The sequence below is a fragment of the Psychrobacter sp. KH172YL61 genome (assembly GCF_007182895.1).
Lineage (GTDB): Bacteria > Pseudomonadota > Gammaproteobacteria > Pseudomonadales > Moraxellaceae > Psychrobacter > Psychrobacter pacificensis.
Map to the genome: position 1 here is coordinate 922,747 of NZ_AP019516.1, position 461,373 is coordinate 1,384,119.

Consider the following 461,373-nt stretch of genomic DNA (forward strand, 5'->3'; position numbering starts at 1 on the left):
GAAAACTACGCGCCCGTTCTCGTCAACCTCAACCGTGTTTTCAATCCACGCACCCGTGATGGGTGCGAAAGAAGCTATTGAAAAAGCACAGCAAAAACGATCAGTTTCAATCCACGCACCCGTGATGGGTGCGAACATCTGCTCATCAGTCATACCCCTAGTCACTGGTTTCAATCCACGCACCCGTGATGGGTGCGAACATCTGCCTCATCAGTCATACCCCTAGTCACTGGTTTCAATCCACGCACCCGTGATGGGTGCGAACACTTGGCTTTACTCGTTTGTCATTGACCCACTGTTTCAATCCACGCACCCGTGATGGGTGCGAACCTGGTCATGTTGGGGTTCTAACTCAGGTATCACGTTTCAATCCACGCACCCGTGATGGGTGCGAATGCTGCAATGCCGCGATGGGCGCGCTGAGCTGCTGTTTTCAATCCACGCACCCGTGATGGGTGCGAAATCAGACAGCCGTTGACCGAGCTAGAACAACGAGAGTTTCAATCCACGCACCCGTGATGGTGCGAAAACTGCAAACAAGCGTATGTGTTGCCGTTTTTAAGTTTCAATCCACGCACCCGTGATGGGTGCGAAGTAGATGGTTTTGCAATGCTACGAGTAAGAGACATGTTTTCAATCCACGCACCCGTGATGGGTGCGAAGCCGCCTGGTGGCTCAAAAACCGAGATGGCGATGTTTTCAATCCACGCACCCGTGATGGGTGCGAACCAACCGTCAGCTAAAACGATTGCTGAGACTGGCGTTTCAATCCACGCACCCGTGATGGGTGCGAAAGCCCCTAGTTTAAGTCGCTAATAAGGTTAAGGAAAAACCTTGGAATATGCGAACGTCTAAACCATGAGCGAATTTGGCAAACATCTTGCTTACCAAGTTTTTAATGTGAGAAAATAAAGATAGTGAAATCAAGTTGTTAAATAGCATTGCGATCCCTTTGCGAGTCTCCTAGAGATTTTATGTACACTATAGGTTCGCATCGACCTTATGACAGTCAAATAGTAGGTTTAAAAGTGATTATTTATAATGATAGCGGCTAAAACAGCAATACATCGTTTAAGTCTAGCACAGGTTTTGCTCCTACGTGCTCTACTTTACTTTGCCAGTTTTTACCAAGATAGTAATAGCGCAAACTATCAACGCTATGATCGATAATATCTTCAAGCTTGGCTCTAAGCATTGCCCACTCAGCTGGATTGACCTCAATTTCAAATACTGAGTATTGTACCCGTTGCCCATAGTTCAAACAATGCTTAGCAATGTGGCGCAGACGTTTGGCACTCGATGCACCCTCTGAGCTGATATCGTAAGTGACCAATACCATCATAATAACCTTCCTTGTTTATTTATTCTTTATGCAGCAATTTATTTCCATAAAAAAGGAATATAAGCATCAATATCGCCCCTAATATGACGCGCCATAATTGTCGCCTGCAAATGCGGTAGTAAACCAAAGGGTACGGTTTCCTCAAACCATTCATGATAAATGGTTTGCTGCTTACGGTCATGCCATGCCTTAAAAAAGGTTTGCCTAGCCTCATCCTTAAGCCAAACTGCGCCATTCGCTTCAGTCTTAAAGTCTGATTTACCCAGCTGCTTTTTATTAATAAGTGATAATACAAAGCGATCGACGATAGGACGAAACTCTTCAACTAAATCTAATGCAAGTGAAGGGCGCCCAGGGCGTAGTTGATGGAATACCCCGCAAGACGGATCAAGTCCTACGGTCTCAAGTGCACTACGGCAGTCATGAGTCATTAAGGTATAAGTAAAAGAAAGTAGGGCGTTGACGGCGTCGGTCGGCGGATTGCGAGTGCGTTTAGCAAAGCTAAAATCAGGGTTGCGAATAAATTGTGGAAACACACTAAAGTAAACGCTCGCCATCTCACCCTCACGACCTAACAGGTCAGGCAAGTTTTGCGTAGTCAATATTTTATTGAGACCGCGCTCTAAGCGCTGCTGCGCTGAGTCCAAGCTTTTAATTGTAGACTCATCTAGCTGGCTTTTATAATCGCGCAGATAGCGGCGAATGACTTGGCGTTGATTATGGACTTTACCTAAGATAATACTATGACAGATTGGCTGTACGCGCTTAGGGTCGTCACTGATGCGATATTGCTCACGGCGAAGGAGTACATTGCCACTGACCGCACCTTCGATACGCGCTTGGAACTTACCATATTGATTCAGATGAGTGATGGTAATGGCGTTTTCGGTACAGTGCGCCATCAGTGCAGGTGATATCGACACTTGCCCAAAGCAGACAATCGCATCGAGCTTATGAATAGGGACGCGACCTTTGACCTCATAGTCGATATTCATAACGACGTTTTCGCCCTGTTTATTGAGCCATGCGCCTTGGGTTTGCACGAATAAGGTATTTTTTAATGAGCGCATAGGGTTTCCTAATCATTATTTTCTAGCGTTCAGCTGTGTATTTTTGAATATAGCTCTTTATTGTGCTAGGTTAAATGGACTACTTCTCAACTATTATCAAGGAATAAAACATGAGTTACTCCAATAACGAAGCTGATATGCAAAATCCTAACAAAGGGTCTGACGGTACTAACAAAGCCTATGACCAGAATCAAGGTAATAAAGGCAAGCAGTTAAATCCACAACAGCCGAAGAATGATGCGCAGCCGCAACAAAAGGATTAATAGCTTCACTGCTTTATGCAAATACATTAATAAATTAGTGATCCGTTTCTTCTAAACTGGTCACTATTTTTTTGTTTAACCAAGCCTTGGCATTTTTATTAAAAACCTTAGGATGGCAGATGTCTTTGAGTGAACAATTTCGGCATTTACTGGTACTATAACTTGGCTTTGGCGTCTGCTTAGATTCAATAATATGCCGACACTCGTTAATCGCATCTAAGGTAATTTGCCGCAGCTCCTCATCAAAACCTACCGTATGACGGCGACGGGTTTTACCATAAAACAGCGCGCCCTCACTGACGGTGCAATCATGCATATCTTCTAAGCATAGTGCTTGCGCGCACAATTGCACTTCATCCGCACGATGTGATTTGGGCTTACCGCGTTTGTATTCGATAGGAAACGGAATTTGTGCGCCTGTATCATCGGTGTGATATTCGACCACATCAGCAACCCCCTCTAATCCAAGTGCGCGATGGCCAAGCGGTAGCGTGCGCACGGTCTTTATATTGCCACGCGTATCGTGTCCGCCACTGTTGACCTTTTCGTGCATGACTTGCCCTTCGGCAGTAAAGACATTCTCCGCCCACGCGCACTCAAGCTCAATCAGCGCAAACTGACGCGGACAGAATAAGTAATGCTGCAAGCGGGATAGGTAGAGGGTTTGCATTTGTGTCCGCCTTTTTAATTAAAAAGGTGAGCAAGCGCTTATCGTTTACGCCTGCTCAATATCTATGACGATACGAAAAGTTAAAGGTTAAAACCCTTCAATAATATTAGGCTCTAATTCTGCTAAAGCTGACTTTAACGCGTCTTCATCAAATGCGCCGTGATTATCAAGCAATTCCTTTAAACTGCGATGCACCTTAGCAGATGAGTGTTGCCCTGATTTGCTGCTATGTTCCCACCAAATGACCTTTTTGACCTGCATGCTGCCTTCAGGACGAGCAGAGGAAGCGTCACCTTCGAACAGCTTAGGGAGTATCTCTTTGATCTTGTCGGCATCAGCATCACTAAAACCTGTACGTTCCGCCAGTTGCGGCGTAATCGCACCATAAGTCACATAGATGCCTTTATCCACGCGGTGCTTCATACCCATCGTATCGCTGCCTTTTTTCGTACCATCGCCTTCACCACTGACGCTTTTGGTGATTTGGGTACTGGTGATATCAACAGGCTGTAAGCTAAAGGCAGATTGAATACTGACAGGACCACGGATAGGGATAGAGACACCATCAGCATTTTTAGCATCTGCTTTAAAGGCAAACACTTGACCAAAGGCACGTACATCGAACCATTTTTCACAAGCTTTTGCGCTGTTTCATCACGTTTGGCTTCAATGTTTTCTTTTTGTTGGCTTCAAAGGCATTTTTACCTAAACCAACGTCTTCGTCATAAGCACGATTTTTTAAGCTGGTCATGCCATCCGTTTTTTCTCATCCGACTGTACAAAAATAGTTTCACCCGCCTCTTGTAGTCGATCGCGGATTTTGCGTTTTAGACACACATCAGTAATCTCGCCATTCCCTGCAAAGTCAGTACGAGGACGGTTACCGTTTAGGGGGTCGCCGTTTGGATTGGCATTATTCACTTCAATAATGATGGCAAAATCAATTTTATGGTTTAAAGTATTTTCGTTGGCGCTCATGAGGTTTCCTCTTATTTGTCATTAAAAAAATAGGGTGTTGTTGGACACTGATTGGGTTATGCAGCATCGCTATCATTTTCTACTTCGGCTTTCGCGTACTCTTTGTCTAATTTAAATTGCATTTTTTGGCTGTGATATCCTAATAAAAATTCTCCCGATAATGCTGAATCATCGGTAAAACGGTCGCTGGTAAATGCACTCATAATTTCATCAATCAGCTGCTGTTTTTTAGCCAAGTAGCCGCCACGATTGGATTTTAGGCGGTTTTCATAAGGCTTTAGTGCCAGCTCAATGTTGCGCCATGTGGTAAAAGGTCGATTGGCGAACTGTTGCATATAGCGCTGGGCGGTGGTGTTGCGCTTTTCTCCAGCGACATATAGCGCGAGGCTTTCGATGTCTTCAGCAACTGCCAATAAACGTCCGTATAGATAGTCTCGGCTGGTAAGCTCAGGTTGTAGTGCCACGGTATAGCTCCTTTTTTTATCGTCTGATTGTCTTAAATAATAGCCACGGTATAAGGCGCACGCTGTACTTAGCGCCTGCTCCCACCCCAGTGCTCAAGGGCCAGTGGGTTACAAGCGCGTTTGATGCACAGCTCGACCAGCTGTCTAGGAAAGCGGCGTGCTTCTCCTTCAACGATACAGGGCAATACTTGAGCGACCACTTGTTTCTTTAACGCATCGGACAGGCGTGCGCCATAGGCAACCTGTGCAATCTGCTTTGGGGTAGGCGATTGAATACCCAGTCGTTGTTGGTTGCTGTCATCATCTCTATAAGTGTGATACCACGCAAACTGCGTATACCACGCTTGTAAGGCGTCTATATATTCACTGGGCATACTTTCATGGTAGTACGTCACCGCCATACGTCCAGGAGTGGCGGCCTCTAAGCTAATAATAGAGATTTGCTGATGCTCGGGCAGTTGTTGGCGGTAGCCTTGTAAGGTATTGCGTAAATGTGTGGCAAAGCGATAACCCAAGTCGTTACGGTGCTGAAACGTAGGTTCTGTGTCTGATGCTTCGTCATCGTCATATTCTTCAAAGTCATTACCGTCGTTGTCAGATGTCTTAGATGCGTCTAGTACGTCCAGCGGTGCGGCGACGCTGGTTGGTTGCGGCACTTCGATACCTGATATTGACCATGCAACGATGGCTTGTCCCGCTTCTTCACGTCCTTGTCGCGACAGCAGCCATGATAGCGCGGCGTGCGCCTTTTCGGTGACCACGGCGCTAATACCTGCTGCCTGCATACCTGTTGTATCGGTAAAGCGACCACGAAATGTGTAGCCTGTCGCATCATTAGCAGAGATGAGTTTGGCATTGGTTGAGCTGCGTAAGATGCGGTTGGGGTGCTTGCTGGCGAGTGGACTGGTGTTGCCAGTGATGTAACAAAAGCCATCGGTACTGTCTAAAGTGGCGTAAAACTGCTGCCATGCGGCAAACAAGTTGTCATCACGCCATGTCTCGGTGACGTGCTGAGTAGGGGTGTCTAAGCTACTGGCAATGACATTCCACACAATAAATGCTGCGCCCTGATCAAAGACGCCTTTGTTTTTATTGAGCGCCGCTAAAATGCTATCGGGATAATCGCTGGCTTGTTCAGGGTAGGCAAGCTTGCTTTTGTTATCAGGGTCAACAATCAAAACATGAGCGTCGATTAAATCTTTGACCAGCGTGCCTTTTTTGACGTAAGTTAAGACGGACTGTGCTTTGGGGTGTGAATGTTCTGAGCTGCACCATGTAGATAATATGTCTTCATATAATGGATACAAATCTTTTTTATTCTGACTGTAATCAAAAAAATCTTTAGCGACATATTGCAACTTATCGGATAGTGGATGTGCTACTGCGCCTGATGTACGATTGGCAGAATCATTGGTCGCAGGAATGGCAAGGTATTTTGATTTGACTTTGCCATTGTCATCGCGGCACACCTCAGCACGGACAAAGTCACCTTTGTCATTAATCGTGATGACAATTTGCACGTTTTGATTGACATGATAATAAGGCATCAGCTTCTGGTCTTGCGCTTGTAGGTCGGCGTTTTGACTGGCGGCTTCATAGGTTTGGTAAAGTCGTTGTAACCAGCTCATAACGAGGCCTCCGTCTGACTTACTGACTGCATGTTATTATCAAGGGCAAAGTCTTTGGCGCTCATATTGCGGACAAAGCGGTTTGGCATCCCGTTTTGGGCATCTAGCGTTAAGTTGTCAGTAGGCTTTGGAAAATCAATAACGCCAAAGTGCATAACGGCTTGCCAAAATCGACTGTGCAGTGCGTCCAAGCCAGTCTCGTCAGGGTAGGCAAAACTATGAAACATCAAGCCATAACCCAGTTCATCAACGTCATCATAAGCACCTTTACCGCTACCAAATTCGCAAGGCTCAACATAGCCTTGGCACTCGCGTGTACCTAAAAGATGTCTTGGCGTCCGCCTTTATTCAGCATGCGCTGGGCAATACTGTAATGTTTACCATCAATGCGGTCAGCGGCTAACTCGGGGCGGTGCATGTTCCATTCAAAGTGCGCTTGCACTTGATAGGCGACATCATGCAAATAGGTGTAATACGCCAAGTCGTTACCGCTTTCATTAAACTTAATCGGCTTGACACCTTTGGTTTGTGTGCGGATAGGATTGATGACGCGCACTCTGTCGATATACCAGATGATGGAGGGTTTCCAGTAAATAGATTTACAAACCCCTTTTAAAGCCCTCATAAGTCGGCAAATGATAGCTGGTTTTTTCGCCACCAATACGAGTGATGGGGTCGGTAAACAGGGCATGACGCCCTGTAAGTAAAAATTCAATTTGGTTTTCTTTCATAGCATGTCAGTTCCTTTTATTGAGTAATGCAAGTCTCAAAAGAAACTTGCATCAATAATATGTCTAATACGTCAGACTATTATCTAACCAGTCGATAATATCCTTTGAACCAAAACCAGAATAAGGTTTTTCAGTGTAATTATCCAAATGGTGTCATTAGCATCTATTAAATTTTCAAATTGTGAGTAAACTTGGCTTGGAGTTAAGGAAGTGGTGATTGCGTAACTTGACTCGGAAAGTCTAGCCCAACCTCCAAAGCTTTTGATTTTTCCAGAACTTTGGCATGTTTTTGTCCGGGCGAATTTAAATCGTAAGTAACTAATAGAGCTGCCATAAATCTTTTCCTTCTATGATGAGTGAATGTAATCAATGACTACATACTCATACTATAGCTAATAATTTATAATTACAAGTTCTATAAACTAAAAAGGCAATTTTGAGAGATATTGTTTTATGGTATAATTACTATTCATCATTTTATGATGTGGATTGAAACTATAAGCTAAATAGGCTAGAAAGCACTTGGCAACGTCTGTCTTACCACAGTCGTTGCCATTTTTGTTTAACCTACTACATTCCAAAATCCATAAAATCCAGCTTGCCATCACCTGCGATATTCAGCCCCATCTGTGCATCATAAAACGTCTCTGATAGAGTAAGAATGCCAGTGTCTCGTACTTGGTGAATGGCGTTTTCGTCCATGAGTTTATCCAACATAAATGGAAAGACATTGATACTGTACTGCTGGGCGTCGTGTACCAGCTGATAAAAGTGACTGTCACTCACGCTTGTATTGTAAAGGGCACTAATCAAATGCCGTCCTTCCTCAAGATACGGCACAATAATGGCTTTGGTTGGTGCGTCTATGGCTTTAAATGTGCGCCCTGCGTCCATAAAGGACTGCCAAAGCTGCGGAAATTGCTCAGCTTGATGCCGCTGCGCATTGTTATTATTAGTCAATGGATTGGTGTTGTTACTGCTCAGCCAGTTATATAAGGTTTCTGTACCTACAGATTTACCTTTACTGTCTTTAATGGGATATGCCATTTCTTTTATACCGTGCTCGGTCTGATAGTAGTGATGGAAAAACTGCTGCATGATGTCGGGGTGCAGCAAATGTACATCGCCATACGCGTTATGCGCCCATTGGGACAGAATGTTGCTCATGATGGCCTTGCCTTGAGCGATGGTAGGCAGTTTACTTAGGTTTTCGCTCTCTGGACGTACGATAAATACTTGCCCTTTGACAGGCTTGTCTTGGTCGTCACGCATCTCACCATGACGGTTACAGCGTCCCGCCGCCTGCGCAATACTGTCAAGACCTGCCAAAAAGCGCACGACGGAACGAAATGACACATCCACGCCAGCTTCAATCAGTTGGGTTGATATAACCAAAGTCGGTAAGCCTTGTTTTAAACGGTTTCTAATTTGGTCTAATAAGTCTTTACGGTGGCGAGCGCATTGGGACGTACTTAAATGATATAGCTCGTTTTCAGGCACGGTGTCTGATAGTTTCTGATACAGCTGACTGGCCCACGTCTTAGTATTAACGATAACCAAGGTGCTGCTAAATTGAGCAAAATTATGATTAACATAATTTGTCAAGCCATCTAAATCTTGAGGGTTTTTAGTATGGTCATGAATATCGACGCGCTGCAAAGTATCGAATAGGGTATGTAGCTGAGTGCGCTCGCCAATGATTTCGGTAGCAGAGTTCAAGCTGCCATTGTGTGCTATCGGTAAATTGTCCAGTACGGGCTGGGTGGCGGTGCACAGCACGGCGCTAGAGTTGGCGTGAGTGGTCAAAAAATTGAGCGCGCTACAAAATAGGTAGTAGCAATTCATTGGTAATGTCTGTATCTCATCAAAAATGAGCACCGCACGGCTTAGCTGATGCAAGCGTCTGACGCCTTTGGTGCCGCCGCCAAAGCAGCTTTCTAAAAACTGTACCATGGTGGTAAATACAATGGGAGCGTTCCAATTATCCATAATCAGTTTGCTCTGCCACGTCTGTACGTCAGGCTCTAGGTTTGAATGTTGTTCTAACACCCATTGACCATCAAAGACACCTTTGGGGCCTTCTTCTTCTAAAATTTTGCGCACCTCAGCAGCGTTTTGTTCAATGATGCTGGTAAAAGGGATGATATAGATAATGCGGTCGAGGTTGTGGCGTTTAGCATGCTGCACAGCAAAGCGCAGGCTGGCAAGCGTTTTGCCGCCACCTGTTGGTACGGTCAAAGTAAAAATACCTTGGTCAGACTGCGCCGCGTGTAGGCAGGTTTGAGCGATGTGGTTACGTTGTTCGTTGATTGGGTTTGGCGGGCTGTGCTCTGCTTTATCAGCGAAGCCTTGATAAAGGGTTTCGATTTTATCTATCGCGATTTGCCAGTTTGGTCGCTTATAGTCTAAAAGATGGGCTTGATTTGGGTGTTCGAAGGCGATGCTGTTGCTACGGTCAGCATCAATCAGACAGCTAAACAGTAAACGAGTCAAAAATCCCAAATAAAAGTCTTTTGCTTGTCCGTAGCGCGACTATCAGCCATGATTTTTTTGACAATGCCTTGAAACTCTTTAAGCGTGTCTTTTAAAGCTGTCATCCAATTGCGCAAACAGCTGCTCTTGCTTGGCACGCTCTAGGGCTTGGGTATAGTGGGTTTTTTCTTCAGGTTTGTTTTTGCGGTTGAGTAAATATGGTTGGGCATTTTGTCCGACGACATTAACAAGACCGCTATGATGTGATGCCACGCAAATGAACATCATATCCGCCAGTAGTTGCCCCCTCATAGCGGCGGATTTTTTGTTGTGTATGTGCTTTTAGATAACTTGAGCCTAATTTTTCAAACTGCTCTTTAAGATAAATAGCGCCCGCTGTAGAGTGGTCCACTGAGCCTTTCGTTGGTTTCCCTCTACGTAATATTTCAGCCTCTTCATCTTCATCTAAACCCAGTTCTTTATAGTTATCATGGATGACACACTCTTTTATATATTCTTGAAACGCCGCGCTGTATTTGCCAAGGTCATGTACCAGTCCAATCAATTCACCTGATAATGGCAGCCCGATTTTCAGGGCTAGCGCCCTACTTATTTCTGCCGTTCCTGTTAAATGATCATAGAGTAGCTGCTCAGCGCCATCACTTTGCCGTACATGCGCAATAAACTTCTGCTCAAGAGAGTCTGCTTGCTTATTTTGAATATTTAGATTTTTCATTGGTGCGCTATTATCCAAACATAAGTTGTTTAAAATATTTAGGATAACAATATCTTAATTTAGTAAGGGTAACAACATATAATTGAAGCATTCGCGACAACAAATGTCGTTAAAGATTTAAAGGTAATAAAACCAGACAACCTAAGTTGTCTGGTAACAAATTACTTCCAGAAACCTATCTGTCTACAATAAGCTGGCCACCAGAAAAGCTAATACACCCCTCACAAAACCAAGAGTTCAATCTCCTTGCATGAGGAATATCTGCTGGGACATCTAATTGATAGGGACGACCACAGTATTCACAGTGTACGTCATCTAAATAAACCTGACATTTTGCAAGTGTAGCAAATAAAACATCAGTCTCCGTGTTGTGTTCATAACAAAGCAGTTCTAAATGCGCTATATAATCACTGGGCGACACATAGGACCAATACTCATGGCACAAACGCTTTTTGTATCATCAAAAGCTGAATCAAAGACGAAGTTCATGCTCATAATACCCTCCTTAGTATCCATAGCCAGTTTGTGGTAGTAGCTCGTAGAGCTCACTCTGTAGCTGACTACACATATCATCAACGACATAGTCAGGATTGACATCTAAGCGCGTCTGAACCCATATGCGCAGCGCCATATAATTATCAAAGCAACTATCAATACTTAGGAACCTAGCCAAACCAGTACCTGACTGAATACAGAGCTCACAAATGAGGTAGTTAGCAATATTATCTGCGCCATTACTGACATAGCCACTAGGTTTAAACGTCGCATGCAATATATCGTAATCAATCATCTTCATTGTGAGGCCCCTTATCTGTAGATACCTGAGCAATCTGACTGCGATTGACCAATGCTTCAAATGCACTACCATCCTGCCGAGTCATATTCGGTACATAACGACTATAGGTGTTGAATAGCATCTTGGTCGTAGCGTGCCCCATTTGACTGGCAATCCACTCAGGACTTTCGCCAGCAGCCAACCATAGCGTCGCTGCGGTATGACGAGTCTGATAAGCATTACGCTTTTTGAGACCTAAAATCTTAAGAGTAGGGGTGCCAAACACGTTTATTCACGTTGTTGTAATCAAGTGGCTCACCCGTATGCGCGCAAAATACATAGTCAGATCGCTTATAAGTGATGGTCTGCTGTTCCTTCAGAGCATCGTAGACCCAAGGTGACATTTGAATCGCACGGTAAGACTCTTGAGTCTTAGGAGGAACAATTTTGCCTTTAACATAAGCTTGTTTGATCACAATCTCACGTCGATTAAAGTCAATGTTCTCCCAAGTCAATCCATCAATTTCACTCGTACGCATCCCTGTAAAAAAAACGTACTAGATAATAATTGCGATAGTCTGCTCTTACACCATTAATAAATTTCCAAACCTCATCTAGTGTGAATGGTTGAATATCCGTTTTGGGCTGTTTGAGCGCATTGATATCGTAGTAAGGATTATCAAATTTATAGCGTTTAGCTGCTTCTTTTAGTATCATACCTAAAGGTACCATGATCGAATTGATGCGTGCCGCTGACAGATGTTTGTTAGCTTTTCCGTACGTTACTTTGGCGAGCGATGAACGGAAGGCTAATACATCTGTCTTTTTTATGAGATGAATGGGTTTAGTCCCAAACTTAGCAATCAAGTACATATCAATAATCTCCTTTATTTTACGCTTATAGGTATCGCGCCATTCAATTTCTTTTCAGAGAACCATAATTCTGCAAACTGTTCAAAAGAGGGCGTATCGGTATTAATACATTCCTTGCGATCGTTTAACGCTACCATCTGTGCCGCTTTGTCACTTTTTGGAAAGTACTTAGCGTAATTGAACAGTCCTAAGATGATTTCTGCTTTCATTTTCTCAGCCACTTTCTCAAGCTTCTTGCGATTCGCTGGTGTGTCTGTTAGGTTTGTCGTCTCCCGACAGCGTATACCCATATAATAAAAATCGACAAATAGCATATTGCTCCCTTTGCGCCTTCTGATACTAGCCATCATATTTCTCCTTATTGTAGTGCCATGGCGTTGACGCTACCGGCGATACCAGTACGCATATCTTTTCAATCTCCTCCCAAATGTACAAAATCTTACGACCACCAAACGGCCGGATGTAATGAATACCTTCGATAAGCACAGTATCTTTGAGCTCATTACGTATCGTACGAGGGTTATACTTAATGAGCTCAGAAAGCTCTTGGGTAGTTAGGTAGGTATGTGACATAATAAATTCCTTGTAAGTTAATTAGACAACTAGATTGTTTTATCGCTATAACAAATAATTTCATAAAAGTAATTTGTTATTCGATAGAAGTACTTTACTAGTTATAGTAATTCAATGCAAGTACTTTTTAGTCTATTAAGGAATTATTGATGATTTTATGTAATTTACCGGTACTACTAGCTGAACGGCGTATGAAAGTGGCAGATTTGATAAGAATGACAGGAATTAGCAAGTCGACTATGCACAAGATCTATAATGAGCAAACATCAAGAATCGATTTCGAGACTATGGATAAGATTTGTGAAGCATTAGATATTGGCGTAGGCGACTTATTTACCTATGTACCTAACGAGTCGCTAGATGAAGAAAAGTAAATTAGTTTTAGGGTGGTTTTAGAACAACTAGAGTAGAGGTCAAAAGACTATATTGATAAATAGGAAAAATTAAGGGAAGGCGCAACTTGGGCACATTTTGGGCACACAGATTTTTCAGTGCTAATTGTTTAAATGTAGAAAGGTCTAAAGTCTAATTAATATTAATCTATCTATTCCGCCACAGCCCTTATATTACGGGCATAAAAAAAGCCCCAATCTTAAGATTGGGGCTTTTCGAATCTGGTAGGCGTAATCGGATTCGAACCAACGACCTCTACCATGTCAAGGTAGCGCTCTAACCAACTGAGCTATACGCCTATTTAGGCCATGCATTTTAGCAAGTTTTTCAGACTTTGCAAGCCTTTTTTATAATTATCTTATTTTATTATCATAATATTTGATGTCACGCGTTATTATCAAATACTACAGTATGTTTTTTATGTATATTTTCTAAATATTTATTTTAACCAGTTTAGTTTTTATTGTTAATAACAGAGTAAAACTTAATGGGTAAGCTCTTATAACTGATATCATATTCCTCTAACGAATGTGGTTGTCATAAGAGCAATGATGTAAAGTCATTTGTGTCAACTAGGTATTCAACGAAAATTAGAACTAGTCGGAGGATGACATGGGCTTATTGGTAGATGGTAAGTGGCAAGACAAATGGTACGACACGGAAGAAAACGGCGGGCGATTTGAGCGTGAAGATGCCGGGTTTAGGAACTGGATCACCGCAGATGGTAGTGCAGGTCCTACGGGCGTAGGCGGGTTTAAGGCTGAGCCTGATCGCTATCACCTGTACGTGTCGCTAGCCTGTCCTTGGGCACACCGTACTTTAATTTATCGTAAGCTCAAAGGTTTGGAGCAGATCATTCCGATCTCTGTGGTCAACCCTTACATGGGAGAGAATGGTTGGACGTTTGCAGAGGGCGAGGGAGTAATCCCTGATCCGCTTATCCATGCAGATTATGCTTATGAGCTTTATATTAAAGCAAAACCCAATTATACGGGACGGGTTACTGTTCCGATTTTATGGGACAAAAAGACCAATACGATTGTGAGTAATGAATCATCAGAGATCATTCGGATGTTCAATTCAGCTTTTGACGACGTTGGCGCACTAGCAGGCGATTTCTCGCCAGCATCGTTATTGCCAGAAATCGATGATATCAATGCGTTTGTCTATACGACGATTAATAATGGGGTGTACAAGGCTGGATTTTCGACCACACAAGAGGCTTATGAAGAGGCGGTGATTGAGCTGTTTGCCGCGCTAGATACACTGGAAGCGCGCCTAGCAGATAAGCGTTACCTCACAGGGAGCACTATCACCGAAGCGGATTGGCGACTGTTTACCACCTTAGTTCGTTTTGACGCGGTCTATGTTGGGCATTTTAAATGCAACCTACGCCGCATTATCGACTATCCAAACCTGTGGGGCTATCTGCGTGATCTATACCAAGTGCCTGGTATCGCTGAGACAGTAAATATGGAGCACATCAAGCAGCACTATTACACCAGCCACGCCAATATCAACCCCACTCGTATCATCCCTATTGGCCCTGCTATTGATTTTACGACAGCCCATCATCGTGATCAGCTATAGACATGTTTGCTTTATACATGTGAACAAAAAGGCTAAGCATAAATAGAATTTCAATAAAAAACACCCCAGCGACTATGAAGCAGCTGGGAAGCAGCTGGGGTGTTTTACAATGTAAAAGGCATTTTAATTGATATTAACCATTATTTAACTGCCGAGCTGCCTCAAGTGCAAAGTAAGTCAAGATACCATCGGCACCGGCGCGGCGAAAACCAATAAGCGATTCTAGGATCACCGCATCAGTCAGCCAGCCGTTTTGAATAGCTGCCATGTGCATCGCGTATTCGCCGGAGACTTGATAGGCAAAAGTCGGTACGCCAAAGGTGTCTTTGACTTCACGGATCAGATCGAGATAGGGCTGACCAGGCTTAATCATCACCATATCTGCGCCCTCATTGATGTCCATCGCCACTTCGTGCAAAGCTTCAGCGCGGTTACCAAAGTCCATCTGATATTGTTTTTTATGACCGCCTTTTAGGTTGCCGGCGCTACCGACTGCATCACGGAACGGCCCATAATAAGCAGAAGCGTATTTGGCAGAGTAAGCCATGATAGCGGTATTGACAAGACCTTCGCTTTCAAAGGCATCACGCATGGCTTTGATACGGCCATCCATCATATCACTTGGAGAGATGATATCAGCGCCAGCTCTAGCATGGACGAGTGCTTGCTTGACCAGCACCTCAACGGTGTCATCATTGACCACATAACCACTGTCATCAAGCAAGCCGTCTTGACCGTGTGACGTATAAGGGTCGAGCGCCACATCGGTCATCACCACCATCTCAGGCACTGCGTCTTTTAGTGCTGCTACGGCACGCGCGCTTAGTCCATTCTCATCATAGGCCGCTTTGCCATCAGGGAGTTTTTAGCGAGTTGTCGATAACAGGGAAAATATCGATAGTCGTCACGCCCTCGCTTAAAAGCTCTTTGGCATAATTAATCAATAGGTCTATCGATAAGCGCTCAACGCCCGGCATACTGGCGATGGCCTCGCGCTGATTACTACCTTCTAATACAAATACTGGGGCTATGAAATGTTTGGGGTGAAGCTCGACTTCACGAATCATAGCACGGATATTATCGTTGTAGCGCAAGCGGCGCAGGCGAGTCTCGGGGAATTGACGATTAAACGTATAAGACATTGTTTTTCCTTATTATTAGTTTTAGTAAGTTTGAGGGGTAATCATTAAATAAGTAAAGCATCAGATGCAGCTAAAATTTTTAGCTTTTATATATAGCTACTATTTATATATAACTACTAAAGGTAGCACATAACAACAAAAAGCCCCACCAAGAAGGTAGAGCTAATTGTTATAAAAATAATACGCTAGCTAGTTATCAAATGTTATATAACCATCTTTATGGAGTGACAATCTGTGGCACTGGTACTTGCTCAGTAGGTGTCTCTTCAGTCAATACCCCAACCGCTGCATCAGCGTCGTTGTCATTATCGATATCGACAATCGCAGTCGGCTTAAAGTCAACCTTCACAGGCGTCTGTGCTTGTTTGATAGCGGCGGCTTCTGGTGCTGCAGCTACTCGCGCTGAGCTAGCAGCGTCGATAGCATAGGCCGCTTGCGACTCGGCATCTTTGGTTAATAAAGTACCAACTTGGGCCAAGTTAGTATATTGCGGAACCGGAATCGCGACAGGTGTATCGAGATTGGCACCGCCGCCAAGCGCTTGATATAGCTCGATTTGACTGATGATTTTTGTAGCTCTAAGTCTAGAATGCCTTGTTGAGTGTCAAACAATGAGCGCTGAGCATCAAGGACATCGAGATAGTTTGAGATACCAGCTTTAAAGCGCGCATCAGCAATCTCATAAGTCTGATCAAAGTTATCTTGCAGGCGGTACTGAGCTGCGAGCTGCTCGCCTAGAGTTGCGCGAGTAGCGAGCACATCGGAGACCTCACGGAACGCCGTTTGAATTGAGCGCTCATAGCTGGCAAGCGTTTGTTCGCGCTCGATTTGTGCGACATCGTAGTTTGCATCCAAACGTCCAGCATCAAAGATGGGTACGCTGATATTAGGGCCAAATGACCAGCCGACTGCATCATTATCGAACAAGTCGCTCAAGCCATCGCTACGGACACCAACGCTACTGGCTAAGCTTATCGTTGGGAAATAAGCGGCACGGGCGACAGCGATATTTGCGCCCGCGGCTTTTAGATCGTATTCCGCTTGTAATACATCAGGGCGATAGCGTAGCAGCTCGCTTGGCAAGCCGGCACTAAACACCTCGTGATTGGTGATATTGCTGACAGCGGGTGCTGGGATAAGCTCAGTAGGTACCGGCGCTCCTAATAAGAACTGCAGAGCATTTCTGGAGGTCAAAATACTGCTTTGCGCACGTAGTACCGCAAGTCTTGCACTCTCTAAAGCTGCTGCAGATTGCAAGGAAGGCAGCTTAGGATCAATACCGGCTTTAAAGCGCTCTTGCGCAATAAACAACGAGCGCTCACGGCTCTCAACAGTTGCCTCGGCGAGTTTGAGCTGCGCTAAGCTATAGCTAAGATTCGCGTAGCTCTGCGCGATATTACTAATCAGACTAATTTGAATAGAGTCTTTGGCTGCCGTCGTTGACAAAAATCTCTGCAACGCTTGATCTTTTAGGCTATCGATTCGGCCCCAAAAGTCCAGCTCATAGCTTGCCAAACCGAGATTGACACTGTAGCTATCTGTCGTCTGTCTACCGCCAGTACTGCCAAAAGGCGTCTCAACGCGCGGAGAGGATTGGCTTTGGCGTGAGTATTCTGCTTGACCATTGATAGTCGGCAAATCATTAATATCAGTAATACGATACTGCGCGCGCGCTTTTCGATAGCCAAACGGGCACTCTCAAAGTCTTTGTTATTTTCCAGTCCTAACGCAATCAGAGCTTTTAGGCGCTCATCGCTATAAAAGTCCTGCCAGCGCTGTCCTGCGATACTTGGCTGCTCAGAGGTGCTGACAGTCTCATCACCAAAAGCGCCATAAGCTTGCTCGATCGGAAGGTTAGGCTCAGCGAGAACGGGGCTTGTATCTGCTTTAGGGATAGTATTACAAGCGGCCATACTCAGAGCCAAAAAGCTCAGGCCAAGTAGGCGCGATGATTTACCAGTAGCTAGTAAAGCTTTAGAGCTTATCGCTCTTACGGCTGAGTTAGAGGTTAAGAATAAAGAACTCATTGTGTATTATCTCCAAAGCTTACAGGCTGATAACTCTCAGAGGGAGTTGGATTCTGTGGGTCATCATCTTTATCATCTGGCTTGTTGTTCTTATATTTATACGGGAACATACCACGCACCCAAATATAGAACATCGGAATAAAGAAGATACCTAGTAAAGTGGCACTAACCACACCACCTACGACACTGGTACCAATAGCAGTTTGGCTGCCTGACCCTGCGCCAGTAGCTATGGCTAATGGCACAACACCGATACCAAAGGCAAGCGAGGTCATAATAATTGGACGTAGACGTTGTCGCGCTGCGGTCATGACGGCCTCTCTGAGACTATAGCCTTCTTCTTGGTGCTCTTTGGCAAATTCAATAATCAAGATGGCGTTTTTGGCGGACAAACCAACGACGGTGAGTAGACCCACTTGCAAGTAGATGTCGTTAGCAAAACCGCGTAACCACGTAAATATCACCGCACCCAATACCCCAAGTGGAATAACCAATAGGACAGAGAAGGGGATAGACCAGCTCTCATAAAGCGCAGCTAGACATAAGAAGACAACTAGAATCGATAGCGCATAAAGCATAGGAGCTTGCGAGCCTGATTTTTGTTCTTCAAGTGATAACCCAGTCCATTCGTAACCGATACCTTCAGGGAGCTGACTGATCATGTTCTCCATAGCTGACATGGCTTCACCAGTACTAAGACCAGGTGCCGCATTACCTTGAATATTCATCGAAGGTAAGCTGTTATAACGAGTCAAACGCGGTGAGCCTGACTGCCATTCGCTACTTGAGAAAGCATCGAAAGAGACCATGTTACCGGTTTCGCCGCGCACATACCACTTGCCGATGTCATCAGGATTGGTACGGCTACTGGCTTCACCTTGAACATAGACACGCTTGATACGGCCACGATCGATAAAGTCGTTGACGTAGCTTGAGCCCCAGGCGGTCGAGATAACGCTATTGATACTGCCTAAAGATAGACCATAAGCGGCGGCTTGTTCTTGATTGATATTGACTTTGAGCTGCGGTGCATCTTCTTGACCATTAGGACGTACGCCTGCCACATTTTCGTTTTGTGCAGCCATACCTAGCAGCATATTACGGGCTTCAAGTAACCCTTCGTGTCCAAGGTTACCCACATCTTGTAGCATCAAATCAAAACCACTGGCATTACCAAGCTCAGTAATCGCAGGCGGTACGATAGCAAAAACTTGCGCTTCATTTAACTGGGTAAAGAAATAACCCATGGCACGACCAGCAACGGCTTGCGCGGTGTTTTCATCGCCTGAGCGCTCTTCCCAATCTGACAGTCGAACGAATGCCAGACCCATGTTTTGGCCTTGACCTGCAAAACTAAAACCAGCAATGGTAAAGACAGAGGCAATATTGTCCGTCTCTTGTGTGTCGTAATAATTTCTGACTTTATCCAGTACATCCTGCGTCTCATCTAGCGTAGAGCCTGCAGGAAGCTGGACTAAGGTGAACATAATACCTTGGTCTTCTTCTGGCAAAAACGAACCTGGAATACGCAAGAACACCACTGCCATAATACCGATGATGGCGGCATAGCCGATCAGGTACAACCACTTAAAACGAATACTTTTGCCGACGAAGTTTTCATAAGAGCGGCTTAGCTTAAAGAACCCGCGGTTGAACCAGCCAAAGAAGCCTTTTTGTTGTTCAGTACTGCCTTTTCATGGCTCTTACCACGTTTTAGCAAGGTCACACATAGGGCAGGGGTGAAGATTAGAGCCACCATGGCTGACAGCGCCATGCTCGTGATCAAGGTGATAGAGAACTGACGATAAATAACACCTGTTGAGCCGCCAAAGAAGGCCATCGGTACAAATACGGCAGACAAAATCAGCGCAATACCAATAACGATCTTACTGATCTCGCCCATCGACTGAACGGTTGCATCTTTGACCGAAATATCAGGGTTTTCTTCTAATATTCGCTCGACGTTTTCGACAACAACGATCGCATCATCAACCAGTAGACCGATGGAGAGTACCATTGCAAACATCGTCAAGACGTTGATACTAAAGCCTGCGATATACAGCACGGCAAAAGTACCTAGCAAGACCACAGGAACGGCAAGAGTAGGAATGATGGTGGCGCGCCAGTTCTGTAAGAAAATGAACATGACGATGAATACAAGCGCAATAGCTTCGAGTAGAGTCTTGACAACTTGTTCGATAGATAAGCGCACAAACGGCGTCGTATCGTAAGGAACAACAGAGCTTAGGCCTGCTGGAAAGTTGGTTTCTAGCTCGGCTATACGTGCGCCGACCGCCTCACGGGTCTCTAGCGCGTTTGCGCCTGCAGCCAATGAGATACCTAGACCTGCCGCTTCTTGACCGTTATACAAGGATCTCTCGCTATAGTTTTCACTACCGATTTCGACATCAGCGACATCGCCGAGGCGTACTTGCGCGCCCGAGGTGTCTGTTTTTAGCAAGATATCTTTAAACTCTTCAGGAGTTTGTAGATAGCTCTGTACGGTGACGGTGGCGTTAATCACCTGTTGATCGGTGTCAGCAGGTGCTTGTCCTAGCTGACCTGCAGATACCTGAGCGTTCTGTGCTCGTACGGCATTGACAACATCAGAGGGCACCATGTTATAGCTACGTAGGCGTGCAGGATCTAGCCAGATACGCATGGCGTAAGAGGAGCCAAACACTTGCACTTCACCCACACCTTCAACACGACTGATCGAATCGAGAACATTGGAGTTGATATAATCGGCAATATCAGCACGATCCATACTACCGTCTTCAGAAATAAATGCCTGCACCATTAAGAAGCTGCTAGACGATTTATTGACGTTGACACCTTGACGCTGAACAGCCTCAGGCAACGAGCTCATCGCTGCTTGTAGTTTGTTTTGTACTTGTACCTGAGCGGTATCAGGGTCTGTGCCATTTTCAAAGGTTAGCGTGACCGATGCACCACCATTTGAAGAACTCGATGATGACATGTACATCAAGCCATCTAGCCCTTTCATACGTTGTTCAATGATTTGCACCACAGAGTTTTCGACCGTTTGTGCGTTTGCACCAGGATAAGTGGCACTAACAGAAACGGTGGGCGGTGCGATACGCGGATACTGCTCAATCGGCAAATTAACAACCGAGATTACCCCGATAAGCATGACCAAAATGGCCAACACCCATGCAAAAATAGGGCGATCAATAAAAAAACGTGACATAGTATATCCCTAGGTCTTCCTATCTTTGAATGGAATTAGTTAGTGGTGGTAGCAGTGTCCTGCTCAGAAGTGTCATCAGCTACCGTTTTCGCAGCTTGCTGTGGTGTTTTGGCGGTAGGCGTTGCAGATGCACCATTAGCGTTTTCTAACGGCTTGACCACGACCTCCTGCTCAGGCTTAACTTTAGAGCCGCCTATAACCACTAGCTTATCGCCACTACTTAAGCCATCGGTGACCACCCATTGACCATCATAAGTACCATTAATGGTAACGGGACGGACTTGGATTTGATTGTTTTCATCAACGATGTAGACTTGTGAATCGCCTTTAGGCGTACGCATTACAGCGCTTTGCGGCACTAAGGCTGCATTAGGAATGACGCTTTGAGTCAGACGCGCTGAGACATACATACCTGGCAGTAGCACGTTATTAGGATTTGGGAAAATAGCTCGTAGAGTCACCGCGCCAGTAGATTGATCGACTTTAGCTTCAGACAGCGCAAGCTTGCCACGCACTGGATACACTGAGCCATCTTCTAGGACCAGCTCGACAGAATTCATACCCGCCTGCGCTTTACCTTCAGCTATCTGCTGACGAAGCTGCAATAGCTCGGATGATGACTGACTGATATCGACATAGATAGGATCTAAGCGCGAAATCGTCACTAAAGGCTCAGATTGACTAGCGTTAACTAAGGTTCCTGCAGTAACGCTTGAGCGGTCACTACGACCAGTCAACGGTGCACGGACGATAGTACGATTGAGATCCAAAGCGCTAGCATCTAAGTTTGATTGCGCGGTTTTAATCCCAGCCTCAGCGCTTCTAATGCTCGCTTCAGTTTGTCCGACTGCAGCGCGAGCACTCTCTAGAGCCGCTTGCGCTGTACGCACTTGAGTTTGCGCTTGGTCATATTGCTGCTTGGAGATAGCGTCAATCTCAACCAAGCCTTTTAGACGCTGAAAGTCATTTATCGCTTGTGCTAATGAGGCTTGGCGACTGGCTAGCTCTGCTTTAGCATTGGCATTATTGGCGATAGCGGTTTGGCGATTAGCCTGTGCTTGCGCGACCGCCGCTTGACCACTAGCGACCGAGGTCGTGTAGTTGTCAGTATTGATACGATAAAGCGGCTGGCCTTTTTTGACGTTACTGCCTTCACGGAACAGTACTTCGTCAATTACGCCGCTGACTTGAGGGCGTACATCAGCCGTCTGATAAGCGGCAGTACGACCAGAGAAAGTCTGAACTTGAGGCACAGTATCGAAGCTGACAGTTTGGACGTTGACGACAGCGGGCGGCATCTGCTGCTGAGCGTTTTCACCCGCAGCGGCGTCTTCTTTATTGTCACAGCCGACCAGTACTGTAGCCGATAGTACAGATGCTATTACAAGCGCAAGATAAGAATGCTTCATCAAGGTCCTCGGTAGAGTAGTAAAATATAGAATAAATGGTATAGAGGTAGAGCGTATCATAATCAAAAATAGCTTATTTTTCGAAGAGCAATAATAAACTTTATAGAAGTTTATAGCCAAAAAATAAGAAGCTATTGATAAAATTGATAAATAGGGCAGTACCGCTAGCTAATTATAGGACGTCAAGTAAATTTAAGGCGTTATTATAAACTATAGGGTTTACCCCGCAGTCAAGTGATTCACGATAGGAAAGCTGACAAAAACTGACCGCACTGTGCTCGCTGAGTAAATAAAATCCCGCCATAGTAACCGCTACACCAACCAGCAGCTAATAAGAAAACATACAACCCGCTATGCAAATTTATTGTAATTTTTTGTTATAATTGTAAAGCCATAGTGTTATTGAGGTTTTAAAACCGCCAAAAATCTGCTTTGCCAACAAATTGACTAATTTATCAACCCCTAATTATGACCTTTAAAGTATAGCGACTTAAACCAGTCAGTAGCCTCTAATGAGCGTGGTCAATCAGTATTTAACCATTAAAAAATCCTGACACAATTATAGTGCCGTCAGGATTTATGAAACTTAAAGAAAGGTAACTATTTGCTGACACACCCGTTTTAAGAGGGTATCTTTTTAGAGACTGTTGCTTTTGATCAATGAATATTTATGGCTCGGTTGCTCAAAAACGCTGCTAAAAAATGAGTCGTCTTAATTAGCCGATTGTTTTAATTAGCCGATTATCTTAATTAGTCGATAACACAGACGACTCATATTTAATTATACCAATCGTGCGCTAGCAAGCTCAGTCAGCTGGTACAGACCTGTACGATAACGGTTGTCAGGCAGTGTGCTGAGGGCTTGTTGCGCCAGTTTGGTTTCTTCCAACGCGCGTTGCTTGCAATAATCTAATGCGCCTGAGCTACGTACTAACTCAATCAGTTGCTCAGCATTTGGTGTTTTACCCGTTTGCACAGCGATTCGTAGCTGCTCATAACCTTCATTGTCACTGTCTTTTAGTAGTTCGAGTGCTTTGATAGTTGGCAGAGTAGGTTTACCTTCAGCAAGATCGTCGCCTAGGTTTTTGCCCATTACGTCGCTATCGCCACTATAATCAAGGACATCATCAATAATTTGAAACGCATTACCAAAGTGCTGTCCAAAGTCGCCTAATGCCGCCATATACTCAGTTTTGTCTTGCAAAATAGCCGCGCCTTGAGTCGCCATCATAAACAGGCGAGAGGTTTTGCCATCGATAATGCGTAAGTAGTCTTCTTCTGTTGCGGCAGGGTTATGCTGATGTTGTAGCTGCAATACTTCGCCTTCAGCAATATCACAAGTCCCGTCTGAGAATACTTGCAACAATGGCAAGCTCTGAAAACCAACCAAAAGATTAAAAGCACGGGCAATCAGATAGTCACCGACCAATACGGCAGTGGCATTGTCCCATGTGGCGTTTGCCGTCGGTTTACCGCGGCGCTGTCCTGACTCATCGATCACATCGTCATGCACTAAGGTGGCAGTATGTAGCATCTCAGTAATGGCTGCTAGGTGCATCGCTTTTTCTGATGGATTGTCGTCAAACATACGGGCACACAATAGCGTAATCAGCGGGCGCATACGCTTACCACCGGCATTGATTACATGCTGAGAGACGCTCATGACGAGCTGTACTTTTGAGTTGAGACTACCAAATACTTGCTTGTCCATTACCTCAAAATCATTGGCTACAATACTTTGAATATCTGCATAGCTAGGCGTCGATTGAGAGGCAGGCACGGTATTATTTAAAGAGGTACTAGTCATAATAAATAGTCATATTAATAAGAATAAAGAGAGTTGGTATAACCTTGACTTTATCTATCTATAGGTAAGGTATGGTTTCGCTTATCATAACATAGCTGCCTTTGAAAATTGTTGGTTAAAGTACACCATAAGGGTAGCTCAGAGGTCGCTTGTGCGCCTATTATCATGCATAGAAGGCAGGGCAAACTGATGAAAGCGTTCAATAATTTGATGGTAAGAATGTTAACTTATCACGAGGTTTTGTCGTCACATAAATGATAGATAAAAGGCTGTAAGTAACTGATTGTATAAGTTATAATAGCCCCCGTTAGGCTCAAACCATCATTTATAACCATTGTTATGCTGCTTTTATCAGTATTGTCGTCTACGACGGTCTAATAATCTGTAGCGTATATAACAATGCAGATGATGGTGATTTCGTGTAACCACCTTGCAAAAACAAGACGCGCGGCTTGCTTTTATAAGCAAAAAGCCGTAAAATCTTGCCTTTAATTTTTCCCTGTCGTGTTCGTTATTGAAGCGTAGGTATAATATCTACCACGGCACACGGGTTAAACGGAGTCATACAATGTACGCAGTAATTAAAACTGGTGGTAAGCAGCACCGTGTAGTCGTCGATGAATTGCTTAAAGTTGAATTGCTAAAAGCAGAAAAAGGCGAAACAATCAAATTTGAAGACGTGTTGATGGTTGTTGACGGCGATGACGTCAAAATCGGTCAGCCTGTTGTTGAAGGCGCTAGCGTAGAAGTTGAAGTGGTTGAGCATGGTCGCGGCGAAAAAATCCGTATCATCAAGCACAACCGTCGTAAGCACTATCACAAAGAGCAAGGTCACCGCCAATGGTACACCTTGTTAAAAATCAAAGCCATTAATGCCTAATTACCCGTTTAGCAATGTTTGCTAAATAGCGCACTAAATGCTTAAGAGTTGTCGCATAAGCGATAAGTCACATTAACAAGGAGATTTTCTCATGGCACATAAAAAAGCTGCCGGTTCAAGCCGTAACGGTCGTGATTCAAACCCAAAAATGCTAGGCGTAAAAATCTTTGGTGGCCAAGCTATCACAGCTGGTAACATCATCGTTCGTCAACGTGGTACAGAATTCCACGCAGGCGAAGGCGTTGGCATGGGTCGTGACCATACTTTATTTGCATTAAATGATGGTGTGGTAAAGTTTGAGACTAAAGGTAAATTTAACCGTCGTTATGTAACGGTTGAAAACGCATAATTATCTATTTAGGTCATTTTATTCTTTGAATAAAACGATTGGATAATTAAAAAAGCCCTTACTGCCTTATGGTAGTAGGGGCTTTTTACGTTTATAAGACCCTCATCAATTAATATTGGCTTTTGTTAGAGATTGGTTTTTGTTAGCAGTTTGGTCAGCAATTTTATATAGCATAAATACTCGTCACACTTAGCTCACTGGCTCTTTATGAGCACAGTGTTAATAATTTATCATGATAAATGCAAACTTTTACCGTGTAACTGCATTGGTTACAAGCGTGTATGGCAGCCGTAGTAAAGATTGCAAATCATGACTAGGCGCGTAATAAAAAAACTGGCACACTGTTGCCATTGCTGATCGATACCTGTTTTGCAGTGTTGAGATTGGTATCAACAGAAAAAATTTTAATAAGCTATTCTATTTTTAAGCGACTATTTTTAAAGCGATTATGCTTTTTTAGAGAGGATTTATGATGAACTTATCTACGAAAAAATCAACCAAACAGAAGATGATGAGTGGTGCTTTAGCAGGTGTATTAATGACATCGTTAGGTATCGCAGCGCCAATGATAGCATTGACTCAAACAGCCACAGCAGCTCCTGCTGATAACCTAACAGCTGCTAAACGTTTGAACAAATTGCTGACCAATACCAAGAGTATGACTGCCAACTTTAGCCAGACAACCAAAGGCGCGAGCAGTGGTACGTTTAAAGGCTCTATGAGTGTCCAACGTCCCAATAACTTCCGCTGGGAAACCAAATCGCCCTCAGAGCAATTGATCGTTGCCAATGGCAACTCTATGTGGATCTATGACAAAGATCTAGAGCAAGCGACTAAGCAGAACGTCGACAGTCAAGTCGGTAATACGCCAGCGCTATTGTTGTCAGGTGATCCAAGCAAGATTGATCAAAACTTTAAAATCACTCAGCCGTACAGCAATAAGAACTACTATGTGTTGTACCCAAAATCTGATAATGCCAGCTTTAAGAGCTTATCAATGAGCTTTAGTGGCGGCAAACCTGTGATGATGGTATTGAATGATACGCTAGGTCAAACGACCTCTATTAAGTTTAGTGGTATCAAAATGAATCCAAGTATCGGCAGCAGTCAGTTTAAGTTTACTCCACCAAAAGGTGTTGATGTTATCAATCAATAAGAACGAGCTAACTGATGAAGCAGATTATGATGCTTTGCTATTTATCTAAGGTTGAGAGCCTCTAAGAGTGACAACCCCTAAGAGTAATAGCCAAATAAAAAGGACGGCTCTTATATGATCTGTCCTTTTTTATGAGCGTAATGATAGTTTGGTCAGCAGAAAAATTAAGACATAGCTCGTATGGAGTCCATATCTGGCATTGGTGGTAGCTCATCTAAATGACTCAGCCCAAATGCATCCAAAAATTGTGCGGTGGTGTGAAGGAGCGCTGGGCGACCTAAGGTCTCCTTAAAGCCTTTTTCAATGATCCACCCCTTATCAAATAGCTGGCGTAGTATATTGCTTGATAACGTCACACCGCGCACTTGCTCGATGTCACTACGTGTCACAGGTTGCTTATACGCAATAACGCTCAAAGTTTCAAGTAAGGCTTGGCTCAGACGCTCTTGACGCTGCGGAAAAACCTGCTGAATCAAGCCGCTATAATCATCGGAAATTTGCAATCGATAGCCGCTGGCTGTCTCATGTAGGTTCAGCACACCGGTCTCTAACCGTCGCTCTAGCACCTCTAAGGCTTGCTTTAATTCCTTAGTAGATAATGATAAATGTTTTCTTAACGCGTGAGCTGTCAGCGGCGCCTCTGATGCATGCAGCAGCACCTCGATGTGCTTGCTCACATCTTCAAGAGAGGTATGATCTTCCTCAATAGAGGCAGTAGCAGCGGCACGTGTAGGCTTTGCTTCAATAGGCTGTTTTGAGTCGTCAATATCTACCATCTAAAATGTGCTCTTGTTTTAATATCATGGGATCAATAGCAGGTTTGGCGGCTAACCTGATGCTGGTTAGGCCAACCACTGTAGTGTTAGTTCTTGGGATTGATTGTCTATATCGGATGGATCGGTATCATATTTCATTAACGTGCTTGCATCATTATTGGGTTCTGTATAGACCACACCAACTAATTGCCGCTTAATCAGTTCAAGTACGGCGACAAAGCTCACGACCACGCCTATTTTCCCCTGTGCTTTGTCTAGTAGCTCATAAAAGGAGCGGGCACCATCAGTACTCAGTTGCCGACTAATGCTAGCGATACGATCAGAAAGCGGCACGATATCAGTTTTGATGGTATGCATTTGATAGTCTGGCTGTAGCTGCATTTTAAACAAGCTATCGATCAGCAGAGTAGGCGAGTAGTTGGGCAGCTCAGCATTCATAACGTCTTGACTGGGCATACTTACCATGGCTAAGAACACATCACGCTCTAAACGTATCAGATTGTCTAAGCGCTGACTGGCGGCTTTGATTTGTGCGTACTCTTCTAGGCGTTCAATCAGCTCGGCTTTTGGATCGCGCTCATCGGTAGGCGTGTCAGGGGTAGGCAATAGTAATTCGGTTTTAATAGCAATCAGCGTCGACGCCATCAGCAGATAATCACCTGCCAATTCAAAATGCTCAGTATCTAACTCACTGATATAGGCAAGATACTGCTCAGTGATGGGTAGAATCGGCATTTGGGTCAAATCAACGTTGTTCTTTTGACCAAATATAATAAAAAATCTAGTGGCCCAGCAAACTGCTCTAGCCAAATCGCAAACGCTTGTGGCGGAACATAAAGATCGTCTGGTAGATGCTGTACTGGCGTCTGATAGATGCGCAGCGCAGTCGTGTTGGATGTATCCATAATACTTAATGTTCCTGGCGCACTGCCATAAATAGTCCAGCACCAACATCTAACGTGTGACAAAGATAACGAGAGTCGTTGGTGAATTCTGCCAAGAACTCGCTCACCTCATCACGATGAGAGATGACATTATCGACAATAAGTACACTACCGACGTCCAATGCGTTATGCAGACCTCGGATATAATCGATATAGAATTGCCGCTCTGCATCCAAAAATACCAAGTCAAAGACGTCTTCATTGCTATTGAAAAAAATAAAGGCGTCTTGTACGATGAGTCGAACAGAGTCAGACAGCCGCGTATTTTGCAGATGCTGGCGAGCAGCTTCACTGCGGTTTTTGTCGATGTCTAGCGATGTAAAGTCACATTCAGCCTGATGCCGCAGACCATACGCCAGCCACAATGTCGAAAAGCCCGTCGAGGTACCAACCTCTAGTACCTTTTTGGGCTGTCTGATCGTGGCAATATTGGCCAAAAACTGCGCCGCATCTGGTTCGACATGGCGATGACGAGCCAGCCGATTGGATTGTTCAGAGTCATACGTACTGTCAGCCTCGTATAAAGACTGACAGTAAGATAAAAAATGGCTTGGATTAAATGTCGGCATTATAAACGATCAGAAGTCATTTATTTAAGCTTCGCTAGTGGGCGAATACCAATGGCACGGCGGGCTTTATCCAGCTGCTTACGGCTATGACGACGGGCTTTATCTGCGCCCATTTGCAAGATTTCTTCCAGCTCTTTTGGATTTGCCATCAATTCTTGATAGCGCGCGCGGAAAGGGGCAATCTCGTTATTGATTTGTTGGAACAACTGCTCTTTGGCGTCTCCCCAGCCAATACCTGATTCATACTGCGCACGCAAATTAGCAATTTCTTCAGGCGTAGCAAACGCTTTATAAATCTCAAAAATTGCTGACGCGTCAGGATCTTTTGGCTCTTCTGGCAATTGTGAGTTGGTCACAATACGCATGATGGCCTTACGCATCATTTTTTCAGGATCGGCTTGGCTATTAAACTCGCCAAACAACGGAATCACGTTGTTATAGCTTTTGCTCATTTTGCGACCATCGAGACCTGTGAGTAGCGGCGTGTTGTCGTCGACCAGGGCCTCAGGCTCAGTGAACAATGGCTTGTAACGATGATTAAATGTACCTGCTATATCACGCGCCATTTCAATGTGCTGAATTTGGTCACGGCCAACAGGTACATGCGTGGCATTAAACATCAAAATATCAGCAGCCATCAACACAGGGTAGCCAAACAACCCCATGTTAATCCCTTGGTCAGGATCAACGTCTTCTTTTTCCATATTAGCATCGACCGCTGCTTTGTAGGCATGAGCGCGGTTCATGAGGCCTTTGGCACATGAGGAGCTCAAAATCCATGACAACTCCAAAATCTCAGGCACATCTGACTGACGATAAAAAGTCACGCGCTCAGGATCGAGACCACAGGCGAGCCATGTCGCGGCAATGGCTTTGGTTGACTCGTGAATGATCGCAGGATCATGGCAACCAATAATACTGTGATAATCCGCTAAAAAGAAAAAAGCGTCGCTATCGCTGTTTTGAATAGACTGGATGGCAGGACGAATTGCACCAACGTAGTTACCAAGGTGCGGAATGCCCGTCGGTTTGATTCCCTGTCAAAATGCGTTTATGTGGGGCTGCTTGTCCAGAACTGTGATTGTCGCTCATGAAAAATCCGTTGTTTTGTTTGTCAAATTATTATAATGCGTGACTAAAAGTGCAAAATAGCAGTCACAAAGTATAGCAAATTTTATCAGACCTTTTGAAAATAAAGGCCTACTTATAGATATCCGTACGACCATTTGGCCCATGCTTAAAGCGGCGATGGAACCACATCCACTGAGTAGGGTCGATACGAATGAGACTCTCTAGTATTTCATTGACTCGCGTGGCATCAGCGACTTCATCACGACTTGGATAGTTGTCAAGCTCTGGGGTGATGGTCAAGTGATAATGAGGTCGCTTACCACGTGGTAGATTATCTGGGGTTTGCCGATAAGTATGTAGCGCCATCACGGCGGGTGGATGCGTTTTGCTGCCTAATTTTGCCATACGGCGTGATGCGGTAATCGTTGCTGCTGGCACGCCAAAAAATGGCGCCATGACCCCTTGTTTGAGACCATAGTCCTGATCGGGGGAATACCAAATCACATGCCCCGCTTTGATAGAGGTGACTAGGCTTCGCATATCGCGGCTGGAGATTTGCTTACCGAATATATTGGTACGACCATTATAGATAAACCAGTCCAGTAAAGGGTTATTTTGCGTACGGTACATACAATCGACAGGGAAGAACTGCGCACACAGTAAGCCGCCCAAATCGAGCATCGTGTAATGCGCACCTAACAAAATAACTGGACGCTGCTCGTTTTGCGCATTAACGATGTGCTGTAATCCCGAAATAGATACCGTTCTAGTAAATATATTTGGACGGAACCAAGCACATAGGGTTTCAAACACCCCAATACCTTGATTGACAAAGACTTGCTTTGCCATCAATTCACGCTCAGCTTCTGGCTTTTCTGGAAACGCCAGCTTTAGATTAATCAGAGTGTCACGCCTACGTGAGCCTGCAGCTTTATAAATCAATACGCCGAGCTTACGACCTAGCCAAAACTGCCAACGCAGTGGCAAATATATCATGGGTAACATCACCAAAAACAACAACCAGATACCCCAATACGTTGGCAATAAAAACTGCCATTGAAAGGGCTTGTTTTCTGCTTGCGCGGTACGCTTTTGATTTTGCGTAATCGTTGGGGTGCCAGCAGGTATAGCAGGCGACTTATTGGATTGCTGCCTACTGGATAATGGTATGCCGTTAGTGTTGGAGGGTTTGCTAGGATCGTATTGTTCTGGCGCTTTCATAATATCCTTCTGCCGCACCGTGTATCACATTGCAGCTAATGATGAAAAGTTATTGATATGATGGGGTAGGCTCAAATGCTTTGCAAGTGAGAATGTTTATAAGGTTCTTAATTTGCAGTGCTAATATAAAGTACGTATATCGATAGCTATTGCAATGAGAGATATAGTGAAACCATTATAAAAATGGTATAGCAAGATTAAACGCTATTTTTCGCAGCCTCTAAAGACGCAGTCACAGCAAGCAAGAAAAGTAGCGTTCGAGCGCGTTTCCTATGCTGTATCAATGTTATTGAGGTTCTACTATAGCCACACTACCTATAGGCCAATCAGCAGGCATAAAAGCCTTATAAGCTGTGACCAGCTTATAAGGCTTTGCAAAACGCTTCTTATTTGAGTTTGCTACCATCGCTCCGAGAAAAAGACAACAGTAGCAAACAAAAAGATAAGAGCGGGCTTTGATTAACGTTTTGAGAACTGTGGACGTTTACGTGCTTTACGTAGACCCAGTTTCTTACGTTCAACTTGACGTGAATCACGAGTAACAAAACCAGCTGCTTTTAGGGCAGGCTTCAAAGTTTCGTCAGCTTCGATCAATGCACGTGTGATGCCGTGGCGGATTGCGCCCGCTTGACCACTGATACCACCACCTGCAACAGTGACATATAAGTCATACTGGTTAGCAGAGTCTAGTAGTTCTAATGGCTGACGAACAACCATACGTGAAGTTTCACGGCTGAAGTATTCGTCTAGTGGCTTACCGTTAACAACAATACTACCAGTACCTTTTGATAAAAAGACACGAGCAGTAGACGTCTTGCGGCGACCAGTTCCGTAATTGCGTTCCATAAGTATATCCTTAGATGTCTAGTTCTTTAGGTTGCTGTGCAGTATGTGGATGTTCAGTACCCGCATATAGTTTCAGCTTCTTGATCATCGCATAGCCAAGAGGGCCCTTTGGAAGCATACCCTTAACTGCTTTGTGTAGAACATCTTCAGGCTTATGTGCAATCAGCTTTGTGAAGTTGGTTTCTTTAATACCACCTGGGTAGCCACTGTGACGATAGTACTTTTTGTCTTGCGCTTTCTTACCCGTTACTGCGATTTTTTCTGCGTTGATGACAACAATGAAGTCACCAGTATCTACGTGCGGGGTATAAGAAGGCTTGTGCTTGCCACGTAAGCGAGTTGCGATTTGAGTGGCTAAGCGACCAAGGGTTTTGCCGTCAGCATCTACGACATACCAGTCATGGGTCACTTCAGCTGGTTTTGCACTAAGTGTTTTCATGATAAAACCTTAAAATTAGAATTCGTTGAGAGTTTAGCTGGGAACGGGGCTCTCAAAAACAGACTGCACATTATAAGCAGTAGCGCCTACGCTTGCAAGCTGCATTGGGGTTTATTTTCGCCTTTATACATTAAACTGCAGCGTTTGGCCAGTTTTTAAGCGGTTTTAAACATTTTTACAGGTATTGAAGGGTTTACTAAATATTGCTTAACAAATAACTGCTAATGATGCGCTTAGCAATTAGGGTGTAATTATGACGGTGACAGCCGATAAAGTCCAGCGACAACTTGTCCAACTTTGGTTTGCTTTACGCATTCAAAGCATATCATTTGCTGAGTTGTCTCTAGTTGGGCGTCGCGATTTTCATTAAGCTGCTCTTCTAGCTGCTCAAGCTGAGGTGTTAAATCTTTATCCGCTTCTAAATAAATTAGCGTTGATTGGTCAATCAATGCATTGGTAATCAGCGTACTCAAAATAGGCTGCCATAGATCCTGAGCATAAGGGGGGATCGATGAAGACGATGTCAAACGGGTGCTCAATCGGCTGGTGTTGACTCAGTACTTCCTCAGCCGTGCCAGTGATAACCGTGTAAGCTGCGGTATCAAGGCGTAATTGCTCAGCACTTTGACGTAGCATGTTGCTTTGTGCCGTATTAACTTCAATAAAAGTGGTGTGAGCTGCGCCGCGGGACAACGCCTCAAACCCTAATACGCCACTGCCTGCACAGCTATCGAGTACGCGTGCACCGTGAATATCGGCCAATAACCAGTTAAATAATGTCTCGCAGGCGGTCGGGTGTTGGGCGCAGGCCATCTGCCCTCGATGAAGCTGACAATACGGCGCTTGAACTGCCCACCGATGATACGAACATCACCGGCTGCGGCACTTTTTGCTTTAGGGTTCTTTTTCGCTGTGCGTCCGCGTGAGGGTTTTTTCATGCTCGTGTCTCTTTTATTATCTTTTTTTGAGGCATCTCTACTTATTAGACATGACGGGTAATGGTTAGAGATGTCTATCAAAATGTCGTTATTCAGAGGTGGCTGCTGCTGCTTGTGCCTCTGCCGCTTCTTGTTCTGCTAACGCTTTTGCTTCTTTTTCACGCAAGGCATCCTTCAAGGCTTTCTCAAAGGCCTTTTGGCGCTTGATGACTTTGAGCTCATCAGCGGACGGCGGCAGTACCGGATCAGTTTTGCGTTGTAGCATCCAGTAGTCAAATAGGGCACGGCCGATAGGCGCGGCAGTCGTACTACCACCGCCACCGTTTTCGACCAAGACCGCCAGCGCGATTTGAGGGTCTTCGACAGGGGCAAAACCATTGAACCACGCATGATCCCAGTGACGTTTGTCAATCGCTGATTTATCATAGCGTTTGCCTTGAGCGATAGACTTTACCTGTGCTGTTCCTGTCTTGCCAGCGATACGATAGCGCGGGGTATAGATACCGCGTCCAGTACCGTTTTCTACCACGCTTTCCATTGCATCATGCATACGTAACCAGTCAGAAGGCTGACCGTTATAGTCGATTTTACCATCAGGTTTGTCGATGATTTTGACTTCTGCTGCACCGTCACTGCTCTTGAGCAAATGCGGGGTAATATGTTTACCTTTACTGGCGGTCATGGCAGTGGCATTAGCAATCTGTAGTGGCGTGGCTAAGAAATAGCCTTGTCCAATACTGACAGAGATGGTTTCACCCGGTAGCCAGTCTTTATCATACGTGTCTTTTTTCCATTTCGGTGATGGCATGATGCCTGATTTTTCGTTAGGAAGATCAATACCAGTCTTGTCCCCAAAACCAAAGCGCACCATCCAGTCGTGTAGACGCTGAATACCCATCTCATAGGCCAGTTTATAATAGTAAGTATCAACCGACATTTGGATAGATTTCTTTAAATCAACCGTACCATGACCCCCGCGCTTCCAGTCACGGAAACGATGGCTGTCTCCTGGTAAACTAAAATAGCCAGGATCATAAATAGTGCTGTTCCAATCTCGCAAGCCATAGTGAATGCCACCTAGACCCTCGAATGGTTTGATGGTCGAGCCAGGTGGGTATGTCCCTTGGAGGGCGCGATTGTACAAGGGCTGATCGAGATCTTCTCGCAGGGCATCATAGTCTTTGAACGAAATCCCTGAGATAAAAGGATTGGGATCATAGCTTGGGTTACTGACAAAGGCCAGCACATCGCCATTTTTGGGATCTATTGCGACGATTGCACCGCGGCGGCCATCTAGCTGCTGCTGGGCGACCTTTGCAGCCCATAATCCAAGCTCAACGTGATATCGTTACCAGAGGTAGGCGGTTTCGTGTCCAATTGACGTAGGATATTGCCGTGAGCATCTGTTTCTACCGACTGATAGCCTGGTTGCCCAAGCAAAATATCTTCGTAATAGTCTTCAATACCAATCTTACCGATCAGATCAGTACCTGCATAGCGGTCCTTATCAATACGCTTAGACTCTTTATCGTTAATACGACCAACGTAACCGATCACATGAGCAAATAGCTCATCATAAGGATAATCACGCGTCAGCTTACTTTGGATAGAAACACCGCGAAAGAATGGCTTACGCTCACTGAACTGAGCCAGCTGTGCCTCTGTTAAGTCGATTTTGATGGTCACAGGGTCGTTTTTGTTTTTGTTCAAGCGCGCCAAAATATCTGTGATGTCTTCTGCTGTCAAATCAAAAATAGGCGCCAGCAAGCTGAGCGTGCGCTCAGGGTTGTCAACCTCATCAGGGCTTAGCATGGCGGTAAAAACTGGCTGGTTATCCGCCAAAATTATCCCGTTACGATCATAAATATAACCGCGGCTAGGCGGTGCAGATATCAGTTTAATGCGGTTATTGTCTGACTGGGTGGTGTACTTATCATGGGCATAGACTTGCAAATAACCATAACGCGTTATCAGGCCGCCCAAACCCAGCAATATTAAAATTCCAAAGATAATAATACGGTTGGTAAAGGTACTGTTGACCTGTTCGGTATTGGGAGTTAGTGGTTTATTCATAGAAAATCAGAGCCCAATCGGTCAGTGAGTCAATAATAAAGAGGTAAAAGGGCAGGTTGGTTAACCAAAACGCGGTGAGTCTAAAGGATAATACAAAGGATTTCAATCACATAGCGCTATATGATCTAAAATCAACGCGCATTGATTTGTACGTAGATGGTGTCTATCGTTTGACTACAAATTATAACAGAACAAATGAGTAGGCGCAGTACTCAGATGCTTATTTTGTTGTGGTCATATATTGCATAAGCGATGCGCTATCTCAGTATATTTATGGCTCAATATAGGATTTAAAAGATGTTATCTTTAGTCACAACTTGCCAAGGGTGTCCATGTGCTAAAAAATGGCAAGTATGCTAAAATCAGGCGATTTATTTTATAGTAGTGGTTAGAGACAGAGCGTCTTTTTGAGACGTTTCAATTTTGCTAGCGGCTTGTTATCAGTCGCGACCATATTAGCAACGACAATCAACCTGTCAGGAACTAGAAAAGTCATGGACATAAATTCATTGTGGCAGACGATCGCTGAGCACCCAGAGTTTTTTGCCATGCTAACTATTCCACCAGTGACGGCATTTGTTACGTGGGTGCATGTATGGATGGCGCTCAAGATGCTGTTTTATCCCATTAAGTTTTGGGGTATTCGTATTCCAAATTTTCCATTTTTTGGGTTACCAGGTATCGGCTGGCAAGGTATCGTCCCACGCAAGGCAGGCAAAATATCAGGGGTTATCGTTGATCAGACATTGTCAAAGCTCGGCTCATTAGATGAATTTTTCCAAGCGATGGAACCTGAGCAAATGGCGCTATTTGTCACTGATACGGTGGACAAAAACCTTGAGCCATTGATTGATGAGATTATGCTGGATCATTCGCCCGCACTGTGGGGCAACTTGCCTTATGCGGTAAAACGCCGCGTCTATGCTCAAGCCCACAAAGAACTGCCTAGTATCATGCAGTCGCTGGTGACAGATTTGACGTATCATGTCGAAGATCTGGTCGATATGCGCAAGATGATCGTCAATACGATGGAGAACGATCGTCGTCTGATGGTCAATATGTTCTTGAAGGTTGGGCAAAAGAGATCAATTTTATCTGGCACATCAGTGCTTTGATTGGCTTGGTGTTTGGTATTATCCAAATGTTTATATTTTTAGTGGTGCCGCAGCATTGGACGGTGCCATTTTTTGCTGCGATTTGGGGATTTTTGACCAATTGGATTGCGATTTGGATGGTATTTAATCCAATAGAGCCGCATTTTATCCCGTATTTAAAGCTTTTTTCGGTGCAGAGCCGCTTCCCCTTTATCAAGCCAGTCATGCCTCATATCGCAAGGTATCGTCTGCAGGGCGGCTTTATGAAGCGCCAAGAGGAAGTGTCTGAAGTTTTTGCTGAGATTGTGGTAAAAGATTTGGTTACCCTTGAGAACATCATGAACGAGATGATGTATGGTGATCGCTCAGCGCAAACTCGTGAGCTGATGAAGTCGCATCTATATACGGTGCTTGAGTCACCAGTTATTAGTACGACATTACGTGTGGGATTGGGCCGCCGTGATTATGGACAGCTCAAAAACACTATTATTGATAAGTCGATTGTGGCGACTATGGTGCCACTGCGAGATCCTGAGCTCAATGAAAGTCGCGCCAGTAAGATTTTTGGTCTGTTTCGCGATAGAATAAGGGCGCTGACGCCCAGCGAGTTTCAGAATTTGCTGCGTCCTGCTTTTCGTGAGGATGAGATGACGCTGATTATCTTGGGTGGTCTGACTGGGTTTTTGGCAGGGTGGTTACATCTGGTATTGGTATTTTTCCCCTCGATGCCATAAGCAATAACACGATAAACAGTATTTTCAAATAGTCAAAAACAGCAATATCTCATACAGTTTGAGTCAATAAAACAATGCAAGGCCAATGATAGGTCAGCATTTTGTATCAATCATTCAGATTGATACGTCACAATGATAGTAGCGGGTTTTAGGTGCTTCTACAGCTATCGAAACCTCAGTTTTTAACCGTAAACTATGACCGCATAAAGGGACTATTTAGCGTTTGCCAGTGGCTAGCGATGCCATCGGTGAACCCTTAATGGTATCCAAGGTAAACAAGGTTAGACCGTATGTTAATCACAGAATTGGGCTATTTTGCCTTGCTGGCCGCTTTTGTACTGGCGTTGCAGGTGGTACCCTGCCAACTATTGGTGTCATGCGCGACCACGTTGCTTGGCAACGACTAGCACCAAGTCTTGCATGGGCGCAATTTGCGGCCATGGTCACATCATTTGCTGCGCTTTGATGGCAGGTTTTTATTATAATGATTTTAGCCTCGTTACGTCACTCAGCATTCCCAATACGTTGCTGCCTTGGTACTATAAGTTATCTGCAACGTGGGGCGGTCATGAAGGGTCATTGCTGCTATGGATGACCATCATGGCCACATGGTGTGCACTGGTGTCTTATTTTAGCCGTGGTTACCGCTGTCAATGCGTGCGCGGGTGTTCTTGTGATATTGGCAGGCGTGCAGATGATGATGCTAGCGATGTTGATCTTTACCTCATCGCCATTTGAGCGTACCTTACCCAATTTGCCAGTTGATGGCGCGGATCTAAACCCTGTCTTGCAAGATTTCGGTCTGATTATTCATCCGCCGATGCTCTACATGGGCTACGTAGGCATGGTCGTGCCATTTGCATTTTGTATGGCGGCATTGTGGGAAGGGCGTTTGGATGCTGTGTGGACACGCTGGTCACGTCCATGGGCGCTCGCGGCTTGGGGATTTCTTGACCGGTTGGTATTGCACTGGGCTCGTGGTGGGCCTATTACGAGCTTGGCTGGGGCGGTTGGTGGTTTTGGGATCCGGTAGAGAACGCCTCACTGATGCCATGGCTGGCAGGTACGGCATTGCTACACTCACTTGCAGTCACTGAAAAGCGCGGGGTGTTTAAAGCATGGACCATCATGCTGGCAATCTTTGCCTTTGCCTTAAGCTTGCTAGGCACATTCCTTGTACGTTCAGGGTGATCACTTCCGTCCATTCGTTTGCCGCTGATCCGACGCGTGGTCTAGTAATTCTAGCCATTCTAGGCGTCATTATCGGCGGTGGTCTGCTGATGTTTGCGGTACGTGGTTGGCGCTTGACCGTTGAAAGTCAATATCGACTGATTTCACGCGAGTCATTCTTGGTGATCAATAACGTTATCATTTTGATTTCGACTTTGGTGGTGTTGCTCGGCACCTCTATATCCTATTATTGCCGACTCTTTCAATTTAGGTCAGGTATCTGTTGGCCCTCCTATTTCAATGCGCTGTTTGTGCCCTTAACGTGGCTTTTGCTCGTGGCGATGGGTATGGGCTCTAATATTCGCTGGAAACAAGATAGCCGCCCATTATTAGGTGCTGGCATGGTTATCGCTGTGAGCAGTCTGGTGTTGGCGGCGATTATCGCCTACTTTACCAGTCCATCTGCGATGCTAAATATTGGCGTGACGTTGGCGGTGAGCTTTTGGGTGCTATTATGGATGGGGATCGATTTTAAAGATAAAACCAAAATGCACCGAGTCGATTAAACGGATTGCGTCAGCTGCGTCTTAGCTATTGGGGTCAACAAATCGCCCATATTGGCGGTCATCGTTGCAGTTATTGGGGTAGCCTTTACTAGTAGCTCGAGTATTGAGCGTGACGTGGCGCTGGGACCAAATGATAGTGTCAATGTTCAAGGGTATGACTTTACCGTAAAGGTTTTAGCGAAATAAAGGGTAGTAACTTTGATGCCACGCAAGCTGAGGTTACGGTCAGTAAAACGGTCAAACGGTGACGACGCTACATCCCGAAAAACGTACTTATATTATCAGCACGATGCCGATGACTGAGGCGGCGATTGATGCCAGTCTTATGCGCGATGTTTATGTCGCACTTGGTGAGCCGATCGCCGAAAACAGCAACCAATGGGCATTTCGTATCTATGTCAAACCGCTAATTCGCTGGATTTGGTTAGGTGCGCTGATTATGGCATTTGGTGCATTGCTCAGTATGCTAGACAATCGTTACCGTATTAAGAAAACAGAACACCTGCGCAAATCGCTGCCAAAAATCAGGCTTTGCTACGGTGGCAGATTTGGAATCGCAAGCTATCAAGACAGGGATCAGTAATATGACGACCTCAAACAATGCACCTGATAAACAGGCTCAGCAAAGCAATAAGAATACCAAACGCAAAAGTCGCTTAAATTAGGTTTTTGATTCCGCTGGTGATTTTTGGTTTGGTTGCCATGCTGTACATGCGCTTAGGCAAACCGACGGATATCGTGACGAACACAGCACTTGAGCGCCCAGTACCGGCTTTGAGTTGCCGCTATTGTCAGATACCAGTCGTATCATGACCAATGATAATTGCCGGATAAGCCGTTTTTGATGAATATCTGGGGCTCATGGTGCCCAACTTGCATCATCGAGCATCCGTTTCTTAATGAAATTGAAGAGCGCGGTGTCAATTTGGTCGGTGTCAACTATAAAGATGATATTGGGGATGCCTTAGGATATTTGAATAAAGGCGGTGATCCGTTTTCTATGTCTATTCAGGATCTATCGGGTCAGTTTGCTCTAGACTTGGGACGACTGGTGCGCCCGAAACTTTGTCGTCGATGGTGAAGGGATCATTCGTCAGCATATTGTTGGTGAGGTCAATGAGAGCAATTGGCAAGCCGTATTGCGCCTTGCTTGATGGTGCTTAATGATGCCAATAATAATGGCGTCAGTTTAGAGCCAAGTCAGGTTGAGGAGGCGTGTCAATGATAGCATATCAAATAAAATCCGTTACGATAAAGTTAGCAAGCTTGCTTATCGCTTGTCTATTCAGTATGGCCAGTTTGCTGCTATTGACGTCTACGATTTTGACTCACCCTGTACAGCAAGAAGCTCAGTATCGTGGATTAATATCAGAAGAGCTTCGCTGCCCAAAATGCCAGAACCAAAACCTTGCAGCCTCTGATGCACCAATTGCCCAAGACTTAAAGCAAAAAGTCTATGATTTGGTCAAAGATGGTCGTAGCGATGCTGAGATTCGTGCCTATATGCAGGAACGTTATGGTGACTTTATTAGCTACAAGCCACCAGTGCGTCCATCAACATGGATCCTATGGTTTTTCCACCATTATTGCTCGTCATCTTGTTAGTAGGTTGGTTTTGGCAAAGTAAGCGACGTCAGTTGTTGCCCGTGGTCGCAAGCGGCATGACAGCAGATAATACCGCTGAGGCGCTATCTGTTGCCGGAAAAGCGGAGCTTGAGCGCTATTGTCACGTGCTGATAATAAAGACGTTCACGATATTACAAGCCTTGGGGACAAAATGACCATATTTTCTACTTTTGGCTTATTTATTGCGCTGAGCTTACTGACCGCCTTATTGCTTGCTGTTATAGCTATCAAACCATGGTTGAGAGCACCGCGTACGCATAGTAAGCCTTTGGACAATCAGCTATTAGGTATCAACGTTGCAGTATTTCGCGAGCGCTTAGCTGAGCTGAAACAGATAAAGACAGTGGCATCATTGATGAGCATCACTATCAAAATCAAAACTTGAGCTGGAACGCCAGCTTTGGATGCTCAGCGTGAAGTCGCACCTATGGTCACCCCTGGTGTCAAAAGCCGTTTGATCATTGTCTTTGGTACCTGTGCTGGCTGCAATGGCGTACTTGATGGTCGGAGATCGTACGCCCGTGTTTGATTTGGGCAAGCGAGGACAAAGTAGGACAAGTGGCTGATGACTTATTAACTGGCAAGATTGACCAGCCACCTGCTTGGGCGTTTGAAGATGGTCAATCAGTTGATTAGTGCCATGCAGACCAACGTCTATCGCCATGCGTACGATTACAATCGCTGGATGCGCCTATCAGAGTTGTTCTTATCATTAGAGGCGACCGATTCAGCACTAGAGGCCTTATCTCGTGCCTATCGTTTGTCACTCCTGAAAATGAAGAAATCGCGATTACTTACGCGCAGATTAATTTCTTTGCTAATGAAGGGTCAGTTAGACGAAAATATTCGCCGAGTGCTAGAAACTGTATTGGCCAAAACCCACAGCATGAAGGCGCTCAAATGCTCATGGCAATGGGTGAGGCGCGAGCAAATAACTTTGGATCAAGCGCAAGGTTGGATTAAACGCTTGCGTGACAGTATTTCTGCCAAACCAGGTGACCATACGCAGGCGCTATCCAGTTTAGATGAGCTCAGTGCCAATGTGACTATGCAGCAGCAACAAGCGCTGAGGGCATTGAGGTGACCGTTAAGATCAACTCAAGCCTACTGCCATTGGTCAAAGCGGATGATGTGTTGTTTGTGGCGATTCGTGATGTGAATGGTGGCCCGCCATTTGCCGCCAAACGTTTGCCAATTAGTGCGATTAAGCAGGGCGAGGCTACTATTAGCCTAAGCAATCTTGATGCGATGATGCCAGAGCGTACCCTAAGATCAGCCCGTTCTGATAAGGTTGAGTTGGCTGTCATTGCGCACATTAGTCATAGCGGTACAGCTATAGCAGAGTCAGGCGACTTATCGGGTAATCCTGTTGTGATTCGTGCTGACCAAAATCAGGTTAATGTTGAAATCAATCAACAGATTCCCTAGTATTAGGGTTAGTTATTGTGAGTATTTTTCATATAAATGCTGTTGGCCACAAAAGGCTTAGCAGTGTTATATGGAAAGATAAGTCATGGCAGCTTATGACCTTAATTAGAAAAAACTTGAGGTTTGTCAGGTCACAAGGTAAGGTGTCTTGGCAATCAGTTAATCCCTAAGTTGTAGTAATCCCAAAATCCCATTGAATTCAGGAGAGTCGTGTAATGATGCGTATTATTTTGCTAGGTCCACCAGGCGCCGGTAAAGGTACTCAAGCCCAGTTTATTTCTCAGGAATATGATATTCCGCAGATATCGACGGGTGATATGCTACGTGCTGCTATCAAAGAAGGCAGCGAGCTTGGCAAAAAAGCCAAAGATATCATGAATGCTGGTGGTCTGGTTTCTGATGACCTCATTATCAATCTCGTAAAAGAGCGTATTGCAAAGCCTGATTGTGCCAACGGGTGTATCTTTGATGGTTTTCCACGTACGATTCCTCAAGCGCAAGCCCTTGCCGATGCTGATGTTGCCATCGATCACGTGGTAGAGATTAGTGTGCCCGATGATGAGATCGTTAATCGTCTGTCTGGTCGTCGTCAACATCCAGGTTCAGGCCGTGTATATCATGTGCAGCACAACCCACCAAAGGTTGAGGGCATAGATGACGTAACGGGCGAAGCACTTATCCAGCGTGAAGACGATCAAGAAGCGACCATTCGCGACCGTCTGTCGACTTACCATGAGCAAACCTCTGCATTGGTTGGTTTTTATCAAGAAAAAAGCCGCCGAGGGCGCAGATTCACCAAACTACGATAAGTTTGATGGCACGCAAGATATCGAAGAGGTTAAGCAGCAGATTTTGTCTGCGTTAAAAGGCTAATGTTCGATTTTAGCTAATTAATTTAGCCAGTCGATGTGGTCGTTGAAGACCCTGTTTAATAGCAGGGTTTTTTTATGGCTAATATTTATATATTGGATAATTTTATCTTCCTTAGATTAACACATGAAGTGCAATACCAAATGCAAGGTGAAAAAAGACCTAGATGCGCTAGCATCAAAGTTTTTATCCACCGACCAAAGTGAGATTGCAACCATGAGCTATACACATCTAAGCCTAGGTGAACGATACCAGATTTATGCCCTTAAAGGGGCAAAACATAGTATTAATTTTATAGCGAGGGTGTTAAACAGAAGTCCCAGTACCATATCAAGAGAGCTTAGGCGTAATAAAAGCCTACGAGGTTACCGAGCAAAGCATGCTAATAACAAGGCTTGTGACAGACGGGCTAACAACGCCACAACTATTGTGACTGACCTCTGGGCATGGGTGACAGACAAGCTTAAAGAGAACTGGAGTCCTGAGCAAATATCTGGCGTTCATGCTGGTATCAGTCATATGAGCATTTATCGCTATATTTGGCGTGATAAGAGGCAGGGCGGTACATTGTGGCAGTGTCTCAGACGTAAAGGAAAACCATACCGGCAGCGTCTAACCGCTGAGACTCGAGGCCGTATCAATGACAGAGTCTCGATTCATGAGCGCCCTTGTATTGTTGAAGAACGCTCACGTATTGGAGATTGGGAAGCGGATACCGTTATCGGTCAGCATCACAAGCAAGCGATTGTCACGCTCGTTGAACGTAAAACGGGGCTGCTGAAGATGAAGCGTGTGGGTCATAAAACAGCACAGCAAGTATCAGAGGCAATGATAGAACTCTTAGCGCCAGTGAGGTTGCAGGTTAAGACCATTACCTCTGACAATGGTAAAGAGTTTGCTCAGCATAAGAAGGTGAAACAAAAGCTCTTTAGCCCTTTCTTCTTTGCCGATGCTTATGCGTCATGGCAGCGAGGAACCAACGAGAATACCAATGGCCTTATCAGAGAGTACTTGCCTAAGGGTTGTGACTTTAGACAAGTCTCTGATAATGAAATACAGGACATTGAGAACAAACTAAACAACAGACCAAGAAAACGATTAGGGTTTAAAACGCCTATGCAGGCGTTCTATAATATTAATTAGCGTTGCACTTGGTGTGTTAATCTAAGTTCTATAAAAAGCATTCAGCATATTGCTGACTCATGATTGAAAATCACCCACAAAAAAACCGCTTACTCATTATAAGTAAACGGTTTTCTCATCAAAATATATGACGCAATAGGCTCATATACCTTCAAGTATCCCTTACGCATTACCTTGGGCATCAACTTGTGCTTGTTGCTGGCTTTGCGCGTACGCTTGATCAAAGTTGACAGGGGCTAGTAGCAATTGCGGGAAGCTACCGCGCGTTACAATGTCGCTGATGACTTCACGGGCATATGGAAACAGCACGTTAGGGCAGTATGCACCCAAGATTTGACCGATTTGATCTTCTGGGATGTCTTTTAACAAGAAGATACCTGCTTGATGTACTTCAGCGATAAATGCCGCTTCTTCAGCATTTTTTGCCGTGACGCTAACGGTTAGGACGATTTGGTAATGATCGTCATCTAATTTTTCAGCATTGCTAGACAAATTGATATCAAGCTCTGGGTTCCACTCTTTGGTGAATACGCTTGCGCCTGGTACTTCAAGTGACATATCTTTTACATAGATACGCTCTAGTGCCAATTGTGGTTGTGCTTGTTCTTCAGCCATGATAAATCCTCTAAAATTAAATCAAATAATGGGTCAAACTACGATTTTAAAAAAAGCATTGTAATATAAACCAAGATCAAATCTCGATGTTTTTTATGGTTACGTCTCACTATGGCTTTTGAGTCTGCCACTGTCCATCTTCAAACCAATAAAGACAGACAGTAAAGCAAGGTAGCAGATTAACCCGCTAATAGCTCGTCAAGTTTGCCTTGCTGGTTCATTTGGTTGAGCTCATCAAAGCCACCTACAAAGGTTTCACCAACGAAAATTTGTGGCACAGTGCGATAGTTATTGGTTTTTTTCATCAGCGCTTGACGATCTTCACTACTCATGTCATGCATGCTGATTTCTTCGTAATCAACGCCTTTGGTTTTTAGTAGTTGTTTGGCGTTTGAGCAGTATGGGCAGATAGGGGTCGTATAAACTTTAACAGATACAGTCATGGTAAATCCTTATTTATAAATTTATGAGATAACAAACTTATTATAGATAGCCTGATAAATTATCATAGTCTAAGTATTGATAGAATCTGTTATCAATGAGTAAAGTGCACATGTATTCAACTGTGCTCATTACTACAGTGGGGATGAGCATGACAAATTCAAGCCGTCTTAGTTTAAAACCCTCAGTAGCAGTATAAACAGGATATAAAAAAAGACACCTATTGCTAAGGTGTCTTTTTATTTTGCTATCGTTAATCGGATGCTTTTTTTAGTCAGAAGCTATATTTTAGCCAATCTATTATTTGCTTAAACTAGGCTTGGTCTTAGCTTTGTTTTTTGATTTAGCGTCTTTTACACCAACCAATGGCATACCAGCGCCTTGCCAGCCGCCAATACCGCCCTCTAAGCGATAAACACTGTCTTTACCAATCATCTGAATCGCAGCGCCTGCTTGCACACCCATATCGCAGATAATAATCACTGGCTGCTCAATCGCACGAATCTCTGCTAAGCGGTCTTTGAGATCAGTGAACGGTATGTTGCGGCTGCCTTGAATATAGCCTGATTCAAACTTCTTCTTGGCGCGAATATCGATCAGCTGCGCGTTCTGAGAGTTGACCATCATGCCAAGGGGTGTTGGGCGATATTTTTCTACCGCTACGTTTGTTTTCAATGGTAAAAAACAGGATAGCAAGTACGGCTAATATACCAAATAAAAACGGGTGGTTGCCCACAAATTCCAGCGCACGATCCAAACCATACCTCCAAAAAAATAGGTGTTCTATTGAGCTGAGAAGCCAGCCCAATGATAGTGAACAAGGCGCTATTATACCGATAAGGTCATCTATAGTAAACGGGCGATGACACGGTCAATAATCAATCTATCATTTTGCCTTTGAAATGATGTTAATTGAGCTTAATAAAGCTTAGTATCAGCTTCCTCTCGTAGCGTCACGAGATTTTCAACGCGGCGCTGTAATACGGTACCGTCAGCCACGGCTTGCCACAGCGCGCAGCCTTTGCTGTTATGGGTATGACGACAGTCACGGAATTGGCAACTGCCAGCTAGTGGCGCCAGCTCAATAAAGCCTGAGATGATATCGTCAGGTGTGAGGTGCCAAATACCATATTCGCGAATACCTGGTGTATCGACGATACCACCTTGCGTCAAATCCTCGGGGTTAAATGGCAGCAGTCTACTAGTTGTCGTGGTGTGCTGACCAAGCTTAGAGTTTTGCGAGATGATATTGACGCTTTGACCAGACTCAGGAAGTAGGGCGTTAATAAGGCTGCTTTTGCCAACACCAGACTGCCCTGCAAAGATGACCAGCTTTTTGTCTATGTAGCGTTTTAGCTCATCGAGGCCTTCTTGCTCGTCACTCTCGGCGATATTTTCAGGGCAATCGACCGACGTCAGAACACTTTCATAACCGAGCGCAGCATATTGTGCCAATAATTCACTCGTATCGACGCCGTTTTCTTGTGCCAACAGATCGGCTTTGTTGAGGACGAGCAGTGGTTTGACGCCCGCGTGATGGCAGACGACCAGATAGCGATCGATCAAAGTAGGAGCGGCGGCAGGCAATGGCGCAAAGACGATGGCCAGAATATCAACATTGGCGGCAACAGGTTTGAGCTTATGATAACGGTCAGGGCGAGAGACCAATGAGGTACGCGGTTTGACGGCTTCGATACGGCCAAAGCCTGTGTTGGAGTCGGCACTCCAGCGCACTTGGTCACCAGCGGCTAGCATCGGCAAGTTAGTGCGTACATGGCAGCGCCAAATATCGCCGAGCGCAAGCGCTTGCCAAAATGGCTCTGGATCATCAGGCGCAATCTCTGGCTGCTCAGGTATCACCGCAGGTAGGCTTGTGACTTGTACTTCTAGTTGCTTACCGTAATGCGCCATGACCACGCCATCCATCAAGCTGTCATCGATGCTGTCTTGACTTAACAATTGCTGCTTGTCGATGCGACGAATCTGTTGTTTGGTCAGTTTGCGTTGCCGGATTAATGCCATGGGTTTTGACCTATTATAAAAATATTGCTAAGTGTAGCGTGAAAATTTGCTAACATACAGCCTAAAGCGTCTGCGGCAGACAGGGGTTTTGTAATATTGTACGACTTTATAGGTTTTCTAAACCAAGTAGCGTGTTGCAATACTGTCTGAGCACGGGTGTCTACGTGTAATACGTTTTTCAATAGTTTTTCTAAAGTTGTTTTTTTTAAAGTTGTTTTTCAAAATTATGAATGATAGGATACTTTATGGCTACCGGTGACCATCCCAATAAGATTAAAATCAAAAATCAAGGCAAAAAAGGGCTGGTGTGGATTGATTTAGAAATGACCGGACTTGATACCTTAAACGATGAGATTATCGAGATTGCCACTGTCGTGACTGACGAAGATTTGAATGTGCTTGCTGAAGGGCCTGTGTTTGCGATCAAGGTATCGGATCAAGTCTTAAATAAGATGGATGACTGGAATACCAAGCAACATGGTCAGTCAGGATTGGTCGACCGTGTGCGTCGTAGCACGATGACATTGGCGGAAGCGGAAGCTGAAACCATCAAGTTTCTGAGTAAATGGGTCGATAGTGGTAAATCGCCAATGTGCGGCAACTCTATCTGTCAAGATCGCCGCTTTATGGCGCGCCAAATGCCAGAGCTTGAGCGCTTCTTTCATTATCGTAACCTTGATGTATCGTCAATTAAAGAGCTGTGTTTCCGCTGGCGTCCTGATATCTTAAAGAACTTTGAAAAAGGGGGCAGTCATTTAGCATTGGATGATATTCGCGACTCTATTCGTGAGCTAAAGCATTATCGTCAGCATTTCTTTAAATTGATGGATTAGATAGCGAGCGATAAGCAGTTCAAGATTGTAGTAAACGTAAAAGGGTCTGTTGAACTATCAACAGACCCTTTTTTAACTGAAGAGATATTTCTTAAGATACGTTGTCTAAAACGCCATTCAGCGAATAAAAAATTCAAACTCAAATAATCCAAACTCAGCATCATCACTGCTTAAATTATTACTATTCAAACGGTCATTTGAATACTCGTCGTCTGTCACTGCACCAATTACAGCGCTTACTTTCGGCTGGCGAGTGTCTTTATCTAGCAAGCGCCAATCACCAAGCACGTAGCGCTTTTTATCAGCAGTCGCCTGATGAATATCTGGACGATGCGTATGTCCGTGCAATAAAGCATCGCTGTCAGTAATGGCCTGACGTACGGCCTCATCATTCACATCCATGATATAAGCCGCTTTAGTAGCATTGTTCTGCTGGCTTTTTTTGCGCATGTTGTCTGCGATGGCTAAGCGTTTCTCTAACGACTTATTAAGCAGATACCACTGAGTCAGGCGGTTGCGCATAATTTTGCGAAAGAGTTGATATTTCTTATCATCGGTACAGAGTGCGTCACCGTGCTCTAAACGATAATTCTGCTGACCAACAGTCAAAGTATACGGCTCGCTTATCAGCTCACCACCGAACAGATTGCAAAACGGCTGTCCTAACAAAAAATCGCGATTGCCGTGCATGACTAATATTTCACAGCCATTGATACGTAGCTGTTTTAGCTTTGCAATCAATGGGGTTAGCCAATGCGCCATCTGCTCGTCTTCTGACCTTTTTCCTTTTAATAGGGACAAATACATATCATCACCCAGCCATACCTCAAACCAGTCGCCCAATATAAAGAGGCGTGTAAGCGCAGGCAGAGCAAGACAGTCATCGAGCAGCGCCAAAAAAGCCTGCACTAAGGCAGGCTCTGAGGCGATAAATGCAAATCGCTAATCAATACTTGCCGCACTTGATGAGGGCGGGTCGTGATTAAGTGATTAAAACGTTGCATTTATCTTGATCCTCGTGACTTATCGTATGGCGAGCATTACTTAGTAAGTTCTACTAGAAAATGCTCGCTCATTCACAGCTATCGCTAAGTAACTATTACTGACTACTGACTAGCTGCTATTGAATGACTATTACTGAGTAATGATGGTTGCTGAGTTGATAACAACTGGCTCTTTTGGCACATCAGCATGCATGCCGAAACGACCAGTTGGGACGCCTTTCATTTTTCGATCACATCCATACCGCTGGTGACTTTACCAAATACAGTGTAACCCCAACCTTGCATGTTTTTGCCAGTGTGGTTTAAGAAATCATTGTCTTTTACGTTGATGAAGAACTGGCTAGTCGCTGAATGCGGATCTTGGGTACGCGCCATTGCGATAGTACCTTTGTCGTTTTTCAAACCATTGTCCGCTTCGTTTTCGATAGGCGCGTTGGTTGGTTTTTCATTCATCTCAGCGTCCATTCCGCCGCCTTGAATCATGAAACCATCAATAATGCGATGGAAAATCGTACCGTCATACTGACCAGATTTTACGTAGTTCAAAAAGTTTTCTACGGTCTTTGGCGCTTTTTTCTTCGTTGAGTTCGATAACGATCGCACCCATATTGGTGTCAAGTTCTACTACTGGTGGCATGTCTACCATGGGATATTCCTTTTTGATTGCAGCGCCTTAAATGACGCTGTCAAGTGGTGGTTAAAAGTTGGTTGTTAAAAAGTTACGGGTAGTCTAACGGCTTTTTTATCCCGTGTCATGTATCAGGCTGTTAATGCGTTTGCAAAAGCTGATAGAATAACGCAACTTTAGCCATTTTTGATCAGCTTTGACAAATTGTGATAATGCGGACGCGTTATCTGAGTTTTTATATCCCAATTTATTTTAATAATTTATTTTGAACGTTTTGTGATGCGTGATGGCACGTATCACAAATTGACAATTTGCGTTAGGAGCAATATCCGATGAGTGAGCACTCAAGCAACAATGCACAAAAAGACGAAGTAAAAAACGACTTTATTCGTAATATCATTCGTGACGATGTCAATGCGCAAAGATACCAGCAAATTGTCACACGTTTTCCGCCTGAGCCAAATGGCTACTTGCACTTAGGTCACGTAAAATCTATCTGCCTAAACTTTGGTGTGGCCAAAGAGTTCGGCGGTGTGTGTAACCTGCGTTTTGATGACACCAACCCAACTGCAGAAAAACAAGATTATATTGACAATATCGAAAATGATGTGAAATGGCTCGGTTTTGAGGTGGGCAGGCGAGGCGTATCACGCGTCAAGTTATTTTGATCAGCTACATGCATGGGCAATACAGTTAATCGAGCAAGGCGATGCCTATGTCGATTTGCAAACGCCTGAGCAGATTCGCGATAACCGTGGTTCATTCAATGAAGCGGGAACGCCATCTCCGCAGCGTGATGCCAGTGTCGAGGAAAACCTAGCCCTTTTTAATGATATGAAAGACGGTAAGTACGCTGAAGGTAAGGCGGTATTGCGCGCCAAGATAGATATGGCAAGCCCGAACATGAACCTGCGTGACCCTGTCATTTACCGCGTGATGCATCAATCTCATCATCAGACTGGTGATAAATGGTGCATTTATCCGATGTATGACTTTGCGCATCCACTCTCTGATGCGCTCGAAGGTATTACCCATTCACTATGTACGCTTGAGTTTGAAGACCATCGTCCATTCTATGATTGGGTCATCGCCAAGATCGGCTTTGATGTACCGCCACACCAATATGAGTTTAGCCGCTTAAACGTGGATCACACATTGACCAGTAAGCGTAAACTCAAGCAGCTCGTTGATGAAGGTATCGTGAGTGGTTGGGACGATCCCCGTATGCCGACTATCGCTGGTATGCGCCGCCGTGGTTATACGCCAGCGGGCTTGCGTGACTTTTGTGAGCGTGTGGGCGTGACCAAAGCCGATAGCGTGGTTGATTTCCGTTTACTAGAGTTTAGCGTTCGTCAATCGTTAGAGACGACTACTGGTCGCGGCATGGCGGTACTAAAGCCATTAAAAGTGACGATTACTAACTTTAGCGAGGCGGTTAGTAGCTGGGAGTCGCAAAAAGCCGATAGTGTTAATGCGCGTTTTGACGATGCCACGCAGACCCTTTGGTTGACGCAGCCGAACCATCCTAACGTCGATATGGGTGAGCGTGAGATTCCGTTTACCGAGACTTTGTATATCGATCAAGGTGATTACGAGATTGAACCGCCAGCAGGCTACAAGCGTCTGTCTCCAGAAAAGCCAGAGATTCGTTTGCGTAACACTTACGTGCTAGCCGTCACTGAGCATATCACTGATGAAAATGGCAATGTTGTTGAGTTAAAAGCGACAATTGATCCCGCAACGCTAGGCAACAATCCTGAAGGCCGTAAGGTGAAAGGGGTGATTCATTGGGTATCAGCCAGTCAAGGTGTACCAGCGACCGTGCGCATGTATGAGCAGCTATTCAGTGCTGAAGACCCAAGTGGCGTCGCTGATGTCCATCAAGCACTAAACCCGGACTCGCTCACTGAGCTGGATGCTGTCGTTGAGCCATCTTTAGCCCATGCTGATGCTGGTACGCGTTTCCAGTTTGAGCGTGAAGGGTACTTTATCACCGATAGTGAAGATCATAGCACGGATAAGCCAGTCTTTAACCAAATCGTTAGCTTGCGCGATAGTTATAAGCCAGCTTAATGCATAGCCTTTGAGCTTGCCCTTAGGGCTTAACGTCAAATTATTATGTCAAATCATTGTTCTTTTATACTCACCCATCTCTAGTGCGCTAGGGGTGGGTTTTTTATGAACTTTGCTTGTGGGATACAGGCATGGTAGTTTAATGCGCTATGCTACCTATATACTGGTTTATTTAGTGATAAATGGAATAAACGCATTACAATCCTTCACAAGACATTCATAACCAGTTTGGTACTATAAAGTGAGTTTTATTGATGCACTAGACGGGATAAGCAAATGATCAAACCGTCTCGCACATTGCAATAATCGGTTTATAATAATAGTGCGCATAAGACAGTAAGCTCAGCGCTCATCATTCATATAAATAAGGAATTTAGTATGGCACATTTACGTTTAGGCGACACCGCACCAAACTTTGATGCAAGCACCACAGAGGGTGATATTAATTTTTATGATTGGGCGGGTGATAGCTGGGTGGTATTGTTTTCGCATCCTGCCGACTATACGCCAGTTTGTACTACTGAGCTTGGCCGCACCGCTGCATTGGGCGGTGAGTTCCAAAAACGCAATGTCAAGCCGATTGCTTTGTCAGTGGACGGCTTAGAAGATCACAAAGGCTGGGTCAGCGACATCGAAGAGACACAAGGCGCTGCGGTGAAATTCCCTATCATTGCAGACTCTGATCGCACGGTTGCGGATTTGTATGATATGATTCACCCAAATGCTGATAACACCGCGACAGTTCGCAGCGTGTTTATCATTGATCCAAATAAAAGGTGCGTCTAACACTGACGTATCCGGCCAGCTGTGGTCGTAACTTCGATGAAATTATCCGTGTTATTGATGCGCTACAACTATCGGATGAATATAACATCGCGACGCCTGTAGATTGGAAGGACGGTGATGACGTAATCATTCCACCAAGTGTCAAAAACGAAGATATTGCTGCCAAATACCCAAAAGGTCATAAAGAAATCAAGCCGTACCTACGTACGACCCCAGCCCCTAATAAATAACTGGACTGGTTGCATAAATATGATTAAATAAAGCCCCGTGACTTAAAGTTATGGGGCTTTTGCTATTTTTACCTCATGAGTAATAAGCCTTTGCCATGACGGTCAGAGTAGGCTATAACTATGGTATGGAGTATCAATAGATAGGGTGCTCATTAGTGCCACCATCATAATAAGGCGTATCAGCGCTAAATTTCTATTCAATCATTCTTACAAGGAGTTCATCATGAAAAATTATACGTCACCCGTATAGCACCCAACCCGCGCAAAGCCCTTATTTTATTGGCATCAAAAGGGATTGATGTTGATGATATGGATGACATTGATGTGATTGATATTGATTTTGCCAAAAATGAGCAGATGTCAGACGAATTTACCAAAATAAATCCGATGCAGACAGTGCCTGTCTTAACACTAGACGATGGCACCGTGCTCAATGACTCACAAGCAGTCTGCGAGTATCTGGATCGCGTCTATGGTGAGCGTTCTGTTATGGGCAATGACGTGATACAGCGTGCCCAAGTGTGCTCGATGCGCCGTATTGCTGAGTTTGAGGTGATGTATAATTTAATGCTAGCGTTTCAGCACAGTCATCCGTCTAAAGCCCAGCGTGTTGAACAAGTGCCAGAATTTGTTGCGCCATCAATTGCCCGTGCTGTCAAAGCCATGGAGTATTTTGAGACAATCCTAGAAGGTCGTGAGTATCTGGTGGGTGAGCAGCTAAGCTTTGCAGATATCGTGCTATATTTGGGCTTAGATTTTGGTAAAGTGCTCAAAGTTGATCCGAATGAGCAAGGCAAAAACCTAGCCCGTTTTTATCAAATGATGAACGAGCGCTTTAGTATCAAAAACATGGCTAAAGCTAAGCCTGCGGAAATCAATGATTAGATAAAGAGATACATCGCAAGTTCTATTGTTTTTAGATGCTTGCTCATTAAAGATAATATCGGGGATAGCTAATATGTATTAGCTATCCTTTTTTGTCCATGAAATTAACGACATTAGATAGCAGAGTAATAAAAGAATTTCAAACATAATAAAAATCAACATTTTATTACATAAGCTAATAATGCTCGGTCTATAGTGGTTAATTTAACGTGATTATAATAACGATATTCCAGAACAGTTAATTAAATGTTTTTTCAAAACATGCAAGACCAGAAAGTATATAGAAATAAGTAATCGAGAAAATTGATATACGCTTACTAAGAGGTTCGTAATATGGTAGGTAGAGCCAAAAAATCAGCACTGACAACGTTTTTATTGCCAAGTATTGTGGCGGTGAGCCTCATACTAGGCGCTTGTCAAAAAGAAAACACGGCTCACGACAATGAAGGATCAGGTATCTCCAATACCGGTGAAAAAATAGACTCACTAGCGATTGAGGATAGGGCCTCGGATACCAACTCAGCAACTACTGAATCTGGCTCGACGACATTTACTCCCGAAGAAAAGCTGATGAATACTTTGTCTCGTCATCGTTGGAGCTTGGTTAGGGCAACGGATGCCAATGAGCAGCCTATAAGTGAGCTTACAGATATCGATGGTCAGGGGACTCTGGTATTTAATCCAGAAACACTTATCTATAGTGTCGGTTGTAATACAATAAGCGCTGCTTATCAGCTGCAAGGACATACATTGAGTATCGAGGAAGGAATGAGCACCAAAATGTCTTGTAGCGATCTTGATATGGCAGAAAATAAATTGTATGCATTGATGCTAGGAAATAGTGAGTTAAAAATAGAGCAAGGTGACAGCCCAGTATTGACTCAGTTTACCAACGATAATGTCACTTTGGTATGGAGTGGCAAACTCACACCTCAAGCGAAATACAATAGTAAGGGCGAGACGGTATTTTGGGCAGTGAATGCCAAAGAAGTCAATTGTGATATGAATGGTGAAAAGCAGTGTCTCCAAGTTAGGCCCGTCACTTACAACGACCAAGGTGTCAAAGTTCGTGAAGGGAAGTGGAGAGTATTTGCGGGAGAAATAGATGGATACCAGCATGACGGTATGCACGAAGAAGTACTAAGATTGCAGCGCTACCGATTAGAGACTAACGAATTAATAGAGTCAGATGAGACAACAGAAAATGATAATGATGATGAAAAGTATGCATATGTACTCGATGCTGTCATTGAAAGTGCAGTTGTAGAGTAGTCCGCTATAATTTCGTCTTGCAAATGATAAAGTGACAGTGCTGGTACTCATAAAAAAACACGCATCGAATAGCGTGTTTTTTTATTGTCTCACTATTTTAATGCCTATTGGTTTTAAAGCTTGTCTGCTTTAACGCCTATCTTTAACGCAAGTTACCCAAATCTTCTTCGGTCAAACGCCAACGACCTTTTTTCTTAGAGCCACCGCGTCCTCGCATAGAGCTATTAAGTAGTATTTTATTCATAGAATGGCTTGAGTGCGCATGACAAATAGCACAGGCAAGACCATCGGCTGCATCCTGCTGTGGTACGACTTCTAACTGTAGTATGCGGCAAACCATCTCCTGCACTTGCTCTTTAGCAGCAGCACCATAGCCGCACACCGCTTGTTTGATCTGCCGAGCAGTATACTCTGACACTTCTAAATCCAAGGCGACCATCGCTGCAATAGCCGCGCCTCGTGCTTGCCCAAGCTTGAGTGCAGAATCAGGGTTTTCTGCCATAAAGACTTGTTCAATCGCCGTATAGATAGGCTCGTCAGCGTATTTTAAATGATGCTGCGTAATGCGGGTCAATCCATTAAAAATACGCTTAAGGCGTTCAGGCATCTCTTTGGTATCTGTGCGAATCGTGCCTGCATCGATATAAGTGAGCTTATCACCCGTCTGCTGGACTATTCCATAACCCGTCATGCGTGACCCTGGGTCGATCCCGATAATAATTGCCATAGTATTCCGTCTTGCTTACATTTTGTTTTATGGCTTAAAAATCAGCCGTAAGTTTGATAGTATAGCAACCAATCCCCATATACATCATATGTTAGCCATTTTAATTTGCATGGCGCTCAATTTATTGGTTTTTATTTTATAGGACGACACTTTATGGGTCAGATAGTTGGTATAGCCATCGTTTGGTTTATTATCGAGATGCTACTGTGGTATTTGCTTGCTCAATTCATGAGCGGCTGGTGGGTATTCATGTGGTTTATTGTCGCAGCAGTGATCGGTATTTCTCTTGTGCGTAAAGGTATGGCTTCTTTGAATCCAATGGCTCAGCAGATGAAAGCAGGTGGTATGATGAATCCTGCAATGCGTCCACCAGAGTCTACCATGATTAAGAGCATAGCCATGGCAGTCGCGGGTATCTTGCTACTTATTCCAGGTGTGTTGAGTGATGTGCTCGCACTACTCGTGATCTTGCCACCAGTACAAAAGAAACTCAAGGACTTTGCCAATAACTATGTCATGAACAATCAGCAAAAAATGATGGAAATGATGGCAAAACAGATGGGTGGTCAAATGGGCGGCCAAAATCCATTTGGTGGAATGGGTGGTCAGAATCCATTCGGTGGCGTAGGCGGTATGAATAACCAAAATCCATTTGGTCAGCAACAGCAAAACCCGTTTGGTGACGTATTTAAACAGCATACGACTGTTGATGGTACGGCCAAAAACATCCCTAAAGATGTGAAAAAAATTACCAAATCTGCTAATGACGAGTAACGATGATTTAGTCATTCATTAGGCATAGAAAAAGCCCCTTTCGCTAATAACGAAAGGGGCTTTTTGGTGGCAGTAAATACATTAATTATAAAGAACATATTTACAAACCGAATAAAACAACCGAAGTGCCGCTGTAAGATGGTGACCCATGAACCGTGAAGTTCAGGGCGGATGCGTCATCCTCTCTGCAGGTTTTCCTGATACACCGCAAGCGGTGCAGGCATACACAATGAGACGATAGGTACCACATCCTGGTAAAGCATTATCGGCTCAGGGAATAAACATCTACTAGCCAACACTTCAGAATAGACTCATCTTAACCAATGAGATGAATGATTGCAAGTAGGATTTACAGATTGATACGCAGTATTGTTACCTAGTATCTGTGGTAGGTTTTGAGCTTTTGATAACGATACAAACCCCATCATTTTTTAGTGAAAAATTGTCAGTTTTTCAGCTATTTTAAGATATGTGTTAATATATAGGGCTTTCCATACCCTAACATAGCATTGAAGGCGTTCATTCACTCGAGGAGCGGTAATATATGACCAGTACCCAGCAAGCATCAGAATCTATTGGCGACAATCAGGCGCAGCAGCTCAGCAGTAAGCAAGAAGACGGCGCACAGAATAAAAAAACGCCGCATGTCTTAATGATATTAGACGGCTTTGGTTATCGTGAAGAAGATAAAGATAACGCCATTGCTGCGGCAAATATGCCAAATCTAGATAGGATTTACCAAAAATACCCTCATGGACTGATTTCTGCTTCAGGAGAAGATGTGGGTCTGCCAGATGGTCAGTTTGGTAACTCAGAAGTTGGCCACATGAATTTGGGTGCTGGCCGTGTTCTTTATCAAGACTCGACTCGCATCTCAAATGAGCTTGCCAATCGCGAATTCTACAAAAACGAAGCATTGGTTGACGCAGTAAAAGCGGCCAATGAGCTTGGCGGCAACGTACATATTATGGGTCTGCTCTCTGATGGCGGTGTTCACTCACATCAAGACCATATCGAGGGTATGTGTCATTCAGCATTGGTTCATGGTGCCAAAAACGTCTTTATCCATTGCTTCTTAGACGGCCGTGATACCCCGCCTAAATCTGCAGATAAATACATCAATCGTTTGCGCGATTATATCGATAAATTGAATGCTCATTATGAAGGCGGGCGCGTACAGATTGCCAGCATTATTGGTCGCTACTATGCAATGGATCGCGATAACCGCTGGGATCGCGTACAAAAAGCTTATGAGCTGATCACTGAAGGTAAGGCAGATCGCTTGTCGACACGTGCGGACGGTGCTGTCCAAGCGGCTTATAAGGCACGTGAGACTGACGAATTTATCAGCCCGACGACTGTCATCGGACGTGATGAGGTGCCTTATACCGTCGAAGACAATGATGCGCTGATATTTATGAACTTCCGTGCCGACCGTGCCCGTGAGCTTGCCCAAGCCTTTGTTTTACCTGATCATGAGTTTTCAGGTTTTGCCCGTCAAAAGCAGCCAAAACTTGCCGCCTTTGTGATGTTGACCAAGTATTCTGATGTATTGGCGGATAATCCAAAAACCAGCATCGCTTACTATCCAACGTCTTTGGCCAATACCTTGGGAGAGTATCTGCAGGATCAAGGTAAAACACAGCTACGTATCGCGGAAACTGAGAAGTATGCGCATGTGACGTTTTTCTTCAGTGGTGGCCGTGAAGAAGAGTATGAAGGCGAAACGCGTATCCTAGTACCTTCTCCAGATGTTGCCACTTATGATTTGAAGCCTGAGATGAGCGCGCCTGAAGTGACGGATAAATTAGTAGAAGCGATTGAATCTGGCCAATATGATGTGCTCGTTGTCAATTATGCCAATGGAGATATGGTAGGTCATACAGGGGTTTTCGATGCTGCGGTAAAGGCGGTCGAAGCGTTGGATGTCTGTGTAGGCCGTGTCGAGTCGGCAGTAAAAGCGGCTGGCGGCGATATGCTGATCACAGCTGATCACGGTAACTGTGAGCAAATGCAAGACTACGAAAGTGGTCAAGTACATACTCAGCATACGACAGAGCATGTACCGCTGATTTACGTAGGCACACAAAAACTACAGGTACGTCGTGGCGGTAAGCTCAGTGATGTGGCACCGACTATTTTGGCACTAATGAATGTTGATGCACCCACCGAAATGACTGGTGAGAGTTTATTGGTTTCAGCATCTTAAGCCAGTTGTCTCAGATTATCCGTACATCGGATAATCTGTAAAGACATGGCTTGTTAGATGAATGATATAAACTAGAAAAGGGAGGGGTAGCTATTACCTTTCCCTTTTTTTATGATGGATTTTGCTTGATGAGTTGCAAAACTGCCCTAGTTTGAGAGAGGCCTTTGGTGTTAACTTATACGGTAATACATAACAATAACTTTATACATTCTATTATTTAAATGAGTTTTTTATGCATCCTATCTCTTTTGTGTGCGCATCTTTGTCTAAACAATTAGGCCAACGAGTGATGAAGTCGTCGCTAGCGACCATTATGTCCAAACCCGTATACTTCAAGTTTATAGGCTTTAAGCTCAGTCTAGCAATAGGTTTGCTTGGATTGTGTGTTGTCAGTATGGACGCGCAAGCAGCAGTGCCCTCAGTCGATGATGCTAGTCCGACATCAAGCCTACAGCTTATCAGTTTGAATGCCGATGATATAGTGGCTGAAGATGATACTGAGATGCTGAATGCTGCCGACGAATCATATGACTCAATAGACAGTATGCCAGACGAGAGTGCGGTAATGGACGATGATGATAATATCGATACCAGTATTCCATCAGAGGTTGCGCAAGTATCATTGAATGCAATTTCTCCTCAGACATTAAAGACCTTTGTTGCTGTTGTTGATTTAGTGCGCCGTCAGTATGTTGACGCGGTCAATGATGAGGAGTTATTTAATAATGCAATGAGCGGTATGTTAACTAAGCTCGATAGCCATGCTGAGTTTTTGGATGCGGAGGCCTATGAAAACCTACGTGCTTTTACCGAAGGGGACGTAGGTGATATCGGTATCCAAGTTACTTATGAGCCAGAGGTAGGCTATTGGATCATCACAGAAGTTATTGATGATTCGCCTGCAGATAAAAAAGGCATCGCAGTGGGCGATTATTTACACCAAGTTGGTGAATTCAAACTTGACGAAAATCGGCAAAGTAATGACGTTGAGCAGCTATTAACAGGGATTGCTGGTACCCAAGTAGATATCATCACTTCTAAAGCGGGTCGCCGTAAGCATACAACGACATTGCAGCGGAATAACAGTCACCCTCAAATTGTCGAGACAAAACTCGTCGATGGCATTGCGATTGTTAAACTACCTGCATTCCAGAACAATAGCCGTGAAAAGCTGTTGGAAGGTTTGATTAATTTAGATGCACCTATCTCAGGTATTTTACTTGATTTGCGTGACAATCCGGGCGGTGTTCTTACATCGGCGGTGAGCGTTGCCAGTTTATTTATGAATGATACCGATGTGGTACAAGTACAAGCACGTCAAGACGAATCGCGCGTACTAACCACCCAAGGGGATGCGATACTTAAGCCTCTACCTATGGTTGTTCTACAAAATCGCTACTCGGCATCAGCGGCAGAGGTTTTGGCCAGTAGTTTACAGGCACAAAAACGCGCTACTATCATCGGTGAAGTAAGCTATGGTAAAGGCTCAGTACAGTCAGTCATACCACTCAATGACGAGCAAGCAGTCAAGTTGACAGTAGCTAACTATATGACAGCATCAGGCAGGCAGATCGATGTCATCGGCGTTGAGCCTGACATTACTTTGTCAGGAAGTGAGAGCTCATGGGAGCAGGCGCTGGATTTATTAAAACCCCGCGCGCTCGATTCTGGCATCCGCTTCATTCGAAAAACTACTGCAAATTAGTATATTGTTGATAGATTTAACAATATACCGTCAGACAGCCATTGAATCTCTGAAATAAAAATCCAATGGCCCGATAGAAGACTTACTCAGATTGATCTTCTGCAATTTCTAGCTTTTTCATACGATAACGTAATGAGCGAAAAGTCGTCCCAAGTAGTTCTGCTGCTTGGGTTTTGTTCCAGCCAGTTTGTTTGAGGGCTGTGATGATTAATTGCTTTTCTTGTTCCTGTAGATAATGCTCCAACCCTTGGGCTGGCAATTGATCATCAAGCGGTTCTTGCAGGCTTGTAGTCTCATTCTCTTTTGGTTGAATAGGACGATGGAGGGTACTTTCTCATTCGTATCACTTGAGCTGGTTGATGGTTCTGTATTATTGGGCACTGAGCGCTGTATCATTGAAGGGTAGTGTTGGGTATTAGTACGATAAGGGTGCAAGTTGGTTGTTTCTTGCTTGTGCTTTACAGCCGTTATCTCACTGTCAGATTGAAGAGTCTGTTCACGGTTTTCTATTGCTTTAGACATTGTTTTGGTAGTTGGTTGAGATTGGTTTTGCTCATTTGCGTAATGGTTAGATTGTTGCGCATTGCTGTGAGCTTGCGTATCTTTAAGGTCGTGACTAACATCAGGTAGGCCTAAATGACTGATATCAATGTCCGAAGTTTCCGCCAACGTCACCGCACGCTCAAGTAAATTACGTAGTTCACGAACGTTACCGGCAAAGTCATGACGCTGCAAACGTTCGCTGGCTTCACGCGTGAGAGATGGGGGTATTTCTAGCTGCCACTCAGCAGAAATCATGGCTAAAAATGCTCTGCTAATACAGGGATGTCATCACGTCGATCATTCAATGTCGGTAGCTTAAGCTCAATCACATTGATACGATAATACAAATCTTGTCGAAATGCGCCATCCTGTACCAAGCGGCTCAAATCTTTATGAGTAGCGGATAAAATGCGGATGTCTACTGGTACTTCTTTGGTGTCACCAATAGCCCTCACGGTCTTTTCTTGAATAGCACGCAACAGCTTCACCTGCATCGCTAATGGTAAGTCTGCCACCTCATCTAAAAATAAAGTACCGCCATTGGCTTGCTGAAACAATCCCTGCTTGTCAGCCACAGCCCCTGTAAAACTGCCTTTTTATGACCAAAAAACTCTGACTCCATCAGCTCAGAAGGTATTGCACCGCAGTTTACTGGTACAAAGCTGCCATCTCGTCGCGGACTTAAATCATGAATCAGTCTAGCGACGACCTCTTTACCTGTACCAGACGCACCAGATAAAAAAACAGGCGCTTGTGAGCGTGCCAATTTTAATATGGTGTTTTTAAGAGGGTGCATGACCGCAGAATCACCGATTAGCCTAGCGTCCAGCATCTTTTGCTCAGGTGAGGGATTCAGGCGTGGCTTGTGCCCCATTATCCTGATGAATAACCTTTAGAGCGTTTTCTACCAATTGACGTAATCTTGGTAGCTCAAGTGGTTTATTGACAAAGTCAAAAGCACCAAGCTTCAGTGCTTCAATGGCCAGATCCATACTTCCATGAGCAGTGATGACGGCTATCGGTGTATTCGAGCTGTTGCTGATTTCTTTGACCAGCTCCAACCCTGAGCCGTCAGGTAGTTTCAAGTCAGTGAGGCAAAAATCATAAGTATTGTCTTGCCAGTATGATCTTGCTTGCGCCAAAGTATAGGCCACATCACTTTTGATGCCCATTTTAGTCAAAGTGATTTGCATCAATCGGCATAGATCCACTTCGTCATCAACGACTAGCGCGCTTGTTGTCATACATTATCTCGTCAAATTCAATGGCTGCAAAGTATTAATAGCTAGGTCTAAATAGGGGTAAACTTCTTTTACAAAAAAAATTGTAAATCAATCATGTACGGTGGCTATTAGCTACCAATAGGTAATGTTCAAACATTTGTGATTAAGTAGTATTTTGATTTATGACTGGGATTAATAAAGATTTTCTTCCACGGCTTGCAAGATATTTTCAGAGTCAATAGCAGGCGAAATAAAACGAAAACACGTTTTTCATGTTCAGGAATATAGAGCAAACGTGCCTGATTGGCTTCACAAAAGGCTTGCGATAAATATAGTCCCAAGCCCGTGCCAGCTTTGTCTGTTGTAAAAAATGGATTAAACAAATGTTTTAAATCCTCAGTTTTAATACCATCACCATCATCCAATATGTCAATTATAACATCGCTGTCTGCACAGTAAATCTCGATTTCTACGTAAGCGTGAGGGATGGCTATAGCTGCTATAACGCAAGCCATTGTTGATCAAATTAATCAAAATTTGTTCTAACTGGTGAGGATCAAATGATATGGTTGGTTGGGTTTTTAGATGCAGAAAAATGTCGTGCCCTTGAAAATAATTATCCAAAAATACTGGCATCCACTCAGCCAAAACAATGGCTTGCTGAGAGGCCGCTTGCTGACGAGACAGTTTTAAAATATCTTCAATAATACGGTTGACGCGTTTGGTTTGTGAAAATATCATTTCATAGAGCTCATGATTGCCCGTCATGTTGACATTTGATGCATTTGCCTCAATTTCGGTCAAGTCTTCCATCAGTAGTTGGCTGGCTTGTGAGATGGCGGCTAGAGGGTTTCTAATTTCATGAGCAATACTGGCAGTGAGTTGTCCTAACGACGCCAGTTTTAATTGTTGGGCGCTGGCCTGCTCACGGCGTAAGTCTTCCAATAGGATTAATTTGCTATCATCTTTTAGCGGGATGATTTGTACGCGTAGCTTACCAAATATCGAAGCGTTTGCCACCTCTAGGCACATCGTACGTAAACGTACGCGATTGTCCTGTTGCCACTGACAAGCAAGCTTGGAGTAGCTGAGAATGCTGTTTGCTAAGTTGTTGTTTAAAGTTAGATAGAATGGCATGAGGCGTATCGCCTCTCATTTCTTTTATATTGGTTGAAGTGCTAGATGCAGGCAATGATGAATCTTGTGTGATACTGAGCAGTTGGTGGGCCGCAAGATTTGCAAGGACGATATTCTGTTTATCGATGACAATCACACCATTGACCATTTGTGTAATAACTTCTTGATTGATGACATTGAGTCGTTCAACCTCTTTGGCATGACTTTGTGCAACTTTCTCAAGCTGTACCAAACGTTGTGAGATAGACCAACTCAAACCCCCTACTGCCAAGAAGCTTGCTGACATCAGCAAAGCATCACCCAAATTGGCCAAATTCATACTATTGGCAATGGCATAAAAAAACTGCTGATAGATAACAAAAATAATAGCCAACAAGGTGATAACTAGCGCTTGTGAACCATGCAATAGCATAAAGCTAGCGGCGACAACGACCATATAGAGCATGGTCAGTTGTAAGTCCGGCTCACCTGCTGTATACAGCAATAAGCTTAATATAATAACGTCTAATACGAGCCCAAACGCTAACTGTCGGCGCATCTGCTTTGTGACAACGTAAAACAGCCCGAGCAAAATCAAGCTCAGCATCACATAAAAGCTCAGGGCTGTTTGCTGTAAAAAACTGGGAGAGAGGCGCTATCACCGGCGCGTGCAGATATATATACCATCAACATAGAAAATATACTGACGACAAAACGATAACTGCTGTAAATAATGCCTAGTCTGCGCAGCTGCGGCAAAGGAAGTGTATCATCGTGGTGTAAATAGCGACTGATGGCAGAAATGATGGTGGTGGCAGCAGGTTTCATAAATTGACCATGATGACAAAGGAGATACTAAGCAACTTATGGTTGAATCAAACCATGGCGAATGGCCAAATGCGTTAATTTTACATCACTATCAACGCCAACTTTTTCATAAATACGATAGCGATACGTATTGATGGTTTTGACGCTGACAAATAATTGGTCAGCAATCTGCTGCGGGCTTTGGCAATTGACCACCATCATAGCCACTTGCTTTTCTCTATCACTTAACAAATCAAAAGGCGAGCTGGCATTATCAGACAATAAGACGTCCGCCAATTGCTCAGCAACGTCTTGGCTAAAATAGCGACCACCTTGATAGATTTTTTTGACCGCGCGTATCATCTCATCAAGCGGCGTACCTTTTGTGATATAACCATTGACACCAGCTTTGATGAGCATTGAGGGGTAGGGCTGTGCAGACATACTACTAACAGCTAAAATCTTGATACCCATATCGAGCTGAATCAAGCGTTTGGTCGCTTCAAGACCACCAATATTGGGCATGTTGACATCTAGCAATACCACGTCAGGACGTAACTGCTTGGCCTGCTTGATTGCCATATCACCGCTATCTGCTTCCCCACTACTTCGATATCGGGGCTGTCTGACAACATACGGCTAATACCCATCCGTACTAAATCATGATCATCGACCACCAACACTTTAATCATAACCATACTCTTTATCGTTTGTCAGAATGAATGTTTTTACAACGATTAAATAACAGAAAAAACAACGTTAGCATCAGCCGTTTTTGATTCTAAATACAGTTTTTTATTTTAAATACATAGGATACGGCTAATATGCTGTATCAATATCTTCATTTAATATAATAAAGTACAAAGAATCATAACATTCTAAGTTAAGTTATATTGCTGTATTGTTAATCAGTGTTTCTAAAATATAAATCAGTTGTATCAAAGTTTGAATGAAGCTAAAAAAAATCATTAAATCAGTTTGATAGATTAAACTTAAATGTAAACCATGATACACTAAAAATACAAAAGCTCTATGTGAGTACTTACAAACACATCTATAAACGCTACGTACGTTCTTGGCGTCAGGCAGTATGTAACTGGCGTGATAGCGACAGCAGGAGGCATAATGAAGCAACTACTATTAACCAAACAGCAATTGATCGCTGCTATGATTTCATTGAGTTTGGGCAGTGTTGCACAAGCCGCACTTACAATTAATGGTAGCACTGAGACAGCTTCTAGTGCACGCTTGAGTTGGGGCGGTGCTGATAGCTTGTCTGAAGCGCGTAACATCATGTACAAGTCTAGTGGCTCTGCTATCAAAAAAGTCGACAACGGCTATGGTACGACCAATATTACAAATAGCAGCAGTTTTGCTAGCAGTAACAATACCGCTCGATACAATACGACTTATCGCGGCGCATTTGGTAGCAGTGATATGATCCCAATCAGTACAGACTCGCGCAGTGTCGCGGTGATTGATGCTGAAACGGGCGAATCTATCTACGAAAAAGACGCTGACATCGCGCGTCCTATGGCCAGTATTACTAAAATAATGACAGCCATGGTTGTGCTAGATGCAGGTCTCGATATGCGTGAAGAAATCACGCTTGATCCAGAAGACTTTGTAGGGCCTAAGCGCGCCAGCTCACGCTTAAAGTCAGGCGATCGTTTAAACCGTGCCGAGTTGCTATTGATGGCTTTGATGAAGTCTGAAAACCCAGCCGCAAAGAGCTTGGCACGTAACTATCCAGGCGGCTACAATGCCTTTATCCGTGCGATGAACAGAAAAGCACAAGATCTAGGTATGACTACTGCATTTTTCGGTGATCCAACGGGTCTTGATAAGCGTAACGTTGCTTCATCGAATGATTTGGTAAAAATGGTTCGTGCTGCTGGCAACTACGATGTGATTCGTCGCTTCTCTACCACCAAGAGCTATGACTTCTTTGTTTCAAACTACTCAAGTGGTAATCGCACTTATAAAGCCAACAACACTAGTAGCTTGGTTCGTGCAGGTGATTACCCAATCGGTATCTCAAAAACAGGTTTTATTAACGAAGCTGGGCGCTGTGTTGTGATGGAAACGCGAGTCAATAATCGCCCTGCAATTATCGTCATCCTAGGGGCAAACAGCTCAGCAACACGTTGGGGCGATGCTAAAAACATTCTAAACAGCTTGGCGACACGTCGTACCGTATAGACGCGCTGTTTTAAATATATAAAAAAGGCTGTTATACCATATAACAGCCTTTTTATTGTGTTGAGTTTAAGATTAAGGATCTGCCTTATGAACCAGTCATCAACCTCATCTGCGATACCCAAGCTATATTTGCTGACCAATGATGATGAATTTGAATTGTTGTATCAAAAGTTAGATGCCGCCTTATCAACAGGGCTAATCGCATTGTTGCAGATTCGGCGCAAGCAAACACTTAGTCTGCCAGATGGTCACATAACGCTTTATGAAGAAGCCAAACAGATTGTTAAGCTGGCCAAAGCACATGACGTTCCAGTCGTTATGAATGATGATATTGCAATAGCAGCCAAGCTTGGTATTGGTGTACACCTTGGGCAAACAGATGGCAAAATTGGTGATGCTTTGCAGTCTCTTGAATCGACTCAAATAATTGGTCGAACTTGCCATGGGAATATTGAATTAGTCAAAGAGGCAAGGGATGATGGCGCAAGCTACGCTGCGATGGGTGCCATATTTAATTCTACCACAAAACCGAATGCTGATATTATCTCGCGTCAGAAGTTGATTGAAGGCTGTCAACAAGACATACCTATATGTGTGATAGGCGGATTAACTGCAGAAAATATTTCAGAGCTGGCAGGCATACCAATTGCGCTTGTGGCGGTAGTAGGCGATATTATGGATTTGCCTGTAGAAAAAATCGCCGAGCGTTGCTATCAATGGCAGCAGGCACTTTCTAAATGGAAAACACCTGCTGTATAAAATGTGTTCTAGATGAAATTTATTAGCTATTCAGCATGTTCCATACACAAAGTAGCGTAGGGCAGCGCTTCTAAACGTTGCTCTTCAATCGGTTCACCGCAAACCTCGCACTCGCCATAAGTACCATTTTCGATACGACTTAAGGCATTTTCGACATAGATGAGGCTCTGACGTGCCTCGCTCATTAAATTTTGCGCATATCATTTTGACGATAGGATATAGCCTGATCTTCCCAGTGCTCATTGAGATCATCTTGTGGGTTTTGGATATGATCTTCGATTTTGTCAATGCGAGACTCGTACTCATCTTTTAGTTTTAATAGATTTTGCTTTGCAGTGTCTAAGTCGATACTCATTGTGTTCTCCTAAAAAGTTATTGTTATTGTCAACGCTTCTATCATAAAGAGCCTGACTGCTGAGTACCACCACGAAATGTTACTGATTATTGAATGAGTTCAAAGCTAGCAGTTACAACCGTTTCCTATCAATGCTGGAGTAAAATTGCCTACTCAATATTTTCATGTTTTTAAAAATCGTGAAAGTTTGCTTGTGAGCATCTCATAGAAAACTGATAGAATACACCGCCACTGATTTCTACTCACTTATCGGTTCCAGTAACTTGGTGTGATAGTTAGTATAAAGACTCAGTGATGAAGACAGAGAAAGATAGCAAGTGTGCAGTCTAATGAGGCTCATTGTTAGAGCATATATAGTAGATGATAGTTAAAAAATTATCCGTCATATCAATCATGATAGTAATCGTAAATTAATAGATATATTGATGCATAGGAGCAGGTAATGAATTTTTTGCGTATGAGCGAGCTGAACTTAACCGACAAAGTGGTATTGATCCGAGAAGATTTAAATGTCCCTATTAAAGACGGTAAAGTCACCAGTGATGCTCGCTTACAAGCAAGTCTACCTACTATTGAGATGGCGCTAGAGAAGGGTGCTGCTGTTATTGTTTGTTCACATCTGGGACGCCCAACAGAAGGCAATCCTGAGTCTATTTATTCATTGGCACCAGTTGCTGATTATTTGACAGACAAATTGGGCTCGCAATTAGCGTCACCAGTGCGCCTGAATAATGATTACCTGACTCAAGGCGCTGCTGTAAAACCTGGCGAAGTCGTATTACTAGAGAATGTGCGCTTTAACGATGGTGAAAAGAAAAACGATGCGACGTTAGCGAAGAAGTACGCAGATTTATGTGATGTCTTTGTTATGGATGCCTTTGGTACCGCGCACCGTGCGCAAGCATCAACAGAAGGCGTGACGCAAGCGATGCGTCAAGCAGAAAAAACTGTTTGTGCAGGGCCTTTGTTGGCAGCTGAGCTTGATGCCTTGAGCCTGGCGCTTGAAACACCAGCTCTGCCTATGCTTGCCATTGTTGGCGGCTCAAAAGTGTCTACCAAGTTAGAAGTGCTACATAGCTTAGCTGAAGTCTGTACACAAATTATCGTTGGTGGCGGTATTGCCAATACTTTCTTAGCGGCGCAAGGGCATAGTGTGGGCGCGTCGCTATACGAAGCAGATTTGATCGATACTGCGCGCGATATCATGACCAAGACTGAGATACTACTACCTGAGTATGTGGTCGTTGCTGATAAAGACGACATCGATTTTGCTGACTTTACTGGTTCATTGCAAAAGGCAATTGCGACAATCAAGTCTGTTGATGCTATTGGTGATAACGACATGATATTGGATATCGCGCCAGAAAGCGCGAAGGAACTTGCCGATGCTATTATCAATGCAAAAACCATCTTGTGGAATGGTCCAGTCGGTGTTTTTGAAGTTGATGCTTTTGGTCAAGGGACACAAATACTAGCAACAGCTGTAAGAGACAGCGACGGTTTTTCAATTGCGGGTGGTGGTGATACCTTGGCGGCTATTGATAAATATCAAGTCGCTGATGGCGTCAGTTATATGTCAACGGGCGGCGGTGCATTTTTAGAATTTGTAGAAGGTAAAGTGCTTCCAGCAGTTGCTGCGTTGCAAATTAACGCTTAACTAATTAACGTTACTCAGTATTTTCGTAACACTAGACGTACAACTAACGGTAAACATCTAAGGTAGTCTGTGAAAATAATATTTTGACTTTCATTTGGCTTATTTATATCGGTATAGCTAAAATTTATAGTCATCGATTATTAAGCAGTAATTATTTGTTTCTACACTGAAAATTATTATTGCATGTCTCATTCGCACTCTATAAAATAGCGCGACCATGTATCTTGACATGCATTATTTACGAGAGGTTTATTATGTTAAAACGTCATTTGTTACTTGCTAGCATACTTGCTGGTACTTTTGCAGTTACTGCATGTAGCCAACAAACAGAAGAGAACACTGAAGCTGCTGTTGAGTCAGCTGGCGATGATGCTGCTGCAAACGCTGATGCTGCTGCTGCTGAAGTAGACGCTGCTGCTGCCGAAGCTGAAGCTGCTGCACAAGACGCTGGTGCTGAAGTTGCTGAAAGTGCAGACACTGCGGGTGCAGCTGCAACAGAGGCTCTAGAGAACACTGGTGATGCTATCGCTGAAGGTACTAACACAGCAGTTGAAAATACTGCTGAAGCAGTTGCCGATGGTGCCAATGCTGTTGCTGATGGTGCTAACGATGTTGCAGTTGATGCAGAGCAACAGTACTAAGCAATTAAATGACTGACTTTTTGGATACTATTATAAGTCATCCACTATCATAGTCATTGCTCTATAAGCCTCGAAATACTAGAAAAGCCTTGGTGATTGCCAAGGCTTTTTGCGTTCTGTGCTATGAGTATGATAGATAAAATGGTTCAGTTGTCGTAGACACCAATGAGAGAAAGAGACTGATTAGACTGACAAATAGTCAGGCAACTGCTACGAAGACAGCACAATTTTTGCTATAATCACCGCGTGATAATCATATCCCAAATGAGTCAGACTTTGACTGATATATATACAGTCAGTATGGTCGAGCAGATAGCGGAATGATTGTTACAAAGCTGCATTTAAAATACTATTCAAAATCCAATCAGAGAGCGTCTTATGGCCCTAATATCCTTACGTCAACTTCTAGATCATGCCGCTGAACACAACTACGGTGTTCCTGCCTTTAACGTCAATAACTTAGAGCAAATGCGCGCAATCATGATGGCTGCGGATGCTTGTGATTCACCTGTTATTGTTCAAGCCAGTGCGGGCGCACGTAACTATGCAGGGTCGGCATTTTTGCGTCATTTGATTATTGCTGCTATCGAAGAATGGCCACACATTCCAGTGGTGATGCATCAAGATCACGGTATGTCACCAGCTATCTGCCAGCGCTCGATTCAGCTTGGTTTCTCATCAGTTATGATGGACGGCTCACTTGGTGAAGATGGCAAAACGCCAATGGATTATGATTACAATGCCAGCGTCACTCGTGAAGTGGTCAAAATGGCACATGCGTGCGGTGTCTCTGTAGAAGGCGAAATCGGTTGCCTAGGTAGCCTTGAGACCGGTATGGCAGGCGAAGAAGATGGCTCTGGCGCAGAAGGCGTATTAGATCACGAGCAGCTTTTGACCAGTGCTGATGAAGCTGAGCAATTTGTAAAAGACACCAATGTTGACGCGCTAGCGATTGCTATCGGTACGAGTCACGGTGCTTACAAATTCACGCGTCCACCGACAGGCGATATTTTGTCGATTGAGCGTGTAAAAGAGATTCATGCCCGTATCCCTAACACCCATCTTGTCATGCATGGCTCTTCATCAGTGCCGCAAGAATGGCTAAAAGTCATCAATGAAAACGGCGGTGATATTGGCGAAACGTATGGTGTACCGGTTGAGCAGATCGTAGAAGCGATCAAGCATGGTGTGCGTAAAGTAAATATCGATACCGATCTGCGTCTAGCATCAACAGGCGCTATCCGTGAGTTCTTGGCAAATAATCCAAGCGAATTCGATCCACGTAAATACTTCAAAGCCTCTATGGTCGCGATGTCAGACATCTGCACCAATCGTTTTGAAGCGTTTGGTTCCGCTGGTCAAGCGCATAAAATTCGTCCAATTAGCCTCGAAGGCATGGTCGATTTTTTACCAATAAGGCTAGGCGTATATAATCAATAGAATATGCTAGTGAAAGGTGGTCTTGCATAATGAATGGCAGCGGACTTAACTTTATAATAACCAACAGAGGTGAGTGATGATTGGATTGATTACCGGACAGGTGCAATACTTAATGGCGCCAACGGCTTGTATCATGACAACCGCTGGTGTGGGTTATGATATCGAGCTGCCATTGCCGTCATTTTGTCAATTGCACCTTAACGAGCAGGCGAGTATTTGGACACATTTTCATGTACGTGAGGATGCGCAACTGCTCTATGGTTTTATTGACCGTAAAGAGCGCGATGTCTTTCGCCAATTGATTAAGATCAATGGCGTTGGGGCAAAAATGGCGCTAGCGATGCTGTCTGCAATGTCAGCGGCTGAGCTAAAAATGCATGTTGAGCAAGAGTCAGAGGCGGCATTGACGCGCATACCGGGTATTGGTAAAAAGACGGCGCAACGTTTACTTATCGAGCTAAAAGATAAGCTAAAGAATATCGAAGTGGACAACGGTTCGTTTGAGCTCATGCCTCAGCAAACCGCTGTTTCTCACGACGGCAGTATCATTGCTGAAGTAGAAGGGGCACTGATTAGCTTGGGCTACAAAGAAAAGAAGCTCAGCTCGCCATCAAAGCGGCTAAAAGTAAGGGTGACACCTTTGTAGACACTCAGGGGTTGTTAAAAGCCACATTGCAACAGCTATCTGGTTTTTAAGCTCACGTTCCAAAGTTATCTATCGATAATAACAAAATAGTGCATTTAACAGATAAGCGACATTGAGTGTCGCTTATTTTCGTTTTGGCCTCTACTTTATGAGGTTTTGCATGACTTATGCGCAGCGTTTGGTTATGCTATTTATTACCTAATTTTTTAATATAATGATAAATTCTATGATGCAAGATCGCTTAATTAATCCGCTAGAAGGCGCAAATGATGCACCTGATGCCAATATTCGACCAGCATTATTGGCTGAGTATATTGGTCAGCCAGTGGTACGTGAGCAAATGGAGGTGTTCATCGGTGCGGCGAGAGGCCGTGATGAAGCCTTAGATCATACGCTGATATTTGGTCCACCAGGGCTGGGTAAAACGACCCTTGCCAATATCATTGCTCGTGAAATGGGGGTAATCTGCGCTCTACCTCAGGGCCTGTGCTTGAACGTCCAGGGGATTTGGCTGCTATGCTGACCAATCTGGAAGAGGGTGATGTATTATTTATTGATGAGATCCACCGTTTGAGCTCGGTCATTGAAGAGATACTCTATCCAGCGATGGAAGATTTTCAGCTGGATATTATGATTGGTGAAGGGCCTGCCGCACGTTCTATTAAACTTGACCTGCCACCGTTTACATTGGTGGCAGCAACTACCAGAGCAGGGCTATTGACCTCACCGCTGCGTGATCGTTTTGGTATTGTCCAGCGTTTAGAGTTCTATAATATTGCGGATCTCACAACAATTGTGAGCCGAGCAGCACGTTTGATGCGTGTACCAATGAGTGAGGATGGCGCTATAGAGATTGCCCGCCGTGCACGCGGTACACCAAGGATTGCTAACCGCCTGTTACGCCGTGTGCGTGATTATGCTGAGGTAAAAGGCGATGGTAGTATCAATGGTGCGATTGCAGGTAGTGCGCTAGATATGTTGGCAGTGGACAGACGAGGACTCGATCATCTAGACAGACGCTATATAGAGATATTACACGAGCGCTTTGATGGTGGTCCTGCTGGGGTCGAAGCCGTGGCAGCGGCAATGGCTGAGGATAGAGGTACGCTTGAGGACGTGATTGAGCCTTACCTTATTCAACAAGGGTATGTATTGCGTACTGCTCGTGGACGGGTGCTAACACAGATGGCAATTGATCAAATGTTATGACAATGAGCATTAAAAATGCGCCTGCTTCTAATTAAAAGCAGGCGCATTTTTTTGATTATTGCTTTGACTCTATGTATGTTTTGATTTCAGCCGTGTTAAATCATAGCCTGCGGCAGATTTTTTGGCTCGTGTGCCTGTTCTTACGATATCGCCACTTGCGGTCACGACTTCTAGTGCGAGTACCACATCTTTCATGGTACCGTAGCGTACCGCATTGGTGCCCGACGCACGAGTGGCGACCATACCAACGATACTGGCATTGGCGCCGGGATCTATCGGAAAAAACAGCCCTGCATCGCGCAGATAATGGTTCAGTTGCTCACGCGTCACGCCAGGCTGAACGGTAACGGTCAAATCTTCATTATGAACCTGCAAAATGGCATTCATTGCGTGCATGTCGATGCATAACTCACCATAAGGTGCATTGAGCTGGCCTTCCAAAGATGAACCGATACCAAAAGCAATCACTGGCATCTCATACTGATTACAAATCTCGACCGCCGCTGCTACTTCCTGTTTGTCCTGTACCGTTAATACTGCATCTGGTGGCTGATTGGTGAGCCACGTCATTGTATGGCCATGCTGCTCACGCACTGTCGAATTCACACTCAGTTGTTTGCCAAAACGTTCCTGTAAGGCTGTAATAGCCAAGCTATGATCTGGCTTGATAGTATTATGAGTCTGTGACAATGGTAGTGATGACATGATGAATCCTATAGATAATGCGACTATTTAGCATTAAAGCATATTCAATATCTATTTAATATGTGTCATTGACAGGAATTTGTCCTATGGTAATTAAGCTAGGATACGCCAAATGACCACCACAATAGCTAACAAATAAAAGAAAGGTGCAAACCAGCCTACTTGAGTCGCAATGCCAATATTGATTCCGAATCCTGCCAATGCCAACCAGTCGCGGCGACGGTCGTTGAGCATATCGGCGCGTATTTGTTGTATTTCACGCAGTTGGCTGTCTTGCCGTGAGCCTTGTGAGGCAAGGCTTTGTAGCCCTTGATCCAGTAGCTTTGGAATGTCGGTGGTAGACAAGAGTAGCTCAGGTAACTGTTGGCGCAACTGTTGTAAGTTACGCATCGGGTCTAACTGCTCTTTAATCCAGCTACTCAAGATTGGTTTGGCAAGTGACCAGATATCAAGATCAGGATAGAGGTCACGACCGAGCCCTTCTACATGTACCAAGGTTTTGAGTAATAGCATCAGCTGCGGCGGGATACTCATATGATGGCGACGAGCAATGTCTAAAATCTGCATCAGCACACCAGCAAAATCGATATCGTTGATTGATTTTTTGTAGCATGGGGCCTACGGTACGCTTCATATCACGCATCAGCGCATGTTTATCAGCATTTGGTGGTATCCAACCTGCACGGCTAACGATGTCGACGACCGCGGTAAAGTTGTTATTCATGACTGCAAGTAACATACGTGCCACGATAAGCTGATCATCTTTTGACAGGGTACCCATGATGGCACAATCAAGCCCGATATAGCGTGGCTGATGACCCAAATCAACCGCTGCCATATCTGCATGTAATGTTTTGACAGGTGGCGTCTCAACAAACACATTGCCCGGATGCATATCAGCATGAAAAAGTTATCCCGAAAGACTTGGGTGAAAAATATCGTCAAGCCTTTCTCTGCAAGCGCGGCACGGTCATAACCCAACTGATCAAACACCTCAACTTGTGAGATGGGAACGCCTTGGATACGCTCCATGACCATCACGTTTTTGGCAGCATCATATACTTCAGGCACATACATCAATGCTGAACCCAAGAAGTTATTGCGCATCTGGGTAGTGTTGTCCGCCTCAAGGGTCAAATCCAGCTCATTGAGCATTACTTGTCGATAGTCTTCAACAATATCGATGATATGAACAGCACGCGCCGCTTCGATACGCGCCGATGCCCAACTTGCCAGTTCTCGCAATAATTCAAAATCAGAGACAATCACCGTGCGAATATCAGGACGCACGACTTTAACCACCACTTCACGCCCATCATGCAGAGCTGCAGTATGGACTTGGGCGATAGAGGCTGCCGCTAGTGGTTTAATATCAAATCGTGCAAACAATGTATCGATGGACTGACCGAGGCCATGTTTTGGATGCTCAATTTGAGCGACAGCAATATCAGCGTCGAAAGGTTTAACTTTATCCTGTAGCTGTACTAACTGAGCGATAATCTCAGGCGGTACCAAGTCGCGACGCGTTGAGAGTAATTGACCCAATTTGAGAAACAGTGTACCCATCTCTTCAAGCGCGTACTTGATTCCATTTGGCTGATGCTTTTTTACCCCATGCTGCTGGATGCGTACGAATTAAGCGTGCTAAAGGTTGCAGTTGCGGCGCTTCTTCGACAGATAAATGGGTATCAAGGCGATAAGTTGCGGCGATACGCCAAAGCTCTAGTAGACGGGCGCGGTGAGATAATAGCATGGGATTGGGTACTCTGGACAAAAACGAAAATAGGGTAGGCGCTATGCGTCATTATAGACAATGCTATCAGTAATAGCGTGTGCTCATCATTGATAAGACAAGCTACTAATAAAACAAACTACTGGTGAAACGAGTTATTGTGGGAAAGTGCTTGCTCTGCTTTGATAGCCGCAAGTTTGGCCTCTTCACGTTCGACATCAGCACGCAACTTTAGAATCTGCTGTTTGAGATCGTTGACTTCAGCGACCTCAATAGGGTCAGGCGCGCTATTGCCTGCCACATCATTAGCCCAATCGCTGACATCATCAAATGCACGTTTGGCACTATGACGCCAGCTACCTTTAAGCTGAGAGATAAGAAGATGTAATTGACTGGCCATTGGTTTGCCGATTAATGGCTCAAGCTGCCCAACCAAATCAGGATCGAAGCCAGCCACCAGCTGTTTGAGCTGCATCAGTATTTTGTAATCGCCCGCGATTGGTAAGTTACCCTCCGCGCCGCGCATCAGATTGAGTAGCTGCGCTGGATTATCGACTGTAATGGTACAGTCCGGACGGCTATGACCAAAACGGGCGCGCTCCATACTGGCTTTTTGGCGCTCATTCATCTGACCACTTGGCTCAAAGACACTGTCTGTCGTGACTGGCTCAAAACGCAACCGTTCATGAGTGAACAACACGTCCAAATGAATGTCAGGCATACCCATGTTGAGACGCAGTACTTTACCAGCAAGCGGCGCTAACCCTGCCTTGGTAATCTCGTCACTCGCAATAGCAATGTTAATCAGCTTTTCGGCACCAGCCAATAGTAAGACAGTCAGCATAAGGCTCTCGCATCATTAAGTGAGCGCCTTTGAGTCAGCGCGTAGTATGTTTGGTTTAATATAGTATTGCTAATCGTACTTTACGCTTTAAAGCCACGATGTACAGCGACAATGCCAGCAGTCAAGTTATGATAATCACAGTTCTCAAATCCTGCTTGTTGCATCATCTGTTTGAGCGTCTGCTGATCAGGATGCATGCGAATCGACTCTGCCAAGTATTGATAGCTTTCAGAATCATTAGCAATCAGCTTGCCCATCATTGGCAGCGCTGTGAATGAATACAAGTCATATGCTTTAGATAATGGCTCAAACACGGGCTTTGAGAATTCTAAAATCAATAAGCGACCACCCGGCTTTAGGACACGGTACATCGCACGCAGCGCTGCATCTTTGTCGGTGACATTACGTAAACCAAAGCTGATGGTGACCAAATCAAAGCTGTTGTCATCAAATGGTGCCAACGTCTCAGCGTTCGCCAATATAAAATCAACGTTATTGCAGCCAGCATTGATTAAGCGCTCGCGGCCCACTTCTAGCATGGCAGCATTGATATCAGATAATACAACATGGCCATTTCTACCGACTTCACGGCTGAATACTTTGGCTAAGTCGCCTGTACCGCCCGCGATATCGAGTACATGCTGACCGGCACGAACCCCTGATAGGCTAATGGCGTAGCGCTTCCATAGACGATGAATACCAAATGACATGAAATCATTCATGATGTCGTATTTTTGGCGACAGAGGTGAATACATCAGCCACACGTGCTTGTTTTTCGGCTTTGTTGACCGTCTTATAGCCAAAGTGAGTTTGCTCATTGCCATCAGTTTCAGGCGTATGTGGGTTATTGATATCATCACGCTGATTGAAAAGCGCTTGCCTTTCTGTGCGTACTGAAGTATCCGTGCTGGTTGGTTTTTCGGTATTTGGCATAGTCGTTTGTTGGCCTTGTGGCGTTCCAGTTGGTAGGTCTTGGACTTTAGTAAAGTCATTATTGCTGTTATCTTTATTAGATGCAGCTGTCTGCGCGCGTAATATTTGCGCGCTGATATCTTGGTTGTGATCGATACTGTCTTTTACCAATTTGTTCTGCAAATGAGCGTTGTTATTACTTGATGTGTCGGTCATCACATTATCCTAAGATTTGTTTTTATTAGGCTATGTACAGCCTGAGATATGCCAAGAATTAATTGGCTATTTAGCGTATTGATTCTATGATACACCAAACCCTACTGGCTTACCGCCATTATGTACTTCATCAACAATTAGCAGTTCACGTTCACAAAACGGTTCAATAAAACTGCTTACACTACTTAAAGGTTTCATAGCTTTGAAGCCTGCGTCGATGAAATCATAAAGTGGCTGGTAATTGCTGCGATAAGCAGCACTTTTGCCAATGCAAAGGCCTTTTTGAGCATAAAGGTATTTAAGTGTTTGTCAGTGCGGTAACAAACGTCTTTTAGGTTGGCAATCTGTACTCGGCGTTCAGCTTCCTCATCAACCGCACGGTAGGCAGCTAGCATATTGTCTGCGTTCACTGGTAAGTTTTGATCGAGTAGCCACTCAGCCAAATGTAGATCCAGCTCAATGGCCAAAATTGCTGCTTGAATACCCATGCTGCCAGCCTCTAATGCAGACTCTTTGGCAAGACGTTCTAGTTTTTTGGCTTTTGGCAGGATACGGGCCAGTTGTTTTGCTAGTATCTCGAACTCATCACCACCATATAGCTTCGTTAAAAAATAATCTGCCATTAGCTGGTTTTTGGGTTGTTCAAACAGAGCACGATGGGTGTGACGGATACGTACTTGTTGCCATGTTTGTACTTCGTTGAGCTTGGCTCTCAATACGTCATTTTCATGGTGAGGCAGAGCCCAAAAACGTGTCAAATGCTGTTGCAAGTCGGCTAGAGCGGTCATGGCAGTAAATCCTATAATAAAAATAGATAATATTGAAAATTTGAGGCAGCGTTATTGTGGTTGTTTAACCGCATAGGCTTTTGAATAGCTATTTTAGCAAGTATTAAAAATTGTGTTCACCATAAAAGAAAATAAATGAGAATACAAATGCCAAACTGTTACATAGCAATATTATTTACTCGATTGGCGCAATGCTATGATGAAATAGCTTTATGAAATTACTCTAGCATAAAACGCAGTGTCAAAAGAGTCTGCCGAGCGAGAGTATCTAATATTGTTCAATGGCAAAGCAGTGTAATAACAATATCATTCAATAACAATAACAGTGAGTCCAATCATGTCCCAAAAAAATGATACTACTGAACCAGAGGCACCACAAGCGGTCAGTTCGCAGTTTAGTGAGCAAGTCGTCGAGGAGCGCCTAACGCCCAATCCTTTGAGTCAGTTTTCTATGGACAAGGATGCCCTTAGGCTCGCCTTGGTTACGGCGCAGTATGCGCTAAGAGCCACCGGCAACAGACACCGCCAACGCTCAATAAACCAACGGGGCTGCTGGTACTCGTTAATGGGATGGAGCAGGCAGGCAAGGGTACCGCTGTTAAGCAATTGAGGCAATGGGTCGATCCAAGATTGCTTAAAGTTGAGGCAACCGTCGGCCATGCGCCGCTAAGCTATCAGCCTATTTGGCAAGTTCATACCGGCGCGATGCCGCGCCATGGCGATGTGATGGTTTATTTTGGTAATTGGTATGCTGACTTGTTATACAACGTCATGCGCATAGCAACATCAAATAATGAAGATAAAGAAGATAAAAAGAAGCAGTCAAAAAATCAAAAACATATCGATAAAAATGCGCTTCCTATTGCGAAATGGCAAGCCTATTTACAGCAGCAGTTAGCTGAGCTCAAAGCATTTGAGCAGGATCTTATAGCCAATCACACTCGGCTACTGAAATGCTGGTTCCATGTGGATATGGAAACACTGCATAGCCGTCTACAAGATAGTAAGGCTGATCCGCAGTTTTTGTATCAAATTGACTGGAACAGCAAAACAGTGATCGAAAAATTTAATGAGGTTGCAGCCACTCTCTTACGGCAACAAGATGACTGGATCATCATTGATGGTGATGATAAATCGGCAGCGGCTGATGATTTTTGTCATGAAGTCTTACATGCGATGCAAATGGCGCTCGTTAGTAGTCGTACCAGTACAACTGAATCTGCAGAAAAAAACCACCGTCCAAGACAAAAAAATCCAAACCAAAAGTTGAACAGGCGCCGTTTGAACCGGTAAAGATACCGAAAAGCTTGACCAATATTGATGATTCAAAGATCAGTAAGTCTGAATATAATGATGCTTTGGCAAAGAAGCAAACACGTCTCGCTGAATTACTACGGGCGCGTCAAGGTCGTCATGTTGTCTTTGCCTTTGAGGGCATGGATGCGGCTGGGAAAGGAGGCGCAATCAAAAGGCTAGTTGCCGCACTCGATCCACGTGAATATCAAATTTACAATATTGGCGCACCAATGTTATACGAGACTCAGCACCCTTATTTATGGCGCTTTTGGACCAAACTGCCCAATGAACAAACCAACCGTGTTAGCCGTATCGCTATCTTCGATCGCACTTGGTATGGCAGAGTATTGGTTGAGCGTGTTGAGGGGTTTGCCACCGATGAGGAGTGGCAACGCGCGTATGATGAAATCAACCGTTTTGAATCCGACTTAACAACAGCTGGAACGTTGGTCATTAAATACTGGTTGGCGATTGATAAAAAAGAGCAACTCAAGCGTTTTGAAGCTCGTAAAGACACACCGCACAAGCAATTCAAACTCACTGATGATGATTGGCGCAATCGTGATAAATGGTCAGATTACGTGCAATCTGCAGCAGATATGCTGGCACGCACCGATACAAAAACAGCGCCATGGTGTATTATCGCGACCAATGAAAAGCGACAAGCGCGTTTAGACGTCTTAGATCATGCGATACAGCAGTTATCGGAAGCATCTGATGGCAAATAGCTATCACAAAATAACTAAGATTTACAGGTTATTTATACTTTTAAAAAACCATTTTTTCCCAATTTTGCTTAGGGAAACATACGAAATTTAATCTGTCATTGATAAGGGATGAGTTCTGTGGACACGCTCACAGTTACAAATCTTGCAATATCATTATGCATTATGTGATTATATTTAATATAATAGGGCCGCAATTGTCTTTACCCTGTCATAAAATGTGCTGACAGATGCATATTTTATGATGGGTACAGATATTTAAAAGACATTATCGCCGTATCTAAGTATTGATAAACACTTTATTGATAAAAAATGTACTGATAAAGACCGTAACATCACCAGAAAGATAAGCCGCAAGATGCTGTAATCAAATGATTGGGCAATATACTTTGCGGCTTTTTGATATGTGATGTGTTTTTACAGAGAAGCCTATCAACGCCCTGAATCAAGCATAGATGAATGATTCTAAGGTACGGCAGCAAAATCCGCTAAACATTATCGTTTAGCATTCATTGTTTAAAAAGCACGTTGCGCATTTATCATCATGCTACTTTAGTGTGTGGTTTTAAAACTCACATGTATGGCTGCGCAATGTTACTAATCGCATATAATTTCAATCAGCTTACGCAGGACGTATTAACGTATGGGTATTAGCAACAGTTCTACAGGGCCAACCCAATCAGTCGGCTCTACGAAAGTAAATCTATTTTTGCCATTTTATTGATTGCGATGACCATCTACTTTTTTGTGGTGGGGTTTAGATTACACCATGCGTCAGCAAACGACGCTGTTTATTATAGCGACCGCGTTTGGTGTCTTTATGGCATTCAATATCGGTGGTAACGATGTCGCCAACTCCTTTGGTACTTCAGTGGGTGCAGGAACGCTGACTATCCCGCAAGCATTGGGTATCGCAGCGATATTTGAGGTGTCGGGCGCCGTACTGGCAGGTGGTGAAGTAACCGATACCATCCGAAGCGGTATTGTCGATTTAGACGGCCTCTCAGTCGAGCCCAACCAGTTTATTTATGTCATGCTCTCAGCGTTGTTTGCTGCTGCGTTTTGGTTGTTATTTGCTACCAAAAAGGTCTGCCAGTGTCGACCACCCATGCGATTATTGGCGGCGTGGTGGGTAGCTCCATCGTGTTGGGTATCACGTTAGGTGGTACTGAAATGGCGTTATCAACGGTAAGTTGGAGCAAGATTGGCACTATCGCTATCTCTTGGGTTCTATCACCGTTACTAGGCGGCGTTTTGTCTTATCTACTATATGGCCAAATCAATAAAAATATCATTGAATATAATGATAGAACAGAAGCGCATATTGCTGAGCTAAAAGCCAATAAAAAAGTATTAAAGCAAAACCATAAAGAGTTTTTGGATGGTCTAACCGAGTCAGAGCAGTTGGCTTATACGTCAGCGATGCTACGAGATCAAGAAATCTATAAAGATGATGATTGCTTGGTTGAAGATTTAGAGACGGATTATTACAAAGAACTTTATAAGCTTGAAAACGAGCGCAGCAACCTCGATACCTTAAAAGCATTGAAGCAATGGGTGCCTATTATTGCGGCTGCGGGCGGTGCAGTGATGGCCTCCTTGGTTATCTTTAAAGGTTTGAAAAACGTCAATAACGGTATGACGACGCTGCAAGGCTTTTTAATCATGGGGATGATAGCAGCGTTAGTATGGCTTGCGACTTATATTTATACTAAGAGTATCCGCGGCAAGCACAAAGAGGATCTGACCAAAGCCACCTTTATTATGTTTAGCTGGATGCAGGTCTTTACCGCGTCAGCATTTGCTTTTAGTCACGGCTCAAACGATATTGCCAACGCGGTTGGTCCTTTGCTGCGATTATGGATGTCATTCGTACCAATAGCATCTCGACCGAAGCGGCTGTACCACCTGCTGTTATGCTGACTTTTGGTGTGGCACTGATTGTTGGTCTTTGGTTTATCGGTAAAGAAGTCATTCAAACTGTCGGTACCAATCTAGCGAAGATGCATCCAGCTTCTGGATTCTCAGCTGAGCTGGCCGCTGCTGCTGTCGTTATGGGCGCATCAACGATGGGTCTTCCTGTATCAAGCACGCATACCTTGGTTGGGGCTGTATTGGGTATTGGTATGGTCAATAAAGATACCAATTGGGCGCTCATGAAACCAATCGGTTTGGCATGGGTCATCACCTTGCCAGTTGCTGCTGGTCTATCAGCAATCAGCTATATTGTATTGAGCAATATTTTTTTAATCTTAAGGCGCTAGAGCTCTGCACTAAAGCTTATTCTAGAGCCATAAAAACGCTTATCAGCATGATGCCGATAAGCGTTTTTAATGTCATATGAATATTTACTCAGTGCCAAACTGCTGGCGTTTTTTTGCAAAAAATCGGTCCAATCTATCCATCGCATTTTCTAAATCAAGCAAGTTAGGCAAAAGACCAAACGAAAATGATCGGGTTTGTCCCAGTTGAAGCCTGTGCCTTGCACCATCAACACGTTTTCTTCGACGAGTAAGTCCATCATAAAGTCCATATCATCCGTGATAGGGTAAACCTCTGGATCCATTTTTGGAAAACAGTAAAACGCACCTTGCGGCATGGTACAAGAAATGCCTTTAATCGCATTGAGACGTGAAACCGCCATTTCGCGCTGTTTATATAGGCGACCTGTTTCGGAGGTCAAGTCTTGCATACTCTGATGACCGCCCATCGCTGTTTGGATGGCATACTGTCCTTGAACATTCGAGCAAAGGCGCATGGATGCCAGCATATCCAAGCCTTCAATAAAGTCAGTCGCGTGTTGCTTGCGTCCAGACACCATCATCCAGCCTGAGCGAAATCCGGCAATACGGTGTGATTTTGACAAGCCATTGTATGAGAGTACCAGTACTTCATCGGTCAAGGTGCTCATCGGTGTATGTACATTATCATCATAGAGAATACGATCGTAAATCTCGTCCGCCATGATGATTAAGTTGTGCTCTTTAGCAACTTCGATAATTTGTTTTAATAACTCATCGCTATAAAGGGAGCCTGTCGGGTTATTGGGGTTGATAACCACGATGCCCTTTGTTTTGCTAGTGATTTTAGATTTAATATCCTCAACATCAGGATGCCAGTTGTCCGCTTCATTACAGCGATAATGCACAGCGGTGCCGCCAGCGAGGTTAGCCGCTGCTGTCCAAAGTGGGTAATCTGGCATCGGAATCAGCACTTCATCGCCATCGTTCATTAATGCTTGCATGGTCATCACAATCAACTCAGAGACACCATTACCCAGATAGACGTCACGCACATCAACTGCTGATAAGAGGCCTTTAGACTGGTAATATTGCAAAATGGCTTTGCGCGCCGAAAAAATCCCTTGTGAGTCCGAATAACCCGTTGCCTCAGATAAATTCATTGCCACGTCACGCAAGATTTCATGAGGCGCTTCTAAACCAAACGGCGCTGGATTGCCTACATTTAGCTTCAGTATGCGCTTACCCTCTGCTTCCATTCTATTGGCAGTTTGGAGTAGGGGGCCGCGAATGTCGTAGCAGACGTTTTGTAATTTATCGGATTTTTTTATGGTGTTCATAGCGTGACCCTTTGTCGGGTAGGTTTGTGAATGTTTATCGGTGTCGGGAAAAGTCTCAAGCTGAGTCTTAGCTGCCCCATTGTCTGATGAGCTAGCTGAAGCGGGAGCTGTCTCTAAATCCATACTTTGAGATAAATAGTTGTCTTCGGATAAAAACATATTAGTATCTTCACTTTGAAGATCACCGCGCAAGAGATAGCCTTCGCTACAACCTAAAATACGAGCCAGTGTCGGTAGCTTGGATGAGACAATACCATTAGTGCCGCGCTCCCAGTTGGAGATAGCGCCGCGACTGACCTTTGCACCAGCGGCTGTCATTGCCTGTGCTAGCTGCTCTGCGGTAAATCCTTTGTCTCGGCGTAGCTGTACTAGCCGCTCTGCTTGCGTGCTTTTACTATTGCTATCGGACATTGTTATTTGAGCCTTTATCAATCAGTGAACGTGTATAGATGATACAAAATTGAATATTGTTTTCATAACTTACCAATGCAAGATATTATTGCATTGCAAAACATATTGCAAGAGATAGAAACGCTTTTTATAAAATGCAAGAATAACTTGCAATATTGTGTCTTTTCCCCCTTTCCTGGATGCTCATATCTTGCTCACATCTATAGATAAGCGAATATTATTGACTGTATTTTATTCAAAGGGTGCTGCCCAAAGCACTGTAAATCACATAGCGTTGGCAGTACTCTTTTTAAATATGCCTTGAATAGTGAGTTGTGAACCTTCACATATAACTCATCGTTTTTATAATAATATGGCGATAAAATAGTTATCAATAATAAATAATCGAATAAGGGTACATTATGCAAGACAATCAATTGAGTAAAGAAGAAATCAGCCAATTGACCGAAGCTGACTGGAAAGAGCGTTTGAGCGCTGACGAGTATCATGTGATGCGTGAAAAGGGCACAGAGCGTCCATTTACAGGCGTTTATAACGATGCAACTGATGATGGTGTTTATCGCTGCAAAGGCTGCGGTGCCAGTTTGTTTGATTCAAGCAACAAGTTTGATGCGGGTTGTGGTTGGCCAAGTTTCGATCAAGGGATTGATAACAGCGCGATAGACGAGCATGTTGACAACTCATTGGGTATGATTCGTACCGAAGTCACCTGTAGCAACTGCGGTGCACATTTAGGGCACGTGTTCCCTGATGGTCCACGTGAGACGACAGGTATGCGCTATTGTATCAACTCAGTATCTATTGATTTGGATAAATCTGAGAAGTAAGTCCTTTATCTGATTTTAGAAGTGTGAGGGGAAGTACAGAGTGCTTCCTTTTCAAGGGTTTCTAATATTCATGTGATAAAGAAAACGGCGTTATTGAAACAAATAATAAAATTCTCAATTTAAGGATAGATGATGAGTACTATTTATGACTTCACCGCTGAGCGTATGGACGGCAGCTCGCAAGCGTTTTCTGAGTATAAAGATAAAGTATTGCTAATCGTTAATACGGCAAGCAAATGTGGATTCACTCCGCAGTTCGAAGGGTTAGAATCGTTATATCAACAATACAAAGATCAAGGGCTAGTCGTTATCGGCTTTCCTTGTAATCAATTTGGCAGCCAAGATCCCGGTAGCAATGACGAGATCGGCGCGTTTTGTCAAAAAAACTATGGTGTCAGCTTTCCTATGATGGCGAAAATTGATGTCAATGGTGCAGACGCTCATCCCTATCTATGACTGGCTTAAAGACCAAAAGGTGGCCTACTGACAGATGGCATCAAATGGAATTTCACCAAGTTTTTAATCGATAGCAAAGGGCAGGTCATCGATCGTTATGCGCCAACGACCAAGCCAGATGCCATCAAAAAAGACATTGAGCAAGCATTAACCAATAAGTAAGTATCGAGTCTAAAAAAAATGATTTTTTATGAAAATATAAAATCAATAAAAACATATGCTTGCTAAAAATTTCGATATAAAATTGAAAAATATTTAAAAAATTGAAAAATAGCGTTTGACAGCCAAGTGTAAATCTATATAATACACACCCACAGCAAGAGGGACTTACTTAGATAAGCCCAGCTGATTAAGTTAACATTGAGTGTGACAGCTGATGATAGCTTTAGAAGTTGAAAAGCTTGATTGCTTTAAAGCTTCAGAAAATTCCCTTTAAGGAATTTTTCTCTTGCGAACCTAAAATTGCAGTGCAATTTTTAACGGTTCTCAGGGTGATTAGCTCAGTTGGTAGAGCGTCTGCCTTACACGCAGAATGTCGGCGGTTCGAATCCGTCATCACCCACCACTTTTTAGCAAGTGGGCTCTTTAAATAAGAGCAAGAAGCTAAGACGACCTAAGCAGCGGTAGTTCAGTTGGTTAGAATACCGGCCTGTCACGCCGGGGGTCGCGGGTTCGAGTCCCGTCCGCTGCGCCATATTTAAAACGAATTTAGACTGTAAAGTTTAAGCAAGTTTCGCCTCAAGTATTAGTTTACTTGGGGTTTTTTTGTGTTTAGGTGTTTTTGCTTAATGTCATCATATTTTGGTATATTGCAGATGAGCCACCCACGATAGCACGATCATCAATCGAAAATCCTTTTGCCACTATTTTCAGTAATATGTAATATAAGTAAAAATTAGTCTTAAAATTATTGGATAAATAAGCCATAGCAGGTATTAATCTCTTTATTTTCGTACGCCTTACAGCGCCTTCTGTTGACAGCGGCATTTGCAGCCTGATATATCTGTTTGCCTAATAAATATAGATATATAAGGGATGCATTTTGAGTGATAGTAAAAAGCTAGATTTAGGGGTTGGACAAGATCATATTGTGATACAGCGACGTTACGATGCGTTGGGCGCAGTCAATGATTTACTTATCGCTATTTAGTTTTTGATTGGTAGGTCTTTCTTTTTAAAAGAGTCGCTCACCACAGATGGGACGTGGCTGTTTATTCTTGGTAGTGCACAGCTACTTATAAAGCCACTGATCAAGCTGATCAGCTTGATTCATGTCGGTCGAGTATACAACCTATCAAATCAGCGGTAAGTTATAGCGTTAGGTAATACCGCGCTTGTTATAACCCATAAGCTGTAACTATAAATACAAATACAATCAATTTATCCAGTATTACTCCTAAGGATAATAGCTATTAGTGCTAGAAGTAGTTTGGTTCATTGAACGATGGTGAGTGTTCTTTGATACTTCCAAAAGAAAAAATTTCATCCAAAATCATTGAATTATTTCCATATGTCTATATAATTGGACATATGGAAATAACTACTACTGCAAGCTTTGCAGCACTTTCTCAAGACACTCGTCTAAAGGCTTTTAGGTTGTTGGTCAGCCACGAGCCTGAAGGACTCCCTGCGGGTGAAATAGCCCGTCAGCTCTCTGTGCCGCACAATACCATGTCGGCGCATCTAGCAGTGCTGGCACGAGCAGGGTGGGTGGTCTCACAGCGACAGAGTCGGCAAATTATCTATCGGGCGTCGCTCTCACATATGGATAGCGTCATTCAGTTTTTACTACAAGACTGCTGTGCAGGCCATCCAGAATTGTGTGCCTCACTCATCGACAGTTTAAGTGGCTGCAGGGTAAGTGAATCTGCTGAGCAAGATAATCATTAAACCAATAATCGATTCAATAAACATACTGATAAAATAGGTAAGATGACGATGAAACCTTTAATTTTTCATAACCCTAATTGTGGAACCTCTCGCAACACACTTGCCATTATGAAAGCATCAGGAGAGACGCCAGAAGTGGTGGAATATCTAAAAAACCCACCAACACGAGCACGCTTAGTTGAGTTATTAGCCCAAATGCAAATCTCTCCAAGAGAGTTGCTAAGAAGCAAAGAGGCGATTAATGATGAGCTTGGCCTAGACAATCCTGAGCTCTCTGATGATCACATCATCGATGCCATGATCGCGCATCCTATTTTGATCAATCGTCCGATCGTGGTGACTGATAAAGGTGCGGCCTTATGTCGTCCTTCAGAGCGCGTGTTTGAACTGCTAGCAAACCCTGTCAGTAGCTTCACAAAAGAAGATGGAGAGGTCATTTATCATGGCAAACACTAAGGCCGAACCAGCATCAATAACGGAGTCTACTGCTTCAGCAAATTCTAGCTTTGACGATTTACCCAATATCGATGTCGACAATATTCAACCAATCGACATTGAGTCGTTGATCGCGCCTAATGACCCACGTCATGCGCCCAAAATATTGGTGTTGTACGGCTCTGTCCGCGCGCGCTCATTCTCTAGATTGGCCGCGGAAGAGTCGAGCCGACTGTTACGCTGGTATGGTTGTGAGGTGCGGATGTTTGACCCATCAGGCTTGCCACTGCCTGACGATGTAGATTCAGATCATCCCAAAGTGCAAGAATTGCGCGAGTTGGCGCAGTGGTCAGAAGGGATGCTTTGGGTGAGTCCAGAGCGTCATGGCAGTATCACCAGTATCATGAAAGCGCAAATCGATTGGATTCCGCTGTCTTTGGGTGGCGTGCGTCCAACACAGGGTAAAACCTTAGCACTAATGCAAGTCAGTGGCGGCAGTCAAAGCTTTAATACGGTCAATCAGATGCGTATTCTTGGACGTTGGATGCGGATGATCACTATCCCTAATCAGTCCCTCTATACCCAAAGCCTTTTTAGAATTTAACGATAACAATCGCATGGATATGTCGCCGTTATATCTGCGTCTTGTCGATGTCTGCGAAGAGTTGGTGAAATTTACTTGGCTTACCCGCGGACGCTCAGCGTATCTTACCGATCGCTATTCAGAACGCGTCGAGAGCGCTGAAGAAGTATCGAACCGCGTCAATCAAAAGTCGCTTTGATACGGATACGCTAAGACTGTTACCCCAATACAATCACATTAACATTATTATTTAAGTAAGGCTGTGCCATGCTTGCGTTCGCTATTTTTGTTGTCACTCTGGTGCTGGTAATATGGCAACCGAAAGGGGTTGGGTATCGGTTGAGTGCGATGGGCGGCGCCTTGGTCGCGTTAGCGCTTGGCGTCGTGCAGCTATCAGATGTCGGTATCGTGTGGGATATTGTTTGGGATGCGACCTTTACTTTTGTGGCGCTGATCATCATCTCGCTTATCTTGGATAGAGCAGGATTTTTTGGTTGGGCAGCGCTGCATGTGGCACGCCTTGGCAATGGGCAAGGGCGACTGCTGTTTCCGATGATTGTTATATTGGGTGCGTTTATTTCTGCGTTTTTTGCCAATGATGGGGCGGCGCTATTACTGACGCCCATTGTGATTGCGATCTTGCTGCGCCTAAATTTTGCACCACCTTCCGCTTTAGCTTTTATCATCGCGACGGGTTTTATCGCTGATACAGCAAGTCTGCCCTTGGTCACCTCAAATTTAGTTAATATCGTTAGCGCCAATTATTTTGATATTGGTTTTGGGCGTTATGCGGCAGTTATGGTGCCCGTGAATATTGTGTCCGTATTGGCGACGCTACTGGTATTGTGGATGGTCTATGCCCGTCATATTCCTAAGCACTATCCAGTCGATAATCTAAGTGCCCCTGCATCCGCTATTACCGATCCATTGGTCTTTCGCGCCGCTTTTCCATTGTTGGGTTTGCTACTGGTTGCTTATTTTGCGACCGAGCCGCTAGGGTTACCTATTTCACTTGTCACTGGCGCTATCGCATTGTTGCTAATGGCCATCGCTGGTCGTTTGTGGCAAGGCGGACGCGGCGCGGTGATTTCTGTCAGTGATGTCGTACGCAAAGCTCCTTGGCAAATCGTCCTGTTTTCGATTGGTATGTATTTGGTGGTGTATGGCTTGGGCAATGCAGGTCTTACCGCCTATGGCGCGCGCGTGCTTAACTGGCTAGGAGGGCAGGGCGCAGTCATTGCCACAGTAGGGACTGGGTTTTTATCTGCCATTGTCGCGTCTATCATGAATAATATGCCAGCGACTTTGGTCGGTGCGCTCGCGATTGATCAGGCGCAAGTGCCCGCTGCGACGCGAGAACTGATGATTTATGCCAATGTAATCGGCAACGATTTGGGCCCTAAGTTTACACCGATTGGCAGTCTTGCGACGTTATTATGGTTGCATGTATTGGCAGAAAAAAACTACAAAATTAGCTGGGGACAATATATAAAAATAGGCCTGCTGATTACGCCTCCTGTGTTACTAGTGACGCTTTTGGCCTTGGTTGTTTGGCTGCCTATGCTGCCAAGCTAATTAAGACAGTAGAGTCAGTGCAGAGTTGCTTTCAAATACAAGCCATAAAAAACCCCCATCAAACTGATGGGGGTTTTGGCAAATGCCATAATTGAATCTATAGTGACTCAAAAGGTTTACTACTAAAATGTGGCTCTCCAACCTGGGCTCGAACCAGGGACACACGGATTAACAGTCCGTTGCTCTACCAACTGAGCTATTGGAGAATAGGTTGTAAGTAACTAATCGCTTACAACGAGCCTTAGAAGTCTCTAACGAGTTCTTGCTAAGTGGGGCGTATTCTAGCAAAGATAAAAAATACGTCAAGCGTTTTTTTCATAACTCGTAAAAAATATCACTTTAATGATGAGGGAGAGGGCTTTTACGGATAAATAGCAAAATAACCATAAAAAAGACGCCGCATAGAAACGACGCGGCGTCTTTTTTGTTAAAGCACTTGTAAGGCTAACGATGCTTTGTGACTTATTCGGCAACGTCCAAGTCAGCAATGGCTTTTTCGATACGTGACAAGGCATCTTGCAATGTGGCTTCATCAGTCGCGTAAGAGATACGCATATAGCCACCAAGACCGAAAGCATCACCAGGTACGACCGCGACACCGACTTTTTCTAGTAACCATGCTGAAAACTCAGTACATGATGATAGGCCAGCGGCTTTGATGAGTGGCTTGATTTCAGGATACACGTAGAACGCACCGTCAGGGCGCAAGCAAGTGATCCCTTTGATGGCGTTTAGACCATTAACGACTAGGTCGCAGCGCTTCTCAAATGCCGCTACCATTGGCTCAAGTACGCTCTGATCGCCACTGATGGCTGCTTCTGCAGCCACTTGGCTGATGGAGGTTGGGCATGAAGTAGACTGTGACTGTACTTTTTTCATCGCGCCGATGAGTTTGGCAGGGCCACCAGCATAGCCAATACGCCAGCCTGTCATCGCATAGGCTTTAGACACACCGTTTAGGATAATGGCACGGTCTTTTAGCTCAGGCGCGGCATTGAGGATATTGTAGAACTTATCACCCGTCCAGCGGATGTGCTCGTACATGTCGTCTGATGCCACATACACGTGTGGATGCTTTTTCAATACTTCAGCGATGGCTTTTAGCTCATCCAAGGTATAAATCATACCAGTCGGGTTAGAAGGGCTGTTCAATACCAACAGTTTGGTTTTTTCAGTGATGGCGTCTTCTAGCTGCTCAGCGGTGATTTTGAAATCTTGCTCAGCGGGGCATTTTACGATGACTGGTACGCCTTCTGCGATGATAACCATATCAGGATAGCTCACCCAGTATGGTGCTGGGATGATGACTTCGTCGCCAGGATTGATAAACGCTTGGGCAAGGTTAAAGAATGACTGCTTACCACCGACCGATACTAGGATTTCGTTTGGCTCATAGCTGATGTCATTGTCGCGCTTGAATTTCTCTATGATGGCTTTTTTGAGTTCTGGCGTACCATCAACAGCGGTGTATTTGGTGAAGCCATTATTGATGGCATCGATTGCTGCTTTTTTGATGTGGTCAGGGGTATCAAAATCAGGCTCGCCTGCACCCAAACCGATAATGTCTTTGCCAGCTGCTTTTAGTTCTTTTGCTTTATTAGTAATCGCTAGCGTAGGAGAGGGTTTGATGCTATTGACGCGGTCAGACAGTTGCAACTCGCTCATGAGAGATCCTTTTTATATGGGGAGTGGGATTGGTAAAAATCGATATTAATTATATAACGCTTTTATCACTATCAGGACAAGATATCGGGCAGTTTAGACAATCACCTCATCTTGTCGTGAAGATAGCCACAATTCGATCATAAATGAGACGCTCATCCATGTCTGCGCGGCTATTTTAATATTGTAGCATGCTGATATAGCGCTGTCTTATTACCCCGATAACAAAACATTGCGGACTGTCTTTTAGCATGACTCACTGTATAAATATGAAGACCACAGCAAAGATAAGATGGTTTCGTTGTGGCAATTGCGAAGACACAACAATAAACCTATAGCCGACTACTATAACTATTTAGGTTTGTTAAATAAGATGGCGTATAGGTTAATAAAAACAAGCCATATAACAGAGCACAAATACGCTCAGATGAAAGCTTGCATCCGAATTTAAAAACAGCTCTATTCAGCTCTTTGTTGAGCGATACGCTTTTCATATTATAAGAACATTTAAAAGGATATTCACGATGACAGATTCTGCTGAAAAACAACACATTCTTATTACTGGTGCGACCTCTGGTATTGGCAATCAATTGACCAAGGATTATCTGCTAGAGGGCCATACCGTGTATGCTGTCGGCCGTGATGACGAGGCGCTGGCTGAGCTAAAATCGCTCGGCGCAGAGACGATTGATTTGGACCTGATGGATCGTGAAAAGTCATTGCAGCGTTTGAAAAAGTCGACACCATTGATTTGGCGATTTGCGGTGCTGGCATGTGTGAGTATTTAGATATGCCAAACTTTGATAGCGAAGTATTTATGAAAGTGATGTCAGTCAATATGGGTACGTTGTCTCATGCCATCGAAGGCGTATTGCCAAAGCTCATTGCGTCTAAAGGTCGCCTAGTCGGTATCGGTTCAGCGTCTGCTTACGTGCCGTTTGCCCGTGCTGAAGCTTATGGTAGCTCAAAAGCTGCTATCCATTATCTGATGAAAACATTACAGATTAGCCTCGCACCACACGATGTGTCGGTGAGCTTGGTCGTACCGGGTTTTGTTGAAACGCCAATGACTGAGCAAAATGATTTTCCTATGCCGTTTATCCAGACGCCAAAGCAGGCCAGTCAAGCCATCCGTGATGGCATAGAAAGCGGGCACGAGGTTATTGAGTTCCCCAAAAAATTAACGATGCCACTAAAAGCATTGGGCACATTGCCTGATTTGGTCTGGCAGCAAGTGAGTGAGAAACTCAATAAGAAATAACTTACTGATAAGCAGATCATCCACGATAACAACCGCAAAAATATAACAGGGAATGCTTTTATGCCGTTTATTCGTTTCAAGCGTGCAAATAACCAAAAAACTACGGACAGCAATGATGCCAAAAATGCTGACCATCAGGCAGCGCAAAAACGTATCGCCATTATTGGCTCGGGTGTGTCAGGACTGACCTGTGCGCATTATTTAGGCGCGCAACATGAGGTGACCGTTTTTGAGGCCAATGATTATATCGGCGGGCATGTAAATACCATTGATGTGGCACTACAGGACGGCAAAAAGCAAAGACTAGTAACGTAGAGAGTAGCGCCATAGATACCGGTTTTATTGTTTTTAATGAGCGTACTTATCCCAATTTCTTCCGTTTGCTCCACGATCTGCAAGTGCCATTTCAGGCGACGGATATGAGCTTTTCGGTCAAAAATACCGCACGTCGTTTTGAATACAATGGGCATACGCTCAACACCTTATTATCGCAGCGCAAAAACGTACTCAATCCAAAGTTCTGGCAGTTTATCAAAGATATCTTGCAGTTTAATAAACACATTAAGCAGCTCCGTCAAGAGTATGATAGTGCGCGTGCTGCGGGGCAAGACATTAGCGGATTTACTGAGCAGACGCTAGGTAATTACTTGGCTCAACAAAACTATGGTCAGCTGTTTACTGATAACTATCTGCTGCCCATGGTATCTGCCATTTGGTCAACCAGTCTGGATGAGGTGCAAGATTTCCCACTGGTGTTTTTTTGCGCAATTTTTTGACAATCATGGCTTGCTCGATGTGGTCAATCGTCCGCAGTGGTTCACGATTAAAGGCGGCTCAAAACAATACGTTAATAAACTGATTCCACGCTTTATCAAAGCGGGTGGCAAAGTGCGAGTCAATAGTCCAGTACAGTCTGTGACACGTGATGGTGAGAAAGTGCTGTTGACGGTTCAGAACAAAGGTAATGCTAACAACATCGAGAACCTTGTATTTGACGAGGTTGTTTTTGCCTGTCATGCAGACACCGCACTGAAGATTCTAACAGATGCCAGTACCACTGAAACTGAGGTGCTGAGTCACTTCCGCTTCACCGAAAACACGGCGATATTGCATACCGATACGAGCGTCTTACCCAAGAAGCCACTGGCATGGGCAAGCTGGAACTACCTTATTGATAGAAAGACTTCAGACAATGTGACAGACAAGAATCAAGCTAGCGTAAATACACAAGCACCTGCAAAACCCGTGCTAACGTATCATATGAATATCTTGCAGCGTCTGACCAAGAAGCATAATTATTTGGTTACGCTTAACCATGAAGTCGATGATCAGCAAATCGTCAAAAGCATTGATTATAGCCATCCAGTGTTCGATCTAAAGATGATTGAGGCGCAAACCAAATGGTCAAGTATCTCTGGCACAGGGTTGCATACGCATTTTGCGGAGCATATTGGTTTAATGGCTTTCATGAAGATGGCGTACGCAGCGGTCTACGTGTGTGTCAGGCGCTCGGTCATGATATGGATATAAAAGACGAGGTTGATCCAGCGTATTTGCCTAATGCGGATAGCGCACATACGCCGTTTCGTTATAAAGACTTGCCAGTAAAAGCTGACACAAAAGCACGCACCCTTGATAAGAGTCAGATTAACACTGCGACCACCAACCAGGAGCTGGTTGATTATGCTGAGCGCTTACAGAGTGAGGATCATGATAGTTCCCAAAATAAAAAACGTGGTTTATTTGCTCGCCGTAAAGCCAAATAGCCTTGCGAGCAATATTGCAAATTTTTCTATCATCATGTGCCTTTACCGAAGAGAGTGTCTATGACCGTGTCCACCAAACCTACTAATGATATGTTACGTCATGAGCTAGCTTGTGATACTACTGCATTAGCGCATCAATTGCTTGAGGGCACGACATGGCATAGTCGGTTGCTACCTAATGTGAATAATTTTGTTTATCCGTATCGCTATTGGGGCATCAATATCAGTGCATTGGCGGCAGGACAGGATCTTCCAGAAATAGACACGGCAGCTTTTGGTGAGCATAAGGTTTTAGGCGTATCACACCTGAGCAAGATATTACCAAAGAAGTTATTGGCAAAGGGATTGCCTTTATTTTCAGCTAAGACAAAAGCGCTGCAACAATTTTGCCCTAATGATTATCTAGAGGGTTTCAATAGCCTAAGTAGTAATGAGAGCCTAAATGACAATGAGAGCCTAAATGACAATGAGAACATAAGTGACAATAAAGATATTGATATCAACTTACCATCTAATCAAGCGCTAGAGCAGCGTCTGAGCCAAGCATTTATCAAACATGCAGGTAGCAGTCCTACAGGAGATATGGTGGGATTACTCGTATGCCGTAATGCGGGTATGTATTTTAGCCCAGTCAATTTTTACTTAGGGTTTAATGAGCAGCAGACGCCGACGCACTTATTGGCTGAAGTATCCAATACACCTTGGGACAAGCGTCATTACTATGGGTTTTTGTTAGAAGGAGAAGAGACTGAGTTTTGTCATGACAAGGACTTTCATGTGTCACCTTTTAATCCTATCGATCAGCTATACCGCTGGCAGGTGACGGTAAAACGTACACAACAACATACGGTAGATAAGCAGCCAAGCACAGGCTTGCAAGTTCGTATCGCTATTGATATCAGTGATAAGCGCGGTGAGGTCCTAAAAACGGGTATAAAGATATCAGGGGTGCCGCTGACAGAAACCACCGTTCGCAATAGCTTGCGAAAAAACCCACTGATGAACATGACCTCGTTAGCACGTATTTATGGGCAAGCCTTTAAACTCTATGCGATCAAAAAGGTGCCTTATATCAATTATGATGAAAAGCTAGCCGACAGTAATCAGAAAACATCTGCCTCTTTAAAAAGCGAAACTTTAAACGATTGATAATCTAGAAATCCAAAAATCAGCAACACATTTTATATAGTCAATTTCAAAACAAAAGAACCTAGACAAGGACAACCATACGATGTCAGTACGACCGACCGACCGAGCACCAGTGACAAAATTAGAGAAATTAACCGCTCGCATGAGTAAAGTGGTTAACGAAAGTGCCGTACTACAACCCGTCAGCGATGGGATGAATCATTTAGCTAGAAAGCTTATATTTCGCGCATTACAGCATATCCAGTTTGGCAGTCTTACTTTGATTGAGACCTTTGGTGAGCAAACAGCAAAGACAACTAGCTTTGGCAAAGTCACTCCTCAGGTAGCAAGTAGTTCAGCAGTAGGTCGACATTCTCTAAACGTCACGTTAGAGATTCATGATAGTGCGGTTTATCGTCAACTGCTGCTTGGTGGCTCTATCGCTTTGGCAGACAGGTATATCGATGGCGAATGGGACACGGATGATTTGACGGGCCTGATCCGTTTGGCGGCGCGTAATTTGGAAGTGCTTAATAAATTAGAAAATCGTTTTGCGGGCGTTAGTAAAGCATTTGAGAAAGCAAAGCATCAGCTACGTAGTAATGACAAATCTGGTTCTAAATCCAATATCCTAGCGCATTATGACTTGGGCAATGATATGTATCAGCGTTTTTTGGATGATACGATGATGTACTCATCGGCAGTCTATCCTACGCCTGACGTGACGCTTAGCGATGCTCAGCAGCACAAACTGTCGCTCATATGCCAACGTTTACAGCTGAGTGCTGATGATAGTGTCATTGAGATTGGTACAGGCTGGGGTGGTTTTGCGATTTATGCAGCTACTCATTATGGCTGCCATGTGACCACCACGACTATCTCTGATGCTCAGTATGATGAAGCGAAGCGACGAGTCGAAGCGGCAGGATTGTCTGATAAGATCACGCTACTCAAACAAGATTACCGCGAGTTGACAGGTCAATATGACAAGCTAGTCAGTATCGAGATGATTGAGGCGGTGGGACATGAGTACTTACCGACGTTCTTTGCTAAATGTAATAGCTTGCTCAAACCGACAGGTCTTATGGTATTGCAGGCCATCACTTTTAATGATCAGAATTATCAAGACTATATCGATTCGGTCGATTTTATCCAAACGCATATTTTTCCAGGGGGCTGTCTGCTATCCAATCAAGAGCTGACGACACAGTTTACTGAGCAGACGGACATGGTCATCAAGCAACTACATGATTATGGCTTTGATTATGCATACACGCTGCGTGATTGGCGTGCTGCATTTATGGCACAGCGTGCAGAGATTCAGGCGCTTGGCTATGACGATGCCTTTATCCGCCTATGGGCGTTTTATTTCTGTTACTGCGAAGGGGGGATTCTTGGAGCGTACCATCGGTGTGGTTCAAGTCACTGCGGTGAAGCCTAACAATATTGACACGCTGCATTTTTCCGATTTACCAAGTGCGGTCTTAAAAAACGAAACGGTTTCGAACGATGAGACGGCCTTTAATGACGCAGATATGGCAAACACAGCGACAGTATAAGTTAAGTGATATAGATACGGCTTTTCATAACACTTATATGGTCTCATACTGTATAGACAGTTTGAGACCCTTATGTTGAGAGGTTGTATATTGAAAAGTTTTACATTGAAAGGTTCTATGATGTTTGCAGGGCACGCTTATCAAGTAGACCTGAATAGCGTGTTACCGCTAATGCCATTAAAGAGATAACAGCACCGATCCAAGCTGTATCTTGCAGTGACATATTTTCAACCACGCTACCACCGATGACTGAGCCCAGTGCAATACCGATATTAAATGCAGCAATGTTCAATCCAGAAGCGACATCGACAGCGTTCGGTGTATATTTTTCAGCTTGTTTGACCACGTAGATTTGTAGGCCCGGTACATTACCAAAGGCAAACGCACCCCATACCAAAATAGTGAGTACAGCAGCGATCTTGGATTGCATAGTAAAGGTGAATAATAAAAGAATAATGCTTAAGGCGCTAAATATAATGCTAAGCGCACTAATAGGGCCACGTTTATCTGCAAGTTTGCCGCCCCAGATATTACCGATAGCAACGGACACGCCATATACGAGCATGATAATACCGATGGCTGATGGCGCAAATTTGGTTTGTTGTTCTAAGATAGGTGCTAGGTAGGTAAATGCCGTAAACGTACCGCCATAGCCGAGAATAGTCATTAAATAGACCAGTAGTAATTGCGGTTTTACAATGACTTGTAATTGCTCTTTGAAGGTTGCAGGGATAGATTTTTTTAGGTTTTTTGGTACTAATATCGCGCTACCAATTAAAGCGATTAAACCCAGTGCTGAGACGACCAAAAACGTAGCGCGCCAACCGAAATGCTGTCCAATCCATGTACCAAGGGGGACGCCAGTGACGAGCGCCACAGTGAGTCCGGCAAACATAATGGCAATTGCACTGGCTTCTTTTTCTTTACTGACAAGGCTAGTAGCTATCATGGAACCAATAGAGAAAAACACACCATGTGCCAGACCAGTCAAGATACGGGCAAGTATTAAGGTTTCATAACTGGGTGCTTGCCAAGCCAGCAAGTTGCCGATGACAAACAGACCCATTAGGCTCATCAGTACTATTTTACGATTCCAGCGACCAGTGAGTGCAGTAAGGATAGGGGCACCGATAGCGACACCAACGGCATATAGGCTGACGAGCAACCCTGCTGAAGGCAAGCTCACGCCCAAATCGGTGGCAATAGTTGGTACCAATCCAACAATGACAAATTCGGTTGTCCCAATTGCAAATGCGCTTAGAGTAAGCGCCCATAAAGCGAGTGGCATAACGACATCCTAATAATTAAATAATGCGCGTAGTTTGACCGATTTATAGTTTGCAAAAACAGCACAAATGACAAAATACCTTTGTTAATTTTGTAAAGGTCATCATGATGATGGGACATGCTAAAACAGAAGATATAGAGATATTTTTGACCGTAGTGGATACGGGCAGTTTTACTGGCGCTGCCAACTTGCTGAATCAGCAAGTCGCTAAAGTGTCTCGTGCGGTGTCCAGACTCGAAGATACGCTGCAATGCACGCTATTAAATAGAACGACACGGCGCTTAGAGCTGACGGAGGAAGGACATGTCTTTATTAGATATGCGCGTGAGAGTTTAAATACGTTATATACCGGTGAAGAGGCAATTAAGCTGTTAAAACAAGCGCCGAGTGGGCATCTACGAATTGACGCTGCGAGTCCGTTTGTATTGCATCAGCTGACGCCTTTGGTTGGTGAGTTTGTGCAGCAGTATCCGCATATTACGCTTGATTTGACCTCGCATGACAATATCATCGACTTGCTTGAGCATAAGACGGATCTGGCTATCAGAATTGGCGATTTAAAAGACTCAAACTTGCATGCGCGTCTATTGGGTAAAAGTCAGCTGCGGCTAGTAGTCAGTCCTGAATATTTATATCAGCATAATGAAGTAGCTCATATTAATGATTTAAGCACTCATAAATTAATTGGCTTTAACGATGCGTCAAAGCTAAATAGCTGGCCACTAAAAACACCAGTGAAACTGAACTTTCATATGACTGGCAGTAGCGGCGAGACTTTGCGTCAGCTGTGTTTAAATCATCAAGGTATCGCTTTACTGTCAAATTTTATGATTGGTGACGATTTGAAATCTGGACGATTGGTTGAGGTGTTGCCTGAGGCTATAGTAACACCAAACAATCGCGAATCCATACAGGCGGTCTATTACAAAAACAGTGCCGTATCATCGCGTATTTTAGCATTTTTAGATTTTATTCAGCCACGACTGACATTATAAGTTTTATCCGTTTTTATTCATTTTTATAAGGGGTATTATCATGGGTTACGTTTTTATTTATCTTGCCGCGGTGGTTATCTTTCTAGGAGTGGATGCTGTTTGGCTGACGACCATGAAAGGGGCTTTTTATGAGTCGCGCATCGGTCATCTATTGGCGGATGAGCCTAACATGATGGCAGCTGGTATCTTTTATATGTTTTATATCTTGGCACTCTGCATATTGATTCTATATCCACAAATCAAAGCAGGTGCATCAGTTGGTCATATTTTCTTACTTGGTGGTTTGATTGGTCTAATGGCCTACGGTACATATGACTTTACTAACTTGGCACTATATAAGGGCTTTACGCTAGATACAGCGCTCGTTGACTTTGTATGGGGCGGTGTTTTAACGGGGTCAGTCAGCGCGATTGTCGCTTGGCTGGCTTATCGTTTTCATTGGTTGAGCTAACCAAGATCGCCCTTATTCATAAAAGCTGGCCCTATATAGCTTTGATTTACATAACCTAGACCGATTAGAGACATAGGGCTGTTTGCGCTATTTGGTGTCCTACTGTATAAATGGTAGGCACAACAAATAAGTGTCAAACCATTTAAGGAACGTTATGCCGCAATACAATACCAGCTCGACTGCCAAAAAAGCCCCACTGAATCATGAACTATATATGTCGATATTGATGACGCCTGATATGGCAAATTTTATCGGTAATGTCCATGGCGGTGATTTGCTAAAGATGCTCGATCAGGTCGCTTACGCTTGTGCCAGTCGTTATAGTGGTAGCTATGTCGTGACATTGTCCGTGGACCAAGTTATGTTTCGTGAGCCTATTTATGTGGGCGAATTAGTAACCTTGCAGCCAGTGTCAATCATGTGGGAAATACCTCAATGGAGATTGGCATTCGTGTTGAGGCAGAAGATGTGCGTGCTCGTACCGTGCGCCATACCAATAGCTGCTATTTTACAATGGTTGCTATCGATGATAATGGCAAGCCAACTCCTGTCCCTCCGCTTGTCATCAAAAATAAATTACAGCAATGCCGAGCAGATGCAGCGATAGAGCGAAAAAAACTGCGTATGGAAAGCGCACATCGTCCCAGTTGTGATATTGAAAGCTTGAATCAAAATTTTGGCGAGCCTGAAGATATTGCCAAATAGAGTCACTAGATCTGGTTATCAGATGTTGATGATATAACGGCCTTACGCTACAACGACTCACTAAAAAGACACTGATATTGTAAAGCGCTTACTTTAAGCTGATAGGTATTTCAAGCCATTCGTCCATGGTGAATATATTCACTATCAACATGTTATTCCAGTGAGTTTAGTATGAGTCTAAAGCCATCCGTTGGTAATCCCCAACATCATTCGTCAGCTTCTTCTAAAGTGCCGAGTCATCGTGCGCGTGGAGGTGGCAACCTGACAACCTTCAATGATCCTAAATTAAAGCATACCCTTAACCAAAGTCCTGAAACCAACGATGAGCACTCAGGCTCGCTCATTACGGTGTTGATTGCCGTTGGTGCCAATGTCATTATCGCGATTGCAAAAACCGTGGCTGCCTTTTTGACAGGATCTGCTTCCATGATTGCTGAAGCAGCTCATTCATGGGCGGATGCGTGCAATGGTACGTTGCTCATTGTCGCCGAAAAAAATCTGTTAAACCTGCTGATAAGAGCCATCCATTAGGCTATGGCAAAGAATCCTATGTCTGGTCAATGATTGCTGCTTTTGGTGTATTTACGGCAGGCTCGATTGTGTCTATTTATACGGGTATTAAGGAGTGGAACGCTACTGAATCTGAGACCAATTATACGATTGCTTTTATCGTTTTAGCAGTCGCCTTTGTGCTTGAGGGGTTTTCGCTGGTTCAGGCTTATAGACAGAGTAAAAAGCACGGCGAAGCATTAGATGTGAGTGCGCTTGGCTATGTGGTAGATACCTCTAATCCGACTTTGCGTGGTGTGTTTTTTGAGGATTTAGCTGCCGTTATTGGCTTGGTGGTTGCCGCCGCCGCTATGGGCATGCATGCCTATACTGGAGAGGCTTATTGGGATGCGCTTGGTTCTATCATTGTAGGCTTATTACTGGGGGTGGTCGCGATATTTTTGATTAGCCGTAACCGTGATTTTTTGGTGGGGTATAGAGTCACTGACCGTATGCACGAGTATGTGTTGAGCGAACTGCTCAATCATCCAGATATCGATAGTGTGTCCTATCTACACCTAGAGTGGGTTGGTCCTAAAAAGATCTTTATGGTCGCCGCAGTGGATATCGCAGGCAATCAGAAAGAAGAACATGTCGCTCAAAAGTTTGAGGAGATTGAAAACTTGTTCCGAGATAACCCTGTATTCCAAGAGGCAATTTTGACACTATCGGCACCGAATGCTGATATTCTGAAATTAGAAGATATTTGAGCTATAAAGCAAGTCAATAAAAGAGAATACAGTGGACGGATTTATTGGCAGCAGGTAGATTGTTAAATATTCGATACGTCATTCATTGTGTAAGACACAAAAAGTGTAAGACACAAAAAAGCCGTCAATAATGACGGCTTTTTTTATTCGCAATTATGAGTCTAAAATACCCATTAATTCACGGATACTTATTTCTTTGGCGCATTCGCACCGATGAACCAAGCATCTTTATCGACGATGCGACTAGCTTCAGTGAATAGGTCAGCGGTATCTTCATCACCAGCGTCGCCAGCAGTAGCAATAGCTTCTCTTAATGTCTCTGCTACTTTTTGTAGCGGCTAGTTAGCTCGCGTACGTGTTGATCTACTTCAGTAATATCAGTTGGGTAGTCATCTAGAATAGACTCTTTTACCACACGACTTGCCAGACCGTTTGGTTGACCACCCAAAATCACAATACGCTCAGCAATAGTATCTGATACTTCAAGGATACGATCTGACGTTTCGTCTAACAACTGATGCACACCGATGAAACCAGTACCTTGTAGGTTCCAATGACACTGTTTGCCATCTAGGGTTAGATCAATAACGTTTGCCAAGTTAGCATTTAACAAATCAATCATTTGTTTTGCGGTATCGTCTGAAATTCCACTTGCGTAACGTTCTCTCATATTTTACTCCGTTATTTATTTAAAATTATTATATTGAATGAAAATCTCAATGTATTGTTATTAGTCTTTTACTCTTACCTGATGACAATCAATCCAAAATAAATATCAGAAATATCTCTATCTGCCGGCTGATAAGTCACCTGCTTGTTAATTCATGATCGATAATAGCAGCTTGAATCGATGTTGGAACCCCTCAGTGTTAGGCTTTGTTAGGTGGTCGTGTAACGGGTTTGTTAACCGTGAAAATCTTTGTAAATTTATCAAAGTCTATGTGCGTTTTTTATAACAACGGCAGGTTTATTTATCGATAAATAGTATCTTTACAGACTTATATTTTGTGTAGCGCGATATGGCAATATGTATAAGATAAGACTCGTCATTATCCGTTAAAAAGCCTTTAAAAACCGCTGCTCAGACTCCATATTGTTATAAACTTTAATAAGAAGAAAATTACTATGAGAATGCCTGAACCGCGCTCATCGCGTCAGTTAAACCAATTGGCCGCTCAGCTCCAAGGCGAAGCTGAAATCAGTGGTGTCAATGCGTCTGGAACGAAAATATCCAGCCGTGCCTTTGAGATGGTCACCGATTTTGAGCCAGCAGGCGATCAGCCGCAAGCCATCGAAAAGCTGGTCAAAGGTATTGACTCTGGTATGGATGAACAGCTATTGCTAGGTGTGACGGGCTCTGGTAAAACTTATACCATGGCTAAGGTCATCTCTGAATGTCAGCGCCCAACCATCATCATGGCGCATAATAAGACCCCTGCCGCGCAGCTATATGGCGAGTTTAAGTCGTTTTTCCCAAACAATGCGGTTGAGTATTTTGTCAGTTATTATGACTACTATCAGCCAGAGGCCTATGTCGCTGCTAGCGATACCTTTATCGAAAAGGACAGCGCCATCAATGATCACATTGATCAGATGCGTTTGTCTGCCACTCGTGCACTACTTGAGCGTCGTGATGCGATTATCGTTGCATCGGTATCGTGTATTTATGGCTTGGGTGATCCAGAAAGTTATTTAAAAATGCTATTGCATGTGGTGGTTGGTGATCAGATAGACCGTACCGCAACTATTAAGCGTTTGGTTGAAATGCAATACACCCGTAACGAGTTAGATTTTGGCCGTGGTACTTATCGTTTGCGTGGTGAACTGCTAGATATCTATCCTGCTGAGTCTGAGCAACTGGCGGTACGTGTGCATTTGTTTGACAATGAAGTGGAGAAAATCACGTGGTTTGATCCGTTAACGGGCAAGACCGTACGTAGTGTGCCGCGTATTACCATTTATCCAAAATCACATTATGTGACGCCGCGCAATAAGTTAGAAGCGGCCAGTGAAACCATACGCGCTGAGCTTGAGTCGCGTTTGGAGTATTTTCGCGAAAACAACAAGCTGATTGAAGCACAGCGTCTCAAAGAGCGTACCCAGTATGATCTTGAGATGATTCAGCAGCTTGGCTACTGTAATGGTATCGAAAACTACTCACAGCATCTCTCTGGTCGTCCATCAGGGGGAAGCGCCGCCGACGTTGTTTGATTACATTCCAGAAGATGCTCTGCTGTTCATCGACGAGTCACACGTGACCGTCTCTCAGATCGGTGCAATGTATAAAGGGGATAGATCACGCAAAGAGAACTTGGTCAACTATGGCTTTCGTCTGCCAAGTGCGATGAACAACCGCCCGATGAAGTTTGAAGAATGGGAGCGCATTAAGCCCAAAACCATTTATGTCAGTGCCACGCCAGCGCTGTATGAGCTTGAACATAGTGAGCAGGTGGTAGAGCAGGTTGTACGTCCAACGGGTCTGATTGATCCTGAGATCGAGATACGTCCGGTCTTGACACAGGTCGATGATGTGCTGTCTGAGATTACCAAACGCCGTGAAAAAGACGAGCGCGTATTGATTACCACCCTGACTAAGCGCATGTCAGAGGACTTGACCAGCTATCTAAAAGAATATGGTGTCAAGGTCGCTTATCTGCATTCAGATATCGACACGGTAGAGCGTATGGAGATCATTCATGAGCTACGTACTGGTAAGTATGATGTGTTGGTCGGCATTAACTTGCTGCGCGAAGGTTTGGATATGCCTGAGGTCTCATTGGTGGCGATATTCGACGCAGATAAAGAAGGGTTTTTGCGTTCTGAGCGTTCACTTATTCAGACCATTGGTCGTGCAGCACGTCATTTGAACGGCAAGGCCATTCTCTATGCAGATCGCATTACTCCAAGTATGCAGAAGGCGATAGATGAGACAGAACGTCGCCGCGACAAACAGATTGCTTTTAACCTTGAGCATAATATTACGCCAAAAGGCGCGCGCCGTAGCATCACTGATAAGATTGATACAGGCGAAAGCCTAGATGCCAATGACAATCAGGCTATCCCAGTCAAGAGCAATTTGCCTGATGTCGATATCAATATCTTGCGTAGTCCTGATTTATTGGCCAAAGAAATCAAACGTCTTGAGAAGCAAATGCAGCAAATGTCGCGTGATTTGAAATTTGAAGAGGCGGCGAAGACCCGCGATAAAGTGCTGGAGCTTAAAGCACATTTGAGCTGATTGTCTGTATTAAATAATATAAAAAATGGGGTGCGCACTGAGCACCTCATTTTTGGTCTATTCGATAAGAGGGCGCTGACAAAGATTGGAATAGAACCCAGTGCCACTTACCATATCGGTATCAATCTTATAATTCATACAGCATTCCAAAGCATTGGCTCATGATGGGTTCGGTAGTTTGCCATATGCAGCGGAGTTTTTGGAATCGACACAATTTAGGCGTATTGTTTATGGTGCTTACCAATATCTACCCTCACAAGCCAGCTTTATATTTCATGAGGTAAAGGGGGACGTACAAACCTATGTCAACAGAATGCACGAGCATGGTATTGCGGTTGGTCGCGAGTTTGCGCCCATCACAGGTTTCAATCGTATAACGCTTGGCAGACCTGATGAGATGGCAGTATTCGTTGAGGTGCTCAAATCATTTCGTGAACAAGGTTGGGTTTAATCACTATAAATAGGATAGTGTCTTGATAAGACTTGAGGCAAGCTCTTTATTTTTACCAACATCAAACGCAGTTTTACATATCGCACCTTAAAAAATCGCTCTCTATCTTATAGAATAGCCTCATAAAGCATGATCTACTCAGCATATACATAAAAGCTTTATTACAGCAATAGAAGTAGGCATGCTCTTGTATTTTATAATTATAAAGTTAGGGAAGTACTTATGTTTGATATCAAGTCGTTTTTTAAGCGGGAAGTAGAAAAAAAGCTTATCAACGTGGACGATTATATTTTTATGCCTGAGCGGGTAGAGATGGAGCTTGAAGGTGGTCAATTAAACTGTGTGTTAAATAGTGATGGGCGTGTAGATATTTTTTTATAGCAAGGAAGGGGTAACTGAGGTTGGTTCAGCGTCACGCAAGCATCCTTTACCGCATTTGAAAAAGAGCTGTATCATGGTGTTTATGATGATGTTATTACCGAATTAGTAAAAGAGGTGGATAAAATTATTGATGGCTCCTCTAAGTATTTCCGGCGCAGCCAGACATTGCCTTTACAGCTGCTCTATCCCAAAACCCAGCTGATTCAAACAAATTTTAGGCAAATGCGATAACGTAAGTAGGTGGTAAGTAGGTAGATAGTATAAACCGTCAAAAAAAGGGGTGTGCTATTGGTAGCGCACCCCTTTTTTGTGACGTTTTATTTATTAATATTGTGCTCTATTTGACAAAACTGGCATAGCAGCTTTGAAGCGATTTGGCGACAACTCTAGTGACCAGTTGAGCGCGATACTGAGAATCGATAGCGGCATTACCCAATTCAACGATGGTCACTTGCTGCGGGGCTTGCTCACTCACGCAACCACAAACGTTACTTTTAACAGACTCTTGCTGCGCTTCCGTCATGGCGACGCTTGCAACACGCCAAGCGGTTTGTTTTTCAATTTGGCTACGGCATTGGTTGTCGATCGCCGCTTTAAAGACATTCATGCCAATCTCATTTGCGGTACCAATTGCTGTGCCTGTGCCGTCATTTGTAGCACCTGTCGTGGTGCAGCCTGCTAGCGCGACAGTAGCCAGCATAACGGTCGATGCCAAAAGTTTTTTCATAAGTGAATCCTTGAAAGTGTTTGATAATCTCTAAAGTGGTATATTATCAGTAAAATATAGTAATGGCATCATTAACCCGTCGCCTGAGACAGTCTACAATGCGCTTACTCACAAAAAAGCCAGCTAAAAAATCTCATAGCTGGCTTTGTAAATATGGCGTTGCCTAATGTTTATTAAACATTTTTACCATGTTCTTTTGCTGAATGTCTTTGGCAAGCTTATAGCATTCGTTGATATGGTCAGTAGCGATTTTCTTAAAAATTGTATAACCCATGGTCGCAGCAACCAGTTGACCGCCTAATGGGACAAATTTGGTGACTTGTTTGGCTGCGATACGACCACCAAAACCTTGAATGGTTTTCTTAACGATACCACGTGTTGCCATCAATCCTGCAAAATCTACAGTGCGATCTTTGACAGCGCTCCAATGCACTTCGCGTGACTGAAGATCGATTGCTGACTGACGGTCTTCAATCAAACCAAAACGTTCGCTGATCTCAGGAATCAATTGCGTCAGCATGCCAGCATCAACCGCCACATCAAAGAACGGTACAGGAACAATGGCAACACCAGCAGATATTCTGGCGCGTTTTTTTACCATGTCGAGGCATTCTTTTTTGACTTTATCAAGATCTAAGCTAGGATCGATCGTATTTGGTAATTTTTCAGCAGCTGGTGTGGTTTTCATAAAGTATCCTTATAAATAGTTAAAATATTGATGATGTAACCGTCAATAATTAGCAAGTCTCTCAGTTGTCTACTATTCTATGAATTTATAGGTGCCATACAATCATTGCTTTGTAGCAAAATGCAGAAAACTACGGTCACTATGCATCCTTTTTGTAAATGAAGAGTCACATGCGATACGTGTTCACTGAATAAATCCTTTTCCAAATTACCATTTAAGCCAACATCTTTGGTAAATAAATGCAATATTAGCTAGTGTACAGAGACGCTATAAAGAGACGTTATAAATTGTCGTTGTGACCCTGCCTTAAAGGCAGTAAAATACGCTCATGCTAAATTTAACTCCCCGTAATACCAGCACTCGCATTGACGAGTTGCCCGCCGCGTTGCAACCACTTGCCGCCCAATCATTGACGCTTGCTCGCTTATATGCAGGCCGAGGTATCACTGCACCTGATGAGCTGGAGACTGGTTTGTCTGGTCTGTTGCCTGCTGACATGCTGCACGGTATCACTGAAGCCGTGCGTCTATTGGACATCGCTATCGATGACGGTCAGCGTATCCTGATCGTTGGTGACTTTGACTGTGATGGCGCAACCAGTACCGCGCTGATGATGCGCGCACTCACAAAGATGGGGGCAGTCGTCGATTTTTTGGTGCCCGATCGCTTCAAATACGGTTATGGGCTAACGCCAGAGATTGTCGAATTGGGCATCGAAACCTTTCAGCCGGACATGATCGTGACGGTCGATAACGGTATCTCCAGTCATGAAGGTGTGGCGCGTGCCCAAGCGGATGGTATTACGGTAATTATCACCGACCATCATCTCACGACTAAAGAGACACCACCTGCTGAAGCCGTCGTCAATCCCAATCAGCTTGATTGCAATTTCACCAGTAAAGCACTGGTCGGGGTAGGGGTCGCGTTTTATGTGCTCGGACGATTGGCAAAGCTGCGCCGCGACGCTGGCAAGTCTACGGTGCAGGTCAGTCAGTATTTAGATTTGGTAGCGCTTGGTACGATCGCAGATGTCGGCGTACTCGATAAAAACAATCGTATCTTGGTCCATCACGGGCTATCTGCTATTCGTCAAGGTCGCTGTTGTATGGGTATATTGGCGCTACTTGAGCAAGCAGGCCGTGACCCCAAAGCAATTACACGCACAGGATTTTGGCTTTGTGTTAGGGCCACGTATCAATGCGGCTGGACGTATGGATAATATGTGTATCGGGATTGAGTGCCTATTGACCGAAGACTGGAGTACCGCCCAGCGTTTGGCGCAAGAGCTTGAGCAACTAAACCGTACACGCCGTCACGTAGAAGGCGAGATGCGTGCGCAGGCAGATAGTATCGTACAGACATTGGCTACTGAAACTGATATTGAGGTCGATGAAAATACAAGCGACAGTGGCGATGACCTCATTACTCAAGAAGTTAATACTCAATTCGCCACTACTCATAAGACAAGCCATACAGACACTCGTAGTATCATTCTGTATCAGGATGATTGGCATCAAGGCGTGATTGGTATTGTCGCTGGACGTTTAAAAGAAAGTCATTACCTACCTAGCATTGTTTTTGCGCCAGCAGATACAGAGCAGACTGGTGAAGACGATGCGATTAAGGGATCAGCACGGTCAATTGCTGGCGTGCATATTCGTGATGCGATTGAGCAAGTCGCCGAGCGTCAGCCTGATCTCATCAGTCATTTTGGTGGTCACGCGATGGCAGCAGGTCTGACCCTAAAGCGTCGTAATTTTGAGCCATTTGTCGACGCCTTTAATGAGGTGATGGCACAAATGGATGATGACGTGTTTGCAGAGCAGAAATTCACTGATGGACCTTTGCAAGCGGGAGATTTTAGCTTGTGGTTTGCTGAACATTTAGCAGATGCTAGCATTTGGGGTCATGGATTTGCACCGCCGATATTTGACGGTGTGTTTGAGGTATTGAGTTTTAAGATATTAAAAGACAAGCATCTTAAACTATCGCTGCGTTATCCAGACGTCCAATATCCAATCGAGGCAATCTGTTTTAACTTTGACAATGACGCTTGGGATTACCGTGCCAAAAAAGTGCATTTACTATTTCAGCTAGATATCAATGAATGGAATGGCAAACAAAGCTTACAGCTGATGGTAAAAGACTTGGCTGTGGTAGAGCAAGGTTAAGGCTTAAATGCTATCAGTACAGTCAAGTTTGAGTGTGCTGATAGCATTTGCTACTTTTGACTTAACATCAGTACTTCCACTCAAGAGTGGGGAACTGCCAATCATAACGAATAGCCAGCATACGCAAGGTAAAAATCGTACTCATCGCAGAGATATCAGCAACCCAATCGGTAACGCCTAAGTTCTTTAGAGCAAAATATAGAATACCCCCAGTTAACGCCGCAGTGATATAAATCTCTTGCTGCAATACCAGTGGAATCTCATTACAAATCATATCGCGAATGATGCCACCAACGATGATGGTAATCACCCCCAACAACAGTGCCACTGGCACATTGGTACCCATACTATCAGCGACCTTGATACCGATGAGCGTAAAGGCGGATAGACCGATGGTATCGGACAGTTTGAGGAACTTATCAACGCGTCTTGAGTTTGGATGAAAAAATATCTGCATGGCTAGGGGAAGAGATCGTAATGAGTGTCAGATAGCTCATATCTACCATCCAAAACAGCGGATGACGATCCAAAATCACATCGCGTACGGTGCCGCCACCGATGGCTGTGACAATAGACACCAGCAAGCAACCAAAGACATCAAAGTTCTTATGCTTGGCTAGTATCGTCCCTGAAACGCTACAGGCGATAATCCCAATCATATCAAAAAAATAGATCAAAGAGCGCGGATCAAAAGTAGTGATTAGGACAGCAGGATCTAATACGATAGCCAACATAAGCCATTCTCACTATTTTTGATGATTGTCAGCTTTTATGTACAAAAAGCATTGCATTTTTGATCAGCTATTTAAGCAACCAAACGGATAGAGGGCAAATGCCAGTCGAATCTGAGCGCCAGCATGCGTACCGCAAAGATGACAAACAACATAATAAACTCATTGATGCCAGCGCTGACACCGACATACTGCAGGCATAAATATGTCACAGATCCTGCGATACTGGCCGTGATATAAATCTCACGCTGCAATACTAATGGTATCTCATTGCAGATAATATCACGGAGCATCCCACCAATAATGGCTGTCCAGACGCCCATCATGATAGCAATAAGAGGTGACATGTCTTGGGTCAATGCGACCTTAAAGCCAATCACGCTAAATGCCGCGAGACCAATGGCATCGAAAAGCTTAAGCGCATTGTCGATCTTGTGATATAGATGAAAGAATATTTGTAATACAAGGGATGTCACGGTAATGACGATCACATAGTTGAGATCCATCATCCAAAATAGTGGGTGACGATCTAGTGCCATGTCACGTAGCGTACCGCCGCCGATGGCATTGACCATCGAAACCAAGATGCAGCCAGCAATATCAAAGCCTTTGTGCTGAGCGAGCAATGTCCCTGCAATTGCGCAGGCGATGATACCCACCATGTCCAATAAATATAATAGAATATCAGGAAAAATTAAATCATTAACCATGGTTATATTGCCAAATATTGAACATCAAAATGATGGAGTTTTTGTTTTGAATAATGAATTTTTGGCTGATGTAAAAAACTCAGCGCATCGTTAGAGCGTCATTTAGCCATCTTTGCAAACAGTATCAAGCCAATGATAATCAGTACAATACCGACCAGACCTAAGGCTGAGGGTAGTGGATTTCCCAGCAGGATCATACCACCAATCAAAGCAAAAATGATTTCACTGGCTTGGGTCGAGTCAACGCCCGCGACCTCACTTGAGGTCACCGCGTGCTCACGCGCATATAAAAACAGACTGGTCGCGGCCACCCCTGATAACAAGGCGACCAGTAGCGTGTTAAATACCTGCGCGCTGCCAGGTAACTCAGGGCGCACCATGATGCCTAAAACGAGCCAAAATGGCAAACTCCCGACGGTCATCAACCACACTTTGTTAAAGGCGTTCTGTAACAGATCCGTCTCGATAACAGGAATACGTCTGATCAGGGTTTGCAGTGTGGAGTTGTTCGCAGTATCACGGTCAGCGCTATGCGTATCAGCAGTATCATGCGCGCTGGCCAATAATGCTGTTTCGGCGCGCATCAGCTGCGAGTGGTGCTCACTATCTTGATGCCTATCTTGGTGTCTAGCTTTAGGCTGTTTCGCATTGTAAGAGGCCTGCCAAACCAACTGATTGCCAATAGGATAGCTAAACGCCGCGATCAGTGCTGGCAGCGCGCCATACAGTAGCATTTGCGTCAGTGGTATGGCATTGGCATCACTAGGCGCGTGCAAACCTTCACTGACGTTGACCAGTACCACGCCAACAAAAACAATCAGGGCATAAAAAATGAATTTTTTATCAAAGCGTTGTCCGAATGCCAGTAAGACAAGCAAACTGGTCACGACGGTAAACATAAAGGTCGCCGCCACAACCCAACCACTGGCGTGATCACCTGCATAACAGATGCCAGTATAAAACACGCCGAAGCCAATACTACCAGTAATGCACCAGAAACCTATATGTTGACTAAAAATCGCCCAAAGCTCTTCGATGCGTCCCATACCGTGTTGAACAGCAATCATTGCCGTCAGTAGTAGTAGCACAAATACGTAGCGCAAGCTCGCTGACCAAAACCAATGCCCACCAGCAGCGCTCATCAGCTCATTTAATACAAAGGTTGAGCTAAAAAACGCACCTGACAGTAGTCCTAGCAAGATCAGCCGAATCATGTTTCCTCCTTGAAAGTACGTGCCTGTATTTGTATTTATATTTATTGTTCTAAATGGATGTTCTATCAGTGACTAGCGTATGGTTTGTCTTTTTATTTGCCTTTGGCATCTGCCCAAATAATTTTGTGTAGTTGCAGCTGAAAACGAACGGGCAAGGCATCTGCCAGCATCCATTCAGCAAGCTCTCTTGCCAACACAGGTACCTCAGGGCTGAGCGCTTCATCGACATCATCTGCCACGTTGAACATCGGCGAAAACCAAACGGTACCGACCAATTCATTTAACTTATGCTCGACTAATTTTTCTTTTGCCCAGTCATAATCTGTGCGGTTCATGATGACAAACTTGATCTGATCGTGCTCGGTGAGATGTTCGAGATTTGACCATAAGTTTTTGTCCACTTCGCCTGAGCTTGGTGTTTTGATATCCATCACTTTGCTGACGGCTGGTGGTACATTTTGCACCGAGAGCGCGCCCGCTGTCTCAAGGGATATCTCATAGCCATCGCTGAGCAAGCGTTTCATCAACTCAATCGCATTTGGCTGTGCTAATGGCTCACCGCCAGTCAGACAAATGCGCTTACATGGATAGCTTTTGATCGTGTCTATGATGGTTTCTAATGACTGACGCTCGCCGCCCGTAAAGGCATATTCGGTATCACAGTAGACGCAGCGCAGCGGACAGCCCGTTAGACGTACAAATATCGTCGGCAAGCCAGAAGTCAGGGCCTCACCTTGTAGGGAATAGAAAATCTCAGTCAAACGTAACCCCGCTTCAGGGTCAGTGACGGGGATAGCGGCGGTGCGCAATAGTGATTCACTCATAATATGTCAAATACAGTTAAAGGTTGATAAGGCGATGGAGCGGTTATCAATCGTAATAAAGAAGAAGGCAGGCTGTGTGGTATTTGTCGTTTTATGTTTGGATAAAACAAAACCAAAAAACGGATTATAACGCAACGCTCTGCATTAGGGTGCAAAAAAGACGCTGAAGTTTTCTTCAGCGTCTTTAGTAACTATGATTTATCGACGTCCGTACCGTTCGGGTACGAGGCTATAAATATTAAAATACTAGTCTAAACGTAATAGCTCATTCACAGCGGTTTTTGCACGAGTTTGCGCGTCTACCTTTTTCACGATGATTGCAGCGTACAAGCTGTGAGTGCCGTCTTCTGATGGCAAGCTGCCTGGTACGACAACAGAGCCTGCTGGTACACGGCCGCGATGGATCTCGCCAGTCTCACGGTCATAGATGCGTGTAGATTGACCGATATAGACACCCATAGAGATGACAGCGCCTTCTTCGACGATCACGCCTTCAACGATTTCAGAGCGCGCACCGATAAAGCAGTTGTCTTCGATGATGGTTGGGTTGGCTTGTAATGGCTCTAAAACACCGCCGATGCCAACACCGCCTGATAGATGCACGTTTTTGCCGATTTGCGCACATGAGCCAACGGTCGCCCACGTATCAACCATCGCGCCTTGATCGACGTACGCGCCAATGTTGACATAAGAAGGCATCAATACCGCACCCGCTGCGATATATGAACCTTTGCGAGCAACGGCTGGTGGTACCACACGGACGCCTGCTTCTTTGAACTGTGCTTCAGTCCAGTTAGCAAATTTCGTTGGCACTTTGTCATAGAACTGCACATGCTCGCCCGCTGCTTGAACGTAGTTGTCGTTCAAACGGAACGATAGTAGTACCGCTTTTTTGGCCCACTGATTGACGACCCATTCGCCATCTTTCTTTTCGGCCACGCGTAGGCTGCCATTATCTAGCTGCTCGAGTACTTGCTCAATCGCGTCACGCACGTCTTGTGGCATGTTGCTTGGGCTGTATTCGTTGCGGTTTTCAAAAGCTTGTTCGATGGTTTGTTGTAATGACATAAAGATTCCTAAAATAAGTAAAAGGGAGAGGTGACTCGTATTTATAGTGACATAACTTGGGCGGACCGGCTTAAAATACAATACTTGTAAAATATGGACGATTGTACAAGATAACTGGGCCAAAAAACTTGCTTGCTATATTGTCGCTAATTTGACCACTTTTAGCAAACAAGTTCAGTATGTCATTATGGCAGTGCTCGAGAAGAAGCGCTCACAAGACTGCTCAAGATGAATTGTTTATCGTGCTTTAAGCGCCTGGTGTGGTATTTTTTATCCACGCTAAAATGTCTTGGTAAACCGTTTGATTGTCTGTTTCGTGCAATACTTCATGGCGCATATTGGGATACAGTTGAATGTCAACGTGGTTAAATTTTTGTTTATGTAGGCGTTTGACCACGCGGCGAATACCGCGTCCCATGTTACCAATAGGATCATCTTCACCGCTGATAAATAGCATTGGGAAGTTTTTGGCAATGGTGGTAGCCCAGCCTTTGTTTAGTCCAGTATCCATCAAAGTAAATAATGTCATAAAGCCATTATTGGTAAAGTCAAAACCAGTCTTTGGATCAGCTTCATAGGCTTCAATATTTGCAGTATTTTCACTCAACCAAGCAAACTTCGATGATGCGGTGCGATCCTTTAGTTGACTGTTCAACACCTTATTCATGGTATTGGCAAGGACGGTGTTCGGCTGTCTAGGTGCTACTTTTGCCAATACTTTATTAATAGGTAGCAAAACTTTGGTCAATGGATTGACGTCTGCTGAACCCATCAATATCGCGCCTGCAAAATTATGCGCATGATGCTTAAGTACGTTACGCACGATAAACGAGCCCATGGAGTGGCCCATCAAAAAATGCGGTACATCGGGGTGACGTACTTTTAGGCTATCTGCCATGACAATCACATCTTTTAGCAGCGACTGCACGGGATGCTCTTCACCAAAAAACCCTAAATCTGCTTTTGGTTTTGATGGTTTGACCATGACCAAGATGATCATAGGTTGCGACAGCGATGCCATTGTCCGCCAAGAACTGTGCAAAATCTGCATAGCGACCACTGTGCTCTGCCATCCCATGCACAATCAATAGCGTCGCGCTGATGGCAACATTTTTGTCACTTGGCTCAAAAAAGTTGTGGTGTAAGTAGTGAGTGTTGTCGGAGGAGAGAATGTTATCATTACTGGTATCGAGAGTGTTACTCATATAAGCTTCCTTGACAGGTTTTAATGGTCTATAGTCAATCCACTATAAAAGCGTTACAGCGTTAACCTTGCTTGAAGTATGACAGATACATCTGCACTCGATTGCCTTGTACCGCTCTTAAATTGGATCAACTATATATTTTTTATGGATCGTTATTTCAAAAATGTCGATCAGTTAGGTGGCGTCGTTATGATTTTTATTTTACTAGGCGCTGATTGGTCGAGCATTTTACCTTATTTTTTTGTGTTACGTGACAGGGTAATGAAATCTATATTTGCTAGCACCATTTAACGACAAAAATGAATGTGATCAATATTCTCTACGCCATTTTTAAGTGGGATTGACTATACTAACTACTCCTATCCATTATAAATCTCGTAATTGCTCGATTAGCCAGCGGTGAATGCCACTGTCATTGGTACGTGGATGCCAAGCGGCTATTATCTTAAAGGTAGGCGGTAGGGCTTCTACTTTAAGCGTTTTAACTTTACTGTTTGGCAGTAGTCGCGCGGGATAAAAGGCAATCATGTCAGTGGTATGCAAAATATCTGGCACAGCTGAAAAGCTAGGCACTGACATCACAATGTTTCGCTTAAGCCCTTTTTCGGCAAACCACTGATCATGAGAACCGCGCAAGTTGGCACGCGAAGGCGATACCACCAGCTGCGGGTGTGCTGCAATTTGTGCCAGTGTTAACACCTTTGTTGCGAACTCGTTTTTATAACCTGTAATGCATAAATGTTGTTCTTCAAACAAAGTGACATAAGATAAATTATCAGGGATAAACTCTGGAAAGGTAAGTAGTAAATCAAGTTCGCCTGCCGCAATAAGCTGATTGATATTGTCTGAGGCAAAATCTCGCACTATCAATTTTAAGTTAGGCGCTTCACGGCGCGTTAGATTAAACAACTGCGGTAATAATGCCTGCGTCGCATAATCGGTCACACTAATCGTAAAAACACCTTTATAGGTTTGCGGCATAAACACATCCGGCTCCAAGAGCACCTCTAACTGTCTTAATAGACCTCTTGCAAAAGTCATAATTTAAGCTCGGAATTAATGATACCAGCAAACAGCTTCATTCTAAGATCATAGCGCTGACGACGGTTGCGATATTTATGAGCCACGATTTTAAACAACTTGATTAAGCCTATTTTGTGCTCAACCACAATACGGAACTTTGCCAGATAGTGATTGGCCTGTTTGCATATCTCCAATAACTGACCACCACGAGGTTTCTTAAATGGTGTGAAAGTTTGGTTATGTAGCTTTGCTAACCCTTGATAACCACTGTCTGCTAGATAGTTAGTGTTCTCAGGTAACCAATCAGGACAAGTATCTTTATACAGCTTAAAATCGTGGATTGACCCTTTACAGGTTTGCACATCAAGTATCAAACCGGTTTGCCAATGAACGATAACCTGCGCTTTTAAGGTGTGTTGTTTTTCTTACCGCTGTAGTAGTCTCTTTGGTTTTTTTGGACGCTCAATTGGGGTTTCGGTGGCATCGACAATGACGACGCTCCAATTGATGTCCTCATCGACACGACTAGGCAGCTTTTTAGGCAATTCAAACTTGCCAGAGTCAATCAGTGTGTCTTCTACTTTACGAATGATACGGCTAGCAGAAGACTCATGAATACCAAAGTCCATACTGATATGATAAAGCGTGCGGTATTCACGCCAATAAGTCAGGGCTAGTAGTATCTGCTCCTTAAGACTGAGCACACTTGGTCTGCCTGATTTGGTCTTAGATGCTTCATGCTCTTGCATGGCCTCAAGCATGTCATAAAAGGTGGCTTTATGAATGCCAGTGTAGCGTTTAAAACCAGCGTCACTTTGTTTGAGTAGCTTATCTATGTTTGGCATGGTTCTTAGACAACGATGAATGTTCTTCTTATTTTAATTCCCTCTGCTACTTTTGCAAGAGGTCTAATATATCGTTAATAGGTTGCTGCATCGATAGTGCTTTTGGTGTGGGCACCATGCTATTTCCTTGACGAATAAACAGACGATCATCAAATAGATCACGTAGCTTACGCAGCTGCTCACTGATAGCTTGTTGGGTTAAGCCCATTTTACGTGCAACTTTTGATAGGTTCTTTAGATCAAGCAATGCCTGTAGCACTCTGAGCTGTTTGATATCAAGCCGATTTATACCATTCATCATCTGTACCATTAATAATTGTATCTTCAACAAGAAAACGTTGTTTCTAATTGTACCTCTAAAACTTTATGCTTACTCATATTACTTAAGTGATCAATCAAACCTTAAAACAACGGATAAATTTCAAGTAATAAGCCTATCTGTTTGCTATAAAAGAGAATGTCATGAAACAAACTATTCCTAATACCAGTGCACTGTTTTCGCCTGTAAAACTTGGGCCTTATACGCTTAAAAATCGTATTGTGATGCCACCATTGACGCGCTCTCGTAGCACGCAACCTGGCAATATTCCTAATGATTTAATGGCAAGTTATTATGCCCAGCGTGCTTCTGCAGGCTTTATGGTGACGGAGGGGACACAGATCGAACCTAGAGGCCAAGGTTATGCATGGACGCCAGGTATTCATACGCAAGCACAAATTGAAGGCTGGAAAAAAATCACGCAAGCGGTACATGCCAAGGGCGGTATTATCTTTGCTCAGCTATGGCACGTTGGCCGTGTGTCTCATACTAGCTTACAACCCAACCAAAATCAGCCTGTAGCGCCCTCTGCTATTACTGCTGATAATGTCAAAGTATTCATTGAAACAGGTCCAGGCGAAGGTGCTTTAGCTGATCCAAGTGAGCCGCGGGCACTGAGCACAGAAGAGGTGAGCGAGTTGGTAACGATGTACGCTCAAGCCGCTCGCAACGCCTTAGAAGCGGGTTTTGATGGGGTAGAGCTGCACTGTGCCAATGGTTATTTAGTGAACCAGTTTATCTCTGAGCATAGCAATAAACGTGATGACCAGTATGGTGGCTCGCTAGAGAATCGTTTGCGGTTCCTAAAAGAAGTGGTTGCTGCTGTGAGTGATGTGGTCGGTGCTGATCGTTTAGGCGTCCGTTTTGCGCCTTTGTTTGCTAGTACCGGTGAGGATCGTGTACTTAGGGCTGGTAGAATCAGATCCTCATCATACTTATATTGAAGCGGTTAAAGTACTTGAGAAAGCGGGCATCGCTTATTTGTCCATTGCAGAAGCTGATTGGGATAATGCACCTGATTTACCAGAGCCCTTTTATCAAGCGGTTAGAGCTGAGTTTTCAGGACGTATTATTTATGCGGGAAAATACACTGTAGAGAAATCGCTCAATATGTTATCTAAAGGTTATGGTGATTTATTTGCTTTTGGTCGTCCTTTTATTGCTAATCCTGATTTACCAGAGCGCATAGCTCATCATTGGTCGCTCAATGAGGTAGATCCAGCCACAATGTATGGAGGCACGGAAATAGGCTATAGCGATTATCCTTATTATCAAAAGTAGCTATTGAAAAATAAGGCCATTCGTGGCCTTATTTTTTTATAAAGTGAATACTGGATTATGAAAATAATCGAAAATGGCGTAGATAATCTTAGTAGTGTTGAACATTGGGTATAAATTGATGGCAAAAAGATATCGTTCGCTATGCCTCGCACCATGCTCAAAGATGAACACTGGACAAGACTGAAACCTATATTACTAGAACTTAATATCTATGTCATACTTCAAGCGAGGTTAACGCTGTAACGCTTTTATAGTGGATTGACTATATACAGCGTAATGCATGCACATAAACCGTGATAAAGGTTTACAACAGCATCGAAATTTGGTTAAATAAAGTTGAAACTAAGTTTCACATAGCGAAACAATATAAGTTTTGGCTATGATAAAAGATGCAAGTATTTTCTCAAAAAGCCTGAAATATAAGGCATTGAAAGCAAAAGAGAAAACAGTCTTTGGTTTATTTATCACAAAAATTGCTATATTATTACTCAGGTGTAACGGATTAATACCTATATATTAATGCCGTTTATTGTATTAAATCGATTATTTCAAGGATGAACTCAATGCTCACTTCTCTAAAATCTCCCTTACTTTTTTCAGCGATATTAAGCGCCATGCTAGGCTTAACCGCCTGCTCATCGCCAAGCTCAGAAGGCAATGAGACGGCTGCTGCGGATAGTACGTCAGCTGATGCGGCTACCGATACACTCGATACTAAGTTCCTAACCATTGCCACAGGCGGTGCGTCTGGCCCTTATAACATCATCGGCACTGCATTGTCCGAAGTCTATGTAAAAAACTTTGGCGTTAACTCAAAAACACAAACGACAGGTGCGTCCGTTGAAAACGTCAATCTATTGACCCAAGGCAAAGTGGACATGGTCTTGGCACTCAGTGACGTGGTCACCGATGCTGTCGAAGGCAAAAACAACTTCGATAAGCCTATTGACAACATCCAGCAAATTGCCGTTTTGTATCCTAACGTCGTGCAAATCGTGACCACGAAAGACACGGGTATCAAAACCATCGAAGATTTAAGAGGCAAGCGCATCGCAGTTGGTGATCAAGGCTCTGGTACCGAAGTCAATGCGCGAACACTACTAGAAGGGTTTGGCATCACTTATGATGACATCACTGTTGATTACTTGGGCTTTGCTGAAGCAGCTGATGGTATGAAAGCGGGCAAGATTGAAGCCGCATTCTTTAGTAGTGGCTTACCAAACTCATCGCTTATGGAGCTTGAGCAAGGCGTGGATTTGCAGTTGGTTTCTATCGACCAAGACAAGCTAAAAGAAATCATTGCAACCAAGCCTTATTTCAATACCTTTGAGATTCCTGCTGGTACTTATGGCAATGAGGGCAGGTGTGCCAACTGCTGCAATCATGAATGCATTATTGGTGAACTCTGATCTGTCTGAATCTGATGGCTACAAATTGACTAAGGCGTTATTTGATAATCTGGACGGTCTAAAAACAGCACACCAAGCAGCCAACGATATCAGTCTAGAGACGGCTAGTGACGGTATGGTCGCTCCAATTCATCCTGGCGCTAAAAAGTACTATGACGAACAAGCAGCCAAATAATTTATTATGGTTATCGACTGGCGCTGCAGGACTTGCCGCGCTGGTTTTTTTGACCCTATGGATAGGTGTCGCGCGTCAGTCTGTGGTCGAGGTTCGCGTTGCAATAGAGGGTAGCGATGACAAGGTATGTTATTTCACTGACCCTGACTTTCAGCTGCGCTGGATACATTCTGTAGAAAAGCAGTGGTGGGAAGAGCAGTACCAACGCATAGAAAAAAGCAGCACAGAAGAGGCTATGCTACTCCTCACCACCACATACTTTGAAGCATTTGGTGCTGGTACGCCTTCGACCGAACCCCTTGCGCCCATACAAAAACCTGGCTATCTGGGTTATCAAGTCAATGAAAAACTACCTAGCCTAAATTGGGTAGTCTCTAGACTGACCAAAGGCGAGATCGATTATACTGGTCATCGTTTTTGATTCATCAGTGGGTGCCAGATTATTCTGAAGTGGTGATCATGCCTAAGACGTATGGTTTAATTGATAGATTTAAAAAGGACTTGTGTCATGAACTCCCAAGTGACGGATCACGGTAGCGTGAATACCACGCCAGATGCTGACGTTGATAAAGATGCTGATGCAGATGCGATCAACAAAGCAGTACTGGAAAAATATGACCGAGAATCAATCACACGTCATATTACGCAAGGACCAGTAAAGTATTTCATTGCTGGTATTTGTATACTCTATTCACTTTTTCATCTTTATATTACCTTTAACCCGATGCCTGCATTGCTACAGCGCTCTGTACACGTCGGTGTTGGTTTTGCCTTAATTTTCTTGATTTTCCCCGCCAGTAAAAAATAGCAGCCGCAGTCGAGTCGCTTGGTATGACTGGATTTGGTTTTTATTGTCTTTATCTGGTATGAGCTATTTGATCTACGAATATCAAGACATTGTGACCTCACGTGGTGGCATGGCCAATCCGCTTGACGTGATATTTTCGCTGATCACTGTGGTCTGTGTGCTAGAAGGCAGTCGCCGTATCACCGGTTGGATTTTGCCAATATTGGCAGGGATATTTTTGGCCTATCCGTTTGTCAGTCACATGGATTTCATGCCTGATAGATTGCTGACTCGCCCTTATGACATGGGCGATATTTTTGGTCAATTATTCCTAAAAACCGAAGGTCTTTATTCTGTTGCGATTGGCGCGTCAGTGACCTTTATCTTTTGTTCATTCTCTTTGGTGCATTCTTGGCACGCTCAGGAATGGGACAGCTGTTTAATGATTTGGCATTAGCCATCGCAGGTCACAAAAAGGAGGACCTGCAAAAGTCGCGGTGATTTCTAGTGGCTTTATGGGCAGTATTAATGGTTCTGCATTATCAAACGTGGTAAGTACGGGTGCCTTTACCATTCCATTGATGAAAAAGGTTGGTTATCATAAAGATTTTGCAGGCGCGGTTGAGGCCAGTGCCTCGGTTGGCGGACAGATTTTGCCACCGATTATGGGAGCCAGTGCGTTCATTATGGCGGGAGACCACTGGTCTGCCGTATAGTACGATTGCGCTTGCCGCTTTGTTGCCTGCGATATTGTACTACTTAGGGGTCATTGCACAAGTGCACTTCCGCGCTGGACGTCGTGACCTAAAAGGTATCGCCAAAGAGAGCTTACCCGCGGTAAAAGAAGTGTTAAAAGCTCGCGGTCACATGCTATTACCGATTGTCTTCTTGATTTTCTTATTAATCAGAAATGTACCTGTGGGATATGCAGCTGCTTATACGATTGGTTTTACCGTGGTAATCAGTATGCTACGTGCTGAAACACGTATGAGCTTCTCTGATATTTTGGGTGCATTAGAAGACGGTGCGCGCCAGTCGCTCGCGGTTATGGCGGCTTGTGCAGTCGTCGGTATTATCATTGGCGTGGTCAGTCTGACCAGCTTTGGTACGGTAATGACATCTTCTATCGTGACCTTAGGCGCAGGGTCATTGTTCTTTACGCTTATTTTGACGATGCTCGCATCAATGGTCTTGGGCATGGGGCTACCTTCTATCCCTGCCTATATCATTACCGCGACCATGGCAGCCCCGGCATTGGCAGGGTTTGATATTCCCATCTTGTCAGCGCACATGTTTGTCTTCTACTTTGGTATCTTTGCTAATATTACCCCGCCTGTGTGTCTAGCAGCCTTCGCTGGTGCAGGTATATCCGGTGGTGATCCGATGAAAACAGGGTTCTTGTCGCTCAAACTGGCACTTGCCGGATTTATCGTACCGTTTATGTTTATTTATAGTCCGACGATGCTCATGATAGATCCAACTGGTCTGGCAGTTACGGCGAAAGACTTCCCGCTACCGCCTATTTTGGATATTATCACAGTCGTTGTGACCTCAGTGACAGGTGTGATTGCATTAAGCTCAGCGCTTGAGGGGTACTTCAGAGGTGAGATGAATACCATAACCCGTATCATCTTAGCGATTGGTGCCTTGTTATTGATTTATCCTGAGTTGATGACAGGTATCGTAGGCGGTGTGATTGTACTTAGTATTGCGGTATTCAATATAAAGACAAGTGCGGCACCAACGCCGACAGTGAGTGTTTAGTTTTAGCCACTGATATTAGAGTAAGTCATAAAAAGGGTGAATAACAGATTTGTTATTCACCCTTTTGTGTTTTAACAACTGTATTAACGATAGCGTGTAGCAATAGTGGTTAGCGGCGGTTTTATATCACCGTATGGCTAAATTAGCAGCCAAGTTTGCCTTCCGCTTCTAATGCTTTTTTTGCTGCGGATAGGTGCTGGGCAATCTTCGCCATAGTACTGACGATCGGCAAAGTAGCTTGAGCGTACCATTGGGCCTGCCCAAATGCTAAAGAAGCCAATCTTTTGCCGTAGTCCATATAGCGTTGGAACTCGTCTGGATGGACATAACGGTCAACAGGTGCATGGTTCTTACTAGGCTGTAGATACTGACCAATCGTGATCATATCGACATCATGCGCTTTTAGATCATCAAGTAGCGCATAGACCTCTTCTTCGGTCTCGCCGAGGCCAACCATAAAGCCGCATTTGGTCGCGATATCAGGACGGCGCTCTTTATAAATCTTGAGCAAGTCGAGTGAATGCTGATAGTCAGAACCTGGACGGAAGGCTTTGTATAGACGTGGCACGGTTTCAATATTGTGGTTAAACACATCTGGCGCAGTCTCTGTCAGTAAGTCTAACGCAATATCCATACGACCACGGAAATCGGGTACTAGGATTTCAATTAAGCAGTTTGGGCTAAGCGCTCTTGACTCGTTTAGCACTTCTACAAAATGTCCAGCACCGCCATCTTTTAGATCATCGCGATCAACAGACGTAATCACCGCATATTTAAGACCCAAGCCTTGAATGGTCTCAGCAGTGTGGCGCGGCTCATCTTTATCAAGCTCGTTCGGGCGACCATGACCGACATCACAGAACGGACAGCGGCGAGTACAGATATCACCCATAATCATAAAGGTGGCGGTGCCGTCACCAAAGCACTGCGCAAGATTCGGGCAAGCGGCTTCTTCACAAACAGTATAGAGCTTTTGTTCGCGTAGTTTGGCTTTGATACGCGCCACCTCGGCAGGTGAGGACATTTTTACTCGAATCCAATCCGGCTTTTTCTTCGCTTCGACTGTCGGGATGACTTTAATCGGGATGCGGGCGACTTTATCGTAGCCACGCAGCTTTTCACCTTGAATGGCTTTTTTGGGTTTTACTCTTGGCGCAGGAATATGGGTTTGTACGGCAGTAGTCATAATCAATGATCTCTTAACCCCTTTATAGTATAAGGGTTTATGGAATTATCAGCATGCTTTATAGGTGTCTTTATTATAACAGATATTGCGCTCAGGGTTTATTATTCAACCCCTTTGTGCTATGGCTTTTTGTTTAAGTTGTCAATATCTATACCCATCTCATTAAACACTTCGATAGCCGCGCGAAACGCTTCTTGCGTGGCAGGTGCGCCGCAGTATGGTAGGCTATGCATCAAGACCTCTCGAATCTCGGCGACGCTAGCGCCATTGTTGATGGCACCTCGGATATGTCCTTTTAACTCATTTGGGCTTTTTTGCGCAATTAAAAAGGCAATGGTAATCAGTGAGCGATATTTGCGTGGTAGTACTGACTCATCTTGCCATGTGCTGCCCCACGCGTGCTCTATAATCCAGTCTTGCAGCGGCTGAGTAAATCCAGTCGCCGCATCGAGTGAGCGTTTTACATGTGCTTCACCCATCACTTCTGTGCGGACTTTTAGACCTGCCTGATAGTTGGCATTACTATCATTCATATTGCATCCTCCCTAATCCTGTTATAAAAATCTATAATCGTCATATGGTGTCTGCGCACTCATAAAGCAAGTTTTTATCAATCAGTGCAGGTACGTAAATACGAGCGATTATAAGGTGTGCAATCATATTATTGATGGGACTATTTTTATAATAAATGTTGGATATGGCCTTACTATGAGCCTTTTGAAGGCTCAGCCATTAACATTTAGAGCGTTTTAAGCTATGATTGCACGGATAATTATTTTCTATAGTATATAGACGCAGGCGGTCATGCTGACTACCCACGTAATGTGCTAAATCCCAACTGACGAGGACGACTATTGTGTTAGAAGCTTATCGTAAACATGTCGAAGAACGTGCTGAGCTAGGAACGGTTCCGCTACCATTGAACGAAAAACAAGTAGCAGAGTTGGTTGAATTACTAAAGAACCCGCCAGCGGGCGAAGAAGCATTTTTGATGAACTTGCTAGAAAACCGTATCCCTGCTGGTGTAGACCAAGCAGCCTACGTCAAAGCGGCATTTTTGGCAGCTATCTTAAAAGGTGAGACGTCATCACCATTGATCAGCAAGCAAAAAGCGGTTGAAATCCTAGGTACGATGCAAGGTGGCTACAATGTACAGCCATTGGTTGCGGCACTAGATGACAGCGAAGTCGCACAAGACGCTGCTGAAGCATTAAAGAAAACTTTGCTCGTATTTGACGCGTTCAATGACGTGACTGAAAAAGCCGAAGCGGGCAACACCATTGCTAAAGAAGTCGTTCAATCTTGGGCTGACGCAGAATGGTTCTTGAATCGCCCTGAAGTACCAAAGAAAACCACTTACACGACGTTCAAAGTCACTGGCGAGACCAACACGGATGACTTGTCACCAGCGCAAGACGCATGGAGCCGTCCTGATATCCCACTGCATTCATTAGCCATGCACAAAAACTCTCGTGACGGCATTACTGCTGACGAAGAGGGCGTGCGTGGTCCAATGAAACTTATTGATGAGCTAAAAGAAAAAGGCCACCCACTTGCGTACGTTGGTGACGTTGTCGGTACCGGCTCTAGCCGTAAGTCTGCGACCAACTCAGTGCTATGGCTGATGGGTGAAGACATTCCTAACGTGCCAAACAAACGTGGTGGCGGTCTAGTACTAGGTAACAACATCGCACCGATCTTCTTTAATACGATGGAAGATTCTGGCGCCTTGCCAATCGAAAAAGTAGCTGTCGATAAGCTAAACATGGGCGATGTGTTTGACATCTATCCACATGACGGCAAAATCACCAAGCATGACTCTGATGAAGTGCTATCAACGTTTACGCTAAGCTCGCCAACATTGCTTGATGAAGTGCGTGCTGGTGGCCGTATTCCATTGATCGTTGGTCGTGGTTTGACCAACCGTGCGCGTGAATACATGGGTCTTGGTCACTCAGACGTGTTTGCGAAACCTGAAGAGCCAGCCGATACGGGTAAAGGCTTTACGCTAGCGCAGAAAATGGTTGGTAAAGCGTGTGGCCTAGAAGGCGTACGTCCAGGTATGTACTGTGAGCCTAAGATGACTACGGTCGGCTCTCAGGATACGACTGGCCCAATGACACGTGACGAGCTAAAAGACTTGGCATGTTTGGGTTTCCAAGCGGATCTCGTGATGCAGTCATTCTGTCATACTGCGGCTTATCCAAAACCAGTTGACGTTGAGACTCAGCACACACTACCTGACTTTATCATGAACCGTGGTGGCGTCAGCTTACGTCCAGGTGATGGTATCATTCACTCATGGTTGAACCGTATGCTACTGCCAGATACCGTTGGTACTGGTGGTGACTCACATACTCGTTTCCCAATGGGTATCTCGTTCCCAGCAGGTTCTGGTCTGGTTGCTTTCGCAGCGGCAACTGGTGTGATGCCACTAGATATGCCCGAATCTGTTCGTGTTCGTTTCGTTGGTGAGCGTCAGCCTGGTATTACCTTGCGTGACCTCGTCCATGCGATTCCTTATCAAGCGATCAAAGAAGGTTACTTGACGGTTGATAAGAAAAGTAAAATCAACGAGTTCAACGGCCGTATCCTTGAAATCGAAGGTCTAGAAGATTTGACCGCTGAGCAGGCGTTCGAGCTGTCTGATGCGTCTGCGGAGCGTAGTGCGGCTGGCTGTACCATCACGCTATCTGAAGAATCGGTAACTGAGTACCTAAACTCAAACATCACGCTACTTAAGTGGATGATTTCAGAAGGCTATGGCGATGCGCGTACCATCAGCCGCCGTATCGAAGCCATGCAAGAGTGGCTTGCGAACCCAAGCCTCATGCGTGCGGATGATGATGCTGAATATGCTATCGACATCACTATCGATATGAGCGAGATCAAAGAGCCTATCCTTTGCTGCCCGAACGATCCAGATGATGCCAAGACCTTGGCAGACGTGGCTGGTGATACCATTGATGAAGTATTCATTGGTTCGTGCATGACCAACATCGGTCACTTCCGTGCCGCTGGTAAATTGCTACAAGACGTACCAGCAGGTAGCCTCAAGACGCGTCTATGGATTGCACCGCCTACTAAGATGGATGCACGCCAGTTGATGGAAGAAGGTTATTACAACGTCTACGCACAAGCCGGCGCTCGTACTGAAATGCCAGGTTGTTCACTATGTATGGGTAACCAAGCACGTATCGCACCGAAATCGACTGCGGTATCAACATCAACGCGTAACTTCCCGAACCGTCTGGGTCAAGGCGCTAACGTATACCTAGCATCTGCAGAGCTTGCCGCAGTTGCCGCGGTACTTGGTAAATTGCCGACTAACGATGAGTATCAGCAGTATGCTGGCATGCTCAACAGCATGGGTGATGAAGTCTATCAATACATGAACTTCGACCGTATGGAAGAGTACACTGAAGAAGCGGATAAAATTAACGTTGCTCAGTTGACCTAATTTTGGTTAAAAATTGAGTTAGCCGTTTTAGTAAACAAAAACCCCGTATCGTCATGATGCGGGGTTTTTGTTATGAAGGCACCAGCTGATTTCTCTCACTATCTTCTGTATAATATAAGGGCAGGCGGAAACCGTGGCTCTGCACTTCGCTTACCTCTTTTTTATCTTTTCTATCTCGGGACGGACCGATACTTTGATATGCACTTTTTGTTTAAATACAGGTGCTTTGGAGTTTTGGTTGATGATTACATTATCACCGTTTAGACGTCGTATTGTCTACGTAACTGTGTTCGAGATTGTCGCAATTATCTCCTCTACCTTTGTATTGATGAAGCTGAGCAATAGCAAGGCGTCAGAATCATTGCCCGTTGCGATGATGGTCTCTCTAGCAGCCGTTATTTGGAACTTTCTATATAATACTGCTTTTGAAGCATGGGAGCGTCGCAGGCATATTGCGTGTCGTACGTTATGGATACGTAGTGCTCATGCGTTTGGTTTTGAAGGTGGGCTGGTGTTGATCTGCTTGCCACTATATATGGTTTGGTATCACGTTGGCTTGCTCCAAGCGTTTATGATGGAAGCTGCCTTGCTAGTGTTTTTCTTAATTTATAATTTCGTATTCACCTTTATTTTTGACAAGATATTTACCTTACCGTATCACTATAAGTCAGTATCTGCTTCTTAACCGCAGACATAAACGAAAAGAGGGCTACCATATTGGCAGCCCTTTTTTTTGATACTATAAATAGCGAGTTATTTGGTTATGAATAAATTTAGCCGTCAAATCAACCCGCTTACTACTCAATCATTTACCTTGATAAACTGGTTTGCGCTTTTCAATAAAGGCGCTGACGCCTTCGATAAAGTCATCGGTTTTTGCCATCATGGTCTGCTGCTCCACTTCCATATCTAATGCTTCGTTCAAACCCATAAACGCGTGCACATTGAACATATGTTTCATAGAGGCTAGGGCTTTACCTGGCAGCTGGCTCAATCTTAGAGCCAATGCTTGAACGGTGGCGTCTAGCTCTTCTGCACTAACCACTTGATTGACCAGATTTAAGCGTGCCATATCTTCTGCTTTTAGCTTATCACCCAGCATCACAAGCTCAGTGGCTTTTGCTGTACCAACCAATTGATTCAATAAATAAATACCGCCTGCATCTGGCACTAAACCAATATTGACAAAGGCTTGGACAAACTTTGCATTATCCGCTGCGATACGAAAATCACAGGTAAGCGCTAAGTTCATGCCAGCCCCTGCTACGGCACCTTCTAATTTGGCAATGATTGGTTTATGGACATTACGTAGCTTTAAGCTGACTTCGCCTGCGCCTTCTACCATGCCCTTTAGTTTGTTTGAAACAATGTCCTTGTCCAATCCTTCAGATAACATCTCTTTGATATCGCCGCCACTTGAAAAATTACCACCAGCGCCTTGCAAGATAATGACTCGTACTTGATCATCAGCCGCTGCTTTATCTAGCGCTATTAACACGTTGTTTTTTAGTGGCGTGCCAAACGCATTTAAGCTTTTTGGATCGTTAAACGTAATGGTGGCAATGTGATTATTCACTTGATAATCAACGATAGACTGTGACATTTGAGATTTCCTTATTTTCAGTGACTGTGTTAAGCAGCGATTTTTGGTACCCGTATAAAAAGACAGCGGGACAAATTGATGGTAATAAATAACGCAATGCTGATTACTATAGCAGCTTGCGCGCATTATAAAAGCAGGTTTTGTGGGCGCTTAAGACACATCTACATGGCGGTTGGCTCTTTGAGTTGCTCGTATAAACTGCCATGCCTGTATGAACAAAAAGAGTGTATGAATAAGATACAGATAATACGCATGGTTCATAAAAAGGTGAGTTCCTGACTTATTAATAGATTATGCTACTATGCAGGTAGCGCGTTAGGTCATGCGCAGCCCAACTGATTAATCAAAGTTTTCACCAAACAAGGAAGTGATTATGCCAACGATAAAAGTCAACGATGTCGATATCTATTATGAAGACAGCGCGCCCAATGACACGCAAAAACCCGTTATCGTGTTTGCCCATGGTCTGCTGTGGAGCTCGCAGATGTATGACAAGCAAGTAGAGTATTTTCAAACCGATTATCGCTGCATTGCGTTTGATTTTCGAGGGCAGGGTCAGTCACAGATTACCAAATCTGGCTATGATATGGAGACATTGACTGAGGATACACTTGGCCTAATTGACGCACTCGCTATTGCTAAATGTCATTTTGTTGGGTTATCCATGGGCGGGTTTGTCGCTCAACGTATTGCGCTTAAGCGACCGGATTTGCTGTTATCACTCGCGCTACTTGAGACATCAGCTGATCCTGAAGACCCAAAAAACATTCCTGAGTACCGCAAACTGGTCAAAGCCATTCGTTGGCTAGGGGATGAAGCGTGTGAGCAAAAAAGTCATGCCCATTATGTTTGGCAGTACTTTTTTGGCCGACAAGCTGCGCAAATCTGATCGCAAACAGTGGCTGACGATGCTACAAAGTAATCGTAAGGGTGGTGTCGTTAAGGCGACAATGGGGGTCATCGATCGCACTGGCACTTATGAGCAACTGGGTGATATCACGACACCGACACTTATTGTCGTGGGTGATGAAGATGCCGCAACGCCTTACGCAAAGTCTGAGCGTATGCATTTTGCTATCGCTGGGTCGAAGCTTGCTATTATTAAAGGCGCTGGCCATACGTCGACAGTGGAAGAGCCTGATCAAGTGAACCGAGTGCTCAGTCAGTTTTTGACAAGCTGTGTGTAATGCTAAGCTGCTGAGGCAAATTCGCATAAAGTCAGACTGTTTTGGCAGTAGGTTATAACAATTCATAGAAAAGCCGCTACCAGTCATTGATAGCGGCTTTTTTTTATCCCTATTATGCTCAATACTGACGATTACATCCGTGAGCTATATTGGCTGTGGCCATCATCGATAGTGCCAAATGCTTCTGCACGATTGACGATTTCGGTTGCCCATGCCCGGTGGGTCGCAGGTTCTAGCATGGTATTGTTGTACTTAAATACGGCCTTGGCCTCACTATGTAGAATCGCTTGTGCTTCATCCAATGTACTTAGCGGCACACAGTAGGCTTGCTGCACCAGTGCAATTTGGCTTGGGTGAATGACCGTTTTACCGACCAGTCCCAAACTGACATCATGATTTAGCTCCTGCATAAAAAGGGGTTGGCTGATCTAAATACTCAAATACAGGTGCGGTGAGATAAAAACCATGCGGTACAAAGCAGCCAAGCAGCTGATAGGCAAGGGGTGCCGATAGGCGTATCATAGACAATGCTATTCTTTGGACGACGCAGGCGCAATGCGGCAAATAAGTCATTACCCCCGATACGTAGCGCAAATACTGGCTGACTAAACGCTTCTTTAAAGGCAATCGCCAGCTCTTGATTATGATGCGGATTGAATAATGCAGCCGTTTCGAGCGTCGGCATCAGCAGATGATCAGCATTGAGGTTCTGACAGGCCATGCGCCAATTGGATAAGCTATACATATCGACTTTTGGCATGACAAAACCATCAATGAGATCAATATGCGCATAATCAGCCAATTGCTGTAGCATCATTGGGCTACGCGGACGTATAAAAACCAGTGGACGCGTTGGGTGCTGTGCGTGAATAGCAGCGGCTCGGGATGGATCATTGATGCTATTGACATGCTCAGCCCACGTACCCAGCAGCGTGCGCAAACGCTCAAGCGCCAACTCCACATCCCTCATGACTGACGGCATCTTCTAAACAGATAATAATACTATTGATCGTTGGTAGCTTGTCGCGCTTAATCACTTGCCAGATGTCTTGGCGAGTGGCAGGCATATAGAGGCTCGCCCCTAGTTGGTAGGGATGGTGCGTGTGCGGTCTGACCATCGCATGACGCTCAGTAATCAGATGCGCATAAGACAGGGTATCATAGGACTGAGTGTCAAGGTAAGTCGCTGACTCGTTGTTTGTTATATCTGACATAGTTGGCATCATAAATAGAGTGTAAAGGGCAAGCGTTCAATCGCGCTAGTGGTGCTCAAGCCAAAAGCATTAACTGTCTTTGGCTCGTTGCTTGATAAGGGTGATGGCTTGATAAGGGTGTATTTTATCACCTAATACCTCAATAGTGATGCCTCGCTGCGCACATAAATGACGCAGTAGTGCGGTATCGGGATGCGCCGCGGTCGCGAGCAATATACGCTCTGGATCGCGGCGTAGTATCGCGCGCGTCGCCTCGGCGATAGTCGGCTTAATACGGTTGCGATTGGTAATGTCATAGTCCGTGGCGAGCGCATCTATTAATGCTGCCGTCTGGTAGCGCGGCTGCTGATAGGTTGGCAAATGCTCTGGCAGCATAGTCAATGAGCGTCTGGCTGCATCAACATGATCGATAAATGCCAAACTATGATCTGCGTCTATCAAATCCTCATAAAAGACACTGCGGTGTAGACCAGATGACGGCTCGGTGTATAAGCTGCGTGAAATCAGTCCTGATACGGTACTATTTAACAAACCCGATGGAATTAACCAATCTTCCGCGCTCGCGGCGAGCCAAGCAACGCCCGCCGGATCGGCAAGGGTCAGTAGTGGAATGACATCAGCACCTTGATGAAAAATATTGGCAAAGCTGGTGTGAATGGGATCGCTAAATGTCTCTAAGCTACGAGCAAGCTCCTTATAAATCGCGCCTTTACCTGTCCAGCCATCGACAAATACAATCGGACTGTTTGGGTAAGCGTCAAGCAGCATTTGCAGCGCCACAGGATCTAGCCCGCGATCACGAATGATACTGATGCCATAATGTATACTTGGCAAATGATAGCTGCTATCTGTGTCAGATAACGCACGCTGCAATAGCACACCAATCGGTAGACCTGCCCGTACCAAGCTAATCAAGACTAGCGGATGCTCGTCACTGACATCATGACAAAAGACATGATGTAGGGTATGCGCTAAGCGTGCGATATCAGTTGCGGCTCTCTTGCCACCTTGCGCTAGTGCCTGTTGGTATAGCTCTTCATGCATCGCGGTAGGCGCTTGCTCCAAGGTCAACATATCAGAGTAGTGACGTTGCCCACTTTGAATGAGTGCCTCTTTTTGACTGACGGGCACATCAGCAACAGCGTCTTTATCGACGATATCGAGCAGTACGGTCACATCACTGGCAAGGTAGCTACCTGAGCCGTAATTGTTTAGATTGGCTCTGTTGGTCTGTATGTTAGGTAAAGTCATAGTATGAATAATAGCACTCGTGATGATAAAAGAGAGGTTCTGTGTCTGCTTTTTGGCTGATTTTCTGGGCTGATGTTCTAGCCCAAATAATTAGACAGATGGCTAAGGCTGATACTGCTCATGCATCTGACCGCGGCTTGGCATACCGTACCAGTCAAGCAGCTGCAAAAAGGCAAGTCTGCCAAGCTATCACCAAAACCAAAACTGGGACGCTGATGGTCTAAATGATTGTCTAATAAAAACTGTACAGCATGGCGCTTGTGTACCGCGTGCGGTAATATCGCTAGATTGTTGGCATTCACATGCACATAAAAATCTTGCTCAAAATCGCGTATTAACGTGGGCAGTTTTTGGCCAGTTCAACTAATGCTTGATGGTCTTTTTGCGCGTGTTTGATCGCTAGATAAATCGTTAATTCTTCATTTACAGACCCATTATTAAAGCTATCGACATGCGGCGTAAATACCAAATGACTCTGCTCACTTTTGCTATGACTAGCAAACAGCTCGCTTAGTTGGTTTAACTTATCTTGCAACGGTGCAAGCTTGCTATGCATATGTTGCTGCCACGCGCTTAGTAACTGCCCATCAGCCGTTAAAATAATGGCGCCATGGGTCAATACTTACCAACTGTCGAATGGCAGTTTCACGCGTTTGATCTCACTGCGGTCACGTGCTGTTACTACGATTAATTCAGTGCTATTGAGTAGCCAATTAAAAAAAAGTCGCTTGGCGCTGACTCATAAAGCTTAGTGGCTCATTTTGCTTATTGACCGTCGCACAAACCAAGTGTTCTGGCTCTGCAGTCGGGACTTGCCAAGCATCAATCTTGCGCTGGGTTTGAAAAAGTGTATCGTCCAAATCCATTAAGGCATAGGGTTTGATAATATCGGCGCTGGGCTTGAAAAATGGGATAGTCATGACGTCGTCCATAAACAGTTAGTATGAAAGTTAAAGAATGGTTTAAATTGTCGGACTTACCACCAACACATTATTCAAACCGCGCCACATCGCATCGACGCTATCAGCAGCTGTCTCCACACACAACACAATCAAGTCCCACTCGTCAGGGTCAACATTATAAGCAAAGTTGGTCATGCCAAGCCCATAATTATCATGAAAGCTCAGCATCGTAGTAATGGCGCCGCCAAGCGCAATCGGTGAGCGAGTTAATGCACTAAATTTCACGATAGCATTTGTGTCAGCTTTGAGGGTTTTGAGATGTTGTCTCAAGCCATTCCGCCAACAAAAACGGCAACCAAACAAACTCATTGCTACCCAACACCAATATTTTTTTGGGCAATTGAGTGACATCAAAGCTGTCTTGATTATGGAAGCTTGCAAATGCAGCCTGAAAGCTCGAAAGATAGTTATTAAAGCCATCTGTGCTATTTAATGTGGGAAAACGTCCCCAGTTACCTGTAAATCCAAGCGCTTGACTACCAGCGGCAGTGGTATCAACCGATGGCATGGTGATAGGCTCTGGGTTGGGCGCGTCTGTCCATTGCCATGCGCCTGACAGTAAGTGATGGCGATGAAACTCAATACCAGTTAAGCGATCTGCCATACGCGCAGGCATAATATCATCTGTCTGCTGGTTTGTATTTTCTTGATCCAATGACCAATCAACCAAAGTCGTTAGATGTACTTGCTCTAGCTGAGTGAGCCCTGCATCACGTAAGGCCGTGACGACATTGACACAAGTATTGCCTGTTGATGCTTCATCATCGACCATAATCAGCGTTTTGCTAGCGAGTAGCTGCTCTTGCGTGACGCTATCTGTACTTTGATAAATTAAATGCTGGCTGGCATGACTATGATCTTCATTAAACGTTGTTAATAACGCTTCGGAGTTATTGTCACTATGCTGCGTGTGACGCGTAGAGTTTAGCAATAACGCATTTGGATAACGTGTTTGTAGTGCTTGATGCACGCCAGCGGATAGACCCACTGCTGTCTCTGCCATACCAATAACTAAAATTGGCTTGGGCAAATCGCTAGGAACTAAATTGGCTAAATCAGTAAACGCATCTCGCATCGTGCTGGGTGCCACGGGGATATGACGGCCCAATACTTTGGATACAAACAAAAACGCCCGTTTTGGATTAATACGCTGAGCAAAACCAAGCAGATCTTCTAATTGATAACTGTCGTTTTGTTTCAGGCTATTTTTGTTAGCCATTGAGTTGGTCTGATAGGTCAGATCAAGGGTGCCGCGAGGTAGGGTGATGCTGCGTTTATAGGTTTTGTTAGAAGTTATATCTTGATTTGTATCATTCATTATTTCTTGTTGTCCTATGTATTATCAGATTTTGTTTGTTGCTAGTGTTTACTTAGCTTTATGACGTACATAGAGCGTAGAGTTTACCGTTTTGGTTTCAAATATTCCGATATTTCTAATCATGCTAGAGAGTCTGGCATAACCGTAATTTTTAGGATCGAAATTTGGGTGGTGTGTTTTTATGGCGTTGCCAATCAAACCGAAATTCACCCAGCGCTCGTGGTCGGCTTTCGGGTGATCGATAATGGAAGCACGCAGACTATTTAATAATTTTGTATCACATTTTAGGCGACTCTCATTCCATGTTGACGTGACATTGCCGTTTGGTGCTACACTGGACATTGGCAATGTACCATTTTTAGTTTAATAGAAATGACTTTTGTTCACAGTACGGATGTCATATAACGCCATTGCTATAATTAATTCTGAAAACTTTGCATAGCCATATCTATCTAACTTGATATTTGTATGGTGTTGTTTAATCTGGCTGGCAAGATAAGATAAATTTGACCAGCCTTTGGCAGAATTTGGGTCTTCTTTTATCAGCTTGTTTAATATGCTAATAAGATGTGTCTGCTTTTGAAGTGCTTTGGTTGTCCATTTTTCGGGTGATGTTTTGGATTCGGCGACAGGCAGCAATGGTTTTGTCTTAGTATCAAAGCTAGGCGTGTCTTTGTGCTCGCTAATGGGCAGTGCTTTTGGTAAAGGTACTAGATCCTCCACGTAGTAAAAACTGTCACAGGCTTGTGTGAATGCTTTAACGGTCTGCTTTTTACCGAAACCAAAGACTTTGATACCATTTTTTCGTATGCGTAACGCCAAAGCAGTGAAGTCACTATCACTAGATACTAAGCAAAAACCGTCATAATGACCACTATGTAATAAGTCCATAGCTTCAATAACTAGACCAATATCAGTCGTATTTTTACCTTTAGCATAGGCGAAATGTTGTATTGGGTCGATAGCGTGTTTTAAGAGTGCTTCTTGCCAACCTTGAATATGTACATTGCCCCAGTCACCATAGACTTTTTTGCAAGTAACATTACCGATACTCTCTATCTTACGTAAAATATAATTAATGTTATTAGCTGAAGCATTATCGGCATCGATAAGAACGGCTATGTTGTTGAGTTTCATTGATATAACAGTCCTTGATTAATACCGTTTTTCTTTTGATCTTATCATTGTAGTATGTCGTTAACCCTGACAGCCTACCAGCCATAATGCACTGCGACTTTGCTTGCTCAGTTGCGGCGTGGTCAGAAGCGTGGCGCTTGACGAATCAGCCTTACTCTCCAAACTGATCCCAGCGCTCGCAATTAAGGCAGATAATAACTGAAATTTCACCGCATAGTTCATGTTTTGGGCGTGTTCATGAACGAGACTGGCAGTCACCATGCCGATGACCTCACCGGTTGGTAGTAGTAAAGGACTACCACTAGAGCCAGGCTGAATGGGTGCGGTAAACTGAAGATAACGAATATCATCGTTTAAGCCCGTTAGCCCTGAGATACAGCCTTGTGTGACTTGTAGTTGACTGCTTAGCCCTGATAATGGAAATCCTAATGTAGTAATGGTCTCACCCAATATGTCACTGCATTGCTGTGCCAATGGTATATTGGGCAGGGGGTCACTGACTCTGATAATAGCGGAGTCGCTACCGATATCACTGAGCACGACTTGTGCCTCGCGATCAGGCTGACCTTGCTGGCGTATGCCAATCATTTGAGCGGACTCAATCACATGATAGCAGGTGAGCAAGTGGTGCGGATCAATGGCAAACGCCGTCCCTGTCCATGTCTCACCTGCCTGCACGTGACGAGGCGGACGCATTTCATTGTGAGGGCAGGCTTGCTGTTGCTGTGCTGCTTGGATACGTGCATGTGTGTTGGGTGGACGAACATCAAGACTGACTTGTACTCGCTGCTCAAGACTCGTCAAACCTTGGGTCGAAGCTTCGTCAAGCGCCCGACATTTAAACTGTCCATTCCGCTGATATATCTCTAGTATAATCGCAGCTTTGACGTGGCGTTCGCGCGCTGTAAAGTCGTAGCGAAGTGCGCCATCATTCAGTGTTAAGCAAACATTGCTTAGCTCAACCGCAGGCAAGTTCAGGCTAGGCTCATCGTAAGCATAAGCAATCAGCTGTAAAAAATGCACACCTTGTTGCTCAAACAATTTGGGTAGATTAAGCTGCCATTTGCTTGGGTTATTGGCATCATCTATCGTTGCCCAGTCTTTGGGCTCATGTAAATAAGCAGGGCTACAAACAGCCTGACGATTGGCATCTAATGGCAACCAAAGTAGCCCAAGCTGCTGTCCAAACTTAAGCGGAGAAGTGCTAGAAAATGCGACCGAGCAGCGCACGTCTGCGATAACAGCATTAGCGCCTAACACGAGTGTGGTCTGTGCTGTCATCGTCTACCTTTTATTGGATATATACTCGGTTGTCAGTCGTTCTTTATGTTGCCTGCTTATTTTTACTTATTCAGCAGTATCTTCAATTTTTACGCCTACCATAATGGAGCGTACTTGACAGGGCGTTATTTGCTGTATGATATCAGTCAATTGTGGCTTATCGGTCAAGCCAAGCCAATAGCCAAATCCGACCTGTGTCAAATCCACATCGCTATGCGTTGTGTAACCAATACCACCAGACGGGCGGCTATTGATCTCAAGCACACGGTGCTGACCGTCATCATCAGCTTTGGTCTGCACACTGACGATACCGTCACAGCCAAAGGCTTTAATCAATGGAATCACCACATCCATGACGGATTGCTCATAGCCAATATGCTGGATTTTGCCGGTTTTATAACGCGTGACGGCGGCCAAGACCTCACCGTATTCGCAGACCACATCGATAGAGTATTCCTGCCCTGATAGATAAGGCATAAGCAGCATAGGAATAGGGCGCTCACGTACCATTAGACTGTTGGTATACGCATTGATAAACTGCGCGGTATTGATTTTTTTCTCTTCGGTAAAGTACAAATGCTCAAAACTATCGTAGTGTTCATCAGGTTCTTTACCTGAGTCCAAGCGCCAAAATCCTTGAGCAAAAATACCAACAACTGGTTTGACACATAGGGGCTGATGACCGTGTTCGGCAAGTAATGCTTCCAGCTCTGTCACATTATCAAAGCGCCAAGCATCAGCGACAGGGATATTGTGTTGGTGACACTGCTGCATAAAGGCAAACTTATCTTCGATCGACTCTAGTGCTGCTACGCTGGTTGCGCCTGTAAGCAAACGAATACCAGCGGCATCAAACGCCTCACGATGCGCTTCATAATCGACCCCATTGCGCCCCGTTAATAATACTTTGACGTTGTGCTCTTTGGCGTGTTCCAAGACGAATTGCCAGCGAGGTATAACAGGCTCAGTTGTCTCTTGTGCCTCATCCTCTATGGCTGCTTTTTCTGGATATGGTTCGCGATAGACCCTATCAGCAAATTCAAAAATCTCAGGTCGGTTATGACGGTGTGAGGCAATAATATTAAAAGGGGTGCTAGATTTGCTTTTTTAAGTTCTGTAAGCTCTCTAACATATCGCGCTGGCTGGATTGACCCTCAGCTAACCAAGCAGCTATTGATGTGGAGTGGACGCTATCGTTAGCAAGGTTAGTCATAATTCTCTCAGCGTTATTATCATATGTAGGGAGTTGGATGAGTGGATACGGTTATTGAAAACTGGCGGCAGTATAGTCAAAATTTGATCATTCAGCAGCATATATTATATACAAATGGCACAGGTTATAAATGCCCCTGATGAAATAGGCAAAAGGATTTGTAAGAGTGATCTTGTAGCTAGTAGCGCGGTTGGTCGGTTTAAAATGTTCATAATATTCATGCTACTATATGACGATAGTGAGCATGCCAATGACAACAACGACAACATAATAAAGAATCTAAAGGACGTATGATGAATCAACCTCAGCAACTGATCGCAGGTGCCAATGCACCATTACCAACTGATAATATTAGTGTCCGCATCTTAAGCCAAAACGCCATTGATTGCGCCGCTTATCGTCTGACGACTGATGGCAAAGTACGCGGCGATGGTGACATGATATTTTATGGTCAGAAACGTAGCGATGATGGCAATGTTAGTTTTCGTGGTCACGACAGTGACGGATTTTTTGATATCAATTTGCCCGCGCAGCCTGCGAGTATTGAAAAAATCGCTTTGGCATTCTCTAGCGAGCAAACGCTGGCACAAGTCGGCGATGTCGATATTCAGGTACTACAAGGCAGTCAGGTATTGATGACTTGTCAGCTGAGCAGTGCTGGGCGTAATGAAAAAGCCATTATTTTGGCGGAGTGTTATCGCAGACAAGGCAACTGGAAGTTTCGCTTTATCGCGCAAGGATTTAATGGCGGCCTAAAACCGTTGTCGGAGCACTTTGGCGTTGAGATTGCTGATGATGCGCCAGCACCCCAAAATACAACGCAAAATCAGGCTCAGCTGATTAATACGCAAAAAGCAGACAATACCTCTCAAGCGAGTACTCCGCCACCGATTCCTGCGACCCCGTCGGTCAACCTAAACAAAATCACTTTAACCAAAAATCAGTCCAGCATCAATCTGAAAAAGCGCGATGATTTTGGCAAAATCTCAGTGAACTTAGACTGGAACCAACGTCCAGAGAGTAATAAGTCAGCACCCAAGGAAGGCCTATTGGGTGATCTGTTCAAACAGCATCAATCAAGCGGTATAGATCTAGATGTTGGCGCGATGATTCATCTAAAAAACGGCGAAAAAACCCTGATTCAAGCACTGGGTAATCGCTTTGGTAGCCTGCAATCAGCGCCTTATGTATGCCTGCGAGCCGATGATAGAACGGGGCAGGTGAGTGGCGGTGAGTGGCTTGATATCAATGGTAAGCAGTGGTCACAGATTGAGGAGGTATTTATCTTTGCCTTTATTTATGAGGGCGCGCCAAACTGGGAAAAAACCGATGGCGTCGTGACCATTCATGTACCCGATCAGTCACCGATTGAGACCCGTTTAACAGAAGGGGCTAGTAACTTGCCGATGTGTGCCATCGCGCGTTTGGTCAATCAGCAAGGCAGTATCAATGTCGAGCGTATCAATCAGTATTTTAAAGGGCATCAGGAAATGGATAAGGCCTTTAACTGGGGGTTTAGCTGGAAGCGTGGTCGTAAATAACAGCGTTAATAATACTTTTTTATAGTGAATTCAGTATAAAAACGATACAGCGGGACTGGGATAAATTTTTCGCAGCATCGAGCAGCGTAGGTACAGCACGCAAGGAAAATTTAGACCAGTTCCACCTTAATATATAATGTATCTGTTTTATTTAGGATTGACTATAGTGTAAAAGCCCATTGATAAAAGAGCGGCCCATCTATTGATAGATGGGCCGCTCTTTTGAAATAAATTATTCAACTGGATTAGTAATACTCCAGTTAAAGGCTCAACTCAGTTATGCGTGCGGCGTAATTGCAGGCATTAAATCATGGAAAGTGCGACCAGACGCAGTCTCGCCAATAGCGTGCATTTTCCATTCATTGTTATGCCGATAGACTTTTGCCATCACCATAGCAGTATGTCCACCTTGTGCCGATAAGTTGTAGCGAGCTACTTCGCTGTTGTTATTGGCATTAACGATACGGCAAAACGCGTTTTCTACCGTCTCAAACGTCTGGCCGGTAAAGCTATTGACCGTAAACACTAATGAAGTCACGTTGGCTGGGACTCTTGAGAGATCAACGTCGATGACTTCATCATCGCCATCGCCGTCGCCAGTACGGTTGTCGCCTGTATGGACGATACTGCCATCTTTTGATTTAAGCTGACTGAACCAGATAGCATCGACCGCTTGTTTGTTTGCGTCAAACATAATGCACGAAGCATCCAAATCGATAGAATCGCCGCCGCTACCACCGCCGAATAATTTACCTAAAAAGCCACCTTTTTTGTCTTGTGGATTTTGAGCGACATCCCAACCTAGACCTAATTTGACTTGAGTCAGCTCGCCGCCTGCTTCTTTGCTTAGGGAGATTTTCTGTCCCTTTGTAGACTAACTGCCATGTGAGTATCCTTATAATAATTGTGAGTAAAACTGCTTAAACATAGTTCTAAAAAACGCTATAAGATATTATCTAAAAAACCACCGCCGCCGCCGCGACCGCCTGAGCTCGTTCCTAAGACACTCTGCAGCCAACCTTGATAGCTGTCGCGATTGCGCGAGCAAATAATGACTTTACCGCTTCCTGAAAAGTTCAGAACCATACCTTCGCCACTGGTGACGGAATTGATGATATTGCTCATGATGCCTTTTTTCTTGCTGGTCGAGACAGACAGCTTATAGTCGAGGTTCGAATCCCAGCAAACCACATGACCATTATCAATAATGACATCTTTGTCTGGGGTGACCTCAATCTCAAACAATGAGCCAAAACCAGATACCACAACCTGACCTTTTCCTTGCGTCTGCATGACCATAAAGCCACCATTATCACCGAATACCGCGCCGCCTAGATTACGCTGAATATTGGCTCTGATATCAACGCCAGTTTGCGCCGCGACAAAAGCACCATCACTCAAGGTATATTGCTGTGATCCCACCTCGATGATTTGCATATCGCCATCTAGTGTGGGGGCAAGCAAACAGTCGCCTTCGCCATGGACTGCTTCAATCTGCTGTTGAAATAACGATTCATCATTGGCAAAGCGGCGCATAAGCGATTGCATCAGTCCACCTTGTAGCTTACCTTTTAGCTCAAGGTTAGACTCCATCATTACCATTGCATTGGCTTCACAATAAATTGAATCACCTTTTTGAGATTACAATGCAAAAAAGGCTCAATAGTACCGATTAAACTGAATGTTGCGGCCATGGGGTGCAAATCCTTATTCTAATATCTTTGATAGGTGCTCTTAATGTGGGGGGATAGACCTATGTGTTTTAGCGTTTTTATATTGATGAGCCTATTAAATTTAAAGCCATCAAATGCGTTAAAAGGGCACACTTGATGGCTCATAGGCGTTGCTATCAGAAAACTGATAGCAACGCTTGGCTCGCTAGATATTTACGTCAATTTAACGTTACACGTTTACGCCGTAAGACGCTGCTAATGGTCCAAGACCACCGCTGAAACCTTGACCGACGGCACGGAATTTCCAATCGCCGCTGTGGCGATATAGCTCACCAAAGATCATAGCTGTTTCAGTGCTGCCATCTTCTGATAGGTCGTAACGGGCGATTTCAGATTGACCATTATCGTTTACAACACGGATATAAGCATCGCCAACTTGACCGAAGTTTTGGTTACGTGCTTGGCCTTCATAGATGATGGCACAAATGGCAACTTTGTTTACATCAGCTGGGATGCTCGCAAGATTTATTTTGATTTTTTCGTCATCGCCATCGCCTTCGCCAGTACGGTTATCACCAGTGTGCTCAACGGCGCCATTGTCTGACTTTAGATTATTAAAAAGATAAAATCTTGATCGTTACGGACTTTGCCTGCTTCGTTGATTAAGAAGGCAATAGCGTCCAAGTCAAACTCTTGACCGTCAGTTGCGCGTGGATCCCAGCCTAAACCAACTGTGATGTTGGTTAAACCTGGTGCTTCTTTTGATAAGTTTACGTTGCCGCCTTTTGTTAAGCTAATAGCCATACAAATACCCTTTGGATTAATAATTAAGTGGATTGGGTCGAAAAAATAAATTAAAGGTTGTGCAGTGACTGATGTGAAAGGACAACTGGTAAAGAACCTAGTTGTATACCACGTCCTGCATATCATTACGTTTTACTATACTAAGCGTTTGCTCACTAAGCAAGGCGTATTTTGTGCGCTTACTATATGCTTACTAAGCGACATAATAACCCTGCATTTTTGATACTTTTTAATCATCTTAGCAATAGTGGTTAACGTATTGTTATGCAAAGGTAAATTATTTAATGACTGTTTCCTTTGGATTAAGCCATAGAATGAAGAGAAACCTACCCTAGGTTGCAAAGACATAACCAAAAAGCGGGTCGTACCAGATATGTTGGTACGACCCGCTATACTATGACAACTCAATAAAATTTAAACGTAATATTGTACTGAATAATCCATTAATAAAAGTATTTAGATAAAGGTTTTATTCGGCAAAAACCGACCAGCCTGTTTGCCTGCCATTATAACGCAAAAAAGCAGGCCATATCTGATGATACGACCTGCTCAAAGCTATACAGCATCATGCGAACAACAGGTGCTAATTAAGCCTTGCTGCTTCCGCTTTACGATGTTTCAGCGACGCCCATAATGCAAAACCAATAAAGGCAATACCGATAAGACCAGTAATAATTTCTGGTACATGGAACTTCACTGACAACAGCATAATGATGGCTAAGGCACCGATGGCGTAATGTGCGCCATGCTCAAGATAAATAAACTCATCAAGCGTGCCTTTGTCTACCAAGAAGATAGTCATCGAACGTACGAACATCGCACCAATGGCAAGACCAAGCATGATAACAATGACATCATTGGTAATGGCAAATGCGCCAATCACACCATCGAAACTGAATGAAGCATCGAGGATTTCTAAGTATAAGAAACCAATGATACCGCCTTTCATGATAGCGCTGGTTGCGGCTGCGCCACTTCCTTCGTTTTCTAAGTCTTCTTCGAGATCACCTTCTAGCATACCAGAGACAACCTGTACACCAAGGTATACTAGAATGCCCCAAACGCCAGCAATGAGCACAGCACTTGACTGCTCTGCACTGGCCCATGATACCGCAATCATTAAGACGATAAGCGCAACAAATACGCTCATCGCATCGACTTTGCCTAGCTTGACCAAACGGCTCTCAAGCCAGTCAAACCAATGGACATCTTTGTCATCAAAAATAAAGTTCAAGAAAACCAATAGTAAGAAAATACCACCAAAGGCTGAGATTTCAGCATGGTGCGCCATCAATCTGGCTGAGTATTCTTGAGGGATTGTTCAAGGCCAAATCGATCACTTGCATCATACCAAGGTCAGCGGTAACCGCAACGATGACAATAGGGAAGACCAAGCGCATACCGAATACCGCAATTAAAATACCCACGGTTAAAAATATCTTTTCCAAAATTCGTCCCAGCCCTTAAGGACTGAAGCGTTGACCACCGCGTTATCAAAAGATAACGAAATCTCCATGACGGCCAAAATAGCGGTAATCGATAGCGTGGTTATCATCCCACCCATACCGCCATGTGAATATCCCCACCATGCCGCTATTGCTAAGGCAATGATTGTGAAGATAATATCTAAATAAAAATGTCTCATGACACATCCTATCTGGTTGCGTAAAGCTGGTCTATTATAGACACAAGCCGCAAAAAAGTGGTTATTGCTAACCACTTTTTATGCATAATTTTAAACGAAACGTAAAGCATTACTAGTCATTGGGGCATTAAAAATTGTGACTATTTGCAACGATGCTCGCTTGATATCTTGGACGTGATAATCGGAATGGCTGATAGCCCAAATGCCAATAAAAATAAGGCTCTAGATATCAACGCCGTACTGATGACACATCGCCTGTAAGCCACCTGAATAACCTTGACCTACCGCGCGGAACTTCCATTCACCGTTATGGCGATATACTTCACCGAATACCATGGCTGTCTCAACAGAGTAATCTTCTGCTAGATCAAAACGTACCACTTCAGTACCGGTTTCTTCGTTAACAACGCGGATAAAGGCATTGGCTACCTGACCGAAGTTTTGGTTGCGAGTAGCAGCGTCATGGATAGTCACCGTCACGACTACTTTATCAACGTCAGCAGGTACTTGGGTTAAGTTTACTTTGATAACTTCATCATCACCATCGCCTTCGCCAGTACGGTTGTCACCTGTGTGCTCGACCGCGCCATTATCAGATTTCAGCTGATTATAGAAGATAAAATCATGGTCGCCGCGCACTTTACCTGCACCATTTAGCAAAAATACGCTGGCATCAAGATCGAACTCAGCACCAGAGGTGGCGCGCTCATCCCAGCCTAGACCGATTAGTAGCTTGGTCAAATTTGGATCAGTTTTCGTTAGCGATAAGTTACCGCCTTTGTTAAGTGATAGAGCCATAGTGTTATCCTTATTATTAGACGTTAGAGATTTAATGACATAAAAGGCGATGCTTACGCTATCACTGCGCAAATCCATCGCCTAGTAATGCTCTATCATAACAACAAAAATGACCCAATCAAAGCCGATTGGGTCATGGTTATATTTTATATACATTGGGCAAAAAACTTAAGTTTCAGGCAGTTACGTTACTCATTATAGCTACCTTGTTCATGGCATTTGCCAGTATAGCAGCATTGCTCACTCATAAATGCTTATCTATAGACTCTGACGATGACGAATCTCAAAGCTTTGATGAATAGGTTTTTGATATTAAAATCAAAGCCGATCGTCTTTTGGGTGATATGAATAATATCGTAGCGCTCGACTAACTGCTCATCTAGCTCAAAGCGAGTGAAGTTATTAGAAAAATACAAGACGCCATCAGAGGTTAAGCGGTTCATGGCCCGATTGATCAGAGCTGCATGATCACGCTGCACATCAAAGGTGCCTTGGAACTTCTTCGAGTTTGAGAACGTCGGTGGATCAATAAAGATAATATCAAACTGCTCGGTATTGTCCTTGATCCACTCAAAAATATCGGCAGCAACGAACTGATATTTATTGCGGCTGACGTCTAGACCGTTCAAGGCAAAGTTTTGTTTGCCCCAATCTAGGTAGTTCTGTGACAAATCAACGCTCGTGACTTTTTTGGCACCAGCAAGCGCTGCATGCACACTGGCGGTACAAGTATAAGCAAACAGGTTAAGTACAGATTTGCCGTGGCTGTTGCTTTTGATCCGTGCGCGCATATTACGGTGATCAATGAAAAGCCCCGTATCGAGATAGTCGGTAAAGTTGACATAAAAATACGCCCCATCTTCGCGGGCGACATGAAACTTGCCGCGTTTTTCTGTGGTGCTCTGTTTACTATACTGATCATTGCCAGACTGACGGGCACGCGTTTTGATAAAGATTTGCTCACGGTTAATATCAAACACTTCACGGATACCCATCAGTGCGAGATTAAAGCGTTTTTGGCTGTTTCAGGTGGAATAGTCTTAGGCGGTGCATACTCTTGCACGTGGGCATAATCGCCGTATAAATCGATAGCAACCTTAAAGTCAGGCAAGTCGGCATCGTAGACACGAATGTTACTGACATTGTCTTTTTGGCCAGTTTTTTGAGTTTGCTTAGATTTTTTTGTAGACGATTAATAAAGTCTTGTCCGTCTTCTACGTCGATCTCACGCTTTTCAAAACGGCTGACAAGATTGCCTGTCTGTCCAGCGATAAGCGTTCCGTAGCGGAAATAGACGGTGATCGCGCCATTATGACAGCGTAACGTTTTTGGTTCTTTAATCGGTAGGATATCTACTTGCTCGACACGAGCGGCCAATATGCCAAGCATTGGATCGATACCGCTGCCAGCGAAGCTGTCTTGTATAATCAGGCCAATGGTTTGATACAGTGGCTTAATCATTTCTTCATCACCCAAACGCTCACCATAAGGCGGGTTGGTAATGATTAAAGGATTACTCAAGCGACCGTCATCCACGAGCGGTTTTAGGGCGCTACCAAGTTGATCAAGCGCACGCTGTTCGATGTCTAGTAGCGGAAGCAAATCTTGAAGTCCTGCCGCGATGAGGGTTTTTTCGGTTGCGATAATCGCGCCATTATCAGCATCAAAACCCAACACAAGCGGCAGCGTATCTGGTTGCTCATTGGCAATCTCTAATGCTTCGCGAAAACGTGTCTGTGCATCCTCAATCATCTCCTGCCATAGCGTCTCGTCATGATGCTGCCACTCATAGAAGCCAAATTGATTGGCCGCTTTGTCGATACCTACAGCATAATCACAGTGCATGAGTAGAGCTTCGATAAGGAAGGTACCAGAGCCACACATTGGGTCTATTAACGCATTATAGTAAGGTGCATCGCCTGCTTCGTTTTTCTTGTGCCAACCAGCGCTATAGAGTAGGGCAGCTGCCAAGTTTTCTTTTAATGGGGCTTCTGTCATAGCCACGCGATAACCACGGCGATGCAAACTGGTCCCTGATAAATCTAAATACAGCTCGGCCTGTTTGTCATTGACGGTCGCAAAGATAGAAAAATCTGGGTTTTTGCTATCGACATTCGGACGGCTGTCGTACACTTCGTTGAAGGTGTCCGCAATGGCGTCTTTGACCCGTAACATGGCAAACTGCTGGCTGACGGCAACGCGCTTATCGACAGACAGACGGATGGCAAAGGTTTGCTCTAAGCTAAACTGCTCAGTCCAATTGACGGATTTTGCCAAACCATATAGCTGCTCTGCAATATCGTATTCTGCATTGATGTTTTTGCGTTTGATGAGCATCAATACCCGCGAAGCCACACGTGACCAAAGGCAGATGGTATACAAGTCGCGTAAATCACCCGTGACGGCAAGACGACCAGTACTCTTGATTTCGCTATCAATACCGAAACTTGTCAGCTCAGTCTGCAGCGGTGCCTCAAGCCCATCGGCACAAGTAATGATAAGATCAAGCGACAATGTGGAAGAGGTGCAGCTGCGGTTTGTTCGGTCATACGGGTACCTGTGGGCTAAATTGACAAAAGAGGCAAATAATAAAATAGATGTTTTAACCAGTAATTTTACCATAATTCACGGTAGGATGGTTCAAAGTGGCTATGTTTAAGGTGCGATAGGTTTAAGGTGCGATAACTAGATCTCTTGCAAAAGTACCAGTTCATTGACTTCCACTGACGGAGTTACAAGGGCTGACGATGACTTATGCAAGAAGTCTACTAAATACATGAACATAAGTCAGCTACTCATTCTTTGCCAATGATCCCTTTCCTGATACAACTTGAGTGGTGGTTGCAAAAGGTTTAGTCGCGATAGGGTAGTCGACGTCTTTTGGCATGAGCAGGCGCATATGTGGATAAGGCGTTGAGATATTGGCCGCATCAAAGGCAATTTTTATCTCTTCTTGTAGCACTTCTTTGATTTTGGGTATACGTGCCACGGCTGCTGGCTTGACCCAAAAACGCACGATAAAAAATACGCCATACTCTCCGATTTCGGCCACGGTCGCTGAGGTCTCAGGACGATTGAGTACTGCATCGGTATTGCTGAGTACTTGCAAAATCTCTTTGCGTGCAAGCTCAATATCATTTTCGAAGGCAATACGCACGCGAATATCAAAACGTATAAAGTTTTTGGAGGTTAAGTTAATCACTTCTGAGGAGGCGACATTAGAGTTTGGAATAATAACAGTAATATTGTCTCGAGTTAGGGATATGGGTAGTGCGCAAGGCAATAAGCACCACGCGTCCCTCATTATCATTGATATGAATCCAGTCCCCAACTTGAAACGACTGCTCCAGCAAAATAGTGATACCGGCGATAAAGTTGGCAAGCGTCGATTGAGCAGCGAAACCGACAGCTAAGCCGACAATACCCAAACCTGCAACTAACGATACGATATCAAAACCAAATTGTGCCATCACGCTGGCAAGCCCAAGTACCAATAGGAGCACCGACAAGATATTTTTGAGCAGCTGCTCTATCGAGGCATTGAGTCCATAATGCTGTAGGACTTTATGAATAATCTGACCAGACGACGCCCACAGTACGTAGTAGATACCAGCCCACGTACTTGCTTTTGCTGTCGCCTTGATGGTTTCTGGTTCAAAATTTATTTGACTCATGATCGCTATCAGACTGGCGACAATCCAAACGTAACGTAGCGTTGAGCGGGCAATCTTGGTACGGCGATCGTTTAAGCGAATCTTAGTTTTACTTTGTCTAAGAATATAATTGGCCAACCAATAAAAAAATCCCAATACCGCAAGCAGTATTAGGATCTTTATGCCAGTGCTAGCAAGCTCTACTGCTTGAGAAGACCAGTTGAGTGTCTCTTCATCGATAGAGCCGCCAAGCGCAAGGTAGAGGCTAGTATGCAGGTCACGAATGATTTCTTTAAAAAAGTCGGTAACACTAGCGATTGGCATTTTTTCGTCCATGCAGGGTGTGTTTATACAAGGTTTGATAAATAAGGTGTCTGGTTAAGCGTCACCTCAAGTTGTCTAGTCAATCAAATATAGCATGAGTGATGACTAAGCCTAACTCTATTTTTTAGAGCAAGGCCTAACTGTAAATTAAAAATTGTCTTCTTGCGCGTCTTGAGATTGATAGGGTATCTCCATTTTGTCCTGCACATCACGGAGTGCTGTACGCAGTCCTTCTAATATCGTAGGATGATAAAAAGGCGTGTCAAGCATCTCTTTAATGCTCAAGTCATTGGTAATCGCTGTGGCTAATATATGACCGATATACTCAGCATCAGGGCCCACCATGCTCGCGCCTAATATTCTGTCGGTTTTTTTGCAGGCATAGATATGTAGCAGACCACAATTAACGCCCATCACACGGCTGCGCCCTTGGTTGTCAAAACTGACGCGACCAATCACAAATTCCAGCTCAGGGTCTTCTTGAATCTCGGGTAGAGACATTCCGACATTGACGATTTGCGGTGAACAAAATACGATAGAAAATGGGGTGGCGGGCGGGCGAATATAAGCATCTTCGGTATTTTCACAGACCATGTTGCCAGCACTATAGCCCTCATCACTCGCTACATGCAGTAGAGGGAATGTGAGCATTGGCGTCTCCAACGATATAGATATCTGAATCGCCAATTTGCCCTGTTTTTTTTACTCAAGTTTTTCGGGCGGTTTTTGTCATCAAGCTCAACGCCTAAGTGTTCGACACCCAACTGCTTGATGTTGTTGCGGCGACCAGTCGCGACCAAGACACAGTCGCCTTGCCATTGTCTTGACTCACCAGCACTGTCTTCATATTCAATAAACGCAGTTTGAGTGTCTTTATTTACTTTTTGACCCACATCAGTAATCTTGCTTCCCAAGTGCATGGTAAGCTCATGACTTAAGCACTCGATGGCTTTTTGGTTGATGTCATTATCCTTGAGACCAGCAACTTGTTTGACTCGGTTGAGTAGCGTAACCTCTACGCCCAAGCGCGTAAATGCTTGTGCAAGTTCTAGACCAATGGCGCCAGCACCGACGACGGCCATAGAGTTGGGTAAGTCTGTAAGCTCAAACACGTTATCAGAGGTGAGCATCGTGTCACCCAGTTTGTCAGCCCAACCGTCAGGTATAAAAGGTGAGCTGCCAGTTGCCACAATGATTTGCTCTGCGGCAATGAGCTCATCATTAACCTCGATTAACCCTTGCTCATTGATATGAGCACGCCCATCGATTTTTTTTGTGATCAGGCCAGCTATCTACTTGTTTTTTTATGTAGCTTGCAAAATGACTGCGCTCATCACGCACGCGCTGCATCACTTGCTTGCCATCTATTTGCGCAGTTGCATGAACCCCAAACTCAGCCGAATGATTGGTATCATGTGCACGATCAGCGGCTGCAATCAGCAGTTTGCTAGGCATACAGCCGACAGCGACACAGGTAGTGGTCCAAAACCCTTCGTTGATAATGACGACATCGTCTTTAGTTTTACTTGCTTGGCGAAAGGCATTTTGACCAGCCGTGCCTGCACCGATAACGGCAACAGAGACGTTGCGCGTGATTTTTGCGGTGCCTTATCAGTAGTAGTACCAGACTGTTTATTCATATGATTCTCTAGTAAGAAGGGATTATAAGCGTATGTGTTGACCGGTGACTCAGAGCCTTATATTCGCGCGTTTTATCGTTTTTGCGGCAAAAATGTACTCTGTTATAACGATCAGGTTATGGTGCCAATATGCTGAGTAGACGACTGGTGTAATCTTTGGCACGTAGGTTACGCTGTGCGTGGGTCAGCTTGCCTTCTTTATCAAATACAAATGCTGATCTCACCAGTCCCAAAGTAATATTGCCGTACATGTTTTTCTCTTTAATGACTTCAAAATACTGGCATAGTTTTTCATCAGTGTCACTGACAAGTGGGATCTGTAAGTCGTATTTATCGATGAACTTCTCATGTGACTCAACGCTGTCACGAGAGACGCCAACGATGTCATAGCCTAAGTCGTCAAAGTCGTGGATATGCGCCGTGAACTCCGTCGCTTGTGTGGTACAGCCTGGTGTATTGTCTTTAGGATAAAAATAGAGAATAAGACCTTTGTCGGTATTGGCAACCATCTCTTTGAGACTAATCTCAGCATGGATAAAGTTTCCGGCAAGTTTGCGTACGATGGTCACTGGAAAGTCGGGTAGGTTGATCGTTTCTGTTGTTGGTTTTGCCATGGTAAAATCCTTATTGATTTTGGTTATGTATATTGGTTTTTTGATGGTTTAGATAGGGTTTTATTTATCGTCTTCTTATTATAGGCAGATTGGTAGCAATAAATAATCAGTTTTACACTTTGCTTATCCATTGGTAACAAAAAAGACTGGCAATGGCCAGTCTTTTGTATATCAAACGAATAGTAATTAAGCAGGCTTTTGCGGCTGCTTCAAGTCTAAGCCGACTGTGCACTGCTGCAGGTCTTTTGCATGGTTTTGACATAAGGCAAGCTTGAAGGGGTCTTTTTGTCTTTTGCGTAGCTTTCGATCTCCCACATCTGACCAATCGTCATGTTGCTACGCACACCGATAGTGCACTTACATAACTTTGTCGCATCACTTTTACTAGCGACTTTATATTTAACTGCGCCATCGACGCATGAGTTGATATTACTTTGCTTAATATCAGTAGCATTCGCCTGCGGCATTGCGAACGCGGCCGCTAAGGCTAGGGGGAGTAATGGCAATAACTTCATAAATATCCTCTTACAGGTAGTGTCAATTTTTGACTATGGTATTCAATGTGATTTTATAATCAACAGACAGCTGGATCACTGATATGTGAGTGACTGAATCATTGGTGATATCTCATGTAACCTATATCACATGTAATCTATTCAATTGGCAAAAATGATTGTCCATACCATAGCAAGTATATTGATTAAAATACAATGTCGACGTGCTGTGTTAATGCAAGCGAATGTTTCGCTAATGTTGATTGATGCCGCTGTTTGATAAAAAAGTCAGTATCTCTATCCAGCTTGGTAATGAGTAGGGTCAGTGACGCCAGCTTGAGCAAAGCCTTGGCGACGTAGCGCACAGCTATCACAAACGCCGCAAGCAAGTCCGTTTGCATCGGCACGATAACAAGAAATCGTTTGTCCATAATCAACGCCCAATGATAGACCAAGCTCAATAGTTTGAGCTTTGGACAGCTTTTGTAGTGGGGTTTGGATAGACAAGCGATGACCGGTAACGCCCGCTTTTGTCGCCAGATTGGCCATGTGCTCAAATGCTTCGATATACTCTGGACGGCAATCGGGATAGCCAGAGTAATCGACTGAGCTGACCCCAATGACGATATGATTGGCATCAGTCACTTCAGCGACGGCTAGCGCATAAGACAAAAAGATCGTATTGCGCGCAGGCACATAAGTATTCGGAATGGCATCGTTATCGATCTCATCGTGCTTCTTGCTAGGGGAATTTGTCGGTATCGCCGTCTGGTACAATCATGCTGTGATCGGTGAGTGATGAGCCACCAAGCTGGGCGATATCAATGTCGATAATTCTGTGGTTGACGCCTGCTGTCTCAGCGATAGTCTTTGCTGCAACAAGCTCACTATTATGACGTTGCCCATAGTCAAAGCTAACCGCTGTCACCGAGGCATAGCGCGCCTTTGCCCAATACAAACACGTCACCGAATCGAGACCACCTGATAAAAGCACCACGGCATTTTGGTTTTTGTGAGGGAGTATCGTTGCTGTTGGACGCTTGATTCATTGAGGGATTCTGCAAAGTAACGTTAGTCATAGTGTTATCTATTATTGGTTTACGAAAACGGCTATTTTAGCAAAAATACGGCTATTACAGAACCACGAAGCGACCAATCACGTATCACTAAAGTGACAAAGCCATGCTAAGCAGTATTGCAATAAAAATAAAGTGCGTATTACTGTCATCTTTTCAATCTGTTAGCAATATTTGTTATAATTGCCGCTTTTAAAGCATCGATAACCCTACCTCATTGATCTTGCTTTATCGCAAACTACTTTATAGTAAAATCATCCTTATAAAGATATTGAGTAACTTATGACCGCAGCAACCTTATTTACGCCAAACATCCCTTCTCACTCTGACGATATATCTAATGAATCAGACTTTAATCGTTATGTTTTAGAGGCTGATGCTGAAGAGGGTAGCAATGAAGATATCGTTGATGAACAGTCTACTGACTCACAATCGCCTACTGAATCTGCGGCTTTTCGTAAGCTACAAAGAAGCTTCGTCGCCAAGTCTCTTGGGCCATTCGTGATTTTAATATGATTGAAGACGGTGATGTGGTGATGGTCTGTGTCTCGGGCGGTAAAGACAGCTATACCTTGCTGGATATTTTGCTCCCTACTAAAACGTATCGCCCCCATTCATTTCGATATCGTCGCAGTCAATCTTGACCAAAAGCAGCCCGGCTATCCTGAAGATATTCTGCCTGCTTATCTAAACGAGCAGGGCATTGCCCATTATATCTTGGAAAAAGACACGTATAGTATTGTCAAAAGTGTGGTGCCAGAAGGCAAGACCTATTGCTCAGCGTGTTCACGTCTGCGCCGTGGTTCGTTGTATGGTTTTGCTAAGCAGATTGGTGCGACCAAAATCGCCTTGGGTCATCATCGCGATGACATGCTGGCGACTTTCTTCTTGAATTTATTTCATGGCGGCGCGCTCAAATCAATGCCGCCTAAACTGCTGAGTGATGACAAGCAAAACCTGCTGATTCGTCCATTGGCGTATGTCGAAGAAAAAGACATCATCGAGTATGCCAAATTAAAAGAATTCCCGATTATTCCTTGTAATCTGTGTGGCAGCCAGACCAATCTACAACGTGCCATTATCAATGACATGCTACGCGAATGGGATGACGCTCATCCGCAGCGTTTGGCGTCTATCTTTAAGGCAATGCAAAACGTAGCGCCATCACAGTTAGCGGATCGTGAGTTGTTTGACTTTGAGACACTCAGTCTTGATCGTGATAACGACGAGCGTTTGTTTGAAGGGGATAATATTCAATCAGGGCAGACCGACAGTCTGGCTGAGATTGGTTTGCCGGTATCACCAAAGACGCAAACGTTCAATCCTAAGTTTGCTAGCGATAAGCCGTATGCAACAGAATCAGACAATGCTGTAACAAGTAGAACTACACCTCAGAAAATTCCAACAATTAACCCACTTATTTAGCATCTCATGAGCGAATACTGATCGAGTAACCCATAAAAAACCAGCCATTCATAAAGAAAAGGCTGGTTTTTTAAATGTAGATATTAGGGCATAGCTTAATAATATTAACTTTTAGCAAAGACAGGTAAAGGTTTAAAGCTAACCTCTGAGCGCGGAAGCTTGGCGACATCTTGCATACGCCAATCGTCCCTTGCCATCGTTATTCACTTGCAGGTAATATTTGGCTTTTACCGAATCAAGATTTACTTGGGCGCTGTATTTATTGCCTTCAACATGCTTTAGCACGACGTCACGGTCTTTTTTGATATCGGTGGCATGCGAGATTGAAAGATTAAGCGTATCGGGATAAGTAAGTGGCTGGCCGTTCAATAGCTTGCCTGACTGCACACTTTGCTCAGGATAATTGAGATAAAACACAACATCGCCATTATCCGCAAATTGCATTTTGCCATGCAAGTCCAAGTCATAAGCAAGCTTGTCACGTGATACGTCGTGATAGAGCGTCTTGCCATCCATATACCAGTCGTCACGTACCACGCTGTCGCGGATCTGGTAAGAGTAGTAGACAAACCAGATACAAGCGATCACGACCGCAGCTGGCATGCCAATCACAAAAATCATAACCATGTAATTCTTGTACCATGGCTGAGTATCTTGATGTTTAAAATTCGGTGCTGGATTAGACATAAAATACCTATTTATCAGATACTTATTTATCAAAGATCTGCTTATCAGATATCGACAAATGGTATCAACGGACAATTTGACGGCTACCTGCTGCCAGTTTAACCATAAATCATTCACCCGATAGCCTTTGACTCTCAAAGTCGCTGACTACCGAATGACATAAAGGAAACTAAATAATCAGTTCAGTGATGAATTACTGACCTTGAGTCGTAAAGACGTTTTGCTTACTGACTTTGTACTTACCGTCTTCACTGGTCACATTTAACGTCACTGGCGTTTGACCAAATTCAATCACATCAGGGTCACCGTAAATACTGACAGGCATATCGAAGCTTTCGCCTGCTTCTAAGGGTACATCGTTGAAGCGCAGCTCTAAACTCAGACCCTCTTGCGGTGCGAGCGTTATTTTATAATTGTGTGGCTCTTGGGTTTTGTTGGTTAGCTTGACGATATAGCTGTTCTCAATCATGCCTTGGGTATTGATAGATGATAACTGGTTACGATCACGGCGGATATCAATCTCTAGCGGCACGCGGTCTGTCAACGCATAGATAACCCCGCCACATAGCACTGCCAATAGCGCCAAATAAGCAAATAATCGTGGACGAAATACACGGCTCGGTTCTTTTTCGACCAGCTGACGCTCGGTTGTATAACGAATCAGCCCGCGTGGATAGCCGACTTTGTCCATGATTTCGTTGCAGGCATCAATACAGGCGGCGCACTGAATACAGGCAACTTGCAAGCCATCACGAATATCGATACCAGTGGGGCAGACCTGCACACATGGTACATTCGATACAGTCACCCAGCTCTTCAGGGTGTGTGCCTTTTTTACGCGCGCCGCGTGGCTCACCACGCTCATAGTCGTAAGAGACAATCAGCGTATCTTTATCAAACATCACACTTTGGAAGCGGCCATAAGGACAAATCTGTACACATCTGCTCACGCATATAACCTGCATTGGCATAAGTGGCAAAGGTAAAGATAAACATCGATATCCATACCCATGTTGGCCAGTCAGGAAAAGGAATCAGTCCCACGGTCTGCCAGCTATGATAAAGCGAATCTGTACCTGCCACATAACTGACAAAGGTTGCTGCTGTAATCACAGAAAGTACAAACCAAATCGCATAGACTACCGTTCGCTTGAACACTTTACTCGCGCTCATAGGCGATTTATCAAACTTCATGCGCTTATTGCGATCACCAATGACCCATTTTTCAACGTACTGGTAGAGATGCGTCCAGATGGTTTGTGGACAAGCATAACCACACCAAACGCGGCCAGCATATACAGTCACCATAAACAAAGTAAACGCTGCAATAATGGCAAATGCGGCAATAAAATAAAAATCTTGAGTCAAAAAGTCAAACCAAAAATATAGTAATGCTGTGAGGGAACATCAAACCATATTGCTTGTCTGCCATTATAACGCAGCCACGGTAAAATTAAAAAAGCGGCCAAAGGGCATACATCGTGATGACACGAATATTTTGATAAAACCCTGTCACAAACCTCGGATGTACCCGATGCTTGGTGGCATCAAGATCGACTTGTCGTACGGGAATTTTATTGGATGATTGCTGTGCTGACATAAACGTGCCTCTTTAAAAAAGAATCAGTCTGCTGGCATGATGAACAAATACCTCTCGTCGTGAAGTATATGAATGTATGATGTTATCAATGTCAGTAAATAATGGATAGCGACTTGAATAAAAGTCCTCTAGTACACTTACTAAATAATTGATTATAAGTGGGTAATTAGATCGAGCTAAGACATCATCAGTCTGGCTCGTTAGCCATTGGAAAACAGCTATTCTAACATTCTCCATACTAACAATGGGGTAATAATCGTAAAAAGCAATCACTATAGATCATAATAATGTCTACTGAGAAGTATCTGTGATAGCGACTATTAGGTAAATTCTGCAAAAATAAACGAAAAAGGAGAACTGTACTGACAGTCCTCCCTTTATTAAATCTCATCCATGTACAGTACGGCAATAGTGTCTTAGTTAGCAGTAGCTTCTTTGGTCGCTACTGGCTGAGTCGCTGCAGTATTTGCCATCGCAGTTTCAGGTGCTTTGCCAGTTTTGTCCGATAGTGAGTAGACGTAAGCGGCAAGTAGCATGATACGCTCATTACCTAGCTTCGTTTCCCACTGAGGCATTACACCTGCGCGGCCATAACGTAGCGTTTCACGAATGGTCTCGCGATCACCACCATATAACCAGATATTATCCGTCAAATTCGGTGCGCCAGCTGAAATCATACCTTTACCATCTGGTCCATGACAAAGAACGCAGTTGGTCGGCTCATGAAAAATAACTTTACCTTGAGCAACTTTCGTTTGATCAAGATCATAGTCATTTTGGTTGCCTGATAGTGATAAGACATATTCAGCGACCGCACGTATGCCGTCTTCACCAAGCTGATCACGCCATGCTGCCATACCACCAACACGACCATTGTGTAGCGTGGTCAAGATGTTACCGGCTTTACCACCATACAACCAATCATTGTCAGTCAAATTAGGATAGCCTGGGGCACCCTTAGCATTCGAGCCATGACATACTGCACAGTTCTGTAAGAACAAACGGCTACCAACTTTTAAAGCATTTGGATTTTCAGACAGTTTTTCGACATAAGGCGCAAGTTCTGTGACCTTCTCATCGATTTGTGCCTGTAGATCCGCTGGTGGATTGTCACTGCGACGCATGGTCGCTTGTAGCTCGTTTAGCGTCGCTAGTGTCGCGGTTGCGCCTGCTGCATCTGCTTTAACCAAGATATTCTTTTCAAAGTTATCTGTAAATACTTTGTTGTTGCTCTCAAGCTCACTGAACAGCTCGTTTTTAGAAGTCCATGGTACATCTTCACCATCGACTTTTATGGTTGCAAGACCGTTCCAGTTTCCCGGAAGCATGGCTGGGAAAAACACCCAGTAAACCACGCCCCAGACGATTGAGCCAAAAATATCACTAACCACCATTTAGGGAAGTGGTTTATCGTATTCTCGGATACCATCGTATTCATGACCAGTGGTACCGTCTTCTTCAACCTCTGGCTTGTATTTTAATACAAACAGCAGAACGCCAAGAATGAACGCCCAACAACCAAAACTGATTAGCGTAATCCAAGAACTCCAAAAAATGTCATCATTTATCCTTATTGCGCTGCTCTTCAGACAGAGATCTAATATCCTCGTCATCAAGCGCAAGTTGTGCATCTTCTTCGAAGCGTTTTTTGTTTTTTGGCGAATACGCCCACCATGCAACGCCTACGAAGGCAATAAAGGCAGAAACGGTCGCAATTGTTTGTAATTCACCAATACCCATTAGCGCTGTCCTTCCATTGCGGTACCTAACTGCTGTAGATAGGCAACCAAAGCATCAAGCTCAGTGGCGCCAAGTACGGCATCTGGAGCACCTTCGATATCTTCTTCAGTATAAGGCACACCGAAGCGATCACGGAATAGACGCATTTTAGCTTGAATGTTCTCACCATCGACTTCGTTCTCGGCCAACCACGGGAAACCTGGCATGACTGACTCAGGCACTAGCGAACGTGGATTGATTAGATGCTGCTTTTGCCAATCTTCAGAATAACGGCCACCAACACGTGCTAAGTCTGGTCCAGTACGTTTCGATCCCCATAAAAACGGGTGATCCCACGTAGACTCAGCGGCACGTGAGTATGGTCCATAACGTTCAACTTCTGCACGTAGTGGGCGAACCATTTGCGTATGACAAACGTGACATCCTTCACGGATATAAATATCACGACCTTCAAATTCAAGCGCAGTCCAAGGCTCCATAGCGGGAAGGGGCTTGTTCAAACCGCCTTCTTCAGGACTGTCGTTGTTATAAATCAAAGGCACGATTTCAACTAGCGTTGCAAAACTGATAGCAATGACGATGCCAATGACTAACAAGCCTGTATTTTTTTCAATAATTTCATGCGGTGTACCAGCCATGATCGCTCCTTATACGTTAGCTGTCGAAGGTTTTTCGACACTAGGTTCATGATCCGTTGGATCAGCGACATCTACAGGCTTACCTTCTGGCATTTTGAGTGTTTTATAGCAGTTATAAGCCATAACAAACATACCCGATACATATAAGAAGCCACCAAAAGCTCGGCCAATATATGGGAAATGCGAGAATTCAACAGTATCAACGAAGCTATATACCAAAGTACCGTCTGGGTTAGTAGCAAGCCACATCATGCCTTGGCCGATACCTGAGATCCACATAGACACGATATAGAAAATCGTTCCTGCAGTCGCCAGCCAAAAATGCGTGGTGATTAAGCTGATAGAGTACATTTTGGGTTTGTTATAGACACGTGGTAACAGCACATATAGCGAACCAATCGTAATCATACCAACCCAGCCAAGTGCGCCTGAGTGTACGTGACCAACTGTCCAGTCAGTGTTATGCGATAAAGCATTTACTGTCTTGATTGACATCATTGGGCCTTCGAACGTCGACATCGCGTAGAACGACAACGCCACAATCATAAAGCGAATGATCGGATCGGTACGTAGCTTATCCCAACTACCTGATAGCGTGAGTACACCGTTAATCATACCACCCCAAGAGGGTGCAAATAGAATGATGGAGAATACCATTGCCAATGACTGCGTCCAATCAGGAAGCGCTGAATAATGCAAATGGTGACCACCAGCCCACATATAGGAAGCAATCAATGCCCAAAAGTGAACGATAGACAAGCGATAAGAGTAGATAGGACGACCAATCTGTACTGGAACGAAGTAATACATCATGCCAAGGAAAGCTGCCGTTAAGTAAAAACCTACCGCGTTATGCCCGTACCACCACTGGACCATGGCATCAGTTGCACCGCCAAATAGCGAGTAAGATTTGAACGCACTAACAGGAATAGCCATGCTGTTTACGATGTGTAGTAGTGCAATCGTAATAATGAAGGCGGCAAAGAACCAGTTAGCCACATAAATATGTGAGGTTTTGCGTTTGATGAGTGTACCAAAAAATACGATGGCATAAGAGATCCATACCAAAGCAATTAAGATATCGATAGGCCACTCAAGCTCAGCGTACTCTTTACTTGACGTCAAACCTAGAGGAAGGGTAATAACAGCAGAAACAATCACTGCTTGCCAACCCCAAAAGGTAAACCAAGCCAAATATGGCGCAAATAAGCGCGTCTTGCAGGTACGCTGAACGATATAGTAAGACGTTGCGAACAAGGCACAGCCACCGAACGCAAAAATCACCGCATTGGTGTGCAGTGGTCTTAAATGACTAAAGGTCAGCCATGGAATGTCAAAGTTTAGTGATGGCCATGCTAACTGTGAAGCAATGAACACACCAAGACTCATGCCGACGATGCCCCAAACGACAGCCATGATCGTAAAAAAATCTTACGATAGTAATTTCATACTCACGGTCAACTGGGGCGACTGCTGTGTTTTGTAAACTCATTGGATGATTCCTTTACAGCCCGAATTATCAACAGAATTAACCAACAGTCCGCATTATAGATATTATAAAAACTTATAAACCTACAATAGCTACGGTACATAATGTTTTTTGACCTTTTATCACCATAATCTTATTAACTATCAATTTAGGCTTTGATTTTTATGTCAGTTGATACTGATGGATAAAATGAGGCGCTTCGTGCACCTTGTTTACAGCCAATCGATAGTAGGATTGTTAATACATCATCAAGATAAATAAAAAGACGCGCCGTTTTTGAGCATCAAACATCTTATGAGGCTAAATATATATCTTAATTATTACGAAAAAATCTGTACTAATGAAGATAGATACCCATATCTATAGGGCTATAAAAACGCACTGACCATAGATGTATGCTAGCGGCGGCTGACAAAAACATGTTTATGTAATGTTTGGTTAAAACTCCCGACTCTGTTTAAGGGTATTGTAACGCAATCCTAATTAAATATCATCAGAACTATGCGGCAAAATACAAACTCTTTGGTATAAATGATAGCGAGCAACTTATTATTATTGCGCTACTTGCTTATTTTATACCCAATTTTGTCACTATTCTAGATGCGTGTTTGCATCAAACTAAGACAAACGTTGCTAAATATAATTGTGATATTCGAAAGGAATTTTGTAACAATCGTACCACTAGCGGCACAAATAGGTTTTACTTCTCATCAAGTCGCCCCTTATAATGAGCCTGAACATATTTAATGCCCGTATACTTGTGGGCTATTAATAACAGGCATTTTAATAATTTGCTAGTCAGGTTAATGCGTAAAATAGCAGCGTTAACCCAACAAAACACCCGTTAAGGATAATAATATGGCAGTTTTTTGACAGATGAATGGTTTGAGCAAGTGGAGAAAATGGGCAGTGAGGCGGGTGAGTTAAACTTGCCACCAGCACTTGCTAATATGATTGTTAACCTAAAAGTGTCTGATACTGACAAAGATATCGAAGCCAACTTTGCCGATGGTTTATTACATCGTGGTCTAAATAGTAACGGCACGACGACTTTATTATTAGATCGTAGCATTCTACAGTCTATCATCACTGATTTTGACACCAATCAAATTATGGGTGCTTTTATGAGCGGTAAAATTCGCGTTGAAGGGGATATGTCACAATTGATGGCAGTACAGACTGCTCGTCCAAGCGCTGAGCAAAAGAGTTGTATAAGCGTATCAAATCAATGACGACGATGGCGTAGATCTTATATTGAATGGTTTGTACTCAAGCCATTGATATACAATTCACTCAGATATACAAAAGCCCCTATTTAGGGGCTTTTTATTGTGTAAAAAACTAGGCATAACACGTAATACAATAGGCTGTTATATTCAGTAACTAGCTGGCTTTAGACTGCGCCGACGCTTGCTGATTCTCTTTATATATCGCTGCCTGCAACCAGACATTGGCTTGTACATAGTCATGCACTTTAATGCTGGCGGTCTCTGGCGTATTAAGCGCACCAATACGTACGACAAAGGGATCTGCATCCTGCTCACGTAATGTCACTACATCAAACAAAATGACAGATTTATCGTTAAATATCGTTTCTTGTTTGCCAAGCACTTGACCTTGACACCAAGCCTCATCTTCTTGCCCTAAAGTATCGCCAAATAAATAAGCACACATGTGTCCTAAGTTGATTTCGACCGGTGCCATTTGTTCTTCGGTTTCAGGTTTCCATTCACTGATTTGCGCTTGCAGATCGTCTGGAATTTTTCCGTCATTAGCCGCGACGATATCGTTAAACGCACGGTGATAGCGGATAGATTCTTGGTCTTCTACCATGATGACTTCGTTTTGCTCACTGAGCTTAATCTCGTGCGCCCATGCGCTAAAGTTAACGAAATAAGACGTATCGCGCTGATACAAGTGACGGTTGGTGGTATAGAGCTGATCAAACGCATAAATAATGCTGCCATCAGCCGTGCGTAAGCGTAATACCGCATCGTGTAAGTTGTCATTGACAATGACGCGCTCGATTTTACAGTCAAGCCCATAAGGACTATCAACACAAGGATAAGCATTGATGAAGCGCTCAGGCTTACCGTCTTTCATTGCAAGTACTTGATTGATATGGCAGGGCTTGTCTTCTGATAACAACAAACAGCTGTCTTTTGCACTGACGTTGTTGTTCAGACCTTTAGGCATTGCCGCCACTTCGATCATTTTTGTAGCCACTCTGGCACATCATTGCTCATATCATCGGTCAAAATACGCCAATGATCGCCATGACCTGCAGACTGTTCATCGGTCAGTGTGATCTTGGTAGGAGTTTGAATGTTTTTATATTGATAATTTATGGTCATGAAAATACTCAAAATTAAGTCAGCGTGGGGTTTGTGTCTAATACTGTAGTGCGACGGTTACTTACGTACCATTCAGTATTTCAAATAACTGGTTTATGATGTCAGCGACATTACCAGCAAAGTGTGAACAAACCACAATGAGGGTTAATGACAATTGTCTTTAGCATATAATATATAGGTATTGACATATCTAATAGCAAGGCCTCTATAAAAAATAATAACAAAACCCAGTTTTTTGGTAAAAAATACTCTTAGTATCGGCTAATGACTGGCACATATTGGCTAAATTGTGTCAAACTAGCTCCCTTTGACGGCTGTCCTCGGCTCGTCTGATCTCCCTGTTTTGTGTTTGATTTATATGTGAGTAGTAGCAGCTGTATGATGCATTTACTACTGCTCGTGATGCAACCTATATAAAGTCGCACGTAGATAAGATAAAGAGTTTGAATATGTTTCGTCCTTTAGCGTTATTTATCGGCTTACGATATACCCGAGCAGAGCGTAGTAATGGCTTTATCTCCTTTATATCCCTGATTTCAATGATTGGTCTGACGCTTGGGGTTGCCGTATTGATTACGGTGCTATCGGTCATGAATGGTTTTGATCGAGAATTAAAAACCCGTATTTTGGGCATGGTGCCGCAAGCCACCGTGGTCTCAACTGAGATTATTGGTGATTGGGAGCAGCTCGCTGATAAGATTAAAGAAGATCCAGAAGTATCAGATGTCGCCCCCTTTATCCAATTGCAAGGGATGCTGACATCAAACGGTCAGGTCGCCGGGATTATGGTGACTGGCGTCGAGCCTGAATACGAAAAAACGTCTCTATCATTAATGATCATATGGTCGAGGGCAGTATTGATACCTTGCAAAGTGGTGACTTTAGCATTGTATTGGGTGAAGAGATGGTGCAGTCTTTGGGCTTGCAGATAGGGGACAAAGTGACTTTGGTGCTGCCAGAAGCATCGCCATCGCCAGCCGGTGTGATACCGCGGTTTAAGCGCTTTACTTTGACAGGTATTTTTACCATCAGCCCAGAGGTAGACAGTCTGATGGCGTTCATCCCGATGGGTGATGCAGCAAAACTGCTGCGTCTGCCAGAAGGGGCGCAAGGCGTGCGTATGAAGCTCAATGATATCTTTACTGCGCCGATTGCCGCAGAAAAAGCCGCTGCTATTTCTCCTCAGCAGTTGTTCCCCAATGATTGGACGCAGACGCACGGCAATCTATTTGGTGCAATTCAGATGGAAAAAGCCATGGTTGGTTTGCTACTATTTTTAATCATCTTAGTTGCCGCTTTCAACATTGTCTCAAGTCTTGTGATGCTCGTCACTGACAAAAAAGCAGATATTGCCATTCTAAAAACCTTTGGTGCGTCTCCTCGTTTGATTACCCAAGTCTTTATGGTACAAGGCGTGGTCATCGGTGTGATCGGTACCGTTGCTGGTACGATATTGGGTGTGATATTCGCACTCACCGTCAGTGATATTTTAGGCTTTATTAATCAAGTCTTTAATTTGAATCTGTTTGATGCTTATTTTGTGAATTATTTGCCGTCAGAGTTGCGTTTACTTGACGTGGTATTCATTACAGGTGCCTCATTTATATTGAGCTTTTGGCAACGATTTATCCAGCACGCCGAGCGGCTAAAATTCAGCCTGCCCAGACACTACGTTATGAGTAATTCAATCGCATAAATAAAATAAAGGAAGCGCTATGTCTGCCATTTTAAAGGCGACCAATATCAATAAAATATATGATGAGGGAGCCGTTAGTACGCAAGTTTTGACGGGCCTCGATCTGACAGTTCATGCTGGTGAGCGCATTGCTATTGTCGGGACCAGTGGTTCAGGAAAAAGTACCTTGCTACATTTGCTTGGTGGTTTAGATACGCCCACGAGTGGTGAAGTCTGGTTACATGGTCAGTTATTAAATAGCATGAATGAGACCGAACGCGGCGCGATGCGCAACAAGCATTTGGGTTTTATTTATCAGTTTCACCATTTGCTAGCAGAGTTTACCGCAGTCGAGAACGTTGCGATGCCTTTACTGATGCGTCCAGAAGTATCAACGACTGACGCTCGCAAGCAAGCGATTGAGATTCTCGAAAACGTCGGTCTAGATCATCGGTTGATGCACAGACCGGGTGAGCTATCAGGTGGTGAGCGTCAGCGTGTGGCGATTGCGCGCGCACTAGTTACCAAGCCTTCGCTTATCTTGGCGGATGAGCCAACTGGTAACTTGGATTATGACAATGCGCAAAGTGTCTTTGCATTGCTATCAGAGCTACAAAGCACGATGCAAACAGCACTTTTGATGGTGACACATGATCGCAACTTGGCGGCGCTTGCTGATCGTCAATTATTGCTACGTAATGGTCATTGGGAACAGTATTAACGTCTATATATGTTGAGATTTTCAGATGAATATAAGTGTCATAAATTGGCACTTATAAGGGTTGTCCTAACGAAATATATTGTTGTATTATCAAGTAAATATCTCATAGCAAAAGATATAAAAGCTTGATTAACTAGCTGCTATATCTATTTTATAGGACTCCGAATAATGAACAAAGATGACAATCCAATCGCCGCTTTTGGCAGTGCTGAAGAAGGCGATGAGCCGTTAAAGCCTTATATCGATCCAACCTTGTTTGACACCATCGATAGACAAGAACAAAGGATCTTATCACCCCGTGTTTGATGCGATCACTTTGGCTGGGGTTGACTATGATTTAAAGGTTCAAGACAGCGCGACAGGTAAGCGTTATACGCTCTGTAAAAACGACGAGGTTATTGAGATCGTCTCTATGGATAAAGATTTTACGGATAAGCTTATAGATGCCATAGAAAGAACCAAAGAAGAGTGATAGCTATTGCTTCAGACGCTGACGTTGATACTGTTTAATATTAATACCGTTTAATGATGTTAAACGGTATTAATATTTAGGCGATTTATCATCAGGTTTTTGCTGACGTTTTTGCCAACTTACGACCGTCTTGTAACGCCAAATCGCTTTAAAAGCAAGTCCACAAATGATGCTGGTTATAACCGCTAAAATCGTTAGCCCTATACAAAATGCTGTAAGCGATACAGTGCCCTTATAAGTAATAAAAGGGTTGGCGCCATCTGATAATGCCCATAAGCTAAAATCAGCAATCATTCTGCCGATAAAGCGCAAACTGATCACTGGTGCATCAATGATTTTTGCCCCGATATAATACCCAGCATAAAAAGATAGGCAAGCTGGTGACTGGATTGGTAATCCACGTCAGACCGAGAGCCATAGGCACATTGGCTCGAAAAATAAGTGAGCCAATCAAAGCCAGCAACATCTGTCCTGGCAGTGGAAAAAATGCGCTAAGCACGCCAATATAGACTGCTTTATTTAAGCTATGGCGGTTGAAGTGCCATAACCGAGGATCTGCCAAATGCGGGGCGAACAGTTTTAGGGTGCGACTTTCTAGGATTTTTTCCGGTGTAGGAAGCAGGTCTTTTAGACGTTTGTGGGGCACAGTATCGCCTTTAATCGTTAACGACAGTCCGCTCAATTGTATTGATGGGCTGGTATAAAGTAATATTATGGATAAAAAATACCGATGAGAATACATAGAGTGGTGATGGTAGAAAGCCATCATTTTAATATGCCTCATCAGTATAGGGTAATATAAATATAAATGCTATTGCCTCACAGATATGATGCTTCAGTCGCTTCTAAAATGTCGATAAAAATGGCTGCTTTGGCGCCTTATTATCATCAATAACTGGCGTTAGCTGCATTATAATATTTTGCTCATCAAGCAAGGAGTGCTGGTGTATTGGTTAGTTGGTAGCCTAGTAATTATTGCTATGATGGGTGTGTTGGCAGTTGCAGATAATGTGGCGATGCCGATCGACATGCCTTTATTGAATGTGGTCAGCGCCACAGGTTTGCTTTGGTTGCTTGTCATATTTACTATTATTCTGCTTAGTGCTACTCAACTTAATAGCCCTTCAGTAAATACTCAAAGTACCAATAAAACGCGTTCTGTCAGCTCACCTAATGATGTTAAATTGTCACTTTTTAGCAAATACTTCTTATTTGGTCTATTAGCCATTGGGTTGGTCGTGGGTAGCGCGCTACAAGCGCTAGTTGCACATCAGCAAGCCGAAACGACCAAAATCACTGACTCTATACGTGTACAAGCACTCGTTCGTATCGAAGGGATAAGTGACAGTGTATATGATGCCAGTACAGATAGCGGCTATCGACAAGTAGCAGTGGTCACGCATTTAATGCCATTAGTCGCTGAGTTGACTCCCCAAGATTTGGCAGATAGTACAAGGAATTATTCGAAGGAAGAAAATAATAGCCTAAGTAAAAGCTATAGTGACAATTTTGAAAAAAACCCAATAATCATATCGAATACCGAGTATTGCTCAATGCCTATCCAAAAAACACATCAAATAATGACTCGTTCTCAAATTTAAATGATTTGCAGCCAGGCGATGAGCTATTTATGAGCTTGGCACTGGTACCATTGTCTACCTCCAAGCAAGCAATAAGCAACCCGTCTGGTTTTGATGGTTATCGCTGGTTGCGAGGTCGACACATTGATGGTGTGGCAAATATACTGGCGGTTAGTCCGCTCTCTGTCAGCAAAAGCAATAACGATGAAGCTTTACAACAAGCATCGACGTCTGACTCTTATTTCCAGCGATTTCGTACTCGTATTGATATAGGACGTTGGCAATTAAGAGATCATTTCTATAGAGATTGGCCTGCACAAACCACAGCAGAGCAGCAGGCCAGAGCTGTCACATTGAGTTTGCTCACAGGTGACCGTAGCTTGATCAATCGCGACACCAAGGATCTATATCAACTGGCGGGTATCTCGCATTTGCTTGCAATATCAGGGACACATGTACTGTTTTTAGCCATTGTATTGGGCGGCGCCGTTGTGTTGCTATTCAATCGACTGTGCCCAGTGGTTTATCGCTATATGCCACGCTGGCAAGTGCGTTGGTGGGTAATGATTGGTGCTGCTTTTATTTATGCACTATTTACAGGTTTTGATGTGCCTGCTGCACGTACGGCGTGGATGCTACTGGCTATCGGCTTGGTGAGATTGACATTGCTACCTATCAGTACCATGCGTGTGTTGTTAGCATTAGCTGTCTTGATGGCATGGCAAGATCCGTATGTATTGTGGCAGGCAGGGTATTGGTTGTCCTTCATCGCAGTGGCGCTGTTGCTCAAATACGAAGATACCTCGTATCAGCATACTACAGAGGCTTTGAGATCATCGTACGACGAGCATAGGAGTAAGGGCGATAGAGTGCTCTATCATGCTCTGCGAGCTGGACGGCGTATGTTCAAGCTACAGTTTTGGTTGTTTCTGACGTTATTGCCTATTACGCTGCTCTTATTTGGTAAAGCATCATTGTGGGGACTTATTGTCAATTTATTTGCGATTGGGCTGTTTGGGTGGGTGATTGTACCGCTCAATCTGTTAGCAGGGCTTTTTTACCTGTTATCACCCACGATAGCTGACAGCATTTGGTCTTTAGTAAGTGCCATCGTCGGCAATCTACATGAGTTGATTGGTTGGCTGACATCATTACCAGCATTAACAGACGCATGGTTGTATACGCCAGTTAATATGGCGATATTGCTCATGGTGTTGTTAAGTATAGTACCTTGGCTTTTGCCAAGAGGGCTGCTCAGTCGCTGGTTGGCACTGCCTCCACTGACGCTGTTAATGATGACGGTGTATGCCAATCAGCAGTCACTTGTAACAGTACCGACGTTATATATTTTGCCAACGGGTGATCCCTATATCAGTGCAGCCTTGCTACAATTCCCTTTACATAACCAAAGCGTTAGTAACAGTAAGGATAGATCTTCACTTGCGAAAGACAATACCAGCTGGCTATTTTTGGCCGATCATAGACCAACCGCAACACAGACCATGCCAAGCAATCTCACAGCGGATAAACTATCTGTATCTTTAGAGCAGCAACTGGGCAGTTTGTCAGTTGATAAACTAGAAGGCATCATAGTGCAGAGCAGTAGCACTGTACTGACTGACACGTTGAATGCCAGTGAGCAAAATATGGTCGTTAGCGCCAAAAATTCTGAGTTATTACCGCTGGCAGTTGCGCAGTTAAATCAGCAGCTACCTGTCAGTCAATATTGGCAAGCGGGACGCTCCGAGCGTTGGTCTGCATTCCAGCAAGCCTCTAAAATAGCAGCTCAGTCTAAAGGTAAGACGAATATCAGTGCGCAAGGATGCGAGCAAGGCAAAACATGGCAGGTGGCTAGTGGTGATTTATCCATCCAAGCAATGACAGGCTGGAGCGAGATAGGTGATACTAGCGTGTGGGACTGTACAATTGCGATTGATAGCAGCGTACCTATACAAGTTCTAAGATACAACGCAGCCGATCCGCTAAAGTCATTATCTGTAAACTCTCAAACGAAAATAGCAGATAACCAGTTAGATACGGATCACAAAAACTCGTCTCTATCACGGCTTGTTTTAGACACTGATACCCATCCACGCGTTTGGCAGATGTGGTCATTATTATGTTCAGCTGATTCGAATAACGACAGCATGAGGTTTAAAAATATCACATGGCTTGGTCATAGTGCATCACAGATGACAACTGATGTCATAAGTCGTCAAAGCATCAATGATATTATCACCTACGATGACAAACCTTTAGAAGCGTCTTTATCGCTGAATATAATGGACAACGGTGTTGACGCAGAAGCGATGAGTCCTTAAAAATATTGCTTATACTCGCAGTGTTACAATATGGTGATATTTCACAGTTATACTATTGAACCATTATCGAAATACCACCATACTTACCAGCTTATTCATACCGATAAGTGATGTGACGATAAGATATTTATCTTTTGCGGTCATTATCAGTATCATCTTTTTATTGTTTTAGATTGTTTCTGACTTAGGAAGTTATATGCCCAACTGGCCACCAGACCCAAACAAACGTCCTGATAATTCGGCAAATCAGCCAACGCCAATGCAGCAACCAAACGCGCCGAGCGGACAAGAGTGGAAAGTACTGGAAAACACCTTATTAGCTAGTGTGGTTGAGCAGCGCCGTGCTCGTCGCTGGAGTATTTTCTTTAAACTGTTGACCTTTGGTTATATATTATTGATATTTTTGACCATAGGTCGCGGATGTAGTGGTTCGCCAACAGGTATGGATGCCGTTGATACTAGCTCGCCGCATTTGGCAGTGGTTGAGCTGCAAGGTGTGATCAGTAATGATGATGTGGCCAACGCTTACGATGTCAATGAGGCATTGACAGACGCTTTTGCAAATAGTAACTCTAAAGCGGTGGCGTTAGACATTAACTCACCTGGTGGCTCACCGGTACAGTCTGATGAAATTTGGCAGACTATGATGGATCTGCGTAAAGAATATCCCGATAAAAAGCTTTATGCTGTTATCGGTGATATTGGTGCTTCAGGTGCTTATTATATCGCCTCTGCCGCAGATGAGATCTATGTCAATCCATCGAGCTTGGTTGGTTCTATCGGTGTCATTATGCCAAGTTACAATGTCAAGGGCCTAATGGACAAGGTCGGCGTAGAAGATCGTACTATCACTGCGGGTGAGTACAAAGACATCTTGAGTTTGTCGCGCCCATTGACTGACTACGAAGAAAAACATGTCGAAGGTGTGCTTGCTAATACGCACAAGCATTTCATCAATGCCGTCAAAGAAGGCCGCGGTGATCGCTTGAAAAATCCTGAACAAAACAAACTGTTTTCAGGACTGTTTTGGACCGGTGAGCAATCTATCGAGTTAGGTTTGGCAGACAAAACGGGCAGTATTACAAGCCTCAGTAAACAATTGGATCTTGATACGATCATCAGCTATAGCCCAACCGATCCGTTCCAAATGTTTATGGATCGCTTTGCGGTACAATTGGTGCAGGCATTGGCTCTAGCATGAGCCTTGATGGGTTTTTGCCCCAAGAAGAAGGTAATGCAAAAATGCGTTAAGCGTTTAATATTTTAGATATACTGTGTATGATTGTTGAGGCTGAGCATATAATTATGCTCAGCCTCAATTGTATATAATGCTAAAAACTACCTTAATATGAAAGACAGTTGAATTATTAAAAATAATATATAAACCATCCCACGAGAGCCTGTTATGAGTGATGAAATCAATTTGCAGACCTTTGCTGCGCTACCTGTCTCCAAGATAACAAAAAAGCCTGTATTACATTTTGCCCATGCCAATGGCATGCCAAGTGCTGTCTATGAGCCGTTTTTGCAGGATTGTCCGCATTTTTTACGATTGAATATATTGCCATGTTGGGTGACACGCCGGATTATCCCGTGGATAATCATTGGCGCAGTCTGACGCAGCAGGTGATCGATAGCGTAAAAACTGCCTGTGAGAAGCATAGCGTCAGTCAGGTGGTGGGCGTGGGTCATTCACTTGGCGCCATGTGTACCTTGCAAGCAGTGTACCGTGAGCCTAAGCTGTTTGCTCAAGCAGTGCTCATGGATCCGCCTTGGATTTATGGCAAAGTTAGCTTGTTATGGCATTTGGCAAAGACAGTAGATAAATTGCCTCTTACGAGTAAGCGTTTGATGGATAAATTGTCACCAGCGGGTATCTCTAAGCATCGCCGTGATGTGTGGGACAGCCGAGCAGATGCGTACGAAAAAATGCGGCACAAAGGATTTTTCAAAAACTTTGATGAGCGCAGCTTCCAAGGCTATATCGATCATGGCTTGCATGAGCGCGCGGATGGTAAAGTGACACTGGCCATTCCTAAAGCTAATGAAGTAGAAGTGTTTCGTACCAATCCTTCTTGGTATTGGCTGACGCCCAATCGTGGCCCCAAAGTGCCTGTTACCTTGATTATCGGTCAAGACAGTATCTTTTTGAAACGTCGGTTTCCCCAACAGATAAAGTCGCGCTTGGGCATACCTTATGAGACTCATGAAGGGGGGCATATGTTCCCACTTGAGCACCCAGAGTCTGTATCGCAGCAGGTACTAGAACTGATTAAGCGGCAACTATCAAAATAAAAGCAACGTATCGTTATGTAGGCTTGTGTCTAATACAAGCTGACAGCGTATTTTTAAGTGACATATATATGCCAAAAACGTGACAGCTTTACCGGATATCGCAACCTCGTCTGAGCGTCCGCCATTATTTTCACGCGTTGGTACATTTATGCTGACGGTAGGGATGGTGCTTGCGTTTTTTATCAGTCAATTGGTAGGCGTCTATATCGCTGGCAAGCTGGTATTACCTGCGACCAAAAATGCTTCGATGGGCGATATCTTCTTTTTTGGCAGTAACGATGGAACAGTCGTGAGCTTATCAATACTCATAGGCTGTGTGCTGCTGATGACAACCAGTGTTCTCATTATTCGTATAAAAGGCGGGGAATGGCGACAGTATTTAGCATTAAAGCCGTTTTCATTTACGGTAGGTATGGGCATGCTAGGATTGCTGTTGATATTTATGATAGTCAGTCAGGCGCTGACTTATATGCTGGATATGACGCCGCTGGTATTTGTCGACCCTCTATATCAGTCTGTTAGTTCAGTGTGGCTGCTGGTCTTTGCAATGGTCGTCGTTGCACCTATTTACGAAGAAGTGATCTTTCGTGGCATATTATGGTCAGCCATCAAAGAGCAGTTCACCGCACCGTCATACTCTGTGCAGCACGGTGCGATAGTAGCAAGTATCGTGACCAGTTTGATATTTGCCACTATCCATGTGCAGTATGGCATTTATGAAATCAGTACTATTGTGGTTTTGGCATTCATATTTTGTTATGCACGTATCAAGTCAGGGTCGCTATTACTGCCAATCGTACTACATATCGTTAATAATGGCGCAGCAATGTGGCAGTATCTTGCGCAAGCGGCGTAGATAACATGCTAGCCACGACAATGGCTAGCATGTGAATTCTATCAAGCCAGTTATATCAGCATTTAGCTATGCGTCAGGATTTAACAATAATACTTCATCGGCTGCTCGTTTAATGTCATCGAGCGTGAGCTGAGGTTTGCCGCTCAATGCTTGCCGCCATTTGCGTGCACCCATCAATCCTTGAAACAATCCTAGATAATGCCGTGTCATCGTGGGTAGTGCTTCGCCTTTGGCGATTTGTTCTTGTAGATAAGGGTAGAGCTGCTCTAAAATCTCTGAGCGCTTAGGTATTGTTTCGGGTGCTGCCTCGTTCCATAAGCTATTGGCCTCTGCTAATAGATACGGGTTGTGATAAAACGCCCGACCAATCATCACGCCATCGATATGTTGCAAATGCATTTTTATGTCTTCAATGGTATCAATACCGCCATTGATCTCAATATCAAGCTCAGGAAAGTCTTGTTTTAGACGATAGACATCCTCGTAGCGTAGCGGTGGTATCTCGCGGTTTTGCTTAGGACTCAGCCCTTGTAGCCACGCGGTACGTGCATGAACGATAAAACGCGTACAGCCAGCCGCCGCAACGGTCTGCACAAAATCCACCATAAACTCGTAACTGTCAAAATCATCGATACCGATACGGTGTTTGACCGTCACGGGGATATCGACTGCAGCTTGCATGTGCTTGACCAAGTCAGCCACCGTTTTTGGCTCTGCCATTAGACAGGCGCCTATCTTGTTGTGTTGCACACGATCAGAAGGGCAACCAACATTGATATTGACTTCATCATAGCCGTATTGCTGAGCAAATTCGGCGCATTGTGTCATCTCACTGATATCTGCTCCGCCAAGCTGCAATACCAGTGGATGCTCAAGTGTGTCAAAGCGTAGGTGACGTGCGCGGTTACCGTGTATCAATGCACCGGTGCTAATCATTTCGGTATACAGGTACGTGTGCGGGTTAAATAGTCGCGCAAAGTAACGATAGTCTGTCGTTGTCCAATCAATCATTGGCGCAACGGAGAGGCGTTTGTTGGTCATATCAACCATGGTTATCAAGCCTTAATATCTGTGTCTTAAACAAATGGATAAGGTGCAATGAGATATCTCATTGCACCTTAGTTTTAAACATCGTTCGAATTAGTGACTGATCTATTATTTATAAAATAACATGATCAATCTTTTTGAATTCAGGCAAATTATAGAAATAAAGCCCCATAATAATACCGATAGAGCCCACAAAGGCAATATATAGCGCTGGCGAGAAACTGATGAGTGTCGTGGCGTAACCAAGACCAAAGGGTATCAGCACACCCACGATACCGTAGGTAATATTATAACAAAAGAAATGCCGGTGAGACGTACATTGGTCGGAAATAGCTGCACTAAAATGGCAGGGATCATGCCCATGATACCGGCACAGAACCCTAGCAATGCATACATGATTAAGATATAGTCGCCACCCGCCTGCAGATGATAAAAGAACGCCAGTGTTTGAGCGATAAGTAAAACAGAACCAATGACCAAAATTTTACCAAAGTTCTCATGGGTCGAGATCATGCCATAAAAGACACAGCCAAGAACCATAAATACGATGCCCAAGCTATGAGAAAAGCTAAACAAATCACTGTCTAAAGTAAAGTTGATTTCTATTAGTTCTGGCAGTAGTAGGACAATGACAGAGGTGATACTAGATATCACTATAGTCAGTACCATACTGACAAAGATAGAATGTTTGCAGCGCTTGAATAATACCGTAAATGGTCTACCTAGATTCTTACCAGTTTTTGGCTTATCTAACGCCAAGAAAAACGGAGTCTCTTTAACCAATCGCCATACCAACAATGGCAGACAGGTTAGTAAGGCGCCAACAAAAAACGGCAAACGCCAGCCATAATCAGTCAGCTGTACGGTGGTCATAAAGTCAGTCAGCCACAGAAAAAACGCATTAGAGAACAGTACACCTACCAAAAAGCTAGCCGTAACGTAGCTACAAGCCACTGACAAATACTGCCGAGGGACATGCTCCGCCACAAATACCCAAGATAGCGGTGTAAAGACCAAATGCCATACCTTGTATGATTCTCAGCAATATGAATAACGCAGGTGCAAGCGCACCCCACTGCGCATAAGTAGGCAGACACGCCATTGCGAGCAAGCTACCTGCCGTAACGATTATGCTCAGGAAAAGGTCGGCTTTCGACCTTTGAGATCACCATAACGCCCGAACAGAATACCACCAAATGGCCGAGCCAAGTAACCAATGACAAACAGCCCCATTCCTTGCAGCTTAGCAACCGTAGGATCGTTATTAGCGGGAAAAATAGCAGCTGAGACAATGTCTGCAATGTACAAATAAATCAAGAAATCAAAAAAGATTACAGCGCTGACAAAGCTTACGAATATGACTGTATTTTTGTCTTTTTTAGACATCAGGGCGTATTGAGAACGAGTCGGCATAATAGATCACGCATCCACGGAGTAAAGTGGTCATTAAGACGATCATCGTTTAGATAATCGGCCATGATAAAAACCGGCAAATCAAAGTATATAAACAATGATTCGCCGGAACAGTAATTTTGTGTATGGTAATAAGAACTTTGATTACAGGATTTGGCTTTTAACAAAAGCAAAACTGCACATCCTGCAATTTTAGGGACTATTTAGAAAAGAGTTTACATATTACAGTAGCCAGTCAATGGGTAACCAAGACATAATAGTAAGCCAGATATGATCACTCATATCGACCCGTGGCTCTGACTCGTAAACGACTTCTTTGCCATCTTCCATGGTGTGCCACTCCAAGCTACCGTTGTCTAGCAGCTTAACTTCATAAGCTTGGTTTAGTAAATCATCACTCAGCGCCCCATGCAGCTGTCTTGCCAACTCATCATCATTGATGATGACGCCCATCTCAGTATTGATATTGGCAGAGCGAGGGTCAACGTTGTAGGAACCGATAAACACTTGATAGTCGTCTACCGCAAACGTTTTTGCATGTAGGCTGGTTGATGACTGACTGCGTGCACGCCAGAGTTTATTGTCACGTTTTTCTTCAGCTGCCGTTGATTTTAGCTCGTATATTTTTACGCCTGACCGCAGCAGGCTAGGGCGCCATTGACTATAACCAGAATGAACAGCGGTCACGTCGGTCGCATCAAATGAGTTGGTTAATATTTTGATATCAACGCCAGATTTGGCGAGCTTCACCAAAGTATCGACCCCATCTTTGGTCGGGACAAAATAAGACGAGATGATGGTCAGTTTTTGGTTGGGCTACCGAGTAACGTACGCAGTTGATGCACCAAGTTGGTCTCAGATGAGACGCTTTTGGACAGCTTGCCAACATCGTCACTCAAAAACTGCATGTCTGTCCAACGAAATGGTACACGCTTGTTGATCAGATCAGTGTCTATCGTCGAGTCTTTGATGGCGGCTTTATAAACCGTCAAGCTACTGCCTTCGTTATTTTCCTCATCTATACCCAGCTTGTCTAATGCCTTCAAAAATCAGGCGTGACGTCATCGTCGAACTTGGCTAAAGTTTCGATGTCAAACGACAGTGGCGATGACCAGTAACTGGCAAAGCTATTATCAATGTCTGCGACGACTTTACCAATCAGTAAAACATCCAAATCCGCAAACTGGCTGCTTTGATCGTTACTCATGTACTCATTACCGATATTACGTCCGCCGATAACGGTAATCTGTTTATCAAACGTCATGCTTTTATTGTGCATACGGCGATTGATACGCGGCAAACCTGTGACGTAGTTCAATGTTGAAAACTTACGGTGCATTAATGGGTTGATGATACGCACCGCGATATTAGGGTGGCTCGCAAAACGTAATAGGTGCTGATCAAACTTTGCACTGTTATTAAAATCATCCAACAACAAACGCACGATCACACCGCGCTCAGCCGCTTCCCACAAGTCTTTTAATAGCAGTTGGCCAGCCTGATCATTATGCCAAATATAATACTGCGCATCGATATTGCGCGTGGCCATACCTGTTAAGATACTACGGGCGGCAAACGCATTTGCCCCAGTGACGATCGGATGATAGCCTGACAGATCAGGATGAATCTCATTTTGTGCTGTGATGGCGGTCACTAGATCAGTATTGTTGGTTGTAGTCGCTGTATTTTGCTCAATCTTTGGGCTGTCTTCTTGTTGGTATAAAGCATTGACTCGCGCTGATAACGCTTGGCTCTCAGGTAGATGTGGCTGTTTGGGTAGGCTCTGGCAAGCGCTCAGACCTAAAGTCAGCCCAAGTGTCAGACTCAACGATAAGCTGCTTGGTTCTATACTGAACATCGACATAACGAATTTACCTTGATGAGCCTAAATATACTGATAAATAAAATGCATGGATAAGTAATTTACTGAAATTGTTCATCTATTTTTAAGGATGATAGCATTGATTGGACGGTCTATAAAAATATCACCAACGCCAAAATTCAAATCGTCGCTAAGCTTAGCAGCTGTTAGCATATCTGCCTATTATAAATACGTTATTTTTGTTAGGTTTGACGATTGAGTTTATCGTGATTTATTGTCGGTTAAGCGGTTAAGTCTGCATAATGGCTGTCATATTGAACATCCAGTTATTTTAATAGGCAAAATTAATAATTAGAAGTTATCTGAAACCAGATGTGTGGAATAAGTCGGCATGTTATGATAACGCTGATGAATTTGCTTAATAATCAAAAAAATAAGCAGTCCTTTTATACCAACCAAAACAAAGCAACGGAACGTCTATGAGTCAGTCGCAAACGAAAGATGAGAATAATTTGAACCAAAAAAACTCAAACGATGGGTTAGATCCAAACTGGCGTAACGATGCCTTAGATTTAGGATTAGATTACGGTATGCAAACTATCGCCGTGCGCAGGTCAGCATCGTACCGATGAGGGCGAGCATTCAGAGCCGATTTTTACGACCAGCTCTTATGTTTATCAATCAGCCGCTGATGCTGCGGCACATTTTGACGGTACAAAGACAGGAAACGTTTACTCTCGTCATACCAACCCAAGCGTCCGTACTTTTGAGCGTCGTCTCGCCGCGCTAGAAAACGGTGAACGTGCGGTTGCAACGGCCTCTGGTATGGGTGCAATCCCTGACCATGTGCTTGGCATATCTAAAAGCGGGTGACCATCTGCTCGCTGCCAATCAGTTATTTGGCTCGTCTATTGGGCTGTTTAATAACTATATGGCCAAGTTTGGCGTTGAAGTTAGCTATGTTGATTGCTTTGACAATGAGGCATGGGCCAATGCCGTTCAACCAAACACCAAAGTGATCTATTGTGAAAGCCCAAGTAATCCACTGGCGCAGATTTGCGATATCGGTTATTTGAGCACGCTTTGCAAAGCCAATGACATACTACTGGTCGTTGATAACTGCTTTGCCACGCCAGCATTGCAGCGCCCTCTAGATTTGGGTGCCGATGTCGTTATTCACTCTGCGACCAAGTACTTAGACGGTCAGGGCCGAGTACTTGGCGGGGCGTTGGTTGGTAGTGACAAACTCATGCAAGAAGCGTTTACCGTAGTGCGCTCAGGCGGTATCAGCATGAGCCCGTTTAATGCTTGGGTATTTACCAAGGGGCTTGAAACGCTAAAACTCCGAATGCAAGCGCATTGTAACAATGCCAATCAAGTCGCAGAATTTTTGGTCAATCATCCTAATGTCAGTACCGTACATTTCTCCGGCCTAAGTGACCATCCTGCACATGAGCTCGCCACACGCCAGCATCATATGAAAGACGGTTACGGTGCTATCATGGGTTTTGAAGTCAAAGCATCTGACAGCCGCGATACGAAAGAAGCGGCTTGGCATGTGATTGACTCGACTCAAATGGTCTCTATCACCAACAACTTGGGCGATGCAAAAACCACGATTACGCATCCTGCGACGACCACGCATTTTCGCCTAACCCCTGAGGCGCGTGCTGAAGCTGGCGTGAAAGACGGTCTGATTCGTCTATCAGTCGGTTTGGAAGATGTCGAAGATATTATCAAAGATTTGGCGCGTGGTTTAGACAGTTTGTAAAGATAGCGGTATAATGCCGTCAGTATTTTATTTTACACTTTAAAGTATCCCATTTATTATTATAAGACAAAGAGGCAGCTATGAACATTCAAGCATTGATGCAACAAGCACAAACGATGCAAAAGAAAGTAGAAGCAAACGTTGAAAATGCTAAGAAAGAGCTTGCGAACAAAGAAGTTCAAGCAGAAGCGGGCAGTGGTCTGGTTAAAGTCACCATGACTGGTCGCCATGTGGTCAAGCGTTTGACCATCGATCCAAGTCTGCTAGAAGATGAGCCAGATATGATCGAAGATCTTATCGCTGCCGCTATCAATGATGCGGTGCGTCAAGCGGATGAGCTATACGAAGAAACCATGGCTGGCGCGACCTCAGGTATGGGTCTGCCACCAGGTATGCAAGGTATGTTCTAAGCATTAAATACTTTAGACTGAACACAAAAATGGGGTTGTTATCGGCACGATACGACCCCATTTTTATAGCTACGATTTATAAATTTAGTTAAATAAAGTCAACTAAAGGAAAGCCACTTTGCTTACAGCCAAATTTGATCAGCTGGTCAAACAGCTGCGTATATTGCCAGGCGTCGGTCAAAAAGTGCCCAACGAATGGCGCTACATTTGCTTAGTAAAAAACGTCCGCAAGGCATGGCGCTTGCCCAAGCACTAGATGAAGCCATGCGCGATATCGTTGAATGTCAGCGCTGTCATAGCTTTAGTGATGAAGCGGTGTGTCCTCTATGCCAAGACCCTAGACGTGATGATGGGCTGCTGTGTGTGGTCGAGACAGCAGCAGATGTGATGGCAATCGAGCAAACGGCAGGGTATCGTGGTCGCTATTTTGTGCTTGGCGGACACTTATCCCCGATTGATGGAATCAGTGCAGATGACTTAAATATTGATCAGCTGGTATGGCGAGTCAAACAAGAGCCTGTTGAAGAGATTATACTGGCAACAGGTACGACGGTTGAAGGCCAGACCACCGCACATTTTATTAGCGAGGCCGTCAGTCGTCATGTCAATAAAGTCACACGTTTGGCACAAGGGGATACCGATGGGCGGCGAGCTTGAGTATCTAGATAGTATGACGCTGGGTCAAGCCATGCAAAACCGCTCTTTTTATAAGGTTTTGCTGACATCAAAGTCTTACCCATTTCATTTCGTGAAATTGTTATAATTGCTTTATTATTGTTCTCCTTTTTCATTTTATTAAGACGCAGTATCGCGTTTTATTTTCTCCCTATTTATGCAGGTATCTGCCCGTGTCCAACAACGTTTCAAACGCTTCAGTCAAATCAAACCCTTCAGTCAAATCAAACCCTTCTGAGATTACTGATAACTCATCACAAAAAGCAGCTAATACTGAGATGACATCAGTGGCGACACCTTCGGAATCAAATGATGATGCACTGGATGTTGATGCAATTGATATCGATGCACTGTTGGATGTCGCTGATGCTGTTGATGTCACATGGGTGCGTGAGCAGCACCAATTGGCTGAGGTGATCAATGCCTTGGCAACTTGTGGCCGCGTCGCACTAGATACTGAGTTTATCAAACGCGACACTTACTATCCGCGTTTGGCACTCGTACAGTTAAATACGGGTAATCACGTGTATTTACTAGATGCGCCTGAGTTGCAACTGTCTGAGCTGTGGGAGGCCTTGCGCCAAGTCGATGTGGCCATCTGGCATGCTTGCGGCGAAGATTTAGGCATTTTTATCTGCTATCTGGTTGTCCACCATTGACCAATATTTTTGATACGCAAATTGCGTTGTCTTATTTAACCGGTCAATTACAAATGGGCTATCAGCAGGCATTGGCAGATCAGCTAGATATGCATATCGATAAAGAGCACAGTCAGTCTGATTGGCTCCAGCGCCCGTTGACAGACGAGCAAGAGCAATATGCCATCGATGATGTGCGTTATTTGCCAGCGCTGTATCTCAGTATCGAACATGCGCTTAAGGCACAAGGCCTATACGATTACGTCTGGGCGGATTGTCAGCTCTACGCCAGTGATTTGTATGACTTGCAGCACGTCGAAGATGAAGCGATGTATCTGACGATGGCAGATTATCGCTATAACTCACAGCAAATGGCGATACTCAAAGGGATTGCGACGTGGCGAGAAGAGCTGGCACGTGCGACCAATCAGCCGCGTACGTTTATCATCAAAAAGCAAGCGGTACGCGAGATCGTCACTGAAAAACCAAACAGCATGCGTGAGCTGGCGCACAAAACGACGATGCACCGTAGTATGCTGCGTCTCTATGGTGAAGAGCTGCTTAAGATAATAAGAAACGCCAAAAACCTACCACCTGCCGAGCATCCAGCTTGTCTTGTGCCGCCATATCGCTCAAAAAACAAAAATCCTGTCAAAAGCAGTGCAGCAAGCGATTGATGATCACGCTAAGGCTATCGGCATGCCTAGCAGCGTTTTAATGCGCAAAAAATGGCTAGGACAGTTGTATGAAGTGATTGCTCTTGATAAAAATCTCAGCGAACTGCCACAAGGTCTCAAAGGTTGGCGCAATGACTGGGTCGTCCAGACGTTGATTCCAGTGATCAGCAAGCATAAAACTGAATTGCAGCAAGGGATGGGTATTAGATAGCAAATACAGCCAACTCAAAAAATTGATGCCTAATTTCACATTGCTTGTTTTTTAAATCAATTTTTTTTAAATCAATCAATGGCAGCATCAATTTTCTCTCTATCGATAAATGGCCGTTTTGACAATCTTGCTTATACTTTTGCTCGGTCATATCTATTCCATTATTCGCTGTCATCTAGAGCATTTTAGGTATTAAAAATATGCCCTAGCGTTCAAACTCACCATTTTCTAAAAAGTAAATCACTTGCCGAGCCACTTCTTTATCGACCAGCATGCCTGTATGGGTCACAGGCAGTACGATATGGTCGTTGGCGCAGTCAAGACGTGTTTCGCTGACGTAAACTGTACCATCATGAGCACAGTTTTCTGTGGCTGCTGATTCGCTTTCTTTATTCAGTTTGCGATTATGATATTGCAAAAAGGTTGTCCTAAGCCGCGCGGTTTATCGCCTGCAATCACGCCTATATGAATATGTTCAGGACAGGACGTCGCTGTACCATCGAGCGCATCAGCATAAGATCGTCCTACAATTAAAGGGGCTCAAACGCCATACGTAATCCGCGCAAACACTTCCCACATGCGGCGTGCCCAGCGTGACGCAGCGCCCAATTTGCCACTTGGGATAATTGGCCAAAAAATCACGAATAATCAATCCACCCAAGCTATGACCGACCAAATCTATTGGCTGATCAGGGGTTGTGGTTGGCACTCAGCCACTCATGTAGTCGCTGGCTGTTGGTTTTGATACCGTCGCGCATGCTGCGATAGCTGTATTGATGGGTGGCAAAACCTTGCGCTTGTAAACGCTTCGCTAATGGACGCATCATCCAAGTCGTTTGATGCAAACCATGTATCAAAATCACAAGGTTTTTTCGTTTAGGCGCTTTTTGTGCCATGTCTTTTTGTTGCATAACAATATCCAAATGAGTAGCATTATAAGATTTTTTTATCGACGCTTGTTTATAAAAATGAGCGGATAGACAGACATCTTATATTAGCGCTTTAGGGGTAAGGGTTGTCAAATTATCTAAATTTTTAATTTCAATATTAGCTATTTTTTCGCTGTCAGGTTGTACTACTTATAGTGAATTCAGTATAAAAACGATACAGTGGGACTGGGATAAATTTTACGCAGCATCGAGCAGCGTAGGCACAGCACGAAAGGAGAATTTAGACCAGTTCCACCTTGATATATAATGTATCTGTTTTATTTAGGATTGACTATATAGAGTAGATAGAGCACTAATTGTTAAGGTGGAGATGCCAGAAATGATAGTAGTAAGCGAACCTATACCAGCTAAGACACCTCTACAAATTGCTACTTGGTCCCCAACTAAATATGATGGTCGATTTACAGCGATGACAGCGGGATATTTGACAGTTATTAATAACTATCTTGCTTTAACTAGAGATAATGAAGAAGTAATGACACAGGACAATACTCTTTTATTAGTATTAGCGAATACTTTCTTTTCGTGGGAGGCGGATAAAGAGATTATGTTATTTGAAGGTAAGTCCTATAAGGTCGGCGATGCGCTTTATCTTGGTGGTGCGGCGTTTACTTATCCCAATGCTAATATTACAGATCAGATAAAAGTGAACTGGATAGACTGTGGCTTGAATAAAGGATGGTTGGGCGGTTAAGTCTCATTGATAGTGTCAAAATTTAACAATGCATGCATAAAACAAAACCGCCAAATCAGCGACTGATTTGGCGGTTTTTTATAAACGAGCAGTTATCGAAAATGATCATTACATATAGTTTTCGATACTTGGGCAAGAACACATAAGGTTCTTGTCACCGTACGCATCATCGACGCGTGCCACACTTGGCCAGAACTTGTTTGCACGGATGTAAGGCAGTGGGAACGCAGCAGTCTCACGGCTGTATGGATGCGTCCATTCTTCATTAGTAATCATAGCAGCCGTATGCGGTGCATTGACCAATGGGTTGTCTTCTAGCGTCCAGTTGTCTTCGCCCGCTTTTGCTTTCATCGCTTCAGCTTTGATAGATTTCAGCGCACTGATAAAACGATCCAACTCCTCGACAGACTCAGACTCTGTGGGCTCAATCATCAGTGTGCCTGCGACTGGGAAGCTCATCGTTGGTGAGTGAAAACCGTAATCCATCAAGCGCTTAGCAATATCGCTTTCAGTGATGCCAGTCTCTTCTTTTAACGGACGAATATCGATGATACATTCGTGAGCCACGCGGCCGTTTTTACCTGTATATAATACAGGGTAGTGGTCTTTAGCTGGGCGGCTACATAGTTAGCGTTTAGCAGGGCAAGCTCGGTTGCTTTTAGTAGGCCATCGCGGCCCATCATAGTGATATACATCCATGAGATAGGTAAGATGCTCGCTGAACCATAAGGCGCAGCCGATACCGCTGAGCAGTCTTTTTGCGCGTTATGCACAGGGCTTAGCGTATGGTTTGCCATGAATGGTGCCAAATGCGCCTTCATACCGATAGGACCCATACCTGGACCGCCGCCGCCATGCGGGATACAGAAGGTTTTGTGCAGGTTCATATGTAGTACATCAGCACCAACGTCTGCAGGCTGCATCATGCCTACCTGAGCATTCATGTTGGCGCCATCCATATAGACCTGACCACCGTGCTTGTGAGTCAAATCACAGATATGACGGATGCCTTCTTCAAACACGCCATGAGTCGATGGGTACGTGATCATTAAAGCGCCCAAACGCTCGCTGTGCTCTTCACACTTGGCGGTTAAATCCTCAATATCAACGTTGCCGTTTTCATCGGTTTTGACCACGACGACTTTCATACCCATCATCATGGCAGTAGCAGGGTTGGTACCGTGCGCTGACATTGGAATGAGGCACACATCGCGATCGGTTTCGCCCAATGACTCATGATAACGGCGAATCGCGAGCAGACCAGCATATTCACCAGAAGCGCCAGAGTTTGGCTGCATAGAGACATCATCAAAACCAGTGATGGCTTTTAATTGATCTTGTAAGCTATCGATCATCGCAATATAGCCTGTGACTTGGTCACGCGGTGCGAATGGATGCACATTGGCAAACTCAGGCCAAGTAATCGGTAGCATCTCACTGGTGGCATTCAACTTCATGGTGCAGCTGCCTAGTGAAATCATGCTGCGGTTCATCGCTAGATCTTTGTCTTCAAGCGACTTTAGGTAGCGTAGCATTTCATGCTCGGTATGATGCGAGTTGAATACTGGATGAGTCAAGATGTCATCCGTACGCAGGTGTGCGCTGTCAAGTGAGATGCGAGCGGTTTCAGGTAGATCGTGTGACTTGTTGACGAATAACTGAGTCAATACGCCAAAATCTTGCTGATCACTGGTTTCACTAAAGGCAACGCTCAATTTGGTGTCGCTTAGACGCCATAAGTTGTAGCCAACGTTGTCTGCATTTTTAAAGATTTGCGTAGCTAGCTTCTCTGAGCCGCAATCAACCACGACTGTATCGAAGAATTGATCGTGTACCACGCTTAAGCTGCTGTCATTCGCTGCTGTGATGGCATCAGCAAAGGCGGTGGCAAACGCATGGATACGAGTCGCAATACGCTTCACGCCACTTGGGCCATGATAGACGGCATACATACCAGCGAGATTGGCGAGCAATACCTGCGAAGTACAGATGTTTGAGTTGGCTTTTTCGCGGCGGATATGCTGCTCACGCGTCTGTAGCGCCATACGTAATGCGGTATTGCCTTGTGCGTCTTTAGATACGCCAATGATACGACCAGGTGCTGAGCGTTTTGCTTTATCAGAGAATGCAAAGTAAGCAGCATGTGGGCCACCAAAGCCCATTGGAATACCGAAACGCTGTGTGCTACCTAGTGCTACGTCCGCACCCATATCGGCTGGTGATTTTAATAACACCAAGCTCATGATATCACTGACGACACTGACGTAAGTCTTGTTTTCTTTACGGCCGCGATGACGTCTGTTAAGTCTTTAACGTCGCCTTCTACGCCAACATACTGGAATAGCGCACCGAAATAGTCGCCTGATTTGGCCGTTTCAAAATCACCCACGACCACGTCCCAACCAAAGTATTTCGCACGAGTATTGATGACATCTAGCGTTTGTGGATAGACGCGCTCATCGACGAAGTACTGCGTTGACTTGCTTTTACTTACACGCTTTGACATCGCCATGGCTTCTGCTGCTGCCGTTGCTTCATCAAGCAGTGACGCACCAGCTAATTCAAGACCAGTCAAATCGATACAAACTTGTTGGAAGTTCAGCAATGCCTCCAAACGACCTTGAGCGATTTCTGCTTGGTAAGGGGTATAAGCGGTATACCAGCCTGGATTTTCAAGGACGTTACGCTGAATGACGGCAGGCATACGAACCGGAGAGTAGCCTTGACCGATATAGCTCTTATTGACGGTGATGTCATCTGCCATCGTGCGTAGTTTGGCAAGTGCCGCATGCTCACTCATTGCCACTGGCAAATCCAATTCTTTGTGCAAACGTACCGGCTCAGGCACAGTGTCATTGATAAAGCTTTGCATATCTTTATAACCAACAGCGCTGAGTAGGTCAGCTTGCTTGGTTTCGTTCGAACCTAAGTGGCGATAGACAAATTCAGCTTCGTTGAACAATCCTTGAAAGGTATCAAACGATGGGTTTTGAGAGATAGTCATGACAATCCTTGGTTAAGGGAGTAATAAACAAAATAGCAATTAAGAAAACATTGTGAGCAGTTAAGGAAACACTGTGAGCGGTACGTTATACGTAATGCACAAACTGTTTTTGGTCAAAGCGGAATTGGGTGTTGTAAACGCCATTGTCAGCACGCTCGCCTGCGCCAATCATCATAACGATATGATGGTCGTCGCTAAGATTGAGCAACGCTTTCATGGCAGGCTCATCAAAGCCGCCCATAGGACAGCTATCAAAACCATGAGCACGTAGTGCCAACATTAGGTTTTCGGCAGCAAGCGCGGTGTTATTGGTTGCCCAGTTTTTGGTATCCTCAAAGGTATAGTAAGGCGATTTGAGAGGGCCTTTGACGCGTCTGACCACTTGCGTGGCGCCCCATTTGGCAGCGGATATCACATTGGCAGGACCGCGCAAAAAGTCCAGCGTGACGACTTTGTTGTAGTAGTCTTTCACTTTCTTAGGGACTGGCTGATCAGGGTATTCGCGCAATATTTGCTGAGCATGCTCATGCCAGATGTCGGTGCGAGCAACGATAGCGATTAAGCGCGCCGATGTTTTTGCCGCGTTTTGGTTCATACAGTTTTTGATGGCGCGTTTGCGATTATCAGCATCATCGATAACATAAAACTCCCACGGCTGTAGGTTGCTAGAGTTTGGTGCTAGCATGGCCAAACGCAGACAGTCTGCCAGTACGTCGTCAGGGATGGGCGTGTCAGTAAAACGGCGCACGGAACGGCGTGATTCTACGATATCGCGAAAGGCTTGTAGCTGCGGTGTATGGTTTGGTGTGGCGATGGGGTCTTTATTATCGGTGTTGGTATTCATATTAGGATCCATGCTGAGAATTGGGTTATCAGTTTGCGTCGTTATTGATAGCACGTATTCATTGGAATTCGAAGAGGTGATCAATACGAGTCAATGAGATAACGCTTGAGAGCAATAACATCGGACGATAATGGTTTTTGGTGGTCTATATATAAAGCTGCTTTGTTATCAAAGGCGTCATCTATGAATCAACCTTGCTGATAAGAAAGGGGTATCAAATAGGAGATGTAGATACCCGCTTTTGCCAGTATCTACAAGTTTGGCTGCTATTTTGGTTTGGCTACTGTCTTTCTGCTATACAGAGGTGGTTATTATAATTCGCTTTCGTACTCGTCAGCGGTCATCAGTGCTTCATAGTCAGCGATGTTGTCAGGCTTCACTTTAAAGAACCAGCCTTCACCATATGGGTCAGAGTTGATGATTTCAGGATCATCTTCTAGTGCTTCGTTGATAGCGATGACTTCGCCTGAGATAGGCGCGTATACGTCAGAGGCGGCTTTTACTGATTCAACAACTGAGATTTCGTCGTCAACAGCGATAATATCGCCCACTTCTGGTAGCTCAACAAACACCACATCACCCAATAGGTCTTGAGCATGGTCAGTGATACCAACAGTGATCGTACCGTCGTCTTCTAGGCGCAGCCACTCGTGACTTGCAATATATTTTAGCTCTGCTGGGATGTTGCTCATGGTCTCTCCTAAATGATAGAGGTTAATTAACAAAAATAATGGAGGCTGGGCGTGTCGTCGTTTTTATCATTATGTCTAAAACGACAATGCGCTCTAATAATAAGATTTATAAGACCTACGAGTCAAACTGTTGCTTGCCGTTACGGACAAAAGGCAGCTTTAATACGCGTACATCGACGAATTTACCTTTGCCGCGTAGATCGACCTGTACGTGATCATCTTCTGATAAGCTGGCAGGCACGCGAGCAATCGCAATGGAGTTTTTTAGGCTAGGGGAGAATGTACCGCTGGTGATAAGGCCAGTTTGCTCATTGTTAGTGCCCTGATTGATAGTCACTGTCATGCCTTCACGCAATACGCCGCGCGTGGTCAATAGCAGACCTACTTGCTTCATAGCGGTGTTGTCTTCTTTTGCCTGCTTGCGTTTGCTGACCAAAGCGTCACGACCGACAAAGGCGCGATCGTCTTTTAGTGCAAGCGTCCAGCCCATATTGCACTCATAAGGGCTAACATTCTCATCCATGTCATGGCCATATAGGTTCATGCCCGCTTCCATACGCAAGGTATCACGTGCGCCAAGACCGGCAGGTTTGATGCCATTTGTTTTTAGCTGCTCAAAAAAAGCAGGGGCATCATCGGCATGCATAATGACTTCGACGCCATCTTCACCAGTATAGCCAGTACGAGCCACAAACCAATCGGTGCCTTCGATATCGGTCAAGTCAGCGCCAACGAAAGGTTTTAGCCCAGCTAAGGTATCTGCCCAGTTTGGTTTGGCTTGAGCCAGTTTCTCAATAGCATTTGGCCCTTGAACGGCGAGCATGGCAAGCTCAGGACGCTCGGTAATCGCAATATCAAAGCCTTCAGCGACTTTATTAAACTGTGCTAAGTCTTTGTCACGAGTGGCTGCATTGGAGACGATACGGTACTCAGTTTCCTCTGCATTCATCAGATAGACGATCAAATCATCGATGACGCCGCCTTGCTCATTGAGCATGCCAGAGTACAGCGCTTTACCAGCGGTAGTGAGTTTGTTGACATCATTTGCGAGTAGTTTTTGGAGCCATGCTTTAGTATCTGCGCCTTTGATATCTGTGACAACCATATGTGAGACATCAAACATACCGGCATCTGTCCGTACCGCGTCGTGCTCTTCGATTTGTGAACCGTAATGAATTGGCAATTCCCAACCAGAAAAATCGACCAATTTGCCCTCACTATCAAGATGAGACTGGTAAAAAGGGGTGCGCTTAGGGGTTTGGGTGTTGCTAGAGTCTTGAGAGTGGGTATCAGTCATAACAAATCCTTATGTGTACATCAGTCGTACTCGATAGAGTAGAGTGGTGTGCAACGTAAAAGTAGCGAGAAGCAATATTGCAAGGCGCAATATTACATCAAAGGGTGACACAGAAAGCAAAGATAAAGACGTAGGCCAAACAGACGCTGAACGTCGGTTTAAGCTAAAGCCCTATCTGTCCTGTGACCTGAGATTTTCAACACGCCTCATTTGTGAGCAATTATATAAAGCTCCAATGAATGATTGCGTATTTTCTCCCCCTTCGGTGGGTAAGACGTCGTCCGTTCTTACCACTCTCCAGATTTGTTATGTCTGACGTTTGATAAAGTAGTGCGCTATGAGCGTGATGCTAGCAAACACTACCAAACAACAGTGACATGTGTTTTTCAGTCCTTTTACCTGAGCGATTGGCAGGGTGGATGCGCCTTCGGTGGTCGTATGGCAGTTGTCAGTTTGTATCACCAATAGGGTTTGATACAAAATCTGTGCCGACAGACTCTCTCCTGAAAAACGCTTTTATTATGAAAGGTTCAAAGCGCTTTTACAAGTCATCACCGCCATTAAAACAAATAAATTTGGCAAAAATGTGTGCTCATTAGGACATTTGCTCACCAAAGACGCTTAGCAAGATAGTGTTTTTTATCTCTATCAGCCGTTTTGAGAATCAATAAAATGATGTATGGGCGCAAAAATTACCATAGCAACACGCAAAGCGACTACTGGTGTTTGCCTGAAATATGCTAACCTACGACCATAGTTTCTGATAGGTGGTTTTTATGCATTGCGATATTTATAAATTTCCCAAACATGACGACATGTATGTATATATTGCGCGCCCTGAATATCCTGATGATACCGATGAGATCAAAGATTGGCTTGGCGTACTGCCAAAGGACTTTCGTGCAGGGTTGGGCCGTAGCCAGTTTGTCATGCATCTTGATTTGGCGGCGACGCCCACTCTGGCGCGTGTTGATAAAGAAGAAGTACTGGCAAAGCTAGCGTCCCAAGGTTATTTTGTGCAGATGCCACCGCAAGATGTCATGCGCCGCCAAGCAGAGCTACGCGCTCGTGAAGCGCAGGACAATATCTACGACTAGATACATTTTACCACTAGATAACATTGACGATTGGTACGCTTATTGATAAGACGGTTGTGGCAAGATGATTGAGAGAATGGTCTTTACAATGCCATGGACAAAACACTCATGACACATTTGGTCACATGCATTTGGGTAGAAAGTCGTGATAAACTGACACCCCATGACATCCACATAAAAAAATACAGATAGAAACGCACATGATGTGTGCATCGATACTGTATTTGATCTTATTTTGGTACGACAGAACGCACCATACACTGCTAGGCACATAACGTGTCAACGGTGATAAACGCAGGTAGTGAAACACGTATGGATTGGTTAAAAAATATTTTGCACAGCTTACCATTAGAATCTATTAGTGACATTCTCGGTGAGATTGCTATTTGGTGGGGCCAAATGGTGAAAGATGTACCGCCCGCCGATTTGCCAATGTATGCGTATCTTGGTGGTTCCATTTTGGTATTGGTGTTATGGTTGCTAGTCGCTCGCATATTGCCAAAACCACTGGGCGGTATGAGTTGGATGATACTGTTTGCAGTGTTATTGGCACCCGGCACAGCGCTTGGTGACTCTAGTGAAATTGCACCAGCCAGTATCAGCGTCGTCTACGCTGTTATGATGAAGGACTTTGCAGGCGCGATTGCCAATATGCTGCCAATATTGGTGGTACTGGTCATCGGTTTGTTTATCGGTTTTATGTGGCAGCTGATACGCGGCGCATTCGCATCGAGCTTGGACAAAGCCCGCAGCCGTACGGCAGAGGATACGCAAGCGACAATGCAACTGACGACCGGCAGTTATTTGGCAGAAGGTTCTACGTTGACTGAGCAGTCTGATGATACGGCCCTAGCCGCTAAGCCTGAGAGCAGTAATACTAAAAGTCATGTTGACTTAAAAAAACAGAATGGCTTGTCTAAGAATACTGATGCTGACAATCGCTAAAACGCTGAAGTCTGTTTGTACGGTGTAATAAATAAGCAGGCGAGCCAGTAAAGTAATCGAGTAATGATAAAAAAAGACACCCATGCGTGTCTTTTTTTTATGCCAAATCGTCTGGCAACCTTATGAATTATTGAGAATTATGAGAGGCACCCAACCATTGCTCACAAAGGCGAACGCATGAGTATTTTGGCAATGCCTCAGGCTGTGCTAATCTAATTTATCTTTTATTCATTATCAAATTTTTAGTTCTACTTATTTATAACCATATATTCATAACAATTTATCTATAACAACAATCGAGACCTGATTATGAACAAGCAAACCTTTACCGGCACTCAAAATTATATCGCCACAGACGATTTACAACTGGCAGTGAATGCGGCCATGACATTACAAAAGCCGCTCCTTATCAAAGGTGAACCTGGTACGGGCAAAACCTTACTTGCCGAAGAGGTTGCTGAGAGTCTAGGGATGCCACTGATTACGTGGCACATCAAGTCGACGACTAAAGCCGAGCAGGGTTTATACGAGTACGATGCGGTATCGCGCCTACGTGACTCGCAGTTGGGTGATGACAAGGTTTATGAGATTGGCAATTACATCAAGCCGGGCAAGCTGTGGGATGCCTTCACTAGCACCGAGCGCAGCGTACTACTAATCGATGAGATCGATAAAGCCGATATCGAGTTCCCTAATGACTTGCTGCATGAGCTCGATAAGATGTCGTTTTATGTGTATGAGACGGGCGAGACCATTACCGCCGCGCAGCGTCCAGTAGTAATCATTACATCAAACAATGAAAAGAGCTGCCCGATGCGTTTTTGCGTCGTTGCTTCTTCCATTACATCGACTTTCCAGAAGAGCAAACCATGCGCCAAATCATAGAGGTGCATTTCCCCGATATTCAGGAAAAATTGGTCAACGACGCGTTGGATATATTCTACAAGCTGCGCAATATCCAAGGCCTTAAAAAACCACCATCAACGTCTGAATTGGTCGATTGGTTGACGTTATTGCTCGCTGATGACATGGCGCAGGATGAGTTAGAAGAAAACTTACGCGGCGAAAAATCCATTCCGCCATTATACGGTGCATTGCTGAAAAACGAAGCCGATGTGAATTTACTACAGCGTTTTGCCAATATGATGCGTCGTTAAGCGCGTCTAAGTGTTCAGTGCTTTTTTTGTTTTACGTCAATCAGTGGTGCGTCTCTTATGTTCATAAAACTATTCTATACCTTGCGGACTTACGGCGTACCAGTCAGTACGCGTGAGCTGCTTGATCTTAATGCCGCGTTAGATAAGGGCCTGATGATGCAGCCGCATCCTGAAGATCCAGCACTGGCGACTTTTGCGAGCCGTGAGGATATGTATCGGCTGATTCGGCTGTGCATGGTCAAAGACGAGCGCCATTTTGATAAATTTGATCGGGCAATGGCAGACTATTTTGAAGGGGTGGATAGCCTTGATATGGATGCGCTGTTGGCTAAGCTGACCGATGTGCTTTAAAGAATGGCTCGATCTAAAGCTCGATCCAAAAACTTAACCGAAGAGCAAAGACGCCTGCTCAAAAATACGGCTCGCTTGAGGAGCTGATGAAAGCGTTAGAGGAGCGGTTACAAGAGCAAAAGAGCGTCACCAAGGTGGTAGTAAATGGGTGGGGACAGGTGGCACCTCGCCATTTGGTGCTTATGGCGACCATCCAGAAGGGGTGCGCGTCGGCGGTGAATCGCGTAAACGTAGCGCGGCGAAAGTCTGGGAGCAGCGTAAATATCGCAATCTTGATGATGATAATCAACTTGGTACCCGCCAAATCCAAATGGCACTACGCAACCTACGTCAGTTTGCGCGCACAGGCAGCGCTGACGAGCTCGATATTCATGAGACCATTAAACGTACTGCCAAAAGGGCGTGCTTGACATACATATGCAAGCCGAGCGCCGCAACCGTGTCAAAGTATTAATGCTATTTGACGTAGGCGGTAGTATGGATATCCATGTTGAAGCACTTGAGAAATTGTTCTCTGCGGCAAAGAATGAATTTAAAACATTAGAGTTCTTTTATTTTCATAACTGCCTATATGACTATGTATGGAAAGACAATAATCGTCGCCATAGCGCACTGATGCCAACGTTTGAGCTACTCAATAAATATGGGCGCGAGTATCGCGTCATCTTCGTCGGTGATGCATCGATGTCGCCCTATGAGCTGATGACCGTGGGCGGTAGTGTCGAGTATATGAACAATGAAGCCGGTATTGTATGGCTAAGGCGTGTACTTGATCATTTTGATAAAGTGGCGTGGCTCAATCCTGAAACCCCAAGCTATTGGCAGTACACGCAAACCATCGTTGAGATCAAAAAGCTATTCGAAGATAAGATGTATCCGATGACCTTGCATGGTGTTGAGGAAATGACCCAGTACATGGCGCGGTAGTATTAGTCTACATTGGACGAGTAATATGAAAAAGCACTTAAGACGATGTGATCGTTTTAAGTGCTTTTTTATGTTAATTTAAATGCTTTTTTATGTTAAGTAGTGCCAATTTTGAGAAGGCATATTAGTGACAAATGCTATGGTGACGATAGATGCTAGCTTTTGTTTTCAACCAGTCCAATCATTACGCCCATCTCTTTTTTGTCTTGCTTATCGATACTGGGTGCATACAGTGCTGAGGCAATGCCGCCATCCAAAAACAGCGCATTTGGACAATCTAACTCGTCTTTGAATAGAGTCGCAAACTGATAAAACGTCACAGGCTCATCTGTATTGACGAATTGTATGCTGCCATCGTCACAAATGCCTGCACCATTACGCAGTTTGATGGAGGTACTATCAGGATTGAACTCGGGATGTATCTCATCATTGATGACTAGCATAGGACCAGATTGCGTCGCATACCAAGGCTGTGCGTTGCCATTGTTTATCTGTTCATCTAAAGCGTGGCTTTCGGTGATTTGTACGTGACCAGTTTTGTCCCACCACATAACGCCATTGGGTAATAAATGAAAATTGCCACCACCTTCTTTTAGATTGAGCGATTTGACTTCTTTGCCTTTGATGACGGTGTAACCAATTGGTGCATAGTTTTCGTTGTACATTCCTGCATTCATGGCAAAGTTTAGAGTTTCAGTCTTTGGTAAAGTAGATAGCAACGTATCAAAGGTTAGTAGTGATTGGTCATTAGAGGCTTGCCAAAACAGCTGCAGTGAATAACGATCGCTTGTTAATCCACTTGCATCCACGCGGCACACGCTATAAGTAAATGGCGAGTCTTTTGTCTGACATGACCAGTTGTCTGTGTCGCTATTGACAGTCTCAGTATTGGTCTGCTGGCAAGCGCTAAGGCCAAGCGCAAGCACTATCAATGATAACAATAAGGTCAAAATGGAGGTTGGCATCAATCACACGTCTTTTAACATAGTGGTATTTGTGGTTTGCTACTGATTCATATATAAATCTTGGGTACTCGCTTTTAGTCGCTACTGGGCGGATAGTCACGGAAGGTGTTATTCACATTGCCGATGAGCTGCCCGCCATCGGTTGTGATCGTATGATCGGTGCTGTAGGGGGAGCTGTATCCAGCGCGATGTTCGGTTGGTGCGCCAGTCTCTTTACCTTTATCACGAGAGTCTTTGTTATAAGCAATGAGCGCATCATTATTGGCTAAGAAACTATCAGGATTGGCCATCACCCACATTTGATTGAAAATATCCGCACGCGCGCTATTATCAAGTAATGCGCCCTTATCCGTAAAGTAGAAAAACTTAGACAGTAGCTTAATCTGCCCGTCATCTAGACGGCGGGCGATATGATAAGGTTGTAGCTGACTCGGATGCTGTAAGCCCACCGCGCCGACGATACTGGCCAATGATTTGAGTGTGTTTTTATGGAAGCTTGCCACACGCTCTGCTTTGCTAGGGACATCGAGCGCCTTTTGACGGTAAGGGTCTTGGGTAGCGACGCCCGTTGGGCACGTATTGGTATGGCAAGAGCGCGACTGAATACAACCAACCGCAAACATAAAGCCACGCGCCGAGTTACACCAATCGGCACCTAGCGCAATCATCCGTGCAATATCAAACCCTGAGACAATCTTGCCACTGACGCCAAGTCTGATCTTGTCACGAATGCCTGCACCGACCAAAGTATTGTGAACAAGCAAAAACCCTTCGACCATCGGCATGCCGACATTGTCCATAAACTCAACAGGCGCCGCACCTGTACCGCCTTCGGCACCATCAATAACAATAAAATCAGGATAGTTGTCCGTCTCGATCATGGCTTTGACAATCGCCATAAACTGCCAAGGCTGACCCACGCATAGCTTGAAGCCAACAGGCTTGCCACCAGATAATTCGCGTAGCTGCTGCCAAAAGGCGACAAGCTCACGCGGTGTACTAAACGCGGTGTGCGAAGCGGGCGAAATACAGTCTTGACCCGTCGGCACTTGGCGAGTATCGGCAATCTCTTGAGTGATTTTGCTCGATGGCAACACGCCGCCTTTACCCGGTTTGGCACCTTGCGACAGCTTGATCTCGATCATTTTGACTTGTGGATCGACAGCTTTTTCGGCGAAAGACTGTGGGTCAAAATTGCCTTCGGCATCACGGCAGCCAAAATACCCTGTACCTAACTCCCAAATCAGATCACCACCGAACTTACGATGATAAGGGCTGATCGCGCCTTCGCCCGTATCATGTGTAAATCCGCCTATTTTTGCGCCTTGATTGAGTGCCATAATGGCGTTTGCGGACAGACTGCCAAAACTCATCGCGGAGATGTTGAATACCGACATATCATGCGGCTGCTTACAACGCTCGCCGCCAACAGTGATACGAAAGTCTTTGTTTTCTAACGGCTGGCTAACGGCGGATTGCAAAAACCATTCTTTACCATGAGTATAAAGATTGTCTAGCGTACCAAACGCATTGGTATCGCTGACGTTCTTTGCCCGCTGATACACTAGCGCGCGCTGCTGGCGTGAAAATGGCACCTGCTCTTTGTCATCTTCAAGCAAATACTGACGAATCTCAGGACGAAAATCCTCTAGTACGTAGCGTATATGTCCTGCTATCGGGTAGTTTTTTAGCACTGAATGCTTGGACTGAATCAGATCATAAATACCGAGTCCTACGCCAAAACCTCCAATCACAATTAGCCAACCGTGCATCAGCAGCAATCCGGCTAATAATAGACAAATGGCTGCACCCAGTGTGCTATAGCGCAGCAGCAGCCCGACAAAAATACGGCGAGCTGGTTTTGGGTTCAGGGTTCAGATTGGTACGGGATTCAGGCATAACGAGGCTCAACAGTCACTGTAAATATAGATAATACGTTCAAATTTGTCGCGTACATCATACACTGATGCTATCGCCAAGTCGGTATCATTGGGTAACAGTATACTAATGCTGGCAAATTTTAGCAGGTGATTCTGACTAATATTTGCTCATCCTCTATAGCATCAAACGTGATCGCAACGGGTAAAAACTGCTCAATGAGCCATGCTTGGGTTTTGCTATGCTCGCTAATAACCCGCGCGCTAAACGCACCGCCGCCTGCTAAGGCTAACGGTAATAGCAGCTGATCGGTCAAATATTCATCAATCAGCGCATCGGTGTCAAACAAATAACGCTTTACTAAGCCTGACAAACGACCACCTATCTTTTCTGCTGAGCTGCGTTTTTCTCCTAGTAATGTAAATATTTCAGAGTGATATTCTTTGTGATTTTGGATACTAATACTCTCGTGAGTGACTTTTGCATAGCAGGTATTGCCTTCACCAATGCCGTATAATTTATTACCGCGTGTTGTGATAAGCGCCTCATCCATACCCGCTTCAATCAACGCGGCTTTGGCGCTGGCAAGCTCACGCAGGCAGATATCGTATTCTAGATTGAGCACGCTTGCGACCAGCTCCGTGCTGACAAGCTTACCGCGTTCCGTGAGGTCTAATCGTGAAGCATTAGCACGGCGCACAAATGGCGCAACAGTTGCTTTAATCGCGCCGCCGCCGATAGGGGCAAAGCCCGCTTGCACGCACTCAATCTCGACCTGCATGCCGAGCTTGGCAAGTAGCGGCACAAAGGCGTGCTGCAAAAAGTCGGTGGTTGGCGCTAACGGATTGTGCGTGCCGCCTATGATGGTAACGGTGGACTTGTTGCTTGAGTCAGCATTGGCAGAGTAGGGCAGGCAGTAGCGTCTGTAACACCAGACTGGTACTGCCTGCCGAGCCGATATCGAAGGTATAATCGCCCGCTTGCACGGTGCTTGGCGTAAAGGTGAACGCCATACTACCTAAATGAGCGCCCGATACGCTAGCGTTTGATATCTGTTGTGACGCTTGTACACATCAAATGCTGACGCATCAATCCGGGTTTGGCGCGTCCAGCACGAATATTGGTGATTTCAATCGGTGTGCCTGTGAGCATCGATAATGACAGTGCCGTACGAATGATTTGTCCACCGCCTTCGCCTGTGCTGCCGTCGATTTTTAGGGCTTTACGTGTTGATGCTGGCATGATAAATGTCTTTATGATTTGTAAGACTATTGATTGGTAGTGTCGTTAATGGGCATAATAAAATGCTTCCCAATACTTTTCGGGTCGCATTTAAAATAAGATTGAAACCGACTGTCAGTGTCTGGTGGTAAGGTCTAAATGGTGCATTGTGCCAAGTGCCATGTGCGGGGCATAAGTGGTAAAAAATGCGCCTGCCCACAACGCGTAGCAGCCACGACAGTATATTTTCAACCCCCTGCTGTGGGTCGCGGGGTCTGACACTCGCCCAGTCGATTTCAAAGGGTGGTCTGTCCATTATCAGACAGACAAAGCTAAAAAAGGTTTAATGAGCTAGGTAAGCGCCTAGTCCACAAGGTCAATTTGCCAGTTGTTGGCTTGAATGACAATGTTAAGCTGACGTAGCTTCATGGCAATATCGTCCGCCTGCTTTTGCAATGCGCCGACCGAGACCATCACTTGCCATTTAATCTCACGCGGGCTATAGCGATCGACCTCGGTTTCGGTCGCGGCTATCGACTCGGTCAATAGCTTGTGGCGCATCTCAAGGGTGTCGCGCTCAACGAGCAGCGCCAGCATCGATTGATTGTTGTCCGTCAGCGCCACCGCGTTGGTACGCTGGATACGGGCGATAAGCGCGGACAGCTCGGTAATCAGCTGGCTTGCGTCCATCAATAGCTGATTGGGGTCTTCGCTTGGCGTATCGCCATCTTGGACTTTTACATTGCTGCGAATGCGTCCTTTGATTTGCGCCAGCTTTTTTTGCATATCACTGCGGATAAGTAGGGCTTCTGCGAGTTTCATTTTAGTTTTCCTTAAATTCTATTTTTCATTCTAATGAAATGTTTCATAAATGAAGAGGTTATTTCAAGGATAAACTCAACTTCTTCTTCGATAACTTGAGAGTCATGTTTGACGTAATCGTTTTGATACTTAGTAAAATAATCAATTAGCTTTACAAACATATTTACTAGTTCTCGGGAGCCATTATTCCTCTTAATAAATGTACCAATATCAGTAAGCTGATTTTCTAAAGACTTGGAATTTCCTAGTATTTCTTTTACTAATAGCTCTAACGATAGTCGAAGGTCATCTAACAAGTTTCTCTCAAATATATTTCCTTTATATTTTTCTAAAGCATAGTTATATTGTTCTAGGGATTTAGTATAGTCATCTAACCAAAATCTAGTTTCATCTACTAAAATTTCATTGACCGTGTCTATGTCAGTATTCAAACCTTTAAAGCGTGTCAACAGCTTGATCTTAAGATCTCTAACTTCAGGTAAGTCTTTAATTTCCGGATGCTCGCAAAGTTCTTTTATGATTTTAAATTGTTGTTTAGGGTTAAACGAGCTTAAGTTTTTCTTTAAGGCATACCTTTTATTAGGTGTGGATACTGTAAAGGGATAACTTGTATAAGGAATATCAGTGTTATAGTCAACTGCGTATGCTGCAAATAAACTAGCAATTTTAGAGCCTGATAAGCCTTTCTCGGTGCTACCTAGAATATCACCTGCTGTTTCAATAAATGTCTGGGGAATCATATTTAGCCTTATTTTTGGATTAATTAATATAGGTTAAAGTAATATAATTAACTGATTTTTTTAAATATTTTGGTTTAACCCTTCACACAAACCACTTGCCGCAAGGTATGTACCACTTCCACCAAGTCACTTTGTGCGCTCATCACGTCTTCAATATTTTTGTACGCCGCTGGGATTTCGTCAATCACGTTTGCGTCTTTACGACATTCTACGCCTTTGGTTTGGGCGATTTGGTCATCAATAGTAAAGACTTTTTTCGCCTCAGTGCGTGACATCACGCGACCTGCGCCATGCGAGCAAGAGCAAAACGATTCTTCGTTGCCTTTACCTTTGACGATAAAGGATTTTGCGCCCATCGACCCTGGGATGATGCCGTATTCGCCGACGCGTGCGCGCACTGCGCCTTTACGCGTGACAAAGACTTCCCTCGCCGTAGTGCTCTTCTTTTGCCACATAGTTGTGGTGACAGTTGACCGCTTTTACCGCAGCATCGAACGGTTTTGGCACGATGGTGCGTAGCGCTTGGATGGCTTTTTCCATCATGATTTCGCGGTTTTTAAAGGCAAAGCGCTGCGCCCAGCCAACCGCAAACCAATAATCGTCAAAATGTTCAGTCCCCTCAGCAAAATACGCCAAATCTTTATCAGGCAGGTTAATAAACCATTTGCGCATGTCCTCACGCGCCAGCTCAATAAAGTAGCGCCCGATGGCATTGCCCACGCCGCGTGAGCCTGAATGCAGCATAATCCACACCTGATTGGTCTCATCAAGGCACACCTCAACAAAGTGATTGCCTGTACCCAGAGTGCCCAAATGCTTTAGATTGTTGGTGTTTTTTAGTTTGGGATGCTTTTGGGTCAGATAATTAAAATCATCGACCAGCGTACCCCAGCCATTCATCACGGTATCATCAGGGTTCGCCCACGCGCCCACGTCACGGCGCGAGCCGCGACCGCGTGTCTTGCTGCGTCCATGCGGAATGGCTTTTTCCAGCTCGGTGCGCAGACCGTGCAGGTTGTCGGGCAAATCATCTGCGGACAGCGTGGTCTGCACCGCCATCATGCCGCAGCCGATATCCACGCCGACCGCTGCTGGGATAATCGCTTCTTTGGTCGGCAGCACCGTACCGATGGTCGCACCGATACCGACATGGACATCAGGCATCACCGCGAGCCACTTATAAATAAAGGGCATCTGTGAGGCTTTAATCAGCTGGTCGTGGGCTTTTGGGTCGACAGGCACGCCTTTGGTCCATAGGCGGATAGGGGTGCCACCGTCTTGAATGATATTGTGATTGATAGGCTGCATAGTGTCTCCTTAGTTTTTTATAAAAATGTTCTGTCTGTACTTTATATACTGCTAAGGGTGTGCCAGTTTTTGGGAAAGATAGTTTTTATTTTTATAAGCATTTGATATTGAATAATAAAAACATTTTAAATTCTTTTTTTATAAAAAAATGGACTTTAATCAAGTAAATAAAAATATAATTTATTCTATAAATATAGCTTTTATTCTATAAAGGAATTGTGTGTAATGGTGAAGGTTCAATATAAAACAAAGCATAACGTTGTCTCTAACAAACGCTTATTCAGCATGGCGATTTTACTAGGCGTGAGCATCAGCAGTTGTTTTGCTGCGCCGTCTTTGGCATCGCTACGCGGCAATTATCAGACCTCGATACAAGTTGCGCCCACCATGCAAATGCCATTGCCCAAGCCGCCCGCAGCCCTATTTGACAGCGTGCGCTATGACAGTGACGGCATGTCGCTCGCCGCCTTTGTCACGCCCGATCCAAACGATGGCGACAAGCATCCTGCTATCGTTTGGATAACGGGCGGTGAGTCCAACACGCTGGCGGACTTTTGGCGCAAAGGCTCAAGGCAAAATGACCAAACCGCCAGCCCATATCGTGATGCTGGCGTGATCATGATGTTTCCCACCTTGCGCGGTGGCAATGACAATGCGGGCAATATCGAAGTGAATTATGGTGAAGTCGATGATGTCATCGCGGCGGCAGAATATTTGGCGACCCTGCCATATGTCGATAGCAGCCGTATCTATTTGGGCGGGCACAGTACGGGCGGCACGCTCGCGCTATTGGTCAGTGAGGTGGCGAGCAGCACGCATCCTGAGTTGTTTAAAGAAGTGATTAGCTTTGGCGCTACGCAAGAGACGATGTTTTTGCAAGAGGTTGACTTTACTGGTGATGAGCAACGCGAAATGGATTTGCGTGCGCCTGCAAACTGGACGAATGATATTCGCATGCCGACGTGGATTATTGAGGGCAAGCGTGACGGTAACTATCGCGACCTAAAGCCGATGTGTGATAAGAACAAAAGCCCCATGCTGCACTGTGCGTTTATTGCACGGCACGAGCACTTTAGCGTGCTGTATCCGTTGAATCGTCACCTTGCGCAGCAGATTATGGCAGACGAGCCGTTGTCTATTGACAGTATGAAGTCGTGGGCAATCAAAAGTAACATCAAAACCAATAAGCCAAGCGCATTATTATGAGTAAAAGCAACATGATTAAATGTCATAAAACCGCCGTTATCGGCTTTCTCGGTACGACCTTGGACAACGGCTTTAATGACAAACGTTGGCAGCGCTGGCGGCCGAGCGTCAGCCTGTGCCTGCATGATGACCTGCTGGTCGATGAGCTGCATATCCTCTATAGCAAGCGCGACAAGCGACTGTTCAACGTCATCGTTGATGATGTGGCGCAGGTCAGCGCCAATACCAAAGTCATTGGGCATCGGGTGACGCTGGCGAGTCCGTGGGATTTTGCCGATGTCTATGCTGAGCTGTATGACTTTGTCACAGGCTTCGCCTTTCGTGAAGACACAGACTATCTGCTGCATCTGACCACAGGGACGCATGTGGCGCAGATTTGCTGGTTTTTGCTGGTTGAGGCGGGGTTTTTGCCTGCCGATTTGATTCAGACCTCGCCGTGTCCCAAGCCTGACCAATACGACCCACAAGGGCGCTATCAAGTCATTGATTTGGACGTGTCGCGTTATGACAGTTTGCGCGCGCGTTTTGAGGCCGAAAAAGCCCAGCATTGGCAAACCTTACAAGCCAATCTTGTTACCCAAAACGCCGCCTATCAACAGCTGATTGCTGATATTGAAAAAGTCGCCACGCGCTCCAACGCGCCGATTTTATTGATGGGCGCGACAGGGGCGGGCAAGTCGCAACTGGCAACGCAAATCTATACGCTCAAGAAAAACAAAGCCAACAACAAACAGGCACTCGGCGCGTTCGTCGAAGTCAACTGCGCCACCTTGCGCGGCGATACGGCAATGAGCGTGCTGTTTGGTCATGTCAAAGGCGCGTTTACGGGCGCGGCGTCGAGCCGTGAGGGGCTACTCAAATCAGCGGACGGTGGCTTGCTGTTTTTGGATGAAATCGGCGAGCTGGGGCTGGACGAACAGGCGATGCTCTTGACTGCGCTTGAGGCGCAGCGCTTTTATCCGCTCGGTAGCGATACGCCCATTGATGTGTCGTTTCAGCTGATGGCAGGGACGAATAAGGATTTGCGCCAAGCGGTCGCGGACGGCGAATTTCGTGCCGACTTGTTTGCGCGTCTGAACACGTGGACGTTTTTTTTACCGTCGTTAAAAGACCGTATCGAGGACTTACCCGCCAATATTGATTACGAGCTGGCGCGTCTGGGCAGCGAGCAGCAGTACCAGTACCGCTTTGAGCCTGAGGCGCGTGCGTACTTTGAAGACTTTGCCATGAGTTCTGAGGCGACGTGGCAGGGCAACTTTCGTGATTTAAGCGCCAGTATGACGCGCTTAACGACATTGTGCGAGGGCAAAGTGATTCGTATGCCCGATGTTAAGGCAGAAATCACCCGCCTTAAGCATCTGTGGGCATTACCTAGTAGCGCGCAACATCAAGTGGACAAGGCGGATACGCCCAGCCTAACTGAGCAGCAAGCGCACGCAGATACGGTGCTGAGCCGCCATCTATCAAGCGACGACAAAGACGCGCTCGACCCGTTTGATGCGGTGCAGCTGGCGTATGTGATTGAGGTCTGCTATCAGCACAGCAGCCAAGCGGCGGCAGGGCGCTATCTGTATGCCAACTCCAGAAACCAGCTAAAAAGTAACAATGACAGCGACCGACTGCGGAAGTATCTGCTAAAGTTTGGGCTGAGGTTTGATGGATTAAAACGATAATATTAAAAAGGAGAGGATATGAATAACACAGGATTTGTCGCAGGAACGCTCGTTCATACGGATAAAGGGTTAGTGCCGATTCAGGATATCAAAGTGGGCGATCTTATTTTATCAAAGCCTGTACTCTCTAAGCCCGAAGGTGGGGTCGGTGATATCGAGTACAAACCCGTACTTAGCACCTTTAAATCACCCAATAAGAAACGCATCTTTAAAGTTGAGTATTTTAATGAGACCGCTGATGCGCGAGGAGAAGAGGGTAGCAATTATATCTTATGCACCAGCAATCACCCATTTTGGGTAAAAAGAAATCCTGAAGATTTAGAGGGTGAGTGGTTATCGGCGGAGCGCTTGCCAGCTGGATATCTAACCTCTGCTCATGGCGATACGATTGCGCTTGATGATTACTCGTTCATCCCTGTGCGTACCTTGCCGAACTTCCCTGAAGGCTGTGCCTATCTACAAAGTATACAAGATAAAGACTTTTGGGAGGAAGATGGTCTGGTTCAGTTTGTGAAGTTTTCAGATAGTGGCTATCAGTATGTGAGCTTGGCGGATACAAAAGAAGCATTTGAGCATGAGATTAAAACATTGAACTGGAAAACCTCTGATGCTAAGTTGCTTATCAATCAAAAAGCCCCCTTCTTAGTTGACTCGGAATTATATAAAACTTTGAACATTCGCTTAGCACAAGATACGGCTCCTCATTCTCATTCAGTAGAAAGCTATATAGAATTTGTCAACGCACCTTTAATGTTTAATGGCAAGGGTAGTAAAAGACAATAAGATTTCTGATGAATCTCTATACAAAAAAAGCAGTAAGTAATCTTAGAAAATATGGCAATGCAACGGGTTTAACAGAGGAAAGTATCCATGAGCAAATGGAGAACTACTATGACGCTTGCCCGAACCCCTACGAGGACTATGTTTATAATATAGAAGTCGCTGATACACATACCTATTTTATAGGAGAGCAGGCTATATGGGTACATGACGCCAGTTTAAATAGCTAACCATATCAATAATAAAAAAAGGAAAACTCATGAATAACACAGGATTTGTCGCAGGAACGCTCGTTCATACGGATAAAGGGTTAGTGCCGATTCAAGATATCAAAGTGGGCGACCTTATTTTATCAAAGCCTGTACTCTCTAAGCCTGAAGATGGTAGCGGTGACATAGAGTATAAGCCTGTGGTCAAGACCTTTGTGCATGAAGACAAAGAGATGTGGATCGTGCGTTTAGAGAAAAATCTTGAGAAGTTTAATAAAGATCGAGAGATGGTTGATTATCAAACATACAAGTCAGCTAGTCGCTTTAGTAGTTTTCTAGCGACGCTCAATCACCCTGTTTGGGTAGTCGGTGCCATGGAAAACCCACAGGAAGATATTGAGTTCTATGACCAGCCCTCACTTTAAACGTGTGGATGAACTACAGCAGTATGAAATTGCTGTGAATACCGATGGCGTAATGTATACCGTTGAGCGTGTGCAACCTACCTATCAAGTCGCTAATGATAATTTAGAATTCAATCCAAATTATTACTGGTATCAAAAACATTATCATGAAGACTACTACGATGATTATGTACAAGATGCCGAAGCGCATATGCTCGACTACAGCGAAGTAGAATATAAGGGTATGGGATATGTTGATGACATTAGCTTTTATCAGGAGAAAGGCTATTTGGGCCAACATATTGAAGATAATGGAGGCACCATGCGGATGTTCAATCAATTGACCAACGCGCAAGGTGAACACATTTTATATCAGGCAACCGTCTATAACTTTGAGGTGGCAGACAACCATACCTACTTCATTGGTCGCGTAGGACTATGGGTACATGACGCCAGTTTAAATAGCTAACCATATCAATAATAAAAAAAGGAAAACTCATGAATAACAGAGGCTTCGTTGCAGGCACGCTCGTTCATACGGACAAAGGTCTAGTACCGATTCAAGATATTAAAGTCGGCGACCTCATTTTATCAAAGCCTGTATCCTCTAAGTCTGAAGATGGTAGTGGTGATATAGAGTACAAACCCGTACTCAGCACTTTTAAATCACCCAGTAAGAAACGCATCTTTAAAGTTGAGTATTTTAATGAGACCGCTGATGCGCGAGGGAGAAAAGGGTAGCAATTATATCTTATGCACCAGCAATCACCCATTCTGGGTAACTCGCCAGCCTAAAGATTTAGAGGGTGAATGGCTATCGGCGGAGCGCTTGCCAGCTGGATATCTAACCTCTGCTCATGGTGATACGATTGCGCTTGATGATTACTCGTTCATCCCTGTGCGTACCTTGCCGAACTTCCCTGAAGGTACAGCTTATACTCAAAGTATTGAGGAACATGACTTATGGGAGACAGACGGTCTGGTTCAGTTTGTGAGATTTACGGATGATGGCTACCAGTTTGTCAGTTTAGCCAATACAGAAGAAGCGTTCAAAGAAGAGATCAAAACCGTTAATATGCAAACTTCCGATGCCAAGTTGGTTATTAATGAAAGGGCTGAACCGCCCCGACTATATCGGAGAGTGATTTACTTGAGTCAGGCAGCGATGCCTGACAGGGTTAAATTATCGTAATACCGCTTTTCAAACTCAAAAGGTGACACATAACCAATCGTGCTATGCAGACGTGTTTTATTAAACCAGTCCACCCATTCAAGGGTTGCCAGTTCAACATCATTAACGCCAGTCCAATTCTCCTTTAAATAGTCAATTACCTCAGATTTATACAGCCCGTTAACCGTTTCAGCCAGTGCGTTATCGTATGAATCACCAGTCGTGCCGACCGAGGCAATGATGCTAGAGTCCTTCATCTTATCAGTATAACGAATGGATAAGTACTGAACCCCGCGATCACTGTGATGAATCACATCTTTGGGGTTGTTCCTGTCTGCTATCGCCTGATTTAGCGCAGCCATAACCATATCCGTGTTCATGCGATTAGATACTTTCCAACCGACAATGCTACGGGCAAACACGTCAATAATAAAAGCGGTATATACCCAGCCGCTAGTTGTTTTTATATAGGTGAAGTCAGCTACCCATAGCTGATTAGGACGATGGGCATTAAAATTACGATTAATCAGGTCATCAGAGCATTTTTGGTCATCACGGCTATTGGTGGTGATCTTGCCCTTACCGCGCCAGATGCCTTGCATACCATACTGCTTCATTAAACGCTCTACCGTACAACGAGCCACATGAATACCATCTGCCTTCATCTGCTGCCAGACTTTACGAACACCGTAACGGCATTTACTGTCCTGCCAGATGCGTTTAATCTCGTTGATATAATAATCGTCATGCTGCTGACGCAACGAGCGCTTTTCAGGGTAACTCTCCAAGTCTTTAGTACGGTGGTAGGTTGATGGGGCAATCGGTAGTACTCTACAGATTGGCTCGATCCCGTATTTCTGCTTGTGATCATCGATAAATGTGACCATTATTTCGGTGGACGGTCGAGCTCCGCCTGGGCGAAAAAAGCGGCTGCCTTACGTATGATCTCATTGGCCTGTTTGAGTTCTTTGTTCTCACGTTCAAGATCTTTAATACGTTGCTCTTGGCTTTGAGCTTGTACCGATGCAGGGATAGTTTGATCTATATGCTTCTTGTGCCATGAGCGCAGGGTTTCAGGCGTGCAGCCAATCTTAGGGGCAATGGCTTGAATGGCTGCCCATGTGGAGGGATAGTCGTTTGCTGCTTCGATCAGCATACGGACGGCGCGTTCTTTAATCTCAGGAGTGTAGGTTTGTCTTTTCATTGTCGTATTCTCTCAGAATGTTAAGTCTCCGACAATACCGGGGCGGTTCAGGCACCTTTATTGTAGACCCTGAGCTTTATAAAACATTGAATGTGAGGTTTAGTCAAGATAAAGATCCTGCTACACACACAATTGGTAAGTTTATAAAAGAAATGTATTCGCCTTTAATTTTTGATGGAAGGGTAGTCAAGGGATAACAGTATTGGTGATGAAAAGTTATTTGAAAAGGCTCTAGCTAACATTGAAAGATATGGTAATGCAACAGGATTGTTAGAGAGCAGTATTCACGAGCAGATGCAACGCTATAACGATGTCTGTCCTAACCCTTATGAGGATAATGTCTATAATATAGAAGTGGCAGATCATCATACATATTTTGTTGGACACGATGCGGTGTGTGTAAACGCTACAAACTCGTAGGCATCATCCATGCTAACCTAACCCAAAACCACAATAACAATAATAATAGGAAAACGCATGCCCACCGACACCCGCCCGATTCTCGTCTTTGATGTTAATGAAACCTTGCTCGATATCAGTACCCTTACGCCTTTATTTAGCCGCCTTTTTAATGATGGCAGCATACTGCGCGAATGGTTCGCCCAGCTGGTGCTGTACTCGCAAACCCTGACCTTATCAGGACTGTATACGCCGTTTGGTGAGATTGGGGTCGGCGCGCTGCGGATGGTTGCTGATATTCATGGCGTTGAGATTGCCGATGCCGATATTGACGAGCTAAAGACGCGCATGGGCAAGATGCCCGCGTATGCCGATGTCGTGCCCGCGCTGACGCTGCTTAAGGAGGCAGGCTTTCGACTGGTGACCTTGACCAATTCAGAGTCCAGCGAGTCACCGCCACCGCTAGAAAAGGCGGGGTTGAGCGAATTTTTGAGCGCTCATTTCATATTGAGGCGGTGCGTCAGTTTAAACCCGCACCTGCGACTTACAATCTGGTCGCCGAGGCACTGTCCGTGTCCACATCCGAGCTGTGTTTGGTCGCTTGCCATCTGTGGGACACGATAGGCGCGCAGGCAGCAGGCTGTCAGGGCGCGTTTTTATTGCGTCCGCACAATGCGTTATTGCCCGCCAACCACGTACCAACGCCCGATTATATGGCGGATGACTTACGCACATTAGCGCAGCAAATCATTACGCAAAACACCGACTCATAACGCCCAAAAGAAACATCAAACAAGCCACCCAAGCAGGTGGCTTTTTTATGTCTGATAAAACAGTTGGGTGTGAGGCCGCTTATAAAACTAGTGCTTTAGCAGTAGTAGGCTTCTTTGTCTTTTAGCGCGTCTTGCAAATAAGCAACCAATAATTTGAGCTTTTGATCGGGCTGTTTTGATTTGGGATACACCGCAAACATCCCCATACGCTTGCGGGTAAAATCTTGCAAAATTTGGGTTAAAGTCTGGCGCTGAAAGGCTTTATACACTAGTGCTTGCGGCAAAAAGCAATGCCCAAATCACTCAGCGCAGCATGTTTGATCGCGCTTAAATGATTGCTATGAAAGCGGCCACTGACGGGCAGCAGCAGCTCAGCACCATCCCTCATATAACGGCCACAAGTCGCTACTGGTGTTATCAAATTTATAGATGAGGCAATCATGATTTTGCAGTTGGGCGGGGGTTTGCGGCGTACCATATTTGTTGAGGTAATTTTGGGTGGCGCAAATCACCCATTGACTGTCTATCAGGCGTTTGACAATCAAGGAGGAGTCTCCAAGCTCCGCCGTTCGGATGGCCAAATCAAAGCCATCTTCGACCAAATCAATCAAACGGTTGGTGATGTATAGCTCTACGGTTATCTCAGGATATTTTTTACAAAATTCAGCGATAGCCGTGCTGAGTAGTAAGTCAGAAGAGACCACAGGGGCGGTGACGCGGATATGGCCTTTCATGTTTTCGCCATAGCCGATGACAGTATTTTCCGCTTCTTGAATGGCAAGCTGAGCCAATTTGGCTTTGTGATACAGCGTTCGGCCGGCATCGGTCAAGCTGAGTTTTCGGGTGGTTCGGTAGAGCAATTGTGCATTTAAGTTGGCTTCTAGGCGCGCGATACGTTTGCTCACTACAGAATTGGTCAGCGCCAGTTTGTCAGCAACTTTGGAAAAGAGCCTTCATCGACCACCAAAACAAACAAAACCATGTCATCAGCTTTAATCATACCGATTCTCTAATCAGGGTAATATATTTCGTATTATAGCAAAAAGGAAAATAACCTTGTCTGATCATGCCGTTTATCTTTGCACTTGTAAAGCGTAGAATTAGAGTGTGTGAATTCTACCCTAAGCACAATGAGGCTGTTAATCTGAGCGATTGAGTGTTTGTATGTAAGGACTGTGTTTAAGGGCGGCGTTTAAGAGTGGTGTTCAAGGATGCACAGACGATAACAGGGAGAGGGAATTTTGAATCAGACTGTCTATGGGTTACTTGCCCTATTGCCAATCATACTCAGTGGCATATTTCTTATTGGTCTACAATGGTCGGCCAAAAAACCATGCCGATCATTTTGGCGGTGACTGCCGCGCTCGCACTTTTATTTGGGACATGACGTTTAACCGCGTGTCGTCCTCTATTCTTCAAGGGACCGTGATTACGATATCGGTATTGTGGATCGTATTTGGTGCGCTGTTCTTATTAAATACTCTAAAACACACGGGCGCTATAGCAGTGATTCGCGCAGGTTTTATCAACGTATCGCCTGACCGCCGAGTGCAAGCCATCATCATTGCATGGTGTTTTGGTACGTTTTTGGAAGGTGCATCGGGCTTTGGCACACCGGCTGCAATTGCGGCACCGCTGCTGGTCGCGATAGGGTTTCCTGCATTGGGTGCGGTGCTTATGGGGATGATGATCCAAAGCACGCCCGTATCGTTCGGGGCGGTCGGTACGCCGATTGTTATTGGGGTGAATAAGGGTCTAGATACCGTGGCCATCAGTGCGCTGCTGGCGCAAGAAGGCATGCAATGGGAAGAATTTTTACAACTGATTACCACCCAAGTGGCGATCATTCACGGTGTGATTGGGACGTTTATGCCGCTGCTGATGGTGATGATGCTCACCCGCTTTTTTGGTAAAAATAAAAGTTGGAAAGAAGGCTTAGCCATTTGGCCCTTTGCCATCTTTGCAGGGTTGGCCTTCACTGTACCTTACACTTTAACGGGTATTTTCTTGGGTCCTGAATTTCCATCGTTGATTGGTGGACTGGTCAGTGTCGCGATTGTCATTCAGGCGGCTAAAAAGGATTTTTGGTACCAAAGACCACGTGGGACTTTGAAGCCAAAAGCAGCTGGCCAAGCGATTGGATGGGTAAACTGGTGGTCAGCAAAGAAGATGTGGCCACCCCAGCAGGCAAGACCATGTCTACGCTGATGGCATGGTTTCCCTTACTTGCTAGTGGCGCTGCTACTGGTGTGTTCGAGAATGTTTGCTGACTTTAAGGACTTGCTCAGCAGCGCCACGCTAGACTTTAATACGATTTTGGGCGAGGCCGATATCAGTGCAGGTTTTAGTCCTTTATACTTGCCCGGCGGCCTGTTGTTAATCAGCGCCTTAATCGCAGCTTTTGTGCAAACTAAAAATCCAACGCGTGCGCTGGGTGATGCTTTGAGCGAATCAAGCAAAACCGTCTTAAGCGCTGGGTTTGTGCTTATTTTTACCATCCCTATGGTGCGGATTTTTATCAACTCTGGGGTCAATCTATCCGATGTCGCGAGTATGCCAGTTGCCAGTGCTGAGTTGTTTGCAGGCACGTTTGGCAGCGCCTTTCCGCTGATCAGCTCAACCATCGGTGCCCTAGGTGCGTTTATCGCAGGCTCGAATACCGTGTCAAACATGATGTTTAGTCAGTTCCAGTATGAAGCGGCTATGAGCTTGCACATATCTCGCCCTCACTCATCATCGCAGCACAAGCGGTTGGCGCCGCGGCGGGTAACATGATTGCCATTCACAATGTGGTGGCCGCATCAGCAACCGTTGGGCTGCTTGGGATGGAGGGCGCGACGCTAAGACGCACCATCTTACCAACCATCTATTATGTGTTGTTCAGTGGCATCATCGTTATGGCAGCCATTTATCTCTTTGGCGTTCAAGGACCGCTAACCTTATGAATGCACAGTAAAAAAAAGAGCAAGTAATGAACCGTTATCGATCGACCGCCTCCTATACAAGCCAGCTACCATCAGATCAGGTGTTGGTTAAATTAACCAAAATACTGGGCGCCGCCAATATACAGGCAGATCCAGCTAAAAATGAGCACTACCGCATGGGCTGGCGCTCAGGCGGCGGTAGCGCGCTGGCAGTGTTGTTTCCGCAAACGCTGCTTGAAATTTGGCAATGTCTGGAAGTGTGTGTTGAGGGCAACTGTATCATCATCATGCAGGCGGCCAAAACAGGTCTGACAGAAGGCTCAACGCCCAGCGGTGATGACTACGACAGACCCGTGGTAGTGATCAATACACTGGCGATAAATAAGTTGTATTTGATCAATGATAATGAGCAAATTATCAGCCTACCGGGTACGACTTTGCATCAACTGCAAAACGAGTTAAAAGCGGTCAATCGAGCGCCGCACTCGGTGATTGGCTCATCGACTTTGGGCGCGTCAATCGTCGGCGGTGTCTCCAATAATTCAGGCGGCGCGCTGGTCAAACGAGGCCCTGCTTACACGGAGCTGTCGCTGTTTGCTCAGATTAATGAACACGGTCAGCTGGTATTGGTGAATCATTTAGAGGGTTGAATTGGGCGATACGCCCGAAGAAATCCCTCACCAATTTACAAAACGGCTATTTTGACAAGTCACAGTTATCCCAAAGCAACAAACTGGCCTCAGACAAAGAGTATGTCGCCCGAATACAGGATGTCAATGCCGACACGCCGAGCCGCTTTAATGCGGATAAGCGCAGGCTGTATGAAGCCAGTGGCTGTGCAGGCAAGTTGGCCGTTTTTGCCGTTCGTCTGGATACATATCCCACCGCAACCAAAGAGCAAACCTTTTATGTCGGTAGCAATAGTGTGCAGGAGTTGGCACTACTGAGACGACAAATACTATCGAGCTTTAAAAACGTCCCTGAAGTGGGCGAATATATGCACCGCGATATATTTGATGTGTCTGCCAAGTACGGCAAAGACACCTTTTGAGCATCAAGCATCTGGGTACCAATGCTTTGCCCAAGCTGTTTTCTATCAAAGGCAGTATTGATGCCAAACTGAGTAAATGGTCATGGGTGCCCAATCATTTGACCGATAAAGTCATGCAAATGATCGCCCAAGTATTGCCGCAGCATTTGCCCAAGCGCATGCTTGAGTACCGCAACCAGTATGAGCATCACCTGATTATCAAAATGAGCGATGATGGCATCTATGAGGCGCAGTCTTTTTAGAGTCGTTTTTGCAGATTCAGAAACGGGCAGTTATTTTACCTGCACGCAAGCTGAGTCAGACAGCGCCTTTTGCATCGCTTTGCTGCTGCAGGGGCCGCCATACGTTATGAAGTCATGCATGAAGAGACCGCCGGAGAGATACTGGCGCTCGATATTGCTATCCCGCGTAACACGCTTGATTGGCTGGAAAATTTGCCTGAGAGCATCACTCAGCACTTAGAAAAAAAGCTGTATTACGGTCACTTTTTTTGTTATGTGTTTCATCAAGATTATATTTTAAAAAGGGCAGTGATGCCAAGCAGGTCAAAAAGATGATGCTTGAGCTATTAAACAAGCGCGGTGCCAAATACCCTGCTGAGCATAATGTCGGCCACTTATATGAAGCCGAACCTGACTTGCAGCAATTTTATGAGCGCCTAGATCCTACCAATACTTTTTAACCCTGGTATCGGTCAAATGCCAAAAACCAAACGCAACTGCGCGTGCTGTTTATAGCCATTTATAATGGTGATGAAACTTGAAGTGACAGTCGCTTACTTTTACGCATCACCACCGCCAATCCGCTCCGCCAATGCCTGCAATTTTGGCACTATGATTGCCGCATAGTCGTCCGCTTCCCAATTAGCGCTTGGTACACTGGCATTGAGCGAATAGGCGTATTGCCCAGTCGCGACATCATAGACGCCCACCGCGACTGCCAAGATATCAGTAGAGAACTCCCCATCAGAGACGGTATAGCCGTACTGCTCATAGTGCTGGGCTGCTTGAGTGAGCGCTGACTGTGCGTGAATGTAATCTTCATCAGATAAATTCTCTTTCAAATTGCTAATAATCATTGCCTGTCTCGCTTGAGAGCTTACTGCATAAAAAGCCCGTCCAATGGCAGTACGTGCCACCGGCACCGCTGAGCCAACCTGCAAGTTGACCGATAGGCGTGCAGGACTACGACAGCAGGCGTGATAGCGCATCTCTCCTCCAACTTCGGTCGCTAGATTTACCGATACCTCATTTTCGCTAGCGAACTGCCGTAATAGTGGCTCAGCATAGGCCACCATGTCATGACGACTCCATGCGGTCGCACTGAGACGTACTGCACTACTGCCCAGTTGATACTGTCCGTGCTCATTAGTACGCAAAAACCCAAGCGTGGTCAAGGTATGAATCAGGCGACTAATGGTCGCTTTTGGCAGTTTGGTCATCTGACATAGTTGCTGATGGGTAAGGCGCTCATGGTGTTCAAAGGCAGCCAGTATAACCAATCCACGACCTAGTGCCGTCACAAACTGTCGGTCATTATCATCCTTGCTTTGACCCATCAGGTGATCCATTCGTTCGAGTAGTGAAATAGCTGCCGATGTAGATGTTGTCATTTTATCTCCATTTCCCTTAATGATTATCTCTTTTGATGCCTATTTTTTAATAAAGGTTTACAGGACGGCGAAAGTTTGTTTAAATAGTTTTATATTATGAAACAAAGTTTCGCATAGCGGAATAACAAAGTCAATAACTTGTTAAACCAAATATGTATCAACCACTATTCGTCAGTCAGGATGACTGATATCAAGGAGAGACATATGGCAACATCGACCAGCCCACGCTTTGATTGGGAAGATCCTTTCTTATTACGCGACCAGCTCACTGAAGAAGAGCGCATGGTCACCGACAGCGCCCGTCAATTTTTTCAAAAGGAATTGATGCCCGGTATTATCAATGCCAACCGTAATGAGCATTTTGATCGTAATATCATGCGTCAAATGGGTGAGATGGGTCTGCTTGGCGTGACCATCGAGGGCTACGGCTGCGCAGGTCTATCGAGTGTGGCTTACGGTCTGATTGCCAAGGAAGTGGAGGCGGTTGACTCAGGCTACCGCTCAGCGATGAGTGTGCAGTCAAGCCTTGTGATGCATCCAATCTGGGCATATGGCACTGAAGAGCAAAGAGAAAAATATCTGCCAAAACTTGCCACAGGTGAGTACGTCGGCTGCTTTGGTCTGACTGAGCCTGATTCGGGTTCTGATCCTGCCTCAATGTCGACACGTGCGCGTGCCGTTGATGGTGGTTATGAGCTGACGGGTAATAAAATGTGGATTACCAACAGTCCTATCGCGGATGTGTTCGTGGTCTGGGCAAAAGATGATGCAGGCGAGATTCGTGGTTTTGTCTTAGAAAAAGGCATGAAAGGCCTATCTGCGCCGAAAATCGAAGGCAAGTTCTCACTACGTGCTTCGGTCACCGGTGAGATCGTCATGGACAAAGTGTTCGTTCCTGAAGCCAATGCTTTCCCAGATATCCGCGGTCTAAAAGGGCCGTTTGGCTGCTTGAATAAAGCGCGTTATGGTATCGCTTGGGGCAGTATGGGCGCGGCAGAGTTTTGCTGGAAAGCGGCGCGTCAATACACGCTCGATCGCAAGCAGTTTGGTCGTCCGCTTGCTGCAACACAGTTGGTGCAGTTAAAGCTTGCCAATATGCAAACCGAAATCAGCTTAGGTCTACAGGCCGCGCTACGTGTCGGTCGTTTGATGGATGAAGACAACGCTGCACCTGAGATGATTTCGCTCATTAAGCGTAATAACTGCGGTAAAGCGCTCGATATCGCTCGTATTGCCCGCGATATGCATGGTGGTAATGGTATCTCTGATGAGTTCCACATCATCCGTCACGTGATGAACTTGGAAGCCGTCAATACTTACGAGGGCACGCATGATATTCATGCGCTTATCTTAGGCCGTGCACAGACAGGCATTCAGGCGTTCTTTTAATTGCTTTTAGCTAAGAATATTTAACAAAGTTGTACTTCATGACGTACGTTACTGCTTGGCTTTTTATCAAAAGAGTATCGACAGTGGCGTACGTTTTTCAGTTGTTACTCACCATTTATTTAACAGTGGGTCATTAAACAACGCAAAAAACTAAATGATGAATAGCAATTTTCTAATCAGAAAATCGAAGAATACGCCACAGAGTAAGGGAATTTCATGGCAGATATAACTGATATGACGGATATACCAAAAGGTGCATTGCAGGGTATCAAGGTGCTCGATTTATCAAGAGTGTTGGCAGGTCCCTCTTGTACGCAAGTGCTCGCCGATCTGGGCGCAGATGTCATCAAAGTTGAGCGTCCACATATCGGTGATGAGACGCGCCACTGGGCACCGCCAACATTCAGCGATGACACCTCCGCTTATTACGCTACCATCAATCGCAATAAAAAATCACTCACGGTAGACATCACCACGCCAGCAGGGCAGACCATAATCAAACAGCTCATCGCTGACAGTGATATTTTGGTAGAGAATTTCAAAGTCGGTGGTCTCAAAAAATACGGTTTAGATTACGACAGCCTCAAGCAAGACAATCCGCGCCTGATTTATGCGTCTTTGACAGGGTTTGGGCAGACAGGACCAGATGCCAAGCGTCCCGGTTATGATTATATTATTCAAGGGTTATCAGGGTTGATGAGTATCACAGGCCCAAGTGATGGCGAACCACATAAAGTCGGCGTCGCAGTGATTGATTTATTTGCAGGTTTGCAGCTGACGATTGGTATCCAAGCGGCGCTATTGGCGCGTCAACATACTGGCGTCGGTCAACATGTCGATGTCGCACTCTTAGATAGTGCGCTGTCTATACTCGCCAATGTCGGCATGAATCATTTGGCTTCAGATAAGATTCCACCAAGACTGGGCAATCAGCATCCCAACATTGTGCCTTATCAAGTATTTGCGGCTGAAGGTGAGGCTCACTTTATTTTAGCGTGCGGTAATGATCATCAATTTGCCAAACTGTGTGAGGTATTGTCAGTCGATTGGCATACTGATGCACGTTTTGCGACCAATCCTAATCGCGTTGCCAATCGTGAGCTGCTTTGTGCTGAGTTGACTAAAATATTTGCCAAACAGCCACGTGCTTACTGGCTTGCAGCTTTGGATCAGGTCGGCGTACCTTGCGGTGCGATTCATAACGTCGCCGAAGCTTTGGCGATGCCGCAAGCACAAGCGCGAGAAATGATCGTGAGTTTCGCTCAGCAAGGCAGCCCCGTTCGCGCCCTTGGCAATCCCATCAAATTATCGGCATCACCTGTCAGCTATCGCACACCGCCACCGCGTTTGAGCGAGCATACCGATAGTACGCTTGCTGATTTAGGCTACGACAGCGAGATAATCGCCAAGCTAAAGGCGGACGGCATTGTTTAGTTCAATGCTTGCCACAGTATCTTTACAGTGATAAACACTAAAAAATGGAATTTTTAAACAAAACAAGCTAAACCAAGTAGTGTAAAACAAGGAATGTTAAGCATGAAAATATATAGCCATGAAAACCTAAGTCTGTATAGACCGTTGCCCTATTTTTCTTATGGCAAGATGCATGAGCCTTTAGAGATACCAGAGCGTATGGCGGAATTGTTAAAAGCACCAGCAGCATTGGGTTTAGAGGTTACCGCTGCCACCGAATTAGCCGTTCATGATAATGAATCCTGCAACTACGTCACATAAGCAATCAATTATGAGTCAGCTATAAAGCCTAAATGCCGCTCAATCTGTTCGGCCAATTCAATCAATACCGCACTGACCTCAGCCCGTTTGGACTCATACTCTCCTTGCAGAAAACTCACTGCCATGCCAGCGACCGCCGTGCCGGATGCATTACGAATATACGTGCCCAAGCAGTACATCCCATCACGCAACTGCCCATTATCGAGCGACACTCGACTTTCCTGAATCACCGCAAGCTCAGTGGATAAATCCGCAAAGTTTTTGACGCCATGTTGGGTCATGGGTGTGGGGAACTTCTCTTTATACAGTGACTTTATGCTATCCATCGACAATGTGGATAGCATGGCTTTGCCTGTCGCCGAAAATACCGCAGGCACGCGCACGCCTGCACGAAAGGTAAAACCAAGCGGGGCAGGTGATTCATGGCAGGCCAAAAACACCACTTCTCCCAAATCCAGTTTTGACAACGTCACCGTGTGTTGCAGTAGCACCGGATACTGCACGATCAAATCCTTAAACAATCGTACAACGCCTTGCTGCTGCTCGTACTTTCCCGCCCAATACATTAGATATGAGCCCAAATAAAAGCGGCTTTCAGGATCTTTATAAATGACGTGCTTGGACAGTAGGCTCTGCAAAATATTATGCGTAGAGCTGCGAGGAAGCCCCAATTCTTTGGCAATATGAGCGGCTGTCAGCGGCTGGGCGCTATCGGTAATCAAGTCCAAAATCTGAAAGGTTTTGTCTAAGGCAGGTACGGCAGTCGAGCTCATAAGTAACCTATAAAAGTAAAATAAAATGAAAAAGCACAAGATAATTATCAAAATAATGCGATTAAGGGTTGCAAATCACGACATATCGTTCTTATAATGATGTCTCGTATATAGAATACGTGTTCAGTATATTGAACAAAAAAACAATTATCAATCATTATCTCATGACTACTATTATATCCACTCTTATAAACATACCTATATGACAAGGAAGGAGCGTTAACATGTCAAATACGCTACAGTTATCCAATCCAGACCTACTCAAACAATCTTGTTTTATCAAAGACGGCTGGTATGCTGCCAGTGACGAGGCGGTACTTGAAGTCAATAACCCATTCAACGACGAGCTTATCGGTACCGTGCCTAGCCTCACGACCGATGATGTCAATGACGCCGTTGCCTATGCTCATGAAGCGCAAGTTGCTTGGGCGGCAAAAACGGCTAAAGAGCGTGCAGAGCTGTTGCAAAAGTGGGCGGATCTCATTGATGCCAATAAAGAAGATCTTGCGATCATCATGACCGCTGAGCAAGGCAAGCCGCTTACTGAGTCACGCGGCGAAATCGGTTATGCCAATAGCTTTATTCGCTGGTTCGCCGAAGAAGGCAAGCGCGTTTACGGTGATGTCATTCCTGCCAATAGTACGCAATTACGTCACGTCGTGCTCAAGCAGCCCGTCGGTGTTTGTGCCGCCATCACCCCTTGGAACTTTCCAGCGGCGATGATCACGCGCAAAGTCGCTCCAGCGATGGCAGCAGGCTGTACAATTATCGTCAAACCAGCCACCGAAACGCCATTCTCAGCATTAGCATTGGGCGCTTTGGCAGAGCAAGCGGGTATTCCTGCAGGCGTGCTCCAGATTGTAACGGGCAAATCATCAACCATTGGTGAAATCCTAACAGGCGATGCACGTATTCATAAGCTGTCGTTCACAGGCTCTACAGAAGTCGGTCGTACGCTAATGGCACAATGCGCGCCGACTATTAAAAAGCTATCGTTAGAGCTGGGTGGCAACGCGCCATTTATCGTTTTTGATGATGCTGATCTTGAGAAAGCGGCGGCAGGCCTTATCGCTTCCAAATATCGCAATGCGGGTCAGACCTGTGTGTGCGCCAACCGTGTCTACGTGCAAGACAGCATCAAAGATAAGTTCCTAGACGTCTTTGTCAAAAAGTCGCTGAACTAAAAGTAGGTAACGGCTTAGAAGAAGGCGTCGATATTGGACCGCTTATCAACAAAAAAGCGTTAGATAAAGTTCAAGCCCTGCTAAAAGACGCCTTAGATAAGGGTGCCAAATTGGTCACGGGCGGTAGTGTCAATGACGCCTCAGAGCTGACGTATAACCCAACCATTATTACCGATATCAGCAGTGATATGGATATCGCCTCTGAAGAAATCTTTGGACCAATTGCGACCATATTTACCTTCAAAGACGAAGCAGAAGTGATTCGTGCTGCCAACGATACCATTTATGGCTTGGCCGCTTACTTCTATAGTAGTGACTATGCACGCTCATGGCGCGTCACTGAAGGGTTAGAGTACGGCATGATCGGCCATAACACGGGTTTGATTTCTACAGAAGTTGCCCCATTTGGCGGCGTAAAACAGTCTGGTTTTGGTCGTGAAGGTTCAAAATATGGTATCGAAGACTATATTACGACTAAATACTGGTGTTCTGACATCAGCTAATAAATAACTCGGCTAGCATTTAGCAGAACATTCGTTTAACAAAAACTTAACGAAACATTTTAGATGTCGAATGGTGTTTTATCTTAAACAAACATCCCTCGATATCTAAAAGGTATCAACTGAACCGCCAATCACTAGATGGCATTTATGTTACGAACACAGAAAAGGACATTCCCATGACTACCAATCAGTCATTACTTGAGCGCCGCAAAGCTGTTTTACCAACAGGACTTGGGGTTGCCTTTCCTATCTTTGCAGAAAAAGCAAAGAACTCAGAGATTTGGGACATTGAAGGCAAGCGTTATATCGACTTTGTCGGTGGTATCTCAGTATTGAACACCGGTCATAGCCATCCAAAAATCACCCAGCGTGTGCATGAGCAGCTCGACAAATTTACGCACACTGCGGCGCAAATGATCAACTATGAGTGCTATGTGGATTTGGCAGAAAAGCTGTGTGAAAAAGCACCGATCAGCGGTGATAAAAAAGCGTTCTTTTGACTACTGGCGCAGAAGCGGTCGAAAACTGCATCAAGATTGCACGTGCTAAAACGGGGCGTCCAGGTGTGATCTCTTTTGTTGGTGGCTGGCATGGTCGCACCATGATGTGCATGAGCCTGACTGGTAAAGTACTGCCATACAAAAGAACTTCGGCCCAATGCCAGGACCTGTGTTCCATGCATTGTTCCCTGCAGAAGAGTTGAATGTGACCGAAGAACAAGCGCTACATAGCCTTGATATGATCTTCCAAGCAGACATCGATCCGAGTGAAGTGGCAGCGATGATTGTTGAGCCAGTCCAAGGCGAGGGCGGTTTCCATCAGGTAACGCCATCATTTGCCAAAAGCACTACGCGAGATCTGTGATGAGCATGGCATCGTGCTTATTTTTGACGAAGTACAGTGTGGTTTTGCTCGTACAGGTACGTTGTTCGCCACTGAACAGTTAGGCGTCGAGCCTGATTTGATGACTGCCGCGAAAAGCTTGGCGGGTGGTTATCCTATCTCTGCGGTCATCGGCCGTGCTGATATCATGGATGCGCCGCAAGTCGGCGGCTTAGGTGGCACTTACTCTGGTAACCCGCTCGCCTGTGCGGCTGCGCTTGCTGTCATGGAAGTGATCGAAGAAGAAAACTTACTGGAGCGTAGTATCGAGATTGGCGATACCATCGCGTCGTTCTTAAAAGGCTTGAACCTAAGCAGCATCGGTCATATCCGTCATAAAGGCGCGATGCTAGCGTTTGAATTGATTGATAGCGAAGGCAAACCTGATGCAGCAGCAGCAGCCAACCTAAAAGCAAAAGCATTTGAGCAAGGCTTGCTACTAGCGTCTTGTGGTATGTATGGCAATGCTATTCGTGTGATGGTGCCATTAACAGTTGAAGACGAGGTGCTACAAGAAGGTCTTGATATCATTAAAGATATCCCTTGCAGCTTAATAGTTATCGAGTGTCATAAAATTTAGCGATGGATCGCTTCTAATCAAACATTGATTTTGATTGAAAAGTTATAGTGAAGATAACGGCAAGGTTGCCCTTATGACACTCACATGGAGTGTGATTTTAAACGGCGCCTTGCAAGTCAAGGCGCCGTTTTGCTATGTGAATATCAAACAACGAGCAATCGGCTTTCTTTGGCGGAAACGATATACAGTAAATATGATGGGTATTACTCCATTAAATAGAAATAGTGTAACCATAAAAGGTTCACACGGATGACACACAGACAAGGAGTAGGTTATGTCTGAATTAAAGAAAACGTTAGGTGTGTTCGATATCATTGCGCTGGCATTCGGTGCGATGGTTGGTTGGGGCTGGGTCGTGCTGGCGGGTGGTTGGATTATCTCGGCAGGCATCTGGGGCGCAATCAGTGCATTCTTAATTGGCGGTCTTGTGGTGGTTTTGATTGGCGTGACCTATGCTGAATTGGCGGCATCTATGCCTATCACAGGAGGCGAGCACACGTATACACACCGTGCACTGGGGGTAAATATATCCTTTATCTGCTCATGGAGTATTTTATTTGGTTATTTTTCCGTCGTTGCTTTTTGAGGGCGGTGGCACTGCCAACCGTTGTCGAATATGTCATTCCCAATTATAGTCAAGGCTATCTTTGGAATGTCGCAGGCTGGGATGTTTATGCCACGTGGGTAGCTGTCGGTATGCTTGGCTCCATCATTGTCACCTGGCTCAATATACGCGGTATGGAAGTCAGTGCGTGGTTCCAAAAGTTGGCCGTCGTCGGTATTTTCTGCGTCGGTATCTTACTATTCGTTGGTGCGTTATTATTCAATCCTGAAACCTCCAACTCAGTACAAGCACCAAACTTTATCGGTGGTATGGGCGGTATCATGACGGTGATGGTGATGGTACCGTTTTTATTCGTGGGCTTCGATGTGATTCCACAAGCCGCAGAAGAAATCAACCTAACGCGTCCAAATATCGGCAAATTTTTGATTGTCTCTATTATCATTGCCGTGCTTTGGTACGTGGCTGTCGCTTGGAGTGTGGGCAAAACCCTGCCGCTATTGCAAGCACATAAGATTCAACATTGGCAACCGCTGATGCGATGACCAATGCATGGAATGGCAAATGGGCAGGTACGCTGCTAGTTATCGGCGGTGTACTGGGTATTTTATCAAGCTGGAACGCGTTTCTTATTGGTGGCAGTCGCTTATTGTACGCCATGGGTAAAACGCACATGTTGCCACAGTTCTTGTGCAAGCTACATCCTAAATACAACACCCCAGTCAATGCGATCTTGTTGATCGGTGGCCTTGCCACACTAGCGCCATTATTTGGTCGCAAAATGCTCGTGTGGATTGTTGATGCAGGCGGCTTTGGTATCGTTATCGCTTATACTTGTGTTGCATTGTCATTTTTAGTGCTACGCTACCGTGAGCCTAATATGATACGTCCATTTAGAGTACCAGCAGGTAAATTGGTTGGTGTCATCACAATCATACTCAGCCTTGGTATGTTGGCGCTTTATCTGCCAGGTATGCCGTCGGCATTGGTTCCTATCGAGTGGTGGATTTTCCTTGGCTGGACGGTTCTTGGCGGCGCAATGTATGGCTATGCGTCAATGAAAAACCCTGGTAAGAGTAAAGAGATTATGGATCATGAGCTGCATGAGCTCAAAATCATTAATCAACAATGGTTAAAAGAAAATCCATATAAATAATAGTCTCATTTTAGTCAGTTAACTACCTTAAAAAGCCTAACGTCAAACGTTAGGCTTTTTTAGTGCATACAATCAAGTGCTTATACGATTAAGACTTATCACGGATAAGCTTATAGTTTAAGAACTCAGTGATACCAAGCGTACCAAGCTCGCGACCAAATCCTGAACGTTTAACGCCGCCAAATGGGGTATTGGCTTCGGTACCAGACGGCGCGTTGATAGTGACCATGCCCACTTCTAATTTATCAGCAATATCAGCAGCTAGGGCAGCATCTTGCGTTTGGATAGAAGCACCAAGACCAAAAGGCACATCATTAGCAATCTTGATAGCGTGATCGACATCACGAGCCTTGTAGACGACAGCGACAGGACCAAACAACTCTTCACGGTAGACATCCATTGATTCAGTGACATCTGTTAGTACCGCAGGTTTGAACCATGCACCAGGCTTGTCCTTGACTAGGCCGCCCTCGACTAGGACCGTCGCGCCTGCTTCAACGGCACTATCTAACTGCGCTTGCAGATTGACCGCGGCAGCCTTTGAAGACATTGGGCCGATAAAGGTTTTTTCATCAAGAGGATCGGCCAATGTCATACCACGTACAGCATCAGTAAAGCCCTCAACGAACTTGTCATAGACAGACTCAAGCACGATTAGGCGTTTGGCGGCGTTACAGGCTTGGCCGGCATTACCAAAACGACCAGAGATCGCGCCTTTTACGGCTTTTTTGATATCCGCATCAGCTGCAACGATAAAGGCATCGGAGCCGCCAAGCTCCAACACGACTTTTTTGAGTGCGCCGCCTGCTTCTTTGGCAACGGCTTGTCCAGCGCGCTCAGAGCCAGTGAGTGAGATACCTTGTACACGCTTGTCATGAATAATAGTCGCTGCCTGCTCGTTGGTGGCAAAGATATTGTTATAAACACCTTCAGGTACGACGACCTCTTTGAACATATCAGCGATAACTTCTGCAGTCTTAGGGCATTGAGGCGCGTGCTTTAAGATAATAGTATTACCTGCCATAAAGTTTGGCGCGACAAAACGTGCCACTTGATAATGCGGATAATTCCACGGCATGATACCGAGTAGAACGCCAACAGGACGTTTTTCTACCGAAGCTGATCCTGAATCAACGTCAATGGTATTCGGCGCGAGTAGCTGCTCAGCATTGTCTGCATAGTAACGATAGATCTCAGCGACCAGACCGATTTCACCCTTTGCTTGTGCAACGGGTTTACCCATCTCACCCGCCACAATACGAGCCAGCTCGTCTTGACGTTCCAGATAGCTATCGGCAATTTTATGCAGTAGTGCACTGCGCTCACTCAATGAGACTTGACGCCAGTCTTGATAGGCGTTGTCAGCCTGCTCGATGACTTGCTGGATATCTTGTTCAGTGGCGGTAGGGTAAGTGGCTTCTAGTTCGCCAGTGGCTGGATTGTTGATTTGATAATCGCTCATACTTTTTCCTTATTTTTAGCGTGTTTTTGGGTTTAAAATCCATTTTTGTGTTTATGCTTATACTTTCAGTTGCTGCTATGCTTTCATTCGCTAATAAGTGCGATTTATTATGGTTCATTGTAATACAATGAATATTACCGCCGCCATGGACAATCTCTTTTGTGCGTACTCCCACTACTTGATGCTGAGTAAAGATTTTTTCAAAGTGCACATACACCAATGACTTATTAGGCTCGTGTTCTGTAACTTTAAACTGAATACTCATCTTAATACAGATTGAAAATGCCACTTCCATTGCTGGAAATGGCATTTTTTTGCTTAATATATCTCATCATGACTGAGATTGGCTCCTGCACAGATAGAGGTAGGCAGTCAGCTTATGACTTTTGATCAGCGTCAGGTGCTTCTGATTTGATATCTACTTTTGTTGTTTCTTCTACTTTTATTTCATCTTCTATTTCTGGCGATTCCGCTTTGCTTGCTTTTTCTTTGATCAATTTGACTTTTGGGCGTTTGGGGATGGGTTCGACATGTTTGACCGCCGCACCAAAGGCAGGTTTATAGGTTTTTTTAAGGTTTCTTTTGATTCTTCGTACGGCGAGCGCATCGGCCTCAGCCTGTTCTTCTGCCAGCGCAGTATCGTACAATCCTTGGTATACCGCGATTGTCTTTTCGATCATCTCACGCATGGTGAATTTGTTGGTCATCTCAGGTCGCGTCACACTTTCTAATTGATTGCGCACCGCTTTACATAACGAGTTGGCATTGTGTTCTTTTACCAAACCTTGCGGATAGAGCGGTTGTAAGATTTCGCTAAAGGCGGCTTTATCCCAGCCAATGACAGGTGTGCCCAAATGAATCGCTTGCAGGGCATTAATGCCGATCGATTCTGGTTCATTGGCAAGTGCCATAACGATATTGGCCGCTGAGAGCCATTCACGCATGTCATTACGCTTGCTACCCACATAAGTAATGCGCTCAGCCAACCCCAGACTGTGAGTACGTTGACGAAAGTCTTCATGAGCGACATCACCATCTTTATCATCATCGTCCATAATGATGACATGAATATTGGGAAATTGCTCTTGTAGATTGCCCAAGATATCAATCAGCCATTCTTGACCATACTCATTGCCAATGACCGTTGGAAATACGAGCCACTTCTTATGCTCAAGCTCAGGATATTCCGCAAAGGTATGACGCAACCAATAGACCGATGGATTGTGCCGATAAGGATAGCGCCGAGTATCAATGCCGCGGTAGATACGCGTGATGACTTTGGGATCGGCTTCCTCGCGGCGCAGTCTTCTTGTTAGATATTGGGTGACGCTATCAGAGACCGTTATAATTGTATCGACATTGAGCAATGCTTGAGAGTATTTATTGATAGGATAAAACCCATACATGGTCGAGACCAGCTTTGGGAAACGCTTGACCCGCGCTCGGCGCAATGCTAAATGCAATATCCATGCAGGGGTGCGCGAATGTACATGAATGACATCAGGCTCATACTTCTCAATCAAATGCCGTAGTGCTGAAACTTGCAGCAATGACAGCCACGATTTTTTTGTTCATGTGGACTTGATGATAGTGATTGCCATCACGCTTGAGCCGTCTGACCAAGTCATTGCTCTCATCAGCGCTAGAAACAATGATCGAGGTATGCCCGTTTTTGACCAGTGCGCGCCCAAGATGAAAAATACCGCGCTCGGATTCATCATGCTTCAAAGACGACAGTAGGCGCATCACTTTCATAATAACATAGGTCACAGGTTAGGGAGGATCAAGCTGCTATTGTCAGTTAAAAGCGCATAAAACTCAACCATCAAGATAAAAAGATGGCGTCAGATATGTGGCTTTCCAGCAGATATGAGCATAATTTTCTTGGCTCAAAACTACTCAAATGTATTTAGCGGCGTTTTTGTAGATGCTCAGCGTTGGGCAATACTTGTTTTTCGCTTAAGTATTTCCAATATCGCTGCGGTAGATATTGCCTGTGTAGCTTGGGATTTTTGCGCTCCTTGATATTGACGTTGGTAAAGTAGCCTTGCCAAAACTTTTGATAACGCTGCTCATCAGGGGCTATGAATGCTGGCAGGATTGCGTAGTACCGCATCATCAAGGTCGGTGATGGTTTGTAGCGGCGCGGGACGAGTAGGCGTGCTATTACTTTTATCATAATAAATGCCGTAGCCGCGTGTCAGATCATAAATCGCCCAGTGCTGATCTTGATAACGCTGACGAAAATGCTCCCCAATCAGTGGCAATACATTAAAATCAGGCTCGACCCGTGCAAAATAAATATCATCGGTCGTGTGCTCAAAACGTACAAAGGCCTCCATGCGATGTTTTTCACGGCCGACGGATTTGACCGTCTGTACCAGCTCTAACACATCCAAGTGACCAAGATCTTGCATGATATTTCGGCTAGGGTAGTCAATGGCATACTTAACCACACGGAATAAAGTCGTGCCGATATCGTCCTTTTCTGATAAAAACCCCCACAAGATATTGCGCATACCTGAGCGACCAAGCAAGCTATTTAGTTTAACCAATACGCGCTCTGCGTTGTCTGCATCCGTTGCGACGCTAATCGCTTGCGCAATCAAGGAGGGTATATAACAGTCTTGAGCGGTGAGTTTGAGTGAGGCGTCTTCTTGCAATCGATTGGCATAGACATAAAACACCGCGCTGAGCCAGCCCTCAAAGCTTGGCTCATACAGCACAATGCTGGGCGTTAACTGACCGATAGTATAATTGTCGTTTTGCACAAGTGCTGACATGGTTTATCCTGAAACGATGTGAAATGTATTTTGGCTCGCCATAAAATGTATGTAAGTATTGTCAAATGCTACTGGGGATATTTTTCTTGCGTGCTGTTCGCATCGCGTGACAGAGGCTGCAAAAAGAGTCCTGTCCCCCTGCTTTTTTATCGTTGGGGCTGATGCTAAAATTGCCCCATACTGCGTTACAAATCTCGCTAAGGCATCTGCATTATCGTCGCTTTGTGCCTTGTCTGGAACAGTTTTAGCGATCAGCAGTGCCTATTTGCGAATGTTCAACACGCCCTAGATTGATTTATATTTATGACAATGCCAGAATTTAAAACAACGCTAGCTGTCCGCTACGTTGATCTTTAAACTTGGTCTGCGTTTGCGCCAGTACATACTGACGGAAGTTATCGCGTGTCAAATGGGCAAGGTGCTCGTTTTTGCCAGTGGTTGCGATAAAATACTTGGCACGGTTGACCGCGGCTCCCATCTTTTTTAGATGATAGAGCGTCAACTGGTTAAATTTGCGCGCTTTGACGATTTTTTTGGCCGTCTTGGTACCGATGCCAGGGATACGCACGATCATCTCATAAGTCGCTGTCTGAATATTGACGGGGAAATGCTCGCGATGGCGTATCGCCCACGCCAGTTTTGGGTCACAGTCTAAGTCCAAAAATGGCGATTCTGGCTCGACAATTTCATGCGCACCAAACCCATAAAAACGCATTAACCAATCTGCTTGATATAGACGGTTCTCGCGCACCATCGGCACAGGGGTCCCAATCGCTGGCAAGCGATTATCAGAGAGCATCGGTACATAACCTGAGTAATAGACACGCTTGAGATCGTAGGTTTTGTAAAAGTGACTCGATAGCTGAATCACTTGCAGATCCGTCTCGTTACTTGCACCGACGATCATTTGACTGGTCTGACCCGCGGGCGTAAATTTAGGCGCTTTTTTGTGGGTTTTGCGACTCTCACGGATAGTTATAATCTCTTCTTTAACCGTTTCCATCGGTGCTTTTAGCTCATCATGTGACTTCTCAGGCGCAAGCAATGCGAGCCCTGACTTAGTCGGAATTTCGATGTTGACGCTCAGACGGTCTGCATATAGTCCTGCCTCTAGCAATAGCTCTTTTGAAGCGCCAGGAATAGTTTTTAGATGAATATAACCGTTAAAACGCTCGCGAGTACGCAGGAGCTTGGCAACTTCGACCAGTCGCTCCATCGTATAGTCGCCACTTTTGAATATACCAGAGCTGAGAAATAGCCCCTCAATATAGTTGCGGCGATAAAACTGCATGGTCAAATCAACCACTTCTTCAACCGTAAAAGCAGCGCGCGGCGTGTCGTTGCTTTTACGTGAAGTACAATACGCGCAATCATAGATGCAATGGTTGGTCAAAAGAATTTTTAGCAGACTGACGCAGCGACCATCTTCGGTATAGCTGTGACAGATACCGGTTGCTGAGGCATCGCCTAGAGCGCCGCCTTGGTTTTTGCGAGTACCAGCGGAGGGAGGAGCAAGAGACATCATACTTGGCAGCGTCAGCCAAGATATTGAGCTTGCCCTGTAATCTTTCATAATTGATGTTTGCCATAAGTCGGTTGTTACCAATTAATTAACGAGTAACCATTTTACCAAAATATGTATTAAGTCATTGTATTTATAAGAAAATTTAAAAAATAACACGACAGATAGTGTCGTATCCATCAAGAGGTTGTGAGCGAGCATACATGCTACTCGATATGACATACATTAAAAAAGGCCTTGAATATTCAAGACCCTTTGCAACATGATACTGTTAAAGATACGTATTTTGTAGTGAGTGCATTATTTATTGAACCTTGGCACGTATCACGACGGTTTGATTACCATTGGCATTAAGATTTGCTAAGTTCCATTTCAGGCCAGAGTAGTTTTCTTGCACAACAACGGTATTGCCAACTTGCTGAATGGTTTTATAAGTGTCGCCGCCAGTGGTGGCAAACGTTGGTAATGGGCTATTTAACGATACCAGCTGGACGCCGCTTGGCAATGAAACCATAGCATTGATGTCATTAACTGGCTGTGCCGTGGTGTTGGTGTATGTGGTGTGATACTCAATGATATCACCAGGGGCGATATGGTTGGCAGGCACCGCAACTTCACGTCCAGCACTATTCTTCATGATTTTCATGACCTTGGTGTTTGCATTGACGACACCCGGCGTGCTAAAAGTCGGGGTCAATTGCAAGGTATCTAACGTGGTCGTCGTGATTTGATTGCTCACAGATGGATGGATAGATGGCTGGTTAGTGATGACGGTTGTCGCTGGGGCATTCATCACAGGTAATGGAGTAGCGGTAGTGACAGGCAGGGCTTGTGTCACAGTGCTAACTGGCGCCGTGACGACGTCTACCTTGGTGACGCTATTGGTCACTCGATTGGTTACAGGTACGCTTGTGACAGTCGTGCTGCCTTGAACCACAGGAGATTGGCGAACGACATAGCGCGGCACAGTCGTCACTTTTGTCACGGCATAAGGCATGCCATCTTGCATGGTGATACCGTTAGGTGTCGCAGTAATAGTGGCTGTTTTGCCATCAGAGTATTGTTCAACTACCGTCGTGCTACCACCAGCAGATGAGCTAATCGCAATCTCAGGATCGGCATGGGCTGAGGATGCAAGCACCATACCTGCGAGCATTGCAGATACCGTGGTGGTTAGTGCTGATGGTGTATAAGATTTCATGGTCATAATAGACTCCTTAACAGTATCAATAAAAAAAAGCAGCAATAAGTAAAACAGCAATAATTAACGTCTAAACAAGCAAAACCCCCGCTAAATGACACCAAAAAGTATGCCAAATAACGAGGGTATCAGTACTGACGATAGTCGGTGTCTATAATCAGACCATCATTATTTTGAGTAAAAGTGCTTCAGTATAAATTTACATCGATATTATGTGGGTAATATCACCTAATATAAAAATTACGATGCACTAAAAACTCAAATAATTATGTGCCAAAACAAATCGTGTATAAAAGCTGCATTGTGTAACCGAAACGGTATAAATGCTATCAATACGTAATGTTGCTTATATTCATGTTATTGGGTAGCGAATAGCCAGCCGTATCTGTCACTGTCAAACATGTTTGCTATTTAAGAGAACTAGTATTTAAAGAGCTATTATTCAAAGCGCCTTTCATCCAGCCTTGAAAGCATCACGCCTACGGATGACCAGAAATAGTGAGTCTTATTAGTCGTAGATAACTTTCATCACTTCGTATTCCACCACGCCCTTTGGCGTTTCGATACGTACTTCATCGCCTTCAAACTTACCGATGAGGCCACGAGCGATCGGTGAGTTAACTGAGATTTTGCCAGCCTTGAAATCGGCTTCATCATCGCCGACGATTTTGTACTGTTTTTCTTCTTCAGTGTCCATGTTTTCGATTATGACGCTGACGCCAAACACGACACGACCTTCTTTTGGCAATGTTGAAGGATCGATGATTTGTGCGCCGCCAAGCTTGGCTTCGATATCACGAATACGCGCTTCGCAAAAGCCTTGTTGCTCACGGGCAGCGTGGTATTCAGCGTTTTCTTTTAAATCGCCGTGCTCGCGGGCTTCAGCAATCGATGCGGTGATGCGTGGACGGTCGACACTTTTTAACTGTTTTAATTCAGCTTCTAAAGCTGCATGTCCTTGCGGAGTCATGGGATAACGTTGCATGTTTTTTCCTTAAACCAATAACACCACACCATCTCATAAGGAGATGGTGCCAGTGTTGTTGCAATGAGTATGAAATATAAAAGAGCGGGGTTCAGATGGTGTCGTTAGTAAATAGGCTGTTGTGTGTTAGCACCTCTACTTTTAGCACCAAGCGCACTGAACCTTACGTAATAAAAAGCATAGTCGCAGTTCAGCCACTATGCTTTTGTAGGTTTGTCTCTTTCAAGATATTGTTTTTTTAACGTATGATTATCACAAAATAATCAATAACAAGTCTTGGCTAAGCTTTTATATAAGCTTAGCGGTTATGCTTAATCTACTGAAATTATTCAGCCGCGTCAATAGACTTTGCTTGCTCATGCAAATCTTGTAACTTATAGACATCAAACGGTAAGTCAATGGCATAAGATTTACAAACCGCATCGGCTGCGCCTAACGTCGTGACATAGAATACCTTGCCCTGTAGCGCACTACGGCGGATAGAGAACGAATCCTCTTGTGCCTGCTTGCCTTCGGTCGTATTGATAATCAGGTCAATTTTGCCGTTTTTCAAGGCATCAACGATGTGCGGGCGACCTTCAGTGACCTTGTTGATTTGCTGACTTTCGATACCAGCGTCGCTCAGTACTTTTTGCGTGCCAGTGGTTGATACGATATTAAAACCGAAATCTGCAAGCTGACGGGCGATTGGGGCGATTTGTCCTTTGTCGCTATCACGAACTGAGATAAAGACCGTCTTGGTCTCGCCTTCAGTAGGCAGACCCGGCAGACGCTCATTACTACCGATGATAGCTTTGTAAAATGCTTCACCAAAGGTTTTGCCCACGCCCATGACTTCGCCTGTTGATTTCATCTCAGGACTCAAGATGGGATCAACACCTGGGAACTTAGCAAATGGGAACACCGCTTCTTTGACCGCATAAAATGCTGGAACAATCTCAGTCGTAAAGCCTTGGTCTTTGAGCGAGGTGCCAGCCATACAGCGAGCCGCGACCTGAGCTAGCGAAGTACCGATACACTTAGAGACAAACGGTACGGTACGTGCAGCACGTGGGTTCACCTCCAAAATATATACGGTTTCGCCTTTGACCGCAAACTGAACATTCATCAGACCGACAACGCCAAGCTCTTTTGCCATAGCAATGGTTTGGGCGCGCATCACATCACATAGCTCATCAGACAATGAATATGGTGGTAGTGAACATGCTGAGTCACCTGAGTGGACACCTGCCTGTTCGATATGTTGCATGATACCGCCGATGACGACATCATTACCATCACATACGCAGTCGACATCGACTTCGATAGCGTCATCTAAGAAGCGATCAAGCAGGACAGGCGCTTCGTTTGAGGCTTGTACTGCGGTGCGCAGGTAATGTTTTAGCTCATCTTCGTTATAGACGATTTCCATCGCGCGGCCACCTAACACATAAGATGGACGTACCACCAATGGATAGCCCACGTCTTTTGCTTTAACCAAGCCATCTTCTAAGCTGGTTGCTAAAGCGTTCGATGGTTGTACAAGGTTTAGCTGCTGAATCATGTGTTGGAAGCGCTCACGGTCTTCAGCGCGGTCGATCGCATCAGGACTCGTACCGATGATTTTTACGCCCGCTGATTCTAGCGCACGCGCAAGTTTCAATGGCGTTTGGCCACCGAACTGCACAATCACACCGTCTGGGTTTTCGATACGGACGATTTCTAGCACGTCTTCTAATGTGATTGGCTCAAAGTACAGACGGTCGGAGGTGTCATAATCGGTTGAAACCGTTTCTGGGTTACAGTTGACCATAATGGTCTCATAGCCGTCTTCACGCATGGCAAGCGCTGCATGTACACAGCAATAATCAAACTCGATACCTTGACCGATACGGTTAGGGCCGCCACCGATGACCATGATTTTTTCTTGTCAGTTGGATTGGCTTCACATTCGCTATCGTAGGTTGAGTACATATAAGCGGTGCTGGTCGCAAACTCTGCAGCACAGGTATCGACACGCTTATACACGGGATAGACGCCTAAATCCCAACGCTTTTTGCGTAGTTGCTTTTGTGAGATACCAAGCAATTTAGCCAAACGCAAATCTGACAAGCCTTTACGCTTAAAGCGACGTAGGTTGTTTTCGTTTAAGCCACCAAAGCCGAGTGATTTTACCGTCGCTTCAGTCTTAACGATGTCTTCGATTTGTACCAAGAACCACGGGTCAATCTTGGTGTAATTAAATACGTCATCAACGCTCATACCGACACGGAAGGCATCAGCAACGTAATAGATACGCTCAGGCGTTGGAATGGTTAAGCGGTTGATAATCTCACTACGAGCCTTCTCAGCACTGACTTTGGATAAATCAATTTGCTCATCGAAACCATCCGCGCCAGTTTCCATACCGCGTAATGCCTTTTGCATCGACTCTTGGAAGTTACGACCGATCGCCATCACTTCGCCAACCGATTTCATCTGAGTCGATAGGATGTTGTCCGCTTGTGGGAATTTTTCAAAGTTAAAACGAGGTATCTTGGTGACAACGTAATCAAGCGCAGGCTCAAAGCTGGCTGGCGTTTTGCCGCCTGTGATGTCATTTTGCAATTCATCTAACGTATAACCGATTGCCAGTTTTGCCGCGATTTTGGCAATCGGGAAGCCAGTCGCTTTTGAGGCGAGGGCAGACGAGCGTGATACACGTGGGTTCATCTCGATGACGACCATACGTCCCGTATCAGGGTTGATACCGAACTGGACGTTTGAGCCGCCTGTTTCGACACCGATCTCACGCAATACTGCTAATGACGCATTACGCATGATTTGGTATTCTTTATCGGTCAAGGTCTGCGCGGGTGCGACAGTGATTGAGTCGCCTGTATGTACGCCCATTGGGTCAAAGTTTTCGATGGCACAGATAATGATGCAGTTGTCGTTTTTGTCACGAACCACTTCCATCTCGTACTCTTTCCAACCGATGAGTGACTCATCGATGAGTAGCTGATGATTTGGTGATAAATCAAAGCCGCGCTCACAAATCTCGATGAACTCATCGCGGTTATAAGCGATACCGCCGCCCGAACCACCCATGGTGAATGAGGGACGAATGATACAGGGTAGCCCATCTTTTCTTGCGTGGCAAAAGCTTCTTCCATCGTTTCAGCCGTTTCAGCGCGCGGACACTCAAGGCCGATACGTTTCATCGCCTTGTCGAATAAGTCGCGATCTTCTGCCATCTCAATTGAGTCTTTGGTGGCGCCAATTAGCTCGCAGTCGTACTTAGTCAGTACGCCATGCTTATCTAGATCTAGCGCACAGTTGAGCGCGGTCTGTCCGCCCATGGTTGGCAAGATTGCATCAGGACGCTCTTTGGCAATGATTTGCTCAACCGTCTGCCACGTGATCGGCTCGATATAGGTCGCATCTGCCATGACAGGGTCGGTCATGATGGTCGCAGGGTTTGAGTTGACCAAGATGACACGGTAGCCTTCCTCGCGTAGTGCTTTACACGCCTGTGCGCCTGAGTAGTCAAACTCACACGCTTGGCCGATAACGATGGGGCCTGCGCCAATGATAAGAATGCTTTTTATGTCGGTACGTTTTGGCATAGTTAGAGCTACCTTCGTTTGATGATATTTTAAGTAATCTTTATTTTTGATAACGCTTATGGCGTTTTATACTTACAATGCGTTGTTACAGTACTGCTCAAACCGCTTTTAGCGATTCAAGCATTGACTTATTATCAAGTTATAATGAATCGTTAAGCTTGAGCAGTTTTAGCCGCTTCCATCATCTCAGCAAACTTATCAAATAGCGGACCACAATCATGCGGGCCAGGGCTGGCCTCTGGGTGACCTTGGAAGCTAAATACTGGCTTGTTGGTCAGCTCGATGCCTTGGTTAGTACCATCGAATAATGAGCGATGCGTTGACTTAACGTTTTCTGGTAGCGTGTCTTCATCAACCGCAAAGCCATGGTTTTGACTGGTGATCATCACTGTGCCAGTCGCTAGATCTTGTACTGGATGGTTGGCACCATGGTGGCCCGTTTTCATTTTGATGGTATTGGCGCCGCTGGCAAGACCAATTAGCTGATGACCTAAGCAGATGCCAAACGTTGGTACGTCTGTTTCTTCAATAATGTGACGTACGGCGTCGATAGCGTAGTCACAGGCGGCAGGATCGCCAGGGCCATTTGATAAGAAGATACCGTCTGGGTTCATCGCGAGCACATCAGCAATAGGCGTTTGTGCTGGGACAACCGTCACATGGCAGCCGCGGTCGACGAGCATACGTAGGATATTGGTTTTGCTACCGAAGTCATAAGCGACGACGTTGAATTTGGCATCGATATGAGTGCCGAGCTGCTTAAAGAAGCCGCCAGTACCACTGTCATGGCTACCCGCCACGTCACGGTTGAGTAGGGTGTCTGATAGATCCCATGTGCCTGCTGTCCATTCAAAGCTTTCTGTCGTGCAGCATTCTTTTGCCAGATCCATGCCCTTTAGACCTGCAAAGCCTTGTGCCAGCTCAATCGCTTTTTGCTCATCTTCAACGCTGATCGTCTCACCGTTTGAGGCAGTCATGATACAACCGTTTTGTGCGCCTTTATCACGTAATAGGCGGGTCAACTGGCGTGTATCAATTTCAGCGATAGCGACGGTATTGTTACGCTGTAGATAGTCGCTAAGCGACTCAGAGTTGCGGAAGTTAGAAGTGGCCATAGTGGCGTCACGGATGATCAGACCGTCTGCCCATACTTTGTGACCGTTACCAGACTCGGTATCCTCGGCATTGGTGCCTGTATTACCGATATGCGGATATGTCAAGGTCACCAGCTGTCGCGCATAACTTGGATCGGTTAGAATTTCTTGATACCCTGTCATGGCGGTATTAAATACGACCTCACCAACACGATGACCTAGGCTGCCGATACTGACACCGCGAAAAATTGTACCGTCTGCTAGTGCCAAAATTGCTTGTGTTTCTACCGATGAATTCAAGGATTGCCTCCGCTGTTATTGGTGAGTGCCATCATGTTTTGTTGGTCTAAAATTGCTCCGTATCCTTTTATTTACGGCATTTGACTGTTGTCATATAGAAGTAATAAAAGGACGACACACAAAAATTTTCCACAAAAAAGCGAGAAGACATTATTGATGAAAACTACAAAACCCACTAGATAGTGAATAGGTAACTTGCATCATGTCCGCTCGCTTAGGCACAGATTTTGCGTATTATATACAAAATAGTAACTTATGGCTAGTATCAAGGGAAAACTGAGTGATTAAAACTGGTAGTGGATAGACAGCCCGTAATAGTCAGGCGCAAGATTGGTTGTGAGGAGAAGCTGATCGTTATAGCTTTTGGTCAAATACATACTACTGGCAACCCCTAGTGCTGCACCAGCAAATACATCAGCCACATCATGTTTTTCCGCTTTAACACGGCTATAACCCACAAAAGTTGCGCCAACATAAGCTGGAATACTATATTCTAATCCATAGCGTTTATGAATGAAGCTTGCGCCCTGAAATGCCAAAGAAGTATGTCCTGATGGGAAGGGAGTCATTGTCGCTATGGTCAGGGCGCTCTTTATTAATGGTTGACTTCACAGCATAGGTCACGGCAAGATTGGTAGCAAATGATTGATAAAATTGCTGACGTCCCTCTTTATCATTCATATAATGCGTGCTGCCATAAGCAATGGCAGGTATGGCAACCGCAACAATGTCACCGGCTCTCTCCAAACTTGAGGTATCTTCAGCATAACTGGGCGCGGTGATGATCACACTACTTGCCAACAAGATAATAATAGGTACGTGTGTTTCGCGAAGCATGGATGCGTCCTTAGTAGGGTAGCGGTACTTGTTAGGGCAGGCGCTACGATAGCAAAATGAGAATGTTGGCCTTGCTAATTGTACTATAAAGTGGACATACGATAAGGTATTAAATGGGATTGTATACTGTAAAATATATTTTTTATGGCTATGGTCCAAAGGTCCAAAGTGAGATGCTTCTTTGACATGCGAATCAAATAAGCATAAAAATGATTGTGGTATAACCAATGACTTACTCCAAAATAACATTATCCCTTACTAAGGAAAAACGATGATATTTAAATATTTAGACAAAACCCCTGAGTTTGCTGTACCGTTCAACGGTTGGATTGCTGACTCAGCACAAGTAATCGGTGATGTGTATTTGGGTCATCAGGCCAATGTTTGGTTTGGTGCGGTGATACGCGGCGATAACGATCGTATTCATATCGGCGACTATAGTAATGTGCAAGAAAATAGTGTGATTCACACTGATGCAGGTATCAAAGTGACTATCGGTGATTACGTGACTATTGGCCATCTAGCGATGCTGCATGGCTGTGAGATCGGTGATAACAGTCTGGTTGGTATCGGTGCGGTGGTACTCAATAATGTCAAAATAGGTAAAAACTGCCTGATAGGGGCGAAAGCTTTAATTACTGAAGGTCAGGTTATTCCTGATAACTCACTAGTGATGGGCGCACCTGCAAAAGTGGTCAAGACACTGACAGATGAGCAAGTAGCGATGTTGAAAATGTCAGCGCTGCATTATGCTGAGCGTTGTCAAAAATTCAAAACAGGTTTAACAGAAATAGCGATGCCTGATTAACTAAGCGCTTATTTTTAACGATGAAGCGGCAAAAAGAGTCCTATCCTCTGCTTTTATCGTTAGGTCTGATGCTAAAATTGCCCCATACTGCGTTACAAATCTCGCTAAGGCATCTGCATTATCGTCGCTTTGTGCCTTGTCTGGAACCATTTTAGCGATCAGCAGTGCCTATTTGCGAATGTTCAACACGCCCTAAAAGATTCATATTTTTCGCAACCAACGATAAGGTCTCACCATGCAGGCAAATCCAGCACAAAAACAACAAAAACAACTGGCGTTATTTGATTTAGATCATACCTTACTGGATGTCGATAGTGACTATCTGTGGGGTGAGTATATCGTCAAGCACGACCTTGTCGATGAGGCTGAGTACCGTACAGCCAACCAGAAGTTTTATAATGACTATATCGAAGGGACGTTAGATGCGACAGAGTACAATGAATTCGTCGCGCAGTTTTTGAGTAGTCTGCCGCTTGATAGACTTGATAAGCTAAGAGAAGACTATATCAAAAGTGAAATTGAGCCGCATATTCGCCCAAAAGCAATGGAAGCATTGTGCCAGCATATTGAGCAAGGGCACGATGTGGTGATTATTTCTGCAACCAACGATTTTGTGGTGTCCGCTATTGCCAAGCGCTTTGGCATTGAGTCAGCCAATGTATTGGCTACGCCGCTTGAGATCAAAGACAATCGTTATACGGGCAAGCTGACTGATAAACCAAACTTTCAGGCAGGCAAGATCTACCATTTAGATAAGTGGCTTGATAAGCAGCAAGCAGCGGGCATCACCTTTGAAAAACCTATGCCTATTCAGACTCCAAAAACGACATTCCATTGCTAGAATGGGCGGATGTGGCGATCTGTGTGTCACCTGATGAGGCGCTACATGCTCATGCCTTGGCGCATCGCTGGGCCATAGAAGATTGGTCAATCTAGATTGCTTAATCTAGTAATAGTAGGAACAAGAATAATTAGACAACCATTTATGCTTAATCTCATTTAAAATAGCGCCAAATGCGTTATTTATTTTTTTAGAAAAACAGGAACACTTATGGAAATCAATCCGTATCAAGAACAGATTAAAGATTTATCCGAGCGCGGGCAGGATTTGCGGAGGTATCTTTGACTTCGATGGTAAGCAAGAACGCTTAGAAGAAGTCAATTTAGAGCTAGAAAACCCAGAGCTGTGGAATGATCCAGAGCGTGCCACCAAGATCAATAAAGAAAAAAGCCACCTTGATGGTGTCATCGATGTGGTGCTCTCTTGAAACCACGCTAGAAGATGCGTCTGCCATGCTAGAGTTGGCGGTAGAAGCAGAGGATGAGTCCTTGCTAGCTGACGTGCAAAGCGAGCTAGATGATGCTGAGCAGCGCGTGGCTGATCTAGAGTTCCGCCGTATGTTCAGCGGCGAGATGGATCCAAACAACTGCTACTTGGATATCCAGTCGGGCAGTGGCGGCACCGAAGCACAAGACTGGGCGGAGATGCTGCTGCGTATGTATACACGCTGGGCGGAAGCTCATGGCTTTAAGGTAGATGTGATTGAAGTGTCTGCTGGCAGTGTCGCGGGTATCAAGTCGGCCACCATTGAGATTAAAGGCGATTATGCGTTTGGTTGGCTGCGTACCGAGATTGGCGTCCATCGTTTGGTACGTAAGTCACCATTTGATAGCAACAATGGTCGTCATACCTCATTTGCGGCGGTGTTTGTCTCGCCTGAGATTGATGATAATGTCGAGATTGACATCAATCCTGCGGATTTGCGTATCGATACCTATCGCTCCTCAGGAGCGGGCGGTCAGCACGTCAACACGACAGATTCTGCGGTACGTATTACCCATGAGCCAAGTGGTGTGGTGGTGACTTGTCAGAATGAGCGTAGTCAGCACGGTAACAGAGCCACGGCAATGAAGATGCTGCGTGCTAAGCTCTATGAGCTTGAGATGCAAAAACGTATGGAAAAACAACAAGCGGTTGAAGACAATAAGTCTGATGTCGGCTGGGGCAGCCAGATTCGCTCATACGTGCTCGATGATTCTCGTATCAAGGATCTGCGTACCGGCGTTGAAACCTTCAACACGGGCGCGGTACTAGATGGCGACCTCGATCAGTTTATCGAAGCCAGTCTAAAAGCAGGTCTATAAAATAGAATTCAAATACCAACTAACATGTAATTAAGGAAGATTATGCCAAGCGTAAATAATTATTTTGATAATAAAGTCACTTCGATTGCCTTTCAAACAGCAACCAAGCCTGCAACGGTAGGTGTTATGGAAATTGGTGAGTATGAATTTGGCACCAGTGAGTTTGAGACCATGAGCGTGGTGAGCGGTGCATTGATGGTCAAGCTACCAGAGAGTGATGAATGGCAAACGTTTAATGCTGGCGAGCACTTCACCGTTGAAGCCAATCAAAAATTCCAAGTAAAAGTTGACGTCGAAACCGCTTATTTATGTGTATACGGTAAATAATCACTTTTATTGTAAAGTAGTATCAAAATAAAAAAAGCCAAGTATTTGATGCTTGGCTTTTTTTGTGGGCATGTCATTCTCTAGCTTACCCTTATCAAGCAGATTGCGCCACATCGTCTCCGTCGTGCTTGATGGCAAACTGGTTTCATAGAACGTGAGATAGTTTTGCCATAAGTGCGCCCAAAGATCATGATCGGCGAGGGCGAGTGGCTTTATTTTACACAGGATTACACTTTGTCCGTGGCAAACAAACAGCAAAAATAAGCGCAGTTGATTATGCTAAAACCATAAAATTATTAGAAGAGTGTTTTTATGGGCAAAACAAATGAGCAGTCGACAACGCAGGATGTGCGCCATGACTATGAGCGTCTCGCACGCCGTGCCAATCTGCGTTATGTGAGTGACGACGAACCAGGTTATGAGCGTAGACGTTGGGGCCGCGGCTTTACCTATCGTGATGCAACGGGCAAGACAGTCAAAGACAAAGCGTTGCGTCAGCGGTTTGATGCATTGGTGATACCGCCCATGTGGTCAGAGGTGTGGATATGCCAAGACGAAAAAGGCCATCTGCAATCGACAGGACGCGACGAAAAATCACGCAAGCAGTACTTGTATCATCCCTCGTGGAATAATATTCGTGACCAAGCCAAGTTTGATGCAATGATAGGCTTTGCAGAGGCGCTGCCCAATTTACGCGCGCAGGTCGAGACAGATTTGGAAGCAGAATCATTGTCACGCACCAATGTACTCGCTGCCGTGGTCAAATTGCTTGAAACCACGTTGATTCGTATCGGTAATAGCCGCTATGCCAAGCAAAATAAAAGCTATGGTCTGAGTACGCTACGTAGTAAGCATGTCAGCGAAACGGATAATGGACTGGCGTTTGATTTTGTCGGAAAAGCGCCAAAGAACACCACATTGAGCTGCAAGATGAGCGTTTGATTGACATCGTGCAGGCATGTTCTGAGCTGCCGGGCTATCAAATATTTAAATACTTAGATGACAATGGACATAAACAAGTCGTCGACAGTAGCGATATCAACGACTACTTGCGAATGCATACATGCGGTATGGACTGCGAAAGCAAATTATATAGTGCAAAAGATTTTCGAACATGGATGGCAAGTGTACTCGCGGCAAGTTATCTATATGATGAGCTACAAACGACGGCAGGCGCTAACATACTTGCCAGCGCACCAGAAAGTGCTGAGCGTCAGCAGCTGGTCACCGATATGGTAAAAAGCGTGGCGGCAGAGCTGGGCAATACGCCAACCGTATGCCGCGCGTCGTATATTCACCCCATCATTATTGAGCGTTTTTTGGCAGGGGGAATTTTATGATGACTACAAACAAGCACGCCGCGGTCGTACGAAAAAATACCAAAGCTGTGAGGAGAAAGCCTTACTAGGTTTTCTCAGTGCTGATCGTTAAATATCGATTCTTGAGAAAGTACTTCAAAAATAATTTAAATATTTGATCCTACAAGTTTTTTAAGTTTACTATTAGCTATTTGATGATAAATAGTTATAGGTCATGCTTATTTATATAAAATAAAAATGATACGTTATGTATTGAAATAAGTATAAAAATACGTTACTAATAGAGCATGTTAAATACAAAGATATTAAACGGTCTATAGGATGTGACCGTTTTACAATATGAATATCATTTTATCTGCTATTGCTAAAGGATTAGCTTATGAATACCGCTTCTCAAACTCCTACCCTCAGTCACACAGATGCTTCAACGACACCAAAAAACTATACCGATTATTATAATAATTTTGACATGGATACATTGCTGTCAGAAATCTTTGGCGAACATGTCGACGATCGCTTAAATGCCTATATGGCGTGCTGTGGTCGTCATGTCCGTGATGGCCGCGCGGATAATGCTGCACTGGTACACGAAGATACGGCAGGCAATGTCACGCGCATGAGCTTTGGTGAGCTTGATAAAGCCAGTGCGCAAGTCGCTAACTTACTACAGTCGTATGGCGTAAAAGCGGGGGACAAAGTAGCGACGATGCTACCGCGTACACCTGAGCTACTGACCGTTGTATTGGCAACATGGCGCATCGGCGCGGTATATCAGCCATTATTCACCGCTTTTGGCTATGACTCAATCAAATATCGCATGGATAAAGCCGATACCAAAGTCGTTTTTACCAATGTAGAGAACCGCAGCAAGTTTGATGATTTGGCTGTGCAAACCAAAATGGTATTGGTCGGCAGTACTGAAGATGCTCAGACGTGGGGTGACGATCACTACCGTCAGTCCATGGAATCACAGGCGCAAACGATAGAACCCGTTATGCTCGATACGGATGCACCATTTTGCAGATGTTTACCTCAGGGACAGTCGGTAAGTCAAAAGGCGTGAGTGTGCCATTATCAGCCTTACCTGCGTTTTATCTCTATATGCGTTATGCCATTGACCTACGCGCAGACGATCAATATTGGAACATGGCCGATCCTGGCTGGGCGTATGGATTGTATTACGCCATCACAGGGCCACTGCTATTAGGGATCACGACTTATTTTAATGAAGCAGGATTTGACGCGACCAATACGCGCGACTTTATGATGCGTCATCAGATCACCAATTTGGCCTCTTCACCGACAGCATTTCGCATGATGAAATCCAGCGGCGTTTTTGACAACGTTAATGAAGACAATAACGCCAAACTCGCTTTGCGCTGTGCCAACTCGGCAGGGGGAGACGCTGAATACCGAGGTCGTCAACTGGGTTGAGACCTATCTGGGCTGTCAGGTAAAAGATCATTACGGTCAAACAGAAACGGGCATGACGTGCTGTGCGCATCATGCGCTAAAACACGAATCACCAGTTGGCTCGATGGGAATGGCGCTACCAGGTCACACGCTGGTCGTATTGGATGATGAGATGAATGTACTACCAGATGGTGAGCAAGGACAGTTAGCAGTCGTGGTCAGCCAGTCACCTGCGTTTTATTTCCGTGGTTATAGCTGGAATGAAAAACAAGCTTTCGTTGATGACTACTATCTGACAGGCGATGTGGTTGAGCGTCATAGTGACGGCAGCTACTGGTTTTCAGGACGTGATGATGACATTATCATTACGGCAGGTTACCGCGTGGGACCCACTGATGTCGAAAACACCGTCTTAGAGCATGACGCAGTGGCAGAATCTGCGGCTGTGGGCGTGCCAGACGAAGTGCGTGGACATACGATCAAATCTTATGTGGTATTAAAAGAAGGCGTCGAAGGTAGCGAGCAAATCGCCAAAGAAATCCAAGAGCTGGTGCGCAAACGTCTATCCACTCATGCCTATCCACGTGAGGTCGAGTTTGTGACCGAGTTACCAAAAACACCAAGTGGCAAAATTCAACGCTTTTGCTACGCAGTTTATCTGCCGCGTAACTACCCGATAGAGCGTTTATAGATAATTCATAGAAAACAGCTAATAAAAAATGAAGATTTAAAGGAATAAACATGCAAATTAAAGAGAATAGCTTTTGGTCACAGGCGGTGCATCAGGTTTGGGTGAGTCAGTGGCTCGTGCGATTGTCTATCAAGGCGGCAACGTCGTCATCGCTGATCTCAATGAGTCAGCAGGGCAAGCACTGGTCGCTGAGCTGGGTGATAGTACGCGCTTTGTGCGCTGTGATATCACTAAAGGCGATGAGGTGCAATCAGCGGTTGAGATGGCTGAGTCAGCTTTCGGCGGCTTACAAGGCTCAATCAACTGTGCGGGTATCGTAGTGGTACAAAAGCTGCTAGATCGTGATAACAATCCAGCAGACCTTGAGGCATTTAGCCGCGGGGTCAATGTCAATCTGGTGGGTTCATTTAATGTCGCCCGTTTGGTCGCGGCTAGCATTGCCAAACGCATAGCGAATGATAGCAATGCAGGCGAGCATGCAGAAAAAACCATGTACAAAAGAATGTAGATCAAGGCATTATTATTAATACAGCTTCTATCGCAGCCTTTGATGGTCAAGTGGGTCAAGCCAGCTATTCTTCTTCCAAGGCAGGGGTGGTTGGTCTGACCTTGCCGCTGGCTCGTGAGCTGGCACGTCATGGCATCCGCGTTATGACCATCGCGCCAGGTGTCTTTGCTACCCCGATGATGGAGAGCATTCCTGAAAAAGCCCGCGAGCAGCTAGAAGCAGGCGTGCCTTATCCCAAGCGTTTGGGCGCTCCCAATGAGTTTGCCAAATTGGTCACTCATATCATTGATAATGCTTATCTAAATGGCGAGGTGATCCGCTTAGATGGTGCAATTCGTATGGTGTAACATTTGAGTAATTCATTCGTTTTGCACAAAACTTATCTAAATAGTCTGACATAGTGCTTTGATACATATGATTAATGACAAAAAACTCATCATGAGGATCAAAGCCTATGTCATTTTTTATAATAAATTTCACCCGCCAAATGAGCAGCGCATGTATTGGTTACTTATAGGCATTAGCCTTGCTGCTACTGTAAGCACCAGTGCTATTGCTTATGCCAAAAACTCCTCAACATCCAAAAACCTATTCCTACGTCTGTAGTTATTGATCGAGTCTTCGTCGACAAATCAGATCGTGTCTTAACATTGATGAGCGATGGTAAAGCCATTAGGTCGTATCGTATTGCGCTAGGGGGTAGTCCATCGGGACATAAGCAACAATAAGGCGATCAGCGTACGCCCGTTGGGATTTATACCTTATTAGCTATCTAAATGATGAAGACAAGGCACGAGCGAAGTCATTAGAGGTCAATCCGGGCGGCGATATTATGATTCATGGGCAAATGAATGGCTTTGGACATTTGGGCTGGTTGAATCAACGACGCGATTGGACCGATGGTTGTATCGCGGTGACCAATACCGAGATGGATGAGATTATGGTATCGGAGATACTTGGTACGCTTATCGAAATTGTGGAGTAGCATAGTCGGATTATGATTGGGTCTATACTCAATAAGTGCATTGCTTATTACCGTATTCAACGGAGATTTCTCTTGAATTTACATCAATAAAATGGCATTTCTTACCTACTAACTTCCTTTATCTGCTATTAATAGCCCATTTAAATATTATTAATAATTATCATTGTTTTAAGTAAGGTTTTATTTGGTAATCGTCTTGAAATAGGTGTATATATACCTTATATAAATGACAGATAACAGTGGGCACTAGACTAGGAGAGTCCCTAGAAGTTCCACTGAAAATACTAATTATAAAAGGATATAAACATGAGATTTGAGAAGTTTACGCAAAAACTGCAATCAGCGATTCAAGAAGCTCAGAGCCTAGCGTTAGGTCGTGATCATACGGGCATTGATCCTGTGCATTTGCTTGCGGTATTGCTACAAGATGAATCTAATTTATCTATCTGCCAACAAGCAGGCGCTTCTATTCCAGCGCTAAAAAATGGCGTTGCCAAAGCACTCGATAACCAAGCGACCATTTCGGAGCCGACAGGTGACGTCAATCTAAACCAAACTCAGTCAAAATTCTGAACTTGGCAGATCGTCAGGCGCAAAAGAAGGCGATGATTTTATTGCGACTGAATGGGTCATGTTGGCACTCGCTGAGCAAGGCGAAACCAAAAAAATATTTGAAAGTGCAGGTGTGACGGCAAGCAAACTAAAAGCGGTCATTGAGCAGCTGCGCGGTGATGATACGGTCAATAACCAAAACGCTGAAGATCAGCGTGATGCACTCAACAAATACACGATTAATCTGACTGAGCAAGCAGAGCTTGGCAAACTAGATCCAGTCATTGGCCGTGACGAAGAGATCCGCCGTACCATTCAGGTACTGTCGCGCCGTACCAAAAACAACCCTGTGCTCATCGGTGAGCCGGGCGTTGGTAAAACAGCCATCGTAGAAGGCTTGGCACAAAAAATCATCAATGGCGACGTACCAGAAGGTCTGCGCCGTAAAGAAGTGTTGTCATTAGACTTGGGCGCGCTAATCGCTGGGGCAAAATTCCGCGGTGAGTTCGAAGAGCGTCTCAAAAGCGTATTGAGCGACTTGGCCAAACAAGAAGGCAATGTCATTTTGTTCATCGATGAGCTGCACACGATGGTTGGTGCAGGCAAGTCTGAAGGTGCAATGGATGCGGGTAATATGCTAAAACCTGCACTGGCACGCGGTGAGCTGCACTGCGTTGGTGCGACCACCCTTGATGAGTATCGCCAGTACATCGAAAAAGACGCTGCGCTTGAGCGTCGTTTTCAAAAGGTTTTGGTCGATGAGCCAACGGTCGAAGATACTATTGCGATATTACGGGGTCTAAAAGAGCGTTACGAGCTGCATCATGGCGTCGATATTCAAGACAGTGCCATCATTGCTGCTGCGCGCATGAGCCATCGCTATATCACTGACCGTAAGCTACCAGATAAGGCGATTGATTTAATTGATGAAGCGGCCAGTCGTTTGCGTATGGAGATGGACAGCAAGCCTGAATCATTAGGTAAACTCGATAGTCGCCTCATTCAGCTAAAAATGCAGCGTGAGGTGCTCAAAAACGAAGAAGATGCTGGCGCGCAAGCTGAGCGTAAAGTGCTCGATGCGCAAATAGCAGAATTGGAAAAGAGTACGCTGATCTTAATGAAGTTTGGCAGGCAGAGAAAGCGTTGGTCAAAGGCAGTCAACAGCTAAAAGACGAGCTGGATAAAGCCCGTATCGCTTATGACAAAGCCAGTCGTGAAGGCGATTATGAGACCATGAGTAAGCTGCAATATGAGACCATTCCGCAGCTTGAGCGCCGTATTCATGAGTCTGACTTGGCTGAGCAAAAGAGCAGACTGGTGAAGGTGATGGTGTCAAATTGCTACGGAATAAGGTCACAGACAATGAAATCGCAGAGGTGGTTGCGGCCGCCACTGGTATCCCAGTCAGCAAGATGATGCAAGGCGAGCGTGACAAAATGATCGCAATGGAAGAAAAGCTCCATGAGCGTGTTATCGGTCAAAACGAAGCGGTCGAATCGGTGGCCAATGCGGTACGTCGTAGCCGTGCAGGCTTATCTGATCCCAACCGTCCTTCAGGCTCGTTCTTATTCTTAGGACCTACAGGCGTTGGTAAGACAGAGCTGACCAAATCACTAGCGAACTTCTTATTTGACTCTGAAGATGCAATCGTACGTATCGACATGAGTGAATATATGGAAAAACATAGTGTCAGTCGTCTTGTAGGGGCACCTCCAGGTTACGTTGGTTACGAAGAAGGCGGTACGTTGACTGAAGCGGTACGCCGTAAGCCATATAGCGTCATATTGTTCGATGAAGTGGAAAAAGCGCATCCAGATGTGTTCAACATCTTGCTACAAGTATTGGACGATGGTCGCTTAACCGATTCGCAAGGTCGGGTGGTAGATTTCAAAAACACCGTCATTATCATGACCAGTAACTTGGGTTCGCACAAGATTCAGGAAATGGTTGGTGAAAGTTACGAGGATATCAAAGCGGAAGTAATGGATTCTGTTGGGCAGCATTTCCGTCCAGAGTTCGTCAACCGTATTGACGAAATCGTAGTTTTCCATCCGCTTGGTATGTCACAGATGGCAGGTATTGCAGATATTCAATTGGATCGATTGCGTCAGCGTATCCAAGAGCGTGAGATGGATATTGAGCTGTCAGCAGATGCGATGAATAAATTGGTTGCCGTGGGTTATGACCCTGTTTATGGTGCTCGTCCTTTGAAGCGAGCCATTCAACAAGAGATCGAAAACCCATTGTCATTGAAACTATTAGCAGGTGATTTTGTCGCTGGTGATATTATCAAAGTCGATGTGGGTGCCGATGACAAGCTAACTTTTGATAAGCTTAGAATGAGCTAATCAGTTTATCCTTGACGTCTTTATGACCCAACTTTACGCTTAAAATCAACCCCTTATCTACAATCGTAGGTAAGGGGTTTTTATTTATAAGGCGCGTTTTACGTTACTGTTTTTTTACCATTTAAATATCTCTTAAATATCAAGACTATGCTATAAATAAATGGATGACCAATAAAATAAATGCCAATCGGATAGAAAGGATAAAACAATGACAACCTCTATTGAACGTGTAAGTCTACCCTTAACTTCGCCATTACTCATTGCAGCGTTGTTGTTTAGCACTGCCGCGTGCTCCAACCCTTCAGCAGTAAGTCCTAGCAATAACAAAAGTACCGCAACAGAGTCCAAGGAAGTTTCCATTTCAGATAGCAATGCTCAAACCGCCACAAAAAGCACTACACAAACAAAGACTAGCAAGCCTGCTTTTACGACTAAAGCAATCGCTACCTTTGATGAGCCTTGGGCTATGACAGCACTACCCAGTATAGATGGCAAAGCGCCCAAACTACTAGTGACGCAAAAAAACAGGAGAGTTATTCATTGTAGACACGGCGACGGGTAGCAAGACACAAGTAGCAGGCATCCCTAAAGTGGCCTATGGTGGTCAAGGTGGTTTGGGAGATATTATATTAGCACCAGATTTTGCGACTTCTAATGCTGTATATATCAGCTACGTAGAAGCAGGAAAGGGGGGTGATAGTAATAAGTTTGGGGCAAAAGTAATCAAAGCGACACTGGCAGGATTAGGCACAAATGCGCCCACACTACAGGTCATCACGCCTATTTGGGAGCAATCTCCAAAAGTCACGGGGCAAGGTCATTATAGCCATCGCTTATTGTTTTCACCTGATGGACAGTATCTATATATCAGCTCAGGAGAACGCCAGAAAAAGAGCCTGCACAAAATATGAGCATGAATCTAGGTAAGATTATTAGATTGTATGCTGACGGCTCGGTTCCAAAGGACAATCCATTTGTCAATGATAGCAATGACATTGCCTCTCAGTTTTGGACAATGGGCAATCGCAATGTGCTCGGCATAAGATTTGATGAAAGCGGCAGGCTTTGGGCAAACGAGATGGGGCCAAAGGGCGGTGATGAATTTAATCTGATTGAAAAAGGCAAAAACTACGGCTGGCCGATTGTATCAAATGGTCGTAATTATTCAGGTACACCAATCCCAGATCACGACACTCGCCCTGAGTTTGAAATGCCTAAAATCACATGGACACCCGTTATTTCACCGTCATCACTGAGTCTATATACGGCTGGTAGCCACAATGACTTTCCAGCATTACAAGGCGATTTTTTAATCAGTGGTTTATCTTCAAAAGCGCTTATTGTCGTAAGTGTCGATGAAGATGATAGTGCTACTGAACGCTATCGTTATGACATGGGAGAGCGTGTACGCAGTGTGCTAGCAGTAGACGGGCAAGTGTGGACACTTGAAGACGGTAATAATGCACAATTACTCAGATTATTGCCCAAATAACATCGAAACAATATTGAAATAACATCGAAACAGCATCGAATTAAGGACGTATTTACCTACCTGTATATTTAATTATTTTAATAAAACTATTCAATTATTTTAGAGTAAATTAATAGTTTTATCAAGTTTTATTTTGTAATAGATTGATAGTTAAGACCTATTTTGTTAAGGTAACGTTCCTTGAAATTTGAGACTTGCACATGGAAGAAGTAAAAGTAGGCAGATTAGGACCTTTTCCGCGGGTAAGTAAACCTGTGTTTATTACATCATCACTGCTGATTGTTGGCTTTATTATTTTCGGTGCGTTTTTCACCGAAACAGCAGGGGCTGTTTTTAGTTTTTTACAAAATTTTATTACCGATAAGTTTGGTTGGCTATTCATTATCTTAGTGAATACAGCGCTTGGGCTTTGCATTTACTTAGGAATGAGTCGCTATGGTGATATTCGTTTAGGTAACCAAACGGAGCGACCACAGTACAATCTGTTTTCTTGGATTGGTATGTTGTTCTCTGCTGGTATTGGTATTGGCCTTGTCTACTGGGGTACAGCGGAGCCGTTGTATCACTTTATGGCACCACCAATGGGCGAGGCCGAAACGGTTGAAGCCGCAAAGCAAGCGATGAATATCTCATTTATGCATTGGGGTCTACACGCTTGGGGCATCTATACGATTGTGGCACTGTCGTTAGCGTATTTTCATTTTCGTCGCGGTTTGCCTTTATCGATTCGCTCAACTTTGTATCCTTTGCTCGGCAAAAGAATCTATGGTCGCTGGGGGCATACGGTCGATATCTTGGCCGTGTTCGGTACGATGTTTGGTGTGGTCACCTCACTCGGGCTTGGAGTGATGCAGATCAATGCGGGACTTGAGAAACTATTTGGCATGCCGAATAGTCTCACTGTACAGTTCGGTTTGATAGCTTTCATCACAGCGCTTGCAGCCGCTTCCGTTATGATGGGTCTGGATAAAGGTATTAAGCGCCTTAGTGATATCAATATCGGTTTTACAATCGTTTTATTGGTATTCATGGTGGCTTTAGGGCCAACGCTCTTTATCTTTGATAGCTTTATCGAAAATATCGGCAACTATCTGACTGTACTCGTGCCTTTGGGTACGTGGGGCGAGTCTTATAGTGGAACAGATTGGCAAAGTGCTTGGACGATATTTTATTGGGCATGGTGGGTGAGCTGGGCACCATTCGTTGGTATCTTTATTGCCCGTATCTCTCGTGGTCGTACCATCCGTGAGTTTACGTTTGGGGTACTGTTAATCCCTATGCTTATCTTGTTCTTTTGGTTCACGACCTTTGGTGGCGTAGCGATTCATATGGAGCTTGCCTCTGCTGTGACAGGTATTAGCCCAGGTTTGGTTGAAGCAGTACAAGCAGATACCGGTAGCGCAATCTTTAAGCTAGTTGAGTACTACCCACTAGCCAAACCGATTACGTTAATGATTGTTGTCATGATTATGCTTTGGTTTGTGACTTCGTCAGATTCGGCCAGTTTTGTTATCGATATGCTGACCGCTGGTGGCGATACCAATCCACCAAAGATTCAGCGTTTGTTTTGGGCAACCACAGAAGGCGTTATCGCTGCCATATTGTTAGCGGCTGGTGGATTGTCTGCTTTGCAGGCAGCTGCCATCGTAGCAGGATTGCCATTTGCTTTAGTGGTTTTTGTCATAATGTATGCGTTGTTACGCGGATTAGGACGTGATCGTCTGATTCTTTACCGTGCGCAGCAAAGCTATATCACAGATGAGTCAGCAGATCATAACTCTGCAGATGAGTTTGTTGATGAGCATTTACTCAAAGGCCCACCTAAGATTGTTAAGGGTGACTAAGCAGTAAAATCGTTATTTTAACCATTGTTCTAATCATTAATAGAAGCCCCAATTTATTTTTAAATTGGGGCTTCTTGTGGCTACTCAAATATATTTTTTGGAATGAAGTATTCTTATGAATTAACTGCATTCACCTTTGGTATAACTAATGGCCTCAGGTATGTTACAGGCCGAGCAAGCATTACCTGCCGTACGGTAGCTTATCACTGAGCCAACTTTCGTTTTTACACAGACTGGATCATATTGCATGGTACACATGGTCTTCTCAGAGCGAGAGGTTGGACAGTGAGTTAAGGTGTTTTCAAGCATTTGACTGTTATCTGTTGCAGGTTGCGTGGGAGTAACTGCGCCAGGCGTAGCGCTGCAACCCGCCAGTGCTAATACCAAGGAGACGACAGCTAATGATGGTTTGAGGGATTGCGCCAGTGTAGGCAGTGATAATTTAGATAGCGTTTTTGCATGATGTGATGTCCTTATTTGCAAGCGTTCTATTACCGCTCGTCACGTTATTGATAGATCGATATAGCACTTAAAGTTTTATAATAACTAATGAATGGCTATGGACTCAATAACATAATACAAAAAACCCAAGCTTGAGCGGCTTGGGTTTTTTGTTAAATACAGATGATTGTCACAGCAGAATATCTACCTAGATAAGAATAGCAACTTATTCAGCTGGCTTATCATCTTTGTTTAGCTGCACATATTTATCGAAATTTTGTGCATAATCTGTCAAATTGTCACTTAGCATCTGGCGATATTGTTTGACATAAAACTCGACGATATCGTCTTTTCTTTGGCAAAATCATCGGCTTTCACGAAGCCAATCGAGGCCACAGAGGCGCTGTAGCGTGCGGCAGCATATAACAAAGAAGCACCTACCTGTCCTGAATGGGCATCAGGGCCTAGCTGACTATTGGCGACACCGATGATAGCATCAGCGCGTTGGTAAAACGCCTGCATTTCAGGGGTGATTTCAATGCTTGCATCCACATTGTTGTCTTGAGTGTTGCTGTCTTGAGACATAAGCTGCTCCTAATAATAAGTGTCGATAATTTTAGTATATAAAGGCGGTTTGTAAATGATTCAACGTAATGACTCTATGACCCTTATAAGCCAGCGTCTGCTTTTAAGATATCTGCTTTGTCTGTTTTTTCCCAAGTAAAGGCAGTTTCTGAGCCTTGACGACCAAAATGTCCAAAGGTAGCCGTCTGCTGATACATTGGCTGTAATAGGTTCAGCATACGAGTGATGCCATAAGGACGCAAATCAAAATGAGTACGAATCAGGCGAATGATTTCATCGTTACTGATTTTGCTCGTGCCAAAAGTGTTGACAGAGATAGACGTTGGCTCAGCAACCCCAATCGCGTAACTGACTTGTACTTCACAGCGATCAGCAAGACCAGCTGCGACGATGTTTTTGGCCACATAACGTACCGCATAAGCAGCACTGCGATCTACTTTTGAGGGATCTTTACCACTAAAAGCACCGCCCCATGACGTGCCATACCGCCGTAAGTATCGACAATGATTTTGCGGCCTGTTAAGCCTGCATCACCCACAGGACCACCAATGACAAACTTACCCGTTGGATTGATATGGTAGCGTGTACCCGCATGTAACAGATCAGCCGGTAGCACTTGCTTGATGATAGATTCCATCACTGCTTCTTGCAGATCAGACTGCGAGATGCTCGGATCATGCTGAGTTGATAGAACGACCGCATCGATTGCAGCAGGACGGTTGCCATCATACTTCAAGGTAACCTGCGCTTTGGCATCAGGACGGAGCCATGGTAGCTCGCCTGCACGGCGCAGCTCAGATTGACGCTCCATCAAACGATGGGCATATTCAATAGGGGCCGGCATTAATACATCAGTTTCATTACTGGCGTAACCAAACATTAAACCTTGATCGCCTGCACCTTGCTCTTCAGGATCATGACGATCGACACCTTGAGCGATTTCAGGAGACTGCTTACCCAGCATATTGATGACCGCACAAGTCTCGCCATCAAAACCCAAATCTGAGTGGTGATAACCAATGCCGTTGACCGTGTCACGCACCAGCCGCTCTAAATCGATATTGGCAGTTGTGGTGATTTCACCGGCAAGTATCACCGCGCCTGTTTTTACTAAAGTTTCGCAGGCCACACGTGCGTGTAAGTCTTCACGTAAGATAGCATCAAGGATGGCGTCTGATATTTGGTCAGCCATTTTGTCAGGGTGGCCTTCGCTCACAGATTCGGAGGTAAATAAGTTGTATTCACGCATAATGGGATCGCTTAATTGAATCAATAAAGGTAGGAAAAGCAACACTCTGGGTGCTGCTCTAATTAATGTTGACCACGCATTTACGCGGCAGATAATCGGTATTTCTCAATGCTAAAAATCGGTGTTGAACAAAGTTTTGTCATCAATTTGGCTAAAATCTAGACCTACTATCATTCAATCAATTCATATATGGAGCAATGATAATAAGCTTTTATGGCTATGGCGGTAGAGAGTTAGGTCAATGTTCGCTCTAATAGGCTACTGTCAGTGTGCAGATTGCCTTATCAGAAGCGGGGTAATTGCCAAAATCTCTTAACACAAAATAGGGTTATTCTACCCTGAAACGTTATAAAACTCTAGTGAGCAGCACTTGCTATACTATAAGAAATGCTCAACAAGTGATTCACTGTCGTAAAACGTAGGTACTTGCCAGTTCATGGCTACATAAGTTTGTCTTTGAGACAGGAGTGTCACTACGTTATAGTTCTAAAAGGTCGCTTTATCTTTAAACATGCACTCTTCATAGACGGGGCAAGCGCCGCATTTGGGTGTACGCGCTTGGCAGGTATAGCGCCCGTGCAAAATAAGATAATGATGCGCATCAACGATAAAGTCATCGGGTATACGCTCGACCAGTTTGTTTTCGACGATGAGCACCGTTTTACCAGTAGCGAGTCCAGTACGATTGCCGACGCGAAAGATATGCGTGTCGACCGCCATGGTTGGCTGACCAAAAGCAGTATTCAAAACTACGTTGGCGGTTTTACGCCCCACACCAGCTAATGATTCTAGATCTTTGCGGTTGTCAGGGACGGTGCTATCAAACTTTTCAATCAAATCGCGGCAAGTCTTGATGACATTTTTGGCTTTTGCGTTATATAAGCCAATATTTTTGATATACGTCTTTAGACCTTCTTCGCCTAGTGCCAGTATAGCTTCAGGTGTGTTCGCCACGGGGTACAACTGCTGAGTGGCAATATTGACGCTCACATCAGTTGCCTGTGCAGATAAGATAACGGCGATGAGCAGCTCGAAATTACTGCCGTAATTTAGCTCGGTGACAGGCTCGTCAATCGTCGCCGCTAGCTTTTCAAAAAATGGACGCACATCGCGATTGGGCATTCTTCTAGAGGGCGGTGTATCGGCTGTTTTATGTTTGACCGTTTTACTCATGGTGTTTTAACTATTATTTTAGTGAGTGGTGTTGCAAAATTATATGCTAGCGATGGCATTTATATGAGTTATTAAAGTATCAATCACGTAATCACAGCACCGCTTGTAATGCGTCGAGCTCTGCTTGCAAGCCTTCAAGCTCCATTTGTTTTTTATCATTGGCGCGCACGCTGAGCTGCTTTTCGAGTTTTTTGATTTTGGTACGTAGTTTAGCCGCTGCAATGGTATTCTTTGCTTGTGCTTCGCTAATATTTAGCGATTGGCTCGTTGCATTGTTGAGCTTGGCCTCTACCATGCTGACCACAGGTTTGCTATTGCTGGTATCAGCCAGTTGTTCTGTCACGCGTTTGAGATGCGTGTGGTAGCGCTGTCTCAAGTCTTCTTGTTCGGCTACTCTCAAAGGGAGAAAGCTCACGCTCGACAATGACCAAGTCGATACAATCAACAGGGCAGGGTGCGATACATAGCTCACAGCCTGTGCACAAATCGGTAAAAATCGTATGCATGTGTTTGCCAGTACCGACGATAGCATCCACTGGACAAGCCGGAATACATTTGGTACAGCCGATACAGTCGTCTTCACGAATCACAGCACGAACCTCTGTTGGACGTCCTGATGTCATGTCTATCGGCCATTGTGATGGTGCGGCTGTCAGATGAGTATCTATCCCAATTGTCTGAGCGATAGCGTCCGTTACTGGCTGGCCACCAGGCACACATTTATTGTATGGCTCACCCTTTAATACGATAGCAGTGGCGTAAGGCAAGCAGCCATCTGGATGCTCACAAAGCCCGCATTGCGTTTGCGGCAGACAAGCATCAACGCGTGCAATTTTGTCTGTACATCATTTGGCAGGGTATCAATGTGCAGCGACTTAAACAAGATCGGTAAATCTGTCAAGCGTGTCTGTTCAGTACTTTGAGGATGGGTGTCGGTTTGGGACATGGTATTACTGGCCTTAGTATCGGTCATCATTAGCGACTGTCACTTATGTCTGTCAGTGGCTAGGTAGATAAGTGACTATTGATTGCATATTTTATAGGCAAATTATGGATCTTTGTACTGACGTTCTATATCAAATAGTCAATGACCCAGCCGTGTCGATCGCTGTTGCGCTGCGAAGATTAACACATTTAAAGCCGTAAAACATCAGGGTCGAAAACCTAGTCTTGAACATTAAAAATTAAAGCATAAGATCAATGATATTGTGATGCATTTATTCTAAAAACGGTGAGCGTTTGCGGAATGTCTACTTACTAAAACGCTTGAGGATAAAATCAATCAATAGATGCATGCGATGAGGCATGTTATCACGGTCGCGATAGAGCATCTGGCAGCCTCTAGGTTGGTTATTCCAATCAGGCAATACTTGCTGCAAACCGCCTGATGTGATCAAAGGCTGTGCATCATAATCGGGGATGAAACCTAGACCGATACCATCCGCAATAGCCCCGTTAGTAAACTAATATTATCAACTTTTAGACGGATATTATTTGTTGGCTGATGCGCCTGTACCTCGCCCGTTATACGATGCTGTAGATGCCACGTAAACATCGGAGGACATAGGACAGTTGGGTATTCCGCCAAATCATTGGGCGTTTGGATATCGGATACATCGATATCGCTGGCTGCACAAATCATAAAGCGAATATTGGTCAGCTGCCGCCCAATCCAATGATTGGCACTGTGTTCACCAATACGAAAAGCGACATCAATAGCTTGCGCGTCAATATCAATGGTCTGATTGGACAGACGCAAATCTAAATGGATATCTGGATATTGTTTTTAAAAAGCATTGAAATGCGGCGCTAAAATATCACTACCAAAATTGACAGGGGCGCTGATTCTGATTGTGCCTTTGGCCTCATTTTTATCTTGTAGTAAGCAACACGCGACGTTTTCTAACTCATCAAAGAGATGGGCGCTGCTCTTGTAATATTGTTGCCCTGCATGGGTCAACTGTACGCGGTGCGCATCTCGGTTGAGCAACCTAAGTGCCAGATCTGCTTCTAGTTTGGCAACTCGGCGACTCAATGTCGATAGGGGCATGTCAAGCATTATAGAGGCTTGGCGAAAGCTGCCGTAGCGGACAACCGCGCAAAAACTGCGCATGTCATCGAGGGAGTAGTTAAATTTCATATTCAGAATCTATGCTCTCGTTATTGCTTGTTTATACCGTATTTAAAATATATACACTGGTGGTTATCTTTTCGCAAGTTTTTGGGTGCAGTATGAGCCGTTCAGCGAACACCACCGCCGTCCTATATTTATTACTGTGTACGTTTCTCTGGGGCGCAAGTTTTCCTGTCGGCAAGCATGCCTTGAGTGAAGTAAATGCATTAACCTTAGTCATGTGGCGTTTTAGCATTGCCTCGATGTGTCTGTACCTTTATACAAAATATAAGCACATGCCAATCCCTAATCTCACACCCAAACAATGGGCGTGGGCGATTGGTGTATCCATCATTGGTGTTGGTGGCTTAAACTTGGGGCTGTTTACTGGGCTTGAACAGACTAATGCTAACAATGGTGCGTTGATTATGGCGCTTAGCCCGCTGGTGACTTCTTTGATTGGTTCTATAGCGCAGCGCCAGTTTCCCACCAAAGGCGCGCTGTTTAGTTTGGTGGTTTGTCTCTCTGGCGTACTGCTGGTACTGACCGATGGCGCATTTGCCAAACTGCTAGGGTTTGAATTTAACCATGGCGATCAAATGATTTTTTTAGGTATGCTGTGCTGGAGTCTCTATACTTATCTGACTCAAGGTATCAGCCGCTGGATGCCGATGATTCCTTATACCTTGGTCGGTATGCTGTCAGGTCTTGGGGTGATATCGCTCATGGTGTTATTTAGTGCAGAGGTACATCCATTGCAAGAAAGCTTAGCCATCAGTCGCAGTGTCTTTGGCGACTTGATATTTATTGGCGTCTTCGGCACGGTTGGCGGTTATCTATTGTGGATCTCTGGCGTCAAGCAGTTGGGCGCTGCTAATGCGTCATTATTCTTTAATTTTGTGCCAGTGTTTGCTGCGCTCACGGCCTTTGCTTACGGTCAGCAAGTGACCGCTTTGCAATTATTAGGTATGGCGATTGTGATTGCAGGGCTATTGATACCCAGACTTGTCAAATGGCAACATCAGCGTCTGACCGCCCATAATGTCTAAGTGAGACGCAGTAGGCACTGACATTAGCCGCTAAAATGAGCTGCCAGTGACAGTGTCATTTAATTTCATAATAAAATGCCTTGTTCTTTGGCAATCTGATCGATCAATTCTCGAGCGATACTGCCCTTTGGTGGAATCTTTGGCAGGTTAGAGAGATCAAAAAAATCAGCATGCGCCAGTTCGTCTTCTTGAATAATAATATCGCCACTGGCATAAGAGGCACGGAACCCAAGCATCAAATTGGAGGGAAATGGCCAAGGCTGGCTACTCACATAATGAATATCTGATATGCTGATATTGACCTCTTCTGCCACCCTCACGTACCACCGCATGCTCAAGGTTCTCACCCACCTCAACAAACCCAGCGATCAAACCATACATGGGCGGCAGTTTTGCTGTCCATGTCGATGGTGGTGCGCGAGTAAGATTTGCATTTCATCTGTTACTGGGTTTGGGCGGGTAATCGCCGTAATCACACATGGCTGGACGCGAGGATACTGGCGCAGCTGGCATACTGGACAAACCATAGCGCGCTCGTCTTGGTCAGCATGTACGGTAGGACTGGCACAGCGACTACAGAACTGCGTATCTGCTTGCCACCTTAATAACTGTATCGCTTGACTGATCTGGTCAGATAGGGCAACAGGTATGTTATTTATCAGCTGTCGATAAGGGACAAAGGTATCAGTACTGCTTTCGGCGATGATAGGCAGCGTCACGTTATGAGCGACTGCGTAATCATAAGTCATGGCAGTGGTGGACGGCGCAGTGAAGGTTTGGGCAGTGTTTTCATTGATCAAATCAGATGAAAGGCTATCCATATTATTATTATCATCAGATTGCCAGTGATTTGGCGATAGACTCTCATGTAGCGTCACGTGACCGAGCCGATAAGCTTGCTCGTCTGAACCAGTACGACTCTGTGGTAGTTGGATTTGTAATGGCCACCAACCATCTGGCATTTGACGGCATAAAACAGTGTCATCACTCAATATAAAAGCATGGGCCATAAAAGATTCCAAACAGTTTGAAGCAAATCCGTATCGATTTAGATACAGACTTATTTAACGTGAAGTATTCTGATTAAGTTTTATCGCCGCAAAATGACAAAATGGCGACGATAAAACCTGTGCAAGCAGTACTAAGCAGCAAGTAGATGACTTAAGCTTTGCTGGCCAACGTCAAGCGCTTGTTTACTGACAGGACGATTGTTCTCAAAACCATCCAGATGATGATCGACCGCCATAATCACATCAGCGATGCAGGCGAGTGTAGGGTCTTCGATACGTTGTCCACTCTCTATACGTTTTTCGATATAAATGGCTAATTGACCAAGCATGCTGGCGGGTGTTGGCAAATGTAAAAAGCGCAATGCACCTGCCACTTGGCGCATCATTCCCGGTATATTCTGAATATTAAGCATGTCGCGTTCAGGCTCTGCCAAATAGTCGTTAATTGCTTGCTCGGCACTTGCAATGGCGGTACGGCTTTCTTGTATGAGGGTATCGTATGATGTATTGAGCTGATGCAATGAGATATGCTGATTATTCAGTGGTAAGTAGATCGCCCCTGGGGTATGCATCTCTGCCATTGCAATTGTAGCATTCTCTGCATGCATCAATGCCAGTAATAAGTGATCAAAGTCATCCGGCGAAGGCGCCTGCCAATGGCTGACCGCACCCGCCGCTGTGATAAGACTATCAGCTGCATTGGACAATCCTAGCAGGCGCAGTGCTGAGCTCAATTCAGTCAAATCTTCAATGATCTGGGCAGTTTGCATATCAACAGGATTGATGGAGTCGCCACGTGCATAGCTGTCGACATTTTCTTTAATATTATTGATTTGAGACTGAATAATGTCATTTAGTGTATCGGTGAGTGCGCGATTGGGACCAAACAAGAAACGCTTCATCTCATCAAGCTGATCGCCTTCTAGATAGTTACTTGCGTACTGCTCACGTAATTGCTGCGCCTCAACAGTATCACGCTGACAGGCAAAATTAACTAAGTCTGCAAAACGTGTATCCATCACAGGTAAGTAGCTTTGGAACTGCTGCTCCACATAAATCAGCGTATGCTTTTGGCTCACGTTCAACGGTAAGACCGCGGCAATATCTGTCACAGCAGTCGCTGCTGCTTGCCAAAATAGGCTGTTACTATTTGATGCGATCAAAGCGCAGGCAGCACTCATGGCATCGAGTTTTTGCTGATCGTTTGAGTCAATATTGCCATCTTGGTTGAGTAGGGCAACGCCAAGACCGCTACGATAGGCATAGGTCAGGGAGTTTTGTATCCAAATTGAGCGCGCTTAGTGGTTCAAAGTTTTGCTCTGGGTTAGCAATGATGACGCTACTGCTCCCAAAAGTAGAAAAGTCCTCGACCGTCATTGGTGGTTTTTGTCCATGCGCATTGAGATTGTTAACCACTGGCAATAACAAAGTAGGCTCTACCGACTCAGTCAATAATACAAACTCGACATAGCGTTCTAAAGTCATAATGGCTTCTGATAAATCCATGATGAGAGCCATGTCATTGTTGTCGCCGTTGTCATAAAGGCGCTGTAGACCGTCAACGATCGCATTGTTTAACACTTCTGCACCAACAAGAGAAATCAGTTTAAAAATACAAGACAGCTGCTTTAGAACATCAATAGAATCTGACAATAAAGGTGCTTGGCTACTATCGTCATTGAATTCGCTCAGATGAATCTCAGTATCTTTGAGCGTTGCGATAATCTCATCATGCAATAAGTGGAGTGACGGTAGGTTGAAATCAGTAACACTAAGCGTGGGGGCGGTTAACTTCATTTGCGCAGACTGGTCCATAAGTATTTTTCCATAATGTACTGATGAGAATGACGATGGTATCAATGGGGTAGTAAAAATATTGGTTAATGATGTTTTAACGTTTTATATGATAATAATCAAGGCTATATTGTACAAATGTTGGTGTAATTCAGGCTTGATGTAGCGGCTACATATTGGCTTTTAGCTCAGGGTAGTCCTCTGCAAGAGAAGCGTACCAGCTTTGATTGGTAGTCTCATCTGACGTCGATGCTAGCAATAAATTGGCCAAATTGGCAAAACTGGTATGGGCAGTTTGCCCGCCCTCTGTGGGTGCGTCTTCTTCAATGGCAAGCGTCACTTGACCGCCAGTCATCGCCAAGTAAACTTCGGCTAAAATCTCTGAATCCAGTAAGGCGCCGTGAAAGGTACGGTCTTGCTTACCAACGTCCAGACGACGTACGAGGGCATCCAATGTGTTCTTTTGTCCAGGATATTGCTGCTTTGCCATGACCAGTGAATCGGTCACTTGTACGCGCTCAGCAAAGTCATTGAGACCGACTTTCGCAAACTCCATGTTTAAGAAGTTCATATCAAAGGTGGCGTTGTGAGCGATAATCTCAGCACCATCCATAAAGTCGTATAATGACTGGGCAACTTGATCAAAGGTGGGCTTGTCCGCCAAAAATGCCTCAGAGATCCCATGAATACGAATAACTTCATCATCCATGCCACGCTGCGGATTGATATAGACGTGTAGTTTTTCACCAGTAAATTTACGCCCAACCATCTCAACAATACCGACCTCAATGATACGGTCGCCTTTTAATGCGTCCAGTCCTGTGGTCTCTGTATCCATGATGAGCTGACGATTTGCTTCATGACGATGTATCGGCTTTGGTAGTAGCGGCCTAAAATGAGGATTGGCACGACTCGTATCCCCATCAAACTTGGGTGTATCAGTATCTATAGTTGGGATATCACTAGTCATGTCGGTATCATTCATGGGTACTTGGGCTTCTGGCATGGCTTTATTACTCATCATTTTGGGTGCGTTGTCTGGATGGTGAGGAGTCTCTACCATGACATCATTATGCATCATACGTGCTTCATGGCTATGTTGACTGTCATTGATTCGTAACTCATCTTCTGACACATCGTCAAACTCGTCATCTACCATATCTAGACCCAATGGGTCGAACTTTAGCCAATCATCATTGGCGACAGGTTTTTTATCAGTCGCTATGCGGCCTTTTTTTTTAGGGGCGTCTGATTCGTTTATCACAGGTTTTTGTGCCACAGATGCTTTTATCATAGAGGAGTGACCACTGTTTGACGTAACCCCTAAGTTTGCCAGTTCGTCTGCTTTTTCATTACCGGCATGTCCAGCGTGACCCTTAACCCAGTGCCAATCAACATCACGCTGTTGACATAGCTTATCCAATTGTTGCCAAAGGTCTTGATTGGCGACGGGCTTTTTGCTCGCTGTTTTCCAGCCTTTTTCTTCCAGCCTTCAATCCATTCGGTGATGCCTTTTTGGACGTAGCTGGAATCTGTCCAAATCTCAAGTTTTTGCTCATGTGAGCTATGTGTTAGGGCCTGTATCGCACCCATGAGCTCCATGCGATTATTGGTGGTTTCCGTATCACCGCCATATAAATCCTGCGTGCTACCATCGCTAAATATAAGGTGCGCGCCCCAACCGCCAGCGCCGGGATTGCCTTTGCAGGCACCGTCAGTATACGCTACCGTTATGTTTTTCTTGGCGGCTAACGGATCAGTTGCGTTGCTTGTATTAGAGTGTGGCATGGCGTTACGGTTGTCTGACATAGAGATGTATAAACCTGATAAATAGTAAGCATAAAAGTAGTATTAGAGCATCGCGCTCATACTAATTGAACGATGCTAGTGCCGCTGTGAGTATAACAAATCTATCGTAAATATGGGTGGTCGTGACGCACAAAATCACAAAACTAGGGATGGCAACGCATAACACAATAGTAACCTGATTGTTTTCTGTTAAAATAGCTTGGCTCGCTAAAAACGTCTATTTTTTAGCGAAAATGCTTTAAAGAAGCCAATACCAGCGCGCTGTCTTTGTCACAATAGTATCCACAGAAAATATTTGTAGATAGCTATTTGATAGTTTTCTTATGACAACGCGCTCAGTGCAAGTCTCCCATACATGACCGCAGGATAGCTTTATTATGTCTTTATGCTCAAGTATTTTTTATAAGCGACTGACGTATCTGATGCTCAGTGCTACGGCCAGCACAGTGCTCCCTTTTGAGTGGCTGTAGTGATAGCAGTGATGCTCAGGCAGATACTGAGGTCGCGGCAACCGATTTATCTGTGTTTGCAGGCTGTTATACAGTGAGTCAAGACGAGCCTGCGCAAATAAAGATTAGCCAACAAGAAGGCGCTTGGGTGATGCAGATGAAAGAGCCTGCAAGTGCTAAGCGTGTGTGGGATGAGCCTGAAGCGTTAGAAGTGATTAAAAATAGTGATATACCGCAGTTTTTCTCTATTGATCCAGATAATGTCGATGCGGTGATCGGGCGTCCTGATCGAGTGCTAGTATTGGCGCATGTCAAGCCTGCCTATGCCAATATCGACCCACTCTTAGACAGTGAGTATCTGTCTTATATTTACCGAGGTGCTAACACCATCTATCGAGTAGAGTGTGACGACATCAATACCGATATATTGGCCAATCCACATGCCAACGTCATTATCGATAATGTGAATGAGAGTAGTTAGATAAGTATTGCTCATAAGTAGCATAAATATCGTTGATGATCAATTGTATTTGTCCAAAACGATCTTGCTACAAGCCTTTAAATCAGTAGAGTCAAGCTATATGAATTTTTTTAGTTATGTTGTGTTAGGTGGGTTTTCTTATGCCGCGGGTTGGGCGATAAGAACGTATGTATTAGAAAAGCAGCCGAAGACTGACCAACCTTATAATCTCAAGCATCCTGCTATTTTGGCGTACTTGGCTGGGTTTTTTATCGTTATGCTGATTGTTTCGTGGTTGATTGGTCGCTATATTTTTAGGTCATGTGGTGATTGACTTACCGTTTATCATCGTCAACAGCCTCGTAGCAACTTTCGTGTACTCGTTTGGCCTCAATCCAGAAAAAGCGAGCTACGATGTGCCGAATTAAAATCTGACGTTTGGAGGTTTAACCGTTCAGCGTCAGATTGATTAAAGCTAACAAAAAAGCCACAACCAAGTGAGTGGCTGTGGCTTTTTTAAACTGCTAATTATCGGTTAAGACATAACTAGTTACGAAGCCTTTTTGAGATCAGTACTGGTTTCATTGTCATCTTCTTCATCAGTGCTGCTTTTATCATGACTGATCTTGTCTGTGTGTTTGTCATTTTCCGATGTGCTTTTGGCATCCGCTTGTTCTTGTTTCCATACTTTATATTTTTGCAAATCTTTTCTGACTTGTTTTAAACAAAATTTAAGTACAAGTGCGTCATCGATATAACCGATAAACGGAATAGAGTCTGGGATAAGGTCAATAGGATTTATTGTGTATATTGCCCCAATCACACCAGCTGAAATGGTTCTAAAAGGAATCTTGCGATAATCCCCTTTGTAATAGTCTTTGATTAGACTCATAAATAGCATCAAATCATCGCTAAAAGGTTCAAGATAACTATTGTCTTCTAGCTTTTCTTTAAGTTTGTCTTCTTTTCCAATCAAGTATTTCAAATTAGAAAAGAGTGTTTTTTCTTTATCATTTTTCTTGGTAAACATAATTGTTGCCTTTATTTTTGTGCGATGAATTTGTATCTACAGTAACAAACATACTCGCCCCATGTTGTATGTCTCGGTAGCGAAAAAGTAAATATAGGTAAAGGCTTGGGTAACTTGACTGCTGGCAAGATGCGTTACAATGTTTGAGTATGACGGCTTCATTTGTGATGTGCGCTACTGCAAAAGATGACAATGTATAAATCATAAAAACAAAAATGTATAGGTAGTAACAACGTATGGGTTCAAAAATACCGTCCATCCAGCAATCAATAGAAGATAAAAACCTACAGTCAAACCTAGCTGATGAGCTTAATGTTGGCCTAAACCGTCGACAGTTTTTGCACCGAATAGGTGTTGGCGCAGGTGCTGCGGCATTAGCAGCGCAAAGTATTCCTCACGCATTGGCTGCCAGCCTCATTGAGGCAGATAATAGCTCGCAGCTGACCAAAGACGATCTGCCGACTGCATTGTTGGATGAGCGCTCAGCGCAAACCTCTCTAATAACAAGCTGCACTACGCCCACGATTGAGACCAGACTGTTTGCCAGCTCCAATGTGGGCGGCAGTGATGAGCGCAATCAGTTGGCATTAGATCGCATGAGCTGTGCTGGGTTTAAAATAAGTAATCCCGATATTACCAATCGTCAATATTTGCGCTTTGCAGGTACGGACTCGCAGCGTGCCAGTGACTTCCAAAACCTCGCGACCGGAGCGATAGCAGCGCCAAAACTGCTTTTGGGTGTGCGCGGTGGTTATGGTGCGATGCGTATATTACCCATGGTTGATTGGACGACGCTTGGGCGTATTATGAAAGAGCGCGGCACAATACTCGCAGGGTTCAGTGATGTGACTGCGATCCAATGTGCGCTATTGGCGAAAGGGTCTATGAGTTCACTTGCGGCACCGATGCTTTATAGCGAGTTTGGCAAAACTGTGCCTGATAAGGTCAGCTGTCGCCAGTTCGCTGAGGCCTTAACCAATCCCAACCTCACGATCACCATACAAGATGCGTCTTTAACCAGTCAGCAATTGCCTACCATACTCACAGCGGGCGAGTCCAAAGTGCTCACTGGTACGATTTGGGGTGGTAACCTAAGCGTGGTCTCTGCGCTGGCAGGTAGCGAGTATTTACCGCGCATTGAGGGCGGTATTGTGTTTTTAGAGGATGTGGGCGAGCAGGCGTATCGTATTGAGCGTATGCTGTATGATTTGTATTTAGCGGGAGTGTTTAAAGGTCAACAAGCGATTGTGTTTGGGGCGTTGTCTGGTTCAGGTGAGGACAGCTATGACAAGCGTTATGATGTTGCCACAGTGATTCGTCAATTACATAAGCTGACTGGATTACCAATTTATAGTGGCTTGCGATTTGGTCATATTGGCAAAAACACAGCTTTCCGCTTGGCGCAATGTGTCAACTGACGCCCAATACATCAGGCGGCTACCAGTTGTCCTTTAGCGATTATCCAATCATCAAGGCGGATGCTATCCATGTCGAAGGCCTATGGCAGAATATGTAAACATGCATGACCACTAACTAACAGACTCTAAATCGCCAGCCGTGAAAACTTATCTTGATATTCCTTAGGCGTCAACTCTGTTGCCCGTTTGAACAGGCGTGTGAACGAAGAGATATCATCATAGCCGACTTGATCGGCAAGAGACTTGATACTCACATCTCCCAATTCGAGCAAGCGCTTGGCTTGCTCAATTCTGACGGCCTGAATATATTCAACGGGTCGCATCGCGACGCTGGCCTGAAAGCGTCTATTCAAAGTGCGCGGAGTGATATTTGCCATGGCAGCTAGGCTGCTGACTTGTATGGGCTGACGAAAGTTTTGCTCGATAAATTCTTGGACTTGTTTGACCAACTGATCGGAATGCGGCTTATGCAAAGTCACGTTGGTATAGCTATTCTGATTGCCTCGTTTGCTATCAATAATCTGAGTTTTTGCCACTTGTGTAGAGATCTCTCGCCCGCAGTAGCGCTCTATTAATAATAGCCCCAAATCATAAAAGGCGCTGCCGCCTGCTGCACAAAATATACTACCCAGCTCATCGCTTGCATGAGTGACAAACTGGTTCTCTTGTAAGTCCACCAGTGGAAAGTCTGCCTTAAATTTATTGGCATAGCCCCAATGGGTGGTGGCGACTTTATGATCTAATAGCCCTGCCTCCGCCAAGAAAAAAGCTCCGCTACAGTTGCTGGCAATATCCGCGTTGGTATTCGCCAGTCGCTTTAGGTGGGGTAGCCCATTATTTTGCTTCAATACCTTATCAATAGAGTCGCCAATGGTGGGCACCAGCAACAAGTCGCACTCCGTGACATCTTGGATATCGCAGTGCGCTCGCATCATTAAGCGGTTGCTACATCTGATATCACCGCCGCCTAAGCTTGCGATTTGCACCTTAAACCTAGGCTCTACCGCTTCATTTGAAAATCGCTGCCAGCTGACCCCTGTAAATGAAAATAAATCTAAGGCACCAGCGAGCACGCTACCAAGCACACCATCGAAGCCAAGAACGATTACATTAAATGGTTTGAAATAGGGCATCAGTTACTCGCATCTGTTATTTTTCTCACTAATCATAACGTCCATAGGAGAAATTATTTCCAAATTTATGTCACATTTGACCATGATTATGTCATAAATGACAATACGGCAGTGCGCTAATTTAGATTAATATCAATTGATAAGCATTAACCCCCTTTGTGTTGCCTGACTCAATGATGCCGTAAATATCATAGATAGGGTCATGACAGAGGGTAATAATACAAACGGATTTGCCTGATTTACGATCGTTACATGTAATCAAAAGAAACTAAAAGAGACGACTATGGCCACAGATACCCTTATCAACGACTTTGAGTTACCGTTCCAGCTGTACGATGTGCTAGGAACACAAACCCTCACTGAGCACGCAAAGTTCTCAGAGCACAGCCGCGAGACCTTTGATGCGGTATTAGATACCGCAAATAAGATCGCAACGGATTTATTTTTGCCGCACAATCACTTGGCAGACAAGAATGAGCCGCAGTTCGATGGCAAAAAGTCAGCATGATAAGCGATGTCAAAGTCGCTTTTGATGCGTTTCGTGACTCAGGTTTTATCGCTGGTCGTTACAGTTTTGAAGACGGTGGTATGCAGCTGCCTGAGACAATCATGACCGCGGTGGCAGGCTATTTTATGGCAGCCAACCCGTCGACGACCGCCTATCCATTTTTGACCACTGCAGCCATCAATGTCATTTCTCACTTTGCCAGTGATGATATCAAAGCCGCCTTTATGCCGCGTATGCTAACAGGCGAGTTCACTGGAACCATGGCGCTGACAGAGCCGCATGCAGGCTCGTCACTTGCTGACATCAAGACCACCGCTGTCAAACAAGACGACGGCTCGTACCGCATCAAAGGCAGCAAGATTTATATCTCAGCAGGGGACCATGAACTGTCTGACAATATCGTGCATTTAGTATTGGCCAAGATTCCAGGTGGCCCTAGTGGGGTAAAAGGCATCTCCTTATTTGCGGTGCCAAAGTACCGTTTGAACGATGATATGTCTGTCGGCGAGCGCAATGACGTGCATCTGACAGGACTGATTCATAAACTTGGCTATCGAGGGGCAACCTCGACGGCATTGAGCTTTGGTGACGCGGGCGATTGTTACGGCTACCTGATCGGTGATGAGCATTTTGGCCTGCGTTATATGTTCAAGATGATGAACGAGGCACGTATTGCGGTTGGGTTTGGCGCGGCGATGATTGGCTATCGCGGTTATCAGTATTCGCTCGATTACGCCAAAGATCGTACGCAGGGGCGCATTGCACCGAACAATAAACCTGAAGATGATGCGACTGCTATCATCCAGCATGGTGACGTAAAGCGTATGCTATTGGCACAAAAAGCCTATTCTGAAGGCGGTATTTCCTTGTGCTTATACGGCTCAAACCTAATTGACCGTATCAATACTTGCGAAGACGACACCCTAAAGAATGAGTTGACCGAATTGTTAGACCTCCTTACGCCCGTACTAAAAGCATGGCCGTCTGAATATGGGCCAAAAGCCAATGACTTGGGTATTCAAGTATTGGGCGGTGCTGGTTATACGCGTGAATATCATGCTGAGCAGTTTTGGCGTGACAATCGTCTCAATCCTATCCATGAAGGGACTAATGGCGTACAGGCATTGGATTTGTCATTCCGTAAGTTATGGCAAAAAGGTGGTCTTGGTATTCAAATATTAAAGCGTGAAATCACGCAAGATCTAGAAAATATCACCACGCCTGAGACTGCGGCACTCGCGGGTAAATTAACGCCTTACATGGGTCAGCTGCATGAAGTGCTGGTGCATCTAAGCAAAGTGTTGCAGACAGAAGAAGCCATTACGCTTACTGGTAACGCCCAAGCGCTGATGAATATTTTTGCCTCGATCGTGTTGAGCTGGATTTGGATTCGCCAAGCCAGTAAAGCTGAGCAGCTATTAAGCACGACGCAAGATATTGAGCAACAAAACTTTTATAAAGGCAAGATACAAGCGGCGAAGTACTTCATCGATTGGGAACTACCGTTGATTAACCGTGATATAGCCATTTTAAACAATGACAACGCTGTTTGCACCGACATGCAGGCAGACTGGTTCTAAGAACAACGCTAAGGAAAGAGCAATGACAACCATAAATAGACAATGGCGACTAAAAACAAGACCAGTTGGCGCACCAAGCACTGAGACTTGGGATTATACTGAGACAGAAATACCGACTATCACCGATGGTCAATTACTGATTAAAATTGATTATATCTCGATAGATCCTGCAATGCGTGGCTGGCTAAATGATGCCAAATCATATATCAAACCTGTCCAGATTGGGGAAGTCATGCGTGCCGGTACGGTGGGCGAGGTGATTGAAAGTAAGCATGAGAAATTTGCCGTTGGGGATTATGTCGCAGGTCACGATGGCGTGCAGTCATATGCGGTCAGTGACGGCACAGGATTGCATAAAGTTGATCCAAATCTTGCACCGCTACCTTATTATTTAGGCGTACTTGGGATGCCGGGCATGACAGGGTATTTTGGTTTGCTCAAAACAGGCCAACCAAAAGCAGGCGAGACCGTTGTGGTATCAGGTGCTGCGGGTGCCGTTGGTAGTTTGGTCGGTCAGATTGCCAAAATCAAAGGCTGCCGCGTCGTTGGTATTGCAGGCGGTAGCGAGAAATGCAAATTCTTAGTTGATGAGCTTGGGTTTGATGCAACGATCGATTATAAAAACGAAAACGTCAAAAAAGCCTTGAAGCAAACTTGTCCAAATGGCGTCGATGTCTATTTTGATAACGTTGGCGGTGACATTTTAAATGACGTACTTACTCAAATAAACCTACATGCGCGTATCGTCATCTGCGGTGCGATCAGTCAATACAACAACACGGAAGCCGTCAAAGGCCCATCGAACTATTTATCACTCCCTGGTCAACCGCGCCCGTATGGAAGGCATTGTGGTGTTTGATAATATCAAAGAATATCCAATCGCCATGAAAGAGATTGCAGGCTGGATTCAGTCAGGCGACATCAAAGTAAAAGATCATATCGTTAAGGGGGATTGAGACATTCCCTGATACGCTTATGATGCTCTTTAACGGTGAAAACTTCGGCAAACTGGTACTTAAAGTAGAGGAATAACTCATGACACTGAATACAAACGGAATTGCATCAGATGTAACGGGTAAGCGTATTTTGATCACAGGCGGCGCATCAGGCATTGGTGCGGCAAGCGCGCTGCTACTGGCCAGTCGCGGCGCAAAAGTCGTGATCGGTGATATGGCAGAAGAGATGGGTGAGTCTGTTGCCCAGCAAGGCCGAGATGCGGGCAACAGTATCGTCTTCAAAAAAGTAGACGTGACCAGTGGTGATGAAGTGCGTGCGTTGTTTGACTTTGCGGTAGAGACGCTAGGCGGTCTAGATGTGGTGGTCAATAACGCGGGTATCGACCACAAGCCTTCGCCCATGCATGAGCTGAGTGATGAGGACTTTGATCGCAATATCGCCGTCAATCTAAAAGGGGTCTGGCACTGCATGCGTGCCGCTGTCAATTGTATGATACCGAATGGCGGTGGTCATGTAATCAATGTGGCGTCTATCGCTGGTCTGCGTTCTGCGCCCATGTTATCGGCTTACAGTGCCGCCAAACATGGCGTGATGGGTCTGACCAAGTCGGCAGCCCACGAGTACGCCCGCGCCAATATCCGTTTTAATGCAGTCTGTCCAAGCTTTATTGATACGCCAATGGTACGCAATACCATGGCAGCCATGAATGAACGCGCACAGCAAGCAACCGTCAAAGCCAGTCCGCTGCGCCGTTTGGGTGAGGTGGACGAGGTGTCTGCCGCGATTGCATGGCTCGCTAGCGACGAGAGCAGCTTTATGAATGGCCATGCCTTTACCTTGGATGGCGGCATGTTGGCATAATTTGTGCGAAAAACGTCTAGAATATTTAAAACTATAAGGAATAGTGATGAAGGATTTATTTGATTTAACCGGTAAAATTGCCCTAGTGACAGGTGCGAGCCGCGGTATTGGAGAGTCTATTGCTCGTCTGCTGGCCTCAAGAGGGGCACACGTGATTGTCTCTAGCCGCAAAATCGATGCTTGCCAAGCAGTCGCAGATAGCATCAAATCTGACGGTCATAAAGCCAGTGCCTTTGCCTGTCATGTGGGAGATATGGAGCAAATTGACGCGATTTTTGAGCATATTAAAAGTGAGTTTGGTCAAATTGATATCTTGGTCAATAACGCTGCAGCCAACCCGTATTATGGCCATATTTTAGATACAGACTTAGCCGCTTTTGATAAAACGGTGGAGGTCAACATTCGTGGTTACTTCTTTATGTCAACAGCCGCTGGCAAAATGATGAAAGAGCAAGGCGGCGGTGTTATATTGAATACCGCGTCAGTCAATGGACTGGTGGCAGGTGATAAGCAAGGCATTTACTCAATCACTAAAGCGGCAGTTATTAGCATGACCAAGGCCTTTGCCAAAGAATGTGGTCCACTTAATATCCGTGTGAATGCGTTATTACCAGGCCTGACGGATACCAAGTTTGCCTCAGCGCTAACGACCAATGATAAGGTCTTAAAAATGGCGCTACATTCGATCCCGCTAGGGCGAGTGGCAGAGCCTGATGAAATGGCAGGTACGGTGCTGTATCTGGTGTCGGACGCTTCAAGCTATACCACAGGCGCGACTATCGTTGTCGATGGTGGTATGCTGGCTTAATTAGCTAATCTATAAGACATAGGTTAGATAAGAAAGTAATTGTTTAAAACTGCATGAGATAAATTTTCATGCGGTTTTTTTGTTTTCATTTTTAATGAATTGCATAGCTACTCTTCCTACTTTGTCATTGAATAGACTATTAGTGCGAAGTAAAAATGGGCTATACCGTGGCATAATTAATTTAAATAACCAAAAGGAGTCAAATATGGACTCATTGACCAATCATAAAATAAATACTATTTCTCAAAATAAAACATGGCTATTTGTGCCAGCGACTCGCATCGATAGGATAGAAAAAGCCTTTGCTAGTGGCGCAGATGCCGTGATTGTGGATTTAGAAGATGCCGTTGCCAAGCAAGACAAAGCGGCGGCTCGAGACGCATTAAAAAACTACTACGATGAGCAAAATGCAAAGCAAACTTATCGGCCCATTTGGCTGCGTATCAATCAAGCGGGTAGTGAGGAGTTTTTCAAAGACATCGTGCTTTGTCAGAGAATGCCTAACTTGGCTGGTGTGTTATTGGCTAAGGCCGAGCGCGCCGAAGATATCGACAGCATACATCAGCTGACAGGTTTACCTGTAATCGCTTTGATAGAGAGTGCCATCGGGCTATACCAAATCGATAGCATGGCAAAAGCAGTAGGTTTGGCCGCTTTTAGCTATGGGTTTTTGGATCTGTGTAATGATCTACAAGTACAAGTAGGGACGCCATCAGCCGAGATAGTTGCCAATCAGATTCGCTATCAGCTTATTTTGACCTCAAAAGTACATCAGCTATCGCCGCCAATCGATACGATTTATCCTGATTTTAAAGATGAGTCAGGGTTAAGTAATCGAGTAAATTTGTGGTCACAAATGGGTATGGCAGGGATGTTATGCATTCATTCTAAGCAAGTTGCCACTGTGCAACAAGCCTTGCAGCCGATAGACAAAGCGCTTGCGTTTGCAACGCGGGTGATAGAAGAGTATGAGAAAAGCGGGCAAGCGGTGTTTAAAATAGATGGCGAGGATGGTCGATGCGCCAGTGATTGCGCGCAGTCGTCAACTTTTGGAGAAGCAGCGGTTATTAGCAAAGTAGCAGGCAAAGCTATAATGCTTTATTATGAGCCATATCTACTCGTATATAAAAGCACATTATGATTTTTATCAATAACCAGATTAGCCTCAATGATAATGAGGTAGAGATTAGTGCCATACGCGCACAAGGCGCAGGCGGGCAGAATGTCAATAAAGTCTCCTCTGCCATCCATCTACGTTTTAATATTCACACCTCAAGCCTAAGCGATGCGTACAAACAACGATTGCTAGACAGTAAAGACAGCCGTATCACCAAAGAGGGCGTACTTATCATTAAAGCACAGCAGTTTCGTACGCAAGAGCGCAATAAAATCGATGCGCTTGAACGGCTGCAAAGCTTTATCAATAAAGCCACGCATGTCAATAAAACCAGACGGCCCACCAAACCAAGTCGGAATGCCAAACGCAAACGGGTGGATCAAAAAACCCAGCGCGGCAAAACCAAAGCTTTACGCGGTAAAGTAGATTTCTAGAGAATTTGTGATACTAGCTTTTGTCATTGAGAGGTTTTGCGACACAACAGCTATACAGCAAAAGTCATCGTAGATTATGGCGGTTTTTGAGTTTATAGTGGTATAGGCGAGAAATTATCACCTATACCGTTATGCTAGATTAAATAGTTATTTAGAATGCGCCATTAAGTCCAATAAATAGGATGGTTGAGTCATCGTCATCACCTTGTGAATGTGTGACACCAGCATTAGCGTTTAATAGACCAAAGCTTCTAGACACTCCAAGTGTCATGGCAACGTTATCATCATCAGTTTCGACCATAGGTGTCTCAAAACTAATATTAGATAGCGTATTCAAACTTGCTGTTACCGCTTTGCGATTGTCACTCAGCTGCTTTTGATAATGAATATCACCAAATAAGTTGAGGTTCTCCATCAAGGTATGATTGGCTTTGATACCAATCTTGCCGTATGTCGTAGAGTACTTCTGCTCATCGAACTGCATGGCAACGCCAGACATCTCTTTTCTTTGAGTCCGTCAATTTTTACGCGGCTCGCTGTTGCACCGATATAAGGTGTGACGGCAATATTACTTACCTGCAATGGGTAGCCTGCCTGCAGGTTGGCATAATAACGTTTACCATCAGCATTTGACTTGAACTGTTGTTGGTTGCTACCAAGTGTGACAGCACGTGTGACATCGACATCCATGTTGCCAAATCCTGCAGCACCATTTATCTGTAAACCACCAAACTTGTTGCTATGATAGACACCAAAACCAACTTCTCCCAGATCAATATCACTTAAACCTGTGCCGACATCTGAGTTTTCAAAGTCTTTTTGGGTGATGTTACCGTATAAGCCTGTCACGGCATTGGCTGAATTAGGATGAGCAAAATCTACACCAAGTAATACTTGGGTATTATTATCACCATCAAACCCTGCAATGTCTTGATTGGCGACTTCACCGACAGCCCATAGTGTACGGGCAGGTTTTTGCTCACTGCTTTGGATTTGGTTGACGTGTGACTGTAAGCGCTCATTGGTTGCAAGTCCGGTTGTCGTTGCAATATGTGGCAGCACACCGATTAGGCTGGGGGCAGTGACAACAGCATTTGCATAGTCAGCAATCATTTGATGCGCCTGACCGGTCGGGTGAATGCCATCAGCGAAAAAGTAGGTTTCGTTGGCATCAGGTGTTTCTAGATTGCTTGACCCGCAAAATAGTGAGCTATCAGTAACCAAGTCTTCAGTACAGGCTGGCGTGGTCATATTAGTAAATCCATAAGCCGTAGGATTACTAGCGATTTGTTGTAATAAGCTAAAAGTGTCTAGCGGTATGATATTTGCCCCAGTATTTGCTGCAGCACTAAGCATAAATTGATTATATAGACTAGTAGCGCCAGTACTTTGCGCTTGTGCCACAGGCCCTTGATCAATAGCTCTAGGCGTCAGACCGATATCAGGAATATTAGGTACTAAAATGTAGTTTGCGCCATTGTCTTTTAGTGTATTAATTGTTTCGGCCTGGCTCGCTACTGCGCCAAGTATCGTAGCTTGGGCATTAGCAGGATCTTCAGCCGCCGCAAGCAAGTCATTTGCACCTGCCCACACGACATAAAGTCCATTAGGATCTACTTGATTATTATCAATATAATTATTAACTTGGCTATTGGCAGAGGCCACCGGAATACCAAAAGCAGTGACATCTACGCCTGCTCTTGCACCACCAATTGCATAATTATTACCTGTCTGACTACCATCATAAGTATTGGCGACAGCAGTAGTACCTAGTTGTTCAGCGAATGACGCTGCCCATGTATTATCAGGGTTAGTAGTAAATTGACCTGACTCTTCAAGCCCAAACGCACCTTGAGTGAGGGGGCTAAAATATCCGCCATCCGTTAAACTGTCGCCAAAAAGGTGACACTGTCATAAGCATTTGCGTGATAAATACCAGCGATAGATAGGCTGATGGCAAGCATGCTTTTGTTAAAATTTTGAGAGTAGTATGACCAACTATGGAGCGAGCGGTATTACGGGGCATAGCGACATCCTTGTCATTAATGTAATAGATTGTCAATGGAGTGTAACTATTTTTTAGAAGGCTAGCAATCATTTTGATTACAACATCAAAAGAATATTGTCTTATTTTTACAACTTTTGTATAGTCAATCAATATTAAAAGTGGTACAAGGCAGACGATTGCAAGTACCACAGTAGTAGGCTAAACGAGTCTAACGCTGTAACACTTCAATAGTGGTTCGACTATATCCTTAGAAGAAATCTAGCAAGCCTTGCAAGGCTGTACTATTACCTAACCATTTTATTACATACATCACTACTTTTAATCCCTTCACAAAGCATCGGTATCAATAGATAGATTACACTTAGCCAAGTCGCCGACTCAACTCAGGGAAGCGTTTTATCATAAATAACATTAGGAGCAGAGCGATACTCGCAATAGCCGCGCCGACATAACCCACGCTTGATATCGAGATATGCGTCACTGCATAGCCACCAAACAAAGCGCCTGTTCCAATACCTAAATTGATAATACCTGAGAACATCGCCATCAGCATGTCTTGTGCATTGACATCGACCATGATGACTTTTGCCTGCATTGAGATAATCAGTAGCATGAGTGCCGCGCCCCATAGCAGTGCACTAACACTAAGCGCCCATACCGAGGTCACGACAAACAGCAATGTCAGCATAGAGACAAGTATTAATATCGTAGATACCAGCATCAATTGGGTGTTATATCTATCACCCCAACGACTGAATATCACACTGCCCACAATGCCTGCTGCCCCAAACAGTAGTAGCACAAAAGTAGCTGCGTTTTCGCTGATATTACCGACCTGACGCATAAAGGGTTCTATGTAAGAGTAGGCCGTATAGTGTGCGGTAAAGACGAGCAAGATAAGCAAATATAGACAGACTAGTAAGGGGTTCTTGAGTAGTTCTGGAATCTTTCTAAAAGATCCCTCAAACATACTTGGTAAGGTAGGTAATAGTTTCGCTTGCAAAATAAAGACGACAAGCGCAATGACACCAATGCCGCCAAATGTCGCGCGCCAACCAAACCATTGACCAACCAACCGTCCCAACGGCACACCGAGTACCATTGCAAGCGACGTCCCAGTTGCGAGCACACTCAGCGCCATGGCTTTCTTGCCTTCGGGTGCCACACGTATGGCGATTGCTGCTGTAATGGACCAAAATATCGCATGCGACAGCGCAACCCCAACTCGGCTAATGAGCAGTACATCAAAGCTCCATGCAAATACAGATAGCATATGACTGGCAATAAAGACGGCAAACAGTCCTAAGAGTAACCGTTTGCGCTCAAATCGACTGGTCAATAGCATCAGCGGCAATGACATCGCTGCCACAATCCAAGCATAGAGCGTCAACATCCAGCCCGTTTCTGCTGTGGTAATAGAGAAATCTTGGGCGATATCGCTCAATAGCGCCACAGGGACAAATTCTGTGGTGTTCATAATAAAGGCACTAACGCCCATCAAAAATACTTGAAAATACTGAGTTCGGCGAGCGTTCGCGCTCGCCTCAAGGTTATGTGTCATAAAATCCAATACAAAGCAGGTGCTAGGGCGTGTCCCTAATTCAAACGTTTATCACTAAATGGGCTAAAAATGGCTAAATCTTTGACAAACGGCGTCAAATAGCTAGTCAATATCTCGATATTAGCCAGCTACTTTCCTTGTTTGTCTGCGATTTATATTATCTTTATCACCATTTTTAAAATAGGGACACGCCCTAATACAGCGGGTGACAAGTCAAGGTGGGGCAGGTATTCTTGGAATACAAGCGTCGCGAGGCAAGATAGCAAGCCAAAGTCGATTGTAAAAGATGTTTTTGATAAGGATTGTTAACCTAAAGCTCAGCATGAAAGGCCTAGGAAAAGAGAGTTAATAAAAATACGCAATAGATATAGGAAAATAAAACTCAATATTAGGGCGTGTTGAACATTTGCAAATAGGCACTGCTGATCGCTAAAATGGTTCCAGACAAGGCACAAAGCGACGATAATGCAGATGCCTTAGCGAGATTTGTAACGCAGTATGGGGCAATTTTAGCATCAGCCCCAACGATAAAACAGGGGGACAGGACTCTTTTTGCCGCTTCATCGTAAAAAAATAAGCGCTTAGAGTGACTAAACTTATTATTTTTAACATCGAGTCGCCTAAAAAATAGTCGCTGTCAGTGCCATGGTCGAATGTTCAACACGCCCTAGTTTTTTTAATCTAAAAACCTAACCATTTACTATTGAAAAATAGACTTCTTGCATAAGTCATCGTCAGCCCTTGTAACTCCGTCAGTGGAAGTCAATGAACTGGTACTTTTGCAAGAGTTCTAATAAGTAAACATATCGGTATTTATTTTCTGCTATCTGTTGTGCTATCATCATTGAACGATCTATCGTGGGTTTAACAGTTTTGTTATTGCCGTCCGTGACAACCGTTTCATGGCAGCGTAATAAACCTTGCAACTTCCAGCACGATATAAAATAACCTTGGTAAAGCGCATGAGCCTGTACTCCGACAACCTCATTTGTGCCTGATTTTTTGCCCATTTGGGCGTATATCAACCTTTTCGTCGGAGTTATAGGAGTCTAAGGTGTTCAATATCATGAGCCACATTGCCAACCAATCTCAATATACCCGCCGTTATCACCCACGCCATCTCTTAGCACAATATGCGATCAATCAGATAGCCACACTTGAGCTACGTTCGCAAGATATTGTCAGCGCCATGGGTTATCCTATCAAGCATACCATTCCTGCCTGTGACCGCCTGCGCCATGTACTGTCGCATAGGTATCTTGGACTTGATAGCAGCTATATGGACAAATACTTTACCGCTGATGAGTTTTTGGCAAAGCTATTTGTCGTGCTTGAGATACCGTATCAACCATTCGCAGAAGATATTGCTCAGATTAAAAATGACTTGACGAACCACTCTAATACGCTACCTAAATATAGCTTACGAGCGCAAGTGGATTTTACCTTTACGAGTGTCGATAATTGGGTGTCTCGTGGTAATGCTGCACGTTTGGCTCACATACCTCCCAGATGGATTTGCCAAATTAGACGATGCTCAACGTAAATCAGTGATTCAAGACAGCATCTGCGAGCATTATCAGCAGTATGAGGGCAGTTTGCCATACGATGGTGTTATCAAAGGTTATCGACTGACGATTGAACAAAACAACCATGTGGTTGATCATGCAGATTATGGCTTACCAAAAATCCAGCAGTATCTAAAATGCTGTGAGTATATGAAGAGTATAATAATCTAAGCTCATCGACTAAGAAGCCTTAGTATAAATTAGAAGACTCAGTATAAAAAAGCCTCACTTTATCTGAACTGCCCCCCATAAGTTGGACACAACTTATGGGGTATTTTATGCGCTACGATCTAGACTTTAAGCTTGAAGTCATCGCATACTATATGCAAGGACATACTGGTCGTGCTACAGCTGAGGAATTTAACCTAGATAATAAGATAGTTATCAAATGGGTTAAGCAATATCAAAGCGGTGGTATTGAAGCTATCAAACCAAAGACCAGCAAAGCTTACTATAGTCACGAGTTTAAACACAAAGTCATTACAACGATGCTTAGCCAAGGCTTAAGTCAATTGGAAGTTGCTTTAAGGTATAACATCAGCTCACCGGCGCTTATTAGTCACTGGCATAAAGCGTATCGACTAGAAGGCATATCTGGACTCATCTCCAAACCTAAAGGTAGAACCGTCATGAGCAAACCCTTCATTACAGACAAACCAGAGGGATGAAAAAAGCTTAGCAGAATTGAAGCGTGAGAATGAGTACTTACGTGCAGAGGTTGCCTACCTAAAAAAGCTCGATGCCTTGCTCAAAGCGGGAGGAAAAAGCAGGCAAAAAGCAAGGCTCATCGAAGGGACTAAGAGAGCGCTGCTGTTTATCTGACTTACTTAAAGCCGCTGGTATGCCTAAAAGCGTCTTTTACTATCATAGAGAAAAGCTTGGTGATAAAGATAAACATGCTGACTTAAAACAGCGTATTACTAAGCTGTATCACCAGCATAAAGGCAGGTACGGCTATCGTAGAATAACGGCAGCGCTAAAGCAGTTAGGTAGCCATTACAATCACAAGCTCATCGCTAAGCTTATGCGTCATTTAAACTTAAGTGCACGGATTCGACGACAAAGATATCGCTCTTATAAAGGTGTACAAGGCAAAATTGCAAAGAATTATTTAAAGCGTCAGTTTCATGCAGATAGACCAAACACACGCTGGCTCACTGATATTACTGAGTTTAAGGTAGGTGATCATAAGCTATATTTATCACCGATACTCGATTGTTATAACAATGAGATCATCAGCTATACGCTCTCAAAGAGACCTACCTATGATTTGGTTAGCAAGATGCTAGATAAGGCGTTAGATAAGATAGATACGCACCAGAACAACCGTTTAATGCTGCATTCAGATCAAGGCTGGCATTATCAGATGAGACCGTTCAGTAAGGCGCTTAAACAGCACGGTATTAAGCAAAGCATGAGCAGAAAAGGCAACTGCTTGGATAATGCGCTGATGGAGGGGTTCTTTGGTACGCTGAAGTGCGAGACGATTTATATTGAGAAACCAAAATCGATTGAGCAGTTAGAACAACAGATTCATGAGTATATGCATTATTACAATAATGAGCGTATTCAACTCAAACTAAAAGGACTGAGCCCTGTGCAGTACAGAACTCAGTCCTTGGTATAAACTAAACCGTCCAAGTTTCGGGGGTCAGTTCATATCGTGGGGCTTTTTGGTTCTTTGCATTAAATTTTTTGTTTAATGCTTCAGGTTTAGAGATGGCGCGCCATAAAATTACAAATAGCGCATCAAACTCTGCATTTAATGGCGTCTCTGTTTGGCGAATGGTATGCATTAAGCCAAGTCGACTAATAAATCCCATAAACACATCGAAGAGTATGTGCAGTGGGACAGTGTCATTGAGCACCCCACGATTTTGACCATCTTCTAATACCGCCAAAAACGCGCCAATTAACTCTTTGTTTTCATAGATTGCGATATTACGTATACGCGAGGCCGACACAGAAGACAGCACCATCACCGCATCTGGATGCGAGTCTACAAAATCAAAGCAGACCCACAGCGTCTTACGTAGACGATCTTGTACGCTATCAATCCCTTGCAGATGATCCATGATGCGAGCGGCTAATCTGCCGAGCACAATATCCATAATGGTATAAAACAGCGTTTGCTTGTCCCCGAAGTACTTGTAGAGCGTTTGCAAGGAAACATTTGCAGACTTTGCAATCTGCGCCATCGTCACCTCATTAGCATCAAATCCTGCAAAGACCTTACGAACGGCCTGTTCAATTTTATCCAAAGTTGCGGGTCGCATATCGGATAGGGGTGCTAGCGATCGCGTTTGCGTGGGGCTATCTGACTGATTAAAGGTTTTCATATTTATCGCTTCTTAAAGTATTGGTTATTTGATACGTCCTATCAGTTAAGTGATTTTCTCGATAATCTAACGTGATTAAATTAATGAGTAATTTGAATTACCATTTTTATTTAATATATTGCGAAGTGGTTTTTCATAGCCTAGTATAAGACTCGTATATTAATAAATACAAAGAATTTATCGCATATCTATAACGGTAATATAAATTACCATAACTTAAAAAATGGCTTGGATATAGCTGTTATTCATTCAATCTTGTCAAGGATAGACATCATGAGTATCGAAAAATTTACCCCAAACTGGATGACCGAAGAACATCAGATGGTGTATGACAGCGCCTTGAAAATGTTTCAATCTTGGGAGCCAAAGGATGAGCAGTGGCGCAAAAACGGCATGATCGATCGTGCTGCGTGGGAAGAAGCGGGCGAGATGGGGTTTTTGTGTGCGGCAATACCAAGCGAGTATGGCGGCGGCGGCGGCGATTTCGGTCATGAAGCCGCGCTCATCTACGCACAGACTGAGGCCAATCAGTCAGGATTTGGCGGTATGGTGCATTCAGGTATTGTCGCGCCTTATATTTTAGCCCATGGTACTGAAGCACAAAAACAAGCGTGGTTACCAAAAATGGCAACGGGCGAATATATTGGCGCTATCGCCATGACTGAGCCTGGCACTGGCTCCGACCTACAAAACATCAAAACCTATGCAGTAAAAGACGGTGATGATTACATTATCAATGGCTCTAAGACTTTTATCACCAATGGTCAGCACGCCAATCTTATCTTATTAGCATGCAAAACAGACCGTGAAAAAGGCGCGCAAGGTGTCTCACTTATCATCGTAGAAACGGACAACGTAGAAGGGTTTGAACGTGGGCGCAATCTCGATAAGATTGGTCTGACCTCTCAAGATACCTCAGAGCTTTTCTTTAGCAATGTCCGTGTACCGCAAACCAACCTGTTGGGTACGGTGGAAGGCATGGGCTTTATACAGATGATGCAAGAGCTGCCACGTGAGCGCCTCATCATTGCGCTATCAGGGGTCGGTTCGATGAAGCTGGCTATCAATCTAACACTAGATTATGTAAAGGGCCGTGAAGCCTTTGGCAAACCTATTTGGAAATTTCAAAACACCCGTTTTAAGATGGCTGAATGCTATGCCGATTATCTCGCTGCCAGTACCATGTGTGATGCGGCAGTCGATGCGATGTTAGATGGCAAACTGTCTGTACCGCATGCTTCATTGATCAAATACTGGGTCACCGAAAAACAGTGCGAAGTCATCGATGAATGCGTGCAGCTGTTTGGTGGCTATGGCTATATGACCGAGTATCCTATCGCCCGTTTATATGCTGATGCGCGCGTGCAAAAAATCTATGGCGGCACCAATGAGATTATGAAAGAGTTGGCATCACGCTTTATGTAGACGCTTATATTATAAGACTACGATAGTTATTGTTTATTTAAAAAATAAAAAAAGGATTTTTTATGACTGAGACTGCTTATATTTATGATGCTATCCGCACGCCACGCGGCAAAGGGAAAAAAGGACGGCTCTTTGTATCAGGCGTCACCAATCTGGCTGACACGTACCTTATTAAAGGAGATGGAGCAGCGTCATAATTTGGATACCAGTTTGGTCGATGATGTGGTGCTTGGCTGCGTGACCCCAGTGGGCGAGCAAGGCTCTGATATTGCGCGTATCGCCGTCATTGATGCTGGTTGGGCACAAAGTGTGGCTGGGTTAACTTTGTCTCGGTTTTGTGCCTCTGGTCTGGAGTCTATTAATCTTGCGGCTGCCAAAGTCATGTCAGGTATGGAAGACATGGTAGTGGCAGGCGGTGTGGAGTCTATGAGCCGTGTGCCGATGGGCTCTGATGGCGGTGCTTGGTACATGGATCCGCGTGTGAATGAAGCGACGCATTTCGTGCCGCAAGGGGTGGGCGCGGATACCATTGCAACGCTCAAAGGCTTTAGCCGTAGCGATGTCGATGCTTTTGCCACCGAATCACATCGCCGCGCAGCAAAGGCTTGGGAGAACGGCTATTACGACAAATCTGTTGTCCCTGTCACCGATATCAATGGCATGATGCTATTGGATAAAGACGAAACCATCCGTCCTAATACCCATGTCGAAACCTTAGCGGGTCTTAAACCTTCTTTTATTATGCCGGGAAAAATGGGCTTTGATAGTGTGATATTAGACCGATACACCACGATTGAAACCGTGAATCATGTGCATCATGCGGGTAATTCTTCTGGCATCGTTGATGGGGCGGCGATTTGTTTGGTCGGTAGCGCGGCGGCTGGGCAAAAAGCAGGACTAAAACCACGCGCCAAAATCACAATGGCCTCAGTCATTGGTTCAGAGCCTGCCATTATGCTGACAGGTCCAACGCCAGCTTGCCAAAAAGCCCTCGATAAAGCGGGCATGCAAGCCTCTGACATAGACCTTTGGGAGATTAATGAAGCATTCGCTGCTGTGCCGATGAATACCGCTGATGATTTTGGAATCTCGCTTGATATTGTCAACGTCAATGGTGGTGCAATCGCTATGGGTCATCCGCTTGGGGCAACGGGCGCGATGCTAATGACGACAGTCCTTGATGAGTTGGAACGCCGCGACTTACAGACTGCTATGATTACGCTATGTGTGGGCGGTGGTATGGGAATTGCCACTATTATCGAGCGTGTTTAACCTTTCTCTAAAATAGACTGAAAACCAATTAGACTAAAACGCAATATACAAAGAATCATTTAAGGGATAAAAATGATGACAAATAACCAAACAGTAGATAGCGTAATAGCCATTAACGCATTAGATAACTTCTCCGTCCAGCATGATGACGAGGGTGTCGTCACCGTTACGATTGACCAAAGCAAACGCAAAATGAATGTCATTGGTGATGGCTTTACGGAGGCATTCGCCACGATAGTTGATAGTTTTATCAATGATGACGCCGCCACAGGCTTAATTCTCACATCGGCCAAAGACACCTTTGTGGTTGGCGCAGATATTGATCAATTGAACCAGATAGAGACAGCGGAGCAAGCATTTACATTGACCGAGGAATTAAAAGGGGAGTTTGCGTACGCTTGAGACCTCAGGTAAACCCGTCGTCGCTGCTATGACAGGAACCGCATTAGGCGGTGGTTTAGAGTTGGCACTTGCCTGTCATTATCGTATTGCCATTGACACGCCTAAGACCAAGCTTGGTTTGCCTGAGGTGAAACTGGGCTTGTTACCTGGCGGCGGCGGTACTCAGCGCTTACCAAGGTTGGTCGGTATTCAAGTAGCACTGGAGCTGATGACGCAAGGCAAAGAATTGCGACCAGCAGCGGCAAAAGATATTGGACTTATTGATGCAATAGCCACTGATCGAGCAGATATGCTGAAGCAAGCAAAAACTGGATTCAAAACAATCCAAGCGCGCAGCAGCCATGGGATGAGAAGGGTTTTAAAATTCCTGGCGGCGATAGTAAGCATCCTAGCGTTGTACCGATATTCTCTATCGCCCCAGCCATGGCCAATCAAAAATCTCACGGCAACTATCCAGCGATTACTCATATCATGTCTTGTGTGTTTGAAGGATGCCTAGTGGATATCGATACAGGGCTTGAGATTGAGTCGCGTTATTTTGCTGCTTGTGTGCTGTCGACTGAATCTAAAAACATGATTAACACCTTATGGACGCAGCTGAATAGCATCAAAAAGGTCAGTCTCGACCTCAAGGGTTTGAGCAGACCCAAACCAAAAAGGTCGGTATCTTAGGGGCTGGCATGATGGGCGCTGGCATCGCTTATGTCACTGCCAAAGCAGGTATAGATGTCGCGTTATTGGACACGGAAATTGCCAATGCAGAAAAAGGCAAAGCGTACTCTGCTAATATTTTGGATAAAGCCATCAGCCGACAGCGCGCTACCGAAGAGAAAAAACAAGCTCTCCTAAAACGTATCACGCCAACCGTCTCTTACGATGATTTAGCTGATTGTGATCTCATCATCGAAGCGGTGTTCGAAAACCGAGAAATCAAAGCCAAATGTACCCAGCAGAGTGAAGCAGTGATTTCAAACACGGCTATTTATGCGTCTAATACCTCAACACTACCGATTACTGGGCTAGCAAAAGCCAGTACACGACCAAACCAGTTTATCGGTCTGCATTTTTTCTCGCCAGTAGATAAGATGCCGCTCGTTGAGATTATCGTAGGCGCGCAAACTGATGATGAAACGTTGGCCAAAGCCTTTGATTATGTTGTGCAAATAGGCAAAACGCCTATCGTCGTCAATGACAGTCACGGCTTTTATACCTCGCGGGTATTTGGCACCTATGTATCAGAGGGTATCGCAATGCTAGGAGAGGGTGTGCATCCGCGTAGCATCGAAGTTGCCGGACTAAAAACAGGTATGCCGATGCCGCCCTTAGCATTACAAGATGAAGTGTCGTTAAGCCTAGCGTTGCATGTCAGCGAACAACAGCAGGTAGATATGGCAGCCGAAGGCAAGTCCGTTGCTGTGCGCCCTTCTTACAAGATACTAAAGACGCTGGTCAATGAGCATGGGCGCGAGGGCAAGAAAAAATGGCAAAGGGTTTTATGATTATCCAGAAGACGGTGATAAGCATCTATGGCCTGAGTTGATAAACTTATATCCGCCAAAGTCAGAGCAACCGTCGCAGCAAGATTTGGTTGATCGTTTGATGTTTATTCAAGCCAATGAATCTGCCAAATGCTATGAGGAAAACGTCGTGCGCTCAGTTGCCGACACCAATATAGGGTCTATCTTTGGCTGGGGGTTTGCACCGCATCACGGGGGCACGCTACAGTTTATCAATGCGATGGGCGTCAATGAATTCATCAAACGTAGTTGCGAGCTTGCGGCAACATACGGTGAACGGTTTGAGCCTGCCCAGATATTGTTAGACATGGCAGCCAAAGGCGAGGCGTTCTCCGATGACTGATACGCATTTATCAAATCATGATCAAATGGCAGATTGTCTACAAGGGTTACGAGTGATCGATCTGACTCGTAACCTACCTGGGCCATTTGCCACGCGCCTGCTTGCGGACTTGGGTGCGGACGTTCTTAAAATCGAACCCAAACAAGGTGATCCTGCTCGCGTATTTGGTGAGTTATTCGCAGCTTTGAACCACGGTAAGACGACTGAAAAGCATGATTTTCATGATCCCGAAGCGATTGAAGCTATTAAGGCACATCTCAAAGAAGCTGACCTGATGCTAGACAGCTTTCGCCCAGGTGTCTTAGCAGAAATGGGATTAGATACTAAAACCCTGCATGTCATCAACCCAAAGCTGGTAATGGTATCTATTACTGGCTATGGTATCGCAGGCAGTTACGCAAAAGAAGGTGTCTACTTAGAAAGTGCTGAGCCAAAAATAGCTCTCAAATAAATCATAATTGGTCTGATAAGGCCGGTCATGATATTAATTTTATGGCTATGAGTGGTGTGCTTGATCAGTTAAAAACAGCTCAGGGTGAGCAGGCTATGCCCAATGTCCAGTTTGCGGACTTGGCAGGTGGTAGTGATACAGCAGTGATAGCACTGTTGGCTGCTGTATTTGCCGCGCAGCGTACCGGAAAAGGACGACATATTGCGATTAGCATGACGCACAGTTTGTACAATCATATGGTCATGCCAAAGGTGACGGGTAAGCTAATCAGTCGTTTTTCAGGTGACAATTCAAATAGTGCTTCAAATAATACTTCAAGTACAGCTCCCATGCCACAGCATGACTTTTTAGGCGGTGCATTACCATGTTATCGACTGTACCAAACCGCTGACCAGCGACATATGGCGGTTGGTTCGTTAGAGTTGAAATTTTGGCAAGGTCTATGTGAGGGTATTGGAGTTGCCAGCGCTTAAAGACGTACATTGGCAGCTTGGCATCATGCCCAATAGGCCTGAGAGTCAAATAGCGACTAAAACAATGGCGGAAAAATTCGCCAGTCAAACGCTTGAGCATTGGCAAGGCGTATTTGCGGCAACGGATGTCTGTGTGACCCCCGTGCTGAATTTACAGGAAGCCAAGGCTCACCCTTTGTTTGCGCATCAAGATGAATATCAGGCAACCTCAGGATGGCAGCAAATTAGCTAGTCACTGGTATGGAGATGCCTTTTTAGTTTGTGTTATTTAGCCTGTCTGTCTAAATCAGAGTGATTGAACTTGTATATCTGTCTATCTAAAATTGCCTGGATAAGAGACAATATGCGCATAAAATCTAGAGCGCCGTGATATTAAGAAAGTATCATGTACTAAGGCTCTTAAAGATTGAGCCACACAGACATTTCACAAATTTAACTCAAGCAAAAAGGCAGTCTCGAATGACCAAAGATAATCCATATAATTTCCTACCACTACAGCCCACTGGCAGAAATGAAACCGACACGGCGAATACCTACGCGCCTGAAGACATGATCAAGATATACGAGCAGCAGTTTCTCATTCAAGTACCTGAAGAGGAGCTGACAGGGTTTTGCCTGCCCTAAAAGCATTTTATGATATTGATAATCATACTTTAGATGTCAGCGCCGTTATTTTTGAGGCAATTGCAGACTCCTCTATCATTTATAATCACAAAATCAAAGTGGGCGGCTATCAGTTGCTAGGCGGATTGGTAGAGGAAGCGATTGAATATGATGAGGATACTCAAAGTGACGACAGTACTGACAGCGAAGAGATTCAGGCCTATACACTAGAGTGCCAGCGTACCTTCTTCATCAATGATGTAGAAATACCTTATCATTTTAATCTGTTCATTTATGGCGATGGCTATTCTACTTTGACTAAAAAAAGAAACCGTGCTAGAAAAAATGTATTGGTTTGCCAGAGGCAGGTTTGAAGAAGAGTTGTTGGACGACTCCAAAGATAATGATAGCTTGGAATCAATCAATGAGCAGCTAGCCAGCTTGGGCATTGCGGCCATGGATCTAACGACTGTAGATAAGATCGTAAGTTATATTGAAGCCAGCATCATAGATGACGTAATGGTTGATGAGCTAAATAAGCTATTGGATGATGTCGAGTAGTATTGATGGTAAGCGTCTTTCAAAAGGGACGAGCTTCTTCACGATCATAAGTTTTTGAAGTGTGACGGCTTTATTTGTTTCTAAAATGGCACTAAGCGAAATAACTTTAATCCTAACGAGATCATATTATGTTCAAAATAAAAGTAGAACGCATTGTCAAAAAACCGATTGATGAGGTATTTGAAGCACTGAGCGACCATGCCAGTTATGGCTCATTTAAAGCGGTGGGAGTTGCTAAGTTAGTCGCTGAAGGTAATGAGGAGCGCAATGGTGTTGGCGCTTTACGTAGCATTCAAGCGGGACCTGTTAAGTTTTGGGAGCGGATTACAGCGTTTGAGCGTCCTACTCATATGCAATACCAAATCGAAAAAGCTAAACCTGTCAAAATGCGACATGATAAAGGCGTCATTGATTTAAAAGACTTGGGCGATGGCACCACACGTGACTTGGATATCCGAGGGTCGATTGATTGTACCGTTGCCATTAATCGGTCGCCTACTTGATCGTCAAATGCAGAAACAAGGAACCATAGGATTTAGTAGTATACTCAAATCTATAGAAAGCCGCTAATCTAGCGGCAATATTGTCTTCTTCGATATAATTATATCATGGTGGCTCTTTTATTTGAGCCACTACTGTTGGTTTTAATTCGTTTTGTTCTTGGTAGCTTCAATTTCGTTAAAACGTGCTAACTGTTCTGGTGTTGCTTTTTGCTGGTACTTCGCTTTCCACTCAGCGTAGGGCATGCCATAAACAAGCTCGCGCGCATCCTCGTAGTCGATTTCAATACCACGCTCTTCACCAGCAGCTTTGTACCATTTGGATAAACAGTTACGACAAAAATCGGCAAGGTTCATCAGCTCAATATTCTGTACATCTTTACGCTCGTCTAAATGAGCCAATAAGCGACGAAATGTCGCCGCTTCTAATTCGATGTTTGATTCTAATTTTGCCATAATATTTTTCCTAATTGTCATTGAGCCATCTAAAACTTAGTTAATACTAACCAGAAAACTCATTATAGTAGAGGTTCGCTAATTTAAAAGCTTTTAATCATAATATTAAACCACGCTTCATTTTTATCTGCTCTAAAAATAGCTAGGTTGGGGGCAATTCAGTATTCGCAGTTTTAGGGCAGGGCACGGTTTGGGCACCAAATGGGCACCGCACCAAAAATGAGCTTTTTAATTGAGTAGATAAACTTAACTATATTAAAAAATATATTTCGAGAATCTCTCTACAAGCCCCGAAAATTGGACAAAAAAAAGCCTCACTGCTCATATAAAGAGTAGTGAAGTATTTGGAGCGGGATAAGAGATTCGAACTCGACCCCAACCTTGGCAAGGTTATGCTCTACCACTGAGCTAATCCCGCTGATTCATCTTTTGATTAACTATCATCAGATGATGAAGGCGTATTATACGCAGTTTTTTTATGTGTCAACACCTATGACGAAAAAAGTTAAAGTTATTAAAATAGGCATGTCTTCTATCTACAAATGTGTGTTATAACGGTTCATTATAATATGTATTCCAAAAGCTTTGCATACATAAATAAGCTGGTATACATATTATGATTTAATTACATTCACAATGATCAATACTTACGAAGATAAGTTATAAGGATGAAAAATGAGTCAACAGTATACTATCGCTGATTATTTGTTTGATCGTGTCGCAGAAGCAGGTGCCTCTGAGATATTCGGCGTACCAGGCGATTTTAACTTAACCTTTTTGGACAATGTCCTTGCTTCTGATAAGCTGCGCTGGGTGGGTAACACCAATGAGCTAAATGCTGGCTATGCGGCCGACGGTTATGCACGCGAGCGTGGGTTTGCCGCCATGGTGACGACTTTTGGCGTAGGCGAGCTATCAGCGATTAACGCGACCGCAGGCTCTTTTGCTGAGTACGCGCCAGTATTGCACATCGTAGGTGCACCAAGCACAGCTTTGCAAGACGCAAAACGCCGTATTCATCATTCGCTTGGCGATGGCGTATTTAATCATTTTATTAAGATGGTTGAGCCCGTGACGGTAGCACGAGCGCAGCTTACTCCTGAAAATGCCGCCTCAGAAATTGATCGAGTGATTCGATTGATTCTCAAAAAGCATCGCCCAGGTTATCTACTGCTATCACCTGATGTTGCGCGTCAGCCTATTTATCCGCCAACAACTAAGCTGATTGATAGCCAAGAAGACATCACCAGTCAAGCGGCATTGGCAGATTTCAAGCAAGCGCTCACCGAGTTTTTACCAAACAAAACCACGACGCTCATGGCAGATTTGATGGTGCATCGTTTGGGGTTGCAGTCACAGCTCAAAGCACTGATTGCTGATACAGACATTCCTTATACCACGCTATCGTGGGGCAAAACGCTGCTTGATGAAAACAGCGAGCGCTGGGCTGGGACTTATGCAGGCGTTGCCTCGCGTCCCATTGTCAAAGACGCGGTAGAAAACTGCGAATGTCTGATCAAAGTAGGGGTGCAATATACCGACACGACCACCGCGGGATTTAGCCAAGATATTGACGAGGAGTATAGTAGTAGACTTGCATTATGAGCGTGCTTCTATTAGTGGTAAGAACTTTGCACCGATTGCCTTGCAAGATGCATTACAGGCCCTGCACGAAGTCATGACATCTGGTATAAACATCGTACCAAAGCCTTTTGTGAGCCAGTCAAGCCGCATGAGCAGAAGGGTAGAGATGATGAGGCGATTCTCCAAGATGACCTATGGCATATCATTGCTGATTGCTTAGATCGTAATAATTTGGTGTTCTCTGAGCAAGGAACTGCCTATTTTGGCATCAGTGATGTACGCTTGCCAGAAGGGGTGACCTCCTATGGGCAGCCAATGTGGGGCTCGATTGGCTACATTACCAGCCAGCTTAGGTGCTGCTATCGCGTCACCGAATAAACGCAGCGTTGTACTGATTGGTGATGGCTCGGCGCTCTTGACGGTTCAAGAAATGGCGGTCATGATTCAAGAGCGTATCAATCCAGTCATCGTCCTAATCAATAACGACGGCTATACCGTAGAGCGTGCGATTCATGGTGAAAACCAATACTACAACGATATCCCAAAATGCGATTGGCAGATCATGCCAAAAGCGTTTGGCGCAACCGAAGCGAATAGCTTACTACTCAAAGCAGAAACAGCAGGTGAGCTAAAAGCGGCTTTAAACAAAGCTGCCGAGACTACCGATAAGCTAGTAATGATTGAGGTCATCGCAGATAAGCATGATATACCCCATTGCTAGCAGACATCAGCGCGGCACTAAAGCCAAAAAGGATTAAATAATCCGTAAAAGCTTTCTTAATAAAAGTACTAGCCCCATTTAGCAGCGTAGCTAAATGGGGTTTTTTGCGTTTTTTTTATCACACGGGTCAATTAATCAGCGATGCCTCTTATGTCAATTTGTAGACTCTAGTATGATGGCTGATTGGGCTATGTTCAGCCCGTCATACTCAATAGGAGAGTGATTCATCATGATCTGGCTAAAAATGCTCATTGGCGCTTTGATGGTATTGGCAATTCAATTATTTGCACAAACGCGATTTTTTTATCTGGCGGCGCTTGCACCTCTTTTCCCCACGTTTACGCTCATCAGTCACTTCATTGTTGGTACTGATCGCAGTCCTACTGATTTAAGGGTTGCCCTGATATTTAGTATGCTGGGTGTGATACCGCATTTGATTTATACCTTGGTGGTATTTTTTAGCATCAGTTATATGAGCTTATATAAGGCATTATTGTTAGGCGTTGTCGCTTGGACAGTAGCTGCCACTCTTTGGTGCTGACATGGCAGTATATTCAGGGCTAAATAGTCAAGCGTAACTATATAGTCAAGCGTAACTATTTAAATTTAATTGTGTAGGCCTAAATACTGTCAAAAGTTAGGATAAAAAATAGTTAAACAAAGGTCATAAGTTCATAGGTACGCGCTGGTATATTCGATAACTTTTTCGAAATACTGTCTATAAATTTAGTCGCAGATGTTACTCTTAATGCCGATATAGAATCAGTGTAAATTTCTTGTGTTAATGGCTCTGACAATGTTAATAGCTCTGACAATCGTTGCTGATGACAAACTCTCTGGCGTGATATCTAATAACAGTGCGATAACGGAAATATTTTCGCAATCAAGTACTATTATGCTTCATTCAATATTGATGCAATAACGATAAAAAACAGGGCTTTAGAAAATGGATACCTTGAATATCCTATACCTCGTAGGGGGCAGTACTTATTTTCGCCAGTATCATGGCGAGCACGTTATCGGCGCGTTTGGGTGTGCCCTTGCTATTGCTGTTTTTGATCGTCGGTATGTTGGCAGGCGAGCAGGGTATCTTGGGTATTGAGTTTTCTCAATATGGGCTGGCCAATTTTGTGGGTCAAGCGGCGCTGGCTTGTATTCTATTAGATGGTGGTCTACGTACGTCTTTTAAGTCGTTTCGGGTCGGTCTAAAACCTGCGATTACCTTGGCTACTTGGGGCGTACTGGTCACGGTTTTGGTGCTCGGAGTATTTGTTACTTGGCTACTCGATGTTGATTGGCGCTTTGGTCTATTGATGGCAGCGATTGTTGGCTCAACCGATGCGGCCGCTGTATTCTCTCTACTGCGTAATGGCGGGGTCAAGCTCAACGACCGCGTCCAAGCCACGCTTGAGTTAGAGTCTGGTGCCAACGACCCCTTGGCTATTTTATTAGTAACGGGTTTGATTGCTCTAAACGTTGACCCTGCTGGTCAGACAGCATTTGGCTTTTTGGTTTTACTGTTTCAACAGCTGAGCTTTGGGTTGGGCATGGGCTTGCTCTTTGGTTATTTGCTCTCTCGGTTATTGCCCAAGATACATCTGGCAGAGGGCATGTATGCCATTTTGATACTCTCAGCGGGCTTGGCGGTATTTGCTGCGACCAACTTGATCGGCGGCAGTGGGTTTTTGGCGGTGTATCTGACAGGGGTGCTCATCGGTAATCACAAAGTGCGCTCAACCGAGCATGTCATGCGCGTGATGGACAGCTTTGCATGGTTGTCGCAAGCGGTATTGTTTGTGGTGTTGGGATTATTGGTCACGCCATCAAACGTCCTCAACGTCTGGCATTATTCGGTGGCGATAGCGGCGTTCATGATCTTCGTTGCCCGTCCTATCGCGGTCTATACTAGTGTGAAACCATTTAAATTTAAAGATCAAGAGATTGGATTTATCTCTTGGGTTGGTTTGCGCGGAGCGGTGCCCATTACCCTTGCGATTTTGCCTGTGATGGCAGGGATTGATAATGCCTTTATGCTCTTTGATATTGCCTTTGGGGTCGTGGTGTTGTCGTTGATACTGCAAGGTACGACCATTCCTACTATGGCGAATTTATTTAAGGTACGTATTCCAACCAATAAAGATCCCAAAGAAGAGCACGAGGTTTGGGTATCGGATAAGGCGAGTATTACCTTATACGAGTTTGAGGCGCAATCAGGCGCATTTGCTATTGGCCGCCATCCTATGGGTATCTCTAAAGGCATTAGCCCTGATGAAATCAGCGTATTTGCGCTGGTGCGCGGTCAACAAATCGTCGTCGTCGATGAACAGACCAAAATAAAATTTGGTGATAGTGTTTGGTACGCCATGCGCGGCAATCATGCGAGCAAAATTGCCAAGATTTTTAATGACACAACGTTAGATCGTAAGGCTATTGATGACTTTTATGGTGATTGGTTGCTATCACCCAGTGTAAAACTCGGAGATTTGCCATTTTTTTCAGAAGCCATGGTCGCCAAACCTTTGGTAAAAACGCTGAAAACGACCGAAGCAGACAGTACCAAAGATATGTGGGAGCAGACAGTCGCTGAGTATGTGACCTCACATTTAGGTACCGCACCCGTTTCAGGCGATACAGTTGTGGTGAACGATGAGTGGTCACTGGTCATCAAAGAAGTAGGCGAAAAAGGTAAGCTTAGAAGCATTGGTCTCAAGCATCAACGACCGTCCGTAGCAGTGCAGTGATATTCGTATTCTTTTTATAGCAAGTTCATCATTTTATGTAGAAAGTCAGCGGTTTGTTTTTGCTGATTTTCCCGATATGCCCAGTGGGGCTCGACGTCGTAGCTTGCTTCATTGGGCAGGAGTATTTTCATCACTCCCATGCCCTCATATCGTCTCGCCAGATCACGCGGTAAGTACCCCACATGATGGCCTGCAAGGATAAGCTGCGCAGTTGCTTCCATGTGATAAGTGGTGGCGCTTAGGGTTTTTGGGCGGATATGATTGATATGATGCTCGACCACGTAGCCCCTTTTTATCCACGGATAATTCTGCTCTAAATCCCTCAAAAGTCAATCCTTCTGAGTTATAAAATAGCTTATGCTCACGTCCGCAGCAGACCACTTGTTTTTCGACAAATGCTGGCTGAAACGTCAGTAACGGCGGAAAGCTACCAAAATACCCCACACCAATGTCACTCTCGTTACTTAAGAGCTTTTCTAGCATGCTCTCAGGGCTTTGCACATTGATAGAAAAGTGTATCAGTGGGTTTTCTCGGTAGCTGCTGGCGAGGCGCTGTCTAAGCGCATCATAAAAAAAACTTGGGCATCTGATCAATTAAGCAAGGCCTAATATGTCCACCGTGTACTGAGTCTAGTTGCTTAATATAGTGCAGCTGGTGCTGAAAGCTTGCGACCGATTCGGTAAAGCCCAAACAAGCCTCATAGACAGCCGCACCATCCTCTGTCAGCTTAAATCCTGCTCGACCGCGATGGCAAAGTGTCATGCCCAAGCGGTCTTCTAATTGCTGACTGATTGAGTCGCTCTTAGTTTTATTGGCTGTTTTAGAACTTCGTACCTAGCTGTTAATATCGTTATTGATAGCTAGCGTCCAAACCTGTTCTGCAAGTCAGGTTGCTTATCGGTAAATGCCTAACTAACCGCGCCGCCATGTGTGGTATTTTTCTAACCAGTTCAGTACCGTGTCGGGGCGTGATTGCGTTTCCATTCACCAGCGACGTATTTGTTGCCCTCCGCCCATGTCGGGTAGGTATGAATTGTACCCAATATTTTATTGAGCCCCAAACCATGTTTCATCGCCAGTACAAAATCGCTCATTAAATCGCCAGCATGCTCAGCCACTCTCGTCACCCCTAGGGTTTTATCTTTGCCTTTCGCGGTGATGACTTTAATAAAATCCTTAGCTACGCTGTCTGTAATGGCGCGATCTAACTCTTTAAAGTCATAACGTGTCACTTCAAAATCAATGCCCTTTGCCGATTGCTTCTTGCTCATTCAAACCCACGCGAGCGACTTCTGGATCAATGAAAATCGTCCATGAAATCACGCGGTAATCGACCTTGAATTTTTAAAATTTCCAAATAAGCCGTTAACCGCTGCGTACCAGCCTTGATGCGACGCCACATGAGTGAATTGATAGGGCCCAACGATTTGATAGTGTCGCGCAGCAGGTAACGTGAGGTCAAAAAAGCCAGCGTTGCCCCGATACTGGAAGCAAAAGAGGCAATGAGTAAGCCTTGAGCTAAGCCAAACAGCGTGCCTGCGGCCAGCGTCAAAATAGTGGCGCTAGGTAAGGAAAGAGCAGTGACGACCACATAAAGTAAAAATAATCCACCAATAATCAATAATCAATAATGGCGACTGCGTTTTATACGCATCAAACTGCGCCATCAATCCTTTTAAGCCCTCAAGCGTCAATAATTGATTGAGATCAAAATAAAAAAACTGGCCACTACGATCAGTAGAAATAGTATTAAAAATATTCTTTTCATCATGATTGGTCTGGCCTCATAGTCTGGTGAAGGCGACCGTTATCGCTTTATGATCCAAATGCTGACGGTGTGCGCTAACGGCGGTATGCGCTAACATAGCAATACGAATATGGATGACGCGACTGTGATAACAGTCAGAGCGCTTGCCTTTATAGTATAGGGCTTGGGCTGCGTTGTCTGGTATTTATATCAGCATCTCACAAATAAAAGCAGCCCTTCATAGAACGGATGCTCCATGAAGGGCTGCTGTTTGAATGCTTATCTAATCGCTGCATGAAAAGGCGAGATTACCACATCAAATCGTCTGGGATCACATAAGCGGCGTAAGGATCATCTTCTTCTGGCGTGTCTTCAGCGGTATCGTTGGACACGACCATAAACCCTTCCATTTTTGTATCGATACGATCGGCGAGTGGGCGCGGCAGGAGCGCGTAGCTATCCTCTAAGCGTGCAATCACCACGTGACCGGCGACGATTTGATCGTATAGCTTTTGCGTGATGGATATTTTTTCACTTTAGACGCATCGACGAATTGATAGCTAACGTCACCATCCGTATCGGCTATCTGATGCTGCTTAATCATTTGAATGATGTTAGCCCTCAGCGCCTTTTCTTCTAAAGCTTGCTGTTTTTGCTGATTGAGCTTTTGGTCTTTCTCAAGCTTTTGCGCTTGAGCCTCTGCCAATGCTTTTTTGGTCTCTAAACTCTCTGAGTCGCCAATACGCTTAGCATGCTGCGTTTGCTTGCTGATTTTTTTGGCTTTTTTACTATCGACCAATCCAGCCTTTAATAGTTGAGCCTGTAGGGCGTTCTTTGCCATAATTCAATCACCTAAATAACGATACGTAAGTCTTAAATACTGCATCATAAATACTAAAAGAGGTATTGTAGCAAACTTTACTAACGCTTGTGGTTAGACAATGACCAGAGTTCATCGGGGTGTTAAAACAATACTCTTGTAAACTATATAAAATAATAGTGCTAGCACGTTTGTGATTTTACAAAAGCGTGTACATCGCTGGATGAAACCGACCAAATTGGGTATCATCAAATTAAGAGAGCAGTTTTTATAAACATCTCTCAAACAATGGGCATAGCTTGGTCATATATAACAAGCTGTATGGGATTAAATAACATATCTAAGGACAGATTATGACAACATCACAGCACATTCTAGCCTGTATTGACGGCTCAGCAGTGACTGAATCGGTTTGTGACTATGCCGCATGGTATGCCAGCAGACTGAATTTGCCCGTTGGATTGCTGCATGTCAGTGATATTCCTGCCTCAGTGAGACGAGATCTGTCAGGAGCGATAGGGATCAACAGTCGCCAGTTCTTATTAGATGAGTTGTCCCAGCTAGATGAGCAAAGGGCAAAAGTCGTCAATAGCTATAGCAACGCCTTAGTACAAGATGCAAAAAGCCATATCAAAGACAGCTTTGCGGATGTCAATGTGCGCATTTATCAACGTCATGGTAAATTGCTTCCCTAGCATCGAGTATTTCAAAGAAGAAAATCGCGCGATCGTCATGGGACGCCGCGGCGAAGACCACAAAAATAGCCGCATCAATATCGGCAGCCAAATCGAAACGGTAGCTCGCGCATCGGATATCCCTATCCTGATTTGCTCAGAAACCTTTAAAGAGCCTAGCTCATATATGATTGCTTTTGATGGTAGCAAGACCTCTATAAAAGCGGCATGGATGGTCGCAAAAAGCCCTTTGTTAAAAGGTTTGAAAGGCCACATCGTGATGGTCGGCAATTATAATGAAGCCGCCAAGCAAAGCATGAGCGCGGCTGCTGCAAAATTGGAAGATGCAGGTTATATCGTTGAGGCGCATCATCTGTCTGCTTCTGATGCGGTCGATGGGTTATTAACGTTTCAAGTCGACAACGATATTGACATCATGGTGGTCGGTGCTTATGGACACTCTAAATGGCAGCAGTTGTTTCTTGGTAGTACAACGACAGAGATCATTGCAAGTACCTTATCCCCTGTAATTTTGGTACGCTAATGGATGCATTAATAAATTGTCATGAGTCGCTTGTTTTTCGATAAAGCGACACTAAATTAAGGCCGTGCCTTGTTCGAGACACGAGCGATCAGTGTATCGCTCTCAGCAGCGCAATATTCATAAAGAGGGTTGGTTATCGATATTTTAGATAACCAATCTATATCTCATAACGGCTCACTTGCTGACGCCACTCATTCTATCTTTGGAACCCCTTATGCGTATCAATGCAGATTTTTCACGTCGTGCTTCGCTAGCACCTGAAGACCACGGGTGGGTCAAATCACCACAGAATGGCGTGGAGCGAGTGATGCTTGACCGCATCGGTGAAGAGAAGGCTCGTGCGACGAGCCTAGTACGTTATGCACCGAACTCTTATTTTCCGCACCACTTGCATCCCGGCGGCGAGGAGATACTCGTACTGTCAGGGACTTTTTCTGCAGACGATACCCATTATCCGGCAGGTTGGTACGTGCGCAATCCACCAGCATCCGGTCATAGGCCTTATAGTGATGAAGGCGCAGTGATTTTCGTTAAACTACGGCAGATGTCACCTGATGAAACGCAGCATGTGGCCATCGACACTCACGATAGCGCCAATTGGCAGCGACAACATAATCGCGATGTATGTCCTCTGTTCTCAGATGATGTCGAGCAGGTGAGCTTGCAACGTATAGAGGCAGGAGAGTTGTTATTCAATGAGCCAATCCTTAATGGCGCAGAGCTTTTAGCCATTGCAGGCGAGCTGGTAGATGATGACCGAGTCTATCAGCGTTGGGGGTGGTTACGTCTGCCTGCAGGTGAGTACGCGCAAATCACAGCAGGACGAGAGGGCGCGACGATATATCTAAAAACAGGACATCTCAGCCAAGTAGTGGGCTTGGAAATAAATGAAGCCTAGATAAAACTTGTGGAAAGTACTGTATCAACTGTTTGAGTAACTCATAAACGTAATATCCAACACATCAATCTTTCATATTCAATGTGTTAGATGCGCTGTAGGCAGTATCTTGAATATACTCAATTCTCTATAAAGGAGTGACAGCGTTAACCTCACTTGAATTATCACATATACATCTGCGCTCGGTTGCTTTGTATTTCTTTTAAACTGAATCAACTATATCATCTGACATCCGCCAATCGTATTTTAATATTGAAAACGCTTCCGAAATGGAGGCGTTTTTTATGCTATTTATTCAGTTGTTTTGAGATATAGTTGATAGTGTTCAATGATAAAGAGTTTATGCAGTTGGCTCGACTGTGTCACGCGTGCCTTTGATTATTTTATAGCAGACAAGCGCCACCATGACCATTGGCTGTCTTACTGTTCAAACGAACTGATTATTTATAAGTCCAAAAAAAATTACTGTCGTTTCGCGGTCGATAATATGGCAGGGTATATCGACTTTATCAAAAATCGCATCACCACGTTTCTAACCTTACTTGAGCTATCCATGGCATTTCACAAAATGCTACTCAAGCTAGACGATTATCCAGAATTTCACGATGTGTTGGTAGGCTTTGATGTTCAAAGCTTTTATCAAGCCTTATATACACGCGCCAATCACCTCATTAATAGCGGTGCTCAGCTGGTCGTTGATTTCTTCTACTTCAGATTTTGCTGAGAGGTAATTTTTATCTACAACCGAGCACTTTTATACTAGGCGTTTTTGGTCTCAAATTCAGCCAGCATCTCTGTGATCAGCTGGTCTTTTTTGTGCCATAACTGCTCAACCCAGTCAAACATCTGCGCTTTTACCGCGTTATCTGTTTCATAACCACCATTTTTGATTGCCGTAAATAAGTCTTCAGGTATCTCGATATGACGCACATCGACGCCTAAGCGTTTGATGTTGCCTTTCCATAAGTCACTATAAGTGGGTATGCCGTCAGGATAGACAATCGTCATGTCTAAGATGCCATCGATCTCTGAGCCTAGGGCGCTCAAAGCAAGTGATAATCCGCCAGCACGGGGCTTGAGCAAGTGCTTATAGGGTGAGTTTTGTTTGTCACGTTTGCTAGGGGTGAAGCGCGTTCCTTCCAAATAATTTAGCAAAGTAAAAGGCTTGTCCTTTAATAGCGCACAGGCTCGTTTGGCCTCTTCGATGTCTTTACCTTTTAAAGCAGGGTTTTTGGCAATGGCTTCTTTAGAATATCGACGCATCATAGGGAAATCGAGAAAGTAGAAAGCCTGCCCAATCACTGGAATATAGATGAGCTCAAACTTGGTAAAAAAGCGCGTCAATGGTAGGCGCTTTTCACTGATATATTGCATGATGCTGGTATCGACCCACGATTGGTGATTGCTGATCAGTAGGTATTGACCGTCTGTGTGTACATCATCAGGCAAGCTGATACGCCAGTCTTTACGAGGCAGGACATTGTCGATGACGGCATTGTTACTGTTGATCCAGTAATTGGTGACATCGATAACGGCTTTGTCAGCGATAGCAGCACCCGTGAAGGCTTTGGCGGCGCCCATTATCCATACAGGAGGTCCTGCCAAGATGCTATTAAAGGTAATCACACCCGTGGCTGTGGTGAGTGATGCGGCTTTACCCAATTTTGGGGCACGTTCATGTAGTTTTTGAACGATTGATTTCAATCGCATAGTAAGTCCTTTTTCTCATAGCAGTGATGAGGTATTGATGATATTACTTCATGATTTTAGCAGAAATAAATCTCAGTGTACGAGTGTTAACAACAAATAATACACAGCACCTTTAGTGAAAAGTATTATTTTTGCCATAAAAAAGCGTACCAAGGCATGACCTTGTAAATACCCCATTCTTAACACAACATCATCGTAGAATAATTAAGCCACCTGCCTGTACTCGGCAGGTGTCATATCATTAAGTGAATCATGGGATCTTTCAGTGTTATAAACCTTGATCCAGTCTTCAGTCAGCTTACTAATCTCGTTTAAATTATTAAAAGATAACAGTCTAAAACCTCATTGCGGTAACTGCGATTAAACCGTTCAATATAAGCATTCTGATAAGGACAGCCAGAAGATCGTAGCGAGATGCTCTCATGGTTGATGTTTTTAGCAACTGGTCTGGGCCCTTATTATGGTCAGTCTGTGCATTTTAGACACAAGGCGCCAGAAAAAATCCCTTATGCGATGAACCGCTATCTTCGTGAGGCTGAGCGTCATTACGAAGTGCTCGACACCCATCTGGAAGGCTGTGAGTATTCGGTTGGAGACGAGTATTCAATCGCTGATATCTCCGCATGGGGCTGGATCGATAAAGCATCAGCCTGAAATGACAGGACTCTTTTTTGCCGCTTCATTGCTAAAAATACACGTATAGAATGACTATACTCACTATTTTTACCTGCGAATCGCCTAAAAATAGCCTCTGTCAGTGCCATGGTTGAATGTTCAGCACGCCCTAATAACAGCAAAGAGACGTAAAAAGCTTTATAATAAAAAAGTGATTAAAAACAGCAGCTAATATTGGTTCTACAAACTTTGCCTTAAAATAGATTTTGAGGCAAAGCGATTAAGGTAAAAACTATGAGTGCTCCATTAAAGTTCAATCGCGAGGATGTGATCGAAAAAGCAAAAAAATCTCTATTGGGAAAAGGCTATCACGCAACCTCGATGCGCAATCTGCAAGACGTCATCAATATGCATCCTGGTAGTATTTATGCCGCTTTTGGTAGTAAAGATAAGCTCTTTATAGAGTCATTAAACCGTTATGCCGCAGATGGCGCCAAGCGTTTGGCTGACAGTATTGAGCAACAAAACACTGTGCTTGCTGGATTAAAACATTTTATCCATACCGTCATCGTAGTCAATAAAGCGACAGCACCAAGTGGTATGTGCATGATTGTAAAAACGATCGCTGAATTGACTCAGAATGATAGCCCCGAGCTATTGGTACATGCCACAGAGATTTTGGAAGAAATTGAGGCATCATTTGCCACGTTGTTTGCACAGGCTATTGATCACGGTGAAGTCAGTGCAGAGAAAAACCCGATTGAATTGGCACGCTATCTTCAAATTCAGATCATAGGTCTGAGGACGTATGCTCAGATTACCAGTGATGACGCTGCGGTAGAAAAGTACATCGATGATATTTTTAAAAACATCGTATAAAGACTGATACTTTTTAGCGAAAACACCCTGACTGTCTACTTAAACAGTCAGGGTGTTTTTATTAACCATTTGATAAGAGTCGTTACGGTGTATTGGTAGAGACGGCAGGGTTATCTCGAATGAATTTAAGTAGCAGCTCAGCCAGCGTTTCACCTTGATCTTCTTGCAGAAAATGTCCACCGTTGATAATAGTCGTATGCTGCTGACCATTGGTGCCGGTGATGAGTTTTTGCAAAATACGATTGCCACCACCCGTCACTGGATCAGAATCACTAAACAGCGTAATAAAAGGCTTTGTCCATATCTTATGGATTTAATCCTGACGCCAATAAACCTTTATCACCACCTCTGCGCGGCTAAGATCAAGCCGCTCTCTAAGCATAGGCCGTAGTGCCTTGACAGTGCTTGCCTCTAATGCACCCCAGACTTTATCAATTTTTATAGGTTGATCTATCAAATAATTGCCTATCGTATTATCGATTAAGGACGCTAAATGCTGTCCTGAGCATTGCTGATCGGTGACGATGGGAAGGGACAGTAAAGTTGTCTTTAACGGTATTCTTGGTAGTGCGCTCACTATTGCTGTCAATACGATTAGTTATGCTGCCATCAATACCACTACGTATTTTTACGGTATCAAAATAACGTTGATCCGCCGCGTTTTGTGTGACACTAACAACTAACGGCGGTGTTGGGTTTTCCCATAGCTCGAGTAATCTCGCGACAGTTGGCATAGACGTTTCATCAGCGATCAGTAACGCTTGACCGTCACGCAAATGCTCAATTTTTTCAGGAAACTCCCTTTTGGTCACTACGGTATCACCTGCTTGTAGTGAGTTGGCCCAATTACCGCCCGGTGTATTGCCATGTAAGAAAACATCGACCCACGCTTGTATGCCAGCAGGGGTATGCCATGCTTTTCTTAAGGTGTAATAACAATGAGATCGAGCAAGGCGTGAGGTATTTTTGCTGTCATCAATATTGTCAGCTGTTGTGTCTTTAATCAATGCATTGTGCTCTAAATCAAATAAATACGCGTAACCTGCCTCGTTGATGGGTACTGAGGTCGGGTTTGATGTGCCGTTAGTATTATTCAACGTGGGCATGTTCAGTTCAAGGCGCAGCATATTTTTGCTGACTCTATAACTGTCTTGCACATCAAATACTTGCTTGGTCAGTTTAATCGTTTTTTTACCCAGCTTTTTATCCGCTTTTTGTTTGAGTGCAATATATTGAATTTGTAGCTCATCAGGATGCGTAATGGCTGCAGGAAAGGCAATAAAAAAAGTCTGACTCTGTTCAGGGTGATTTTGAGCATTGGTAGATGGAGATTCTGTATTTTTTGTCTGTACTTGTAACCCAAGGCCTTCAGCGTAAACGCGAGTCAATTTCACCTCTATATTATCCAATTCAGCCGTGGATATAGGGAGTAAATGCGTTTAAAAACCCTAACAGCTCATCTAGATGCTCTTCGTTGATATAGGTGATGATGTCGTTTAGTTCAGGAGTGTTTAAGGAAGTATATGGTTTGTCTTGACCATAGGTATTATGTGCAGAAGATAGGAAGATATTAGCCATATTGATACTCATAAGCAGATGATAAGTGAGGAGATAAAACGTCTAGTTGGTTAATGATAATTGTTTTTATTATCGTTTACGAGTAAAATCCTCTTTATTGTCGCTTTTGTTTCAAAACTATAAGCATCATCGACGCCAATTTTTTACTTTTTATCAATTTTGATTTTTATCAATAATGAGTGCCTATATGTTACGTGCAAACCAACTGACCATCAGTCGACAAGGGAATACTTTACTAGATAACGTGAGCTGCGAGATTGATATCAAGCAGTTGGTGGCGCTAGTTGGACACAATGGTTCAGGAAAGTCGACTCTGATTAAGGCATTGGCAGGGAGATGGCGAGTAGTAGCGGTAGTATTACCTTAGATGATACTCGCATCAATGATTACGGCAGTAAGGAGCTGGCACGTCATATGGCTTATCTGCCACAGCAACTACCTGACGCCGCTGGATTTACCGTGCGTGAGCTTGTGATGCTCGGACGCTATCCGCATCAAAAGTGGCTACAAAAGCCAACCCAAATGGATAGAGATAAAGTTGATCAAGCGCTAAAGGTGACCCAAACCGAAGCATTTGCTGATCGCATTACATCGACGCTATCAGGCGGTGAGCGCGCCCGTGCTTGGCTTGCGATGTGCTTGGCGCAAGACACCAAGTATCTACTGCTTGATGAGCCGCTTGCTGCATTAGATATGCATTATCAGATTGAGGTCATTCAGCTTATCCGTCGTTTGGTAGATGAGCAAGGCTTGAGTGTGGTGATTATCATTCATGATATCAATCTGGCGGCGCAGTATGCGGATCGAATCATTGCGCTAAAAAACGGCCGAGTTTGTCACAATGGCACTATCAAAAGCACGATGCAGCCTAGTGTATTACACGATATTTTTAATGTGGATATGCAGCTGCTCAGTCATCCTATTACTGGGCAGCCTGTTGCAGTTGCTTGACATCAGATCGCTTCTCTTTCACCCAAACTCGCCTAAAAAGATATGCTCCTATGTTTTCTATTTTTTATCAATACGAATCATTCAAGCGCTCGATACTCATGCCAGCGTCAGTGACGCCAATAACAGTACGCAAGTGGCAGACGCTTTTAGCTTTTATAATATTAGTCTGTCTAACGTTGACCGCTTGCAGTCACTCGTCATCTGACAAAGATATTACTCGCTTTGATACATCACCTCCCAAAGATATTACCGAAACAGCAAACAGCCATAGTGACCGTATTAATAGTGACCGTATTGATAGTGACCGTATCAATATCGTCTCCCCCTGATTGGGGCAATGCTGCAACGCTGACTGCGATGGGTCATGCACCGATTGCCACTGGTGATATCAGAGTGTGGGATAGATGGGTGGGGCGCCCCATCTCCCAGCAGCAACCACCGATATCGGGATTCGTTATCAGCCCAATGCTGAGCTGGTTGCACAGCTTCCCGTTGATATGGTCATAGATAACGCTTTTTATGAGCATGCCCGTAGCTTATACGGTGATGTGCCTGCGCAGTCGGTGATGTTTGCGGCAAAAGGAAAAGCGGCAACGTGGGCTGACTATACAGAACCGACGCGCGCGCTTGGTGCATTGATTGATAATCCCAAGATGGCTGAAGACTATATTGTACAAAGTCAAAAAGACATACAGCTTGCCAGTCAGCAGTTTCAGCAGCGCTATCCAATAATCAAAAAGTTCGCGGTCGTCCAGTTTGCGGATGCCAATAACATGCGCATGTATGTTGATAACAGCCTGTTTAAGGTGGCATTAGAGCAGATGGGCAAAGAGCTTGTGGTCTTAGGGGAGGGCAATCAGTGGGGGTTTGTACCGATACGAATGGGTGATTTGGCGCAGTTAGATGATGAGAGTTGCCTGCTGATCATCGACCCACTCAGTCCCATCACCAGAGCTGAGATTAAGGACAGTTTGGTATGGCAGCGTTTGGGCTATGGTGAGCGCCGCTGTATGGCGGAGTTGCCGCCAGTCTGGATATATGGCGGGATGTCGTCATTGGTCAGTCTGGCCAATAATTTATCCACGGTTTCGTTAATAGGTGGCGCGATATAATGACTATTCATACCAATCATACGAGCAGTGCCAGCAACACCCATAGCGCTAATAGCCTAAGCTCTACGTCCTCCCTCGCATACGGCAACTGTGATGTCCTCATCGCCCAAATCGCCCAAGCCGCCACCACATCCATCTCAGCCTCCGTCGTCTGTCGTGAGCAGTGCGTCTTGGCGATTGTGGGTGATTTTTATAGGATTGGTGGTTTTGTCCGCATGCAGTGGCTGGGCACTATTAGAGCGAGAATGGACACGCCCACTCAGTGAGCTATTTTCACCAAGTTTGCAGCTTGATATTGCCAGTATGGCGACTCAGCTTCATTTGGTTGCGACCAGTGTGGTGGCGCTGTTGGCAGGCGGATTATTAGGCGTAGTCAGTATTTTGTTACAGCAGCTGGTCAAAAATCCATTGGCATCAGACACCACATTGGGAGTCGGAATCGGTGCTCAGTTGGCTATGTTGATTGTGACGCTATTTTTGCCGAGTTTGGCTATTTATGGTGGTCTCTACGTGGCCTTTGTCGGTGCCATCATGAGTATGGGCTTGGTGTTTGCCTTGTCCGCGCCTAGTCGCTTCAATCCGCTGATTCTGATACTGGCAGGTCTGGTCGTCAATATCTTGCTTGCCGCTGTTGCCAATGTATTGGTGTTATTTTTTGCTGAAAGAAGCAACGGTATGTTGTCATGGGCGGCTGGGTTTTTGGCACAAAGCAGCTGGGATAGCAGTCGAGCGCTGATGATCACAGCGACCTTGGCGGCGATAGCCTGCCTGCCTTTATTGAAGCCGCTGACACTGATGAGCTTAGACGACTCACAAGCCAAACGTTTGGGCGTGCCTATCAATGGTATTCGCGCCTTAGTGGTCGTCATTGTGGCGGTGGTGACCGCACTAGTCATCAGTGAGGTTGGGCTGATTGGTTTTATAGGGCTTGGTGCCGCAAGCTTGGTCAATGCGCTAGGTATCTCGTCCATTGGTAAGCGCTTGGTCACGGCATTTGGGCTGGGTGCATTGTTATTGCTATTGACCAGTAACGTTGCCTTATTGCTTGAGCCTATACTGGGGATGCAAATTCCCGCTGGTGCCATGACGGGAATCTTAGGAGCGCCACTGATTATTTGGCTGATTTTGCGCCAGCGCCGCGATCGGATAGAAACCATCACCCCTATGATGAGCGGTCAAAATAAGACCGTTGTGTTTTGGCGATGGAGCGTTGGAGTTATCATCACGATAATGTTGGCTTGTCTTTTTGTACAGGATATCAATGGTTGGGGAATTAGTACTGATTGGGCGCTGACACAGCAGTATCGTCTGCCCTCGTAGCTTGAGCGCGGCGGCAACAGGGATGATGCTTGCGGTCGCAGGCGTATTATTACAGACGCTAACGCGTAACCCTATGGCCAGTCCTGAAGTCTTAGGGGTCAGCTCAGGCGCGGCGCTTGGGGTTATTTTAGGATTTTTATTATTACCCATTTTGGGACTCTCTGCTGGCGCAGGTACGTTACTGATTTCAGGACTGTCAGGTGCGATGGCGGTGCTGCTGTTGATTATGTGGCTGGCACGTAGAGTCAGCTCAGGCTATTGCTGTTAGTCGGTATTGGTATCGCTGCCATGATGGATGGGGTCATGCACATGGTCAAGCTCTCAGGTGACCCGCGTCTTGAGGCGATGCTCAGTTGGCTATCAGGCACTACCTATAGTGCGCAGCCTAGTACAGTATGGTATCTGATGGGCATTGCGCTTATCTTATTGGTACTTAGCTTATTGATTGTCAAACCCTTACGTGTTCTTGGTCTAGGGACGGGTGTGGCACGTAATTTGGGTGTGGCAGTGACCCCCGTGACATTATCACTACTGGCGCTCGTAGCCGCGCTTAGTACCGCGAGCACGCTTGCTGTGGGTCCTTTGAGTTTTATTGGGCTGATGGTACCGCATTTAGCGACGTCTCTTGGCGCTGTCAAACTTGAGCGCCAATTGCTGCTGGCTGCTCTCTTAGGCGCGGGGGTTATGGTAATAGCGGACTGGATCGGGCGGTATGTGATGTTTCCTTATGAGCTGCCTGCTGGTACGGTTGCCGCTATCATTGGCGGGGGCTACTTCTTATGGCTTATTCGCAAAGTGCCAACCGCTGCTAATAGTTAGTTTGTTTTTTTATGAAACGATGAACCAACAATCAAGCGCTTATGAATGACGCTCATAAAAATAGCAGGGATCAGCGCTTGAGCGATGAGCAAGTACGGCGGGTACTAGTGACCTTATTGCTCGGTGGTACGGTCATCAGCTTTAGTAACAGCGCGCTCAACCCAGCCATTCCTGTATTTATGTCAGTGTTTGACGTCGATATCGTGCTTGGCGGCTGGGTACTAAATGCTTATGTGTTGGCCATGAGTGTGGGGCTCATGCTGAGCGGTTACTTAAACAAAAGGTTTGCTTCTAAGCCAGTCTATTTGGCGGCAGTACTTGGGTTTATGCTCGGTTCGGTCATGGGTATGATGGCGTTTAATATGAGCTTTGTCATCATGGCGGAGCCATACAAGGGCTGAGTGGTGGGCTGATTATTCCGCTCTCAATTGGTATGCTGTATCGGATTTACCCAAAGCAGCAGCACGGTGGGATAATGGCGCTATGGGGCATCGTTATTATGATGTCCTTGGCATTTGGTCCTTTGATTGGTGCTTATTTGGTTGATCAGTTTGCATGGTGGACACTGTTTGCCGTTACATTACCCCTTAGTGTGATCGTTATGGCGATGGTGTGGCGATTGATACCTGAACCTGATAGAGGCACGCATGACACCGCAAGCCCTTTTGATACGGTAGGGTTTGTCAGTTTGATCATCTGGCTACTGACGATGATGATTTGGCTGAGCACCCTCAAAATAGATTTTACTCACGGTATCTCAAGCCGCGATGATTTGTTAAAAATAGTGGCATTAGGCGCATTGTCTATTTTATTTTTGCTGTCAGCCGTGGCTTGGTGGGCGTATGAGCGTCGTCAGAGCCATCCGTTGCTAAATGTGGGTTTGTTCGACAATAAAACTTATTTGCACAGTAATGTCATTAGTATCACCCAAACAGTAGGCTTGATGCTGTGTCTTTTATTATTGCCGATATTGATTCAGGAGGTGATGGGTGAAAGCGCTTTATGGACAGGCGTCGTTCTGATGGTTGCGACGCTCGTCGCCAGTATCACCACGCATTATGCTGGCAAGCGGGTAGACAAACGCGGTGCTCGAGGGATTGGTATGGCGGGTATCACGATTAGTGCGCTGTCTACTTTGATGCTCGCATGGTGCTTGTACCAGCCCACACTTTGGCTACTCATATTGACGATGAGTGTGCGCGGTGTCGGCGTGGGTTTGGCGTATCTGCCAACCACCACAGTGGGTTTTAGTAGCTTACCTAAAGACTCGGTCACTGAGGGAGCTGCACTCAATAATATCAGTCGCCGTATCATCTCTACCATCGTTATCACGTTGACAACCCTTTATATCCATAGTCGAAGCGCGCAGCTACTAGCCGCAGGTAGTGATGTTGGCATAGCAAGCGCTATCCAAGAAATACTGGTGATAATCGCGTTGATGCTATTGTTCACACTTCCTTCTGCCTGCAAATTACCCCGCGCGCCATAACGATCAACTTCATAGTTGGGCGGTATGTAGATTACCGGTGTCAATGACGATCTGCTTGAAGGCTTATCCCTTTTATCTATTTATTTGAACAAACTTTGAGACAAGCCGCTTATGTCACTGTCTAACCATTTCGCCAAATTTACCAAAGAAACGGACGGTAATTGCAGTAAGTCAGTCAACATGGTCACTCGCTACTTATAAAAACCTATTTGTAAATACTTATAGAAATAAAAATCATTATCATTTAGAATATCATTTACAAAGTTAGTACACACAGTATCATTTGCTAAATATAACGCATATCACTGTCCACCTATCCAATTAAGTGAAACAACCTAAGTGAAGTAATTATGAAAAGCCACCATCACGTTGCTCTATCTCTTCTTACCCTTTGTATCAGCCAGCAGTTATACGCCCAAACCAATGCCAATTCAGTGCAAAGTGCATCAGGTGTGCAGGCCACCGCTGCGGCGACCTCGAATGCATCATCAAGCGATGTACCTAGTGTGACTTTAGATGCTATTACAGTTAGTGCCAATGCCAAAACAGGCACAGCGCTGGCACAGAAAATTAGTGAAATGCCTGCTGTCACGCAAGTGATTTATGAGGCGGACATTCAGGCGCAGGCGACAGGTAACCGCACGGTTGGGGACATCTTAGCCCAGCTCGTGCCCAGCCTTGGCGTGAGTAGCGGCTCGGTCAGTAACTACGGCACGACCATGCACGGGCGTCCTGTACAGTATTTGCTCAACGGCGTGCCATTATCTGGCTCGCGCAGTTTATCACGCGAGCTAAACAGCATCGACCCTGAGCAAATTGAGCGCGTCGAAGTGCTCTCAGGTGCGACCAGCATCTATGGCGCGGGGGCAGCAGGCGGTCTGATTAATATCGTGACCAAATCAACGGCAGGTTATGGCTTGACAAGACAGACGCGCCTTGGCATTAACAGCAGCCGCGAGTTTAAATCCGACTCGCTCGGCTATCATGTGGGACAAAGCATCGGCTACGGCGGCGAGCGCGTGTATGGTAATGTCGATGTAGACTACGAGACCACAGGTGGCAAGTTTGACAGTCATGGCGACCGCATCAGCCCTGATGCCAACCAAACCGACAACCAAGACACCGATACTATTAGCGTCAACGCCAACCTTGGCTTTGATATTAGCGATACCAAGACCATGAATCTTGCGGCGACCTATTATGACAGCGAGCAAGACACCGATTATGGCGTTGATTATGGGGATAATCTATCCGTGCTCCAAGAAGGAACTACGCCTTCATTGCGTGCTATTGACGGTGCTAAAATCGAAAATCAACCCTACAATACCAAAAGCTCGGTCAACCTAAACTATAATGACAGTGACTTTTTGGGTTCTAACCTAAGTCTGACAGGCTATTATCGTGACGAAAAAGCACGCTTTTATCCGTCAGGAAAATCATTTACTAGTCAAGCCAAAGACGTTTGGGTAAATAATGGTTTAACCGATGCAGACACCTTAGGAAAGCTATTGGGTGCATCGGTCGTAGTTACGCAGTCTGAAGCGGATATTGAGGTGATGGGACTGCGCGCCGCTATGCAGACTGAAACCGATGTCATGGGTAAAAATACTTTGTTCAGCTATGGCGCGGATTTTGAACGTGAAGAGAGTGAGCAGACCTATTATGGCCAAGACCTGACTACTTTTCTTGCAAGTAATGGCTTGACTTCAACAAGTAATGGTCTGAGCTATAACGGCGGACCAAAAACCACTATCGATAAATGGGGCGCGTTCGTCAATGCCGATGTGGATATGACCGACAAATGGCACACCAGCGCTGGCGTGCGCTATCAAAACATCAAATCGGATACCGACCGTTTTGTGCCCATTTATGAGCAGCTATTGGCGGATTATTTTGCGACCAATGGCATCAGTGATATTGCTGACGCTTACGGTATTGATTACGAAGCAGGCGCGGTTGAGGGCGGGTAGCAGTAAGCACGACAAAGTGCTGTTTAACCTTGGTACCAGCTATCAGTTGACCGATGATGACCAAGTCTTTGCTAACTTCTCGCAAGGCTTTACCACGGCTGACGTGCAGCGCGCCTTACGTGACGTGCGTGCTGGATTTGTGGTCAACTCAGACAATATTCAGCCCATTTCTATCAATAACTACGAGCTGGGCTGGCAAGGTAAGCGCGGTGATACCAGCGCAAAGGTTAGCGGTTTTTATAACGACTCAGACAAAACCGTACGCTTTACCAACGACTATACCGTTGAAGTCGTCGATACGGACGAACGTATTTACGGCGCTGAAGCCTCGCTCACGCATGATTTGAACAAAGACTGGCAGTTTGGCGGCAGCCTTGCCTATACCCGCGGGCAATACAAAAAAGACGGCGACTGGCTGGAGCTGGATGCAGTACGCCTGACGCCACTCAAAGGCACGGCATACGCGCAGTATAACTTTAGCGAAGGCAGCAATATTCGCTTGCAAGCGCTGGCAGTCGGCGGTAGCGACAAGGCTTATAAGGACCAACAGAACGACCCAGACGCGAGTGCGCAGCCATTAACAGGCTATGCGACCTTTGATGTGCTTGGGCAAGTCAAACTGCCTGTCGGCCGTATGGGCTACGGCGTGTATAATATCTTAAACAAAGACTATCAGACCGTGTATCATCAAACGACCTTTGGCGATTTAAACCGTTTGCCTGCTTCAGGGACAACTTACGGCTTGAGCTATACCGTGGATTACTAAAAAGCGCCACGCATTAAAAAACCCCTTCATGCTATGAAAATTTAGCGTGAAGGGGTTTCTTTATGTTCATAACTCTCTAAATCATTCATCTGCTCCAAGAGTATTTGCTAGCGTTTCCAACTTCACGCTTTATCAGGTGTAAAATTCTTCTTTAGTATTTTATGATTGACTTATAGCGTATCAATGCTAATCTAAGCACTCTTTGGGGAGTAGCCTGCTTTCGTACTGCGAAAGCGTTCGTATCAACACACTTGGCCACATGCCATGGTGCGAACACCTCTCGGTTGGCGAGACCATCGATATATCTACACTGCAGGTCGGGGGTGTGGCTATGTCGTGGACTCTATACTCGACCAGAGAAAATCACATGAATCCTATCGCACTTCTATTACTTGCTTTTTCTATGTCTACGGATGCCTTTTCTGTGGCAATCAGTAAAGGAGCAATTCTTAAAAACCCTCGTTTTACCGAAGCCTTCAGAATGGGCGTTATTTTTGGCACCATTGAAGCGATCACGCCGATTATTGGTTGGTTAATTGGTCACTCTGCCACATCCTTTATAGATGCGTCTTTTATTGAGGCATGGGATCATTGGGTCGCGTTTGTCATACTTTTTACGCTCGGTCTGCACATGCTGTATGAGGGACTGAAGCCAAGTGATGAAACGGCAGAAGTGCTATCGAGACATTCTTTTTTTAAACTTGCTTTGACTGCATTTGGTACCAGCATCGATGCCATGGCTGTCGGTGTGAGCCTAGCATTTGTCAAGGTCAATATTTTGCTGGCGGCAGGTCTGATTGGTCTAGCGACTACGATAATGGTCACGCTAGGGGGTGATGTTAGGGAAAGGTGTTGGGCTCCATAATCGGTCACAGAGCTGAAATATTTGGTGGTGTGATGCTAATTGCCATCGGTACATGGATTTTATTCAGTCATCTTTAGTCACTTGATAGATATGAGCTACTTGATAAATATAAGCCTAGCTATTGATATAGCTGGGCTTTTTTATGTCTATAATCAGCACATAACACCATAACTCTTGCTAAATGAACGGAACATCTCAGTACTACAAAAATTGTTAATCATCAATAGAATAATCATGATGAAGATAAAAATGCCAATGCCCCACATAGGCAAAGTGAGCATCCAATTCGTCAAATTTTGGTTACCACAATGGCTACAGCTCCAATCAGAACGTTTGAGGCTAGTATCACATTTCGGACATCTTTTATGATTAATAAACAATTTAGCCTCCCTTACAAATATATGCTTTTATAAGAGTATATATCTGCTATATCAATTGGGCAATTGTTTATCAAGACAATTATATATTGTCAGCGATTGGATGCGAATCAGGATGGAATGCATAATGATAAAGATCTCTAAAAAAATACATGTTTAAAATGATTTTGTTACATATTGTTAAATAGCAGTCGATGCTATGTATAATGCAGCCCTAATACAGTTTTCATTCATATGCCCTTAAGAAGAATATTTTATCATGTCAAATAAGCGTCCCTTATATATTCCCGTTGCTGGCCCCGCTCTTTTAGAGACCCCTTTACTCAATAAAGGCAGTGCCTTCTCAGCAGAAGAGCGCAATAGCTTTAATTTAACTGGGTTACTACCGCATAATATTGAGACGATTGAAGAGCAATCATTGCGTGCTTATCATCAGCTGCGCTCATTCACGAGTGATATGGACAAGCATATCTATTTGCGTAATATTCAAGACACCAATGAAACCTTGTTTTATCATTTGGTTGAGCAGCACATTGAAGAAATCATGCCGCTCATATATACCCCGACAGTTGGTCAAGCGTGTGAAAAATTCTCGCAAATCTATCGCCGTAAACGGGGGCTATTTGTCTCATATGCTGAGCGCCATCAAATTGATGATATATTGCAAAATGCCACCAAACAAAACGTCAAAGTGATCGTTGTCACTGACGGCGAACGTATATTGGGCCTTGGAGACCAAGGGATTGGCGGTATGGGCATTCCAATCGGTAAGTTGTCTTTATACACGGCGTGCGGTGGTATTAGCCCAGCGTATTGCTTACCAATCTTGTTAGATGTCGGCACCAATAATCAACAGCTCCTTGACGATCCTATGTATATGGGCTGGAGAAACCCACGTATCTCTGGCGATGAGTATAATGAGTTTGTGGATTTATTCATTCAAGCCGTTAAACGCCGTTGGCCAGAAGCGTTATTGCAGTTTGAAGATTTTGCACAGGAAAATGCCACCCCATTATTGAATAAATATCGTGACCAGCTATGCTGTTTCAATGATGATATCCAAGGGACAGCTGCGGTATCGGTCGGTACCTTGATTGCTGCTTGCTTGAATAAAGGTCAAAAATTAAGCGAGCAAAAAATCGCGTTTTTGGGCGCAGGCTCGGCAGGTTGTGGTATCGCCGAACATATTGTTCGCCAAATGCAGCGTGAAGGGTTGACTGAAGCGCAAGCACGTAGCCAAGTATTTATGGTGGATCGTTATGGTCTGTTGACCGACAGCATGACCGAGCTACAAAAATTCCAAGTACCATTGGTACAAAAGAATCAGACATTGCGCATTGGGACAAGAGCAACAAGCTCGGTTTGGCACAAGTCGTTCAGCAAGGCGGTGTCACGGTATTGTTCGGTGTCAGTGGCCAAAAGGTCTGTTTACCCAAGAGGTCATCGAAGCGTTATGCGCCAATACGGAACATCCAATTGTATTACCGCTGTCAAACCCAACAACTCGTGTTGAGGCAACACCGCAAGAAGTGATGAACTGGAGTCGTGGCAAAGCCATCATTGCAACAGGCAGTCCTTTTCCTCCCACGACCTTCAATGGCCAGACCTTTGAGGTGTCTCAGTGTAATAACAGCTATATATTCCCAGGCATCGGTCTTGGCGTTTTGGCGGCTCAGGCGACAAGTATCAGTGATAATATGCTAATGGCGGCAAGCCAAGCCCTTGCAGATATCTCTATGGAGTACCAAAAAGCACCGGGTGCTATACTACCGCCAATCAAAGTGATCAGAGATTAGTGAAAAAATAGCCTATGCCGTAGCAGTGCAAGCGGTTGAAGATAAGCTGGCACTACCTGATACCGCGGAAAACTTACAACGCAGAATAGAGGCAAACTTTTGGTTACCTGAATACCGTCACTATCGCCGTACTTCTTTTTAATATAGAAAGATATAAAAAATCCTAATACCACGATGAAAAGTGGTATTAGGATTTTTGTTTGAGCAAACAGATAAGGCTTATACTCGCAGAGATGCAAGAAAATTGGAAGGGATATCGATAGTATAATGGCAGCTTAGTTCTACTTATTTGGTGTTTTAAATTTGGGGGTATTTCCGTTTGAACTGTAGTAAAACAGGCATTCATCATGCCCTAAAGCGCCTAGGCATCAGTCAAAAAAAAGACTTTAGAACATCCAAAAGCCTGTCCGATCAAAAGAGCGATATATCAGAATAAGCTTGAGCACTTTAGGCAACAAGGCTATCCCATCGTTTATATATACGCGCGCGGCTTTGAGAGTCAGACCATTCGCTCTCATGGTTATGCACCGATTGGTAAGCCTTGTATCGATAGCTACAACTGGCAAGGTAAAAAAGCGAACCAACGTTATCGGTGCTCTGTATGAAAAGATGCTGTTTGCCCTAGATTACTTTGAGACAAACATCAACAGCATCGTCTTCTATCACTGGTGCAAACACAAGCTAATCCCAAGTCTTAAAACCAAATGCTTGATTGTGATGGATAATGCCAGATTTCATAAGAGTAAGCGTATTCAAAAGCTACTGAATAGGCATGGTCATCGTATTCTATGGCTGCCACCATACAGCCCTGATCTGAATTCCATTGAAAAGAAATGGGCACAAGTAAAGTTTCTACGCCAAGGCTGGATGGAAAACGACTTATCCAAATTGTTTTATGATGTTTGTCCTAACCATAACAATTTTATTTTGAACTGACTATATAAATAATTATAAAAACTCGAAGTATGATTTCAAAGCTTGGTTACCTAGAGTAGCCAAGCTTTTTTAGTATTTAATAACGAGTACAAAAACAGTCATGCTTTTAAAGACTTAATAAGTACGACCAAGATTTATTGCACCGGTAAGTGCGCCGTCTATTTTTGTAACACTGCTGCAATTTAAAACGTTATTGTTAAATCTATGTTTTGTTTTGTGTGATTAGTCCGCTATTACTTGAGCCTTTTACCGTTTTTGCTATGGTAATAGCTCAACAGCAATCATATAGGAAAGACTTATGAGTAAAAACAATAATAAAGAGCGGATTATCGATAATTCAGAAGATCTGAAAGATAAAATCACTGAGTCTATGGATGCCTTTAAACTGCGGGCAGATCTGTTAGTGGCGAATTTAAAAGAGGGCGGCAATGATGGTTATGATCACTCAATCTCTAGCGCCGGCGAGAAAGGTCTAAAGTCAGGCAAAGTATCCGAGCTTACCGTTATCGCACCGCTAAAAGACGGCGGCGCTGCCCGTCTCAAAGAGATTCTAAAAATAGCAGGGGGCAATCTAAAAGGCGCGACAAGGGTAGGCACTTTGCACGATTTGCGCTTCGTCTTTTAGATAATGATACAAGAGTGCTTTTTTGCACCGCTTATGACGGCGACTGGGATCCTTATATTGATGATTTCGCCACCAAAATTCCTGAACTCATGGATATTTTATTCGGCAATGTCGAGGGCTGGCCGGGTATCAAAGACCCAAGTGTTAAGCAGTTTATTCTTGATCATCAGATTACTGCTGCAGGCTGGTACGTAGGCGTCCCGCATCTGACGGTACAAGATATTCGCCGTCATGAGCGTATTGTTAAAGGCATCAATAAAGCTTTAGATGAAGCGCAAACAAACTAATTTTCTAGACATTGTATTTTTAAACGCATAAATTTCAAGGCTTTGATACGGTCATACTTTAATAACGATAAAAAAATGAATAGGGCGATGTATGAGTAATGATGATAACAAACCTTTAACGGGATTGACCGATAAGTTGCAAGACTTAAAAGATGAGTTTGGCAATCGCATCGAAAACAGCGATTTTGAGACGTGGCTTAAAGGCGTGAAAGAGGAAGTCGGTGACGGTATTGAGATGATGGCTCGTAGGGCGCGCGGGGTCTTTAACCCCAATCTCGTCACCATGCAGCTAAAAGATATTCAATCTATCGTCCTACGTGAGCGTCCCGCCCCATATTTTGGCACGGTAGTAGCACTAAAAATCAATAATGCTGACGTTGGCAAACAAATGCTAGCGCAGGTGTTGCCTCATGTAACCGGTAGTGAAGACTGGCACAAAGACATGCAAGCCACGCTGTCTATCGTCATGACTTACGAGGGTCTACAAGCGTTAGGTGTACCGCAGTCATCACTTGATAGCTTTCCTGAGTCTTTTAAAGCAGGTATGGCAGCGCGTGCTGAGCAGTTGCGCGATTTTGATGTTAATGCCCTGAGAATTGGATGGCACCTTTTGGGGATAAGGGTGATATCCATGTGGGCGCGGCTATTATCGCTGATACTAAAGATAAATGGCAGGCCAAACTTGACGAGCTTCGAGATAATCTTACCGATCATATCGATGTGGACAATCCTGCTAATGGTGATGTAGAAATCCTAATCGAGCAGGACTTTGGTTCAAATGACATCGTCAAAAACGTCTTTGGTTATCGTGACGGTATCAGTAATCCTGAGATTCAAGGCAGTGGTATTCAGACGCCTTCGAACCATGACGGCGATCCTATTGCCGCAGGGGGAGTTTGTGCTCGGTTACGAAGGGGGAGGCAGGGCTGGTTGCGCCTATGCCGCAGCCTGAAGTCTTAGGCAAGAACGGCTCGTTTATGGTGTTACGTGCTTATCATAGCCATGTTGCTGCTTTTAATAAATACCGCAAAGATAATACCGACAGCGAAGAAGAGGCGGAGCTGCTAGGTGCAAAAATGTGGGGACGCTGGCGTTCAGGCGCGCCGCTCGTTTTGTCTCCCGATCATGATGATAAAGCGCTTGGCGATGATCCTAGCCGCAATAACGACTTTGGTTATAAAGACGATCCTTACGGTAAAAAGTGTCCGTTTGGCGCGCATATCAGGCGTATGAACCCACGCGATAGCGAAGATTTTATTTTATCCGATGTGCGTATTCACCGTATCGTTAGACGTAGCGTGGGCTTTGGTGAAGTTGTGCCACCCGATGTAATAGAGGACGATGGCAAAGATCGCGGTCTGTTTTTTATTGGTATTAATGCTCATGCCATGGAGACGGTTGAGTTCTTGCAATCGCAGTGGATCAACGATGGCAACTTTATGAGCTTAGGCGAAGAAAAAGATCCTATGGTTGGTTTGCACTTTGGTGATAAAGGAGGAAGTGATAAAGACAGCGATGCAGATACCTTTACTGTTCCGGCTGATCCAATTCGCAAACGCTACCATGGTATTGAAACCTTTAATACCTTGCACGGCGGCGAGTACTTTTTTATTCCGAGTTTATCGGCGCTAAAATGGATTAGCGAGCTGTCTTAACTCTCAGTACCATTTGTAATAGTCACCACTTAACAATAATAATCATGAATAAAATTAGGAAATATAATGCTAAAAAAATTATTTAAACCCAAATACGTCCCCTACGATCCAAAATATATCGAATTAAGTGCTGAGGACGAAAAAAACATTCGTACTATTACCGACGATATCAAAAGCTATATTTCGCGTAGTGATAAAGCCAGTAATATCGATTATCACACGCGTGATGCCCATGCCAAGGGGTACTGCGCACTAAAAGCCAAGTTTGAGATATTAGATGATATTCCCAAAGAGTACGCGCAAGGTTTGTATGCTAAAGCGGGCATTCATGATGCGGTGATTCGTTTGTCCAACGGTTCATCTCGAGTATTCGCTGATCGTAAGTTGGGCTTTGCTCAAGGTCTCGCGATTAAAGTTTTTGACGTACCGGGTAAGAAGCTCGCTCCCGGTGAGGAGGACAGTACGACCTTTGATTATAACTTTATCAATCATCCGGTGTTCTTTTGCAATAGAATTGAGGAGTATACCTATCTCTCAAGACTGTTTTTGGAATTACCTAAATACACGGAGAAGGGCGCGATCGGTAAAGCGCAGTTGGCGTTTAACTGGCTGACCAATTACGGCTCAAGATTACCAACCAAAGAGTCGATTAAAACCTTTAAAGCTATCGGCGGCTTTACGAGGATTGAACCAAAAATACCTTGTTATACGACTTTCATTCGCAAGGTGTGGTGCGTCATGGTGATTATATGGCAAAGATACGGGCAACGCCAACAGCCTCTTCTGTCAAAAAAAGTCACGCGCCGTGATGTCGATGTCGACGCCCGCGAAGAGGCGCTGCGACCGCTTATCGTCGAGGAGATACGCGAACATGATTATCAGTTTGATATCCAGATTCAGCTATGCCGTAATCTCAAAAAGCAGCCGATTGAAGAGATTACGACGCAGTGGCAAGAGTCGGATACGCCCTTTGTCACCGTAGCGCGTTTAACCCTTCCTTGCCAAGACGTACCAGATGACGGTAATTTTGAGATTATGGAGAATCTATCCTTTACCCCATTTCGCTGTCTTGAAGAGAACCGTCCTATCGGAAACTTACAACAGTCGCGTCTCAAGGCCTATCAAGTCGCCTCCGAGACTCGCCATAAACTCAACGACGTCAAGCGCCGTGAGCCAAAGAGTTTAAAGGAGACGTTTGCTAAGTCTTTTTTTTAGACTAATTGTTTTTGGGGCTGTCCTAGATAAGTAAAATTATTTAGGATAGCACTATGAGAAAGAGTAAACTAAGTTGGTATAAACAAAACAGACTCATCGAGTTATTTGTTGCTGGTTCTACCGCGAGAACAGCAGCAAGCCTAATCGGTGTTAATAAAACCACAGCCAGTTAAAGCGTAATGGCAAGGTCTACGCTTGTATTATACCCAATGCTAAAGCAGATACTTTGATCCCCATCATAAGAGAAAAAGTGAAGCCTGATAGCATTGTTTATACTGACTCATTTAAAAGCTATAACGCATTAGATGTCAGTGAGTTTACTCATTATCGTATCAACCACTCCAAAACCTTTGTTAATGATAAGAATCACATTAATGGTATAGAGAACTTTTGGAACCAAGCTAAACGGCATCTACGTAAGTTTAACGGAGTTCCAAAAGAGCATTTTCACCCTCTATTTAAAGGAATGTGAGTGGCGTTTTAATCACAGTGACCCAAAGTCGCAATTACTACAATTAAAACAATGGGTTAAACAGGGTTTAAACTAGTTATCTAGGACAGCCCCTAAAAAATCCTAATACCACTTTTCATCGTGGTATTAGGATTTTTGTTTGAGCAAACAGATAAGGCTTATACTCGCAGAGATGCAAGAAAATTGCCATGCGTGCTGAAAAAACGGATGAGTCGTTTGCTGCTAATATCTATTTAGCAGCGACGATTATCCATTGACGGTAATTGTCAACACACCCTAGTTAAATCTACAATTTAGAATTAATACCTTTAAAGTATCGGTGGTGTTCTAAAAGTATGCTGACATCAGACATAGCCATCATTGATATAAAAGAATACCAAATCAAACACTTTTAAGTGATTATCGAGCTTCTTAGAGAAACAACAGGTTCTTCTAACGGCTCGTTTTAGTCGGTGTCTAAGACGGCAATTATTGCCTTCAATACCTATCGTATGCTGTTTGCCAACTTGTTTGTTATCTGGTTTAAAGGACGTTATGAAACTGTCCCAATTGTCCATGCTAATAGAGTCATAGCTCACTTTAAGTTGCTTAAGACGCGCTCTTAGTTTCTGAGCTGTTTTTAAGTCGCGTTTGCCCCAAACATAAGCGACAATCTCATTAGTAGCCCGGTCATAAGCATAAATAAGCCAGACTTTACGCTTCTTACGATATACGTAAGTCCAAAAATCATCAACTTCTAAGCGTTCATAGTAGCGCTTATTAGGCAGGATCTTATAAACGGATGAGCTTATGGTGCTGAGCACTTTACCAATACTCACCGAGGTAATGATGGCTATGTCTCTAACACCGCAGCCTCGAGCAGTCATCAGCCGTAAGATGTCTTCTATTTGAGAGTAACAGCCTTGGTAGTTTAAGACATGGTCATCAATGAATTGTCGTTTGCAGTCCTTACATTGGTAGTTCTGCTTGCCATAGCTTTTTATACCATTTTTCTTTAGACTAAGACTGTGACTAAGACAGTCGGGGCAATTGATCTGTATTTGTGTCTTCATAACCTCAAATATATCATCTTGCTTCGGCTGTCACCCTTCCTTTATTACCCCAGCATACTTTTTGATACACCACCCCCATTTTTATTGGTTTAATTTGGCCAACACATTTTCTGCTAAGTCTTGCAACGTTTCTTTGACAGGGCGTTTGGTAGGCTTTAAATTAATGGCGACATGAGATAAGCCTTGTTCTTTCTGCTCTTGCCAAAATTCCAGCAAACTATGTGACCCGCCTCGTAGATAAATATTGCGAGATAATTGAGCAGGCTCATTCGGCTTCTCACTAAGTTCGACAAAATTGGCATAACCAAAAGGGATGCCAAGCGTCATCTTGATTTAAATCCGCCAAGGTTTGCACAATGTTTTTGGTATCTTTTGGGTTTACCCCATGCCAAATCCACGCATCGGCAGTATTAGCAAGCCAATCTAGTTCCTGTCTGGCACGACCAATAGCAACCATCGGTAAGCGTTGTTCAAGGGTAGGGATAAAGCCAATATTGCCTGTTAAATCCCCATAATGTTGCCCTTTAAACTGCGGAAATTTTTGGGTGGTTAAGGCACGAATCATGTCCCAACTTTCTCGAAAACGCTCGGCACGATTGTCAAAGTTTTGCTGAAACACAGGGTATTCCACAGGTCTATCGCCACTCGACATTCCCAAAATAAAGCGATTATTGCTTAATACTGCCGTACTTGCTGAGGCTTTGGCGATATGAATGGGACTCCGCAAAGGTGCAACGATGCCTGCTGAACCTATCGCAATTCGTTGGGTTTTCGCAGTCAAATAGCCCATGGCAACCATGGGGTCAAATGCTTGTCCAACATCGCCAAAACTTGGGTCATAAAATGGCACATCTCGCAACCATAGTGCAGAAAATCCAAGCTGTTCTGCTAAGACAGCGGTTTCCCAAAGTCTTCTAAGCTCGGAATCGGACTATTGGGATAGCCTTTAAACGGGGCAATCAATCCCAAGGTGAGTTTATCCGCTTGAAACACCTCACTAAATGCAGGGTGATTGGCAAGATGAGGGGGTAGTTGTTTTTGTTGCGGGGTTATATTTTCATTCGTCTGAGCGGTGTGAAGTAATTGGCTATTGTCTTGTCCAAGAACAGAGAGGTTTGGTACAGCAGTTTGTGAGCTTGTGGTCATGGGAGTCACTCCGTTAAATTAAGCATTAAAAAATATAGCCCTAGTATAATGCTTTTGTTTTTAATGATAATTGGGGTAAAATTGGAAACAGTTTTGCTTTTTTTGCAAAAATATGTTTATTCAAAAATACACTTAACTGCTAACAAACCCATGACCATCAATTACTTCTATGCCCTCACTATTTTTCACCATGTGGCGAATACTAATAGCTTTACTGCCACGGCAAGTCAGCTTGGGCTGGCGGTGTCGTCTGTCACTCGGCAAATTGATAACTTAGAACAATCCTTGCAAGTTAAGCTATTGAATCGCTCAACCAGACATTTGGATTTGACCCATGCAGGGATGCGTTATTTACAACAGACTGAGCCGATATTAGCTGAATTACAACAGGTAAATGAAGCGATTAAAGAGGAGCAAATTGAGCCACAAGGGCGATTGTGCCTTACTTTTCCCAGTGCCTATGGGATTGAAAAAATCGCCCCATTGCTTGCCGAATTTGCCCATTTATACCCAAAAATTGAATTGGAGCTATTTGCCAGTGATGAATTTGTAGATTTATTTAATGAGAAATATGATGTAGGGGGTGCGGTTAGGGCGTGTGGAGGATGACCGCTTGGTAGCAAAATTTATTGCCTCTCAGCAACGGCTGTTATGTGCCAGTCCCGATTATCTACGATTGCATGGAATACCACAAACACCGTCACAATTAGCCGAGCATAATTGTTTGCCGTTTATGTATCAAGGCTATGCGTCAAAGTGGTATTTCCATCAAACGGGTAAAACGCAAAGTTTGCGGGTGACAGGGAATTTGATGGGTAATAATATAGAAATGCTGAAACAAGCCACGCTTGATGGACAAGGGATTAGCCATTTACCTAATTGGCTGATTGAGAAAGCGTTGCAGTCTGGGGCGTTGGTACAGGTGTTGTCTGATTGGCAAGTGACCCCGTCTTTGGCGACCGATGACGGGATTTATTTGGTGTATCCGCCCACTAGCCGTAATGTGGTAAAAATTGGCGTGTTGGTAAATTTTCTAGCACAGCGTTTGATAGGTTAAACTGTAGATGGTGATATTGTGAAAAGCAGTAGAATATTATGCGTATCTAATTTAGGGAGGGTTTTCTTCATAAAAGTAGTCTAGCATAGTGCTTATCTACTACAGCCCCAAAAATTAATTACATCCATGCAGTCACATAAATTTTAGACAATAAAAACCCTTACAAGTCAATGACTGTAAGGGTTTGAATATAGTGGGCCCAGTATCAACCATACTTATTGATTAAGTTTTGATATTAAAAGATATTTATAAATATTAATTTTATTATACCAACATTTATACCAACAATCTTATGAGTTAGATAGCTGATCCTGAAGATATATTATTCATAAAAAATATTGTTATCTTTTGTTATATTAGGCTGCTAATTTACATTTATCAGGTTTGAGCTGCTTAGTGTTTACTATGAATAATATCATTAGTTGATATAATCTAAAAAAGAAGTCTTTTGTCTGGATGAATAAATGTAGGGGCTGTAGTAGATAAGGATTAAATATCACACCATTTTCTCAGGAATTTTAGCTGATTAGATGGTGAACCATAGTTAAATCTAAACTCACATTCTTTTAAAAATAAATGGAAGTTCTTCTTATCGATCCCATTATACTTTCTGAGTGTTCGTTTAGACTGATTCCAGAAGTTCTCAATGCCATTGATGTGATTGTTTTTACCGCAAGTGAACTCTTTAGAGTGATTGACTCTGAAATGTTTAAACTCGCTCACATCCAGTGCATTGTAACTTCGATAGCTATCCGTATAAACAAAGCTGTCAGGCTTGATTTTACGCTTAATAACAGGCATTAGAGTAGTCTGTTTGGTGTCTACTACGACAATGGTATACACCTTACCGTTTCGTTTTAGAATCCCAAATACAGCGGTTTTACCAGCAGCCCCGCGACCTCTTTTGCCTTTGCGTACACCGCCGAAGTAACTTTCATCTAATTCGACCTCACCATCAAAAAAGCTCATCAGCTTCTAATGAGAGATGGTAATCTATCACAAGTCTTATTTTATGATAAAAAGTGCAGCAGTATTAGGCTGAATATCAAGCAAATCTGCGGCTGTTCTAGCAGTCACTTCAGCCGTAAAAACTCTAACAGCCTTCGCTGTATTTTTTTACTTAGTTTACAATGGGTTATCTTCATAAAAGTAGTCTAGCATAGTGCTTATCTACTACAGCCCCTAAATGTATATTAATGAGTTAAGAGTAAACAGTTATTATGACTGGGAAGTTATTTGTAAATATTTAGCTAATATTTACACATTAAATAAATATGGGTAACCCTCCCAAACCTAAGACACCTTATAAATGGAATTAAGCTGCCTGAGCTATGCTGAATAAAACGTAGAGCTAAACTTGGTAAACTAAGCACAATAACAGGAGTTTACCATGACCAAGAAAATCAGAACTTATAGTGACGAATTTAAAGCCGAAGCTGTCAAGAAAATAGCAGATAATAATGGCAATATTTCAGCGACTGCAAAGCAGCTTGGTATTGCCATGCAAACGCTCTCAAACTGGAATAACAAATCCAATCAAGGCAAGCTTGTCGGCACAGAGCAATATGATCCTGACCTTATGAGTGCTCTTCAAGAAATAAAGCAGCTCAAGCGTCAGCTCAAAGTGGCTGAAGAGGAGCGTGAAATACTAAAAAATGCGACGGCGTACTTCGCGAATGAGGAACGTTAAGAAACAGTCTGGGAGACTGTTTTAGTGACGCAAGGCGTAGGGCTATGCCCGAAGTGGCAGTTAGTAAAGTACGCCTTTATCAAACCCCCATATCAACAACATCACCTAAGAAAACTAGACTTCATAATCTAGCCTTATACACTATATGAATAATAGCATTCAGAGCCTTTTCGACTTATCAAAATAAAATAGACCTATAGTAGGTCTACATATTATTAATATTTTGAACACTAGGATATTGAGGTGTATGCTACTTAGCAATCAATAATCCTACAGTAACTTCAAAACAATACTCATCTTTGATAGTGATATTGACCGTCCCTTTATGAGCATTAGCAATAGCCTGAACGATAGATAAACCCAAACCTGAGCCTGAGTGGTGCTGGCTAGTTTTATCATGACGATAAAAGCGCTCAAACAATCGATCTGCTTCGCTTTGGTTTAACGGTTTTTCTAGAAGATTAGTAAAAGTTATCTCTAGCCAAGATTGCTTCGCGGTTTGAGTGTTACTTTGATCGTCTTCAAGCATCTTATAAGTATTAACGGAAGTATTTGGAGTGTTGACAGTGGCTGATATTGTGATGACACTATTACTAGCGGCGTAGTAGATCGCGTTTGATAGCAGATTAGCAAATAGCCTTTGCAATAAACCTTCATCGCCTAATACTGCCTTAAAATCTCCTAATTTTACAAAAGTTATTTTACGATCCTCGGCAATCATTTCAAAGTAATCTAACAGCTTATTGATTAGGACCTCAGTATCTACAGTAGTCACTTGCGAATCACTCAGTCCTTTTTGGGTTTTTGCTAGCAGTAGCATGTTGTTAATCATCGCCGATAATTGCTCTAAGGTGTCATGTTGCTGATGTAATTGTTCGACATATTCCTCTTCCTCTCTAGGCTTATTTAACATGACTTGCGTTTGCGTAATCAGCGTCGCTATTGGCGTGCGTAGCTCATGCGCGATATTGTCTGAAAATCGCGACAACGACTCAAAATTGCTTTCAAGCTTAGCCATCATCGAGTTATAGGATTCTGCTAAAGGTCTTAGCTCTAATGGCATATCACTAACTATTACTCTTTCGCTCAATCTTTCAGGATGAATACCTTTCATCCTTTGCACGATAGTGGATAAAGGGGCAAAACCCCAATACACGCTTAAGGCTGCTATTGAAATCAACAGTAGTGTGATGGCAAATAGGATCAGACTAAGTTGACGGTTAAACTGTAATAAATACTGATGATGCACGTCAATGGGTAAGGCGATAAGGGCAAGCATGTCATCGTCTCCAATAACCATAGCTCGATAACGTCTGTCTTTAATATTTATTACAAACTGTCTGTCATCATGATTTTGCTGTAATGATAATAGGTTAAAGTCGGCACTTAATTCATTAGCAAAGTTTTTGGGAGTACTAGATAGCAATCGCCCCTCTTTATCAGCAATGATAGTTTTTAGATCGTAATCTAGCGCTGATGAATGCAGGTGATCATCATTTTCTGTGGCTATTGTAGGAAGTAGATTTGAAGAAGCTTTCGAGCTTAGCGGTTGTTGAGTGTTTGATGGACTTTGAGGCTTAGGTAGTGTCTGAGAGGCTATTTGGTTATCCGCCTCTGTTACGCGCTTACGTAGATTAAAGGCTGCGTGGGTAATGATTTCAGCATCCATTTGCTCAAAATGGCTTTTAACAGAGTGCTGTACCCAGATATAGATTATCAACTGCGATAAAACGACAAATATCGTCAATAAAAACACAGTTCGCCATAGTAAGGGTAAGCGTCGATTGTCCAATCTATTTATCATATTGGCTATCTTCCGTTTCGCTGGCAGCTTTATTACTAGCTGAAACGTCGACAGCATCTAATCGGTAGCCCATGCCACGCACAGTATGAATTAGCTTGGTATCAAACTCATCGTCTATTTTTATACGCAGACGTCTTATTGCCACATCAATCACATTAGTATCGTTATCAAAGTTCATATCCCATACTTGTGAAGCAATGATTGAGCGTGGTAATACTTCACCGCGGCGCTCTAATAGAAACTGTAATAGGGAGAACTCTTTTGCGGTTAGTTTAATGGGCGTGTCTCCTCTATGTACAGTGCGCTTGGCAATGTCCATTTTGAGATCCGCTATTTGCATGAGCGTACTTTTATAGTCGGCTTGATTGGCGCGTCGTAATAAGCTTTTATCCTGACTATTAACTCTGCAAAGGCAAAAGGTTTGGTCAGATAATCATCACCGCCAATCTCAATCCCCCTTGATTTTGTCATCTAAATCATCTTTGCCGTTAAAAATAAAACTGGCGTATGCTTGCCAGCCGCTCGGTAATTACGTACTAGCTCAAAACCGCTAACATCAGGCAGCATAACATCCATGAGTATCACGCTAAACTCTTCAGTCATCATAGCATGGTAGCCATCTAAACCTGTCAGCTGATGATCAACAATGAAGCCTGCTTCACTTAAGCCTTTTTTACATATTCGCCGAGTTTTAATTCATCTTCTACTAGTAGTACTTTCATAGTAATCCTTCAATATAATTATGATTTTATAATACCCAAATCAATATAAATGACAAAACGGACTGGTATCTGACAAAGATGTCATGCGCTCGTCATCAAATGGTCAGTCTTCGTTTGTTAATCTATACCTATAGTACATAGCGGCTCATTCTTGACATTCTTGATACGTGTAGCTACTATGAATTATTACTACAGGTAATTAGTTTCAATATTTAATAATTTATTAAGGATGTTATATGAAAAGCTATCGTTCATTCAAAAAGTGGTGCTGCTATCCGCTTCGATGCTTATCGGTATATCAGCAGCTAATGCGCATACTACCAATCTAAGCACTTCAATTATCGATAATTGCGATAACTTAACTACGTTTGCCAGAAATCTAGATCACAATAACGCGCAGATGTCTGATGCTCAAATGAAAAGCTATGTTGATGCACGAGTCGCTTGCGAAGTTCAGCATCAAAATCAACATCTGCAGTCTGAAAAGTATTTTATAAAAAAAATATGGTAGCGATCGTGATAGAAATGCTGATGCCATACTAAATGAATACGTGCCGGATTAAAATATAAAGTAGCAAGATGACAATATTGTCATCTTGCTGTCATCTCTGTCAGAATCAATAAGTTATGCTTTAGACTGGTTATGCTTTAGACTGAATTAATATCCTAAAGCTTTATGTACCCTCAACTAAATCAATTAAGGATTAACCATGTCACTCTTTAAATCAAAGTCTTTACCTAAAGCAATCGTAGCCACTGCCGTCGCTCTAGTCGTTTCAACCTCAGCTATGGCGCATGATCCAAAAATGCATGCGCAAAAGATCAGATGAACTGTGAAAAATGCAAAAGCATATGCAAATGATGCAAAAAATGGATCATAGCAAAATGGATATGAACGATCCTGCCATGAAAGCGATGATGGCTAACATGGGTAAAATGAAGCAAATGTATCAAAAGCACTGCGTAACAGATAAAAGTGACTCTTAAACATTGATTTTATAAATCCTTTATTACTGCTAGATAGTTTCATCAATCAGTAATAAGGGTTTGTAGGAAATATTTGTAGACGCTAAGAGTAGGGTATTAAAGAAAATGGATTATAGGATAAACCCATGAAGTTTTTACTAGGAGTACTTTTCACTGTCGTGGTCGCTATTGTTGGTGTCTTTACTGTGGTTATGAGTGGTGTCATTAATATTGGCGCTGATCAAGGACATAGTCCATTGGTTTATAATTTCTTGGAAACCGCTCGCAATCGTTCCATAGCAAATGCCAGTAAAGATATTGTGGTACCAGACTTAGAGAAGGTCGATATCAGCTCTGGGGCGCGGACTATAAGGATATGTGCGCAGGCTGCCATTTGTCTCCTGGGGTAGAGAGCACTGATTTTAGTGAGAGCCTATACCCTAAGCCACCTAATTTCACTAATGCGCAAGTAGTTGATCGTTATAAAACGGATGCAGGAGCTCAGCAAAGTTTTTGGGCGATTAAGCACGGTATTATGGCATCAGGCATGCCAGCATGGGGTGCTTCTCATGACGACGATAGAATGTGGGCAATGGTCGCTTTTATTAGATCACTACCTGAGTTAAATGAGAATCAGTATACCATGCTAACCACTAGACTGGATGATGACATGATGGATATGTCAGAAGGTGGAGCTGGAATGCAGCATTAATTCTTCCATATTCCTTTATAAAAGCGCAGTACTAAATAGAGCTGCCTTTTGGGATTTAAACTTTGCCTATACTACACTTAGTTATAGGGTATAAATCTTTAGAAGGTTCAACAGATAAGCAGACGCTTAGGAGTAAGTTATGAGACGCTATATAAATATAATGGGCAATGGACATAAAAGGTATCAGCTTCTGCTCTTTTACTAGTAGCAACGTCAACAGTAATGGCTTGTAGTCAGCCCGATACTAGTGTTTCAAATTCTACTCAAACTGAGCCAGCGTTTGCCACCAAAAGTGCTCAAATAGAGCAACCACAACCGCAAATGATGTCTGTCAGTGCTAATTCAGGTACTGGGTCGACAATTCTACAAAACGTCTCGGCTACAGTTTACAAAGATGCTAATTGTGGCTGCTGCAAAGAATGGGTAGGCTATGCCGAAGGTCATGGTCTAAGCGCAACTGCGCAAGACGTTACAGATTTATCTTTATTTAAAGAGCGTTACGGTGTCCCGCAGCAAATGCGCTCTTGTCATACCACCGTCACTACTAATGGTTATGTTTTTGAAGGTCACGTTCCTGCCAAATACATGGCACAGTTTCTAATAATCCGCCAACTGATTCCATCGGTCTTGCGGTACCGAGTATGCCAGTTGGTAGTCCGGGCATGGAATATCAAGATAAATTTATGCCCTATAAAGTCATGCAATTGAACAAGGATGGCAGCACTCAAGTGTATGCGGCTATTGAGTCGCCAGCGCAGCAGATGTAGTTCTATTAATAAGTTATCAGATATATAAGTTCAACTCTCATTTCATGGATTAACTTAGGTCAATATTATGAATAAAAACAGATTTAACCGCAGGCGTTTTTGACAGGGTCATCCACCTTGCTCGGCGCGTCGATGCTATCCACACTACCGACGATGGCTAATAGTGCTTTAACTAAAAGCCAAAATGTTGTAGTCAATAGTGATAGAGCCGATCACATTGTACCTATACTAACGGGTAATGAATTTGATCTTTATGTCAGTGAGAAGATGATAACGGTCAACGGCAAGTCAAGCATGGCAACGCTGATAAATGACTCACTGCCTGCACCAACGCTTAAGATGCAAGAAGGCGATACGGTCACCATTCGAGTCCATAATCAGCTGAATGAGTCGACCTCTATTCACTGGCATGGCCTCTTAGTGCCGTTTGAGATGGATGGCGTACCGGGTATCAGCTTTGATGGTATTCCTGCGGGTAGCACCTTCACGTACAAATTTAAACTGACACAGTCAGGCACTTATTGGTATCACTCGCATACTGGCTTCCAAGAGCAGACCGGTATGCGCGGGGCTATTGTGATTGAACCTAAAGGGCGCGAACGCTACCCTATCGAGGAAGATCACGTTATCCTGCTTAGTGATTGGACGCATCGCGATCCGCATAATCTGCTAAAACTGCTTAAGCAGCGTGCTGACTTTGATAATTACCATTTGCCAGATTTTAAAAACTGTTATCTGATATTGCAGCAAAGGATTTAGAAGCCGCTTATGATAAGCGTAAAATGTGGAACCAGATGCGCATGATGCCGACTGATTTTACTGATTTATCTGGTGAGACCACGTTTACTTATCTTATGAATGGTAAAACGACAGCGGCTAACTGGTCGCAATTGGTCAAAGCCGGTCAGCCGGTCAAACTACGCTTTATCAATGGCTCCGCGCAGACCATATTTGATGTGCGCATTCCAGGGCTCAAAATAAAAGTGGTCGGCACCGATGGTAATGATGTCGCGCCCGTTGATGTCGATGATTTTCGCATCGGTGTGGCTGAGACTTATGACGTCATCGTCACCCCAACCCGTGACGCGCATACCATATTTGCCCAAAACATCGATCGCACCGGCTTTGTCGCAACCACGCTTGCCACTAAAAGAGGCGCTCGCGCTGCCATACCTGCTATGGATGATGTTGAGTGGCTAACTATGTCCGATATGATGGGGCTATGGGTGCTAATGGCTATGATTCCCGTCATGCTAAGACCGAATATGACTTTAAGACAGATATGCGCGTCGATAGTCCACGGATGAATCTCGATGATCCGGGTATTAATTTGCGTGATATTAATCGTAAGGTTTTAACTTATAACCAACTGCATTCTGTTGGCAATGAAATAATGGCCGAGCAGCGCAAACCTACCAGAGAGATTGAAATACATCTAACCGGTAATATGGAGCGCTATATCTGGGCGTTAGACGGCATTATGTTTAAGGACGCACCGCCTGTTAATATCAAACCGGGCGAGCGTGTGCGTATTACCTTAGTCAATGACACCATGATGAATCATCCCATGCATCTGCATGGTATGTGGAGCGATTTGCGCGCGCCTGATGGCGATTTTCAAGTTCGCAAACATACGATAATGGTGCAACCAGCTCAAAAATTAGCTTTGATGTCACAGGAGAAGCTGGTCGCTGGGCATGGCATTGCCACTTGCTCTATCATATGGAAGCCGGGATGTTTAGAGAAGTTGCCGTTGTTTAATAAACCTTCGAATATGAGCCTTATTATGAAAATATATAAAGTAGGTCTACCGTTTATTGGCATGTCATCTTTGATGCTACTAATGTCACCTTTAGCAAACGCTGCTGAGATGTCGAACATGGATCATGGCAGTATGGACATGTCTGGTATGGATATGTCAGATATGGATCACAGCAGCATGGATATGTCGGGCAATATGTCAGATATGGACCATAGTGGCATGGATATGTCAGGCGATATGTCGGATATGGATCATAGTGGTATGGATATGTCAGGCGATATGTCGGATATGGATCACAGTGGTATGGATATGTCAGGTGACATGTCAGATATGGATCATAGTGGCATGGATATGTCAGGTATGGATCATAGCAGTATGAATATGGATATGTCTGGAATGCAAGGCGGCGAACCACCTCCTAATGCTCGTAGTCCCGACTACTCAAATGGTGTTGACTATGGACAGTATGGTAAGCCTGTGATGATGGATAGCTTACCGTTATGGGGTGTGTCAGTAGAAACTTTGGGCTATCAGTTTGAGAATGACCAAATCGATTTTGAGTTTGATACGTGGTACGGTACTGATAGTAATCGTGTCACTCTACGCAGTGAGGGTAGTGCTCAAACTAACGATGATAAAGAAATCGATAGTCTGACCTCGCTCGCTTACTGGAAGCCTCTCGGTATCTATTGGAACGGAGAAGCAGGTGTCGCTTATAATACTGAAAACGATAAGTCCGCAATCATGGCTGGCATTGTCGGTACAGCGCCGTACTTTGTTGAGACTGACGCAAGAGCCTACGTATATACTGATGGACAAGTCCAGCTTGATCTTGGTACAGCGTACGAGTGGCGCTTAGCTCAGCGTTGGGTGGTCAGACCAGAAGTGCAGTTGACTGCTTTCAGTAAAGATGATACTGACAACGGTATTACTAAAGGTTTTAATGAGCTTGAAACTGAAGTTCGGTTAGCTTATGAAACCCTAAGTCGTCAATTATCACCCTACGTTGGTTTTAGTTATGCATCAGCCTTAGGGGATGCACGAGACTTACGCCGCCAAGAAAACGTAGCCGTTGATTCTAATAGTCTGACTGCTGGTGTGATGTTTTGGTTCTAGTGTTAACCATGTAAGTAACAACAGTTTATAACACTAGCTCTAAAAAAAGGCACCTCTTTATTTAGGTGCCTTTTACTAAATTAAGGACAAGAATATGAATAACCATATGGATAATAAACAGAAGCAAATGAACCCTTATGTAAAGTTCACAATCATGATTTTAACATCGACAGTGGTGATGTTTATCATGATGTATTTTAACACCTATCAGTGGGATCACGTTTATTTTAGCGAAACCAGAGCTTATATGGCGTTATATATGGGCGCTATGATGGCAATTATCATGCTCGCCTTTATGACTAATATGTATAAAAAAACCAAGATAAACTTGATGGTTTATGGGGTTAGCGTAGTTTTATTTGCCTTTGGTCTTTGGGGCGTTAGATCACAACAAACGGTCGATCAAGTGGATTGGATGCAGGCGATGATACCGCATCACTCGATTGCTATTTTGACCAGTTCGCGTGCTGATATCGAAGATCCACGTGTACGTCAGCTTGCTGATGACATTATCGAAGCACAAAAGCGTGAAATCGGTGAGATGCAAGCACTTATTGATGAGTTGGAATAATATATTATGATACCAATAAGTAAGCTCTTCTTTAAAAACTATTTACTATATCGCGTCTTTTAATTCTAACTATACCTACTCCTTACTTCAAAAATAACCTGTAAAACTGAAGTTCTACGAAGAAATAAATTAAGGTCGAATAAGTATGAAGCAAGATAGAACGACTCGCTATCAGAAGGATAGTTTGACATTATCAGGAACAGTTATGCTAGGTACCGGTGTCATGATCGGTGCTGGTATTTTCGCTCTGACCGGTCAGATGGCTCAGATGACGGGTTCGCTTTTCCCACTTGCTTTTCTAGCCGCCGCAATCGTTGTTTCTTTTAGTGCCTATTCTTATATCAAAATCTCTAACGCTTACCCGTCGGCTGGCGGTGTTGCAATGTACCTGCATCAGGCATACGGAGATCGTTTACCGACTGGATTTAATGCCATGCTGATGTATTTCTCCATGGTTATAGCGCAGAGCTTTTTGGCCCGGACGTTCGGGTCATACACTATGCAGTTATTCGGTGGCGATGACAGCGGTCGCATGGTATCCATCCTTGGCGCCGCGCTTATTCTTGCTGCGTTCTTTATCAATTTACTTGGTAATCGTTGGATTCAGGGGTTGCATCGGTTATCGGTATTATAAAAATTGTCGGTATTCTTATATTCGGGTTGGTTGGTATCTGGCTAGCTGATAGCTTTGCAGTTGATTCTTCTACATTAGATGACACTAATACTGTTGGTGACTTTCTTGGCGCAACGGCGCTAGGCATACTGGCATTTAAAGGCTTTACCACGATTACCAACAGTGGCTCGGAAGTAAAAAATCCTCATCGCAACGTCGGCCGTGCCATTGTAATATCAATCGCAATATGCGTAGTTATTTACACTCTAGTCGGTTTCGCGGTGTCTAGTAATCTATCTCTTGCCGAAATCATCGAAACTAAAGATTACTCCCAGCCGCCGCACCAGCACTTGGCGACTATGGTCTATGGTTCACAGTTGCAATCGCAATGGTAGCTACCGCTGGCGGCCTCCTTGCTAGCATCTTCGCAGTCTCTCGTATGCTTGCTATGTTGACTGAGATGAAGCTGGTGCCTCATCGTCATTTGGGAATGCCGGGAAGCGTTCAAAAACATACGTTGGTCTATACTGTGGTGTTGGGTTTAGCTTTTACGACGTTATTTGACTTATCACGAATTGCAGCGCTTGGCATTGTTTTCTATCTAATTATGGATATCGCCATTCATTGGGGTGTTTTGCGATACCTTCGTCAGGGATATAAAGGCGGTGATGTGGGTGCCTATAGTGGCCATACTTCTTGACCTGTTGGTTCTCGGCGGTTTTGTCTGGATTAAACTAAACTCAGATCCATTCGTACTTGGCGTAGCAGTCGTCACTATTGTAGTGATTGCTGTGGCTGAGCAGGTTTACCTGAAATCTTCAGCGAGGAAAAAAGCTATCGAAAAGATACGCTTGCAGACCATCATTGACAGTAACATCAAAGAGTTTACAGAAAAATTGTTTGGTTAAAAATTGCATAGATTTAAGCGTCTGCTTACTATCTTCAAGAATTGATTTCATGCAATACGATATTCATAAAGACAACAGGGAAAGTAAGCTATGAATGAGTCATTTAATCACGCTGGAACTTGGGGTCTCGCACTAATTGTTATTGTTCTGATTTCTTGGTTCTTTTACCGTTATTTCGCACCAAAGAACTGGCGTGAATGGGCGGGTGCTGGTGTAGTTCAGGCTTTCATTATTGCACTTTACGCAGAAATGTATGGCTTTCCGCTCACTATATATTTATTAGTACGGTTTTTGGTTTGGACAGCCAATATGTCAGCGCTAGCTTATGGTCGACCCTTGTTGGTTTAGGTGAGACAGGCATGATGATCTCAATGCTACTCGGCTATGCTATTGCATTTTTAGGAGTCGGTCTTTTGCTCAAGGTTGGCGCCAAGTCCACAAAGCACGAGGGGGAAAATCGTTTAGTAACTGATGGACTCTATGCCTACGTACGTCATCCTCAGTACACCGGGTTGTTTATTGCACTGTTCGGTGAGGGTGTGGTGCATTGGCCAACTCTGTTTTCAATCGGTCTGTTTCCAGTGATTGTGCTTGTATACACATGGTTAGCTCGACGTGAGGAACGGCATATGTTTGAAGAGTTTGGTAAAGACTACCTTGCTTACAAACAGCAAGTGCCAATGTTTATTCCTCAATGGGGTCAATGGCGTCAACTTGCCGCCGCCGCACGAGTTAAAAAGTAATATCAATACAGGATAAAGCTTTAATTCATACAAATCCTTAGAGTTAGCATGGTTAGATACGATTGGTTATGTTGAGCTTGAACCACATCATACAATAGTGAGGATTACTAAGATGGTCAAATCAAACTTAACAACAAGTACTTTAAGGATTGCCCCTGTTGGCAATAGTGTATCGTTGTTTCTACTTATTAGTTATCTATTATGCATAGGGTTTGGTTTACTCGCACCCGAACAGATAGCGATGCACGAAGCTTGGGCACCTCTACTACCCTGGCTTTGAGTGGTTAACATGGACAGGTTTTCTAATTGGACTTGTAGAATCATATCTTTACGGTTGGTATTTCGCCATCTTGTTCGTGCCACTATATCGTTGGTTCGCCAAAGTGCGCTAAAGATATTGATATATTAACAGTCAGTAAACCTCTTCGGTTCGAGTAAAAATTAATTGAAGAGTTGGAGTGATCACAGTTTAGACTGAGGAGAAATCATAATGAATGGGTCAATGCATGGCATGATGAACGGCTCAATGATGTATGGCATGGGCTGGGTTATGATGCTTATCTGTTTGTTATTCACCCTACTATTTTTCGCAGTACTAGTACTAACAATCATGGCACTGCTCAAGTATTTGCGTGATAAAAACTAAATTCCAATTGAAAAGTATAGAAATTATTTTTTAGAGGTTTTTAGATTAATGACTAGGGCGTGTTGAACATTCGACCATGGCACTGACAGCGACTATTTTTAGGCGATTCGATGTTAAAAATAATAAGTTTCGTCATTCTAAGCGCTTATTTTTAACGATGAAGCGGCAAAAAAGAGTCCTGTCCCCGTTTTTATCGTTGGGGCTGATGCTAAAATTGCCCCATACTGCGTTACAAATCTCGCTAAGGCATCTGCATTATCGTCGCTTTGTGCCTTGTCTGGAACAATTTTAGCGATCAGCAGTGCCTATTTGCGAATGTTCAACACGCCCTAGATGAATAGCAATCGAGGATTGATGATAGTGCTTTAAGAGTTGTACTTATTATAAATATTTATTATCTTCAAGGAGTGGTTTTATGAAACATATTGCCGATGAAAAATCTATCAAAGGTGGTCAGTACGATAAAGTACCAGAAAATTATAGTGGTACGGTTTATATCTGCCCGATGCATCCTGAGGTTAGAGATACTGAAAAGAGCGATTGTCCGATATGCGGCATGTTTCTTAAACCTGAAGACGAGGTTGCTGAATCCAACAACCATGAAGATAGTCATGCGCATTGTCATGGAGCGGATGCTAATAATAGTAATGAGGTAAATTCTGTCGAAGGCAATAAGTACGACAAGATACCGGAAAATTATAGCGGTACGGTCTATATTTGTCCTATGCATCCAGAAGTAAGAGATGTTGAAAAAGTGACTGCCCAATATGTGGCATGTTTCTTAAACCTGAAGACGAAGTTGCTAAAGATGATAGTCACGCTAGCTGTCATGGAAAGGATACTGATAGTAGCGGAGTAAAATCTGTTAAAGGCGGTAAATACGATAAAGTACCTGCTGATTACGATGGCACGGTATATACCTGTCCTATGCATCCTGAAGTGAGAGACGTTAGAAATAGCGGTTGTCCGATATGTGGTATGGCGCTTGAGCCCGAAACGCTTACTATCGGTGAAGAGGACACCTCAGAGCTTGACGACATGACTCGTCGTTTTTGGATATGTACCGTGTTGACTGTACCGCTATTAATATATGTGATGAGCGGTATGTTTGGAGTTGACTTTAGTCAGTATGGTATACCTTCACAGGTTTTACAATGGGCTGAGTTAGTGCTCGCGACCCCTGTAGTGCTTTGGGGCGCCGCCCCGTTTTTCGTTCGTGGCTGGCAGTCTATAAAAGCCGCAATCTAAATATGTTTACTTTGATTGCGATAGGCGTAGGCGCTGCTTATATTTTTAGTATTGTCGCGACCTTTTTCCCGATATTTTCCCAGACAGTTTCAGAGATGCCTCTGGTCAAGTCGGAGTCTACTATGAAGCAGCAGCGGTCATTGTAACCTTGGTGCTACTGGGTCAAGTATTAGAGCTCAAAGCCAGAAGCCAAACTTCAGGTGCGATTAGAGCTTTGCTTGAGCTCGCACCACCAACCGCAAGACGTGTCGATGAAAACGGTGAAGAAGTCGAAGTCTCGCTTGATGAGGTCGTCACTGGCGATAAGCTACGGGTTAAACCAGGTGAGAAACTACCCGTAGATGGTACAGTGATCGATGGTAATAGTAGTGTTGATGAATCAATGGTGACGGGTGAGCCAATCCCTGTATCAAAAGTAGCAGGAGATACAGTGACTGGTGGTACGGTAAATGGCACCGGAACGCTATTAGTCGAAGCGGTCAATGTTGGAGCAGATTCAGTATTATCTAAAATTGTACAAATGGTTGCTGAAGCCCAGCGTAGCCGCGCGCCTATCCAGCGCTTGGTAGATCAAGTGGCGGGTTGGTTCGTACCTATTGTTATTGTCAGCTCTATCATAACCTTTATTGTCTGGGCGATATTCGGCCCTGAGCCCGCTATGACCTATGCTTTGGTTAACGCGATTGCGGTACTGATTATTGCTTGTCCTTGTGCCCTTGGTCTAGCGACGCCGATGTCCATTATGGTTGGTACCGGCAAAGGCGCGCAAAACGGCGTCCTCATCAAAAATGCTGAAGCGTTAGAGAGTATGGAAAAAGTCGATACCATTGTCGTCGACAAGACTGGCACATTAACCGCTGGTAAGCCCGAGCTTACCGCAATTGATGCGCAGGTAGGTCAAGATGAAGACGAGTTCCTCGCATTGGTAGCCTCAGTAGAAAGCACTAGCGAGCATCCTTTAGCAGAAGCTATCGTTAGAGCAGCTCAAGAAAGATCACTCATTATTCCTAAAGCTACTGACTTTAATTCGACTACTGGCGAAGGCGTACAAGCCGTGGTCGATGGTAAGAAAGTCGCTATTGGTAACTCTAAGCTTATGGAAAGCCTAAATAGTTTTGATAATGAGCTGTCCACTAAAGCTGATGTCCGTAGAAAAGACGGTGAAACGGTAATGTTTGTGGCTATAGACGGTAAAGCTGCTGGTATTATTTCAGTTGCTGACCCTATTAAACCAAGCACTAAAGAGGCTATTTCACTGCTTCATGACGCAGGTTTAAAAGTTGTGATGCTAACCGGTGACAACGAAAAAACCGCGCAGGCAGTCGCCAATAAACTAGGTATTGATGAAGTTCATGCGGATGTCTCACCAGAGGATAAAAACCGTATCGTCAAAGAAATGCAAGACAGCGGTAAATTGGTCGCTATGGCGGGTGATGGTATCAATGACGCACCAGCGCTAGCGCAAGCTAATGTTGGTATCGCTATGGGAACCGGTACCGATGTGGCGATGGAGAGTGCGGGCATTACCCTGCTAAAGGTGATTTAATGGGCATTGCCAAAGCTTATAAGCTTAGCCGCGCCACCATGCGCAATATCAGACAGAATCTGTTTTTTGCCTTTATCTACAATGCACTTGGTGTTCCTATTGCCGCAGGTGTGCTCTATCCCATATTTGGGCTTCTGCTCAGTCCGATGATAGCAGCGGCAGCGATGAGCTTGTCGTCATTCTCGGTGATTGCTAACGCGCTGCGATTGCGCCGTTTGAAACTATAATTCTGGTACGGTAAAAAGTGTTCTAAAGCACACTGACACATACTGGTCTAAACAAGATCACAAAATATAAGGATACCGTTATGGGCAGCTTTTCTATTACACATTGGCTGATTTTATTGGTCGTAGTGGTGGTCGTATTTGGTACTGCCAAGCTTAAAAATGCAGGTAAAGATTTAGGCGGTGCGGTGAAGGGGTTTTAAAGAAGCGGTCAAAGATGAAGAACCCGAGAATGCTCGCAAAAATCATGTGCTTAGCCATGAAAATAGTACGCCAGCTGCAAGTAATGATTTAAATACGCGTGTAGGTAATCAGGCTGATGATATGGAAATCAGCCCTATTTCCACTGATGACCAGCCTAAAGTATGAAGCGCGCCGCTTATAAATAGCGGCACTAAGTAGTCTATTAATATATGTGACTGTTATGTTTGATATTGGGTTTTCCGAATTACTCTTGTTTGGCGTCATTGCTTTAATCGTATTGGGCCCAGAAAAACTGCCGCAAGCCGCACGTACCGCTGGGCAATGGTATGCCAAACTGCGCCGTACAGTATCCACTCTACAATCTGAAATAGAAGCTGAGCTTGATCTAGCTGAGACACGAAAACAGATGCAAGATGAGCTGGCAAAGATTCGTCAGACTGAGACAGACATGCGGCGTGAGTTAGCCGAGATGCGCGGTAGTATGGATAAGTTTGAAAACTCGCAAAACCAAAGCTTAGATACTTCCTATCAGTCAAACACTCCTCAGCAGCAAAATCATCAGCCAGATACTTCCTCTTCTTCAGCTATAGAGAAGGGGGGATAAATGAGCTTATTTAAGCGCCAAAAAGTCGCCAAAGAAAGTTAGCAAATACAGATGCTAAGGCGTCAGATGCTACCCATAATGTTGAGACTGATAATGTGCTGAATGTGCTGAATGTGCTTAGCGACATGCCTATTACTGAGCATTTGATTGAATTACGCAAGCATCTCATCAAAATATGCGTAGCCGTTTTGATCGTCTTCTTAGCATTGGTAGGGGTTTTCGCGTGAGCTCTACAATCTTTATCAGACCCTCTGGTTGCGCAGCTGCCTGCGAATTCGACTATGATTGCTACTGATATTACCTCGAACTTTATGGCACCTATTCGCTTGACGATTTTCGTTGCTGCCTTTGTAGTGATGCCGTATATTCTGTATCAAATTTGGTCATTTATAGCGCCTGGATTATATAAAAAGAGAAAAAAATCACTATTCCAGTGCTGATATCTTCGATATTCCTATTTTATTCTGGTGTCGCTTTTGCCTACTTTGTGGTACTCAAAGGCGTATTGAAGTTCTTTATTTTATTCGCTCCGCAAAACGTTATACCTATGACCGATATCGACAGTTATTTAAGCTTTGCGCTAAAGTTATTTATGGTATTTGGACTCACTTTTGAGATTCCAGTGGTTACTTTATTATTGATAATGGTCGGTATCATATCCACTCAGAGTCTAGAGAGTAAGCGCCGATATATCATCGTCGGTTGTTTTGCTGTGTCAGCGGTAGTCACACCGCCCGATGGGGTGTCAATGCTATTGCTCGCGATTCCAATGTGGCTACTGTTCGAGTTAGGTTTGTTTTTAGCGAAAGTACTCATTAAAGAAGAGCGTAAAACCGTATAACCTTGCAAAGTAGCTAATTTATAAACTAGATATATTGCAAATTAAGTATCTTGCAAAATGACTATTTCGTAAAGTAACTATAAAAATAACCTTATCTTAAACATTTAAGACACTTTTTTTTATTTTGGCTGTCCCCTAAACCCTATCAGTACATTCAACTTAGTAATGAGATTTAAATGGAATCCCTAATTAATAATAAAAACAAAACGAATGATAATCTGGCAAATCAGCTTAATCAAGAGTGCTATTGCCGTACTTTAGATCGTAAAGCGCTTAATAACAGCCTGCAAGATCAATTAGTAAACACAAGAGATAATCCACTAGGAGCCAATGAGCTTAATAAGCTGTTTTCAGCGACACCGGTGTTCGTCCCTAAGACAGAGATAGAAGCAATGGTGCGAATCATCGCAGCTATTGAGTCGACTGCTAGACTACCGTCATATCAACAGCAAGTACTGTCGTGGGCACCCAATATCGCGGCTTTCGATCCGGGGCCAATAGGGGCCTTTATGGGTTATGACTTTCACTTAGGGAGCGATGACCCCAAGCTTATTGAGATCAATACCAATGCTGGAGGCGCATTTTTAAACGTAGCACTTGCCCGCGCACAAAAACACTGCTGTCGCCCCTCAGAGCAAAGTGTTGCTACTACTAAAATGCTTGATGGGTTTGAAGAAGCGGTCGCTAATATGTTCATACAAGAATGGCAGCGACAATCGGCAACTAGCATGCCCAATCGCATTGCTATTGTGGATAATGAGCCCAAAAGCCAGTTCATGTATTTGGAGTTTCAGCTAGCCTGCCAACTACTTCAAGCTAAAGGCATTGATACCGTTATACTCGATCCGTCTGAGCTTAACTATGCTGATGGTGTACTGACAGCTCATAGCAAGCCCATTGATATGATCTATAATCGGTTAGTCGATTTCGCCTTTGAAAACCTAACCACGCCGTGCTTAAAAGTGCCTATTTAGAGGGTGCGGTAGTAGTAACCCCAATCCGCATGCCCATGCTATATTCGCTAATAAGCGCAACCTGACTTTACTATCCGATACGCAAACTTTGCAGTCGTGGGGACTAGGTGATGATGATGCAGAATATCTAAAAAGTCAGTACCAACTACCAGAATGGTTACAAAGAGGATGCAGCAGAATTATGGCGTACTCGGAGACAATTGTTTTTTAAGCCAGTAGCTGGTTATGGTAGTAAGGGCGTTTACCGTGGCAGCAAGATTACCCGCCGCGTATTCGAGACTATTTTAGATGAAAGCTATATTGCGCAGACCTTTATCCCTGCTACAGAGCGATCAATAAAGATTGATGATGTGGTGACGACTAGAAAGGTAGATATACGTCTTTATACCTATGCAGGACAGCTGCTACTAACTGCTGGGCGTATCTATCAAGGCCAAGCGACTAACTTTCGCACACCAGGGGGTGGCTTTGCGCCTGTTTTTCAAGTCTGAACATAGCATGAACATGTAGCTTTGGCTTCTTAAGTAACGTTTACTAGTTTAATTATTCTGCATACCAACTTATCAATAAAACATCATGCTGAATTGGAAGATGATGATCCAAACCGTTATCCACTACTTCCTGCATTTTGGCATGCCGTTGATTATTGCCTATACTTTTTTTCGTGATGATTACAAACGAGTATATTTGATTCTTTTAGCAACCATGCTGGTAGATTTAGATCACTTGCTAGCAACACCTGTTTTCTTACCTGATCGCTGTAGTATTAATTTTCATCCATTACATACTTACTATGCAATGGCAGTTTATGCGGCTATGCTATTTCTACCAAAGCCCTATAGAATAATTGGTCTAGGATTGTTACTACATATGCTGACTGATTCAAATGACTGCGTAATGACCTATCTGAATAGACTCTAGTGCTTATGCGTAGTCGTTAGCTATAGTGAAAAAATTATACAGGATTAGTTAAAATAAATAGGGTAATCTTCCTTTAATGTCGTTCCTTCCTCAAAAAGGGATAAAAAGTGATTCTGGCAATTATAATGGCAGCGATTCTAATCGCTGTCTGCACAGCAATACATTATGGCGTATTAAAATTCTCGTCACAGTTTGTGACGCCGTCGCGCTCATCTGGGACACTGCCTTGGGGTCGCAGTTGCCTCAATCGTGCTGGCTCATATCCTTGAGGCACTGCTTTATGCGACTGGCTTTTGGGTTGCTGTGCATAACTTTCAGGTTGGTGACCTCGTCTCGTCCTCATCCAACGGCAGTGCCTCCCTTACCTTTATGGACTACTTTTACTTCTCGCTAGTTAACTACACAACGCTTGGGCGAGGTGACCTCATGCCTAACGGACATCTTCGATTTATGACCGCGATGGAGGCCTTCCATGGTTTCCTACTGATTACAATGTCCGGAACCTTTGTGCTGCAGATCATGAATGGTAAAAAACCCCTTGCAAATTAGCTAAAGACTATTTAGCTAAAGACTATCTCGACTATGTGTAGCATAGGGCTGCATAAACCTATGTCAGGATACTAACGTTATTCTGGCATAAGAAAAATAGTTCAAGTTGTTATAAGGAATAAAGCTATGAATCCAAACAATAATAACTACCATCAGGACATTCATCAGTCTGATACTTCTAATAAAACATTAAATACTAATGACAACTGGATTGAGAAAATATGGGCGTGGGCAGATGAGTTTGAGCTCAAGCATTCTGAAATTCCTCGTAATAAAGAATCACTGTTAGCCCTAAAGAAGCTAGAGATCTTAGAGCCTGAACATGATGAGCAACACTCAAAAGACGTCTATAGAATAGCCTATCTACCCGATGAGCTTACCAACCTTACAAATCTAGTAGATATAACTATCAGTGGCATATGTTCAAGTCATTTACTGCCCAATATCGGTAAGCTCACTAATCTAACCAAACTGTCTATTAGTCACTCTAAACTTGTCGCATTACCTGAGAGCATCGGGCAACTGAGTTATCTTACTGAACTCTTTATTGATCAAAGTGAACTCGAAGCGCTACCTGATAGTATTGGACAACTTCATAACCTTACTAAGATGTTCATTGGTCGCTGTCAGATTCAATGTTTACCTGACAGCATTGGACAGCTTACTAAGCTTACGGTACTTGATATAGTTCACTGTGAGATTGAAGAACTGCCTGACAGCATAGGGCAGCTTATTAACCTCGCTAAGCTTTTTATTAGTTATTGCCCGCTCAAGCACTTGCCTGACAGCATAGGGCAACTCAAAAATTTAAATGACCTTGATCTTATTAACTGTGATCTCAAAGACCTACCTAGTAGTATTGGACAGCTTACCAACCTCAACAAGCTTTATATTAATCGTTGTCGTATTAAAGAGTTGCCCGCCAGCGTTGGACAACTGAGCAGTCTTACAGAGCTTTTATTACTCATTGTGAGCTTGAAGAGCTACCTGATAGCATAGGCCAGCTTTTGAGCTTAACTCACCTTGACCTGCTTCACCTTGAACTAACGGAGCTACCCGATAGCTTTGGACACCTCATTAACCTTGCTGAGCTTAATATTATCAACTGTAAACTTAAAGTATTGCCTGATAGCATCGGACAGCTCGTTAACTTAACTAAGCTCAATTTTAATCACTCTAAGCTTGAAGTCCTACCTGATAGCATAGGGCAGCTTATTAGCTTAACTGAGCTTTTTATTAGTCATGGCAAGTTTGACAAGCTACCTGATAGCGTAGGTCAACTTACTAATCTAGAGAAGCTTTATATTAACCATTGTAGCCTCAAAGAGCTGCCTGAAATCATAGGGCAACTTAAGAGTCTGACTGAGTTTTTTATCAGTTATTGTAAATTGGGCAAGCTACCTAATAGTATTGGTGAGCTTAATAATCTTGTTAAGCTTGAGCTTGTTTATTGTAATCTTAGAAACCTGCCAGATAGTTTTACACAGCTGAATAGTTTGAGATGTATCAATCTTACTGGTAATCCTCTTGATAGGCTTTCTCCGAGGGTGAAATGTTATTTACGTTCTATTGATACAGTCTACGGTTGGGATAAACAATCATACTCTTAGCGGTTGTGCGATATTCACATCATACTCTTAGCAAACTTCAAACATTAAGTTACGAGACAATGCCACAATAGCATTGACTCGCCTTCTAAAACCATATTCATGTTGCGGTTCAATTGCTATCAACCTTTCAAGAAGTAGATGATCCTTATGTGTTTGAGCGTGTTTTAGCTTCAGTGTATGGTGCAATATTATCGTCACAGAGCCATGAATCAATAAATGAGATATCCAGTTTTATCCTTAGCAATATTTTCGCTAAAGAAGAGGTGTATCCTAATGTTCTTGTAAGAGACTTTGCTCGAAATATCATTGAATATGCTAATAGTCATAATTTAGTAGGTTTTAGCGAAAGTGAGCTGAAGTTAGCTAGACCATCATATAAAAGTGTGTTTCCTAAAACTATTCCTAGTAATGAAGACATTGACAATGAGTACGCGAATGATTATGAAGATAAAACCATTCCTAAACATCGTTTTGCTCAAGATAAAATTATAGACTCAATGACGACAGAGTATGGTAGAGGTACAGGTTGGTACGGTGATTTTGGGCGTTACGTTTTTCAGTCTAATTTTAGTAACTGGAGTAATATAAATATTGATAAGCTTAGCAATTATGCTGTAGAAATAATTTTTGGGGCTGTAGTAGATAAGGATTAAATATCACACCATTTTCTCAGGAATTTTAGCTGATTAGATGGTGAACCATAGTTAAATCTAAACTCACATTCTTTTAAAAATAAATGGAAGTTCTTCTTATCGATCCCATTATACTTTCTGAGTGTTCGTTTAGACTGATTCCAGAAGTTCTCAATGCCATTGATGTGATTGTTTTTACCGCAAGTGAACTCTTTAGAGTGATTGACTCTGAAATGTTTAAACTCGCTCACATCCAGTGCATTGTAACTTCGATAGCTATCCGTATAAACAAAGCTGTCAGGCTTGATTTTACGCTTAATAACAGGCATTAGAGTAGTCTGTTTGGTGTCTACTACGACAATGGTATACACCTTACCGTTTCGTTTTAGAATCCCAAATACAGCGGTTTTACCAGCAGCCCCGCGACCTCTTTTGCCTTTGCGTACACCGCCGAAGTAACTTTCATCTAATTCGACCTCACCATCAAAAAAGCTCATCAGCTTCTAATGAGAGATGGTAATCTATCACAAGTCTTATTTTATGATAAAAAGTGCAGCAGTATTAGGCTGAATATCAAGCAAATCTGCGGCTGTTCTAGCAGTCACTTCAGCCGTAAAAACTCTAACAGCCTTCGCTGTATTTTTTTTACTTAGTTTACAATGGGTTATCTTCATAAAAGTAGTCTAGCATAGTGCTTATCTACTACAGCCCCTAATTTTTAATAAATTTGGTTATGATGCAGAAAAACATGGTGAATTTGATAGAAACACTCCCTATACAGGTCGTGGTGAAAATAGAGTTGAACGAATTGGCAAAAAAATATCAGTGGATGGCAATGTATGAAGTGGTAGCTAGAGTAGCGGATAACTTTGAAATGACAGACCCATCAACACGTTGGAAAGATGATAAGAAATATCTATGGTATAACGGTTCTGTAGAGCCTTCTTTTAGAGATATTGACCCTACATTCATACCTCCTGATTCAACTAACATCCGTCTTATAACTCCCCTAATTACAATGGGTGGAGTGATGATTTTGAAAATTGGGTAGTTTCAAAAATGATTTAATTGATTCAAAAGAAGTCATCTTAAACCATTTTCAGAACGAAGACTGGTTATCCCTAGATAGGCATATTGAATTTGAGCCTAATAAGAAGTTAGGTGATGGTGACCATTCTGGCTCATATCAACGTGTATGGTATATGATCAACGCATATTTGGTAAAAAATGAAGACTTTGATCTGGTCGTATCAAATATACAGAATAAAAACTTTATGGGTCGATGGATGCCTGAGTCTGTAGAGAGGTATAACGATATATTCAACTTAGAGTATTACTGGTCACCTTTACTTGAAATCTATGATAATGAATATTATGGTAATTCTGGGTGGCAAAACATATATGAACGCCGAGTTGGTTCAGATGAAGATAGTTTAGGTGAAGTTTACGTTTGTTCAGAAAGTCATATTTCAGAAGGGATAAAAAATCGTGATTTAGGCTATAACATCAGTGCACCTGCTAGATTATTATTCGAAACTTTGAGTCTAAAAATGATAAGTTCTCTGGTTCATGGGTTGATAAGCATGATGAATTAGTGATGTTCGACGCTTCTTTTATGGTAATGAATCTGGTAACAACCTAATGGTGAAAAAGGACGCATTAGAAGAGCTGCAAAAAGCACTGGATGTAGAGTGATCTGGACAATACTTTCAGAGAAGATTGCGATGTACGGAGGTACCAAATCAACTGAAAAAGGTTAAATATTTCGGGTGTATATTACCTAGAGGGATGGTGAGTTGGTCGGTGAGGATTTTTTCTTTACAACTTGATTTTTATAAGTTATTTACAATTAATTAAACGTTACTGTAGTTAGTGTGGCTCTCTGACTTGAAATAAAAAAGCTACTTAAATGTAAGTAGCTTTTTTATATGCCTATTCTAACCTTAAAATAAGTTTATGAAATATGAGTTTATTCATGAAAGAGCTAAAGAGTAACTATTGTCACTAATCAAAAATTAGATGTACATTTTTCTCACATTTATCCAGATAAGCATCCAAATTCTTACGCCGATATACAATGTGGCCACCAGTTTTACTGTACGTTATTGCATCAGACTTATGACAGCGCATATACTGCAGAGTGTTCACGGATTTGTTTAGATAGGCCGCTGCGTACTCAGGCGAAAATGGAGTGTCAGCAGATGCATTCGCTACAGTTTCTTTCATTAATGTGAGCTCATCATGTGTGTAATCAGCCCATTTCTTTTCTTAATATACATAGTTAAATCTTCATCTTTGTTAATGTCATTCAACAATACAATGATTAGAATTAAATAAATATAAATAGCAATGAAAAAAACTACTATAAAGTGTGGATATAAGCAAAAACTCTAATTTTTGCTTATGTTTACTTTAAACTTACATATCAGTTACAATTTCTAAAAATAAAAAATTGCTACGGGGAGAGTAGATCAGTATGAGTAACTTCAGTAGTTTTAGAGGCTAAGTATTTTGAGACATAACTACGATAAGGAAATAAATTAGCAAAGATATTATCAATCGTAGCGAAATCTCAAATAATTGATCTTTTAAGCTAAATAGCAATTATGAAGAATATGGAGTAGGCTTATCGAGCCACTTTTCCAATGCTTGTTTAATATATTCGCTTGGAAGTCTTTCTTGTTCTAATCTCTTAAAGCCATATATTCCTCGGCGCAATTCTGTAAATAATGTTAACTCGTCATGAGTTAAGTGTGTTGGCTCATGATTTATAGAGTCCGGCTCATCTACCATACGATTGATAAACTGTTTTATCGTTTGGTCGTCCATCATGATAGCGGTCAACTTTGGACAGTATTCTCTGGCGCGGCTTAATATCATTAAACCTTCAGAGTCAATATCGCCCCAGTACGCTACTGTCTTTTTCTGTAACCAGCCAGCATTCATCCAATTAATATTTTTACCACCACCTGCAACTGCAATAGTATTTTCTGTTTCTGAGAGTGCTAAGCAAGATTGCTCATTTTCTACGACTAAAATATGTTTAGCAGGCAGCGCTTGGCTATGTAGAACATGTATCGGTAATCTTAAAATAGGCAAGCCAGATAAAGCATATCTTGTATCAGGGCACAAAGGTCGTACCATTAACCAGCCTTTAGGCTTATCCAAGCATCCGAGCCAATAAGCTAAGCCTTGTTCTTTGATTTGCCCAGGATAAAAAGCTTCCAATAAGGTCTCGATAAGCTTGTGATAGGTTTCTATAAACTTGGTATCAACGTAACATACTGGCAAAGCGCGCAAGTATAGCCCGGCACCCATTCCTTTTTTTTAATTGCGGTATAAGCGCGACCAGTAACTTTAGATCATCAGCACTCAAGTTATCAACAACTTCTAACATATCAATGAGAGCAAAAATAAATTCTCGTGCCAGCTATCTGCAATCTTATTTGTACTGTTAGCAGATGACATTGTCATGCCTTTAGCGATTTCGGTATGAAGGTAGCTTAGTTTTTTTTGCCAGTCTTTAAGCTGCTGGCGTGCCGATGCGCCTAATATTTCAGACAGTGCTTGAATATTAGGAATAGTTAAAGTGATAGGAAGGGTCTGTTCAGAAAAATGTCGAAAGCTATTATGCTGCCATTGCACCATATCAGCGAAAGCAAAATTACGCCACGCTTGCACAAATTCGTGGAAATGCAGTGTATGGTTGAGTAATTCATTACCTGTTTTGGGAGGCTTTAGGCTTATGACAATAGGGAAGGCTCTTTCATTTTTTAAACGGGCTTTAAGGCGTGGTAGATTGTCCCACTCTCGCTTTTTTTAGTTGTGTGATGACTGCTGCAGGCATCAAACCTAATTTGGTGTTTCTGTAGTTATCATCTCTTTAGTCATGAAGCTCAATACCTAATTCTGCAATTTCTTGGTTGTCTTGGGAGAACTGTTCAAGCTTATTCTTTGCCAGGATGTTATCCACTTCTTTCCAAGTAACTTCGCATAATCGGCTTTCATGATGTTCTTGGTTACGCTCAGCAATCAGTAAGCTTCTGGCAGATTCACGTGCCAAATTTAGGTTCTTAAATGGGGTGATTAAGTTGACATGAATGTTTAGCTTTTTGAATACTTTTAGTACGCGGCGACTAACTTGTTCGGCAGTATTTGAAAAAGCTTCGTCCAGAAACACAGTACTATATATTGGCATATCACAGCCATCGGGCGTTAACACATAAGCGAGGCTTGCTGCAACAATCATACCCGCAAAAGATTCTTTTTCGCCGCCCGATTTGCCACTTGATGAGCTGAGCACGTCCAAGACCTCTTGTGTATCGTTATCAATTTCTTCAGCAAAAATGCCAGCTGATAGCGAGGGTCTAATAAACGTAAACTTTCAAGGGTAGTACTCGAAGTGGAGCTAGTAGCTTTATCCAATATGTCGATGACCTCTTTAAGTAGGTAAAACCTTCTTGTATGGTTATCGTCGTTCACCGCAGAGAGGGCCTGATTGAGTTTTTTGGTTAAAGGTTTGTACATGCAAGAAGTTTTCACGTTTTAAACTGAGCTTAAGATGAGAGTCTTGCCTAAACTCAGTTTTCTTTAATACCTCATTGATATGTCCAATACGCCGACGAATATCGTCATGCACCATAGATAAGTGATTACTTAGACGTGCCAGCGATTGAGTGGCATGTTTGTTTAAGCGTTTTTAAATTCATCCAGTAACTCAGGTAATCCCTCATTGCTTAATTGGTTCAAATGGGCGATATAGTCATCCATACCATTCAGCCCTGTTTCCCATTCAACCGTATAAGCCTGCCATTGTGGTTTTGATTTATAGCTACTCATAATGCCGATAGCTGTATGAGTATATTTGTTGAGCCTACTTTGGTTTTCGTTTATTTTTTCTTCAAGCTGTTTGGTTATTTGCGTTTGATAGCTAGAATTGTCAAGCTCGATATTACCAACCAACGCCTTTAGCTGCTGTTTTACCTGCTCATCTAACTCTACTTCAGCTAATCTCTTAGATCTATCAAGCTCCCTTTTGCACAGATGATAACTCTTGCTCTTTTGCACCGTTTTGACGCACCTTCTCTTTTTTTATCTTGAGCGACTTTAGATAAAGCTTCTTCAGCATTATCAAAGCGTACTTTAGCTTGTTTTAAATCGCCTTGGGCGTTTTCAATAGCGCTTAGCTCATGTTCCTCATGCTCCAGTCTTTGTTGCCAATACGGTACATTGATTTGTGACCATTCAAATTCCTCTAACTTCTTCCATGAGGATATTTGCTCACTGACACTACGCATGGCTGCGCGTGCATCTTTCCAGTGTTTACTATCTTCTTGCAGCTTTGTTTTGAGCTGCTCTATTTCTACTTGCAGCAATGCGAGCTTGTTTTTGTTGCTAAAGCCCAGTTGCCAATGACGCCTATCATTAATACTCTGCAAGTCTTTTTTTATCAAAGCGGCCTTTTTCTTTATGAATTAATCCTTGCCGAGTCATTGAAAAGCAGTGCGGTCGAGCTGTTCGGTGTTAGCCACACACAGCAAATCATAACGAGATAAAAATGTTTTGAGCCAGTCACGATAAGAGTGAGTACGCCATTTTAGCTTACATAAAAAACCGTCAGCTTTAAATGCAGTATGGCTCTTAGCTTGTTGATTATCCAATACTACTTGTACACGGACATGTAATCCTGTGTGCTGGCTATTAAGCCATTTAGTAACAAGCGAGTAATACTCTTTTGGTACAAGTAATGTGGTTTTTAATCCTCCAAGTGCTCGCTCGATAGCGCCTTGCCAATCTTGTTCATCTTCTTCTATATCGACCAATTCACCGATATACATGAGTGTATTAGGATCAATGCCTAAACTACGGAAATTGCGTCTTTTAGTTGGTTAAACTTCGGTGGAATATTTGAGTTAGGTTGGCTTTTAAGTGCTTCAATCTCATTTGATAGCTCTCGATGGTGTTCCTCAGTTTCATTTAAAGCAATGGCGCAGTCACCAAATTCACGTTCACGGTCTGCTTCTTGCTCAGCGAGATGCTCTTGAATATTATTGGCTTGAGTAATATTGCTGTGAAAAGTCTGCTCATCTAAAGTGGTTTTAATACTTAGGTTACGGCATAGTATTTGGTAACGAGAGGCGTTCGCATTGGTGCGGTTAAGGGTATCTTTAGTAGCTTGGATGTCTTTTTTTAGGCTATCAATGCGATTGCCGCCGAGGTTCATATATTCATCACGGCAGCGGTTTACTGTTTCAGTAGCATCACGCTCTTGTTGTTCGATTTGCGCAAGATCGCGCTCTAATTGCTCTAGCTGTTGTGACAACTGCTGTTGCTTTTGCTGATATAGTTTGGCGTAGCACTGAGCAAAATAGATCGGCAGCGCTTGTTTTTGCTTAGAAGTGTCATTAATAACTAATTGTGTTTTTACGATATCATCAGCAAGCTTTGGTAAGCGTTCAAGGTGGGTAACTTGCTCTTTGGCATCTTGCAGGCGAGTATGAATGGCAACCAAGTCACCGAATTCTTTCACAATCTCTTTGGCGTCATCACGAACGCCACTTGGCTCAAGTACCAGCGTACGAATCAGCTCAGTTAAGTCATCAATCTTTTTTAGACCCAGCGCTCGCGAGAAGGGCCGGCGCGTTTGGGTTGTCCATATAGAGCATGCGTCGGTACAGCTCTTGATAGTCGCCAAAATTATCATCACAGCAAGTTACTTCTGGCTGCATGCTTAACCATTGTTTTAATTTACGGACATTGCCTTGAGCAAACTGATCTAAGACCTCTGACAGTGGCAACTGTTTTTGAGCGACTACATACAGTCTTTTCACATCACTTAACGAGTTACTAGCGACAGTCGTCCAAAATAGTGCCAATAAAGTCATTTTTGACCATCGTCACTGAGATATTCAGCAGATAGTCCTGTAATAACACCTTTATCGCGCTTACTTTTTACCTTAGTGTTGATACCATCGTGCGCTGAGCCAAAACTGCCACGCATGTAGCTGATTAGTGAGCGGTCACTTTTGTCATTTTGTGCTGCTGCGACATTAAAAGTCGCTCTACCAGCAGGCATGAGCAGTGCCATTAATCCATCAATTAAGGTGGACTTTCCTGAGCCATTATCTCCTGTGATGAGGGTTCCTTCCACGTCGATATTTGCCGTATGTAACCCATGGAATGACCCCCAATTAAATACAGACAGTTTGGCTAAGCGTATTTGGCTAAGTGGCGTGATGTTCAGAGTCGCGTCATTTGATGATTGTTGCATTATATTCATCCTCATTCGCCAAATAAATCGGACTGATTATCTATAGATTGATTATTGGAAGTTTTTCGGGTTTTACTTTGTTTGTAGATTGATTGTTTAAGGAGTCATCTTGAGAATATTTTTATCTTCGAAATCGTCATTTTCAAAAGTAGGTGACTCTAATTCTGTATTTGTTGTACCTTGTGCCAAGCGCAGATATTCACCCAGCATACTCTCTAAAAAATCAGCACTGACCACATAACGAATCAAAGGCGTTATCTCGTAACGATCATCATTGCCGCGAATGCTACTTAATAAATGGCGACGGCTAAGCTCTTTGAGTCGCGCGCTCAATTTTTAAGATCTCGGCTGGTATGATCAGTTAATGGTAAAAAGGGATGAGTAGCGATGACAGGCGTTCAATGTCGATGATGATTTTTGTTCACCACTGGTTTCGCGCTCTTGATAATATTTTCGCAACATTAACAATATCAAGGTGTCATATAAGCTCAGTGTGCGTTTGCTAATCAGCGAGTGAGTGTGCTCATCATCATTACTATCTATAAGCTCATCTGCTAACAGGTCTTTAGGGTTGCTTGTACTTGCTGAATCAAAGCTATCTTGGCTGTTGCCTGCAGTCTCACTATCAGAACGAGCAATAAAAGCAATACCTTGTCGCTCATCTAAAACTAAGGTTAAGTAGACCTCAGACAAATGGCGCTGAATCATCGACTGATATCGGCATAATGAATGATATAAATTAGGTTTTTGCGCATGAAAAATAACCCCATGGCGCATGATATGTACTAAGACGCGACTGGCATCGCCAGGCATAGGGTCTAGCATAGTATTTTTAATCGCAGACTCATCGTTAACACTTTCGCTATCAGGACTAATAGTTTCGTTCTCATTGGTTGATGTAGATGCCTTATCGTGATTACTACTAACGGCAGTGTCACTGTTGGTACCAATTACCATGTCAAAAAAATGATTGGATACACTCATTCTAATCCTCTATATTCAGTCCGTTGTCATTAGTCTTTTATAATTAGTCTTATTAGAAGGTATGGTTACAGCGATAAGTCTTCAATATTTTCAGGGAATAAAGAAGGCGTTAGTAGCATTGTTGGTATGCTGGCACGTAACATATTGCCTTGATGGTCATTGATGATAACTTCCTCCACTGATGCAAGCTCAGTAGCTTTTACAGCACGGGCAATACGAATGTAAGCAACTAATTCTTCAAGCCCTTCACTAATGGGTAGTTGATGAATAAGCTGAGAAATGGTTTGTGGACTGTTTTGCATGAGCATAGACTTTACTTTTATGGCCACTTCTTGCACTTTAACTGAGTTTAGACTCGCAAGCATCTTGACGCTTGGCTCACGGCTATTAATATGAGGTGTTGTGAGGCCCATTTGTAGCTGCTCATCGGGTTGTTTTAGTCTGATTGAGTCTGGAGATGACAACTCAATCTTACCCACAGACAATGACAATGAGGTGTTTGATTTTAAGTTGCACTCTTCATTACGTAAGATTACCGCCAACTGCTCAAGCTTGTTGATGAGTTTGCCTACGGTACGGTTTTCGCTCATTGCGCCACTTTCAATATAGGCTCTTAATTCTTGTTCGGTACGTCTGCGAATGCGAAGTACTCTTTCGCTCTCACGGCTCAGTTCTGCTATCAAATCTGCTAAAAACTGACGTTGATGTAAGCTTAAATGCTTTGCTGCTGGTGTTTGTAAGACATACTGCAATTGCTCACGAAACTCTGTGACACGGTTATAATCACATAATAGTTGAAAAAAACCTTCAAAAGCACTGCCAGCTTCGGTCTCTGATAACACATTTTCTTGTTTCATAACTTCATTTAGCAGATTGCCTCTTGAAGTAGCGTCGTCGATCATCTGTATGCGAACGTCTTTATCAAGTTTACGTATTTGTTCTTCTAATAGCCTAAAATCACCGGTGAGTTGTGACGCAAGCTGGTATATTTCACGGATATATTCACGCTGTTCATTGTCGCTCAACGTATGTACCACACCTGCCTGCAAATCGTCTATTTGACGCTGAATGGCTGCTTTTTTTCTTCAAGTAACTTAACTCGGCTATCAGTATCTTCATTGGTAACGACCACAAAATCTCGAACAGCTTCTTGTACGATACGCAAGTGTGAGGCACTGACACCAATACTACGTTCTTCTAGCCCATGACAAAAGCGTATCACCATTTCTGTTGCATCAGTTTTGGTCAATAGATCATCAAGTTCACGAAGCCAGCCCTGAGCTATCCATTGATTAAGGTAAGTAGTAGCGTTGGTTTGGGTTTCCCAAATACCAAGATTACGACTGTGTTCAATTTGCGCCTCTAATAGTAATTTAGCTCGGTTATAGGGCACTTCGCTACGTTCACTGAATAGATCAGAGATAAACGCCATTATGTGCGGTGCATTGTCTGCTCGCATCAATCGCCATCCTGCATGCTCTTGATATAAGCGCCGATACTTAGCAGATAGACCTTGAAAACTCACAATAGACTCCTTATCGGATAGAGGAAATTAACCCCAAATTTATTTAATATGGCAAATATGCTTGTCAGTCTATTTTTATTATTATCAAACCCCGATTTTCACAAAGCCACCTGACAAATATTATGATTAGCAAGTTGTAGTGCTAGCTTTATATAAACAGGCTTAGATGAATTATCACCATAGTATTTTCATATTGTGGTTGATAATCAGTATTTCTATAAATACTATTTATAGACCCGTAATATTATAGGTAATCACATCTGATAACTTTTAAACATATGGATATAAGTTAATGCTGCAAGCGCCCATCACTTCATAACCACCTTGCCAGCCGCACCATCCATGCGATAGTTTTTAATGTCCCCGGCGATAACTAAGTTAATGGCTTTTCAATCTCATCAAGGGGAACATTGAACCACTCTGTCGCCTTGTAAAGATTATTATCTGCTGCTTTTGAAGATACTTTGACTCTTTGATCATAGAAGAAGGCATGCAAGACCCTTTCCACACTACGAGCATTGGCATCATAGACTTGCCATTCAGCTATGATATCTACGGGCTGTTGCAAGAAAGCGGTATCCCTAATCGAGTGTTTAGTACGCGCTTCTCCTGTAAGGGTTGAGAAGCCAATTTTGTGCAGATGTTTATAGTGCGCTAAATCACTTGGGGTCTCAGCCAGCTTAGCAACATAAATGACACCGGTAAGTTGTCGCTCGTCCCCAAAGTTTTTGGCGAGCTCATCGTCCATCCAGTCAGGATCAGTGATTAATAACTGGTAGCTGTTTTCGTATTTATATTGAGCAGTAGCCAATGAATGTGTGAGCATATTGGACTCTGTACCATTAGAGAATATTAAGCGTAATCTCTCTTGGCTACGGGTATTCTTTCTGGCCTCTGCTTTATAAATATTAGCCACATAGCAAAGCATGCCGTTTAAAACAAATACGCTGCCAATATTGATATCTTTCACTGATGAAAAGTTAGTTTTAGTAAAAGCACCCGTTTGAATGGCTTTAGATATGCGCTCAAAGGTTGCTTCAAATTTATAAAAGTCCTTACATTCAAACCGACTGGCTATATCTTCGTCATTATATTGATCGTAGCTGGCACGTGTATTGCTCTGATGGTCATTGACTAAGATTTCAGAGTGAATATTGTCAAAAGTCCTAGGTCATCACTGTTGAAAATATCATCTAGACTATTAATAACAGGAAGCTCGCTAATAGCCTCAACTACCGGCTCAGCTTTTTCAGTGCCAGCGCTATTTGTCTTTTCAGACTCATTATTCTTATGACTTATACTTTTGTCTGAGAGTGTCGGTTTGTCGTCAGATAGGGTAGCGGCCGTACTTTGAGCAGTTAATAAACCATGTCTATCTAAAGCTAGCAGTTCTTGCGAGTCTGCGTGGTTGGTTTGTATAGTCGCTAACAGGCGAGCTTGTATCTTTTCATTAATATCGTTGGCACTGCTACTGGGACGGCGTCCATGCTTATCAATAAAATTGTTTATGTCGTTAAACTGCTGCGCTAAAACACTATTAGTATCTGTGCTTTTGGTAGTAGGCTTAACATCATCAAGTAGGCCAGTACTGTCATTGATAAAAATATCGTCTAGCGTTTTGTACTCACGACTTTGATAGATCTCATCGAGTTTAATCATGACTATTGGCTTCTCGTTTTGCTTTTGGTTTCTGACATAAGTGATAACCTCAGCCATACGTCGCTCGATAGCGTCCTCTGAGTTTTTACTAGGTTGACGATTTCTATTTTTCATAAATGCAACGATCTTTGGCCACATCAGAACCGCTTCTTCCTCAGTAACAGTAGAACGGCTGGCATGCACAACGTCATTAATGGTTTGCAAGACTTCTTTGTCCACTGTCCTGAGAGAACTTCATACGCATCATGAAAGGGGTTGACGGAGCGCACAAGATCGATAGAAAGGTTGTTCACGTTGACAAATTTACTACCAACCTTCACAAAGCCGTTGCTAGGGTTCGAGTCATTACTGCTGCTTGATTTGGTGTTAGGGTTGTAAATTTTTGCGTCAGCTGGCAGGTGGCGCTCTTTAATAATGTCACTTTCATTGAGCTGACCTTTCCGTTCAGCGTTTAGAGTGGCGATATCGACATATTCAGTGCCTTGCTTAATAAAAAAACGCTCATTTTCGATGACCGCATCCTCAGGAATATCCTTACCTTCAACCACGCCACCTTGGCGGTTAATAGCCATATACTGCATGACACCTTCTTGTACTTGCCGTACCTCATTGGTTTCCAGCGCTGGGTATTTACTACGAATAATACTAGGGATGACGGAATCTGATACGGCTTCTGTTTCTACGTTATTGGTCTCAGCAGCGATATACTTTTTTATGTTCTCTGTATTTTGGGCTAACTGCGCCAATATCTCATCACGGTCTTGGTTGAGTATCTTCATGACTCGATCGGAGGGCGGGTTTACTGTATCGTCAATGATAATGGTACCTGCCGGCAAGTCGACCTTGCCTAATATATCCAGCTCACTACGACGTTTAAAGTTGATGTTAGGTTTGAGCACTTGCTCCATCAGTAGCGATAAAGTAATGGCTTTTAATAAGTCATTAACAGAGCTTGTCACCTCAGACTTATCTGCTTCTGGTTCAGCGATTAGGTTAGTAAATTGAGCATGGTGTTTGCCCTTGCTATCGCGTGTTGAGCGGCCAATAATCTGCACCACTTCAGTCAGCGAGCCTCGATAGCCAATGGTCAATACATGTTCGCAATACTCCCAGTCAAAGCCTTCTTTTGCCATGCCAAGAGCAATAATGATATCCATCTGATCGCGAGAGGTAATATCAGCTAAATAAGCCTGAGTGTTCGCCCGCATAGCGTCATCAGTCACTAGGTCTGCGAGTAGCAATTGCTTACCGTCATGTGCGCGTACGGTGATGACCCCAGTCTCTTCATCGCGAGACTCAACTTCACCAATGACATCTATGATACGGCCAACGGTCTCATACTTGTCTGTCTCAGCAGTGAGACTGTTGACGTTAGGAATGTGAATGATGGTCTTCTTACTGGTGTCCAAGCATTCATCTAAGGCATCAAAAAATGATTTTTTATAAAAGTGATAGCCGAGCCCTAATGATTTTAAGTATTCATAACCATTCAGCTGTTCGTAGTAGGTGTAAGTTACCTTATCGAACTTCTCTTCGTCGCTATCTGACAAGATGGGCACTGAGTCACCACGGAAATATGAACCCGTCATTGCCACAATATGCGCGCTAGTCTGTGTCATAATGCCATCTAGTATGGCACCCAAGCGATTAGAGTCATCCGCTGACACGTGATGGAACTCATCAATACCGATCAGCACATCGTTAAATAGCTCAATACTGCCGCCATCTTCAATCACTTTGTCAAAACCATATCGAAAGCTATGATGGGTGCAGACTAATACTTGGGGTAGGGCGCTGTCATCTACATCTTGGCTAATAAACTCTGAGAATATCGCAGTCTTACGTGTATCACTTTGAGCGAGACTTAAGCATAAGTTATAGCGGTCTGCCACCTCCCAATCGGCAAAGAATCCAAAGTCGCTCAGCGGCGTTGATTTAAAGGATTTACCGATACTCATCTCTGGGACGGCAATAATGACCTTTTGATACCTTGGTTGATAAGTTTATCCAATGCCAAAAACATCATGGCACGTGACTTACCAGAGGCCGGCGGCGACTTAATCAGCAAATACTGGCTATTACGCTTCTCGAATGCACGCGCCTGCATTTCGCGCATGCCAAGCTCGTTGTTCTGTTTACTTTGACCCGTGCGGGCGTAATTTTGATTTAGGATATTAACAGTGGCAGTCATAGTCGATTCATTATAGGTAGAGATGCTTGTAAGGCTGTAGCGTCGTAACAATAAAGCTCATTTGTCATAGCAATAGTGTGAAGTTAATAGACACAAGTTATCGTATTATCATTACGATCAAACTCAGCCTTTTGATCAAAGACACCGTCCATCCAGTGTGATGTCTGACGTGTTTTGAAATGCTTCCACACGCTTTGCATGTCTGCATTCTTGGCAAACTTCAGGACATGTGCACCACCTTCTGACTCAGGTCTAAACTTATATTGATACTCTGTTATAGGTTGTTCGCGGTATTTGACACCATCTGCAAATTTAATATGGTATTCGGTATATTCATAATTAGTATGAATGCTAATATCCTTCATCAGCGGGCTATAACCAGGGGCCCATTGAGAGCGCGGAGCTATAGAAAATTCATAAATATCACCATTTGCATTCGGTTCTGCAAGCGTCTTCATTTTCATCGATCTATCAATGAATTTATTATGATGTTCATTGATAGAGCTATAAATGGGCCCATCACCGATACAGCCATCCTCCATCCATGCAAACAATATAAACATATCGCCTTCAGGAAGATCTTGACCATTTTGCCTTTTAGCGATATGAGATCACTTTGCGATGCAGCTGATGCTTGACCTGCAGAAAACATGAGTAGGGCAGCAATTGCTGCGCTTGATAAGATTTTGGATACCATAATGAAACGCTCTTTATAAAGGGTTTAAAGTTGTTTTGCATAAATACTAAAGGACGCTACTTACCTGTCTTTTGGGCTTTCTTTTAGCTTTGCTCTGTTTTTCCGCTTCGATAAGCTGCTCATAACGAGCCAGCAAATGCGCCAAGCGCTCTTCGGTATTGGCAAACCCTTGTGGGCGATACAGCTTGTCCACCGCATCGTCGAGCGTGCTATGCGCCTGCTTTAAATCATCAGGCATCTTATCGGGATCGTATAGCTCTGCTAGAGTCATGCCAGCATTGCTGGCGCGGGCAAGTAGGATTTCTTCCGCGAGATTTTTAATGTGCTGTTTCTGCTCATCAGTTACATCAGGAAATGGGAAGGTGTTGTAGACGATGGTACCTGAGTATCTATAGTCGCTTTTAGGCGGCCAGCAACTAGGCGCATCCAGTCGTTATGAATAATCGAAGTTAATATCCCAAAATCATATAAAGAGCTATTAGTTATAATCTGAACTAAATTTGTAGCTATTGTTTGCTCATCTATAAAGCCTATAGGTACGTATCTTCTACGCTCTGAACTTACACTAGGTATTAGAATAGCTTGATTTGGATTTTTGTTTCTCTAAACAGGTGAGGCTTTTCTGCTAGTTTATTCGCGCTTTCATCATCACAATCTAAACGGTATTCCCGTACTTTTTCTACTCTTTCTTTTATCAAAGAAATAGAGTTTATTTCATTTTGATCTATATCCTTTAACCATAAACACCATCTATCTTTACCATTTAGATACTCATCAGAACCAACGACTTTTCTTAACCATTGACTTGCTTCAGGACTTTTGAGAATCAACTCATTTTTTCTTCACTATTTAATAATAAATTTCCATCGTCATAAGGCATATTGCCTTTAGAAATTGGAGGAACAGAGCATAGTGGCTTACTACGTCTAGAAATCGCTATATTGCCTCCCTCAAACAAATAAGGAGTGATGTTTTTAACTGTTTTTCTACTAGTATTACCCTTAATATTTATGTAAATATCTTTACTTTCATTATTGTTTGTTGAGAGTCCTATGATAACTACATGAACATTTGCATTATCTTTCGCATTATTTTTCCAAATGAATGTTTGGTAAGCAAACTTAATTGTAATACCTAGGTCGAATATATATGGAAAGAGCATTGCTACCTGTTCACCTTGCACTACTGAATTTGTAGCAACGAATGCAAGTTTAGCAGAACTATTTTTAATATAGTCAGCACCACGCCAAAACCAAGAGGTGACATAATCTAAGGTTTTATACTTCTTAAAACCTTTGAAGACAATAGCCATATCTTGATTCATACTTTCAGGTCTTTTACATTCCCTTTAAATGGTGGGTTGCCAATAATATAAATCTCATCACTGCCGTTATTTGGACAGACCTCATTCCAGTCCAACCGTAAGCTATTGCCATACACAATATGCCCACTGTCTTTCAGCGGCAGCATTGGCTGGGATACACCGAACTCCTGCTTGCACAGCACATTCATTTGATGCTCAGCAAGCCAGAGTGACAAACGCGCAATTTGACTGGCAAAGTCGTCATACTCGATACCGTATAAATTATCCAAGCTCACCACACTATCAAAGCCTAGACCTAATAGATTGTCATTAGAGCCTAGTAAATCGCGTTGTGCCTTTAATATATCGATTTCTAGTTTACGCAGTTCCTTATAAGCAATGATCAAAAGTTGCCTGACCCGCACGCTGGGTCAAATATTTTGATTTGGCTGATACGCTTAAGTAGGGCATCTAAACGTTCGGCTTTATTATTCTTATGGCGATTGTCATGACTCAATGCTATGACTGTATCTAGCTCTTCATGTAGCTCATCTAAGAATAATGGCTGTATGACCTTCATGATATTGCTGACGCTGGTGTAATGCTGTCCTAAGCTGCCACGCTGCTCAGGGTCAATCACCGCTTGAAACATGGAGCCAAAAATATCGGGGTTAATCTCGGCCCAGCTCAAACGTGCGCACTCTAACAAGATACGGCGGGTGCGTGCATCAAACTCCGGGATGGCAAAGGGATATTCAAATAAGCTACCGTTCACATAGGGGAATGCACTTAGGTGAGTGGGCTTGGCATCGCGCTCGGTGCTAGACTCAGGTAAGTTGAGAATGTCAAACAGCTCATATAAGACGCTATCGACATCGCTACCGTCTATATTGGTAGTGCCATCGATCACATCATGGAACTGATCTGGCTTAAAGATACCCGTATCTTCGGCATAAAAGCAGAACAGTAGTCTCGTCAAAAATATATTAAGCGCATGTAAGTCATCAGCAGTATTAAACTCGTTGAGCTTACGAATATGATCAAACAAACGCCCCATTTTCTCTGACGCCTGCACATCGGCTGGGTGCTCTGAGTACTCACGCGCACGCTCTAGGCCGGCAAGTGGCAATAAAAGTGGTAGTTCTTATAAAGATCAGCAAAATCGCAGTCAAGCGTCTCATCATACTTAGTGTCGTTAATCAGTACTGTATTGAAGTCTGTCACCATTACCATACGGATTTTGTGCTGATTAATGATTGGACTGCTTATCACCTCACTTAGGGTTTTAGCAAGGTCTTGGCCTTCAGCGACAGGCTTGAAGTAGATGCGATGCTTATTAGCAACCTCACCAGCTTCAGGGTTGGCGGCAACGTTAAAACGGCTATCGTTCTTTTAAGTGCCGTTATCGTGGTTTTCGAGACATCGAGTAGCTTTAGAAAATCAAAGATAAAGTCGTCTTTTTTATTCTTATCAATGACTTTGGTGGTTAATTTGTCTAAATCTTCAAAAACTGGGTTTGGTTAAATGCCATGGAGGTCTCTTTCGATGAATTACGGGTATAAATTAGCAGGCTAATGTGCAATTATAGCGCTATCTTATCGTATTTGAAGGCTTAAGTGTTCTGAAAAATAGGGTGGATATAGTGTTTTATTGCTTATTAATTTAATACGCTACAAGTTTATCAACAGGGATTAACGATGATAGTGGGTACTGAGTTTCAAGGAGATTCTATTCGTATAGGAATGATCCAGCATGACAGCTACGGAGAAGCATTACGAATCATCATTGACTTTGCTATCGATAAGCATCGCCATGCCGAAAGGGTGGTTGATGTCCGTACAGAACTTAGTGACTTGCGAGATGAGCTGAATAGTTTTGATCATAGAACTTTGCAGTGGTTGCATGATCGTATGGCGGTTGCTTTTCGCATGGACTACTGTCTTAACGCAGATTTATTTACTTATAGTACGCCAGATCCACACACGCCTGCACAGACGGTGTCGTTTTGGCTTGATTTTTTAAGAAAAGAGCTTGCAAGGATGTTTTCTCATCACTTAGAGCTACCCCGATTGATACTTACTGCTGCGGCTTATCCAAACCCCTGATAAGCGAGGGATGAAGGCAGAGGATGAGATTTATGAGCTGACTAGACGACTATATCCTGAAATGGAAATGAATCATTCTGAGGGTGAGAAAGGTACAGTCGATCTGTATCAAAGCAAACCCCAATATTAACAACATCACCTGAGAAAAGTGGATTTCATACCTCAGCCTTCTATGCTATACAAGTAATAGTATGTAGGGGTTTTTAGACTTATCAGAGTAAATAAATTAATGGTATATGGAGATGTTATTAATATTTTGAACACCATGGTTTTGGGGTACGTGCCATCTGCTAAGGTATAGTTTAAATTAATATTTGATCTATAGTTAGCTGAATGTAAAACTGTTATGGATTTAAACGCGCTACTGGTATAAATTTTACTTGCGTGCTGCGTTCCTAGAGGCTGCGCAAAATTCATCCCAGTAGCGCTATGACATTTTTAGAGTGTATCGACTACACTCTAGCATTGAACCATTCTTCGCTATCGATGTTAGTTTTAAAACTATACTTTAATAAAAATAAACATCAGATCAAAATTTTTAAAATTATAATCTCTCAAGCTAATGTCTACGGATTTGACAGCAGAAGTCACTACTCAAAAATCTATTTACCAAAACTCACAGGTGACGGTTTTATTTTTAGGGTTGTAAGTAGCCCCTCTTTTTCCATCTCACCCCAGTATTCCATGGTTCGAGTTTGAAAGTTCGGCATAATGGTAGGTATAGTCGCAGTCGGTGCAAACTTTAAAACATTTTCACCACCTGATGACTCAGGTATAAAACTGAATTTATACTCCTCTAGAGGCTGACCGCGATAGGTAACGCCTTTGTTAAAAATAACCCGATATTCAGTGTATGGTTCACCTTTCTTCATTTTTACATCTTTTATCATATTTCGATATTCTGATAACCATTTCGCCTTCGGCTTTACAAAGTCTCCAGAGGCCTTTTGACCTCTAATACTCTCTATAAATGCTGTGTCTTTAGCAGCAATCTTTTTTATAAGGCGGTTTTTCACCAGAACAAGCATCTTCCATCCAACCAAATACATGGACCATATCATTACTTTTATAGCTGCTGACACTTTTAGAAGAGTTAGGAGCAGCTAGAGTAATAGTAGATAGTAAAGATGCAGTCGTTAATAAGGCCAAAGAAGTTATAGATACGGATTTCATAAGTGCTCCAGTAGATAAATATAGGTAGTTAAAGTAGAGAGTAAAGAACGCATTATAGCCGAATAATTATTAGGAGATGCTGCTAATAAATTCATAAGGTACGCAGAAAGCAGTGTCTTTTTGATGTACTTGAAACATTGTAAAACATCAGAAAAATTAGGACTTTTCTTTTCATAGCGACTTTCTATTTCTTTATCAGAAATTTTTTAAATGTCTTATGATGTAAATTTATTATTTCAGCTGCTTTACCATTGACTGAGATACTTTTTTTTAAATTTTGGACGTTTCCATTTTTATCAAAATCAAACGTAGCATTATTGACGGTACGATAAGTACTACCATTAGGCAGTTTAAAATTTAGTTGGCTAATGGCATAACTCATGCTCCCTCCTACTGCACCATCGTAAGTACAAGACTTTGCAATAACCTTCTTCTTACTAATAGAGTCAACGATGGTGCATTTGGTGTTACCATTAATATCACCCATGCCGGCAATAGCATTAATAGAAAGTAATAACAATGGAGTAACCATCAGTGTTTTTTTGAGCTTCATGACTATATCCTTTTATGGTTTTTAATTTCAGACAAAGTAAATGATAGCCTTGCTGATGAGTTGATTATAGCGTCTGAAATACTGATTATTTTTCTAACCGATGAACGGTTGCCAATCGAATTTGAATTCCTAATGCATATCCCCGTTTTTAGTAGTTAAGGCTATTAGTCGGTTTCAGAGCTTAAGAGGTTAAGAACAAAAATAATAAAGTAAAAACCCAAACCCCAAGACCCCATCTTTGAGCTCATCATCTAGTAAAATTCTAAAAATAATGACCTCTTAAAGCCATATCAATTGTGGCTTTAAGAAGTTTTTTGTGTTTAAAATAATCTGAAATATCTAAAACTAGTAGCTATTCTCCAATTTTAAGCACCACAACGCTAAAGCGTTTAACACCTACGTTATTACTGGATAACATAAATTATATTCACTATTTTTATAAAAATGACGAAAAATAATAAAATTAAGGTTAGGCAAAAACTTGTCAATCCTATTAAGGATGATTTGTATGTACATTCGTATGCTAGAGTCTCTTTATGTGTTTGGCAGGGATTGAGACCTAAAACGTCTTATATCAAAATTCGACATTAATAGCGTCACATAAGAAAATTAAGTTTCATAGTCCAGCCCTATGCACTATATAAATAATAGAAGCTAGAAATAGAGATTAACTGCTAAGCTAGCAGTATGATTCACCTATGAAAAGACATGTTTTAGCGAAAACCAAATCGCTAATGTATTAAAACAGGCATAACTCTAGTGGTCAACTAAGTTAGGAGCGCATATGGGTAGTTAAACCATAATTAACTATGTTACTAATACCTTGGAGCTGTCCTTCCATTCTGTTGGCGTAATACCAAACCAGCTTTTGAATTGTCGGCTAAAAACAGACAGCTCAGCATAACCCAGCTGAAAAGCCACGTCCGTTAGGCTGACGTCGCCAGTATTAATAATTCGCACTGCTTCCTTTTTCGCACTTCCTCTAATAAGTCTCTGTAAGTAGTCCCTTCGTTTTTCAGTTGACGTTGGACTTTTTGGGATGCTGTCCTACGCATAACGCAACATTTGCCATACTACAATCAGCAGTAGCTAGTAGCATCTTCATAGAGCTTTCTATCAAAAATATATCATCATGAGTACAGGTACTGTTTTCATTTTCTAGCTGTTGCACAATCAGTTGATTCACCAAATTATCTTCAAAGTAGTGCGGTTTGTAGCTTAAATAAACAGTAGAAAAATATATCGCATTCTTTTGGTATTGAACTCGACCGGGCATCCTAATACTTGGGTTAATAACTTTTTGATTGAGGTGATGGATTTTGTTTTAATCTTACTTTTCTGGACGCCATTTTGGACCAATTAAATCTTTTAAAATATTATAAATTAAGCATATAGATAGCTGTGATTTCTGTGCTCTATCTATGTTCTGTGTATTTTGACGCACTACATCAAGCTCGCATAATTTATCAGAGACCTCATTGATCTGGAAAACAAAACTTTCAGCATGACTATAAATATATTTTTGTGCCACAAGTAATGCTTTGGCTATGTCAGTTTGTTTAGACATGTAGACGCCAATCAACCCTATCGTCTGGATACTCTGCTTGGCGCCAAGCTTTAAACCAAAACATTCCTCGTTACAGACAATCGCTGCCAGCTCTAATAAATTAATATATTTATCATGATCAATCAGAGAATTTGGTTCGCGTATCACAGAAGGTATTAAGCCTATCCTATCAAAGATATTTGTAGGGTCTTTTCCATAGCTGCGAACCAATTCTTCAAAACCGTTTAGACCTGCCGCTCTGATGTAGCTACCCATATCACCCTCTATTTTGTCTCCAAGTAGTTAATTTAATGTCCTATATAATCAATTTTTGTCCTAAAATGTCAAGAAGTGATAAGTAGGTTTTGCTACAGTAAATGAATAAAGATTCAACTTATCCATTAAAACCTCATTGAATCAACCTCATACCGGCTGTAAAAGGAAGTTTTTATGAAAGCCAACTTCGATTCTATTGACCTAGAAAGTCAATTACACGATTGCCTACAACAGCAAAAGAACTGTGCAACTATAGAAGGTATCGAAAGCATTGCAGTCAGAAAAGCGCATTTATTAAGTTTAAAGGCAATTATTAATGATCACCGTGAAGCATTAATTGAAGCCGTCAATCAGGACTATGGTAATCGTTCAAGACATGAGACTTTGCTAGCTGAAATTATTACGGCAACAGATGACATTAATAGCAGTATTAAACATTTAAAAAATGGACCAAGGTACAAAAGCGCAAAGTGGACTTGAGCATGTACTTTGGTGCAAAAATCGCCTGATCCCGCAACCTTTAGGCGTTGTTGGCTTAATAGTGCCATGGAATTTTCCTATTAATTTACTATTTTCTCAGCTTTCAGCCGTTTTTGCTGCTGGCAATAAAGCAATGGTCAAACTATCGGAGAACTCGCGTCACTTAGCTGCTTTATTGATTCAACTGATTCCGCAGTATTTCGAACCTGAAAAACTACAGATTTTTGACGAAACGGGCGGGGTAGGTGTTGCTTTCTCTAAGCTACCTTTTGATCATCTTATATTTACCGGTTCTGGCGCTACAGGCAAAAGGTTATGGCAGCGGCGGCAGAGAATTTAACAGCAGTCACTTTAGAGCTAGGCGGTAAATCACCTGCGGTCATTGATCCCAATTATCCTTTGACAAAAGCAGTTGAGCGCCTCATGTTCGTCAAACAATTCAATGCTGGGCAAATCTGTACCACTATCGATTATTTATTTGTACATAAGTCACAAAAGATCACTTTATCCAAGCGGCTAGTGAGTGGGTAGGAAAGCATGTCCCTGATATTCATCATAAAGACTATACCTCAATTATTGATGATCGCGCCTTTCAGCGTTTGTGCCACTGTGTGGAGGAAGCAGAAAATAAGGGCGCTACAGTCATCAACTTAAATAATCAACAAGCAGATAGCTCAGCGCGTAAATTTCCACTGACTTTGATTTTTGATAGTACTGATGAGATGGAAATTGATACTAGAGAGACCTTTGGTCCGATTCTGATGGTTAAGACTTATCTTCAGCCTGAAGAGGTCGTCACTTACATCGCTCAGCGCGATCGTCCGTTAGCCTTTTATCCGTTTAGCCAAGATAAAGCTCTAGTTAACTTTTATATCAATAACGTGATGTCTGGCGGCGTATCGGTAAATGATGCTTTATTTCATGTCGGTCAACATGACTTGCCGTTTGGCGGAGTTGGCGCTAGCGGTATGGGCCATTATCACGGTTACGAAGGATTTTTTAAACTTCTCAAAGATGCGACCTGTATTTTATCAAGCTAGCTTTTCAAGCTTAAAGTTTTTGGCACCGCCCTACGGTAACCTTGCCGATCGAGTTCTGAAGTTTTTGACCCATGCCAAATCTTAGTGTAGAGAGCCATACTCAAATACAATCCTACACTTCAATCTTTAAATTATCGAAAAACTATCTGTATCAACTAAGTGACAAAACGCAAACTATTAAAGGAGTTAATAGCATGTTAAATAAGGATGTTAAACCACAGTCAGAGCCACATTTTGATTTTGATCAAATCATTATTGGTTCAGGGTTCGGCGGTTCTGTCAGTGCATTACGCCTAAGTGAAAAAGGTAATAGCGTGTTAGTCCTTGAAAAGGATTGCGCCGAGAAGATCAGGATTTTCCCAAAACCAACTTAGATACCAAAAACTACCTATGGGTACCTGAATTAGGTATGCAAGGTACCTTGCAGATGAGTTTTACCAACAAAGTCACTGTCGTGCATGGTGTAGGCGTTGGCGGTGGATCGCAGATATATGCCAATGTACATCTTATCCCTGATGATGAAGTCTTTAAGTCTAAGGCTTGGACGCGGCTGCGTAGCGATTGGAAAGAGACGCTGTTACCATATTATGGCTTAGCACAGCGGATGCTTGGCACTGCCAAAAATACCTATACCAACATCGCTGATGATACCTTACAACAAGTCGGCCAAGAGATGGGGTACGGTGACAGCTACAAAACGGTCAACACTGGAGTATTCTTCCCGCTACCAGACGGTGAGAGAGGCAAGATTGTAAAAGACCCTTATTTCAATGGCGACGGTCCAGATCGTCGAACCTGTCAGTATTGTGGCAACTGCATTATTGGCTGTCGATATAACTCTAAAAATACCTTAATGAAGAATTATTTGTATTTTGCCGAGCGTAATGGCGTTGAGATACGCCCTAGTTCTGAAGTCGTCAAAATCATTCCGTTAAATTACGATGGTAGTGATGGCTATGAGCTTATTGTGAAAGAAACGCTTGGTAAAAAGTGCGCCAGTATAAATTACGTAGCCGAGGGGTTGTGGTATCTGGCGGCGTCATGGGCACAGTGCCGTTGTTACTCAAAATGCGGGATAAATATAAAACGCTGCCAAACATCTCATCCGAATTAGGACAGGAGATTCGCACTAACTCTGAAACCTTAACCACTGCCAATGACACCCGTGAAAAAGTGGACGATGGAGTCGCTATTAGCTCATTTATATCTGTCGATGAAAATACCAATATGGAAGTCAATCGATTCCGAGAAGGCTCAGATGGTACTTGGCTATATGTGCCTTACGTGCCGATGGTCACAGGACCTAGGTTTATAAGGATTGTGAAGTTCTTGATTAATAGTTTAATTCATCCGTTAAAGACTGGCAGAATGCTGCGTCCAAAAGGCAAAGCTCGTAGTTCTATTTTGTTTTTGGTGATGCAAAAATCTGAGGCTTTTATTCATTTAGAGTGGCGACGCAAATGGTATCGCTTTTTTTAAAAATGGCATTACTGCTGTACAAAAAGCCAATGACACCCCGTTGACAGTCTCTTTTCCATCAGCTGAAAAAGCAACTCGATTATATGCTGAAAAACTAGGCGGGGAACCAGGATCGTCATTGAGTGAAGTCCTACTAGGAACACCAACGACAGCGCACATCATGAGTGGGGTTTCAATGGGAACCGACGCTTCCAATGGTGTCGTAGATTTTTCAGGGAGGTTTTCGGTTATAAAAATTTGCGAGTGCTCGATGGATCGATCATTCCAGGAAACCTAGGAGTTAACCCATCTTTGACCATTACCGCCCTCTCAGAGTTTGCCATGAGTCAGATTCCTGTGTTTTCGGAAGAAAAAAGCTTCTAAGGTTAAACGTATTCAATTCAGTGAACCGCTTGTAGGACAAACCTCTCATATCAAAGGGATAGGAGATTTAGCAAGTGACTTAAACCGAGTAAAAGAAAAGGAGTTCGTATAATGATTAAGAAAATTTTAGTAGCCGCAATTTCGGGCACATTAATAATAGGGGCTGCACAAGCAGACGATAGTTTGAGTAGTAAACCTGCAAGTAAATTTACTATGCAGCAAAACTATGCCGTATTATCACAATTGCCATTTAATGACAAACAGGATTTTGAATTTGCTGCTAAAGGACTAATTGCAAAGCCTGAGTCGAAGCAAATAAAAAAACGCAAAAGGAGAGGTTGTCTGGGATCTAGCGCAATTTGATTTTTTTGGATCAAGGTAAGTTCATGGCTTCAATCAATCCAAGTCTACAACGTCAAGCCAAGCTCAATATGAACTATGGTCTCTTCAAGGTAACCGATCGAATTTATCAAGTTCGTGGTTTTGACCTGACCAATATTACATACATTCAAGGTGATACAGGTTGGATTGTTTTTGACCCACTAACCGTTCCAGAAACAGCAAAAGCCGCACATGCTTTGGTGACCAAGCATTTAGGAGATCGGCCAATTAAAGCCGTCGTTTATAGTCATGCTCATGTGGATCATTTTGGTGGAGTGGAAGGCATTATCAGCAAAAATCAGGTAGATAAAGGCGAGGTGCAAGTCATTGCACCACGTGATTTTATGGAGCATGTCGTTAAGGAAAGTGTACTTGCAGGCAATGCTATGGCGCGGCGTGGCTCATATCAATACGGCATCATGATACCTAAAAATCAATATGGCGTGGTGGATGCAGCTTTAGGTAAAGGAGTGCCTACTGGTTTGGTGGGTTTGATTGCGCCAACTTATATCGTAGAAAAAGATCAAGAAACTTTAAATATTGATGGTGTAGAAATGGTGTTCCAAAATACACCAAATACAGAGTCCCCATCAGAGATGAATACATGGTTCCCTCAGTTTAAAACCTTATGGATGGCAGAAAACACCGTCGCAGGTATGCATAACTTGTACACCATACGTGGCGCAGCAGCTCGGGATGCCTCTATGTGGAGTAAAAGCATCAACGTTGCATTACAAAAATTTGGGGTGAAGGCGGATGTGTTAATGGCTTCCCATCATTGGCCGCGTTGGGGTAAAGAAAATATTGTGAAGTACATGGAAAAGCAACGTGACATGTATGGTTATTTGCATGATCAGAGCCTACATTTAGCAAATAGTGGGGTAACAATTAACGAAATTCATAACGAATTTAAGATGCCTAAAGCTTTGGACCAAGAGTGGTATAACCGCGGTTATCACGGTTCAGTCAGTCATAATGTGCGAGGTGTAGTCAATAAATATATAGGTTATTACGACGGTAATCCAGCTACCCTAAACAAACTCAGTCCAGAAGAGGCAGGTAAGAACTATGTGGCTTTGGCGGGTGGTGGTGAAGCGTTATTAAGAAAAGCGAAAGTGGCTTTTGACCGTGGTGAGTATCGCTGGGTTGCAGAACTGATGAATCATTTAGTATTTGCAGAGCCTGACAACATAAAAGCAAAAATCCCTTACAAGCAGACACTTTGGAACAACTAGGCTATCAGGCTGAAAGTGCAGGATGGCGAAATGCTTATCTATCGGCAGCTTATGAATTACGTCATGGTGTGCCTAAAGAGGTCAAAACGACTCAAGTTGGTCCAGACCTCGTAATAGCGATGGATACAGAGTTGGTATTTGACTACATGGGTGTGCGCTTAAATGCTGAGCGTGCGCTAGACCAAGCGTTTAAAATCAACTTTGTACTGCCAGATCGCAATGAAAAGATCGCCTTAGAATTAAAGAATTCACATTTAAATGTGATGGCTAATACTCAAGCACCTGATGCTGATTTGACTCTCACTTTAAATCGTGAAGATTTTAATAAATTGTTAATAAAAACAGCCTCTTTTGAGACGTTAGTGGCACAGGGGAAAGTACAGCACCAAGGTGATTTAAAATTGGTTCAGCAGTTTTTCTCTATGCTAGATGACTTTGAGTATGGGTTTAATCTGGCAACACCTTAATAAGGTGAAAAATAACTTAAGTTCACTAATAAAATTTAGATAGTTCATAGTAATGGTTTTCGTAAAGTGATATTTATCAGCTTTTCATGGGTATGTTCATAGCTGTTTTTAAACTGCTTTGTAGTATTGAGCGAAGCACTTTATTACAGCAGATAATATCAAATGGCTGATTGTTATTTGAAATAAGGATATTTTATATGTTAGGAAATATGATGTTTAAACCGCTGCTGATTAGCAGTTTAATTGAACATGCTGCACACTACCATGGCGATACAAAGATTTTTTCTAAAGAGGTGGATGGTCACATCGTTGAAACCACATGGCTAGAAATTTCTAAAAATGCAAAAAGGTATGCAAATGCATTAAAAAGTCTAAACCTACAACCGAATGATAGAGTAGCTACAATAGCATGGAACAACCATCGTCATCTAGAATCTTGGTATGCAATTTCTGGCTCAGGTATGATATGTCATACTATTAACCCACGCCTATTTCCTGAGCAATTGACGTATATTATTAATGACGCGAATGATAAGGTTTTAATGTTTGATAAGACATTTGTGGCTTTAATTGCATCTATCCAAGAAGAGATTCCAAACGTCCAACACTTTGTTTGTATGAGCGAAGCAGATCCTGAGATCACTAAGGTTTTGCCAGGCGTAAAATTCTATGATGAGTTAGTTGCAGCACAAAAAGCAAGTTTTGAGTGGCCTGAGTTTGATGAAAATACAGCAAGTTCATTATGTTATACCTCTGGAACTACAGGGGAACCCAAAAGGAATTTTATATTCACATCGATCAACGGTTCTACATAGTTTTGTAACCTGCTTCCCTGATACTATTAGTTTATCTTCACGCGAAATTGTCCTTCCCGTAGTTCCGATGTTCCATGTAAATGCATGGGGTATTCCCTATGCATCTGCAATGGTTGGATGTAGCTTAGTACTACCAGGGCCAGATTTAGATGGCAAAAGCTTAGTTGAACTCATTGATCGTTATGACATTACTATGGCTTTGGGTGTACCAACGATTTGGCAAGGGCTTTTAACATATGCTCGAACTTCAGCTACCAAGCTTAAGAGTTTAACAAGAACTGTCGTGGGTGGTTCTTCTTGTCCACCATCAATTATTTCAGAATTTAAGGATCGCTATGCTTGTGACACTATTCATGCATGGGGAATGACTGAAACAAGTCCGCTAGGTACGATTAATCAGTTGAAGGCAAAGCATGGTGAATTGTCTGAAGATGAACAGCTTAAGATCCGTTTATCTCAAGGGCGCCCACCTTTTGGTGTTTCTATCCGTATTACAGACGAAGAAAATGGAACTAATCGTTTAGCTGAGGATGGACGACAGACAGGACACCTACAGATTAAAGGACATTGGATTATTGAGCATTATTATAACAAAGATATGGCCTTACTAACTGAAGACGGTTGGTTTGATACAGGCGATATCGCTTCAATCGATAGTGATGGTTATCTCAGTTTAAGTGATCGTGCCAAAGACTTAATCAAATCAGGAGGTGAGTGGATTTCATCTGCTGAACTTGAAAATATTGCATTAGAACATCCAGGAGTTGCGATGGCAGCTGTAATTGCTGCTGTGCATCCGAAATGGGATGAACGCCCAGTTTTAATTGTAAAAAAACATAGCGAGAATCAAGCTACAGAAGAATGCGTTCTGCAGGTTTATCAGGGAAAAATTGCTAAATGGCAGATACCTGACAAGGTTATCTTTGTTGATGAAATTCCAATTAGCGGTACTGGAAAAATGGTAAAAAGGATTTACGTGAGAAGTATAGTCGAATTTTATTTGAATAGCTAAGAGGCATGAAACTCCAAGTTTAACCTTCTCAGCTAATAAAAGTATAAAATCAACAACCTCTTAAAGCTATATTCTTTATAGTTTCAAGAGGTTTTTTATGCCTAAAATAATACTAACTACTTAATAATACTAATTATTTTATGATATTAAGACCGCAATAATAAAGCGTTTGACACCTAAGTGTTCATTAGATAACATGAATTATATTCACTATTTTTGTAAAAAGATGAAAAATAATAAACTTAAGGTTGGGCAAAGCTTGCCAATCCTAGTAAGGATGATTTGTATGTACATCCGTATGCTAGAGCCGCGTTATGTGTTTGGCAGAGATTGAGACCTAAAACGACTTATATCAATACGAAGTTTTTGGATAACTTCTACCGTCCACCACTGCGCTTGGTTGATGGAGGAAGCGGTACTTTCTATTTCTTTAATGATTTCCAAAGAGTCGATCAGGTCTTAAGGTTCGAGAATAATAGGGATTATCCATGCTTGATAATCCCTGAAAGTATTAAAGACGTTCAGCAGCTCGCATGGATGGAGGTCATAGACTTGATGTTCTTGAAAGGCATTCATCATCCTGATTTGTTTAAAGCGCTTAAAAGCACTGCACCTCAAAGTGTAATATGTCAGCTTATGGGGGTTAGGCAACTGACTGTAAGGGAGTATTGCCATTTTGCAGGTATTAGCCAGAGTAGTTATGAATATCGCCAATGTAAGTTTGCACTAGAAGAGCGTGTTCTAGGTATTCCTCAAAGTATGAGCTGGTTGAGTGGTGCACCCTAATGAATATAAAGCAGTTTGATAACAGCGAATTACAGAGGGTTTTAGATCATCTAGTGCCACTTGATTCACCGTACTGTATAAAAGTACAAACCTTGATTATTAATACTCTTTATATTAATCCAGGCTTCTGCCTACATATTGGTAAGCAGGCCAACATAGATATGCCAGTATTTGCATCGTCTGAATGTGAAGCTATTGCCAGGGAAGTCGTCAAAGAGAAAAAAGATCGAGGCTTGGGCAGTCACTTATATGCTGGTCTTGTTTTACCAGATGTATGGCCAAGCACGTAGGGATGATGAAGCATGGCAGTTTATGAGTGCATATCTGCAGATAATTATAATGATTGCTATACGTAAGGATGAGCACTCTGCCAAAGTCAGTCAGCTAAGTGTGCGTCTAAGGATGGGGTTAAAGGACAATAACCCACAGTCTGAGATTGTTAAAAACTGTTTGATATCCATGCTCAACGTGCTTCACTGAAGAATGCACTAGAAGCATTACGCGTATATGAAGCTAAGATAAGAAGTGATGAAGAGTCAGGCAAAGTGGTTAATCAAAAGTTGGCGGGTAAAATTGGTCAAATAAGACTTGCCTATGAAGTGATTGCAGATAATAAAGCGTTTGTGGGTAAAACCTATACCAACTCACAAAACAATAAATTTAGCAAAGAACACACTAATAAGCGATACCTTGATTGTACTGATGAACCATTAAGAGCAACAGTATTCGGCAAACCCCATAAAAATGATAACGTGGCGGACGCTGAAAATACTGCTGATGATGACCCGCCTGCGCTTCTAGACAATGACTTTAAGCCTTCCAGGACAACCGCTAAATCCTCAGAATTACAGCAATGGAAGCTAAAAAACAACTATCGACATGCCCGCCGTAACCAGTTTTATTTTCCTACTAATTTACGTCAGCTAAGTCTACTGAGCTATCAGATGTTATTTGCTCGGGTGTGGCAGATTTTTGGCGTTGTCAGCTATAAACAGCGTCGGGTTTATGCCGTTATATTACTATCAATGCTAAGTGGTCGGAAGGTCCAAGACGTGATTTATGAGCTGGCGTTGGATAAAAGTCAGCGCAAGTGGTTGAGTCATGAGAGCGGTTCGGCTGCTGATAGTTATGCTATGAGTAATACTATTAACGTAACTTCAAATCGTAGAAGCCACTTATTGCCACATCGTCAAAGCCATGATAATGAATTTAAATTACCTCTGCCAGCGAGGCTACAAGCAGTTATTGAAAATAAGTTTTCGGTGGATGGCGATGAAGTGTCTGAAGTGCTGGCAAGCTTGAAAGTGCAACTAGAGCTACCGGTGTTATCAAATCAGCATATTGACGCTTGTTTATATACAGTTATAAAGAATGAGCTGCAAGAGTCATTACATGCCGACATGATTACTGGAGTTGATGTGAAACACAGCTCGCCCTTGTACTACACCAGTATTGAGACAATAAGCTTAGAGAAGACTTACTACAGCGCCATACAACTATTGACCGAATACTGTACTGCGGACAGCCAAGGTGAGCTGCGACAGCTTAGTATGTCTAGCACGAAAAGCAATCGTTATAAAAAAATATATTGGTAGTGACATGACTTTAAATATTGATATCTGCCAAAGATTTTTGATGAGCTTGCTGAAGCAACTGAGAGTTATAACGGTCGATTAAAGCGGAACGTAAGCATAAGGCAGGACCGTTATATTGAGCAGTTCAATGCTTATGGTATCTGGCTATGGCATATCATCTTTATTCAGACTGGGATTAGACCCGTAAAGCACGCACCTGGGCTTTTAAATCAGTTTGACTTTAGGCAGCGGCTGTTATGGGTATCGGATAAAGAAGAACGTCAGGGACAAGGGGCAGGGAAGGCTTATTCCTCTTAGTGATTTCTTAATCATAGCGATTCAAAATTATATTGAATATATCAAGCAATTTGCGGTCATGCATAATTCTATATATCCCAATGATCAATTTCCTATAAATAACATTTTGAACTCTAGTCAGCCACTCATTCAGCTATTTAGCCAAAATCCAAAAGGCTTTACCGGTATTACGCCTAGTAAGGTTCGCTATCAGATAAAACACTTTTTAGTCATCAAGATAATTGGCTTAGACATCAATTACGCTCACTACTAACGAATAAGTCTCCTGAGCATTTGATCTGCGCCCTATATGGTCATGAACATCCAGATCAGGAGGCTATGCATCCCATGTCGTCATTATCCATTAATGAGCTAAAAGCGTTATCCGCTGACTTAGAGAAAGTTGCAGTTGAGCTTAATCTACGACAAGTTGAGGTGAATATATATGGATAATGCCGTTGCTCATCAGTTAAGAGAAGAAAATAAAAGCAAAAGTCATGAGAGTATCAAAAATGAGGCGAAAGTTTTGATAGCGTCTTATGTTGATGACAATCACATACCCACAGGAACAGACCTAACTGAATACTATCAAACCATTGGTAGCATACTTGAGGTGCATTTTGATACTGCGCATAGCTATCACTTAGCCAGACAAGGATTTTTAGAATACATACGGAGTTATAACAAAGCTCATGAACTGAGTATGGATGAACCAGTTGTGCCAGTCATAGCAGAGCGTGATCATTTAACAATATCCTATGATTGGATGGTAAGTGGTGCTCAAGTAAGCCTTGCTAGCCAGCAAATAATTGAGATATGGCAACGGAAAAGAAGGTTCTCAAACAATGATTTGATTGAGTCAGTGCTCTACTGTAGCGTGATGTATGGGGATTGAATGACATAGATGTGTTAAAAGCACTGTATCAATGGCTCCTAGGCGAACGTGACATATATCAATTGCAGCTACCAGCAACTGATGAATTACCAGATTCAGGTGTCAGCAGCGAGAGTTTGGCGCTAATCTTGCTCAGTATTGATGATGACAATTACGGTTGTTCTTATACGCAAAGTCATACCTCAGAGGATGTATCTGCTACAAGCTTACAGCGCTATGTAGAGTACATACCTGATGATATGACACTTTGCTTTATACGCGCTAAAAGATAAAAAGTTAAAAAAAGAAAATGTGAAGTCGTTTGAAACCATTATCAGTGATATTTGTAAGAAGCTAAAACTACAAAATAAAGATAAAAGTAAACCGCATTTATCACAGTTAATAAAATACGCTGACTATCATTGGCGGCAAATGAAAGGAGGCGATATAGACACTGCACTGGCTATTGTTAGACAGGGCAAGATTAAAACGACGGGCTTAACCACAAATAAGCTTATTAATTATAATCAAGAGGTGATTAACTCAAATCTACAGCCGCTCACTTGGGAAGAGTTATTTGTAGCAAGCTTTTCAGAATCTGACGAAAAGGGTACCAATAGTAGGGAGTATCCAAATTTTAGTAAGAATCTCATTAAAGAGGTTCAAGATGCCCTTAAAGGCAGTAAAGCATCAGCTATTACGCAAGTAGAGTTGTTACAACAGGGGTTTACCCAGCCTAATGCCATGCGTCTCTTAGGATGGGTCAGAAGCTTGTTGAGTGATAGTAACAACAGGTTAGATACCATTAGTAAATATCTGGGATGTATTGGTCGGGATTGGCTGATGCTAACAATGGATGAGAATCTTGATGAATGGTCTGGTGAGGACTTTGAAGCTGTATATGAGGAGATCATTCAAAGTAAGATTAAGGATGGAAGAAAGCAGTCTATTTTAAACAAAGAATCAGACTTTGGCGAAGACAATCTAGATACGGATGATGATTTAGTTGGCTGTGCAGACGATGTGTTAAGTCAAGGTAGTCTCAATGTCTTGAATAATGTGTATTTAAAGAAAAATAAAGTTTCATATCTGGATAAGCTCAAAGATACTCAAAAATTTACTTATGGCAGACTACGAGCTTTCCATGATTATCAGCGAGCGCACTATAATGCGCCATTTGTGTATTTCCCGTGGGGTAATAAACGCCAAGTGGTAAATGCGAACATGATATCACCTCGGATATATCATGCGATGAAAGAGTATCTGGTCAACTCGGATTTAGGCGATGAACAGAAAAACCTGTGCTTAGTAGTCTTAAGTCTTGCGTATCGGACAGGGTTGCGAATCAAAGAACTTATCGGTGTTAAAGTTCGTGATATAGCTGACATCTATATTGATGAGCATGGACAACGAATAGAGCAGCCACAAATATGGTTAAGACCAAATCGCTATCGGAGATTGAAAAGTAGCAGCGCAAGCCGCCTTATACCCATTAACTGCCTACTTAAGAAAGACGAGCTAAAACAACTTATTCAGTTATATCGTCAGCAGAAAAGATTGAAGCGTCGTTACTTTTTTTCTCAAGGTTCAGGCGATCAGCCATTACCCAGTGTGGTTTTTAGTAATCTCATGAAGTTAATTTGGGACAGATTGCTAGGAAAGCACGACTTCACATTCTCATAGCTTTAGGCATACTGCGATTAGTCAGCTGGCGTTAGTACTAAGTAAGTCGCCATTGGCACAGGTGATGACTGATTATGATAATGAGCAGTGCGAAAAAGTAATAAAAGGCGTCCTTGGCTATCACAAGGATCAAGGCTCCTGGTTTGGGCTGGCTAGCTTTGCAGGGCATTTAACGTGCGACACAACCTTCGAGCATTATATTCATACTGCTCATCTGCTGGCAGGGGAACAGCTCAGTAACGCTTACTTAGAGCTACCTATAACCGTTTTAGACTTAATAACAGGACTAGATTATTCTGTTATATATAGACAAGACAAAACTGCTTATGATGCAACGACAAAGACGGTGCAGCTAAATAAGATAAGATCATACTTTGTTAAAAAAACAGCTGTTAATAAAACACGATTATTTAAGAATATAGATCAACCTGATAACAATACTAGCCAGCAACTGTTGAATAGTAATTTGGATGACTTTAAAGAGTCGAATGCAAATTCAATTTTCATTCATCCTAAATATGCGGACGTCATAGGTTTTCTAGAGCAGATGCAGGAGTTAAAAGAAAACTCTCGAGATCAGCTGTTACCTGAAGTTGCTATTAGACATGGTATAAGTCTAAATGACTCTAAATGTTTATACCTGCGCGCTAGTGAGCTGTTCGACGATGACAGGCTATTACTAGGTAGGCCTAAAGGTAGTAAGAATCAGGAAGTAATAATTAGAGCATTAGATAGAGCATATCAGATGTCTATAAAGGATCCTGAGAAGTTGAGAGTATTTATTGAGATATTTGCGCATAAGCATAACTTAAATAACTCATCGATCCATTTTGGTATTAAGGAGACCCAGATTGAGATGCTACAGAGTTTTATGCTAGTAGGTTGTCAGCTTATTGATGCCAGTCATTGGCAGGTGAGGGCATATAGCGAGCAAGTTGTAAGTGATGTTAAAAAGACTTGAGTCTGAACAGCTCAATACGTGTCGGTGCACGTGAGAGTTTTCATGGCTATGAAGTAAGGGTTGTACAGAAAAACGTAAACACTCTGACAAAAACTTGGCTACCACTAATCACTATTATGCGTCATCGGGGGTGCTTAAATATCTAGGATATCTGTTGATGGTACTAACAAAAAATAAAGTATAGAGTTTAGAGCTATTTATAGCTAGCTTATTCAATTAACCTTGATGCTTCTAAACAATTCGCTTTGTTGTAGTGAAGCACTTCGTCTATCACCTTGGTCAATCAGCCAGTCAATAATTCGTAAGAGCTTCTTACCAGTCTCTAAATCTAAAGGATTGTCCCTTTCTGCAAGGAATTGCACCAGTTCAGCTATACGAGAATACAATGTGCTACCTTGCCAGCCTACAAGCTTAGGCTTAGATATGACGGTTAAGACTTGATCTGCGAAAACTTCAGCAGGATAGTCATTTTTGGCATGGTCGCATAATTGCACAAAGTTTTGCATTACAGCACCAACCCAACCAGCTTCACGAACCAATTTATTAATTATGGGCATTACCAAATGAATGTCAGTCCAGTTACCATTTGCGAATCGTTTAGCACTATCAAATTGAGTGATGCGAGTAAACATTAACGTCTCTAGTGCATTATTTTTGAATACATCAAACTCTCCAATGCGATAGCTATTTGTGTTCAACTCTTCGACCTGCAAGAATCTTTCCATACAGTGTTCAAGTATTCTTACAATATCTTCTGATGCAACGATCTCGTCATATAGATTGCAGCTGCAATAGCTGATTAAAGGTTCTATAAGTTGCCAACCTTCTTGAGATTTTAGGTTCAATATAGGCTTTACAAACCTATGATAAGTCACGTTGAATAGCAATACTCCACAGATTGTACCAATGATATTACATAGAGCATCTGAGAATTCATAAAGACTGCCATGGTTGCCTTTGTGATTAGACTGTTCAGACCATGAAGGCTCAATTAGCTCAATAGTCCAATTAATTAAATTCTCTATAAAACTTAGAAGTTCTTCTTTGAATTCTGACTGTAGTAATTCCTTAATAGGTAGCTGCTTTAAGATATGACTCAAAAAGTAGTATCCCATTGTTCATCAGATCTTTCCCACTTTATAGCGTCAAAAGACTTATTTAAAGAATAGTTCAAAGAAGGTCTATATTTTTCCTGTTCCAACTCAACCCAAGGACTTCCACATTTTGGAAGTTCAATGAATTGTTTATCAGACTCATAATATTCAGCTAAAATAGATTCTATACTCTGTAACTCCACATTTATTTTAGCTGTATCATCTGAGTTACAATTACGATATTTCAAATGATTATGACTCATTGATATAGCTATGAATATAGCGGAGTAACTGAGTTTTCTATCAACTTCATATAATGAGAGACATTCGTTTAAAGCTGATATGGATATTTCATTTACTGGACTCGCAATAATGCATAATATTTGGATTTTTGAGTTATCATCAGCTGTATCAAATTTTATTTCAGAAGCTAGTGCTTTACTAGCAAATATCTTTGGATGAAATGTAAGTTTTGCTTCTGGGGTGCTGCACTCATATGAGTTAAATGGTAAATCTAATATTTTATTTATTACCTCGCGTGCCCATTCTAAATCTGTATCAGCTAGCGCTTCTCTAAAGCATAAGGCCATCGTTGCTACGGCGACAACAGCATTTTGTTTCATGCGTTTATGAGTAGATTCCTCGGTCCATCCTTCACAACCATCTTCAAAGAGCTCTAGCTCATCGTATTGTTTCATAAACTCTAGAGCAGATTGAATAGAATATCCTTCTACAATGGAGTCTTGTAAAGAGATTTATGAGCCCAATAGGCTATATTATTAAAACTAAGAAAATCTACACTTTTCTTCTGTTCTTCTATGTTTTTGCTATTATTCAAAGAAGGGCTATGATGCGAAATAGTGACTATACTTTCGTTTTCAGTAGGCTGAACTATATAAGTAGCTTCATCTGCATATTCGGCATAAAATTTAGCTCGTTCTATTAATCTTTTAGTAACTACTGCATTATCCATCTGTTCTTCGAAATTGTATGGTAGAAAGTTTGCAAGTCCAATTAATCTTTTTTTGATCTCCTCACTAAATTTAGAAAAACGAATGCACTTAGTAAATTTGACAAGCAAAATTTATAGCTTTTCCTGTCTGACGATGAACCACGTATATCTTGAGTAAATCGATAGTAATCTAGATCAAGCACCTTTTGATTCGTCACCAAAGGAAATACAGTTTTGCTAATGCACTGTTGTTCAAGAGCAAGTACAGATACAACACTTAGGATAGCTACTGATTCATGATCTTTAGTTATTTTTTGAATTAACTCGTCTAGATTCGCACCCGCTTCTAACTGCTCAAAACACCACTTTTCTAAGGTCATAAATGCTGATGACAATGTATCATTTATCCAGTATGGACGTGACCAAATATATTCTTTCTCATTGCCCCAGAATGCTTGAGATCCCCAAGGAAATTCTAATGTAATAGGAATTGGTGTGAGCTTTTCATCTGATAGCTCATGAAGCTGTCGCCAAGCCTTATTAGCATGGTTTGATAGCGCTGTAATTAGTCTTAAGCCAGAGTCGGGAGCATATTTTAATAATGAATGGAATGGCTCTTTGATTGGAGAGGAAGGATAGAAGCCAATAAAGTCACTGTTAATAGCAAGGCTTTTCCAGTCACTGTCGCTAACGACTTCAGTTGGAAATGGACTTAAAAACATTGCTCTACGTTGAAGTAGTTTTTTGCTTATCAGTAAGCTCTTCTTGTGGAATGCTATTTAATTCCAACCAATACTCTTGAGATCGTTTTCGTTCTTCACAGTCACGTTTATATTTATCTAATGGTAATTCACACAATAATTTTTTTTAAGCAAAACTCAACAATTAGGTCAGCATGTTTTTGTACTATAAATCCAGATAATTGGATTATATGTTTGAAAATCTCATTAGGTATTTCATCTAGATCGAGTAGCCTATTCAAATAGGTTTGAATGAAAGTTGGATTAGAATTTGCTGAAACTATAATCAAATTACGTAGCGCATCTTTAAATCCTGTTATGTCATTAACTAATTGCCAGTTATGAGTACTAGGATGATCTTTTATCCCTTCGATTTCAGATAGCCAATCTAAAGCTATTTGTAATATTTTGGATGAAAACTCAATAACAACCTGTGAAGGCTGTGTAGCGTTTTCAAAATTTATTGCTAGGTTTTGAAAAACTTTAAAGACATCGACAACTCTTGGATATATGTTTTCTGGCAATGAAGGAGTATCTTCTAATATAAAAATAATAACTTGAAACCATAGGGTTAAATCAGTCGGCCACGCAAGAGAGGTAGCAACTTTTATATCTTTGGAAGTAGCAAGTATCAGCGGGTTTGGCTGTGTCTTTTCTGCTTGAAACCAAACCAATAACTTCTCATAGAGATCATAGTCGTTTTCAGCCAGTTTGCCTCTAAATTGACCACTGTATTGTGCTGTATTTGGATGGCTGATAGCACCTAATAGCCAAGCTCGCAACCATTGTGAACGAAGTGTTTTAAACTTTGGGTTTTCTATTGCTATAGACCACTCTTCGTCCTGGAGCTTCTGCTGAGCCAATAACTCAACAACTCTAGCAATAGCAGGAGGTTGACCGAACGCTTCAATTTTATCAAGCCATGCATCATCAGCTTCAAATAGGTTGTACAATAATGACCATTCAAAAAGATATCATGAGCAAAATCTACTATAGATTTTCTATTATCGACTCTAATCACACCGTCGCTGTTTAGTTCATCTAATTCCGAATTGCTATTAAGCGATCTTCTTTTACGGGCTTACTAAGATTTTTTTACCTTACGCTCAGCTAATTCTAGTAAAGCGTTCTGTCTATCTATAACTTTTTGACTCGTCGCACTATATCCACCACGTTTCCACCATTCATGAATCAAATCCAGTTCAGACTCTGGGGATGTATCGTTTGATAAACTTAGCGTAGATAGAACCTTTGCAAAAATGGAGTTCTAGTGACATGCTTCACGTTTTCAGAAGAACTAAAAAGTAAGCTTCTTAAATTTGGAAACTGTGTTGAGAGAATATTGGCTTCATTATCATCTAATTTATTGACAGTGACGTTACCAATTGAAGCCTGCTTAAGAACAGACCCAAGCCATGTTCTTAGCGGCTCTAGCCCTGTCTCACGTAAGGTAACGACTATTTTCCACTTTATTAACAATGGGTCATTTAAAATTAAGCTTATTAACTCTTCGATAATTGGTCGATGCTGATTGTCTACACGGTCAATACCATCAATAAATAAGATAGGTGTGCCTGCTGATTGAATTTCAACTAATAGATCTTTTAAATTATGAGTTGAAGGTATCCCAGAGCTTTGAGCGTATTGAGACCAATTTTTACCGACCAATTGATTAGACTTTAAAAACAACACAAACGAGCTATTCAAATAACCTTCAACTACTTGACGTAGCAGAGCCGACTTGCCAGTACCCGGCATACCAGTTATTTGAATAAAGCGTTTTGATTTAATCTTTTCAGTAAACTCTAGTTTTAAACCAGTCCTATCTAAACTATACCCATCAATATCGCTTTGAATTTGATGCAAGTAAGTATTCGTAAGCTCTTTTATCTTTGCAATCTGCTCTTCAAAAGTTCTACCTTCTTTGAGTTTAACCACCTTACTTAACTCGTGGACCAACCGAACCCTATCAAACTGACCCGCTTTCCCTGCAGACTCTCTTCCTAACTCGTAAACATAAGACCAGACCAATACGGGCGATACAATACTATTGGTAGGTAACTGTGATTGAATCTGCTGTTCTGCTATATGTGCATCAACTTCACCATCATGTAAGAAGTCAAACCTGACAATAATAAAATGTTTTAGAAAGTCATGCTTTTCAGTAGGTGCTAACGGGGCAGCAGAGAACTCATCCAATAGCTGATATACCACTTCTTTAATAGCTTTAATATCCGCACTGGCATTCCCATTAGTGCTAAACCGTTGCTCAAAGTGCTCAATATCGCCACTTTCAACAGCTATATGACAAAGAAACCCTAAATCACGAAATTTAGCAGAGGATATCTCATTAACCGCCACTCCGTACTTATCTACATCATCATTAAAACTAGCATCTTGGTAGCTGGCAAGGCTGTCACGAATAATATCTCTAAAGTTTTTATTGCTTTGAGCAGAGCTAATCGTGAGGTCACGTTTGACCTGTAAACTAGTGGTTCCAATTCGACCTGATGCATCTTTCCACTTTATTATGACGTCATCTAAAGGGTAGCCAAAGTCTCTTTGCTGGCCAGCTACATTTACTACCGTACCATCACAGCCGGGCGCACTCGCTTCAGCTAGTAATGCAGTTAAATAGAAAGCCATGACATGACCTTCATAGGTAAAGCCATCACCACCGGCAAGCTCTGGAGACTGTGAAGTGTTTTTATTTTTCATCTATACGAATCTTACCTCTGGCAGTGGGTCTGTTTTGGCTTCTTCAGTTATCCTTTTTAACTCACTGTTTGAATTATTTTTTAGTAATTCACGAGCAAGCTTTATACATTCAGATCTAACCGAAGTGACGTTAATGGCTAAATGACTGGTTGGATTTACGTTTTCGTAGGCTGAACCGCCCCGGTATTGTCGGAGACTTAACATTCTGAGAGAATACGACAATGAAAAGACAAACCTACACTCCTGAGATTAAAGAACGCGCCGTCCGTATGCTGATCGAAGCAGCAAACGACTATCCCTCCACATGGGCAGCCATTCAAGCCATTGCCCCTAAGATTGGCTGCACGCCTGAAACCCTGCGCTCATGGCACAAGAAGCATATAGATCAAACTATCCCTGCATCGGTACAAGCTCAAAGCCAAGAGCAACGTATTAAAGATCTTGAACGTGAGAACAAAGAACTCAAACAGGCCAATGAGATCATACGTAAGGCAGCCGCTTTTTTCGCCCAGGCGGAGCTCGACCGTCCACCGAAATAATGGTCACATTTATCGATGATCACAAGCAGAAATACGGGATCGAGCCAATCTGTAGAGTACTACCGATTGCCCCATCAACCTACCACCGTACTAAAGACTTGGAGAGTTACCCTGAAAAGCGCTCGTTGCGTCAGCAGCATGACGATTATTATATCAACGAGATTAAACGCATCTGGCAGGACAGTAAATGCCGTTACGGTGTTCGTAAAGTCTGGCAGCAGATGAAGGCAGATGGTATTCATGTGGCTCGTTGTACGGTAGAGCGTTTAATGAAGCAGTATGGTATGCAAGGCATCTGGCGCGGTAAGGGCAAGATCACCACCAATAGCCGTGATGACCAAAAATGCTCTGATGACCTGATTAATCGTAATTTTAATGCCCATCGTCCTAATCAGCTATGGGTAGCTGACTTCACCTATATAAAAACAACTAGCGGCTGGGTATATACCGCTTTTATTATTGACGTGTTTGCCCGTAGCATTGTCGGTTGGAAAGTATCTAATCGCATGAACACGGATATGGTTATGGCTGCGCTAAATCAGGCGATAGCAGACAGGAACAACCCCAAAGATGTGATTCATCACAGTGATCGCGGGGTTCAGTACTTATCCATTCGTTATACTGATAAGATGAAGGACTCTAGCATCATTGCCTCGGTCGGCACGACTGGTGATTCATACGATAACGCACTGGCTGAAACGGTTAACGGGCTGTATAAATCTGAGGTAATTGACTATTTAAAGGAGAATTGGACTGGCGTTAATGATGTTGAACTGGCAACCCTTGAATGGGTGGACTGGTTTAATAAAACACGTCTGCATAGCACGATTGGTTATGTGTCACCTTTTGAGTTTGAAAAGCGGTATTACGATATTTAACCCTGTCAGGCATCGCTGCCTGACTCAAGTAAATCACTCTCCGATATAGTCGGGGCGGTTCAGATAGTATTTTTAGAAGATCATTCCACAAAGGTAACTTACTATTTATATCACCACTACTAGCAGCGCTTCTACTAAAGCCAGAGCCTACCATTATAGCAGCGCCTTGATATGAAGTTTCATTTCGCCAAAGAGCTTCGGCGAGCTTTTTTAGTAATGGATAGTCGGGTAAGCTTTCAATACTCATAATGGCTACTCGTAAATAGTTAAATATTTATCATTATATTTAGTCAAACACAGCGTACCCGAAACTGAACGTAAAGCACGATCAAACAATGACTGCTCTCACAGCTATGACAGTCCAATTTATCATACTAAGAAGTATACTGCTTATAAAATAGAGTAGTAGTAAAACCCATCACAGAGAAGCGCTAATTGCGTTGGTTAAACTCTTGCAAACAATCATAGAGCTATTACAAATGAATATAGGTAGTGTAACTGGTCGCCATCACGGCTCGTTCTTACTAAATTAGTTGACGATATTTTTAGAGTACTCTTCTTGAAATGTTAGTAGGTTAGTAATATTTACTGATGATTTCATCTTGTGTCATGCCAGCAAGCCGACAATAGAAAGACTCTATTGAATTTGAAGCGTCTCTTAGTTGCCGCTGTGACACTTGGATATATTGTAGGGTAACATCATCGGTTGATTTAGCTTCACGGTGATTGAGCAAGCGTTTAAGGACTGGATAGCTGATGCTTGAGTTATTAGCTACCGTTCCAAAAGTGCGGCGCAAATCATGTGGTGTAATATACAAGTTTGTTTGATTACTTATGGCCTTATAACTACGGCTTAAATCTTTTATATGGTCATCGCTAGCTTTCAAGTTGCTCGGGAATACCCATTGCTTGCCAGCGCTTAATCTGAATCTTTCTTCAAGCAGAGCTTGTAAGATATCACTAGTAGGCATATGATAATTAGAACCATTTTTGTAGCTTTGAATACTATCCTGCCAGCTATAAGGTCGACGTCAGACCACTTTAAGGGCTGCGCTTCATTTAAACGCACACCAGTGAACATAAAAAGTAGCATGATATCTCGTGCATTATTGCTATGGGGCGCTTGCAGGTGTGAGCTTCTATCAACATAATTTAAAAGTGTTTTGAGATACATACCTAAATATTCTTCTTCAACATGTTTAGTACGCGGCTTAATTATATTCCAATCTTTCTTGGCGTTAAGTATGCGTACTGGTTGCTCTTTAATTAAAAAAGTCTTCGTTATCATCTAAAAAGCTATCACGACAATAATTCCAAACTGACCTTAGAGCTCTCATAGTTGCGTTAGCCTGAGCTTTACTATGCTTGCTTATCTCTTTATGCTTATCACTTATCATTGACTTAGATATATCATTTAAAGATATATCTAGCCAATCATCTAGCTTGTTTAGTATTTGACCATCATAAGTGTCAATAGTGCCTTTAGCTAAGCTAGTCTTTGCTGATTTAAAGTAGGTATATGCATCTCTCAGTGTTGGTACATTATTGGTCTTATCTTTCGGCTCTTCCAAGACCCTCATGAAGCCCGTCATAAACATGCAGACCTTTTTTTATATTAGCCATCATTATGCTGGCTTTTTCACGTGCTTCGGTTAGCGTAATCAAGTGCGTTTCTTCCACTTCATCTCTATATAGCTTTCCGTTAATACGCTTATGTAATGTATAACGTTTGGATTGTTTGCCCCACGCGTAGCGCAAAACCAGTTAACACATCGTCCATATAGATTTCAGTACCTTTAGCGGTATAGTCTACTGAATCTATAAATTTTTTGGTAAGTTTAACCTTCATATATCACCCATGCAGCAGTATATAACCATAGTGTTAGTAATATCATACTTTAATTACTATAAGGGTCAAAGTATCAAGATAGTATCAAAAAACCAACTAAGTCCATGCGTTCGCATAAATTTTAGATTAATAAAAAACCCTTACAAGTCAATGACTGTAAGGGTTTGAATATGGTGGGCCCAGTAGGACTTGAACCTACGACCAAAGGATTATGAGTCCTCTGCTCTAACCAACTGAGCTATGGGCCCTAACGTTAGACGCACAATGATACCTGATTTTTTGAATTTTTCAAGTAAAAGATGGCAAGTAACCAATAAATTTTTAATCGGTTTAAAAGCGGATTAAAAGCCACTACCAGCCATAGTCAGGCTACGCCCCCATCGATTGTGATAATTTCACCTGTGACATAATGCGCCTGTACCAAGTACAGTACACTATGAGCAATCTCCTCAGGTTTACCGATTCTTTGCATAGGGATTGAATCGATAATATTGGTTTGTTGTACTTCATCCATGGCTTGGTCGCCATTGGGGTCGGGTAAGATATTGACGCCAGGTGCAACACCATTGACGCGTATGTCTGGTGCCAGCTCTAACGCTAGCGACTGAACCATCATTCGATGCGCAGCCTTTGCCATGTTATAGACCGTATAATTGTTAAACGGTCTATCATGCGCGTGAATATCCAATAAGCTGATAATACAGCCTTGCTGATGTTTGAGATAGGGCAGTAGCGCTTGGCTCAATAGTAAAGGCGCCTTGGCATTGGTTAGAAGTAATTCATCCCACTGCGTATAATCAATGTTACCAAGCGGGCTTGGGTAGAACCGTGATGCATTATGTACCAGTACATCTAGCTGCCCAAACGCTTCCATGATATTTTTAACAAAATTCTCTAACGCTGCACCATGATTGACTACTGCCAAATCCGCAACAATAACCACTGCGCTATTAGCACGGCTTTTGTTAAATTGGTCAGCTAAGCTATTAGCTTCTTTTCGCTACGATGACAATGGATAATGATACGGTAGCCTTGAGTGTGCGCTGCTCTGATAATTGCCGCACCGATGCGCTTAGCGCTACCAGTTACCAGCATCACCGGAGGTTGGGTGTCAGTATTCTTTGATAGCAGAGTGTTAGGTTCTTGGTTCATAGTGACAATGTTTTTTAAAATGCTTTTTAATAGGTGTCATGCGCTTGTAAGTGTTCAATTCTGCTTTGACGTAAGGCTGCTCCGATGGCTGGCCCTTTAAGATCTGGTGCAATATCTGTCATACCGATTGCATGAAAGCTATTTAGTGCTAGCATCATCTGACGGTGCTGTGTTGCCAGCTGTAAGACGTGACTGCAGACAAGGAGCTGTGACAGCTTATCTGGCTCTTTATGAGCACCACAAGCTTGTATAAGGTCAATCTTTTGGCAGCGCTCAGACTGTTTATCATGCTCAGCGTTTCGGCTTGCTGAGCGAATAGGATAGCAAACTGCGTATGCGCTTTGGGGACTTTAGCTTTATTACCGGTATCATTGATATCTCTTAGCGCTTTTGATTGGTCAGATTGGTCATGCGTATGTTCATTATTAAATAGTGACGGGGTCAGGCTGACCATTAACAGTGCCCAACGCTGTGGCAAGTTTAGGCGCATTTGGCCTGCAAAATATAATGCTGTCTGAACCGTCTCTCGTATATGAGTGTCCTCCCAAGCATCATGCAATGGGGCAAAGTACTCTGTAAGCGCACCAATCTCAAACAATTGCTGCCAGTATACTTGCGGTGATAGTTGCATCGTTGCACGGCTCGACTCTTGCCAGATACGTTCCGCACTCAAATGAGCAAGCTCTCCTGAGTTGACCAGTTGACGCATTAGGGTCAAGGTGTCTTCCGCAATGGTAAAACCCAAATCATAATAACGCCCGTAAAATCGAGCCGTCCTCAGCACTCGTAATGGGTCTTCGCTAAAAGCGCCAGACACATGGCGCAGTATGTGACTCTCTAAATCTTGTAATCCTCCGTAATAGTCAATGACATCGCCACTGACAGGGGTATCATCGGTGAGACTCACAACCTCGATAGCTATTGCATTGATGGTCAGATCACGGCGCTGCAAATCCTCTTTTAAACTAACATTAGGACTGGCATGTACGCTAAAGCCTTTATATCCTGAGCCTTGCTTGCGCTCTGTACGTGCAAGGGCATACTCTTCATGAGTGGTGGGGTGCAAAAACACAGGGAAGTCCGCACCTACTTGTTGAAACCCTGCATCAAGCATCTCTGAGACAGTTGCACCAACGACGACGAAGTCTTTATCTTTGACAGGTTGTTGTAATAGTTGATCTCGAACCGCACCACCCACAAGATAAATTTGCATAAAAGCCTCTTCTTATTGAACCGATATCAGCGGCCCAATCGCAATAAATCAAAAAACCGCCCATGCGTGATGTGCATTGGCCGGTTTTAGTATAGCAAAAGGCCCTGCCAATGGATGACAGAGCCCTTTTGAATCACATAATCATACGAAGTAGGACGTCTGATTATTTTTCGCTTTCTAAATCTTGTGCTTCAGTCACAGTCAATGCCGTCATATTGACGATACCGCGAGCAGTCGCTGATGGCGTCAAGATATGTACTGGCTTATTCGTACCTAACAAGATAGGTCCAATAGACGCACTGCTGGTTGCCGTTTTAAGTAAATTAAAGGCAATATTTGAGGCGTCAAGCGTTGGCAAGATCAGCAAGTTCGCAGCGCCTTTTAGTGGGCTTGATGGCATATCGTTTAGGCGGATATGTTCATTCAGTGCGGCATCTCCTTGCATCTCGCCTTCAAAATCAAAGTCGACATTCATGTCAGTTAGTAGCTCATGAACCTTGCGCATTTTGACCGCGCTGGCAAGATTTGAAGCGCCAAAGTTTGAATGAGAGACTAATGCAACACGTGGCGTGATACCAAAACGGCGGATTTGATCGGCAGCCAGAACGGTCATCTCAGCCAACTGCTCAGCGGTTGGATCTTCATGCACGTACGTATCAGCGATAAAGATGTTGCGATCTTGCATCAATACGGCATTCATCGAATAAAAATCATTGATGCCTTCTTTTTTGCCAATGACGCTTTCGACATACTTTAGGTGCATCTGGTAGTCACTAAAGGTACCACAAACCATACCGTCAGCATCACCGTTGTCAACCAATAAAGAACCAATCAACGTGGTTTTACGGCGAACATCACGACGAGCAAGCTCGATACTCACGCCGCGGCGCTTGTTTTTCTCGTAGTAGCCCTGCCAGTAGTCTTTGTAGCGAGGATCATCATCTTGGTTGACGATCGTGATGTTTTCGCCATCTTTTAGACGTAAGCCCAACTTATTGATGTGATCGTTGATGACTGCTGGACGACCAACCAAGATTGGCTGAGCCAAGCCTTCATCGACGACCACTTGTACGGCCAATAAGATATTATTGTCTTCGCCTTCACAGTATACGATACGCTTTGGCGCAGACTTAGCGCGTGCAAAGATAGGCTTCATAACAAACGCAGAGTTGTAGACAAACTCAGACAGACGCTGACGATATGCCTTCATGTCTTCGATTGGCAGTGTCGCTACGCCTGAGTCCATTGCCGCTTTGGCAACCGCAGAGGCAATCTCGATGATTAGGTTTGGCTCTAGTGGGCCAGGGATTAGGTAATCACGACCGAAGCTTTTCATCGTCTCGATGTTTCTGACGTTGGTCGTAGGGGTTGCTTCGACGTGTGCCATGGCAGCGATGGCTTTTACGCAAGCGACTTTCATCTCTTCGTTGACGGTTGTCGCACCAACGTCCAAGGCACCGCGGAAGATGTATGGGAAGCATAGTGCGTTGTTTACTTGGTTTGGATAATCTGAGCGACCAGTTGCCATGATGACGTCTGGACGTACCGCATGTGCCAATTCTGGCATGATTTCAGGTGTTGGGTTGGCAAGTGCAAAGACAATAGGATCTTTTGCCATACGGCGAACCATATCTTCTGATAGAGTACCTGGCATAGATAGACCTAAGAACATATCCACATCGTCCATCACTTCTTCGATAGAGGTAGCGGTTGTCTCACGAGCATAACGTTGTTTGGTTTCATCAAGGTTTTCACGACTAGTGCTGATAATGCCACGTGAATCTGAAACAATAATGTTGTTTTTATTAACACCAAGCGCGCAAATGATGTCTAGACAAGAGATGGCGGCTGCACCTGCACCTGAACAGACAACTTTAATTTCTTCGATTTTTTTGCCAGTAATCAACAAAGCATTTAGCATGGCTGCGGCAACGATGATTGACGTCCCATGTTGGTCATCATGGAACACAGGAATGTTCATGCGCTCACGTAGTACGCGCTCAATTTTGAAACATTCTGGTGCTTTGATGTCTTCTAGGTTGATACCACCAAAAGTAGGCTCAAGGGAGGCAACCGCTTCGATGAATTTGTCTGGATCATTTTGAGCAATTTCAATATCAAAAACGTCGATACCTGCGAACTTCTTAAATAGAACGCCTTTACCTTCCATGACTGGCTTCGATGCCAATGGACCGATATTACCCAGACCCAATACAGCAGTACCGTTAGTGATAACACCAACGAGGTTATTACGTGCCGTGTATTTAGACGCAAGTTTTGGATCTCTTTGGATCTCAAGACAAGGTACAGCAACACCTGGAGAGTAGGCGAGTGCTAAATCACGTTGGTTGGCTAGCTGCTTAGTAGGGGTTACCGAAATTTTACCTGGGCGTGGAAACTCATGGTAATGTAAGGCAGCTTGTTCAAACTGCTCTTTTTCTGTACTGAGGTTATCCGTATTCGAAGTGGTATCGTCATTCATAATAATTGCCATGGTTGGAATAAATTGGAATAAATTAAATGGTGATAAAAAACAACGTCTAACCCTCCAAAGATCATTGAATGATAATAATTGAAAGGGATAAAGACGTTAAACGACTCACGACCATCAGAATCATGGTCGACGATCAAAGATCAGGTCAAAAAAGCAAACCAGCTAAAATATTCATTCTAGCATTATTGCCAATTCACTGCCTAGTCAACAACGGTGAATTGTGCGAATAATATAATAAAATGATATTCGTTATTTATCTCGTTGATAATGCCAAAAATGCAGTTGGATATCAACCTTAATTTCATAATATTTCAAAATATTACAGAATTGAAAAGTGTTAAAGCGGGCAACTACTAAGATGAGCAGCTAATAGGCATCTGCGGTGTATCCGGTGCAGGCGCATTAGTATCTAGATCATTAGCGATATCTTGCACGCTGTAAGGATTGTCTAATAAGCGAAACACTCGATCAACTTCTTCAAACTGACCTTGCTCTGCGGCAGTAATCGCACGCTGCGCCATGCTATTACGAAGGACATAGACAGGATTAGTTGTCTGCATACCGTTAACTACCTGCTCAAGTGACAGCTGCTCGATCTGTGCCAGATAACGTGTTGACCAGTCTTGCCATACTTGCTGCGCATCACCGCTTAATTCGGTGGTCATGGTAACCAGTAGCTTTTGCTCATAAGGATGATCTGCTGGTGCGACCAAACCGAGTAGGGCGCGGAAACTATTGGTATAGTCGAGCAAATTGTCTTCTAATAGTGTCAACCATTCAAAGGCCAAGCTGAGGTTTTCTCTTTGATGCGGTAGGCCAAGCTTGCGGCACAGACCTTGCTGATAATGCTGCATAAAGGTTGCTTCATAAGGCGCTAAACACTCAGCGAGCGTCTCACGAGTAACGCCTTCTAGGCGCATAAAGTGTGGCAGCCAAACGTTTAGGTTCCAATGCCCGATAGCAGGTTGATTCTGATAAGCGTAGCGACCCGTATGGTCTGAGTGATTATTAATCCATGCAGGATTGAAGCGCTCCATAAAGCCAAACGGCCCAAAGTCCAAAGTACTGCCTGTGATAGATAAGTTATCTGTGTTCATCACACCGTGAGCAAAGCCAATCAATTGCCAATCAGCAATCATACGGGCCGTACGTTCAACCACTGCGGTCAAGAAAGCTAAGACAGGCGTTTCGCTATCGCGGCACTCTGGATAGTAAGTGTCAATCATATAGTCAGTGAACTCACCCAGTACATCAGGGGCAAAGCTGGCAATCCATTCGACATGACCGAGACGAATATGACTATCAGCCACACGCATCAACGCTGCACCTGCTTCGATACGCTCACGGCGTACTCTCGTATCAGATACCACAAACCCCAAAGCGTTAGACGAGGGGGATGCCAAGCTGCGTCAATGCATGACCGCAAAGGTATTCGCGAATAGTACTACGTAAGACTGCGCGTCCATCACCCATGCGCGAGTAGGGCGTCAAACCAGCACCTTTAAGATGCAAGTCTTGTGGCTGTCCATCAACATCGAGTACCTGCGCCATCAATAAACCGCGTCCGTCGCCCAATTGCCCAGCCCACTGTCCAAACTGGTGACCGGCATAGGCCATCGATAATGGTTTGAAATCAGCTGGCACGTATTGACCGCCCAATATCTCAACCCAATTGGTCATCAGGTCCTCGTCGTTTGCCCAACCTAACTGCTGTGCAACTTGAGTGTTGAAGTGACCGACACGAGGATTGTCTAGTGGCGTCGGTGGCTGCTCATGATAAAGGCGCGTGTCTAGGTTGACGTAAGTGTTTTGATAACGCATACAGGCCGTTTCCATTAAAATATAAAAGTGAGAATGTCACTATAGCATAGCTCTCATATGGCATCGTTGCACTCTGTCCGTCTCTTGTAATATCTAGCCAAAAAATAAAACTAGCTACTTTGGGTGAGCTGAGTTTAGTGGATTATAGTCGAACCACTATTAAAGTGTTACAGCGTTAGACTCGTTTAGCCTACTACTGTAGTACTTGCACTCTGATGTATGCTGAAAAAACGGACAAAAATATTTGGTAAACTTGTAATCTAAACAGGAGTTTACCATGAGTAAGAAAAGAGTAGAATACAGCGACACCTTCAAAGCCGAAGCCATCGCCAAAATCAAAGAAAATAACGGCAACATCAGTCAAACGGCTAAGGAGCTAGGGATACCCATGAACACACTAGCGAACTGGCACAGGAAAGCAGAAAGCGGCGTACTTGCAGGCACACAAAACTATAACCCTGAACTCATAGCCGCCTTGGATGAAATCAAAGACCTTAAAAAACAACTAAAAATCGCTCAAGAAGAACGAGAAATTCTAAAAAGGCAACGGCGTACTTTGCCAAGAACCAGTAGCCAAGTACGCCTTTATGCAAGAGAATCGATTAAAATACTGCATACAACGTATGGCGACCCTATTTGAAGTCAGCCTATCAGGCTACTATGACTGGCTAAAGCGAGGCATCAGCAAGCGAAAACAGCACCACAACCGCTGTGAATTACTGGTCAAATCCGCTCACATGGATACCAAAGAAAGCTACGGTCATGAACGCTTACATCAGCATTTAACTAACCAAGGACATGACATCAGCCTTTACATGGTGCGACAAATTAAGCAAGAACATAGTATTTACTGCAAGCGTCACAAGCGATTTAAAACGACTACTGACTCAAATCACAACAAGCCTGTTTATCCAAACTTGCTAGAACAGCAATTTGACGTGGTAGCACCCAATATTGCCTGGGTCAGCGATATAACGTATATCTGGACCAATGAAGGCTGGTTATATCTAGCAGCGGTCAAAGACTTGTATAGCAAAGAAATCGTGGGCTATGCCCTAAATAAACGCATGACCTCTGATTTAGTATGCCAAGCGTTAAACAATGCCATCAAGTATAAACGACCCGCTAAAGGGCTTATCGTGCATTCTGATAGGGGTAGCCAATATTGCAGTTATCAGTACCGCCAAATCATTCAAAAGCATGGCTTAGCTGGCTCTATGAGCCGAAAAGGCAATTGCTACGATAATGCCCCGATTGAGAGTTTCTGGGGTCAGCTAAAAAATGAGCTGATTTACCACAAGGTCTATGAAACTCGTCAGCAAGCCATCGCTGATGTTACAAGATATATTGAGATTTTTTACAACCGTCAACGGATACAAAAGGGTTAGGATTTAAGTCGCCTGCTCAAGTATTCCAAGACTTTTACCGTCAGGCTGCCTGATGAAATCTACCAAGTGTTTTTCTCCGTTGTTGACAGCAGAGGTCACTCGTCTGCCTTGTACCACTTTTAGTATTGATTGACTATAGTTGGTTACTGTCTCTAGGTTGGAGGTTGCAACGATTGAGCCTATATATTTCATCATTTACTACGAGGATAAGATTATTAAAAGTAGAGGTAGTGACATAAACCATAAATTATAAATTATAAACAAAAAAATCCCCCTATCTAGGGCAGATAGAGGGAAGGAGAAACCTGACAATTACGATAGCTTATAAAAACCAGTTAGGCGGCTTTTTGCTGATACCAATAGAGCGAAAAGCATTTTTCAAGTTATTGTTATGCTCAAGAATTTTTTGCTCAATCTTAGCATAATCATGCTTCAATTTATCATCAGCCTCGTGCAAGCGATCAGCGAACTCTGTCTTTTTAAGTTCAATTGTTTTTGCTTTTAGCGCTTGCCACTCTTCAACTGTCTGCGTAAAGGCATCATATTCAAACTTAATGCGATCTTGGAAGCTCTTCATCGCATGAGTTAAGTCAATACCGCCACCAGTCGCGGTATCGATTTTCTGCTGAGCTGCTTTAAATTGCATTTGAACTTCGGCATGCTTGATGGTCGTATCATCGACCGTGCGCAGATCAGAGGTCAACCCAAGTTTTGATAAGCCAGCAATCAACCATTTGGTTGGATCATACTGCCACCATTTTACGCCATTACGATAGTCGTACTGGAAGAAGTGATGGTAGTTGTGATAACCCTCACCCCATGTAAATATCGCTAAAATGAAGTTATCACGAGCAGTATTGGTATCGGTATAAGGACGGCTACCAAACATATGACATAATGAGTTAATGAAGAAAGTAAAGTGATGCGTCAATACCAAGCGCAGCAAACCTGCCAACACAAGCGTGCCCCAAACATCACCCAACAACCAACCAACAGCCGCGACCAAACCAACGTTGGTGGCTAGTACCCATAGGCCATAATATTTATGCTGTATCTGTAGGACTTTGTCTTTGGTCAAGTCAGGAATGTTTTTGTAGTCAAAGTTGCCGCTAGGATAGTTACGTAGCATCCAGCCGATATGGCTGAACCAGAACCCACGTTTTGCTGAGTACGGATCGTCCATTACATCATCGACATGACGATGATGAACACGGTGACCTGAAACCCAGTCAAATGCAGACCCTTGTACCGCTAGGGTAGCTCCTAGCAATAAAAAAGTTTTTGACGATTGGATGCGCTTTGTAAGCACGGTGCGCCAACAGGCGATGATAACCGGCGGTGATGCTAATGCCAGTCCATACCATAAAGGCACCAAATACACCCCAGACAGGAGCGCTTACATCATGAGTAAACAAATACCATGGTGTAATGATAGCAGCAGCAATCGGCGTCGTTACCAAAAAAAGTCGCTGGAATCCAGTTGATTGGCGCTTTTGTAAATTCAAACTCACGCATATCAATGCTTTGCTCTTTTGTCAGAACATCCGTTTGCTCAGAAGCGTTAGCGTAGTTGCGTTTTGCCGTAGGCTGCTCGTCAAGAGCCATTTGCGCTTTCTTTCATCAAAACGAGTCTTGAAACGCGTGACTTGAGTGCTGGCGTTCTTTACAAAGGTATCGCCAGATTTGATAGCGAAACGTAAGCCTTTAAGCGGTAAGCCAAGTGCTTTTTTTGCAATCATATAATATCCCTAACGGTATTAATTTAAGTCCCCATAGTACCTGAAAAATCATATAAAGTGAACACTTATACACTATAAAAATATTGCTAAATAACAATAACTTGTATGAATTATAGACTGTATGAGTCAAAAATGCCGATAACTTGTCAGGCATTAAGGGGAAGTGTAAGTAACGCTATAGATATGTAGGGACTGTAAGGGGTGAAAAAAGAGATTTATCTAAAAGTGAAAAAATATGGATAGACAGTTCAAGGTAATAATAAATGACGTGGAAAGTCAGTAATAATCACGTCGGTATTCCAGCTTATAAGCTGTTCAATCGTATGGACATCATTGACCGTCCAAGCGCTCACGGGTAGCCCATAACGGTGACTATGTTTGATAATGTCTTGGGTTAAAAGCGGATAATGAATACCCAATTGAACGCAGCCAAGCTGTAGGGCAGTGTATGTCGCTTTTGCCAAGGCAGCTGGCGTGCGAATCAATAATCCTCGCGGTATGCGAGATAATAGTCTGTGGCGTTGCAACCGATTATGCAGCTCCACATCAAAGCTGGTCAGCACCACTGGTAAGCTGGCAAGCGGTGTATCGATAAGCTCTTGCGCCAGTGCATTTATCAATACTGCATAATTGGTTCGATTGTGCGTTTTAATCTCAAGCTCAATCACCCTAAATCCCTCTCAGTACAGGCGCTATATTGGCTAAAGTCATGATTGGCTGCCCGAATTGTAAGCGGCACTGAATCTCTGTGAGCCCGAGCTGATCAATACGCGACTGTTGACCGCACATACGCTCCAAATCATCGTCATGGAACACAATCAAGTGACCATCGGCATTCAGTTGAATATCAAATTCAACCCCTGCCAAGCCTTGTGAGGTTAGATTTTGAGAATACTTAAAACCTGAAAAGGTATTCTCTAAACTCTCTCCGCGAGCGCCACGATGACCTAATAAACGCGTGTTTTTAAAATTTACCATATCACATGACTACTGACTGATTTTACGACTCATCATATATTGTCATGACATCAACGTCTAATAGAATTTGTGGCGTGACCAATATACTTTGCGTCTGATGTTTCTCTAGTATTTGTTATGTTTTTGCAACCAAACGCAGGTTTTACCCATAATGAGGGGCGCTATTTGTATATCCATGGGCTACACTAATGACCATTTCAACCAAACACCGTATAATGATGTGGTTTTCAAATCTATCGCAGACCGTTAATGACACCATTGTTTTATAAGTCTGCCATGCAGTTTGAGTGTTAAATATTGTCCATCAGTGGCGGTAAGAACCAGTAAATTGGGAGTGAAGTAAATATGAGCGTAGCAAATATAAGTTTGAGCAAGTGGCATAAAGTGGCTGGAATCGGAATAGTATGTGGTTTGGCGCTTGCAGGCTGTGATCGCTCAGAGAAAGAAGATACTGCCGATACGGCAGAGATGACGGAACAAGAGCCAGTAGCGACCGAAAGTGCCGTCGCTCCTGCTATCAATTGTGATGACCCGATGGTACAAGACCGTCTCAAATCTGCTTTAAAAAATACACTCAACCAACAGGCACAAGCATTGGCTGCTAATTATGCCAATGATGCCGAGATTAGTCTAGAAAGCGGCGTTGTCACTGAAAAAATCAATGGCGTGGTTATCGATGTACAAAACGCTGCCATACTACAAAAAGCCAATGACAATGGTATGACAACGTGCCAAGCAAGTGTCAGCATGACATTGCCAAGTGAAGACTTGTATCAAGCCAGTCAAGTGCAAGCGGCTAACAATCAGCCAAGCCTGCAATCTCGTTTGGCGCAAGACAATATCCGTATCAATAACAATATGCTCGTTGATGACGCCTTTACTTACGTTGTCGGTACTCAAGGCGGGCAAGTGCGCACGCGTATTGCTGGACAGCCAGCGTTGATTACTGTGGTTTCAGATGTGATGGCAGGCTCTGTGTTGAAATCTGCGATGGATGAGGAGCGTGCTGAGCGACGTGCAGCAGCCCAAAGCAGTAACAATAATACTCAAGCAGCACCCGCTCGTCAGCAGCCTAGAACCATCACGCCAGTTGAGCCAATTCGTCCTACTGAACCTGCGACGCCGCCAACCATCAATAAACCGACCAGCAACCAAAACAGCTCGACAGAAAACAATCAAGCAGCGGCTACTACTGAGACCAAAAAACCAGTAACGCCAGCGACGCCAAAATCAGTGCCGAAAGATGAAACCATCGATATGGTCATCATTGAAGATGATAGCGCTACTTACTAATTTGCAATTTTATGAGTAGTTAGCAACTGGTAGTCGATAGATATTGCTAAGTAATAAAAACCCCGTAACATGAGTGCTGCGGGTTTTTTTATATTCGAAAAATCAACCTAGGTCAGAGGGTGCTAGCAATATTAGGTTTGATTCATTAGCGATTGTCAGCGAAGTTTTGCAAGACTTGACTGTCCCATAGTACTTCAGAGACTTGTTCGGGATCTGTACAAAAGCGCGCGGCGACAAACAACCAATCAGATAAACGATTGATAAAGCTGATGGCAGTGCGGCGTATGGCTGCTGGGCGCTGCTCCTGCAATAACACAGCTTGGCGCTCAGCTCGGCGACACACACTACGTGCTACATGCAACTGGCTCACCAGTACAGAGCCTGTGGGTAAAATAAAGTCTTTTAGTGGTGGCAGCGTGGTATTCATCATATCGATTTGTTGCTCTAGCCACTCGATATGGGTGGCATTGACGCCCTCATATTCTGGCATGGCAAGCTCACCGCCGATATTGAACAATAGATGCTGAATAATAACTAAGGCTTGAGAAAAATCCTTACTAATCGATTGGCCTTTGTTTCTTTGTAGTTGAGCACGCACCAGTCCGATATGTGAGTTGAGCTCGTCGATATCACCCATGACACCGAACAGATTGTCAGCTTTACTGAATCGACTGCCATCAGCCATACCCGTGCTGCCATCATCTCCAGTACGCGTGTATATTTTGCTTAATCGATTGCCCATCTTTATATCCTTAACGGTTTTTATGATTGAATGGTGGTAGTTGCCTGCTCATTGTAGTATTTTACGCCTGTTTTCGCTAAGATAATGGGTTACGTTAAAATTATAATCATATCATCGGTACGGCTTGCTTACTTGCTACGGCTGATATTTTCAATCTATTTATTTTATTTATGCTAAAAGGCTCTTTTATTATGACCACACCACTTGCAGATGCGATGTCTCAACTTGCTATTTATGACTCACTGACTGGCGGCAAGCGTCCGTTTGAACCGCTCAAAGCAGGGAAAGTGGGTATGTATGTGTGTGGTATGACCGTCTATGACTATTGTCATATCGGGCACGCTCGAATGATGATCGGGTTTGATATGGTGGTACGTTGGCTCACCCAATTGGGTTATGATGTCAATTACGTACGCAATATCACTGATATCGATGACAAAATTATTGCGCGCGCCGCTGAAAATGGCGAAGAGATTGGGGCGTTGACCCAGCGCTTTATTACAGCGATGCATGATTTTGCAGCCCTTGGCTGCTTAGTACCTGATGCTGAGCCGCGCGCGACTGATCATATCGATGATATGCAAACCATGATTGAGACGCTGGTCACAGGTGACTATGCGTATGCAGGCGACAATGGCGATGTCTACTATGCTGTTGATAGTTTTGCGAATTATGGCAAATTGTCTAAGCGCAATCTTGATGAGATGCAGGCAGGTTCACGTGTCGATGTCGAAAACGATAAGCGCAACCCATTTGACTTTGTGCTTTGGAAAGCGGCGAAACCTGATGAGCCGCAATGGGCGTCACCTTGGGGGCAGGGGGCGTCCGGGTTGGCATATTGAATGCTCGGCCATGTCGACCAAGTGCTTGGGCAATACCTTTGATATTCATGGCGGCGGTCACGACTTGCAGTTCCCGCATCATGAGAATGAAATTGCCCAGTCTGAGGCAGCGACGGGTTGCGAGTACGCGCGTAACTGGATGCACGTCGGGTTTATCAATGTTGACGGCGAAAAAATGTCCAAGTCGTTGGCTAATTTCTCAACCATTCGCGATGTTATAGCAAAATACTTGCCTGAAACGGTGCGTTTTTTCTTATTATCTAGCCATTATCGTAGCCAAGTTAATTTCTCTGATAGCGCATTAGATGAAGCTCATAATAGCCTAAGCAGATTATATAATGCGTTAAAACTGGCTGAACAGCAAAAGGGCAGACAATCGTAATCGATGACAACTTGACGAGCGAAGCTTATCGTACGGCTGCTGGACAAGATTTTATTAAAGCCATGAATGATGACTTCAATAGCTCAACAGCGATTAGTGTTTTATTTGGTCTGGCACGCGACATCAATAAAGCCATCAAAGCTGAAGAAGTCGAGACAGCATGGCAGTTGGCACAGCAATTAAAAGCACTGGCACAGGTGTTGAATATCTTACAACAACCTGTGCAGCAGTTTTGCAAGCGGTGATTGGTGATAAAGCAGAAGATGGTTTGACTGATGCGGCTATTGACGGATTGATCGTCGAGCGTGCCGATGCCAAAACCAACAAAAACTTTGCGCGTGCTGATGAAATACGCGAGCGGCTAAAAGAGGCTGGTATTGAGCTTGAAGACAGCCGCGCTGGTACAACATGGCGCCGCGCATAGATATATAGACGCTGTGCATCAGATTACATACGCATGCTAATAAATTAAGTCAGCTCACGCTGGCTTTTTTTTTGCAGAGTGCATTAGGTTAAAGCATACCGAATGCACTTTTTATATCCATTCCTTTTATATCCGTTCCTTTTGTAGACCAGTGGCTTTGAAAATATGAATACTCTTAAAAATAGTAATGCTGATGATCGTGGCATAGCAATGGATATTGACGGTGGTCACCGCCGCGATGTAGAGCGTAATAATATCCGCTACAATGCACTGCAGGTAGTTTTAGGGTTTCTTATTATAGCCATCAGCGCTATCTATATACCTGCCAGTGCAGCAAATGAGGAAGGCCGCTCACAAGTCGCTAGCAAACCTGACAATTTGGCTGAGTACGCTGTCCAACAAATAAATACAATCAAAGACGAAAATATTAGCGTCTCTGGTATTACCGAAGAGATATTTGATCCCACTGAGCGTAGCGCAGTACAGCAAGCAGGGACGTTGCAAGGTGATGTGGGACTGACAGGGGGAGTATAGCGAGAATTACTACTTACTCAACAAGCTCAATGTCGGGTTACCACCATTAGCTGAGCCACCAAATTTGGCGACGCCGCTTGCGACTTTGGGGTTTTTTCAATCTGCGGTGATGAAGCAGCAGTATGATTTGGCCGCTTATGCACTCAATATGAATCTGATTGATGAGAAAAACCAGCGTACCCGTTCGCTTGATTTGACCAAGCAGCTTGATTTTTTACTATCTGAAAAAGAGCTATACGTATTTGATGATATGCCCGATCGTCCTGATGGTCTGATTGAACCACCATTGGGTAACGATAGTAGTGTCATGGGTATCCCTAGACGCTCTATCCAGCTGGGTTATATCGAGTACCGAGAACGTCGTGTTCCTGTTTACTTGGAGCGGGTAAGGGTAGGTGATCAGGCGCCAGTTTGGATGTTCTCTGCGCAGACAGTGGGTAATATTGAAAATCTTTATAAACAATATCATCCATCGGAGTTTGAGCGTTATCTACCTACTTGGTTAAAATTCCAGTTTTTTGGTATTGCCTTATGGGAGTTTTCAGCGCTCATCCTGTTTTTCTTATTTACCATGGGCGTAGGTTGGATACTAAGTAAAAGCACGGAAAAACTCATCAGCCGTTATGTTGATAATGAAAAATACAACATCTCTGCTGGCAGTGCCAATGGCGTGGCAGATTTGGCCAATAAGCTAACCGTGCCTTTGACCTTTACCATCAGTTTTTCGCTCGTTTTTACCTTAGTTTCTGGTGGTTTTCCTTATCTAGATGCAGTGGCTTCATCAACCCGTCCGCTGATTTGGACGGGGTTGGTATTTAGTGCGATGTGGCTAGGCATTCGTACTATTAATTTTTTTGCCAATCGTTACCAAGACATGCAGATTGAAAACCTAGGAGAAGAGCATTTTGATAAAGTGCGCCGTCGTCGCACTTATGTGTCGATATTCCGCCGCGTTTTCATTTTTGTCATGATATTGGGTAGTATCTGGATAGGACTGAGTGAGTTTGCCAACATGGAAGGTCTTGGCAAAACCTTACTGACTTCAGCTGGTATTGCTGGCGTGGTTATTGGTATCGCCGCTCAGCCTATATTGGGTAACATCATTGCTGGGGTGCAGGTGGCAGTGACGCAGCCTGTACGGATTGGCGATAGCGTGATAATGGATGGTAATTTCAGCACTGTGGAAGACTTGCGTTACACTTATGCGGTACTCAAAACATGGGATGAGCGTCGATTAATTGTGCCGATGCGCCAGTTGATCACTGAAAGGGTAGAGAACTGGTCACATACAGAAGTGCATCAGACCTGTCCTGTGTTTTTATACATTGATTATGGTGCAGATATAAAGGCCATTCGCCAGCAGTTTATCTCAGTAACTAAAGATAATGAGCTTTGGGACAATGAAACTGAGCCCGAAATATTTGTTGTTGAAGTGACAGAAAACACCATTCAGCTGCGCGGTGCTGTTTCAGCAGTAGGTCCCATAGAAGCATGGACGCTTGCTTGCGAAGTGCGTGAGCAGATGCTTGGCTACTTGCATCAGCAGCAAAACAAGTATTTGCCGACAGAGCGTTTTACGTTAACAGAAAGTCTGTAACGTTCAAGGAGAGCTATTCGCTATAAAAAAGCGTCATTAAACATATAGTGTATGTTTATTATCGCTGAAGACGTATTTGTGTAAAATAATCTGACAAATATAGTATGTCAGAGAGGTGCTTATTTGTTATAATGTGGCGTTATTTTTATAGGATAACTGAGTGGTTAGCCATGTGTCAGCACTGTGTATGCAGTTGCAATAATTGATATGCCTAACTCTGAGCTCCTACCCATCAAAATAACCACCACTAGGGGTCTGTATGTTGCGAATTGTCGATGAAGCCTTAACCTTTGATGACGTTTTATTATTGCCAGCCTATTCTGAAGTTCTGCCAAAAACTGCCGATCTGTCTACCCGTTTGACCAAAAACATCACGCTAAACCTTCCGCTGATCTCTGCTGCTATGGATACCGTCACTGAGTCTGAAATGGCGATCACGATGGCTCAGCTTGGTGGTATGGGTATCTTGCATAAGAGCATGGACATCGAAAAGCAGGCCACACAAGTACGCCGCGTCAAAAAGTTTGAAGCGGGTACGGTTGTTGACCCAATCACCGTACATCCAGAGATGACGATTGGTGAATTGCTACGCTTGACGCAAGACAATAATATCTCAGGCGTACCTGTGGTCGAAAAGGGTACAGACAACGTAGTAGGTATCGTGACTCACAGAGATTGGCGTTTTGAGACCAACTTGTCATTGCCAGTTAGTCAGATCATGACACCAAAAGAGCAGTTGGTCACCGTACATGAAGGTGAGAGCAACGAGAATATCAAAAAATTGCTACATGAGCATCGCATCGAAAAAGTCATCGTTATCGACGACAACTTCCGCTTACGTGGTTTAATTACGGTCAATGATTTTGCCAAAGCCGAAAACAATCCAAATGCGTGTAAAGACGAGAAAGGTCGTCTGCGTGTTGGTGCAGCGGTTGGTACAGGTGCAGACACGCAAGCACGCGTCGAAGCATTAATCGCTGCTGATGTTGATGTGATCGTAGTGGATACGGCGCATGGTCACTCAAAAGGCGTAATTGAAAAAGTCTCTTGGATCAAGAAAAACTATCCGCATGTTCAAGTTATCGGTGGCAACATCGCAACAGGCGAAGCGGCACTTGCACTACGTGATGCTGGCGCTGATGCGGTAAAAGTCGGTATCGGCCCTGGATCTATCTGTACCACGCGTATCATTGCCGGTATTGGTGTACCACAAATATCAGCTATTGATAATGTTGCTAGCGCATTAAAAGACAGCATCCCATTAATCGCTGATGGCGGTATCCGCTACTCAGGTGACATGGCAAAAGCGATTGCGGCTGGTGCATCGTGCATTATGGTAGGCTCACTAATGGCTGGTACGGAAGAGGCACCAGGTGAAGTTGAGCTGTTCCAAGGCCGTTATTACAAAGCTTACCGCGGTATGGGTAGTCTGGGTGCAATGTCTGGATCAAACGGCTCATCGGATCGTTATTTCCAAGATGCCAAAGATGGCGTAGAGAAGCTCGTACCAGAAGGTATTGAAGGCCGCGTTCCTTATAAAGGACCTGTCGCTGGTATTGTCAACCAATTGGCTGGTGGCTTACGCTCATCAATGGGCTATACAGGCTCTGCGACTATCGAAGATATGCGCACCAACCCACAGTTTATCAAAGTCACATCAGCAGGCATGAAAGAGTCGCATGTTCATGATGTACAGATCACGAAAGAAGCGCCGAACTACCGTGTAAACTAATCGGTATTTTATAGCTCTGCACTGTTTGAGAACTGGCCCAGTTGCAGAGCTGTAGTGACGTTAAGATACAAACAGTCAACAATGCTTTGTTATTGTTGGCTGTTTTTTTGTAGAATATAAAAGCATATTATTACAATAGCAGTATTGCCTGCGCATACGCTTGGCCTTTTATTTTTAGACTTGAGGAATATAAATAATGAGTTACTTTGGCACTGATGGTATCCGTGGAAAATTTGGTGAATTGCCTATTACCCCTGACTTTATTTTAAAACTGGGTTATGCGACTGGACAGGTGCTCATAGAAGCCAACGAAAATTCTACGCGCAAACCAAGTGTGGTCATCGGCAAAGATACTCGTCTCTCAGGTTATGTCATTGAAGGTGCTCTGCAAGCAGGTTTTAACGGGGCTGGCGTCGATGTTTATATGCTTGGTCCATTACCGACGCCAGCGATTGCACATTTGACTCGCAGTTTTAATGCCGATGCGGGTGTGGTTATCTCAGCGTCACATAATCCTTATTATGATAACGGTATCAAGTTCTTCTCAGGTAGTGGCAAAAAAATCAGTGATGAGATGCAGATAGCAATTAATGACAGATTAACGGCAATCATGAGTGATGCTAATGGTAACAATGCCACGATGCCTATCCTTGACCCCTGCAAACCTAGGCAAAAACCGCCGAATTGACGATGCAAAAGGTCGATACATTGAATTTTGCAAAGGCAGCTTCCCATATCAGTATGATCTTAGCCATCTGACCGTCGTGGTTGATTGTGCCAATGGTGCAGGCTATAGCGTCGCACCTAGAGTCATGCGGGAGCTTGGTGCTAGTGTTATCGCTATCAATAACACTCCAGACGGCATCAATATCAATGCTGAATGTGGCTCTACTCATCCTGAAGGTCTGCAAAAAGCGGTGCTTGAGCATGAAGCAGATGTTGGTATCGCATTAGATGGTGACGGCGATCGCATTGTGATGGTTGATGAGACAGGTAAGCTGGTTGATGGTGACGGTATCTTATATGTGCTCGCGACCCAAGGACTCACCAAAGCGCAAGGCGTCGTTGGTACGCTTATGAGTAATATGGGATTAGAGTTGGCATTAAAGGCGGCTGACATTGATTTTACTCGTGCAAAAGTAGGCGACCGCTATGTCATGCAAGACTTGGAGGCCAATGGTTGGATACTGGGCGGTGAGCCATCTGGACATATTCTGTGCCTGGACAAAAGCCGTACAGGCGATGCGATCATAGCAGGGTTGCAAGTATTGGCTGTGATGCAAGCGCAAGGACGTGCACTGAGTGAGCTGGTCGAAGGGTTTGACGTACTACCACAGAAGCTGGTCAATGTACGTCTGTCTCAGATGCAAGACCCATACAAGCATGAAGAACTGGTCGCCGCTTTTGACAAAGCACAGACGACTTTAGAAGGTCGTGGTCGTCTTCTTATTCGCCAATCAGGTACAGAGCCTGTGATTCGAGTCATGGTTGAGTCTGATGATGAGATAGAGTGTGATGTGATGGCAAATGATTTGGCTGATCATATCAAGTCGGTATTAGGTTAATAGTATTCAACGCTTAATATTCAAAGCTTAATATTCAAAGCTTAGCACTCAAGATTACAATGTTGAAATGTCATAATTTTATAATAAGGAATGATCATGAGCATGGACTTTACCGACCAACGCCTTTCATATGAAAAAGGCGCGCTTGATCAACAGTCAGTACCAGCGTCACCATTTGAGCTATTTAAGGCTTGGATGGATGAGGCAATAGCGCAAAAAGTGCAAGAACCTTATGCTATGAGTTTGGCAACTTGCGGTGCAGACAATAAGCCTAGCGTCCGTATCGTGTTACTGCGTGAAATTACGGATACAGGTATTATTTTTTATACCAATTATGACAGCGCGAAAGGACAGGACGTTGCAGCAAACCCCAATGCTGAAGCGCTGTTTTTTTGGCATGAGCTGGAGCGCCAAGTTCGTATTAGTGGTCGTATTGCTAAAATTGACGCTGAAAAATCTGCTGCCTATTTTCAAAAACGTCCACATGATAGCCAAATAGGTGCTTGGGTCAGTCAACCGCAAAGTGGTGAAGTCACCAATCGTGAGGTGATGGAGCAAACGTTCGAGCAACTTCAGGCCAAATATCCAGAAAACACCACAGTGCCAACGCCAGCGTTTTGGGGTGGGTATGAAATTACGGTTGAAAAAATCGAGTTCTGGCAAGGTCGTGCCAACCGTATGCATGACCGCATCGTATATACGCAAGATGGTGATAGCCAAAGCGCTGAAAGCTGGACGACCAAGCGTCTACTACCATAGTGTTTGGCTGATTTTGAAATCCTAGCTCATTTAAAAATATAAAAAAGCCACTCTATATCCAGTCTCTCGGGTATTTAGAGTGGCTTTTTTATATCAGTTATTTGCTTTATTTGGCATTGGTATCGACATCCACAGAGACGGACATACCAGGACGCAAGCGTGCAAGCTCAGGTTGGTGCGGATCCAAGTCGATACGTACTGGGATGCGCTGCGCAATTTTTATATAGTTACCTGTCGCAGGATTGGCGGCACCTGCACTAAACTCACTGCCAGTGGCTGGTGAGATGTTGCTCACATGACCTGTGAATTTGGCACCGCCAAGCGCATCCACATGAATAGTAGCTGGTTCGCCGATTGCCATACTGGCTATTTGGGTTTCCTTAAAGTTTGCGATAATCCAAATGCCTTTTGGTACGATATACATGAGCTGGGTGCCCGCGCTAACGTACTGACCTTCTTTGACACTGATTTGGCTCAGCTGACCGGACTCAGGTGCTGTGATGATCGTATTATCGAGATTAATTTGTGCTTGCTTCACACCTGCCTCAGCACTTTTGATATTTGCGTCCAGCGAGGGTTGGGTGCCACTGGTTTTGGCGAGGTTTTGTTGCGCGGCTTGTAAATTGGCTTCAGCCTGTTGCACGCTTGCCTGTGCTTGAGCCAGCTTTGCTTTGATATGAGCCACTTCTGCTTTTGATACCGCACCGATAGCATCTAAGCCCTGATAGCGATTGACGTCTTCACGAGCGCTCTCGACATTGATTTTGGCGCTATATAAGTCTGCTTTGCGTGCTTCGATTTGTGCTTGGCTAGATTGCGTGTCTTGAACATTGGTAGAGCGACTGGTGACCGCCACTTCAGTATTGGCCTCAGCTTGTTCAAGTTGCTGTTGAAACGTTCGATCATCTATTTTTATCAGTAGATCGCCCGCTTTTACATCAGCAAAATCCTGCACCGCCACTTCGGTGACATAGCCGGAAACTTGCGGACTAATAATAGTGGTTTGACCTTTGACAAAGGCGTTATTGGTTTGTTGCACCGTAGGCGTAAATGGTGGCAGTTTCCAAGCATATAAAATTAAGGCCGCACCAATGACAATCAGCGCAATCAATAATCCCAAATTTAGATAGGATTTTTTCTTGGGAGACCAGCCAGCCGTATTTGATATCGGCTCTTTTGGCGGCATAGGCGTTTCATTATCATCGTCTTGATTTTCTATAGAGCCTTCTACAGAGTTATCCTCACGCACGCTATCAGGCGTATCAGTAGCTGCTTGTATCTCGGATGTATCCGTTTTCTTTTGCGTAGCGCTTGTAGCGGTCTCTACTGGAGCCGTAGCAGACTCTGTACGTGTGTCTGTTGCTGGAGCATCAGTTGACGTCTGAGGTATTTTATTAAGCTCATTTGGTTTTTCTTGGCTCATGACATGCTCCTAAATGTTAATAAGCAGATATCTGATGGGTCTGACTATAAATAAATATGATAAAAAATCACTAAGATAATAAGTTGAATTATTTTGTTTCGCGCATCTTGGCGATGACGGCGAGCTCTTTGGCCAGTGGATTGCGCTTGTGGTAGCGGTTATAAAGATAATTGAGCAGCAAAATAATCGTAACGGCAGTAGCAAGACAGGCCATCAGAAAAAACAGGTCGCTGTATGCTGCGACCGTTGCTTGGCGCTGAATGCCTTGCAGTACTTGGCTAACTGCACCGATATTTGCTTGGGCCGCGTCAGTGGTCTGATTCGACAACATGTTACGAGTGCCTGCCACCTGGGCGCTAAATGCAGGATCGCCCAAATTCAAAGAGCTGACCATATCTGCATAATGCATTTGTGTACGAATGGTCGTAAATGCCTGAATGGCTGCCGCACCTGCCAGTCCGCCAACTGTTTGGGAGATGCCAAAAATCACTGAAAAACTAATAATATACGCAGGGCCACTGCCAATAGCCCGCAAAAACCCTTCAAAAACCAAAGGCCCCATGAAATACACCGCGGCAAAGGCAATCAAAAACTGGCTGAGATAAAACGTATAGGGTGCTGAATTAATAGACACACCAACATCCATCCAAGACCCTAAGGCAATCAATGCCACGGCAAAAATAACAGGTCGGCGCAAATCCATCGCATTGGTACTAAAAATACTAATAATCAAAGCCAGTGCACTGGCGGCTATAATAACAGCATAAAAAGTAACCAGCTGATCGTTACCGTAGCCGAGGTTAGCGAGCAATCCTGCCGCTCCGACGTTTTGCTCAGATAGCAAAATCCGCATAACAGCGCCCGTCACCATGAAGGCAATAATATTGCGGCTACGCATCCAGCGCACTTGTAGCATCGGATTTTTGCGATGCGTCTCAATCCATAACGCGATGCTAATCCCGACGATAGCAATCATCAGTGGATAGACGAGCCAAGGTGTCGTCCACCATAAAATTCGACCTTGTACCAAAACGACAGCCAATGCAGCCAGACCACTAGCAAAAAAACCAAAGCTTACAAAATCCAATTTCTCAAATACTTTTTCTGTATTCCCTGGTGGTAGCTCTAATATATTAATCAGCCCAAAACAAATCAGCGCCAGACCAAATTGAAATAAAAATAAGTTTTCAAGCTGACCGTCGATGGCGAGGGTAGGGCGAGATGACACGTGATAATGGAATACCAAACTGTACCAGACCAAATCCCAATATCAGACCACTAGTACGTTTGACGGTTGGCATACCCTGAAGACAATAAAACAAGCCCAATACGGTCATACCACTTGCCACCATACCACTAAGTCCCCTAGCGACAATCTCTAAATAATAGGGCTCAATGCTAATATTAGGTGTGTCTAACAAGTGACTGCTGATCAGCCACTGTAGACTGGTGGCGGCTAACAAAAATGACAGGGTGATTTTGCTAAAAAGCGACATGCCAAATTGCTGACGAATTTTGTACAGCAGAACGGTGATACAGGCATTGGTCATATTATAACTGACCGATATCCAACCACCTTCAGCTGGCGTTAAGCCTAGCTGACCCTGAATTTGCGTCAGGTTGGCGACAAGTAGACCATTTTGGAAGCTGGCTGTGAGACCCACAAAAAATCCCAATGAGCAAATAAAATACTTTACGGCGTGCCGGATGGTCAGGATTGGCTGGAGAGCCTACCATTATTGGCTGTTCGTGGGGCTTAAACTGGTATTCGTTACTCATGGGCGTACCACAATCTATATAAGGAAATAGAGTGAAATAGGACAGATGCCAGGCGGGGAGTCAGGTCAGTGCAGTTAGCATTTATAGCGTGAAACGCCAGTCAACTCACTGATGGTATCTGAAAGATAACCCAGAAAATTCAGAAAGGATTTTATCATAAATTTTATCGTGCTTTTGTCATCGACACGTAATTGATGGATGGTGCTGAGCAATTTATTTGCTCTACAGCTTAATTTTCTTATGTAACATTGATGACTATAATTCGATGGTTATTCATGCAATCGTAAAATAAAGCACGCATAAAAAACAGCTCTATACAGAGCTGTTTGTGTGTATCGGAAAATTGGTCTGTCAATTATGATGCAATGCTAAACAGATTGATCGTACTTAGCCTCTAGCTGCATAGCGCGCTGATAGCTATCAAGACGAGCCAGCTGTTCGGCATACTGTCTGATATTTGGATACGCGTCAAGCTTTTGGCGCTTAGCAAGAATGATTAAGTCAAATGACAGCATAAAATCAGCACCACTTAGTTTATCACCCACAATGAACGACTTACCTTCAACCGAAGCATCCAGATATTCAAACAATCTGGTTTTTTCTCTATCGATATAGCCATTCAAAAACTCATTGTCATCAATGCCTGCTTTTTTGGTAAATAGTTCAAGCATTAATGGCAACATCAGCGAGCTTTCTGCAAAGTCAATCCACTGTAGATAATACCCATAGTCCGAGCTGTCTGTCGCAGGACGTAGACGCTCGGGCGCAAATCGCTCAATCAGTAACTCAGTAATGGCCCCTGATTCAGCATAAATTTGGCCGTCCATCTCGATAACTGGAGATTTACCGAGTGGATGCACCGCTTTTAAAGAATCCGGTGCCAAATGAGTTTTGGCATCACGTTGGTAACTAACAACTTCGTAGGGCACACCTAGCTCTTCTAAAAGCCAAAGCGTACGTAATGAACGTGATTGATTAAGATGATGTAAGCGAATCATAATATCGACCTTAGGCATGGCTTGATTTATCGGTTTCTGAGTCCTAACCTTTTAGCTTGGCAACAAGGCGCGTAGCCGCTTCTTCTGAAGATGCTGGGTTTTGACCAGTGATCAATAAACCATCTTCCACGACAAACGATTCCCAATCGGCCGCTTTTTCGTAGTTACCACCATTAGCTTTTAATACGTCTTCTACTAGGAACGGTACTACGTCTGTTAGACCAACGGCATCTTCTTCTGAGTTGGTAAAGCCTGTGACTGTTTTGCCTTTTACTAAGTACTCGCCATCAACTTTCACGTTTTTAAGCGCGCCAGGTGCATGACAAACAAACGCGACAGGCTTATCTTGCTTAACAAAAGACTCAATCAGATTGATAGAGTTTTTGTCTACTGCCAAATCCCATAATGGGCCGTGACCGCCAGGGTAGAAAACTGAATCAAAATCTTCCGCTTTCATATCAGCAAGTTTTTTGGTATTAGCCAAATGTTCTTGAGCGTCTTTGTCTTCTTTGAAGCGCTTAGTATCTTTGGTTTGCGCGTCTTCTGTGTCACTACTAGGATCTAGTGGTGGTTGACCGCCAGCAGGCGAGGCCAAGGTTACGTTGACGCCTGCATCAAGAAATGCATAGTAGGGAGCTGCAAATTCTTCTAGCCAAAATCCTGTCTTTTTACCAGTATCGCCTAGACGGTCGTGTGAGGTTAGTACCATTAAAATATTCATGATTATCCTTATTTATTGTTTATATGTGAGTAAAGCAAATTATTGACAGCCACATTTTTATTGATAGGGGATTCATTCAAATGAAAAGCCAGATGACCAAAACGTTATCAGTATAATAAGTGGTGACCGCTAATATTATTCCTGCTTCAGACGTAACTTTCAGTAGTGATTTTAGCAAGTTGTGTTGTTAAGTTGTTGTTAACAATAGTTATTACCTATCGTCAATTATTTAACAGTCAATTATTTAACATAAGTTACTGAACGTCAGAGACCTTAACCACTGTTTTACCAAAGTTATCACCGTTTAACATACCGACAAAGGCTTCTGGTGCATTGTCTAAACCATCAGCGATGTATTCTTTGGTTTTGACGTCGCCTGACTCTACCCATTTGCTCATGGTTTCTAAGAACTCTGGGAAGTGGTCGCCATACTCTTCAAAGATAATGAAGCCTCTGACCGTGAGACGCTGACGGAGAATGAGTCCCATCAATTGACCTAGGCGGTCTTTGCCATCAGGTAGATCGGTTGCATTGTATTGTGAGACCAGACCGCATACGGGAATACGAGCATGATCATTTAATAATGGCATGACCGCATCAAACACGTGCCCACCGACGTTTTCATAATAGATATCGATACCATCTGGGCAGGCCGCTTTTAATTGCTCAGCAAAGTCATCGGCTCTGTGGTCGATACAGACGTCAAAGCCAAGCTCGTTGACCGCGAAATCGCATTTCTCTTTCCCGCCTGCTACACCAACAGTGCGAAGACCATATTGATTACCCACTTGACCGACCGTAGCACCGACAGGTCCAGTGGCTGCAGCGACAACTAACGTTTCGCCTTTTTGTGGTTTGCCGATATCAGTCAGACCCATGTAACCAGTGAAGCCGGGCATACCTAACACACCTAAACCATAAGAAGGGTTTGCCATGTTTTCGTCCAGTTTCAGGACGCCTTCGCCATCACTGACACTGTAGTCCTGCCAGCCGGAATTTGATATGACCAAATCACCGACAGCAAATTTATCGATATTAGACTCAACCACTTGCGCGACTGTGCCACCCATGATGACGTCACCGACTGCTAATGGGTCAGCGTAGCTTTTGCATCGCTCATACGTCCACGCATATATGGGTCTAATGACAGATATACTGTGCGTAATAACATCTCGTTATCGTTTGGCGTTGGGATGTCGCTGGTTGTCAGATCAAAGTTGTCAGCGGTTGGCTCGCCGTTCGGGCGACTGGCAAGTTTGATTTGACGGTTGGTTTGTTGATGCTGCTCTTTATCGAAGCTCATAGTAGGACTCCTTTATATTTATTCATTGTCATTATTATAGAGGTATTAGATGTAGTAACTACTCAGTATTGAATTGAATATAGTCGAACCACTATTAAAGTGTTACAGCGTTAGACTCGTTTAGCCTACTACTGTAGTACTTGCACTCGTCTGCCTTGTACCACTTTTAATATTGATTGACTACAACTACTATAAATAGCATAACGTTATGTAGTTATTGTTACTGTCGCGATTTTTCTTATAATTCTTCTGACAGTTCTTGCTATATCGCTTATTAAGACGCTTTGCTAGTTACAGCACGCTGTAAGATACGACGTGAGACGTCCAAATCGTTTTTGCCGTGCTCACCAAGTTCGACCATGTTATGTGCATCGAGTTGCTTGATAATTGGATCAATCGCTGACTCAGTCAAATCGACGTCTTCTAGGCTCACTGGCAAGCCAAGTTCGCGGAAGAAGTTTTCAGTATAGACAATGGCCGTTTCGATGATGGCATCGTCGTCTTGGTCAGTATCAGTGATGTTCCATACGTTACGAGCATACTGGAGTAGTTTTTCTTTTTGCTTTCTTTTAGCTCACGCATGACTGATGGCAAGACGATGGTCAAGGTACGTGCATGATCGATAGCGTGCAAAGACGTAAGCTCATGACCGACCATATGGGTTGTCCAGTCTTGTGGCACACCAGTACCGATCAGGCCGTTCAATGCCATCGTCGCTGTCCACATAATGTTCTTACGTGTTTCTAGGTTCTCTGGATCTTGCTTAACCACTAGGCCTTCATCGATAAGGATTTTGAGCAAGCTTTCAGCAAAAGCGTCTTGAACCTTGGCATTGACTGGATAAGTCAGATACTGTTCCATCACATGGACAAAGGCATCAGCAACGCCGTTCATAACCTGACGTTCAGGTAATGTAAGGGTTTTTACTGGATCTAGGATTGAGAATTTAGGGAAGGCCAGTGGGTTACCAAATGGTAGTTTTGCTTGACGTTCGCTATAGTTAATCACGCCGCCTGAGTTCATCTCAGAACCCGTTGCTGGGATGGTCAATACCGCACCTAGGTCAATAGCAGAATCGATGTTCTTGCAATAGCCCGTTAGCGCGTCCCAAGCTTGATCACGTGAGACCGTACCATCTTCTTCAGTTAATGAAGATACGAGTGCCACAAATTTACTGCCATCAATCACAGAACCACCGCCGACTGCTAATAAGAAGTCGATGTTTTGCTCATTCACCATATCGGCTGCTTTTAATAGTGTGGTGAATTCTGGGTTAGCTTCGATACCACCAAATTCAAATACAGTACGGTTACCGCTTGCCGCTAATGCAGTTTTTACTTCATCTAAAGTACCAGTACGCTGTGCTGAACCACCACCATAAGTAATAAGTACGCGAGCATCGGTAGGGACTAGGTCTGATAGTTGTTCGATTTGACCTTCACCAAAAACGATGCGGACTGGATTGTAATATTGAAAGTTATTCATAAAATTCCTAATGTTGATAAAAATGGTTCCGTCAAATATGTTGACGTTAAACAATGAGTGGTAAGCAATGCTTATTTTATATTTGCTCTAAATGCTTGATGCGCATTGTACACCAATTAGACCAGTCGTCTAGTTATTGTTTATAAATGATTACAAAACTCTCATACAACGTTTTTATCAAGCATTGGGTTTTAAATAACAATATGATGTGTGGACGCAAACATAAGCCCCCAATTTAGGGGGCTCTAATACCGAAAACGTTACTGTTTATTATCTTATTATCAACGTCCCATCTGAGTCGTCGTCATTTGCCAAATTTCCGCTAGGGGCGTATTCGTTTGGCTGATCTTAGCCATTAGGCTGGCACCAAGCCACGCGAAATACCAACGTTTGGCCATACTCTCAGCTGATATATTATCGTGACGAGGTACAGACCCATCTATCCAGCCTGCCTTGATCTGCTCGGCGAGCCACATGGTCGTTTGTTGATAGCCGGTATCAAGTGCTTTACGCATGGTTTCTGATATATCAGCCACTTCTGCGCTTAGCTTCACTACCAAGCATTTGTCGTGATCACAGCCGTTCTGCTGGGTGTCGTACCAGTTTTGGAAGTAATCATATAGCTTTTGCTGGGCGCTCAAATTTTGTGCATCGATGATATCAAGACGAGCTTTATATAAGCTGAAGTAATGATTGATGATGGCCTCACCAAAGGCTTCTTTGAGGCAAAATAATGATAAAAGAGCCTTTAGGCACGCCAGCTGTATCTAAGATTTGTTTGAGGCCGACAGCGGTAAAGCCTTTTTTGGCTATTAATTGGTAACCAGTGGCAAGCAAATGAGCTTTGGTATCGGGTGTGGTGCTAGTGTCTGTGATATTAGACATAAATAGAATTTTCTCCCTTGATAATCGTAGTAATAGGGTCGTCAGGTTTCATTTGAGCGTCATGTCGATGGCATATTCTAATGCTATATATTTATATGTGTTACGTTTTATCGACAATATTGGCTGAAAAACAGTCCTGTTTTACTAATATCTATGGTAGCATTAGACCAGTCGTCTATCAAGGTAGGTTTTGTTCTTATCAGTTATCATAAATTTTCGATTTTAATTTATGTCAATTTGTGATTTAACCATAACTGTGAGTATCTTACCTATAAGACAGCTTCAACTATTTTATTCAAAGTACTGAAAATAAATTTTTATATAACAAAGCAAAAATAAGGATAATTATGTCAAGCAATGATAATAACAGTAATGCCTATAGCGATTTTCATTTGCAATTCATTGGCGGTGAATGGCAAAAGGTAAAGATGATAGCATTAATACTGATACTAATCCCTACAATGGCGATACGATTGTAGAAATTCAGCAAGCGACTAAAGACCAGCTTGATGAAGCATACGATGCTGCCGACCAAGCGCAAGCCAAATGGGCAAAACGACGCCAGCTGAGCGTGCAGCTGTTATGTATAAGGTAGTCAGTATCCTAGATCAGCGCCAAGATGAAATCGTCGATTGGCTGATTAAAGAATCAGGTAGTACGCGCATCAAGGCTATGGTCGAATTCAGTTCAGCCCGTGCCATCACGCTTGAAGCAGCGTCTTTTCCTAACCGCGTACACGGTGAGATTCGTCCCTCTAACACTCCCTGGCAAAGAAAACTTTATTTATCGCGAGCCCATCGGAGTGGTAGCAGTCATTAGCCCATGGAACTTTCCGCTGCATTTAACCCAGCGTTCTATCGCACCAGCCCTAGCACTCGGTAACGCAGTGGTGCTCAAGCCTGCGAGCGACACACCCATCACTGGCGGTTTGTTACTGGCAAAAGTATTTGAAGAAGCGGGTCTGCCAAAAGGTTTATTAAACGTCGTGGTCGGCTCCGGTAGTGAGATAGGCGATGCCATCGTCGAGCACAAAGCGCCAAGCTTAGTATCATTTACAGGCTCAACCTCAGTAGGCCAGCACATCGGTGAGCTAGCAAATGGCGGTGAGTATATCAAACAAGTCGCGCTTGAGCTGGGTGGTAACAGTCCATTTGTGGTACTCAAGGATGCTGACATTGAGCAAGCAGTCAAAGCCGCTGCTTTTGGTAAATTCTTGCATCAAGGCCAAATCTGTATCGCGATCAATAGGGTTATCGTGGAAGACGAGATATATGATGACTTTGTAGAGCGTTTCTTGGCCCATGTCAAAACATTGAATGTCGGTGATCCTAATAAGCAAGATACGGCTGTTGGCCCTATCATCAACGAAAAACAACTCAAATCGCTCAAAGAGAAAATCGCTAAAGCGCAGGAGGAAGGCGCGAAAATGATACTCAGTGGTGAGATTGAAGGCCAAGTCGTACCGCCGCATATCTTTACTGAAGTCACTCGCGAGATGGATCTATCCTGTAATGAAGTGTTTGGACCCTTGGTTGGTATCATTCGTGCTAAAGACGAAGATGATGCATTATCAATCGCCAATGACTCTATGTATGGCCTATCTAGTGCGGTATTCACTGCTGATATGCAAAAGGCCTGCGTTTCGCTCGTGGTATCAGAGCTGGTATGACCCATATCAATGACATCTCAGTGAACGACGAAAGTAACACGCCATTTGGTGGTGAGAAAAACTCAGGTATCGGTCGCTTTAATGGTGAATGGGTACTAGAAGAGTTCACCAGAACACATTGGATTTCAATGCAAAACGAGCCACGTCAGTATCCGTTCTAATAGCATTGCACTACGATAAATAATAAAAAAAGACCGCTTCGATAGCGGTCTTTTTTTGTGATGTTCGATGGTTGTGCTTGAACCTACTTATATGACAATTAGCCTATAGTCTAGTCATCTATCTAGCATGAAAACCCAATAACCCCTTCAATCTCTTCGATAGTCATACGTCTGACCAGCGCTTGCTCTTCAACTGACAAGCGATTGGTATGCTCTTTATCATGGTATGGATGCTCCGAGATATCTCAGAGGTGGTGGCATAATACATTTGTGGCTGCTCTTTTGTCAGTCTCATCAAAAACGATTGATAAGTTTACGTTTTTCATCCGATTTGTTCTCTTCAGCGATATTTTTTTCAGTCATGGTATTCTCCTAGAGGTAGGCCATTTAAGCAGTCCGGAGCATGAGAGTCAATGGCGATAAGTAGATTTTAGCTTGGATAATTACTACCTTGCTAGTAGGTTATTAATGCCATGAGTCAATACCAAACTTGTCGTAAGCAAGATATGCTATTTTATAATAAAGCCCAATAAAAAAAAGAGTATTGAGATTAGGGCGTGTTGAACATTCGCAAATAGGCACTGCTGATCGCTAAAATTGTTCCAGATAAGGCACAAAGCGACGATAATGCAGATGCCTTAGCGAGATTTGTAACGCAGTATGGGGCAATTTTAGCATCAGCCCCAACGATAAAAGCAGGGGACAGGACTCTTTTTTGCCGCTTCATCGTTAAAAATAAGCGCTTAGAATGACTAAACTTATTATTTTTAACATCGAATCGCCTAAAAAATAGTCGCTGTCAGTGCCATGGTCGAATGTTCGACACGCTCTAATTAAAAGCTATCGAACAATAAGAGGTTTATGCCATGTTCCATCAGCTATCTGGTAAAAATGTATTGATTCTCTTTCATAATGACCTGCGAGTGATGGACAATGCCACGTTATCGAAAGCCGCCAAGCTCTCGCGTGATGGGCGATTATTACTGGTTTATGCCTCATCCTTGATGGATATATTGGACAATCAAAACTCTCAGGCTGCTTATCATTATGACACGATGGGCGTCGCCCGCCAGCAATTTTGCAAGAGAGTTTGGCGGACTTAAATACATCATTAGAGCTGCTTGGCAATAAGTTGCTACATCTACACAAAACCCCAACGTCACCGAATACCTTCATGCAGTTGAATGAACTCATTGAGGCGCAGCAGGTGACAGATATCTGTGTGAGTCAAACGGCCGATTATTATCAGAACCAAATATATGTACGACTACAGAATAAACATCCGCAGATACGTTGGCATATTGAGACAACGGCTACTTTGTTTGATGAGTTACCGCTAGATGATTTGCCCAAAAGCTTTACGCAGTTCCGCAAAAAAATTGAAGCAGATTATGATTTATTGCATGCAGCACAAGACATCGCTATTTGCGCGACGCCAGAGCGATTGGCCCCAATACCTGAGAGTCTGGTGGATAGGTGCGAGTACGAGTACTTCTTTAAAGCAGGCGAAGATAATGCGCAGGCAATCTCCCAACAAAAACAGCAATCTTCTAATTTCAAAGGTGGTGAGTCGAACGGGCTAAATCATTTAAAGAGTTATTTTAATTCCGACGCGCCAAGTACTTATAAAATCACACGAAACGCGCTTGATGAATGGACGCATTCCACAAAATTTTCTGCTTGGCTGGCGAATGGTTCGTTGTCTGTCAACACCATATTGAATCGACTGCGCCGTTATGAGCGTGATGTAATCGCAAATGACTCCACTTATTGGATATGGTTTGAGCTGCTTCGGCGTGAATATTTTTATTGGTACGCTGTCACCCATCAGCAAAAATTATTCTGGTTTAAAGGTATTGGTCAGCACACGCCATCAACCCAACTGGACCAGAAAAAATTAGAACAATGGAGAAATGGTGATACAGCATATCCTATTGTCAACGCCTGTATGCATCAACTGAAGGCAACAGGATATATGTCAAACCGTGGACGACAGTTAGTCGCCAGTTGCTTTATCCATGAGCTAGGTCTTGATTGGCGTTATGGTGCCACTTATTTTGAGCAGCATCTTATCGATTATGATGTCGCCAGTAACTGGGGGGAATTGGCAATATCTGGCGGGCGTGGGGGCGGATCCAAGAGGATGTCGGCAGTTCAATCTTGATAAACAAACCCAGCAATATGATCCAAACGGTAAGTTTATCCATCAGTGGCAAGGGGTATTAAAACAAGACAGCTAATCATAAGCGACCACTATCTTGGTTGTCTCTTTAGTCGTGGCAGCGCTTCAATGACACATCATGCTCTTTTGCATTAAACATAGCGATACTAGAGTATACAGATAGCGACCGCCAGACTACTCTCATGCGACTTAATAAGCATGCGGTAAAAAGGGGCTATCTCTTAGCCCCTTTTTATCATTACGCGATATCAATATAAGAAGAGATTAGGCTTTGATAAGTTTGGGTCGAGCTTTATCAATGGCTTTTATCAGTGCCTTCTCAAACTCACCGTCTTTGAACCTAACAAGATAAGAGTGTGCGGCACAAAAATTGCGAACGTCGCGCCACTCATGTGCTAGGTTGGTTGCCCAGTCGCAATATTGTGCGCCTGCATTTGGCTCGTCTTTGAGTGCTTTTTTGGTGGTAGGGTGCAATATCAGCTCAGGCAATACCGCTTCTAGTAGCTTGATGGGCGGACTCATAAACGTATCATCGACATGCAAGCTTTGGCTGGCAGGATGATAGGCCAACAAGGAGCCTGCATGAATCATCTCATTAGGCGATATATAGTAAATGCCCTCTGACATTGAAAATTTAAGCTCAGGGTAGCGCTCAGCGACTGCATCACTCTCTACCAAATCGTCAGCCCAGCGCACTTCTGGTATCTTTTTATGATGGCGACTACTGCCGTAAAACGTGGCTTGAGGGAAGTCTTTTGCCATTTGCGCACAATATACAGTATGGAATGGATGAACGTTTAGCACCGCTTCGACATCTTGACCATTATTGGTGAGCGCCATGACTTCGTCTCGAACGTCACCTGTTAAGGCGTAGCTGTCCAAAAAGACAAAGCGTCCTGAGGATAGCTTGACCAGTGAGCACTGGGTACCAATGTTTATCACACCGCCGATACGGAATGACCCGCGTATGTTCCAAAATCCTGCCCCTAAATCATGAATTTCATCTGACATTTATCGTTTTCCTTATGTAATATATTGAATCAACAAGTGATTGTTTTTCTTGTCGAAATTTTTATGTTTTACATTTTTTTTAGAGTCGTTATTTTGCCTCAAGCTCGCTACGCGCGTTATTAATAGCAGATAATAACGCTGCTTCAAATTGGCCTTCTTCAAATACGACTAATCCTGAATGTGCACCGCAAAATGATGTACGCTGCGCCATTCGTGTGCAAGATCTATCGCCCAATCACAATAGGCTTTGCCAGCGTCGGGCTCATCTTTTAGTGCTTGTTTGGTGGTGGGGTGTAAACCTAGGTTTGGCTGTACGGCATCAAACAGCTTAGAAGGTGGTATCTCAAACGTATCATCGACATATATACTTTGGCTAGCAGGATGATAGACCAATAATGAGCTTGCATGGACTGACTCATCAGGGGCGATGTAGTAGATGCCCTGAGGTAGGGAGAACTTCAGCTCAGGATAACGCTCAGCGACCGCATCACTTTCGACCAAATCCTCTGCCCAATTGACTTCTGGTACTTGTTTTGGGTGTCGACTACTACCGTAAAACGTGGCTTGCGGAAAGTCTTTGGCCATTTGCGCACAATGTATCGTATGAAATGGATGAACATTTAAGACGGCTTCGACATCTTGACCATCATTGGTCAATGCCATCACTTGCTGACGAACCTCGTCTTTTAAAGTATAGCTGTCCAAAAAAATAAATCGGCCTGATGATAGCTTTATAAGCGCACATTGGACGCCGATATCCATAATGCCGTTTTTTATAAATGACCCTCGAATACTCCAAAATCCTGCACCTAAATCGTAAATCTCATCATTCATTGACATGACTCCTTAATCATTTAGTTGTTCAATTATTTTGCTTATTGATAGGTAGCACCCTATGATTATTGATTTTTGAGCGCGTAAAGTCTGTAATAGAAAAGATATAAGCAATGTAGATGTGTAAAAATAAAAAGTTGTTAGGTAAATGTCATCATTGAGGGTATAGATCCAATTCTTTATTCTAAATGGAGAGTCTAACCAAGCGCCAATAACACATTTAAACCTGAGTATATCGGTTGGTGTGCTAACATGCTTTTCTGGTCATTATGATAAATAGATATCCTGTATGGCTGTGCACCTCCTTCATAGTTTCACATTATATTCTTTCATTATCCAAGCCAATGACGCCTCCTTGTCATAGCATAATCAATTATAGTAAGCGCCCTTGTGAATAATTCTAAAGATAAAAATCAAAATTTTGCACCAAAGACAGTAGCCTCATCCAGTCACTCTACGTCGTGGATATTAAAGCTCACGATTGGCCTGATTGGTATGTTTGCTTTTTTACAGGTGTACTCTATCCAAGCCGTGCTGCCAGTCATGATGGTGGACTTTTCTGCGACGGAAGTGCAAGCGGGCATGATCGTTGGCGCTACTGTATTGGCCATTGCCATCATGTCACCATTTTTGGGTATGCTCTCAGATGCCGTCGGGCGCAAATCCTTTATCGTCGGTGCTTTGTTATTTTTGGCCATACCAACAGCGCTGATTGCCCAAAGCTCGAGTATTGAATGGGTCGGTATTTGGCGTTTTATGCAAGGACTGTCTGTACCCGGTATTACGGTGGTGACTATTGCTTATATCGGTGAGGAGTTTGAGGGCCGAGCAATGACTGATCTGATGTCCTTTTATGTGTCAGGAAGCGTGCTTGGCGGCTTTATGGGCCGGTTTTTGATGGGGCATTTGCATGAGCTGATTGGCTGGCGTGACGGTTACTATGTGATGACAGCGATGACGCTGCTGGGAGCGATATGGGTTGGCAATATGCTACCATCGTCTCGTCACTTTGAGGCCAATCCTAATTTTCGCTCAGCGATACAGACGTTAGGTGAGCATGTCACCAATCGTTATGTGGTGACCGCTTGTCTGCTTGGCGCTTGTGTGCTGTTCTCCCTTGTAGGCTGCTTCACTTTTATCAACTTACATTTGGCGGATAAGCCTTATGAGCTTGGTACAGGTGCGCTCGCCAATATTTTTGCCGTGTATTTGCTTGGTGTGATTATTACGCCACTATCAACGACCTTGCTGCGCCGGTTTGGCTCAGCACGTACGGTTCGGGTAGCCATTATTATCTCCATGATTGGAGTTCTGTTGACCTTGGTGACCCCACTATGGGGGGTAATCATAGGACTTGCTGTTATGTCATCTGGTGTGTTTATTACGCAGTCAGCGACCATCAGCTATATTGCTGTTAATGTCAAAAAAGGTCGATCATTGGCATCAGGCTTATATTACATGGGCTATTACACAGGCGGTACACTTGGAGCGTGGCTGGGTGGTATAGCCTATGCGCGAGGGCAGTGGTCTCTTACCGTATGGTTGTTATTGTTTGTGCAGGTACTGGCGTTATTGATAGCCAGTTTTGGGATGATTAAAACGACAAGACGCGCCACTTAACGGTATATCAGGTATTATCTATGTTTGGTTACCCGTCTTATGATACGTAATGTAAGGTCGCTTTACATGGTGATGGTTTTTTCTTACTATCAAAGAGGTATTCAATCTTATTGCGGTCAGTGAAGCTTGTTGCTTTTACTGCGCCAAAACCGATTGGTATTCAGCAGGACGCTATCAACAGTAATAATGACTCTATATTATAAAAATAGTGTGGTTATAGCGGTTCATTCTGTATTAGTATGTCTTATTGCTACTTATTTATTACTATCTATAACTTATAAGCGCGACAAACAAGGAAGTTAGGTCTATGTCAAATATGTACCATGGTGCCCCCTCTGCCTATGATTATCCACTACTGGTTAAGCAACTCTTAAACCGTGCAAAAACAGTGTCACAAGACCAAGAGATTGTCTATGCGGACAAAAAGCGACTCACTTACAAGGACTTGTTTGAGCGTATCAATCGCTTGGCAAACGTACTTGCTGACCTGAACCTTGATGCAGGCGACATCGTTGCCGTTATGGACTGGGACAGCAATCGCTATCTTGAGTCTTATTTTGCGGTACCGATGTCAGAGTACATTCTACAAACTGTCAATATCCGTCTATCACCAGAAAAAGTCCTCTACACCATCAACCATGCCAAGCCTAAAGTGCTGATGCTAAACTCTGAGTTTGCGCCATTGGTCAAAGACTATCAATTTGAAAATTCTAGTATCGAGCACATTATTTGGCTAGACGACAATGGTGTGACCGCTGAAGGGGTTTTTGGCAGTAATCAAAGCCGCGTGACAGGCGAGTATGAAGCATTGCTAGAAGCTGCTGATAGTCGTTTTGACTTTCCAGACTTTGATGAAAATACCATCGCGACGACCTTTTTATACCTCAGGTACGACAGGGAATCCCAAAGGCGTTTTCTTTAGTCACCGTCAGTTGGTACTGCACAGTCTAGCGGAAGCGGCAACCTTAGGTATGTTGCCGAACAAGCAAGGTGTCAGCTACGGCGATGTCTATATGCCGATGACGCCGATGTTCCACGTACACGCATGGGGTTTCCCATTTACAGCAACGATGGTGGGTCTAAAGCAAGTCTATCCAGGACGTTATGCACCTGATAGCTTGCTGGATTTGATCCTCAATGAAAAGGTGAGTATCACACATTGTGTGCCAACGATTTTGCAGATGGTGCTCAAAGAGGCGCAAGATCGCGATGCCAGCTTTAATGGGCTAAAAATGATCATTGGTGGTTCAAGATTGACCGAAGGGCTAGCAAAAACAGCAATGGCTCAAGGCATCGAAGTTTACACCGGCTACGGTATGTCAGAGACAGCACCGCTTATCAGTCTGACTGAATTTAGTCTCAATGAGCCTGAAATGACGGAAGATGAAGACATCGCCCGTCGCTGTATGACAGGTAAGCCAGTGCTTATGGTCGATGCACAAGTATGGGGTGAGGGCAACAAACCAGTAGGTAAGGGTCAAGAGAATACGGGTGAGCTGGTGCTACGGGCACCTTGGTTGACCCAAAGCTATTTCAAAAATGACGACGCTGGTAAGGGAGCTGTGGGAGAGTGGCTATATGCACACTCAAGACATCGCTTACATACGTCCTGATGGTTATATTAAAATCACTGATCGCCTAAAAGATGTGATCAAATCAGGGGGCGAGTGGATCTCATCGCTTGAGATTGAGACGATTTTATCACTGCATCCATCCGTAGCGGATGTCTCAGTGATTGGCGTTCGGGATAAGCAATGGGGCGAGCGTCCGTTGGCTTTGGTGGTACTAAAACCAAATGCTCAAGAAACCAGTGCTGACGATATTAAAGCCATTGCAGAAAAAGCGGTAGAGCGCGGTATCATTCCCTAAATATGGCGTGCCAAGTCAATTTAAATTCGTTGATGAACTGCCAAAAACCTCTGTTGGCAAGCATGACAAAAAAGTCATGCGTGAGATGTATGCCAATCAAACTCAAGTATAATATTATCTATCGATTGAATGTCAAAACGCTTGTGCTCATCAAAATGTAATGCGTGTTGCACGCTTAACAGTTGACCTTTGTGATGGGCTCTGCTACATTTTAAACCGATACATACCGTATCGGTTTTTTAATTCTGGCAAGGATGACCAGTATTTATCAGGACATTTTTTACCGCAGTCACAACAGTGTAGCGTTGATAAAGCCAATCGCGTACAAAGATCATATCACGCGATACAAGTGCAATAACAACTTACCAATGCGCCGATTATAAAAAATTCTTATCCCATTTCTCGTTTATGCTAAGGACAGCTACTATGAGCGACCACGCCCAACACCCAGTCTCTACTCTAGCGGCAGACGTGCCCACGTTCGCGGATATTTATCATGATTCCATTATGGCTCGAGAGAATTTTTGGGCTGAGCAAGCAAAGCGTATCTACTGGCATAAAGAGCCTGAGCAGATTCTCGATGACAGCAATCTGCCTTTTGCGAAATGGTTTGTTGGCGGTGAAACCAATCTTTGCTATAACTGTGTCGATCGTCACCTGCCAGACCGTGCAGAGCAAGATGCCTTTGTGTGGGTGTCATCAGAGATCAATCAAGAGTTAATAGAAACCTTTCCAGCGGTCGTTGATTCGTTTTAAAGATCTGGGCAATAACGTTGAGTTTTATACAGATTATGCCAAGCGCCGCCTGACTTATAATGATTTATACAAAGAAGTGAATTACTTCGCAGACGTGCTACAGCGTCATGGTATTGGCAAAGGCGACCGTGTCATTATCTATATGCCAATGATTCTAGAAGCAGCATATGCCATGCTGGCTTGTGCTCGCATTGGTGCTATACACTCAGTCGTATTTGGCGGATTTGCCGCGCATAACTTGGCGATCCGCATGGATGATGCTGAGGCAAAAATGGTCATTACAGTGGATGCAAGTCTGCGTGATGGTAAGGTTATTAACTATAAAAATCTCGTCAATCAAGGCGTTGAACAAGCAGCAACCAAGCCTGAGCATGTATTAGTTGTCAATCGTGGTATTTTACCGTTTGAGCCGAGAGGTGTTGACGTCGATTATGCGACTGAGCGACGTCACAGCTGCGAGGCCCATGCAGTTGTGGCACCAGTTTGGCTTGAATCCAACACACCGTCCTATCTGCTTTATACCTCTGGTACGACTGGCACACCAAAAGGGGTGCAACGTGATACTGGTGGTTATGCAGTCGCGCTGACGACATCGATGGATTATGTCTATGATGGTAAGGCAGGCGAGACATTCTGGGCGATATCAGATATTGGGTGGGCGGTTGGGCATTCGTATACGATTTATGCGCCACTGCTAGCGGGTATGACCAGTGTTATGTACGAAGGCTTACCACACTTACCGAACCCAGGTATCTGGTGGCGTATCGTTGAAGCTAATAAAGTTAATATTCTATTTACGGCGCCTACAGGCGTACGTATGCTCAAAAAAGCAAGATGAAAGCTGGATGACGCGCTACGATGTGTCTAGTGTCAAGTCGTTCTTTTTGGCAGGTGAGCCGCTTGATGAGTCAACGGCTAATTGGTTATCTCAGCATTTAGGCGTACCGATTCTAGATCACTATTGGCAGACAGAGTCTGGCTGGCCGATCTTGAGCCATACACCAAAATTCAATCATAAACCGCACAAACAAGGATCGCCCGGCTATCCTATGTATGGCTATGAAGCGAAAGTCCTCAATGAGGAAACAGGTGAACCTTGCAGGGCGGGTGAAAAAGGGTTGCTTGCGATTAAAGCGCCACTACCACCTGGCTGTCTCACCACGGTATGGCGTAACGATGAGCGCTTTGTCAGCAGCTACTTTGGTCTGTTTGATGGCCAGCAGTATTCTACCCTCAGACTATGCAGTGACAGATGAAGACGGTTACTTTTACATCTTGGGGCGTACCGATGACGTGATAAACGTCGCAGGCCATCGAATAGGCACGCAAGAGATAGAAGAAGCAATCAGTACCCATCCAAAGATGGCAGAATGCGCTGTGGTAGGCATCCAAGATGAGCTAAAAGGCGAGCTACCAATTGCGTTCTGTGTCCTAAAAGATCAATCGCAAGTCGAAACCACCGAAAACCGCTTCCGCATTGAGCAGCAAGTCATAGGTGCTGTGGTCAAATCCTTAGGCGGTATTGCAAGGCCGGCGGCCATTTATTTCCCGCAGGCATTGCCAAAGACGCGCTCTGGCAAAATCCTACGCCGATCTATTCGGGCGTTAGCAGAGGACAGGCCTACCGGCGACATGTCGACGCTTGATAATCCAGCCGCTATTGATGCGATTAAGCAATCGATGAAGGATTATTAGTTGGTATAGGCTAGCAAATATGTTGGTTCCGCCTAAAAACTAGGTTGATCTTATTAGAAGCTCATGAGCAATCATGGGCTTTTTGTTTCTACTATTTGGATAAATCGCCTTTAACAAAACAAACTTAGCGAAAATTTTGATAAAGCGCTTGACCGTAAAATTGATTTATTGTTATAGTCAATAACGATACAAAATAAATCATTTTAAAATTTTATTTTCTATAAATATTTTGCAAATAACTATTTATAGCGCTTAACTTTTAATGAATACTCAGATACCGTCACACGGTAGTCTCGCAAAAAAGATAAGGATATCTTATGCACCACGTTCAGCAGCTCATCAATGGTCAGTTCGTACAATCAAATACCGACGAATGGATTGATATCACCGATCCAGCAACTCAAGAAGTCATCGCAAAAGTCCCTCAAACCACCAATGATGAGATTAATCAAGCGGTTGCCGCCGCACAGACAGCGTTTGAAACCTGGCGCAAAACGCCAATCACCACACGTGCGCGTATCTTTTGACCTATCAAGCACTTATTCGCGAGCATATGGATGAGTTGGCAGAAATCTTGACCGCAGAGCAAGGCAAAACGATTGCTGATGCGCGCGGTGATGTGTTCCGCGGCCTAGAAGTGGTAGAGCATGCCGCTGGTATCGCCAATTTGCAAATCGGCGACTTTGTAGAAAACGTCGCATCAGGCGTTGATACTTATAGTATTTGGCAACCACTCGGTGTTTGTGCTGGCATTACGCCGTTTAACTTCCCCGCGATGATTCCGCTATGGATGTTCCCAATGGCGATTGCTACAGGTAATACATTCATCCTAAAACCGTCTGAACAAGATCCGATGGTGACTATGCGCTTAGTTGAGCTAGCGATTGAAGCGGGAGTACCAGAAGGTGTGCTGAACGTAGTGCACGGTGGCAAAGCTACCGTTGATGCTATCTGTGATCATCCAGATATCAAAGCGGTTTCTTTTGTGGGTTCTACCAACGTTGGTAAACATGTCTATGAGCGTGCCAGCCAATCAGGTAAGCGCGCCCAATGCATGATGGGTGCAAAAAACCACGGTGTTATCTTGCCTGATGCCAATAAAGAGCAAACGCTCAATCAGCTAGCGGGCGCGGCGTTCGGTGCCGCTGGTCAACGCTGTATGGCATTGTCAGTGGTCGTGCTAGTGGGCGCAGCTGGTGAATGGATTGACGAGATTAAAGCCAAAGCAGAAAGTTTAGTTGTCTCAGCAGGTAAAAATGATAAAGATTTAGGACCATTGATTTCTCCTGCTGCAAAAGCCCGTGTCGAGCATCTCATCGGTACAGGGGTAGAAGAGGGCGCAAGCTTGATACTTGACGGGCGCGGAATTACTGTTGAAGGGTTTGAGAACGGTAACTTTGTTGGGCCGACTATCTTTGATAATGTCACAAGCGACATGCAAATCTATAAAGAAGAGATCTTTGGCCCTGTGCTGTGTATTATGCGCGCTGATAGCTTGGACGAAGCGATTGCACTGCTCAATGCCAATCCACATGGCAATGGTACCGCGATATTTACCCAGTCAGGAGCAGCAGCCCACAAATTCCAACAAGATATCCAAGTCGGTCAAATCGGTATTAATTTGCCAATTCCTGTGCCACTTCCAATGTTCTCATTCTCAGGTTCACGTGGCAGTAAACTTGGCGACCTAGGTCCTTATGGCAAGCAAGCCGTACAGTTCTATACTCAGACGAAGACAGTGACGGCACGTTGGTTCGATGATGAAGCGAGCCGCGGTGTTAACACGACGATTTCGATTTGATCGTCGGATTACTGTATTTTCGGTATAACGTTAATACGACTTGCGGTACTATTGAACGCAATTTTATTATCGTTATGCCGTTATCATATAGCGCTAATGTCCTATAAAATCTCTGACCAGCGTTTTTATTGACGTTTATCTGAGATTTAAGCCCTCTATTTAATCTATAAGAACAAGGATGACCCTATGGATTTTTCATTGACCGATGACCAAGTTGCTTTTCGTCAAACAGCCCGTCAGTTTGCGCAAAAGAGCTTAAACCGAATGCTGCTGAATGGGATCGCACCTCGCATTTCCCAGTGGACATCATCAAAAAATCGGGTGAGCTTGGTTTTTGGGACTATACACCAATCCAGAATATGATGGCTTGGGCCTGCCAAGGCTCGACTCAGCAATGGTATTCGAAGAGCTGGCATGGGGTGATACGTCCGTGGCGGCTTATATGAGCATTCATAATATGGCCGCCTGGATGATCGGCGAATATGGTAGCGAACCCTTATGCAAAAAATACTTGCCCAATATGGTCAGCGGTGAGTGGCTTGGCAGCTATTGCTTAACAGAGCCAAATGCAGGCTCTGATGCGGCCTCACTCCGTACCAAAGCGGATAAACAAGGCGACCATTACGTACTGAACGGCGAAAAACCTTTATCTCTGGTGCAGGCTCGACCGATGTATTGGTGGTGATGGCGCGTACTGGTGGTGCTGGGCCAAAAGGTGTATCAGCGTTTGTTGTAGATGCCAATAGTGCTGGTATCGAATATGGCAAAAACGAGCATAAGATGGGCTGGAAAGCACAGCCGACACGAACGATTAGCTTTAAAGATGTCAAAGTCCCAGCAGAAAACCTAATAGGTGAAGAAGGTCAAGGTTTTCGTATCGCGATGAAAGGTCTAGACGGTGGTCGTATCAATATCGGTATTTGCGCCGTGGGTACGGCGCAGGCTGCATTAGAGACGGCAACCAGTTACGTACAAGAGCGCAGCCAGTTTGGCAGTCCAATTGCTAGCTTACAGTCGGTACAGTTTAAACTTGCTGATATGTTGACTCAGACCATCGCTGCACGGCAAATGCTGTATCTTGCAGCAAGTAAAGTCGATAACAATGATGGGCAAGCGTCTACCTACTGCGCAATGGCAAAGCGTCTCTCCACCGACCTTTGTTTCGATGTTGCCAATGAAGCTCTGCAATTGCACGGTGGCTATGGGTATTTAAACGAGTATCCGCTTGAGCGCCATGTACGAGACTTACGTGTGCATCAAATTTTAGAAGGCACCAATGAGATCATGCGCGTGATTATTTCACGTCAAGTCTTGCAAGATGAAGGGCTAAGCCAACTTCGCTAATTTATCTCGATCTACTGAAACAAGGATGTTTTATGACAGATTATACCAATCTACAGCTATCAATTGATGGTCATACCGCAACATTGACGTTGAGCAATCCACCGGCGCATACGTGGACGATGGACAGTTTGCATGCGCTTAAGCAGCTCATCACAGATCTTAATGCCAAGGACGATGTTTACGCATTAATCGTGCATGGAGATGGAGAAAAGTTCTTCTCGGCTGGTGCAGATTTGAATAACTTTTTGGATGGGGACAAAGGACGCGCTATCAGTATGGCGATTGCATTTGGTGAGGCGTTCGAAGCCCTGTCTGCCTATCGCGGTGTCAGTATCGCCGTCATCAACGGCTATGCGATGGGCGGTGGACTGGAGTGTGCGCTCGCGTGTGATATTCGTATTGCAGAAGCGCACGCCCAGATGGCACTGCCAGAGACAGGTGTGGGATTACTGCCCTGTGCAGGCGGTACGCAAAACCTACCTTGGCTAGTGGGTGAAGGTTGGGCCAAGCGCATGATACTGTGCGGTGAGCGCGTTGATGCAGATACCGCACTGCGTATCGGTCTGGTTGAAGAGGTCACTACAAAAGGTGAGGGACTACAAGCCGCTCAAGATTTGGCAAATAAAGTCGCTAAGCAATCACCCGTCGCCGTCAGTTATTCCAAAGCGCTGATTCAAGCGGCTAGAGACACGCCACCTGCGCAAAATTTGATCCATGAGCGTGAAGCTTTCGTTAAGCTATTTGACACAATGGATCAGCGTGAAGGGGTGCAAGCCTTTTTAGAAAAGCGTCAACCCAATTGGCAAAACAAATAAGCATTGCTTAAAATGCTTGGGTCATAACACTCATGACATTATTTAACTTTTTTAACTTTGTAGGTCACTTTTATGACAGCAGCTACCGACGATACCCAAAACTCTTTGAACAATACCGAGCAAGAGGCATCTGTATTGTTCAATACTGAACCAACAGATTGCGGGCACCTAATTGGGGTAATGACACTCAATACACCAAAATCGCTTAATGCGCTCAGTGTTGATATGTGTCAACTGCTAGCAGCGCAGTTAGAGGAGTGGCAAGCGGATGACCAAGTAGTGGCGATTGTGTTAAAAGGCGCTGGGGATAAAGCGTTCTGTGCAGGCGGTGATATTCGTAAGCTTTATGACAGTATGTCTACTAGTGCGCCGATACCAAACCCTTATGCCACTGAGTTTTTCAGCCACGAGTATCGCCTCTATCGTCAAATGCACTTTTACTCAAAACCATTAATACTTTGGGGTGATGGCATCATCATGGGCGGCGGTATGGGGCTAATGGCAGGATGCAGTCATCGTCTGGTCACTGAGCGCACGCGTTTTGCTATGCCTGAGATTACCATTGGACTGTTCCCTGATGCCTCAGGCAGTTGGTTTTTGCAGCGGATGCCTGCCAAAACAGGTTTGTTCTTAGGCTTGACTGGCGCGATGTGCAATGGCAATGACGCGCTGTTGGCCAACCTAGCAGAGTATGCTGTTGCAAGTCATGATTATGATGCTGTCATACAACGTCTTAAGCAGAGCGACTGGCAAACGCTCGATAGTGCCAGTAGTTCAAACAAGTTCCATCATAATAGTGCGCATAGTATCGTCAGCCGTGCACTTGCTGAGCTGCCAGTAGCCGAGTTGTCTGATAGTAAGCTCGCGACCTACTGGCAGCCTATCCAAAAATTGATGAACAGTGGCAGTTTGGCAGATATCGATGCATTGCTACAAAGTGATGAAGCGCTAGTACAGTTAAATAAAGATTTTTCAGAAGACAGTTGGACTCAGCGAGCAGTTGCAACCTATCGTCATGGTTGCCCAGTGACAGCAGCGTTAACCTACGCGCTGTATCACAAAGTCGCTGATTTATCGATAGAACAAGTTTTATATTTAGAAACCAACGTGGCGGTACATTGTGCAGCCAATCCTGATTTTAAAGAAGGTGTGCGTGCGTTATTGATTGATAAAGATAAAGATCCGCAGTGGTCGCGCTCGTTGGCAGACTGCGTAAGTGTAGAAGGCCAAGCGTATATCGATAAGCACTTTGCCAATCCTTATCCAAAAGGTGAGCACCCTCTAGAAGATTGGCTGGGTGAGGAAGCTTTGGGCAGTCAGTATGTGCGCTAATTATCTACCAACAAATATTGTCAAATAGTATGTAGCAATGGCTACATCATAAATCATCAAGGAGTGATGAGATGGGTACAAAAGATACAGTGATGATGGATAATAACTCTAAACCAAATATTGCCTTTATTGGGCTTTGGTAATATGGGTGCGCCTATGGCAGAAAACTTATTAAAGGCAGGATATACACTTTCTGTCTTTGATTTGTCTGATGCAGCAACCCAGCGCCTAGAAAAAGCAGGTGCTCGCGTGGCACAGAGTCCTAAAGATGCGGCGAGCAATGCTCAAGTTGTCATTAGTATGCTGCCGGCGGGTCAGCATGTGCACTCTGTGTATCTGGGCGATAGTGGCGCTAATGGTCTGCTGGCAGAATTACCAAAAGGCACGCTTGTGATTGATAGTAGTACAATAGCGGCTGCTGATGCTAGGACAGTGGCAGACGCTGCAAGCCATCTTGGCATCGACTTTTTGGATGCCCCCGTGTCTGGCGGGACAGGCGGGGCGATTGCTGGTAGCTTGACCTTTATTATTGGTGGTGATGACGACGCTTTTGCCAAAGCTGAGCCGATACTCGCTGTAATGGGGAAAAATATTTTTCATGCAGGCGAACATGGTGCAGGACAAGTTGCGAAGATTTGCAACAACATGCTGTTAGGTATCCTAATGGCAGGCACGGCAGAGGCGATTAATTTAGGGGTGAAGAACGGTCTAGATCCCAAAGTATTATCAGATATTATGCTACAAAGCTCAGGCCGTAACTGGACGTTAGAGGTCTATAACCCTTATCCGCAAGTTATGGAAAACGTTCCCTCTAGCAATGGCTACCAAGGTGGCTTTATGAGTAAGCTGATGCAAAAGATCTCAATCTTGCTATGCAAACGGCAAAGGATACTCATGTAGACACGCCAATGGGTGCCAAGGCAACAGAGTTATATGCCACGCATACGCTTGAGAACGGTGATAAAGACTTCTCTAGTATTATGGGCCGTCATGATGCCTCGGTATTGTTTTAGAATTACCTTAGAAATAACGACTCATATACTCAATCACTCTTACTATCGTGAATAGTGAGGACTGATTAAAGAGGGCTTGTTAGATGAAAAAGGTTCATGCTACATTTATAGCATGAACCTTTTTTATTTGATCATAGTAATGAATGAGCAATGACTCTATTAGCTTTGTAAGTCATACACGAGAGCTTGAATATCTTGCGCTGCTTGCTGTAGTCGAGGTACATGAGTCAGTAATTCGTCGAGCGATACGCGTATCGTTGGTGCATGCAGGTACAATGAGGCCAGATAGCGCGACTTTTTATCTAATATAGGCACCGCCACCCCACCATTTCAGAGATAAACTCCTCGTTATCAATACCAATGCCAGTGGTAGCGATACGGTCGAGCTCGGCATTCAAAGCATCAATATCGGTGATGGTGTTTTTGGTGAATTTGTCTAATGGTAAACCCTGCAATATTTTATTACGACTGGTGGTAGACAGTTGGCTCAAATACAATTTACCAGTTGCCGTACACCACATGGGCGACTTTGCACCTACTGGGAGGTATATCTGCAATGGTAAGGTCGTTTGTGCGCGGTTGGTATAAATCATATTCATATGATAAGGAACACCGATACCGCAAGTTTCTTTAAGCTCATCAACCAGTTTTTGCAAAATCATCTGGCGCTCATTAAATAATAAGCGCTGCTGCCAAAGCTCAACGCTCAGATTGCGAACCCGTTTACCAGGAACAATACCGCCACCGATATCAACGGTCAAAAAACCATCGTCGACCAAATTCTGAATTAAACGGTGTATGGTCGGTTTAGGAATATCCAACTCTTGCGATAGCTCAAGTGGAGAGAGAGGTTTAGAAGCATATGACACGGCTTCTATGATCTCTAACACACGGGTGATCGAGGATACTTTAGGCATATAAAAGGCTCAGTAGTAGTAAAAGGGGGTGAGGCTGACGAGACTATAATGTTTTCATAACGAAGATAAATAGTAATAAATCTGCATTCCCACAATAGATCTATTTCTATGTCTAATTTAGCACAATATCAAGCTGAGACAAGGCTTGGTGACACTATATAAGAACATTTGTACTGTTAGCTTCCATATTTACAATTTTTTCTAAGCGAAACAGTAGATACCTCAACTCACACATTGCAACATTCTGTAGTAATAAGCTATATAACTGCTGTTGAGTTGAGTGGCTTACTCAGACATTATGATGAAACATTTTGTAATACCCTCACATGAACATTAAGCGGATCAGTATTCATGTCTACCCTGATTAATTGCTTTGAGAGAGTTGTGTAACAGGAATTCAAAGTTTTGCAGGTTGGTGTAGCAATTATTACAGTAACTATGCAATCTTTACATAACGGCAAATAAAAAGCGCATCCATGGGGGTGACTTTTTGAGTCAAAATTGTTTTAATCTCTTCAACTCAACAAAATGGTGGTTTAAAAAAGAGCAAAATTATCATTTTTTACGGGCGAGTTACTTTACACTTTAGGAGAATAATTATGAAACTTATTAAACTTACAGCTATCTCTGCTGCTGTTCTAGCATCAACTGCTGCATTAGCCGCTGATCCGGTTATCGTTGTTGATAATAACGATGCGGTAGTATACAAAGCTGAACCAGTGGCTGTTGCCTACCAAGCAGAACCTGCTTATGCATATAACTCTGATGCTGGTATCGTACGCAACACTACTGGTGCTGTAGTTGGTGGTACTAAAACTTTCTTCCAAACAGCTGTTAACCCAGCATCTGTTAGTGCTGAAGTTGGTACTTTAGGTTATGGCGCTAACATCGGTTGGTCACTTAACGAGAAAACTGAACTACAAGCTGGTTGGGCAGGTGGCGATGTTGCCGACCTATTCGGCGGTGACTTCGATGCAAATGACATCAACTATGACGTAGATACAGATTTTAGCAACCCGTACTTAGGTGTACAGTTACGTCCTACTGGTAACTGGTTCACAATGGGCGCTGGTATCATCGTTCCTGATAACGATATTGATGTTCGTGCAAATGCTGAAGGTGAAGGTTACTACAGTATTGATGGCAACAAGTTCTATGCTGGTAATGCAACTCTTGACCAATCTTTAGCTGAAGATTTTGGCGGTGATAACGTTGGTAACCTAGAAGGTAGTATTGAGCACCGTAACAAGTTAGCCCCTTACTTAACTGTAGGCTTCCGTCCTAATATCACTAATAACTTTGGTTTATTTGGTGAACTAGGTGCAGCTTATATGGGCAAAGTAGATGCAAACGTTCGTTACACTGGTGAAGGCGGAAATGTAGTAGCGGCGCAAGATGCAGCGCGTCAAGCTGAAAAAGATCTAGAAGATAAAAGCTGGTTAGAGTGGATGCCAATTGTTAAAGTTGGTGCAACTTACCGCTTCTAAGCTAATCGCAGTTTAACGACTGTTATTAGAGAGAATAAAAAAACGACCCTTTCTAGGGTCGTTTTTTTATGTCTAGAAGAAAGCGAAGATAATAAATACGAGAGCATTGCCAGATATGATCAAAAAACGACGACTGTTTGATCTGCTTGCAATACTGCAATTTGGTGATTGGATTGATCGTTAGTATGACTGATAGTAATAAAGTCTTTATTCATATCATCAGTCAAGGCAGGAATGACATCAGAGTAATCTATACCTAAACCTTGTGCCAAAGTGTACTGATGGATCTTGATAAAGCTTTCTTTGATTTGCCATAGTAACTTTGCAATATAATCACGCTGATTTTTTGGTAATGTCTGTAAGATAGTAACTTCATTATCTGAGTAAAAACGCTTGACGATATGCCAAGCAACATCATTGCGCTCGATATCGATGCCAGCAGGGCGACGACGACTGATGACCGCTGCTATTTTGCTGTATGAAATAGCAGGGATATTTTGATGAGATTTTTTATTGAATTTGTCTTTGTTATGAGCGGCTGTATGGCTAAAACAGACGTAATACTTGCTTTTGCTAAGGCGATAGGGAAAGCTCGACTCATCTAAGGTATCGCTGATTTCTAGCTTGTTAAGTAGCGCTTGTAGTAACTGTCTTACACCTTGGCGCTGCTGTTGACGTTGCCTATGAGCAATACTACGTTTTGATATTGGTTTTTGTACTGCATGATAATGCCATTTGAAATGACGAAGCTCAGTAAAGACTATATGTGAAGATGGATATACTGATAACCAGTATGAGTCGTTCCACAAGTTGCTCATTCCTACAGGACTGGATAAATCACTTACTTGAGCAGTCACGCACCAAGTTTCATGGTCGAGTTGAGTAAGTTGGACGTTAGTGATATTTAGTACTGGTATTATCATGAGTGGTCATTAGTATTTTTAATTGAAAACAAAGTTTTTTTAGAAATGTAAATAATATACTTAAAATTAGGTATCTTACATTTGAGTTTGAAATATTTATATCTTACTTATAGTGAAACCATTATAAAAATGGTATAGCAAGATTAAACGCTATTTTTCGCAGCCTCTGGAGACGCAGTCACAGCAAGCAAGAAAAGTAGCGTTTAATCGAGCGCGTTTCCTATGCTGTATCAATTTTATTGAGGTTCTACTGTAGCTCAATAGAATATAAAAAGCCCAGTAATATAACATTACTGGGCTTTTTTAAAGCAAATGATTTTTAATGACGCTTAGTAAGACAGCTCAGCACGGCGGTTTTGTGCATAAGCATCTTCGGTGTTGCCAGCCGCTGCAGGACGTTCTTCACCATAGCTAATGACACGGATGTTGTTGGCGGCGACACCCTGAGCAGCAAGATAATTACGTGCTGCTTGGGCACGTCGCTCACCGAGTGCCATATTGTATTCACGGCTACCGCGCTCATCAGTATGACCTGCGATAACGACACCAGCTGCTGGGTTTGAGTTTAATAGGCTCACGTGTTGGTTAAGGACACTCGCCGCTTGCGCAGTGATTTCGCTGCTATCAAAAGCAAAGTAGACAACCGCTTGTAAGTTTTCAGCACCAGTAATGACAGCGGCTGAGTTATCAACGATGACGGCACCATTATAGCCAACTTGACCACCTGGAATACCTAGCGGCGCGACCACAACCTCTGAGGTAGCACGTTTAGTCGCACAACCTGTAGTGAGTGCAACGGCGCTTGATAGTACAGCTAAAACAGCGATCTTAGAAAAACTGATTGACATGACGAGCTCCTAAAATTTTAATTAAATTTATTTTTTAAACTGCTTACGATAAAACTCAGGCAATCTTTAGACATCATATACTAACTGTTAATTTATGTAAGTAGTTTTACTGTAAATAACGATAGATATGTAACGTATAGTCAATCCTAAATAAAACAGATACATTATATATCAAGGTGGAACTGGTCTAAATTTTCCTTGCGTGCTGTGCCTACGCAGACAGAGGCTGCGAAAAATTTATCCCAGTCCCACTGTATCGCTTTTATACTGAATTCACTATATCACCAGCGGTATTTGCCCCAGTTTTCAGGATTGGCCCAGTAATCAGCATTGAGCCAATTCGGTAGCTGTTTATAATCATATAAATTGAACTGCCAAAGCGCCGCTGATACAGTGGAAGACGTGATGGATTCAATATCACTAATATCTAAAGATGGCTCGCTTAAGATATCAAATGGCGTAAATCCATAAGGTTTCAAATCAATGGAACTATCAAGTGCAACCAGCAAGTGTGCTGCATAAAGATCACGATAACGCATGAGGGCAGGGATGTATTGATGTAACAGCTCTTGTGAGAGGGTGGGTAGCCAAAAGCAAGCAAGCTCGTATCGTTCAAGCACAGGCTGTTTAGCAAGCTCTGATAAAGTGGAGACGTGCCATGCTTCAGCTGATACGTTATTATCATCTTTAACATTCGTATCTTTAATATGTGTAGTTTTCTTGAGCTGTGTTTGCAGAGTTGATAATTCTGTTTTGTCGTGTGCTACCCATAACAGCTGAGTAGTGTCATCAGTCTGTCTAGTCATCGTTTGTGCTTGTTTATCAAGTGAGTTATCAAGCGAAGGCATGAGAGCATCAACATACTCTATCAGTAGAGGTAACGTGATCTTTGAGTATTTGGCAGTGTGTGTTGTCATATAATAAGCCGTTTATGAAAGGTGAGTTATTAGTGCGCCTATTAAATCATTTTCATCGGCATTATCCAATTGATAACGTGAGCCAATTGTTGATTTAATCATTCATATAGAGGCTAACCAACACACATGAATGTATACGAGGAAATGTATATGAAGGATAAACTCAGTTATCTCGATGCCCATACTTGAAATATAAGGATTTAGGTCAATCTACCTATAAGCAGGAAACCATATATAACATGCGCCCGTTGTGACTTTCATTGTGACTTTGAGCGCCATAAACGTTGCTATCAAGACGAAAGCTATAATGCGAATAGCAAAACAATAACACTCATAACATATCATCAATAATAATAGGAAATTACCATGTCTACTGCTGAAACCGATGCTCAGATCATCAACCCTGAAATGCCAGATGTACCCCCACATGCACCAAGTAAAATTAATCTAAAGGATTACCAAAAACCAAGTTTTGATGTGGAAACGGTCCATTTGGACATTAAGCTGTTTGAAGATTATGCTCAGGTAAATAGTACGCTTAAGATGGTACGCCAAACCATAGGGGATATTGTCTTATTTGGCGAATCGTTAGAGCTGCTGTCTATTATCATGAATGATAAAGCGTTAACATCTGAGCACTACCAGCAAGAAGATGGCAAGCTAACGATTTATGAAGCACCTGATGAGGTTACCTTAGACATTCAGGTACGTATCTGCCCGCAAACTAACACCGCGCTTGAAGGTCTATACATGGCAGGTAGTGGTGACGACACGATGTTTGTGACTCAGTGCGAACCAGAGGGTTTCCGTAAGATTACTTTTTATCCTGATCGCCCTGATGTACTCGCGATATTTACCACTCGACTGGAAGCCGATAAGCGCTATCCGACGTTATTGGCTAACGGTAATTTAGTTGAAGCAGGCGAGGTTGCTGATGCGCCAGAGCGTCATTATGCGATTTGGCAGGATCCAACCAACAAGCCCAGCTATTTATTTGCCTGTGTTATTGCTGATTTGGATGTATTGACAGACTCTTATACGACCAGCGAAGGTCGGGACGTATTACTTGAGGTTTACGCAAAATCTGCCGATATCGATAAATGCGATGTTGGTATGCAAGCCTTAAAAGACGCCATGAAGTGGGATGAGGGTCAATTACGGCCGAGCCTATGATTTAGATCGCTATATGATTGTGGCAGTCAGTCAGTTCAATATGGGCGCAATGGAGAATAAGGGTCTTAATATCTTTAACACCGCTTGTGTGTTATCTAGCCCTGAGACCACTACTGATGCGCGCAGTTTTAGCGTAAAAGCCATTATTGCTCACGAATATTTTCACAACTGGACGGGCAACCGTATTACTTGCCGTGATTGGTTCCAATTGTGCTTAAAAGAAGGTTTTACCGTCTACCGTGACCAATCATTTTCAGCGGATCAGCAGTCAAGTGCGGTACAGCGTATTGATGATGTGGCGACCTTGCGTGCACATCAGTTTGCAGAGGATGCAGGCCCATTAGCACATCCCTGTACGTCCAGAGAGCTTTGTTGAGATTAATAACTTTTATACGACGACCGTCTATGAGAAAGGCGCTGAAATCGTACGAATGATTGCGAACACATTAGGGCCGGATGATTTTCGCAAAGGAACAGACGAGTATTTCCGTCGTTACGATGGACAAGCGGTCACGGTAGAAGACTTTTATCAGCCCTTAGCATCACTGATGACAAAATCGAGGACTTTATCGACTGGTATCGTCAGCCAGGTACGCCAGTGGTATCGGGCTCTCAAACTTATGATAGTGCAGCGCAGACATTAACGATTACCTTGAACCAGCAAACACGTCATGTGAAAGGCTTTGATGCACCAAAACCGTTGCCGATACCTGTAGCAACCGCACTGTTTGATAAAGATTCAGGCGCTATCGTCGCTGAGCGTATGTTATTGCTTGACGAGGCGACGCAAACGTTTGTGTTTGAAAATATTGCAAGTGAGCCTGTTGTGTCTTTACTGCGTGATTTTAGTGCGCCAGTACAGCTCAACTATGATTACCAAGATGCAGACTTAGCATTTTGCTCAAGCATGAAACCAATGGGTTTAACCGCTGGCAAGTCACCCAAATGCTAGTCAACCGTATTTTACTGCAAAGCCAAGGTGCGAAGAGCAGTCCTGATGTGTATTTAGAAGCCTTGGCACAGACGTTGCCCGTTTTAGCAGCTGATGATGCGATGCTGGCTGCACGATTACTTGATATTCCATCAGCGCAAGAGCTGGCTTCTGCTATTCCTCAAGACTACGATCCGGTACTAGTGAAAGAGCAGCGCGATGGGCTATATCAGCAAGTAGCAGATAAATTAAAAGATCAATGGGCTACGTTGTACAATGATCTGCCAATGCAGTCTTATGAAGACAGTGCTCAAGCTCGAGGCATTCGTGCGCTGCGTAATGTGGTGCTTGATATGGCACTGACTGCTAACGTCGAAGGTGCAGCCGACTGGGCACAACAGCAATATGATCATGCTAGCTGTATGACAGAGCGTTTTGGTGCATTAAAAGCAATGGTCAATCATCAGCTGCCAAAAGCCAATGATTATTTGACCGATTTCTATAAGCGTTTCCAAGCAAACGATCTGGTGATTGATTTGTGGTTCAGTGTGCAAGCCGCCGCTGATGATGTGACACCTGATGTTATCAAGTCGTTAATTGCGCATACCGATTTTGATTGGAATACCCCTAATCGTGTCCGTTCAGTTATCGGTGCCTTTAGCTCGCAACCAACAGTACTATGGACAGCAGAGGGTCTGAAGATGTATACAGACGTGATCAAAAACTCGATGATGCCAACCCTGTATTGGCGTCGCGACTGCTACAAGTGCTGGCACGTTGGAATACGTTGGCTGAACCACGTCGTCAAATGGCGCATGAGCAGCTAACAGACTTGCGCAAGAACGTTGCATCTAAGCATGTGCTTGAAAGCTTAGAGAGTGTATTAGGTGCTGCAAATAGCTGATTGATAATAGCTAGGAAATAATTTAGCTGTAGTATTAACTTTAAAATAAAGCCAACCTCAAACTAGAGTTGGCTTTATTTAATTGTGCGTATAGCATTAATTGTCATTAAGAATTAAGCTGCTCAAGAAAATGTTTTTCTTAAAATTCTCCCAATAAAAAGCCCCTTTCGTATCAGTACGAAAAGGGCTTTCTAGTTTTGCTTGACGATATACTATCGTTAATGGCTATTAGCGGTTTGGTAGCACATCTTTTACCATATCACGCAAGCCGCGCAATGCGGTGACAGTGCTATCCCAGTCTAGACAGCCATCAGTGATAGATTTACCGTACTCAAGCTGACTTAAATCAGCGGTTAGTTTTTGATTGCCGCCTTTTAGGTGACTCTCAATCATCATGCCGATGATTGATTTATTACCATTTTGAATTTGCTCAGCGACGTTTTGGATAACCATCGGCTGTAAGTAAGGATCTTTACCTGAGTTGGCATGGCTTGAGTCAATCATGATTTTGCCATTGGTTTTGCCTTTGCCAGTTCGTTCTCAACTTGAGCAACTGCCGTTTCATCATAATTAGGCTTGCCATTACCACCGCGGAGTACCACGTGTGCGTAAGGGTTGCCTTTCGATTTGATGATAGAGACCTTACCATCTGAGGATAGACCTAGGAAGCTATGACCTTCTTTAACCGCCTGCATCGCATTGACAGCAACCGTCATACCGCCGTCAGTACCGTTTTTGAAGCCAACTGGGCAAGATAAGCCTGAGCTCATTTCACGGTGTGTTTGGCTCTCGGTAGTACGTGCGCCAATCGCTGACCAGCTAATTAAATCCTGCATGTACTGCGGCGTATTTGGATCAAGGGCTTCAGTCGCACAAGGCAAGCCTTTTCATTGAGATCAAGCAATAACTTGCGAGCAGTACGCAAGCCTTTTCGATATCAAAGCTGTCATTCATGTCAGGGTCATTAATCATACCCTTCCAACCGACCGTGGTACGAGGTTTTTCAAAATAAACACGCATGACCACAAATACGCTGTCTTCGATCTCTTTTGCCAATACGGCTAAGCGATCGGCATACTCATGGGCCGCTTTAATATCGTGGATAGAGCAGGGTCCAATGACCACAAACAGACGCTTGTCTTTACCGTCCAAGATATTTTGGATCGTTTGGCGACCGTTTAGTACGGTTTTGTATGCATCGTCTGATAGAGGCAGCTCAGCTTTTAGCTCAGCGGGAGTAATCAAAGGAATAAATTTTTCAATATTCACGTCGTCAATGTCTGCATTATGGGTAACTGATGTTGTCATGGTTATATATCGTCTAGCTGATTTATAGGAATATTCATTATGCGGACAAAAGTGTTGGTTGACAAGGGTAGTCCGGTAGTTAATTGACTGATAACTGGAATGAGGAAACTAAAACTTAGTTATACTTGCGCATGATTAAGGTTATATTTGAATTCGCAAATGCACGTTTGGTATTTCGTTTTTCTGTCTATTAATAAGGATGAATTAAATACTGGGTGCTTAACGCTCAGATTTTATGCGTGAATTTAGCTATTTGTATCATCGTCACGTATGATAGCGACCGCGGTGGCTTTATGATTGCGCACTAAAACGATTGCACACTAAAACATGAATGCCAAAAATAGACACAGATAAAATGTGTATGTCATCAACCTCTATCATTGATTGACTGTGTTATATTTTACAACAACGATTTATTTTATTTGTATATCTTCAATATTGAGAGCTTGTCATGACAGATTCTGCTACGTCTCATCCACATACTGATTCCATCAGCCAAACAGAGACGGATTTTAATAAACCTAAAACGACTGCCACACCGCTAGTGATAGCCATTGTCGCAGGTGAAGTGTCAGGTGACAGTTTAGGCGCAGATTTTATGCAACAGATGAATAATCTGCGTGATGACATCGTTTGGGTAGGCGTGGGCGGCACTAAGATGCAAGCGCAAGGATTGCAAAGCATTTTTCCATTAGAGCGTTTGGCAGTGATGGGTCTGGTTGAAGTCATGGCGCAGCTACCAGATTTGCTCAAAGCACGCCGCGAGCTATTGAGTGCGTTTAAGACAGCCAATATCGATTGGTTTATTGGTATCGATGCACCTGATTTTAACCTACGGGTCGCTAAAAAACTCAAGCCACAAGGCGTGTTCTGTGTGCAATATGTCAGTCCTTCTATTTGGGCATGGCGTGAGTCGCGTATCCATAATATTAAAGCGGCAACCCATTTGGTATTGTGCCTATTCCCATTTGAGCTACCGGTTTATGAGCGTCATAATCATCCGGCGATCTGTGTGGGGCATCCGTTGCTACGAACCATTGATCAAGCATTGATAGACACGCCAATCAATCAGCGCCGTAGCGAGCTGGTCTGGCACAATGATGGTTTACAGCAGTTTTTTATTGAACGGTTTGATGATGTCAGCCAGCTTATCTGCGTGATGCCTGGCTCTCGGCGTGGCGAGATTACCGCTATCTTGCCATTGATGCTTGACGGCATTCAAAAGCTCATATTATTAGACCCAAAGCTGTGTTTTATCATTCCAACGGTTGATCAAAATCACCAATATATTGTGCAAGAAGTCATTGATCAATGCTCAGAGCAGCTGCGGGCGGCTATTGTCGTCGTTTATGATGATACTCAGCGAGAGTTTAGTCAGCATGCGATGGCAGCGTCAGATATCGTGATGCTAGCTTCTGGGACAGCAACATTGGAGGCAATGCTGCTTGAGCGTCCGATGGTGGTGGTTTATCAATTGAATCAGATCACTTATCAGATTGCCAAACGTCTGGTAAAAGTGCCTTATGTGGCACTACCTAACATTTTGGCTAATGCGCCGATTGTGCCTGAGCTTATTCAAGAGCAGGCAAGTGGGGATAATATTTGCCGTACGGTAATGCGTCTATTACAACCGCGTGCTTATGCTGAGCAATTAAAAGATCTGCTCGCGACAAAGCACACGTTGCAGCAGCAAAGCAATCATGAGCCAGCAAATAGCGTGATTGAACAATATTTTATGAGCGATAGTAATGCCTCCAATCTTACCTAACCTAGAAAGACTTTCTAATATTATGCAAATTCAACCTAGCACAAAAAACCTAGCCCAAATAATTGACGTCAGTATTGATCATATTGATGTCAAAGGGCAGTATATTCAATTGGCGGCGCCTATACGCTTATATGGACAGTTGAATACCTTTAAGCTGTTTGCTCAATATGAGCGCGATGAAGCGCAACGCTTAGAACAGTCAATATTAAAAATTGGCGTTGATGAAGCAGGACGTGGACCGTTACTAGGTAGTGTCAATGTGGCCGCCGCGATATTGCCTGCGTCTTGGTCAGGATTGATTGAAGAACAACCACTCAAAGACACACCATTGTCGATACTGACAGACTCCAAAAAGCTGAGCGAAAAAAAGCGCGATATCCTTTATCCATTGGTACAACAGCATGCAGTCAGTTATATCATCGCTGATATACCAGCAGCTGTCATCGATCAAGTCAATATTTTGCAGGCTACCATGCTCGGTATGCGGTTATGCATCGAAGCTTTGCTAGAAGCAGTTTTTAAATATCTTTCTAAAACTAAAAGTCTTGGCATATCACTTGATAAATTACAGGTAGAGGCGTTGTTTGATGGTAATCGCTGTCCTGATTTGAGCCATGCTACATTTCACGAATTGGGCATATCGCCATCTTCTGTTGATTGCCAAGCATGGGTGAAGGGTGATGCACGTCATACCAGTATCGCAGCGGCTAGTATATTGGCAAAGGTGAGCCGTGATGAGACCATGTATGCCCTTGACATGCAGTATCCAGAATACGGTATTGCCAAACATAAAGGCTATCCAACTCGCGCACATATGGAAGCCATTGAGAGACATGGTGTCTTATCAGCACATAGGCGCAGTTTTGCGCCAGTGAGAAAGGCATTAGAGAGCTAATTTTAAAGGACAATATCTCGTCTAGAAATCGTCTAATAATAAAGATTTAATGTACCAGCAGAAAGAAGATATATACCTATGTTAACAAACAGGCAAATTTTCGGAAAAATAACGAGCGAAAATTTATAAAATGTAATACAATATATTGCTCTTGGCATAAAGTGCTGTTAAATCAATGACTAAGCTTTTATTTTGAGTTTTATTCTCACTATGAATTATATATATTACTATTTTATAGGATAAGAAATGATGGCTCATCCCTCTCAAAAGAACCTTGCTGTAGTGCTTTTCTTAGCGGTATTTTTAACGGCCTGCGGTGGTGGTGGTGGTGACTCTGATAATGGTTCTACATCCAATAATCTACAGAGCGAAACACAAGATGAGCAAGATAGTAATCCTATTAATGAAAGCAATGCACCAACTGAGAATAATCCGCAAGCAGCCTTAAGTGCTAATAATCAATTTAGTTTGGCAAGAACCAGTTGTGGCTTAGGTGGTTTATCTGTTGATACGGCGCTTGATGATATTGCGATTAAGCACGCAAACTATATCAAATACGTCTTTGCTAATAGCACGCCGACCAGTTTTAATGCCCATGTCGAAAATAAAATCAGCAATATTGCTAGTTTGACAGGTAGCAATAACCCATTCTTCGGTGGATTAGATTTCTCAGATCGCTTATTAAATGCAAAATACAGCAACGCACAATATGGTGTCACAGAAAATATTGCTCAATCTGTCTACTTCAATTCAGCAGGAAGCTTTCTGAAAACGGATGTGGTGGCAACATCAATGGCCAAGTCGTTGTTGGCAGCACCCTATCATTTGCGTTCATTGATGCTACCCACCTCAAGCGTTGTTGGCTCAGGCATGGTTTTATATAAACCGGATGCCAAAAATCCAGCTCTTAACCAAGGTTATGTCTTGGTTAGCCATGCCTCAGCGACAAAAGCGACCAAAGATACAACCGTGTCAGGTGTTTTTACTTATCCCCTGTCAAGGTGTGACTGATACAGTAACTGCTCTGTATAGTGAGTCGCCAAACCCTGTTAAAGGCACAGGTCGCGATTTACGTACCGATCCTATCGGACAGCCTGTTTATGTGAGTATGCCATCAGCGAACAAAATCAAAGTCAGCAACATCAAGTTCCGAGATACTCAGCGAAATACTAATGTACCGATTCAATTGATCGACTTTGATAACGATCCGTATGTGAACACCAACTACGCATTACCAGCGAATGAGGCATTCATTTTGCCATTAACAGATGCACTAAAGAGCTGCGAAGTTAATCGCGCGGTAAATCAAAGCCAGCAATGTGGTCTGTATGGCAATACCAAATATCAAGTAAGCTTTGATATCTTGGTTGATGATAAAAACTTAGAAAGTAAGTCATTCACTTTTACGACGGGTAAGGTAAATTATTAGTTAAACCGTTTAATCAATTGTACAAACAAAGGACTGAACCAGATAACTGGTTCAGTCCTTGTTTTATATAAAGACACTATAAGAATGTGACAAAGTAAGCAGACTGGATAAAACCTACTTTAAAATGAAGAGTTTGGCTGTTGCAAAAAGGCTTTTTCATCCTCAGTTGATTTGCGCCCTAGTGCCTCATTACGATGTGGGTAACGCCCAAATTGATCAATAATTTCTTTATGACGATATTCAAAATCTAGCGTAGTGGCATCATCCAACTGTCTAAATAATGGCAAATAGCGCTCATGAATTAAGGCAGATTCAGAGTGCATAAATGGGATAATCATAAACTTACGCCATTGCATCGGTAAAGTGTCAAAATAGGGCTGCTGAGTGGCTTCTTGTGCTAAAACTAATGCCATACCGTCTTGGGCAAAAGCACAGGCTTGTTCGCGACACAGATTGCGTGAAAACTGATCTAAGACAATAATTTCTGCCAATCGTCCTGCTAGCGCTGTTATTGAACTATTGCCATCTAGAGAAGATTCTGCGAGGCGCCATTTAACGCATTCACCTTGCTTTGCTGCCTGCCAAATGTCACCAAACTTGTCCTTTATCTGCTTATCAAAACGATCGTTTTGTTCAAACCAACACGCTTCATTATCTTTATCAAACCAAAAATCCAATACTGCACGCGCATCCGGGTGGAGGTGCGTCAAGTCTATATGTTTTGGGTCTAATTGAGAGGCATGGGATCGACTGGCAGAGGTGGAATAATCGGTTGAGAGTGCCATAAGATATTCTAATTATGATGGATTTAGTCTACTATAGCGCAAATATTTATATCTGTCTGTCAAGATACCAACAGCAGAGTGTCTATTAGGTAACCTATTATGAATGCAAAAAATCTAGAGAATTCTATCAACGCGACATTGCCACCAACGCCATACTACGTGCTTGATGAAGCGGCGATCGTTGCCAATATGAAAATCATCGCTAGGCTATGTGAGCTGTCTGGTGCAAAAGCATTATTGGCACTCAAATGCTTTGCCACATGGGGTGTTTTTGATGTGATGCAGCCTTATCTGCATGGCACGACTTCGTCTTCACTTAACGAAGTGAGATTGGGCTATGAGACCTTTGGTAATAACGCTGATGCCAGTAGCAGCGATAAAAAGAAAACCCACGCTTATAGCGTCGCCTATAGTGCAGATGAAATTCCTGAAGTACTCAGTTATGCTGATAAGATTATATTTAACTCAATCTCACAGCTAACTGCTTTTAAAAATCAAGCGGCAGCGCAAGGTGTTCCAGTAGGCTTACGATTAAATCCAAAAACCAGCAACTCATCATTTTTGATTGCTGATCCTGCACGTCCATTTAGCCGCCTTGGTGAGCACGATAAAGATAAAATCGCAGCGGTACTAAGCGATATTACAGGCGTTATGATTCATAACAATTGCGAGAATGACAGTTTTGAAGCCTTTAGTGAAAGTTTGGCAGATATCGAATCTAGATTTGGCGATATTTTGCAGCAACTTGAATGGGTAAGCTTAGGCGGCGGCATTCATTTTATCGCGCCTGATTATCCATTAGAAAAGCTGGCTGACAGATTAAAAGTATTTAGTGAGACCTATGGCGTGCAAGTTTATTTAGAACCAGGCGAAGCAAGTATCCATGGCGCGGGCACGTTGGTCACGACAGTGTTAGACACCATGCACAATCAAAAAAATCTCGCCGTCGTCGACGCTTCGATTGAAGCACATATGCTCGACTTGCTTATCTATCGTGAGTCCGCACCGATTGCCGCGATCAATAATACTGCTAGCAATATTGCACCTACTGGCAATCCAGCAGAAGCTGCGCCGTCTGAAGCCAATGCTGAGTCGGCAGACCATACCATTATTTATGGTCGTTCTTGCTTGGCAGGTGATATCTTTGGTGAGTATGCATTACCGAGTAATCTTCAGATAGGCGATAAGATCGCCTTTGGTAATGCGGCCGGTTATACGATGGTCAAGAAAAACTGGTTCAATGGGGTTAATATGCCAGCGATTGTGATTCGTCGTTTGGACGGCAGTACCGATATCCAGCGTGAGTTCGACTATGAGGAATATAAAGCCAGCCTATCTTAAGCCTTAGTAGCCTTAGTTTTTAAGACTATGTTATTGTCGGGTTTTGTATTTTAATGTTTAAAAAACAAAGGCTTAACCTGTATTAGTATGCATTTTAATATCTCTACTTTTTATACATATTTTTTACCGATAAGGGAATAAAATTGTTATAATCGCGTCGGGCAAATAATGGAGTATTATCTGCCCGACGGGTGCGTGGGTTTTCCTCGGTCTTCCTTTTTAATTCACGCATATCATTCACTCGTTTCTGTTTTGCATAGCCAAAATCAATGGTATCGACAGGGACACAAAGGAGGATTGTTCATTGAACACAAACCAACCAGCCAAATCTAACAAAAAAGACGTACTTATCATCGGAGCAGGCGGCGTCGCTCAAGTGGTCGCGCATAAATGTGCGATGCACAATGATGTGCTCGGCGAGATCCATATCGCCCTCACGTACCAAAAGACAAATGCGATGCCATCGCGCAGAGCGTAAAAGAAAAAAGACAGCTTTAAGCAGGCTGCAGTCTTGCATACGCATCAGGTCGATGCGATGGACAGCCAAGCACTCGTGCAGCTGATACAAGACACAAAAATACAGATACTTATTAATGTTGGCTCGGCATTTATCAATATGACCGTACTAGAAGCTTGTATTGAAACAGGCACGGCATATATAGATACGGCTATTCATGAAGATCCACGCAAGATTTGTGAGACGCCGCCGTGGTACAACAACTACGAGTGGCAACGCAAACAGCGCTGTGCAGACAATAATGTCACTGCTATTTTAGGTGCAGGCTTTGATCCCGGTGGTCAATGCGTATGCACGCTTGGGTTATGACATGATGGATGCAGGATCTGTGACTGATATTGACATCATTGATATCAATGCGGGCAGTCATGGCAAATATTTTGCGACTAACTTTGACCCAGAGATCAACTTCCGTGAGTTCACAGGGACAGTTTACTCTTGGCAAGATAGCAAGTGGCAGTCTAATAAAATGTTTGAAGTCAAACGTACAGATGATTTGCCAGTTGTGGGTGTGCAGAACAGCTATCTGAGTGGTCATGATGAAGTGCATTCATTGTCAGCCAACCTAGATGTACCAAACATTCGTTTTTGGATGGGCTTTGGTGAGCATTATATCAATGTATTCACCGTGCTACAGAGCTTAGGCCTACTGTCTGAGCAGCCAGTGATGACGGCTGAAGGCCAAGAAGTGGTGCCGCTAAAAGTCGTGAAGGCGGTACTACCAGATCCAAGCTCGCTTGCACCAGAATATACAGGCAAGACTTGCATTGGTGATAAAGTTAAAGGTAAAATCAATGGCGTTGAGACGGAAGTGTTTATCTACAATGTCTCAGATCATAAAGACGCTTACAACGAAGTGGGTAGCCAAGGTATCTCGTATACTGCAGGCGTGCCACCTGTTGCTGCGGCAATACTAGTCGCGACTGGCGAATGGGACGCAGGCAAGATGGTCAACGTCGAAGAGCTAGATGCCAAGCCATTTATTAATCTATTGAATAAGATTGGTCTGCCAACGCGTATCAAAGATAGCGAAGGTGATAGAGCGCTTGAGTTTGATATTTAATTAGCAAATGTTATTTAGAAAAGCCTATCTTTTATAGATAGGCTTTTTTTATGTCTAGTTATATGAATAAAGGGGGCTAGCGGTGACATGGCGTTCTTGCTACTATCACTGGTAGCTACCATTTTATTTTCTACAAATGCTCTACTTTTTATACTCATTAGCTTTCACTTTAAAAAAAATATTAAGGACAGTAAAATTGAGAGTCAATAAATATGGTTTAAAAGATACTATATCCTCTTTAGTGAAAAGAGAAGTTAGGCAGCGCTGTGGGTTTGGTTGTGTTAACTGTGGTAACGCCGTATATCAATATGAACATCTTGATCCTACTTTTGCTGAAGCAAAGGAACACAATCCTGAACATATTGTTTTGTTGTGTGGAGGCTGCCATGATCGAGTCACTAGAAAAATTCTATCTAAAGACACTATCAAAATGCGATCTTTAAATCCTATTTGTAATCAGAAAGGATTTTCTTTTGGTCCCTTTTGATCTTGGTCTTGTAGAACCTACTATAAAATTAGGCACCTTGATATGTAAAAATGTAGATTCTTTAATTAATATTGATGGTGAAAGTATTTTCTCTGTGAAAAGACCTGAGTGCACAGGATCACCCTTTAGAATTAACGCCTATCTTACAAATTTTGATGGTAAAGAAATACTGAAGATTGTAAATAATGAATGGGTTACTTCTACATTAAATTGGGACGTTGAAGTTATTGGAGCAAAAATTACGATTCGAAAAAACTCAGGAAATATTTCTCTAGTATTGAGGTCAGAGGCTCCTCACACCCTAATTATCGAAAGACTTGAAATGATGCATCATGGAGTAAAGATTAGCTGTCGAGAAAATGAAGACTTAAAAGTAGTGACTCGAAGTGGTCAAGTTTTGAGCTCTTCATCTATGAGTATATCAGGTTGCAAGGTGGGGTTGGATATATTGGAACACTCGCTTTCAGTAGGTGTTGGCGGTGGTTGTGTGGAAATAAGTAATATGGAAATTAGTTATCAATCTGCAATTAATCGTTACCCTGTACCTTTTAATGAAGTGAAAAAACTATAAAAAAAGAAAAGATAGGTCGTAACCAACAGTGTCCATGTGGTAGTGGTAAAAAATATAAAAGGTGTTGTGGAATTATATAGTCCAGAGTTTCAGGATATTTATATTGCATTTGATCTTAGGATAAAAATGATGAGCAATGTTTGATCAAGCCTAGTTGCATTGGTTCGTATAGTGAGTCTATATTTTTAAACTATAAATTTTGCTATATTGACCAAAAATCAAGGTATAACCTACAGATCACTAGCCCAATTTAAAGGTTGTGCTTCTAGCAATCAATAATGAACCAAACAATCCATCACCCCTTCACTAGGATTATATTCTCGTAGCGCCGCAATACGGTCATCAAGTGTGGGGTGTGAGCGGAATAAGTTGGCAATACTAAAGCCTTGCGTTTGTCCAGACGAGATTGCAAATGCTTTCATACTCTCAGGCATTTGATCTGGTCGCTGTGCAGAAGGACGCAGAGCATCAAGCGCACTGATCATTTTTTCGCGGCTGGCAAGTTTGGCCCCCATTTGATCCGCACGGAATTCACGTAAGCGTGAAAACCACATCACGATGGCAGACGCCAAAAACCCAAGCAAAATATCCATCACAATACTGGTGATAAAGTAACCGATACCTGGGCGATCACTGGTGTTTTTAAACACAGTACGGTCCACGAAGCTACCGACAATGCGCGCAAAGAACATCACAAACGCATTGACCACGCCTTGAATGAGGGCAAGGGTTACCATATCACCGTTGGCTACATGACCAATCTCATGCGCCAATACCGCTTCGACTTCATCTTGATTCATATTCTGTAGTAGACCAGAGGATACCGCTACCAGCGCTTTATTCTTATTCCAGCCAGTCGCAAAAGCATTTGGCTGCGAGTTATTAAAAATACCAACCTCAGGCATACCGATGTTTACCGCTTGCGCTTGTTTTGCCACTGTATCGACCAGCCATTGCTCAGTTGGGTTGCGTGCAGATTCTATTACCACCGTACCCGTGGATTTTTTGGCCATCCATTTTGACAGAAATAGCGAAATCATTGAGCCGACCATACCGTAGATACCGCACATAACTGCAAGGCTGACATAATCTAGCCCACCTGCCGTATATACACCGCCAATCCCAAAAATCTGGATAGTATCCCAAACACAATGCTAAAGACCACGATCACGGCCAAGTTGGTCAATAAAAACAATCCAATACGCATCATGACGCTAATTTCCTATTTAAAGTGTTGGTATGGCCTAGATAGGCGGTTATCTAAGAGGTTTGTTTGCCATGATAGATTTTACTGGGGTTTTGTGTGTCATACTATTTCAATATTGTCAAAATGCTAAAATAATTATGTTGTCCTAGCTATAGTGAGATTTTTTGAGACAATTAGCGAACTAGGTATATATTAGCTCGTTGCCAAGACTGGTTAGCTACAGTACAACATCACCGAAACTATTGCCTATTGATCTAAGTATTAAGTTTTGGTCAACTATTTCTTATTTTGATTTCTCGGAAGATAATGATGACCAAGATTAATCTTTAAAAAATTATAAAAATGCGAACATCTCATGCAACTAGAAATAAATATTATAGACGCCTTCACTGACACTTTGTTTAAAGGCAATTCCGCAGCGGTTATTGTGACAGATACATGGTTAGATGATGCTTTGATGCAGTCTATTGCGTCTGAAAATAACTTGTCTGAGACCGCTTTTATTGTTGCTGATGGCATAGGTGTTTATCATATTCGTTGGTTCTCACCATTGACCGAAATTGACTTCTGTGGTCATGCGACTTTAGCCGCTGCCTATGTATTGTTTAATAAAAATTCAAACGTACAGTCGATTAACTTTTCAGCCAAAGCGGTTGGTATTTTGACAGTCGCAAAAACGGATTCTGGCAAAATGCAAATGGATTTTCCCAATAGAATGCCTGAAAGAATCGATGAGATTCCTGATAGTTTATTAGCAGGTCTATCCATTGTGCCTGCTGAAGTCTATCGTAATACTCAAGCGTATTTCGTCATCTATGATGCTGAATCCGATGTGCTGAATGTCGTGCGTGATAATGAAAAGTTGAAGCAGCTATAGCGCCTTATGATGTAGTGGTAACTTGTCAGGCAACCTCAGAGAAGTATCATGATTATGATTTTATCTCTAGATACTTTTGGCCAGCAAATAGTCGCGGCGGTGTGCTTGACTGTACCGTGGCAGACGATAGAGTGCTTATTTCTGGCAATGCTGTATCATATTTGACTGGATTTATCACCGTTGAGGAGTAGGTAAGTTTGACAGAATTAAAGACCGTTAGCCTGTTTGCGCTGACCGCATTGGCTGAGATTGCAGGGTGTTATTTGCCTTATCTATGGTTACGAGAAGGTAAATCTATCTGGCTATTAATACCTGGCGCGCTGAGTTTGATCGCGTTTGTCTGGCTGCTGTCATTACATCCGACTGCTGCAGGTAGGGTCTATGCGGCCTATGGTGGCGTATATATTTGTATGGCGATTTTATGGTTATGGACGGTCAATGGGATACGACCAACCGTGTGGGACATAGTGGGCTCAGTAGTTGCACTATTAGGAATGGCGATTATTATGTTTGCGCCGCGCAGTGCCTAAAAAAACGAGTGGCCAACTAAAAAATACCAATCAAACCACTAGGTCAGATTGGCATATTGATACGAAAAATATTAATGTTTACCTAAAATACTACCGTTGTCGTCTTTCTTCGCTTGTTTGGCCGCTTTCTTTTCTTTGGCGGTCAGAAGCGGATTCTTTTGACATTCTTCTTACTGTCTTGACTTTGCTCATGGTAATTCCTTTGTAGATAACGCATACAACCTGCTAAGCCAATTGGGCTGACTTAAGGTAAGTATGGTGACGACTAACATACATAGCCGCTTACCCAATTGAGTATAAGTTTAAGCGTTGGTAATAGATAGCACTCGCACAATTCGCCTACGATTCAGTTCTCTTGTTTCTTTCCTTTAGCGAAATCATTGCTTTAGCCAAGTTATGCGCTAATCGATTCGTTCAATTAATCATGGTATTCATAAGTGCTTACTTACGGATACATGGCGATTTGCTATAATTAGCCATAAACCGATTCATAAACGCGGCAAACTCTTATTTATTGACATTTAGCACCACTGTGCTCACTGTTTTGGTCACCTTATTATGCGTATACGTAAACTATTCAAATTTGAAAACGCTCACATCGTTCGCAACTGTAGCTCTGAGCGCTGCAAACACTCCATCCATGGTCACAGCTATCAGATTGAGCTGATTTTAGAAGCCACACGTTTAGATCACGGGCAAATGGTTTATGACTTTGGGCTACTAAAATCTTCGATCAAAGACATTATCGACAGCTTTGATCATGCCATTTGTTTTTGGAACAAAGACGATCCTGAATATGTCGCAGCGTGCAAGAAATTTAGCGCACGTTGGATCAGCCTACCAGTATCTCCGTCAGCAGAGCAGTTTTCACGGGTGATTTTCTTTTGGGCGCAAGAAATACTGCGCCAGACGCAAATGCAAAATGGTGAGGCGGATGTCAGTGTGTATTCAGTGATTGCTCATGAAACGGCAACAGGTTATGCGCAGTGTTTTGCTGATGATGTGGCAAACGAGCAAATGGGTAAGCTGGTTTTAGAGGATTTCGAATTTAGTGAACAAGTTCGTGCTGAGTGGACGGACTCTGATCTGTATGCCAAGCTGATTCGCGGTGAAAGCTTCACCAACCCAACGGTGACTATGCAGGTACAGCCAGAGCAAGCACAGGCAGGTTCAGACTGATGCATAATGATCAATCAATAGAAAACAGTGACAGCGTGCAAACTTTGATACTGAACTCTGAGCAAGACACTCAGTTATTGGCTAAGCAACTGGCAGCATTGCCGCTGACGGGTAGTGTGTGGCTGGCAGGGGGATTTGGGCGCAGGTAAAACCACTTTAACGCGTTACTGGTTGCATGCTCTCGGTCATACTGGTGCGGTAAAAAGCCCAACGTATACCTTGGTTGAGCCTTATAGCATTGAGCAAAGCAATGGCACGACTAAGCCAGTTTATCATGCAGATTTATATCGTCTCCAAGATCCAGAAGAGCTGTCTTTTATTGGCTTTGATGAGTATTTAGATGAGCCTGAAGCGCTCGTTATCATTGAATGGGCGAGCCGTGCTGATGGTTATCTACCGATGCCAACTTTGTTTATCGATATTACGCAAGTTGAAAACGATGATAAAGGTAATGAAGCACGCCAAGTGCACTTAAGAGTATCAAAAGCAGGCCAAGCGCAAGGTCTGGATTTATCAAAACTTAATATCTAAATCACACCACTTGCCATTCTTTTAAAATATGACATCTATCAATGCCAGATAACCACCACAACACCCGTATCAAAACTATCGCCGCTGCTGATTAATCAACTAGCAGCAGGTGAGGTCGTGACACGTCCAGCAGCGGTCGTCAAAGAGCTGCTCGAAAATGCCATTGATGCAGGTGCCACCGATATTGAGATACGTATTACTCAAGGTGGTATGGGCATGATTGAAGTGGTGGATAACGGTGTGGGTATTCATCCTGATGATATGGTGATGGCGATTACTCGTCATGCGACTAGCAAAGTCGCCGATGTTGCGAACTTGCACGGCATTACGACGTTGGGTTTTCGTGGTGAAGCGTTAGCGGCGATGGCTGCTGTGTCTCGTTTGAGCTTAACTAGCAGTCATGATGATAGTGGTATTGGTCGTCAATTGCAGGTGGCTGGAGTATTAGATGATACACCGAAGCTCATACCAGTCGTTCATAATCGCGGCACAACAATCATAGTCAAAGACTTATATTTCAATGTGCCTGCCCGCCGGGGTAATTTAAAATCTATTGCCACTGAATTTGGCCACATCGAGACCATCGTCCGTGAAGTCGCACTGGCGCGAGCTGATGTCGCACTGACACTTTTCATGACAATAAAAAGCGGTTATCATTGTCTGCAAATGCTACAAACGTTAACGATAATGATGCTAACCGTCTACCGTTGCCGCGTTTAGAACAAGCGACTGGTATGCCATTAACGGACAATGCGCTAGCAGTATCGATAGATCTATCGAGTCTTGTGCAGTCGTCTGTAGCGTACGGCGATAGCACGGTTAATCAGGCAGCAATCAGTGGCTGGTTATGGCCGATGACTGATGAGCAGATAGCATTGCCAAAGCTAATTTATGTGAATGGCAGGCTGGTAAAAGAAGCATTGATTAGCAATCAAATGCGTCAACTGGCTCAGAGTGCTCAGCTAGCAGGTATGGGGTATGCGCTTTATTTTGAGTTGCCAACCCAATGGCTCAATGTCAATGTACATCCATCAAAGCAGCGTATCAAAATCAGTCCGCTAAACAATATCATGGCTCACTTAAGCCATACGATTCGTTCACAGCTAAAAATAGTCAATGCTACGCCAAAGGTTGCTAGCCCCGATAATCCAGAAGTGTCAAAAAAAGACGTCTCTGTAGATACTTTGTCTGACACACATTTGCCCAATGATATGCCTATAGATCACACAAGACAGAGCAGACAAGTGCAAGCTCCTAGGCAGTCATATCAATCTGCCTCAAGCAAATCATTTCCAGATAAATCACTAGCTCAAGAACCAGCACCATCTTATGTCGATGAGCCGTTACAGCAAAGTCGCCATACTTCGTATCGTTCATCCGAAGCGCCTACAGTTTCATCCTTACCAATCTGCTTGGATATTATTAATGATGCAGAGGCTCTTGTTATCGATTCAACCGCAACTGATAAAAACCTACCTTGGCTCTTATTTTATCATCAAGGGCAATGTCTATTAATAAGTACTAAAGACTGGCAGTCAAAGGTAAGCCAGTTGTTTGAATCATCTATATTTAGCAATAAGGTATTTAAAAAGATAAAATGTCAAACAGTGCTATGGAGATCAATCATCAGCTTACAACAGTAAGCTCGCAAATGACTGCACAAGACTCAGCAGTTTTTGTCGCAGATCTCGCTGATATACTGACAAGAAATGCGATCAAAATCTTAGACAGTCATCGTTTAGTCACACTAATGTTATCTTCTACATCCGAATAAATATCAAGCTGACTACTATTTTAGCCAACTACATATTGAGAAAGGCAATTCTATGCAATATTCGTCTGATAGCGTCTCTACTAATCTGTCGGATAATAGTGTCGTGTGTCTGATGGCACCCACTGCCAGCGGAAAAACAGCATTAGCATATGAATTATACGATACAGGCCGTTTTGAACTGATTTCTGTGGATTCAGCACTGATATATCGCGATATGAATATTGGTACGGCAAAACCAACAGCAGATGAATTAACGCGTTATCCGCATCATTTGGTTGATATTATTGATCCCATGCAAAGCTATAGTGTTGCTGAGTTTGTTGATGATGTAGCACGTCTTATTGATGAGTGTCATGAGCGCAAAAAGATACCGCTGTTAGTAGGTGGCACCATGATGTATTACATGGCGCTACTCGATGGCCTGTCTCCCGTACCTGATAGCGATGACAGCGTACGTGCACGCGTAGAACAATGGCGTCAAGAGGAAGGTATCAGTGCTTTATATGATTATCTTGGCAATGTTGACTCAGTTAGCCATCAGCGTTTGAATGCGACGGATACTCAGCGCATTACTCGGGCAATTGAGGTTTATTTGCAGACAGATAGGCCCATAAGCGACTGGCAGCGTGAGCCAAAACAAGCTTTGGCCCATCATCCAGAACAGCAGTGGCATGCATTGTCAGTGATACCAGACCGCCCGTGGTTACATGCGCGTATCGAACAGCGCCTTGATATCATGTGGCAAGAAGGGTTAGTGGCAGAGGTTGTTGGCTTACTTGAGAAGTACCCGCTGACCCCTAATATGCCGTCGATGCGCTGTGTGGGTTATCGCCAAGTATTGGAATATCTCGTTCGTACGCAGCATCCAGTATTGGATAAAACCCATTTGGACAAAGCGCAATTTTATGAAGCCTTCGCAGACTCTAAAAGCCTAATGGCCATAAATAAGATACAAGGAGAGGGCGTTTACACAAATGCTCAGCCAGATGTATCCTATGCTGAGACCGAAGCGCTTGCTTGTCAGGAAATGCAAAATAAGTCATTATATGCCACAAGGCAGCTAGCAAAACGCCAATATACATGGCTTAGAAAAGTTGCTCAATTGCCTGATGCTGTATCTGAGTTTGATGATGCGGTCCCCAAAGGG

394 protein-coding genes, 6 tRNA genes, 1 other RNA gene, 129 pseudogenes, 1 CRISPR repeat array, 3 riboswitches and 2 other annotated features (2 of these 536 cut by a window edge) are annotated in these 461,373 nt (G+C 43.8%); of the genes and pseudogenes, 286 read left to right on the forward strand and 244 right to left on the reverse strand.

The annotated features are described in order from the left end of the window. Positions 1-794: direct repeats of the CRISPR family, unit length 31 nt; unit sequence TTTCAATCCACGCACCCGTGATGGGTGCGAA (it extends 9,005 nt beyond the left edge of the window). Between the two features lie 257 nt (positions 795-1,051). After that, positions 1,052-1,342 (reverse strand): CRISPR-associated endonuclease Cas2, encoded by a 291-nt coding sequence (gene cas2 / locus PKHYL_RS04835; protein ID WP_212564314.1) that lies wholly within the window; start codon positions 1,340-1,342, stop codon positions 1,052-1,054. A gap of 38 nt (positions 1,343-1,380) precedes the next feature. Continuing rightward, positions 1,381-2,412 (reverse strand): type I-C CRISPR-associated endonuclease Cas1c, encoded by a 1,032-nt coding sequence (cas1c, locus tag PKHYL_RS04840; RefSeq protein ID WP_071002008.1) that lies wholly within the window; start codon positions 2,410-2,412, stop codon positions 1,381-1,383. Positions 2,413-2,522: 110 nt separating this feature from the next. Between cas1c and PKHYL_RS04845 the strand changes: the two genes are divergently transcribed. After that, entirely contained in the window at positions 2,523-2,675 is a 153-nt protein-coding gene (locus tag PKHYL_RS04845; RefSeq protein ID WP_197496727.1) for a hypothetical protein, read from the forward strand. Between the two features lie 34 nt (positions 2,676-2,709). Here the strand turns inward: PKHYL_RS04845 and cas4 are convergent, their stop codons facing one another. From cas4 to PKHYL_RS04905, 13 genes and pseudogenes are all read right to left on the reverse strand, one after another. Continuing rightward, the gene (cas4, locus tag PKHYL_RS04850; RefSeq protein ID WP_071002007.1) at positions 2,710-3,345 is read right to left on the reverse strand and encodes a CRISPR-associated protein Cas4; all 636 of its coding nucleotides are present in this window, start codon (positions 3,343-3,345) and stop codon (positions 2,710-2,712) included. Between the two features lie 87 nt (positions 3,346-3,432). Beyond that, a pseudogene (cas7c, locus tag PKHYL_RS04855) lies at positions 3,433-4,323 on the reverse strand (type I-C CRISPR-associated protein Cas7/Csd2). 56 nt (positions 4,324-4,379) lie between these two features. After that, positions 4,380-4,877: a type I-C CRISPR-associated protein Cas8c/Csd1 gene (locus tag PKHYL_RS17215; RefSeq protein ID WP_269778312.1), complete on the reverse strand. Its 498-nt coding sequence runs from the start codon at positions 4,875-4,877 to the stop codon at positions 4,380-4,382. Beyond that, positions 4,856-6,415 (reverse strand): type I-C CRISPR-associated protein Cas8c/Csd1, encoded by a 1,560-nt coding sequence (gene cas8c, locus PKHYL_RS04860; protein WP_269778257.1) that lies wholly within the window; start codon positions 6,413-6,415, stop codon positions 4,856-4,858. Before cas8c ends, PKHYL_RS17215 begins: the two co-directional genes overlap by 22 nt. Further along, positions 6,412-7,040: pseudogene (gene cas5c / locus PKHYL_RS18565) on the reverse strand (type I-C CRISPR-associated protein Cas5c). The gene cas8c and the pseudogene cas5c overlap by 4 nt, the downstream one beginning before the upstream one ends. After that, a complete protein-coding gene (gene cas5, locus PKHYL_RS04875; RefSeq protein WP_240366128.1) occupies positions 7,015-7,146 on the reverse strand; it encodes a CRISPR-associated protein Cas5 in 132 nt (43 codons plus the stop codon). Before cas5 ends, cas5c begins: the two are co-directional and overlap by 26 nt. A 202-nt stretch (positions 7,147-7,348) precedes the next feature. Further along, complete coding sequence (locus tag PKHYL_RS17220; RefSeq protein WP_269778258.1) at positions 7,349-7,480, reverse strand: hypothetical protein; 132 nt, start codon at positions 7,478-7,480, stop codon at positions 7,349-7,351. A 236-nt stretch (positions 7,481-7,716) separates the two neighbouring features. Beyond that, on the reverse strand, positions 7,717-9,639 hold the full coding sequence (cas3, locus tag PKHYL_RS04880) for a CRISPR-associated helicase Cas3' (protein WP_240366129.1): 1,923 nt from the start codon (positions 9,637-9,639) through the stop codon (positions 7,717-7,719). Positions 9,640-9,717: 78 nt separating this feature from the next. Then, positions 9,718-9,891, reverse strand: coding sequence for a hypothetical protein (locus PKHYL_RS04885; RefSeq protein ID WP_240366130.1), 174 nt, complete (start codon positions 9,889-9,891; stop codon positions 9,718-9,720). Beyond that, on the reverse strand, positions 9,875-10,372 hold the full coding sequence (locus PKHYL_RS04890; RefSeq protein ID WP_240366131.1) for a CRISPR-associated endonuclease Cas3'': 498 nt from the start codon (positions 10,370-10,372) through the stop codon (positions 9,875-9,877). The genes PKHYL_RS04885 and PKHYL_RS04890 overlap by 17 nt, the downstream gene beginning before the upstream one ends. Before the next feature lie 487 nt (positions 10,373-10,859). After that, positions 10,860-11,150, reverse strand: coding sequence for a hypothetical protein (locus PKHYL_RS04895; protein WP_071002000.1), 291 nt, complete (start codon positions 11,148-11,150; stop codon positions 10,860-10,862). Next, positions 11,137-12,349, reverse strand: a pseudogene (locus PKHYL_RS04900) (Arm DNA-binding domain-containing protein). Before PKHYL_RS04900 ends, PKHYL_RS04895 begins: the two are co-directional and overlap by 14 nt. After that, on the reverse strand, positions 12,342-12,575 hold the full coding sequence (locus PKHYL_RS04905; RefSeq protein ID WP_240366132.1) for a hypothetical protein: 234 nt from the start codon (positions 12,573-12,575) through the stop codon (positions 12,342-12,344). The pseudogene PKHYL_RS04900 and the gene PKHYL_RS04905 overlap by 8 nt, the downstream one beginning before the upstream one ends. 149 nt (positions 12,576-12,724) lie before the next feature. On the opposite strand from PKHYL_RS04905, the gene PKHYL_RS04910 reads away from it, so the two are divergent. Then, a complete protein-coding gene (locus tag PKHYL_RS04910; protein ID WP_071001997.1) occupies positions 12,725-12,949 on the forward strand; it encodes a helix-turn-helix domain-containing protein in 225 nt (74 codons plus the stop codon). A 241-nt stretch (positions 12,950-13,190) separates the two neighbouring features. On the opposite strand, the gene PKHYL_RS04915 is transcribed toward PKHYL_RS04910, so the two are convergent. Continuing rightward, positions 13,191-13,267, reverse strand: a tRNA-Val gene (locus PKHYL_RS04915). Positions 13,268-13,580: 313 nt separating this feature from the next. On the opposite strand from PKHYL_RS04915, the gene PKHYL_RS04920 reads away from it, so the two are divergent. Further along, the gene (locus PKHYL_RS04920) at positions 13,581-14,558 is read left to right on the forward strand and encodes a glutathione S-transferase family protein (RefSeq protein ID WP_093068682.1); all 978 of its coding nucleotides are present in this window, start codon (positions 13,581-13,583) and stop codon (positions 14,556-14,558) included. A gap of 133 nt (positions 14,559-14,691) precedes the next feature. Here PKHYL_RS04920 and hemB read toward each other — a convergent pair. From hemB to PKHYL_RS04955, 7 genes and pseudogenes are all read right to left on the reverse strand, one after another. Further along, positions 14,692-15,700 (reverse strand): annotated as a pseudogene (gene hemB / locus PKHYL_RS04925) (porphobilinogen synthase). A gap of 217 nt (positions 15,701-15,917) precedes the next feature. Continuing rightward, a complete protein-coding gene (locus PKHYL_RS04930; protein WP_240366133.1) occupies positions 15,918-16,178 on the reverse strand; it encodes a hypothetical protein in 261 nt (86 codons plus the stop codon). Further along, the gene (locus tag PKHYL_RS04935; protein ID WP_240366134.1) at positions 16,154-17,338 is read right to left on the reverse strand and encodes an efflux transporter outer membrane subunit; all 1,185 of its coding nucleotides are present in this window, start codon (positions 17,336-17,338) and stop codon (positions 16,154-16,156) included. The genes PKHYL_RS04930 and PKHYL_RS04935 overlap by 25 nt, the downstream gene beginning before the upstream one ends. Before the next feature lie 89 nt (positions 17,339-17,427). Continuing rightward, positions 17,428-17,727 (reverse strand): annotated as a pseudogene (locus PKHYL_RS17990) (efflux transporter outer membrane subunit); the annotation flags it as partial. After that, positions 17,724-20,938: pseudogene (locus PKHYL_RS04945) on the reverse strand (efflux RND transporter permease subunit). The pseudogenes PKHYL_RS04945 and PKHYL_RS17990, both read right to left, overlap by 4 nt. Positions 20,939-20,973: 35 nt before the next feature. Further along, entirely contained in the window at positions 20,974-22,347 is a 1,374-nt protein-coding gene (locus tag PKHYL_RS04950) for an efflux RND transporter periplasmic adaptor subunit (RefSeq protein ID WP_071001992.1), read from the reverse strand. Between the two features lie 781 nt (positions 22,348-23,128). Continuing rightward, positions 23,129-24,154 carry a polyprenyl synthetase family protein gene (locus tag PKHYL_RS04955; protein WP_240366135.1) on the reverse strand — a complete coding sequence of 342 codons (1,026 nt, stop codon included), beginning with the start codon at positions 24,152-24,154 and terminating at the stop codon, positions 23,129-23,131. A 568-nt stretch (positions 24,155-24,722) separates the two neighbouring features. On the opposite strand from PKHYL_RS04955, the gene rplU reads away from it, so the two are divergent. The 3 genes from rplU to lolA all read left to right on the forward strand — a co-directional run bounded on the left by rplU (position 24,723) and on the right by lolA (position 26,539). After that, entirely contained in the window at positions 24,723-25,034 is a 312-nt protein-coding gene (gene rplU, locus PKHYL_RS04960; protein ID WP_071001990.1) for a 50S ribosomal protein L21, read from the forward strand. A gap of 91 nt (positions 25,035-25,125) precedes the next feature. Beyond that, complete coding sequence (gene rpmA / locus PKHYL_RS04965) at positions 25,126-25,383, forward strand: 50S ribosomal protein L27 (protein WP_058025936.1); 258 nt, start codon at positions 25,126-25,128, stop codon at positions 25,381-25,383. Between the two features lie 469 nt (positions 25,384-25,852). After that, a complete protein-coding gene (lolA, locus tag PKHYL_RS04970) occupies positions 25,853-26,539 on the forward strand; it encodes an outer membrane lipoprotein chaperone LolA (RefSeq protein ID WP_240366136.1) in 687 nt (228 codons plus the stop codon). A gap of 164 nt (positions 26,540-26,703) precedes the next feature. On the opposite strand, the gene scpB is transcribed toward lolA, so the two are convergent. The 9 genes and pseudogenes from scpB to mrdA form a co-directional block, all read right to left on the reverse strand. Continuing rightward, on the reverse strand, positions 26,704-27,315 hold the full coding sequence (scpB, locus tag PKHYL_RS04975) for an SMC-Scp complex subunit ScpB (RefSeq protein WP_240366137.1): 612 nt from the start codon (positions 27,313-27,315) through the stop codon (positions 26,704-26,706). Between the two features lie 66 nt (positions 27,316-27,381). After that, a pseudogene (locus PKHYL_RS04980) lies at positions 27,382-28,220 on the reverse strand (segregation and condensation protein A). A gap of 5 nt (positions 28,221-28,225) precedes the next feature. Continuing rightward, positions 28,226-28,828, reverse strand: coding sequence for an O-methyltransferase (locus tag PKHYL_RS04985; protein WP_186474112.1), 603 nt, complete (start codon positions 28,826-28,828; stop codon positions 28,226-28,228). A 20-nt stretch (positions 28,829-28,848) separates the two neighbouring features. Continuing rightward, positions 28,849-29,920: pseudogene (locus PKHYL_RS04990) on the reverse strand (tryptophan--tRNA ligase). A 108-nt stretch (positions 29,921-30,028) separates the two neighbouring features. Continuing rightward, positions 30,029-31,120 carry an LpxL/LpxP family acyltransferase gene (locus PKHYL_RS04995; protein ID WP_240366138.1) on the reverse strand — a complete coding sequence of 364 codons (1,092 nt, stop codon included), beginning with the start codon at positions 31,118-31,120 and terminating at the stop codon, positions 30,029-30,031. Positions 31,121-31,579: 459 nt separating this feature from the next. Further along, entirely contained in the window at positions 31,580-31,966 is a 387-nt protein-coding gene (rpsI, locus tag PKHYL_RS05000; RefSeq protein WP_058025929.1) for a 30S ribosomal protein S9, read from the reverse strand. Between the two features lie 10 nt (positions 31,967-31,976). Continuing rightward, entirely contained in the window at positions 31,977-32,405 is a 429-nt protein-coding gene (gene rplM / locus PKHYL_RS05005; RefSeq protein ID WP_058025928.1) for a 50S ribosomal protein L13, read from the reverse strand. Positions 32,406-32,656: 251 nt separating this feature from the next. Beyond that, a pseudogene (rsmD, locus tag PKHYL_RS18570) lies at positions 32,657-33,343 on the reverse strand (16S rRNA (guanine(966)-N(2))-methyltransferase RsmD). 88 nt (positions 33,344-33,431) lie between these two features. After that, a pseudogene (gene mrdA / locus PKHYL_RS05020) lies at positions 33,432-35,416 on the reverse strand (penicillin-binding protein 2). A gap of 494 nt (positions 35,417-35,910) precedes the next feature. On the opposite strand from mrdA, the pseudogene PKHYL_RS05025 reads away from it, so the two are divergent. The 14 genes and pseudogenes from PKHYL_RS05025 (at position 35,911) to PKHYL_RS05085 (ending at position 44,047) form a co-directional block, all read left to right on the forward strand. Continuing rightward, positions 35,911-37,244: pseudogene (locus tag PKHYL_RS05025) on the forward strand (hypothetical protein). A gap of 223 nt (positions 37,245-37,467) precedes the next feature. Then, the gene (locus tag PKHYL_RS05030; RefSeq protein ID WP_240366141.1) at positions 37,468-37,710 is read left to right on the forward strand and encodes a hypothetical protein; all 243 of its coding nucleotides are present in this window, start codon (positions 37,468-37,470) and stop codon (positions 37,708-37,710) included. After that, positions 37,710-37,982, forward strand: coding sequence for a hypothetical protein (locus PKHYL_RS05035; protein ID WP_240366142.1), 273 nt, complete (start codon positions 37,710-37,712; stop codon positions 37,980-37,982). The genes PKHYL_RS05030 and PKHYL_RS05035 overlap by 1 nt, the downstream gene beginning before the upstream one ends. Then, entirely contained in the window at positions 37,918-38,277 is a 360-nt protein-coding gene (gene ccsA / locus PKHYL_RS05040; protein ID WP_332835928.1) for a cytochrome c biogenesis protein CcsA, read from the forward strand. The genes PKHYL_RS05035 and ccsA (PKHYL_RS05040) overlap by 65 nt, the downstream gene beginning before the upstream one ends. Continuing rightward, positions 38,214-38,435 (forward strand): cytochrome c biogenesis protein CcsA, encoded by a 222-nt coding sequence (gene ccsA, locus PKHYL_RS17995; RefSeq protein ID WP_332835961.1) that lies wholly within the window; start codon positions 38,214-38,216, stop codon positions 38,433-38,435. The genes ccsA (PKHYL_RS05040) and ccsA (PKHYL_RS17995) overlap by 64 nt, the downstream gene beginning before the upstream one ends. Beyond that, the gene (locus tag PKHYL_RS05045) at positions 38,432-38,980 is read left to right on the forward strand and encodes a cytochrome c-type biogenesis CcmF C-terminal domain-containing protein (protein ID WP_240366143.1); all 549 of its coding nucleotides are present in this window, start codon (positions 38,432-38,434) and stop codon (positions 38,978-38,980) included. The genes ccsA (PKHYL_RS17995) and PKHYL_RS05045 overlap by 4 nt, the downstream gene beginning before the upstream one ends. 244 nt (positions 38,981-39,224) lie before the next feature. Then, on the forward strand, positions 39,225-39,563 hold the full coding sequence (locus tag PKHYL_RS05050) for a cytochrome c-type biogenesis CcmF C-terminal domain-containing protein (RefSeq protein WP_240366144.1): 339 nt from the start codon (positions 39,225-39,227) through the stop codon (positions 39,561-39,563). Between the two features lies 1 nt (position 39,564). Next, a pseudogene (locus PKHYL_RS05055) lies at positions 39,565-40,205 on the forward strand (DsbE family thiol:disulfide interchange protein). Between the two features lie 65 nt (positions 40,206-40,270). Then, positions 40,271-40,611 (forward strand): annotated as a pseudogene (locus tag PKHYL_RS05060) (cytochrome c-type biogenesis protein); the annotation flags it as partial. A gap of 146 nt (positions 40,612-40,757) precedes the next feature. Then, positions 40,758-40,991, forward strand: a complete 234-nt coding sequence (locus PKHYL_RS05065; protein WP_240366145.1) for a hypothetical protein — start codon at positions 40,758-40,760, stop codon at positions 40,989-40,991. 231 nt (positions 40,992-41,222) lie between these two features. Then, the gene (locus tag PKHYL_RS05070) at positions 41,223-41,690 is read left to right on the forward strand and encodes a hypothetical protein (RefSeq protein ID WP_240366146.1); all 468 of its coding nucleotides are present in this window, start codon (positions 41,223-41,225) and stop codon (positions 41,688-41,690) included. Beyond that, the gene (locus tag PKHYL_RS05075; RefSeq protein ID WP_240366147.1) at positions 41,687-42,034 is read left to right on the forward strand and encodes a c-type cytochrome biogenesis protein CcmI/CycH; all 348 of its coding nucleotides are present in this window, start codon (positions 41,687-41,689) and stop codon (positions 42,032-42,034) included. Before PKHYL_RS05070 ends, PKHYL_RS05075 begins: the two co-directional genes overlap by 4 nt. A 218-nt stretch (positions 42,035-42,252) precedes the next feature. After that, a pseudogene (gene adk / locus PKHYL_RS05080) lies at positions 42,253-42,907 on the forward strand (adenylate kinase). A gap of 213 nt (positions 42,908-43,120) precedes the next feature. After that, complete coding sequence (locus PKHYL_RS05085) at positions 43,121-44,047, forward strand: IS30 family transposase (RefSeq protein ID WP_025643743.1); 927 nt, start codon at positions 43,121-43,123, stop codon at positions 44,045-44,047. 162 nt (positions 44,048-44,209) lie between these two features. On the opposite strand, the gene secB is transcribed toward PKHYL_RS05085, so the two are convergent. From secB to rsgA, 4 genes and pseudogenes are all read right to left on the reverse strand, one after another. After that, complete coding sequence (gene secB / locus PKHYL_RS05090; protein WP_058025921.1) at positions 44,210-44,662, reverse strand: protein-export chaperone SecB; 453 nt, start codon at positions 44,660-44,662, stop codon at positions 44,210-44,212. Positions 44,663-44,841: 179 nt separating this feature from the next. Continuing rightward, a complete protein-coding gene (grxC, locus tag PKHYL_RS05095) occupies positions 44,842-45,105 on the reverse strand; it encodes a glutaredoxin 3 (protein WP_058025920.1) in 264 nt (87 codons plus the stop codon). A gap of 298 nt (positions 45,106-45,403) precedes the next feature. Continuing rightward, positions 45,404-45,860: pseudogene (locus PKHYL_RS05100) on the reverse strand (rhodanese-like domain-containing protein). 161 nt (positions 45,861-46,021) lie between these two features. Further along, positions 46,022-47,125 (reverse strand): ribosome small subunit-dependent GTPase A, encoded by a 1,104-nt coding sequence (rsgA, locus tag PKHYL_RS05105; protein ID WP_240366148.1) that lies wholly within the window; start codon positions 47,123-47,125, stop codon positions 46,022-46,024. 245 nt (positions 47,126-47,370) lie between these two features. On the opposite strand from rsgA, the gene orn reads away from it, so the two are divergent. Further along, positions 47,371-47,958 (forward strand): oligoribonuclease, encoded by a 588-nt coding sequence (gene orn / locus PKHYL_RS05110; RefSeq protein WP_240366149.1) that lies wholly within the window; start codon positions 47,371-47,373, stop codon positions 47,956-47,958. Between the two features lie 117 nt (positions 47,959-48,075). Here orn and PKHYL_RS05115 read toward each other — a convergent pair whose 3' ends face one another. Continuing rightward, the gene (locus PKHYL_RS05115; protein WP_332835929.1) at positions 48,076-48,855 is read right to left on the reverse strand and encodes a UDP-2,3-diacylglucosamine diphosphatase; all 780 of its coding nucleotides are present in this window, start codon (positions 48,853-48,855) and stop codon (positions 48,076-48,078) included. Positions 48,856-49,092: 237 nt separating this feature from the next. Then, positions 49,093-49,608, reverse strand: a pseudogene (locus PKHYL_RS05120) (peptidylprolyl isomerase). Between the two features lie 314 nt (positions 49,609-49,922). Between PKHYL_RS05120 and PKHYL_RS05125 the strand changes: the two are divergent. The 4 genes and pseudogenes from PKHYL_RS05125 to PKHYL_RS05140 all read left to right on the forward strand — a co-directional run bounded on the left by PKHYL_RS05125 (position 49,923) and on the right by PKHYL_RS05140 (position 54,836). Beyond that, positions 49,923-51,663: pseudogene (locus PKHYL_RS05125) on the forward strand (glutamine--tRNA ligase/YqeY domain fusion protein). A 378-nt stretch (positions 51,664-52,041) separates the two neighbouring features. Continuing rightward, positions 52,042-52,679 (forward strand): annotated as a pseudogene (locus tag PKHYL_RS05130) (peroxiredoxin). A gap of 279 nt (positions 52,680-52,958) precedes the next feature. Then, complete coding sequence (locus PKHYL_RS05135; RefSeq protein WP_240366150.1) at positions 52,959-53,564, forward strand: glutathione S-transferase family protein; 606 nt, start codon at positions 52,959-52,961, stop codon at positions 53,562-53,564. Positions 53,565-53,897: 333 nt separating this feature from the next. Next, positions 53,898-54,836, forward strand: a complete 939-nt coding sequence (locus tag PKHYL_RS05140) for an META domain-containing protein (protein ID WP_071001969.1) — start codon at positions 53,898-53,900, stop codon at positions 54,834-54,836. Positions 54,837-54,978: 142 nt separating this feature from the next. On the opposite strand, the gene ruvC is transcribed toward PKHYL_RS05140, so the two are convergent. Continuing rightward, complete coding sequence (ruvC, locus tag PKHYL_RS05145) at positions 54,979-55,563, reverse strand: crossover junction endodeoxyribonuclease RuvC (RefSeq protein ID WP_071001968.1); 585 nt, start codon at positions 55,561-55,563, stop codon at positions 54,979-54,981. 153 nt (positions 55,564-55,716) lie between these two features. On the opposite strand from ruvC, the gene PKHYL_RS05150 reads away from it, so the two are divergent. Then, the gene (locus tag PKHYL_RS05150; protein WP_071001967.1) at positions 55,717-56,337 is read left to right on the forward strand and encodes an FxsA family protein; all 621 of its coding nucleotides are present in this window, start codon (positions 55,717-55,719) and stop codon (positions 56,335-56,337) included. 113 nt (positions 56,338-56,450) lie between these two features. Here the strand turns inward: PKHYL_RS05150 and ssrS are convergent. Next, positions 56,451-56,647, reverse strand: a non-coding RNA gene (gene ssrS / locus PKHYL_RS05155) — 6S RNA. Positions 56,648-56,881: 234 nt separating this feature from the next. Between ssrS and gpmI the strand changes: the two genes are divergently transcribed. Beyond that, positions 56,882-58,546: a 2,3-bisphosphoglycerate-independent phosphoglycerate mutase gene (gene gpmI / locus PKHYL_RS05160; RefSeq protein WP_083328846.1), complete on the forward strand. Its 1,665-nt coding sequence runs from the start codon at positions 56,882-56,884 to the stop codon at positions 58,544-58,546. Between the two features lie 262 nt (positions 58,547-58,808). Next, positions 58,809-60,251, forward strand: a complete 1,443-nt coding sequence (locus PKHYL_RS05165; protein ID WP_240366151.1) for a S41 family peptidase — start codon at positions 58,809-58,811, stop codon at positions 60,249-60,251. An 82-nt stretch (positions 60,252-60,333) separates the two neighbouring features. On the opposite strand, the pseudogene PKHYL_RS18575 reads toward PKHYL_RS05165, so the two are convergent. The 6 genes and pseudogenes from PKHYL_RS18575 to PKHYL_RS05200 all read right to left on the reverse strand — a co-directional run bounded on the left by PKHYL_RS18575 (position 60,334) and on the right by PKHYL_RS05200 (position 64,632). Further along, positions 60,334-62,038: pseudogene (locus PKHYL_RS18575) on the reverse strand (sigma-54-dependent transcriptional regulator). Positions 62,039-62,166: 128 nt separating this feature from the next. After that, complete coding sequence (locus tag PKHYL_RS05180) at positions 62,167-62,442, reverse strand: ATP-binding protein (protein ID WP_240366153.1); 276 nt, start codon at positions 62,440-62,442, stop codon at positions 62,167-62,169. Positions 62,443-62,446: 4 nt separating this feature from the next. Continuing rightward, on the reverse strand, positions 62,447-63,037 hold the full coding sequence (locus PKHYL_RS05185; RefSeq protein WP_240366154.1) for a histidine kinase dimerization/phospho-acceptor domain-containing protein: 591 nt from the start codon (positions 63,035-63,037) through the stop codon (positions 62,447-62,449). Beyond that, positions 63,012-63,740, reverse strand: a complete 729-nt coding sequence (locus PKHYL_RS05190) for a hypothetical protein (protein WP_442966118.1) — start codon at positions 63,738-63,740, stop codon at positions 63,012-63,014. The genes PKHYL_RS05185 and PKHYL_RS05190 overlap by 26 nt, the downstream gene beginning before the upstream one ends. Positions 63,741-63,751: 11 nt before the next feature. Continuing rightward, complete coding sequence (locus PKHYL_RS05195) at positions 63,752-63,961, reverse strand: hypothetical protein (RefSeq protein ID WP_240366156.1); 210 nt, start codon at positions 63,959-63,961, stop codon at positions 63,752-63,754. A gap of 36 nt (positions 63,962-63,997) precedes the next feature. Further along, a pseudogene (locus tag PKHYL_RS05200) lies at positions 63,998-64,632 on the reverse strand (response regulator). Between the two features lie 433 nt (positions 64,633-65,065). Here PKHYL_RS05200 and PKHYL_RS05205 point away from each other — a divergent pair. Together PKHYL_RS05205 and PKHYL_RS05210 are read left to right on the forward strand one after the other, a co-directional pair. Next, positions 65,066-66,142 carry a serine hydrolase gene (locus PKHYL_RS05205; RefSeq protein WP_071001964.1) on the forward strand — a complete coding sequence of 359 codons (1,077 nt, stop codon included), beginning with the start codon at positions 65,066-65,068 and terminating at the stop codon, positions 66,140-66,142. Between the two features lie 87 nt (positions 66,143-66,229). After that, positions 66,230-66,901, forward strand: a complete 672-nt coding sequence (locus PKHYL_RS05210; RefSeq protein WP_240366157.1) for a thiamine phosphate synthase — start codon at positions 66,230-66,232, stop codon at positions 66,899-66,901. A 26-nt stretch (positions 66,902-66,927) separates the two neighbouring features. Here the strand turns inward: PKHYL_RS05210 and PKHYL_RS05215 are convergent. Continuing rightward, positions 66,928-67,256: pseudogene (locus PKHYL_RS05215) on the reverse strand (TraR/DksA family transcriptional regulator). Positions 67,257-67,698: 442 nt separating this feature from the next. On the opposite strand from PKHYL_RS05215, the gene PKHYL_RS05220 reads away from it, so the two are divergent. The 5 genes and pseudogenes from PKHYL_RS05220 (at position 67,699) to ruvB (ending at position 72,849) form a co-directional block, all read left to right on the forward strand. Then, a complete protein-coding gene (locus PKHYL_RS05220) occupies positions 67,699-68,913 on the forward strand; it encodes a phosphoglycerate kinase (RefSeq protein ID WP_071001962.1) in 1,215 nt (404 codons plus the stop codon). 254 nt (positions 68,914-69,167) lie between these two features. After that, complete coding sequence (locus PKHYL_RS05225) at positions 69,168-69,554, forward strand: hypothetical protein (protein WP_071001961.1); 387 nt, start codon at positions 69,168-69,170, stop codon at positions 69,552-69,554. A 378-nt stretch (positions 69,555-69,932) separates the two neighbouring features. Then, positions 69,933-70,994 (forward strand): class II fructose-bisphosphate aldolase, encoded by a 1,062-nt coding sequence (gene fba / locus PKHYL_RS05230; RefSeq protein WP_240366158.1) that lies wholly within the window; start codon positions 69,933-69,935, stop codon positions 70,992-70,994. Positions 70,995-71,070: 76 nt separating this feature from the next. Then, positions 71,071-71,690: pseudogene (gene ruvA, locus PKHYL_RS05235) on the forward strand (Holliday junction branch migration protein RuvA). A gap of 179 nt (positions 71,691-71,869) precedes the next feature. After that, positions 71,870-72,849 (forward strand): annotated as a pseudogene (gene ruvB, locus PKHYL_RS05240) (Holliday junction branch migration DNA helicase RuvB). A gap of 87 nt (positions 72,850-72,936) precedes the next feature. On the opposite strand, the pseudogene PKHYL_RS05245 reads toward ruvB, so the two are convergent. From PKHYL_RS05245 to PKHYL_RS05265, 5 genes and pseudogenes are all read right to left on the reverse strand, one after another. Further along, positions 72,937-73,554, reverse strand: a pseudogene (locus tag PKHYL_RS05245) (FAD-binding oxidoreductase); the annotation flags it as partial. Between the two features lie 93 nt (positions 73,555-73,647). Further along, a pseudogene (locus PKHYL_RS05250) lies at positions 73,648-75,307 on the reverse strand (ABC1 kinase family protein). A gap of 118 nt (positions 75,308-75,425) precedes the next feature. After that, complete coding sequence (locus tag PKHYL_RS05255) at positions 75,426-76,130, reverse strand: ubiquinone biosynthesis accessory factor UbiJ (RefSeq protein ID WP_240366159.1); 705 nt, start codon at positions 76,128-76,130, stop codon at positions 75,426-75,428. An 80-nt stretch (positions 76,131-76,210) separates the two neighbouring features. Then, a pseudogene (gene ubiE / locus PKHYL_RS05260) lies at positions 76,211-77,259 on the reverse strand (bifunctional demethylmenaquinone methyltransferase/2-methoxy-6-polyprenyl-1,4-benzoquinol methylase UbiE). Positions 77,260-77,453: 194 nt separating this feature from the next. Beyond that, positions 77,454-78,047, reverse strand: coding sequence for an FFLEELY motif protein (locus tag PKHYL_RS05265; RefSeq protein WP_332835930.1), 594 nt, complete (start codon positions 78,045-78,047; stop codon positions 77,454-77,456). A 337-nt stretch (positions 78,048-78,384) separates the two neighbouring features. Here PKHYL_RS05265 and PKHYL_RS18000 point away from each other — a divergent pair. Together PKHYL_RS18000 and PKHYL_RS05285 are read left to right on the forward strand one after the other, a co-directional pair. Continuing rightward, positions 78,385-80,071, forward strand: a pseudogene (locus tag PKHYL_RS18000) (ATPase). A gap of 817 nt (positions 80,072-80,888) precedes the next feature. Then, positions 80,889-82,332: pseudogene (locus PKHYL_RS05285) on the forward strand (inorganic phosphate transporter). A 149-nt stretch (positions 82,333-82,481) separates the two neighbouring features. Here PKHYL_RS05285 and PKHYL_RS05290 read toward each other — a convergent pair. Then, positions 82,482-84,059: an aminotransferase class I/II-fold pyridoxal phosphate-dependent enzyme gene (locus PKHYL_RS05290; protein WP_442966119.1), complete on the reverse strand. Its 1,578-nt coding sequence runs from the start codon at positions 84,057-84,059 to the stop codon at positions 82,482-82,484. A gap of 401 nt (positions 84,060-84,460) precedes the next feature. Between PKHYL_RS05290 and msrB the strand changes: the two genes are divergently transcribed. The 9 genes and pseudogenes from msrB (at position 84,461) to PKHYL_RS05335 (ending at position 89,825) form a co-directional block, all read left to right on the forward strand. Next, positions 84,461-84,886 (forward strand): peptide-methionine (R)-S-oxide reductase MsrB, encoded by a 426-nt coding sequence (msrB, locus tag PKHYL_RS05300; protein ID WP_058025889.1) that lies wholly within the window; start codon positions 84,461-84,463, stop codon positions 84,884-84,886. 132 nt (positions 84,887-85,018) lie between these two features. Next, positions 85,019-85,504, forward strand: a pseudogene (locus PKHYL_RS05305) (glutathione peroxidase). A 327-nt stretch (positions 85,505-85,831) separates the two neighbouring features. Beyond that, positions 85,832-85,907, forward strand: a tRNA-Val gene (locus tag PKHYL_RS05310). A gap of 52 nt (positions 85,908-85,959) precedes the next feature. Beyond that, positions 85,960-86,036 (forward strand) — tRNA-Asp (locus tag PKHYL_RS05315). Positions 86,037-86,495: 459 nt separating this feature from the next. Then, positions 86,496-86,651, forward strand: coding sequence for a YrhK family protein (locus tag PKHYL_RS18580; RefSeq protein WP_197496725.1), 156 nt, complete (start codon positions 86,496-86,498; stop codon positions 86,649-86,651). 221 nt (positions 86,652-86,872) lie between these two features. Next, entirely contained in the window at positions 86,873-87,232 is a 360-nt protein-coding gene (locus PKHYL_RS05320; protein WP_240366163.1) for an ArsR/SmtB family transcription factor, read from the forward strand. A gap of 48 nt (positions 87,233-87,280) precedes the next feature. Continuing rightward, a complete protein-coding gene (gene arsC / locus PKHYL_RS05325) occupies positions 87,281-87,688 on the forward strand; it encodes an arsenate reductase (glutaredoxin) (protein ID WP_071001948.1) in 408 nt (135 codons plus the stop codon). Beyond that, positions 87,675-88,449, forward strand: a pseudogene (gene arsH, locus PKHYL_RS05330) (arsenical resistance protein ArsH). Before arsC ends, arsH begins: the two are co-directional and overlap by 14 nt. Before the next feature lie 68 nt (positions 88,450-88,517). Continuing rightward, a complete protein-coding gene (locus tag PKHYL_RS05335; RefSeq protein ID WP_240366164.1) occupies positions 88,518-89,825 on the forward strand; it encodes an arsenic transporter in 1,308 nt (435 codons plus the stop codon). 130 nt (positions 89,826-89,955) lie between these two features. Here PKHYL_RS05335 and PKHYL_RS05340 read toward each other — a convergent pair. Further along, positions 89,956-90,031: transfer RNA gene (locus PKHYL_RS05340), tRNA-Asn, on the reverse strand. Between the two features lie 256 nt (positions 90,032-90,287). Next, complete coding sequence (locus PKHYL_RS05345) at positions 90,288-91,490, reverse strand: pyridoxal phosphate-dependent aminotransferase (protein ID WP_240366165.1); 1,203 nt, start codon at positions 91,488-91,490, stop codon at positions 90,288-90,290. Positions 91,491-92,011: 521 nt separating this feature from the next. On the opposite strand from PKHYL_RS05345, the gene PKHYL_RS17245 reads away from it, so the two are divergent. From PKHYL_RS17245 to PKHYL_RS05385, 9 genes are all read left to right on the forward strand, one after another. Continuing rightward, positions 92,012-92,275 carry an SDR family NAD(P)-dependent oxidoreductase gene (locus tag PKHYL_RS17245; protein ID WP_269778263.1) on the forward strand — a complete coding sequence of 88 codons (264 nt, stop codon included), beginning with the start codon at positions 92,012-92,014 and terminating at the stop codon, positions 92,273-92,275. Further along, a complete protein-coding gene (locus tag PKHYL_RS05350; protein WP_269778264.1) occupies positions 92,260-92,748 on the forward strand; it encodes an SDR family NAD(P)-dependent oxidoreductase in 489 nt (162 codons plus the stop codon). The genes PKHYL_RS17245 and PKHYL_RS05350 overlap by 16 nt, the downstream gene beginning before the upstream one ends. A 60-nt stretch (positions 92,749-92,808) precedes the next feature. Continuing rightward, complete coding sequence (locus PKHYL_RS05355) at positions 92,809-93,063, forward strand: FAD-dependent oxidoreductase (RefSeq protein ID WP_240366166.1); 255 nt, start codon at positions 92,809-92,811, stop codon at positions 93,061-93,063. Positions 93,064-93,167: 104 nt separating this feature from the next. Beyond that, a complete protein-coding gene (locus PKHYL_RS05360) occupies positions 93,168-93,524 on the forward strand; it encodes a hypothetical protein (RefSeq protein ID WP_240366167.1) in 357 nt (118 codons plus the stop codon). Next, positions 93,478-94,278 (forward strand): FAD-dependent oxidoreductase, encoded by an 801-nt coding sequence (locus PKHYL_RS05365; protein WP_240366168.1) that lies wholly within the window; start codon positions 93,478-93,480, stop codon positions 94,276-94,278. Before PKHYL_RS05360 ends, PKHYL_RS05365 begins: the two co-directional genes overlap by 47 nt. Then, positions 94,269-94,514, forward strand: coding sequence for a hypothetical protein (locus PKHYL_RS05370; protein WP_240366169.1), 246 nt, complete (start codon positions 94,269-94,271; stop codon positions 94,512-94,514). The genes PKHYL_RS05365 and PKHYL_RS05370 overlap by 10 nt, the downstream gene beginning before the upstream one ends. 60 nt (positions 94,515-94,574) lie before the next feature. Then, on the forward strand, positions 94,575-95,663 hold the full coding sequence (locus tag PKHYL_RS05375) for a DUF1365 domain-containing protein (RefSeq protein ID WP_212564348.1): 1,089 nt from the start codon (positions 94,575-94,577) through the stop codon (positions 95,661-95,663). A gap of 82 nt (positions 95,664-95,745) precedes the next feature. Further along, positions 95,746-97,083, forward strand: coding sequence for an SAM-dependent methyltransferase (locus PKHYL_RS05380; RefSeq protein ID WP_240366170.1), 1,338 nt, complete (start codon positions 95,746-95,748; stop codon positions 97,081-97,083). Next, positions 97,037-97,201, forward strand: coding sequence for a hypothetical protein (locus tag PKHYL_RS05385; RefSeq protein WP_240366171.1), 165 nt, complete (start codon positions 97,037-97,039; stop codon positions 97,199-97,201). Before PKHYL_RS05380 ends, PKHYL_RS05385 begins: the two co-directional genes overlap by 47 nt. Before the next feature lie 115 nt (positions 97,202-97,316). On the opposite strand, the gene PKHYL_RS05390 is transcribed toward PKHYL_RS05385, so the two are convergent. Next, on the reverse strand, positions 97,317-98,489 hold the full coding sequence (locus PKHYL_RS05390) for an MFS transporter (protein ID WP_071001942.1): 1,173 nt from the start codon (positions 98,487-98,489) through the stop codon (positions 97,317-97,319). A gap of 104 nt (positions 98,490-98,593) precedes the next feature. On the opposite strand from PKHYL_RS05390, the gene PKHYL_RS05395 reads away from it, so the two are divergent. The 5 genes and pseudogenes from PKHYL_RS05395 to PKHYL_RS05410 all read left to right on the forward strand — a co-directional run bounded on the left by PKHYL_RS05395 (position 98,594) and on the right by PKHYL_RS05410 (position 101,899). Beyond that, the gene (locus PKHYL_RS05395; RefSeq protein ID WP_228724559.1) at positions 98,594-99,484 is read left to right on the forward strand and encodes a LysR family transcriptional regulator; all 891 of its coding nucleotides are present in this window, start codon (positions 98,594-98,596) and stop codon (positions 99,482-99,484) included. Between the two features lie 40 nt (positions 99,485-99,524). Further along, positions 99,525-99,935 (forward strand): DUF2177 family protein, encoded by a 411-nt coding sequence (locus PKHYL_RS05400; RefSeq protein WP_071001940.1) that lies wholly within the window; start codon positions 99,525-99,527, stop codon positions 99,933-99,935. 154 nt (positions 99,936-100,089) lie between these two features. Continuing rightward, positions 100,090-100,640, forward strand: a pseudogene (locus tag PKHYL_RS05405) (acyl-CoA thioesterase). Between the two features lie 171 nt (positions 100,641-100,811). Then, positions 100,812-101,171, forward strand: coding sequence for a cation transporter (locus tag PKHYL_RS17250; protein ID WP_269778265.1), 360 nt, complete (start codon positions 100,812-100,814; stop codon positions 101,169-101,171). Beyond that, positions 101,102-101,899: a cation diffusion facilitator family transporter gene (locus tag PKHYL_RS05410; RefSeq protein WP_269778266.1), complete on the forward strand. Its 798-nt coding sequence runs from the start codon at positions 101,102-101,104 to the stop codon at positions 101,897-101,899. Before PKHYL_RS17250 ends, PKHYL_RS05410 begins: the two co-directional genes overlap by 70 nt. A gap of 322 nt (positions 101,900-102,221) precedes the next feature. Here the strand turns inward: PKHYL_RS05410 and dps are convergent, their stop codons facing one another. Continuing rightward, on the reverse strand, positions 102,222-102,569 hold the full coding sequence (dps, locus tag PKHYL_RS05415) for a DNA starvation/stationary phase protection protein Dps (protein ID WP_240366172.1): 348 nt from the start codon (positions 102,567-102,569) through the stop codon (positions 102,222-102,224). Between the two features lie 455 nt (positions 102,570-103,024). On the opposite strand from dps, the pseudogene uvrB reads away from it, so the two are divergent. The 3 genes and pseudogenes from uvrB to PKHYL_RS18005 all read left to right on the forward strand — a co-directional run bounded on the left by uvrB (position 103,025) and on the right by PKHYL_RS18005 (position 105,969). Next, a pseudogene (uvrB, locus tag PKHYL_RS05420) lies at positions 103,025-105,137 on the forward strand (excinuclease ABC subunit UvrB). A gap of 178 nt (positions 105,138-105,315) precedes the next feature. Further along, positions 105,316-105,588, forward strand: coding sequence for a hypothetical protein (locus PKHYL_RS05425; protein ID WP_143007408.1), 273 nt, complete (start codon positions 105,316-105,318; stop codon positions 105,586-105,588). 222 nt (positions 105,589-105,810) lie between these two features. Next, positions 105,811-105,969, forward strand: a complete 159-nt coding sequence (locus PKHYL_RS18005; RefSeq protein ID WP_332835931.1) for a hypothetical protein — start codon at positions 105,811-105,813, stop codon at positions 105,967-105,969. Between the two features lie 337 nt (positions 105,970-106,306). Here the strand turns inward: PKHYL_RS18005 and PKHYL_RS05435 are convergent, their stop codons facing one another. Further along, positions 106,307-106,696, reverse strand: a complete 390-nt coding sequence (locus PKHYL_RS05435; RefSeq protein WP_071001935.1) for a hypothetical protein — start codon at positions 106,694-106,696, stop codon at positions 106,307-106,309. Between the two features lie 173 nt (positions 106,697-106,869). Further along, a pseudogene (locus tag PKHYL_RS05440) lies at positions 106,870-107,384 on the reverse strand (hypothetical protein). 328 nt (positions 107,385-107,712) lie between these two features. On the opposite strand from PKHYL_RS05440, the pseudogene recJ reads away from it, so the two are divergent. Beyond that, positions 107,713-109,555, forward strand: a pseudogene (gene recJ, locus PKHYL_RS05445) (single-stranded-DNA-specific exonuclease RecJ). Positions 109,556-109,622: 67 nt separating this feature from the next. Here recJ and PKHYL_RS05450 read toward each other — a convergent pair. The 10 genes and pseudogenes from PKHYL_RS05450 to PKHYL_RS05495 all read right to left on the reverse strand — a co-directional run bounded on the left by PKHYL_RS05450 (position 109,623) and on the right by PKHYL_RS05495 (position 117,503). Beyond that, positions 109,623-110,289, reverse strand: a pseudogene (locus tag PKHYL_RS05450) (trimeric intracellular cation channel family protein). Positions 110,290-110,360: 71 nt separating this feature from the next. Next, positions 110,361-110,996, reverse strand: coding sequence for a trimeric intracellular cation channel family protein (locus tag PKHYL_RS05455; protein WP_240366174.1), 636 nt, complete (start codon positions 110,994-110,996; stop codon positions 110,361-110,363). Positions 110,997-111,094: 98 nt separating this feature from the next. Beyond that, the gene (locus PKHYL_RS05460) at positions 111,095-112,210 is read right to left on the reverse strand and encodes a multidrug resistance efflux transporter family protein (protein WP_240366175.1); all 1,116 of its coding nucleotides are present in this window, start codon (positions 112,208-112,210) and stop codon (positions 111,095-111,097) included. 92 nt (positions 112,211-112,302) lie between these two features. After that, positions 112,303-113,034 carry a 7-carboxy-7-deazaguanine synthase QueE gene (gene queE / locus PKHYL_RS05465; protein ID WP_240366176.1) on the reverse strand — a complete coding sequence of 244 codons (732 nt, stop codon included), beginning with the start codon at positions 113,032-113,034 and terminating at the stop codon, positions 112,303-112,305. 246 nt (positions 113,035-113,280) lie between these two features. Then, the gene (gene dapD / locus PKHYL_RS05470; protein ID WP_071001928.1) at positions 113,281-114,102 is read right to left on the reverse strand and encodes a 2,3,4,5-tetrahydropyridine-2,6-dicarboxylate N-succinyltransferase; all 822 of its coding nucleotides are present in this window, start codon (positions 114,100-114,102) and stop codon (positions 113,281-113,283) included. A 247-nt stretch (positions 114,103-114,349) separates the two neighbouring features. After that, positions 114,350-115,307, reverse strand: a pseudogene (locus PKHYL_RS05475) (alpha/beta fold hydrolase). Positions 115,308-115,673: 366 nt separating this feature from the next. Then, a complete protein-coding gene (locus tag PKHYL_RS05480; RefSeq protein ID WP_240366177.1) occupies positions 115,674-116,348 on the reverse strand; it encodes a LysR substrate-binding domain-containing protein in 675 nt (224 codons plus the stop codon). Further along, on the reverse strand, positions 116,345-116,704 hold the full coding sequence (locus PKHYL_RS05485) for a transposase family protein (RefSeq protein ID WP_071002208.1): 360 nt from the start codon (positions 116,702-116,704) through the stop codon (positions 116,345-116,347). Before PKHYL_RS05485 ends, PKHYL_RS05480 begins: the two co-directional genes overlap by 4 nt. 51 nt (positions 116,705-116,755) lie before the next feature. Beyond that, complete coding sequence (locus tag PKHYL_RS05490) at positions 116,756-117,175, reverse strand: transposase family protein (protein ID WP_240365372.1); 420 nt, start codon at positions 117,173-117,175, stop codon at positions 116,756-116,758. Positions 117,176-117,221: 46 nt separating this feature from the next. Further along, positions 117,222-117,503, reverse strand: coding sequence for a helix-turn-helix domain-containing protein (locus tag PKHYL_RS05495; protein ID WP_240366178.1), 282 nt, complete (start codon positions 117,501-117,503; stop codon positions 117,222-117,224). 134 nt (positions 117,504-117,637) lie between these two features. Between PKHYL_RS05495 and PKHYL_RS05500 the strand changes: the two are divergent. The 4 genes and pseudogenes from PKHYL_RS05500 (at position 117,638) to PKHYL_RS05520 (ending at position 122,910) form a co-directional block, all read left to right on the forward strand. Beyond that, positions 117,638-118,775 (forward strand): annotated as a pseudogene (locus PKHYL_RS05500) (alkene reductase). 563 nt (positions 118,776-119,338) lie between these two features. Next, a pseudogene (locus PKHYL_RS05510) lies at positions 119,339-120,359 on the forward strand (TAXI family TRAP transporter solute-binding subunit). Further along, positions 120,337-120,780: a DUF1850 domain-containing protein gene (locus PKHYL_RS05515; RefSeq protein WP_240366179.1), complete on the forward strand. Its 444-nt coding sequence runs from the start codon at positions 120,337-120,339 to the stop codon at positions 120,778-120,780. Before PKHYL_RS05510 ends, PKHYL_RS05515 begins: the two are co-directional and overlap by 23 nt. Positions 120,781-120,867: 87 nt before the next feature. After that, a pseudogene (locus tag PKHYL_RS05520) lies at positions 120,868-122,910 on the forward strand (TRAP transporter permease). A gap of 142 nt (positions 122,911-123,052) precedes the next feature. Here PKHYL_RS05520 and lipA read toward each other — a convergent pair. Together lipA and PKHYL_RS05530 are read right to left on the reverse strand one after the other, a co-directional pair. Further along, positions 123,053-124,096, reverse strand: a pseudogene (lipA, locus tag PKHYL_RS05525) (lipoyl synthase). Positions 124,097-124,215: 119 nt separating this feature from the next. Beyond that, positions 124,216-124,629, reverse strand: coding sequence for a carboxymuconolactone decarboxylase family protein (locus tag PKHYL_RS05530; RefSeq protein ID WP_058025284.1), 414 nt, complete (start codon positions 124,627-124,629; stop codon positions 124,216-124,218). A gap of 323 nt (positions 124,630-124,952) precedes the next feature. Between PKHYL_RS05530 and acnB the strand changes: the two genes are divergently transcribed. Continuing rightward, positions 124,953-127,556, forward strand: a complete 2,604-nt coding sequence (gene acnB / locus PKHYL_RS05535) for a bifunctional aconitate hydratase 2/2-methylisocitrate dehydratase (RefSeq protein WP_071001922.1) — start codon at positions 124,953-124,955, stop codon at positions 127,554-127,556. A gap of 241 nt (positions 127,557-127,797) precedes the next feature. Then, entirely contained in the window at positions 127,798-128,241 is a 444-nt protein-coding gene (locus PKHYL_RS05540) for a PACE efflux transporter (protein ID WP_083328840.1), read from the forward strand. A 120-nt stretch (positions 128,242-128,361) separates the two neighbouring features. Here PKHYL_RS05540 and PKHYL_RS05545 read toward each other — a convergent pair whose 3' ends face one another. Continuing rightward, the gene (locus tag PKHYL_RS05545) at positions 128,362-129,159 is read right to left on the reverse strand and encodes an enoyl-CoA hydratase/isomerase family protein (RefSeq protein WP_071001921.1); all 798 of its coding nucleotides are present in this window, start codon (positions 129,157-129,159) and stop codon (positions 128,362-128,364) included. Positions 129,160-129,532: 373 nt separating this feature from the next. On the opposite strand from PKHYL_RS05545, the gene PKHYL_RS05550 reads away from it, so the two are divergent. Next, positions 129,533-130,048: an alpha/beta fold hydrolase gene (locus PKHYL_RS05550; protein ID WP_240366180.1), complete on the forward strand. Its 516-nt coding sequence runs from the start codon at positions 129,533-129,535 to the stop codon at positions 130,046-130,048. Further along, positions 130,023-130,346, forward strand: a complete 324-nt coding sequence (locus PKHYL_RS05555) for an alpha/beta fold hydrolase (RefSeq protein ID WP_240366181.1) — start codon at positions 130,023-130,025, stop codon at positions 130,344-130,346. The genes PKHYL_RS05550 and PKHYL_RS05555 overlap by 26 nt, the downstream gene beginning before the upstream one ends. A 131-nt stretch (positions 130,347-130,477) precedes the next feature. Here the strand turns inward: PKHYL_RS05555 and PKHYL_RS18010 are convergent, their stop codons facing one another. From PKHYL_RS18010 to PKHYL_RS05600, 12 genes and pseudogenes are all read right to left on the reverse strand, one after another. Continuing rightward, positions 130,478-130,756, reverse strand: a complete 279-nt coding sequence (locus PKHYL_RS18010; RefSeq protein ID WP_332835932.1) for an HpcH/HpaI aldolase/citrate lyase family protein — start codon at positions 130,754-130,756, stop codon at positions 130,478-130,480. A 26-nt stretch (positions 130,757-130,782) separates the two neighbouring features. After that, on the reverse strand, positions 130,783-131,316 hold the full coding sequence (locus PKHYL_RS18015; RefSeq protein ID WP_332835933.1) for an HpcH/HpaI aldolase/citrate lyase family protein: 534 nt from the start codon (positions 131,314-131,316) through the stop codon (positions 130,783-130,785). After that, positions 131,291-131,560 (reverse strand): HpcH/HpaI aldolase/citrate lyase family protein, encoded by a 270-nt coding sequence (locus PKHYL_RS18020; RefSeq protein WP_332835934.1) that lies wholly within the window; start codon positions 131,558-131,560, stop codon positions 131,291-131,293. The genes PKHYL_RS18015 and PKHYL_RS18020 overlap by 26 nt, the downstream gene beginning before the upstream one ends. 69 nt (positions 131,561-131,629) lie before the next feature. Continuing rightward, positions 131,630-132,811, reverse strand: a complete 1,182-nt coding sequence (locus PKHYL_RS05565; protein WP_240366182.1) for a cysteine protease StiP domain-containing protein — start codon at positions 132,809-132,811, stop codon at positions 131,630-131,632. Positions 132,812-132,888: 77 nt separating this feature from the next. After that, complete coding sequence (locus PKHYL_RS18025; protein ID WP_332835935.1) at positions 132,889-133,119, reverse strand: hypothetical protein; 231 nt, start codon at positions 133,117-133,119, stop codon at positions 132,889-132,891. Between the two features lie 26 nt (positions 133,120-133,145). Continuing rightward, complete coding sequence (locus PKHYL_RS18030; protein ID WP_332835936.1) at positions 133,146-133,430, reverse strand: hypothetical protein; 285 nt, start codon at positions 133,428-133,430, stop codon at positions 133,146-133,148. 94 nt (positions 133,431-133,524) lie between these two features. Then, positions 133,525-133,731 carry a hypothetical protein gene (locus PKHYL_RS18035; protein WP_332835937.1) on the reverse strand — a complete coding sequence of 69 codons (207 nt, stop codon included), beginning with the start codon at positions 133,729-133,731 and terminating at the stop codon, positions 133,525-133,527. Positions 133,732-133,773: 42 nt separating this feature from the next. Beyond that, positions 133,774-135,091, reverse strand: a pseudogene (locus PKHYL_RS05580) (phosphoribosyltransferase domain-containing protein). A 48-nt stretch (positions 135,092-135,139) separates the two neighbouring features. Further along, positions 135,140-135,433 carry an OST-HTH/LOTUS domain-containing protein gene (locus tag PKHYL_RS05585; RefSeq protein ID WP_240366185.1) on the reverse strand — a complete coding sequence of 98 codons (294 nt, stop codon included), beginning with the start codon at positions 135,431-135,433 and terminating at the stop codon, positions 135,140-135,142. Positions 135,434-135,454: 21 nt separating this feature from the next. Beyond that, positions 135,455-136,228, reverse strand: coding sequence for an NYN domain-containing protein (locus PKHYL_RS05590; protein WP_240366186.1), 774 nt, complete (start codon positions 136,226-136,228; stop codon positions 135,455-135,457). 60 nt (positions 136,229-136,288) lie between these two features. Continuing rightward, positions 136,289-137,509: a S1C family serine protease gene (locus PKHYL_RS05595; protein WP_240366187.1), complete on the reverse strand. Its 1,221-nt coding sequence runs from the start codon at positions 137,507-137,509 to the stop codon at positions 136,289-136,291. Between the two features lie 66 nt (positions 137,510-137,575). Next, positions 137,576-138,445, reverse strand: a complete 870-nt coding sequence (locus PKHYL_RS05600) for an ATP-grasp domain-containing protein (RefSeq protein WP_332835938.1) — start codon at positions 138,443-138,445, stop codon at positions 137,576-137,578. A gap of 570 nt (positions 138,446-139,015) precedes the next feature. Here PKHYL_RS05600 and PKHYL_RS05605 point away from each other — a divergent pair. Beyond that, positions 139,016-140,263, forward strand: a complete 1,248-nt coding sequence (locus PKHYL_RS05605; protein ID WP_071001912.1) for a TerD family protein — start codon at positions 139,016-139,018, stop codon at positions 140,261-140,263. A 277-nt stretch (positions 140,264-140,540) separates the two neighbouring features. Here the strand turns inward: PKHYL_RS05605 and PKHYL_RS05610 are convergent, their stop codons facing one another. The 13 genes and pseudogenes from PKHYL_RS05610 to queC all read right to left on the reverse strand — a co-directional run bounded on the left by PKHYL_RS05610 (position 140,541) and on the right by queC (position 152,953). Further along, positions 140,541-141,119: a TerD family protein gene (locus tag PKHYL_RS05610; RefSeq protein ID WP_240366497.1), complete on the reverse strand. Its 579-nt coding sequence runs from the start codon at positions 141,117-141,119 to the stop codon at positions 140,541-140,543. An 86-nt stretch (positions 141,120-141,205) separates the two neighbouring features. Further along, positions 141,206-141,957 (reverse strand): annotated as a pseudogene (locus PKHYL_RS05615) (TIGR00266 family protein). A gap of 208 nt (positions 141,958-142,165) precedes the next feature. Next, positions 142,166-142,740, reverse strand: a pseudogene (locus PKHYL_RS05620) (TerD family protein). 583 nt (positions 142,741-143,323) lie between these two features. After that, positions 143,324-144,385, reverse strand: a pseudogene (locus PKHYL_RS05625) (DUF475 domain-containing protein). A gap of 222 nt (positions 144,386-144,607) precedes the next feature. Continuing rightward, positions 144,608-145,183: a TerD family protein gene (locus tag PKHYL_RS05630; protein ID WP_058024753.1), complete on the reverse strand. Its 576-nt coding sequence runs from the start codon at positions 145,181-145,183 to the stop codon at positions 144,608-144,610. A gap of 258 nt (positions 145,184-145,441) precedes the next feature. Further along, positions 145,442-147,697: pseudogene (rlmKL, locus tag PKHYL_RS05635) on the reverse strand (bifunctional 23S rRNA (guanine(2069)-N(7))-methyltransferase RlmK/23S rRNA (guanine(2445)-N(2))-methyltransferase RlmL). A 277-nt stretch (positions 147,698-147,974) separates the two neighbouring features. After that, positions 147,975-149,160, reverse strand: a pseudogene (locus PKHYL_RS05640) (mechanosensitive ion channel family protein). A 147-nt stretch (positions 149,161-149,307) separates the two neighbouring features. Continuing rightward, positions 149,308-149,811, reverse strand: a complete 504-nt coding sequence (locus PKHYL_RS05645) for a hypothetical protein (RefSeq protein WP_240366188.1) — start codon at positions 149,809-149,811, stop codon at positions 149,308-149,310. Beyond that, positions 149,784-150,452: an FAD-dependent oxidoreductase gene (locus PKHYL_RS05650; protein WP_332835962.1), complete on the reverse strand. Its 669-nt coding sequence runs from the start codon at positions 150,450-150,452 to the stop codon at positions 149,784-149,786. The genes PKHYL_RS05645 and PKHYL_RS05650 overlap by 28 nt, the downstream gene beginning before the upstream one ends. Next, positions 150,403-150,756, reverse strand: coding sequence for an FAD-dependent oxidoreductase (locus PKHYL_RS05655; RefSeq protein WP_332835963.1), 354 nt, complete (start codon positions 150,754-150,756; stop codon positions 150,403-150,405). Before PKHYL_RS05655 ends, PKHYL_RS05650 begins: the two co-directional genes overlap by 50 nt. 160 nt (positions 150,757-150,916) lie before the next feature. Continuing rightward, positions 150,917-151,414: a peroxiredoxin gene (locus PKHYL_RS05660; RefSeq protein ID WP_071001904.1), complete on the reverse strand. Its 498-nt coding sequence runs from the start codon at positions 151,412-151,414 to the stop codon at positions 150,917-150,919. A gap of 215 nt (positions 151,415-151,629) precedes the next feature. Next, positions 151,630-151,929, reverse strand: a complete 300-nt coding sequence (locus PKHYL_RS05665) for a hypothetical protein (protein WP_240366189.1) — start codon at positions 151,927-151,929, stop codon at positions 151,630-151,632. 276 nt (positions 151,930-152,205) lie between these two features. Continuing rightward, a pseudogene (queC, locus tag PKHYL_RS05670) lies at positions 152,206-152,953 on the reverse strand (7-cyano-7-deazaguanine synthase QueC). A 313-nt stretch (positions 152,954-153,266) separates the two neighbouring features. On the opposite strand from queC, the pseudogene ttcA reads away from it, so the two are divergent. Beyond that, positions 153,267-154,409, forward strand: a pseudogene (gene ttcA, locus PKHYL_RS05675) (tRNA 2-thiocytidine(32) synthetase TtcA). 104 nt (positions 154,410-154,513) lie between these two features. On the opposite strand, the pseudogene PKHYL_RS05680 reads toward ttcA, so the two are convergent. From PKHYL_RS05680 to ccoN, 6 genes and pseudogenes are all read right to left on the reverse strand, one after another. Then, positions 154,514-155,096 (reverse strand): annotated as a pseudogene (locus PKHYL_RS05680) (FixH family protein). 193 nt (positions 155,097-155,289) lie between these two features. Beyond that, positions 155,290-156,696, reverse strand: a pseudogene (gene ccoG / locus PKHYL_RS18040) (cytochrome c oxidase accessory protein CcoG). A 416-nt stretch (positions 156,697-157,112) separates the two neighbouring features. After that, positions 157,113-158,309: pseudogene (gene ccoP / locus PKHYL_RS05700) on the reverse strand (cytochrome-c oxidase, cbb3-type subunit III). Next, positions 158,257-158,436: a CcoQ/FixQ family Cbb3-type cytochrome c oxidase assembly chaperone gene (locus PKHYL_RS05705; protein WP_058024764.1), complete on the reverse strand. Its 180-nt coding sequence runs from the start codon at positions 158,434-158,436 to the stop codon at positions 158,257-158,259. The pseudogene ccoP and the gene PKHYL_RS05705 overlap by 53 nt, the downstream one beginning before the upstream one ends. Next, positions 158,436-159,074, reverse strand: coding sequence for a cytochrome-c oxidase, cbb3-type subunit II (ccoO, locus tag PKHYL_RS05710; RefSeq protein ID WP_071001898.1), 639 nt, complete (start codon positions 159,072-159,074; stop codon positions 158,436-158,438). Before ccoO ends, PKHYL_RS05705 begins: the two co-directional genes overlap by 1 nt. A gap of 9 nt (positions 159,075-159,083) precedes the next feature. Beyond that, a pseudogene (gene ccoN / locus PKHYL_RS05715) lies at positions 159,084-160,566 on the reverse strand (cytochrome-c oxidase, cbb3-type subunit I). An 899-nt stretch (positions 160,567-161,465) separates the two neighbouring features. Between ccoN and PKHYL_RS05720 the strand changes: the two are divergent. After that, positions 161,466-161,809, forward strand: a pseudogene (locus PKHYL_RS05720) (SCP-2 sterol transfer family protein). A gap of 137 nt (positions 161,810-161,946) precedes the next feature. On the opposite strand, the pseudogene PKHYL_RS05725 reads toward PKHYL_RS05720, so the two are convergent. Continuing rightward, positions 161,947-162,917: pseudogene (locus PKHYL_RS05725) on the reverse strand (hypothetical protein). A gap of 449 nt (positions 162,918-163,366) precedes the next feature. Here PKHYL_RS05725 and PKHYL_RS05730 point away from each other — a divergent pair. From PKHYL_RS05730 to PKHYL_RS05745, 4 genes and pseudogenes are all read left to right on the forward strand, one after another. After that, positions 163,367-164,600, forward strand: a pseudogene (locus PKHYL_RS05730) (lipoprotein-releasing ABC transporter permease subunit). 32 nt (positions 164,601-164,632) lie between these two features. Beyond that, positions 164,633-165,313 carry a lipoprotein-releasing ABC transporter ATP-binding protein LolD gene (gene lolD / locus PKHYL_RS05735; RefSeq protein ID WP_071001893.1) on the forward strand — a complete coding sequence of 227 codons (681 nt, stop codon included), beginning with the start codon at positions 164,633-164,635 and terminating at the stop codon, positions 165,311-165,313. A 168-nt stretch (positions 165,314-165,481) separates the two neighbouring features. Continuing rightward, on the forward strand, positions 165,482-165,619 hold the full coding sequence (locus PKHYL_RS05740; protein ID WP_240366194.1) for a hypothetical protein: 138 nt from the start codon (positions 165,482-165,484) through the stop codon (positions 165,617-165,619). Next, positions 165,612-165,785, forward strand: a complete 174-nt coding sequence (locus PKHYL_RS05745; RefSeq protein WP_240366195.1) for a hypothetical protein — start codon at positions 165,612-165,614, stop codon at positions 165,783-165,785. Before PKHYL_RS05740 ends, PKHYL_RS05745 begins: the two co-directional genes overlap by 8 nt. A gap of 69 nt (positions 165,786-165,854) precedes the next feature. On the opposite strand, the gene PKHYL_RS05750 is transcribed toward PKHYL_RS05745, so the two are convergent. After that, complete coding sequence (locus tag PKHYL_RS05750; RefSeq protein WP_240366196.1) at positions 165,855-166,097, reverse strand: hypothetical protein; 243 nt, start codon at positions 166,095-166,097, stop codon at positions 165,855-165,857. Between the two features lie 16 nt (positions 166,098-166,113). Further along, on the reverse strand, positions 166,114-166,431 hold the full coding sequence (locus PKHYL_RS05755) for a DUF2062 domain-containing protein (protein ID WP_240366197.1): 318 nt from the start codon (positions 166,429-166,431) through the stop codon (positions 166,114-166,116). A 298-nt stretch (positions 166,432-166,729) separates the two neighbouring features. On the opposite strand from PKHYL_RS05755, the gene PKHYL_RS05760 reads away from it, so the two are divergent. The 5 genes and pseudogenes from PKHYL_RS05760 (at position 166,730) to PKHYL_RS05780 (ending at position 172,837) form a co-directional block, all read left to right on the forward strand. Continuing rightward, positions 166,730-167,386 carry a hypothetical protein gene (locus PKHYL_RS05760; RefSeq protein ID WP_240366198.1) on the forward strand — a complete coding sequence of 219 codons (657 nt, stop codon included), beginning with the start codon at positions 166,730-166,732 and terminating at the stop codon, positions 167,384-167,386. Between the two features lie 29 nt (positions 167,387-167,415). Beyond that, positions 167,416-169,686, forward strand: coding sequence for a ComEC/Rec2 family competence protein (locus PKHYL_RS05765; RefSeq protein ID WP_240366199.1), 2,271 nt, complete (start codon positions 167,416-167,418; stop codon positions 169,684-169,686). Between the two features lie 196 nt (positions 169,687-169,882). Then, positions 169,883-170,887, forward strand: a complete 1,005-nt coding sequence (gene sppA / locus PKHYL_RS05770; RefSeq protein ID WP_442966120.1) for a S49 family peptidase — start codon at positions 169,883-169,885, stop codon at positions 170,885-170,887. Positions 170,888-171,091: 204 nt separating this feature from the next. Further along, positions 171,092-171,981, forward strand: a pseudogene (locus tag PKHYL_RS05775) (alpha/beta fold hydrolase). Positions 171,982-172,045: 64 nt separating this feature from the next. After that, positions 172,046-172,837: a CPBP family intramembrane glutamic endopeptidase gene (locus tag PKHYL_RS05780; RefSeq protein WP_240366500.1), complete on the forward strand. Its 792-nt coding sequence runs from the start codon at positions 172,046-172,048 to the stop codon at positions 172,835-172,837. Between the two features lie 66 nt (positions 172,838-172,903). On the opposite strand, the gene dusA is transcribed toward PKHYL_RS05780, so the two are convergent. The 4 genes and pseudogenes from dusA to PKHYL_RS05800 form a co-directional block, all read right to left on the reverse strand. Beyond that, positions 172,904-173,887, reverse strand: coding sequence for a tRNA dihydrouridine(20/20a) synthase DusA (gene dusA, locus PKHYL_RS05785; RefSeq protein WP_071001888.1), 984 nt, complete (start codon positions 173,885-173,887; stop codon positions 172,904-172,906). A gap of 255 nt (positions 173,888-174,142) precedes the next feature. Then, complete coding sequence (locus PKHYL_RS05790) at positions 174,143-174,901, reverse strand: MFS transporter (RefSeq protein ID WP_240366200.1); 759 nt, start codon at positions 174,899-174,901, stop codon at positions 174,143-174,145. 117 nt (positions 174,902-175,018) lie between these two features. Further along, positions 175,019-175,297, reverse strand: coding sequence for a hypothetical protein (locus PKHYL_RS05795; RefSeq protein WP_240366201.1), 279 nt, complete (start codon positions 175,295-175,297; stop codon positions 175,019-175,021). 222 nt (positions 175,298-175,519) lie between these two features. Then, a pseudogene (locus PKHYL_RS05800) lies at positions 175,520-177,161 on the reverse strand (phospholipase D family protein). Between the two features lie 437 nt (positions 177,162-177,598). On the opposite strand from PKHYL_RS05800, the pseudogene PKHYL_RS05805 reads away from it, so the two are divergent. From PKHYL_RS05805 to PKHYL_RS05830, 6 genes and pseudogenes are all read left to right on the forward strand, one after another. Beyond that, a pseudogene (locus PKHYL_RS05805) lies at positions 177,599-178,890 on the forward strand (O-succinylhomoserine sulfhydrylase). An 80-nt stretch (positions 178,891-178,970) separates the two neighbouring features. Then, on the forward strand, positions 178,971-179,300 hold the full coding sequence (locus PKHYL_RS05810) for a YbaB/EbfC family nucleoid-associated protein (RefSeq protein ID WP_025651278.1): 330 nt from the start codon (positions 178,971-178,973) through the stop codon (positions 179,298-179,300). A 118-nt stretch (positions 179,301-179,418) separates the two neighbouring features. Beyond that, positions 179,419-180,063, forward strand: a pseudogene (recR, locus tag PKHYL_RS05815) (recombination mediator RecR). An 85-nt stretch (positions 180,064-180,148) separates the two neighbouring features. Beyond that, the gene (locus PKHYL_RS05820) at positions 180,149-180,634 is read left to right on the forward strand and encodes a hypothetical protein (RefSeq protein WP_269778267.1); all 486 of its coding nucleotides are present in this window, start codon (positions 180,149-180,151) and stop codon (positions 180,632-180,634) included. Continuing rightward, complete coding sequence (locus PKHYL_RS17255) at positions 180,631-181,290, forward strand: HRDC domain-containing protein (protein WP_269778268.1); 660 nt, start codon at positions 180,631-180,633, stop codon at positions 181,288-181,290. Before PKHYL_RS05820 ends, PKHYL_RS17255 begins: the two co-directional genes overlap by 4 nt. A gap of 22 nt (positions 181,291-181,312) precedes the next feature. Further along, positions 181,313-181,501 carry a hypothetical protein gene (locus tag PKHYL_RS05830; protein ID WP_240366202.1) on the forward strand — a complete coding sequence of 63 codons (189 nt, stop codon included), beginning with the start codon at positions 181,313-181,315 and terminating at the stop codon, positions 181,499-181,501. Here PKHYL_RS05830 and PKHYL_RS05835 read toward each other — a convergent pair. From PKHYL_RS05835 to PKHYL_RS18595, 4 genes are all read right to left on the reverse strand, one after another. Further along, positions 181,494-181,652 carry a hypothetical protein gene (locus tag PKHYL_RS05835; RefSeq protein WP_156770969.1) on the reverse strand — a complete coding sequence of 53 codons (159 nt, stop codon included), beginning with the start codon at positions 181,650-181,652 and terminating at the stop codon, positions 181,494-181,496. The genes PKHYL_RS05830 and PKHYL_RS05835 overlap by 8 nt on opposite strands. Before the next feature lie 54 nt (positions 181,653-181,706). After that, positions 181,707-181,919 (reverse strand): hypothetical protein, encoded by a 213-nt coding sequence (locus PKHYL_RS18585; protein WP_442966121.1) that lies wholly within the window; start codon positions 181,917-181,919, stop codon positions 181,707-181,709. 90 nt (positions 181,920-182,009) lie between these two features. Further along, positions 182,010-182,210 carry an esterase/lipase family protein gene (locus tag PKHYL_RS18590; RefSeq protein ID WP_442966122.1) on the reverse strand — a complete coding sequence of 67 codons (201 nt, stop codon included), beginning with the start codon at positions 182,208-182,210 and terminating at the stop codon, positions 182,010-182,012. Then, the gene (locus PKHYL_RS18595; RefSeq protein ID WP_442966123.1) at positions 182,191-182,412 is read right to left on the reverse strand and encodes an esterase/lipase family protein; all 222 of its coding nucleotides are present in this window, start codon (positions 182,410-182,412) and stop codon (positions 182,191-182,193) included. Before PKHYL_RS18595 ends, PKHYL_RS18590 begins: the two co-directional genes overlap by 20 nt. Before the next feature lie 349 nt (positions 182,413-182,761). On the opposite strand from PKHYL_RS18595, the gene PKHYL_RS05845 reads away from it, so the two are divergent. Next, on the forward strand, positions 182,762-183,145 hold the full coding sequence (locus PKHYL_RS05845; protein WP_093068134.1) for a hypothetical protein: 384 nt from the start codon (positions 182,762-182,764) through the stop codon (positions 183,143-183,145). A 108-nt stretch (positions 183,146-183,253) separates the two neighbouring features. Here the strand turns inward: PKHYL_RS05845 and gcvP are convergent. From gcvP to gcvT, 4 genes and pseudogenes are all read right to left on the reverse strand, one after another. Beyond that, positions 183,254-186,149: pseudogene (gene gcvP, locus PKHYL_RS05850) on the reverse strand (aminomethyl-transferring glycine dehydrogenase). A gap of 85 nt (positions 186,150-186,234) precedes the next feature. Continuing rightward, positions 186,235-186,993 (reverse strand): nitroreductase family protein, encoded by a 759-nt coding sequence (locus PKHYL_RS05855; RefSeq protein ID WP_212564370.1) that lies wholly within the window; start codon positions 186,991-186,993, stop codon positions 186,235-186,237. Between the two features lie 311 nt (positions 186,994-187,304). Beyond that, on the reverse strand, positions 187,305-187,685 hold the full coding sequence (gene gcvH, locus PKHYL_RS05860; protein WP_071001880.1) for a glycine cleavage system protein GcvH: 381 nt from the start codon (positions 187,683-187,685) through the stop codon (positions 187,305-187,307). A 115-nt stretch (positions 187,686-187,800) separates the two neighbouring features. Beyond that, positions 187,801-188,982 carry a glycine cleavage system aminomethyltransferase GcvT gene (gene gcvT, locus PKHYL_RS05865; protein WP_071001879.1) on the reverse strand — a complete coding sequence of 394 codons (1,182 nt, stop codon included), beginning with the start codon at positions 188,980-188,982 and terminating at the stop codon, positions 187,801-187,803. A gap of 165 nt (positions 188,983-189,147) precedes the next feature. Then, a riboswitch (glycine riboswitch) is annotated at positions 189,148-189,293 on the reverse strand. A 66-nt stretch (positions 189,294-189,359) separates the two neighbouring features. Then, positions 189,360-189,498: riboswitch (glycine riboswitch) on the reverse strand. Positions 189,499-189,758: 260 nt separating this feature from the next. On the opposite strand from gcvT, the gene PKHYL_RS05870 reads away from it, so the two are divergent. From PKHYL_RS05870 to PKHYL_RS05885, 4 genes and pseudogenes are all read left to right on the forward strand, one after another. Then, entirely contained in the window at positions 189,759-190,079 is a 321-nt protein-coding gene (locus PKHYL_RS05870) for a YcgL domain-containing protein (RefSeq protein WP_071001878.1), read from the forward strand. A gap of 276 nt (positions 190,080-190,355) precedes the next feature. Continuing rightward, entirely contained in the window at positions 190,356-191,024 is a 669-nt protein-coding gene (locus tag PKHYL_RS05875) for a hypothetical protein (RefSeq protein ID WP_227674256.1), read from the forward strand. Positions 191,025-191,333: 309 nt separating this feature from the next. Beyond that, positions 191,334-192,181, forward strand: a pseudogene (locus tag PKHYL_RS05880) (AAA family ATPase). Between the two features lie 57 nt (positions 192,182-192,238). Beyond that, positions 192,239-193,459, forward strand: a pseudogene (locus PKHYL_RS05885) (vWA domain-containing protein). A 155-nt stretch (positions 193,460-193,614) separates the two neighbouring features. On the opposite strand, the gene PKHYL_RS05890 reads toward PKHYL_RS05885, so the two are convergent. The 7 genes and pseudogenes from PKHYL_RS05890 to PKHYL_RS05915 all read right to left on the reverse strand — a co-directional run bounded on the left by PKHYL_RS05890 (position 193,615) and on the right by PKHYL_RS05915 (position 200,393). Beyond that, on the reverse strand, positions 193,615-194,424 hold the full coding sequence (locus PKHYL_RS05890) for a phosphodiester glycosidase family protein (RefSeq protein WP_071001875.1): 810 nt from the start codon (positions 194,422-194,424) through the stop codon (positions 193,615-193,617). A gap of 74 nt (positions 194,425-194,498) precedes the next feature. Continuing rightward, entirely contained in the window at positions 194,499-196,196 is a 1,698-nt protein-coding gene (locus tag PKHYL_RS05895; protein ID WP_240366203.1) for an FMN-binding glutamate synthase family protein, read from the reverse strand. 248 nt (positions 196,197-196,444) lie between these two features. Further along, a complete protein-coding gene (locus PKHYL_RS05900) occupies positions 196,445-197,275 on the reverse strand; it encodes an RNA 3'-terminal phosphate cyclase (RefSeq protein WP_442966145.1) in 831 nt (276 codons plus the stop codon). After that, positions 197,193-197,544: pseudogene (locus PKHYL_RS18600) on the reverse strand (RNA 3'-terminal phosphate cyclase). Before PKHYL_RS18600 ends, PKHYL_RS05900 begins: the two are co-directional and overlap by 83 nt. Positions 197,545-197,886: 342 nt before the next feature. Next, on the reverse strand, positions 197,887-198,345 hold the full coding sequence (locus tag PKHYL_RS05905) for a DIP1984 family protein (RefSeq protein WP_071001872.1): 459 nt from the start codon (positions 198,343-198,345) through the stop codon (positions 197,887-197,889). An 11-nt stretch (positions 198,346-198,356) separates the two neighbouring features. Beyond that, positions 198,357-199,085, reverse strand: coding sequence for a hypothetical protein (locus tag PKHYL_RS05910; RefSeq protein ID WP_071001871.1), 729 nt, complete (start codon positions 199,083-199,085; stop codon positions 198,357-198,359). 74 nt (positions 199,086-199,159) lie between these two features. After that, positions 199,160-200,393 (reverse strand): annotated as a pseudogene (locus PKHYL_RS05915) (RtcB family protein). Between the two features lie 285 nt (positions 200,394-200,678). On the opposite strand from PKHYL_RS05915, the gene PKHYL_RS05920 reads away from it, so the two are divergent. From PKHYL_RS05920 to PKHYL_RS05955, 8 genes are read left to right on the forward strand one after another with little or no spacing between them, the layout of a single operon-like run. Continuing rightward, complete coding sequence (locus PKHYL_RS05920; RefSeq protein ID WP_240366204.1) at positions 200,679-201,599, forward strand: alpha/beta hydrolase family protein; 921 nt, start codon at positions 200,679-200,681, stop codon at positions 201,597-201,599. An 11-nt stretch (positions 201,600-201,610) separates the two neighbouring features. Beyond that, positions 201,611-203,272: an RNA repair transcriptional activator RtcR gene (rtcR, locus tag PKHYL_RS05925; protein WP_071001868.1), complete on the forward strand. Its 1,662-nt coding sequence runs from the start codon at positions 201,611-201,613 to the stop codon at positions 203,270-203,272. 18 nt (positions 203,273-203,290) lie between these two features. After that, positions 203,291-204,055 (forward strand): hypothetical protein, encoded by a 765-nt coding sequence (locus PKHYL_RS05930; RefSeq protein WP_240366205.1) that lies wholly within the window; start codon positions 203,291-203,293, stop codon positions 204,053-204,055. Positions 204,056-204,063: 8 nt separating this feature from the next. Further along, positions 204,064-204,282, forward strand: a complete 219-nt coding sequence (locus tag PKHYL_RS05935) for a hypothetical protein (protein WP_240366206.1) — start codon at positions 204,064-204,066, stop codon at positions 204,280-204,282. Between the two features lie 29 nt (positions 204,283-204,311). Continuing rightward, complete coding sequence (locus PKHYL_RS05940) at positions 204,312-204,686, forward strand: Hint domain-containing protein (protein WP_240366207.1); 375 nt, start codon at positions 204,312-204,314, stop codon at positions 204,684-204,686. Continuing rightward, entirely contained in the window at positions 204,667-205,134 is a 468-nt protein-coding gene (locus PKHYL_RS05945) for a hypothetical protein (protein ID WP_240366208.1), read from the forward strand. Before PKHYL_RS05940 ends, PKHYL_RS05945 begins: the two co-directional genes overlap by 20 nt. Before the next feature lie 29 nt (positions 205,135-205,163). Then, entirely contained in the window at positions 205,164-205,406 is a 243-nt protein-coding gene (locus PKHYL_RS05950) for a Hint domain-containing protein (protein ID WP_240366209.1), read from the forward strand. Then, the gene (locus PKHYL_RS05955) at positions 205,384-205,857 is read left to right on the forward strand and encodes a hypothetical protein (protein WP_240366210.1); all 474 of its coding nucleotides are present in this window, start codon (positions 205,384-205,386) and stop codon (positions 205,855-205,857) included. Before PKHYL_RS05950 ends, PKHYL_RS05955 begins: the two co-directional genes overlap by 23 nt. Here the strand turns inward: PKHYL_RS05955 and PKHYL_RS05960 are convergent. Further along, positions 205,821-207,040 (reverse strand): IS3 family transposase gene (locus PKHYL_RS05960; protein ID WP_442966124.1). Its coding sequence is split into 2 segments (ribosomal slippage): positions 205,821-206,764 and positions 206,764-207,040, totalling 1,221 coding nucleotides; the frame shifts between segments, so codons are not numbered across the junction. The two genes, PKHYL_RS05955 and PKHYL_RS05960, sit on opposite strands and share 37 nt — an antisense overlap. After that, positions 206,649-206,765: a sequence feature (AL1L pseudoknot), on the reverse strand. (Overlaps the previous gene by 117 nt.) A gap of 477 nt (positions 207,041-207,517) precedes the next feature. Between PKHYL_RS05960 and PKHYL_RS05965 the strand changes: the two genes are divergently transcribed. Beyond that, complete coding sequence (locus PKHYL_RS05965; RefSeq protein WP_240366212.1) at positions 207,518-208,063, forward strand: HAD family hydrolase; 546 nt, start codon at positions 207,518-207,520, stop codon at positions 208,061-208,063. Beyond that, positions 208,012-208,212 carry a hypothetical protein gene (locus PKHYL_RS05970; RefSeq protein WP_240366213.1) on the forward strand — a complete coding sequence of 67 codons (201 nt, stop codon included), beginning with the start codon at positions 208,012-208,014 and terminating at the stop codon, positions 208,210-208,212. Before PKHYL_RS05965 ends, PKHYL_RS05970 begins: the two co-directional genes overlap by 52 nt. A gap of 95 nt (positions 208,213-208,307) precedes the next feature. Here PKHYL_RS05970 and PKHYL_RS05975 read toward each other — a convergent pair whose 3' ends face one another. Then, complete coding sequence (locus PKHYL_RS05975; protein ID WP_240366214.1) at positions 208,308-208,496, reverse strand: hypothetical protein; 189 nt, start codon at positions 208,494-208,496, stop codon at positions 208,308-208,310. 87 nt (positions 208,497-208,583) lie between these two features. After that, a complete protein-coding gene (locus PKHYL_RS05980) occupies positions 208,584-209,117 on the reverse strand; it encodes a LysR family transcriptional regulator (protein ID WP_240366215.1) in 534 nt (177 codons plus the stop codon). 385 nt (positions 209,118-209,502) lie between these two features. Between PKHYL_RS05980 and PKHYL_RS05985 the strand changes: the two genes are divergently transcribed. The 5 genes and pseudogenes from PKHYL_RS05985 (at position 209,503) to PKHYL_RS17270 (ending at position 212,869) form a co-directional block, all read left to right on the forward strand. Continuing rightward, positions 209,503-210,420 (forward strand): L-lactate permease, encoded by a 918-nt coding sequence (locus PKHYL_RS05985; protein WP_240366216.1) that lies wholly within the window; start codon positions 209,503-209,505, stop codon positions 210,418-210,420. A 51-nt stretch (positions 210,421-210,471) separates the two neighbouring features. Then, complete coding sequence (locus PKHYL_RS05990) at positions 210,472-210,987, forward strand: L-lactate permease (protein ID WP_269778269.1); 516 nt, start codon at positions 210,472-210,474, stop codon at positions 210,985-210,987. After that, positions 210,984-211,157, forward strand: a complete 174-nt coding sequence (locus PKHYL_RS17260; RefSeq protein WP_269778270.1) for an L-lactate permease — start codon at positions 210,984-210,986, stop codon at positions 211,155-211,157. Before PKHYL_RS05990 ends, PKHYL_RS17260 begins: the two co-directional genes overlap by 4 nt. A 26-nt stretch (positions 211,158-211,183) precedes the next feature. Then, positions 211,184-211,786 (forward strand): FAD-binding protein, encoded by a 603-nt coding sequence (locus PKHYL_RS17265; protein WP_269778271.1) that lies wholly within the window; start codon positions 211,184-211,186, stop codon positions 211,784-211,786. Between the two features lie 275 nt (positions 211,787-212,061). Continuing rightward, a pseudogene (locus tag PKHYL_RS17270) lies at positions 212,062-212,869 on the forward strand (hypothetical protein). A 99-nt stretch (positions 212,870-212,968) separates the two neighbouring features. On the opposite strand, the gene PKHYL_RS06000 reads toward PKHYL_RS17270, so the two are convergent. Further along, positions 212,969-213,799: an IclR family transcriptional regulator gene (locus PKHYL_RS06000; protein WP_223335235.1), complete on the reverse strand. Its 831-nt coding sequence runs from the start codon at positions 213,797-213,799 to the stop codon at positions 212,969-212,971. Between the two features lie 204 nt (positions 213,800-214,003). Here PKHYL_RS06000 and PKHYL_RS06005 point away from each other — a divergent pair, with 204 nt between their 5' ends. From PKHYL_RS06005 to PKHYL_RS06015, 3 genes are all read left to right on the forward strand, one after another. Next, the gene (locus PKHYL_RS06005) at positions 214,004-215,188 is read left to right on the forward strand and encodes an acyl-CoA dehydrogenase (protein ID WP_223335234.1); all 1,185 of its coding nucleotides are present in this window, start codon (positions 214,004-214,006) and stop codon (positions 215,186-215,188) included. Between the two features lie 216 nt (positions 215,189-215,404). After that, entirely contained in the window at positions 215,405-216,622 is a 1,218-nt protein-coding gene (locus tag PKHYL_RS06010; RefSeq protein WP_240366217.1) for a CaiB/BaiF CoA transferase family protein, read from the forward strand. Positions 216,623-216,724: 102 nt separating this feature from the next. Then, complete coding sequence (locus PKHYL_RS06015; protein ID WP_240366218.1) at positions 216,725-216,922, forward strand: hypothetical protein; 198 nt, start codon at positions 216,725-216,727, stop codon at positions 216,920-216,922. A gap of 8 nt (positions 216,923-216,930) precedes the next feature. Here PKHYL_RS06015 and PKHYL_RS06020 read toward each other — a convergent pair whose 3' ends face one another. Beyond that, positions 216,931-217,695, reverse strand: a complete 765-nt coding sequence (locus tag PKHYL_RS06020; RefSeq protein WP_071001857.1) for an IclR family transcriptional regulator — start codon at positions 217,693-217,695, stop codon at positions 216,931-216,933. A gap of 224 nt (positions 217,696-217,919) precedes the next feature. Between PKHYL_RS06020 and PKHYL_RS06025 the strand changes: the two are divergent. The 5 genes and pseudogenes from PKHYL_RS06025 to PKHYL_RS06045 all read left to right on the forward strand — a co-directional run bounded on the left by PKHYL_RS06025 (position 217,920) and on the right by PKHYL_RS06045 (position 222,562). Then, positions 217,920-219,382: pseudogene (locus tag PKHYL_RS06025) on the forward strand (NAD-dependent succinate-semialdehyde dehydrogenase). A 176-nt stretch (positions 219,383-219,558) separates the two neighbouring features. Further along, a pseudogene (gabT, locus tag PKHYL_RS06030) lies at positions 219,559-220,844 on the forward strand (4-aminobutyrate--2-oxoglutarate transaminase). 274 nt (positions 220,845-221,118) lie between these two features. Beyond that, positions 221,119-221,430, forward strand: coding sequence for an amino acid permease (locus PKHYL_RS06035; protein WP_240366219.1), 312 nt, complete (start codon positions 221,119-221,121; stop codon positions 221,428-221,430). Between the two features lie 5 nt (positions 221,431-221,435). Next, the gene (locus tag PKHYL_RS06040; protein WP_240366220.1) at positions 221,436-221,951 is read left to right on the forward strand and encodes an amino acid permease; all 516 of its coding nucleotides are present in this window, start codon (positions 221,436-221,438) and stop codon (positions 221,949-221,951) included. Then, positions 221,930-222,562, forward strand: coding sequence for an APC family permease (locus PKHYL_RS06045; RefSeq protein WP_240366221.1), 633 nt, complete (start codon positions 221,930-221,932; stop codon positions 222,560-222,562). The genes PKHYL_RS06040 and PKHYL_RS06045 overlap by 22 nt, the downstream gene beginning before the upstream one ends. Positions 222,563-222,650: 88 nt before the next feature. Here PKHYL_RS06045 and PKHYL_RS06050 read toward each other — a convergent pair whose 3' ends face one another. The 12 genes and pseudogenes from PKHYL_RS06050 to PKHYL_RS06105 all read right to left on the reverse strand — a co-directional run bounded on the left by PKHYL_RS06050 (position 222,651) and on the right by PKHYL_RS06105 (position 236,333). After that, entirely contained in the window at positions 222,651-224,024 is a 1,374-nt protein-coding gene (locus PKHYL_RS06050) for an NAD-dependent succinate-semialdehyde dehydrogenase (protein WP_071001853.1), read from the reverse strand. Continuing rightward, entirely contained in the window at positions 223,957-224,334 is a 378-nt protein-coding gene (locus tag PKHYL_RS06055) for an agmatine deiminase family protein (RefSeq protein WP_083328835.1), read from the reverse strand. The genes PKHYL_RS06050 and PKHYL_RS06055 overlap by 68 nt, the downstream gene beginning before the upstream one ends. A gap of 334 nt (positions 224,335-224,668) precedes the next feature. Then, a pseudogene (locus tag PKHYL_RS06060) lies at positions 224,669-225,779 on the reverse strand (glycosyltransferase); the annotation flags it as partial. Between the two features lie 154 nt (positions 225,780-225,933). After that, entirely contained in the window at positions 225,934-226,143 is a 210-nt protein-coding gene (locus PKHYL_RS06065) for a DUF4130 domain-containing protein (RefSeq protein ID WP_240366222.1), read from the reverse strand. After that, positions 226,100-226,807 carry a TIGR03915 family putative DNA repair protein gene (locus tag PKHYL_RS06070; protein WP_240366223.1) on the reverse strand — a complete coding sequence of 236 codons (708 nt, stop codon included), beginning with the start codon at positions 226,805-226,807 and terminating at the stop codon, positions 226,100-226,102. Before PKHYL_RS06070 ends, PKHYL_RS06065 begins: the two co-directional genes overlap by 44 nt. A 319-nt stretch (positions 226,808-227,126) precedes the next feature. Continuing rightward, a pseudogene (locus PKHYL_RS06075) lies at positions 227,127-228,396 on the reverse strand (putative DNA modification/repair radical SAM protein). A 237-nt stretch (positions 228,397-228,633) separates the two neighbouring features. Next, entirely contained in the window at positions 228,634-229,536 is a 903-nt protein-coding gene (locus PKHYL_RS06080) for a hypothetical protein (protein ID WP_071001850.1), read from the reverse strand. A 502-nt stretch (positions 229,537-230,038) separates the two neighbouring features. Beyond that, positions 230,039-230,515: a transcription elongation factor GreA gene (gene greA, locus PKHYL_RS06085; protein ID WP_071001849.1), complete on the reverse strand. Its 477-nt coding sequence runs from the start codon at positions 230,513-230,515 to the stop codon at positions 230,039-230,041. A 325-nt stretch (positions 230,516-230,840) separates the two neighbouring features. Further along, positions 230,841-234,102: pseudogene (gene carB, locus PKHYL_RS06090) on the reverse strand (carbamoyl-phosphate synthase large subunit). 152 nt (positions 234,103-234,254) lie between these two features. After that, positions 234,255-235,496 carry a glutamine-hydrolyzing carbamoyl-phosphate synthase small subunit gene (gene carA / locus PKHYL_RS06095; protein ID WP_071001847.1) on the reverse strand — a complete coding sequence of 414 codons (1,242 nt, stop codon included), beginning with the start codon at positions 235,494-235,496 and terminating at the stop codon, positions 234,255-234,257. A 284-nt stretch (positions 235,497-235,780) separates the two neighbouring features. After that, complete coding sequence (locus PKHYL_RS06100; RefSeq protein WP_240366224.1) at positions 235,781-236,035, reverse strand: hypothetical protein; 255 nt, start codon at positions 236,033-236,035, stop codon at positions 235,781-235,783. Further along, positions 236,004-236,333, reverse strand: coding sequence for a hypothetical protein (locus tag PKHYL_RS06105; RefSeq protein ID WP_240366225.1), 330 nt, complete (start codon positions 236,331-236,333; stop codon positions 236,004-236,006). The genes PKHYL_RS06100 and PKHYL_RS06105 overlap by 32 nt, the downstream gene beginning before the upstream one ends. Positions 236,334-236,604: 271 nt before the next feature. Here PKHYL_RS06105 and PKHYL_RS06110 point away from each other — a divergent pair, with 271 nt between their 5' ends. The 15 genes and pseudogenes from PKHYL_RS06110 (at position 236,605) to PKHYL_RS06165 (ending at position 250,765) form a co-directional block, all read left to right on the forward strand. Beyond that, positions 236,605-237,141, forward strand: coding sequence for a gamma carbonic anhydrase family protein (locus tag PKHYL_RS06110; protein WP_071001845.1), 537 nt, complete (start codon positions 236,605-236,607; stop codon positions 237,139-237,141). A 235-nt stretch (positions 237,142-237,376) separates the two neighbouring features. After that, a pseudogene (locus PKHYL_RS06115) lies at positions 237,377-238,077 on the forward strand (HAD family hydrolase). A 115-nt stretch (positions 238,078-238,192) separates the two neighbouring features. Beyond that, a pseudogene (gene prfB, locus PKHYL_RS06120) lies at positions 238,193-239,286 on the forward strand (peptide chain release factor 2). A gap of 42 nt (positions 239,287-239,328) precedes the next feature. Then, positions 239,329-239,613, forward strand: a complete 285-nt coding sequence (gene ppnP, locus PKHYL_RS06125) for a pyrimidine/purine nucleoside phosphorylase (RefSeq protein WP_071001842.1) — start codon at positions 239,329-239,331, stop codon at positions 239,611-239,613. A gap of 312 nt (positions 239,614-239,925) precedes the next feature. Next, complete coding sequence (locus tag PKHYL_RS17275; protein ID WP_269778272.1) at positions 239,926-240,555, forward strand: DNA topoisomerase IB; 630 nt, start codon at positions 239,926-239,928, stop codon at positions 240,553-240,555. Then, positions 240,552-240,953 carry a hypothetical protein gene (locus tag PKHYL_RS17280; RefSeq protein WP_269778273.1) on the forward strand — a complete coding sequence of 134 codons (402 nt, stop codon included), beginning with the start codon at positions 240,552-240,554 and terminating at the stop codon, positions 240,951-240,953. Before PKHYL_RS17275 ends, PKHYL_RS17280 begins: the two co-directional genes overlap by 4 nt. Positions 240,954-241,311: 358 nt before the next feature. Continuing rightward, the gene (locus PKHYL_RS18605; RefSeq protein WP_442966125.1) at positions 241,312-241,995 is read left to right on the forward strand and encodes an AMP-binding protein; all 684 of its coding nucleotides are present in this window, start codon (positions 241,312-241,314) and stop codon (positions 241,993-241,995) included. After that, positions 241,956-242,366, forward strand: a complete 411-nt coding sequence (locus tag PKHYL_RS18610) for an AMP-binding protein (protein ID WP_442966146.1) — start codon at positions 241,956-241,958, stop codon at positions 242,364-242,366. Before PKHYL_RS18605 ends, PKHYL_RS18610 begins: the two co-directional genes overlap by 40 nt. Further along, positions 242,281-243,036, forward strand: a complete 756-nt coding sequence (locus tag PKHYL_RS18615) for an AMP-binding enzyme (RefSeq protein WP_442966126.1) — start codon at positions 242,281-242,283, stop codon at positions 243,034-243,036. Before PKHYL_RS18610 ends, PKHYL_RS18615 begins: the two co-directional genes overlap by 86 nt. A 73-nt stretch (positions 243,037-243,109) precedes the next feature. Beyond that, entirely contained in the window at positions 243,110-243,544 is a 435-nt protein-coding gene (locus PKHYL_RS17285; protein ID WP_269778274.1) for an SDR family NAD(P)-dependent oxidoreductase, read from the forward strand. A gap of 14 nt (positions 243,545-243,558) precedes the next feature. Continuing rightward, positions 243,559-243,891, forward strand: coding sequence for an SDR family NAD(P)-dependent oxidoreductase (locus PKHYL_RS17290; protein ID WP_332835965.1), 333 nt, complete (start codon positions 243,559-243,561; stop codon positions 243,889-243,891). A gap of 485 nt (positions 243,892-244,376) precedes the next feature. After that, positions 244,377-244,529: a hypothetical protein gene (locus PKHYL_RS06145; protein WP_240366226.1), complete on the forward strand. Its 153-nt coding sequence runs from the start codon at positions 244,377-244,379 to the stop codon at positions 244,527-244,529. Between the two features lie 306 nt (positions 244,530-244,835). Then, a pseudogene (clpB, locus tag PKHYL_RS06150) lies at positions 244,836-247,429 on the forward strand (ATP-dependent chaperone ClpB). Positions 247,430-247,637: 208 nt separating this feature from the next. Continuing rightward, positions 247,638-248,921 (forward strand): annotated as a pseudogene (locus tag PKHYL_RS06160) (PQQ-dependent sugar dehydrogenase). Positions 248,922-249,121: 200 nt separating this feature from the next. Beyond that, on the forward strand, positions 249,122-250,765 hold the full coding sequence (locus tag PKHYL_RS06165; RefSeq protein ID WP_240366228.1) for a BCCT family transporter: 1,644 nt from the start codon (positions 249,122-249,124) through the stop codon (positions 250,763-250,765). A 667-nt stretch (positions 250,766-251,432) separates the two neighbouring features. On the opposite strand, the pseudogene PKHYL_RS06170 reads toward PKHYL_RS06165, so the two are convergent. The 6 genes and pseudogenes from PKHYL_RS06170 to PKHYL_RS06200 all read right to left on the reverse strand — a co-directional run bounded on the left by PKHYL_RS06170 (position 251,433) and on the right by PKHYL_RS06200 (position 256,353). Next, positions 251,433-251,791, reverse strand: a pseudogene (locus PKHYL_RS06170) (DUF3144 domain-containing protein). Positions 251,792-251,874: 83 nt separating this feature from the next. Continuing rightward, a pseudogene (gene metK / locus PKHYL_RS06175) lies at positions 251,875-253,040 on the reverse strand (methionine adenosyltransferase). Between the two features lie 486 nt (positions 253,041-253,526). Then, positions 253,527-254,213 (reverse strand): endonuclease III, encoded by a 687-nt coding sequence (nth, locus tag PKHYL_RS06180; RefSeq protein WP_240366229.1) that lies wholly within the window; start codon positions 254,211-254,213, stop codon positions 253,527-253,529. Positions 254,214-254,304: 91 nt separating this feature from the next. Next, a pseudogene (locus PKHYL_RS06185) lies at positions 254,305-255,159 on the reverse strand (RnfABCDGE type electron transport complex subunit B). 304 nt (positions 255,160-255,463) lie between these two features. Next, a pseudogene (locus PKHYL_RS06195) lies at positions 255,464-255,972 on the reverse strand (LysR substrate-binding domain-containing protein). 27 nt (positions 255,973-255,999) lie between these two features. Continuing rightward, positions 256,000-256,353, reverse strand: a complete 354-nt coding sequence (locus PKHYL_RS06200; protein WP_240366232.1) for a LysR family transcriptional regulator — start codon at positions 256,351-256,353, stop codon at positions 256,000-256,002. 92 nt (positions 256,354-256,445) lie between these two features. Between PKHYL_RS06200 and PKHYL_RS06205 the strand changes: the two genes are divergently transcribed. Beyond that, positions 256,446-257,375: a DMT family transporter gene (locus PKHYL_RS06205; RefSeq protein ID WP_071001830.1), complete on the forward strand. Its 930-nt coding sequence runs from the start codon at positions 256,446-256,448 to the stop codon at positions 257,373-257,375. A gap of 65 nt (positions 257,376-257,440) precedes the next feature. Here the strand turns inward: PKHYL_RS06205 and PKHYL_RS06210 are convergent, their stop codons facing one another. From PKHYL_RS06210 to PKHYL_RS18625, 6 genes and pseudogenes are all read right to left on the reverse strand, one after another. After that, positions 257,441-257,713: a hypothetical protein gene (locus PKHYL_RS06210; RefSeq protein WP_240366233.1), complete on the reverse strand. Its 273-nt coding sequence runs from the start codon at positions 257,711-257,713 to the stop codon at positions 257,441-257,443. Positions 257,714-257,743: 30 nt separating this feature from the next. Beyond that, positions 257,744-258,385, reverse strand: a complete 642-nt coding sequence (locus PKHYL_RS06215; RefSeq protein WP_240366234.1) for an NADH pyrophosphatase zinc ribbon domain-containing protein — start codon at positions 258,383-258,385, stop codon at positions 257,744-257,746. 131 nt (positions 258,386-258,516) lie between these two features. After that, positions 258,517-259,566, reverse strand: a complete 1,050-nt coding sequence (locus PKHYL_RS06220) for a hypothetical protein (protein ID WP_240366235.1) — start codon at positions 259,564-259,566, stop codon at positions 258,517-258,519. A 70-nt stretch (positions 259,567-259,636) separates the two neighbouring features. Then, on the reverse strand, positions 259,637-260,200 hold the full coding sequence (locus PKHYL_RS06225) for a hypothetical protein (RefSeq protein WP_240366236.1): 564 nt from the start codon (positions 260,198-260,200) through the stop codon (positions 259,637-259,639). A 148-nt stretch (positions 260,201-260,348) separates the two neighbouring features. Beyond that, positions 260,349-261,221: pseudogene (dnaQ, locus tag PKHYL_RS18620) on the reverse strand (DNA polymerase III subunit epsilon); the annotation flags it as partial. 339 nt (positions 261,222-261,560) lie between these two features. Beyond that, a pseudogene (locus tag PKHYL_RS18625) lies at positions 261,561-261,988 on the reverse strand (ribonuclease H family protein); the annotation flags it as partial. Positions 261,989-262,444: 456 nt separating this feature from the next. Here PKHYL_RS18625 and PKHYL_RS06235 point away from each other — a divergent pair. Together PKHYL_RS06235 and PKHYL_RS06240 are read left to right on the forward strand one after the other, a co-directional pair. Next, positions 262,445-262,918: a hypothetical protein gene (locus PKHYL_RS06235; protein WP_240366237.1), complete on the forward strand. Its 474-nt coding sequence runs from the start codon at positions 262,445-262,447 to the stop codon at positions 262,916-262,918. A gap of 49 nt (positions 262,919-262,967) precedes the next feature. Continuing rightward, the gene (locus PKHYL_RS06240) at positions 262,968-263,231 is read left to right on the forward strand and encodes a hypothetical protein (protein WP_240366238.1); all 264 of its coding nucleotides are present in this window, start codon (positions 262,968-262,970) and stop codon (positions 263,229-263,231) included. Between the two features lie 216 nt (positions 263,232-263,447). On the opposite strand, the gene PKHYL_RS06245 is transcribed toward PKHYL_RS06240, so the two are convergent. Beyond that, a complete protein-coding gene (locus tag PKHYL_RS06245; RefSeq protein WP_240366239.1) occupies positions 263,448-263,927 on the reverse strand; it encodes a YkvA family protein in 480 nt (159 codons plus the stop codon). Between the two features lie 236 nt (positions 263,928-264,163). On the opposite strand from PKHYL_RS06245, the gene PKHYL_RS06250 reads away from it, so the two are divergent. Next, complete coding sequence (locus PKHYL_RS06250; protein ID WP_332835944.1) at positions 264,164-265,345, forward strand: LD-carboxypeptidase; 1,182 nt, start codon at positions 264,164-264,166, stop codon at positions 265,343-265,345. Between the two features lie 125 nt (positions 265,346-265,470). On the opposite strand, the gene PKHYL_RS06255 is transcribed toward PKHYL_RS06250, so the two are convergent. Beyond that, positions 265,471-266,478 (reverse strand): GlxA family transcriptional regulator, encoded by a 1,008-nt coding sequence (locus PKHYL_RS06255; RefSeq protein ID WP_240366240.1) that lies wholly within the window; start codon positions 266,476-266,478, stop codon positions 265,471-265,473. 283 nt (positions 266,479-266,761) lie between these two features. Here PKHYL_RS06255 and PKHYL_RS06260 point away from each other — a divergent pair. The 6 genes and pseudogenes from PKHYL_RS06260 to arfB all read left to right on the forward strand — a co-directional run bounded on the left by PKHYL_RS06260 (position 266,762) and on the right by arfB (position 272,743). Further along, positions 266,762-268,566, forward strand: a pseudogene (locus PKHYL_RS06260) (acyl-CoA dehydrogenase). Between the two features lie 22 nt (positions 268,567-268,588). Next, a complete protein-coding gene (locus PKHYL_RS06265) occupies positions 268,589-269,425 on the forward strand; it encodes an NADP-dependent oxidoreductase (RefSeq protein ID WP_240366241.1) in 837 nt (278 codons plus the stop codon). Positions 269,426-269,601: 176 nt separating this feature from the next. Continuing rightward, a complete protein-coding gene (locus PKHYL_RS06270; protein ID WP_093068272.1) occupies positions 269,602-270,384 on the forward strand; it encodes an SDR family NAD(P)-dependent oxidoreductase in 783 nt (260 codons plus the stop codon). 46 nt (positions 270,385-270,430) lie between these two features. Beyond that, positions 270,431-271,192 (forward strand): SDR family oxidoreductase, encoded by a 762-nt coding sequence (locus PKHYL_RS06275; RefSeq protein WP_071001820.1) that lies wholly within the window; start codon positions 270,431-270,433, stop codon positions 271,190-271,192. Positions 271,193-271,397: 205 nt separating this feature from the next. After that, complete coding sequence (locus tag PKHYL_RS06280) at positions 271,398-272,333, forward strand: HpcH/HpaI aldolase/citrate lyase family protein (protein WP_240366242.1); 936 nt, start codon at positions 271,398-271,400, stop codon at positions 272,331-272,333. Further along, positions 272,330-272,743, forward strand: coding sequence for an alternative ribosome rescue aminoacyl-tRNA hydrolase ArfB (gene arfB, locus PKHYL_RS06285; RefSeq protein WP_071001818.1), 414 nt, complete (start codon positions 272,330-272,332; stop codon positions 272,741-272,743). The genes PKHYL_RS06280 and arfB overlap by 4 nt, the downstream gene beginning before the upstream one ends. A 151-nt stretch (positions 272,744-272,894) precedes the next feature. On the opposite strand, the gene PKHYL_RS17295 is transcribed toward arfB, so the two are convergent. The 4 genes and pseudogenes from PKHYL_RS17295 to PKHYL_RS06295 all read right to left on the reverse strand — a co-directional run bounded on the left by PKHYL_RS17295 (position 272,895) and on the right by PKHYL_RS06295 (position 276,312). After that, positions 272,895-273,242, reverse strand: a complete 348-nt coding sequence (locus PKHYL_RS17295) for an autotransporter domain-containing protein (RefSeq protein ID WP_269778275.1) — start codon at positions 273,240-273,242, stop codon at positions 272,895-272,897. After that, entirely contained in the window at positions 273,158-273,856 is a 699-nt protein-coding gene (locus PKHYL_RS17300) for an autotransporter outer membrane beta-barrel domain-containing protein (RefSeq protein WP_269778314.1), read from the reverse strand. The genes PKHYL_RS17295 and PKHYL_RS17300 overlap by 85 nt, the downstream gene beginning before the upstream one ends. A gap of 45 nt (positions 273,857-273,901) precedes the next feature. Beyond that, positions 273,902-274,585 (reverse strand): annotated as a pseudogene (locus PKHYL_RS17305) (SGNH/GDSL hydrolase family protein); the annotation flags it as partial. Between the two features lie 527 nt (positions 274,586-275,112). Next, positions 275,113-276,312 carry a sugar transporter gene (locus PKHYL_RS06295; RefSeq protein ID WP_071001816.1) on the reverse strand — a complete coding sequence of 400 codons (1,200 nt, stop codon included), beginning with the start codon at positions 276,310-276,312 and terminating at the stop codon, positions 275,113-275,115. A 1,066-nt stretch (positions 276,313-277,378) separates the two neighbouring features. Between PKHYL_RS06295 and PKHYL_RS06300 the strand changes: the two genes are divergently transcribed. From PKHYL_RS06300 to PKHYL_RS06315, 4 genes are all read left to right on the forward strand, one after another. Continuing rightward, positions 277,379-277,855 carry a hypothetical protein gene (locus tag PKHYL_RS06300; RefSeq protein WP_240366243.1) on the forward strand — a complete coding sequence of 159 codons (477 nt, stop codon included), beginning with the start codon at positions 277,379-277,381 and terminating at the stop codon, positions 277,853-277,855. Between the two features lie 4 nt (positions 277,856-277,859). Then, positions 277,860-278,048 (forward strand): hypothetical protein, encoded by a 189-nt coding sequence (locus PKHYL_RS06305; protein WP_240366244.1) that lies wholly within the window; start codon positions 277,860-277,862, stop codon positions 278,046-278,048. Between the two features lie 107 nt (positions 278,049-278,155). Beyond that, the gene (locus PKHYL_RS06310) at positions 278,156-278,545 is read left to right on the forward strand and encodes a helix-turn-helix domain-containing protein (protein WP_240365635.1); all 390 of its coding nucleotides are present in this window, start codon (positions 278,156-278,158) and stop codon (positions 278,543-278,545) included. A gap of 71 nt (positions 278,546-278,616) precedes the next feature. Next, entirely contained in the window at positions 278,617-279,504 is an 888-nt protein-coding gene (locus tag PKHYL_RS06315; protein WP_240365636.1) for an IS3 family transposase, read from the forward strand. A 1-nt stretch (position 279,505) separates the two neighbouring features. On the opposite strand, the gene PKHYL_RS06320 is transcribed toward PKHYL_RS06315, so the two are convergent. Continuing rightward, positions 279,506-280,216: a TetR/AcrR family transcriptional regulator gene (locus PKHYL_RS06320; protein ID WP_083328831.1), complete on the reverse strand. Its 711-nt coding sequence runs from the start codon at positions 280,214-280,216 to the stop codon at positions 279,506-279,508. Positions 280,217-280,489: 273 nt separating this feature from the next. On the opposite strand from PKHYL_RS06320, the gene PKHYL_RS06325 reads away from it, so the two are divergent. From PKHYL_RS06325 to PKHYL_RS06380, 12 genes and pseudogenes are all read left to right on the forward strand, one after another. Continuing rightward, positions 280,490-281,641 carry an acyl-CoA dehydrogenase family protein gene (locus PKHYL_RS06325; RefSeq protein ID WP_102090554.1) on the forward strand — a complete coding sequence of 384 codons (1,152 nt, stop codon included), beginning with the start codon at positions 280,490-280,492 and terminating at the stop codon, positions 281,639-281,641. A gap of 62 nt (positions 281,642-281,703) precedes the next feature. Further along, positions 281,704-282,913 (forward strand): annotated as a pseudogene (locus PKHYL_RS06330) (acetyl-CoA C-acetyltransferase). Between the two features lie 72 nt (positions 282,914-282,985). Beyond that, entirely contained in the window at positions 282,986-283,315 is a 330-nt protein-coding gene (locus tag PKHYL_RS06335; RefSeq protein WP_240366245.1) for a hypothetical protein, read from the forward strand. After that, entirely contained in the window at positions 283,302-283,814 is a 513-nt protein-coding gene (locus PKHYL_RS06340; protein ID WP_240366246.1) for an enoyl-CoA hydratase-related protein, read from the forward strand. Before PKHYL_RS06335 ends, PKHYL_RS06340 begins: the two co-directional genes overlap by 14 nt. Beyond that, positions 283,814-283,987: a hypothetical protein gene (locus PKHYL_RS06345; protein ID WP_240366247.1), complete on the forward strand. Its 174-nt coding sequence runs from the start codon at positions 283,814-283,816 to the stop codon at positions 283,985-283,987. The genes PKHYL_RS06340 and PKHYL_RS06345 overlap by 1 nt, the downstream gene beginning before the upstream one ends. Before the next feature lie 8 nt (positions 283,988-283,995). Beyond that, positions 283,996-284,814, forward strand: a complete 819-nt coding sequence (locus tag PKHYL_RS06350; protein WP_240366248.1) for a 3-hydroxyacyl-CoA dehydrogenase family protein — start codon at positions 283,996-283,998, stop codon at positions 284,812-284,814. Next, complete coding sequence (locus PKHYL_RS06355; protein WP_240366249.1) at positions 284,768-285,175, forward strand: hypothetical protein; 408 nt, start codon at positions 284,768-284,770, stop codon at positions 285,173-285,175. Before PKHYL_RS06350 ends, PKHYL_RS06355 begins: the two co-directional genes overlap by 47 nt. Next, positions 285,168-286,331 (forward strand): annotated as a pseudogene (locus tag PKHYL_RS18630) (CaiB/BaiF CoA transferase family protein). Before PKHYL_RS06355 ends, PKHYL_RS18630 begins: the two are co-directional and overlap by 8 nt. A 227-nt stretch (positions 286,332-286,558) precedes the next feature. Next, positions 286,559-286,723: a hypothetical protein gene (locus PKHYL_RS06365; protein ID WP_240366250.1), complete on the forward strand. Its 165-nt coding sequence runs from the start codon at positions 286,559-286,561 to the stop codon at positions 286,721-286,723. Beyond that, a complete protein-coding gene (locus PKHYL_RS06370; RefSeq protein WP_240366251.1) occupies positions 286,711-287,076 on the forward strand; it encodes a hypothetical protein in 366 nt (121 codons plus the stop codon). The genes PKHYL_RS06365 and PKHYL_RS06370 overlap by 13 nt, the downstream gene beginning before the upstream one ends. Positions 287,077-287,086: 10 nt before the next feature. Beyond that, positions 287,087-287,263 (forward strand): hypothetical protein, encoded by a 177-nt coding sequence (locus PKHYL_RS06375; RefSeq protein WP_240366252.1) that lies wholly within the window; start codon positions 287,087-287,089, stop codon positions 287,261-287,263. A gap of 128 nt (positions 287,264-287,391) precedes the next feature. Further along, positions 287,392-287,766 carry an SRPBCC family protein gene (locus PKHYL_RS06380; protein WP_240366253.1) on the forward strand — a complete coding sequence of 125 codons (375 nt, stop codon included), beginning with the start codon at positions 287,392-287,394 and terminating at the stop codon, positions 287,764-287,766. A 141-nt stretch (positions 287,767-287,907) separates the two neighbouring features. Here PKHYL_RS06380 and PKHYL_RS06385 read toward each other — a convergent pair whose 3' ends face one another. Next, entirely contained in the window at positions 287,908-288,219 is a 312-nt protein-coding gene (locus PKHYL_RS06385) for a DUF1244 domain-containing protein (protein ID WP_071001807.1), read from the reverse strand. 345 nt (positions 288,220-288,564) lie between these two features. Further along, positions 288,565-288,637 (reverse strand) — tRNA-Gly (locus PKHYL_RS06390). A 257-nt stretch (positions 288,638-288,894) separates the two neighbouring features. On the opposite strand from PKHYL_RS06390, the gene PKHYL_RS06395 reads away from it, so the two are divergent. From PKHYL_RS06395 to PKHYL_RS06415, 5 genes and pseudogenes are all read left to right on the forward strand, one after another. Continuing rightward, on the forward strand, positions 288,895-289,824 hold the full coding sequence (locus tag PKHYL_RS06395; RefSeq protein ID WP_240366254.1) for a thiamine pyrophosphate-binding protein: 930 nt from the start codon (positions 288,895-288,897) through the stop codon (positions 289,822-289,824). After that, entirely contained in the window at positions 289,814-290,023 is a 210-nt protein-coding gene (locus PKHYL_RS06400; protein WP_240366255.1) for a hypothetical protein, read from the forward strand. The genes PKHYL_RS06395 and PKHYL_RS06400 overlap by 11 nt, the downstream gene beginning before the upstream one ends. Before the next feature lie 108 nt (positions 290,024-290,131). After that, entirely contained in the window at positions 290,132-290,524 is a 393-nt protein-coding gene (locus PKHYL_RS06405; RefSeq protein WP_240366256.1) for a thiamine pyrophosphate-dependent enzyme, read from the forward strand. Positions 290,525-290,753: 229 nt separating this feature from the next. Next, entirely contained in the window at positions 290,754-291,065 is a 312-nt protein-coding gene (locus tag PKHYL_RS06410; protein WP_240366257.1) for a GlpM family protein, read from the forward strand. Positions 291,066-291,470: 405 nt separating this feature from the next. Next, a pseudogene (locus tag PKHYL_RS06415) lies at positions 291,471-293,265 on the forward strand (potassium/proton antiporter). A gap of 14 nt (positions 293,266-293,279) precedes the next feature. On the opposite strand, the gene PKHYL_RS18635 reads toward PKHYL_RS06415, so the two are convergent. The 5 genes and pseudogenes from PKHYL_RS18635 to PKHYL_RS06440 all read right to left on the reverse strand — a co-directional run bounded on the left by PKHYL_RS18635 (position 293,280) and on the right by PKHYL_RS06440 (position 295,854). After that, the gene (locus PKHYL_RS18635) at positions 293,280-293,591 is read right to left on the reverse strand and encodes a hypothetical protein (protein ID WP_240366575.1); all 312 of its coding nucleotides are present in this window, start codon (positions 293,589-293,591) and stop codon (positions 293,280-293,282) included. Between the two features lie 70 nt (positions 293,592-293,661). Beyond that, positions 293,662-293,859: pseudogene (locus tag PKHYL_RS18640) on the reverse strand (LysR family transcriptional regulator); the annotation flags it as partial. 357 nt (positions 293,860-294,216) lie between these two features. Then, on the reverse strand, positions 294,217-294,537 hold the full coding sequence (locus PKHYL_RS06430) for a hypothetical protein (protein ID WP_240366258.1): 321 nt from the start codon (positions 294,535-294,537) through the stop codon (positions 294,217-294,219). A gap of 26 nt (positions 294,538-294,563) precedes the next feature. Further along, positions 294,564-294,887, reverse strand: coding sequence for a VTT domain-containing protein (locus PKHYL_RS06435; protein ID WP_228724571.1), 324 nt, complete (start codon positions 294,885-294,887; stop codon positions 294,564-294,566). 434 nt (positions 294,888-295,321) lie between these two features. After that, a pseudogene (locus PKHYL_RS06440) lies at positions 295,322-295,854 on the reverse strand (DUF2058 domain-containing protein). A 332-nt stretch (positions 295,855-296,186) separates the two neighbouring features. On the opposite strand from PKHYL_RS06440, the gene PKHYL_RS06445 reads away from it, so the two are divergent. The 4 genes from PKHYL_RS06445 to PKHYL_RS06460 all read left to right on the forward strand — a co-directional run bounded on the left by PKHYL_RS06445 (position 296,187) and on the right by PKHYL_RS06460 (position 298,673). Then, positions 296,187-296,528, forward strand: a complete 342-nt coding sequence (locus tag PKHYL_RS06445) for a universal stress protein (protein WP_240366259.1) — start codon at positions 296,187-296,189, stop codon at positions 296,526-296,528. Beyond that, complete coding sequence (locus PKHYL_RS06450) at positions 296,488-297,051, forward strand: universal stress protein (protein ID WP_240366260.1); 564 nt, start codon at positions 296,488-296,490, stop codon at positions 297,049-297,051. The genes PKHYL_RS06445 and PKHYL_RS06450 overlap by 41 nt, the downstream gene beginning before the upstream one ends. 214 nt (positions 297,052-297,265) lie before the next feature. Then, a complete protein-coding gene (locus tag PKHYL_RS06455; protein ID WP_240366261.1) occupies positions 297,266-297,949 on the forward strand; it encodes a cupin domain-containing protein in 684 nt (227 codons plus the stop codon). A 487-nt stretch (positions 297,950-298,436) separates the two neighbouring features. Beyond that, positions 298,437-298,673 (forward strand): hypothetical protein, encoded by a 237-nt coding sequence (locus tag PKHYL_RS06460; RefSeq protein WP_240366262.1) that lies wholly within the window; start codon positions 298,437-298,439, stop codon positions 298,671-298,673. Positions 298,674-298,708: 35 nt separating this feature from the next. Here the strand turns inward: PKHYL_RS06460 and PKHYL_RS06465 are convergent, their stop codons facing one another. Together PKHYL_RS06465 and PKHYL_RS06470 are read right to left on the reverse strand one after the other, a co-directional pair. Further along, entirely contained in the window at positions 298,709-299,659 is a 951-nt protein-coding gene (locus PKHYL_RS06465) for an acyltransferase (protein WP_240366263.1), read from the reverse strand. Positions 299,660-299,863: 204 nt separating this feature from the next. After that, positions 299,864-300,051: pseudogene (locus PKHYL_RS06470) on the reverse strand (integrase core domain-containing protein); the annotation flags it as partial. A gap of 22 nt (positions 300,052-300,073) precedes the next feature. On the opposite strand from PKHYL_RS06470, the gene PKHYL_RS06475 reads away from it, so the two are divergent. After that, on the forward strand, positions 300,074-300,313 hold the full coding sequence (locus tag PKHYL_RS06475; protein WP_240366264.1) for a glutathione binding-like protein: 240 nt from the start codon (positions 300,074-300,076) through the stop codon (positions 300,311-300,313). A 255-nt stretch (positions 300,314-300,568) separates the two neighbouring features. Continuing rightward, entirely contained in the window at positions 300,569-301,153 is a 585-nt protein-coding gene (locus tag PKHYL_RS06480; RefSeq protein ID WP_240366265.1) for a TetR/AcrR family transcriptional regulator, read from the forward strand. Positions 301,154-301,235: 82 nt separating this feature from the next. Here the strand turns inward: PKHYL_RS06480 and PKHYL_RS06485 are convergent, their stop codons facing one another. From PKHYL_RS06485 to PKHYL_RS06495, 4 genes are all read right to left on the reverse strand, one after another. Next, entirely contained in the window at positions 301,236-301,412 is a 177-nt protein-coding gene (locus PKHYL_RS06485; protein ID WP_240366266.1) for a hypothetical protein, read from the reverse strand. A 54-nt stretch (positions 301,413-301,466) separates the two neighbouring features. Then, positions 301,467-301,535, reverse strand: a complete 69-nt coding sequence (locus PKHYL_RS18645; RefSeq protein ID WP_442966147.1) for a hypothetical protein — start codon at positions 301,533-301,535, stop codon at positions 301,467-301,469. Positions 301,536-301,626: 91 nt separating this feature from the next. Beyond that, the gene (locus PKHYL_RS06490; RefSeq protein WP_240366267.1) at positions 301,627-302,541 is read right to left on the reverse strand and encodes a siderophore-interacting protein; all 915 of its coding nucleotides are present in this window, start codon (positions 302,539-302,541) and stop codon (positions 301,627-301,629) included. A gap of 22 nt (positions 302,542-302,563) precedes the next feature. Further along, the gene (locus PKHYL_RS06495) at positions 302,564-302,731 is read right to left on the reverse strand and encodes a hypothetical protein (protein WP_240366268.1); all 168 of its coding nucleotides are present in this window, start codon (positions 302,729-302,731) and stop codon (positions 302,564-302,566) included. Positions 302,732-302,918: 187 nt separating this feature from the next. Here PKHYL_RS06495 and PKHYL_RS06500 point away from each other — a divergent pair. The 22 genes and pseudogenes from PKHYL_RS06500 (at position 302,919) to PKHYL_RS06590 (ending at position 319,462) form a co-directional block, all read left to right on the forward strand. After that, a pseudogene (locus PKHYL_RS06500) lies at positions 302,919-303,682 on the forward strand (ABC transporter ATP-binding protein). Between the two features lie 50 nt (positions 303,683-303,732). Next, positions 303,733-304,011 (forward strand): hypothetical protein, encoded by a 279-nt coding sequence (locus tag PKHYL_RS06505; RefSeq protein WP_240366269.1) that lies wholly within the window; start codon positions 303,733-303,735, stop codon positions 304,009-304,011. Positions 304,012-304,086: 75 nt separating this feature from the next. Continuing rightward, positions 304,087-304,794 (forward strand): ABC transporter substrate-binding protein, encoded by a 708-nt coding sequence (locus tag PKHYL_RS06510; RefSeq protein WP_240366270.1) that lies wholly within the window; start codon positions 304,087-304,089, stop codon positions 304,792-304,794. After that, positions 304,794-305,060 (forward strand): hypothetical protein, encoded by a 267-nt coding sequence (locus PKHYL_RS06515; protein WP_240366271.1) that lies wholly within the window; start codon positions 304,794-304,796, stop codon positions 305,058-305,060. The genes PKHYL_RS06510 and PKHYL_RS06515 overlap by 1 nt, the downstream gene beginning before the upstream one ends. Beyond that, complete coding sequence (locus tag PKHYL_RS06520; RefSeq protein ID WP_240366272.1) at positions 305,002-306,114, forward strand: iron chelate uptake ABC transporter family permease subunit; 1,113 nt, start codon at positions 305,002-305,004, stop codon at positions 306,112-306,114. Before PKHYL_RS06515 ends, PKHYL_RS06520 begins: the two co-directional genes overlap by 59 nt. A gap of 1 nt (position 306,115) precedes the next feature. Then, entirely contained in the window at positions 306,116-306,382 is a 267-nt protein-coding gene (locus PKHYL_RS17330; RefSeq protein WP_269778279.1) for an iron chelate uptake ABC transporter family permease subunit, read from the forward strand. Beyond that, entirely contained in the window at positions 306,373-306,933 is a 561-nt protein-coding gene (locus PKHYL_RS06525; protein WP_269778280.1) for an iron chelate uptake ABC transporter family permease subunit, read from the forward strand. Before PKHYL_RS17330 ends, PKHYL_RS06525 begins: the two co-directional genes overlap by 10 nt. Before the next feature lie 41 nt (positions 306,934-306,974). Continuing rightward, positions 306,975-307,334, forward strand: coding sequence for an MFS transporter (locus PKHYL_RS17335; RefSeq protein WP_269778281.1), 360 nt, complete (start codon positions 306,975-306,977; stop codon positions 307,332-307,334). 32 nt (positions 307,335-307,366) lie between these two features. Continuing rightward, positions 307,367-308,422, forward strand: coding sequence for an MFS transporter (locus PKHYL_RS06530; RefSeq protein WP_269778282.1), 1,056 nt, complete (start codon positions 307,367-307,369; stop codon positions 308,420-308,422). A gap of 350 nt (positions 308,423-308,772) precedes the next feature. Beyond that, on the forward strand, positions 308,773-310,392 hold the full coding sequence (locus PKHYL_RS17340; RefSeq protein ID WP_269778283.1) for a TonB-dependent receptor: 1,620 nt from the start codon (positions 308,773-308,775) through the stop codon (positions 310,390-310,392). Continuing rightward, the gene (locus tag PKHYL_RS17345; protein ID WP_269778284.1) at positions 310,379-311,158 is read left to right on the forward strand and encodes a TonB-dependent receptor domain-containing protein; all 780 of its coding nucleotides are present in this window, start codon (positions 310,379-310,381) and stop codon (positions 311,156-311,158) included. Before PKHYL_RS17340 ends, PKHYL_RS17345 begins: the two co-directional genes overlap by 14 nt. A 192-nt stretch (positions 311,159-311,350) precedes the next feature. Beyond that, positions 311,351-311,518, forward strand: a riboswitch (yybP-ykoY riboswitch). 7 nt (positions 311,519-311,525) lie between these two features. Next, positions 311,526-312,023 (forward strand): manganese efflux pump MntP, encoded by a 498-nt coding sequence (locus tag PKHYL_RS06540; RefSeq protein WP_240366273.1) that lies wholly within the window; start codon positions 311,526-311,528, stop codon positions 312,021-312,023. After that, positions 312,008-312,100 carry a hypothetical protein gene (locus PKHYL_RS18650; RefSeq protein ID WP_442966127.1) on the forward strand — a complete coding sequence of 31 codons (93 nt, stop codon included), beginning with the start codon at positions 312,008-312,010 and terminating at the stop codon, positions 312,098-312,100. Before PKHYL_RS06540 ends, PKHYL_RS18650 begins: the two co-directional genes overlap by 16 nt. Before the next feature lie 559 nt (positions 312,101-312,659). Continuing rightward, positions 312,660-314,338: pseudogene (locus PKHYL_RS06545) on the forward strand (NAD-dependent malic enzyme). A 174-nt stretch (positions 314,339-314,512) separates the two neighbouring features. After that, positions 314,513-314,632: pseudogene (locus PKHYL_RS06550) on the forward strand (IS630 transposase-related protein); the annotation flags it as partial. Positions 314,633-314,718: 86 nt separating this feature from the next. Further along, the gene (locus PKHYL_RS06555) at positions 314,719-315,132 is read left to right on the forward strand and encodes a transposase (RefSeq protein WP_240366274.1); all 414 of its coding nucleotides are present in this window, start codon (positions 314,719-314,721) and stop codon (positions 315,130-315,132) included. A 370-nt stretch (positions 315,133-315,502) separates the two neighbouring features. Continuing rightward, positions 315,503-316,044: pseudogene (locus PKHYL_RS18065) on the forward strand (hypothetical protein). A 91-nt stretch (positions 316,045-316,135) separates the two neighbouring features. Beyond that, entirely contained in the window at positions 316,136-316,792 is a 657-nt protein-coding gene (locus PKHYL_RS06570; protein WP_240366277.1) for a hypothetical protein, read from the forward strand. After that, a complete protein-coding gene (locus PKHYL_RS06575) occupies positions 316,765-317,004 on the forward strand; it encodes a hypothetical protein (protein ID WP_240366278.1) in 240 nt (79 codons plus the stop codon). The genes PKHYL_RS06570 and PKHYL_RS06575 overlap by 28 nt, the downstream gene beginning before the upstream one ends. Then, positions 316,983-317,699 carry a Dyp-type peroxidase gene (locus tag PKHYL_RS06580; protein WP_240366279.1) on the forward strand — a complete coding sequence of 239 codons (717 nt, stop codon included), beginning with the start codon at positions 316,983-316,985 and terminating at the stop codon, positions 317,697-317,699. Before PKHYL_RS06575 ends, PKHYL_RS06580 begins: the two co-directional genes overlap by 22 nt. A 66-nt stretch (positions 317,700-317,765) precedes the next feature. Further along, positions 317,766-318,914 (forward strand): catalase family protein, encoded by a 1,149-nt coding sequence (locus PKHYL_RS06585; RefSeq protein ID WP_240366280.1) that lies wholly within the window; start codon positions 317,766-317,768, stop codon positions 318,912-318,914. A gap of 53 nt (positions 318,915-318,967) precedes the next feature. Continuing rightward, a pseudogene (locus tag PKHYL_RS06590) lies at positions 318,968-319,462 on the forward strand (IS1595 family transposase). A gap of 268 nt (positions 319,463-319,730) precedes the next feature. Here PKHYL_RS06590 and PKHYL_RS06595 read toward each other — a convergent pair. The 4 genes and pseudogenes from PKHYL_RS06595 to PKHYL_RS06605 all read right to left on the reverse strand — a co-directional run bounded on the left by PKHYL_RS06595 (position 319,731) and on the right by PKHYL_RS06605 (position 321,584). Further along, on the reverse strand, positions 319,731-320,438 hold the full coding sequence (locus tag PKHYL_RS06595) for an IS1 family transposase (RefSeq protein ID WP_071001787.1): 708 nt from the start codon (positions 320,436-320,438) through the stop codon (positions 319,731-319,733). Between the two features lie 81 nt (positions 320,439-320,519). Next, positions 320,520-320,654, reverse strand: coding sequence for a hypothetical protein (locus PKHYL_RS17350; RefSeq protein WP_269778285.1), 135 nt, complete (start codon positions 320,652-320,654; stop codon positions 320,520-320,522). A gap of 64 nt (positions 320,655-320,718) precedes the next feature. After that, positions 320,719-321,300 (reverse strand): annotated as a pseudogene (locus tag PKHYL_RS06600) (LLM class flavin-dependent oxidoreductase); the annotation flags it as partial. Between the two features lie 26 nt (positions 321,301-321,326). Continuing rightward, the gene (locus PKHYL_RS06605; protein WP_240366281.1) at positions 321,327-321,584 is read right to left on the reverse strand and encodes a hypothetical protein; all 258 of its coding nucleotides are present in this window, start codon (positions 321,582-321,584) and stop codon (positions 321,327-321,329) included. Positions 321,585-321,665: 81 nt separating this feature from the next. On the opposite strand from PKHYL_RS06605, the gene PKHYL_RS17355 reads away from it, so the two are divergent. After that, positions 321,666-322,193 (forward strand): LysR family transcriptional regulator, encoded by a 528-nt coding sequence (locus tag PKHYL_RS17355; protein ID WP_269778286.1) that lies wholly within the window; start codon positions 321,666-321,668, stop codon positions 322,191-322,193. A 4-nt stretch (positions 322,194-322,197) separates the two neighbouring features. Then, positions 322,198-322,641, forward strand: coding sequence for a substrate binding domain-containing protein (locus PKHYL_RS17360; protein ID WP_269778287.1), 444 nt, complete (start codon positions 322,198-322,200; stop codon positions 322,639-322,641). A 489-nt stretch (positions 322,642-323,130) separates the two neighbouring features. Here the strand turns inward: PKHYL_RS17360 and PKHYL_RS06615 are convergent. Beyond that, positions 323,131-323,786: pseudogene (locus tag PKHYL_RS06615) on the reverse strand (IS1595 family transposase). Between the two features lie 245 nt (positions 323,787-324,031). Between PKHYL_RS06615 and PKHYL_RS06620 the strand changes: the two are divergent. Next, a pseudogene (locus tag PKHYL_RS06620) lies at positions 324,032-324,295 on the forward strand (transposase); the annotation flags it as partial. Positions 324,296-324,581: 286 nt separating this feature from the next. Here the strand turns inward: PKHYL_RS06620 and PKHYL_RS06625 are convergent. Both PKHYL_RS06625 and PKHYL_RS06630 read right to left on the reverse strand, forming a co-directional pair. Beyond that, positions 324,582-326,135, reverse strand: a complete 1,554-nt coding sequence (locus PKHYL_RS06625) for an ATP-binding protein (protein ID WP_240366282.1) — start codon at positions 326,133-326,135, stop codon at positions 324,582-324,584. Then, positions 326,125-326,857: pseudogene (locus PKHYL_RS06630) on the reverse strand (heavy metal response regulator transcription factor). Before PKHYL_RS06630 ends, PKHYL_RS06625 begins: the two are co-directional and overlap by 11 nt. 858 nt (positions 326,858-327,715) lie before the next feature. Between PKHYL_RS06630 and PKHYL_RS17365 the strand changes: the two are divergent. From PKHYL_RS17365 to PKHYL_RS06765, 26 genes and pseudogenes are all read left to right on the forward strand, one after another. After that, positions 327,716-327,844 (forward strand): hypothetical protein, encoded by a 129-nt coding sequence (locus tag PKHYL_RS17365; RefSeq protein ID WP_269778288.1) that lies wholly within the window; start codon positions 327,716-327,718, stop codon positions 327,842-327,844. A 125-nt stretch (positions 327,845-327,969) separates the two neighbouring features. After that, the gene (locus PKHYL_RS06635) at positions 327,970-328,233 is read left to right on the forward strand and encodes a hypothetical protein (protein ID WP_240366283.1); all 264 of its coding nucleotides are present in this window, start codon (positions 327,970-327,972) and stop codon (positions 328,231-328,233) included. After that, entirely contained in the window at positions 328,218-328,535 is a 318-nt protein-coding gene (locus PKHYL_RS06640; protein ID WP_240366284.1) for a c-type cytochrome, read from the forward strand. The genes PKHYL_RS06635 and PKHYL_RS06640 overlap by 16 nt, the downstream gene beginning before the upstream one ends. A gap of 139 nt (positions 328,536-328,674) precedes the next feature. Continuing rightward, a pseudogene (locus PKHYL_RS18655) lies at positions 328,675-329,302 on the forward strand (DUF411 domain-containing protein). 99 nt (positions 329,303-329,401) lie between these two features. Further along, positions 329,402-330,061: a multicopper oxidase domain-containing protein gene (locus PKHYL_RS06650; RefSeq protein WP_240366285.1), complete on the forward strand. Its 660-nt coding sequence runs from the start codon at positions 329,402-329,404 to the stop codon at positions 330,059-330,061. A 23-nt stretch (positions 330,062-330,084) separates the two neighbouring features. Further along, entirely contained in the window at positions 330,085-330,609 is a 525-nt protein-coding gene (locus PKHYL_RS06655) for a hypothetical protein (RefSeq protein WP_240366286.1), read from the forward strand. Next, entirely contained in the window at positions 330,525-332,180 is a 1,656-nt protein-coding gene (locus PKHYL_RS18660; RefSeq protein ID WP_442966129.1) for a copper resistance protein B, read from the forward strand. Before PKHYL_RS06655 ends, PKHYL_RS18660 begins: the two co-directional genes overlap by 85 nt. Positions 332,181-332,274: 94 nt before the next feature. Beyond that, positions 332,275-332,751, forward strand: coding sequence for a DUF305 domain-containing protein (locus tag PKHYL_RS06670; protein WP_071001778.1), 477 nt, complete (start codon positions 332,275-332,277; stop codon positions 332,749-332,751). A gap of 145 nt (positions 332,752-332,896) precedes the next feature. After that, positions 332,897-333,385 carry an APC family permease gene (locus PKHYL_RS17375; protein ID WP_269778289.1) on the forward strand — a complete coding sequence of 163 codons (489 nt, stop codon included), beginning with the start codon at positions 332,897-332,899 and terminating at the stop codon, positions 333,383-333,385. 26 nt (positions 333,386-333,411) lie between these two features. Beyond that, complete coding sequence (locus tag PKHYL_RS17380) at positions 333,412-333,759, forward strand: amino acid permease (protein ID WP_269778290.1); 348 nt, start codon at positions 333,412-333,414, stop codon at positions 333,757-333,759. Beyond that, a complete protein-coding gene (locus PKHYL_RS06680) occupies positions 333,753-334,064 on the forward strand; it encodes a hypothetical protein (RefSeq protein ID WP_240366287.1) in 312 nt (103 codons plus the stop codon). The genes PKHYL_RS17380 and PKHYL_RS06680 overlap by 7 nt, the downstream gene beginning before the upstream one ends. Then, complete coding sequence (locus PKHYL_RS06685; RefSeq protein ID WP_240366288.1) at positions 334,048-334,272, forward strand: hypothetical protein; 225 nt, start codon at positions 334,048-334,050, stop codon at positions 334,270-334,272. The genes PKHYL_RS06680 and PKHYL_RS06685 overlap by 17 nt, the downstream gene beginning before the upstream one ends. A 90-nt stretch (positions 334,273-334,362) precedes the next feature. Then, positions 334,363-334,620, forward strand: a complete 258-nt coding sequence (locus PKHYL_RS06690; protein WP_240366289.1) for a hypothetical protein — start codon at positions 334,363-334,365, stop codon at positions 334,618-334,620. Positions 334,621-334,631: 11 nt separating this feature from the next. Then, on the forward strand, positions 334,632-335,015 hold the full coding sequence (locus PKHYL_RS06695; RefSeq protein ID WP_240366290.1) for a methyltransferase family protein: 384 nt from the start codon (positions 334,632-334,634) through the stop codon (positions 335,013-335,015). 490 nt (positions 335,016-335,505) lie between these two features. Continuing rightward, positions 335,506-335,661 (forward strand): hypothetical protein, encoded by a 156-nt coding sequence (locus PKHYL_RS06700; RefSeq protein WP_156770962.1) that lies wholly within the window; start codon positions 335,506-335,508, stop codon positions 335,659-335,661. Positions 335,662-336,076: 415 nt separating this feature from the next. Beyond that, a pseudogene (locus PKHYL_RS18665) lies at positions 336,077-338,682 on the forward strand (copper-transporting P-type ATPase). An 80-nt stretch (positions 338,683-338,762) separates the two neighbouring features. Then, positions 338,763-339,048, forward strand: a pseudogene (gene tatA, locus PKHYL_RS06725) (Sec-independent protein translocase subunit TatA). Between the two features lie 55 nt (positions 339,049-339,103). Further along, entirely contained in the window at positions 339,104-339,487 is a 384-nt protein-coding gene (tatB, locus tag PKHYL_RS06730; RefSeq protein ID WP_240366294.1) for a Sec-independent protein translocase protein TatB, read from the forward strand. After that, positions 339,488-340,328: pseudogene (gene tatC, locus PKHYL_RS06735) on the forward strand (twin-arginine translocase subunit TatC). A 176-nt stretch (positions 340,329-340,504) separates the two neighbouring features. Continuing rightward, the gene (locus PKHYL_RS06740) at positions 340,505-341,302 is read left to right on the forward strand and encodes a hypothetical protein (protein ID WP_240366295.1); all 798 of its coding nucleotides are present in this window, start codon (positions 340,505-340,507) and stop codon (positions 341,300-341,302) included. A 200-nt stretch (positions 341,303-341,502) separates the two neighbouring features. Beyond that, a complete protein-coding gene (locus PKHYL_RS06745) occupies positions 341,503-341,793 on the forward strand; it encodes a hypothetical protein (RefSeq protein ID WP_240366296.1) in 291 nt (96 codons plus the stop codon). A 142-nt stretch (positions 341,794-341,935) separates the two neighbouring features. After that, the gene (locus PKHYL_RS06750; RefSeq protein WP_226949476.1) at positions 341,936-342,223 is read left to right on the forward strand and encodes a DUF6122 family protein; all 288 of its coding nucleotides are present in this window, start codon (positions 341,936-341,938) and stop codon (positions 342,221-342,223) included. Between the two features lie 369 nt (positions 342,224-342,592). Beyond that, the gene (locus tag PKHYL_RS18670) at positions 342,593-342,772 is read left to right on the forward strand and encodes an ion channel (RefSeq protein WP_442966148.1); all 180 of its coding nucleotides are present in this window, start codon (positions 342,593-342,595) and stop codon (positions 342,770-342,772) included. 126 nt (positions 342,773-342,898) lie between these two features. Beyond that, a complete protein-coding gene (locus tag PKHYL_RS06755) occupies positions 342,899-343,771 on the forward strand; it encodes a leucine-rich repeat domain-containing protein (protein ID WP_240366297.1) in 873 nt (290 codons plus the stop codon). A gap of 8 nt (positions 343,772-343,779) precedes the next feature. Next, complete coding sequence (locus PKHYL_RS06760) at positions 343,780-344,382, forward strand: leucine-rich repeat domain-containing protein (RefSeq protein WP_240366298.1); 603 nt, start codon at positions 343,780-343,782, stop codon at positions 344,380-344,382. A gap of 149 nt (positions 344,383-344,531) precedes the next feature. After that, positions 344,532-345,035, forward strand: a complete 504-nt coding sequence (locus PKHYL_RS06765; RefSeq protein ID WP_240366299.1) for a hypothetical protein — start codon at positions 344,532-344,534, stop codon at positions 345,033-345,035. Here the strand turns inward: PKHYL_RS06765 and PKHYL_RS06770 are convergent. Beyond that, a pseudogene (locus PKHYL_RS06770) lies at positions 345,032-345,688 on the reverse strand (IS1595 family transposase). The gene PKHYL_RS06765 and the pseudogene PKHYL_RS06770 overlap by 4 nt on opposite strands. Before the next feature lie 59 nt (positions 345,689-345,747). On the opposite strand from PKHYL_RS06770, the gene PKHYL_RS06775 reads away from it, so the two are divergent. Both PKHYL_RS06775 and PKHYL_RS06780 read left to right on the forward strand, forming a co-directional pair. After that, positions 345,748-346,065, forward strand: coding sequence for a hypothetical protein (locus tag PKHYL_RS06775; RefSeq protein ID WP_240366300.1), 318 nt, complete (start codon positions 345,748-345,750; stop codon positions 346,063-346,065). Beyond that, positions 346,058-346,609: a hypothetical protein gene (locus PKHYL_RS06780; protein ID WP_240366301.1), complete on the forward strand. Its 552-nt coding sequence runs from the start codon at positions 346,058-346,060 to the stop codon at positions 346,607-346,609. Before PKHYL_RS06775 ends, PKHYL_RS06780 begins: the two co-directional genes overlap by 8 nt. Positions 346,610-347,018: 409 nt before the next feature. On the opposite strand, the gene PKHYL_RS18675 is transcribed toward PKHYL_RS06780, so the two are convergent. From PKHYL_RS18675 to PKHYL_RS18690, 21 genes and pseudogenes are all read right to left on the reverse strand, one after another. Continuing rightward, a complete protein-coding gene (locus PKHYL_RS18675; protein ID WP_442966130.1) occupies positions 347,019-347,240 on the reverse strand; it encodes a helix-turn-helix domain-containing protein in 222 nt (73 codons plus the stop codon). Between the two features lie 378 nt (positions 347,241-347,618). After that, positions 347,619-348,332 (reverse strand): Wadjet anti-phage system protein JetD domain-containing protein, encoded by a 714-nt coding sequence (locus PKHYL_RS06785; RefSeq protein ID WP_240366302.1) that lies wholly within the window; start codon positions 348,330-348,332, stop codon positions 347,619-347,621. A gap of 72 nt (positions 348,333-348,404) precedes the next feature. After that, positions 348,405-348,770 (reverse strand): annotated as a pseudogene (locus PKHYL_RS06790) (DUF3322 domain-containing protein); the annotation flags it as partial. Between the two features lie 127 nt (positions 348,771-348,897). Further along, entirely contained in the window at positions 348,898-349,317 is a 420-nt protein-coding gene (locus PKHYL_RS06795) for an SbcC/MukB-like Walker B domain-containing protein (RefSeq protein WP_240366303.1), read from the reverse strand. Positions 349,318-349,703: 386 nt separating this feature from the next. Then, complete coding sequence (locus tag PKHYL_RS06800; RefSeq protein ID WP_240366304.1) at positions 349,704-350,081, reverse strand: hypothetical protein; 378 nt, start codon at positions 350,079-350,081, stop codon at positions 349,704-349,706. Then, on the reverse strand, positions 350,021-350,467 hold the full coding sequence (locus PKHYL_RS06805) for a hypothetical protein (protein WP_240366305.1): 447 nt from the start codon (positions 350,465-350,467) through the stop codon (positions 350,021-350,023). The genes PKHYL_RS06800 and PKHYL_RS06805 overlap by 61 nt, the downstream gene beginning before the upstream one ends. Positions 350,468-350,503: 36 nt before the next feature. Next, positions 350,504-350,851 (reverse strand): hypothetical protein, encoded by a 348-nt coding sequence (locus PKHYL_RS06810; protein WP_240366306.1) that lies wholly within the window; start codon positions 350,849-350,851, stop codon positions 350,504-350,506. Positions 350,852-350,871: 20 nt separating this feature from the next. Further along, positions 350,872-351,708, reverse strand: coding sequence for a hypothetical protein (locus PKHYL_RS06815; protein WP_240366307.1), 837 nt, complete (start codon positions 351,706-351,708; stop codon positions 350,872-350,874). Between the two features lie 186 nt (positions 351,709-351,894). Next, on the reverse strand, positions 351,895-352,284 hold the full coding sequence (locus tag PKHYL_RS06820; protein WP_240366308.1) for an ATP-binding protein: 390 nt from the start codon (positions 352,282-352,284) through the stop codon (positions 351,895-351,897). Positions 352,285-352,380: 96 nt separating this feature from the next. Continuing rightward, a complete protein-coding gene (locus PKHYL_RS06825) occupies positions 352,381-352,617 on the reverse strand; it encodes a DUF4194 domain-containing protein (RefSeq protein WP_240366309.1) in 237 nt (78 codons plus the stop codon). Between the two features lie 24 nt (positions 352,618-352,641). Then, positions 352,642-353,268 carry a DUF4194 domain-containing protein gene (locus tag PKHYL_RS06830; RefSeq protein WP_240366310.1) on the reverse strand — a complete coding sequence of 209 codons (627 nt, stop codon included), beginning with the start codon at positions 353,266-353,268 and terminating at the stop codon, positions 352,642-352,644. Between the two features lie 65 nt (positions 353,269-353,333). Then, positions 353,334-354,727, reverse strand: a pseudogene (locus PKHYL_RS06835) (DUF3375 domain-containing protein). Positions 354,728-355,166: 439 nt separating this feature from the next. Further along, positions 355,167-355,709, reverse strand: coding sequence for a GIY-YIG nuclease family protein (locus PKHYL_RS06845; RefSeq protein WP_240366313.1), 543 nt, complete (start codon positions 355,707-355,709; stop codon positions 355,167-355,169). A 218-nt stretch (positions 355,710-355,927) separates the two neighbouring features. Continuing rightward, on the reverse strand, positions 355,928-356,656 hold the full coding sequence (locus PKHYL_RS06850) for a hypothetical protein (RefSeq protein WP_240366314.1): 729 nt from the start codon (positions 356,654-356,656) through the stop codon (positions 355,928-355,930). Continuing rightward, positions 356,590-358,410: a DEAD/DEAH box helicase gene (locus PKHYL_RS06855; protein WP_240366315.1), complete on the reverse strand. Its 1,821-nt coding sequence runs from the start codon at positions 358,408-358,410 to the stop codon at positions 356,590-356,592. Before PKHYL_RS06855 ends, PKHYL_RS06850 begins: the two co-directional genes overlap by 67 nt. Then, entirely contained in the window at positions 358,407-358,643 is a 237-nt protein-coding gene (locus PKHYL_RS06860) for a hypothetical protein (protein ID WP_240366316.1), read from the reverse strand. Before PKHYL_RS06860 ends, PKHYL_RS06855 begins: the two co-directional genes overlap by 4 nt. An 83-nt stretch (positions 358,644-358,726) precedes the next feature. Beyond that, a complete protein-coding gene (locus tag PKHYL_RS06865) occupies positions 358,727-359,206 on the reverse strand; it encodes a hypothetical protein (RefSeq protein WP_240366317.1) in 480 nt (159 codons plus the stop codon). A gap of 180 nt (positions 359,207-359,386) precedes the next feature. Next, positions 359,387-359,770: a type IIL restriction-modification enzyme MmeI gene (locus PKHYL_RS18075; RefSeq protein WP_332835966.1), complete on the reverse strand. Its 384-nt coding sequence runs from the start codon at positions 359,768-359,770 to the stop codon at positions 359,387-359,389. Beyond that, a pseudogene (locus PKHYL_RS18680) lies at positions 359,683-360,664 on the reverse strand (type IIL restriction-modification enzyme MmeI). Before PKHYL_RS18680 ends, PKHYL_RS18075 begins: the two are co-directional and overlap by 88 nt. Beyond that, a pseudogene (locus PKHYL_RS18685) lies at positions 360,661-361,700 on the reverse strand (DNA methyltransferase). The pseudogenes PKHYL_RS18680 and PKHYL_RS18685 overlap by 4 nt, the downstream one beginning before the upstream one ends. 53 nt (positions 361,701-361,753) lie before the next feature. After that, positions 361,754-361,915, reverse strand: a complete 162-nt coding sequence (locus PKHYL_RS18690; RefSeq protein ID WP_442966132.1) for a hypothetical protein — start codon at positions 361,913-361,915, stop codon at positions 361,754-361,756. Positions 361,916-362,340: 425 nt separating this feature from the next. On the opposite strand from PKHYL_RS18690, the gene PKHYL_RS06895 reads away from it, so the two are divergent. Continuing rightward, on the forward strand, positions 362,341-362,748 hold the full coding sequence (locus tag PKHYL_RS06895) for a hypothetical protein (protein WP_240366323.1): 408 nt from the start codon (positions 362,341-362,343) through the stop codon (positions 362,746-362,748). Positions 362,749-363,350: 602 nt separating this feature from the next. Here PKHYL_RS06895 and PKHYL_RS06900 read toward each other — a convergent pair. The 5 genes from PKHYL_RS06900 to PKHYL_RS06920 all read right to left on the reverse strand — a co-directional run bounded on the left by PKHYL_RS06900 (position 363,351) and on the right by PKHYL_RS06920 (position 366,296). Then, positions 363,351-363,776 carry a hypothetical protein gene (locus PKHYL_RS06900; RefSeq protein ID WP_240366324.1) on the reverse strand — a complete coding sequence of 142 codons (426 nt, stop codon included), beginning with the start codon at positions 363,774-363,776 and terminating at the stop codon, positions 363,351-363,353. Positions 363,777-364,105: 329 nt separating this feature from the next. Continuing rightward, positions 364,106-364,474 carry a hypothetical protein gene (locus PKHYL_RS06905; RefSeq protein WP_240366325.1) on the reverse strand — a complete coding sequence of 123 codons (369 nt, stop codon included), beginning with the start codon at positions 364,472-364,474 and terminating at the stop codon, positions 364,106-364,108. 807 nt (positions 364,475-365,281) lie between these two features. Further along, positions 365,282-365,434, reverse strand: a complete 153-nt coding sequence (locus tag PKHYL_RS06910; RefSeq protein WP_240366326.1) for a helix-turn-helix domain-containing protein — start codon at positions 365,432-365,434, stop codon at positions 365,282-365,284. A 55-nt stretch (positions 365,435-365,489) separates the two neighbouring features. After that, positions 365,490-365,660, reverse strand: coding sequence for a hypothetical protein (locus tag PKHYL_RS06915; protein WP_240366327.1), 171 nt, complete (start codon positions 365,658-365,660; stop codon positions 365,490-365,492). Positions 365,661-365,804: 144 nt separating this feature from the next. After that, positions 365,805-366,296 carry an AraC family transcriptional regulator ligand-binding domain-containing protein gene (locus PKHYL_RS06920; protein ID WP_240366328.1) on the reverse strand — a complete coding sequence of 164 codons (492 nt, stop codon included), beginning with the start codon at positions 366,294-366,296 and terminating at the stop codon, positions 365,805-365,807. Positions 366,297-366,470: 174 nt separating this feature from the next. On the opposite strand from PKHYL_RS06920, the gene PKHYL_RS06925 reads away from it, so the two are divergent. From PKHYL_RS06925 to PKHYL_RS07005, 18 genes and pseudogenes are all read left to right on the forward strand, one after another. Continuing rightward, on the forward strand, positions 366,471-366,776 hold the full coding sequence (locus tag PKHYL_RS06925; RefSeq protein WP_240366329.1) for a hypothetical protein: 306 nt from the start codon (positions 366,471-366,473) through the stop codon (positions 366,774-366,776). Next, positions 366,742-367,307: pseudogene (locus PKHYL_RS17385) on the forward strand (aldehyde dehydrogenase family protein). Before PKHYL_RS06925 ends, PKHYL_RS17385 begins: the two are co-directional and overlap by 35 nt. Positions 367,308-367,375: 68 nt before the next feature. Continuing rightward, complete coding sequence (locus PKHYL_RS17390) at positions 367,376-367,816, forward strand: aldehyde dehydrogenase family protein (RefSeq protein WP_269778291.1); 441 nt, start codon at positions 367,376-367,378, stop codon at positions 367,814-367,816. Between the two features lie 194 nt (positions 367,817-368,010). Beyond that, positions 368,011-368,190, forward strand: coding sequence for an NAD(P)-binding protein (locus PKHYL_RS06935; RefSeq protein ID WP_240366330.1), 180 nt, complete (start codon positions 368,011-368,013; stop codon positions 368,188-368,190). Then, positions 368,151-368,930, forward strand: a complete 780-nt coding sequence (locus tag PKHYL_RS06940) for a hypothetical protein (protein WP_240366331.1) — start codon at positions 368,151-368,153, stop codon at positions 368,928-368,930. The genes PKHYL_RS06935 and PKHYL_RS06940 overlap by 40 nt, the downstream gene beginning before the upstream one ends. Further along, positions 368,885-369,295, forward strand: a complete 411-nt coding sequence (locus tag PKHYL_RS06945; protein WP_240366332.1) for a hypothetical protein — start codon at positions 368,885-368,887, stop codon at positions 369,293-369,295. The genes PKHYL_RS06940 and PKHYL_RS06945 overlap by 46 nt, the downstream gene beginning before the upstream one ends. Before the next feature lie 243 nt (positions 369,296-369,538). Further along, positions 369,539-369,658, forward strand: coding sequence for a GMC family oxidoreductase (locus tag PKHYL_RS06950; RefSeq protein ID WP_240366333.1), 120 nt, complete (start codon positions 369,539-369,541; stop codon positions 369,656-369,658). Positions 369,659-369,769: 111 nt separating this feature from the next. Continuing rightward, entirely contained in the window at positions 369,770-370,021 is a 252-nt protein-coding gene (locus PKHYL_RS06955) for a hypothetical protein (RefSeq protein ID WP_240366334.1), read from the forward strand. Positions 370,022-370,044: 23 nt separating this feature from the next. Further along, on the forward strand, positions 370,045-371,274 hold the full coding sequence (locus tag PKHYL_RS06960) for an alkyl/aryl-sulfatase (protein WP_269778292.1): 1,230 nt from the start codon (positions 370,045-370,047) through the stop codon (positions 371,272-371,274). Beyond that, complete coding sequence (locus tag PKHYL_RS06965; RefSeq protein ID WP_269778293.1) at positions 371,262-371,741, forward strand: alkyl sulfatase C-terminal domain-containing protein; 480 nt, start codon at positions 371,262-371,264, stop codon at positions 371,739-371,741. The genes PKHYL_RS06960 and PKHYL_RS06965 overlap by 13 nt, the downstream gene beginning before the upstream one ends. A 197-nt stretch (positions 371,742-371,938) precedes the next feature. Beyond that, a pseudogene (locus PKHYL_RS06970) lies at positions 371,939-373,564 on the forward strand (long-chain-fatty-acid--CoA ligase). A gap of 496 nt (positions 373,565-374,060) precedes the next feature. After that, positions 374,061-374,354, forward strand: coding sequence for a hypothetical protein (locus tag PKHYL_RS06975; protein ID WP_240366335.1), 294 nt, complete (start codon positions 374,061-374,063; stop codon positions 374,352-374,354). After that, the gene (locus PKHYL_RS06980) at positions 374,354-374,644 is read left to right on the forward strand and encodes a hypothetical protein (protein ID WP_240366336.1); all 291 of its coding nucleotides are present in this window, start codon (positions 374,354-374,356) and stop codon (positions 374,642-374,644) included. The genes PKHYL_RS06975 and PKHYL_RS06980 overlap by 1 nt, the downstream gene beginning before the upstream one ends. A gap of 255 nt (positions 374,645-374,899) precedes the next feature. Further along, on the forward strand, positions 374,900-375,949 hold the full coding sequence (locus tag PKHYL_RS06985; protein WP_240366337.1) for a hypothetical protein: 1,050 nt from the start codon (positions 374,900-374,902) through the stop codon (positions 375,947-375,949). A gap of 721 nt (positions 375,950-376,670) precedes the next feature. Continuing rightward, entirely contained in the window at positions 376,671-377,120 is a 450-nt protein-coding gene (locus PKHYL_RS06990) for a hypothetical protein (protein ID WP_240366338.1), read from the forward strand. Positions 377,121-377,131: 11 nt separating this feature from the next. Beyond that, entirely contained in the window at positions 377,132-377,392 is a 261-nt protein-coding gene (locus PKHYL_RS06995; protein WP_240366339.1) for a hypothetical protein, read from the forward strand. 19 nt (positions 377,393-377,411) lie between these two features. After that, positions 377,412-378,782 (forward strand): hypothetical protein, encoded by a 1,371-nt coding sequence (locus tag PKHYL_RS07000; RefSeq protein ID WP_240366340.1) that lies wholly within the window; start codon positions 377,412-377,414, stop codon positions 378,780-378,782. 64 nt (positions 378,783-378,846) lie between these two features. After that, positions 378,847-379,743: a hypothetical protein gene (locus tag PKHYL_RS07005; RefSeq protein WP_240366341.1), complete on the forward strand. Its 897-nt coding sequence runs from the start codon at positions 378,847-378,849 to the stop codon at positions 379,741-379,743. A gap of 212 nt (positions 379,744-379,955) precedes the next feature. Here PKHYL_RS07005 and PKHYL_RS07010 read toward each other — a convergent pair whose 3' ends face one another. The 6 genes from PKHYL_RS07010 to PKHYL_RS07035 all read right to left on the reverse strand — a co-directional run bounded on the left by PKHYL_RS07010 (position 379,956) and on the right by PKHYL_RS07035 (position 385,247). Continuing rightward, on the reverse strand, positions 379,956-380,843 hold the full coding sequence (locus tag PKHYL_RS07010) for a hypothetical protein (RefSeq protein WP_240366342.1): 888 nt from the start codon (positions 380,841-380,843) through the stop codon (positions 379,956-379,958). Next, positions 380,840-381,535, reverse strand: coding sequence for a hypothetical protein (locus PKHYL_RS07015; RefSeq protein WP_240366343.1), 696 nt, complete (start codon positions 381,533-381,535; stop codon positions 380,840-380,842). The genes PKHYL_RS07010 and PKHYL_RS07015 overlap by 4 nt, the downstream gene beginning before the upstream one ends. 32 nt (positions 381,536-381,567) lie before the next feature. Further along, a complete protein-coding gene (locus PKHYL_RS07020) occupies positions 381,568-381,810 on the reverse strand; it encodes a hypothetical protein (RefSeq protein WP_240366344.1) in 243 nt (80 codons plus the stop codon). A gap of 41 nt (positions 381,811-381,851) precedes the next feature. Beyond that, positions 381,852-382,511: a hypothetical protein gene (locus PKHYL_RS07025; protein WP_240366345.1), complete on the reverse strand. Its 660-nt coding sequence runs from the start codon at positions 382,509-382,511 to the stop codon at positions 381,852-381,854. 128 nt (positions 382,512-382,639) lie between these two features. Next, positions 382,640-383,482: a hypothetical protein gene (locus PKHYL_RS07030; protein WP_240366346.1), complete on the reverse strand. Its 843-nt coding sequence runs from the start codon at positions 383,480-383,482 to the stop codon at positions 382,640-382,642. Positions 383,483-383,762: 280 nt separating this feature from the next. Beyond that, positions 383,763-385,247, reverse strand: a complete 1,485-nt coding sequence (locus PKHYL_RS07035; protein ID WP_240366347.1) for an NACHT domain-containing protein — start codon at positions 385,245-385,247, stop codon at positions 383,763-383,765. Between the two features lie 221 nt (positions 385,248-385,468). Here PKHYL_RS07035 and PKHYL_RS07040 point away from each other — a divergent pair. Further along, a protein-coding gene (locus PKHYL_RS07040; RefSeq protein ID WP_240366348.1) for an IS3 family transposase occupies positions 385,469-386,664 on the forward strand; the annotation gives its coding sequence in 2 pieces (ribosomal slippage) (positions 385,469-385,745 and positions 385,745-386,664; 1,197 coding nt in all). Then, positions 385,744-385,860 (forward strand) — a sequence feature (AL1L pseudoknot). It overlaps the preceding gene by 117 nt. 575 nt (positions 386,665-387,239) lie before the next feature. On the opposite strand, the gene PKHYL_RS07045 is transcribed toward PKHYL_RS07040, so the two are convergent. From PKHYL_RS07045 to PKHYL_RS07080, 8 genes and pseudogenes are all read right to left on the reverse strand, one after another. Beyond that, positions 387,240-387,635 (reverse strand): tyrosine-type recombinase/integrase, encoded by a 396-nt coding sequence (locus PKHYL_RS07045; RefSeq protein ID WP_240366349.1) that lies wholly within the window; start codon positions 387,633-387,635, stop codon positions 387,240-387,242. Between the two features lie 291 nt (positions 387,636-387,926). Continuing rightward, complete coding sequence (locus PKHYL_RS07050) at positions 387,927-388,235, reverse strand: hypothetical protein (RefSeq protein ID WP_240366350.1); 309 nt, start codon at positions 388,233-388,235, stop codon at positions 387,927-387,929. 449 nt (positions 388,236-388,684) lie between these two features. Continuing rightward, a tRNA-Ile gene (locus PKHYL_RS07055) sits at positions 388,685-388,761 on the reverse strand. A gap of 93 nt (positions 388,762-388,854) precedes the next feature. Further along, a pseudogene (locus PKHYL_RS07060) lies at positions 388,855-389,665 on the reverse strand (pteridine reductase). Positions 389,666-389,691: 26 nt separating this feature from the next. Beyond that, complete coding sequence (locus tag PKHYL_RS17395) at positions 389,692-389,823, reverse strand: hypothetical protein (protein WP_269778294.1); 132 nt, start codon at positions 389,821-389,823, stop codon at positions 389,692-389,694. Continuing rightward, positions 389,820-390,878, reverse strand: coding sequence for a tRNA nucleotidyltransferase (locus PKHYL_RS07070; RefSeq protein ID WP_332835945.1), 1,059 nt, complete (start codon positions 390,876-390,878; stop codon positions 389,820-389,822). The genes PKHYL_RS17395 and PKHYL_RS07070 overlap by 4 nt, the downstream gene beginning before the upstream one ends. A gap of 163 nt (positions 390,879-391,041) precedes the next feature. Then, positions 391,042-393,360 (reverse strand): NADP-dependent malic enzyme, encoded by a 2,319-nt coding sequence (locus tag PKHYL_RS07075; RefSeq protein WP_093069872.1) that lies wholly within the window; start codon positions 393,358-393,360, stop codon positions 391,042-391,044. 365 nt (positions 393,361-393,725) lie between these two features. Next, positions 393,726-395,193: pseudogene (locus tag PKHYL_RS07080) on the reverse strand (protein adenylyltransferase SelO). Between the two features lie 277 nt (positions 395,194-395,470). On the opposite strand from PKHYL_RS07080, the pseudogene PKHYL_RS07085 reads away from it, so the two are divergent. After that, positions 395,471-396,634, forward strand: a pseudogene (locus PKHYL_RS07085) (IS3 family transposase). Positions 396,635-396,903: 269 nt separating this feature from the next. Here the strand turns inward: PKHYL_RS07085 and PKHYL_RS07090 are convergent. From PKHYL_RS07090 to PKHYL_RS07105, 4 genes and pseudogenes are all read right to left on the reverse strand, one after another. Beyond that, positions 396,904-398,096 (reverse strand): annotated as a pseudogene (locus PKHYL_RS07090) (acyl-CoA desaturase). A gap of 20 nt (positions 398,097-398,116) precedes the next feature. Beyond that, the gene (locus PKHYL_RS07095; RefSeq protein ID WP_240366353.1) at positions 398,117-398,320 is read right to left on the reverse strand and encodes a hypothetical protein; all 204 of its coding nucleotides are present in this window, start codon (positions 398,318-398,320) and stop codon (positions 398,117-398,119) included. A 248-nt stretch (positions 398,321-398,568) separates the two neighbouring features. Then, positions 398,569-398,988, reverse strand: coding sequence for a glycerophosphodiester phosphodiesterase (locus PKHYL_RS07100; protein ID WP_240366354.1), 420 nt, complete (start codon positions 398,986-398,988; stop codon positions 398,569-398,571). Between the two features lies 1 nt (position 398,989). After that, entirely contained in the window at positions 398,990-399,298 is a 309-nt protein-coding gene (locus PKHYL_RS07105; RefSeq protein WP_240366355.1) for a glycerophosphodiester phosphodiesterase, read from the reverse strand. A 366-nt stretch (positions 399,299-399,664) separates the two neighbouring features. Here PKHYL_RS07105 and PKHYL_RS07110 point away from each other — a divergent pair, with 366 nt between their 5' ends. Further along, on the forward strand, positions 399,665-400,591 hold the full coding sequence (locus PKHYL_RS07110; RefSeq protein WP_240366356.1) for a hypothetical protein: 927 nt from the start codon (positions 399,665-399,667) through the stop codon (positions 400,589-400,591). Between the two features lie 145 nt (positions 400,592-400,736). On the opposite strand, the gene PKHYL_RS07115 is transcribed toward PKHYL_RS07110, so the two are convergent. Continuing rightward, entirely contained in the window at positions 400,737-401,333 is a 597-nt protein-coding gene (locus tag PKHYL_RS07115) for a cob(I)yrinic acid a,c-diamide adenosyltransferase (RefSeq protein ID WP_093069884.1), read from the reverse strand. A 215-nt stretch (positions 401,334-401,548) separates the two neighbouring features. Between PKHYL_RS07115 and cysS the strand changes: the two are divergent. From cysS to pdxH, 6 genes and pseudogenes are all read left to right on the forward strand, one after another. Next, positions 401,549-402,981 (forward strand): annotated as a pseudogene (gene cysS / locus PKHYL_RS07120) (cysteine--tRNA ligase). 165 nt (positions 402,982-403,146) lie between these two features. Continuing rightward, positions 403,147-403,515 carry a hypothetical protein gene (locus PKHYL_RS07125; RefSeq protein ID WP_240366357.1) on the forward strand — a complete coding sequence of 123 codons (369 nt, stop codon included), beginning with the start codon at positions 403,147-403,149 and terminating at the stop codon, positions 403,513-403,515. 64 nt (positions 403,516-403,579) lie between these two features. Then, a complete protein-coding gene (locus PKHYL_RS07130) occupies positions 403,580-405,112 on the forward strand; it encodes a mechanosensitive ion channel family protein (protein ID WP_240366358.1) in 1,533 nt (510 codons plus the stop codon). Positions 405,113-405,371: 259 nt separating this feature from the next. Continuing rightward, entirely contained in the window at positions 405,372-406,844 is a 1,473-nt protein-coding gene (guaB, locus tag PKHYL_RS07135) for an IMP dehydrogenase (RefSeq protein WP_186474353.1), read from the forward strand. A 196-nt stretch (positions 406,845-407,040) separates the two neighbouring features. Next, positions 407,041-408,409: pseudogene (gene glmM, locus PKHYL_RS07140) on the forward strand (phosphoglucosamine mutase). Between the two features lie 102 nt (positions 408,410-408,511). Further along, positions 408,512-409,168, forward strand: coding sequence for a pyridoxamine 5'-phosphate oxidase (pdxH, locus tag PKHYL_RS07145; protein WP_201587730.1), 657 nt, complete (start codon positions 408,512-408,514; stop codon positions 409,166-409,168). Between the two features lie 106 nt (positions 409,169-409,274). Here pdxH and PKHYL_RS07150 read toward each other — a convergent pair whose 3' ends face one another. The 8 genes and pseudogenes from PKHYL_RS07150 to PKHYL_RS07190 form a co-directional block, all read right to left on the reverse strand. After that, entirely contained in the window at positions 409,275-410,591 is a 1,317-nt protein-coding gene (locus PKHYL_RS07150) for an HlyD family secretion protein (RefSeq protein ID WP_240366359.1), read from the reverse strand. Positions 410,592-410,679: 88 nt separating this feature from the next. Then, positions 410,680-412,370 (reverse strand): annotated as a pseudogene (locus PKHYL_RS07155) (MFS transporter). Between the two features lie 368 nt (positions 412,371-412,738). Further along, positions 412,739-413,368: a glutathione S-transferase family protein gene (locus PKHYL_RS07165; RefSeq protein ID WP_071003624.1), complete on the reverse strand. Its 630-nt coding sequence runs from the start codon at positions 413,366-413,368 to the stop codon at positions 412,739-412,741. A 43-nt stretch (positions 413,369-413,411) separates the two neighbouring features. Next, a complete protein-coding gene (locus PKHYL_RS07170) occupies positions 413,412-414,089 on the reverse strand; it encodes a type 1 glutamine amidotransferase domain-containing protein (protein ID WP_212564440.1) in 678 nt (225 codons plus the stop codon). A 254-nt stretch (positions 414,090-414,343) separates the two neighbouring features. Beyond that, positions 414,344-415,392, reverse strand: a pseudogene (locus tag PKHYL_RS07175) (NADP-dependent oxidoreductase). A 274-nt stretch (positions 415,393-415,666) separates the two neighbouring features. Further along, positions 415,667-416,877, reverse strand: a pseudogene (locus PKHYL_RS07180) (iron-containing alcohol dehydrogenase). Between the two features lie 281 nt (positions 416,878-417,158). Next, complete coding sequence (locus PKHYL_RS07185) at positions 417,159-417,518, reverse strand: TetR family transcriptional regulator C-terminal domain-containing protein (RefSeq protein ID WP_240366362.1); 360 nt, start codon at positions 417,516-417,518, stop codon at positions 417,159-417,161. Between the two features lie 64 nt (positions 417,519-417,582). After that, the gene (locus tag PKHYL_RS07190) at positions 417,583-417,762 is read right to left on the reverse strand and encodes a TetR/AcrR family transcriptional regulator (RefSeq protein WP_240366363.1); all 180 of its coding nucleotides are present in this window, start codon (positions 417,760-417,762) and stop codon (positions 417,583-417,585) included. A gap of 412 nt (positions 417,763-418,174) precedes the next feature. On the opposite strand from PKHYL_RS07190, the pseudogene PKHYL_RS07195 reads away from it, so the two are divergent. From PKHYL_RS07195 to PKHYL_RS18695, 4 genes and pseudogenes are all read left to right on the forward strand, one after another. Further along, a pseudogene (locus tag PKHYL_RS07195) lies at positions 418,175-419,592 on the forward strand (aldehyde dehydrogenase family protein). 866 nt (positions 419,593-420,458) lie between these two features. Further along, positions 420,459-420,695 (forward strand): deoxyribodipyrimidine photo-lyase, encoded by a 237-nt coding sequence (locus PKHYL_RS07200; protein WP_240366364.1) that lies wholly within the window; start codon positions 420,459-420,461, stop codon positions 420,693-420,695. Further along, entirely contained in the window at positions 420,683-421,756 is a 1,074-nt protein-coding gene (locus PKHYL_RS07205) for a DASH family cryptochrome (RefSeq protein ID WP_240366365.1), read from the forward strand. The genes PKHYL_RS07200 and PKHYL_RS07205 overlap by 13 nt, the downstream gene beginning before the upstream one ends. After that, on the forward strand, positions 421,716-421,832 hold the full coding sequence (locus tag PKHYL_RS18695; protein WP_442966133.1) for a hypothetical protein: 117 nt from the start codon (positions 421,716-421,718) through the stop codon (positions 421,830-421,832). Before PKHYL_RS07205 ends, PKHYL_RS18695 begins: the two co-directional genes overlap by 41 nt. A 206-nt stretch (positions 421,833-422,038) precedes the next feature. Here the strand turns inward: PKHYL_RS18695 and PKHYL_RS07210 are convergent, their stop codons facing one another. Further along, on the reverse strand, positions 422,039-422,785 hold the full coding sequence (locus PKHYL_RS07210) for a hypothetical protein (protein ID WP_093069920.1): 747 nt from the start codon (positions 422,783-422,785) through the stop codon (positions 422,039-422,041). An 88-nt stretch (positions 422,786-422,873) separates the two neighbouring features. Continuing rightward, positions 422,874-423,619, reverse strand: a pseudogene (locus PKHYL_RS07215) (hypothetical protein). Between the two features lie 495 nt (positions 423,620-424,114). Between PKHYL_RS07215 and PKHYL_RS07220 the strand changes: the two are divergent. The 12 genes and pseudogenes from PKHYL_RS07220 (at position 424,115) to mmsB (ending at position 435,864) form a co-directional block, all read left to right on the forward strand. Next, positions 424,115-425,239 carry an MFS transporter gene (locus tag PKHYL_RS07220; RefSeq protein ID WP_083328973.1) on the forward strand — a complete coding sequence of 375 codons (1,125 nt, stop codon included), beginning with the start codon at positions 424,115-424,117 and terminating at the stop codon, positions 425,237-425,239. A gap of 307 nt (positions 425,240-425,546) precedes the next feature. Then, positions 425,547-427,220: pseudogene (locus tag PKHYL_RS07225) on the forward strand (fatty acid--CoA ligase). Between the two features lie 314 nt (positions 427,221-427,534). Continuing rightward, entirely contained in the window at positions 427,535-427,864 is a 330-nt protein-coding gene (locus PKHYL_RS07230) for an acetyl-coenzyme A synthetase N-terminal domain-containing protein (RefSeq protein ID WP_240366366.1), read from the forward strand. After that, positions 427,851-428,702, forward strand: coding sequence for an AMP-binding protein (locus PKHYL_RS18080; protein WP_332835946.1), 852 nt, complete (start codon positions 427,851-427,853; stop codon positions 428,700-428,702). Before PKHYL_RS07230 ends, PKHYL_RS18080 begins: the two co-directional genes overlap by 14 nt. A 7-nt stretch (positions 428,703-428,709) precedes the next feature. Beyond that, positions 428,710-429,120 (forward strand): AMP-binding protein, encoded by a 411-nt coding sequence (locus tag PKHYL_RS18085; protein WP_332835947.1) that lies wholly within the window; start codon positions 428,710-428,712, stop codon positions 429,118-429,120. Beyond that, complete coding sequence (locus PKHYL_RS07240; RefSeq protein ID WP_240366367.1) at positions 429,077-429,559, forward strand: AMP-binding enzyme; 483 nt, start codon at positions 429,077-429,079, stop codon at positions 429,557-429,559. Before PKHYL_RS18085 ends, PKHYL_RS07240 begins: the two co-directional genes overlap by 44 nt. Before the next feature lie 317 nt (positions 429,560-429,876). Then, positions 429,877-431,360 (forward strand): annotated as a pseudogene (locus PKHYL_RS07245) (CoA-acylating methylmalonate-semialdehyde dehydrogenase). Between the two features lie 299 nt (positions 431,361-431,659). After that, positions 431,660-432,045: pseudogene (locus tag PKHYL_RS18700) on the forward strand (acyl-CoA dehydrogenase family protein). Then, positions 432,045-432,704, forward strand: a complete 660-nt coding sequence (locus PKHYL_RS18705) for an acyl-CoA dehydrogenase family protein (RefSeq protein ID WP_240366368.1) — start codon at positions 432,045-432,047, stop codon at positions 432,702-432,704. Before PKHYL_RS18700 ends, PKHYL_RS18705 begins: the two are co-directional and overlap by 1 nt. Before the next feature lie 32 nt (positions 432,705-432,736). After that, positions 432,737-433,519 (forward strand): enoyl-CoA hydratase, encoded by a 783-nt coding sequence (locus tag PKHYL_RS07260; protein ID WP_240366369.1) that lies wholly within the window; start codon positions 432,737-432,739, stop codon positions 433,517-433,519. Between the two features lie 72 nt (positions 433,520-433,591). Beyond that, the gene (locus tag PKHYL_RS07265; RefSeq protein ID WP_240366370.1) at positions 433,592-434,851 is read left to right on the forward strand and encodes an enoyl-CoA hydratase/isomerase family protein; all 1,260 of its coding nucleotides are present in this window, start codon (positions 433,592-433,594) and stop codon (positions 434,849-434,851) included. Positions 434,852-434,946: 95 nt separating this feature from the next. Next, positions 434,947-435,864 (forward strand): annotated as a pseudogene (mmsB, locus tag PKHYL_RS07270) (3-hydroxyisobutyrate dehydrogenase). A 159-nt stretch (positions 435,865-436,023) separates the two neighbouring features. Here mmsB and PKHYL_RS07275 read toward each other — a convergent pair. Continuing rightward, positions 436,024-436,781: pseudogene (locus PKHYL_RS07275) on the reverse strand (IclR family transcriptional regulator). A gap of 599 nt (positions 436,782-437,380) precedes the next feature. Between PKHYL_RS07275 and PKHYL_RS07280 the strand changes: the two are divergent. Continuing rightward, a complete protein-coding gene (locus PKHYL_RS07280; protein WP_240366371.1) occupies positions 437,381-438,268 on the forward strand; it encodes a hypothetical protein in 888 nt (295 codons plus the stop codon). Positions 438,269-438,387: 119 nt separating this feature from the next. On the opposite strand, the gene PKHYL_RS07285 is transcribed toward PKHYL_RS07280, so the two are convergent. From PKHYL_RS07285 to PKHYL_RS07295, 3 genes are all read right to left on the reverse strand, one after another. Continuing rightward, the gene (locus tag PKHYL_RS07285; RefSeq protein WP_240366372.1) at positions 438,388-439,125 is read right to left on the reverse strand and encodes a 4'-phosphopantetheinyl transferase superfamily protein; all 738 of its coding nucleotides are present in this window, start codon (positions 439,123-439,125) and stop codon (positions 438,388-438,390) included. A gap of 395 nt (positions 439,126-439,520) precedes the next feature. Next, positions 439,521-440,039 (reverse strand): peptidoglycan-associated lipoprotein Pal, encoded by a 519-nt coding sequence (gene pal / locus PKHYL_RS07290; RefSeq protein ID WP_093069940.1) that lies wholly within the window; start codon positions 440,037-440,039, stop codon positions 439,521-439,523. A 281-nt stretch (positions 440,040-440,320) separates the two neighbouring features. Beyond that, positions 440,321-440,956, reverse strand: coding sequence for a DUF6231 family protein (locus PKHYL_RS07295; protein WP_093069943.1), 636 nt, complete (start codon positions 440,954-440,956; stop codon positions 440,321-440,323). Between the two features lie 408 nt (positions 440,957-441,364). Between PKHYL_RS07295 and pepN the strand changes: the two are divergent. Then, a pseudogene (gene pepN, locus PKHYL_RS07300) lies at positions 441,365-443,964 on the forward strand (aminopeptidase N). A gap of 228 nt (positions 443,965-444,192) precedes the next feature. Here pepN and PKHYL_RS07310 read toward each other — a convergent pair. Further along, a pseudogene (locus PKHYL_RS07310) lies at positions 444,193-445,272 on the reverse strand (3-deoxy-7-phosphoheptulonate synthase). Between the two features lie 451 nt (positions 445,273-445,723). Between PKHYL_RS07310 and lpxB the strand changes: the two are divergent. The 4 genes from lpxB (at position 445,724) to PKHYL_RS07330 (ending at position 449,364) form a co-directional block, all read left to right on the forward strand. Continuing rightward, positions 445,724-447,040, forward strand: a complete 1,317-nt coding sequence (gene lpxB / locus PKHYL_RS07315) for a lipid-A-disaccharide synthase (RefSeq protein ID WP_240366374.1) — start codon at positions 445,724-445,726, stop codon at positions 447,038-447,040. Positions 447,041-447,062: 22 nt separating this feature from the next. Next, the gene (locus tag PKHYL_RS07320; protein ID WP_240366375.1) at positions 447,063-447,935 is read left to right on the forward strand and encodes a ribonuclease HII; all 873 of its coding nucleotides are present in this window, start codon (positions 447,063-447,065) and stop codon (positions 447,933-447,935) included. A gap of 246 nt (positions 447,936-448,181) precedes the next feature. Then, positions 448,182-448,946 carry a hypothetical protein gene (locus PKHYL_RS07325; protein ID WP_240366376.1) on the forward strand — a complete coding sequence of 255 codons (765 nt, stop codon included), beginning with the start codon at positions 448,182-448,184 and terminating at the stop codon, positions 448,944-448,946. Further along, entirely contained in the window at positions 448,939-449,364 is a 426-nt protein-coding gene (locus tag PKHYL_RS07330) for a hypothetical protein (RefSeq protein ID WP_240366377.1), read from the forward strand. The genes PKHYL_RS07325 and PKHYL_RS07330 overlap by 8 nt, the downstream gene beginning before the upstream one ends. A gap of 119 nt (positions 449,365-449,483) precedes the next feature. Here PKHYL_RS07330 and PKHYL_RS07335 read toward each other — a convergent pair whose 3' ends face one another. Next, positions 449,484-450,149 (reverse strand): DUF924 family protein, encoded by a 666-nt coding sequence (locus PKHYL_RS07335; RefSeq protein ID WP_212564453.1) that lies wholly within the window; start codon positions 450,147-450,149, stop codon positions 449,484-449,486. Positions 450,150-450,248: 99 nt separating this feature from the next. On the opposite strand from PKHYL_RS07335, the gene PKHYL_RS07340 reads away from it, so the two are divergent. The 6 genes and pseudogenes from PKHYL_RS07340 to PKHYL_RS18710 all read left to right on the forward strand — a co-directional run bounded on the left by PKHYL_RS07340 (position 450,249) and on the right by PKHYL_RS18710 (position 454,208). Then, complete coding sequence (locus PKHYL_RS07340) at positions 450,249-451,490, forward strand: carboxynorspermidine decarboxylase (RefSeq protein ID WP_240366378.1); 1,242 nt, start codon at positions 450,249-450,251, stop codon at positions 451,488-451,490. 397 nt (positions 451,491-451,887) lie between these two features. After that, positions 451,888-452,316: pseudogene (locus PKHYL_RS07345) on the forward strand (saccharopine dehydrogenase family protein). Continuing rightward, positions 452,285-453,070, forward strand: a complete 786-nt coding sequence (locus PKHYL_RS07350) for a saccharopine dehydrogenase family protein (protein ID WP_240366505.1) — start codon at positions 452,285-452,287, stop codon at positions 453,068-453,070. The pseudogene PKHYL_RS07345 and the gene PKHYL_RS07350 overlap by 32 nt, the downstream one beginning before the upstream one ends. A 196-nt stretch (positions 453,071-453,266) precedes the next feature. Next, entirely contained in the window at positions 453,267-453,557 is a 291-nt protein-coding gene (locus tag PKHYL_RS07355; protein WP_240366379.1) for a hypothetical protein, read from the forward strand. Continuing rightward, positions 453,544-454,128 carry a hypothetical protein gene (locus tag PKHYL_RS07360; RefSeq protein ID WP_240366380.1) on the forward strand — a complete coding sequence of 195 codons (585 nt, stop codon included), beginning with the start codon at positions 453,544-453,546 and terminating at the stop codon, positions 454,126-454,128. The genes PKHYL_RS07355 and PKHYL_RS07360 overlap by 14 nt, the downstream gene beginning before the upstream one ends. An 11-nt stretch (positions 454,129-454,139) precedes the next feature. Then, positions 454,140-454,208, forward strand: coding sequence for an SEC-C metal-binding domain-containing protein (locus PKHYL_RS18710; RefSeq protein ID WP_442966149.1), 69 nt, complete (start codon positions 454,140-454,142; stop codon positions 454,206-454,208). Positions 454,209-454,400: 192 nt separating this feature from the next. Here the strand turns inward: PKHYL_RS18710 and htpX are convergent. Beyond that, a pseudogene (gene htpX, locus PKHYL_RS07365) lies at positions 454,401-455,338 on the reverse strand (protease HtpX). A gap of 352 nt (positions 455,339-455,690) precedes the next feature. Here htpX and PKHYL_RS07370 point away from each other — a divergent pair. From PKHYL_RS07370 to miaA, 7 genes and pseudogenes are all read left to right on the forward strand, one after another. Beyond that, positions 455,691-456,212: a PhzF family phenazine biosynthesis protein gene (locus PKHYL_RS07370; protein ID WP_223334195.1), complete on the forward strand. Its 522-nt coding sequence runs from the start codon at positions 455,691-455,693 to the stop codon at positions 456,210-456,212. Between the two features lie 197 nt (positions 456,213-456,409). Beyond that, on the forward strand, positions 456,410-456,742 hold the full coding sequence (locus PKHYL_RS07375; RefSeq protein ID WP_212564458.1) for a YnfA family protein: 333 nt from the start codon (positions 456,410-456,412) through the stop codon (positions 456,740-456,742). Positions 456,743-457,300: 558 nt separating this feature from the next. Then, complete coding sequence (locus PKHYL_RS07380) at positions 457,301-457,921, forward strand: 6-pyruvoyl trahydropterin synthase family protein (protein WP_240366381.1); 621 nt, start codon at positions 457,301-457,303, stop codon at positions 457,919-457,921. Then, positions 457,921-458,452, forward strand: a pseudogene (gene tsaE / locus PKHYL_RS07385) (tRNA (adenosine(37)-N6)-threonylcarbamoyltransferase complex ATPase subunit type 1 TsaE). Before PKHYL_RS07380 ends, tsaE begins: the two are co-directional and overlap by 1 nt. A 117-nt stretch (positions 458,453-458,569) precedes the next feature. Beyond that, the gene (mutL, locus tag PKHYL_RS07390; protein ID WP_240366382.1) at positions 458,570-459,172 is read left to right on the forward strand and encodes a DNA mismatch repair endonuclease MutL; all 603 of its coding nucleotides are present in this window, start codon (positions 458,570-458,572) and stop codon (positions 459,170-459,172) included. Beyond that, positions 459,109-460,095: a hypothetical protein gene (locus PKHYL_RS07395; RefSeq protein WP_240366383.1), complete on the forward strand. Its 987-nt coding sequence runs from the start codon at positions 459,109-459,111 to the stop codon at positions 460,093-460,095. The genes mutL and PKHYL_RS07395 overlap by 64 nt, the downstream gene beginning before the upstream one ends. A gap of 183 nt (positions 460,096-460,278) precedes the next feature. Then, positions 460,279-461,373: the 5' portion of a tRNA (adenosine(37)-N6)-dimethylallyltransferase MiaA gene (gene miaA / locus PKHYL_RS07400; RefSeq protein ID WP_240366384.1), read on the forward strand. The gene runs 54 nt beyond the window's last position; 1,095 of the gene's 1,149 nt are visible here — the first part of the coding sequence; it begins with the start codon at positions 460,279-460,281; the stop codon falls past the right edge of the window.

What these genes read in the sequence shown, in the direction of transcription:
- cas2 (WP_212564314.1), bottom strand. Translation starts at nt 1,342, where the DNA reads ATGATGGTATTGGTCACTTACGATATCAGCTCAGAGGGTGCATCGAGT.
- cas1c (WP_071002008.1), bottom strand. Translation starts at nt 2,412, where the DNA reads ATGCGCTCATTAAAAAATACCTTATTCGTGCAAACCCAAGGCGCATGG.
- PKHYL_RS04845 (WP_197496727.1), top strand. Translation starts at nt 2,523, where the DNA reads ATGAGTTACTCCAATAACGAAGCTGATATGCAAAATCCTAACAAAGGG.
- cas4 (WP_071002007.1), bottom strand. Translation starts at nt 3,345, where the DNA reads ATGCAAACCCTCTACCTATCCCGCTTGCAGCATTACTTATTCTGTCCG.
- cas8c (WP_269778257.1), bottom strand. Translation starts at nt 6,415, where the DNA reads ATGAGCTGGTTACAACGACTTTACCAAACCTATGAAGCCGCCAGTCAA.
- cas5 (WP_240366128.1), bottom strand. Translation starts at nt 7,146, where the DNA reads ATGAAAGAAAACCAAATTGAATTTTTACTTACAGGGCGTCATGCCCTG.
- PKHYL_RS17220 (WP_269778258.1), bottom strand. Translation starts at nt 7,480, where the DNA reads ATGGCAGCTCTATTAGTTACTTACGATTTAAATTCGCCCGGACAAAAA.
- PKHYL_RS04895 (WP_071002000.1), bottom strand. Translation starts at nt 11,150, where the DNA reads ATGAAGATGATTGATTACGATATATTGCATGCGACGTTTAAACCTAGT.
- PKHYL_RS04905 (WP_240366132.1), bottom strand. Translation starts at nt 12,575, where the DNA reads ATGTCACATACCTACCTAACTACCCAAGAGCTTTCTGAGCTCATTAAG.
- PKHYL_RS04910 (WP_071001997.1), top strand. Translation starts at nt 12,725, where the DNA reads ATGATTTTATGTAATTTACCGGTACTACTAGCTGAACGGCGTATGAAA.
- PKHYL_RS04920 (WP_093068682.1), top strand. Translation starts at nt 13,581, where the DNA reads ATGGGCTTATTGGTAGATGGTAAGTGGCAAGACAAATGGTACGACACG.
- PKHYL_RS04950 (WP_071001992.1), bottom strand. Translation starts at nt 22,347, where the DNA reads ATGAAGCATTCTTATCTTGCGCTTGTAATAGCATCTGTACTATCGGCT.
- PKHYL_RS04955 (WP_240366135.1), bottom strand. Translation starts at nt 24,154, where the DNA reads ATGACTAGTACCTCTTTAAATAATACCGTGCCTGCCTCTCAATCGACG.
- rplU (WP_071001990.1), top strand. Translation starts at nt 24,723, where the DNA reads ATGTACGCAGTAATTAAAACTGGTGGTAAGCAGCACCGTGTAGTCGTC.
- rpmA (WP_058025936.1), top strand. Translation starts at nt 25,126, where the DNA reads ATGGCACATAAAAAAGCTGCCGGTTCAAGCCGTAACGGTCGTGATTCA.
- lolA (WP_240366136.1), top strand. Translation starts at nt 25,853, where the DNA reads ATGATGAACTTATCTACGAAAAAATCAACCAAACAGAAGATGATGAGT.
- scpB (WP_240366137.1), bottom strand. Translation starts at nt 27,315, where the DNA reads ATGGTAGATATTGACGACTCAAAACAGCCTATTGAAGCAAAGCCTACA.
- PKHYL_RS04985 (WP_186474112.1), bottom strand. Translation starts at nt 28,828, where the DNA reads ATGCCGACATTTAATCCAAGCCATTTTTTATCTTACTGTCAGTCTTTA.
- PKHYL_RS04995 (WP_240366138.1), bottom strand. Translation starts at nt 31,120, where the DNA reads ATGAAAGCGCCAGAACAATACGATCCTAGCAAACCCTCCAACACTAAC.
- rpsI (WP_058025929.1), bottom strand. Translation starts at nt 31,966, where the DNA reads ATGGAACGCAATTACGGAACTGGTCGCCGCAAGACGTCTACTGCTCGT.
- rplM (WP_058025928.1), bottom strand. Translation starts at nt 32,405, where the DNA reads ATGAAAACACTTAGTGCAAAACCAGCTGAAGTGACCCATGACTGGTAT.
- PKHYL_RS05035 (WP_240366142.1), top strand. Translation starts at nt 37,710, where the DNA reads ATGGCAGGTTTTTATTATAATGATTTTAGCCTCGTTACGTCACTCAGC.
- PKHYL_RS05065 (WP_240366145.1), top strand. Translation starts at nt 40,758, where the DNA reads ATGACCATATTTTCTACTTTTGGCTTATTTATTGCGCTGAGCTTACTG.
- PKHYL_RS05070 (WP_240366146.1), top strand. Translation starts at nt 41,223, where the DNA reads ATGGTCAATCAGTTGATTAGTGCCATGCAGACCAACGTCTATCGCCAT.
- PKHYL_RS05085 (WP_025643743.1), top strand. Translation starts at nt 43,121, where the DNA reads ATGAGCTATACACATCTAAGCCTAGGTGAACGATACCAGATTTATGCC.
- secB (WP_058025921.1), bottom strand. Translation starts at nt 44,662, where the DNA reads ATGGCTGAAGAACAAGCACAACCACAATTGGCACTAGAGCGTATCTAT.
- grxC (WP_058025920.1), bottom strand. Translation starts at nt 45,105, where the DNA reads ATGACTGTATCTGTTAAAGTTTATACGACCCCTATCTGCCCATACTGC.
- rsgA (WP_240366148.1), bottom strand. Translation starts at nt 47,125, where the DNA reads ATGGCATTAATCCGGCAACGCAAACTGACCAAACAACAGATTCGTCGC.
- orn (WP_240366149.1), top strand. Translation starts at nt 47,371, where the DNA reads ATGGCTACCGGTGACCATCCCAATAAGATTAAAATCAAAAATCAAGGC.
- PKHYL_RS05140 (WP_071001969.1), top strand. Translation starts at nt 53,898, where the DNA reads ATGGTAGGTAGAGCCAAAAAATCAGCACTGACAACGTTTTTATTGCCA.
- ruvC (WP_071001968.1), bottom strand. Translation starts at nt 55,563, where the DNA reads ATGGCAATTATTATCGGGATCGACCCAGGGTCACGCATGACGGGTTAT.
- PKHYL_RS05150 (WP_071001967.1), top strand. Translation starts at nt 55,717, where the DNA reads ATGGGTCAGATAGTTGGTATAGCCATCGTTTGGTTTATTATCGAGATG.
- gpmI (WP_083328846.1), top strand. Translation starts at nt 56,882, where the DNA reads ATGACCAGTACCCAGCAAGCATCAGAATCTATTGGCGACAATCAGGCG.
- PKHYL_RS05190 (WP_442966118.1), bottom strand. Translation starts at nt 63,740, where the DNA reads ATGCTGAGCTTGATTTTGCTCGGGCTGTTTTACGTTGTCACAAAGCAG.
- PKHYL_RS05195 (WP_240366156.1), bottom strand. Translation starts at nt 63,961, where the DNA reads ATGAAACCTGCTGCCACCACCATCATTTCTGCCATCAGTCGCTATTTA.
- PKHYL_RS05205 (WP_071001964.1), top strand. Translation starts at nt 65,066, where the DNA reads ATGAAGCAACTACTATTAACCAAACAGCAATTGATCGCTGCTATGATT.
- PKHYL_RS05210 (WP_240366157.1), top strand. Translation starts at nt 66,230, where the DNA reads ATGAACCAGTCATCAACCTCATCTGCGATACCCAAGCTATATTTGCTG.
- PKHYL_RS05220 (WP_071001962.1), top strand. Translation starts at nt 67,699, where the DNA reads ATGAATTTTTTGCGTATGAGCGAGCTGAACTTAACCGACAAAGTGGTA.
- PKHYL_RS05225 (WP_071001961.1), top strand. Translation starts at nt 69,168, where the DNA reads ATGTTAAAACGTCATTTGTTACTTGCTAGCATACTTGCTGGTACTTTT.
- fba (WP_240366158.1), top strand. Translation starts at nt 69,933, where the DNA reads ATGGCCCTAATATCCTTACGTCAACTTCTAGATCATGCCGCTGAACAC.
- PKHYL_RS05255 (WP_240366159.1), bottom strand. Translation starts at nt 76,130, where the DNA reads ATGCTGACTGTCTTACTATTGGCTGGTGCCGAAAAGCTGATTAACATT.
- PKHYL_RS05265 (WP_332835930.1), bottom strand. Translation starts at nt 78,047, where the DNA reads ATGACCGCTCTAGCCGACTTGCAACAGCATTTGACACGTTTTTGGGCT.
- PKHYL_RS05290 (WP_442966119.1), bottom strand. Translation starts at nt 84,059, where the DNA reads ATGTCCGATAGCAATAGTAAAAGCACGCAAGCAGAGCGGCTAGTACAG.
- msrB (WP_058025889.1), top strand. Translation starts at nt 84,461, where the DNA reads ATGCAAGACAATCAATTGAGTAAAGAAGAAATCAGCCAATTGACCGAA.
- PKHYL_RS05320 (WP_240366163.1), top strand. Translation starts at nt 86,873, where the DNA reads ATGGAAATAACTACTACTGCAAGCTTTGCAGCACTTTCTCAAGACACT.
- arsC (WP_071001948.1), top strand. Translation starts at nt 87,281, where the DNA reads ATGAAACCTTTAATTTTTCATAACCCTAATTGTGGAACCTCTCGCAAC.
- PKHYL_RS05335 (WP_240366164.1), top strand. Translation starts at nt 88,518, where the DNA reads ATGCTTGCGTTCGCTATTTTTGTTGTCACTCTGGTGCTGGTAATATGG.
- PKHYL_RS05345 (WP_240366165.1), bottom strand. Translation starts at nt 91,490, where the DNA reads ATGAGCGAGTTGCAACTGTCTGACCGCGTCAATAGCATCAAACCCTCT.
- PKHYL_RS17245 (WP_269778263.1), top strand. Translation starts at nt 92,012, where the DNA reads ATGACAGATTCTGCTGAAAAACAACACATTCTTATTACTGGTGCGACC.
- PKHYL_RS05350 (WP_269778264.1), top strand. Translation starts at nt 92,260, where the DNA reads ATGTGTGAGTATTTAGATATGCCAAACTTTGATAGCGAAGTATTTATG.
- PKHYL_RS05355 (WP_240366166.1), top strand. Translation starts at nt 92,809, where the DNA reads ATGCCGTTTATTCGTTTCAAGCGTGCAAATAACCAAAAAACTACGGAC.
- PKHYL_RS05360 (WP_240366167.1), top strand. Translation starts at nt 93,168, where the DNA reads ATGAGCTTTTCGGTCAAAAATACCGCACGTCGTTTTGAATACAATGGG.
- PKHYL_RS05365 (WP_240366168.1), top strand. Translation starts at nt 93,478, where the DNA reads ATGAGGTGCAAGATTTCCCACTGGTGTTTTTTTGCGCAATTTTTTGAC.
- PKHYL_RS05370 (WP_240366169.1), top strand. Translation starts at nt 94,269, where the DNA reads ATGGATATAAAAGACGAGGTTGATCCAGCGTATTTGCCTAATGCGGAT.
- PKHYL_RS05375 (WP_212564348.1), top strand. Translation starts at nt 94,575, where the DNA reads ATGACCGTGTCCACCAAACCTACTAATGATATGTTACGTCATGAGCTA.
- PKHYL_RS05380 (WP_240366170.1), top strand. Translation starts at nt 95,746, where the DNA reads ATGTCAGTACGACCGACCGACCGAGCACCAGTGACAAAATTAGAGAAA.
- PKHYL_RS05390 (WP_071001942.1), bottom strand. Translation starts at nt 98,489, where the DNA reads ATGCCACTCGCTTTATGGGCGCTTACTCTAAGCGCATTTGCAATTGGG.
- PKHYL_RS05395 (WP_228724559.1), top strand. Translation starts at nt 98,594, where the DNA reads ATGATGATGGGACATGCTAAAACAGAAGATATAGAGATATTTTTGACC.
- PKHYL_RS05400 (WP_071001940.1), top strand. Translation starts at nt 99,525, where the DNA reads ATGGGTTACGTTTTTATTTATCTTGCCGCGGTGGTTATCTTTCTAGGA.
- PKHYL_RS17250 (WP_269778265.1), top strand. Translation starts at nt 100,812, where the DNA reads ATGAGTCTAAAGCCATCCGTTGGTAATCCCCAACATCATTCGTCAGCT.
- dps (WP_240366172.1), bottom strand. Translation starts at nt 102,569, where the DNA reads ATGAGAGAACGTTACGCAAGTGGAATTTCAGACGATACCGCAAAACAA.
- PKHYL_RS18005 (WP_332835931.1), top strand. Translation starts at nt 105,811, where the DNA reads ATGTTTGATATCAAGTCGTTTTTTAAGCGGGAAGTAGAAAAAAAGCTT.
- PKHYL_RS05435 (WP_071001935.1), bottom strand. Translation starts at nt 106,696, where the DNA reads ATGAAAAAACTTTTGGCATCGACCGTTATGCTGGCTACTGTCGCGCTA.
- PKHYL_RS05455 (WP_240366174.1), bottom strand. Translation starts at nt 110,996, where the DNA reads ATGGTTAATGATTTAATTTTTCCTGATATTCTATTATATTTATTGGAC.
- PKHYL_RS05460 (WP_240366175.1), bottom strand. Translation starts at nt 112,210, where the DNA reads ATGATTCGGCTGATCTTGCTAGGACTACTGTCAGGTGCGTTTTTTAGC.
- queE (WP_240366176.1), bottom strand. Translation starts at nt 113,034, where the DNA reads ATGAGTGAATCACTATTGCGCACCGCCGCTATCCCCGTCACTGACCCT.
- dapD (WP_071001928.1), bottom strand. Translation starts at nt 114,102, where the DNA reads ATGTCATTACAACAAACCATCGAACAAGCTTTTGAAAACCGCAACGAA.
- PKHYL_RS05480 (WP_240366177.1), bottom strand. Translation starts at nt 116,348, where the DNA reads ATGACTTTTGCAAGAGGTCTATTAAGACAGTTAGAGGTGCTCTTGGAG.
- PKHYL_RS05490 (WP_240365372.1), bottom strand. Translation starts at nt 117,175, where the DNA reads ATGCCAAACATAGATAAGCTACTCAAACAAAGTGACGCTGGTTTTAAA.
- PKHYL_RS05515 (WP_240366179.1), top strand. Translation starts at nt 120,337, where the DNA reads ATGACGAACAAGCAGCCAAATAATTTATTATGGTTATCGACTGGCGCT.
- PKHYL_RS05530 (WP_058025284.1), bottom strand. Translation starts at nt 124,629, where the DNA reads ATGAATGATAGTAATGCCAACTATCAGGCAGGTCTAAAAGTCCGCACA.
- PKHYL_RS05540 (WP_083328840.1), top strand. Translation starts at nt 127,798, where the DNA reads ATGATTACATTATCACCGTTTAGACGTCGTATTGTCTACGTAACTGTG.
- PKHYL_RS05545 (WP_071001921.1), bottom strand. Translation starts at nt 129,159, where the DNA reads ATGTCACAGTCTATCGTTGATTATCAAGTGAATAATCACATTGCCACC.
- PKHYL_RS05550 (WP_240366180.1), top strand. Translation starts at nt 129,533, where the DNA reads ATGCCAACGATAAAAGTCAACGATGTCGATATCTATTATGAAGACAGC.
- PKHYL_RS18010 (WP_332835932.1), bottom strand. Translation starts at nt 130,756, where the DNA reads ATGCAGGAGCTAAATCATGATGTCAGTTTGGGACTGGTCGGTAAAACG.
- PKHYL_RS18015 (WP_332835933.1), bottom strand. Translation starts at nt 131,316, where the DNA reads ATGAGGGATGTGGAGTTGGCGCTTGAGCGTTTGCGCACGCTGCTGGGT.
- PKHYL_RS18020 (WP_332835934.1), bottom strand. Translation starts at nt 131,560, where the DNA reads ATGTCAGATATAACAAACAACGAGTCAGCGACTTACCTTGACACTCAG.
- PKHYL_RS05565 (WP_240366182.1), bottom strand. Translation starts at nt 132,811, where the DNA reads ATGACTTTACCTAACATACAGACCAACAGAGCCAATCTAAACAATTAC.
- PKHYL_RS18035 (WP_332835937.1), bottom strand. Translation starts at nt 133,731, where the DNA reads ATGACTATCCCATTTTTCAAGCCCAGCGCCGATATTATCAAACCCTAT.
- PKHYL_RS05585 (WP_240366185.1), bottom strand. Translation starts at nt 135,433, where the DNA reads ATGTCCAGTGTAGCACCAAACGGCAATGTCACGTCAACATGGAATGAG.
- PKHYL_RS05590 (WP_240366186.1), bottom strand. Translation starts at nt 136,228, where the DNA reads ATGAAACTCAACAACATAGCCGTTCTTATCGATGCCGATAATGCTTCA.
- PKHYL_RS05595 (WP_240366187.1), bottom strand. Translation starts at nt 137,509, where the DNA reads ATGACAGCACAGACCACACTCGTGTTAGGCGCTAATGCTGTTATCGCA.
- PKHYL_RS05605 (WP_071001912.1), top strand. Translation starts at nt 139,016, where the DNA reads ATGAATCAACCTCAGCAACTGATCGCAGGTGCCAATGCACCATTACCA.
- PKHYL_RS05630 (WP_058024753.1), bottom strand. Translation starts at nt 145,183, where the DNA reads ATGGCTCTATCACTTAACAAAGGCGGTAACTTATCGCTAACGAAAACT.
- PKHYL_RS05645 (WP_240366188.1), bottom strand. Translation starts at nt 149,811, where the DNA reads ATGCTCACATTCCCTCTACTGCATGTAGCGAGTGATGAGGGCTATAGT.
- PKHYL_RS05660 (WP_071001904.1), bottom strand. Translation starts at nt 151,414, where the DNA reads ATGGCAAAACCAACAACAGAAACGATCAACCTACCCGACTTTCCAGTG.
- PKHYL_RS05665 (WP_240366189.1), bottom strand. Translation starts at nt 151,929, where the DNA reads ATGAAGTTATTGCCATTACTCCCCCTAGCCTTAGCGGCCGCGTTCGCA.
- PKHYL_RS05705 (WP_058024764.1), bottom strand. Translation starts at nt 158,436, where the DNA reads ATGGGTATTGGTGAATTACAAACAATTGCGACCGTTTCTGCCTTTATT.
- ccoO (WP_071001898.1), bottom strand. Translation starts at nt 159,074, where the DNA reads ATGGCTGGTACACCGCATGAAATTATTGAAAAAAATACAGGCTTGTTA.
- lolD (WP_071001893.1), top strand. Translation starts at nt 164,633, where the DNA reads ATGTCTGCCATTTTAAAGGCGACCAATATCAATAAAATATATGATGAG.
- PKHYL_RS05740 (WP_240366194.1), top strand. Translation starts at nt 165,482, where the DNA reads ATGAACAAAGATGACAATCCAATCGCCGCTTTTGGCAGTGCTGAAGAA.
- PKHYL_RS05765 (WP_240366199.1), top strand. Translation starts at nt 167,416, where the DNA reads ATGAGCTTGGCACTGGTACCATTGTCTACCTCCAAGCAAGCAATAAGC.
- sppA (WP_442966120.1), top strand. Translation starts at nt 169,883, where the DNA reads ATGCCCAACTGGCCACCAGACCCAAACAAACGTCCTGATAATTCGGCA.
- dusA (WP_071001888.1), bottom strand. Translation starts at nt 173,887, where the DNA reads ATGGTTGATATGACCAACAAACGCCTCTCCGTTGCGCCAATGATTGAT.
- PKHYL_RS05795 (WP_240366201.1), bottom strand. Translation starts at nt 175,297, where the DNA reads ATGCCGACTCGTTCTCAATACGCCCTGATGTCTAAAAAAGACAAAAAT.
- PKHYL_RS05810 (WP_025651278.1), top strand. Translation starts at nt 178,971, where the DNA reads ATGAACATTCAAGCATTGATGCAACAAGCACAAACGATGCAAAAGAAA.
- PKHYL_RS05830 (WP_240366202.1), top strand. Translation starts at nt 181,313, where the DNA reads ATGCCTAGCAGCGTTTTAATGCGCAAAAAATGGCTAGGACAGTTGTAT.
- PKHYL_RS05835 (WP_156770969.1), bottom strand. Translation starts at nt 181,652, where the DNA reads ATGACCGAGCAAAAGTATAAGCAAGATTGTCAAAACGGCCATTTATCG.
- PKHYL_RS18595 (WP_442966123.1), bottom strand. Translation starts at nt 182,412, where the DNA reads ATGCAACAAAAAGACATGGCACAAAAAGCGCCTAAACGAAAAAACCTT.
- PKHYL_RS05845 (WP_093068134.1), top strand. Translation starts at nt 182,762, where the DNA reads ATGCCAGAAATGATAGTAGTAAGCGAACCTATACCAGCTAAGACACCT.
- PKHYL_RS05855 (WP_212564370.1), bottom strand. Translation starts at nt 186,993, where the DNA reads ATGAATACCAACACCGATAATAAAGACCCCATCGCCACACCAAACCAT.
- gcvH (WP_071001880.1), bottom strand. Translation starts at nt 187,685, where the DNA reads ATGAGCAACATCCCAGCAGAGCTAAAATATATTGCAAGTCACGAGTGG.
- gcvT (WP_071001879.1), bottom strand. Translation starts at nt 188,982, where the DNA reads ATGACTGATACCCACTCTCAAGACTCTAGCAACACCCAAACCCCTAAG.
- PKHYL_RS05870 (WP_071001878.1), top strand. Translation starts at nt 189,759, where the DNA reads ATGCATTGCGATATTTATAAATTTCCCAAACATGACGACATGTATGTA.
- PKHYL_RS05890 (WP_071001875.1), bottom strand. Translation starts at nt 194,424, where the DNA reads ATGCCAACCTCCATTTTGACCTTATTGTTATCATTGATAGTGCTTGCG.
- PKHYL_RS05895 (WP_240366203.1), bottom strand. Translation starts at nt 196,196, where the DNA reads ATGCACGGTTGGCTAATTGTGATTGGAGGTTTTGGCGTAGGACTCGGT.
- PKHYL_RS05905 (WP_071001872.1), bottom strand. Translation starts at nt 198,345, where the DNA reads ATGAAACTCGCAGAAGCCCTACTTATCCGCAGTGATATGCAAAAAAAG.
- PKHYL_RS05910 (WP_071001871.1), bottom strand. Translation starts at nt 199,085, where the DNA reads ATGATTCCCCAGACATTTATTGAAACAGCAGGTGATATTCTAGGTAGC.
- PKHYL_RS05920 (WP_240366204.1), top strand. Translation starts at nt 200,679, where the DNA reads ATGGCGATTTTACTAGGCGTGAGCATCAGCAGTTGTTTTGCTGCGCCG.
- rtcR (WP_071001868.1), top strand. Translation starts at nt 201,611, where the DNA reads ATGATTAAATGTCATAAAACCGCCGTTATCGGCTTTCTCGGTACGACC.
- PKHYL_RS05930 (WP_240366205.1), top strand. Translation starts at nt 203,291, where the DNA reads ATGAATAACACAGGATTTGTCGCAGGAACGCTCGTTCATACGGATAAA.
- PKHYL_RS05935 (WP_240366206.1), top strand. Translation starts at nt 204,064, where the DNA reads ATGAATCTCTATACAAAAAAAGCAGTAAGTAATCTTAGAAAATATGGC.
- PKHYL_RS05940 (WP_240366207.1), top strand. Translation starts at nt 204,312, where the DNA reads ATGAATAACACAGGATTTGTCGCAGGAACGCTCGTTCATACGGATAAA.
- PKHYL_RS05945 (WP_240366208.1), top strand. Translation starts at nt 204,667, where the DNA reads ATGACCAGCCCTCACTTTAAACGTGTGGATGAACTACAGCAGTATGAA.
- PKHYL_RS05950 (WP_240366209.1), top strand. Translation starts at nt 205,164, where the DNA reads ATGAATAACAGAGGCTTCGTTGCAGGCACGCTCGTTCATACGGACAAA.
- PKHYL_RS05955 (WP_240366210.1), top strand. Translation starts at nt 205,384, where the DNA reads ATGCGCGAGGGAGAAAAGGGTAGCAATTATATCTTATGCACCAGCAAT.
- PKHYL_RS05965 (WP_240366212.1), top strand. Translation starts at nt 207,518, where the DNA reads ATGCCCACCGACACCCGCCCGATTCTCGTCTTTGATGTTAATGAAACC.
- PKHYL_RS05990 (WP_269778269.1), top strand. Translation starts at nt 210,472, where the DNA reads ATGTTTGCTGACTTTAAGGACTTGCTCAGCAGCGCCACGCTAGACTTT.
- PKHYL_RS17260 (WP_269778270.1), top strand. Translation starts at nt 210,984, where the DNA reads ATGATTGCCATTCACAATGTGGTGGCCGCATCAGCAACCGTTGGGCTG.
- PKHYL_RS17265 (WP_269778271.1), top strand. Translation starts at nt 211,184, where the DNA reads ATGAACCGTTATCGATCGACCGCCTCCTATACAAGCCAGCTACCATCA.
- PKHYL_RS06000 (WP_223335235.1), bottom strand. Translation starts at nt 213,799, where the DNA reads ATGACAACATCTACATCGGCAGCTATTTCACTACTCGAACGAATGGAT.
- PKHYL_RS06005 (WP_223335234.1), top strand. Translation starts at nt 214,004, where the DNA reads ATGGCAACATCGACCAGCCCACGCTTTGATTGGGAAGATCCTTTCTTA.
- PKHYL_RS06010 (WP_240366217.1), top strand. Translation starts at nt 215,405, where the DNA reads ATGGCAGATATAACTGATATGACGGATATACCAAAAGGTGCATTGCAG.
- PKHYL_RS06015 (WP_240366218.1), top strand. Translation starts at nt 216,725, where the DNA reads ATGAAAATATATAGCCATGAAAACCTAAGTCTGTATAGACCGTTGCCC.
- PKHYL_RS06020 (WP_071001857.1), bottom strand. Translation starts at nt 217,695, where the DNA reads ATGAGCTCGACTGCCGTACCTGCCTTAGACAAAACCTTTCAGATTTTG.
- PKHYL_RS06035 (WP_240366219.1), top strand. Translation starts at nt 221,119, where the DNA reads ATGTCTGAATTAAAGAAAACGTTAGGTGTGTTCGATATCATTGCGCTG.
- PKHYL_RS06050 (WP_071001853.1), bottom strand. Translation starts at nt 224,024, where the DNA reads ATGAGCGATTATCAAATCAACAATCCAGCCACTGGCGAACTAGAAGCC.
- PKHYL_RS06055 (WP_083328835.1), bottom strand. Translation starts at nt 224,334, where the DNA reads ATGCCATTTCCAGCAATGGAAGTGGCATTTTCAATCTGTATTAAGATG.
- PKHYL_RS06065 (WP_240366222.1), bottom strand. Translation starts at nt 226,143, where the DNA reads ATGATGCGGTACTACGCAATCCTGCCAGCATTCATAGCCCCTGATGAG.
- PKHYL_RS06070 (WP_240366223.1), bottom strand. Translation starts at nt 226,807, where the DNA reads ATGTCAGCACTTGTGCAAAACGACAATTATACTATCGGTCAGTTAACG.
- PKHYL_RS06080 (WP_071001850.1), bottom strand. Translation starts at nt 229,536, where the DNA reads ATGACCATGAAATCTTATACACCATCAGCACTAACCACCACGGTATCT.
- greA (WP_071001849.1), bottom strand. Translation starts at nt 230,515, where the DNA reads ATGCAACGTTATCCCATGACTCCGCAAGGACATGCAGCTTTAGAAGCT.
- PKHYL_RS06105 (WP_240366225.1), bottom strand. Translation starts at nt 236,333, where the DNA reads ATGCTTCGCGAAACACACGTACCTATTATTATCTTGTTGGCAAGTAGT.
- PKHYL_RS06110 (WP_071001845.1), top strand. Translation starts at nt 236,605, where the DNA reads ATGATATTTAAATATTTAGACAAAACCCCTGAGTTTGCTGTACCGTTC.
- ppnP (WP_071001842.1), top strand. Translation starts at nt 239,329, where the DNA reads ATGCCAAGCGTAAATAATTATTTTGATAATAAAGTCACTTCGATTGCC.
- PKHYL_RS17275 (WP_269778272.1), top strand. Translation starts at nt 239,926, where the DNA reads ATGGGCAAAACAAATGAGCAGTCGACAACGCAGGATGTGCGCCATGAC.
- PKHYL_RS18605 (WP_442966125.1), top strand. Translation starts at nt 241,312, where the DNA reads ATGAATACCGCTTCTCAAACTCCTACCCTCAGTCACACAGATGCTTCA.
- PKHYL_RS18610 (WP_442966146.1), top strand. Translation starts at nt 241,956, where the DNA reads ATGTTTACCTCAGGGACAGTCGGTAAGTCAAAAGGCGTGAGTGTGCCA.
- PKHYL_RS18615 (WP_442966126.1), top strand. Translation starts at nt 242,281, where the DNA reads ATGAAGACAATAACGCCAAACTCGCTTTGCGCTGTGCCAACTCGGCAG.
- PKHYL_RS06145 (WP_240366226.1), top strand. Translation starts at nt 244,377, where the DNA reads ATGATTCATGGGCAAATGAATGGCTTTGGACATTTGGGCTGGTTGAAT.
- PKHYL_RS06165 (WP_240366228.1), top strand. Translation starts at nt 249,122, where the DNA reads ATGGAAGAAGTAAAAGTAGGCAGATTAGGACCTTTTCCGCGGGTAAGT.
- nth (WP_240366229.1), bottom strand. Translation starts at nt 254,213, where the DNA reads ATGAGTAAAACGGTCAAACATAAAACAGCCGATACACCGCCCTCTAGA.
- PKHYL_RS06200 (WP_240366232.1), bottom strand. Translation starts at nt 256,353, where the DNA reads ATGAAATTTAACTACTCCCTCGATGACATGCGCAGTTTTTGCGCGGTT.
- PKHYL_RS06205 (WP_071001830.1), top strand. Translation starts at nt 256,446, where the DNA reads ATGAGCCGTTCAGCGAACACCACCGCCGTCCTATATTTATTACTGTGT.
- PKHYL_RS06215 (WP_240366234.1), bottom strand. Translation starts at nt 258,385, where the DNA reads ATGGCCCATGCTTTTATATTGAGTGATGACACTGTTTTATGCCGTCAA.
- PKHYL_RS06220 (WP_240366235.1), bottom strand. Translation starts at nt 259,566, where the DNA reads ATGAGTGCTGCCTGCGCTTTGATCGCATCAAATAGTAACAGCCTATTT.
- PKHYL_RS06225 (WP_240366236.1), bottom strand. Translation starts at nt 260,200, where the DNA reads ATGGACCAGTCTGCGCAAATGAAGTTAACCGCCCCCACGCTTAGTGTT.
- PKHYL_RS06245 (WP_240366239.1), bottom strand. Translation starts at nt 263,927, where the DNA reads ATGTTTACCAAGAAAAATGATAAAGAAAAAACACTCTTTTCTAATTTG.
- PKHYL_RS06250 (WP_332835944.1), top strand. Translation starts at nt 264,164, where the DNA reads ATGGGTTCAAAAATACCGTCCATCCAGCAATCAATAGAAGATAAAAAC.
- PKHYL_RS06255 (WP_240366240.1), bottom strand. Translation starts at nt 266,478, where the DNA reads ATGCCCTATTTCAAACCATTTAATGTAATCGTTCTTGGCTTCGATGGT.
- PKHYL_RS06265 (WP_240366241.1), top strand. Translation starts at nt 268,589, where the DNA reads ATGACAACCATAAATAGACAATGGCGACTAAAAACAAGACCAGTTGGC.
- PKHYL_RS06270 (WP_093068272.1), top strand. Translation starts at nt 269,602, where the DNA reads ATGACACTGAATACAAACGGAATTGCATCAGATGTAACGGGTAAGCGT.
- PKHYL_RS06275 (WP_071001820.1), top strand. Translation starts at nt 270,431, where the DNA reads ATGAAGGATTTATTTGATTTAACCGGTAAAATTGCCCTAGTGACAGGT.
- PKHYL_RS06280 (WP_240366242.1), top strand. Translation starts at nt 271,398, where the DNA reads ATGGACTCATTGACCAATCATAAAATAAATACTATTTCTCAAAATAAA.
- arfB (WP_071001818.1), top strand. Translation starts at nt 272,330, where the DNA reads ATGATTTTTATCAATAACCAGATTAGCCTCAATGATAATGAGGTAGAG.
- PKHYL_RS17295 (WP_269778275.1), bottom strand. Translation starts at nt 273,242, where the DNA reads ATGTCTGGCGTTGCCATGCAGTTCGATGAGCAGAAGTACTCTACGACA.
- PKHYL_RS17300 (WP_269778314.1), bottom strand. Translation starts at nt 273,856, where the DNA reads ATGATTGCTGACTATGCAAATGCTGTTGTCACTGCCCCCAGCCTAATC.
- PKHYL_RS06295 (WP_071001816.1), bottom strand. Translation starts at nt 276,312, where the DNA reads ATGACACATAACCTTGAGGCGAGCGCGAACGCTCGCCGAACTCAGTAT.
- PKHYL_RS06300 (WP_240366243.1), top strand. Translation starts at nt 277,379, where the DNA reads ATGAGCCACATTGCCAACCAATCTCAATATACCCGCCGTTATCACCCA.
- PKHYL_RS06310 (WP_240365635.1), top strand. Translation starts at nt 278,156, where the DNA reads ATGCGCTACGATCTAGACTTTAAGCTTGAAGTCATCGCATACTATATG.
- PKHYL_RS06315 (WP_240365636.1), top strand. Translation starts at nt 278,617, where the DNA reads ATGCCTTGCTCAAAGCGGGAGGAAAAAGCAGGCAAAAAGCAAGGCTCA.
- PKHYL_RS06320 (WP_083328831.1), bottom strand. Translation starts at nt 280,216, where the DNA reads ATGAAAACCTTTAATCAGTCAGATAGCCCCACGCAAACGCGATCGCTA.
- PKHYL_RS06325 (WP_102090554.1), top strand. Translation starts at nt 280,490, where the DNA reads ATGAGTATCGAAAAATTTACCCCAAACTGGATGACCGAAGAACATCAG.
- PKHYL_RS06335 (WP_240366245.1), top strand. Translation starts at nt 282,986, where the DNA reads ATGATGACAAATAACCAAACAGTAGATAGCGTAATAGCCATTAACGCA.
- PKHYL_RS06350 (WP_240366248.1), top strand. Translation starts at nt 283,996, where the DNA reads ATGATGGGCGCTGGCATCGCTTATGTCACTGCCAAAGCAGGTATAGAT.
- PKHYL_RS06355 (WP_240366249.1), top strand. Translation starts at nt 284,768, where the DNA reads ATGAGCATGGGCGCGAGGGCAAGAAAAAATGGCAAAGGGTTTTATGAT.
- PKHYL_RS06365 (WP_240366250.1), top strand. Translation starts at nt 286,559, where the DNA reads ATGACCAAAGATAATCCATATAATTTCCTACCACTACAGCCCACTGGC.
- PKHYL_RS06380 (WP_240366253.1), top strand. Translation starts at nt 287,392, where the DNA reads ATGTTCAAAATAAAAGTAGAACGCATTGTCAAAAAACCGATTGATGAG.
- PKHYL_RS06385 (WP_071001807.1), bottom strand. Translation starts at nt 288,219, where the DNA reads ATGGCAAAATTAGAATCAAACATCGAATTAGAAGCGGCGACATTTCGT.
- PKHYL_RS06395 (WP_240366254.1), top strand. Translation starts at nt 288,895, where the DNA reads ATGAGTCAACAGTATACTATCGCTGATTATTTGTTTGATCGTGTCGCA.
- PKHYL_RS06410 (WP_240366257.1), top strand. Translation starts at nt 290,754, where the DNA reads ATGATCTGGCTAAAAATGCTCATTGGCGCTTTGATGGTATTGGCAATT.
- PKHYL_RS06430 (WP_240366258.1), bottom strand. Translation starts at nt 294,537, where the DNA reads ATGAGCAAGAAGCAATCGGCAAAGGGCATTGATTTTGAAGTGACACGT.
- PKHYL_RS06445 (WP_240366259.1), top strand. Translation starts at nt 296,187, where the DNA reads ATGACAACATCACAGCACATTCTAGCCTGTATTGACGGCTCAGCAGTG.
- PKHYL_RS06450 (WP_240366260.1), top strand. Translation starts at nt 296,488, where the DNA reads ATGTGCGCATTTATCAACGTCATGGTAAATTGCTTCCCTAGCATCGAG.
- PKHYL_RS06455 (WP_240366261.1), top strand. Translation starts at nt 297,266, where the DNA reads ATGCGTATCAATGCAGATTTTTCACGTCGTGCTTCGCTAGCACCTGAA.
- PKHYL_RS06460 (WP_240366262.1), top strand. Translation starts at nt 298,437, where the DNA reads ATGGCAGGGTATATCGACTTTATCAAAAATCGCATCACCACGTTTCTA.
- PKHYL_RS06465 (WP_240366263.1), bottom strand. Translation starts at nt 299,659, where the DNA reads ATGCGATTGAAATCAATCGTTCAAAAACTACATGAACGTGCCCCAAAA.
- PKHYL_RS06475 (WP_240366264.1), top strand. Translation starts at nt 300,074, where the DNA reads ATGCTCTCATGGTTGATGTTTTTAGCAACTGGTCTGGGCCCTTATTAT.
- PKHYL_RS06480 (WP_240366265.1), top strand. Translation starts at nt 300,569, where the DNA reads ATGAGTGCTCCATTAAAGTTCAATCGCGAGGATGTGATCGAAAAAGCA.
- PKHYL_RS06495 (WP_240366268.1), bottom strand. Translation starts at nt 302,731, where the DNA reads ATGGCTAATATCTTCCTATCTTCTGCACATAATACCTATGGTCAAGAC.
- PKHYL_RS06505 (WP_240366269.1), top strand. Translation starts at nt 303,733, where the DNA reads ATGTTTTCTATTTTTTATCAATACGAATCATTCAAGCGCTCGATACTC.
- PKHYL_RS06510 (WP_240366270.1), top strand. Translation starts at nt 304,087, where the DNA reads ATGGGTGGGGCGCCCCATCTCCCAGCAGCAACCACCGATATCGGGATT.
- PKHYL_RS06515 (WP_240366271.1), top strand. Translation starts at nt 304,794, where the DNA reads ATGACTATTCATACCAATCATACGAGCAGTGCCAGCAACACCCATAGC.
- PKHYL_RS17335 (WP_269778281.1), top strand. Translation starts at nt 306,975, where the DNA reads ATGAATGACGCTCATAAAAATAGCAGGGATCAGCGCTTGAGCGATGAG.
- PKHYL_RS06530 (WP_269778282.1), top strand. Translation starts at nt 307,367, where the DNA reads ATGCTGTATCGGATTTACCCAAAGCAGCAGCACGGTGGGATAATGGCG.
- PKHYL_RS17340 (WP_269778283.1), top strand. Translation starts at nt 308,773, where the DNA reads ATGAAAAGCCACCATCACGTTGCTCTATCTCTTCTTACCCTTTGTATC.
- PKHYL_RS06540 (WP_240366273.1), top strand. Translation starts at nt 311,526, where the DNA reads ATGAATCCTATCGCACTTCTATTACTTGCTTTTTCTATGTCTACGGAT.
- PKHYL_RS06555 (WP_240366274.1), top strand. Translation starts at nt 314,719, where the DNA reads ATGCACCGATTGGTAAGCCTTGTATCGATAGCTACAACTGGCAAGGTA.
- PKHYL_RS06570 (WP_240366277.1), top strand. Translation starts at nt 316,136, where the DNA reads ATGAGTAATGATGATAACAAACCTTTAACGGGATTGACCGATAAGTTG.
- PKHYL_RS06580 (WP_240366279.1), top strand. Translation starts at nt 316,983, where the DNA reads ATGCCGCAGCCTGAAGTCTTAGGCAAGAACGGCTCGTTTATGGTGTTA.
- PKHYL_RS06585 (WP_240366280.1), top strand. Translation starts at nt 317,766, where the DNA reads ATGCTAAAAAAATTATTTAAACCCAAATACGTCCCCTACGATCCAAAA.
- PKHYL_RS06595 (WP_071001787.1), bottom strand. Translation starts at nt 320,438, where the DNA reads ATGAAGACACAAATACAGATCAATTGCCCCGACTGTCTTAGTCACAGT.
- PKHYL_RS06605 (WP_240366281.1), bottom strand. Translation starts at nt 321,584, where the DNA reads ATGACCACAAGCTCACAAACTGCTGTACCAAACCTCTCTGTTCTTGGA.
- PKHYL_RS06625 (WP_240366282.1), bottom strand. Translation starts at nt 326,135, where the DNA reads ATGATAAATAGATTGGACAATCGACGCTTACCCTTACTATGGCGAACT.
- PKHYL_RS17365 (WP_269778288.1), top strand. Translation starts at nt 327,716, where the DNA reads ATGATGCAAAAAATGGATCATAGCAAAATGGATATGAACGATCCTGCC.
- PKHYL_RS06635 (WP_240366283.1), top strand. Translation starts at nt 327,970, where the DNA reads ATGAAGTTTTTACTAGGAGTACTTTTCACTGTCGTGGTCGCTATTGTT.
- PKHYL_RS06655 (WP_240366286.1), top strand. Translation starts at nt 330,085, where the DNA reads ATGTGGAACCAGATGCGCATGATGCCGACTGATTTTACTGATTTATCT.
- PKHYL_RS18660 (WP_442966129.1), top strand. Translation starts at nt 330,525, where the DNA reads ATGGGTGCTAATGGCTATGATTCCCGTCATGCTAAGACCGAATATGAC.
- PKHYL_RS06670 (WP_071001778.1), top strand. Translation starts at nt 332,275, where the DNA reads ATGAATAACCATATGGATAATAAACAGAAGCAAATGAACCCTTATGTA.
- PKHYL_RS17375 (WP_269778289.1), top strand. Translation starts at nt 332,897, where the DNA reads ATGAAGCAAGATAGAACGACTCGCTATCAGAAGGATAGTTTGACATTA.
- PKHYL_RS06680 (WP_240366287.1), top strand. Translation starts at nt 333,753, where the DNA reads ATGGTAGCTACCGCTGGCGGCCTCCTTGCTAGCATCTTCGCAGTCTCT.
- PKHYL_RS06690 (WP_240366289.1), top strand. Translation starts at nt 334,363, where the DNA reads ATGAATGAGTCATTTAATCACGCTGGAACTTGGGGTCTCGCACTAATT.
- PKHYL_RS06695 (WP_240366290.1), top strand. Translation starts at nt 334,632, where the DNA reads ATGATGATCTCAATGCTACTCGGCTATGCTATTGCATTTTTAGGAGTC.
- PKHYL_RS06700 (WP_156770962.1), top strand. Translation starts at nt 335,506, where the DNA reads ATGAATGGGTCAATGCATGGCATGATGAACGGCTCAATGATGTATGGC.
- tatB (WP_240366294.1), top strand. Translation starts at nt 339,104, where the DNA reads ATGTTTGATATTGGGTTTTCCGAATTACTCTTGTTTGGCGTCATTGCT.
- PKHYL_RS06740 (WP_240366295.1), top strand. Translation starts at nt 340,505, where the DNA reads ATGGAATCCCTAATTAATAATAAAAACAAAACGAATGATAATCTGGCA.
- PKHYL_RS06750 (WP_226949476.1), top strand. Translation starts at nt 341,936, where the DNA reads ATGCCGTTGATTATTGCCTATACTTTTTTTCGTGATGATTACAAACGA.
- PKHYL_RS18670 (WP_442966148.1), top strand. Translation starts at nt 342,593, where the DNA reads ATGGACTACTTTTACTTCTCGCTAGTTAACTACACAACGCTTGGGCGA.
- PKHYL_RS06755 (WP_240366297.1), top strand. Translation starts at nt 342,899, where the DNA reads ATGAATCCAAACAATAATAACTACCATCAGGACATTCATCAGTCTGAT.
- PKHYL_RS06775 (WP_240366300.1), top strand. Translation starts at nt 345,748, where the DNA reads ATGATGCAGAAAAACATGGTGAATTTGATAGAAACACTCCCTATACAG.
- PKHYL_RS18675 (WP_442966130.1), bottom strand. Translation starts at nt 347,240, where the DNA reads ATGAAAGAAACTGTAGCGAATGCATCTGCTGACACTCCATTTTCGCCT.
- PKHYL_RS06785 (WP_240366302.1), bottom strand. Translation starts at nt 348,332, where the DNA reads ATGGGTGCCGGGCTATACTTGCGCGCTTTGCCAGTATGTTACGTTGAT.
- PKHYL_RS06810 (WP_240366306.1), bottom strand. Translation starts at nt 350,851, where the DNA reads ATGTATATCGGTGAATTGGTCGATATAGAAGAAGATGAACAAGATTGG.
- PKHYL_RS06820 (WP_240366308.1), bottom strand. Translation starts at nt 352,284, where the DNA reads ATGCAACAATCATCAAATGACGCGACTCTGAACATCACGCCACTTAGC.
- PKHYL_RS06830 (WP_240366310.1), bottom strand. Translation starts at nt 353,268, where the DNA reads ATGAGTGTATCCAATCATTTTTTTGACATGGTAATTGGTACCAACAGT.
- PKHYL_RS06855 (WP_240366315.1), bottom strand. Translation starts at nt 358,410, where the DNA reads ATGAGTATCGGTAAATCCTTTAAATCAACGCCGCTGAGCGACTTTGGA.
- PKHYL_RS06860 (WP_240366316.1), bottom strand. Translation starts at nt 358,643, where the DNA reads ATGACTGCCACTGTTAATATCCTAAATCAAAATTACGCCCGCACGGGT.
- PKHYL_RS06865 (WP_240366317.1), bottom strand. Translation starts at nt 359,206, where the DNA reads ATGTTTATATTGTTTGCATGGATGGAGGATGGCTGTATCGGTGATGGG.
- PKHYL_RS06895 (WP_240366323.1), top strand. Translation starts at nt 362,341, where the DNA reads ATGATAGTGGGTACTGAGTTTCAAGGAGATTCTATTCGTATAGGAATG.
- PKHYL_RS06900 (WP_240366324.1), bottom strand. Translation starts at nt 363,776, where the DNA reads ATGCTTGTTCTGGTGAAAAACCGCCTTATAAAAAAGATTGCTGCTAAA.
- PKHYL_RS06905 (WP_240366325.1), bottom strand. Translation starts at nt 364,474, where the DNA reads ATGAAGCTCAAAAAAACACTGATGGTTACTCCATTGTTATTACTTTCT.
- PKHYL_RS06920 (WP_240366328.1), bottom strand. Translation starts at nt 366,296, where the DNA reads ATGGGTAGCTACATCAGAGCGGCAGGTCTAAACGGTTTTGAAGAATTG.
- PKHYL_RS06925 (WP_240366329.1), top strand. Translation starts at nt 366,471, where the DNA reads ATGAAAGCCAACTTCGATTCTATTGACCTAGAAAGTCAATTACACGAT.
- PKHYL_RS06935 (WP_240366330.1), top strand. Translation starts at nt 368,011, where the DNA reads ATGTTAAATAAGGATGTTAAACCACAGTCAGAGCCACATTTTGATTTT.
- PKHYL_RS06945 (WP_240366332.1), top strand. Translation starts at nt 368,885, where the DNA reads ATGCGGGATAAATATAAAACGCTGCCAAACATCTCATCCGAATTAGGA.
- PKHYL_RS06955 (WP_240366334.1), top strand. Translation starts at nt 369,770, where the DNA reads ATGATTAAGAAAATTTTAGTAGCCGCAATTTCGGGCACATTAATAATA.
- PKHYL_RS06960 (WP_269778292.1), top strand. Translation starts at nt 370,045, where the DNA reads ATGGCTTCAATCAATCCAAGTCTACAACGTCAAGCCAAGCTCAATATG.
- PKHYL_RS06980 (WP_240366336.1), top strand. Translation starts at nt 374,354, where the DNA reads ATGAATATAAAGCAGTTTGATAACAGCGAATTACAGAGGGTTTTAGAT.
- PKHYL_RS06990 (WP_240366338.1), top strand. Translation starts at nt 376,671, where the DNA reads ATGGATAATGCCGTTGCTCATCAGTTAAGAGAAGAAAATAAAAGCAAA.
- PKHYL_RS07005 (WP_240366341.1), top strand. Translation starts at nt 378,847, where the DNA reads ATGACTGATTATGATAATGAGCAGTGCGAAAAAGTAATAAAAGGCGTC.
- PKHYL_RS07015 (WP_240366343.1), bottom strand. Translation starts at nt 381,535, where the DNA reads ATGAAACAATACGATGAGCTAGAGCTCTTTGAAGATGGTTGTGAAGGA.
- PKHYL_RS07020 (WP_240366344.1), bottom strand. Translation starts at nt 381,810, where the DNA reads ATGGATAATGCAGTAGTTACTAAAAGATTAATAGAACGAGCTAAATTT.
- PKHYL_RS07025 (WP_240366345.1), bottom strand. Translation starts at nt 382,511, where the DNA reads ATGTTTTTAAGTCCATTTCCAACTGAAGTCGTTAGCGACAGTGACTGG.
- PKHYL_RS07035 (WP_240366347.1), bottom strand. Translation starts at nt 385,247, where the DNA reads ATGAAAAATAAAAACACTTCACAGTCTCCAGAGCTTGCCGGTGGTGAT.
- PKHYL_RS07045 (WP_240366349.1), bottom strand. Translation starts at nt 387,635, where the DNA reads ATGCCTACTAGTGATATCTTACAAGCTCTGCTTGAAGAAAGATTCAGA.
- PKHYL_RS17395 (WP_269778294.1), bottom strand. Translation starts at nt 389,823, where the DNA reads ATGATGCTAGCACTAAATAGCTTTCATGCAATCGGTATGACAGATATT.
- PKHYL_RS07070 (WP_332835945.1), bottom strand. Translation starts at nt 390,878, where the DNA reads ATGCAAATTTATCTTGTGGGTGGTGCGGTTCGAGATCAACTATTACAA.
- PKHYL_RS07075 (WP_093069872.1), bottom strand. Translation starts at nt 393,360, where the DNA reads ATGAATGACGATACCACTTCGAATACGGATAACCTCAGTACAGAAAAA.
- PKHYL_RS07095 (WP_240366353.1), bottom strand. Translation starts at nt 398,320, where the DNA reads ATGATTGCAAAAAAAGCACTTGGCTTACCGCTTAAAGGCTTACGTTTC.
- PKHYL_RS07105 (WP_240366355.1), bottom strand. Translation starts at nt 399,298, where the DNA reads ATGGTAAATTTTAAAAACACGCGTTTATTAGGTCATCGTGGCGCTCGC.
- PKHYL_RS07115 (WP_093069884.1), bottom strand. Translation starts at nt 401,333, where the DNA reads ATGGGCAATCGATTAAGCAAAATATACACGCGTACTGGAGATGATGGC.
- PKHYL_RS07125 (WP_240366357.1), top strand. Translation starts at nt 403,147, where the DNA reads ATGAATACTCTTAAAAATAGTAATGCTGATGATCGTGGCATAGCAATG.
- guaB (WP_186474353.1), top strand. Translation starts at nt 405,372, where the DNA reads ATGTTGCGAATTGTCGATGAAGCCTTAACCTTTGATGACGTTTTATTA.
- pdxH (WP_201587730.1), top strand. Translation starts at nt 408,512, where the DNA reads ATGGACTTTACCGACCAACGCCTTTCATATGAAAAAGGCGCGCTTGAT.
- PKHYL_RS07150 (WP_240366359.1), bottom strand. Translation starts at nt 410,591, where the DNA reads ATGAGCCAAGAAAAACCAAATGAGCTTAATAAAATACCTCAGACGTCA.
- PKHYL_RS07165 (WP_071003624.1), bottom strand. Translation starts at nt 413,368, where the DNA reads ATGATTCGCTTACATCATCTTAATCAATCACGTTCATTACGTACGCTT.
- PKHYL_RS07170 (WP_212564440.1), bottom strand. Translation starts at nt 414,089, where the DNA reads ATGAATATTTTAATGGTACTAACCTCACACGACCGTCTAGGCGATACT.
- PKHYL_RS07190 (WP_240366363.1), bottom strand. Translation starts at nt 417,762, where the DNA reads ATGTCTAATATCACAGACACTAGCACCACACCCGATACCAAAGCTCAT.
- PKHYL_RS07200 (WP_240366364.1), top strand. Translation starts at nt 420,459, where the DNA reads ATGTTCCATCAGCTATCTGGTAAAAATGTATTGATTCTCTTTCATAAT.
- PKHYL_RS07210 (WP_093069920.1), bottom strand. Translation starts at nt 422,785, where the DNA reads ATGTCAGATGAAATTCATGATTTAGGGGCAGGATTTTGGAACATACGC.
- PKHYL_RS07220 (WP_083328973.1), top strand. Translation starts at nt 424,115, where the DNA reads ATGTTTGCTTTTTTACAGGTGTACTCTATCCAAGCCGTGCTGCCAGTC.
- PKHYL_RS07230 (WP_240366366.1), top strand. Translation starts at nt 427,535, where the DNA reads ATGAGCGACCACGCCCAACACCCAGTCTCTACTCTAGCGGCAGACGTG.
- PKHYL_RS18085 (WP_332835947.1), top strand. Translation starts at nt 428,710, where the DNA reads ATGACGCGCTACGATGTGTCTAGTGTCAAGTCGTTCTTTTTGGCAGGT.
- PKHYL_RS07240 (WP_240366367.1), top strand. Translation starts at nt 429,077, where the DNA reads ATGGCCAGCAGTATTCTACCCTCAGACTATGCAGTGACAGATGAAGAC.
- PKHYL_RS18705 (WP_240366368.1), top strand. Translation starts at nt 432,045, where the DNA reads ATGGCGCGTACTGGTGGTGCTGGGCCAAAAGGTGTATCAGCGTTTGTT.
- PKHYL_RS07260 (WP_240366369.1), top strand. Translation starts at nt 432,737, where the DNA reads ATGACAGATTATACCAATCTACAGCTATCAATTGATGGTCATACCGCA.
- PKHYL_RS07265 (WP_240366370.1), top strand. Translation starts at nt 433,592, where the DNA reads ATGACAGCAGCTACCGACGATACCCAAAACTCTTTGAACAATACCGAG.
- PKHYL_RS07280 (WP_240366371.1), top strand. Translation starts at nt 437,381, where the DNA reads ATGAAACTTATTAAACTTACAGCTATCTCTGCTGCTGTTCTAGCATCA.
- pal (WP_093069940.1), bottom strand. Translation starts at nt 440,039, where the DNA reads ATGTCAATCAGTTTTTCTAAGATCGCTGTTTTAGCTGTACTATCAAGC.
- PKHYL_RS07295 (WP_093069943.1), bottom strand. Translation starts at nt 440,956, where the DNA reads ATGACAACACACACTGCCAAATACTCAAAGATCACGTTACCTCTACTG.
- lpxB (WP_240366374.1), top strand. Translation starts at nt 445,724, where the DNA reads ATGACAGATTCTGCTACGTCTCATCCACATACTGATTCCATCAGCCAA.
- PKHYL_RS07320 (WP_240366375.1), top strand. Translation starts at nt 447,063, where the DNA reads ATGCAAATTCAACCTAGCACAAAAAACCTAGCCCAAATAATTGACGTC.
- PKHYL_RS07325 (WP_240366376.1), top strand. Translation starts at nt 448,182, where the DNA reads ATGATGGCTCATCCCTCTCAAAAGAACCTTGCTGTAGTGCTTTTCTTA.
- PKHYL_RS07335 (WP_212564453.1), bottom strand. Translation starts at nt 450,149, where the DNA reads ATGGCACTCTCAACCGATTATTCCACCTCTGCCAGTCGATCCCATGCC.
- PKHYL_RS07340 (WP_240366378.1), top strand. Translation starts at nt 450,249, where the DNA reads ATGAATGCAAAAAATCTAGAGAATTCTATCAACGCGACATTGCCACCA.
- PKHYL_RS07370 (WP_223334195.1), top strand. Translation starts at nt 455,691, where the DNA reads ATGCAACTAGAAATAAATATTATAGACGCCTTCACTGACACTTTGTTT.
- PKHYL_RS07380 (WP_240366381.1), top strand. Translation starts at nt 457,301, where the DNA reads ATGCGTATACGTAAACTATTCAAATTTGAAAACGCTCACATCGTTCGC.